General features: G+C 58.7%; 467 protein-coding genes, 8 tRNA genes and 8 pseudogenes (1 of these 483 running past the window's edge). 184 read left to right on the top strand and 299 right to left on the bottom strand.

What is annotated here, in order from left to right:
- Positions 1-349 precede the first annotated feature (349 nt).
- Together ppx and H3L91_RS04060 are read left to right on the top strand one after the other, a co-directional pair.
- Positions 350-1,855, top strand: coding sequence for an exopolyphosphatase (gene ppx / locus H3L91_RS04065; protein WP_007342262.1), 1,506 nt, complete (start codon positions 350-352; stop codon positions 1,853-1,855).
- A gap of 58 nt (positions 1,856-1,913) precedes the next feature.
- A complete protein-coding gene (locus H3L91_RS04060) occupies positions 1,914-2,606 on the top strand; it encodes a DUF6348 family protein (RefSeq protein WP_040658772.1) in 693 nt (230 codons plus the stop codon).
- A gap of 639 nt (positions 2,607-3,245) precedes the next feature.
- Here the strand turns inward: H3L91_RS04060 and accC are convergent.
- From accC to H3L91_RS04035, 5 genes are all read right to left on the bottom strand, one after another.
- Entirely contained in the window at positions 3,246-4,613 is a 1,368-nt protein-coding gene (gene accC / locus H3L91_RS04055) for an acetyl-CoA carboxylase biotin carboxylase subunit (RefSeq protein WP_007342260.1), read from the bottom strand.
- A 57-nt stretch (positions 4,614-4,670) separates the two neighbouring features.
- Positions 4,671-4,859, bottom strand: a complete 189-nt coding sequence (locus H3L91_RS04050; protein WP_007342259.1) for a YqaE/Pmp3 family membrane protein — start codon at positions 4,857-4,859, stop codon at positions 4,671-4,673.
- 69 nt (positions 4,860-4,928) lie between these two features.
- The gene (accB, locus tag H3L91_RS04045; protein WP_007342258.1) at positions 4,929-5,387 is read right to left on the bottom strand and encodes an acetyl-CoA carboxylase biotin carboxyl carrier protein; all 459 of its coding nucleotides are present in this window, start codon (positions 5,385-5,387) and stop codon (positions 4,929-4,931) included.
- A 264-nt stretch (positions 5,388-5,651) separates the two neighbouring features.
- Positions 5,652-6,032: a glycine cleavage system protein GcvH gene (gene gcvH / locus H3L91_RS04040; RefSeq protein WP_007342256.1), complete on the bottom strand. Its 381-nt coding sequence runs from the start codon at positions 6,030-6,032 to the stop codon at positions 5,652-5,654.
- On the bottom strand, positions 6,029-6,313 hold the full coding sequence (locus tag H3L91_RS04035) for a hypothetical protein (RefSeq protein ID WP_169310092.1): 285 nt from the start codon (positions 6,311-6,313) through the stop codon (positions 6,029-6,031). The genes gcvH and H3L91_RS04035 overlap by 4 nt, the downstream gene beginning before the upstream one ends.
- Before the next feature lie 54 nt (positions 6,314-6,367).
- Here H3L91_RS04035 and H3L91_RS04030 point away from each other — a divergent pair, with 54 nt between their 5' ends.
- A complete protein-coding gene (locus tag H3L91_RS04030; protein ID WP_007342254.1) occupies positions 6,368-6,736 on the top strand; it encodes a hypothetical protein in 369 nt (122 codons plus the stop codon).
- 352 nt (positions 6,737-7,088) lie between these two features.
- Here the strand turns inward: H3L91_RS04030 and H3L91_RS04025 are convergent, their stop codons facing one another.
- From H3L91_RS04025 to H3L91_RS04010, 4 genes and pseudogenes are all read right to left on the bottom strand, one after another.
- Positions 7,089-7,427 (bottom strand): membrane protein, encoded by a 339-nt coding sequence (locus H3L91_RS04025; protein WP_007342253.1) that lies wholly within the window; start codon positions 7,425-7,427, stop codon positions 7,089-7,091.
- Between the two features lie 25 nt (positions 7,428-7,452).
- Positions 7,453-7,899, bottom strand: coding sequence for a GatB/YqeY domain-containing protein (locus tag H3L91_RS04020; protein WP_007342252.1), 447 nt, complete (start codon positions 7,897-7,899; stop codon positions 7,453-7,455).
- A 94-nt stretch (positions 7,900-7,993) separates the two neighbouring features.
- Positions 7,994-8,206 carry a 30S ribosomal protein S21 gene (gene rpsU, locus H3L91_RS04015; RefSeq protein ID WP_040658767.1) on the bottom strand — a complete coding sequence of 71 codons (213 nt, stop codon included), beginning with the start codon at positions 8,204-8,206 and terminating at the stop codon, positions 7,994-7,996.
- A 350-nt stretch (positions 8,207-8,556) separates the two neighbouring features.
- Positions 8,557-11,858 (bottom strand): annotated as a pseudogene (locus H3L91_RS04010) (TonB-dependent receptor domain-containing protein).
- A gap of 276 nt (positions 11,859-12,134) precedes the next feature.
- On the opposite strand from H3L91_RS04010, the gene glyA reads away from it, so the two are divergent.
- The 13 genes and pseudogenes from glyA to H3L91_RS03945 all read left to right on the top strand — a co-directional run.
- Positions 12,135-13,385 carry a serine hydroxymethyltransferase gene (glyA, locus tag H3L91_RS04005; protein WP_007342246.1) on the top strand — a complete coding sequence of 417 codons (1,251 nt, stop codon included), beginning with the start codon at positions 12,135-12,137 and terminating at the stop codon, positions 13,383-13,385.
- A gap of 87 nt (positions 13,386-13,472) precedes the next feature.
- Complete coding sequence (gene recR / locus H3L91_RS04000; protein WP_007342245.1) at positions 13,473-14,078, top strand: recombination mediator RecR; 606 nt, start codon at positions 13,473-13,475, stop codon at positions 14,076-14,078.
- Positions 14,079-14,835: 757 nt separating this feature from the next.
- Positions 14,836-15,309, top strand: coding sequence for a hypothetical protein (locus H3L91_RS03995; protein ID WP_007342241.1), 474 nt, complete (start codon positions 14,836-14,838; stop codon positions 15,307-15,309).
- 97 nt (positions 15,310-15,406) lie between these two features.
- Positions 15,407-15,793 (top strand): DoxX-like family protein, encoded by a 387-nt coding sequence (locus tag H3L91_RS03990; protein WP_040658765.1) that lies wholly within the window; start codon positions 15,407-15,409, stop codon positions 15,791-15,793.
- Between the two features lie 62 nt (positions 15,794-15,855).
- On the top strand, positions 15,856-16,326 hold the full coding sequence (locus H3L91_RS03985; protein ID WP_007342239.1) for a DUF2269 family protein: 471 nt from the start codon (positions 15,856-15,858) through the stop codon (positions 16,324-16,326).
- A 48-nt stretch (positions 16,327-16,374) separates the two neighbouring features.
- The gene (locus H3L91_RS03980) at positions 16,375-16,785 is read left to right on the top strand and encodes a thiol-disulfide oxidoreductase DCC family protein (RefSeq protein ID WP_244958484.1); all 411 of its coding nucleotides are present in this window, start codon (positions 16,375-16,377) and stop codon (positions 16,783-16,785) included.
- Entirely contained in the window at positions 16,782-17,168 is a 387-nt protein-coding gene (locus tag H3L91_RS03975; RefSeq protein WP_007342237.1) for a hypothetical protein, read from the top strand. Before H3L91_RS03980 ends, H3L91_RS03975 begins: the two co-directional genes overlap by 4 nt.
- A gap of 105 nt (positions 17,169-17,273) precedes the next feature.
- Positions 17,274-17,714 (top strand): hypothetical protein, encoded by a 441-nt coding sequence (locus H3L91_RS03970; RefSeq protein WP_040659414.1) that lies wholly within the window; start codon positions 17,274-17,276, stop codon positions 17,712-17,714.
- A gap of 424 nt (positions 17,715-18,138) precedes the next feature.
- Positions 18,139-18,984: an NAD-dependent epimerase/dehydratase family protein gene (locus H3L91_RS03965; protein WP_040659412.1), complete on the top strand. Its 846-nt coding sequence runs from the start codon at positions 18,139-18,141 to the stop codon at positions 18,982-18,984.
- 70 nt (positions 18,985-19,054) lie between these two features.
- The gene (gene acpS / locus H3L91_RS03960) at positions 19,055-19,432 is read left to right on the top strand and encodes a holo-ACP synthase (protein ID WP_007342235.1); all 378 of its coding nucleotides are present in this window, start codon (positions 19,055-19,057) and stop codon (positions 19,430-19,432) included.
- Between the two features lie 209 nt (positions 19,433-19,641).
- Positions 19,642-20,433 (top strand): polysaccharide deacetylase family protein, encoded by a 792-nt coding sequence (locus tag H3L91_RS03955; RefSeq protein WP_007342234.1) that lies wholly within the window; start codon positions 19,642-19,644, stop codon positions 20,431-20,433.
- 542 nt (positions 20,434-20,975) lie between these two features.
- Positions 20,976-21,467: a 2-amino-4-hydroxy-6-hydroxymethyldihydropteridine diphosphokinase gene (gene folK / locus H3L91_RS03950; protein WP_007342232.1), complete on the top strand. Its 492-nt coding sequence runs from the start codon at positions 20,976-20,978 to the stop codon at positions 21,465-21,467.
- Between the two features lie 457 nt (positions 21,468-21,924).
- Positions 21,925-22,376: pseudogene (locus H3L91_RS03945) on the top strand (Hint domain-containing protein); the annotation flags it as partial.
- 148 nt (positions 22,377-22,524) lie between these two features.
- On the opposite strand, the gene H3L91_RS03940 reads toward H3L91_RS03945, so the two are convergent.
- The gene (locus tag H3L91_RS03940; protein ID WP_182109823.1) at positions 22,525-23,532 is read right to left on the bottom strand and encodes an IS5 family transposase; all 1,008 of its coding nucleotides are present in this window, start codon (positions 23,530-23,532) and stop codon (positions 22,525-22,527) included.
- A 14-nt stretch (positions 23,533-23,546) separates the two neighbouring features.
- Here H3L91_RS03940 and H3L91_RS03935 point away from each other — a divergent pair, with 14 nt between their 5' ends.
- Positions 23,547-24,008, top strand: a complete 462-nt coding sequence (locus tag H3L91_RS03935) for a hypothetical protein (protein ID WP_244958483.1) — start codon at positions 23,547-23,549, stop codon at positions 24,006-24,008.
- Between the two features lie 9 nt (positions 24,009-24,017).
- A pseudogene (locus H3L91_RS03930) lies at positions 24,018-24,575 on the top strand (IS110 family transposase); the annotation flags it as partial.
- 344 nt (positions 24,576-24,919) lie between these two features.
- Here H3L91_RS03930 and H3L91_RS03925 read toward each other — a convergent pair.
- Complete coding sequence (locus H3L91_RS03925) at positions 24,920-26,335, bottom strand: alanine/glycine:cation symporter family protein (RefSeq protein ID WP_007342227.1); 1,416 nt, start codon at positions 26,333-26,335, stop codon at positions 24,920-24,922.
- A 359-nt stretch (positions 26,336-26,694) separates the two neighbouring features.
- On the opposite strand from H3L91_RS03925, the gene H3L91_RS03920 reads away from it, so the two are divergent.
- Positions 26,695-27,126: a TIGR01244 family sulfur transferase gene (locus H3L91_RS03920; protein ID WP_007342225.1), complete on the top strand. Its 432-nt coding sequence runs from the start codon at positions 26,695-26,697 to the stop codon at positions 27,124-27,126.
- A 564-nt stretch (positions 27,127-27,690) separates the two neighbouring features.
- Here the strand turns inward: H3L91_RS03920 and H3L91_RS03915 are convergent.
- Together H3L91_RS03915 and trpS are read right to left on the bottom strand one after the other, a co-directional pair.
- The gene (locus tag H3L91_RS03915) at positions 27,691-28,584 is read right to left on the bottom strand and encodes a prephenate dehydrogenase (RefSeq protein ID WP_007342223.1); all 894 of its coding nucleotides are present in this window, start codon (positions 28,582-28,584) and stop codon (positions 27,691-27,693) included.
- A gap of 121 nt (positions 28,585-28,705) precedes the next feature.
- Positions 28,706-29,716 carry a tryptophan--tRNA ligase gene (gene trpS, locus H3L91_RS03910; protein WP_007342222.1) on the bottom strand — a complete coding sequence of 337 codons (1,011 nt, stop codon included), beginning with the start codon at positions 29,714-29,716 and terminating at the stop codon, positions 28,706-28,708.
- 178 nt (positions 29,717-29,894) lie between these two features.
- On the opposite strand from trpS, the gene H3L91_RS03905 reads away from it, so the two are divergent.
- Both H3L91_RS03905 and H3L91_RS03900 read left to right on the top strand, forming a co-directional pair.
- Positions 29,895-31,277 carry an MFS transporter gene (locus tag H3L91_RS03905; RefSeq protein WP_007342220.1) on the top strand — a complete coding sequence of 461 codons (1,383 nt, stop codon included), beginning with the start codon at positions 29,895-29,897 and terminating at the stop codon, positions 31,275-31,277.
- 4 nt (positions 31,278-31,281) lie between these two features.
- Positions 31,282-31,824: a single-stranded DNA-binding protein gene (locus tag H3L91_RS03900; RefSeq protein WP_040658740.1), complete on the top strand. Its 543-nt coding sequence runs from the start codon at positions 31,282-31,284 to the stop codon at positions 31,822-31,824.
- A gap of 537 nt (positions 31,825-32,361) precedes the next feature.
- Here the strand turns inward: H3L91_RS03900 and H3L91_RS03895 are convergent.
- From H3L91_RS03895 to H3L91_RS03860, 8 genes are all read right to left on the bottom strand, one after another.
- The gene (locus H3L91_RS03895; protein WP_007342217.1) at positions 32,362-33,120 is read right to left on the bottom strand and encodes an iron ABC transporter ATP-binding protein; all 759 of its coding nucleotides are present in this window, start codon (positions 33,118-33,120) and stop codon (positions 32,362-32,364) included.
- A gap of 123 nt (positions 33,121-33,243) precedes the next feature.
- On the bottom strand, positions 33,244-34,206 hold the full coding sequence (locus H3L91_RS03890) for an iron chelate uptake ABC transporter family permease subunit (RefSeq protein WP_007342216.1): 963 nt from the start codon (positions 34,204-34,206) through the stop codon (positions 33,244-33,246).
- Complete coding sequence (locus tag H3L91_RS03885) at positions 34,196-35,164, bottom strand: ABC transporter permease (protein WP_007342215.1); 969 nt, start codon at positions 35,162-35,164, stop codon at positions 34,196-34,198. Before H3L91_RS03885 ends, H3L91_RS03890 begins: the two co-directional genes overlap by 11 nt.
- Before the next feature lie 115 nt (positions 35,165-35,279).
- Entirely contained in the window at positions 35,280-35,480 is a 201-nt protein-coding gene (locus H3L91_RS03880; protein ID WP_007342214.1) for a hypothetical protein, read from the bottom strand.
- A gap of 257 nt (positions 35,481-35,737) precedes the next feature.
- A complete protein-coding gene (locus H3L91_RS03875; RefSeq protein ID WP_007342212.1) occupies positions 35,738-36,427 on the bottom strand; it encodes an aspartate/glutamate racemase family protein in 690 nt (229 codons plus the stop codon).
- A 161-nt stretch (positions 36,428-36,588) separates the two neighbouring features.
- Complete coding sequence (locus H3L91_RS03870) at positions 36,589-37,548, bottom strand: siderophore ABC transporter substrate-binding protein (RefSeq protein WP_007342211.1); 960 nt, start codon at positions 37,546-37,548, stop codon at positions 36,589-36,591.
- Between the two features lie 484 nt (positions 37,549-38,032).
- Entirely contained in the window at positions 38,033-38,707 is a 675-nt protein-coding gene (gene radC, locus H3L91_RS03865) for a RadC family protein (RefSeq protein ID WP_007342209.1), read from the bottom strand.
- Positions 38,708-38,976: 269 nt separating this feature from the next.
- Positions 38,977-39,447, bottom strand: a complete 471-nt coding sequence (locus H3L91_RS03860; RefSeq protein ID WP_007342207.1) for a YchJ family protein — start codon at positions 39,445-39,447, stop codon at positions 38,977-38,979.
- A 140-nt stretch (positions 39,448-39,587) separates the two neighbouring features.
- On the opposite strand from H3L91_RS03860, the gene gshB reads away from it, so the two are divergent.
- The 16 genes from gshB (at position 39,588) to H3L91_RS03780 (ending at position 55,182) form a co-directional block, all read left to right on the top strand.
- Positions 39,588-40,538 (top strand): glutathione synthase, encoded by a 951-nt coding sequence (gene gshB / locus H3L91_RS03855; RefSeq protein WP_007342206.1) that lies wholly within the window; start codon positions 39,588-39,590, stop codon positions 40,536-40,538.
- Positions 40,539-40,654: 116 nt separating this feature from the next.
- Entirely contained in the window at positions 40,655-41,065 is a 411-nt protein-coding gene (locus H3L91_RS03850; RefSeq protein ID WP_007342205.1) for a diacylglycerol kinase, read from the top strand.
- Positions 41,066-41,193: 128 nt separating this feature from the next.
- Positions 41,194-41,700 carry a copper chaperone PCu(A)C gene (locus H3L91_RS03845; protein WP_040658738.1) on the top strand — a complete coding sequence of 169 codons (507 nt, stop codon included), beginning with the start codon at positions 41,194-41,196 and terminating at the stop codon, positions 41,698-41,700.
- Between the two features lie 163 nt (positions 41,701-41,863).
- The gene (frr, locus tag H3L91_RS03840; RefSeq protein WP_007342203.1) at positions 41,864-42,421 is read left to right on the top strand and encodes a ribosome recycling factor; all 558 of its coding nucleotides are present in this window, start codon (positions 41,864-41,866) and stop codon (positions 42,419-42,421) included.
- Positions 42,422-42,457: 36 nt separating this feature from the next.
- A complete protein-coding gene (uppS, locus tag H3L91_RS03835) occupies positions 42,458-43,204 on the top strand; it encodes a polyprenyl diphosphate synthase (RefSeq protein ID WP_007342202.1) in 747 nt (248 codons plus the stop codon).
- Positions 43,205-43,208: 4 nt separating this feature from the next.
- Positions 43,209-43,976, top strand: coding sequence for a phosphatidate cytidylyltransferase (locus tag H3L91_RS03830; RefSeq protein ID WP_007342201.1), 768 nt, complete (start codon positions 43,209-43,211; stop codon positions 43,974-43,976).
- Positions 43,977-43,991: 15 nt separating this feature from the next.
- Positions 43,992-44,747 carry an SIMPL domain-containing protein gene (locus H3L91_RS03825; protein WP_007342200.1) on the top strand — a complete coding sequence of 252 codons (756 nt, stop codon included), beginning with the start codon at positions 43,992-43,994 and terminating at the stop codon, positions 44,745-44,747.
- 104 nt (positions 44,748-44,851) lie between these two features.
- Positions 44,852-46,081 carry a 1-deoxy-D-xylulose-5-phosphate reductoisomerase gene (gene ispC / locus H3L91_RS03820; protein WP_007342199.1) on the top strand — a complete coding sequence of 410 codons (1,230 nt, stop codon included), beginning with the start codon at positions 44,852-44,854 and terminating at the stop codon, positions 46,079-46,081.
- A 35-nt stretch (positions 46,082-46,116) separates the two neighbouring features.
- Complete coding sequence (gene rseP, locus H3L91_RS03815) at positions 46,117-47,478, top strand: RIP metalloprotease RseP (protein ID WP_007342198.1); 1,362 nt, start codon at positions 46,117-46,119, stop codon at positions 47,476-47,478.
- Between the two features lie 3 nt (positions 47,479-47,481).
- Positions 47,482-49,890: an outer membrane protein assembly factor BamA gene (bamA, locus tag H3L91_RS03810; RefSeq protein WP_007342197.1), complete on the top strand. Its 2,409-nt coding sequence runs from the start codon at positions 47,482-47,484 to the stop codon at positions 49,888-49,890.
- Between the two features lie 21 nt (positions 49,891-49,911).
- A complete protein-coding gene (locus H3L91_RS03805) occupies positions 49,912-50,415 on the top strand; it encodes an OmpH/Skp family outer membrane protein (protein ID WP_007342196.1) in 504 nt (167 codons plus the stop codon).
- 94 nt (positions 50,416-50,509) lie between these two features.
- Positions 50,510-51,550 carry a UDP-3-O-(3-hydroxymyristoyl)glucosamine N-acyltransferase gene (gene lpxD, locus H3L91_RS03800; protein WP_007342195.1) on the top strand — a complete coding sequence of 347 codons (1,041 nt, stop codon included), beginning with the start codon at positions 50,510-50,512 and terminating at the stop codon, positions 51,548-51,550.
- A 93-nt stretch (positions 51,551-51,643) separates the two neighbouring features.
- Positions 51,644-52,108, top strand: coding sequence for a 3-hydroxyacyl-ACP dehydratase FabZ (fabZ, locus tag H3L91_RS03795; protein ID WP_007342194.1), 465 nt, complete (start codon positions 51,644-51,646; stop codon positions 52,106-52,108).
- Between the two features lie 84 nt (positions 52,109-52,192).
- Entirely contained in the window at positions 52,193-52,969 is a 777-nt protein-coding gene (gene lpxA, locus H3L91_RS03790) for an acyl-ACP--UDP-N-acetylglucosamine O-acyltransferase (protein ID WP_007342193.1), read from the top strand.
- A gap of 458 nt (positions 52,970-53,427) precedes the next feature.
- Positions 53,428-53,664 carry a hypothetical protein gene (locus H3L91_RS03785; RefSeq protein ID WP_007342191.1) on the top strand — a complete coding sequence of 79 codons (237 nt, stop codon included), beginning with the start codon at positions 53,428-53,430 and terminating at the stop codon, positions 53,662-53,664.
- A gap of 159 nt (positions 53,665-53,823) precedes the next feature.
- Positions 53,824-55,182, top strand: coding sequence for a serine hydrolase domain-containing protein (locus H3L91_RS03780; RefSeq protein ID WP_007342190.1), 1,359 nt, complete (start codon positions 53,824-53,826; stop codon positions 55,180-55,182).
- Positions 55,183-55,324: 142 nt separating this feature from the next.
- Here H3L91_RS03780 and H3L91_RS03775 read toward each other — a convergent pair whose 3' ends face one another.
- Complete coding sequence (locus tag H3L91_RS03775; RefSeq protein WP_040659401.1) at positions 55,325-55,954, bottom strand: biliverdin-producing heme oxygenase; 630 nt, start codon at positions 55,952-55,954, stop codon at positions 55,325-55,327.
- A gap of 549 nt (positions 55,955-56,503) precedes the next feature.
- On the opposite strand from H3L91_RS03775, the gene H3L91_RS03770 reads away from it, so the two are divergent.
- A complete protein-coding gene (locus H3L91_RS03770) occupies positions 56,504-56,818 on the top strand; it encodes a helix-turn-helix domain-containing protein (RefSeq protein WP_007342187.1) in 315 nt (104 codons plus the stop codon).
- A gap of 454 nt (positions 56,819-57,272) precedes the next feature.
- On the opposite strand, the gene H3L91_RS03765 is transcribed toward H3L91_RS03770, so the two are convergent.
- The 4 genes from H3L91_RS03765 to H3L91_RS03750 form a co-directional block, all read right to left on the bottom strand.
- Positions 57,273-59,717 carry a TonB-dependent hemoglobin/transferrin/lactoferrin family receptor gene (locus H3L91_RS03765; protein WP_007342185.1) on the bottom strand — a complete coding sequence of 815 codons (2,445 nt, stop codon included), beginning with the start codon at positions 59,715-59,717 and terminating at the stop codon, positions 57,273-57,275.
- 848 nt (positions 59,718-60,565) lie between these two features.
- Positions 60,566-61,060 carry a hypothetical protein gene (locus H3L91_RS03760; protein ID WP_007342182.1) on the bottom strand — a complete coding sequence of 165 codons (495 nt, stop codon included), beginning with the start codon at positions 61,058-61,060 and terminating at the stop codon, positions 60,566-60,568.
- Positions 61,061-61,151: 91 nt separating this feature from the next.
- Entirely contained in the window at positions 61,152-61,622 is a 471-nt protein-coding gene (locus H3L91_RS03755; protein ID WP_007342181.1) for a lysozyme, read from the bottom strand.
- A gap of 53 nt (positions 61,623-61,675) precedes the next feature.
- Entirely contained in the window at positions 61,676-61,879 is a 204-nt protein-coding gene (locus H3L91_RS03750; RefSeq protein ID WP_007342180.1) for a hypothetical protein, read from the bottom strand.
- A gap of 603 nt (positions 61,880-62,482) precedes the next feature.
- Here H3L91_RS03750 and H3L91_RS03745 point away from each other — a divergent pair.
- Positions 62,483-63,340: a Rha family transcriptional regulator gene (locus H3L91_RS03745; RefSeq protein WP_182109875.1), complete on the top strand. Its 858-nt coding sequence runs from the start codon at positions 62,483-62,485 to the stop codon at positions 63,338-63,340.
- 26 nt (positions 63,341-63,366) lie between these two features.
- Here H3L91_RS03745 and H3L91_RS03740 read toward each other — a convergent pair whose 3' ends face one another.
- From H3L91_RS03740 to H3L91_RS03725, 4 genes are all read right to left on the bottom strand, one after another.
- Complete coding sequence (locus H3L91_RS03740; RefSeq protein ID WP_244958482.1) at positions 63,367-63,513, bottom strand: phage replisome organizer N-terminal domain-containing protein; 147 nt, start codon at positions 63,511-63,513, stop codon at positions 63,367-63,369.
- A gap of 106 nt (positions 63,514-63,619) precedes the next feature.
- The gene (locus H3L91_RS03735; RefSeq protein WP_007342174.1) at positions 63,620-64,129 is read right to left on the bottom strand and encodes a lysozyme; all 510 of its coding nucleotides are present in this window, start codon (positions 64,127-64,129) and stop codon (positions 63,620-63,622) included.
- Entirely contained in the window at positions 64,122-64,391 is a 270-nt protein-coding gene (locus tag H3L91_RS03730; RefSeq protein WP_007342173.1) for a holin, read from the bottom strand. Before H3L91_RS03730 ends, H3L91_RS03735 begins: the two co-directional genes overlap by 8 nt.
- Before the next feature lie 100 nt (positions 64,392-64,491).
- Positions 64,492-64,659 carry a hypothetical protein gene (locus H3L91_RS03725; RefSeq protein WP_007342172.1) on the bottom strand — a complete coding sequence of 56 codons (168 nt, stop codon included), beginning with the start codon at positions 64,657-64,659 and terminating at the stop codon, positions 64,492-64,494.
- Positions 64,660-64,994: 335 nt separating this feature from the next.
- Between H3L91_RS03725 and H3L91_RS03720 the strand changes: the two genes are divergently transcribed.
- Together H3L91_RS03720 and brnA are read left to right on the top strand one after the other, a co-directional pair.
- Complete coding sequence (locus H3L91_RS03720; protein ID WP_007342171.1) at positions 64,995-65,261, top strand: BrnT family toxin; 267 nt, start codon at positions 64,995-64,997, stop codon at positions 65,259-65,261.
- Positions 65,242-65,466, top strand: coding sequence for a type II toxin-antitoxin system BrnA family antitoxin (gene brnA, locus H3L91_RS03715; protein WP_007342170.1), 225 nt, complete (start codon positions 65,242-65,244; stop codon positions 65,464-65,466). The genes H3L91_RS03720 and brnA overlap by 20 nt, the downstream gene beginning before the upstream one ends.
- Positions 65,467-65,499: 33 nt before the next feature.
- On the opposite strand, the gene H3L91_RS03710 is transcribed toward brnA, so the two are convergent.
- The 33 genes from H3L91_RS03710 to H3L91_RS03550 form a co-directional block, all read right to left on the bottom strand.
- Complete coding sequence (locus tag H3L91_RS03710; RefSeq protein WP_007342169.1) at positions 65,500-65,763, bottom strand: hypothetical protein; 264 nt, start codon at positions 65,761-65,763, stop codon at positions 65,500-65,502.
- A 155-nt stretch (positions 65,764-65,918) separates the two neighbouring features.
- Entirely contained in the window at positions 65,919-66,089 is a 171-nt protein-coding gene (locus H3L91_RS03705) for a hypothetical protein (protein ID WP_182109873.1), read from the bottom strand.
- Positions 66,090-66,241: 152 nt separating this feature from the next.
- On the bottom strand, positions 66,242-67,585 hold the full coding sequence (locus H3L91_RS12175; protein ID WP_244958481.1) for a phage tail protein: 1,344 nt from the start codon (positions 67,583-67,585) through the stop codon (positions 66,242-66,244).
- A gap of 3 nt (positions 67,586-67,588) precedes the next feature.
- Positions 67,589-68,221, bottom strand: coding sequence for a DUF2612 domain-containing protein (locus H3L91_RS03690; protein WP_007342165.1), 633 nt, complete (start codon positions 68,219-68,221; stop codon positions 67,589-67,591).
- Positions 68,218-69,405: a baseplate J/gp47 family protein gene (locus H3L91_RS03685; RefSeq protein WP_007342164.1), complete on the bottom strand. Its 1,188-nt coding sequence runs from the start codon at positions 69,403-69,405 to the stop codon at positions 68,218-68,220. Before H3L91_RS03685 ends, H3L91_RS03690 begins: the two co-directional genes overlap by 4 nt.
- Positions 69,402-69,749, bottom strand: coding sequence for a contractile injection system sheath initiator (locus H3L91_RS03680; RefSeq protein WP_007342163.1), 348 nt, complete (start codon positions 69,747-69,749; stop codon positions 69,402-69,404). The genes H3L91_RS03685 and H3L91_RS03680 overlap by 4 nt, the downstream gene beginning before the upstream one ends.
- A gap of 74 nt (positions 69,750-69,823) precedes the next feature.
- Positions 69,824-70,621, bottom strand: a complete 798-nt coding sequence (locus tag H3L91_RS03675) for a KilA-N domain-containing protein (RefSeq protein ID WP_007342162.1) — start codon at positions 70,619-70,621, stop codon at positions 69,824-69,826.
- A gap of 319 nt (positions 70,622-70,940) precedes the next feature.
- A complete protein-coding gene (locus tag H3L91_RS03670; protein ID WP_007342161.1) occupies positions 70,941-71,213 on the bottom strand; it encodes a type II toxin-antitoxin system YafQ family toxin in 273 nt (90 codons plus the stop codon).
- The gene (locus H3L91_RS03665; protein ID WP_007342160.1) at positions 71,206-71,493 is read right to left on the bottom strand and encodes a type II toxin-antitoxin system RelB/DinJ family antitoxin; all 288 of its coding nucleotides are present in this window, start codon (positions 71,491-71,493) and stop codon (positions 71,206-71,208) included. The genes H3L91_RS03670 and H3L91_RS03665 overlap by 8 nt, the downstream gene beginning before the upstream one ends.
- A 65-nt stretch (positions 71,494-71,558) precedes the next feature.
- Entirely contained in the window at positions 71,559-72,272 is a 714-nt protein-coding gene (locus H3L91_RS03660; protein ID WP_007342159.1) for a Gp138 family membrane-puncturing spike protein, read from the bottom strand.
- Entirely contained in the window at positions 72,250-73,137 is an 888-nt protein-coding gene (locus H3L91_RS03655; RefSeq protein WP_007342158.1) for a baseplate hub protein, read from the bottom strand. The genes H3L91_RS03660 and H3L91_RS03655 overlap by 23 nt, the downstream gene beginning before the upstream one ends.
- Entirely contained in the window at positions 73,134-73,424 is a 291-nt protein-coding gene (locus H3L91_RS03650; RefSeq protein ID WP_007342157.1) for a phage baseplate plug family protein, read from the bottom strand. The genes H3L91_RS03655 and H3L91_RS03650 overlap by 4 nt, the downstream gene beginning before the upstream one ends.
- A complete protein-coding gene (locus tag H3L91_RS03645) occupies positions 73,421-73,543 on the bottom strand; it encodes a photosystem I reaction center subunit PsaK (protein ID WP_244958480.1) in 123 nt (40 codons plus the stop codon). Before H3L91_RS03645 ends, H3L91_RS03650 begins: the two co-directional genes overlap by 4 nt.
- A 128-nt stretch (positions 73,544-73,671) precedes the next feature.
- Positions 73,672-74,280, bottom strand: a complete 609-nt coding sequence (locus tag H3L91_RS03640) for a phage baseplate protein (RefSeq protein WP_040659391.1) — start codon at positions 74,278-74,280, stop codon at positions 73,672-73,674.
- A gap of 19 nt (positions 74,281-74,299) precedes the next feature.
- The gene (locus H3L91_RS03635; protein WP_007342154.1) at positions 74,300-76,624 is read right to left on the bottom strand and encodes a hypothetical protein; all 2,325 of its coding nucleotides are present in this window, start codon (positions 76,622-76,624) and stop codon (positions 74,300-74,302) included.
- A 158-nt stretch (positions 76,625-76,782) separates the two neighbouring features.
- The gene (locus H3L91_RS03630; protein WP_007342153.1) at positions 76,783-77,226 is read right to left on the bottom strand and encodes a hypothetical protein; all 444 of its coding nucleotides are present in this window, start codon (positions 77,224-77,226) and stop codon (positions 76,783-76,785) included.
- 1 nt (position 77,227) lies between these two features.
- Entirely contained in the window at positions 77,228-77,668 is a 441-nt protein-coding gene (locus H3L91_RS03625; RefSeq protein ID WP_007342152.1) for a phage tail fiber protein, read from the bottom strand.
- A 51-nt stretch (positions 77,669-77,719) separates the two neighbouring features.
- Entirely contained in the window at positions 77,720-78,574 is an 855-nt protein-coding gene (locus H3L91_RS03620) for an LPD3 domain-containing protein (RefSeq protein WP_007342151.1), read from the bottom strand.
- Positions 78,575-78,631: 57 nt separating this feature from the next.
- On the bottom strand, positions 78,632-80,107 hold the full coding sequence (locus tag H3L91_RS03615; protein WP_007342150.1) for a DUF3383 domain-containing protein: 1,476 nt from the start codon (positions 80,105-80,107) through the stop codon (positions 78,632-78,634).
- 11 nt (positions 80,108-80,118) lie between these two features.
- Complete coding sequence (locus tag H3L91_RS03610) at positions 80,119-80,598, bottom strand: phage neck terminator protein (RefSeq protein WP_040658731.1); 480 nt, start codon at positions 80,596-80,598, stop codon at positions 80,119-80,121.
- Complete coding sequence (locus H3L91_RS03605; protein ID WP_007342148.1) at positions 80,583-80,963, bottom strand: hypothetical protein; 381 nt, start codon at positions 80,961-80,963, stop codon at positions 80,583-80,585. Before H3L91_RS03605 ends, H3L91_RS03610 begins: the two co-directional genes overlap by 16 nt.
- Positions 80,960-81,397 (bottom strand): hypothetical protein, encoded by a 438-nt coding sequence (locus H3L91_RS03600; RefSeq protein WP_007342147.1) that lies wholly within the window; start codon positions 81,395-81,397, stop codon positions 80,960-80,962. The genes H3L91_RS03605 and H3L91_RS03600 overlap by 4 nt, the downstream gene beginning before the upstream one ends.
- Positions 81,381-81,779 carry a DUF4054 domain-containing protein gene (locus tag H3L91_RS03595; protein ID WP_007342146.1) on the bottom strand — a complete coding sequence of 133 codons (399 nt, stop codon included), beginning with the start codon at positions 81,777-81,779 and terminating at the stop codon, positions 81,381-81,383. The genes H3L91_RS03600 and H3L91_RS03595 overlap by 17 nt, the downstream gene beginning before the upstream one ends.
- 2 nt (positions 81,780-81,781) lie before the next feature.
- On the bottom strand, positions 81,782-82,114 hold the full coding sequence (locus H3L91_RS03590) for a hypothetical protein (RefSeq protein ID WP_007342145.1): 333 nt from the start codon (positions 82,112-82,114) through the stop codon (positions 81,782-81,784).
- Positions 82,115-82,229: 115 nt separating this feature from the next.
- Positions 82,230-83,108 carry a KilA-N domain-containing protein gene (locus tag H3L91_RS03585; RefSeq protein WP_007342144.1) on the bottom strand — a complete coding sequence of 293 codons (879 nt, stop codon included), beginning with the start codon at positions 83,106-83,108 and terminating at the stop codon, positions 82,230-82,232.
- 273 nt (positions 83,109-83,381) lie between these two features.
- Positions 83,382-84,380 (bottom strand): major capsid family protein, encoded by a 999-nt coding sequence (locus H3L91_RS03580; RefSeq protein ID WP_007342143.1) that lies wholly within the window; start codon positions 84,378-84,380, stop codon positions 83,382-83,384.
- A 7-nt stretch (positions 84,381-84,387) separates the two neighbouring features.
- Positions 84,388-84,867 (bottom strand): structural cement protein Gp24, encoded by a 480-nt coding sequence (locus H3L91_RS03575; RefSeq protein ID WP_007342142.1) that lies wholly within the window; start codon positions 84,865-84,867, stop codon positions 84,388-84,390.
- Positions 84,868-84,870: 3 nt separating this feature from the next.
- Positions 84,871-86,772: a DUF2213 domain-containing protein gene (locus H3L91_RS03570; protein ID WP_007342141.1), complete on the bottom strand. Its 1,902-nt coding sequence runs from the start codon at positions 86,770-86,772 to the stop codon at positions 84,871-84,873.
- Positions 86,769-87,557, bottom strand: a complete 789-nt coding sequence (locus H3L91_RS03565) for a phage head morphogenesis protein (RefSeq protein WP_007342140.1) — start codon at positions 87,555-87,557, stop codon at positions 86,769-86,771. Before H3L91_RS03565 ends, H3L91_RS03570 begins: the two co-directional genes overlap by 4 nt.
- Positions 87,558-87,669: 112 nt before the next feature.
- The gene (locus tag H3L91_RS03560) at positions 87,670-89,643 is read right to left on the bottom strand and encodes an anti-CBASS protein Acb1 family protein (RefSeq protein ID WP_007342139.1); all 1,974 of its coding nucleotides are present in this window, start codon (positions 89,641-89,643) and stop codon (positions 87,670-87,672) included.
- Entirely contained in the window at positions 89,640-90,989 is a 1,350-nt protein-coding gene (locus tag H3L91_RS03555; RefSeq protein ID WP_007342138.1) for a PBSX family phage terminase large subunit, read from the bottom strand. Before H3L91_RS03555 ends, H3L91_RS03560 begins: the two co-directional genes overlap by 4 nt.
- Before the next feature lie 36 nt (positions 90,990-91,025).
- Positions 91,026-91,148 (bottom strand): hypothetical protein, encoded by a 123-nt coding sequence (locus H3L91_RS12450; RefSeq protein WP_256998583.1) that lies wholly within the window; start codon positions 91,146-91,148, stop codon positions 91,026-91,028.
- Between the two features lie 125 nt (positions 91,149-91,273).
- Entirely contained in the window at positions 91,274-91,684 is a 411-nt protein-coding gene (locus H3L91_RS03550) for a terminase small subunit-like protein (protein WP_040658729.1), read from the bottom strand.
- 131 nt (positions 91,685-91,815) lie between these two features.
- Here H3L91_RS03550 and H3L91_RS03545 point away from each other — a divergent pair, with 131 nt between their 5' ends.
- Positions 91,816-92,091 (top strand): type II toxin-antitoxin system TacA family antitoxin, encoded by a 276-nt coding sequence (locus tag H3L91_RS03545; protein ID WP_040658727.1) that lies wholly within the window; start codon positions 91,816-91,818, stop codon positions 92,089-92,091.
- Positions 92,088-92,585 carry a GNAT family N-acetyltransferase gene (locus H3L91_RS03540; protein WP_040659381.1) on the top strand — a complete coding sequence of 166 codons (498 nt, stop codon included), beginning with the start codon at positions 92,088-92,090 and terminating at the stop codon, positions 92,583-92,585. The genes H3L91_RS03545 and H3L91_RS03540 overlap by 4 nt, the downstream gene beginning before the upstream one ends.
- Positions 92,586-92,662: 77 nt before the next feature.
- On the opposite strand, the gene H3L91_RS03535 is transcribed toward H3L91_RS03540, so the two are convergent.
- The 7 genes from H3L91_RS03535 to H3L91_RS03505 form a co-directional block, all read right to left on the bottom strand.
- Positions 92,663-93,187: a hypothetical protein gene (locus H3L91_RS03535; protein ID WP_007342133.1), complete on the bottom strand. Its 525-nt coding sequence runs from the start codon at positions 93,185-93,187 to the stop codon at positions 92,663-92,665.
- A 1-nt stretch (position 93,188) separates the two neighbouring features.
- Complete coding sequence (locus tag H3L91_RS03530; RefSeq protein WP_007342132.1) at positions 93,189-93,488, bottom strand: DUF1364 domain-containing protein; 300 nt, start codon at positions 93,486-93,488, stop codon at positions 93,189-93,191.
- Positions 93,485-94,090 carry a DUF1367 family protein gene (locus H3L91_RS03525; RefSeq protein WP_007342131.1) on the bottom strand — a complete coding sequence of 202 codons (606 nt, stop codon included), beginning with the start codon at positions 94,088-94,090 and terminating at the stop codon, positions 93,485-93,487. Before H3L91_RS03525 ends, H3L91_RS03530 begins: the two co-directional genes overlap by 4 nt.
- Positions 94,080-94,565: a hypothetical protein gene (locus H3L91_RS03520; protein WP_007342130.1), complete on the bottom strand. Its 486-nt coding sequence runs from the start codon at positions 94,563-94,565 to the stop codon at positions 94,080-94,082. Before H3L91_RS03520 ends, H3L91_RS03525 begins: the two co-directional genes overlap by 11 nt.
- Before the next feature lie 317 nt (positions 94,566-94,882).
- Positions 94,883-95,647 carry an ATP-binding protein gene (locus H3L91_RS03515; protein WP_040658725.1) on the bottom strand — a complete coding sequence of 255 codons (765 nt, stop codon included), beginning with the start codon at positions 95,645-95,647 and terminating at the stop codon, positions 94,883-94,885.
- Positions 95,648-95,664: 17 nt separating this feature from the next.
- Positions 95,665-96,561 (bottom strand): helix-turn-helix domain-containing protein, encoded by an 897-nt coding sequence (locus H3L91_RS03510; protein WP_007342127.1) that lies wholly within the window; start codon positions 96,559-96,561, stop codon positions 95,665-95,667.
- Positions 96,558-96,782, bottom strand: coding sequence for a helix-turn-helix domain-containing protein (locus tag H3L91_RS03505; RefSeq protein ID WP_154647187.1), 225 nt, complete (start codon positions 96,780-96,782; stop codon positions 96,558-96,560). Before H3L91_RS03505 ends, H3L91_RS03510 begins: the two co-directional genes overlap by 4 nt.
- 165 nt (positions 96,783-96,947) lie before the next feature.
- Here H3L91_RS03505 and H3L91_RS03500 point away from each other — a divergent pair, with 165 nt between their 5' ends.
- Positions 96,948-97,133, top strand: coding sequence for a hypothetical protein (locus tag H3L91_RS03500; RefSeq protein WP_007342125.1), 186 nt, complete (start codon positions 96,948-96,950; stop codon positions 97,131-97,133).
- Here the strand turns inward: H3L91_RS03500 and H3L91_RS03495 are convergent.
- Positions 97,117-97,266, bottom strand: coding sequence for a hypothetical protein (locus H3L91_RS03495; RefSeq protein ID WP_007342124.1), 150 nt, complete (start codon positions 97,264-97,266; stop codon positions 97,117-97,119). The genes H3L91_RS03500 and H3L91_RS03495 overlap by 17 nt on opposite strands.
- Position 97,267: 1 nt before the next feature.
- Positions 97,268-97,450, bottom strand: a complete 183-nt coding sequence (locus tag H3L91_RS03490; protein WP_007342123.1) for a hypothetical protein — start codon at positions 97,448-97,450, stop codon at positions 97,268-97,270.
- On the opposite strand from H3L91_RS03490, the gene H3L91_RS03485 reads away from it, so the two are divergent.
- On the top strand, positions 97,426-97,629 hold the full coding sequence (locus H3L91_RS03485) for a KTSC domain-containing protein (RefSeq protein WP_007342122.1): 204 nt from the start codon (positions 97,426-97,428) through the stop codon (positions 97,627-97,629). The two genes, H3L91_RS03490 and H3L91_RS03485, sit on opposite strands and share 25 nt — an antisense overlap.
- Here the strand turns inward: H3L91_RS03485 and H3L91_RS03480 are convergent.
- Positions 97,608-97,847: a transcriptional regulator gene (locus tag H3L91_RS03480; RefSeq protein ID WP_007342121.1), complete on the bottom strand. Its 240-nt coding sequence runs from the start codon at positions 97,845-97,847 to the stop codon at positions 97,608-97,610. The two genes, H3L91_RS03485 and H3L91_RS03480, sit on opposite strands and share 22 nt — an antisense overlap.
- 114 nt (positions 97,848-97,961) lie before the next feature.
- On the opposite strand from H3L91_RS03480, the gene H3L91_RS03475 reads away from it, so the two are divergent.
- The 4 genes from H3L91_RS03475 to H3L91_RS03460 are packed head-to-tail and all read left to right on the top strand — an operon-like array spanning position 97,962 to position 99,868.
- Positions 97,962-98,627: a LexA family transcriptional regulator gene (locus H3L91_RS03475; RefSeq protein WP_081458568.1), complete on the top strand. Its 666-nt coding sequence runs from the start codon at positions 97,962-97,964 to the stop codon at positions 98,625-98,627.
- A 55-nt stretch (positions 98,628-98,682) separates the two neighbouring features.
- Positions 98,683-99,093 (top strand): hypothetical protein, encoded by a 411-nt coding sequence (locus H3L91_RS03470; protein ID WP_007342119.1) that lies wholly within the window; start codon positions 98,683-98,685, stop codon positions 99,091-99,093.
- Positions 99,075-99,452 carry a helix-turn-helix domain-containing protein gene (locus H3L91_RS03465; RefSeq protein ID WP_007342118.1) on the top strand — a complete coding sequence of 126 codons (378 nt, stop codon included), beginning with the start codon at positions 99,075-99,077 and terminating at the stop codon, positions 99,450-99,452. The genes H3L91_RS03470 and H3L91_RS03465 overlap by 19 nt, the downstream gene beginning before the upstream one ends.
- Positions 99,449-99,868 carry a hypothetical protein gene (locus H3L91_RS03460; protein WP_007342117.1) on the top strand — a complete coding sequence of 140 codons (420 nt, stop codon included), beginning with the start codon at positions 99,449-99,451 and terminating at the stop codon, positions 99,866-99,868. The genes H3L91_RS03465 and H3L91_RS03460 overlap by 4 nt, the downstream gene beginning before the upstream one ends.
- Before the next feature lie 72 nt (positions 99,869-99,940).
- Here H3L91_RS03460 and H3L91_RS03455 read toward each other — a convergent pair whose 3' ends face one another.
- Positions 99,941-100,693, bottom strand: a complete 753-nt coding sequence (locus H3L91_RS03455; protein ID WP_007342116.1) for a hypothetical protein — start codon at positions 100,691-100,693, stop codon at positions 99,941-99,943.
- 233 nt (positions 100,694-100,926) lie between these two features.
- Here H3L91_RS03455 and H3L91_RS03450 point away from each other — a divergent pair, with 233 nt between their 5' ends.
- From H3L91_RS03450 to H3L91_RS03435, 4 genes are all read left to right on the top strand, one after another.
- Complete coding sequence (locus H3L91_RS03450; protein ID WP_007342114.1) at positions 100,927-101,112, top strand: hypothetical protein; 186 nt, start codon at positions 100,927-100,929, stop codon at positions 101,110-101,112.
- A 35-nt stretch (positions 101,113-101,147) separates the two neighbouring features.
- Positions 101,148-101,516, top strand: coding sequence for a hypothetical protein (locus H3L91_RS03445; RefSeq protein WP_007342113.1), 369 nt, complete (start codon positions 101,148-101,150; stop codon positions 101,514-101,516).
- A gap of 11 nt (positions 101,517-101,527) precedes the next feature.
- Positions 101,528-101,755 carry a hypothetical protein gene (locus H3L91_RS03440; protein ID WP_007342112.1) on the top strand — a complete coding sequence of 76 codons (228 nt, stop codon included), beginning with the start codon at positions 101,528-101,530 and terminating at the stop codon, positions 101,753-101,755.
- A 164-nt stretch (positions 101,756-101,919) separates the two neighbouring features.
- Positions 101,920-102,186 (top strand): hypothetical protein, encoded by a 267-nt coding sequence (locus H3L91_RS03435; RefSeq protein ID WP_154647186.1) that lies wholly within the window; start codon positions 101,920-101,922, stop codon positions 102,184-102,186.
- A 67-nt stretch (positions 102,187-102,253) separates the two neighbouring features.
- Here the strand turns inward: H3L91_RS03435 and H3L91_RS03430 are convergent, their stop codons facing one another.
- Positions 102,254-103,090: a KilA-N domain-containing protein gene (locus H3L91_RS03430; protein ID WP_182109871.1), complete on the bottom strand. Its 837-nt coding sequence runs from the start codon at positions 103,088-103,090 to the stop codon at positions 102,254-102,256.
- A 264-nt stretch (positions 103,091-103,354) separates the two neighbouring features.
- On the opposite strand from H3L91_RS03430, the gene H3L91_RS03425 reads away from it, so the two are divergent.
- From H3L91_RS03425 to H3L91_RS03385, 9 genes are read left to right on the top strand one after another with little or no spacing between them, the layout of a single operon-like run.
- Positions 103,355-103,525 carry a hypothetical protein gene (locus H3L91_RS03425; RefSeq protein ID WP_154647185.1) on the top strand — a complete coding sequence of 57 codons (171 nt, stop codon included), beginning with the start codon at positions 103,355-103,357 and terminating at the stop codon, positions 103,523-103,525.
- Complete coding sequence (gene bet / locus H3L91_RS03420; protein WP_007342107.1) at positions 103,522-104,445, top strand: phage recombination protein Bet; 924 nt, start codon at positions 103,522-103,524, stop codon at positions 104,443-104,445. Before H3L91_RS03425 ends, bet begins: the two co-directional genes overlap by 4 nt.
- Positions 104,446-104,493: 48 nt before the next feature.
- Positions 104,494-105,102, top strand: coding sequence for a lambda exonuclease family protein (locus H3L91_RS03415; RefSeq protein ID WP_007342106.1), 609 nt, complete (start codon positions 104,494-104,496; stop codon positions 105,100-105,102).
- A 52-nt stretch (positions 105,103-105,154) separates the two neighbouring features.
- Complete coding sequence (locus H3L91_RS03410) at positions 105,155-105,481, top strand: hypothetical protein (protein ID WP_007342105.1); 327 nt, start codon at positions 105,155-105,157, stop codon at positions 105,479-105,481.
- Between the two features lie 29 nt (positions 105,482-105,510).
- The gene (locus H3L91_RS03405; protein ID WP_007342104.1) at positions 105,511-106,227 is read left to right on the top strand and encodes a hypothetical protein; all 717 of its coding nucleotides are present in this window, start codon (positions 105,511-105,513) and stop codon (positions 106,225-106,227) included.
- Entirely contained in the window at positions 106,193-106,438 is a 246-nt protein-coding gene (locus tag H3L91_RS03400) for a hypothetical protein (protein WP_007342103.1), read from the top strand. The genes H3L91_RS03405 and H3L91_RS03400 overlap by 35 nt, the downstream gene beginning before the upstream one ends.
- Before the next feature lie 3 nt (positions 106,439-106,441).
- Complete coding sequence (locus tag H3L91_RS03395; protein ID WP_007342102.1) at positions 106,442-106,810, top strand: DUF551 domain-containing protein; 369 nt, start codon at positions 106,442-106,444, stop codon at positions 106,808-106,810.
- Entirely contained in the window at positions 106,807-107,019 is a 213-nt protein-coding gene (locus H3L91_RS03390; RefSeq protein WP_007342101.1) for a hypothetical protein, read from the top strand. The genes H3L91_RS03395 and H3L91_RS03390 overlap by 4 nt, the downstream gene beginning before the upstream one ends.
- A 3-nt stretch (positions 107,020-107,022) precedes the next feature.
- Complete coding sequence (locus H3L91_RS03385) at positions 107,023-107,235, top strand: excisionase (protein ID WP_007342100.1); 213 nt, start codon at positions 107,023-107,025, stop codon at positions 107,233-107,235.
- A 30-nt stretch (positions 107,236-107,265) separates the two neighbouring features.
- Here the strand turns inward: H3L91_RS03385 and H3L91_RS03380 are convergent, their stop codons facing one another.
- The 5 genes from H3L91_RS03380 to H3L91_RS03360 form a co-directional block, all read right to left on the bottom strand.
- Positions 107,266-108,477, bottom strand: coding sequence for a tyrosine-type recombinase/integrase (locus H3L91_RS03380; protein ID WP_007342099.1), 1,212 nt, complete (start codon positions 108,475-108,477; stop codon positions 107,266-107,268).
- A gap of 176 nt (positions 108,478-108,653) precedes the next feature.
- Positions 108,654-108,746, bottom strand: a tRNA-Ser gene (locus H3L91_RS03375).
- 205 nt (positions 108,747-108,951) lie between these two features.
- Entirely contained in the window at positions 108,952-109,290 is a 339-nt protein-coding gene (locus tag H3L91_RS12600) for a spore coat-associated protein camelysin (RefSeq protein ID WP_370992033.1), read from the bottom strand.
- Between the two features lie 34 nt (positions 109,291-109,324).
- On the bottom strand, positions 109,325-109,576 hold the full coding sequence (locus H3L91_RS03365; RefSeq protein WP_007342097.1) for a DUF1289 domain-containing protein: 252 nt from the start codon (positions 109,574-109,576) through the stop codon (positions 109,325-109,327).
- A gap of 128 nt (positions 109,577-109,704) precedes the next feature.
- Complete coding sequence (locus H3L91_RS03360) at positions 109,705-110,127, bottom strand: Spy/CpxP family protein refolding chaperone (RefSeq protein ID WP_007342095.1); 423 nt, start codon at positions 110,125-110,127, stop codon at positions 109,705-109,707.
- A gap of 241 nt (positions 110,128-110,368) precedes the next feature.
- Between H3L91_RS03360 and rpe the strand changes: the two genes are divergently transcribed.
- From rpe to purN, 11 genes are all read left to right on the top strand, one after another.
- Positions 110,369-111,049, top strand: a complete 681-nt coding sequence (gene rpe, locus H3L91_RS03355; RefSeq protein WP_007342094.1) for a ribulose-phosphate 3-epimerase — start codon at positions 110,369-110,371, stop codon at positions 111,047-111,049.
- Between the two features lie 70 nt (positions 111,050-111,119).
- Positions 111,120-112,436, top strand: coding sequence for a bifunctional tetrahydrofolate synthase/dihydrofolate synthase (gene folC / locus H3L91_RS03350; RefSeq protein WP_007342093.1), 1,317 nt, complete (start codon positions 111,120-111,122; stop codon positions 112,434-112,436).
- A gap of 20 nt (positions 112,437-112,456) precedes the next feature.
- The gene (locus H3L91_RS03345) at positions 112,457-114,076 is read left to right on the top strand and encodes an SPOR domain-containing protein (RefSeq protein ID WP_007342092.1); all 1,620 of its coding nucleotides are present in this window, start codon (positions 112,457-112,459) and stop codon (positions 114,074-114,076) included.
- Between the two features lie 97 nt (positions 114,077-114,173).
- Complete coding sequence (locus H3L91_RS03340) at positions 114,174-114,671, top strand: CvpA family protein (protein WP_007342091.1); 498 nt, start codon at positions 114,174-114,176, stop codon at positions 114,669-114,671.
- 127 nt (positions 114,672-114,798) lie between these two features.
- On the top strand, positions 114,799-116,334 hold the full coding sequence (gene purF / locus H3L91_RS03335; protein WP_007342089.1) for an amidophosphoribosyltransferase: 1,536 nt from the start codon (positions 114,799-114,801) through the stop codon (positions 116,332-116,334).
- A gap of 70 nt (positions 116,335-116,404) precedes the next feature.
- Positions 116,405-117,019, top strand: coding sequence for a hypothetical protein (locus H3L91_RS03330; protein ID WP_007342088.1), 615 nt, complete (start codon positions 116,405-116,407; stop codon positions 117,017-117,019).
- Positions 117,020-117,712: 693 nt separating this feature from the next.
- A complete protein-coding gene (locus H3L91_RS03325; protein WP_007342087.1) occupies positions 117,713-119,800 on the top strand; it encodes a carbon starvation CstA family protein in 2,088 nt (695 codons plus the stop codon).
- Positions 119,801-119,807: 7 nt separating this feature from the next.
- Positions 119,808-120,002 (top strand): YbdD/YjiX family protein, encoded by a 195-nt coding sequence (locus H3L91_RS03320; protein WP_036496363.1) that lies wholly within the window; start codon positions 119,808-119,810, stop codon positions 120,000-120,002.
- Positions 120,003-120,722: 720 nt separating this feature from the next.
- Positions 120,723-123,878 carry an ABC transporter ATP-binding protein/permease gene (locus tag H3L91_RS03315; RefSeq protein WP_007342082.1) on the top strand — a complete coding sequence of 1,052 codons (3,156 nt, stop codon included), beginning with the start codon at positions 120,723-120,725 and terminating at the stop codon, positions 123,876-123,878.
- Positions 123,879-124,025: 147 nt separating this feature from the next.
- Complete coding sequence (gene rep, locus H3L91_RS03310) at positions 124,026-126,041, top strand: DNA helicase Rep (RefSeq protein ID WP_007342080.1); 2,016 nt, start codon at positions 124,026-124,028, stop codon at positions 126,039-126,041.
- Between the two features lie 319 nt (positions 126,042-126,360).
- On the top strand, positions 126,361-126,987 hold the full coding sequence (gene purN / locus H3L91_RS03305) for a phosphoribosylglycinamide formyltransferase (RefSeq protein ID WP_040658720.1): 627 nt from the start codon (positions 126,361-126,363) through the stop codon (positions 126,985-126,987).
- Positions 126,988-127,278: 291 nt separating this feature from the next.
- On the opposite strand, the gene tyrS is transcribed toward purN, so the two are convergent.
- The 11 genes from tyrS to H3L91_RS03250 form a co-directional block, all read right to left on the bottom strand.
- Positions 127,279-128,577 (bottom strand): tyrosine--tRNA ligase, encoded by a 1,299-nt coding sequence (gene tyrS, locus H3L91_RS03300; protein ID WP_007342077.1) that lies wholly within the window; start codon positions 128,575-128,577, stop codon positions 127,279-127,281.
- 83 nt (positions 128,578-128,660) lie between these two features.
- Complete coding sequence (locus H3L91_RS03295; RefSeq protein WP_007342076.1) at positions 128,661-129,116, bottom strand: hypothetical protein; 456 nt, start codon at positions 129,114-129,116, stop codon at positions 128,661-128,663.
- Positions 129,117-129,196: 80 nt separating this feature from the next.
- A complete protein-coding gene (locus H3L91_RS03290) occupies positions 129,197-130,096 on the bottom strand; it encodes a carbohydrate kinase family protein (protein WP_007342075.1) in 900 nt (299 codons plus the stop codon).
- 71 nt (positions 130,097-130,167) lie between these two features.
- On the bottom strand, positions 130,168-131,259 hold the full coding sequence (gene ychF / locus H3L91_RS03285) for a redox-regulated ATPase YchF (protein ID WP_007342074.1): 1,092 nt from the start codon (positions 131,257-131,259) through the stop codon (positions 130,168-130,170).
- 166 nt (positions 131,260-131,425) lie between these two features.
- Positions 131,426-131,938 (bottom strand): hypothetical protein, encoded by a 513-nt coding sequence (locus H3L91_RS03280; protein ID WP_007342072.1) that lies wholly within the window; start codon positions 131,936-131,938, stop codon positions 131,426-131,428.
- Positions 131,939-132,130: 192 nt separating this feature from the next.
- On the bottom strand, positions 132,131-132,961 hold the full coding sequence (locus H3L91_RS03275; RefSeq protein ID WP_040659361.1) for an ATP-grasp domain-containing protein: 831 nt from the start codon (positions 132,959-132,961) through the stop codon (positions 132,131-132,133).
- Positions 132,962-133,246: 285 nt separating this feature from the next.
- On the bottom strand, positions 133,247-133,678 hold the full coding sequence (locus H3L91_RS03270) for a plastocyanin/azurin family copper-binding protein (protein ID WP_007342069.1): 432 nt from the start codon (positions 133,676-133,678) through the stop codon (positions 133,247-133,249).
- Positions 133,679-133,888: 210 nt separating this feature from the next.
- Positions 133,889-134,671: an ABC transporter ATP-binding protein gene (locus tag H3L91_RS03265; protein WP_007342068.1), complete on the bottom strand. Its 783-nt coding sequence runs from the start codon at positions 134,669-134,671 to the stop codon at positions 133,889-133,891.
- Between the two features lie 13 nt (positions 134,672-134,684).
- Positions 134,685-135,722 (bottom strand): FecCD family ABC transporter permease, encoded by a 1,038-nt coding sequence (locus tag H3L91_RS03260; RefSeq protein WP_007342067.1) that lies wholly within the window; start codon positions 135,720-135,722, stop codon positions 134,685-134,687.
- Positions 135,723-135,851: 129 nt separating this feature from the next.
- Complete coding sequence (locus H3L91_RS03255) at positions 135,852-136,964, bottom strand: ABC transporter substrate-binding protein (protein WP_007342066.1); 1,113 nt, start codon at positions 136,962-136,964, stop codon at positions 135,852-135,854.
- A 218-nt stretch (positions 136,965-137,182) separates the two neighbouring features.
- Entirely contained in the window at positions 137,183-137,392 is a 210-nt protein-coding gene (locus H3L91_RS03250; RefSeq protein WP_007342064.1) for a heavy-metal-associated domain-containing protein, read from the bottom strand.
- Between the two features lie 160 nt (positions 137,393-137,552).
- Between H3L91_RS03250 and hisI the strand changes: the two genes are divergently transcribed.
- Positions 137,553-137,960: a phosphoribosyl-AMP cyclohydrolase gene (gene hisI, locus H3L91_RS03245; RefSeq protein WP_040658717.1), complete on the top strand. Its 408-nt coding sequence runs from the start codon at positions 137,553-137,555 to the stop codon at positions 137,958-137,960.
- Between the two features lie 84 nt (positions 137,961-138,044).
- Entirely contained in the window at positions 138,045-138,365 is a 321-nt protein-coding gene (locus tag H3L91_RS03240; RefSeq protein WP_007342062.1) for a phosphoribosyl-ATP diphosphatase, read from the top strand.
- A gap of 207 nt (positions 138,366-138,572) precedes the next feature.
- Here H3L91_RS03240 and H3L91_RS03235 read toward each other — a convergent pair whose 3' ends face one another.
- The 3 genes from H3L91_RS03235 to H3L91_RS03225 form a co-directional block, all read right to left on the bottom strand.
- Positions 138,573-140,015: an MFS transporter gene (locus tag H3L91_RS03235; RefSeq protein ID WP_007342061.1), complete on the bottom strand. Its 1,443-nt coding sequence runs from the start codon at positions 140,013-140,015 to the stop codon at positions 138,573-138,575.
- Positions 140,016-140,152: 137 nt separating this feature from the next.
- Entirely contained in the window at positions 140,153-140,899 is a 747-nt protein-coding gene (locus H3L91_RS03230; RefSeq protein ID WP_007342060.1) for a lysophospholipid acyltransferase family protein, read from the bottom strand.
- A 79-nt stretch (positions 140,900-140,978) separates the two neighbouring features.
- Positions 140,979-141,728 (bottom strand): GNAT family N-acetyltransferase, encoded by a 750-nt coding sequence (locus H3L91_RS03225; protein ID WP_007342059.1) that lies wholly within the window; start codon positions 141,726-141,728, stop codon positions 140,979-140,981.
- A gap of 265 nt (positions 141,729-141,993) precedes the next feature.
- Between H3L91_RS03225 and pgeF the strand changes: the two genes are divergently transcribed.
- The 3 genes from pgeF to rdgB all read left to right on the top strand — a co-directional run bounded on the left by pgeF (position 141,994) and on the right by rdgB (position 143,776).
- Complete coding sequence (gene pgeF, locus H3L91_RS03220) at positions 141,994-142,770, top strand: peptidoglycan editing factor PgeF (RefSeq protein ID WP_040659359.1); 777 nt, start codon at positions 141,994-141,996, stop codon at positions 142,768-142,770.
- Between the two features lie 147 nt (positions 142,771-142,917).
- On the top strand, positions 142,918-143,190 hold the full coding sequence (locus tag H3L91_RS03215) for an NGO_0222 family membrane protein (RefSeq protein ID WP_007342056.1): 273 nt from the start codon (positions 142,918-142,920) through the stop codon (positions 143,188-143,190).
- On the top strand, positions 143,183-143,776 hold the full coding sequence (rdgB, locus tag H3L91_RS03210; protein ID WP_007342055.1) for an RdgB/HAM1 family non-canonical purine NTP pyrophosphatase: 594 nt from the start codon (positions 143,183-143,185) through the stop codon (positions 143,774-143,776). Before H3L91_RS03215 ends, rdgB begins: the two co-directional genes overlap by 8 nt.
- Before the next feature lie 106 nt (positions 143,777-143,882).
- Here the strand turns inward: rdgB and nuoN are convergent, their stop codons facing one another.
- The 20 genes from nuoN to H3L91_RS03110 all read right to left on the bottom strand — a co-directional run bounded on the left by nuoN (position 143,883) and on the right by H3L91_RS03110 (position 164,594).
- A complete protein-coding gene (nuoN, locus tag H3L91_RS03205) occupies positions 143,883-145,325 on the bottom strand; it encodes an NADH-quinone oxidoreductase subunit NuoN (RefSeq protein ID WP_007342054.1) in 1,443 nt (480 codons plus the stop codon).
- A 9-nt stretch (positions 145,326-145,334) separates the two neighbouring features.
- Entirely contained in the window at positions 145,335-146,834 is a 1,500-nt protein-coding gene (locus H3L91_RS03200) for an NADH-quinone oxidoreductase subunit M (RefSeq protein ID WP_007342053.1), read from the bottom strand.
- A 180-nt stretch (positions 146,835-147,014) separates the two neighbouring features.
- The gene (locus H3L91_RS03195) at positions 147,015-147,335 is read right to left on the bottom strand and encodes a cupin domain-containing protein (RefSeq protein ID WP_007342052.1); all 321 of its coding nucleotides are present in this window, start codon (positions 147,333-147,335) and stop codon (positions 147,015-147,017) included.
- Positions 147,336-147,559: 224 nt separating this feature from the next.
- Positions 147,560-147,865 carry a chorismate mutase gene (locus H3L91_RS03190; protein ID WP_007342051.1) on the bottom strand — a complete coding sequence of 102 codons (306 nt, stop codon included), beginning with the start codon at positions 147,863-147,865 and terminating at the stop codon, positions 147,560-147,562.
- A 215-nt stretch (positions 147,866-148,080) separates the two neighbouring features.
- On the bottom strand, positions 148,081-150,108 hold the full coding sequence (nuoL, locus tag H3L91_RS03185) for an NADH-quinone oxidoreductase subunit L (protein WP_007342050.1): 2,028 nt from the start codon (positions 150,106-150,108) through the stop codon (positions 148,081-148,083).
- 25 nt (positions 150,109-150,133) lie between these two features.
- Positions 150,134-150,397, bottom strand: coding sequence for a hypothetical protein (locus tag H3L91_RS03180; protein ID WP_154647183.1), 264 nt, complete (start codon positions 150,395-150,397; stop codon positions 150,134-150,136).
- A gap of 344 nt (positions 150,398-150,741) precedes the next feature.
- Positions 150,742-151,047 (bottom strand): NADH-quinone oxidoreductase subunit NuoK, encoded by a 306-nt coding sequence (gene nuoK, locus H3L91_RS03175; RefSeq protein ID WP_007342048.1) that lies wholly within the window; start codon positions 151,045-151,047, stop codon positions 150,742-150,744.
- On the bottom strand, positions 151,044-151,700 hold the full coding sequence (locus H3L91_RS03170; protein WP_007342047.1) for an NADH-quinone oxidoreductase subunit J: 657 nt from the start codon (positions 151,698-151,700) through the stop codon (positions 151,044-151,046). The genes nuoK and H3L91_RS03170 overlap by 4 nt, the downstream gene beginning before the upstream one ends.
- Positions 151,701-151,773: 73 nt before the next feature.
- The gene (locus H3L91_RS03165) at positions 151,774-152,133 is read right to left on the bottom strand and encodes an EthD domain-containing protein (protein ID WP_007342046.1); all 360 of its coding nucleotides are present in this window, start codon (positions 152,131-152,133) and stop codon (positions 151,774-151,776) included.
- 142 nt (positions 152,134-152,275) lie between these two features.
- Entirely contained in the window at positions 152,276-152,602 is a 327-nt protein-coding gene (locus tag H3L91_RS03160; RefSeq protein WP_007342044.1) for an NAD(P)H-dependent oxidoreductase, read from the bottom strand.
- A 733-nt stretch (positions 152,603-153,335) separates the two neighbouring features.
- Positions 153,336-153,815, bottom strand: coding sequence for an NADH-quinone oxidoreductase subunit NuoI (gene nuoI / locus H3L91_RS03155; RefSeq protein ID WP_007342041.1), 480 nt, complete (start codon positions 153,813-153,815; stop codon positions 153,336-153,338).
- Positions 153,816-154,087: 272 nt separating this feature from the next.
- A complete protein-coding gene (gene nuoH, locus H3L91_RS03150; protein ID WP_007342039.1) occupies positions 154,088-155,158 on the bottom strand; it encodes an NADH-quinone oxidoreductase subunit NuoH in 1,071 nt (356 codons plus the stop codon).
- Positions 155,159-155,161: 3 nt separating this feature from the next.
- Positions 155,162-157,417: an NADH-quinone oxidoreductase subunit NuoG gene (gene nuoG / locus H3L91_RS03145; RefSeq protein ID WP_007342038.1), complete on the bottom strand. Its 2,256-nt coding sequence runs from the start codon at positions 157,415-157,417 to the stop codon at positions 155,162-155,164.
- A 469-nt stretch (positions 157,418-157,886) separates the two neighbouring features.
- On the bottom strand, positions 157,887-159,182 hold the full coding sequence (gene nuoF, locus H3L91_RS03140) for an NADH-quinone oxidoreductase subunit NuoF (RefSeq protein WP_007342037.1): 1,296 nt from the start codon (positions 159,180-159,182) through the stop codon (positions 157,887-157,889).
- 627 nt (positions 159,183-159,809) lie between these two features.
- Complete coding sequence (nuoE, locus tag H3L91_RS03135; protein WP_007342035.1) at positions 159,810-160,283, bottom strand: NADH-quinone oxidoreductase subunit NuoE; 474 nt, start codon at positions 160,281-160,283, stop codon at positions 159,810-159,812.
- A complete protein-coding gene (gene nuoD / locus H3L91_RS03130; protein WP_007342034.1) occupies positions 160,283-161,539 on the bottom strand; it encodes an NADH dehydrogenase (quinone) subunit D in 1,257 nt (418 codons plus the stop codon). Before nuoD ends, nuoE begins: the two co-directional genes overlap by 1 nt.
- Positions 161,529-162,119: an NADH-quinone oxidoreductase subunit C gene (locus H3L91_RS03125; RefSeq protein WP_007342033.1), complete on the bottom strand. Its 591-nt coding sequence runs from the start codon at positions 162,117-162,119 to the stop codon at positions 161,529-161,531. The genes nuoD and H3L91_RS03125 overlap by 11 nt, the downstream gene beginning before the upstream one ends.
- Positions 162,120-162,127: 8 nt before the next feature.
- The gene (locus tag H3L91_RS03120; protein WP_007342032.1) at positions 162,128-162,607 is read right to left on the bottom strand and encodes a NuoB/complex I 20 kDa subunit family protein; all 480 of its coding nucleotides are present in this window, start codon (positions 162,605-162,607) and stop codon (positions 162,128-162,130) included.
- Positions 162,598-162,954, bottom strand: a complete 357-nt coding sequence (gene ndhC / locus H3L91_RS03115; protein ID WP_040659357.1) for an NADH-quinone oxidoreductase subunit A — start codon at positions 162,952-162,954, stop codon at positions 162,598-162,600. Before ndhC ends, H3L91_RS03120 begins: the two co-directional genes overlap by 10 nt.
- Positions 162,955-163,316: 362 nt before the next feature.
- Positions 163,317-164,594, bottom strand: a complete 1,278-nt coding sequence (locus H3L91_RS03110; RefSeq protein WP_040658712.1) for a LysM peptidoglycan-binding domain-containing protein — start codon at positions 164,592-164,594, stop codon at positions 163,317-163,319.
- Between the two features lie 167 nt (positions 164,595-164,761).
- On the opposite strand from H3L91_RS03110, the gene def reads away from it, so the two are divergent.
- From def to H3L91_RS03075, 7 genes are all read left to right on the top strand, one after another.
- The gene (gene def, locus H3L91_RS03105; RefSeq protein WP_007342027.1) at positions 164,762-165,265 is read left to right on the top strand and encodes a peptide deformylase; all 504 of its coding nucleotides are present in this window, start codon (positions 164,762-164,764) and stop codon (positions 165,263-165,265) included.
- 142 nt (positions 165,266-165,407) lie between these two features.
- On the top strand, positions 165,408-166,337 hold the full coding sequence (gene fmt, locus H3L91_RS03100) for a methionyl-tRNA formyltransferase (RefSeq protein WP_007342026.1): 930 nt from the start codon (positions 165,408-165,410) through the stop codon (positions 166,335-166,337).
- A 63-nt stretch (positions 166,338-166,400) separates the two neighbouring features.
- Positions 166,401-167,078, top strand: coding sequence for an alpha/beta hydrolase (locus H3L91_RS03095; RefSeq protein ID WP_007342025.1), 678 nt, complete (start codon positions 166,401-166,403; stop codon positions 167,076-167,078).
- Between the two features lie 41 nt (positions 167,079-167,119).
- Positions 167,120-168,382: a 16S rRNA (cytosine(967)-C(5))-methyltransferase RsmB gene (rsmB, locus tag H3L91_RS03090; protein ID WP_040658710.1), complete on the top strand. Its 1,263-nt coding sequence runs from the start codon at positions 167,120-167,122 to the stop codon at positions 168,380-168,382.
- Positions 168,345-168,962, top strand: coding sequence for a DUF4390 domain-containing protein (locus H3L91_RS03085; RefSeq protein WP_007342023.1), 618 nt, complete (start codon positions 168,345-168,347; stop codon positions 168,960-168,962). Before rsmB ends, H3L91_RS03085 begins: the two co-directional genes overlap by 38 nt.
- 3 nt (positions 168,963-168,965) lie before the next feature.
- Entirely contained in the window at positions 168,966-171,095 is a 2,130-nt protein-coding gene (locus H3L91_RS03080; RefSeq protein ID WP_007342022.1) for a sensor histidine kinase, read from the top strand.
- The gene (locus tag H3L91_RS03075; RefSeq protein WP_007342021.1) at positions 171,085-172,386 is read left to right on the top strand and encodes a sigma-54-dependent transcriptional regulator; all 1,302 of its coding nucleotides are present in this window, start codon (positions 171,085-171,087) and stop codon (positions 172,384-172,386) included. The genes H3L91_RS03080 and H3L91_RS03075 overlap by 11 nt, the downstream gene beginning before the upstream one ends.
- A gap of 535 nt (positions 172,387-172,921) precedes the next feature.
- Here the strand turns inward: H3L91_RS03075 and ilvC are convergent.
- From ilvC to H3L91_RS03050, 5 genes are all read right to left on the bottom strand, one after another.
- The gene (gene ilvC, locus H3L91_RS03070) at positions 172,922-173,935 is read right to left on the bottom strand and encodes a ketol-acid reductoisomerase (RefSeq protein ID WP_007342019.1); all 1,014 of its coding nucleotides are present in this window, start codon (positions 173,933-173,935) and stop codon (positions 172,922-172,924) included.
- A gap of 39 nt (positions 173,936-173,974) precedes the next feature.
- Positions 173,975-174,277: a putative quinol monooxygenase gene (locus H3L91_RS03065; protein WP_007342018.1), complete on the bottom strand. Its 303-nt coding sequence runs from the start codon at positions 174,275-174,277 to the stop codon at positions 173,975-173,977.
- An 86-nt stretch (positions 174,278-174,363) separates the two neighbouring features.
- Complete coding sequence (ilvN, locus tag H3L91_RS03060) at positions 174,364-174,855, bottom strand: acetolactate synthase small subunit (protein ID WP_007342017.1); 492 nt, start codon at positions 174,853-174,855, stop codon at positions 174,364-174,366.
- Positions 174,852-176,627, bottom strand: a complete 1,776-nt coding sequence (ilvB, locus tag H3L91_RS03055) for a biosynthetic-type acetolactate synthase large subunit (RefSeq protein WP_007342016.1) — start codon at positions 176,625-176,627, stop codon at positions 174,852-174,854. The genes ilvN and ilvB overlap by 4 nt, the downstream gene beginning before the upstream one ends.
- Positions 176,628-176,910: 283 nt before the next feature.
- A tRNA-Arg gene (locus tag H3L91_RS03050) sits at positions 176,911-176,986 on the bottom strand.
- 220 nt (positions 176,987-177,206) lie between these two features.
- On the opposite strand from H3L91_RS03050, the gene H3L91_RS03045 reads away from it, so the two are divergent.
- The 8 genes from H3L91_RS03045 (at position 177,207) to H3L91_RS03010 (ending at position 184,956) form a co-directional block, all read left to right on the top strand.
- A complete protein-coding gene (locus H3L91_RS03045; RefSeq protein WP_182109869.1) occupies positions 177,207-178,079 on the top strand; it encodes a c-type cytochrome in 873 nt (290 codons plus the stop codon).
- Positions 178,080-178,454: 375 nt separating this feature from the next.
- Complete coding sequence (locus H3L91_RS03040; RefSeq protein ID WP_040658705.1) at positions 178,455-179,552, top strand: anhydro-N-acetylmuramic acid kinase; 1,098 nt, start codon at positions 178,455-178,457, stop codon at positions 179,550-179,552.
- A gap of 153 nt (positions 179,553-179,705) precedes the next feature.
- Positions 179,706-182,129, top strand: coding sequence for a DNA translocase FtsK (locus H3L91_RS03035; RefSeq protein WP_007342012.1), 2,424 nt, complete (start codon positions 179,706-179,708; stop codon positions 182,127-182,129).
- A 142-nt stretch (positions 182,130-182,271) separates the two neighbouring features.
- A complete protein-coding gene (locus H3L91_RS03030; RefSeq protein WP_007342011.1) occupies positions 182,272-182,778 on the top strand; it encodes a hypothetical protein in 507 nt (168 codons plus the stop codon).
- Between the two features lie 22 nt (positions 182,779-182,800).
- Positions 182,801-183,208, top strand: a complete 408-nt coding sequence (locus H3L91_RS03025; RefSeq protein WP_040658703.1) for a hypothetical protein — start codon at positions 182,801-182,803, stop codon at positions 183,206-183,208.
- Positions 183,178-183,501 carry a hypothetical protein gene (locus tag H3L91_RS03020; RefSeq protein ID WP_154647182.1) on the top strand — a complete coding sequence of 108 codons (324 nt, stop codon included), beginning with the start codon at positions 183,178-183,180 and terminating at the stop codon, positions 183,499-183,501. Before H3L91_RS03025 ends, H3L91_RS03020 begins: the two co-directional genes overlap by 31 nt.
- Before the next feature lie 52 nt (positions 183,502-183,553).
- Entirely contained in the window at positions 183,554-184,570 is a 1,017-nt protein-coding gene (gene hemH, locus H3L91_RS03015; protein ID WP_007342009.1) for a ferrochelatase, read from the top strand.
- Positions 184,571-184,674: 104 nt separating this feature from the next.
- Positions 184,675-184,956 carry a hypothetical protein gene (locus tag H3L91_RS03010; RefSeq protein ID WP_040658699.1) on the top strand — a complete coding sequence of 94 codons (282 nt, stop codon included), beginning with the start codon at positions 184,675-184,677 and terminating at the stop codon, positions 184,954-184,956.
- A gap of 164 nt (positions 184,957-185,120) precedes the next feature.
- Here the strand turns inward: H3L91_RS03010 and aat are convergent, their stop codons facing one another.
- A complete protein-coding gene (gene aat / locus H3L91_RS03005; RefSeq protein WP_040658697.1) occupies positions 185,121-185,864 on the bottom strand; it encodes a leucyl/phenylalanyl-tRNA--protein transferase in 744 nt (247 codons plus the stop codon).
- Between the two features lie 315 nt (positions 185,865-186,179).
- Here aat and H3L91_RS03000 point away from each other — a divergent pair, with 315 nt between their 5' ends.
- The 13 genes from H3L91_RS03000 to H3L91_RS02940 all read left to right on the top strand — a co-directional run bounded on the left by H3L91_RS03000 (position 186,180) and on the right by H3L91_RS02940 (position 203,893).
- Positions 186,180-187,721, top strand: coding sequence for a class I SAM-dependent DNA methyltransferase (locus H3L91_RS03000; protein WP_182109906.1), 1,542 nt, complete (start codon positions 186,180-186,182; stop codon positions 187,719-187,721).
- Positions 187,711-189,165 carry a restriction endonuclease subunit S gene (locus H3L91_RS02995; protein WP_007342005.1) on the top strand — a complete coding sequence of 485 codons (1,455 nt, stop codon included), beginning with the start codon at positions 187,711-187,713 and terminating at the stop codon, positions 189,163-189,165. Before H3L91_RS03000 ends, H3L91_RS02995 begins: the two co-directional genes overlap by 11 nt.
- Before the next feature lie 665 nt (positions 189,166-189,830).
- Positions 189,831-192,974, top strand: coding sequence for a type I restriction endonuclease subunit R (locus tag H3L91_RS02990; protein WP_007342003.1), 3,144 nt, complete (start codon positions 189,831-189,833; stop codon positions 192,972-192,974).
- Between the two features lie 83 nt (positions 192,975-193,057).
- Positions 193,058-194,179, top strand: a complete 1,122-nt coding sequence (gene tgt / locus H3L91_RS02985) for a tRNA guanosine(34) transglycosylase Tgt (protein ID WP_040658695.1) — start codon at positions 193,058-193,060, stop codon at positions 194,177-194,179.
- 395 nt (positions 194,180-194,574) lie between these two features.
- Positions 194,575-195,186: a glutathione S-transferase N-terminal domain-containing protein gene (locus H3L91_RS02980; RefSeq protein ID WP_007342000.1), complete on the top strand. Its 612-nt coding sequence runs from the start codon at positions 194,575-194,577 to the stop codon at positions 195,184-195,186.
- 114 nt (positions 195,187-195,300) lie between these two features.
- Positions 195,301-196,707 (top strand): lipopolysaccharide biosynthesis protein, encoded by a 1,407-nt coding sequence (locus tag H3L91_RS02975; RefSeq protein WP_007341999.1) that lies wholly within the window; start codon positions 195,301-195,303, stop codon positions 196,705-196,707.
- Positions 196,708-197,029: 322 nt separating this feature from the next.
- A complete protein-coding gene (locus H3L91_RS02970; protein WP_007341998.1) occupies positions 197,030-197,707 on the top strand; it encodes a hypothetical protein in 678 nt (225 codons plus the stop codon).
- Positions 197,708-197,943: 236 nt separating this feature from the next.
- A complete protein-coding gene (locus tag H3L91_RS02965; protein ID WP_007341996.1) occupies positions 197,944-199,131 on the top strand; it encodes a glycosyltransferase in 1,188 nt (395 codons plus the stop codon).
- Positions 199,132-199,724: 593 nt separating this feature from the next.
- Positions 199,725-199,955 (top strand): hypothetical protein, encoded by a 231-nt coding sequence (locus H3L91_RS02960; RefSeq protein ID WP_152902491.1) that lies wholly within the window; start codon positions 199,725-199,727, stop codon positions 199,953-199,955.
- 14 nt (positions 199,956-199,969) lie between these two features.
- Positions 199,970-202,060 (top strand): ATP-binding protein, encoded by a 2,091-nt coding sequence (locus H3L91_RS02955; protein ID WP_007341992.1) that lies wholly within the window; start codon positions 199,970-199,972, stop codon positions 202,058-202,060.
- A gap of 10 nt (positions 202,061-202,070) precedes the next feature.
- Positions 202,071-202,436 carry a response regulator gene (locus H3L91_RS02950; protein WP_007341991.1) on the top strand — a complete coding sequence of 122 codons (366 nt, stop codon included), beginning with the start codon at positions 202,071-202,073 and terminating at the stop codon, positions 202,434-202,436.
- A gap of 92 nt (positions 202,437-202,528) precedes the next feature.
- The gene (locus tag H3L91_RS02945; RefSeq protein WP_007341990.1) at positions 202,529-202,981 is read left to right on the top strand and encodes a chemotaxis protein CheX; all 453 of its coding nucleotides are present in this window, start codon (positions 202,529-202,531) and stop codon (positions 202,979-202,981) included.
- A gap of 57 nt (positions 202,982-203,038) precedes the next feature.
- On the top strand, positions 203,039-203,893 hold the full coding sequence (locus tag H3L91_RS02940) for an ABC transporter substrate-binding protein (RefSeq protein WP_007341989.1): 855 nt from the start codon (positions 203,039-203,041) through the stop codon (positions 203,891-203,893).
- Positions 203,894-204,236: 343 nt separating this feature from the next.
- Here H3L91_RS02940 and H3L91_RS02935 read toward each other — a convergent pair whose 3' ends face one another.
- The gene (locus H3L91_RS02935; protein WP_007341987.1) at positions 204,237-204,377 is read right to left on the bottom strand and encodes a hypothetical protein; all 141 of its coding nucleotides are present in this window, start codon (positions 204,375-204,377) and stop codon (positions 204,237-204,239) included.
- Positions 204,378-204,544: 167 nt separating this feature from the next.
- Here H3L91_RS02935 and H3L91_RS02930 point away from each other — a divergent pair, with 167 nt between their 5' ends.
- From H3L91_RS02930 to H3L91_RS02905, 6 genes are all read left to right on the top strand, one after another.
- Positions 204,545-205,327, top strand: a complete 783-nt coding sequence (locus H3L91_RS02930; RefSeq protein ID WP_007341986.1) for a glucose 1-dehydrogenase — start codon at positions 204,545-204,547, stop codon at positions 205,325-205,327.
- 163 nt (positions 205,328-205,490) lie between these two features.
- A complete protein-coding gene (locus tag H3L91_RS02925; protein ID WP_007341985.1) occupies positions 205,491-206,240 on the top strand; it encodes an SDR family oxidoreductase in 750 nt (249 codons plus the stop codon).
- A 118-nt stretch (positions 206,241-206,358) separates the two neighbouring features.
- Positions 206,359-206,688 carry a carboxymuconolactone decarboxylase family protein gene (locus H3L91_RS02920; protein ID WP_007341983.1) on the top strand — a complete coding sequence of 110 codons (330 nt, stop codon included), beginning with the start codon at positions 206,359-206,361 and terminating at the stop codon, positions 206,686-206,688.
- Between the two features lie 2 nt (positions 206,689-206,690).
- The gene (locus H3L91_RS02915; protein ID WP_007341982.1) at positions 206,691-207,110 is read left to right on the top strand and encodes a cupin domain-containing protein; all 420 of its coding nucleotides are present in this window, start codon (positions 206,691-206,693) and stop codon (positions 207,108-207,110) included.
- A gap of 77 nt (positions 207,111-207,187) precedes the next feature.
- Positions 207,188-208,033: an aldo/keto reductase gene (locus tag H3L91_RS02910; RefSeq protein WP_007341981.1), complete on the top strand. Its 846-nt coding sequence runs from the start codon at positions 207,188-207,190 to the stop codon at positions 208,031-208,033.
- A 551-nt stretch (positions 208,034-208,584) separates the two neighbouring features.
- Positions 208,585-209,451, top strand: a complete 867-nt coding sequence (locus tag H3L91_RS02905) for a GRP family sugar transporter (protein ID WP_007341979.1) — start codon at positions 208,585-208,587, stop codon at positions 209,449-209,451.
- Between the two features lie 195 nt (positions 209,452-209,646).
- Here the strand turns inward: H3L91_RS02905 and H3L91_RS02900 are convergent, their stop codons facing one another.
- On the bottom strand, positions 209,647-210,660 hold the full coding sequence (locus tag H3L91_RS02900) for a zinc-binding alcohol dehydrogenase family protein (protein WP_007341978.1): 1,014 nt from the start codon (positions 210,658-210,660) through the stop codon (positions 209,647-209,649).
- Between the two features lie 159 nt (positions 210,661-210,819).
- On the opposite strand from H3L91_RS02900, the gene H3L91_RS02895 reads away from it, so the two are divergent.
- The 6 genes from H3L91_RS02895 (at position 210,820) to bioB (ending at position 215,278) form a co-directional block, all read left to right on the top strand.
- Positions 210,820-211,170, top strand: coding sequence for a winged helix-turn-helix transcriptional regulator (locus tag H3L91_RS02895; RefSeq protein WP_040658691.1), 351 nt, complete (start codon positions 210,820-210,822; stop codon positions 211,168-211,170).
- Positions 211,171-211,188: 18 nt separating this feature from the next.
- Positions 211,189-211,323, top strand: a complete 135-nt coding sequence (locus tag H3L91_RS12445) for a hypothetical protein (protein ID WP_256998577.1) — start codon at positions 211,189-211,191, stop codon at positions 211,321-211,323.
- Between the two features lie 94 nt (positions 211,324-211,417).
- A complete protein-coding gene (locus H3L91_RS12285; protein WP_007341976.1) occupies positions 211,418-211,936 on the top strand; it encodes a shikimate kinase in 519 nt (172 codons plus the stop codon).
- Between the two features lie 3 nt (positions 211,937-211,939).
- Positions 211,940-213,019 (top strand): 3-dehydroquinate synthase, encoded by a 1,080-nt coding sequence (gene aroB, locus H3L91_RS02885; protein WP_007341975.1) that lies wholly within the window; start codon positions 211,940-211,942, stop codon positions 213,017-213,019.
- 28 nt (positions 213,020-213,047) lie between these two features.
- Positions 213,048-213,581: an alpha/beta hydrolase gene (locus tag H3L91_RS02880; RefSeq protein WP_007341974.1), complete on the top strand. Its 534-nt coding sequence runs from the start codon at positions 213,048-213,050 to the stop codon at positions 213,579-213,581.
- 644 nt (positions 213,582-214,225) lie between these two features.
- Entirely contained in the window at positions 214,226-215,278 is a 1,053-nt protein-coding gene (bioB, locus tag H3L91_RS02875) for a biotin synthase BioB (protein WP_040658689.1), read from the top strand.
- 152 nt (positions 215,279-215,430) lie between these two features.
- On the opposite strand, the gene H3L91_RS02870 is transcribed toward bioB, so the two are convergent.
- The 6 genes from H3L91_RS02870 to H3L91_RS02845 form a co-directional block, all read right to left on the bottom strand.
- Positions 215,431-216,105, bottom strand: coding sequence for a methionine ABC transporter permease (locus H3L91_RS02870; RefSeq protein ID WP_007341972.1), 675 nt, complete (start codon positions 216,103-216,105; stop codon positions 215,431-215,433).
- Positions 216,102-216,842 (bottom strand): methionine ABC transporter ATP-binding protein, encoded by a 741-nt coding sequence (locus H3L91_RS02865; protein ID WP_081458566.1) that lies wholly within the window; start codon positions 216,840-216,842, stop codon positions 216,102-216,104. The genes H3L91_RS02870 and H3L91_RS02865 overlap by 4 nt, the downstream gene beginning before the upstream one ends.
- Positions 216,843-217,147: 305 nt before the next feature.
- The gene (locus H3L91_RS02860) at positions 217,148-218,074 is read right to left on the bottom strand and encodes a metal ABC transporter solute-binding protein, Zn/Mn family (RefSeq protein WP_007341970.1); all 927 of its coding nucleotides are present in this window, start codon (positions 218,072-218,074) and stop codon (positions 217,148-217,150) included.
- 79 nt (positions 218,075-218,153) lie between these two features.
- Positions 218,154-219,035 (bottom strand): metal ABC transporter permease, encoded by an 882-nt coding sequence (locus H3L91_RS02855; RefSeq protein WP_007341969.1) that lies wholly within the window; start codon positions 219,033-219,035, stop codon positions 218,154-218,156.
- Positions 219,036-219,296: 261 nt separating this feature from the next.
- On the bottom strand, positions 219,297-219,842 hold the full coding sequence (locus H3L91_RS02850; RefSeq protein ID WP_007341967.1) for a hypothetical protein: 546 nt from the start codon (positions 219,840-219,842) through the stop codon (positions 219,297-219,299).
- Positions 219,843-219,967: 125 nt separating this feature from the next.
- A complete protein-coding gene (locus H3L91_RS02845; RefSeq protein ID WP_007341966.1) occupies positions 219,968-220,690 on the bottom strand; it encodes a metal ABC transporter ATP-binding protein in 723 nt (240 codons plus the stop codon).
- Between the two features lie 166 nt (positions 220,691-220,856).
- Between H3L91_RS02845 and H3L91_RS02840 the strand changes: the two genes are divergently transcribed.
- Positions 220,857-222,335, top strand: coding sequence for an ATP-binding protein (locus H3L91_RS02840; protein ID WP_244958479.1), 1,479 nt, complete (start codon positions 220,857-220,859; stop codon positions 222,333-222,335).
- A gap of 414 nt (positions 222,336-222,749) precedes the next feature.
- Here the strand turns inward: H3L91_RS02840 and tehA are convergent, their stop codons facing one another.
- The 3 genes from tehA to H3L91_RS02825 form a co-directional block, all read right to left on the bottom strand.
- Positions 222,750-223,700, bottom strand: coding sequence for a dicarboxylate transporter/tellurite-resistance protein TehA (gene tehA, locus H3L91_RS02835; protein WP_040658685.1), 951 nt, complete (start codon positions 223,698-223,700; stop codon positions 222,750-222,752).
- 393 nt (positions 223,701-224,093) lie between these two features.
- Positions 224,094-224,630 carry a hypothetical protein gene (locus H3L91_RS02830; RefSeq protein ID WP_007341961.1) on the bottom strand — a complete coding sequence of 179 codons (537 nt, stop codon included), beginning with the start codon at positions 224,628-224,630 and terminating at the stop codon, positions 224,094-224,096.
- Between the two features lie 144 nt (positions 224,631-224,774).
- A complete protein-coding gene (locus H3L91_RS02825; protein WP_007341960.1) occupies positions 224,775-225,236 on the bottom strand; it encodes a MarR family winged helix-turn-helix transcriptional regulator in 462 nt (153 codons plus the stop codon).
- On the opposite strand from H3L91_RS02825, the gene H3L91_RS02820 reads away from it, so the two are divergent.
- The 5 genes and pseudogenes from H3L91_RS02820 to H3L91_RS02800 all read left to right on the top strand — a co-directional run bounded on the left by H3L91_RS02820 (position 225,235) and on the right by H3L91_RS02800 (position 229,170).
- Positions 225,235-225,453: a hypothetical protein gene (locus H3L91_RS02820; protein ID WP_007341959.1), complete on the top strand. Its 219-nt coding sequence runs from the start codon at positions 225,235-225,237 to the stop codon at positions 225,451-225,453. The genes H3L91_RS02825 and H3L91_RS02820 overlap by 2 nt on opposite strands.
- Positions 225,454-226,035, top strand: a pseudogene (locus tag H3L91_RS12280) (MipA/OmpV family protein). It begins immediately after the preceding gene.
- 141 nt (positions 226,036-226,176) lie between these two features.
- Complete coding sequence (locus H3L91_RS02805; protein ID WP_007341955.1) at positions 226,177-227,445, top strand: efflux RND transporter periplasmic adaptor subunit; 1,269 nt, start codon at positions 226,177-226,179, stop codon at positions 227,443-227,445.
- 3 nt (positions 227,446-227,448) lie between these two features.
- Complete coding sequence (locus tag H3L91_RS12275) at positions 227,449-227,796, top strand: efflux RND transporter permease subunit (protein ID WP_007341954.1); 348 nt, start codon at positions 227,449-227,451, stop codon at positions 227,794-227,796.
- A complete protein-coding gene (locus H3L91_RS02800; RefSeq protein ID WP_306420113.1) occupies positions 227,797-229,170 on the top strand; it encodes an efflux RND transporter permease subunit in 1,374 nt (457 codons plus the stop codon).
- A 104-nt stretch (positions 229,171-229,274) separates the two neighbouring features.
- On the opposite strand, the gene H3L91_RS02795 is transcribed toward H3L91_RS02800, so the two are convergent.
- From H3L91_RS02795 to H3L91_RS02785, 3 genes are all read right to left on the bottom strand, one after another.
- Positions 229,275-231,803 carry a GIY-YIG nuclease family protein gene (locus H3L91_RS02795; protein WP_007341952.1) on the bottom strand — a complete coding sequence of 843 codons (2,529 nt, stop codon included), beginning with the start codon at positions 231,801-231,803 and terminating at the stop codon, positions 229,275-229,277.
- A 189-nt stretch (positions 231,804-231,992) separates the two neighbouring features.
- Positions 231,993-233,498, bottom strand: a complete 1,506-nt coding sequence (locus H3L91_RS02790; protein ID WP_007341951.1) for an Eco57I restriction-modification methylase domain-containing protein — start codon at positions 233,496-233,498, stop codon at positions 231,993-231,995.
- On the bottom strand, positions 233,485-234,177 hold the full coding sequence (locus H3L91_RS02785; protein ID WP_007341950.1) for a DNA methyltransferase: 693 nt from the start codon (positions 234,175-234,177) through the stop codon (positions 233,485-233,487). The genes H3L91_RS02790 and H3L91_RS02785 overlap by 14 nt, the downstream gene beginning before the upstream one ends.
- 65 nt (positions 234,178-234,242) lie before the next feature.
- On the opposite strand from H3L91_RS02785, the gene H3L91_RS02780 reads away from it, so the two are divergent.
- Positions 234,243-234,434, top strand: coding sequence for a hypothetical protein (locus H3L91_RS02780; protein WP_182109867.1), 192 nt, complete (start codon positions 234,243-234,245; stop codon positions 234,432-234,434).
- A gap of 166 nt (positions 234,435-234,600) precedes the next feature.
- Here H3L91_RS02780 and H3L91_RS02775 read toward each other — a convergent pair whose 3' ends face one another.
- The 17 genes from H3L91_RS02775 to H3L91_RS02695 form a co-directional block, all read right to left on the bottom strand.
- Complete coding sequence (locus H3L91_RS02775) at positions 234,601-235,563, bottom strand: peptidoglycan DD-metalloendopeptidase family protein (RefSeq protein ID WP_007341947.1); 963 nt, start codon at positions 235,561-235,563, stop codon at positions 234,601-234,603.
- A 341-nt stretch (positions 235,564-235,904) separates the two neighbouring features.
- Entirely contained in the window at positions 235,905-236,660 is a 756-nt protein-coding gene (gene surE, locus H3L91_RS02770; protein ID WP_040659345.1) for a 5'/3'-nucleotidase SurE, read from the bottom strand.
- A 247-nt stretch (positions 236,661-236,907) separates the two neighbouring features.
- Entirely contained in the window at positions 236,908-238,197 is a 1,290-nt protein-coding gene (gene hpnE / locus H3L91_RS02765; protein ID WP_007341943.1) for a hydroxysqualene dehydroxylase HpnE, read from the bottom strand.
- The gene (hpnD, locus tag H3L91_RS02760; protein ID WP_007341942.1) at positions 238,194-239,042 is read right to left on the bottom strand and encodes a presqualene diphosphate synthase HpnD; all 849 of its coding nucleotides are present in this window, start codon (positions 239,040-239,042) and stop codon (positions 238,194-238,196) included. Before hpnD ends, hpnE begins: the two co-directional genes overlap by 4 nt.
- A gap of 123 nt (positions 239,043-239,165) precedes the next feature.
- Positions 239,166-239,651: a type IV pilin protein gene (locus H3L91_RS12440; RefSeq protein ID WP_081458565.1), complete on the bottom strand. Its 486-nt coding sequence runs from the start codon at positions 239,649-239,651 to the stop codon at positions 239,166-239,168.
- Positions 239,652-239,681: 30 nt separating this feature from the next.
- Entirely contained in the window at positions 239,682-240,197 is a 516-nt protein-coding gene (locus H3L91_RS02750; protein ID WP_081458564.1) for a pilus assembly PilX family protein, read from the bottom strand.
- On the bottom strand, positions 240,197-241,267 hold the full coding sequence (locus H3L91_RS02745) for a PilW family protein (protein WP_154647180.1): 1,071 nt from the start codon (positions 241,265-241,267) through the stop codon (positions 240,197-240,199). Before H3L91_RS02745 ends, H3L91_RS02750 begins: the two co-directional genes overlap by 1 nt.
- Complete coding sequence (pilV, locus tag H3L91_RS02740) at positions 241,264-241,839, bottom strand: type IV pilus modification protein PilV (protein WP_081458563.1); 576 nt, start codon at positions 241,837-241,839, stop codon at positions 241,264-241,266. The genes H3L91_RS02745 and pilV overlap by 4 nt, the downstream gene beginning before the upstream one ends.
- A complete protein-coding gene (locus H3L91_RS02735) occupies positions 241,827-242,543 on the bottom strand; it encodes a pilus assembly FimT family protein (protein WP_007341938.1) in 717 nt (238 codons plus the stop codon). The genes pilV and H3L91_RS02735 overlap by 13 nt, the downstream gene beginning before the upstream one ends.
- Positions 242,544-242,671: 128 nt before the next feature.
- Positions 242,672-244,090 (bottom strand): replicative DNA helicase, encoded by a 1,419-nt coding sequence (dnaB, locus tag H3L91_RS02730; protein WP_040659343.1) that lies wholly within the window; start codon positions 244,088-244,090, stop codon positions 242,672-242,674.
- Positions 244,091-244,140: 50 nt separating this feature from the next.
- Positions 244,141-244,311: a rubredoxin gene (locus tag H3L91_RS02725; RefSeq protein WP_007341936.1), complete on the bottom strand. Its 171-nt coding sequence runs from the start codon at positions 244,309-244,311 to the stop codon at positions 244,141-244,143.
- Positions 244,312-244,419: 108 nt separating this feature from the next.
- Positions 244,420-245,526 carry an acyl-CoA dehydrogenase family protein gene (locus tag H3L91_RS02720; RefSeq protein WP_007341935.1) on the bottom strand — a complete coding sequence of 369 codons (1,107 nt, stop codon included), beginning with the start codon at positions 245,524-245,526 and terminating at the stop codon, positions 244,420-244,422.
- Positions 245,527-245,629: 103 nt separating this feature from the next.
- Positions 245,630-246,172 carry a carboxymuconolactone decarboxylase family protein gene (locus tag H3L91_RS02715; RefSeq protein ID WP_007341934.1) on the bottom strand — a complete coding sequence of 181 codons (543 nt, stop codon included), beginning with the start codon at positions 246,170-246,172 and terminating at the stop codon, positions 245,630-245,632.
- 184 nt (positions 246,173-246,356) lie between these two features.
- A complete protein-coding gene (locus tag H3L91_RS02710) occupies positions 246,357-246,803 on the bottom strand; it encodes a DUF4149 domain-containing protein (RefSeq protein WP_007341933.1) in 447 nt (148 codons plus the stop codon).
- Between the two features lie 69 nt (positions 246,804-246,872).
- Positions 246,873-248,282: an MFS transporter gene (locus tag H3L91_RS02705; RefSeq protein WP_007341932.1), complete on the bottom strand. Its 1,410-nt coding sequence runs from the start codon at positions 248,280-248,282 to the stop codon at positions 246,873-246,875.
- A 59-nt stretch (positions 248,283-248,341) separates the two neighbouring features.
- Positions 248,342-248,866: an RDD family protein gene (locus H3L91_RS02700; protein WP_007341931.1), complete on the bottom strand. Its 525-nt coding sequence runs from the start codon at positions 248,864-248,866 to the stop codon at positions 248,342-248,344.
- A gap of 135 nt (positions 248,867-249,001) precedes the next feature.
- Positions 249,002-249,385 (bottom strand): MerR family transcriptional regulator, encoded by a 384-nt coding sequence (locus tag H3L91_RS02695; RefSeq protein ID WP_007341930.1) that lies wholly within the window; start codon positions 249,383-249,385, stop codon positions 249,002-249,004.
- Between the two features lie 170 nt (positions 249,386-249,555).
- Between H3L91_RS02695 and H3L91_RS02690 the strand changes: the two genes are divergently transcribed.
- The 4 genes from H3L91_RS02690 (at position 249,556) to H3L91_RS02675 (ending at position 252,479) form a co-directional block, all read left to right on the top strand.
- On the top strand, positions 249,556-249,933 hold the full coding sequence (locus H3L91_RS02690) for a carboxymuconolactone decarboxylase family protein (RefSeq protein WP_007341929.1): 378 nt from the start codon (positions 249,556-249,558) through the stop codon (positions 249,931-249,933).
- A gap of 150 nt (positions 249,934-250,083) precedes the next feature.
- Positions 250,084-250,572 (top strand): 5-(carboxyamino)imidazole ribonucleotide mutase, encoded by a 489-nt coding sequence (gene purE, locus H3L91_RS02685; protein ID WP_007341928.1) that lies wholly within the window; start codon positions 250,084-250,086, stop codon positions 250,570-250,572.
- Positions 250,573-250,913: 341 nt separating this feature from the next.
- Entirely contained in the window at positions 250,914-251,090 is a 177-nt protein-coding gene (locus tag H3L91_RS02680; RefSeq protein ID WP_007341926.1) for a hypothetical protein, read from the top strand.
- 123 nt (positions 251,091-251,213) lie between these two features.
- Positions 251,214-252,479: a Glu/Leu/Phe/Val family dehydrogenase gene (locus tag H3L91_RS02675; protein ID WP_040658676.1), complete on the top strand. Its 1,266-nt coding sequence runs from the start codon at positions 251,214-251,216 to the stop codon at positions 252,477-252,479.
- A 347-nt stretch (positions 252,480-252,826) separates the two neighbouring features.
- Here H3L91_RS02675 and fumC read toward each other — a convergent pair whose 3' ends face one another.
- The gene (gene fumC / locus H3L91_RS02670) at positions 252,827-254,215 is read right to left on the bottom strand and encodes a class II fumarate hydratase (protein WP_007341924.1); all 1,389 of its coding nucleotides are present in this window, start codon (positions 254,213-254,215) and stop codon (positions 252,827-252,829) included.
- 197 nt (positions 254,216-254,412) lie between these two features.
- On the opposite strand from fumC, the gene pncB reads away from it, so the two are divergent.
- Positions 254,413-255,642 (top strand): nicotinate phosphoribosyltransferase, encoded by a 1,230-nt coding sequence (gene pncB / locus H3L91_RS02665; RefSeq protein WP_007341923.1) that lies wholly within the window; start codon positions 254,413-254,415, stop codon positions 255,640-255,642.
- A gap of 586 nt (positions 255,643-256,228) precedes the next feature.
- Here pncB and H3L91_RS02660 read toward each other — a convergent pair.
- Both H3L91_RS02660 and H3L91_RS02655 read right to left on the bottom strand, forming a co-directional pair.
- Positions 256,229-256,423, bottom strand: a complete 195-nt coding sequence (locus tag H3L91_RS02660) for a hypothetical protein (RefSeq protein WP_007341922.1) — start codon at positions 256,421-256,423, stop codon at positions 256,229-256,231.
- A gap of 197 nt (positions 256,424-256,620) precedes the next feature.
- Positions 256,621-257,601 carry a KpsF/GutQ family sugar-phosphate isomerase gene (locus tag H3L91_RS02655; protein ID WP_040658674.1) on the bottom strand — a complete coding sequence of 327 codons (981 nt, stop codon included), beginning with the start codon at positions 257,599-257,601 and terminating at the stop codon, positions 256,621-256,623.
- A gap of 76 nt (positions 257,602-257,677) precedes the next feature.
- Between H3L91_RS02655 and tal the strand changes: the two genes are divergently transcribed.
- Positions 257,678-258,733, top strand: coding sequence for a transaldolase (gene tal / locus H3L91_RS02650; protein ID WP_040658673.1), 1,056 nt, complete (start codon positions 257,678-257,680; stop codon positions 258,731-258,733).
- Positions 258,734-259,086: 353 nt separating this feature from the next.
- Here tal and rpsJ read toward each other — a convergent pair whose 3' ends face one another.
- The 26 genes and pseudogenes from rpsJ to H3L91_RS02520 form a co-directional block, all read right to left on the bottom strand.
- Complete coding sequence (gene rpsJ, locus H3L91_RS02645) at positions 259,087-259,398, bottom strand: 30S ribosomal protein S10 (protein WP_002642322.1); 312 nt, start codon at positions 259,396-259,398, stop codon at positions 259,087-259,089.
- 18 nt (positions 259,399-259,416) lie between these two features.
- Positions 259,417-260,607 (bottom strand): elongation factor Tu, encoded by a 1,191-nt coding sequence (gene tuf, locus H3L91_RS02640; RefSeq protein WP_182109863.1) that lies wholly within the window; start codon positions 260,605-260,607, stop codon positions 259,417-259,419.
- A gap of 99 nt (positions 260,608-260,706) precedes the next feature.
- The gene (fusA, locus tag H3L91_RS02635; RefSeq protein ID WP_007341919.1) at positions 260,707-262,812 is read right to left on the bottom strand and encodes an elongation factor G; all 2,106 of its coding nucleotides are present in this window, start codon (positions 262,810-262,812) and stop codon (positions 260,707-260,709) included.
- Between the two features lie 18 nt (positions 262,813-262,830).
- On the bottom strand, positions 262,831-263,304 hold the full coding sequence (gene rpsG, locus H3L91_RS02630) for a 30S ribosomal protein S7 (RefSeq protein WP_040658671.1): 474 nt from the start codon (positions 263,302-263,304) through the stop codon (positions 262,831-262,833).
- A gap of 113 nt (positions 263,305-263,417) precedes the next feature.
- Complete coding sequence (gene rpsL / locus H3L91_RS02625) at positions 263,418-263,789, bottom strand: 30S ribosomal protein S12 (protein WP_002218431.1); 372 nt, start codon at positions 263,787-263,789, stop codon at positions 263,418-263,420.
- A 217-nt stretch (positions 263,790-264,006) separates the two neighbouring features.
- On the bottom strand, positions 264,007-265,251 hold the full coding sequence (gene ftsZ, locus H3L91_RS02620; protein ID WP_007341917.1) for a cell division protein FtsZ: 1,245 nt from the start codon (positions 265,249-265,251) through the stop codon (positions 264,007-264,009).
- 117 nt (positions 265,252-265,368) lie between these two features.
- Complete coding sequence (gene ftsA / locus H3L91_RS02615) at positions 265,369-266,613, bottom strand: cell division protein FtsA (protein WP_007341916.1); 1,245 nt, start codon at positions 266,611-266,613, stop codon at positions 265,369-265,371.
- Between the two features lie 188 nt (positions 266,614-266,801).
- Entirely contained in the window at positions 266,802-267,554 is a 753-nt protein-coding gene (locus H3L91_RS02610; protein ID WP_007341915.1) for a cell division protein FtsQ/DivIB, read from the bottom strand.
- Positions 267,544-268,455 (bottom strand): D-alanine--D-alanine ligase, encoded by a 912-nt coding sequence (locus H3L91_RS02605; RefSeq protein WP_007341914.1) that lies wholly within the window; start codon positions 268,453-268,455, stop codon positions 267,544-267,546. Before H3L91_RS02605 ends, H3L91_RS02610 begins: the two co-directional genes overlap by 11 nt.
- A 211-nt stretch (positions 268,456-268,666) precedes the next feature.
- The gene (gene murC / locus H3L91_RS02600) at positions 268,667-270,076 is read right to left on the bottom strand and encodes a UDP-N-acetylmuramate--L-alanine ligase (protein ID WP_040659342.1); all 1,410 of its coding nucleotides are present in this window, start codon (positions 270,074-270,076) and stop codon (positions 268,667-268,669) included.
- A 223-nt stretch (positions 270,077-270,299) separates the two neighbouring features.
- Positions 270,300-271,367: an undecaprenyldiphospho-muramoylpentapeptide beta-N-acetylglucosaminyltransferase gene (gene murG / locus H3L91_RS02595; RefSeq protein ID WP_007341911.1), complete on the bottom strand. Its 1,068-nt coding sequence runs from the start codon at positions 271,365-271,367 to the stop codon at positions 270,300-270,302.
- A gap of 4 nt (positions 271,368-271,371) precedes the next feature.
- Complete coding sequence (ftsW, locus tag H3L91_RS02590; protein WP_007341910.1) at positions 271,372-272,535, bottom strand: putative lipid II flippase FtsW; 1,164 nt, start codon at positions 272,533-272,535, stop codon at positions 271,372-271,374.
- A gap of 11 nt (positions 272,536-272,546) precedes the next feature.
- Positions 272,547-272,885: a hypothetical protein gene (locus H3L91_RS02585; RefSeq protein ID WP_007341909.1), complete on the bottom strand. Its 339-nt coding sequence runs from the start codon at positions 272,883-272,885 to the stop codon at positions 272,547-272,549.
- 82 nt (positions 272,886-272,967) lie between these two features.
- Positions 272,968-274,305, bottom strand: coding sequence for a UDP-N-acetylmuramoyl-L-alanine--D-glutamate ligase (murD, locus tag H3L91_RS02580; protein WP_040659340.1), 1,338 nt, complete (start codon positions 274,303-274,305; stop codon positions 272,968-272,970).
- Between the two features lie 49 nt (positions 274,306-274,354).
- A complete protein-coding gene (gene fic, locus H3L91_RS02575) occupies positions 274,355-274,867 on the bottom strand; it encodes a protein adenylyltransferase Fic (RefSeq protein ID WP_040658668.1) in 513 nt (170 codons plus the stop codon).
- Between the two features lie 79 nt (positions 274,868-274,946).
- Positions 274,947-275,402: a GNAT family N-acetyltransferase gene (locus H3L91_RS02570; RefSeq protein ID WP_370992042.1), complete on the bottom strand. Its 456-nt coding sequence runs from the start codon at positions 275,400-275,402 to the stop codon at positions 274,947-274,949.
- Between the two features lie 101 nt (positions 275,403-275,503).
- Entirely contained in the window at positions 275,504-276,586 is a 1,083-nt protein-coding gene (gene mraY, locus H3L91_RS02565; RefSeq protein ID WP_040658666.1) for a phospho-N-acetylmuramoyl-pentapeptide-transferase, read from the bottom strand.
- Between the two features lie 101 nt (positions 276,587-276,687).
- Positions 276,688-277,083 (bottom strand): hypothetical protein, encoded by a 396-nt coding sequence (locus tag H3L91_RS02560; RefSeq protein ID WP_007341904.1) that lies wholly within the window; start codon positions 277,081-277,083, stop codon positions 276,688-276,690.
- Between the two features lie 14 nt (positions 277,084-277,097).
- Positions 277,098-278,465 carry a UDP-N-acetylmuramoyl-tripeptide--D-alanyl-D-alanine ligase gene (locus H3L91_RS02555; protein WP_040659336.1) on the bottom strand — a complete coding sequence of 456 codons (1,368 nt, stop codon included), beginning with the start codon at positions 278,463-278,465 and terminating at the stop codon, positions 277,098-277,100.
- 4 nt (positions 278,466-278,469) lie between these two features.
- Complete coding sequence (locus H3L91_RS02550) at positions 278,470-279,318, bottom strand: BRO-N domain-containing protein (RefSeq protein WP_007341902.1); 849 nt, start codon at positions 279,316-279,318, stop codon at positions 278,470-278,472.
- 221 nt (positions 279,319-279,539) lie between these two features.
- Entirely contained in the window at positions 279,540-280,370 is an 831-nt protein-coding gene (locus H3L91_RS02545; RefSeq protein ID WP_040658663.1) for a hypothetical protein, read from the bottom strand.
- 85 nt (positions 280,371-280,455) lie between these two features.
- Entirely contained in the window at positions 280,456-281,946 is a 1,491-nt protein-coding gene (locus tag H3L91_RS02540; protein ID WP_007341900.1) for a UDP-N-acetylmuramoyl-L-alanyl-D-glutamate--2,6-diaminopimelate ligase, read from the bottom strand.
- Positions 281,947-281,956: 10 nt separating this feature from the next.
- Positions 281,957-283,792 (bottom strand): annotated as a pseudogene (locus tag H3L91_RS02535) (peptidoglycan D,D-transpeptidase FtsI family protein); the annotation flags it as partial.
- A gap of 203 nt (positions 283,793-283,995) precedes the next feature.
- The gene (ftsL, locus tag H3L91_RS02530) at positions 283,996-284,256 is read right to left on the bottom strand and encodes a cell division protein FtsL (RefSeq protein WP_007341898.1); all 261 of its coding nucleotides are present in this window, start codon (positions 284,254-284,256) and stop codon (positions 283,996-283,998) included.
- A 224-nt stretch (positions 284,257-284,480) separates the two neighbouring features.
- A complete protein-coding gene (gene rsmH, locus H3L91_RS02525; protein WP_007341897.1) occupies positions 284,481-285,431 on the bottom strand; it encodes a 16S rRNA (cytosine(1402)-N(4))-methyltransferase RsmH in 951 nt (316 codons plus the stop codon).
- Positions 285,428-285,883: a division/cell wall cluster transcriptional repressor MraZ gene (locus tag H3L91_RS02520; RefSeq protein WP_040658661.1), complete on the bottom strand. Its 456-nt coding sequence runs from the start codon at positions 285,881-285,883 to the stop codon at positions 285,428-285,430. Before H3L91_RS02520 ends, rsmH begins: the two co-directional genes overlap by 4 nt.
- A 320-nt stretch (positions 285,884-286,203) precedes the next feature.
- On the opposite strand from H3L91_RS02520, the gene H3L91_RS02515 reads away from it, so the two are divergent.
- The 6 genes from H3L91_RS02515 (at position 286,204) to H3L91_RS02490 (ending at position 290,359) form a co-directional block, all read left to right on the top strand.
- Positions 286,204-287,358: a class I SAM-dependent methyltransferase gene (locus H3L91_RS02515; RefSeq protein WP_007341895.1), complete on the top strand. Its 1,155-nt coding sequence runs from the start codon at positions 286,204-286,206 to the stop codon at positions 287,356-287,358.
- A gap of 111 nt (positions 287,359-287,469) precedes the next feature.
- Positions 287,470-287,546: transfer RNA gene (locus tag H3L91_RS02510), tRNA-Met, on the top strand.
- 8 nt (positions 287,547-287,554) lie between these two features.
- Positions 287,555-287,630: transfer RNA gene (locus tag H3L91_RS02505), tRNA-Ala, on the top strand.
- A 195-nt stretch (positions 287,631-287,825) separates the two neighbouring features.
- Complete coding sequence (argG, locus tag H3L91_RS02500) at positions 287,826-289,163, top strand: argininosuccinate synthase (RefSeq protein WP_007341894.1); 1,338 nt, start codon at positions 287,826-287,828, stop codon at positions 289,161-289,163.
- 153 nt (positions 289,164-289,316) lie between these two features.
- The gene (locus H3L91_RS02495; protein ID WP_007341893.1) at positions 289,317-289,886 is read left to right on the top strand and encodes a GNAT family N-acetyltransferase; all 570 of its coding nucleotides are present in this window, start codon (positions 289,317-289,319) and stop codon (positions 289,884-289,886) included.
- Positions 289,887-289,957: 71 nt separating this feature from the next.
- A complete protein-coding gene (locus H3L91_RS02490) occupies positions 289,958-290,359 on the top strand; it encodes a hypothetical protein (protein ID WP_007341892.1) in 402 nt (133 codons plus the stop codon).
- A gap of 260 nt (positions 290,360-290,619) precedes the next feature.
- Here H3L91_RS02490 and H3L91_RS02485 read toward each other — a convergent pair whose 3' ends face one another.
- Both H3L91_RS02485 and H3L91_RS02480 read right to left on the bottom strand, forming a co-directional pair.
- Complete coding sequence (locus H3L91_RS02485) at positions 290,620-291,627, bottom strand: IS5 family transposase (protein ID WP_182109823.1); 1,008 nt, start codon at positions 291,625-291,627, stop codon at positions 290,620-290,622.
- 71 nt (positions 291,628-291,698) lie between these two features.
- A complete protein-coding gene (locus H3L91_RS02480; RefSeq protein WP_040659333.1) occupies positions 291,699-292,079 on the bottom strand; it encodes a winged helix-turn-helix transcriptional regulator in 381 nt (126 codons plus the stop codon).
- Between the two features lie 169 nt (positions 292,080-292,248).
- Here H3L91_RS02480 and H3L91_RS02475 point away from each other — a divergent pair, with 169 nt between their 5' ends.
- From H3L91_RS02475 to H3L91_RS02465, 4 genes are all read left to right on the top strand, one after another.
- Positions 292,249-292,812: an NAD(P)H-dependent oxidoreductase gene (locus H3L91_RS02475; protein WP_007341890.1), complete on the top strand. Its 564-nt coding sequence runs from the start codon at positions 292,249-292,251 to the stop codon at positions 292,810-292,812.
- 74 nt (positions 292,813-292,886) lie between these two features.
- Entirely contained in the window at positions 292,887-293,321 is a 435-nt protein-coding gene (locus tag H3L91_RS02470) for a tetratricopeptide repeat protein (protein WP_007341889.1), read from the top strand.
- Positions 293,318-293,473: a hypothetical protein gene (locus H3L91_RS12170; RefSeq protein WP_007341888.1), complete on the top strand. Its 156-nt coding sequence runs from the start codon at positions 293,318-293,320 to the stop codon at positions 293,471-293,473. The genes H3L91_RS02470 and H3L91_RS12170 overlap by 4 nt, the downstream gene beginning before the upstream one ends.
- Positions 293,474-293,861: 388 nt before the next feature.
- The gene (locus H3L91_RS02465; protein WP_007341887.1) at positions 293,862-294,092 is read left to right on the top strand and encodes a DUF2798 domain-containing protein; all 231 of its coding nucleotides are present in this window, start codon (positions 293,862-293,864) and stop codon (positions 294,090-294,092) included.
- Between the two features lie 80 nt (positions 294,093-294,172).
- Here the strand turns inward: H3L91_RS02465 and H3L91_RS02460 are convergent, their stop codons facing one another.
- Positions 294,173-294,973 (bottom strand): DUF1269 domain-containing protein, encoded by an 801-nt coding sequence (locus H3L91_RS02460; protein WP_007341886.1) that lies wholly within the window; start codon positions 294,971-294,973, stop codon positions 294,173-294,175.
- Between the two features lie 599 nt (positions 294,974-295,572).
- Between H3L91_RS02460 and H3L91_RS02455 the strand changes: the two genes are divergently transcribed.
- Positions 295,573-295,941, top strand: coding sequence for a hypothetical protein (locus tag H3L91_RS02455; RefSeq protein ID WP_007341883.1), 369 nt, complete (start codon positions 295,573-295,575; stop codon positions 295,939-295,941).
- A 161-nt stretch (positions 295,942-296,102) separates the two neighbouring features.
- Entirely contained in the window at positions 296,103-296,750 is a 648-nt protein-coding gene (locus H3L91_RS02450) for an IS1595 family transposase (protein WP_182109904.1), read from the top strand.
- A gap of 7 nt (positions 296,751-296,757) precedes the next feature.
- On the opposite strand, the gene H3L91_RS02445 is transcribed toward H3L91_RS02450, so the two are convergent.
- On the bottom strand, positions 296,758-297,021 hold the full coding sequence (locus tag H3L91_RS02445; RefSeq protein WP_182109865.1) for an NAD(P)H-binding protein: 264 nt from the start codon (positions 297,019-297,021) through the stop codon (positions 296,758-296,760).
- A 113-nt stretch (positions 297,022-297,134) separates the two neighbouring features.
- Here H3L91_RS02445 and H3L91_RS02440 point away from each other — a divergent pair, with 113 nt between their 5' ends.
- On the top strand, positions 297,135-298,025 hold the full coding sequence (locus H3L91_RS02440; RefSeq protein WP_040658660.1) for a LysR family transcriptional regulator: 891 nt from the start codon (positions 297,135-297,137) through the stop codon (positions 298,023-298,025).
- A 52-nt stretch (positions 298,026-298,077) separates the two neighbouring features.
- Here H3L91_RS02440 and H3L91_RS02435 read toward each other — a convergent pair whose 3' ends face one another.
- From H3L91_RS02435 to H3L91_RS02400, 8 genes and pseudogenes are all read right to left on the bottom strand, one after another.
- Complete coding sequence (locus H3L91_RS02435) at positions 298,078-299,133, bottom strand: fatty acid desaturase family protein (RefSeq protein WP_244958477.1); 1,056 nt, start codon at positions 299,131-299,133, stop codon at positions 298,078-298,080.
- Positions 299,134-299,455: 322 nt separating this feature from the next.
- The gene (locus tag H3L91_RS02430; protein ID WP_007341878.1) at positions 299,456-300,349 is read right to left on the bottom strand and encodes a patatin-like phospholipase family protein; all 894 of its coding nucleotides are present in this window, start codon (positions 300,347-300,349) and stop codon (positions 299,456-299,458) included.
- A 70-nt stretch (positions 300,350-300,419) separates the two neighbouring features.
- Positions 300,420-300,803: a hypothetical protein gene (locus H3L91_RS02425; RefSeq protein ID WP_007341877.1), complete on the bottom strand. Its 384-nt coding sequence runs from the start codon at positions 300,801-300,803 to the stop codon at positions 300,420-300,422.
- Positions 300,800-301,597, bottom strand: coding sequence for a class I SAM-dependent methyltransferase (locus tag H3L91_RS02420; RefSeq protein WP_007341876.1), 798 nt, complete (start codon positions 301,595-301,597; stop codon positions 300,800-300,802). The genes H3L91_RS02425 and H3L91_RS02420 overlap by 4 nt, the downstream gene beginning before the upstream one ends.
- 70 nt (positions 301,598-301,667) lie before the next feature.
- Positions 301,668-302,249 (bottom strand): Holliday junction branch migration protein RuvA, encoded by a 582-nt coding sequence (gene ruvA / locus H3L91_RS02415; protein ID WP_007341875.1) that lies wholly within the window; start codon positions 302,247-302,249, stop codon positions 301,668-301,670.
- Positions 302,250-302,412: 163 nt separating this feature from the next.
- Positions 302,413-302,730, bottom strand: a pseudogene (locus tag H3L91_RS12595) (septal ring lytic transglycosylase RlpA family protein); the annotation flags it as partial.
- Positions 302,731-303,068: 338 nt separating this feature from the next.
- Entirely contained in the window at positions 303,069-303,533 is a 465-nt protein-coding gene (gene trmL / locus H3L91_RS02405) for a tRNA (uridine(34)/cytosine(34)/5-carboxymethylaminomethyluridine(34)-2'-O)-methyltransferase TrmL (protein WP_007341872.1), read from the bottom strand.
- Between the two features lie 51 nt (positions 303,534-303,584).
- A complete protein-coding gene (locus H3L91_RS02400; RefSeq protein ID WP_040658657.1) occupies positions 303,585-304,295 on the bottom strand; it encodes a ComF family protein in 711 nt (236 codons plus the stop codon).
- On the opposite strand from H3L91_RS02400, the gene bioH reads away from it, so the two are divergent.
- The 3 genes from bioH to H3L91_RS02385 all read left to right on the top strand — a co-directional run bounded on the left by bioH (position 304,294) and on the right by H3L91_RS02385 (position 306,692).
- Entirely contained in the window at positions 304,294-305,034 is a 741-nt protein-coding gene (gene bioH / locus H3L91_RS02395; protein ID WP_040658652.1) for a pimeloyl-ACP methyl ester esterase BioH, read from the top strand. The two genes, H3L91_RS02400 and bioH, sit on opposite strands and share 2 nt — an antisense overlap.
- A 119-nt stretch (positions 305,035-305,153) precedes the next feature.
- Positions 305,154-305,666: a hypothetical protein gene (locus tag H3L91_RS02390; RefSeq protein ID WP_040658650.1), complete on the top strand. Its 513-nt coding sequence runs from the start codon at positions 305,154-305,156 to the stop codon at positions 305,664-305,666.
- 48 nt (positions 305,667-305,714) lie between these two features.
- Positions 305,715-306,692: a Rieske 2Fe-2S domain-containing protein gene (locus H3L91_RS02385; RefSeq protein ID WP_040658648.1), complete on the top strand. Its 978-nt coding sequence runs from the start codon at positions 305,715-305,717 to the stop codon at positions 306,690-306,692.
- A 494-nt stretch (positions 306,693-307,186) separates the two neighbouring features.
- Here H3L91_RS02385 and H3L91_RS02380 read toward each other — a convergent pair whose 3' ends face one another.
- The 3 genes from H3L91_RS02380 to H3L91_RS02370 all read right to left on the bottom strand — a co-directional run bounded on the left by H3L91_RS02380 (position 307,187) and on the right by H3L91_RS02370 (position 310,515).
- Positions 307,187-308,641 (bottom strand): dihydrolipoyl dehydrogenase, encoded by a 1,455-nt coding sequence (locus H3L91_RS02380; RefSeq protein WP_007341865.1) that lies wholly within the window; start codon positions 308,639-308,641, stop codon positions 307,187-307,189.
- Positions 308,642-308,853: 212 nt separating this feature from the next.
- Positions 308,854-309,606, bottom strand: coding sequence for a glutathione peroxidase (locus tag H3L91_RS02375; RefSeq protein ID WP_007341864.1), 753 nt, complete (start codon positions 309,604-309,606; stop codon positions 308,854-308,856).
- Positions 309,607-309,744: 138 nt separating this feature from the next.
- Positions 309,745-310,515 (bottom strand): 1-acylglycerol-3-phosphate O-acyltransferase, encoded by a 771-nt coding sequence (locus H3L91_RS02370; RefSeq protein ID WP_007341863.1) that lies wholly within the window; start codon positions 310,513-310,515, stop codon positions 309,745-309,747.
- Positions 310,516-310,700: 185 nt separating this feature from the next.
- Here H3L91_RS02370 and H3L91_RS02365 point away from each other — a divergent pair, with 185 nt between their 5' ends.
- Complete coding sequence (locus H3L91_RS02365) at positions 310,701-311,195, top strand: free L-methionine (R)-S-oxide reductase MsrC (RefSeq protein WP_007341862.1); 495 nt, start codon at positions 310,701-310,703, stop codon at positions 311,193-311,195.
- A 492-nt stretch (positions 311,196-311,687) separates the two neighbouring features.
- Here H3L91_RS02365 and H3L91_RS02360 read toward each other — a convergent pair whose 3' ends face one another.
- The 23 genes from H3L91_RS02360 to H3L91_RS02250 all read right to left on the bottom strand — a co-directional run bounded on the left by H3L91_RS02360 (position 311,688) and on the right by H3L91_RS02250 (position 337,674).
- The gene (locus H3L91_RS02360; protein ID WP_007341859.1) at positions 311,688-312,473 is read right to left on the bottom strand and encodes an ADP-ribosylglycohydrolase family protein; all 786 of its coding nucleotides are present in this window, start codon (positions 312,471-312,473) and stop codon (positions 311,688-311,690) included.
- 70 nt (positions 312,474-312,543) lie between these two features.
- Complete coding sequence (gene aroQ, locus H3L91_RS02355) at positions 312,544-312,984, bottom strand: type II 3-dehydroquinate dehydratase (protein WP_007341858.1); 441 nt, start codon at positions 312,982-312,984, stop codon at positions 312,544-312,546.
- An 852-nt stretch (positions 312,985-313,836) separates the two neighbouring features.
- Positions 313,837-318,051, bottom strand: a complete 4,215-nt coding sequence (rpoC, locus tag H3L91_RS02350; RefSeq protein WP_007341855.1) for a DNA-directed RNA polymerase subunit beta' — start codon at positions 318,049-318,051, stop codon at positions 313,837-313,839.
- 182 nt (positions 318,052-318,233) lie between these two features.
- Complete coding sequence (gene rpoB, locus H3L91_RS02345) at positions 318,234-322,430, bottom strand: DNA-directed RNA polymerase subunit beta (protein WP_007341853.1); 4,197 nt, start codon at positions 322,428-322,430, stop codon at positions 318,234-318,236.
- A 215-nt stretch (positions 322,431-322,645) separates the two neighbouring features.
- Positions 322,646-323,017 (bottom strand): 50S ribosomal protein L7/L12, encoded by a 372-nt coding sequence (rplL, locus tag H3L91_RS02340; RefSeq protein WP_007341852.1) that lies wholly within the window; start codon positions 323,015-323,017, stop codon positions 322,646-322,648.
- 58 nt (positions 323,018-323,075) lie between these two features.
- Complete coding sequence (gene rplJ, locus H3L91_RS02335) at positions 323,076-323,576, bottom strand: 50S ribosomal protein L10 (protein WP_040658640.1); 501 nt, start codon at positions 323,574-323,576, stop codon at positions 323,076-323,078.
- 225 nt (positions 323,577-323,801) lie between these two features.
- Positions 323,802-324,497 carry a 50S ribosomal protein L1 gene (gene rplA / locus H3L91_RS02330; protein WP_007341850.1) on the bottom strand — a complete coding sequence of 232 codons (696 nt, stop codon included), beginning with the start codon at positions 324,495-324,497 and terminating at the stop codon, positions 323,802-323,804.
- Complete coding sequence (rplK, locus tag H3L91_RS02325; protein ID WP_040658638.1) at positions 324,497-324,928, bottom strand: 50S ribosomal protein L11; 432 nt, start codon at positions 324,926-324,928, stop codon at positions 324,497-324,499. The genes rplA and rplK overlap by 1 nt, the downstream gene beginning before the upstream one ends.
- Before the next feature lie 126 nt (positions 324,929-325,054).
- A complete protein-coding gene (gene nusG / locus H3L91_RS02320) occupies positions 325,055-325,588 on the bottom strand; it encodes a transcription termination/antitermination protein NusG (protein ID WP_007341847.1) in 534 nt (177 codons plus the stop codon).
- A 9-nt stretch (positions 325,589-325,597) separates the two neighbouring features.
- The gene (gene secE, locus H3L91_RS12260; RefSeq protein ID WP_239669527.1) at positions 325,598-326,029 is read right to left on the bottom strand and encodes a preprotein translocase subunit SecE; all 432 of its coding nucleotides are present in this window, start codon (positions 326,027-326,029) and stop codon (positions 325,598-325,600) included.
- A 56-nt stretch (positions 326,030-326,085) separates the two neighbouring features.
- Positions 326,086-326,161: transfer RNA gene (locus H3L91_RS02310), tRNA-Trp, on the bottom strand.
- A gap of 7 nt (positions 326,162-326,168) precedes the next feature.
- Entirely contained in the window at positions 326,169-327,359 is a 1,191-nt protein-coding gene (gene tuf / locus H3L91_RS02305) for an elongation factor Tu (protein ID WP_182109863.1), read from the bottom strand.
- A 45-nt stretch (positions 327,360-327,404) separates the two neighbouring features.
- Positions 327,405-327,479, bottom strand: a tRNA-Thr gene (locus H3L91_RS02300).
- 11 nt (positions 327,480-327,490) lie between these two features.
- Positions 327,491-327,564: transfer RNA gene (locus H3L91_RS02295), tRNA-Gly, on the bottom strand.
- Positions 327,565-327,603: 39 nt separating this feature from the next.
- Positions 327,604-327,687 (bottom strand) — tRNA-Tyr (locus tag H3L91_RS02290).
- A gap of 120 nt (positions 327,688-327,807) precedes the next feature.
- Positions 327,808-328,059 carry a YfhL family 4Fe-4S dicluster ferredoxin gene (locus tag H3L91_RS02285; RefSeq protein WP_007341845.1) on the bottom strand — a complete coding sequence of 84 codons (252 nt, stop codon included), beginning with the start codon at positions 328,057-328,059 and terminating at the stop codon, positions 327,808-327,810.
- A gap of 106 nt (positions 328,060-328,165) precedes the next feature.
- Entirely contained in the window at positions 328,166-328,738 is a 573-nt protein-coding gene (gene rsmD / locus H3L91_RS02280) for a 16S rRNA (guanine(966)-N(2))-methyltransferase RsmD (RefSeq protein ID WP_007341844.1), read from the bottom strand.
- On the bottom strand, positions 328,735-329,802 hold the full coding sequence (locus tag H3L91_RS02275) for a DUF4349 domain-containing protein (protein WP_244958476.1): 1,068 nt from the start codon (positions 329,800-329,802) through the stop codon (positions 328,735-328,737). The genes rsmD and H3L91_RS02275 overlap by 4 nt, the downstream gene beginning before the upstream one ends.
- Before the next feature lie 179 nt (positions 329,803-329,981).
- Positions 329,982-332,288, bottom strand: coding sequence for a type I DNA topoisomerase (gene topA / locus H3L91_RS02270; RefSeq protein ID WP_007341842.1), 2,307 nt, complete (start codon positions 332,286-332,288; stop codon positions 329,982-329,984).
- A 120-nt stretch (positions 332,289-332,408) separates the two neighbouring features.
- Complete coding sequence (locus tag H3L91_RS02265) at positions 332,409-332,864, bottom strand: Smg family protein (RefSeq protein WP_007341840.1); 456 nt, start codon at positions 332,862-332,864, stop codon at positions 332,409-332,411.
- 93 nt (positions 332,865-332,957) lie between these two features.
- Positions 332,958-334,172 carry a DNA-processing protein DprA gene (gene dprA, locus H3L91_RS02260; protein ID WP_040658635.1) on the bottom strand — a complete coding sequence of 405 codons (1,215 nt, stop codon included), beginning with the start codon at positions 334,170-334,172 and terminating at the stop codon, positions 332,958-332,960.
- Positions 334,173-334,375: 203 nt separating this feature from the next.
- Positions 334,376-336,220 carry an ABC transporter ATP-binding protein gene (locus tag H3L91_RS02255; protein ID WP_007341838.1) on the bottom strand — a complete coding sequence of 615 codons (1,845 nt, stop codon included), beginning with the start codon at positions 336,218-336,220 and terminating at the stop codon, positions 334,376-334,378.
- Positions 336,221-336,456: 236 nt separating this feature from the next.
- Positions 336,457-337,674 carry an MFS transporter gene (locus H3L91_RS02250; protein ID WP_007341836.1) on the bottom strand — a complete coding sequence of 406 codons (1,218 nt, stop codon included), beginning with the start codon at positions 337,672-337,674 and terminating at the stop codon, positions 336,457-336,459.
- A 548-nt stretch (positions 337,675-338,222) separates the two neighbouring features.
- On the opposite strand from H3L91_RS02250, the gene H3L91_RS02245 reads away from it, so the two are divergent.
- A complete protein-coding gene (locus tag H3L91_RS02245; protein ID WP_007341834.1) occupies positions 338,223-338,546 on the top strand; it encodes a helix-turn-helix domain-containing protein in 324 nt (107 codons plus the stop codon).
- 117 nt (positions 338,547-338,663) lie between these two features.
- Here the strand turns inward: H3L91_RS02245 and secB are convergent, their stop codons facing one another.
- Together secB and H3L91_RS02235 are read right to left on the bottom strand one after the other, a co-directional pair.
- Positions 338,664-339,128, bottom strand: a complete 465-nt coding sequence (gene secB, locus H3L91_RS02240; protein WP_007341833.1) for a protein-export chaperone SecB — start codon at positions 339,126-339,128, stop codon at positions 338,664-338,666.
- Positions 339,129-339,294: 166 nt separating this feature from the next.
- Positions 339,295-339,981, bottom strand: a complete 687-nt coding sequence (locus H3L91_RS02235; protein ID WP_007341832.1) for a DUF4190 domain-containing protein — start codon at positions 339,979-339,981, stop codon at positions 339,295-339,297.
- A 164-nt stretch (positions 339,982-340,145) separates the two neighbouring features.
- On the opposite strand from H3L91_RS02235, the gene gmhB reads away from it, so the two are divergent.
- Together gmhB and H3L91_RS02225 are read left to right on the top strand one after the other, a co-directional pair.
- Positions 340,146-340,727 carry a D-glycero-beta-D-manno-heptose 1,7-bisphosphate 7-phosphatase gene (gene gmhB / locus H3L91_RS02230; RefSeq protein ID WP_040658633.1) on the top strand — a complete coding sequence of 194 codons (582 nt, stop codon included), beginning with the start codon at positions 340,146-340,148 and terminating at the stop codon, positions 340,725-340,727.
- A complete protein-coding gene (locus tag H3L91_RS02225; RefSeq protein ID WP_007341830.1) occupies positions 340,711-341,460 on the top strand; it encodes a lysophospholipid acyltransferase family protein in 750 nt (249 codons plus the stop codon). The genes gmhB and H3L91_RS02225 overlap by 17 nt, the downstream gene beginning before the upstream one ends.
- A gap of 64 nt (positions 341,461-341,524) precedes the next feature.
- Here the strand turns inward: H3L91_RS02225 and H3L91_RS02220 are convergent, their stop codons facing one another.
- Complete coding sequence (locus tag H3L91_RS02220; RefSeq protein WP_007341829.1) at positions 341,525-342,754, bottom strand: chloride channel protein; 1,230 nt, start codon at positions 342,752-342,754, stop codon at positions 341,525-341,527.
- Between the two features lie 856 nt (positions 342,755-343,610).
- On the opposite strand from H3L91_RS02220, the gene H3L91_RS02215 reads away from it, so the two are divergent.
- The gene (locus tag H3L91_RS02215) at positions 343,611-344,183 is read left to right on the top strand and encodes a TMEM165/GDT1 family protein (protein WP_040658631.1); all 573 of its coding nucleotides are present in this window, start codon (positions 343,611-343,613) and stop codon (positions 344,181-344,183) included.
- A gap of 349 nt (positions 344,184-344,532) precedes the next feature.
- Here H3L91_RS02215 and H3L91_RS02210 read toward each other — a convergent pair whose 3' ends face one another.
- From H3L91_RS02210 to H3L91_RS02200, 3 genes are all read right to left on the bottom strand, one after another.
- Entirely contained in the window at positions 344,533-345,828 is a 1,296-nt protein-coding gene (locus tag H3L91_RS02210) for a valine--pyruvate transaminase (RefSeq protein WP_007341825.1), read from the bottom strand.
- Between the two features lie 116 nt (positions 345,829-345,944).
- The gene (locus H3L91_RS02205; protein WP_182109861.1) at positions 345,945-346,709 is read right to left on the bottom strand and encodes a hypothetical protein; all 765 of its coding nucleotides are present in this window, start codon (positions 346,707-346,709) and stop codon (positions 345,945-345,947) included.
- A gap of 611 nt (positions 346,710-347,320) precedes the next feature.
- Entirely contained in the window at positions 347,321-348,169 is an 849-nt protein-coding gene (locus tag H3L91_RS02200) for an RsiV family protein (RefSeq protein ID WP_007341822.1), read from the bottom strand.
- 288 nt (positions 348,170-348,457) lie between these two features.
- Between H3L91_RS02200 and H3L91_RS02195 the strand changes: the two genes are divergently transcribed.
- Together H3L91_RS02195 and H3L91_RS02190 are read left to right on the top strand one after the other, a co-directional pair.
- Positions 348,458-349,549 carry a glycosyltransferase gene (locus H3L91_RS02195; protein WP_007341820.1) on the top strand — a complete coding sequence of 364 codons (1,092 nt, stop codon included), beginning with the start codon at positions 348,458-348,460 and terminating at the stop codon, positions 349,547-349,549.
- A 609-nt stretch (positions 349,550-350,158) separates the two neighbouring features.
- A complete protein-coding gene (locus H3L91_RS02190; protein WP_040658629.1) occupies positions 350,159-351,112 on the top strand; it encodes a D-2-hydroxyacid dehydrogenase in 954 nt (317 codons plus the stop codon).
- 351 nt (positions 351,113-351,463) lie between these two features.
- On the opposite strand, the gene ccoP is transcribed toward H3L91_RS02190, so the two are convergent.
- Genes ccoP through ccoN form a run of 4 tightly spaced genes read right to left on the bottom strand, consistent with a single transcriptional unit; the run spans position 351,464 to position 355,140 of the window.
- Positions 351,464-352,867, bottom strand: coding sequence for a cytochrome-c oxidase, cbb3-type subunit III (gene ccoP, locus H3L91_RS02185; RefSeq protein WP_182109859.1), 1,404 nt, complete (start codon positions 352,865-352,867; stop codon positions 351,464-351,466).
- A gap of 24 nt (positions 352,868-352,891) precedes the next feature.
- Positions 352,892-353,068, bottom strand: a complete 177-nt coding sequence (locus H3L91_RS02180; RefSeq protein ID WP_007341815.1) for a cbb3-type cytochrome oxidase subunit 3 — start codon at positions 353,066-353,068, stop codon at positions 352,892-352,894.
- A 4-nt stretch (positions 353,069-353,072) separates the two neighbouring features.
- Positions 353,073-353,684: a cytochrome-c oxidase, cbb3-type subunit II gene (gene ccoO / locus H3L91_RS02175; protein ID WP_007341814.1), complete on the bottom strand. Its 612-nt coding sequence runs from the start codon at positions 353,682-353,684 to the stop codon at positions 353,073-353,075.
- Positions 353,685-353,706: 22 nt separating this feature from the next.
- Positions 353,707-355,140 (bottom strand): cytochrome-c oxidase, cbb3-type subunit I, encoded by a 1,434-nt coding sequence (ccoN, locus tag H3L91_RS02170; protein ID WP_174258207.1) that lies wholly within the window; start codon positions 355,138-355,140, stop codon positions 353,707-353,709.
- Positions 355,141-355,480: 340 nt separating this feature from the next.
- Here ccoN and H3L91_RS02165 point away from each other — a divergent pair, with 340 nt between their 5' ends.
- The 4 genes from H3L91_RS02165 to H3L91_RS02150 all read left to right on the top strand — a co-directional run bounded on the left by H3L91_RS02165 (position 355,481) and on the right by H3L91_RS02150 (position 360,597).
- Positions 355,481-357,235 (top strand): M61 family metallopeptidase, encoded by a 1,755-nt coding sequence (locus H3L91_RS02165; RefSeq protein ID WP_007341812.1) that lies wholly within the window; start codon positions 355,481-355,483, stop codon positions 357,233-357,235.
- Positions 357,236-357,478: 243 nt separating this feature from the next.
- Positions 357,479-357,766, top strand: coding sequence for a co-chaperone GroES (groES, locus tag H3L91_RS02160; protein WP_040659322.1), 288 nt, complete (start codon positions 357,479-357,481; stop codon positions 357,764-357,766).
- Positions 357,767-357,870: 104 nt separating this feature from the next.
- A complete protein-coding gene (gene groL, locus H3L91_RS02155) occupies positions 357,871-359,508 on the top strand; it encodes a chaperonin GroEL (RefSeq protein ID WP_007341809.1) in 1,638 nt (545 codons plus the stop codon).
- Between the two features lie 627 nt (positions 359,509-360,135).
- Positions 360,136-360,597 carry a DUF1266 domain-containing protein gene (locus H3L91_RS02150; RefSeq protein WP_007341808.1) on the top strand — a complete coding sequence of 154 codons (462 nt, stop codon included), beginning with the start codon at positions 360,136-360,138 and terminating at the stop codon, positions 360,595-360,597.
- 527 nt (positions 360,598-361,124) lie between these two features.
- Here the strand turns inward: H3L91_RS02150 and H3L91_RS02145 are convergent.
- Positions 361,125-362,087 (bottom strand): IS256 family transposase, variant Zn-binding type, encoded by a 963-nt coding sequence (locus H3L91_RS02145; RefSeq protein ID WP_425325894.1) that lies wholly within the window; start codon positions 362,085-362,087, stop codon positions 361,125-361,127.
- A 147-nt stretch (positions 362,088-362,234) separates the two neighbouring features.
- Between H3L91_RS02145 and H3L91_RS02140 the strand changes: the two genes are divergently transcribed.
- Positions 362,235-363,149 carry a tetratricopeptide repeat protein gene (locus H3L91_RS02140; RefSeq protein WP_154647178.1) on the top strand — a complete coding sequence of 305 codons (915 nt, stop codon included), beginning with the start codon at positions 362,235-362,237 and terminating at the stop codon, positions 363,147-363,149.
- Positions 363,150-363,682: 533 nt separating this feature from the next.
- Positions 363,683-364,689 (top strand): annotated as a pseudogene (locus H3L91_RS02135) (IS5 family transposase).
- Between the two features lie 208 nt (positions 364,690-364,897).
- Here H3L91_RS02135 and yciA read toward each other — a convergent pair.
- Both yciA and H3L91_RS02125 read right to left on the bottom strand, forming a co-directional pair.
- Complete coding sequence (yciA, locus tag H3L91_RS02130) at positions 364,898-365,311, bottom strand: acyl-CoA thioester hydrolase YciA (RefSeq protein WP_007341804.1); 414 nt, start codon at positions 365,309-365,311, stop codon at positions 364,898-364,900.
- Between the two features lie 31 nt (positions 365,312-365,342).
- Entirely contained in the window at positions 365,343-365,993 is a 651-nt protein-coding gene (locus tag H3L91_RS02125; protein WP_007341803.1) for a glutathione S-transferase family protein, read from the bottom strand.
- A gap of 252 nt (positions 365,994-366,245) precedes the next feature.
- On the opposite strand from H3L91_RS02125, the gene dxs reads away from it, so the two are divergent.
- The 8 genes from dxs (at position 366,246) to H3L91_RS02085 (ending at position 376,913) form a co-directional block, all read left to right on the top strand.
- Complete coding sequence (gene dxs / locus H3L91_RS02120) at positions 366,246-368,138, top strand: 1-deoxy-D-xylulose-5-phosphate synthase (protein ID WP_007341801.1); 1,893 nt, start codon at positions 366,246-366,248, stop codon at positions 368,136-368,138.
- A 185-nt stretch (positions 368,139-368,323) separates the two neighbouring features.
- Positions 368,324-369,139, top strand: a complete 816-nt coding sequence (gene prmC, locus H3L91_RS02115) for a peptide chain release factor N(5)-glutamine methyltransferase (protein WP_007341800.1) — start codon at positions 368,324-368,326, stop codon at positions 369,137-369,139.
- 306 nt (positions 369,140-369,445) lie between these two features.
- Positions 369,446-370,942 (top strand): oligopeptide:H+ symporter, encoded by a 1,497-nt coding sequence (locus H3L91_RS02110; RefSeq protein ID WP_040659318.1) that lies wholly within the window; start codon positions 369,446-369,448, stop codon positions 370,940-370,942.
- A 243-nt stretch (positions 370,943-371,185) separates the two neighbouring features.
- Positions 371,186-372,229, top strand: a complete 1,044-nt coding sequence (locus H3L91_RS02105) for a 3-deoxy-7-phosphoheptulonate synthase (RefSeq protein ID WP_040658627.1) — start codon at positions 371,186-371,188, stop codon at positions 372,227-372,229.
- A gap of 301 nt (positions 372,230-372,530) precedes the next feature.
- Complete coding sequence (locus H3L91_RS02100) at positions 372,531-374,732, top strand: UvrD-helicase domain-containing protein (protein ID WP_040658625.1); 2,202 nt, start codon at positions 372,531-372,533, stop codon at positions 374,730-374,732.
- A gap of 199 nt (positions 374,733-374,931) precedes the next feature.
- Positions 374,932-375,255: an FKBP-type peptidyl-prolyl cis-trans isomerase gene (locus H3L91_RS02095; protein ID WP_007341795.1), complete on the top strand. Its 324-nt coding sequence runs from the start codon at positions 374,932-374,934 to the stop codon at positions 375,253-375,255.
- Positions 375,256-375,280: 25 nt separating this feature from the next.
- Positions 375,281-375,820, top strand: coding sequence for a DUF924 family protein (locus tag H3L91_RS02090; protein WP_007341794.1), 540 nt, complete (start codon positions 375,281-375,283; stop codon positions 375,818-375,820).
- Positions 375,821-375,908: 88 nt separating this feature from the next.
- Positions 375,909-376,913 (top strand): quinone-dependent dihydroorotate dehydrogenase, encoded by a 1,005-nt coding sequence (locus H3L91_RS02085; protein WP_007341793.1) that lies wholly within the window; start codon positions 375,909-375,911, stop codon positions 376,911-376,913.
- A gap of 82 nt (positions 376,914-376,995) precedes the next feature.
- Here the strand turns inward: H3L91_RS02085 and H3L91_RS02080 are convergent, their stop codons facing one another.
- The 10 genes from H3L91_RS02080 to recJ form a co-directional block, all read right to left on the bottom strand.
- Positions 376,996-377,415, bottom strand: coding sequence for a S24 family peptidase (locus tag H3L91_RS02080; protein ID WP_007341792.1), 420 nt, complete (start codon positions 377,413-377,415; stop codon positions 376,996-376,998).
- A gap of 64 nt (positions 377,416-377,479) precedes the next feature.
- The gene (locus H3L91_RS02075; RefSeq protein ID WP_007341791.1) at positions 377,480-378,496 is read right to left on the bottom strand and encodes a virulence RhuM family protein; all 1,017 of its coding nucleotides are present in this window, start codon (positions 378,494-378,496) and stop codon (positions 377,480-377,482) included.
- Positions 378,497-378,548: 52 nt separating this feature from the next.
- On the bottom strand, positions 378,549-380,837 hold the full coding sequence (locus H3L91_RS02070) for a Tex family protein (protein WP_040658623.1): 2,289 nt from the start codon (positions 380,835-380,837) through the stop codon (positions 378,549-378,551).
- Positions 380,838-380,929: 92 nt separating this feature from the next.
- Positions 380,930-381,346: a DUF2750 domain-containing protein gene (locus H3L91_RS02065; RefSeq protein WP_007341789.1), complete on the bottom strand. Its 417-nt coding sequence runs from the start codon at positions 381,344-381,346 to the stop codon at positions 380,930-380,932.
- A gap of 21 nt (positions 381,347-381,367) precedes the next feature.
- The gene (gene gyrB, locus H3L91_RS02060) at positions 381,368-383,758 is read right to left on the bottom strand and encodes a DNA topoisomerase (ATP-hydrolyzing) subunit B (protein ID WP_007341788.1); all 2,391 of its coding nucleotides are present in this window, start codon (positions 383,756-383,758) and stop codon (positions 381,368-381,370) included.
- A 198-nt stretch (positions 383,759-383,956) separates the two neighbouring features.
- The gene (locus H3L91_RS02055; RefSeq protein ID WP_007341787.1) at positions 383,957-384,517 is read right to left on the bottom strand and encodes a hypothetical protein; all 561 of its coding nucleotides are present in this window, start codon (positions 384,515-384,517) and stop codon (positions 383,957-383,959) included.
- Between the two features lie 247 nt (positions 384,518-384,764).
- A complete protein-coding gene (locus H3L91_RS02050; protein WP_040658621.1) occupies positions 384,765-385,556 on the bottom strand; it encodes a dioxygenase family protein in 792 nt (263 codons plus the stop codon).
- 115 nt (positions 385,557-385,671) lie between these two features.
- The gene (locus H3L91_RS02045) at positions 385,672-386,103 is read right to left on the bottom strand and encodes a hypothetical protein (RefSeq protein WP_007341784.1); all 432 of its coding nucleotides are present in this window, start codon (positions 386,101-386,103) and stop codon (positions 385,672-385,674) included.
- A 61-nt stretch (positions 386,104-386,164) separates the two neighbouring features.
- Complete coding sequence (locus H3L91_RS02040) at positions 386,165-386,602, bottom strand: GNAT family N-acetyltransferase (protein WP_007341783.1); 438 nt, start codon at positions 386,600-386,602, stop codon at positions 386,165-386,167.
- 38 nt (positions 386,603-386,640) lie between these two features.
- Entirely contained in the window at positions 386,641-388,344 is a 1,704-nt protein-coding gene (gene recJ, locus H3L91_RS02035; RefSeq protein ID WP_007341782.1) for a single-stranded-DNA-specific exonuclease RecJ, read from the bottom strand.
- A 193-nt stretch (positions 388,345-388,537) separates the two neighbouring features.
- Here recJ and H3L91_RS02030 point away from each other — a divergent pair, with 193 nt between their 5' ends.
- A complete protein-coding gene (locus H3L91_RS02030; protein WP_007341781.1) occupies positions 388,538-388,876 on the top strand; it encodes a hypothetical protein in 339 nt (112 codons plus the stop codon).
- A 207-nt stretch (positions 388,877-389,083) separates the two neighbouring features.
- On the opposite strand, the gene fabG is transcribed toward H3L91_RS02030, so the two are convergent.
- On the bottom strand, positions 389,084-389,830 hold the full coding sequence (gene fabG, locus H3L91_RS02025) for a 3-oxoacyl-ACP reductase FabG (RefSeq protein ID WP_040658619.1): 747 nt from the start codon (positions 389,828-389,830) through the stop codon (positions 389,084-389,086).
- A 200-nt stretch (positions 389,831-390,030) separates the two neighbouring features.
- On the opposite strand from fabG, the gene H3L91_RS02020 reads away from it, so the two are divergent.
- From H3L91_RS02020 to H3L91_RS02000, 5 genes are all read left to right on the top strand, one after another.
- The gene (locus H3L91_RS02020; protein ID WP_007341778.1) at positions 390,031-390,639 is read left to right on the top strand and encodes a BON domain-containing protein; all 609 of its coding nucleotides are present in this window, start codon (positions 390,031-390,033) and stop codon (positions 390,637-390,639) included.
- A 10-nt stretch (positions 390,640-390,649) separates the two neighbouring features.
- Complete coding sequence (locus tag H3L91_RS02015) at positions 390,650-391,168, top strand: hypothetical protein (RefSeq protein WP_007341777.1); 519 nt, start codon at positions 390,650-390,652, stop codon at positions 391,166-391,168.
- 78 nt (positions 391,169-391,246) lie between these two features.
- Positions 391,247-392,737: a DegQ family serine endoprotease gene (locus H3L91_RS02010; RefSeq protein WP_040659316.1), complete on the top strand. Its 1,491-nt coding sequence runs from the start codon at positions 391,247-391,249 to the stop codon at positions 392,735-392,737.
- Between the two features lie 84 nt (positions 392,738-392,821).
- Positions 392,822-393,901 (top strand): beta-N-acetylhexosaminidase, encoded by a 1,080-nt coding sequence (nagZ, locus tag H3L91_RS02005; protein WP_007341775.1) that lies wholly within the window; start codon positions 392,822-392,824, stop codon positions 393,899-393,901.
- Between the two features lie 581 nt (positions 393,902-394,482).
- Positions 394,483-395,145 (top strand): hypothetical protein, encoded by a 663-nt coding sequence (locus tag H3L91_RS02000; protein ID WP_007341772.1) that lies wholly within the window; start codon positions 394,483-394,485, stop codon positions 395,143-395,145.
- A 90-nt stretch (positions 395,146-395,235) separates the two neighbouring features.
- On the opposite strand, the gene H3L91_RS01995 is transcribed toward H3L91_RS02000, so the two are convergent.
- The 36 genes from H3L91_RS01995 to H3L91_RS01820 form a co-directional block, all read right to left on the bottom strand.
- Positions 395,236-395,616, bottom strand: coding sequence for a hypothetical protein (locus tag H3L91_RS01995; RefSeq protein ID WP_154647177.1), 381 nt, complete (start codon positions 395,614-395,616; stop codon positions 395,236-395,238).
- Between the two features lie 694 nt (positions 395,617-396,310).
- Complete coding sequence (miaB, locus tag H3L91_RS01990; RefSeq protein WP_007341769.1) at positions 396,311-397,642, bottom strand: tRNA (N6-isopentenyl adenosine(37)-C2)-methylthiotransferase MiaB; 1,332 nt, start codon at positions 397,640-397,642, stop codon at positions 396,311-396,313.
- Positions 397,643-398,136: 494 nt separating this feature from the next.
- The gene (locus H3L91_RS01985) at positions 398,137-398,514 is read right to left on the bottom strand and encodes a hypothetical protein (protein ID WP_007341766.1); all 378 of its coding nucleotides are present in this window, start codon (positions 398,512-398,514) and stop codon (positions 398,137-398,139) included.
- Between the two features lie 118 nt (positions 398,515-398,632).
- Positions 398,633-399,010 (bottom strand): 50S ribosomal protein L17, encoded by a 378-nt coding sequence (gene rplQ, locus H3L91_RS01980; protein WP_081458561.1) that lies wholly within the window; start codon positions 399,008-399,010, stop codon positions 398,633-398,635.
- 27 nt (positions 399,011-399,037) lie between these two features.
- Entirely contained in the window at positions 399,038-400,021 is a 984-nt protein-coding gene (locus H3L91_RS01975) for a DNA-directed RNA polymerase subunit alpha (RefSeq protein WP_040659311.1), read from the bottom strand.
- A 25-nt stretch (positions 400,022-400,046) separates the two neighbouring features.
- Positions 400,047-400,667: a 30S ribosomal protein S4 gene (gene rpsD, locus H3L91_RS01970; protein WP_040658612.1), complete on the bottom strand. Its 621-nt coding sequence runs from the start codon at positions 400,665-400,667 to the stop codon at positions 400,047-400,049.
- 16 nt (positions 400,668-400,683) lie between these two features.
- Positions 400,684-401,079, bottom strand: a complete 396-nt coding sequence (rpsK, locus tag H3L91_RS01965; protein WP_007341762.1) for a 30S ribosomal protein S11 — start codon at positions 401,077-401,079, stop codon at positions 400,684-400,686.
- A gap of 18 nt (positions 401,080-401,097) precedes the next feature.
- Positions 401,098-401,460, bottom strand: a complete 363-nt coding sequence (gene rpsM / locus H3L91_RS01960) for a 30S ribosomal protein S13 (protein ID WP_007341761.1) — start codon at positions 401,458-401,460, stop codon at positions 401,098-401,100.
- Positions 401,461-401,502: 42 nt separating this feature from the next.
- Positions 401,503-401,616, bottom strand: coding sequence for a 50S ribosomal protein L36 (rpmJ, locus tag H3L91_RS01955; RefSeq protein WP_003697674.1), 114 nt, complete (start codon positions 401,614-401,616; stop codon positions 401,503-401,505).
- A gap of 26 nt (positions 401,617-401,642) precedes the next feature.
- Positions 401,643-401,861, bottom strand: a complete 219-nt coding sequence (gene infA, locus H3L91_RS01950; RefSeq protein WP_007341760.1) for a translation initiation factor IF-1 — start codon at positions 401,859-401,861, stop codon at positions 401,643-401,645.
- Positions 401,862-401,872: 11 nt separating this feature from the next.
- A complete protein-coding gene (gene secY, locus H3L91_RS01945) occupies positions 401,873-403,165 on the bottom strand; it encodes a preprotein translocase subunit SecY (protein WP_007341759.1) in 1,293 nt (430 codons plus the stop codon).
- 11 nt (positions 403,166-403,176) lie between these two features.
- Positions 403,177-403,611 (bottom strand): 50S ribosomal protein L15, encoded by a 435-nt coding sequence (rplO, locus tag H3L91_RS01940; RefSeq protein WP_049255223.1) that lies wholly within the window; start codon positions 403,609-403,611, stop codon positions 403,177-403,179.
- Between the two features lie 3 nt (positions 403,612-403,614).
- Complete coding sequence (rpmD, locus tag H3L91_RS01935) at positions 403,615-403,800, bottom strand: 50S ribosomal protein L30 (protein WP_081458560.1); 186 nt, start codon at positions 403,798-403,800, stop codon at positions 403,615-403,617.
- Entirely contained in the window at positions 403,793-404,311 is a 519-nt protein-coding gene (gene rpsE, locus H3L91_RS01930; protein ID WP_040658610.1) for a 30S ribosomal protein S5, read from the bottom strand. The genes rpmD and rpsE overlap by 8 nt, the downstream gene beginning before the upstream one ends.
- A 26-nt stretch (positions 404,312-404,337) precedes the next feature.
- Positions 404,338-404,691 carry a 50S ribosomal protein L18 gene (gene rplR / locus H3L91_RS01925; protein WP_040658608.1) on the bottom strand — a complete coding sequence of 118 codons (354 nt, stop codon included), beginning with the start codon at positions 404,689-404,691 and terminating at the stop codon, positions 404,338-404,340.
- A gap of 15 nt (positions 404,692-404,706) precedes the next feature.
- Complete coding sequence (gene rplF / locus H3L91_RS01920; RefSeq protein WP_040658606.1) at positions 404,707-405,240, bottom strand: 50S ribosomal protein L6; 534 nt, start codon at positions 405,238-405,240, stop codon at positions 404,707-404,709.
- 12 nt (positions 405,241-405,252) lie between these two features.
- Entirely contained in the window at positions 405,253-405,645 is a 393-nt protein-coding gene (rpsH, locus tag H3L91_RS01915) for a 30S ribosomal protein S8 (protein WP_040658604.1), read from the bottom strand.
- A gap of 14 nt (positions 405,646-405,659) precedes the next feature.
- Positions 405,660-405,965 (bottom strand): 30S ribosomal protein S14, encoded by a 306-nt coding sequence (rpsN, locus tag H3L91_RS01910; protein WP_007341754.1) that lies wholly within the window; start codon positions 405,963-405,965, stop codon positions 405,660-405,662.
- Positions 405,966-405,967: 2 nt separating this feature from the next.
- Positions 405,968-406,507 (bottom strand): 50S ribosomal protein L5, encoded by a 540-nt coding sequence (rplE, locus tag H3L91_RS01905; protein ID WP_007341753.1) that lies wholly within the window; start codon positions 406,505-406,507, stop codon positions 405,968-405,970.
- A gap of 16 nt (positions 406,508-406,523) precedes the next feature.
- Complete coding sequence (gene rplX / locus H3L91_RS01900; RefSeq protein WP_007341752.1) at positions 406,524-406,847, bottom strand: 50S ribosomal protein L24; 324 nt, start codon at positions 406,845-406,847, stop codon at positions 406,524-406,526.
- A gap of 10 nt (positions 406,848-406,857) precedes the next feature.
- Entirely contained in the window at positions 406,858-407,226 is a 369-nt protein-coding gene (gene rplN, locus H3L91_RS01895; RefSeq protein WP_007341751.1) for a 50S ribosomal protein L14, read from the bottom strand.
- A 222-nt stretch (positions 407,227-407,448) separates the two neighbouring features.
- Positions 407,449-407,712 (bottom strand): 30S ribosomal protein S17, encoded by a 264-nt coding sequence (rpsQ, locus tag H3L91_RS01890; protein WP_040658602.1) that lies wholly within the window; start codon positions 407,710-407,712, stop codon positions 407,449-407,451.
- The gene (gene rpmC / locus H3L91_RS01885; RefSeq protein ID WP_049260553.1) at positions 407,712-407,903 is read right to left on the bottom strand and encodes a 50S ribosomal protein L29; all 192 of its coding nucleotides are present in this window, start codon (positions 407,901-407,903) and stop codon (positions 407,712-407,714) included. Before rpmC ends, rpsQ begins: the two co-directional genes overlap by 1 nt.
- Before the next feature lie 2 nt (positions 407,904-407,905).
- Positions 407,906-408,322, bottom strand: a complete 417-nt coding sequence (rplP, locus tag H3L91_RS01880) for a 50S ribosomal protein L16 (protein WP_040658599.1) — start codon at positions 408,320-408,322, stop codon at positions 407,906-407,908.
- Positions 408,306-409,001, bottom strand: a complete 696-nt coding sequence (gene rpsC, locus H3L91_RS01875; RefSeq protein WP_007341747.1) for a 30S ribosomal protein S3 — start codon at positions 408,999-409,001, stop codon at positions 408,306-408,308. The genes rplP and rpsC overlap by 17 nt, the downstream gene beginning before the upstream one ends.
- 9 nt (positions 409,002-409,010) lie before the next feature.
- Complete coding sequence (rplV, locus tag H3L91_RS01870) at positions 409,011-409,340, bottom strand: 50S ribosomal protein L22 (protein WP_007341746.1); 330 nt, start codon at positions 409,338-409,340, stop codon at positions 409,011-409,013.
- Between the two features lie 8 nt (positions 409,341-409,348).
- A complete protein-coding gene (rpsS, locus tag H3L91_RS01865; protein ID WP_007341745.1) occupies positions 409,349-409,627 on the bottom strand; it encodes a 30S ribosomal protein S19 in 279 nt (92 codons plus the stop codon).
- 5 nt (positions 409,628-409,632) lie between these two features.
- Positions 409,633-410,466 carry a 50S ribosomal protein L2 gene (gene rplB / locus H3L91_RS01860; protein WP_007341744.1) on the bottom strand — a complete coding sequence of 278 codons (834 nt, stop codon included), beginning with the start codon at positions 410,464-410,466 and terminating at the stop codon, positions 409,633-409,635.
- Between the two features lie 5 nt (positions 410,467-410,471).
- Positions 410,472-410,786, bottom strand: a complete 315-nt coding sequence (gene rplW, locus H3L91_RS01855; protein ID WP_007341743.1) for a 50S ribosomal protein L23 — start codon at positions 410,784-410,786, stop codon at positions 410,472-410,474.
- Entirely contained in the window at positions 410,783-411,403 is a 621-nt protein-coding gene (gene rplD, locus H3L91_RS01850; protein ID WP_007341742.1) for a 50S ribosomal protein L4, read from the bottom strand. Before rplD ends, rplW begins: the two co-directional genes overlap by 4 nt.
- Positions 411,403-412,047, bottom strand: coding sequence for a 50S ribosomal protein L3 (gene rplC / locus H3L91_RS01845; RefSeq protein WP_007341741.1), 645 nt, complete (start codon positions 412,045-412,047; stop codon positions 411,403-411,405). Before rplC ends, rplD begins: the two co-directional genes overlap by 1 nt.
- Before the next feature lie 285 nt (positions 412,048-412,332).
- The gene (fba, locus tag H3L91_RS01840) at positions 412,333-413,397 is read right to left on the bottom strand and encodes a class II fructose-bisphosphate aldolase (RefSeq protein ID WP_007341739.1); all 1,065 of its coding nucleotides are present in this window, start codon (positions 413,395-413,397) and stop codon (positions 412,333-412,335) included.
- A gap of 137 nt (positions 413,398-413,534) precedes the next feature.
- Positions 413,535-414,746, bottom strand: a complete 1,212-nt coding sequence (locus tag H3L91_RS01835; RefSeq protein ID WP_040659310.1) for an NAD(P)/FAD-dependent oxidoreductase — start codon at positions 414,744-414,746, stop codon at positions 413,535-413,537.
- A 179-nt stretch (positions 414,747-414,925) separates the two neighbouring features.
- On the bottom strand, positions 414,926-415,828 hold the full coding sequence (locus H3L91_RS01830; RefSeq protein WP_007341737.1) for a hypothetical protein: 903 nt from the start codon (positions 415,826-415,828) through the stop codon (positions 414,926-414,928).
- A 115-nt stretch (positions 415,829-415,943) separates the two neighbouring features.
- A complete protein-coding gene (gene purB, locus H3L91_RS01825; RefSeq protein WP_007341735.1) occupies positions 415,944-417,314 on the bottom strand; it encodes an adenylosuccinate lyase in 1,371 nt (456 codons plus the stop codon).
- A gap of 91 nt (positions 417,315-417,405) precedes the next feature.
- Entirely contained in the window at positions 417,406-417,642 is a 237-nt protein-coding gene (locus H3L91_RS01820) for an EexN family lipoprotein (RefSeq protein ID WP_256998614.1), read from the bottom strand.
- 277 nt (positions 417,643-417,919) lie between these two features.
- On the opposite strand from H3L91_RS01820, the gene H3L91_RS01815 reads away from it, so the two are divergent.
- Genes H3L91_RS01815 through H3L91_RS01805 form a run of 3 tightly spaced genes read left to right on the top strand, consistent with a single transcriptional unit; the run spans position 417,920 to position 420,131 of the window.
- Positions 417,920-418,507: a type II secretion system protein GspG gene (locus H3L91_RS01815; protein WP_040659308.1), complete on the top strand. Its 588-nt coding sequence runs from the start codon at positions 417,920-417,922 to the stop codon at positions 418,505-418,507.
- Complete coding sequence (locus tag H3L91_RS01810; RefSeq protein WP_007341731.1) at positions 418,504-419,250, top strand: class I SAM-dependent methyltransferase; 747 nt, start codon at positions 418,504-418,506, stop codon at positions 419,248-419,250. Before H3L91_RS01815 ends, H3L91_RS01810 begins: the two co-directional genes overlap by 4 nt.
- Positions 419,247-420,131, top strand: coding sequence for an NUDIX hydrolase (locus H3L91_RS01805; RefSeq protein WP_007341730.1), 885 nt, complete (start codon positions 419,247-419,249; stop codon positions 420,129-420,131). The genes H3L91_RS01810 and H3L91_RS01805 overlap by 4 nt, the downstream gene beginning before the upstream one ends.
- A gap of 667 nt (positions 420,132-420,798) precedes the next feature.
- On the opposite strand, the pseudogene H3L91_RS12590 reads toward H3L91_RS01805, so the two are convergent.
- The 14 genes and pseudogenes from H3L91_RS12590 to pmbA form a co-directional block, all read right to left on the bottom strand.
- Positions 420,799-421,101 (bottom strand): annotated as a pseudogene (locus H3L91_RS12590) (DUF4288 domain-containing protein); the annotation flags it as partial.
- A 131-nt stretch (positions 421,102-421,232) separates the two neighbouring features.
- Positions 421,233-421,730: an META domain-containing protein gene (locus H3L91_RS01795; RefSeq protein WP_007341725.1), complete on the bottom strand. Its 498-nt coding sequence runs from the start codon at positions 421,728-421,730 to the stop codon at positions 421,233-421,235.
- A gap of 166 nt (positions 421,731-421,896) precedes the next feature.
- Positions 421,897-422,322: a F0F1 ATP synthase subunit epsilon gene (locus H3L91_RS01790; RefSeq protein WP_007341724.1), complete on the bottom strand. Its 426-nt coding sequence runs from the start codon at positions 422,320-422,322 to the stop codon at positions 421,897-421,899.
- Between the two features lie 12 nt (positions 422,323-422,334).
- Positions 422,335-423,732 (bottom strand): F0F1 ATP synthase subunit beta, encoded by a 1,398-nt coding sequence (gene atpD / locus H3L91_RS01785; protein WP_007341723.1) that lies wholly within the window; start codon positions 423,730-423,732, stop codon positions 422,335-422,337.
- 40 nt (positions 423,733-423,772) lie between these two features.
- Entirely contained in the window at positions 423,773-424,651 is an 879-nt protein-coding gene (atpG, locus tag H3L91_RS01780; protein ID WP_007341722.1) for a F0F1 ATP synthase subunit gamma, read from the bottom strand.
- Positions 424,652-424,674: 23 nt separating this feature from the next.
- Positions 424,675-426,222, bottom strand: a complete 1,548-nt coding sequence (atpA, locus tag H3L91_RS01775; RefSeq protein ID WP_007341721.1) for a F0F1 ATP synthase subunit alpha — start codon at positions 426,220-426,222, stop codon at positions 424,675-424,677.
- Between the two features lie 10 nt (positions 426,223-426,232).
- Positions 426,233-426,781, bottom strand: coding sequence for a F0F1 ATP synthase subunit delta (locus H3L91_RS01770; protein ID WP_007341720.1), 549 nt, complete (start codon positions 426,779-426,781; stop codon positions 426,233-426,235).
- A 3-nt stretch (positions 426,782-426,784) separates the two neighbouring features.
- Positions 426,785-427,255, bottom strand: coding sequence for a F0F1 ATP synthase subunit B (locus H3L91_RS01765; RefSeq protein ID WP_007341719.1), 471 nt, complete (start codon positions 427,253-427,255; stop codon positions 426,785-426,787).
- A gap of 71 nt (positions 427,256-427,326) precedes the next feature.
- Positions 427,327-427,560, bottom strand: coding sequence for a F0F1 ATP synthase subunit C (gene atpE, locus H3L91_RS01760; protein ID WP_002642492.1), 234 nt, complete (start codon positions 427,558-427,560; stop codon positions 427,327-427,329).
- Positions 427,561-427,657: 97 nt separating this feature from the next.
- Positions 427,658-428,530 carry a F0F1 ATP synthase subunit A gene (gene atpB / locus H3L91_RS01755; protein ID WP_007341718.1) on the bottom strand — a complete coding sequence of 291 codons (873 nt, stop codon included), beginning with the start codon at positions 428,528-428,530 and terminating at the stop codon, positions 427,658-427,660.
- A complete protein-coding gene (locus tag H3L91_RS01750) occupies positions 428,514-428,855 on the bottom strand; it encodes an ATP synthase subunit I (protein ID WP_244958475.1) in 342 nt (113 codons plus the stop codon). The genes atpB and H3L91_RS01750 overlap by 17 nt, the downstream gene beginning before the upstream one ends.
- 301 nt (positions 428,856-429,156) lie before the next feature.
- Entirely contained in the window at positions 429,157-430,017 is an 861-nt protein-coding gene (locus H3L91_RS01745) for a ParB/RepB/Spo0J family partition protein (protein WP_040658586.1), read from the bottom strand.
- Positions 430,018-430,130: 113 nt separating this feature from the next.
- The gene (locus tag H3L91_RS01740) at positions 430,131-430,628 is read right to left on the bottom strand and encodes a disulfide bond formation protein B (RefSeq protein WP_007341714.1); all 498 of its coding nucleotides are present in this window, start codon (positions 430,626-430,628) and stop codon (positions 430,131-430,133) included.
- Between the two features lie 302 nt (positions 430,629-430,930).
- Positions 430,931-432,259 (bottom strand): metalloprotease PmbA, encoded by a 1,329-nt coding sequence (pmbA, locus tag H3L91_RS01735; RefSeq protein WP_040658583.1) that lies wholly within the window; start codon positions 432,257-432,259, stop codon positions 430,931-430,933.
- A 102-nt stretch (positions 432,260-432,361) separates the two neighbouring features.
- On the opposite strand from pmbA, the gene yjgA reads away from it, so the two are divergent.
- Together yjgA and H3L91_RS01725 are read left to right on the top strand one after the other, a co-directional pair.
- Positions 432,362-432,907, top strand: a complete 546-nt coding sequence (gene yjgA, locus H3L91_RS01730; protein WP_040659302.1) for a ribosome biogenesis factor YjgA — start codon at positions 432,362-432,364, stop codon at positions 432,905-432,907.
- Between the two features lie 9 nt (positions 432,908-432,916).
- Positions 432,917-433,384 carry a DUF2750 domain-containing protein gene (locus tag H3L91_RS01725; RefSeq protein ID WP_007341711.1) on the top strand — a complete coding sequence of 156 codons (468 nt, stop codon included), beginning with the start codon at positions 432,917-432,919 and terminating at the stop codon, positions 433,382-433,384.
- A 251-nt stretch (positions 433,385-433,635) separates the two neighbouring features.
- Here the strand turns inward: H3L91_RS01725 and H3L91_RS01720 are convergent, their stop codons facing one another.
- Genes H3L91_RS01720 through dnaE form a run of 4 tightly spaced genes read right to left on the bottom strand, consistent with a single transcriptional unit; the run spans position 433,636 to position 438,974 of the window.
- Positions 433,636-433,977, bottom strand: a complete 342-nt coding sequence (locus H3L91_RS01720; RefSeq protein WP_007341710.1) for a DUF1311 domain-containing protein — start codon at positions 433,975-433,977, stop codon at positions 433,636-433,638.
- 16 nt (positions 433,978-433,993) lie between these two features.
- The gene (mnmE, locus tag H3L91_RS01715) at positions 433,994-435,358 is read right to left on the bottom strand and encodes a tRNA uridine-5-carboxymethylaminomethyl(34) synthesis GTPase MnmE (RefSeq protein ID WP_007341709.1); all 1,365 of its coding nucleotides are present in this window, start codon (positions 435,356-435,358) and stop codon (positions 433,994-433,996) included.
- Positions 435,359-435,415: 57 nt separating this feature from the next.
- A complete protein-coding gene (locus tag H3L91_RS12430; protein WP_007341708.1) occupies positions 435,416-435,538 on the bottom strand; it encodes a hypothetical protein in 123 nt (40 codons plus the stop codon).
- Positions 435,539-435,545: 7 nt separating this feature from the next.
- Positions 435,546-438,974, bottom strand: coding sequence for a DNA polymerase III subunit alpha (dnaE, locus tag H3L91_RS01710; RefSeq protein ID WP_007341707.1), 3,429 nt, complete (start codon positions 438,972-438,974; stop codon positions 435,546-435,548).
- Between the two features lie 69 nt (positions 438,975-439,043).
- On the opposite strand from dnaE, the gene H3L91_RS01705 reads away from it, so the two are divergent.
- From H3L91_RS01705 to H3L91_RS01690, 4 genes are all read left to right on the top strand, one after another.
- Entirely contained in the window at positions 439,044-439,226 is a 183-nt protein-coding gene (locus H3L91_RS01705; RefSeq protein WP_154647175.1) for a hypothetical protein, read from the top strand.
- A gap of 74 nt (positions 439,227-439,300) precedes the next feature.
- Positions 439,301-441,328 (top strand): TonB-dependent receptor plug domain-containing protein, encoded by a 2,028-nt coding sequence (locus H3L91_RS01700; protein WP_007341705.1) that lies wholly within the window; start codon positions 439,301-439,303, stop codon positions 441,326-441,328.
- A gap of 102 nt (positions 441,329-441,430) precedes the next feature.
- Entirely contained in the window at positions 441,431-441,835 is a 405-nt protein-coding gene (locus H3L91_RS01695) for a DUF2478 domain-containing protein (protein ID WP_007341704.1), read from the top strand.
- Between the two features lie 113 nt (positions 441,836-441,948).
- A complete protein-coding gene (locus H3L91_RS01690) occupies positions 441,949-442,959 on the top strand; it encodes an ABC transporter substrate-binding protein (protein ID WP_154647174.1) in 1,011 nt (336 codons plus the stop codon).
- Between the two features lie 406 nt (positions 442,960-443,365).
- Here the strand turns inward: H3L91_RS01690 and H3L91_RS01685 are convergent, their stop codons facing one another.
- Positions 443,366-443,785, bottom strand: a complete 420-nt coding sequence (locus H3L91_RS01685; protein ID WP_040658581.1) for a tautomerase family protein — start codon at positions 443,783-443,785, stop codon at positions 443,366-443,368.
- A gap of 17 nt (positions 443,786-443,802) precedes the next feature.
- Entirely contained in the window at positions 443,803-444,585 is a 783-nt protein-coding gene (locus tag H3L91_RS01680) for an SDR family NAD(P)-dependent oxidoreductase (protein WP_007341700.1), read from the bottom strand.
- 164 nt (positions 444,586-444,749) lie between these two features.
- On the opposite strand from H3L91_RS01680, the gene H3L91_RS01675 reads away from it, so the two are divergent.
- The gene (locus H3L91_RS01675) at positions 444,750-445,205 is read left to right on the top strand and encodes a winged helix-turn-helix transcriptional regulator (RefSeq protein ID WP_007341699.1); all 456 of its coding nucleotides are present in this window, start codon (positions 444,750-444,752) and stop codon (positions 445,203-445,205) included.
- Between the two features lie 217 nt (positions 445,206-445,422).
- Here H3L91_RS01675 and H3L91_RS01670 read toward each other — a convergent pair whose 3' ends face one another.
- Positions 445,423-445,936 carry the 3' portion of a ParA family protein gene (locus tag H3L91_RS01670; protein ID WP_007341697.1) on the bottom strand. The gene runs 263 nt beyond the window's last position, so 514 of the gene's 777 nt are visible here — the last part of the coding sequence; its start codon lies off the right edge, out of view; its stop codon occupies positions 445,423-445,425.

The following is a 445,936-nucleotide window of genomic DNA, read 5'->3' as shown; positions in this document are numbered from 1 at the left end:
ACTCCCTGTTTGCGGTTCGGATAAACAGCCGCGCCCGAAGCAGCGGCCGCAAGCGTAAAAATGATTGACGCATTTTAACCAAAACCCGCTGTTTGCGGGGTAAAATCTGCGGTGCAAGCGCGGCCAAGCGGTTCCGGCCGCCGAAGCCGCGCTTTCAGACTTTCAGACGGCCTAGGGCGACACACGCTACCTTAGGTTCGGCATGAATCGGATGGGAACAGGCCGTCTGAAAAGCGGATTTTGTTTTTTCAGACGGCTTCCTGTTCTGCCACAGCCCAAGGCCGTCTGAAATTGCGGTTTTCAGACGGCCTGTTTACAATGCCGCCTTTCGTTTTCCCAGCCCGCCGCCATGCACACACCCAACGCCCCGCAAATGCTCGCCTCCGTCGATCTGGGCTCCAACAGCTTCCGCCTGCAAATCTGCCAAAACCACGGCGGCCAGCTCCAAGCGGTCGATTCCATCAAAGAAATGGTGCGCTTCGCCGCCGGTTTGGACGACCAGAAAAACCTCGACCAGGCCTCCCAGCAGCGCGCCCTCGCCTGCCTGGCCAAATTCGGCGAACGATTGCGCGGCTTCACCCCCGAACAAGTCCGCGCCGTCGCCACCAACACCTTCCGCGTCGCCAAAAACATCGAATCGTTCATCCCCAAAGCCGAAGCCGCCCTCGGCTTTCCCATCGAAATCATCGCCGGCCGCGAAGAAGCCCGCCTCATCTACACCGGCGTCATCCACACCCTGCCGCCCAACGGCGACAAAATGCTGGTGGTTGACATCGGCGGCGGTTCCACCGAATTCGTCATCGGCTCGCAGGCGCAGCCCCAATGCACCGAAAGCCTGCCCCTGGGCTGCGTTACCTACACCATGCGCTTTTTCAAAAACAAAAACGGCGAAAAAGAATTCCAAGCGGCCATCACCGCCGCCCGTGCCGAAATCCAGCGCATCGCCCAGCACTACAAACGCACCGGCTGGGATTTCGCCGTCGGCACATCCGGCTCGGCCAAATCCATCCGCGACGTGCTCGCCGCCGAAACCGGCAACACCGCCGAAACCATCACCCGCGCCGGCATGGACAAACTCATCCGCCGCATCGCCGCCGCCGGCAGCGTCAAAAAAGCCCGCCTCGAAGGACTCAAACCCGAGCGCGTCGAAGTCTTCGCCGGCGGCCTCGCCGTCATGGCCGCCGTATTTGAAGAACTCGGCGTGCAAACCATGACCGTAACCGACGCAGCCCTGCGCGACGGCGTGTTCTACGACTTCATCGGCCGCAGCCTCAACGAAGACATGCGCGAACAAACCGTCGCCCTCTTCCAGCAGCGTTACCACGTCTCCCAAAGCCAGGCCGCCCGCGTCGCCCACACCGCCGCCCTCCTCCTCGAAAGCCTGTCGCAAAACGCCTCCGTGCACGAACTCAACCACTGGCGGCAATACCTGCGCTGGGCGGCGCAACTGCACGAAATCGGCATCGACATCGCCTACACCGCCTACCACAAACACACCGCCTACATCCTCGACCAGGCCGACATGCCCGGCTTCTCCCGCAAAGAACAGCAAATCCTCGCCGCCCTCACCCTCGGCCAGAGGGGCGATTTGCGCAAAGTCGCCGACACCATCGCCGCCGGCCCCATGATGTCGCACGCCCTCTTCGCCCTGCGCCTGGCCGTCCTCTTCAACCGTGCCCGCCTCCCCCTCACCCTCCCCCAATTCACCCAACTGCGCAGCCCCGACCCCAAAACCTACATCCTGCGCATCAGCGGCAAATGGCTGCAAGAAAACCCCCTCACCGCCGGCACGCTCGCCGATGAACGCGAACAATGGGCGAAAACCGGCATCCGCTTCGACATACAGGCCGTCTGAAAGCACAACTTCGGCGCAGCCAAAAACCAAATCAAACCGCCCCCGCAAAGGCCGCACCATGACCGACCAAACCCCCGACACCGACAACACCGAAAACACCGACTACACCCTCAACCAAATCCTCCACGCCGCCTTCACCGCCCACGGCCACCCCGTACGCGAAGAAAACGGCAAACTCATCCCCCGCCTCCAAACCCCCGCCGCCTTCGACACCCTCGCCTACGTCAGCCAACGCCACCCCAACGCCGTCATCACCCGCCTCGACGTCGAAACCACCCTCCCCGACGGCCGCCAACTCTACGAATCCTACGGCGACATCGGCCAAACCGTCGAAGAAGCCCTCAGCGGCAACTGGGAAAACTTCCAGGAAAGCGCGTTCCACACCCTCCTCAACGCCCTCGACGGCCGGCACGACACCGCCGAACACCGGACACTCGGCGGCACCCCCTTCCACATCCACACCGGCCCCGCCGTCATCAAATACGCCGGCGAAAAACCCGCCCTCCCCACCGACGCCCTCACCGCCGCCATCCGCGAAGCCCTGCACCGTATCCGCCCCGCCCCCGCCATCCACTTCGCCCGCTTCTATTACAGCCAGAGCGCAAACAACACCGACTGCGTCGAATTCATGCTCGACAACCAAAACCACTCCTTCGCCGAACAAGCCCTCGCCCGCCTGCCCTGGCCGCAGCGCGAACACTTTTACAGCCTGCGCCAATTCCTCGTCCTCATCCCGCAACAGGCCGTCTGAAAACGCAGCTTCGACGCAGCCAAAACCAGCTCCCAACAAAGCCGAAACACAACACACGTTCCTGCCATGCGGCGCACACGGTTTGCCCGATCAAAACGAAAGGCCGTCTGAAAATCCGTAAACAGATTTTTGGCTGCGCCGAAGCCGCGCTTTCAGACGGCCTATGCCGCTGGGGTAGCGTGTGTCGCCCCAGCGACGCACGCATTCCCTGCCGTATAACGAATCCGCGCATTTCACCCAAAACCCAAACTGCGTGGGCGCAAAAGGCCGTCTGAAAAACATTACCTACCCATACCGAACCTATCGTAGGGTGTGTCGCCCCGAGGCGACGCACGCGGTCTCTGCTGCATCCCCAATCCGCGCTCTTCACCCAAAACCCAAACCGCGTGCGTGGTTGTGCCACACACCCTGCCTTGACAGCCGAATCCACCACCCCATGCCGATCCATCCGCAGGGTGTGTCGCCCCGAGGCAACGCACACGGTTTCTGCCATTGAAAGGCCGTCCCCGCCTACGCGGAAATGACGTTACTGAAAGCACAGCTTCAACGAAGTTAAAAGTCCGCTATCCAAACAGAAGGCCGTCTGAAAACCGCATCGTGGTTTTCAGACGGCCTGTTTTATGTCCGGTGTCGGACGGTTTATTTCTCTTTTACCAGCCGCTCTTTGCGCGCTTCCAGCCAGTGTTCGAGGTAGTGGATGCTCATGCCGCCTTCGCAGAAGCCGGGGTCGGCGAACAGGTCGCGGTGCAGCGGGGTGTTGGTTTTGATGCCGGTTATGGCCAGTTCGGCGAGGGCGACGCGCATTTTGGCGATGGCTTGTTCGCGGGTTTTGCCGTGGACGCAGATTTTGCCGATCAGGCTGTCGTAGTTCGGCGGGATGCGGTAGCCCTGGTAGATGTGGCTGTCGACGCGGATGCCGAAGCCGCCGGGCAGGTGGCAGCTTTCGATCAGGCCGGGGCTGGGGATGAAGTTGTAGGGGTCTTCGGCGTTGATGCGGCACTCGAAGGCGTGGCCTTCGAGGACGATGTCTTTTTGTTTGTATTGCAGTTTTTCGCCGGCGGCCACGCGCAGCTGCTCCTGCACGATGTCCACGCCGGAGATGAGTTCGGTTACGGGGTGTTCGACTTGGACGCGGGTGTTCATTTCGATGAAGAAAAACTCGCCGTCTTCGTAGAGGAATTCGAATGTGCCCGCGCCGCGATAGCCGATGCGTTTGCAGGCTTCGACGCAGGCTTTGCCGATTTTTTCGCGCTCTTTGGCGGTGATGCCGGGGGCGGGGGCTTCTTCGATGACTTTCTGGTGTCTGCGCTGCATGGAGCAGTCGCGCTCGCCCAGATAGATGGCGTTGCCGTGTTCGTCGGCGAGAACTTGGATTTCGACGTGGCGCGGTCGTTGCAGGTAACGTTCCATATAGACCATGGGGTTGCCGAAGGCCGCGCCGGCTTCGGCTTTGGTCATTTCGACGGATTTGATGAGGTCTTCTTTTTTCTCGACCACGCGCATACCGCGTCCGCCGCCGCCGCCGGAGGCTTTGATGATCACGGGGTAGCCCACTTTTTCGGCGGTTTTCAGGATGGCTTCGGGGTCGTCGGGCAGTGCGCCGTCGGAACCGGGCACGCAGGGCACGCCCGCTTCGAGCATGGCGTGTTTGGCGGACACTTTGTCGCCCATCAGGCGGATGGTGTCGGCGTGCGGGCCGATGAAGACGAAGCCGGACTGTTCGACCTGTTCGGCGAAGCTGGCGTTTTCGGCAAGAAAGCCGTAGCCGGGGTGGACGGCGTCCGCGCCGGTTACTTCGGCGGCGGCGATGATGGCGGGGATGTTCAGGTAGCTTTGCGGCGAGGGGGCGGGGCCGATGCAGACGGATTCGTCGGCCAGCTTGACATGGAGGCTGTCGCGATCGGCTTCGGAGTGGACGGCGACGGTGGCGATGCCCATTTCGCGGCAGGCGCGCAGGACGCGCAGGGCGATTTCGCCCCGGTTGGCGATTAAAACTTTTTTCAGCATGATGGTTTTCCTGTGTTGCGCGGCGGTTTTTCAGACGGCCTCAGCCGTTTTGCGGCCTCAACGGCCCAGCGCGTCGCGGATTTTCCGGTCGGTTTTGTACTGGCTCAGGGCATACACCGACCACAGGGCGGCGGGTATCCAGCCGATCAGGGTGAGTTGCAGAATCAGGCAGACGATGCCGGCGATGGGGCGGCCGATGGTGAAAAATTGCAGCCAGGGCAGGAAGATGGCGAGCAGCAGGCGCATGGCGGTTTCCTTGCGGTTCGGGAAAGGTTTCAGACGGCCTCTTTTGCAGCAGAGGCCGTCTGAAAAGATTTATTCGATGATGAAGAGCGGCTCTCCGTATTCGACGGGCGTGCCGTTTTCCACCAGGATTTCTTTGACCACGCCGGATTTTTCGGCTTCGATTTCGTTCATCAGCTTCATGGCTTCGATGATGCAGAGGGTGTCGCCGGCTTTGACGGTTTGGCCGACTTCGACGAAGGCCGGGCTGGTGGGGCTGGCGGCGCGGTAGAAGGTGCCGACCATCGGCGATTTCTGCGCGGCCGACAAATCGCGGGCAGCGGGGGCGGCAGGCACGGCGGGTGTCGCTGCGGCAGGCGCGGACGCGGCCGCAGCGGGTGCGGCGGCTTGGACGGGCGCGGGCGCGTACACGGGCTGAACGGCGGTGGCGCGGGTGATGCGCACTTTTTCTTCGCCTTCGGTTACTTCGATTTCGGCGATGCCGGATTCTTCAACCAGATCGATCAGTTTTTTGAGTTTGCGTAAATCCATTTCGGGTTTCCTTGCGAAAATAAGCGGACGTTCGGGGAAACGGCCGGTAAAAAATCCTGCGGCGCGCGCGGCGCGCCTGAAACAAACGCGCATTGTTACCAAAGTGCCGTTAAAAGTCCAGCATAATATTGGAAAACGGCGCGTTTTGCCGCGAAATATCCGTTTTCATGCAAAACGCGCCCTGCCGCACAAACTATCGGGCGGCAGGTTAAGCGGTTGTAAACTCGGATAAACGCGGCGTATTTCCTGCGCTTGCCGACGGTTTTACAGCGAGGCGGCGTATTCCTGCGCGCTCATCAGCGCGTCGCAGTCGGCGGGGTTGTCGGGCTTGATTTTAAACAACCAGCCTGCGCCGTAGGGGTCGCTGTTGGCGGTTTCGGGCGCGGAGGCCAGCGTTTCGTTGGCCTCCGTGATTTCTCCCGCGATCGGGGCGTACACGTCGGAGGCGGATTTGACCGATTCCACCAGCCCGGCCTGCGCGCCGGCGGCCAGTTTCGTACCGGATTCGGGCAGCTCGACGTACACAATGTCGCCCAAAAGCTCCTGCGCGTGGAAGGTGATGCCGACGGTGAAGCTTCCGTCGCTTTCGCGGCGCAGCCATTGGTGGTTGGCCGCATATTTGAGTTCGGCGGGGATTTGGTTCATGGCGTTTCCTTTTTCGGGTTGCGGTTTGGGGCGCGAAGGATAGCAGGGCGGCGCGGTTTTGCCAAAAGGGCGGCGGTTTGCGCGCTTTGGCGGATTGTCCGACAAACGCTTACATAAAATGGGGGCATAATGCGCTTGGCGGATCGTGCCGCCAAGGCTGTTTGCATTTGGTTTGCGAAGCGGTTTTTTGAGGAAAAATCCGCGTATGCAAGGAAAAAAAACACAGCATGGTTGGACACCTTGCGCGCATTTTTGACGCGGCAGGCGTGGATTTTTACCAAAAACACCGCCGCAATACCCAATGCAAACAGCCCCCAGATTAAGGAGTGAACGATATGAATATGAACCGGTATTTTCTGGCCGCCCTGATGCTGGTGGCGGTTTCCGGAGCGGGCGCGGCGGACTACCTCACCACCAGCGAAGAGCGTCCCATAATTATCATCAACGACTCGCGCGGCGGCCGCGACGACTACTACGGCCGCCGCTACGACCGCTACCCGCCCCCTCCCCCGCCGCGCCGCTATTTCCGCTACGACAACGGCGGCATGGCCGGCTCGGTGGAATCGGGGCGCAACAGCATCCGTTTCAACAGCGGCGGCATCACGTTTATCGACAACGGAACGTATGACAGCCGAGGCTTCCGCGTCGACCCGCCGCCGCGCGGGTATGACAACGGATATTACGGCGGGTATTACCGCAGATAACGGCCAACCGCCGCGCATAAGCGGGCGCGTATGAAGCAAGAGGCCGTCTGAAAACCTGTTTTACGGTTTTCAGACGGCCTCTGCCGTTCAGGCAGGGTGTGTGGCGCAAGCCACGCACGCGGTTTCGGGTTGGAAGGGAAGGATGCGTTGATCGGCAGGGAACGCGTGCGTCGCCTTGGGGCGACACACCCTACGTTTGGTTCGGCATGGGTCAGTAGGTCGGGCATTTATGCCCGACGTTTTTCAAATCTGCCGGTTTGTCGGGCATGAATGCCCGACCTACTCCGTTGTTTTGCGGTTTTGGCTTCGCCGAAGCTGCGCTTTCAGACGGCCTCTTGCTTGGTTGGCGGCCTTATTGCGGCGGGTGTTTGGCGGTTTTGTAGGGAATCAGGCTGCTGCGCGAGAGCAGGAGCAGGCAGCCGAGGACGACCATGCCGAAGGCGGTGAGCGGGGAGAGGTCGATCCAGTATTCGCTGCGCAAATACACCGCCGCGCCGCAGTACACCAGGAGCGGGCCGGCCACGACCGATTGTTTGTTGACGCCGTCGGTAACCAGCACCAGCACGCCGAAGGCGGCCAGGCCGATGGCGATCATGGTGGAGGTAGCGGGCAGGATGTCGGTGGTTTTGAGAAACCAGGCCGCACCGACGGTGATCAGCAGCAGCGGGAAGAAAAGCGAGGATTGGCGCATGGCGGCTCCTTTTTCAGACGGCCTGTTACTTGGCCAGCGCGGCTTTGACGGCTTTGTTCACTTCGCCCATGTCGGCCTTGCCCGCGAGGCGGGTTTTGAGCACGCCCATCAGTTTGCCCATGTCGGCGGGGGAGGATGCGCCGGTTTCGGCCACGGCGGCGGCCACTTCGGCGGCGATGGCTTCGGGGGAAAGCATTTCGGGCAGGTAGCGGTTCAGCACTTCGATTTCGGCGTTTTCCTTGTCGGCCAAGTCCTGCCGTCCCGCTTCGGCGTAGATTTTCACGCTGTCTTTGCGCTGTTTGATCATTTTGGCGAGGATGGCGGCGATTTTCGCGTCGTCGGCCTCTTTGCGCTCGTCCACTTCAAACTGTTTGACGGCGGCGTTGATCAGGCGGATGGTGCCCAGCGACACTTGGTCTTTGGCACGCATGGCTGTTTTCATGTCTTCGTTGATTTGCTGTTTCAGGGACATTTGCGGCTTCCTTGTTCGGTTACGGGTTGGAAAGGGCGGATTATAAGCGCAAAAACCGCGCCGGTTGCGCGGCGCGGTTGGGGACAGGAAACTGTTAGTACAGTTTCGGCGGCAGCTGCTGGCTGCGCAGGCGTTTTTGCAGGCGTTTGGCGGCGGCGGCTTTTTTGCGTTTGCGCTCGGTGGTGGGTTTTTCGTAGGCTTCGCGGGCGCGCAGCTCGGTGAGCAGGCCGGTTTTTTCGATGGCGCGTTTGAAGCGGCGCATGGCGACTTCAAAGGGTTCGTTTTCTTTTACTTTGATTGTAGGCATTTTGTTTCCTTTAAATTTGTTGAGGCCGTCTGAAAAAGGGCGACGGCGGAAAAATGGGTCGTGCAACGCTTTGGCCGTGCGGCGGGGCGGGTTGCGCGCCGTGGGGAGACATCACCTCCTAACAAGGCCGCCTTCGTTCGGCGGCGGCGGATTCGGTTTGGCCGCACGCGGGCGGCGAAAGGCGCGGATTATCCGTGTTTTGCGGCAGGCGGTCAATGTTTGCGGAGGGGGTTTAAGGCCGTCTGAAAACTGTATTGCGGGTTTTCAGACGGCCTTTGTTGGGGAACAGGGAACGCGTGCGTCGTCTTGGGCGACACACGCTGCGTATGAACCGGCCTGCGTTGCGCGGGTTACCATTTGGCGGTGAGGCCGAGGCGGAGGGTGCGGCCGGGGGCGGGCATGTAGGAGGGGCTGAGGGGGTCTAGGTAGTAGCGGTCGGTCAGGTTGGTGCCGACCAGTTCGGCGGTGATGTTTTTGCGGATTTTGTAGCGCAGGTACATGTCCCATGTGGCGACGGGCTGCCATTCCTGCCCGATGATTTGATAATTGTGATACAGTGCTTTTGGGTCTTTACGATAGTTTTCCCATGCCTCATCACGGTTTTTCTTAATGCGGCTGTGGTAGTGGAAGCGCAGTCCTGTTTCCAGTTTTTCGCCGAAGAAACGTGCGCCGAGGTCGGCATCAATCGACCAGCGCGGTTGCAGCGCAGAAGCCAGATAACCCGAATCGCTGACTCCTCCGTGGTTGCAAGAAGGTGCTTTACCGCCCGAGCCGGGTTTTAAATAGTCGTAATTTGATGATTCATCCCGAGTATGGCATACAGCTCATCGCACATTTCATTTTTAAGATTTCTCAATACGCCCAAGCTTCCGAATACTCTACCGCTGTCGGAGCGGGCAGAAAGCTCCACGCCTGTCTTCACTTGTTTTTCAAATTGTTCAAACTCCAAATATTGATCACGGTCGATGATGTTTTTGGTTTTGTTGTGAAAGTAGTTGACGCGGAAGTCGGCGCGGCGCATTTTGGGGAATGCGCCCGTTAAATCATGGATGTAGCCGACTTCCCAGTTTTTGGCGTGTTCGGGTTTCCAGCCTCAGCCGGCACGGTTGAAGCCGCCGTCAAAGTTGGAGAATCCGTATGTGCCTTCAAAAATACTGGGATAGCGCAGGGTTTCGGTATAGCGCAGGTAGACGCGGGTGTGGTCGGTAAGGTTTATTGTGGCGGAAAAAGCGGGTGCCCAGCCGCCGCCTTTTTGATGCCGGATGCGGTTTAATTCGGCTTGGCTGGCGTTGTTTATATTTTCAAACTTATCCGTAACAATATATTTTTTAGCCGTTTTCGGACTATTAGGGTCATTGGGGTCGTAGGCGGGATTTTCCGCAGTAGCATCCAGAATATCTTTGTGCTGATTATTCAGCATGGGGTGGTTTTCAAGTTTCAGACGGCCTGATGAATCCTTATCCCAATACAAAACAGGCGGCAGAGGTTTGTCATAGGGCTCGGTATAGTGATAGGCAAATTTGGAAAAATCGGGATTGTCTTTTGTTTGCGGATTGATAAATCTCGAATCATATACAAGATAAGGCACGCCCTGATCGTTCAATTTGAGGAATTTCTGCTGCTCTTTAATTGTCTCCGCCCGAACAAACTCCTGCCTTTTCCACATCTCATCAAGCGTTTCATCGGATACGGCTTTTGCTGCTTTATAAACCGCATATTCTTCAGGTGTGACAATGCGGGTAAAGACTATTCCCTGGCCTCTGTTTATCGGTATCGGATACCCGAAAACGGTCAAACCTTCTTTGGCAACCCTGCCGTCATCGTTAATGCTGAAATGCGTATATCTCACCCCCGCAGTCAAGTCTAGCCAGTTTGTAGGCTTAAAATGAAAATTGAAGCCCAAATTGGCTTCGTGCCGCCGCCCGTTGCGCGGGTAGCCGAAACGGCTTAATTCATAGTTAGCACGGATAGTATTGTTGGTAATTTCGTCTTTGTATTTGTCCATGCCCATCCAGCGCGGTTCGTCGGAGTATTCGTCGCGCGAACGCAGTTTTTCGTATTGGTAGTCGCCCATCACGGTCAAATCCAGCTTGGGATGCAGTTTCATGCGGTTGGAGAAAGTGAAGCCGTTGCGGTCGTTTTTGGCGTAATAGGCTTGGCCTTGAACGGTATTGAACCTGCCGTCGGTGTTGGGTGTGGTGGGATCGACTTTGGGCTTTTTGTCGGGGCTGTATCCGGCATCAATCAAGTCCTGCCGTTCGCTGGGGCTCAAATACGGCCATTGCTGCATCAGGGATTGCCACAAACCGATTTCGCTGTCGTAGCGGCGTTGGAATTCATTGTCTTCATATAAGGTGTCGCCGGGTGCGCCGCCGGCGGTGTTGGTTTTGGATTTGGTGCGGGTTGTCCACAGGGTTGCGGTGAAATCGATCCAGCGGCTGTTTTCGGGTTTGAAGGTGTAATCGATGTTGGCGGAATTCTGTTTCACCCACGAGCGCAGCCATTCGGCGATTTTGTTGAGGTCTTCGGCTTTGCTGCTGATGGGGCCGATGATGCGTGAGGGCATGACGTCGCCGAAGGTGGTGTTGGTGCGCCGCAGGCCGAGTTTGAGGGTTTGGCGGTGCGGCAGGCGGAAGGTGGTTTTGCCTATCCATGATTCGGTTTCGAGCGAGGTGTTGGAAACTTCGCCGCCGGGGTGGAAAAACAGGCCGACTCGGGCGATATTGGGTGAGCCGAGCATGTTTTCGCTTCCCCAAAACTTTTCTCCTCTTGCAGCGGCTTCTTCTTGGAGGCGTTTGAGCTTGTCTAGGGTTTCCTGCGTCCACGGCCCGATGTAGCCGTAGCGTTCCGCGCCTTTTTTGCCGGAAAAATAATTGCCTTTGCTGCGGTAGGCGTAGGCCAGCATGGCATCGAAGTTGTCCTGTTTAGTGGCGGCGGCGATGCGGTAGGCTTTGTCTTTGAAGAATTTGTTGCGGCCGGAAAAACGCTGATCTACGCGGTCGGAGCCGTCGAGCATGGCACGCCAGATGCCGCCGGTGGCGTAGGCGGGCTCGGGCAGGGTGCGGTAGTCGACGGAATCTTCGTAGACGTTTTTGCGCTGTTTGATGGAGTTGTTGGAGGTTTCGACTTTGACTTCGAGGCCGTATTTTTGGCCTTCGGGGACAATGTCGTCGGCGTCGATGGTTTTCATGGCCACCGAGCCGCCGATGCCGCTTTTGATGCCCCGGTTAAACGACGGGCCTTTTTCGACATAGACGCTGCTGATGATGTTGGGGTCGACATAGTTGCGGTTGTTCGCACCTGCATAGCCGCGCCATACGGTGATGGCCTGCTCGGTGCCGTCCACGGTTACGGGAATCCGTCCCTACCCCTGTACGCCGCGTATATTGGGATCCAGCGCGCCGCTGTTGCGCGCGTCGCCGCTGTACACGCCGACCATGCCGCTGAGGAGGTCGGATACAGTGTTGCCTTTGAAGGTTTCGACTTCTTCGCGCCCTTTGTAAAGATTGACGATTTCGCGGGTGTAAACTCGGTCGCGGCCGATCCGGTCTTTGTTTTTGCTGCCTTTGACGATAACGGCATCAAGGGCGGCGGATTCGGCGGGGGTGGCGGCGGTGTTGTCGGCGGCAATGGCGGGGGAGATGCCGAGCATGGCGATGCAGGCGGCGAGGGTGGTGAGGCGGGGGGTGTTTGTTTGCACGGGTTTACTCCTTTATGTCTGGTTTGGGCAAGGTATGATTCTTGCTGATTCTTGTTTGACTAGTGGAGCGGATTATAACGCGGGTTTTACATTGGGCAAATGAAAGTTTACAAAACACGCGAAAATGCGGGGCGGGAATGCGTGCTGTTTCAAAGGGGAATCTGCTGCTACAATGGCCGTCCGTTGCGGCTTTGAGGCCGTCTGAAAAACTTATCCGAAGGAGATTTTATGTTCTCGAAAAGCCTTACCATTGCCAAATTCGACCCCGAGCTGGCCGCCGCCATCGCCGCCGAAAACCAACGCCAGCAGGATCATATCGAGTTGATTGCCTCGGAAAACTATGTGAGCTGCGCGGTGATGGAGGCGCAGGGCAGCCAGCTGACCAACAAATACGCGGAGGGCTATCCGGCCAAACGCTATTACGGCGGCTGCGAGCATGTGGACGTGGCCGAGCAGCTGGCCATCGACCGCGTGAAACAGATTTTCGGCGCGGCCTATGCCAATGTGCAGCCGCATTCGGGTTCGCAGGCCAATCAGGCGGTTTACACTTCGGTGCTCAAACCCGGCGACACGATTTTGGGCATGAGCCTGGCGCACGGCGGGCATCTGACCCACGGCGCGAGTGTGAATATTTCGGGCAAGCTGTATCAGGCGGTGGCCTACGGTTTGGACGAAAACGAGGTGTTGGACTATGCCGAGGTGGAACGCCTCGCGCTGGAACACAAGCCGAAAATGATTGTGGCGGGCGCGTCGGCCTACGCGCTGGAAATCGACTGGGCGCGTTTCCGCGAAATCGCCGACAAAGTGGGCGCGTATCTGTTTGTGGACATGGCGCATTATGCCGGCCTGATTGCGGCGGGCGAGTATCCCAATCCCGTGCCCTTTGCCGACTTTGTTACCACCACCACGCACAAAACCCTGCGCGGCCCGCGCGGCGGCGTGATCCTCTGCCGCGACACCACCCACGAAAAAGCCCTCAATTCGGCGATTTTCCCCAGCCTGCAAGGCGGCCCGCTGATGCACGTCATCGCCGCCAAGGCGGTGTGCTTCAAAGAAGCTTTGCAGCCGGAATTCAAAACCTACGCCAAACAGGTGAAGGCCAACGCCAAAGCGATGGCGGAAGAATTGGTGAAACGCGGCCTGCGGATTGTGTCCGGCCGCACCGAAAGCCATGTGTTCCTCGTTGACCTGCGCCCGAAAAACATCACCGGTAAGGCCGCCGAAGAAGCCCTGGGCAAGGCGCACATCACCATCAACAAAAACGCCATCCCCAACGACCCGGAAAAACCGTTTGTAACCAGCGGCATCCGCGTGGGCGCGGCCGCCATCACCACGCGCGGATTCAGCGAAGCCGACGCGCGCGAACTGGCCAATCTGGTGGCCGACGTGCTCGACAACCCCAACGACGAAGCCAACCTCGCCCGCGTCGCCCAAGCCGCGCAGACACTGTGCGCGAAAAACCCGGTTTACGGCGCGTAAACGGCTTTAATGCAGCAAAAGGCCGTCTGAAAACCTGTTTTTCAGACGGCCTCAAACCGTGTCCCCCGTTAAAAAACAAAAAATCCCATGCCCAAACCGCAAGACGCCTATTCCCGCCTCACCGACGCGCTCAAAACACTGCCCAACGTCGGCCCCAAATCCGCCCAGCGCATCGCCTTCCACCTGTTGCAGCACAACCGCGACGGCGCGACCGAACTGGCCGAAGCCCTGCAACACGCACTCAAACAAGTGCGCCACTGCACCCGCTGCAACACCTTCTGCGAAGACGAAATCTGCCCCGTCTGCGCCGACCCCGAGCGCGACGGGCGGCGGCTGATGATTGTGCACATGCCCGCCGACGTGGCCGGCATGGAAGCCGCGCACTGCCACGACGGCCTGTATTTCGTGCTGATGGGGCAGATCAACCCCGCGCAGGGCATGGATTTGGAACACATCGCCCTCGAAAAACTCATCGCCCGCCTCGGCGGCGGCGAAGTGGAAGAAATCATCATCGCCACCGGCTTCACCGCCGAAGGCGACGCCACCGCCTACGTCCTGGCCGAACTGCTCAAAACCCTACCCTGCAAAATCAGCCGCCTCGCACGCGGCATGCCCCTGGGCGCGGAACTCGAATACATCGACGCCGGCACACTGGCGCAGGCCGTGTACGAGCGCAGGCAGTTGAAGGAATAGCGGGGCTGGTTATATAGGATGTGTGGCGCAAACCGCGCACGCGGTTTTTGTTGGGCGGAGGCCGTCTGAAAAAACCGCCCATGCCGAACCAAACGCAGGGTGTGTGGCGCAAGCCACGCACGCAGTTTCTGTCATCCCGCCCAAAGGCCGTCTGAAAAATCCCCAAATACGTTTTTTCAGACGGCCTTATATGTTTCCGCCGCACCACAAAGACCGCGTGCGTCGCCTCGGGGCGACACACCCTACCTTAACGGCGGAGGCCGTCTGAAAAAACCGCCCATGCCGAACCAAACATAGGGTGTGTGGCGCAGCCACACACGCGGTTTCCGTTGGGCATAGGCCGTCTGAAAAACCTCGAAACACGGTCTTGCCTGCGCCGAAGCTGCGCTTTCAGACGGCCTTCTATATTTATTTCCGCCGCGCCCCCAAAAGGCCGTCTGAAAACGCAGCGCGCAGGGTGGGTCTCGACCCACCGTTTCCACCCGCATCGTTATGGTGGGTCAAGACCCACCCTACATGGTTTCAGCAAAGTAGGTCGGACATTTATGCCCGACAAACCGGCAGGGACTGCGCCCGCTTGGCTTTCGGTTTGCGGAAACGGTGAAAATGTCAGCTTATTTTAATTTCTGTATTGACAGAAATTTTAAAAGGCATAAAATGCCGCCGAAGCAAACCGCTGAGGCCGTTTAAAAACGCCGTTTCAAAGAAGCGGAAAACAGTGGCGGTGTTCCGAAAACCTGCAATGTGAGAGCGCACGATGAATCTTCCCGCCCCTTCCGCCGAGCCGTCCGAACAAACCGCCGCGCCTTATCCGCGTGCGGCCGTGCTGTGGACAACGCTGTTGTGCGGCGCGCCGCTGGGCGGGATTTGGCTGGCGGTGGTGATTGCTTTGGGTGCGTTTGCCGCCGGCGGGATGCGCTCGCCGGAAGCCTTCGGTATTTTATTGCTGCTGCCGTTTTTCCTGATTTTCGGCACGTTTCTGGGCTTTGTGCCCGCCGCTGTGATGTCGTGCATTCTGGCGGTATGGCAGCCCTACTGCAGCGCGGCGAACACGGTTTTGGCGGCAGCGGCCGGGGCGGCGGTGTCTGCGCTGTTTGGTGTTTTGATGCAGCATTTCGACGGCGGCGCGGCCGGAAACAACGGCACAATCTATATGTTTGCCCTTGCGGGCGGTTTGAGTGCGGCGACGCTTGCGCTGTCGGTGTTTCCGCGCCGCGCGGCGGGGGTTTGACGCGCAAACGCTGTTCGGAACAGGCAAACCGCCCCGCCCGCGCCAAAATTTTTTAACCCTGCATTTCTGTTTCAACAGAAATTTAGAAAGAAAAATAATGAATACCCGACCCGACGTTCCCGTTTACCTGCCCTACTCGCTGGGCGCGTTGTGGCTGTGGAGCGGTTTGCAGCCGCTGCTGGCCGCGCGGCAGGAATCTTTGGATTTGCTCGCGGCGGTGGGTTTTCAGACGGCCTTTCGGTATCCCGTGCTGCTGGCGGCTTCGCTGCTGGACGTGCTGTTCGGCCTGCTGTGTTTCAGCCGCGCCCGCCGCCGCCCCGTGCTGTGGCTGGCGCAGGCGGCGACGGTGGCGGGATACAGCGCAATCATCGCCCTCGCGCTGCCGCAGATGTGGCTGCACCCGTTCGCGCCGCTGGTGAAAAACCTGCCGATTTTCGCGCTGATGGTTTTTTTGTGGCGGGCGGCGCGGCAAGAGGCCGTCTGAAAGCGTGCGTGGGCATGTTGGCAATAAACAGACCTTAATGACCCTAATAAAAGGAGCAAACCGTGAACACTTATCTTGTCGTCAAAACCCTGCATATTCTCTCGGCCACGCTGATGGTGGGCACGGGCTTCGGCACGGCGTTTTATCTGTTTTGGGCGAACCGCAGCGGCTCGGTGCCGGCGCAGGCGGTGGTGTCCAAATGGGTGATCAAGGCCGACTGGTGGTTTACCACGCCCGCCGTGATTTTCCAGCCGCTCTCGGGCTGGTGGATGATGTCGCAGGCGCATTTGTCCTTCGATACGCGCTGGATTGCGTGGACGCTCGGCCTTTACCTGCTCTGTGGCGCGTGCTGGCTGCCGGTGGTGTGGCTGCAAATCTGCCTGGCCAAAATCGCGCAGGCGGCCAATGAGGCGGGCGAAACCACGCTGCCCGGGCAGTATTGGCGTTACGCGCGGCTGTGGGAGCTTTTGGGCTACCCCGCCTTCTGCGCCACGCTGGCGATTTACTTTTTAATGGTGTTGAAACCAGCTTAGAGCAGGTTCTGAGGCCGTCTGAAACCCTGACTAATGAAAGGAAAAACCATGAAACACACGATTTTTTACGATGCCCGATGCCCGCTATGCGTGCGTGAGATGGATTTAGTTTTGTCCGACCGCCGCGCCGCCGAGTTCGACACCGTACCCGTGCAGAGCAGCGAAGCAATCCTACGCCGCCACGGCATCAGCCCCGCCCAAGCCATGACCTACCTGCACATCCTGCGTGGCGACGGCACAATGGTGCGCGGCATGGCCGCCGTGCGCCTGATGCACGAGCACGCCGAACGCTTTACGCTGGTGAAACTCGCCAATCTGCCGCTGATCGCGCCGCTCTGCGACCGCCTCTATCCCTGGTTCGCCCGCAACCGCTACCGTTTTCCGCGCTGGCTGCTGCCGCGCCCGCCGTGCGAGAATGGCACCTGTTATCTGCCACCCGAAAAAAGGACGAAAAAATGAAAACACCGTTGCTCCCCCTGCTTACTCTGGCCGCCCTGCTGCCCGCCGCCGCCTCTGCCGCCGCAAACGAACTGGCGCGTTGCGAACAAATCTTCCGCGACAATATGGACATCATGGTCTTCACCATGCCCTGCCCCGCCGACGAGGCCGCGCGCGCCGTGCCGCAGGACAAACTCGCCGCCCACCTGCGCGAAGTTTCCCGCTGCGAAGCCCTTGTTGCCGGCAAATACGCCGCGCAGAAAGAAGCCGTGCAGGAGCGGCTCAACGCCTACGTCGCCCCGCACGCCGAAGCAGCCCGCCGCGCCGGAAACAGTCCGCAGCAGACGGCGGCCTACTGCGCCAAGCAAAACGCCGCCGCCCGCCAAAAGCTGCGGCAATACTAGGGTCTGTTGACAATCAGCCTTGCGGCGGTGTTTTTGGCAAAAAACCACTCGCAGGCCGAATGTCAACAGACCCCAATCCCCATCCGCCAACGAAAGGAAACCATCATGCAAAACCTCGCCATCATCCTGATGACCGCCGCCGTCTCCCTCGCCGTCAGCCTCTCCTGCTGGTTCATCGTCGGCAGCGGCCTGCGCCGCGTCATCGCCTTTTTGTGCGACGACGAACGCGAAGGCGTGAAAGAAACCAGCGGCCTCTTCTGGCAACGCCTCTACGGCGGCCTCATCATCTTCCTCCCCCTGCTCTACACCCTGCTGTTCGCCCCCGATTTTGAGCGCAGCCTCGCCGACAACCTGCTCTACGCCCTGCGCTGGGCAGTGTTCGGCGGCGTGTCGCTGCTGCTCGTCCTCGCCTACATGGTACAGCGGCAAATCCAGCTCAACCGCGCCGCCAAACAGCCGCCCGCACCCGCCGACACCCCCGCCCAAACCGCCTGCCGCCTGCAACAGCTCGCCGAACGGCAGCAAAACGCACCCGGCCAGCCGTAAACGTTTTTCAGAAACGTCATCCCTGCGTTTATGCTCCGCAGGAGTACTGGCGGGGACGGCCTCCGCCGCTGACGTAGGGTGTGTCGCCCCAAGGCGACGCACGCGGCCCGTGCCATGCAGCGAATCCGCGCGTTTCCCTGCAAATCCCAAACCGCGTGCGTGGCAGAGCCACACACCCTACGCGAGATTCGGAAACAACAGGCGGCAGCGGAGTAGGTCGGATACTTGTATCCGACATCCCGCGCGGCGGAATCATCCTGCGGGAAACGTCGCATTCGAGAATCCGGCCTACAACTTTTCAGACGGCCTCCGCCGCTGACGTAGGGTGTGTCGCCCCAAGGCGACGCACGTGTTCCTGCCACCCAACAGAGGCCGTCTGAAACCGCAACCCACCCCGTCCAACCCCAAAGAAAAACCCCCCGCCATGAACATCCTCCTCCTCGGCGGCAGCGGCTTTATCGGCCGCCGCGCCGCCCGCCGCCTGAGCGAAGCCGGACACAGCGTCCGCACCCCCGCGCACGCCGAACTCGACTTCCTGCGCCCGAGCCGCGATGCCGCCATGCCCCTGCTCGAAGGCTGCGACGCCGTGATGAACTGCGTCGGCGTCATGAGCCGCCACGCCGACATTCTCGAAACCGTCCACCACCATACCCCCGCCCTGCTCGCCCGTTGCGCCAAAGAAGCGGGCGTGCGCCGCTGGGTGCAGCTCTCCGCGCTGGGCGCAGACCCCGCCGCCGCCGTCGCCTTCGTATCCAGCAAAGGGCGCGGCGATGAAGCCGTGGCCGCCGAACTGCCCGCCGCCGTCGCCCGCCCCTCCGTCGTGTTCGGGCGCGGCGGCGCAAGCTGCGAACTCTTTATCAAACTCGCCCGCCTGCCCGTTCTGCCCCTGCCCGAGGGCGGCGCGTTCGACTTGCAGCCGGTGCACGCCGCCGATGTGGCCGACGGCCTCTGCCGCCTGCTGGCAAACCCGCCCGAAAACGGCGCGCCGGTCAACATGACAGGCCGTCTGAAAACCACCCTCGCCGGCTATCTCGCCATCCTGCGGCAAACCCTGCATGGCAAAGCCCCCGCCAAAATCCTGCCCGTCCCACTCGCCCTGCTGCGCCCCGCCCTGCCCCTTGCCAACATCCTGAGCAACGGCTTCCTCAGCCCCGCCAGCATCACCCTGCTGCAACAAGGCTCCTGCGCCGACCCCGCCCCCTTCGCCGCCCTGCTCGGCCGCAAACCGCTCGGCGCGGACGAATTCGCCCGCATGGCGGAATCCGATTAGAATCCGAGGCCGTCTGAAAGCCGAACTTTCAGACGGCCTCAGACCAACCGCCAAACACAGGAGAAACGCCATGATCCACGGCATCGGCACCGACATCGTGCTGGAAAAACGCATCGCCGCCCTCTACAAAAAACACGGCCGCGCCTTCGCCGAACGCGTGCTGCACCCGGCCGAACTGCCCGAATTCGAAGCCGCCGCCCGCCCCGCCGCCCTGCTGGCCAAACGCTTCGCCGCCAAAGAAGCCGCCGCCAAAGCCATCGGCACCGGCATACGCGGCGCGGTTTCCTTCCGCAACATCGGCATCAGCCACAACGCCAAGGGCAAACCCGAAACCCTCTTCGCCCCGCCCCTGCAAGCCTTCCTCGACGAGTTGGGCATCGCCCGCGTCCACATCAGCATCAGCGACGACAGCGGCACCATAACCGCCTTCGCCGTGGCCGAAAAATAAGTTTTCAGACGGCCTCTACCCTTATGTAGGGTGTGTCGCCCCAAGGCGACGCACGCGGTCTTTGGGGTGCGGCGGAAACATAAACAGGCCGTCCCCGCCGGTACTCTTTCAGAGCATAAACGCGGGGATGACGTTTCTGAAAACACCGTTTCAGCGCAGCAAAAAAGCGTAAAATCCCGTCTCCCAACTGCAAACCAAAGAGCGAAACCATGAACAAACACCTCCCCGCCCTCCTCCTCGCCGCCCTCGCCCTGCCCGCCCTGGCCGCCCCCCCGCAGGTCAGAATCCAGTCCTTCACCGCCAAATACTGCCCCAAACCCTCGCCCGACCCCGAGTGCAGCGAATTCGTCGTCTCCCGCCCCGTTTTCCCCGATGCCGCGCAAAACGCCTTTATCGAAAAACTGCTGCGCCCGATGTCCGCCGCCGACGGCCTCAAAACCCTCACCAAAGCCGCCGCCCTGCGCGAACTGAAAAAACGCGTCAACGAAAACCGCGACGACGAAGGCTACCCGCGCCACCAATACATCGTCGAAGCAGACCTCGAAGGCTACACCCCCCACTACTACGTCCTCTCCACCACCGACTACGAATTCTCCGGCGGCGCGCACGGCGCGGGCGACGGCAGCGACTACGTCATCCCCCGCAGCGGCAAACCCGTGCCCCTCAAACTCGCCGACATCCTGCTGCCCGGCAAAAAAGCCGCCTTCGCCGCCCTGCACCGCGAGGGCATGACCAACTACTACCTCGAAGAAGGCGTCGGCAAAACCCGCCAGGAAATCGAAGCGGACTACGACGACAAAAACAGCAGCCACTACCTCACCGACGAACATCTGGAAAACTGGACCTTCTACAAAAACGCCCTTTCCTACACCTACAACCACTACACCTTCGGCAGCTACGTGGACACCCCCTCCTTCCTCCTGCCCGCCGACAAACTCAAAGGCATCGTCAAACCCGAAATCCTGCGCGAACTCGAAGCCTACCGCGAGTGGAAACGCTGATTTGCAGAAACGTCATCCCCGCGTAGGCGGGGACGGCCTCTGCCACTGACGTAGGGTGTGTCGCCCCAAGGCGACGCACGCGTTCCCCGCCGCATCACGGAAAACCGTTTTTTTCAGACGGCCTCCGTCGCCAAGGTAGGGTGTGTCGCCCAAGCGATGCACGCGGCCTGTGCTATGCCACGAATCCGCACGTTCCCCGCAACCCCAAACCGCGTGCGAGGCTGCGCCACACACCCTACCCCAACAACGAAACCGCGCTTTTCAGACGGCCTCTGCCGCATAGAGTGGGTCTTGACCCACCGTTTCCGCCCGCACCGTTATGGCGGGTCAAAACCCGCCCTACATGGTTTTCCGCCCGCAGGCCGCAGGTCGGATACTTGTATCCGACATCCCGCGTAACGGGGAAACGCCGGATACAAGCATCCGACCTGCAACTCGTCCTTCCCCGCATCGGAAACCGCGTTTTCAGACGGCCTCTGCCGCGCACGCGGTTTTTAAACCCATCCCCTCCCGCAACCCCGCAAACACCACCGAAAGCCCCCATGCCCGACACCCGCCCCGCCACCGCCGCCATCGCCCTCGGCAGCAACCTCGGCGCGTCCGCCGACACCATCGCCGCCGCCGCCGAAAGCCTGCGCGCCCACCCGCAAATCTGCTCCCTGCGCCTCTCCCCCCTCTACCGCACCGCCCCCATCGGCTACGCAGACCAGCCCGACTTCACCAACGCCGCCGCTATCGTCGAAACCACCCTCACCGCCCGCGAACTCCTCGACCTGATGCAGCAGACCGAGCAAAAATTCGGCCGCGAACGCCCCTTCCCCAACGCCCCGCGCACCCTCGACCTCGACCTCATCGACTACGCCCAGACCGAATCCGCCGACCCCGCCCTCACCCTGCCCCACCCCCGCGCCCACCTGCGCGCCTTCGTCGTGCGCCCCCTCGCCGACCTCGACCCCGCCTACCCCATAGGCCGCCACGGCACCGCCGCCGTCCTCGCCGCCGCCCTCGGCACAGAGGGCATCACGCCTATGTAGGGTGTGTCGCCCCAAGGCGACGCACGCGGTTTGTGTTGCGGCAACAGAGGCCGTCTGAAATCCATCATCCGCGTGCGTGGCTGCGCCACACACCCTTGTATGTCCCAATCGGCGTACCATAGCAACCAAACAGGCCGGCCGCCTCGGAACACACCCTAGGGATTTCACGCCTGAGTCGTAGCAAAACGGGCGGCAGGCCACCCATCAACACAACCGAACAGTTGCCAACAACAACCGAATACAAGGGTGGTACATTAGGTAGTGAAGAATTACGAATGTCACTAAATGGATTAATATGACGTTATCAGGTGAGCGCAGCTCGTCTTGCCCACTCCAACAAAAAGCAGCAAGCGTAGCCTGCATGGGGTAGCGGTCTAGCTTACATGCCGTAGTATCGGCGAAATCCTTTAACGACTTCAAGGCGGATGCCTTGAAAAACAATCTCTCGGGAGATGCAATGCACAAATTTATCTACAAACAGGCCAAAGAAAACGCCCTGTCCTCCGGCATGGGCTGCTTTATGAAGGGCACCTTGGTGGAAACGGAAGAAGGCTGGACGCCGATAGACGAACTGAAGGTGGGCGATTGGGTGATGTCGCGGCCGGAAAACGGCATCGGTGAGGCCGTGCCCAAACGGGTGGTGAACACCTTCCGTTATGAGGACAAGAAAGTGGTGATGTTAAGATTTTCCCAATTCCCTGAACGGAACAGGGGGGAGGGGGATTGGTTGCCACCCCCAACCACCCGTTCTGCGTGTACGGCGTGGTGACCAACCTGATTGTCGAACATCCGGAATTTGGCAAGCTCGATGCTTATTGGAAGGGCTGCGATTACGACAGCAGCGATATGTTCAATGGGCCGGACGGCTGGGAGAAATACGACGCCCTGTCGGCCTTTGAAAAAACCCCCTGAGACCTTTGCAAAATTCCTTTTTCCCCGACAGCCGAAACCTAAATAAAGATTTTTGGCTGTTTTTGTTTCAAATATCCACTGATTCTACCCCAATACCCCCTTAATCCTCCCCGGATACCTGATAATCAGGCATCCGAGCCGCCTTTTAGGCAGCAACAGGCACACTTAGCCTATTAGCCGCTTTCAACAGGTTTAAACACATCGCCTTCAGATGGCTTTGCGCACTCACTTTAATCAGCCCAAAATAGGCTGCCCGGGCGTAGCGGAATTTACGGTGCAGCGTACCAAAGCTTTGTTCGACCACATAACGGGTCTTCGACAAATATCGGTTACGTTTGGTTTGCGCTTCCGTCAGCGGACGGTTGCGGTGGGCTTTGCGCATAATGCCGTCCAGCAACCGATGCTCTTCCAGATGTTGCCGGTTTTCCGCACTGTCGTAGCCTTTATCGGCATAGACGGTCGTGCCTTCGGCTATCCCTTCCAGCAAAGGCGACAGATGGTTGCACTCATGGGTATTGGCGGGGGTAATGTGCAGTTTCTCGATATAGCCTTCCTCATCGGTGCGGGTATGTTGTTTGTAACCGAGTTTGTAGAGGCCGTTTTTCTTTGTCCAACGGGCATCTTTATCTTTACTCGGTGTGGTTTGGCCGCTGACTTGTCCTTCTTCATCGACTTCTATGGCCTGACGCTGTTTGCTGCCGGCGGTCTGAATAATGGTGGCGTCAATGACGGCGGCGGATGCCTTCTCTACTTTTAGGTTTTTCTCGGCCAGTTGGCGGTTGATCAGTTCCAGCAGTTCGGACAGGGTGTCGTCTTGCGCCAGCCAGTTGCGGTAGCGGCATAAGGTGCTGTAATCGGGGATGCTCAGTTCGTCAAAACGGCAAAACAGGTTGAAGTCGATGCGGGTGATGAGGCTGTGTTCGAGTTCGGGATCGGAGAGGCTGTGCCATTGTCCGAGCAGGACGGCTTTGAACATGGACAGCAGGGGATAGGCGGGACGGCCGCGGTGGTCTCGGAGGTAACGGGTTCTTTGACGATTCAGGTACTGTTCGATCGGTTGCCAATCAATCACTTGATCCAGCTTTAATAGTGGGAAGCGATCGATGTGTTTGGCAATCATGGCTTGTGCGGTTTGCTGAAAGAAGGTGCCCATGAGAAATCCCCTAAATGTCTTGGTGGGAATTTAGGGGATTTGGGGGGGATTTTGCAAAGGTCTCCCCCTATGAAATGCGGCTGTACGAACAGCCGGTGTGGAAGCGCGCCGACCAGCTTGAGCGCGGCGACGTGGTGTTGGGTTGTCGCAAGTATTATGTGGTGGAGGATTACCGCCCGCTGTATGCCTACCGCGATACCGACCAGGCATGGGCACAGCCGATCAATCTGGCTTACGGCTGGAAAGAGTCGGATTTAGGCAACACCTATGAGATGGTGCTGGATGAAGAATCGCGTCATCGCCCGACATTGGATTGGGCAGATGTGCCGAACGACGAGAACCTGCTGTATGTGGATGAGGACGGACAACGGCATTACCGCCGCTACCGCACCACGGTTTATAATATCGAGGTTGAGGATTACCATACTTATTGTGTCACTCATCGAGGCATCTTGGTGCACAACCAGAATTTATAAGGTTCATTGATGAGTACCCAAAACTACGCCGGCATCGACATCGCCAAACGCAATTTCGTCATCGGCATCCACGGCAAGGATAAAACCAAAACCGAAACCAACAACCCCAAAGGCTTTGCCCATACCGTCGAATACCTGCACAAACACAACGTCAGCCTCATCGTCATGGAAAGCACTGGCGGTTTGGAAATCCCGTTAGCCAAAACCCTGCATCGTGCCGGTTTTCGCGTCGTGATTGCCAACCCCAGTCGCACCAAAAGCTATGCCAACGGCTTTTTCCCAGCCAAAACCGACCACCTAGATGCCAAAATGCTCGCCGATTACGCGCAGGCATTGGAAATCAAAGGGCTGGTTGCCAACATGCTCTACACCCCGCCCAACGAAGCCGAAGAGAAACTCGAAGCCCTCGTCAAACGCCGCAGCCGACCGGTGGACATCCGTGCTGCCGAGAAAAACCGTCTCAACCAAATCCACGAAAGCCAAAGGCAGAGTGTCGCAGACCTGATTGCCCACCTTGACGATTTAATCGCCGCATTGGACAAAGACATCGACAAGCACACCGACACATTCCAAAGGCAGCCTGAAACGCCATCCCGCCCCACCCCATATCGCCCCCAAACAAAAAACCGTGCCATCCAACCCGCACGGTTTTTCTTGCGCCCGCCCTTTTCAGGCTGAAACCTTTGCAAAACCCTAACAGCAGCCTGAAATTAAGAAATGCCGTCATTCCCGCGTAGGTGGGAATCTTGTTTGATATTAAGAAACTCATGTAAAAACAACCAATTGAAAAAATTTCACCAAGATTCCCGCGTAGGCGGGAATAACAGAGAATTGACCATTTCTTGTTTCGTTTTAGGTTTTTCAAAGATTTCAGGCTGCCTATGCTTTTGCTTTTTCAGGCTGCCCCTGCGCTACTTATCGTGGTACTCATGCACCTCATAATCATAATCCACCGCCTTGCCCGCGCGCACTTTCGCCAAATAATCGTCGTACACCGCCTTAATCTCGCCGCGCAGCAAAAACAGCGCAATCAAGTTGGGAATCACCATAAAGCCGTTAAACATATCCGACAACGCCCACACCAAATCCACCTTGCCCAGCGTGCCCAGCACAATCGCCAGCAGCACCAGCGCGCGATAACCGTTTAAAAACTTGCCCTTAAACAAAAAGCGCACATTGGATTCGCCAAAATAATACCAGCCGATAATCGTGGTGAAGGCAAAAAAGGTGAGGCACACCGCCAACAGCCCAGCCCCCCAGCCGCCAAACGCCATGCTAAACGCCTGTTGCGTAACCGCCGCGCCGTTTAAGCCCAGCGTGTTGGCATCGGTGAGTAAAATGATTAACGCCGTTGCCGTACACACCAAAATGGTGTCAATAAACACGCCCACAAACGCCGCCATACCTTGCAGCGCGGGATGCGCCACATTGGCGGTGGCGTGCGCGTGCGGCGTGGAGCCCATGCCCGCTTCGTTGGAAAACAAGCCCCGCGCCACGCCATAGCGCACGGCTTCTTTCATGCCGATGCCTGCCGCGCCGCCCAGCACCGCTTGCGGGTTGAAGGCAGCCTGAAAAATATGGCTCACCATCGCCACCGCGTGGTCAGCATATTGGAACAAAATCCAAACCGCGCACAAAATGTAAATCACTGCCATAAACGGCACAACAAACTGGGCAAAATTGGCAATGCGGTTGATGCCGCCGATAAAAATCGCGCCCGTCGCCGCCGCCAGCACCAAGCCTACGGCGATTTCAGGCAGCCCGAACGCGATATGAACCGCCCCCGCGATGGAGTTCGCCTGCGTGGCGTTGCCGATAAAGCCCAGCGCGATAATCAGCGCGATGGAAAAAAAGCCTGACAAAAACCGCGCCTTGCCGCGCCCGATTTTTTTGGTCAAACCGTGCGTGATGTAAAACGCGGGGCCGCCGATGTATTTGCCGTGGCTAATCACGCGGTATTTTTGCGCCAACAGCGCTTCGGCAAAAATCGTGCCCATGCCCAAAAAGGCGGACACCCACATCCAAAAAATCGCGCCCGGCCCGCCCGACACAATCGCCGTTGCCACGCCCGCCACGTTGCCCGTGCCGATTTGCGCCGAAATCGCCACCGCCAATGCTTGGAACTGCGACAGCGACTGCGCGTCTTTTTCTTTCTTGGCAAACAAGCCGCCGAACACCGATTTGAACGCCGCGCTAAATTTGGTGATTTGCGGCGCGCCCAAGTAAACGGTGAAAAACAGCCCGATGCCGATGAGCGCGTAAATCAGCAGATAACTCCACAACGCGGTGTTAATCGCGTCGACGATGTTTGATAGTGATGCTTGCATAGTTGAGAAAGGTTAAGTTGTTTTAAGAAGGGCGGATAATACCCGAAACGGCGAGCGGTTTGAAATGGCGTTACAGAAAAGCGCGGATATTTTATTGAAACGCAAAAAGGTTTCTGCCGCTTCAACCAATCTGCGGTTTCCTAACAATCCGAACCGCATGCGTGGCTGCGCCACACCCTACGTATGGTTCGCCACGGCGTAAGATCGGAAAGGCCGTCTGAAAAGTGCAAAAACACCTTTTCAGACGGCCTGTAAAGCAAACGGCGGGCGGCGCGGCGCACACTCTGATATAGTGCCGCCACGCTTTCAGACGGCCTGCCGTTTGAAACCGCCCCAACCCGTTTTGAAAGGAAAAAAACATGGCCATCCTCAAACTGGCAGAAAACCTCTACATCTCCCCGCAGCTCACCGAAGCCGACGCCGCCGAAGCCGCGCGGCTGGGCATCCGAAGCGTTATCTGCAACCGCCACGACGGCGAAGAAGCAGGCCAGCCCGACTACGCCCTGGTGCAGGACTGGCTCGCCGCCGTCGGCATCACCGAAGCCGCCCACCAGCCGCTCACCGCCGCCGAAATCAACGCGCGCGACGCGGAAATGTTCCACCTGCTGTTCACCGCCTCCGACAAGCCCGTGCTCGCCTTTTGCCGCACCGGCACCCGCAGCGCGCTCTTGTGGGCGATGCATGCCGTGCGCAGCGGCACCACCGTGGCCGACGCCCTCGCCGCCGCGCAAAACGCAGGCGTGGACTTGTCGAAATTCGCCGCCAGGCTGGAACAGGCGGCAGAGGCGTAAAACGCCGCGCCAAACAAAACAGAGGCCGTCTGAAACCCTGTGTTACGGGTTTTCAGACGGCCTTATTCCGTTATACGGCATAGAACGCGTGCGTGGCTGCGCCTCACATCCTACCCGAGCGGCCGCATTGCCTGCCGTGCAAAATGCCGTTTCATAAGGTAGGGTGTGTCGCCCCAAGGCGACGCACGCGTTCCCTGCCGTTTCAACAAATCCGTGCTTTCCCCAAAGCCGAAACCGCGTGCGTGGCTGCGCCACACACCCTACCTTGGCGACAGAGGCCGTCTGAACATTGTAGGGTGGGTCTCGACCCACCGTTTGCAGGCTTCCCTGCAAATACCGCCGCAAATCAAAAAATGCCGTCATTCCCGCGCAGGCGGGAATCCTGGTTGGGATTAAACAATTCTTTAAAAACAAAATATTGCTTAAATTCCGGCAAGATTCCCGCCTGCGCGGGAATGACGGCGTGTTTCGTGGTTCCGGATTTTGCAAAGGTTTCAAACCGCGTGCGCTGCCTCGGGGTGGCACACCCGCATCAATATCAGAGGCCGTCTGAAAACCCGTTTTTCAGACGGCCTTTTCCTGCCCGTGCAGCCATTGGTCGCGGGCGTGTTTGGCTTGGGCGAAGCAGCGGTGGAGGGCGGCGGGGTCGTTGTCGTGCAGCATTTGTTCGATGGCTTCGAGTTGTTCGCACTGGCCGCGCACGAGGGCGATCAGGCTTTCGCGGTTGTCGAGGCAGACGTCGCGCCAGAGTTCGGGGGAGCTGGATGCGAGGCGGGTGAAGTCGCGGAAGCCGCTGGCGGCGTTTTCGAGGCAGGCGGCGGCGTCGGCGCGGGCGAGGATTTGGGCGACATAGGCGAAGGCGAGCAGGTGCGGCAGGTGGGAGACGGCGGCGAACACGGTGTCGTGGGCGGCGGCGTCCATGCGGCAGACTTTCGCGCCGGCGGCCTGCCAGAGTTCGGCGGCGCGTGTTTCGGCCTGCGGGTTTTGCGTTTGGTGCGGGCAGATGATGAGCTTTTTGCCGGCAAACAGGCCGTGCCGTGCCGCCGCCGCGCCGTGGCGTTCGGAACCGGCGACGGGGTGGGCGGCGACGCAGTGCGGCAGGTGCTGCGGCAGGTGTGCGGCGAAGGCGGCGAGGGCGGACTGTTTGGTGCTGCCGGTGTCGCAGACGACGGTTTCGGGCGCGAGCTGCGGGGCGAGGGCGCGGCAGACGGACGGCAGGGCGGCGACGGGGGTGGCGATGAGGACGAAATCCGCGCCGGAGAGGCTTTGCGCGTCAATCTGCGTGTGCGCGCTGTCGATGAGGCCGTCTGAAAGGGCGCGTTGGAGGTTGGCGGGGTCGGTGTCGATACCGGCGACGTGCCGGACGAGGCCGAGGCGTTTGAGGTCGAGGGCGAAGGAGCCGCCGATGAGGCCGACGCCGATGAGGGCGAGGCGGCGCACGGGCGGAATGGCGGGCATGTGGTCTTTCCTTTTTGTTCTGTGGCATTCAGGCCGTCTGAAAACGCGGTTTTGGCTGCGCCGAAACGCGGTTTTCAGACGGCCTAGTGCGTGTTGGCAATCAGTCTTGCGGAACGTGTGCCTATTTCAGGGCGCGGATGCCGACGGCGTCGCGCACTTTGTCCAGCAGCATGCGGGCTTCGCGGCGGGCTTTGGCCGCGCCGGCCTGCAAGATGTCTTCGATTTGCGCGGGGGCGGCGGTAAGTTCGTGGTAGCGTTCGCGTTTGTCGGCCAGCTCGGCGTTGATTTTGGCGGCCAAGAGTTTTTTGGCTTCTCCCCAGGCGAGGCCGTCGGCCAGCATTCGGGTGAACTCGTCGGTTTCGTCCGGTGTGGCGAAGGCTTTGTAGATTTCAAACAGCGGGCTTTCGTCGGGCTGTTTGGGCTCGCCGGGTTCTTTGAGGTTGGTGATGATTTTGTTGACCGATTTTTGCAGCTTTTTCTCGGTATCGAACAATGGAATGGTGTTGCCGTAGCTTTTGCTCATTTTGCGCCCGTCAAGGCCGACGAGAAGCTCGACTTGTTCGTCGATTTTCACTTCGGGCAGGGTGAAGAGTTCGCCGAAGCGGTGGTTGAAACGGCCGGCGATGTCGCGCGCCATTTCGACGTGTTGGATTTGGTCGCGGCCGACGGGCACTTCCTGCGCGTTAAACATCAGAATGTCGGCGGTCATCAGAATCGGGTAGCTGTACAAACCCATTTCCACGCCGTGGTCGGGGTCTTCCTGATTGTTTTCGGCATTGGCCTGCACGGCGGCTTTGTAGGCGTGGGCGCGGTTCATCAGGCCTTTGGCGGTGATGCAGGTCAGAATCCAGTTGAGTTCCATCACTTCGGGGATGTCGCTCTGGCGGTAGAAGGTGGTGCGCTCGGGGTCGAGACCGCAGGCAAGCCAGGTGGCGGCCACGGCCTGCGTGGATTCGTGGATGCGCTCGGGCTCGTGGCATTTGATGATGCCGTGGTAGTCGGCGAGGAACAGGAAAGACTCGGTGTCGGGGTTTTGCGCGGCGCGGATGGCGGGGCGGATGGCGCCGACGTAGTTGCCCAGATGGGGGATGCCGGTGGTGGTTACGCCGGTGAGGACGCGTTTTTTGCTCATGCTCGGATGCCTTGTTTGCGGTTTTCAGACGGCCTCTCCGCGACGGCAGGCCGTCTGAAAAGGCAAAGCACGGATTTTAGCAGACTTTGCCCGCCGCCCGTTCGACGGCGGGATTCATGCTGTATAATCCGCCGCCTTACCGTTTGGCACACACGCGAAAATACCCGAAGGCAGCAGCATGGCAAGAGCAGAACAAACCCAGATGTCCCCCGAAGAATGGCGCGCCAGCACCTCGCTCTCGGGCGTGTACGCCCTGCGGATGCTGGGGATGTTCCTCGTGCTGCCCGTGCTGTCGATTTACGCCGCCTCGCTGCCGGGCGCGCAAAACAACGCCGCGCTGGCGGGCTTCGCGGCGGGAATGTACGGGCTGACGCAGGCGCTGATGCAGCTTCCGCTGGGCATGGCCTCCGACCGCTTCGGCCGCAAGAAAACCATTTATTTCGGCCTGATTCTGTTTGCCGCCGGCAGCTTCACCGCCGCCGCCGCCGATTCCTGGGCGATGCTCACGCTGGGGCGCGCCTTGCAGGGCGCGGGCGCGGTGAGCGCGGCGGTAACCGCCCTGCTGGCCGACCTCACCCGCGAAGAAGTGCGCACGCGGGCGATGGCGATGATCGGCCTGAGCATCGGCCTCACCTTCTCCGCCAGTCTCGTGCTCTCGCCCATGCTCACCGGCTTTATCGGCGTGAAAGGGCTGTTTGTGCTCACCGGCACTCTGACGCTGGCCAGCATCCTCGTCGTCGCCCTGTTCACGCCCGAGCCGCAGGTTTCCAAGCTGCACGAAGACATGCAGGCGCAACCCGGGCGGCTGGCCGAAGTGTTCAAAAACCGCCGCCTGATGAGCCTCAACTTCGGCATCTTCGCCCTGCACTGCGGCATGATGGCCATCTTCGCCAGCCTGCCCTTCGTGATGGAAAACCTCGGGCTGGACAAAACCGGCCACTGGAAAGTCTATTTCCCCGCCACCCTGCTCGGCCTCATCCTGATGATCCCCGCCATCATCGTCGGCGAAACCAGAGGCCGTCTGAAACAAGTGTTCGTCATCGGCATCGCCCTCACCGCCGCCGCCGCCCTGCTGCTGATGTTCTCGCTCGACTCGCTCTGGCTCATCACCGCCTGCCTGATTGTCTACTTCATCGGCTTCAATATCCTCGAAGCCAGCCAGCCCTCGATGGTGTCGAAAATCGCCCCCGCCGATTTGAAAGGCACCGCGATGGGCGTGTACAACACCCTGCAATCGGTCGGCCTGATGAGCGGCTTCTGGCTCGGCGGCTGGCTTTACCAGCACCACGGCATGCACGCCGTGCTCGCCTTCGTCGCCGCCCTCACCCTCGTGTGGCTGGCCTTTGCCGCCGCCAGCCCCGCGCCCCGCCCCGTGAAAAACGTCGCCCTGCGCACCGGCAAAACCTGGCTCGGCCGGCCCGAAGCCCTGCGCTACGCCCTCGGCGGCGTGGCCGGCATCGAACAAATCAGTTTCAGCGGCGACGGCCAAACCGTCTATATCAAAGCGTTGCAGAAAGGCTTCGACGAAGCCGCAGCAAAAACCATTGTTTCAGGAGAGTAAAACCATGACCGTCAACAAAGTCATCCTCGTCGGCAACCTCGGTGCCGACCCCGAAGTGCGCTACATGCCCAACGGCGAACCCGTCTGCAACCTCTCGCTGGCCACCAGCGAAAGCTGGACCGACCGCCAGAGCGGCCAGCGGCAGGAGCGCACCGAATGGCACCGCGTAACCCTGTACCGCCGCCAGGCCGAAGTGGCCGGGCAATACCTGCGCAAAGGCAGCAAAATCTACATCGAAGGCCGCATCCAAAGCCGCAAATACCAAGACCGCGACGGCATCGAGCGCACCGCCTACGAAATCGTCGCCAACGAAATGAAAATGCTCGACAGCCGCCAAAGCGGCGGCGGCGCGCCCTATCAGGAAGGCGGCTACCAGCAGGGCGCACCCGCGCAGCCCTACCCGCAATCCGCCCCGCAGCAGCCGTACCAGCAGGCCGCGCCGCAGCCGCAGTATGCGCCCGAACCGCCCGCCGCCCCCGCCGCCCACCGCCAAAGCCCCGCCCCCGCCGCGCCGGTAGAAGACATCGACGACGACATTCCGTTCTAAAATATCGCTTGGGAACGCATTGAGGCCGTCTGAAAACCCGTTTTGCAGGTTTTCAGACGGCCTCATAACCAATCCGCACAGCTTCCCCAAAACCCAAACCGCGTGCGTGGCTTGCGCCACACACCCTACTTTGGCGGCAGAGGCCGTCTGAAAAACCAAAATCCGCTCTTTCAGCGGTTAGGTTGAGTTGCAAACCCAACATTGGCAGCTTGCGCGGGTGTTGGGTCTCGACCAAACTACCCCGCTTTTCAGACGGCCTCCGCCGTTAGTTAGCGGAGTAGGTCGGGCATTTATGCCCGACGTTTTTCAAATCCGCCGGTTTGTCGGGCATAAATGCCCGACCTACTGCCCCATGCCAAACCAAACGTAGGGTGTGTCGCCCAAGACGACGCATGTGTTCCCTGCCGTTCAACCAATCTGCACCCTTCCCAAAACCCAAACCGCGTGCGCTGCTTGCGCCACACGCCCTACGCAAGAGGCCGTCTGAAAAGCAAAACCCGCTTTTCAGACGGCCTCTTTCTATCTATTCCGCCGCGTTCAGATGTGGTGGACGATGAGTTTTTTGCCTTGGTAGTCGAGCACGTCGGTGTCCATGTCGAACAGGGCCTGGATGTTGTCGGGGGTGAAGACTTGTTCGGGTGTGCCGGTGAGGAAGACGCGGCCGTTTTTCATGGCGACAATGTGGTCGGCGTAGGCGGCGGCCTGGTTGATGTCGTGCAGGACGACGACGGTGGTGCGGCGGTGCTGGTCGGTGAGGCGGCGCAGCAGGCGCATGAGGGCGCGGGCGTGGTACATGTCGAGGTTGTTGAGCGGTTCGTCGAGGAGGACGTAGCCGGTCTGCTGGCAGAACACCATGGCGATCATGCCCCGCTGGCGTTGGCCGCCGGAGAGTTCGGTGAGGTAGCGTTCGGCGTAGGGGCGCAGCTCGAAGGTGTCGAGCGCGTTTTCGACGATGGCGCGGTCGTTTTCAGACGGCCTGCCCTGGTGGTAGGGGTAGCGGCCGAACATGAGCAAATCGCGCACGCTGATGCGGCTGACGATGTTGTTGTCTTGGGTGAGGATGGAGAGGATTTTGGCCAGCTCGGCGGTGGGGGTGGCGGTTACGTCGTATCCGCCGACGCTGATGCTGCCGTGTTTGAGCGGTTGCAGGCGGGCGGCGAAGGACAGGAGGGTGGATTTGCCCGCGCCGTTGGGGCCGATGAGGGCGGTGATGCCGCCTTCGGGCAGATCGAGGCTGATGTCGTCGAGGATGGTTTGCGTGCCGATGCGGTGGCTGACGTTGCGGATTTGTATCATGGGTGGGGTTCGCTTGGAGGGTAATCGGGTGGAGGCCGTCTGAAAAGCGGTTTAAAACGGTTTTGGCTGCGCCGAAGCTGCGCTTTCAGACGGCCTGTTGCGTTGTTGGGGCCGTCTGAAAAGCTATTTTTTCTTTTTCAGCACCAGCCAGAGGAAGACGAGGCCGCCGGCGAATTCGATGACGACGCTCAATACGGCCTTCATGCCGAGGATGTGCTCGAACAGGGTCTGGCCGCCGACGAGCAAAACGGCGGCGGTGAGAAAGACCATGGGCAGGCGTTGGCTGTGGCGCACGGTGGGGCTGAATCGGTCGGCCAGGGCGGCGACGAGCAGGCCGAAGAAGCTCACGGGGCCGACCACGGCGGTGGCGGTGGCGGTGAGGGCGGCAATCCACAGCAGGAGCCACAGGGTGTTGCGGGTGTAGCGGATGCCGAGGTTGACGGCCTGATCGCGGCCGAGCAGGTACACGTCGAGGCGGTGGCGTTCGCGCCAGATAAATATGACGCTGACGGCCATGACGACTGCGCCGGCGGCGAGCAGGTCGGTGTGGATGGTGTTGAAGTTGGCGAAGCTGTTGCTTTGGGCGGCGGCGAATTCTTCGGGATCGATCAGGCGTTTGAGCAGGGCGGAGAGGCTGCGGAAGAACACGCCGAAAATCACGCCGATGAGGATCATGCGCGCCAGATCGCGCCCGCCTTGGCGCAGCAGGGTGTTGAACAGCAGCAGCGAGCCGCCCATCATCGCCGTCAGTTCGAGGGCGAATTTGCCGGTGGGCGGCATCATGCCGTAGCCCGCGCCGCCGAGCAGGACGACGAGCAGGGTCTGCAAAAAGACGTAGAGCGAGTCGAAGCCGAGGATGGCGGGGGTGAGGATGGGGTTGTTGGTGAGGGTTTGGAACAGCAGGGTGGACACGCCCACGGCGTAGGCGGCCAAGAGCAGGCCGGCCAGGGTGATAGCGCGCCGGCGCAACACGAAATCCCAGCCGCCCTGCACGTTGAGGGTGAGGAACAGGGCGCAGCAGGCCAGCAGAAGGGCAAGGGCGATCCACAGCGGCTTGTTGCGCGCGAAGATGTTTTCAGACGGCATGGGAGGGCTTCCTCATCAACAGATAGAGAAACAGCACCGTGCCGAGCACGCCAAACACGGTGGACACGGGGATTTCAAACGGGTAGCGCACGGTGCGGCTGACGATGTCGCAAAACAGCACCATGCCCGCGCCCAAGAGGGCGACGGCGGGCAGCCCCGCGCGCAGGCGGTCGCCCATCAGGCGGCTGACGATGTTGGGCACCACCAGCCCGATAAAAGGGATGCCGCCCACGGTTACGACAACCAGCGAGGTAATCAGCGACACAATCAAAAGCCCCGCCCACAAAATCGCGCGGCGGTTGATGCCGAGGTTGACGCTCACCGTTTCGCCCATGCCCGCGATGGTGAGCTGGTCGGCAATCAGGTAGGCGCAGGCGGCCACGATGCCGCCCAGCCACAACAATTCGTACCGCCCCTGCAAAATCCCGGAAAAATCGCCCGCCTGCCACACGTCCAGCATCTGCATCATCTCGTGCTGATAGGCGACAAACACCGTGAGCGATTCGATCACGCCGCCGAAAATAATGCCCACCAGCGGCACCATCAGCTGCGCCGTGGGCGGCAGGCGCGAAATCAAGGCCATAAACAGCAGCATGCCCGCCATCGCGGCCACGGCGGCGGACGACATTTTCAGCATCACGCCCGCCGCCGGATAGGCCAGCGTCAGCAGCACCAAGGCCAGAGCCGCGCTCTGCATCGCGCCCACCATCGAAGGCTCGACAAAACGGTTGCGCATCAGAATCTGCATAATCATCCCCGCCACCGCCAGCGACGCGCCGCTCAACACCACGGCGAAGGTGCGCGGCAGGCGGCTCACCACCATCAGGCGCAGGCTGTCGGAAGGCGCAAACACCTGCGCCCAACTGAATTCGGCCACCCCGATCGACAGGCTGAGGCCGAACAGCAGCAGCAGGCCGAGCAGGCTGGCCGCGTAAAGGAAAAAGGTTTTTTTGTCCATAATCGAGTTTGAAAAACAGGTTCGCAACGGAATCGGATAGGGATGTGTTTTTTTCAGACGGCCTCTGCCGTTTTACGGCGCAAAAGCCGCCGCAAGCGTTGATTGTCAACAGACCCTACCGCCCGTACCTCTGCCGGTAGGTTTCCATGTCCAACACGCAGACGGGTAAAGACACGCCGACGTCGGGATGGTTTCTGCCGCCGCCCAAATCCATGCACCGGTCTTCATAAATCCATGCCTGCGCCAGCATGCCCAGCCAAAATGCGAGCAACGGCAGGATCAGGAATAAAAACAGTTTTTTGAGGGTGTTCGTCATGTAATTCAAGTCAGTAGGTCGGGCATTTATGCCCGATGTTTTTTAATTTGCCGGTATTTGTCCGTCGGGCATCAATGCCCGGCCTGCCCGCACCGCAGTCATTCCCGCGCAGGCCGTAGGTCGGATTCTCGAATCCGACAATCAGGCTCGGGCGCGGGTGTTTTTCCTTGCGGGAAAATGTCGGATACAAGTATCCGACCTACTGGTTTCAGACGGCGTTTTCTGTTTTTCAGGCTGCCTTTCGGTTTCGGACGGCCTTACGCCAGTGCCGCGTCCACCGCCGCGAGCGCGTGGATGGCGGTGCTGTCGAACACGGGCAGCGGGCTGTTTTTTTCGTTCACAATCAGGCAGATTTCGGTGCAGCCGAGGATGACGCCTTGTGCGCCTGCGTCTTTCAGACGGACTATCACGTGTTGAAAATATGCCGCCGATTCGGGTTTGATTTGGTTCAGGCACAATTCTTCAAAAATAATGCGGTGGATTTCGTCCTGTTCCTCATCGTCGGGGACGATGGTCTGCACGCCCTGCGCGGCCATGCGTTCGGTGTAGAAGCCGTCGCTCATGGTAAAGCGCGTGCCGAGCAGGCCGACGGCGGACAGTCCTTGTTTTTTGATGGCGGCGGCGGTGGCATCGACGATGTGCAGCAGCGGGATTTTGACGGCGGCTTCGATGGCGGGGGCGACTTTGTGCATGGTGTTGGTGGCCAAGAGCAGCAGATCCGCGCCTGCGGTTTCGAGTTTGGCCGCGCTTGAGGCCAGCACGCATCCTGCCGCCGCCCAGTCGCCGCTTTTCTGCAAACGGACGATTTCTTCAAAATCCACGCTGTGCATCACGATGTCGGCACTGCGGTTGCCGCCGAGCCTGCGGTTGGTTTCGCGGTTGATCGCCTGATAGTACAAAACGGTGCTTTCGGGGCTCATGCCGCCGATGATGCCGATAGTTTTCATGTTTGTTCCTGATGTTTTGTTTGAGGACGGGCACGGTGGGCGGGCATAAATGTCCGGCCTGCCTGCCGGTTTCCCGGCTGAAGCCCGCAGACGAATCCGGCGTGAAAACGCTTTTCAGACGGCCTCAACAGGGTTTGAGGCCGTCTGAAAACAGGCAAAAGCTACTTGGCCGCGTCAAACGCGTCTTTAAGCTGCTTGGTCGAGTTCAACAGCTCCTGCGCGCCGCCGGTGGCGAGATAGGTTTCCGGCAGCAGGTACACCACCTGGCCTTTTTTCCAGGCCGTTGTTTCGGCGATCAGCGGGTTGTCCAAAACGTCTTTGGCCGCCTGCCCTTCCTCGCCGATGGCGGCGGTGCGGTCGAGCACAAACAGCCAGTCGGGGTTTTTCTCCTTCACATATTCAAACGACACCGGCTGGCCGTGCGAACCCTCTTTGATGGACGCGTCCACCGGTTTGATGCCGATGTCGCCGTGTATCCAGCCGCCCAGCCGCGACTGCGCACCGAAGGCCGAGAGTTTGCCGCCGTTCACCAGCAGCACCAGCCCGCTGCCCTTGCCCTCGGCCGAGGCTTTGGCCGCCGCGAAGGCTTGGTTGATTTCGGCTTTGAGCGCGTCGGCCTCGGCCTGTTTGTTGAAAATCCTGCCGTAGGCGTCGATGCGCTCGTCCGCGCTTTGGCGCATCCTGTTCGAGTCGATGGTCATCTCGATGGTGGGCGCGATTTTCGCCAGCTCGTCGTGCGCCTTGGCCATGCGCCCGCCGATAATGATGAGCTGCGGCTTGTAGGCGTTGAGGGCTTCATAGTTCGGGTCGAACAGCGTGCCCGCCTTCACCGCGTCTTTCAGCGGCGCGTCCAGATAGGCCAGCCCCTGCGAATCCACCGACGCACCGATTTTCACGCCCAGCTTGGTCAGCGTGTCGATCGCGCCCAAATCGTACACGGCGACGCGCTCGGGGTTTTGCGGCACCACCGCCTCGCCGCGCAGGGTCTGCACCGCCACCGAACCGGCCGGCACGCTCTGCACCGCCGCAGCGGACGACGCGCTCTGCGCGTTTTCCTGCCCGCCGCAGGCCGCCAGCGCGGCGGCGCAGCACAAAGTCAAAACGGTATGGCTCAATTTCATCACAAACACTCCTGAAAATTAGGGAAAAAACACGGTAGGCCGTCTGAAAACCGCGTTTCAACACAATGGAAACGCTGCGGCGACGCAGCCGGAACAGCACAAAAAACCCCGCCCCCGCAGCGGTGGGGACGGCGCAAGGTTCAAAATAAGAGCCATTTTCACATAAAAGCGCAGGGTTTGACAATGCGGGGCGGGTTTTATCGTGCCGCGATGCAAACGCAGGCATCGCGCCGACCACGCAGATGCGGCGCGTGAAGCAGGATGTGCGGCGCGGCGGCGTGCGCGTTCTTTGCCGTTCAGACGGCCTATTCCATCAACCCATGCCGAACCTAAGGTAGGGTGTGTCGCCCCAAGGCGACGCACGCATTCCCCGCCGCCCAACAAATCCGCGCGTTTCCCCCAAAGTCCAAACCGCGTGCGTGGCTGCGCCACACACCCTACATCAACAACAGAGGCCGTCTGAAAACCCAACACGGGCAAAACCCTACACCAGCCCGCGTTCGGCGAACGACACCGCCCGCTGCGCGGTGATGACGAAATGGTCGAGCAGGCGCACGTCCACCAGTTCCAAAGCCTGTTTCAGACGGCCTGTGAAGGCGATGTCGGCCTCGGAGGGTTCGGGCGAGCCACCGGGGTGGTTATGGGCGAGGATGAGGGCGGCGGCGTGCCGGTCGAGGGCGAGTTTGACCACTTCGCGCACGTACACCGCGTTTTCCGCCACCGTGCCGCGCGCGAGTTCCACGCAGTCGATGAGGCGGTTGCGGCTGTTGAGCAGCAGGGCGAGCGACACTTCCACGCGCTCGTGTCCCAGTTGCAGGCGCAGGAAGGCGGCGGCGGCCTGCGGATCGGACAGCAGCTCGCCTTCGCGCAATTCTTCGGCCAGCACGCGGCGGCCGATTTCGCGCACCACGGCAAACTGGGTGAAGCTGGCCTGCCCCATGCCTTTGTGCCGCACCAGCTCGCGCTCGGGCGCGCTCATCAGGCGGCCGAGGCTGCCGAACTCGTTTAACAGATAGCGCGCCAGGTCCACCGCGCTCATGCCCTTGATGCCGGTGCGCAGCAGCACGGCCAGCAATTCCGCGTCGCTCAACGCGCCCGCGCCGAGGGCGGAGAGCTTCTCGCGCGGGCGTTCGCCTTCCGGCCAGTCTTTGATGCTCATCGCGGGTATTCCTTATATAGTGAAAACAATAAAAAACAGTTGCTTGCGCCGGTAACGTGCATTCGGTTTTTGCAGCAGGGCGTGTGGTGCAAACCGCGCACGCGTTCCCTGCCGCTGCAACAAATCCGTGCTTTTCACCCGACAATCCAAACCGCGTGCGTGGCTGCGCCACACACCTTACATGCGCGGCAGAGGCCGTCTGAAAAAACAAAATCCGATTTTGGCTGCGCCGAAGCTGCGCTTTCAGACGGCCTCAAAGCCGCCCTGCCCTACCCGCAGAAAAACCGCCCGCAGCATTGTTTGAACTTTCTGCCCGAGCCGCACAGGCACGGGCTTTGCGCGGCGGGCAGCGGCACGGTGGGGTCGATGAAATACCAGCGGCCGCCCTTGCGCACGAAAGCGGAAAGCTCACGGTGCGCCTGCCGCGTGCCGTCTGCACCCGCGTAGAAGGCGGAAAATTCCACTTGCGCGTGGCGCGTGCCGACGTTTTGAAAACCGTGGATTTCCAGCCCCAGCCACTGCGTCTGCCTGCCCCACGCGGCGATGGCGGCGGCATCGAGCAGCGGCTGCTGGGCGGGCACGGTGGTGTGCACAATGTAGTCAAACCGGTGCAAAACATAGGCGGCATAGCGCGAACGCATCAGCGCGGGGGCGTCGGCTGCGGGCGCACCCTGATGCAGCGGGCGGCAGCAGGCGGCGTAAGGCAGATCGGATTGGCAGGGGCAGGCTGTGTTTTCCATGTGTTTTCCTGTTTTCGGAAACGTCATCCCCGCACAGGCGGGACGGCCTTTTTCAGACGGCCGCAGTATAGCAGCCGCGCTGACGGCGGCAGGCGTTTCTTGCTATCATGCCGCCGTTTTTTCACACAGGAGCAAGGCCGATGGACATCCTCTTTATCGCCGACCCGATGGCCGGTTTCAAAACCTATAAAGACACCACCTATTCGATGATGCGCGAGGCGGTGCGGCGCGGCCACGCGCTGTTCCACACGCTCGCGGGCGAATTGTTGGTGAAGGGCAATCAGGTGTACGCGCAGGCCGCGCCCTTCGATTTTCTCGGCGCAAAAGACGACAACGACCACGCCTGGTTCCGCGCCGCAAGCCCCGTTCGGACGGCCTTGACCGCGTTTGACGCCGTCATCATGCGCACCGATCCGCCGTTTGACATGCAGTATCTCTACGCCACCCAGCTCCTCACCCTAGCCGCAAGCCACGGCGCAAACGTGTTCAACAGCGGGCAGTCCATGCGCGATTTCAACGAAAAACTGGCCGTGCTCAACTTCCCGCAGTTCGCCCCGCCCACCATCGTTACCACCCGCGCCGCCGACGTGCGCGCCTTTCTGGCCGAACACGGCGACATCATCGTCAAACCGCTCGACGGCATGGGCGGCATGGGCATCTTCCGCCTCACCGCGCACGACCCCAACATCGGCAGCATTCTGGAAACCCTGATGCGGCTGGAAACCCGCACCATCATGGCGCAGCGTTACCTGCCCGACATCGTGAAGGGCGACAAACGCGTGCTGGTCATCGGCGGCGAAGTTGTCCCCTACGCTCTGGCGCGGATTCCGCAGCAGGGCGAAACGCGCGGCAACTTGGCGGCGGGCGGGCGCGGCGTGGCGCAGGAACTGTCCGAACGAGACCGCGAAATCGCCCAAACCCTCGCCCCCGAACTGAAACGGCGCGGCATCCTGCTGGCCGGTTTGGACATCATCGGCGAGCACCTCACCGAAGTGAACGTAACCAGCCCCACCGGCTTTCAGGAAATCACGCAGCAGAAGGGTTACGACGTGCCCGCCCGCTTTATCGACGCGCTGGAAGCGGCGGTTTGAACAGGCTTTGAGGCCGTCCCCGCCTGCGCGGGGATGACGTTTCTGAAAACACAAAAACGGCTTTTCAGACGGCCTCAAAGCCGCTTCCCGATTTCTTACTTATATAGGGAACACGTATGCAAGACCCCAAACCCGACAGCTACGCCGCGCAAATCAAAGGCAAAACCGGCCTGCGCCGCATCGCCAACGCCTGCGGCTACTCGCGCGACGGCTTCAAAGCCGCCTGCGAGGAACAGGGCTTCCGCCAGCTTCTGTGGCTCAATATCCCGCTTGTCGCCCTCACCTTCTTTTTGCGCTTCGGCACGGCCGCGCAGATGGTGCTGATCACCGCCTCCTTCCTGTGCCTCATCGTCGAACTGTTCAACACCGGCGTGGAAGCGGCCGTCGACCACACCTCGCTGGAAAAACACCCGCTGGCCAAACGCGCCAAAGACGTCTGCTCGGCCGCGCAAACCGTCTCCCTCGCCCTGCTCGCCCTCTTGTGGCTCACCGCCCTCTGGCGCGAATACGGCTTCGACCTTTTTTGAGTTCGGTCAAACTTTCCCCTTGCGCTGATACCGTATAACAGATTATAGTTTCCGCGTCAGCACAGCCTCCCGCAAACGCAAGGCCGTTGTCGGCGTTTTTTAAACCGTGTTTTGAAAAGGAAAGCAGTATGAAAAAATTGTTCGCAGCAGCAGCGATGGTCGCAATGTGTCAGGCCGCTTTTGCCGAAGGCGTGGTCGCCCAAAACTCTTGGGCGCGCGAAACCGTCGGCGGCATGAAAAACGGCGGCGTGTTCCTTGATTTGGAAAACGACACCCCCAAAGACATCGTCCTCGTCGGCGGCACCAGCCCCGTGGCCAAAAGCGTGGAAATCCACGAACACGTCCACGCCGAAATCACCGACCCGAAAACCGGCCAGAAAGCCATGGGCATGAAAATGCAGCCCGTCCCCGGCGGCCTGAAAGTCGCCAAAGGCGAAATCGTCTCCCTCAAACCGGGCAGCTACCACGTGATGCTGATGGGCTTGAAAAAACCGCTCAAACCGGGTGACAAATTCCCCGTTACCCTGAAATTCAAAGGCGCGAAAGACCAAACCGTACAGGTTGAAGTGCGCGCCAACGACGCAGGCGCGAAAGGCGGCATGCAGATGGATCACGGCCACGGACATGCCCACTAATCCCGTCCCGACGGTATAAAAGGCCGTCTGAAAACCCACAACCGGCGTTTCGGGGTTTTCAGACGGCCTTTCCTTTACCCGCGCCGCATGGCAGCTTGCCCACCACCCGAAAGCAAGGTAGTATCCCGCCTTTCGTTTTTTTAAGAATCATGCAGAGACACCAATGATCAACGACATTCAGAAAACCGCCGAAAGCAAAATGCAGCGTTCCCTGGAAGTATTGAAAGAAAACCTCGCCAAAGTGCGCACCGGCCGCGCCCACACCGGCCTGCTCGACCAGGTGGAAGTGGAATACTGGGGCAGCATGGTGCCCGTCAGCCAGGTCGGCAGCGTAACCCTGCTGGATGCCCGCACCATCGGCGTCAAACCCTTTGAAAGCGGCATGGCCGCCAAAATCGAAAAAGCCATCCGCGATTCCAATCTGGGGCTGAACCCCGCCTCCGTCGGCGACCTCATCCGCGTCCCCATGCCCATGCTCACCGAAGAACGCCGCAAAGACCTCATCAAAGTGGTGCGCGCCGAAGCCGAAGAAGGCCGCGTTTCCATCCGCAACGTGCGCCGAGACGCCAACGACCACATCAAAAAACTATTGAAAGACAAAGAAGTTTCCGAAGACGAAGCCCGTCGCGGCGAAGAAGCCGTGCAAAAGCTCACCGACAAATACACCGCCGAAGCCGACAAAATCCTCGCCGCCAAAGAAGAAGACCTGATGGCGGTGTAAAGGCCGTCTGAAAGCGCGTTACCCGAAAGACTTTCCGTGAAAAGCAGCACCCAGGCCATTCCCGAACACCACAGCATCCCCCGCCACATCGCCGTCATCATGGACGGTAACGGACGCTGGGCGAAAAAACGCTTCCTGCCCCGCGTGATGGGACACAAAAAAGGCTTGGACGCACTGGAAAACCTGTGCGCCGAATGCTCGGCCGCAGGCGTGCAGTACCTCACCGTCTTCGCCTTCTCCACCGAAAACTGGCGCAGGCCGCCCGACGAAGTGGGCTTTCTGATGGGGCTGTTTTTGCAGGCGTTGCACAAACAGGTGCAGCGGATGCACGAGCACAACATGCGGCTGAAAGTCATCGGCGACCGCAGCCGCTTCAACGCCGAAATCAATGCCGGCATCGAAGCCGCCGAACGCCTCACCGCCGCCAACAGCGGCCTCACGCTCACCATCGCCGCCGACTACGGCGGCCGCTGGGACATCTTGCAGGCCGCCAACAAACTGCTGGCCGCAGGCAAAACCCACATCGGCGAGAGCGATTTGAACGCCGAACTGATGCTCGGCGACGCCCCCGAACCCGACCTCTTCATCCGCACCGGCGGCGAAATGCGCATCAGCAATTTCCTGCTGTGGCAGATGGCCTACGCGGAACTCTATTTCACCGACACCCTGTGGCCGGACTTCGACAAAAAAGCCTTCCAAGCCGCAATCGCCTCCTTCCAAAAACGCGAACGCCGCTTCGGCCGCACCTCCGAACAGCTGCCGCAGGAACAGCAGAGAAACTGAACCCATGTTGAAACAACGCATCATCACCGCCCTCGTCCTGCTGCCCGTCATGCTGGGCATGCTGTTTTGGGCATCCGACGCCCTGTGGGCGGCCTTCTGCGCCCTGGCCGCCCTGCTCGCCCTGTGGGAATACACCCGCATGACCGGCATCGCCGAAACCGCACGCACGCCGTATCTTGCCGGTACGGCGGTTTTCATGCTGCTGGCCGCCGCCGGATACTGGACGCTGCCCGCCGTCGGCTGGATTGCCGTATTGGCGTTCTGGATCATCGCCATGCCCCTGTGGCTGAAAAACAAATGGAAGCTGCGCGGCGGCTGGCCGGCCTTCGCTACCGGCTGGATGCTGGTGCTGCCCTTCTGGTTCGCCCTCACCGCCCTGCGCGCCGACATCGGCGCACTGCCGCTTTTGGGCATCATGGGCGTGGTGTGGATTGCCGACACCGCCGCCTATTTCAGCGGCAAAGCCTTCGGCAAACGCAGGCTTGCTCCCGCCATCAGCCCGGGCAAAAGCTGGGAAGGCGTGGCCGGCGGCCTCTTGGCGGTGCTGGTTTACCTGGCCTGCTGGTTCGGCTTCAACCTCACCACGCTCGCCGTCGGCGTCGTGCTCACCGCCGCCAGCGTCTGCGGCGACCTGCTCGAAAGCTGGTTCAAACGCGCCGCAGGCGTCAAAGACAGCGGCAGCCTGCTGCCCGGCCACGGCGGCGTGTTCGACCGCATCGACGGCCTGATTGCCGCCCTCAGCGTGTTCGCCGCCGTCTATTTCCTGTTTTAAACTGCAAAGGAGCGGATGATGCCGTCTGAAAACCCCAAATCCGCACTGCCCGTATTGGGCGTGCTGCTTGCCGCCGGACTGATGGCGGCGGCCTTTATCCTCGGCGTACAGTTCAAAAACTTCCGCCAGCCCGGCACGATTACCGTCAAAGGCTTGGCGGAAAAGAACTTCCAGTCTGACAGCGCAACTTGGCGCAGCGGCGTCGCCCTGCACGGCGACAGCTACCAGACCGTGTTGGACGCGCTTTCCGGCGAAAGCAAGAAACTGACCGCCTTCCTGAAAAAACAGGGCTTTGACGACACCGAAATACAAACCGGCCTGCCGCAGGTGGAGCGCGTCTACAAAGACATCCGCAACGAACAGGGCGAAATCGTCGGCCGCAGCCCCAACGGCTACGACGGCACGCTGCACATCACCGTCAACACCAAAAAGCTGGACAAAATCCAGGCCGCGCAAACCGCCATCCGCAGCCTGCGGGCGAAAAACGACTTTATCGAATTCGATGCCCCGCAATACCTGCTCGGCAACCTCGAAACCATCAAACGCGACCTGATCACCCACGCCGCCGAAGACGCGCAAAAACGCGCCGCCGAGTTCGCCAAAACCGGCGGCGGCAAAGTCGGCGCGATGCGCTCCGCCTCGCAGGGCTCGTTCAACATCTATTCCGACAAAGGCAGCAGCGAAGAAGAAGACTACGGCGGTACCTACGACAAATCCACCGTCGGCAAACAGGTGCGGCTGGTGGTAACCATCGAATACGCCATCGACTAACCCGTTTTCAGACGGCCTCCAAGCAGACAGAGGCCGTCTGAAAACGCAGCAAGCAAAGCAACAAACGCCCGCCGTTTTTCAGACGGCCTCAAAAGAATAAAAACATGCCCCAAACCCTCACCATCCTCGGCAGCACCGGCAGCATCGGCGAAAACACACTCGATGTGGTTGCGCGCCATCCCGACCGCTTTTCCGTTTTCGCGCTGGCCGGGCATACGCAGGTGGCAAAGCTGGCCGCGCAATGCCGCCGTTTCCGTCCCGAATACGCCGTTGTCGCCGATGCGGAACACGCCGCGCGTTTGGAAAACCTGTTGCGCGAAGCCGGTGTCGGAACCCAAGTGCTGCACGGCGCGCAAGCCCTAACCGACATCGCATCCGCCGACGGCGTGGACGGCGTGATGTGCGCCATCGTCGGCGCGGCGGGGCTGCCTTCCGCGCTGGCGGCGGCGCAAAAAGGCAAAACCGTTTATCTGGCCAACAAAGAAACCCTGGTCGTATCCGGCGCGCTGTTTATGCAGACCGCCCGCGCCCACGGCGCAACCGTGCTGCCGGTCGACAGCGAACACAACGCCGTGTTCCAAGTATTGCCGCGCGACTACACAGGCCGTCTGAACGAGCACGGCATCCTCTCCATCATCCTCACCGCCTCGGGCGGCCCCTTTCTCGACACCGACCCGGCTGCGTTCGAGCACATCACCCCCGAGCAGGCGATAAAACACCCCAACTGGCGCATGGGCAGGAAAATTTCCGTCGATTCGGCCACCATGATGAACAAAGGCTTGGAGCTGATCGAGGCGCACTGGCTGTTCGACTGCCCGCCCGAGAAACTGGAAGTGGTCATCCATCCGCAGTCGGTGGTGCACAGCATGGTGCGCTACCTCGACGGCTCGGTGCTGGCGCAGCTGGGCAACCCCGACATGCGCACGCCGATTGCCTACTGCCTCGGCCTGCCGCAGCGCATCGAATCGGGCGCGGCAGCATTGGATTTCGCCGCCCTGTCCGCGCTCACGTTCAGACAACCCGACTTCGCCCGCTTCCCCTGCCTGAAACTGGCCTACGAAGCGATGAGTGCCGGCGGCGGCGCGCCCTGCGTGCTCAACGCGGCCAACGAAGTCGCCGTCGCCGCCTTTCTCGAGGGCAGAATCCGCTTCACCGACATCGCCCGCACCGTGGCGCACTGCTTGGACGGCGGCTTCTCAAACGACACCGGCAGCCTCGACAGCCTGCTCGAAACCGACGCGCAAACGCGCCGGCGGGCGCAGGCGTTTGCAAACGGCCTAAACCGTCGAACCGTGTTTTCAGACGGCCTCCTCACCGGTACAGAGGCCGTCTGAAAACATAAAAAACAAACTACTCCTAGGGAAAAACCTTGCTGTCTTTTTTATCTGACGCATTATTCACCGTCGCCTCCTTTATCGTCGCCATCTTGCTGCTGGTCAGCCTGCACGAACTCGGTCACCTGCTTGTCGCCCGCTGGTGCGGCGTCAAAGTGCTGCGCTTTTCCGTCGGCTTCGGAAAACCGTTCCTCACCAGGCGTTGGCGCAACATCGAATGGTGCCTCGCGCCGATACCGCTGGGCGGATACGTGAAAATGGTGGACACCCGCGAAGGGAAAGTGGCCGAAGCCGACCTGCCCTTCGCCTTCGACAAACAGCACCCCGCGAAAAAAATCGCCGTGGTTGCCGCCGGCCCGCTCACCAATCTAGTACTGGCCTTCCTGCTGTACAGTTTCAGCTTTTCCTTCGGCATAGACGAAACCAAACCCTATGTCGGCACGGTCGAACCGCACAGCATCGCCGCGCAGGCCGGTTTCCGTCCGGGCGACCGCATCGGCGCGGTCAACGGCGAACCCGTCGCCAGCTGGGGCGACGCGCAAACCGCCATCGTGCTGGATTTGGAAGCGGGCAAAGTCGCCGTGGCCGTTACCGACGAAGCGGGCAAGGCCGCCGTGCGCACCATCGACATCGCCGGAACGCAGGCCGCGTCCGACGTGGCGAAAAACAACGGCTACATCGGCCTCGCCCCCTACCGCATGACCAAAACCATCGCCAAGGTCGTGCCCGACAGCCCCGCCGCGCGCGCCGGACTCAAAGAAGGCGACACCCTCGTCTCCGCCGACGGCCAAGCCATCGCCGACTGGCTCTCGTGGACGGAACTGGTGCGCCAAAGCGCGGGGCGCAAAATCGACATCGCCTACCTGCGCGGCGGCCAAACCCTGTACGCCGCCGTGCGCCCCGAAGCCGAACGCGTCGGCGGCGGGCTGGTCGGCCGCATCGGCCTGATGGCGCAGACCGATAAAGTGTGGGACAAAGAAGTCCGCTTCCGCTATCATCCGACCCTTGCCGAATCGGTGAAGCTCGGCTGGCAGAAAACCACCGGCTACATCGGCCTCACCGTCCGCTTTTTCGGCCGCCTGCTCGGCGGGCAGGCTTCGCTGCAACACGTTTCCGGCCCGCTGACCATCGCCGACGTGGCCGGCAAAACCGCCGCCATGGGCTGGCAGCCCTATATCGAATTCCTTGCCCTGATCAGCATCAGCCTCGGCGTGATGAACCTCTTGCCCGTGCCCGTGCTCGACGGCGGCCATCTGGTGTTTTACAGCTTTGAATGGCTGCGCGGCAAACCGCTTTCCGAAGGCATACAGTCCGCCGGCCTGCGCATCGGGCTGGCACTGATGCTGATGCTGATGGTTTTGGCCTTTTTTAACGACATTACCCGTTTGTTTGGATAAATTATGAAAATGAAAAAACTCACCCTCGCTTTGATGATGCTGGGCCTGTCCCTGCCCGCCGCAGCCGATTTCACCGTCCGCGACATCCGCGTCGAAGGCTTGCAGCACACCGAACCGGCCACCGTGTTCACCTACCTGCCCGTCAAAGTGGGCGACACCTTCCGTGACGGACAAAGCGAGGAAATCATCAGCAACCTCTACGCCACCGGCCTGTTCGACGACGTGCGCGTCGAAAGCATGGGCGACCAGCTCCTGCTCACCGTGGTCGAACGCCCCGTCATCGCCAGCTTCGAGGTCAGCGGCGGCAAGCTGATCCAGAACGACGCCATCAAGAAAAACCTCGACGCCTTCGGCTTGGGACAGTCCCGCCCCTTCAACCAGGGCCGTCTGAACGAAGCCGTGGCCGGATTGAAAGAAGAGTATAAAAAACAGGGCAAATACGGCGTGGAAATCACCCCCGAAGTTACCCGTCTGGCACGCAACCGCGTGGCGGTGCAGCTCAAAATCGACGAGGGCAAAACCACCACCATCAACGACATCGAGTTTGAAGGCAACCAACGCTATTCCGACCGCCGCCTGCGCCGCCAGATGTCGCTGAGCGAAGGCGGCATGTTCACCTGGCTGACCAAGTCCAACCGCTTCAATTCCGACAAATTCTCGCAGGATTTGGAACGCATCACCGACTTCTACCAAAACAACGGCTACTTCGATTTCCGCATCGTCGACACCGACGTGCAGATGAGCGCGGATCAGAAACACCAAACCATGAAAATCACCGTTTCCGAAGGCCAACCCTACCGCTGGGGCAAAGTGAGCATCGAAGGCGACACCCGCGAAGTGCCCAAAGAAGAACTCTACCAATACCTGAAAATGAAGGAAGGCCGCAAATACGAGCGCGCGCAGATGCTTGAAAGCCTGGAAAAAATCCAGCAGGCCATGGGCACGGCGGGCTACGCGTTCAGCGAAGTGAACGTCATCCCCCAGCCCAACCGCGACACCGGCGTGGTGGACTTCGTGTTGCAGGTCGAGCCCAACCGCAAAGTCTATGTGAACAAAATCAATATCTCCGGCAACAACAAAACCCGCGACGAAGTGGTGCGCCGCGAGCTGCGCCAGATGGAGGCCGCGCCCTACGACGTGTCCAAGCTGCAACGCTCCAAAGAACGCGTCGAACTTTTGGGCTATTTTGACGACGTGAAATTTGAAGTCAAACCCGTGGAAGGCACGCCCGACCAGGTGGACGTGGACATGAGCGTCAACGAACGCGCCACCGGCTCGCTCGATTTGAGCGCGGGCTGGGTGCAGGACACCGGCCTGGTTATGGCCTTCGGCGTGGCGCAGGACAACCTGTTCGGCACAGGCAAATCCATCTCCGCCCGCGTCTCCCGCAGCAAAACCACCAATAACGCCTCTTTGTCGTTCACCGACCCCTACTTCACCCCCGACGGCGTGAGCCTGGGCTACGACCTCTACGGCAAAACCTACGACCCGCGCAAATCCTCTTCCTCCACCACCAGCAACAACCGCTACAAAACCTCCACAATCGGCGCGGGCATCCGCATGGGCGTGCCGGTAACCGAATACGACCGCGTCAACTTCGGCCTCGGCGCGGAGCACATGCAAGTGGAAACCTTTGCCGGCGCACCGAAACGCTACCGCGAATTCATTGAAAAATACGCCAAAAACCAAACCGGCGGCATCGGCAAATACAAAGGCTGGACGATTAAAGGCAGCGTCGGCTGGGGGCGCAACAAAACCGACAGCGCGCTGTGGCCGACACGCGGCTACGTCATCGACGCCAACCTCGAAGGCGGCCTGCCCGGCGGCGATCTGCTGTATTACAGCCTGACCCACAACCAAAAATGGTTCTTCCCGCTGAGCAAAAACTTCACCCTGATGCTCGGCGGCTCGGTGGGCACCGCCGACGGCTACGGCAAAACCAAAGACCTCCCCTTCTTCCAAAACTTCTACGGCGGCGGCCTCGGCTCGGTACGCGGCTACGAAAGCGGCACGCTCGGCCCGAAAGTGTACGACGTAGACGGCGACAAAATCAGCTACGGCGGCAACAAAATGCTCTCCGGCACAGCCGAGCTGCTGTTCCCCTTCCCCGGCATCAAAGACAGCCGCAGCGTCCGCCTGAGCCTGTTCGCCGACGCGGGCAGCGTGTGGGACGGCAAAACCTACAACGATTCCAGCAGCGACCCGCTGGGCGGCAGAACCGTGCAGAACGTGTACGGCGTGGGCAACAGCCACCGTTCCACCTTCAAGGAAGAGCTGCGCTACTCCGCCGGCGCGGCGGTAACCTGGCTCTCGCCCCTGGGGCCGATGAAGTTCAGCTACGCCTACCCGATTAAGAAAAAATCCACCGACGAAATCCAACGCTTCCAATTCCAGTTGGGTACCACGTTCTAAACTGTTTGAAACGGAAACCGCATGATCAAACGGAAATCACAGATGAAGCAGTGGGCGGCCGCGCTGGCCGCCGCCGCCTGCCTCGCCGCCCCCGCTGTGGCAGAGAGCGTGCGCAAACTCGGTTTTATCGACGTGGATCGGGTGTACCGCGAATCCAAGCAGGCGCAAAGCATTCAGGCCAAGCTGGACGAAGAGTTCGCGCCGAGGCAGAAGCGGCTGGAACAGATGCAGCAGGAAGCCGCCGGATTGGAGCGCAAGGCCGCCGCCGCCAAAGGCAAAGCCCGCGACGGCATGCTGGCCGACTTGCAGCGGCGCAACCAGACGCTGCGCAGCGAACAGGCCAAGCTGGCCGAAGACTACGACCTGCGCCGCAACGAAGAGTTCGCCGCCCTGCAACGCAACGCCGACCGCGTGATGATCGATTTGGCAAAAAAAGAAGGCTACGACCTGATTGTCCACGACGTCATCTTCATCAACGCCAAATTCGACATCACCAACAAAGTCATCCGCGAAATGAACCGCTGATTTCTGCCTGTCTGCCTGTTTTCAGACGGCCTTATCCGCTTTGAGGCCGTCTGAAAACATAACGCAGGCGGTTTCCCGTCCGTATGAAGCGCATATGAGCAAAACCTACACCCTCTCCCAAATCACCGCCCGACTCGGCGGCCAGGTGCGCGGCGCAGACACCGCCGTCTCGGCCGTACAGCCGCTGGACAAGGCCGAAGCCGCCGACATCAGCTTTCTTGCCAACCCCAAATACAAACACGAAGTCCACGCCAGCGGCGCGGGCGCAGTGATTGTTTCCGAAAAGGCCGCCGCCGAATTTGAAGGCCGCAGCCTGATTGTCGCCGCCGACCCCTATCTCTATTTCGCCAAAGTGGCGCGGCTGTTTTCGCCCGTGGTTAAAGCCGCAGGCGGCGTACACCCCACCGCCGTGATCGAACCGAGTGCCGCCGTGCCCGCCAGCTGCGAAATCGGCGCGAATGTTTACATCGGCGCAAACACCGTGCTCGGCGAAGGCTGCCGCATTCTCGCCGGCGCAGTTATCGAACACGACTGCACATTGGGCGACGAAACCGTCGTGCGCGCCAACGCCGTGATTTACTACGGCTGCACCCTCGGAAAACGCGTCGAAATCCACAGTGGCGCAGTCATCGGCGCAGACGGCTTCGGGCTGGCCTTTGCGGGCGACTCGTGGTTTAAAATCCCGCAAACCGGCGCGGTTACCCTCGGCGACGACGTAGAAATCGGCTCAAACACCAATATCGACCGGGGCGCAATGAGCGACACCACCGTCGGCTGCGGCACCAAAATCGACAACCAGGTGCAAATCGGCCACAACTGCAAAATCGGCGAGCACACCGTCATCGCCGCCAAAACCGGCATTTCCGGCAGCGTAACCATCGGTAATTACTGCATCATCGGCGGCGGTGTCGGCACAGTCGGCCACATCGCAATCGCCGACAAAACCACCATCGGCGGCGGCACATCCGTTACCCACAGCATTACCGAAAGCGGCACGCACGTTGCCGGCATCTTCCCCATGTCGTCCTACCGCGACTGGGCGCGCAACGCCGTCCACATCCACCGCCTGAACGACACCGCCAAAAGAATCAGGCAACTCGAACAGCAACTGGCCGAACTCAAAAACGGCAAATAAAACAGGCCGTCTGAAAACGCGGTTTCGGCGCGGCCAAAACGCGCCAACGCCTTTTCAGACGGCCTCCCGACAACACCACAGGACAACACCGCAATGGACATCACCTTTCCTATCGAAGCCCGCGAAATCCAAGAAATCCTGCCGCACCGCTTCCCCTTCCTCCTCCTCGACCGCGTAACCGCCGCCGAACCCGGCAAATCGCTGCACGCCTTCAAAAACGTCAGCTTCAACGAACAGTTTTTCCAAGGCCACTTTCCCGAATCCCCCGTCATGCCCGGCGTGCTGATTGTCGAAGCCATGGCGCAGGCCTGCGGCGTGCTGGCCGTATTGAGCCAGGGCAGCGCGAAACGCCGCGAAGGCGAAATCACCCTGTTTGCCGGACTGGACAACGTGCGCTTCAAACGCCAGGTCATCCCCGGCGACCGCCTTGATTTTGAAGTGGAACTACTCGCCCACCGGCGCGGCATCGGCAAATTCAACGCCACCGCCAAAGTAAACGGCGAACTCGCCTGCGAAGCCACCATCATGTGTGCCCAACGCATCGTCGAAAAAGCCTGAAACACATTTTCAGACGGCCTCAAAGGCCGTCTGAAAACCATCGGACAGGCCGCCAGCGAAACAAACGGGTACGAAAGGAAAGCCATGCCCCCCATCCACCCCACCGCCGTCATCGACCCCCAAGCCGAATTGGACAGCAGTGTCAAAGTCGGCGCGTACACCATCATCGGCCCCAACGTACAAATCGGCGCGAACACCGAAATCGGCCCCCACACCGTCATCAACGGCCACACCACCATCGGCGAAAACAACCGCATCTTCCAATTTGCCAGCCTCGGCGAAATCCCGCAGGACAAAAAATACGCCGGCGAACCCACCCGCCTCGTCATCGGCAACGGCAACACCATCCGCGAATTCACCACCTTCAACCTCGGCACCGTAACCGGCATCGGCGAAACCCGCATCGGCGACGACAACTGGATCATGGCCTACTGCCACCTCGCCCACGACTGCGTCATCGGCAGCCACACCGTCTTCGCCAACAACGCCAGCCTCGCCGGACACGTTACCATCGGCGACTACGTCGTCCTCGGCGGCTACACCCTCGTCTTCCAGTTCTGCCACATCGGCGACTACGCCATGACCGCCTTTGCCGCCGGCGTGCACAAAGACGTTCCCCCCTACTTCATGGCCGCCGGCTACCGCGCCGAACCGGCCGGCATCAACAGCGAAGGCATGCGCCGCAACGGCTTCACCGCCGAACAAATCGCCAACGTCAAAGAAGCCTACAAAACCATCTACCTGCGCGACATCCCCTACGAAGAAGCCAAAGCCGACATCCTCGCCCGCGCCGAAACCCGCCCCGAACTGGCCGTCTTCCGCGACTTCTTCGCCGCCTCCACACGCGGCATCGTGCGCTGAACCCCATAACCAACGGCAGAGGCCGTCTGAAAACCGCAAAACGGCATTTTCAGACGGCCTTTTCACACAACACACCCGCCCGCCGAGACCCCATTTTTCAGACGGCCTCAAAGACCGTCTGAAAGCGCAGAGGACAGCTTGGGTTGCAAACCCAATATTGGCGGGTTGCACGGTTGTTGGGTCTCAACCCAAGTTACTTTGGCCTTTCAGACGACATCAAAGCAGCCTGAAAACAAAACCAGCCCCGTAGGTCGGGCATTCATGCCCGACGCATTCCCGTTTGTGTTCCATTTTGTCGGGCATCAATGCCCAACCTACTGCAAAACCTGCTTTCCAACCGCCTTTGCTTCCTAAGCCCCTTGTGTGGTAAATAAGCATTGAAGGGGCGGGCTTTCGCCCGCTTTCCGCATCCCCCGCCCGACCCCCGCTTTTAAAACCACCGAAAGAAAGGCAAACCCATGTCCCTCAACCCCGTCTACCTCTGGAATCCGCAAAACTTCCCCGACCCGCAGGCCATGCTGCCCGACGGCTTCGACGCGGCACACCGCATCGTCTCCGAATGGGCAGACCAACCCCTGCCGCAAGGCGCGGACACAAGCGCGTTTGACAAACCGGCCGGATACATCGCCGAAGCCGCCCGCAGCGGCAAAGCCTCGGCCGACTTCAAAGCCGCTTACGCCGATATAGCCGCGTAGGTCGGGCATTCATGCCCGACGCGCTCCCGTTTGTGTTCCATTTGTCGAGCATAAATGCCCGACCTACCGCACCCCGCTTTCAGGCTGCCCTGATGCCGTCTGAAAAAGCCCAAAAGCCAGCCTGAAACCCCACCCCACCTTTCCCAAATGCAATCTCCCATGAAAAAAACCCTCCTCCCCCTGCTCCTCGCCCTATCCCTCCCCGCCCTTGCCGACCCCATAGACGACTTCGCCCAAGCCGAGCTTGCCCGCCAAAAAATCCCCGGCATCGCGCTGGGCATCTACCGCAACGGCGAAACCGTCAAACAGCAAGGCTACGGGCTGGCGAATGTCGAACACCAAATCCCCGTGTCCGCCGACACCGTGTTTCAGACGGCCTCCATCGGCAAAATGTTTGCCGCCGCCGCCGTGATGCTGCTGGTAGAAGACGGCAAAATCCGCCTTGACCAATCCGTGCGCGCCTACCTGCCCGAAGCCCCCAAAAGCTGGCAACCCGTCACCATCCGCCACCTGCTCAACCACACCGGCGGCATCGGCAACACCGAAACCGACTGGCAGCAAAACAGCAGCGAAAAACAAATGCTGCGCCGCATCTACGCCGCCCCGCTGCAATTCAAAGCCGGCAGCCGCTGGGCATACAGCAACAACGGCTACGCCGTCCTCGGCGCCGTCATCACCCGCGTCTCCGGCAAACACTACGGCGAAATCCTGCAAACGCGCGTGTTTCAACCGCTGGGCATGACTTCCGCCCGCGTCATCAGCGAGCGCGACATCGTTCCCCACCGCGCCGCAGGCTATGAGCTGGACGACGCCGACGGCAGCCTGAAAAACCAAGAATGGGTCGCCCCCTACCACAACCAAACCGCCGACGGCTCGCTCTACCTCTCGCTCAACGACTACCGCCGCTGGCTCGCCGCCGTAGAAGCCCGCCAAATCCTCAAGCCCGAAAGCTGGCGCGAAATCTTCACCCCCGCCCGCCTGAACAACGGCGATACCTACCCCTACGGCTTCGGCTGGTCGCTCGTGCCCGCCCCCGACGGCAGCCCCATGAGCGGCCACCCCGGCGCATGGCAGGGCTTCAGCACCGAGCTGCGCCGCTACGAAGGCGACCACACCGATATTGTCGTGTTAACCAATTTGGCAGGCGTAGATACCGAAGCCATCATCGAAGGCATCGCCGCACGCACCAACCCGCGCTACCAAAAAAGCCACGCCCCCATCGCCGACCAACACCCCGCCCTAACCCGCGACTTCGAGCGCGTCGTACTGCTTATCAAACAAGGCAAACCGCACCCCGCCGTGCCCAAAGGCCGTCTGAAAGACCTGCACGCCAAATTCGCCAACGCAGGTAAATGCCAAGCCCACCCCACCCGCCACCAAAACAACGGCAACATCCAAGAGCGCGACTACCGCATGGTCTGCGAAAAACGCACGTTTGAAGGCAACGCCGATTTTGTCAAAGGCAAAACGGTAAGACTGTGGCTGGAAGCGGCGGAGGACACGACGAAATACCGATAAGCGTTTGTTTCATCACATATATCCGATAAAAAACACATCACCCGAAGCAACACACGCATACCCTGCCGCCAAACAAAAGGCCGTCTGAAAACCTGTTTTACAGATTTTCAGACGGCCTCAATGCCTTTTTTACACCGGTAATTTAATGACGGTGCGCCTGCATACCGGCGGGAGCTTCGGCGTTGGCGGGCAGGCCGAAGGTTTCGCGCAGCACGACTTTATAAAAGGCAAACGCCTCTTTCGCGCCCTGGATGGCCTCCGCCTGCGCGGCTTCGTCCAGCGGCAGCGCGTTCAAAAGCTCGACGAAAGCGCGCCAGTGTTTGCCACGGCCGTCGGGGTGCGGGGCGAGGTGGCGCGCGCCGTTTTCGCCGTCAAAATCCAGTTTTTTCGCGTGTTTGAACAGAAACGCCGCGCCCAGATTCGAGCCTTCGGCGCAGTAGAGCCAGCCGATGGCCTTGTTGCCGGTCTCGTGCGGCAGCTCTTTATCATAGGCGTAGGGCTGCTCGCCCAAATCAGCCAAATCCTTCACCACCGCATCATAACGCGCCATGTATTCCAGCTCGGGAATGGCCTTGTTCAAGGCGGCGTCTTTGTAGATATGATCCACGGCTTTATGGAAAACCGATTGCAGTTTCAAGAACTTGATGTAGTTTTCGTTATTCGCGAACGGCTCGACCGACATCACCAGATTGTCCACGCTGTCGTGCACGGTGGTGGTCTGCTCTTTCAGTTTTTTGGCAAAGCTCAGTTCGTTTTGGGTGTCGCTGCTCATAATGTTTCCTTGTTTAAACGGGTGTTGGAACAGGCTTTCCGGCGGCGGGAGGCCGTCTGAAAAGCACAAAAAAGACGTATTGCAGCCAAAACGGCAGTAATGCAAACGTTTATCTGCAAAGTGCGGCGATTATGCCCGACAAAATCCGCAAAAGCAAATATTTTCTAATTTCAAGACATTGAAACTTCACGTTTTTTCAGTATCACAAAAGCGTGAAGCGAGGAGCGGACGGGCGGTTTTCAGACGACCTGACGGATTGCCCGTTGTCCGTTCGGATGTATAAAATCCGATACACGAACAGCGAACTGTTCGGGCATAGTTATACAGATTGAAACCTTTGCAAAACCTAAAATCAAACAAAAAATAGTAAATCCTCCGTCATTCCCGCGTAGGCGGGAATCTTACCTAAACTTAAACAATAGATTTTTTTTCAATCATTTATGAATATCAAACAAGATTCCCGCCTGCGCGGGAATGACGGCATTTCTTATTTTTCAGGCAGCCTTTTAGGGTTTTACAAAGGTTTCAGATTGATACAGGAGCTTGAAAATGAACAGTAAAACCACCCATATCACCCCAGCCGACGGCAATGTGTTCGCCGATTTGGGTTTCGCCCCCGCAGAAGCCGCCGAGCTCAAAGCCCACAGCAGCGCGCTGATTGCCGCCAAAGAAGCCGCCGCTGCCGCGATTGGCGGCTGGATTGCCGAAAACGGGCTGAAACAGGCACAAGCCGCCGAAATTTTGGGCGTGAGCCGCCCGCGCGTTTCCGACGCGGTCAACGGCAAAACCGAAAAGTTCACGCTGGACGCGCTGTTTGCCATGATTGTGAAAACCGGCAAAACGCCCGAGCTGCATATCCGCTGAACGGCGGCATCATTTTGATTCCGCGCCAATGCCTACGCACCGCGACGCACGCGTTCTCCGCCGTTTAAACCAACAAAAGGCCGTCTGAAAATGCGGCGGCGGTGAAGCAACACTCCAAACCTGTTTTTCAGGCGACCTCCCGTTTCCCAAACAAGCCAAGCATCCGCCGCCTGCCGTAAACCGCATACGCCGCCTTGGGGCGGCACACCCTACATAAGCAGTAAAAGGCCGTCTGAAAAACTGTTTTACGGTTTCAGACGGCCTTCCGTTTTCAAACAAACCAAACATCCGCCGCCACACCCAAACCGCGTGCGTCGCCGTGGGGCGACACACCCTACCTTAGGTTCGGCATGGTTTTTCAGCAACGTCATTCTCGCGTAGGCGGGAACGGCCTCTGCATACAGGCGGAGGCCGTCTGAAAACGCCGTTTATCCGGCCGCCTGATGCTTGGCGGTCAGAATTTCCATTCCAGCGACACGGCGTAGTTGCGGCCGGGCGCGTAGAAGCGTTCGAGGCCGGGATAGCCGCCATAAGTACGATTTGGGTCTCTACCGACGGAGTTGACCAAACCACCAGTGATATTCAGACCGCGCAGACTGTCCCATGTGTGGTATTTGCGGTCGAACAGGTTGTACACACCGGCACGGAAAGTCAGGGTTTTGGTCGGTTTGTAATAGCCGAACATATCGAATATCCAAGCCGATTTGTTCAGATGCGGCCATGTGTCATAAGTGCATACGCCTTCGTCGCGCCTTTCGCCGTTGCAGTTTTTGTATTTCGCATCGCCTGCGTGTTTCGCGCCCTGATGGGTCAGGCGGGTAAACACACCCCATTTGCCTGCGGGCTGCTCGTAATCGATGCCGACAACGGTTTTAAACGGCTGGATGGACAGCAAATCCGCGTCCCCCGACAAATTTCCCCTGCTGTAACCAAGCGTGCCGAACAGTTTCCAACCCTCGGGAATCGGCGTGAAGCTGTTTAAATTCAGACGGCCTGTCATCTCGATGCCGTAGATTTTGGCCTTGTCCATATTCTGCATTTGCTGGACGGGTTTGTAGCGGTAAGGATTAGGACTCCATGGATAGAGCGGATTGTCTTCCTGCACCAATGTTTCCTGCTCATACAGAAAATCTTTATAGCGGGTATGGTGCAGATTCACGTCCAAATTGCCTGCTTTACCACTGCCTGTCAGTTTGAGGTTTTGCGTCAAACTGCGTTCGGCTTTCAGGTTGGGATTAGACAACCATGCGCCCGCCGCATTGTCGCGATAGTCAAAATACATTTCCGAAGCATTTGGTACGCGGAAGCCCGTTCCGATGCTGTAACCCAGTTGCCATGCGTCATTCAACTTCGCATCCGCACCCGCTACCCAGCTCCATCCTTTGAAAGTACTGTCGGCTGGTTTGGGATAGTAACAATTTCGGCACAGTAATCCGTTCAGATAAGGTACAAGACGAGAGTATGGATTGGATTTGTTTAAATGATCCAATACAGGGTTACCTTGGGGGCTGACCTTGGTATGGTCATATCTAATTCCTGCATATCCCGAAAAAACATTATTAAAAACAATCCGATCATGCAAAGAAAAATTATACTGCACTGTTCTTGTTGGATACATCATAGTTTCTTCGGTATACGGACCCCATTCTTTTGGGGTGTTCCAATAATAAAAAATCCTATCCCTATGCAAAATATCAAAGTCCTTGCGAGAAACGGCAGCTTTTAAAGAAAACGTATGCTGTGTTTTCAATAAACTCAACGGCTGAGTATCTGCCCGCAGAGACAGGCGTTTCAACCTAGTAGTAAAAATACGGATATTGTCATCGCTAGGCTCTCCTGGCTCGAATCGACCCAGCCAATCATAATGATCACGCGTACCTTCGTAGTTATATGCAGACGAAACCGCTTTCTGATAATCCAAGTCTGCTTTAATCAAAGCCAGCCATTCGGAATCGGGAGTAAATTCGTAGAAAGCGTTCCACGTACGGCGTTTGAAACGGTCATCCGATTCCCTCCATCTGCTATTAGAAGAAACCGCTGAATCTTCGATGATGTAATTGCTGCCCTGCTGTCCGCTCAACGACACGCCCGCGCGGTGGCTGTCGTTGAAACGCCATGCCCATTTGGCAAGGAAACTGTGGTTTTTATGCTTGGCCGCGTCGGGAATCTGTCTGCCGTAGCCGTATTCGCGGGTTTGCCATCTATCTTCGGGAAGAGTAAACCCACCCGCGCTTTTCATCTCATGCCCGCGCCTTTGCGAATACAGAAGCACGGCTTCGGCTTTCTCTCCCTGATAACCCGTTCCCAAGGTATTGACCCATTCCCGATTTTTGCTGGCAAAGCCGCTGCGAAGCAGAAAACCCAACTTGTTATCGGGCTGCACGATGTCGGCGGCGGCAAGTGTGCGGTAATTAACCCCCCCCCCTAAATTTCCGCTGCCTTGATTGAACGAATCTGCACCTTTGACAATTTCAATGGTACGGGCAAGTTCGGGATCAATGCTTTGTCGTGAAGTATTCAAGTTGCCATAGCGTTTGTAGAGCGAGTTTTCTTCCGAATCGGGCAGAGCCACACCGTCAATGCTGATGCCGACACGGTTGTCTTCCACGCCGCGTATGGCAAAGCCTTTTTGGTGGCGGCCTTGGTCGGCCACACCCACATCGGGCGAATAGCGCACCAAATCTTTGTTGTCGCGGATCATCTGATCCTGAATGGTTTCGGCATTAACCTTTTCGACGGCAGCGGGCGTGTTGCGGCGGCCTTTTACTTTGACCTGTTCGAGCGTGCCGCTTTGTTCGGCGGGGTTGGCCGCACCCTCTGCCGCGTCGGCGGCGTAGAGCGTGCCGCTGAACAGCAGGCCGACGGTGAGGGCAATCGGTGTGAGTTTGTTGTGCTTCATGGGGCTTCCTTGTTAACTGAATGATTGTCGGCCTCAACACTTGCGCGCACGGCGGGAAGCGTGCGCGGGCTGTTTGGCGCAGTTTGAAAAATCCGGCCTGCGCAAACGGCAGGCTTCTCCTTTTGTAATTGTGTTCGTTATTATTTAAGAAAGCGGATTATCTGCGAAAGTATTACGTCCTGCAAATATTTTTTTACAAGGAATAACGGAATGTTGCATCCGCGCCGCGCACAGGGGCGGACAAGGTGGCAGGCCGTCTGAAAAGGTAAAGGGGGAAACGGAAAAGGCCGTCTGAAAAATAAGAAATGCCGTCATTCCCGCGTAGGCGGGAATCTTGTTTGATATTCAGAAATTATTGTAAAAACAATCTATTGTTTAAGTTCAGACAAGATTCCCGCCTACGCAGAAATGACGGAAGATTTACTGTTTCTTGTTTGATTTTAGGTTTTGCAAAGGTTTCAATCTATTTTTTCAGACGGCCTTTTGTTTTCCAAACAGGCCAAGCATCCGCCGCGCCCCGCAAACCGCGTGCGTTACCTCGGGGCGGCATACCCTGCCTGCAACGGCAGAGGCCGTCTGAAAAAACGGATTTTGTTTTTTCAGACGGCCTTTTCTGCTGCGGCGGAAGGATTTGGCGGCACAGCAAAAAGCCCCCGATTGCTCGGGGGCTTTGTGTTTGGCGGAGTAAGAGGAAGCAGAATTTAATTTTACTATTATGATTTATATTAATTTATTTTGTATGTATGTGTAAATACCAAAATAGATACCAAATTAGGGAAAGGCCGTCTGAAAACGAAAAAAGCCCCGAACCGGCGCAATTCCGGTTCGAGGCTTTCAGTTGTACGCAATCATCGTACAGTTGACGCTACGGCTTCGCCGTATGCCCGCCATTCGGCAAGGTCGTTGCGCTGCTCGTCGGCGGTTTCTGCCACTGCCGCATATCGTTCCGCGCATTGTCCGAGTAAAACCCAGCCTTCGGCAGTGTCCGCGCCGTCAGACGGACGGGCGGAAACGGCGGCTGCGGGCAGTGCTGCGCGCTCTGCGGCGTGGCGGCGCAGGCGGTCAAGCTCGCGGCGCATATCAGTGATAACAGTTTGGGCATCTTGTCGTTCCTTTTCGATTTCGGCCTGCGCGGCGTGGAGTTTGCGCTGCGCCTGCCGTTCTTGGTTTAACGTGTCTTCGGCCTGTTTTTTTGCCGCCTTCGCCAGCGCAAGGCTGATTTCGGCGGCTTTGTCGGCCTGCCCGCGCGTGTACTGGCGGGCGCGGTCATACTGCCATGCGCCAAACAGGGCGAGCAGCGCGAGGGCGGCGAGGGTGGGTTTCCAGTGTTTGATTAGCCACATGGCGTTTTCTCCTTTTTCAGACGGCCTCTGCCGGTATTACGGATTTACACCATCCGTTAATTTTACAAAAAACATTTGTCGGAACATATGTTTAACCGTCCCTGAAAAACTCTTTCTGCTCGGCCGCGCGGCGGTTGGCCAGCCCCTGCACCACGCGCCCGCCCGCCTTGTTCCACAGGGCGAAGGCGGCGCAGGCGGCCTTGTAGCGTTTCTCGTTCAACAGGCGCACCACCGAGGATTTGGCGAAGGCGGCCACGCCGATGTTGTAGCACAGCGAAACGCAGGCGTTGAACTGCGACTGCGTGAGCGGGGCGCGCACGTATTGGCGCACGGCGGCTTCGTAGCCCTGCACTTGGTTGAGAAATTCGGCGCGGATGTCGTCTGCGCCGATGGTGTCGCCCATTTTCACGCGCTGCCCGGCGCGCGCGCCGAGGGTGTAGCGGATAAAGCCGATGCCGATGGTGGGAATGCCCGCGCTGTCCGAATAGGCGCGGGTTTTCGTGCCTTCGAGGCGGGCGATGAGTTCGTAGCCGGTTTGGTCGAGTTTCAGATGTTCGTTCATGGGGTTTCCTTTCTTTGGTTTTTTCGGAAACCCCGCGCGGGGAGACCGAAAGTTTAAATTTGCGCGCCGCCCAGCTTGTCGGCATAACAGGCCAGCGCGTTTTTCAGCACTTGCACCTGCGGCAGATTGGTTTGCGCCGAAAGCTGTTCAAACAGCGCGACGGTGTCCGCGTCCAGCGTAAACGTTTTGGCTTTCAAGCCCAGCTTTTCGCGGCTTTTGCGGTTGTAGGCGGCCTGGTCGTATTTTTTGGCTTGCATGCTTGATTTTCCTGTTCTGGTTTTATAAGATTAGGGCATCGGGTTTGGCAGTGCCACCTGCCGCCCCCGAAGTCTTACGGTTTAGTAGGCGTTACTGCTTACCAACAAAACCAGTAAGAAAAAGAGAATTTGAAGGGTTAGCTTCATTTTCTTTCTCCCTAGTGAGTGCCCATCGGAAACGGTGGGCATTTCCGTTTGTTGAACCACTCAACAGGGATAATTCTAACGCAGGTTATATAAAAATGCAAGCTTTTTTTTGCTGTTTTTTCTGATTTAATCCTTTGATTTTTCTTCACTCTGCACATTTGCACAGTGCTTTTTCCCAAAAAAACCTTGCATCATTTTTCAGACGGCTTTATCATCTGCTTTCCTACTTATCAAGCAGCCCGCGCCTGTTGCGCGATTTTTCATATCTCAAATTCCCCGCAGGGCGTTTTCAGACGGCCTTTCAAGTTTCAATGGGGATGCGGGCAGCGGCAACGCCCCGGCGCTCTTGATAGCGTAGGACATCCCCGCCTGATTCTGCTTACTCCTCAAAATTGAGGAGTAAGCGAAAATCAAAGAGTTAGGCAGTTTCTAATCCTAAATATCAAGGAGTTCGTTATGAACGCAGTAGTAAACCTTCAAGACTTTGTCCAAGTCAAAAATTCCCAAACCATCACCACTACCGAATTTGTCGCACAGGCATTCAAAAAACGCCACGACAATATAATCCGCGACATCGAAAACTTGATTGCCAACATTGACCCCGCCTTCGCCGCGCAAAACTTCAAAGCGGTGGAGCGCGTGCAAAAAACAGGTTTCGGCGAACGCGCAACCCGCGCCTACGAGCTGACCAAAGACGGCTTTATGCTGCTGGTGATGGGCTTTACCGGCAAAGCCGCGCTGGCAATCAAAATTGCCTATATCCAAGCCTTCAATGCAATGGCCGCCGCCCTTACAGGCCGTCTGAAAAGCGAATCCCCCACTTCCGCCGACGAGCGTAAGGGTTTGCGGCAGGCGGTGGCGGCTTTGGTGGTGCGGCGCGGCATTGATTTTTCGTCGGCCTACCATATGCTGCACCAGCGTTTCGGGGTGGCGGCCATTGAGGATTTGCCGCGCGAAACCCTGCCGGAGGCGGTGCGCTATGTGCATGCGCTGACGCTGGGCGCGTTGTCCGGCGAGGTGTTGGACGCTGTGAGGCCGTCTGAAAACATCACGTTCAGCCAAAGCGAGCTGCGGGAGCTGGCGGTTGTCGCCTACTATTGCGCGTGGGCAAACGATTTGCTGCGGGGCGTGGCCGCGCCGCTGGCGGCTTTGGGCTATGAGAAAGCGGTTACGATGCGCACGCTGCCGGTGGAAAGCGCGGGTTTTGTGCGGCGCGTGCACAAAGCACTGCTGCGCGAAATGCCCAAAATCAACAGCGCGTTCGAGCGCGAGGATATGCAGAACAGTTTGAGCCGCTGCGGGTTTTTGATGTAGGACATAAGGCCGTTTTCAGACGGCCTCTACCGCAGCAAAATTTCCGGCAGGCCGAAGCCTTTGTACACGGCGATAATCAGGCAGATGCCGCCGACCGGATGCCAAAAGGTGCGGCGGATTTCGCGCGCTTGGTAATTCAGTGTGTCCGTTAAAAATATTCCTAGAAATTTCAAGGTAAACCGTTTATCATTCATCTACTGTTTAGTCTTTCCGCTTAAAGATTAAATACAGAAACGCCGTCAGGATTGCGCCCCTGCGGCGTTTCGCTTTTCAGACGGCCTATTTGTTTGCCTCCATACACTTGCGATACCGCCATTGCTGCCGCGTCCACACGCCAAAGCAGCCGTTTTGCCGCACGCGGCAGTCGCGGCCGGCGGCGAAGCGGTATTTGAGCAGGGCGCGGCAGGCTTCGGTGTGGCTTCCTGCGAGGAGGTGGCGGCGGATGGAGGACTTGGCGAAGGTGTCCGCGCCGAACTGGTACACGAAGTCGGTGTACACGTCATACTCGGCCTGCGAGAGTTGCACGCCGGGCAGGAGGGCTTTCAGACGGCCTTCGTCTTTTGCCACATGGGCGCGGGCGAGTTCCACGGCCTGTGCCTGCGTAACGGGCGGGTCGGTCATCTTCACGCGCCGCCCGTCGGGGTATTGCGTGCTGCCGATACCGATGGTGGGCACGCCGCCGGAGTCGCGGTAGGGTGCGGCGCGGTAGCCTTCGTGGGCGGCGAGGGCGGCGAAGAAGGCGGCGGAGGCGGCCAGCGTGGCGGCGGCGTATTTGCGTTTGTCATTCATGGCATTCCCCTTGTTGTTTTTTCAGTTCCAGTTCGCGCTTTTGCATTTCGAGGCGGTGGACTTCTTCTTTGCGCTCGTCCTCCCTGCGCTCGCGTTCGTTGCGCTGGCGGCTGTAATGCCAGTTCATCAGGAAGCCGCCGACGGCGACGAGTGCGCCGACCACGGTCAGCAAATCGATGGATTTGATTGCGCCGACAAAGCTGCCGACCGCGCCCGTCCAGGTGATGCCCTGGCCGATTTCGGGCAGGTTGCTTGTTTTCATGTGTTTTTCCTTTTTTCAGACGGCCTTTGCCTGCCGTCCGCTTGGGTTTGGCAGGCCCCGCGGAGTTGCCGCCCTGCGGGGCTTTGCCTTTCAAACAGCCTTACTCGGCATAAACCAGTTGCGCACCGGCGAAGGGATTGTCCGCGTTTTCCGATAGTGCGGCGATGGCACGCAGCACCCAGTCGATAATATCCGCGCCGCGCGGCGGTTTGCCTTGCAGGGAAACCAACACGCCCTTGCCGAGCGGGTGTTTGCCCGTTTCGTACATCTTACGGTTGAAGTAGCTGTGGACGGTGGCCGTGTGGTAGCCGTTGACAAGGTCGAGGTACAGCGTGCCGAGGGTGGAAGGCGGCGGGAACGCCGGTGTCTTCGTCCACCAAAGAGAGGGAAATACCGATTGAGGTTTTCTGCACTGCGGTTTCGGTTTTGTTTTCTGCCATGGTTCAATCCTTTCGTTATGGCGTTAAAAAAGCCCCTTGCGGGGCGGTTGGTCGGGAGGCCATCTGAAAAACAGTTTTTCAGACGGCCTCCCGTTTTGCGCATACGGATTGCACAAAACGGGGTTAATAAGGTATAGTTTCTATACCATACAGGATTTAAATTATGTTTGAGTTCGACCCGAACAAAAGCGCGTCCAACTTGGAAAAGCACGGCATCGATTTCATTACCGCACAACAGTTGTGGCAGGACGACTACCGTCTGGCCGTTCCCGCCAAAACCCAAGGGGAGGAACGCTTTGCCCTCATTGCCAAACTGAATCAAAAGGTTTGGACTGCCGTTTACACCGAACGCGGCGGCAACATCCGCATCATTTCCGTGCGCCGCGCCCGCGAAAAGGAGGAACAACTCTATGAACACTACGGAATTTGACCGCCGCTTCGATGACGGCGAAGACATCGCCGACTTGCTCGACCTCAGCCGCGCCGCCCGAGAGGGCTTGCAGTCCAAACGGGTCAATGTGGACTTCCCTGCATGGATGGTTGAAAGTCTGGACAGGCAGGCCGCGCATTTAGGCGTGTCGCGCCAGTCGCTGATTAAAATGTGGCTGTCCGAGCGGCTGGCGCAGGCCGTATAGGCAGAGGCCGTCTGAAAAGGTTTTTCAGACGGCCTAGCGCATTTCGGGCGGGAGGTGGCTGCGGGTTCGTTCCCGCTCGTACGCGCTTTGGCAGTGGTCGCGCTGGGCGAAGAACAGGGCGTTGGCGAGGCGGCGGGCGATGCGCCAGCGGCGGCGGGGTTGCGCGGCCAGTACGGCGCGGCGGTGGATGCGGCTGGACAGGGTTTCGTCCGGCCAGCCGCCCGCGAGGGTGTTGAGCAGTTGGTCGGCGGCGATCAGGATAAGGCGCAGGCGTTCGCGCCCGTTGCTTGTTTTCATGTGTTTTTCCTTTTTTCAGACGGCCTCTAATGCAAAGCCCGCACCAAGGGCGTAACCATCAACGCAAACAGGCCGAACGACACGGCCAATACGGCAATGCCGATGCAGGCGCGGATAAAGGGGCCGGTGTATGCTTCCAATTTCGTCCCCTCCTTTCATTGCCCGCGCCTTGCGCGTATCAAATCCGCCAGCGAACCGATCAGCGCAGGCAGTCTGAATACCATAACAAGCAGCAGACAGCAGGCGGTCAAAGTCAGCGTTACCGTAAAAAACCCGTAAGTCATCATCAGTTCCTTAATCGAATTAAAATCTATGGTAAAATTCACAATACCCTTTCCAGTGCAAAGGTTGTAACAGAAAGCCCGACAGGATTCGCCCCCTGCGGGCTTTCGCCTTTTCAGACGGCCTTTGGTTTGCGGGCAGAGACCGCGCATCTTGCGCCACACGCCCTGCCTAAACGGCAGAGGCCGTCTGAAAATCAAATTTTGATGCAGGCTAAAAGAGCGATGTTGCGCGGGCGGGTTTCCGCGCCGCCGCGCATGCCGGTGGTGGCGCGGACGGTGCGGTCGTCGGCGCGGGAGACGTCTTCCGTTCCGACGCTGTCGCCGGTCTCGCTGCCGTAGGTCGGGATGTCGGCGTTGATGTTGGTGACGTGGTTGTGGGCGCGGAACTCGTCCGCCTGCGCCGAGCCGAACACACGGCCGGTGTCGATGCCGCGCGCGTCGTCCCAGCTGCGCAGGAACTCGCCGCGCAGGTCGGGCAGGTTGAAGGTGGTTTTGCCGTCGCCCGCGCCGTAGGTGGTGCCGACGGCGGCAAAGAGGCGGGCGTAGGCGGTGCGGGAGACGGCGACGCCGTTGGCTTTGAGCCAGCCGGCGGGGGCGGTTTGGCCGGCGAAGTAGGCAATCATGCCGGAGGGGGCGGCTTCGGCCAGCTTGCCTGCGGTGGTGGCGGCGAAGTTGGCGTCGTCGCCCAAGGCCGTCTGAAATTCTTTGAGGGTGTCGAAGGCCGCGCCCGCGCCGCCGAGGATTTCGTTTTTCAGGGCGGTGCGCACGGCCTGCGCCTGCTGGCTTACCCAGCTTTTGTCGGCTTTTTCGTCGGCCAGTTTTTTGCCCATGGCGGCGGAGAGGGGGACGGCGGCGGCGTTGGATGTCAGGCTGTTTTCCACGCTGCCGGTAACCAGTAGGGTGCCGGAGGCTTTGGGGAAGAAGTAGGTGTAGTTGCCCGCGACGCTGCCGTCGTTGCCGCTGCCCCATTTTTTGTCGATGTTGGCCGCGTCGGTTACGAGGCCGATGTAGGGGTCGTTGCCGCGTATGAGGTGGACGGCGTAGGGGCGCGGCGAGGATGTGTTGCGCAACGAGAGGGCGTTGTAGCCTTTGAGTTCGAGGGTGTCGCTAAGCGCGCCGCCGGTGAGCGGCAGGCAGGCGGCTTTGCTGTCGATATAGACGGCCCATTGTCTGCCGCCGCTATTGGGGTTGTCGCGGTTGCCGTCCACGAGGCTGATGTATTCTTTGTCGAGGGTGTCGGCCATCAGCACTGCGCCTTTGGGGTAGCCGCCGATGGTGTCGCAAAAGGCTTGGTCGAAGCGGTAGCGGCCGCCTTGGCTTTGGTAGACGGCGTGCGCGCTGAGGTCGTGCAGCACGCCGTTCATGTCTTTGCCGCTCGGGGGTTTGCCGCCGACGGAAATCGGGGTCATGGTGATGCCGGGGAAACCCTCGGCATAGGTGGCGGCTTCTTGGGCGAGGCCGCCGCTGCGGGCGGCGGGTATGTCGTTTTTCAGTCCGTCGGATGCCCAGGCTTTGGGCAGGAGTTTGGGTTGCGGCATGGTTTAGGCTCCCATAAAAAAAGCACCCTCGCCGAAGGGTGCCAGGTTGGCTTCAAGGTAGCCGAAGGTTTTGTCGGCCTCCGGCTCGTAAAAATCCAGCAGTACGCCTGCGGGGCGCGGCAGCAGGTCGGTTTGGCGGATGACCGCGCGCTCGACCGGCAACAGGTAGAACTCGAACACGTAGCGGGCGGCCATGGTGCTGTTTTTCACGAAGTAGGCGCGGCCGCGTTTGCCGAACATTTCGCGCAAGAGGCGGTTGATGTGCGGGGCGGTGGCGTAGATGATGTTGCTCATGGCTTTGAGCAGGATGATGCGCCGGTAGGTGTCGTCGTCGAGGCGGTAGCGGCGGTCTGTGTCTTCGCCGCTGCTCCATATGCCTTCGCCGAAGGGGGTGTAGCCTTGGGCGAAGCCGATGTATTCGTCTTGCGCGCTGATGGCCACTTCGCGCCCAATGCCGACAATCGCGCCCCAGGTGTCCAGCCCGAAGCCCTGCGCGGTGTCGATGTTCCACACGGTGTCGTAAAACCGGCGCAGGTCGGCGCGCGGGTCGAAGCAGTCGTTGAAGCGGCGGATGATGCCGCAGAGGACGGGGCTGTTGGCGTATTGGCTGATAAGGGTGTCTTGCACGCGCTTCATACGTTCACCACTTCGATGTGTCCGGCGCGGACAACGGGCGTTTGGTCGATGCCGACGTCCACGGTGTTGCCCATCGCGTTTGCAGACAAGCCGATTTCCACGTCGAGGATGCGGATGTCGGGCACGGCCTGCACCAGCGGCTGAACGTAGCCGATGGCGTAGAGCGTCGCGCCGATACGGGCTCGGCCGTTGTTGAAGGCGTCAATCACCGCCTGCTTTAAGGCCGTCTGAAAACCGAGTGTCGCGCCGCGCTCCACTTTGATGCGGAAATACACCGGCAATTCGGCCGGGCGCATAAAGGACACCTGATAGGCGGGCTTGGGCGCGCTGTAATTTTCGTCGTACACGGTGATTTCGGTGTTGCCGTTGAAATCGCAGCCGCTGCCGGCGTAACGCAGGATGGTTTCGGCAATCTCCTTATCGCTGCCTCCCACCGCCGCCACATAGATGCTGTGCGGTTTGAGCGTGTGGCGGCTGGCGCCGAGCTGCACGCTTTGGCCTTTGGGGTTGTCGGCCACATACACGTCGCGCACGCCGTCCAGCGCGAACACGTTGGCATACACCGCCTGCACCGTGCCCTGCGCGTTCACCGCCACGCTGCGCCGGCGGCGTTCGGCAAACTCGGCACGGCTTTCAGACGGCCTGCCGGGAACGGCGGCGCGGGGGTTGTCGGCCCTGTCCAGCCCGACGAGCGAGCGGTAGATGCGGTTGACGCTGTGGGCGGGGGCGGTAAGGCTGCCTGAACATGCCAGCCGCCCCGTTACCATGCCGCCGGCGGGGATGCCGAGGGGCTGTTGCAGCGTCCAGTTGTTGCCGTCGGCGTCCTGTACGATAAAGCCCTGCGGAATCTGCGTGCCGGGCAGGCCGGTAAATTCGCAGTCCACGGTGGAATCGGCGGCGGGTTTGCGCTCCAAAAAATAAATCTTGGCGACGGCGTCCTGCATGATGCCGTCGGCGTAGTCGGGGTGGACTTGGTTCACCAGCTCGGCGATAAGGTCGTTTTTGTCGGCAATAATGGCGGCCAGCGAGGAGGCAAGCTGCCCCTGCGGCGTTTCCAGATTGAGGTTGAGGCCGCCGCCGAAGGCCGCGTCGATGTCGGCCAGCACACCTTGCAGGATTTCGGTTTCGGAGGGAATCTGTAAGCCCTGCGGGGTGAAGCGGATGGGGGGAACGTGGCTGCTCATAATGTTATCTCGTGGGTTTGCTGCTTGTCGGTAAAGGTGAGGCGGCCGGAGAGGATGCGGCCGTTCTGCTGCTCGATGGCAACGTCGGCGGCAAGCACGCCCGGCACGCTGAGGGCGGCTTGGACGAGGCGGTGGCGGTAGAGGGCAAACGACTGCTTTCTGCCCAGCGTTTCGTCGAAATAGGGGATGCCTTTGGCGGTGTTGTAATACAGCTCGCCGGCAAACAGGCGGGCGGCGGAGGCGACGTCCTGCGCTTTGGCGTAGGGGTCTTTGGCCAGCGCGATGTTTCCGGCGGCATCGAGGGTCAAATCCCAGGTGTCGGGGTTGAGGTAGAGGGTGTTCATGCGGTTTCTCCAGCACGAATACCCCGCGCTGTGTGAGACAGGCGGGGCAGGCGGCTACTTTTCAGGTAACAGCCTTAGTTGAGATAAGGCAGGTTGTTCATGCGCTCGAAGTTGTCGGCCAGATGGCGGCGGTACCAACTGTCCTGCATTTGCGGGGCGACGCGCTCCAACGATTCGCGGCTGGCTTGCAGCCAGTTCTGCGCTTCGTGCCACAACGTCCATGCCGCCACGCCTTGCTTGTGGGCGCCAAGCTGTTTCAGCGGCTCGCTTAGGGCATGAAGCTGGCGGGTTGCCCAGTCAAGGTAATAGACGACCGTGCCGAAGTTGGTAATTTCGCGTTCGCTGAACTGCAAGGCCTGCACGGGGGCGGGGGTGTCTGGGATGCTGCCGAGAAATTGGATGGCACGCTCGAAGTCGCGGGTGTCGATTTCGTGGTAGCTGTTGACGTGCAGGAAGCTGTGTAGTTTGCGGTAGATTTCCTGCCAGTGTTCTCCCGTCCGATGATGCCGCGCCATAACGGCGGCTTGGATTTGCTGTTTTTGCGCGGGGCTGATTTTCAGGCTGCCTTGCTCTTGGGCGGCGATAAAGGCGCGGATGACTTGCAGGGCGAAGGCGGCGTTGATCCACATGCCGTAGGCGATTACCAGCTCTTTACAGACATATGTTCCGCGCCGTGTGCCGCCGTTGACGGTTTGCACGGCCTGCCCGCCTTGGGCTTCGATTTCGGCGATTAGGTCTTGGGTTTGGACGTTTCTGAACCATTGGTGCGGCTCATGCTTTTTCTGGCCGCCGCTCGCCTTGTGCAAATCATTCAGGCTGTACAGGCTTTTAGTTTGGTTAATAACAACGTTTGAAATTTGGATAGAGTTCATTTTTTAGCTTTCTTTAGGATTGAGAAAACCCGAAATCGGGCGGGGGTTGTCCTACACAAAGCTAGATGTGCCGAGCCGTTACCGGTACTCGCAACCCCCATTGGAACTTGAATAGGCCGTCTGAAACGCCCTACGGGGAAATTGAGATATGAAAAATCGCGCAACTGGCGCGGTGCAGTAGCTTTTGTTAGGAAGCTTCATCATATTTCAATTGTTCCAAATTGTCAAATAAATCCACTCCGCTAATTCGCGGAGTGAAAGAAACTCAATGAGTTAGGCAACAAAAAACCGCCATTCAGGCGGATGGGTGGTGGGTAGTTTAGCCGAACAGTTCGGCGTGCGAGGCAAGTCTGGCCAGATGCAGGGCATTGCCCCGCTTGGCGTAAACCAGCAGCAGGTCGGGTTTGACGTGGCATTCGCGGTAGTCTTTGAAATCGCCCGTCAGCGGATGATCGCGGTATTTTTCGGGCAGCGGCGCATCTTGTACCAAACAGTTCAACACTTCCGCCCATTCTGCGCTGGCAAGCTGCGCGAACTGCTTTTTCAAGTCGCGTTTGAAACCGCTGCCGAAAGCTATTTCACGTTTACTCACCGGCAATCTCCCGCATGGCGGCAACGGCTTCTTCCACGCCCGGATAGCGTGCAGCCGTTTCAAACTCTTTCCTTGCCTCAATCAGGCTTTGGCGGGCGGCGGCATTGAAAACGTGCCCGGCATTGTAGTCGAACGACAGCGGCACGGTGCGGGTGTCGGCCACTTGGTTGAGAAACAGTTTGATGGCCTGCGCGGGGGCGAGGCCGTAGCTTTCAAATACGGCGAAGGCGCGGTCGCGCAGGTCGCGGTCGATGCGGATGTTGTAGTTGGTGGCAGTCATGGCTTTGCTCCTGTGTATATTACGTACAGGAAATATAAGGTTTTCAGACGGCCTGTGTCAAGGTTTCAGACGGCCTGCGGCTTGCCTGTGTTGCCGCCGCCGGGCTGCACGCCGTTGTGCTCGTGGTTTTGCAGGCTGATGTTGCCGGCCACCACGTCGCCGTCGGCCCGGATGCCTCCGCCGCCGCTGAATCGGGCGGTGGTTTGGGTGTCGGCCCGGAAGCTGGCGGAGGTGCTGCTGACCGCGCCTTGGGCGTTGAGGCGGATGTTGGCGGCTTCCAGTTCGATGTCGCCGGGGGAAAACACTTTGATGCCGCCGTCTTTGAAGCGGATATACTGCTTGGGCGTGCCGTTGAGGAAGCCGCCGAAGTAGAGGCCGTCTGAAAAATCGAAGCGGCGGCGGCTCTGCGGGGCGGACGGGGCTTTGTTCTGCTTGACGCTGGATATATCGCGGCTGCAAAAGCCGCACATACCGATGTCGCCCGGCTCGGGGTCGATAATCACGGCATTGCCACCGCCTTGCAAACGGAAATACGGCACGTTGTAGATGATGCCGTGCGGCGTAACCGTGCCGTCGCCGCTGATTTGGGCAACCAATGGCTGCACGTCCACCAGGCCGACAGGGGCAAGTCCGCCCGATTTGGTTTTGACCACGCGCACCAGCGTTACGGTTTGGATGCGCGAGACGATGCCCGACACGATTGCGCCGATTTCCCCCGCGCCGCCTTGTGTCTGTTCGGGGCGGTATTGCGCCCAATTATTTTGTTGCGACTTTGGCATTTGTATCCTCCACATTGGCGGCTTTGATGTCGGCCAGCCATTTGCCGCCCGGCACTTGGCTTTCCAAATCCAAACTCAGGCCGAACACCCGCCAGCGGCCGTTGCACACGGCAATCAGGCTGTCTGAAATTTCCATCAGCCCGCCGAAGCGCAGGGCTTTGCTGTACAGGCAGCGCAGTTTCACGCCCTGCAAATCGGGCACCGGATAGCCGATCAGCCCCGTGGCCGGGCTGACGACGGGGATTTCACCGGGGCGCGGCTGCCCTTTGGGGGTGATGGCGACGGTTTCGTTGTCGATATACAGGTCGATGTCGGCGTGATGGGCGATTTGCTGCAATTTCACCAGTTCGGTATTGTCCAAATACTGATTACTGATTTTGGCTTTTACGCCGTTGTTCTCAAAGCGTCTGCCCATGCGTTTGCAGATGGCTTCGATGGCTTGGGCAACATCGGTTTCGCCCTCGTGGCTGACGGCTTCGGCAGGTTTGAGCTGCCACAGCACGGCGGTGTGGCTTTCGATTACCAGGCACACGTCGGGCGCACCGCCCATTTCGGGGTAGGCAAAGGTGATGTTGCCGGTATAGACCACGCTCAGGCTGCCGGCCTCGCCCGCTTCCACCTGCACCAGATTCATCATGGCCTGCTCGGTGTTCCATTTCACCCGCAAGAGTTTCAACATGCTGTCCAGTTTCAGGCCGTACACTTTGATGCGGGCATTGGGCATCAGCGCGCCGTTGCCGTAATTGATTTGGCAGGAGGTGCGCAGCCCTTCGGCCACCAGCGTGTCGCTGCCTTTTGCGTCCCACACGTCTTGCTCCTGCCCCAGTTTGATGCTGACGCGCAGGATTTTTTCCCGAATGCTCATAAGCGGTACACCAAAATAAAACGGCTGCCCAATTCCTGCCAAACAGGGTCGGAACTACCTGCCGTGTCGATGAAAAACAGCTCGCCGTTAAGCGGGCGGTAGGCTTCGTTGGCCAGCGGCACGGCATGGCGGCAGATGCGCTCGCGCACCACGGGGAGGCCGTCGGCAAACACGGTGGCATACAGCCTGCCCAGGCGCGGCAGCAGGGAAACGGTGATTTCCTGACCGCCAAGCGTGAAGGCGGCCTTTTGCACCGGCACGGCTTGCAGGGGGATTTGGTAAATCATTTTAAAAGCACCGCCAGAATTTCAGGTAGCCTGAATGCCAAAATCAACAGCACTAAGCCTCCTACAACATGCCAAAAGGTTCTGCGAACCTCTTTCGGATTGATGTTCATCGATTCCATAAGGAAAACTCCTAGCATTTTGAAAGTAAACCGTTTATCATTCATACATTGTTTAATCCTTGTCCGTTAAGGGTTAAATACAGAAACCCCGCAGAGTTGCCGCCCTGCGGGGTTTCGTTTTTTTTATTTCAGCCCAAAGCCCTGTACAGTTCTGAAGCTATGGATTCGTTGTTTTGTATCGGCTTGGGCTGTACCTTGCCGCCATCCGCTTGCGCCTGTGCGCCGTCCGGCTTGGTTTGGGTGTATTTCACCGCCACCTGCCGCACTTCGGCCAGATGGATGTTCACTTTCAACAGCCGCGCTCCGTCGCCTGCTTCGCGGGCGTAGTCGTAGCCGGTGATGGCGCAGTTGGGATACACCGCTTCGGGGGTGATGACCATAAACAGGTCGTTGCTTTTGGCCAGGGCTTCCAGCAGGGCGAGAAACGCGCCTCGCGCAAATACACCGCCGCTGCCTTTGCTCATCTGCACGGTTACGGTGTAGGGGTCGCCCACCTTGTTGTAGCTGGCAAACGAGCCTTGCTCCACCGGCGCGTCGGACACTTTGGACGTGTTCTGATGCTTGATAGCGGTTACGTTGTCGGAGAGCAGCAGCGGGATGCCGTTCTGCCCGAAGATGCCCCAATAGTTGCCGAACGCGGCATGAATCAAGGCGGCACCGCCGAATTGGATCAGCGCGCCGCCTGCGTTTTTGGGCAGATTGGGAATGCTCGGGATGCCGAGGGAGTTCCAGGTCATCATGTGTCCTAATATGTCTTTACACCATCCCCGGCACAAGCTGCATCATCCGGTCGCGGGTGGCGGCGGATGCGTCGTCCATCGTGCCGGCGATGGTGCTTGCCGACGATTGGACGTGTATGCCGCCGTTAATGGAAACCTGCGTGGTGCGTTGGTTGTTGTTGGTTACGTTTTGGGCGCGTACTGCCTCGCCCTGCTGCATGGATTGCATCCCGCGCTGGGCTCCTGCGGCGACGGCCTGATTCCCCCCTAGTATTACCCTGAATGCAGGGGCTGCGGTGCTGCCAGTAGGGGTGCCGTGCACATGGACGGCCTTTCCTGCGCCGAAGCGTTGGCCGGTGGTATTCGCCTGTCTTTCCACTTCGCGCACCCATTTTTTAGTTTTGGCACCGGCCTCTCCTAAAAAATAAGGGTTGGCATAATGGGTATTCCCGCCAACAACTGAGGCCATGCCTGCGGCACGTTTTGCTAAATGCTCGTCCACACCTTTGCTGACGCGCGCGCTGACCCTGCCCATGGGTACATTCTGCACGCTTCCATATGCACTTTTCCGTGGTGCGTTAATGTCGCTGAACGCCCAACGTTCGTTTAAAACAGCACGGACATTTCCGCCTTTTTTATACACCCTGTTCAGGATGGTATCGACCACTCCGGCAAGTTGTTTGTCAAATGCTTCACCCTTCAGGCCGCCGACAACTTCCGTAGCTGCAACTTTTTTAATATCGATAATATCTTGTGCAGTGAGTTTGACTGCGCCTTTGATAGGTCGGGTTTCGATTGTTTGAGACGCCCCACCGCCTATCATCTGCTTTACGGCATTGGTTGCATTTTTGGCCTGTGATTGCAGGCTGCCTTCCGCGTTCGGGTCGTGGCCGGTGGCGGTATCTATCACGCCGGCCGCATGTTCCACCCCCCAGCCGACAACGTCGGTAACGACGTTTCCGGCTTCCTTGACCATCCGCCCCATCCCTTTTTTCATTCCCTCCCAATCGCCGTTCATCATGGCGGTAAAGGTATCGCTCAAAGCTTCGAAATACGGCATCAGGTAGTTTTTGATTTCCAGATAGAGGTTGTGGAATCCTTCTTTCAGGCTTTTAATTGACAAACCGTTCTCGTCGATAAAGCCTTTCAGTTTGAGCCAGTCCAGCAGGCCGTTGGCGGCGTCCGCCCATGATGTGTAGCCTGTGAGCAGGTAGACGAACGCGCTGCCCAGGCTGTCTGTCGAGATTTTCGACGTCTTGATGTAGTTGTCAAAAAGTTTCCAATCCAGCAGGCTTTTCCCGCCTTCCGCCCATGTTTTGTAGTCGTCGTACAGCAGCAGGAAGGCTGCGCCCAGTGCGCCGACGGTAAGGATGAATGGGGCGAAGGGGGCGATAAAGGCCAGCAGGGAAGCTGCGGCGGCGATAAAGACGGGGACCAATACCGCGCCCAGCACAAATGCCAAGCCTTCGAAAACGTGCTTCATGCTGTTTTCGTGCTTCATCAGGTAATCGACGAAACCGCTGACCATTTTGACGATTTTCAGCAGTACGGGGGCGAGCGCGTCGGCCAGCATGGCTTTCAGACTGTCCCATTGTGCGTTCAAATAGCCCCGCGCCTGCGTCAGTTCGCGGCTGACCTGTATTTCCTTTTCTCCGGAACGGTAAAGGTTGCGCTGCATCTCCAGCATCTTTTCCATTTCGGCACGGCCGAGCATCAAGGTGTTGATGGTGCCGTCGTCCAAGCCCATGCTTTTGGCCAGATTGTAGGCCTGCACCCTGTCCATTTTGGAAAAGCGGTCGGCCAAATCCAGCATGATGCTGTCAAGGTCGCGTGCTTTGCCGTCTGCGTTGAGCAAGGCCACGCCGAAAGCGTTGAAAAACGGCACCATGGACGTATCGCCCATAGTCGTCAGGCGCGTAATGCCCATGCTCAGGCCGGACAGGCTGCCTTTCATGCCTTCCGCGCTTCCTCCGGCCATTTCCGCCATGCCGCCCCATGCTTGGAGTTTGCTGCGGCTGATGCCGATGTTGCGGGACAGGTTGTCCAGTTCGACGTTGGCCTGCGCGCCTTCGCGAATCAGTTTGCCCAGTGCGTTTGAACCCATCACCAAGGCGGTAAAGGCGGCAAATCCCTTCGCCAGGGAGCCGGTCGCCTGCGTCAGGCTTTTGGCCTGCTTGGTGCTTTTGGCGGACTGCGCGGCCTGCTTTTCCAGTCCTTTTGAGGATTTGGCCGCGCTTTTTTCCGCCCTGCCGAATGAGGCGGACATGCGGTCAAGCCTGCTTTCGGCCTCTTTGGCCTGCATGCCGAATTTGCCCGAATCTATGCCCAGTTCCAAAAACAGGGTGTCAATAACGGTTGCCATGGTATTTCCTTTTTTTCAAACGGCCTTACTGCGGTTGAAGGCATCGGTATTGACGACCTCCAAAAGGTTGAAGGCGTCTTCCAGCCCGTACACCGTCTGCAACTCGTGCAGTGTGCAGATGCGGGAAGACACCAGCGCGCCTATGGTTTGGGTCAGATTCAGATAGTCCAGGCTGCCGCCCCTTCCTCTTCCGACGCCGTAGTCTTGCCAAAGGCGTGTTGCAAAAAATCGGTATGCAATGCGAACACCTCCTTCCGCAACCGCCACAGGGTGGTAAAGTCTTCTACGTCGTTGAAATCCATATTCAACGGGCGCGGCCGGCCGCCTTCGGGGATGATTTGCACGCAGTCCAGCAGTTCGTTCAAGAGCGGGATGGCATCATCTGCTTTCAGACGGCCTAATGCGTCCAAAGCCACGCCGGCCATACCCATCATGCCTTGCTGCGGACTGAGGCCGCCCAAGTCCACGCCGCCGTTGGCCAACGCGATCAGGGCGCGCATTGCCCAGTGGTCGGCATGGGCGGCGCTCATTTCGGTAATCAGAAATACCCGGCCTTTATCCCGCCCGTGCTCAATCGTGATTTGCTTGGTTTTCAACGCCATTTCAGATTTCCTCCGGTTTCACTACGATGCGGAACGAGTAGGTTACAGATTCCAGCGTTTTCTTGGCGGTTGTGCCGCCCGGAACTTCCACCAAGAAGCCGGTGGCGGTGTAGCGTTTTTCCACGGCGGGAATCTCAACCGAAAATTCCGCCATGCGCGTTTCCTGACGTTGCAGGATGTCGTTGGTGAGTTGGTCGAAGTAGTCGCGCGATTTGCTGGTGGGGGCAAGCTGGATGTTGAAGTCCACTTCGTAGGGTGTGAAGCCGCCGGACTGTTGGCCGTCCACGCCCATCATGGTTTCGCCGATTTTGCCTTGCCCGAAGTCGAAGGCATTGTCGGCGGCGTAGCCTTCAATCTGTACGAAGTTGTCGTTAAAGCCTTTCACGCGCATCAGCAGGATGCTGTTGGCACTGGTGAGGGTGCGGTCTGAGATGGTCTGCATGGGGTTTCCTTTCCGGAATGAAAAAAGCAGCCTGAAAGGCTGCGGTTTGAGTTAGCGGCTGTGCCTTTTCAATAGGGCACGGGCGCGGCTGAGGATTTGTTGTGCCTGTCGGGCGGACAAACGGCCGACGGTTTGTACCGGCATGGTTTCGTTGTAGCTGTCGCTCACGTCTCGGCCTTTCGGGTCGGTGATTTTGAGGATGCGGAACAGTTGTACAGAATCGGCGGCAGGGGTATGATGTGCAGCACAAGGCAAGCCAAATCCCATTGTCCGGGCATCGTTCGCGGTGCTGTCTTTGGTCTGGGGGCTTGCCTTTTTTATGTTGTAAGCAGCAAACTCGAAAACACCTTCTTGGCGTTCTGCCGCATGAACTTCCAAATGCATTTTGTATCCGTTAGCTAATTCAATCTGTTTCCGGTAAACATGAAAAGCAATAATACTTTTGTCTTTACGATCGTGATTCGGCTCGCTGCGCCCAATGGCTTCGCCATGACTGAATACGTCGGCAATATACGGAATGCACTGGGCAATCAGATTCTGACGCCGCGCATTAAAGGCCAAGTGCTCTACGCTGTCTTCACGGTTGAACTGAATCAGTTTGCCATCCGATGACCGCACCGATTTTCCTTGCAAGTGTGTGGCAATCCATTTAGCAACAGCTTTTTTCCTTGCCCCCTGTCCCATATCGGGCGTAACCGCCAGCGGCACTTTTGCCAGTCCGGCAATCTCGCTGCCCGACAATTCGGGGAAATTCACTTTCCCGTCTTTCAGGCTGCCTTTCTGTCCGAACTGCCCGTTTTCGGCGCGGGGGTGTTTGGATTCGTCCCATTCGGCATCCATTGCCGGCAGGCGTTTTGCGCGGTGCAGGACGGCTTGGCGTTCGCCGTGGCTTAATTTGTGCTTCATATCCGGTATCACCGTTGGCAAAGGCCGTCTGAAAGGTTTTCAGACGGCCTTTTTGGCTTACTGCACGTTGATCGAGCCGAGGTTGATGTTGTGGACGCTGCCGCCGTCGGTGTACCACAGCTTCATCGGCATGGATTGGCGGTTGCCGCGCGTCTGCGCCGAAGCGTTCTGAATCAGCAGGAAATAGCCGGTGCTTTCAATCTTCGCGGCGGCATCGACGCGCGCCTCGTTGTTAATCAGGGCGCGTTGCTGTTCGCTCAACGGCACGCCCGGCTGGATGCTGCCAAAGTTCAAGGCCTCGTTAATCGGGTCTTGGCAGGCTGCGCGTTGCAGGGCGATACCGACGGCGTTGTACGGCACGGCCTTGGCCGAGGTGAGCAAGGTCATCAGGGCAAGCTGCAACTGGCTGTTGAGGCGGATTTGGTTCACATAGGCATCAATCCATTTCCATTTGCCGGGCATTTGGCCGGGATAAAGAAAAGTGAAGCGGTCGTTGGCGGTTGCCCATGCGCCGTAATAGTTGTAGCCGTTCTCTTTCAGATTGTCGGCATCGGTGGCATTGTCCACGTCCACGCTCAAGCCGGATTGGTTTTTGAACGCCAGCGTGATGCGCCCTTGCGTTTCAGTAAAATCAATAGAGGCAATCGCGCCGCACAGGAAAGCGGCCTTGTCCAGTCTGCCGTAAATCGGGGCGGTGCCGTCGTAGGCGGCGGCTTTCAGTTGTGCGCCCAAGCAGGTAGTGTTTCCGGTTTGCAGCGCGGCGGCTTCTTTACCCCATGCGGCATAGAGGAAGCGGTTGTTTTGCGCGTTGCTCCATTTGGCCAAGGCCAGCTTGTCGGCCAGTTCTGGCTCAAACACGGTGGTGAAGGTGGCAAAATTCAAAGTGGACTGAATCACGCCTTCCATCACGGTTTCCGCACTGTCGCCATCGTTGCCCTTGGAAATCACCGCGCCTTTGGCTTCGGTCAGATTCAAGGCTTCGGCCAGTGTGCCGGTGGCAAAGCCGATTTCGGAAGCCTTGCCTTGGGTGGCGGAAACGATTTCAAACGCCTGCAACTGCTCGTCAAACTGCACGGTGGCACTGATGGCCGTGCCGATTTTGTCGGCGGCATCTGAAAAGCTGGTAGCGGCGGAAAGGTTGATGTTGTCGCCGCTCTTGTCGTTGCCGTCGATATTCACTTTCAGATTGCCCGAAAGTTTTTTCAGGGCGGCAAGGCTCATGCTTTTCACGCTTGCGCCGCGCAGATAGGCGGCTTCTTTGCCGACATTGTAGGGGTAGAAATACAGCGTGCCGGGCTTGATGTGCGAGTTATCGAAGCCTTTAAAGTACACTTGCGCGGCTTTAAATTCTTCGCTGGCCAAGCCGAAAAACTCGCCGACTGCCGAAGCATCGGGGAACGCGGTATGCCGGCCGGTGGGCAGGTTTTCGTTTTTGCTCAAAAAGACGGCGTTCATCGACAGGGGAGAACCGCCGGAACTGAGTACGGCGGGGTTTACGCTGACAATTTTACTTGCCGGAATAGATTGGAACATGGATATATCCTTTACGGTTGGATCAGGGTTAAATCAAAAGCGTTTACAAACTGCTGCGGGTGTTCTGCCTGTGGCGCATAGGCCAGATGAACGGTGGTCATCCATCGTTCTTCATATTCGCTCTCTTCGTTGGTGAGCGGCATGAAGCGTGCGGGGTCGGCATATAGCGGCTGGCAGGATTTCAGCCGTTCGCAGGCGTAAAAATCGCGCCAAAGCAAAACGGTTTTCTGCGCCATCTGCCCGGCTTCTGCGCCGTAGAAATCAAGCTGCATCTGTATTTCTGATTGGCGCGAAACGGCAGCGGTTTCATCCGCCACGGCGTAAGCGTGTTCGTTGGTGGCAGCGGCGGCTTCGTTCAGGATGTTCATCACCACAAACGGCGGCTTGGGCAACGGTACGTTGTTGCTATATCCGCGCACCACTTCGCACGAAAAAAGCCCGAGCAGCATTGCCCGGACTTCGGTGTAAATATCGTCTAATGTTGCCGCCATAACAGCACCTTGCACCAATCCGGCCAGCTTTCCATCACCTGTTTCACCAGCCATTCTGTCGTTTCGGTTTCGCCGTAGGCCGCGAATACCAGCTTATCCGCGCCTTTACCATCCTGTCGCCGCAGTCCGTGGAATTGGCCGGTGACATAGGCATACAGCAACGTCCCTTGCTGCGCCAATCCTTCAAACAAGGATAAATCCTGTGTGCTGAGGGTTTGGGTCTGCACGGTTACGGGATGCTCGCTGTAGCCTGATTTCCGTTTTCCCGTGGCATCGGTGGTGTAGCCGTTATTGAGTTTCAGCACGGCGGGCAGGTTGGGATTGACGGATGTAATCGCTCCGTTGGCGATGGCTCTCAGGTTCATTCGTCCGTTACCTCGTAATCAATACTGCGCCACAACGTTCCCGTGTCAATCAACGGCTTATCAAAGCCTTTTTGCTTCACGGTCGCGGCGGCGTTGGGCGGTTCGCGGAAGTCTTGGATAGTTTTCACAATCTGCCCCTTTACGCCTTTGCCCATCAATTCCAAGGTCTGCCGCACATCGCCGCCGTTGGCTTCCATTAGTGCGGCAGCCTGCTTCGGCCATTCGTCCTTATGCTCGGCAATCGTATTGCGGAAAAATGGGCGCGGGGGAATGGTTGCCGTGCCGTATTCATTCCAAAAGGCCACTTGCGCCACGCTTTCGCCGTCCGAGCCATCGTAGTTTGTCTGCTCGATGATGCCGACGCGCACCTTGGCCGTTGTTGCCTGCGCGGCCAATTCGGCCAACCGCTGCCTGAATTTATCGCCGCCGCGCATAGCAGACTCCCTGCACATAGCGGAAGCGGCGGTATTTGGCGGTAAGCTGCCAGTAGGTCGCGCCGTAAGGCGTTTGCAGATACCAAGCGGCATTGCTGCCCACCGCGCCCATATCCGCGCTCACGGAAACGCTGCCTTCGGTAGCCGAAGCAATGCGCCCCACCAATCCGCCCTGTGCGGCACGTTCAGCCAGCGCGGCGAAATGGCGCACCAGCAGGAACAGCAGCATTTCGCGCTCTTCCAGCTTTTTCACGATGCTGTGGTCGGTGTTGTCCAGCAGGCTTTCGGCCTGTGTGAACCACATGGCGAACTGGGCATCACTTGCCTGCACTTCGGGATAGGCTGCCTGAAACCGTGCTTTATCAAAGACGACGGCGGGCATGGTTAGTCTTCCTTGGCGGTGCTTACACCATTGGCCTTGTCATCCGGCTTAATGGCTTCCAACTTGGTTTCATTGTCGGTCTTTTCCCGAGCTTCCGCCTTGGTGTTCTTTGCATCTTCATGGGCGAAAACGAAGCCGTTTTTCACCATGTCGCGGTCTTGGTGCGCTTCCATCCAGGCATTGAACAGGTCGGCGTCCACATCGTAAGTGATGCCGTGGCCGCCGATGATGTTTGAGGCATTGGTGCCGTTCAGTTCCACCGACTGGCCGCCCACTTCGATAATCAGTCCGTTGGGCAGTTTGCAGCCAACGGTTAAGGTTTTTTGTTTTGCCATTTAGATTCTCCAATAAAAAAGCCCGCAGGTGCGGGCAGGACTAAGACCGCCGAACCTTGCGGCGCGGCGGGATGGCTGCGGTGCGGGCATATCGGGCGTTGCAGCCGAAACGGGATTAGAACGCTTGGGCGGTGCTTAATATGCGGCTTTGCACCCACGCCCAATCACGGGCGAAGAAGCCTGAATGCACCGATTGGGCGGCCATGAAACGGCGCACCGCCGCAAAAGTCGGTTCGGTGTCATGAACGAAGCTCCACAGCGAACCCCTGCCGTCAATACCCAAGTTTTGGAATGCAGGCAGATAACGGTTCACAAACAGGCGCATATCCTGCGCGTGGACCAACAGCCTGCCGAATGCCAAAACCGTTTCATCGTCCAATACAGGCAAAACAGGTGCAGGCTGCTTGTCCAACAATTCGCCGTACAGCACGCCTTTTTCCACCGCCACCCGCGCCATCAGGCTCAACACTTCGGGGAACTGTTCGGGCGGCACGTCTTTGTAGCCGACTTTGAATTTGGACTTAACCGCGCTCCACAGGGTAATCGCCAAAGCCTTCTGTTTCTCGAACGGCACGGACTGGATCAGGATATTGTGCAGGGCTTTGACTTCCGCCTGTTGCTCGTGGGTTAAACCTGACAGCAGGGCTTTGCGAGGTGTCAGGCTACCTGAAATTACGGCATCGAAGGTTCGGATAACCTGTAAAAAGAATTTGGCACTAATCCAAGTGGCGTAGGCATACACCAATTCTTTGCAGGCGTAAGTGCCGCGTTTGTTGCCGCCTTTAACAACTTGGATAACTTGTTGATTTTCTTCCAAACCTGGAATTCCAGGTTTGGACAATTCATCAATTAATTCAGTAGTTTGTTGCAATTTCAGCCAATTTGTCAGTTCATGGCGTTTTTCGCCGCCGCTGGCTTTGTGCAAGTCATTCAAATTGTAAAGGTTGTTTTCGGTTTGGCGGATAGCCACATTAGAGATTGCGATTGCGTTCATGATGATTTCCTTTTCTATCTACGATTAAGCCCGAATGGGCGGCCAAGAGGTTCGTAGCCCTGAAAAGTAAGGGTGGACTTATTCCCCTTGCGGGTATTGTATTAGTCACCCTCTCGGCCATAGAAAGAGATTACAAGGAAACAGAAATCTATGGACGCAAAAAAATCACGATTACCGCCGTGATGCGGCTTTTCAAGGAGGCTACGACACCTCATGGCATCGCACTATACTAAAAGGCTACCTGAAAATCAAGCAGTTTCAGGCAGCCTGCACTTAGCTCACCGTCATGGAAGCAATGCAAAATGGGCGATAGATAATCGCGCCCCATGTGCCCTGTGATTTCTTCTGCTTGATGCTGGAGGCTTCCAAAACCATGTTGTGCGCACGCAGTTTTTCGGTGAAACCGCATTCCAACGTACGCTGGCCGTCCAACTCTTCCACAATCAGCTGCACCATCTCGCCCGATGCGGCGGAGTATTCCGGCACGGTTTCGATGCGCAGGTTGGGGAAGTTCTTTTTCAACTGGTCGGTAACATTGACGTTGTACTGGTTGGTTTTGGTCAGTTCAACGCTGGCAGTCGGGCTGCACACCAGCAGGAGCGGTGTGTTCATATCAATCAGGCCGCCGGTTTGCTGCAACAGTTTTTGGAACAGCTTGCGGATGGATTCGTACACTTGCTCGCCGGTGGCGGTTGCCCATGTTTGGGCGGCAGCGGTGGCGGCCGGCAGGCTCGGGTCGTTGAGGATGCCGTAGTTCTGCAAACCTTTGATACCGAACAGATAGGATTTGTTCTGGAAGCGGTTCAAGGCATTCACGCTGGCCTGATTGACGCGGTTTACATAGTCAATCTTCGCTTCGCCTGCGCGTGCCACTTCGCGCTCGCCCCAGCGGGTGAACACTTGGTAATGGTAGCTTTGGCGTTGTGGGAAATTGACGTTGGCACCGCTCACACCGTTGTTGTTGTAGTCGCCGTAGCTGGAGACTTCGCCGGTAGGTTCTACCAGCATGAACATGGCGGTTTCGGTCGTCCAATCGCCTTTTTTCACTTCGCCGAAGATTTCGGCGGCCTTCATCGGCTGAAGGGCGACTTCAATCAGTTTCGGATCGACATAGGTCAGCATCCATGCAGGAATGCCGCTGTTGCCGGCGGTGGTCAGCGCGGGCTGCGCGTCCATCGCCAAAGCAGCCTGCACCTGTTCGTTCATCAGCTTTTTGCCGCCGCCCATAAAGACGATGCCGGCATCGCGTTCGAGTTGTTGCAAGGTATTCATTTAATCGTTACTCCCATGTGGTGATTTTGGCCAGTTCACCCGCTGCGGCTTTGGAAGCCACTTTGAATCGGGTCAGGGTGTGGCCGGTTTCGGTGGCGGCGGCAGAGGCTTTCAATGTGCCGTCGTCGTCTTTGGCGAACACGTTTTGGCCGATTTCGGCACCGGCGGGGAAATGCGCCCAGAAGTCGCCTGCCACGGCCAACGTAATAATTTGGCCGGGCAGGATTTGGTTGCCGTGTTCCGCCAGATAGGCGGTGATGCTGGCCTGCTGTTCGCGGTGGACAAAGCCGATGCGTGCGCCGGCGGTTTTCTTGTTGGACACTTTGCCCTCGGCATCCGCCCAGGCAAACACGCCGACGGTTACGCCGTCCGTGCCGCTGACGAGCGCGCCTTCGCCCGCCAGCATGGAAGCGTTCGGGTTGTGGGCGGCAAAATCCCCCGCAACGGCGGGGGCTTGGTAAGGTTGGACTGCTTTTTGGAATGACATGGTTTAAGCCTTTCTGATTCGTGATAAACCGGGGAACTGTTCGGCGGTTTTAGCCGCATCTTGCGCCATCGGCTGTTTGGGTTTGCCCAACATACCGACCATGGCGCGGTAGGCGGAAGGATGTACGCCGGTTACGTCAATGCCGCTCTGTTCGAGCGCGAACTTGTACACGTCCGCCGCATTGTCCATCGCCACATCGCCGACAATATGCGCCACTTCGCGTTGTGCCGTTGCCAAAGCCTGCGAACGTTTCCGTTCGGCTTCTACGGCGCGTTTGATGGCCGCATCCATCGCCATTTTGGAAATGGCGGCATCTTGTGCGGGCTTGGGTGCGCCGCCTTCGGGGGCTTCCGGCTCTTCGTCTTCGGCGGGTTCTTCCGGCTCGGCGGGGGTGGGGTTGTTTTCGCCGTCCTCCGGTTCGTCTTCGTCCGTGCCGACATTCTCGACGTTTTCGGGCGGCAAATCTTCGCCGTCGTCCTCCGCCGTCTGCACTTCGTTGGTGAGCGAGCCGATAACCTGCAACAGTTCATCGGGGCTCAATTCGGCATCCTGCGCCAATAAAGGCTGCACGGCTGCCTGAATACGCGCTTTCGCGCCTGCTTTCAGTTTCATGGTTTTCCTTTCGTAAAATGGGTCAGAATCGCTTACTACAACATCACGCCCCGCCCGACCCACATCGACAAGGGCTACATGGTTTCCGACAATATCGCGCATCACGCCGTCGTAATACCTGCCTTCAAATTCGCCTGCGGTCATGTCGGCGGTGTAGTGGTACGCGCTGGATAGCTCCACCTGCTCACCGCTCTCAATACCGGCGATGGCTTCGGCGTCCCATACGGCCAGCGAACATTTCAGGTAGCCGTCTTTGAACACGGTATCGCTGCCGGTCGTGCCTGCAATCACTTCTTTCTGCGGTTCGTCGGCAGAAACGGGAATGTGCTTGCTCAATAAAGGCAGGTTGTTGAAGGTCGGCGCGGCCTTTTCCAACTCTTCAGGGTCCCGCAGCAGGTAGTAAACCTTTTTCGGGTCAAGCCCCAGTTGTTGGTAATTGGGGATTTCGCTTCCATAGTAGGGGTTTACCGTGGCCTTGCTGATGTTGGAGCTTTCAACGTGCAGCCTGCCGTCTTGGTCGTAGGAGCGCAGGGAGCGGTCTTGGGCGATGGATAGGCGGCCTTCGTCATAGGTTCCTGTTACATCACGCCCTTTTTGGTCAGTTATCTTCATAATGCGTATATAGCCTACTGTTTCGGGTGCTTGTCCGTCTTCGGCAAAGGGAGTATGATTATCAGCGTAGGAAACAAAACCCGCCGCTTGGTCGCTGTCTTTTGCGGTTTCAATGCTTGCAGGCGCGTTTCCTACTTTTTCTTTGCCTGCCAAACGCTGGTTATAGGCAATCATCTCATCTACCGCTTCCAATTCTCCGTTGGGCAACTCTCCCGCTGCGGCTTCCAATAACACCCGATAACTGTCAATCTCCACTTGTTTTTGATATTTGTGGAAAGCAACGAAATTATCTTTTCTTTCATGTGCAAGCTCTTCCCTGCCGATAAACTTACCCGTCTGAAACACATCGGCAACAAATGTAACTGCCTGTGCGTGCAGCTTTGAACGGCTGGCATTAAAGCTAAGATGGTCTGTGCTGTCGTTACGGTTGAAAGTTACTTTTTTGCCGTCTGATGTGGGGATTGTTTTACCTTGTAGGTTTTCGGATAGCCATTGCTTGGCTGCGCGGCGCAAATCGCCCCGTGTCGGATTTTCAGGCAGGTTTAATCTGCCGTTTTCAGACGGCCTGCCGCTGCCGAATTGCCCATTCTCCGCCCTTGGATGTTTGGATTCGTCCCATTCGGCATCCATCGCCAACAATCGGCGGGCTTTACTCAAAATGGCTCTCTGTTGCGTATTCATGTGTTGAATCCTTTAATCACGGCGCGGCTCGTACAACGGCAGTTGATTTCCTCTCCGGGCTGTACCCATTTGCCGTCCAGATACATGCCTTTGCTCACATCGAACCGTTTGCCGTTGGCGGCAACATGGCTTGGGCGAGGCTCTTTGCCTGCGTGGGAGTGCATCCATATAGCTTCCGTGATGCCCAGTTCCTGCCGCCGTGCCTTTTCAATGGCTGCCTTGGCTTTGTTGGTTTGGTCTCGCGCGATAAAGGCGGCGCGGCGTTCGCTGATGCCGTAGTCTTTGCGCAGTTCGCGGGTCAGTTGCGCCATGTCGTAGCCTGCATTCACGCTGCGCCATACGCTCTCTTCCACGCGGCTTAGGTATTGCTGGCCGATGGAGCGGATAAGCGAGACGTTGCCGCCCAATACGGCCTGCAAGGCGGTTTGCTGCTGCGCTGTGGCACGGAACCGGACGGTAAAGCCCGCCTCCCGCAAGGCCGTCTGAAAGGCTCTCTCTGTGTGGCTTGCACTTTGATTGGCAAATACCTCGGCGATTTGCGGGGCGAGTTTGTCCAGCCGTGCCAGCCAATAACGCAACAGGGCGAATAAAGCAGCCTGCAAGCCGTCCGTCAGGCCGTCTTGGGCGATGCCTTTCGGGTAGTGCCGTTCAAGCAAGCCCAGCACGTCAGCGCGCATTTCGCGCAACAGCTTTTTCAGGCTTTTGCGGTAGGCGGCCTCTACGCCCAGGTTGGGCTGTATCGGCTTGAGGATGATGTCTTTATCGGACGGGGCGGACAGTTTCATGACTTGCTTTCGGCGGGTAAAGAAATTAGAATACTAGTAAGCCCTTAATTTGAAGGCTGGGTTAAATGCTTGGTGTCCAAGCTATCCCAGATGTACCGGATTAAGGGTTTTTTCATTCGTCCTTGATAATGAAATGGTCATAATGTTCATGGCCTGAATGCTTCTTCAAGGTAACAATCCCAATATTCAAACTCTCTCCATCCAAATCTACTACTGCCTTATATTTCTGTGCCGAAATAATGTGTGCACGTCCTTTGTAATCAGGCACGGCTTCACCATCTTTCTTGGCATGAATGAGCAGTTCGTCCAGCTTCGCCATGATGGTTAATTCGGCGGCATTCGCGCCAGCTGCGGCATGTTTAATGCCCTGCCAAGTAACCTGTATCTCATGACCGCTGTCTTTGTTGGTGTAGCTTTTGCCGACAAAGTTATCGCGGGCGTACTGCATAGCGGCTTTGCGTAGGTCTTTGGTCTCGGTAAAGCTGCCCAATTCACTGCCCGATACAGAAACAGCAGCCTGTTGTGCTGCTGTGTTTCCGCTTTCAGGCTGACTGTCATTGGTATCCCTGCCTTCCCCGAACTGCCCATTCTCCGCACGTGGATGCTTGCTCTCGTCCCATTCGGCGGCATCTTGGGCAGGTTCAGGCTTTGGGTCGGCAGGGTCTCCGCCCTCTCCCCCTTCGCCGTCATTCAGGCCGTCTGAAAAGCCGTCATCGGGCATTTCAGGCACATCTTCTACATCAATGCCGTTGTAACCGCTGTCCGGCTCGCTTGCCAGCCGACCGCGTACTTCCTCCGCCGATACTACGCCGGCCTGAATGTAGGCCACATCGCGGTCGGTGTCGGATTTGCGGATGGTGGAAAGCTCGGTTTCGCTCATCTGCTGCAAAGGCACAAAGTCGAACGTGATGTTGTCGTTTACTTTGCCGAACAGGTGCAGTTGCACCAGCTTGAGCAACTTATCCAGCGGATCGCGCAGCAGGTTTTCCTGCATGGCGCGGATGTGGTCGTAGTAAACGGCAATCTCGCCCTCCGTGCTGGCATTCAGGCCGCTTGGCGTGATGCCGAGCAGCTTCACCAGCGGCGTATGGCTGGGGGCGGCCATTTGCTCCTGCGATTGGGCAAGCAGCGCATCCAAGCCGGACAGCGGGGTATTGAACTGGAAGAACTCTTCTTCGTCTTTGCTCAACAGCATCAGGCCGCGATTGTCGCGCAAACGGTTGTACAGTTCGGCACGGAGCATAATGTTGGTGTCGCCGTCGTCGCTGCCGCTCAGTATCGCGCTCATGTCGGTTTTGATGCCGGACAAGGAAAAGCTGTGCAGCAGGTCGCTGACGGAATCCACAGTACGCAGCCAGCGTTCCACATAGGGCATCATGAGCTGGGTCATGCTCACGCCGCCGAAGTTGTAGGCGGGTTTGAGCATATCCGGCACGGGGCGGGAAATCAGGGTAAACAGTCGGCTGGCATGGATTTCCTGCGCCATCACATACCATGCCTTCGGCTTGTAGAAGTCGGGCAGGGTAGGGTCGATGGCGTTGTACGGCGCAGGGGTCGTCCACATCGGTTCGATGTTCACCAAAGCTTTCAGGCTGCCTTTGGCAATGGTTTTTTCGGTCAAGAGCAGCGGATTGGCCAATTTGCCGTCGTGGTCTTTGATTTGCACCAGTATCTGGCCGCGTCCGAACAGGCCGTCTGTTTCAATGGCCTTGCGGAACACATCTCGCACGTTCAGCCGCTCGTAGCATTCCTCAATCTGCTTGATGGCCTCGCTGTTGTCTTCTTCGCCCACGGATTTGATTTCTATCCATTGGCGGGTCATTTCATTGGCGGTGGTTTCGCTCACGCTGCGGTATTCGGAAATCTGCGCCAACTCGGCCAAGCGCGGATAACCGATAAAGCCGGTGCCGAAAAAACAATCAGCCCCGAAGTTTCCTAAGGGGCTGCTGTCCATCGCTATACCGTTTGGCTTCACGCCGTCCGGCAGGCTGGGAAAATCCAAGCTGTATGATGCAGGCTGCTTTTCAGGCAGCCTTTGCAGGGCGCGGCGCATGGCCTTGTCGGTGTGTTTTTTCTTTTTGCTCATAGTCCGCTCAATATCTTGGGGTTGATGTTCAGTCCGCCCTGCACGGGGGCGAAGACCATGACCAGCGCATCCGCACGGTTCGGGCTGGGGATGCCGCGCTTTTTCATGTCTTTCTTGCTCTCTGCCTTCACGCGCCCGTTTTGGTCGTAATCCACTTGTGGGCGGCTCAGTTCGGCAGTCAGGTATTCCAATTCGTGCAGGCTGCTTGAAAGGCTGATAAGTTGGTCTTCGGGGTAACTGTCCCCGTGATGGACGGCACGCCACGTCTTGTAGAAGCGGTCGCGCACCATCCACCATGCCTGCGCCTTGATGTTGGCGAACATATCGCGGTTCTTCTTGTCGTCGGTGTACTTGGCATCGGGTTTATACACTGCGCCGCCGGCATTGAAACCGAGCGTCTGCACCTTGCCGTTCTTACGCCGGAACTGCGCCTTCACACCGGCGCCCACGCCGATGTTGTCATACACAATGCGGTCAACATTCTGCTCTTGGGCGTACAGGTAAACCTTGTCGGCGGAGTAAATCACATCCTGCCCGCGCCATTGCTGCATGTCGGTTACGACCGAGCCGTGCCGCAATACAGTGGCGTTGGCATCATCGCCTTCATCGGCCACATCAAAACCGAGGATGCGCCGGCCTGCGGCTGAGAAGCCCAGTTTTTCATGCGCATCAATAGCGGCTTCAATCCAACTCGGCTTGATAATCGCCAGTTCGCTGTCGGCCACCGGCTCGCCCAGCCAAATATGACGGTAAAGGTCTTCATCCCGCTCTTTGCATTCGAGCATGTCGGCCAGTAGCGGCGTGTCGGCAAAATGCGGGTTGATGTCGTAATTAGCCTTTAAGACAATGCTGTCTTTTGGCGGATGGACGATAAACCGCTGATAGGTATCGTCCAGAATATTCTTCGGGTTGAAGCTCACCCAGATTTCGGCGTTTTTGTCGCCACGGATGGAGGGAATCAGTACGTCCCACGAGTTTTTGGTAACCGCCTCGGCCTCTTCCACCCAGCAGATGCCCACGCCCTGAATCGATTTGATTTTGGTGATGTTGTTCTTCACGCCGTAAAACACGAACTTCGCGCCCGTGCCCTTGTGGCGGATGCTGGATTTGAGAATCTCAAACTCCTGTGTGTAGCCCAGCCGGGCTATGGTTTCGGTCAGCAGCTGGTACACCGAATCGTCTAGCGAGCCTTGAAACTCGCGTGCGCACAGAATCACCGTGCCGATGCGCCGCGCCACCTCCACCGCCAGCTCGGCGAGAAAATAAGACTTGCCGCTGCCCCGCCCGCCCCACAGTACCTTGTAGCGGGCTTTCTTGATCAGCGGTTTGAAATAGGGGTTAGCCATATGTGAAAAGGCCGTCTGAAAACTTTTCAGACGGCCTCATTTCAAAACCACTGCCAGAATATCGGGCAGACGCCAAATTACCAGCGCGGCAAGCCCGACCACATAAGTCAGCCACATAAACCGTTTTGCCGTTGCCGACCTTGCTATCAGTTCCAACATTTCACACCACGCTTTCAGTATGTTAAAATCAAACAATGATTTGTCCTTTCTTGTACAAAGGATTAAATACAGAAACCCCGCAGAGTTGCCGCCCTGCGGGGTTTCGCCTTTCAGTCTGCCCGAAACTATTTGAAGATGTCTTCCAGCGAACGGGTTTCTACTTGCACGCGCATATCGCCGGAGAGGTCGATCTTGTCGCCGTACTTCTTCGGCGCGAGCTTGGCCGCCGTCCACTTGCGGGCGTCGATTTGCAGCTTAGCTTTGGCCACCGCCGCGCTTTCGGGCTCCACTTCGTCGGCAATGCGGATGATGTCTTGGGCGAAATGGTCCGCCTGCTCCTCGCGCGCGTGCGCGTACTGCTCCGAAAACTCCTGATTCTCCGCCAGCCATTTGTGCACCGTGCTGGCGGAGGGCATATCGCCGTCCGAACAAACCGCCCGCAGGCTTTCGCCTCGGGCGATGCGTTCGCAGATACGGTCTGCCAACCCTTTGCTGTATGTGTTCGGCCGCCCGATTGGGCGTTTGGCTTTGTCCATATCAGGCTCCTTGGTTGGGTTGCCTGACAGTTTCAGGCCGTCTGAAAACAAAACGCCCGCACAGGGCGGGCTTGCTATTCATTCTTCAACGTGCCAAAATGGCACGCATATATTTGACACGGAGGTTCAATATGACTGCCGCCACCCATACCCGCGTTACCGCCCGCATCGATCCCGCCACCCAATCTCTGCTCAACCGCGCGGCCGAAGCCGCAGGCATTCCCACCATCAACGCCTTTGTTTTGGGCGCAGCCGTGGAGAAAGCCAAAGCCATTTTGCAGCAGGAAGAAATCATCCGGCTCAATGCCGATTCGTCCCTGCGACTGTTGGATGCGCTGGAAAACCCGCCCGCACCCAACCGGCACTTGTCCGAGCTGTTCCGCAAACACCGAAGCGAGTGCCCGTGAAAACCGTTCCGCTCGATACCGCCAAGCATAACCGGCAGGGCTTTGATTGCGGCGTCGAAGCCTTAAACCTGTTCCTGCAACGCACCGCCAACCAACAGGCGGCAAAAAACCACGCCCGCACCTATGTGCTGGAAGACGAAGCCGACGGCACACGGATAGCGGGTTTCTACACCCTGACCATGATCCAATTCGAGCTTTCGCAAATTCCGCCTCAGTTGCAGAAAAAGCACCGTCCCGTGCAGGCTGCCGCCCTGATTGCCAGGCTTGCCGTCGATACCGCGTATCAGGGCAAAGGCTTCGGCGGCTTTCTGCTGCATGACGCGCTGTGCCGCCTGTATCAGGCCGCCTACCTCGTGGGCTTCCCCGTCGTGTTTGTCGATGCCAAAGACGGTATGGCGGATTTCTACCGCCGCTACGGCTTTGCCGATGCCGCCGCAAACCGACTATACATCACGGTTGAAACCATACGGCAGGCAATAGCAAAGACGGCCTGAAACCGCCAAAACAAAACGGAGAAAACCGCCTATCCGCAGCTTTCTCCGAAATTTAGCAAATTTTAGATAAAACAGTCTCACATGTCAACAGCTTGGGCGCAGAATTTCACAATACCCGCCTCGATAAATTCATCTTCAATTTTCAGCATCGCCGTATTGTACAAAACCGCAACAATCCGCTTTGTCCTATGCAGTTTCCGGAATACCGTCGCACGGCTCAAATCATACTTATCCTGTATCGCGCTGATTCTCGGCCTGCCGGTGAAGATGTTGCCCAGCAGATCGTCGCACAAAAGCAGGTTCGCGCCTTTGTTTTGCGCTTCGATATGGGCGGTAATATCAATCATGCCGTCCTGCTTCTGCCCGCCGGTGTAGTGCAGTTCGATAACGGCCAGTTCGGCGGGGGCAAGCAGGCGTTCTACCCGCGCCTGTATCATAGCGGCGTTAGCGTGCCATTCGTGCTGTGTCAGGCCGCTGCGGGCGGGTGGCACGCCTTTGGATTCTATCCAGCGGCAAATCTGCGCGGTGTTGTTCTGCGGCTCGATGCGCAGGCTGCCGAAGCGGTAGGCATCATGCAGGGCTTCGTCGGTGTTGCGGTACATTTCACTCCTTTATCTCTATCAACCCTTTTTCGGCGAGCTTCGCCAGCGTCCGCATCACCCCCTCGGCAAAGGCCGTCCGAATTTCGTCCGCGTCCAAATCGGTTTTCACCCGCCCGTCGCAGATGTCGTGGCAGTTGCTGCACGCATACACGCCCATAAAGTCGGGCGGCTTGATGCCTGTGCCGCAATAGCCCGCAAGGCGGTAATGGGCAAACACGGTGGTTTCCGGGTTGCGGTTGCAGATGCCCGGCAAACGGACAAGGCATTGCTCGCCGCGTGCGGATTCGGTAATTTTGCTCATGCGCCGAACGCCATCATCTCTTCCGCCGCCCTTAATGCGGCTTCTTGGTTTTCAAACTTGGCCGACAGCATCATGTTCCACGCCACATCGAAGCAGGCGCGGTAGAAGTCGTTGAACGCTTCCTGATCCATCTGGGCAAAACTGATGCTTTTCGCCTCCTTGCGGATGCCTGCGGGCGTTTCGTACACATCGAAATAGCCCGCCTCAATCGTCAGCCATTTGCGGAAGGCCTCCATGCTTTTCGGCACCGCGCCGACCTTTTCGCCGCGCTTTTTCGCCACGCCCAGCACGAACTCTTGGGCAAATTTGAGAAACAGGCCGCCGCTTTCGTGCAACGCTTCCAGCCGCTGCGCGAAACGCTCCACCATCGCCCGCTCGCCCTGCGTTACCAGCCCGCCCGTTGGCTGCCAGTATTCGTAGGCCAGCGGCAGCAGCCCGCCGAAAAACAGCTTGTGGTGCCGGTAGCTGCGGTCGGACAACTGCGTTACTTTGACGCGGTAGGCTCTGCCCGCCTGCAAAGAGCGCAGAATCTCCGCATCGGCGGCGGTGGCGGCGGCCAGCGTTCCGGCGGGCGTGCGGATAACGGCGGCTTCAATTGCCATCCCAACCCTCCCGCAGGCCGTCTGAAAAGCCCGTACCTTTGCGCCCCCACACCAACATGGCCGCGTCGCGCCCGTGTTCGCTGGTGCGCTCCTTCCAGCCTGTGAGCCGCGCAAACGCCTCTTTGGACAACTTGGTGCGGTTGGCCGCAGGCGGCAGCATCTCGAAGCTGACAATCTGCGGATACTGCCCGCGCAGGTCGTTCAGGCAGTCTTCCCAAATCTTCGCGTCGCGCTTCACACTGCCCGCCCCCTGCAAAGCCTCGCGCCCCTTCTCGCCGAACCAGCGGCGCAGACGCGCATCCTCCACCACGACATGCAGCCTGCTTTGTTCGCGGATGCAGAATGAAAGCGCGTGGTTCAGCTCGCTGATGGCGCGGTGGATCGGCAGTGTCAGCACATTGGTCAGCTTCCCATCCAGGCAGTAGGCAAAACCGGTTTTCACCCCGGTGTCGATGCCGATGTACCATGTCTTCATTTCAAAAATCCTCCGTTTCGTTTGCACGTTCCGTGTATCATAAAATTCCGTTTTTTCAATGAGTTTGCTTCTTTGCCCTTGTGGGGTCGGCCCCGTTTTTCAGACGGCCTCAAACCGTCTTTTCCTGCGCCTTTGCAGCCACTCAACCCGCTTTTGCACCCTCTCCGCCGAGGCCGCCTGAAACCGCCCGTTTCCGCATTCCGTTTCCGAGTTAAGGCAGCTCCAAGCCCTATCCCGCGACACCGTGCACACCAGAAACCCCTTCAAGCCCCGTTCCGCCGCCGCGAGAAAGTCGGCGTGGGCGCAGTTGAGGCAGTTCATTGGCGGTAGCTCGGCCAGTTGAAGGGGATGCGCTTGCCGCCGTTGTCGCGCAGGCGGTCGCGGATGCGGGCTTCGATGCGCCGCTGCCAGTCTTCTTCCGTCAGGTTGGTGAGTACCAGCGTCGGGCGCACGGCCTCGTAGCGGGCGTTGATCACCATGCCCAGCAGGCGGCTTTCGGTTTCCGTGGGGTTGCCTGCGCCAAATTCGTCCAGCACCAGCAAATCGGCCTGTACATACGGGGCGCAGGCGGCCGTTTCGCTGCCGCCGCCGAAGCTGTCTTTGATGCGCTGCATCATCCCGGCGGCTGTAATCACTACCGCGCTGTAGCCCTGTTCCAGCACTTCGTGGGCGATGCCGCAGGCCAGATGGTTTTTGCCTGTCCCCATGCCGCCGGCGAAAATGGCGCAGCGGCCGTTGGCGGACACGTCGGCGAAGTGGTCGGCGTAGTCCCGCGCAAAGGCTTTGGCGCGTTCCATCCGCATCCGTGTGGCCTCGTCGCCGCCGGTTTGGAAGTTGTCGATGCGGCATCCGGCAAAGCGCGGGGCAATGCCTGCGCGGCCGATACGGGCTTCCGTTTCCCGCCGCTTGGCTTCGCGGCGCAGGGTTTCGGCATAGTCAGCCGCTTCGTCGGCCTCGCGCCGTCTGACGCAGGCGGGGCAGCCTGTCCAGCAGCCGCGCACCGCGCTGTAGGACGTGTACGCGCCATGTTCGGCGCAGTGTTGCTGTTTGGCCTGACGTGCGCCGTAGTTTGTCGTCAGCATTTCGCCTATCGTCCGCATTACCGTATCTCCCCGATTTCGTCGCCGTAGTCGGCGTTTTCAAAATACTCGTTCCCGAAAAAGTGGCTGGTATGCCCGTTACCCGCCGCCCGCTCGCGGGTGTGTTTGTCTTGCAGCCAGTCGGCACGGAAACCCACCCACCCGCGCTCGCAGCACAGGGTGATGGCCTGCGTCAGCGACAAGCCCGCGCGGTTCGCCTCACGCTCCAAGCCCGCCAACGCGGTTTTCGTCAGCGTCGCCGCCCGCTTGTCTTTGCGCACTGCCAGATAGTCCTGCGCCAAATCCCCCTCCACGCCACGGTCGGCCAGCAGGTTCAGCGCGTCCAGCTCCCTGCGTGCGGCGGAAGGTTTGCGCTTGGCAGGTCTGGCAGATTGGGCAGGCGGGTTTTCAGACGGCCTGTCTGCAAGATTTGCCGAATCGGGCTGCTTAGCAGACGAATGAAGCGCATCGCGCGTAATATCCTTTTGTTCTCTCTGACGGTTATAGGTTTCTGACGGTTCTTCCTTATAGCAATGTTCAGAATCTGAACATTCCGAATGTTCAAAATCTGAACATTCACTGCCAAAATCTGAACATTCAAAATCTGAACATTCAAAATCTGAACATTCAAAATCTGAACATTCCGATGTATTGGGATTCAGATTGATGAGATACAGATCCGACTTGCGCATATTGCCTTTTTGACGGCGGTTCTTGCGCAGATAGCCGCGCTCTTCCAACCATTTGAGATGGTTGCCGACTGTCGTTCTGCCCATACTGCACTTGTCCATCAGAGTATCCTGTCCCGGATAACACAAGCCGTCGTCATTGGCGAAATTGCACAACACGGTCAGCACAAACTTTTGCCCGCTCGGAATCTTCAAATCCAGTGCGCCGGCCATCAGCTTCACACTCATGCCGCACCTCCCATCGAATAGCGCACATAACGCGCCCCGTCGTTTTCTTCACACACGCGGGCAATCGCAATCCCGCGCGCTTCCAGTTCCATAATCCGCGCCGAAAGCTGTGTGATTTTGAACAAATCGTAGGCTTCAAAACTCGTAACCGAGCCGCCCGCTTTAAAGTGCGCCAGCAATCGGGCGCACTGGCTGTTGTCTTTCAAAGGTTTCAATGGCATAATCCGCTCCGTAAGTTTTTGATACGAACTTTCATAATTTCCTCCCGCCCCCATTCGGGGGCATCTTTTTGCCCGTCTGTCCGGGCTGCCAAGCGTCTGTCCGCTTTGCCTCTCATCCGTGTAGAATGGAAGTTCCTACACAACCCTCTTCACGGAGAATCGAAAATGAATGAATCCGCTTACGCAACCGCCTTGGAAATCGCCAAACTCACTCTACAAACCAAATCGGACAAATTTTTGGCAGATCCAAGGTATCCTCGGGACAGTGCTCAAAACGTTGCCGCCTTTATTGAAGAATTGGCTAAAAGGCTGACGGAAATTGAAAAACAGCTGTCTAGCACATCTTCCTGACCAGTCTTAACGCATCAACCAGAGACGAAACCACCTCAAACGGCGCGGCCTTGCTTTGGCGCGCCTTCTTCCACGCCAGCTTTTCCAAACGCTTGCGCTCTTTCTTTTTCAGCTTCAAATATCTTTCTTTCATCTCAATCCTCCTTCACACCGCCGCGCCCGGCGGCCAGCTCCGCCAGCACCAGAAACGGCAAAAAATTCCGCAGCGGATGGCCTTGCGCATCGCGAAAATCCCACCCGTCAAACTGCGCTACAATTTCCTCCTTCGACATCATCGAAAAAGAGGCACGGAATGATTCACACACCTGTTCTTTCATCCAATCTTTCCTCCGTCGCCTGGCAGGCAGGCACACTCGAAATCCAATTCAAAAACGGCCGGCGATACCGCTACTTCGACGTACCCGAAGCCGTCTTCGTCCAACTGCTCCAAGCACCCTCCAAAGGCCGCTACTTCCACCGGCACATCAAAAACAACTACCCCTGCGCACCTGCCTGACCCTCCTTCAATTCAGGCCAAATTTCGTGCCAGTCGTCTGGGCGCAGGTCGCGGCGCGTTACCTGCCCGCCTGTGGCCTGTTCGATTTTCGGACAGTATTTCGGCGGCATTTTTCGGCGGCCGTTCTTGACCTGCCATAAAAACGCGGGGGCAATTCCGGTCTTCTTTGCCAGATCGGAAGCGGAAACCCCGCTGTTTAAATACTCAATTAATTTCATATAGCATTGATTTTGATTGGATGCTGAATAGTATAGCAAAGATACCGCAAGAATAGTAGCCTTGTTATTTTTAGCAATGCTTTAAAATTGCCAAACCAAACAAGGAGACTAAAAATGAACAGAATAGAACGGGTGAAAACCCTTATTGAAGAACGCTACAACGGCAATCAGACAGAATTTGCCCGCGCCGTCGGCAAAGCGGCGGCACAGGTGAACCAATGGATGAACGGCCACCGCAACATCGGCAACGGCGTAGCCTCCGACATCGAAAAAGCCCTAGACCTGCCGCGCGGCTGGCTGGATGACGAAGCCGCCCCCGTGCTCTACCGCAGCGACGCCCCCGTCATCCGCGAAGGCTGGCTGTCCGTGCCGCGCCTGGCCGCCACGGGCAGGATGGGGGACGGCATCGAAGCCGACGACCCCGACGAAATTGTGGATTTCGTGATTGTTTTAGAAACATGGGCGCGGCGGCAGTTCGGCGGCAACCTCGGCAAACTGCGCATCATCAACGCTAAAGGCGATTCCATGCAGGACACCATCAACCCCGGCGACGTGGTGTTTGCCGACACCTCCGCCGACCGCTACGACGGCGACGGCATCTACGTCATCCTCACCCCTTCTGGCCTGCGCATTAAACGCCTGCACGCCCTGGTCAGCGGCGGCCTCAACATCATCTCCGACAACAAAGCCTACCCCGTGGAAACCCTCGAGGGCGCAGCCCTTGAAAACCTGCGCATCTGCGGCCGCGTCAAAGGCCGCTGGACGCTGGAAACCTTCTGAACCGACCAAACCCGCGAGGCCGTCCGAAAACGCAAGTTCACATATAAGTAAACACATGAAGCCCAAAATACTCTACAATGGTGCAAGACCGCTCATCGTGCTGGCGGATGAGGGCGAATCTTCCGACTTGGAAAAAGAGCTGGCCGCCTTCCGTAACGACCGTCAAACCGTCCGTAAGGCTGCCGCCCTCGAAATCATCATGGAGCGTTTTGCCGCAGGTGAAAAATTGCCGTCCGCCATGTTCCACGAAGCCGGAGAAGCCGACGGCCTCAAAGTCATGGAATTCATCAAACAGCCCATCCGCATCTACGCCGTCCCCATACCCGGCACAAAAGGAATGCTGCTGCTGACCCACTCCGTTTGGAAAAAATGGCAGAAAACCAAAGCCGCCGACCTCAAAAAAGCCGCCAACGCCTTCAACAAACTGCAAATATCAGGAGCAATCAAATGTCTGATTACCGACTAATCAAGCAACAGGAAGCCGCAAAAATCGACTTTGCCATCATGCTCGACGGCCTGCTCGAAAGCAAACAACTCACCCAGACCGAACTGGCCGCACGCACAGGCAAAAGCAAATCCCTTATCAGCCGCCTAATGGGCGGCGACAGCAACCCCACCATCGAAACCATGGTATCCGTCCTCCACGCCGTCGGCGAAAACCTCGTCATCACCACCGAATCCCGCCTGCGCCGCGAATACACCGCCATCCTTTCCATGCAGGCCGCCAACAACCTGCCCGACACCACAGAACGCCGACCCGCCAAATGGACCACCGTCAACCTGACCATGCCCGCATGGCGCACAGAAAGCACAACCCAATCATGACCACAGTCAAACTACTGGCCTTCGACGTCCTGTCCGCACACATCGATCACACCCCCGAAATCATGCACGGCCTTATCCGCGAACAGGCAGGCATTACCGCCGAACGTCTGCAAATCAACGAAGAAGCCTTCCAAATCTGCTACGACATCCGCGCCGACTACACGGCGGAAACCGAAGACGGGCAAAACGCCGCCGCCATCACCGCCCGCTACCGCACCGTCTTCCAAATCGAACCGGCGGAAAACATCGACGGCTACACCGCCGACAAAGCGGCCGGCTTTCTCAAATCCAACCCCGGCATCATACAAACCGCAGCCGGAATGTTTAACGCGCTTGTCCACAAAGACCTCGCCGACCTGCGCCGCCGCCACAACATCCGGTCGGCACTGCCGATAGCGGAAATGACCGTCGAATAGCCGCACAAAAGGCCGTCTAAAAAATCAGACGGCCTTTTTACCAATCGCAACAGGCTGAAAACAACGGCAGTCTTATTTGATTTGACCGAAATTATTGATAAAAGTAGTAATATCGTCCTTATTGTTCAGTAAATATTTCTTTCCCTTATCCAAAACAGACAGGGTAACAGACAGATTGTCAGTCCCTTTTATCAAGCCCCTGTTGCGCAAGGTGGTGATATGACTGCTGGGGATAACGGCAAACACGGAACGCGCGGATTCCCTCATAAGAAAAATATAATACGTGTTGCCGCTGTGGTTGTTTTCAAACGATTTCAAATTAATACTGAAGCCGAAAGTGCCGTTGCTTTTCGGCTGCGCGGTTTTGACTTGAATGTGGTAATACAGGTTTTCTTTGGAAGCGACAATATCAATCCCTTTGTCCACCACCATTAAAGAAGCATTAAACCCCCAAAACAGCAATTCGCTCATAACGCCCAACTCCCCGGCCTTTCCCAAAAAGGCACTGTCTACCTGCGGGGCGATATTGACTTCGGTAGGCTTGGATATCCGCACCTGTTTAAGTCGGTACATTCCCTTCTTATATGAAACAACTTTCCCCTTTGCGTCTTTCTTCCCTGCCACCCGTGCAAAAACGGCATCTTTCTTTTTCACATGCGCAGACAGGGCACCCGACAATTTGCTGCCGAAAGCGGCGGCATCCAAGCCCATAGTCTGATTCGTCCGCAGCGCCGCCTCGGCAATTTCGTTGATATGCCCCTGACGGCCTTTGAAATTATTCAGCACGGCATAGGCAACCTGCAATATCGGGGTCAAATCTTCCATTTTTATTCCTTTAATTTTGTGTCATTGGGTAAATGGCGCACTATATATCCGCGCCTCCGAGTCTGACAACCGCCCGAAAAGGGCGGTTTTTTTGTGCCTGCACAAACTTTGTTATAAATAAAATCAACAATATACAATCTTTGCTAAATAAAATCGTATCTTTGCTATTGTATTGTTTATTAGCTTTGCTATAATCCACCCCATCGAAACAACGCAACCAACAAGGAGCCCCCATGAAACCCATCCACAACCTCATGCGCCACCACTACGGCAAAGACGAAACCACCCTCGGCCGCCTATACAAAAGCCGCAGCCGCTACGAACTGCGCTACATCGACGGCACAGTGATCGAAGCAGGCAGCCTGCCCGAAGCCTCCGCCGCCCACCACAACGCCCACCCCTTCAACTACCTCGCCTAAACCGCACGCCCCCGCAAGGGGGCAGGGAGCAAAGCATGAAACCCCTCAACCCCCACGCAGAGGGCGCATGGCTGGCCGCCGAAGCCGCCTACTACCGCGCCATCGACGCAGCCGAAGCGGCGGAAGCAGAGGCCGAAGCAAACGCCGCCGCCCTCAAAGCCGACTGCGCCGCCATCGCCTGCCGCATCTACCCCGAATACCGCCGCGAGTGCATCGAAGCAACGGGCGTTGTTCCCAACGATGCAGCCGACAAAACCGATTGGCGCGAATGGCTCGCCGACGAAGCCGCCCGCTGCCGCGACCCCCGCATGGCCGACGCTATGAACTGCCACATAGACGCAGAAGAAGACTTCACCTTCCCCGCCCAAATGGAACACAGCTACACCGCCGCACAGGCCGCCTGAAAGGAACAGCCATGACCGACGACCAACTCGCCGACCTGATTGCCAAACCCTACAAACAACCCGCCGCCGCCATGACGCTGGCCGCAGAAATTGCCGCCACCGAACCCATCGACACCCTGTACCGCAAAGTCGGCACAGACACATGGAACAAAATCATGGCCGCCCTCGAAACCATCGCCCACACCCGCCTCGCCGAAGAAATCGACGAGTACAACTGGGAAAAACGCCCGACCGAATAATCCCAAGATTGCCGCGCCGTCAGTCGGACGAGTGGGCGCGGCACGGCCTAATCCCTGCCGAAACAAACCCCGACAACACGCGGCCTGAATTTCTCCCCATTCCTTGGCAGGCGCGGCGCGGGCGGGACGAAGAAACCGCCACCCCCAAAACAAAGGACAAACAAATGACCCCCGAAAAACTCACCGCCTGGGCAGTCTTCGCCGCCGCCCTGATTGCCATCTCCGCCATAGGCGGCTGCGACACCCCAGAGCCGCAAACCCTGCGGCAGCAAATACAGCCCGCCGTCTTCGCCGAACCGCCCGAAGCCGCGCATTACAGAGAAATGGCCGAAGCCTTCGAAGCCGCCGCCAAAAGCGCGCGCGAAAGCGAGAAACGCGCCCTCGAAGCCGACAAAAGCACCATCATCCCCCCCTACGAACCCGTCATGTAGGGCGCGTCCCGACCCGCCGCAAAAAAGGCCGCCTGAAATTCAGACGGCCATAAAGGAGAAAACAATGTCAAATCAAAGATTCGCAGCGGCGCAAACAGCTATCCGTATCCGCCCGCTCGAACGCACTGTTGATTTTGGGCATTTCGCGCAGCAGGGCTTTGTGGACGCGGGACAGAAAGGCCGCGCTTTCCACCGGCAGCGTGCGCATCGTAACCGCCTTATCGCAGCCCAAAGCCGCCAGCGGCGCGGCCACGCCCCGCAGCAAATCGTTTGCCCACGCGCAATAGTAGGCGACAACCGCCAGCTCCCGCAGCTCGCTTTGGCTGAACGTGATGGCAGACGGCTTTTCAGACGGCCTCACAGCGTCCAACACCTCGCCGGACAACGCGCCCAGCGTCAGCGTATGCACATAGCGCACCGCCTCCGGCAGGGTTTCGCGCGGCAAATCCTCAATGGCCGCCACCCCGAAACGCTGGTGCAGCATATGGTAGGCCGACGAAAAATCAATGCCGCGCCGCACCACCAAAGCCGCCACCGCCTGCCGCAAACCCTTACGCTCGTCGGCGGAAGTTTGGGAAGAGGTTTTCAGACGGCCTGAAAGAGCTGCATCAAAGGTGCGGATAACCAGAAGAAAGAATTTCGCGCTTATCCAAGTGGCGTAGGCATAAGCCAGTTCTTTGCAGACGAAAGTACCATGTTTTTGTTTTGACTGAATAATTTCCTCTTCCGACTGCAATTCCTCATTTTTGAGGAAATTAATTAAATCAACGGTTTGCGCATTCCGAAGCCAGTTTGCAGGCTGAAAGCGTTTCTCGCCGCCGCTGGCGCGGTGCAAATCGTTCAGATTGTAGAGATTATTGGAAGTTTGGCGGATTGCCACGTTTGAAATTTGAATTGAGTTCATTTTGAACACCTTGACTAAATAGAGATTAGAGAAAGCCCAAAAGGGCGGGGTGCTCTCTTCCAAGTCAAGTTGGACGCGGGCGTTACCGCTACCGCACACCCCAAAGATTTCAGGCCGTCTGAAAAATCAGACAACCCTTTAATGGGGCATGATGCAGAAAAATTTGCACAAAAACCGCGTTTGGCGACGCGGGTGCAACTTGACTTGGAGAGAGAACCCGCATCATACCCCACCCCCCAACCCAAAGCAACCGGAGACCAAACCATGCCCGACTACTACCTGCGCCGCCACGGCAAAGAATGGGAAATCGGCCAAATGCGCTACGACCCCAAACACGGCGACAAAACCGTCAACCGCCGCGAACCCCTCGAAACCCACCCCGCCTACGAACAGGCGCGACAACGCTACGACCAACTCACAGGAGCAGCCAAATGACCATCGCCAACAACCAAGCCATCGCCCTTGCCAAACAGTTCAACATCCAAGGCGACCCCGCCGAACTGGTGCAAACCCTCAAACAAACCGTATTCAAAGGCGATGTAACCGACGCCCAGTTCAACGCCCTGTTGATTGTTGCCACCCAATACGGCCTCAACCCCTTTACCAAAGAAATCTACGCCTTCCCCGACAAACAAAACGGCATCGTCCCCGTCGTCGGCGTAGACGGCTGGGCGCGCATCATCAACAACCATCCCCAGTTTGACGGCATAGAGTTCAACTATTCGGAAGAGCTCGCCACCCCCGAAGGCGGCAAAAACAAAGCCCACGAATGGGTGGAGTGCGTCATCTACCGCAAAGACCGCAGCCACCCGATTGCCGCCCGCGAATACCTCGACGAAGTGTACCGCCCGCCGTTTAAAACCAAATACGGAGAAGTGGCCGGCCCGTGGCAGAGCCACACCAAACGCATGCACCGCCACAAAGCCATGATCCAAGCCGCCCGCCTCGCCTTCGGCTTCACCGGCATCTACGACGAAGACGAAGCCGAACGCATCAAAGACGCCAAAGACGGCATCAAACCCGAACAGGCCAACCCCTTTGCCGGAGAACGCGACCACCCCCGCCGCGCCGAAATCGCCGCCCAAGGCCAAGCCGCCGCGAATAACGGCATCGAAGCCTACCGCGCATGGTTTGCCGCCATCGGCAAAGAAGAGCGGCACATCCTCGGCGCAGACGAACACAACCGCCTCAAAGCCCTCGCCGAAAACACCATACAGGCCGACCCCCGCCCCGGCCTCACCGAAGCCGAATTTGACGCCCTCGCCGGCCGCATCACCACCGGCGACGCCGACATAAACGACGCCCAAGCCTACGCCCTCACCCCCGAGCAACAGGCACGCCTCGACAAACTGTAAACCTTTCAGACGGCGCACAAAAGGCCGTCTGAAAAAAGGAAACCCCCTATGCAGCAGCACACCGAAGAATGGCATCAGGCACGCTGCGGCAAACTCACCGCCAGCCGCATTCACGACGCCACCGCCAAAACCGCCCGCACAGGCTACACCGCCGCCCGCGAAAACTACAAAGCAGAACTCATCTGCGAACGCCTCACCGGCCAACCCTACGGCAGCTTCGAAACTCCCGCCATGCGCCACGGCACAGACACCGAACCGCAGGCACGCGCCGCCTACATCATCGAAACCGGCAACGACGTAACCGAAACCGGCTACCACCCCCACCCCGCGATTGCAGACAGCGGAGCCAGTCCAGACGGACTGATAGGAGAAGACGGCCTAATCGAAATCAAATGCCCCAACACCGCCACCCACCTCGCCTTCATCCGCAGCGGCCGCCCCAAACCGCAATACCACGCCCAAATGCAATGGCAGATGGCCTGCACCGGACGGCAATGGTGCGACTTCGTCAGCTACGACCCCCGCCTGCCCGAACACCTCGCCATCCGCATCAAACGCATAGAGCGCGATAGCGACACCATCGCCCGGCTCGAAACCGAAGCGCAAAAATTCCTCGCCGAAGTCGCCGCCGAAACCCAATACCTGCAAAGCCTCTGAACTTTCAGACGGCCTCAACCCCTTTACCAACAGCCTAAAAAGGAGACCCCAAATGACCCAATTCAAATTCGGCGACCGCGTACAAGACACAGAAGGCAGACAGTTCGTATTCCTGCGCGACTACCTATCAAGCTGTACCGTCGCATCGTCAGACGGGAAAACGCACGATTACCTGCTGAATAAAATCTGCCCGTGCGCAACCGAACCACACCCCGACACCGAGCGGCTGGACTGGCTGGCAGACCGCGACAACCACATCGGCAACGTGCAACTGCCCGCCGAATGCGTCGCGTGCAACCTGCACAGCCTGCGCGATGCTATCGACATGGCAATGCGGATGCAGCCTGAAAACGCCGAAACACAGGAAGAGGCCGTCTGAAAACCCACCCGACCCGAAAGGACAAACCCATGATTTCCACCTTCGGCGCAAGCCGCGAACAGGCCGACCGCTTTATCGCCCTGTACCGCGGCAAAGCCCCCATCCGCGCCGCCGCCCACGAAGCAGGCATCAGCATCATCCAAGCCACCATGATCGCCCAGGCATCCGGCATCCTGCGCCTCACCGAAGGCTTCATCGTCAACAGCAGGGGCGCGGAAATCGGCCGCGTCGGCGAAAGCCTGTTTGCCCGCCACCTGCCCGAAGCCGTCAACACCAACCTGTCCGTACAGTTCAACAACCCCGCCTACGACTTCATCCTCAACGGCGCGAAAATCGACGTCAAAAGCTCGGCGGGATTTGAAAACAAAGGCAATAAAGGAAACCTCAAATACCGCTTCCGCTGCCGCAACAAATTCAAAACCGACCTGTTCGTCATGTTTGCCAAAACCAACCCCGAAGCCGACGACGGCGACGCAGACAGCTACACCCACTGCCTCATCATCCCCAGCCTGTTCCTGCTCAACCAAAAGCAGGTAGAAGTAACACAAAAAACCATCATGGAAAAACAAGGCGCGTGGTCGGAATTTCTCTTTCCCGTAGCCGAGCTGAGGCAAAACATCCTTCTGCTCACCGCAAACCCGCAACACCTCGCCATCCCGCCCGAACTCAAAACAGCGGCACAGGCCAACCAAACCTTAAAGGACGAATGTCATGCAAAATCAAAGCGTAACCGCACAGCTTCGTGAAGAACTCTTCACCACCCTGCGCGGCCTCAAAGACGGCAGCATCAACATCGAAACCGCCCATGCCGTCAGCAAAATCAGCAGCAACATCATCAGCACCGTCGTTGTCGAAATACAGGCCGCCCAAACCCTCGGCACAGACAAAATCACCGCCATCAACGGACTGGATACCCGGCAAATAAGCGGCGGCGTTGTTCACAGAATAAAAGGATAAAACATGACACCCGAACAAATCGAGCAAGAAAGAACCGCGTTTGAAGCGTGGTATAAAGAAATATTCGGATACCTGCCGAAAAAGTACAAAGACGGAACTTTTATGTCCTCATCAAGAGCAGATGAGGTTAATCCGCAAGATATGTTTGAGGGCTGGCTCGCCCGCGCCGAACAGAGCAGCTGGATAAGCGTGGGGGACAGACTGCCGAAAAAATGTGATTTTTATCTGGTTTGGGACGACGTAGAGAAAAGCAGATTTGAAGCCTGCTTCATCCCTGAAAAACAGATATTCCGCTATCAAGGAGGAAACATCACCGATTACGTAACCCACTGGCAACCACTCCCCCAACCGCCCGAAGGAGCAACCGCATGAACCCCATCCGCCAACGCGAAGAAGCCCGGCAATTCCTCGAAGAAGCCGAACGCAGCGCAGCCATTGCCGTGCGCATCCTCGAAAACGCGCAGAAGCAGAAAGCCGCCGCAGCCGCCCACGAACAAAAAGCCCTGCACTGTCTAACCGTCAACACCGCCCTCACAGCCCTCGTCTTCGGCCTGTGGCTGGGCATCGCCATAGGAGGCTAGGCCGTGAACGACATCATCACCCTGGACGGCGTCAAAGAACTGTGGACACTCCCCGGCAAACGCCCGCCCAGCACCACAACCATCTGGCACTACCGCAGGCAGGGGCGCGTCCCCCAGCCCATCAAGGCAGGGCGCGACAACCTCTACCGCCGCAGCGAAGTCGTCCGCCTGCGCAACCGCCATCTCGGACTGCCGCCCGAAACCGATATGCAGTAACAACCATGCCGCCCGATTTGGGCGGCATCTTTATTTGCGCCGGTATTTTTCGCGCAAAGCCATCACATCATCGCCCCAGCGCGTCAGCACCTCCCGCCGCTCGTCCAACAACTCCGCACGGTTGTACGCCCGCTGCGTCTTGTCCTGAATCGAGTGGGACAACAAAAGCTCCCCCACATCGTGCCGCACCTTAAACACCTCCCGCAGATACGTCCGCGCCAACGACCGCAGCCCGTGCGCCGTCGAATCCAGCCCCATCTTCTGCCGCAGCTTGATACGCACCGATTCTACCGACATCGGCTTGTTATAGCCCAAACCCTCAAACAGCCACACCCCGCGCACATTAATTGCCACCGCCTCACGGTAGATTTGCAGCAGCGCAGGCGTCAGCGGCACCACATGCGGCCGCGTCTTCATCCGCTCCAACGGAATCTCCCACAAACCCGCGTCCAAATCGATTTCCGACAGCCGTGTCTCCGCCGCCTCCGCAGGCCGCACCATACTCAACAACTGCCAATAAACCAGCAGCCGCGCCCGCAGCCCCACCCCGTCCGCCGTTTCCAGCCGCTCGATTAGCAAAGGCAGCTCCCGCCAGTCCAACGCCGCGAAATGCCGCTCCCTCGGCTTGCGGAACACCTGCCGCCCGATGACCGCGACCGGATTGGCCGCCAGCGTCCCGTCCGCCACAAAATAGTCAAACAGCAGATTCAGGCTGCTTTTCGTGCGCTTCAAATACGACAGCACCCCCCGCGCCTCCATCCCGCGCAGCACATCGACCACCTCCGCCGTCGTGATAGAACGGATGTCCCGCCCGCGAAACGACGGCAGCACATTGTCTCCCAGCGCAGACAACACCTGCGCCGCATACTTCGGATTCTTGCCGCTGCCCGTCTTCCCGTCCTGTGTGCGCCACAACTCGAACCAGCGCGACAGGCAGTTTTCAAACCGCCACTTCGCCGCCACATCGTCAGACACCGCCTTCGGATCGCCGCCCCGCGCCAGCCGCACCAGCATCTCATCCCGCCACGCCCGCGCATCCGCCAAACCAAAGCGCGGATACAGCCCGAGCGTTGCCGTATCCTGCCGCCCGTCCGGCCGCCGGTAGCTCAAACGCCAAGACTTCCCGCCCGTCGGCAGCACCCACAGCGCAAGCCCGCCCCCGTCCGACAGCTTATAGAGCTTGTCCTTCGCCCGCGCAGCCTTCACCTGCGCCAACGTCAGCGGCTTCACAATTTTCGGCATAATCCGGCATCCCGTTTTGTTCAGATACCAAATAAAATACCATAAAAAAATTAAAAAGATTAAAAAACGATTGGAAACGTCCTAAAACGTCCGAAAGAAAAAACAGGGTAAGCCGTTGAAAACTTACCCTGTTTTGATTGATTTTGAAAGTTTGTAAAAACTTCCAGAAAGTTAAGTGGCGGAGTAAGAGGGATTCGAACCCTCGATGCAGGTTGACCCCACATGCTTCCTTAGCAGGGAAGTGCCTTCAGCCTCTCAGCCATTACTCCGTAAAGAAAGCGCGGACTATACGCAAGGGCGTGTACGCTGTCAACGGCGGGGTGGGGGTTTCGGCGGCGGATTCGGGTAAGATGATGACGGGAAAGATGAAATATCCGGTGTTCCGAACAGCCGCCCTGCCCGCGCCGAAGTTGTGTTTTCAGACGGCCTTAGAACGTGTCGGCATTCAATACGCCTGTGGTTTCAAAACCCGCTTTAAAAGGCATATCCGTAGCCTTCGTAGCTTTGGCGGATGTCGCCGCTGCCGCCTTCGATGCGGTACACGCTGCGCGGCGGCGGGTTGCGTGCTTCGCAGCGGCGGCGGCGGTTGTGGCGGTCGTAGTAGCAGTCGTAGCCGGAATAGGCGGAGGCGGGAGTGGTGTCGCCGTAGATGACGGTGGTGCCGGGCGGGGCGTTGACGGTAACGGTTTTGTGGATGACGGTGCGGTTTTCGACGGGCAGGTCGATGCGGGCGTAGCGGCCGTAGGGGGTGTCGCTGTATTCGCAGGCGGCGAGGGCAATCGGCAACAGTAGGGCGAGGCGGGCGGGGTTCATGTTGTGTGCTCCAAAGTTGGTTTTCAGACGGTCTTTATGTGAAATCGAAGCCTTGCTGCGCGGGGTTTTCTGCCGGATGACGGGTTTTTTCGGCCGCAGTCTGGCTGCGTTTTTTGCGGCGGGCGGCAATCAGGCGCATGACTTGGTGTTTCTGGCCGTCGGTCATTTTCAGCCAGTAGAGCCGCTCTTCGCGGCTGCGCAGGCAGCCGACGCAGCAGCCTTTGTCGTCGGCGCGGCATACGCCGATGCAGGGGCTGGGGATGTCGAAGAAGTCGGGTTGTTCCATGTTGCGGTGTCCGGCGTTGGATGCGGGCGGTATTCTGACATTGCAGGGCGGGCGGGACAACAGGCCGTCTGAAAAAGCGGGGCGCAAAAAAGGGAACGGCGGTTTCCGTTCCCTGTTGTCCGTCTGCCTCAGGTGAGGCATTTCTGCACCCACACGCGCTGCTGCTGCGGGTTGAGCAGTTGGTAGAATTTATATTGGATGCCCAGTTCTTCTTCGGCAAACTGCAAGCCGGTTTCGTAGCGTTCGCCGATGTAGCGGTGCGCCAGCCGTTCGTCAAACTGGGAGGAGGAGAGGATGCGCAGCAGGTGGTCGCGGCGGGCGCGTTCGCTGTGGCGGTTTTGCGCGTTGAGGCGTTCGACGGCCTGTTTGTATTCGCCGCGCAGGCTGCGCAGCTCTTCGTATTGTTCGCGCGAGAGGCGCAGCTGGCGGATGTCGCAGTTGGGTTGGAAATCTTGGATGTTGAGGGCGGCGGCGGGGAGGAAGGGTTGGCCGCACAGCAGGCCGGACACGGCGGCGGCACGCAAAAAGCGGCGTTGTTTGGCGTTAAACACTTTGTTCTTTCTCGGCTTTGTCGTCGGGCGGTTGGAGCGGTGGGAAATATACGGGAGCGGCCTGTAAACACGGTATAATAGCCGTAAACTTGGGTAAAACAAACTTTGACTGCCATGATATTGCGCAACCCTGCCCCTCATCCGCCGCCGCGCGGAATTTTATGTTGTAAAAACGCTATAACTTTTATTTTTATGCCGTTTGGAATAAAACGGGCATCCGAAGAGCCGCCGAAAGCATCCCATGCAGAAATTCCGTATCGCCCCCAGCATTTTGTCCGCCGATTTCGCCCGCTTGGGCGAGGAAGTTACCCGCGTTGTCGAGGCGGGCGCGGATTTGATCCATTTTGACGTGATGGACAACCATTACGTGCCCAACCTCACCTTCGGCCCGATGGTGTGCACCGCCATCAAGCCCTACGCCGCCGTGCCGGTGGACGTGCACCTGATGGTCGAACCGGTGGACAGCCTCATCGCCGCCTTCGCCGACGCGGGCGCGGACATCATCACCTTCCACCCCGAAGCCAGCCGCCACGCCGACCGCAGCCTCGCCCTCATCCGCGAGCGCGGCTGCCAGGCCGGGCTGGTGCTCAACCCCGCCACCTCCGTGTCCGTTTTGGAAAACGTACTCGACCGCCTCGACATGGTGCTGCTGATGTCGGTCAACCCCGGCTTCGGCGGCCAGAGCTTTATCCCGCACACTTTCGCCAAGCTGCGCCAAACCCGCGCCCTGCTCGACGCATACGAAGCGCAAAGCGGACGGCGTATCGCACTGGAAGTGGACGGCGGCATCAAAACCGCCAACATCGCCCAAGCCGCCGCCGCCGGCGCGGACACCTTCGTCGCCGGCTCCGCCATCTTCGGCCAGCCCGACTACCGCGCCGTTATCAGCCAAATGCGCGCGGAGCTTGCAAAGGCCGTCTGAAAAAAGGCCGTCTGAAAACGCCAAACTGCTTTTCAGACGGCCTCAACCATAGATATACACGGAAGCCCCCATGAAAACCCTCAGCCAATGGCTCGCCCACCTCGAAACCGCCCACAGCAACGGCCTCATCGACATGGGCTTGGAACGCGTCGGCGAAGTAAAACGGCGCATGAAGCTCAACCCCGCCTGCCCCGTCGTCATCGTCGGCGGCACCAACGGCAAAGGCTCGGTCTGCGCCTTTCTCACCGCCATCTATAAAGAAGCCGGCTTCAAAACCGGCACCCTCACCAGCCCCCACCTGCTGCGCTACAACGAACGCATCGCCCTCAACGGCCAACCCGTTTCAGACCGCCTCATCACCGATGCCTTCGAGCGCATCGAAGCCGCGCGCGGCGACATCTCGCTCACCTATTTCGAGTTCAACACCCTCGCCGCCGCCGACATCTTCATCCGCGAACAGGCCGACATCATCATCCTCGAAGTCGGCCTCGGCGGCCGGCTCGATGCCGTCAACATCTTCGACGGCGACGTCTCCGTCATCACCAGCATCGACCTCGACCACCAAGCCTTCCTCGGCGACACCGTCGAACAAGTCGCCTACGAAAAAGCCGGCATCCTGCGCGGCGGCCGCCCCGCCGTCTGCGGCCAAAACCCGCCGCCGCAAAGCCTGCTCGACCACGCCCGCAGCGTCGGCGCAGACCTTTTGCTGTACAAACGCGATTACAGCCTCGCCAAACTCGAAAACCAGCAATGGTCGTTCCGCTTCCACCCCGAACACAGCAGCACCTTTTCAGACGGCCTCAAACGCAACCGCAACGCCCTGCCCATGCCCGCCCTGCGCGGCAGCTACCAGCTCGCCAACGCCGCCGCCGCCCTCGCCGCCATCGAATGCCTCAACGCCAAACTCCCCATCGACGCCGGCGCCATCAAACGCGGCCTCCTCGGCGCAGAAAACCCCGGCCGCTTTCAAGTCCTCCCCGGCCGCCCCCTCACCGTCTGGGACGTCGGCCACAACCCCCACGCCGCCCGCGCCATGCGGCAAAACCTCATCGGCCTGCCCTTCGCGCAAAAACGCACCGCCGTATTCAGCATCCTCGCCGACAAAGACATCGGCGGCGTCGCCGCCATCCTTAAAGACCAGTTCGACATCTGGTACGTCGCCCCCCTGCACCTGCCGCGCGGCATGAGCGGCGAAGCCATCGAAACCGCGCTCCGCGCCTGCGGCATCACCGAAATCCGCCGCTTTCCCAACGTCGCGGCGGCCTACCGCGCCGCTTTGGCGGACAGCGGCGAAAATGATAGAATCGCCGCCTTCGGCTCCTTCCACACCGTCGCCGAAGTCATGACAATCACCGACAAACCCACCGGCCACCACGCGGCGGGATAAAACGCAGAACGGGAAACAAAATGGCAGACAAACGACTCGATTCGCTCAACGAATACGAACAAATCAAACGCAAAAACCGCCGCCGCCTCGTCGGCGCGTCGGCCATGGTCGCCGCCGCCGGCATCGTCTTCGGCCTCACCGTCAACGGCGGCGCGGACGACACCCCGCCCCCCGCCGTCAAAACCGAAATCCCCGCCCAAAGGCCGTCTGAAAACCCCGCCTCCGCCGCGTCCGAATACGCCGCCAACCAGGACGAAGACGCCGCCGACACCTACGACATCTCCGCCGAAACCGCCTCCGACACCCCCGCTCCCGCCGCCCGCAAAAAAGAAGCCAAACCCGTTTACGAACTCAAAGAAGGCCAGGAAAGCGTCGAACAAACCGACGACGACGGCTCCGTGCGCACCATCGTCAAAAAAGCCGACCCCGCCGCCCCCCTGCCCGCCGTAACCATCAACAACACCGACCAACAGGCCGCCGAACGCGCCCGCCGCAAAGCCGCCGAAAAACTGGCGCGGGAAAAACGCCTCGCCGCCGAAAAAGCCCGCATCGAAGCCGAACGCAAGGCCGACGAAGCCCGCCGCATCGAAGTCGAACGCCTCACCGCCGAAGAAGACCGCGCCGAAGAAGCCGAACGCCGCGCCGCCGCCCGCGAAAAACGCCTGCGCGAAATCCGCGCCGAAGGCGAGCGGCTGGAAAAACAGCGCGCCGAAGCCGAAGCCAGAAAAACCGCCCGCGAGCAACGCCTGGCCGAACGCAGACAGGCCGAAGCGCAAAGGCAGGCACTGGCCGAAAAACAAGCCGCCGAACGCAGACAGCTTGCCGAACAGCAGCGGCGTGAAACCGAAGAAAAACGCCTGGCCGAACAGAAAAAACGGCAGGAAGCCAAACAACGCCTGGCCGAAGAGCGCAGAGCCGCCGAAGAAAAACGCCTTGCCGAGCAGAAAAAACAGCAGGAAGCCAAACAACGTCTGGCCGAAGAGCGCAGAGCCGCCGAAGAAAAACGCCTCGCCGAGTTGAAAAAACAGCAGGAAGCCAAAAAACAGGCCGAAGCCAAACGCGCCGAACAGAAAAAACAGGAAGCCGCCCGCGTGCAGACACTGGCCGAAAAACACGCGGCCGAGCGCAAACAGCTTGAAGAGCGGCAAAAAGCCGAGCTGCGCCAAGCCGCCGAAGAAAAACGTGCCGCCGACCTGAAAAAACAGGAAATCAAAAAACAGGCAGAAGAGCGCAAAGCCGCCGAAGAAAAACGCCTGGCCGACGAGAAAAAAGCCGCCGCGCTGAAAAAACAGCAGGACGCGGCCAAACAAAAAGAAGCCGACAAAGCCAACCGCGCGCGGCAGGCTCTGGAAAACAAAAGCAGACCCGCCAAACCCGACCCGCAGGCCATCCTCGAAAACCAGAAAGGCCGCCGCGCCATGATCCAAACAGGCGCGTACCGCTCGCAGGAGCAGGCGAAAAAAGCCCAGCAGCGACTGGCCGACGCCGGATACAGCGCGGTCGTGCGCGAAGTGGACACCGCCAACGGCAAAGTGTACCGCGTGCGCACCGGCACCTTCCCCAGCCGCGACGAAGCACAAAAAGCCCTCGACCGCATCAAAGCGCAGGGCATGGACGGCGCAGTCGTCCTCGGCAAATAGCATGCAGGCCGTCTGAAAACGCAGCTTCGACGCAGCCCAAACCTGTTTTTACGTTTTTCAGACGGCCTCCGACCAACCGCAAAGCACAGGCAAGGCCATGACCCTATTCGATATTTCCGTCCTCGCCATCGTCGGCCTCTCCGCCGCCGCCGGCGCGGTGCGCGGCATGATCGGCGAAGTGCTGTCGCTGGTTTCTTGGCTGTTTGCCCTGTCGGTGGCCAAACTCGCCGCCGCCCCGCTGGGCGCGACCGTTTTATCGTCGGTGCAGCCCCCCGTCCTCGCCACCGCCGCCGGCTTCGTCGCCGCCTTCGCCGCCGTGCTGCTGGCCATGTCGCTGCTGCGCCCGCTGCTCACCGGCGGCGCGAAAGCCGTCGGCCTCGGCGGCCTCAACCGCCTGCTCGGCGCGCTGTACGGCATCGTGCGCGGCGGCGCAGCGGTTACGCTGGCGGTGCTGGTCTGCGCCTTCACCGACCTGCCGCAGAGCGAAGACTGGCAGCAGTCGTACAGCGCACCCTTTTTCGAGGGCGCGGCCGATGCCGCCGTGCCCTACCTGCCCGCCTATCTGTCGGAAAAAATCACCCGCTACGGCGGCTGAACAACATGCTGCCGCCACGTTTTGTTTTGCAAAGGCCGTCTGAAAACGCGCTTTCAGACGGCCTCCACAGCAAACCGGCAAACCGCCGCCCGCCCTGCGGGCATTTCAACCATTCGGAGATCATTTCATGTGCGGAGTTTTCGGCCTTGTCGCCAACGAACCGGTCAACCAGCTTCTGTATGACGGCCTGCAAATGCTGCAACACAGAGGGCAGGACGCGGCCGGCATCGCCACCCTGAACGGTTCGACCTTCCACATGCACAAAGGCAAAGGCATGGTGCGCGAAGTGTTCCGCACCCGCAACATGCGAGAGCTCTCGGGCAACACCGGCATCGGCCACGTGCGCTACCCCACCGCCGGCAACGCGGGCAGCACCGCCGAAGCCCAGCCCTTCTACGTCAGCTCCCCCTTCGGCATCATGCTGGCGCACAACGGCAACCTCACCAACACCGACGAGCTCTACCGCAGCGTGTGCGACAAACACCTGCGCCACGTCAACACCGGCTCCGATTCCGAAGTGCTGCTCAACGTCCTCGCCCACGAGCTGCACCGCGAAACCGCCCTTTCAGACGGCCACACCCTCACCCCCGACCACATCTTCAACGCCGTCTCCCGCCTGCACACACTCGTGCGCGGCGCATACGGCGTCGTCGCCCTGATCGCCGGCTACGGCCTGCTCGCCTTCCGCGACCCCTACGGCATCCGCCCGCTGGTTTTGGGCAGAAACCGCCGCGCCGACGGCAAAACCGACTGGGCCGTGGCCTCCGAATCCGTCGTCTTCAACAGCCTCACCTACGAAACCGTGCGCGACATCGCCCCCGGCGAAGCCGTCTTCATCACCACCGACGGCAAACTGCACAGCCGCCAGTGCGCCGCACACCCCAAGCTCGCCCCCTGCCTGTTCGAATACGTCTATTTCGCCCGCCCCGATTCCGTCATCGACGGCGTGTCCGTCTATCAGGCGCGCGTCAACATGGGCATCACCCTGGCCGAAAAAGTCAAAAGCGAAATCGATTTGGCCGACATCGACGTCGTCATGCCCATCCCCGACACCAGCCGCCCCAGCGCAATGGAACTCGCCGCCCACCTGGGCAAACCCTACCGCGAAGGCTTCATCAAAAACCGCTACATCGGCCGCACCTTCATCATGCCCGGCCAGGCCACCCGCAAAAAATCCGTGCGCCAGAAACTCAACCCGATGGACAGCGAATTCAAAGGCAAAAACATCCTGCTGGTTGACGACTCCATCGTACGCGGCACCACCAGCCGCGAAATCGTCGAAATGGCCAAAGCCGCCGGCGCGAAAAAAGTCTTCTTCGCCTCCGCCGCCCCCGAAGTACGCTATCCCAACGTCTACGGCATCGACATGCCCACCCGCGAAGAACTCATCGCCAACGGCCGCACCGCCGCCCAAATCGCCGCCGAAGTCGGCGCAGACGGCTGCGTCTTCCAAGACCTCGCCGCCCTCGAAAACGTCATCCGCGCCATGAACCCCGCCATCGAAGCCTTCGACGACTCCTGTTTCAGCGGCCGCTACCTCACCGGCGACATCGACGAACCCTACCTGCAACGCCTCTCCGAAGGCAAATCCTCCGGCGCGGCCGCCTTCGTCCTCCCCGGCCTCATCGACCACAGCGTCCGCATCGAAGAAAGCGACGAATAAAGCACACAAAAGGCCGTCTGAAAACGCCCCGCCTCCTTCCCACCTTCCCATAACAAAACAGAAAGAAACCATGAAACACACCCCCTGCCTCACCGCCCTCCTCTGCGCCCTCGCCCTCACCGCCTGCCAGCCGGAAAAAGCAACGCCCGCCGCAGCATCCGCCCCCGCCCAAACCCCCGCCTCACCGGCAGCGGCATCCGGCCCCGCCGCGCAACACGAAGCCGCAGGCCACACCGACGCCGTCTCCAAAGAAGACCCCGCCTTCAAAGCCGACGCGCTGGCACTCTTGAAACAAATCGAAGAAATCGGCGCGCAAAGCTCCGCCTACCTCGATTCCGAAGAAATGCGCAAAAAGGTCGAAGAACTCAAAACCAGCAAAGACCCCGCCCGCCGCAACAGCCTCAGCATCGAAATCTACCGCAGCAACATCCAAGCCTACCAAGATGCCGTGGCCAAGCTGCAAGCCTTCAAAGCAAACGACAAAGAAGTAACCGCCCTGCGCGACTTGTGGATCAAAAAATTCCAAACCGACATCAAACTCTTTGAAATCCAAATCAAAGAAACCGGCGGCAAACTGACCGACGAGCAGATACAGGAAAAATACAAAGACCTCTACCGCCAAAACCGCGAACTGGCGCAGGACGCGGCCGAGCAGAACATGGCCTTTTACAAACGCACGCGCTGAAACACCCGCCAAAACAAGGCAGAGGCCGTCTGAAAAACACTTTTCAGACGGCCTCTGTTGTTCAGGTAGGGTGGGTCGAGACCCGCCGCAATCGCCGCAACGTGCCACTTCCCGCAAACGGTGGATCGAGACCCACCCTACCCATCGCGCAAAACGCAGAGGCCGTCTGAAAAGCGGGTTTGGGGATTTTAACTTCGTTGAAGCTGCGCTTTCAGACGGCCTTTAAACGGCAGGGAACGCGTGCGTCGCCTTGGGGCGACACACCCTACGTATGACCCACTCTGCCGTCATTCCGCGTAGGCGGGAATCTTCTCCGATATTCAATAATTCTTAGAAAAAACAGCCTCCTGCCCAACCCCACCAAGATTTCCGCCTGCGCGGGAATGACGGGACAAGGGATTTCAACCGTAGGTCGGATACTTGTATCCGACATCCGCGCGGCAGGAGGATGCTGCGGGAAAATGTCGGATTCGAGGATCCGACCTACACGCTCGATAGTTAAAACATAAAAACGCGGCGGCCTGCCTGCGGCTGTGTTAAATGCGCCGCATCTTATGTCGCTTTGTGTTAATCTTACGGCGGGTCGGCACACTACCATCAAACCCCGCTTCGCCAAGAAAGCCCCGGCGGCCGCAGCCCGCCGCGCGATATTCCGACTCTTCCGATTGTTTTTCAAATTTAAGGATTTAAACCATGAAATCGTTAAAAACCTTCCTCATTTGGGGCATTGTGGTTTTGGCCGGCCTGGCCTCCTTTACCACGCTTGCCGTCAATAGGGGCGAGCAGGTCAGCGCGGTGTGGATGGTAACCGCCGCCGTATCGGTGTACTGCATCGCCTACCGCTTTTACAGCCTCTACATCGCAAAAAACGTGATGCGGCTCGATCCGAACCGCCTCACACCCGCCGAGCGGCACAACGACGGCCTCGACTATGTGCCGACGCACAAAGGCGTGCTGTTCGGCCACCACTTCGCCGCGATTGCGGGTGCAGGCCCGCTGGTCGGCCCCGTGCTGGCGGCGCAGATGGGCTATCTGCCCGGCACGCTGTGGATTATCTTCGGCGTGGTGTTTGCAGGCGCGGTGCAGGACATGATGGTCTTGTTCGTTTCCATGCGCCGCGACGGCAAGTCTTTGGGCGACATCGTGAAACAGGAATTGGGCACCATCCCCGGCGTGATCGCTTCCATCGGTATCCTGATGATTATGGTCATCATCATGGCGGTGCTGGCGCTGATTGTGGTCAAAGCCCTCGTGCACAGCCCGTGGGGTACGTTCACTATTGCCGCCACCATGCCGATCGCGCTGTTTATGGGCATTTACACCCGCTACATCCGTCCGGGCAAAATCGGCGAGATTTCCATCGTCGGCTTTATCCTGCTGATGCTGGCGGTAGTCTATGGTGAAGACGTAGCGCACAGCTCTTTCGGCCATATTTTCGACCTCGACGGCATCCAGCTCACTTGGGCGATTATGATTTACGGCTTTGTCGCCTCCGTATTGCCGGTATGGCTGCTGCTCACCCCGCGCGATTATCTGTCCACTTTCCTGAAAATCGGCACGATTGCCGCGCTGGCGATCGGCATTGTGATTGTGAACCCCGCACTGCAAATGCCTGCGGTAACGCACTTTATCGACGGCTCCGGCCCCGTGTTCTCCGGCCATCTGTTCCCGTTCCTGTTCATCACCATCGCCTGCGGCGCGGTATCCGGTTTCCACGCGCTGATTTCTTCGGGCACCACCCCGAAAATGCTGGAAAACGAAACCCATGTGCGCATGATCGGCTACGGCGGCATGCTGATGGAAAGTTTCGTGGCGATTATGGCACTGGCCGCTGCCGCTTCGCTTGACCCGGGCGTGTATTTCGCCATGAACAGCCCCGCCGCGCTGATCGGCACCGATGCCGCCAACGCCGCGCAGGTGATTAGCAGCCAGCTCCACTTCCCCGTTGACGAAGCCACGCTGCTGCACACCGCCAAAGAAGTCGGCGAAAACACCATCCTCTCCCGCGCGGGCGGTGCGCCTACACTGGCCGTTGGCATGGCGCACATTATGAGCCGCCTGATTCCGGGCGAAGCCATGATGGCGTTCTGGTATCACTTCGCCCTCTTGTTTGAAGCCCTGTTCATCCTTACCGCCGTCGATGCCGGCACCCGCGTCGCCCGCTTTATGATTCAGGACTTGGGCAGCATCTTCTTCAAACCCTTCGGCAACACCGACTCCATCCCCGCCAACCTTGTCGCCACCTTTATCGCCGTCGCGCTGTGGGGCTACTTCCTCTACACCGGCGTAACCGACCCGCTGGGCGGCATCAACTCGCTGTGGCCGCTGTTCGGCATCGCCAACCAGATGCTCGCGGGCGTCGCGCTGATTATGTGTACTGTCGTACTTATCAAAATGAAGCGCGACCGCTATGTGTGGGTAACGCTTGTGCCCGCCTTCGGCGTATTGTTCGTAACCTGCTGGGCAGGCTTGCAGAAACTGTTTGACGCAAGCCCCCGCGTGAGCTTCCTCGCCCATGCCGACAAATACCAGGCCGCATTGGACAAAGGCGAAGTGCTCGCTCCCGCCAAAAACCTCGGCGAAATGTCGCAGGTGATTCTGAACGACTATGTGAACTCCGGCCTCACCGCCCTGTTCCTCGGCGTGGTCGTCGTCGTCGCCCTCTACGGCCTGCGCACCGCCCTCAAAGCCCGCAAAGTCGGCTGGCCGACCGCCAAAGAAATCCCGGCGGTATACCGCGACGGCACCCAACCTGCGGAGGCGCAAGGTGAAGCATCATAAAGCCGCGATAAAACGCAAACTCGCCGCGTTTTGGAAAACCGCCAAGCTCACGGCCAACCTGATGGCGGGCGTGCCGGATTATGAAAACTACGTTGCCCAGCAGCGCAGGCACAATCCCAATGCCCCCGTGATGAGCGAACAGCAGTTCCAAGACTACTGCCGCAAACGCCGCTGCGGCGCAAACGGCGGTCGGTGCTGCTAGGCTGTTAAAGCAAAGAGGCCGTCTGAAAACCGGTAAAACGGTTTTTCAGACGGCCTGTTCTATTCAAACCGTGCCGAACCGAAGGCAGGGTGTGTCGCCCCGAGGCGACGCACCCGTTCTTTGCCGCCCAACCAATCCGCGCGTTTTCCCCCAAAATCCAAACCGCGTGCGTGGCTTTGCGCCACACACCCTACAAAGCGACAGAGGCCGTCTGAAAGCGCAGCTTCGGTGCAGCCAAAACCTCCTATCCGTCATTCCCGCGTTTATGCTCCGAAGGAGTACTGGCGGGAATCTTGTTTGATGTGAATAACCGATTGTTTCTTCAAAAATTGCAGAATATTAGAGAAGATTCCCGCCCGTGCGGGAATGACGGCTTGTGGAATCATACGTAGGGTGTGTCGCCCCGAGGCGACACACGCGTTCCCTGCCGCCCAACCAATCCGAGCATTTCCCCGCAAACCCAAAACCGCGTGCGCGGCTTTGCGCCACACCCTGCCTAAACAGCAGAGGCCGTCTGAAAAACCAGCCCATACCCAACCAATCTGCACGTTTCCCCAAAATCCCAAACCGCGTGCGCGGCTGCCGTACACCCTGCCCTAAACGGCAAGAGGCCGTCTGAAAAACAGATTTTCAGACGGCCTCTGCCCTCTGCCGTTTGCACCGCGCCGCCGTTTGCAGAATAATCCGCCCTTCCCTTTGCGGCCTTCCGAAAGATTGTCCATGAACTGTATTTCCGTTTCCCGCCTTTCCCACCGTTTCGGCAAAACCCTTGCGCTGGACGATGTGTCGCTGGACATTCCGCGCGGCATCACGGTCGGCCTGATCGGGCCGGACGGCGTGGGCAAATCGACGCTGCTCTCGCTGATTGCGGGCGTGCGCGTGATTCAGGGCGGGCGGGTGGAAGTGCTCGGCGGCGATATGGCCGACAAAAACGTGCGGCGGGAAATGTCGCACCGCGTCGCCTTTATGCCGCAGGGTTTGGGGCGCAACCTCTATCCCACGCTCACCGTGGCCGAAAACATCGATTTTCACGCGCGGATGTTCGGCCTGAACGCGAAACAGCGGCAGGCGCGCATCCGCCAGCTTACCGAGGCCACGGGGCTGCTGCCGTTTGTGGACCGTGCGGCGGGCAAGCTCTCGGGCGGGATGAAGCAGAAGGCCAGCCTGTGCTGCGCACTGGTGCACAGCCCCGATCTGCTGATTCTCGACGAGCCGACCACGGGCGTCGATCCGCTCTCGCGCCGCCAGTTTTGGGCTTTGGTCAACGACTTGCGGCAGGAGCACGCGGGCATGACGGTGATTGTCGCCACCGCCTATATCGAAGAGGCGCAGCAGTTTGAGCGGCTCTTGGCGATGGACGCGGGGCGGCTGCTGGAAAACAGGCCCACCGCCGAGGTGTTGCGCGAATACGGGGCAAACAACCTCGAAGAAGCCTATATCAAAATGCTGCCGCCGGAAAAACAGCAGGGCTCGGGCGGTTTGGAGCTTACGCCGTTCGTGCCCGTGCCCGATGCGCCGCCCGCGATGGAGGCGCACGGCCTGACCAAGCGTTTCGGCAGTTTCACCGCCGTGGATCATGTGAGTTTCACCATTCAAAAGGGCGAGATTTTCGGCTTTTTGGGCAGCAACGGCTGCGGCAAGTCCACCACCATGAAAATGCTCACCGGCCTTTTGGAAGCCACCGAGGGCACGGCTCAGATTCTGGGGCAGCCGATCAATGCGGGCGGCATCGAAACCAAAATGCGCGTGGGTTATATGTCGCAGGCGTTTTCGCTGTATGAAGAATTGAGCGTGCGGCAAAACCTGAAACTGCACGCCGAGCTTTACGATATGGGCGGCAGGGGCGCGGCGGCGGTAGCCGAAGCACTCGAACAGTTCGATCTGGCCGACGTGGCCGACACCGCGCCCGCCTCGCTGCCCTTGGGCATCCGCCAACGCCTGCAACTGGCCGCCGCCTGCCTGCACCACCCCGAAATCCTGATTCTCGACGAGCCGACCTCGGGCGTCGATCCCGCCGCCCGCGACATGTTCTGGCGGCACCTGCTGAAACTGTCGCGGCAGGACAAAATCACCATTTTCGTGTCCACCCACTTTATGAACGAGGCCGCCCGCTGCGACCGCATTTCCCTGATGCACAAAGGCCGCGTGCTGGCCGTCGGCACGCCGCAGGAGCTGGTGCAGCGCCGCCATGCCCCCGATTTGGAAGAGGCGTTTGTGCGGTATCTGATTGACGCGGAAGCGGAAGACAGTGGCAGGGAAACGGTTTCAGACGGCCTCGAAGGCGAAAGGCCGTCTGAAAACACCGGACAGGCCGCCAACCCGCCCGCCGACTCCGCGCGGCAAAGCGTTTCTGCCGAAACGCCACCCCAACCCGCCCCCGCGCGGGCGCAGGCGCGGGAGAACGAGGCGGCGGATGTTTCAGACGGTCTCCAAGCCGAAAGGCCGTCTGAAAACACGGTTTCGGAACAGGCAGACAGGCCGTCTGAAAACGGAACCGGCCGCCATGCCCGCACAGACGGGAATCTGCCCGCCGCCGCACAAACGCCCGCCGCAGCCGAGCCGCGTCCAAACCCCGAACAGGATTCCCGCCTGCGCGGGAATGACGGCGGGGGGAAACAGGCGCGGGAAAACGGAGGCAATACAGACACGCTTTCAGACGGCCTTCAAACCCAAAGGCCGTCTGAAAACGTGGTTTCAGAACAGGCAGACAGGCCGTCTGAAACGCCGAAATTCGACACCACGTCTTTCAAATACTGGTTTGCCATGGTGCGCACCTTTGCCGTGCGCGAGGCCAAAGAGCTGCTGCGCGACCGCATCCGGCTGTTTTTTGCCGTGTTCGGCCCGCTGATTATGATGGCGGCGGTGTCGTGGGGCGTGTCCTTCGACGTGCAGAACCTCAAATTCGCGGTGTACGACCGCGATCAGACGGCGCAGAGCCGTCAGCTCACCGAGTATTTTTCCGGCTCGCGCTACTTTATCCAGCAGCCGCCGATACAGTCGGAAGAGCAAATCGACACCGTGCTCAAAAGCTCGAAGGCGGTGCTGGTGATTGATATTCCCAGTGGTTTCGGCCGCGATTTGGAGCGCGGCCGCAAACCCGAAGTGGGCTTTTACATCGACGGCGCGATGCCGTTTAACGCCACCAATATACGCGGCTACGTCGGCAGCCTGATCACGGCCTACACCAAAGACCGCATCGCCGCCACGGGCACGCCCGTGTCGCTCGATCCGCCCGCGTCCGTCGAGCCGCGCTTTATGTACAACCAGGATTTCGACAGCATCGACGCCATTTCGCCCGGCGTGATGATGATGGTGCTGATGATGATCCCGGCCATGATGGCGGCGGTGGGCGTGGTGCGCGAGCGCGAAATCGGCTCGATTGCCAACTTCTACGCCTCGCCCGCTTCGGCGGCGCAGTATCTCGTCGGCAAACAGCTTCCCTATATCGCCGTGGGCATGGTGAATTTTGCCGCCGCGTTTCTGATGATGGTTTTATGGTTCGGCGTGCCGCTCAAAGGCTCGTTCCTTGCGCTGACGCTCGGCACGCTCCTGATGGTGGCCGCCTCCACCGCGCTGGGGCTGTTGGTGTCGTGTTTTGTGAAATCGCAGCTTGCCGCCATTTTCGCCACCGCCATCATCGCCATGATTCCGTCGATGAACTACTCGGGCTTTCTGTATCCGATGTCCACGCTTTCGGGTGGCGGCTATGTGATGGGCAGAATTTTCCCCGCCTCGTGGTATCTCACCGTGAGCTTGGGCACCTTCGCCAAAAGCCTCACCATGCGCGACCTGCTGCCGCAATACGCCGCCATCGCCGCCTTCGCCCTCGGCTGCATCCTGATCTCGTGCCTGCTGTTGAAAAAACAGGAAAAATAAACGCGTGAGGCCGTCTGAAACAATATTTTCAGACGGCCTCACACCGCAAAAAGGCCGTCTGAAAACGCAGCTTCGGCGCAAGCGCAACAACCGTCGGTTACCAACAGACCCTATAATCCGCCCTCCCCTTTTCCAGACGGCCCAACCATGCAACTGAACCCCAGCCAAACCGAAGCCGTGCGCTACCTCGGCGGCCCGCTTTTCGTCCTTGCCGGCGCAGGCAGCGGCAAAACCCGCGTCATCACCGAAAAAATCGCCTACATGATCACGCAGGCCGGCTACAAACCGCACACCATCGCCGCCATCACCTTCACCAACAAAGCCGCCCGCGAAATGCAGGAGCGCGTCGCCAAAATGCTCCCGCGCAGCCAAACGCGCGGCCTCACCGTCTGCACCTTCCACTCGCTGGGCATGCGCATACTGCGCGAAGAAGCCCATGCGGCCGGTTTGAAAAAAAACTTCTCCATCCTCGACGCCACCGACAGCGGCAAAATCATCGGCGAAATCACCGGCGGCAGCGGCCGCGAACAAATCTTCGCCGCCCAACACCAAATCTCCCTGTGGAAAAACGAATTGCGCACCCCCGAAAACGTTTTTCAGACGGCCGCCGACGAATGGGAAAAACACACCGCCCGCGCCTACGCCGCCTACCAGGAAACCCTGCACCACTACCAGGCCGTCGACTTCGACGACCTCATCCGCCTGCCCGCCCTGCTCCTGCAAAACAACAGCCAAGTGCGCGAACGCTGGCAACACCGCCTGCGCTACCTCCTGATCGACGAATGCCAGGACACCAACGCCTGCCAATACACCCTCATGCGCCTGATTGCCGGCGCGGAAGGCATGTTCACCGCCGTGGGCGACGACGACCAGTCCATCTACGCCTGGCGCGGCGCCGACATGGAAAACCTGCGCCGCCTGCAAACCGACTACCCCCAAATCAAAATCGTCAAACTCGAACAAAACTACCGCTCCACCGCCCGCATTCTCAAAGCCGCCAACCAAGTCATCAAAAACAACCCCAAACTCTTCCCCAAAACCCTCTGGTCGCACTACGGCGAAGGCGACATCATCACCGTCGCCGCCTGCCAGAACGAACAGCACGAAGCCGAATGGGTGGCCGGCGAAATTGCCCGCCGCAAAACCATCTCCGAAGGCCGCCTCAACTACGCCGACTTCGCCATCCTCTATCGCGGCAACCACCAGTCGCGTCCCTTTGAAGAAGCCCTGCGCGCCGCCCGCATCCCCTACCGCCTCTCCGGCGGCCAAAGTTTTTTTGAAAAAGCCGAAATCAAAGACATCCTCGCCTACCTGCGCCTCATCGCCAACCCCGACGACGACCCCGCCTTCCTGCGCGCCGCCACCACCCCCAAACGCGGCATCGGCGACACCACCCTCGGCCGCCTCAACGACTACGCCAAAACCCACCACGCCTCCCTCACCGCCGCCGCCCACGCCCCCGAATCCCTCGCCGCCCTGCCCGAACGCAGCCGCCACAGCCTCACCGCCTTCACCGCCCTGATTGAAGACTGCCGCACCCGCGCCCCTGCCGAGGATGCCGGCGCACTCATCCGCAGCCTGCTCGACACCATCGGCTACGAAGCCCACCTGATCGAGAGCGAAGAAGGCCGCGCCGGCGAAATCAAATGGCGCAACGTCCAAGACCTCTGCAACTGGATCGGACGCAAAAGCCGGGAAGACGGCAAAAACCTCATCGAAACCGCCCAAACCCTCGCCCTCATGACCATGCTCGAAAACCGCGAAGACGAAGAAACCGACGCCGTCAAAATGTCCACCCTCCACGCCGCCAAAGGGCTCGAATACCCCGTCGTCTACCTCGTCGGCTGCGAAGAAGGCATTTTCCCCCACGCCGACAGCCTCGAAGAAGGCAAAATCGAAGAAGAACGCCGCCTCATGTACGTCGGCATCACCCGCGCCAAACGCACCCTCACCCTCACCCACTGCACCAAACGCAAACGCCAAGGCGCATGGCAGTTTCCCGAACCCAGCCGCTTCATCGCCGAAATGCCCCAGGAAGACCTGCGCATCCTCGGCCGCAAAGGCGGCGAACCCCTAATCAACAAAGCCGAAGGCCGCGCCCGCCTCGCCGGCCTCAGCGCGATGCTCGCCGAAAAACGCGCAGGCGGCAAAAAAGACATATAGGCCGTCTGAAAACACAACCCCGGCAAAACCATGCTTTCAGACGGCCTCTTTGCCCGACGCGCCACACACCCTGCCTGAGCAACCGAATCCGCCCATGCCGAACCATCCGTAGGGTGTGTGGCGCAGGCCACGCACGCGGTTTCTGCCGCATTGGCGCAAAGATCCCGCCCCTACCGGCACGCCTTCGTCGCATCAACGCGGGAGGGCGTGTCTGAAAACCAGAATCCGTGTTTTGACTGCGCCGAAACCGTATTTTTGGTTTTTCAGACGGCCTTTGGGCTACAATCCCGCCCCGTTTTCCCCTTCCGAGCATCCCGCCATGAAAAACATCGTCATCCTGATTTCCGGACGCGGCAGCAATATGCAGGCCGTTGTCGAAGCCGCCATCCCGAACGTCAGTATCCGCGCCGTCATCAGCAACAACGAACACGCCGCCGGCCTCGCCTGGGCGGCATCGCGCGGCATCGCCACCGCCGCCCTCAACCACAAAAACTACCCCGACCGCGCCGCCTTCGACGCCGCCCTCGCCGCCGAAACCGACCGCCACGCCCCCGACCTCGTCGTCCTCGCCGGCTTCATGCGCATCCTCACCCCCGAATTCTGCCGCCGCTACACCGGCCGCCTCATCAACATCCACCCCTCGCTGCTGCCCGCCTTCCCCGGCCTCGACACCCACCAACGCGCCATCGACACTGGCTGCCGCACCGCCGGCTGCACCGTCCACTTCGTTACCCCCGAACTCGACAGCGGCCCCATCATCTCGCAGGGCGTCGTCCCCGTTCTCGACGACGACACCGCCGATACCCTCGCCGCGCGCGTCCTCGCCGCCGAACACATCCTGCTGCCGCAGGCCGTCGCCGATTTTGCCGCAGGCCGTCTGCAAACCAGCGGCAACCGCGTGCGCAACGGTCGAGCCGCCGACCCGCAAGCACGGCTGCTGCTGTAAAACACCGATACGGAAAGGCCGTCTGAAAAAGCGAAAACCCGCTTTTGGCTGCGCCGAAGCTGCGCTTTCAGACAGCCTGTTTCCCATCCAGCCCATGCCGAATCTTCTAAGGTAGGTAGGGTGTGTCGCCCTGAGGCGACGCACGCGTTTGGTGTTGCACAACGCATCTGCGCCTTCCACGCACATCCGAAACCGCGTGCGTGGCTGCGCCACACCCTACCTTAATAGTAGAGGCCGTCTGAAAACCTGTAAAACGGGTTTTCAGACGGCCTCTTTGCCTTGTGCAGACGCTTATTGCCAAACCAACAGCGCGTGGTTGCGTTTGCCGCGCCGCAGGAGGGTGTATTTGCCGAAGCGTTTGTGTTCGTCTTTCAGCAGATAGGCGTCGTCGGGGCGTTCGGCACTTGGGTTGGGGTTGTTCGCCTCGGCGGCTTGGCCGTTGAGCAGCACGGCTTTGCTGTTCACGAAGCCGCGCGCTTCTTTGTTGGACTGCGCCAGGCCGGTTTTGACCAGGGCTTCCACCACGTTGAGGCCGTCTGAAACTTCAAACGCGGGCAGGCCGTCGAGGGCGAGCTGCTCGAAGTCGCTTTCGGTGAGGCTGCTTTGGTCTTCGGCAAACAGGCTTTCGGAAATGCGCTGCGCGGCTTGCAGGGCTTCTTCGCCATGGATGAGGCGGGTCATTTCTTCGGCGAGGACGCGCTGGGCTTCGGGTTTCGCACCGCTGGCTTGGTCTTTTGCTTCAATTGCATCGATTTCTGCCACGCTCAGGAAGGTGAAGTATTTGAGGAACTTATACACATCCGCGTCGGCCACTTTGAGCCAGAACTGGTAAAACTGGTAGGGCGAGGTTTTTTTGGCGTTGAGCCACACCGCGCCGCCTTCGGTTTTGCCGAATTTGGTGCCGTCGGATTTGGTTACCAGCGGCAGGGTGAGGCCGAACACCTGTTTTTGGTTCAGGCGGCGTGTCAAATCAATGCCGTTGGTGATGTTGCCCCATTGGTCGGAGCCGCCGATTTGCAGCGTTGCGCCGTGGCGTTTGTTCAACTCGGCAAAGTCGTAGCTTTGCAGCAGGGTGTAGGCGAACTCGGTAAACGAAATGCCCACGTCGTCGCGGTCGATGCGCTGTTTGACCGATTCTTTGTTGAGCATGGCGTTCACGGAAAAGTGTTTGCCGATGTCGCGCAGGAAATCGAGGCAGTTCATGCCGCCAAACCAGTCGGCATTGTTGGCCATAATCGCGGCATTCTCGCCCTCGAAACTCAAAAACGGCTCGAGCTGGGCGCGGATGCTGGCCACCCAGCCCGCCACTGTTTCTGGCGTGTTCAGGCTGCGCTCCACCGCTTTGAAGCTGGGGTCGCCGATCATGCCGGTTGCGCCGCCCACCAAAGCGATGGGCGTGTGCCCCGCCTGCTGGAAACGGCGCAGCGCGAGCACGGGCAGCAGATGGCCGATGTGCAGGCTGTCGGCGGTGGGGTCGAAACCGCAGTAAAGCGAGATTTTGTTTTCGGTGAGAAACGCGTCGAGCGCGGCGATGTCGGTGGTTTGCGCGATCAGACCGCGCGATTGGAGGTCTTGGATGATGGAGGTCATGGGGTTTCCTTGAATGGGTTTTCAGGTAGCCTTTTGGCTGACGGCAAAAGGCCGTCTGAAAACCAAATTTATCTGATGCCGGCTCAGCCTAAATTTGGTTTTAATTTCAAGCCGAAATAGGGTTCAAGTATCAGATACTCAAATAATTCAAGTTCGTTCTCTGGTACTTCTGTGAATGTGGAATTATGGTTTGGAGTCCACCATTTTTGCTCGCCTTGATAGCTGCCAGATTTTTTTGAAGCCCTAATTAAAGTATAAGGCCGCTCTATCCATCCTTCCGAGTCGCCAAAAAAATTGGCCGGGCCTGTAAACTGGCCTAAAAGATAGATACCTTTGTTGCCATGAGTAAGATAGAAATAATCGCCAATGGGGGCTTTAACAAATTTTTCAGCTTGAGTAACAGCAGAACCACCTTTTGATTTGGTGTTTTTGCTAATCATCACGATATTTTTAGAAATATAGTAAATCAAATCTTCAAAAGAAAAATCTTCTGATCCATGCGACATTTTCCAAAAACTCGGTATAAATTTATTTTCCATAAAATTCAGTCCTTATACATTAAATGAAATACCCAGCTTTCAAACTTTCAGACGGCCTTTTTTCAGGTAGCCTTTGCTTTTCAGACGGCCTGTTGCGCGCCCGAGGGGTGCATCAGTTCTTCCACGTCGGCCAGCGAGAGTTCGGGGGTTGCGCCGTGGTGGGAGGCGGCGAGCGCGCCCCAGGCGCAGGCGAAGGCGAGGGTGTCGGCGGGGCTGGCACCGGAGAGGAGTTTGTAGACGAAGCCGGCGAGAAAGTTGTCGCCCGCGCCCACGGTGTCGGCCACTTGCACGCGGTAGCCGTGGTGGGCGTGGGTTTGGCCGTTGCAGTAGTAGATTGCGCCGTGCGCGCCGAGGGTTACGCAGATGTGCGGCGCGCCGACGGCTTGGGCGAGGTAGTGCAGGTTTTGTTCGAGGCCGTGGTAGGGCGAGCCGAGTTCGGCGGCCAGCTCGTAGAGTTCGTCGTCGTTGAGTTTGACCAGGTCGGAGCGGCGCATCAGTTCGCACACGCGCTCGGGCCGGTAGTGCGGTTTGCGCAGGTTCACGTCGAACACTTTGAAGCGGGCGGCATCCAGCAGGGCGTCGAGGGCGGCGCGGGAGGCGGCGTCGCGCGAGGAGAGGCTGCCGAACACCAGCGCGTCGGAGTCGGCGACGTGTTCGAGGGCGGCGGCGGGCACGGCGATTTTGTCCCAGGCGCAGGGGTAAACGATGTCGTATGAGCCGCTGCCGTCGTGGTTGATGGACACTTTCACGAGGCCGGTGGCGTGTTCGGGGTCGGTTTGGATGAGGTGGGTGGCGACGTTTTTGGCGGCGATGCGGCGCAGCAGTTCTTCGCCGTCTTCGTCGCTGCCACGGCGGCTGACGATGGCGCAGTCCGCGCCCAGCGCGCTCAGGCGCACCAACACGTTGAGCGGCGCGCCGCCCAGCACTTTGCCCTCGGGGAAATCGTCCCACAATACTTCGCCGAAACTGCTGATTTTCATGGCGTATATCCTTTTTGAAACTCGTTTTGAGGCCGTCTGAAAAGGTTTTCAGACGGCCTCTGCCTTGCTGTTTACACGTTGAACAGGAAATGCATCACATCGCCGTCCTGCACCACATATTCCTTGCCTTCCACGCGCATTTTGCCCGCTTCTTTGGCTTTGGCTTCGCCGCCGAGGGCAACGAAATCTTCGTAGGCGATCACTTGGGCGCGGATGAAGCCGCGCTCGAAATCGGTGTGGATGACGCCAGCGGCCTGCGGGGCGGTGTCGCCTTTATGGATGGTCCACGCGCGTACTTCTTTCACGCCCGCCGTGAAGTAGGTTTGCAGCCCCAACAGGTCGTAGCCTGCGCGGACCAGGCGGTTCAGCCCCGGCTCTTCCAAGCCCATTTCGGCGAGGAATTCGGCTTTTTCTTCGTCTTCGAGTTCGGCGATTTCGCTTTCCATCGCGGCGCAGAGGGCGACGACGGGGGCGTTTTCTTTGGCGGCCAATTCTTGCAGGCGTGCCAAGTGCGGGTTGTTGTCAAAGCCGTCTTCGGCCACGTTGGCGACATACATCGCGGGTTTCACGGTTAACAAAAACAGCGGGCGCAGCAGCGCGGTTTGTTCGGCATCGAGGCCGAAGGAGCGCACGGGTTTGCCTTCGTTCAAGTGCGGCAGCAGGCTTTCGAGCAGGGCGACCAGCTTTTGCGCGTCTTTGTCGCCCGATTTGGCGCGTTTGCCCTCGCGCACGATGGCTTTTTCCACGCTCGCCAAGTCGGCCAGAGCCAGCTCGGTGCCGATGGTTTCGATGTCGGCGATGGGATCGACTTTGCCCGCGACGTGCACGATGTTTTCATCGTCGAAACAGCGCACGACATTCACAATCGCATCGGTTTCACGGATGTTGGCGAGAAACTGGTTGCCCAAGCCCTCGCCCTTGCTCGCGCCGGCCACCAAGCCTGCGATGTCCACAAATTCCACAATCGCGGGCTGCATTTTCTGCGGGTTGACGATTTTCGCCAGCGCGGCCATGCGCGGGTCGGGCACTTCCACGATGCCGACGTTCGGCTCGATGGTGCAGAAGGGATAGTTGGCCGCTTCGATGCCCGACTGGGTGAGCGCGTTAAATAGGGTGGATTTGCCGACGTTGGGCAGGCCGACGATGCCGCATTTCAAGCTCATGGGTGGGATTCCGTAAAGAAAATTTAACGCACGATTGTAGCATAAAAGCGCGGCTTTTCAGGGCGTTTGCACAAGCTGCGCCGAATCGGGCAAACGCATCCGAATGGCATTCGGGCAAAGTTTGAGGCCGTCTGAAAAACGCGGTTTTCAGACGGCCTTTTCGGGTTTATCTGTACCACACGGGGCGTTTGACCGTGGTGTCGATTTCAAACCGCCGCGCCTGCGCGTTCCATTTGAGCGGGCGGCTGCATTTTTCGTAGCCGTAGCGTTCTTCGTCTTCGCGCCGCTGGCCGCACAGCGCGCCGGCCACGCCCAGATAGGCGGTGGCGTGTCTGCCGGTGTAGTCGATGCGCGAGCCGAACGCGCCGTGGAAAAAGGATTTTTCCGCGCCGCCGCCTGCTCGGCCGACAAACACGCTCACGCCGCCGCCCTGCCTGCTGCCGAAGATGCCGCTGCCGCCGTAGCATTGCAGCTCGCCGTCGTCCACCACATAGTCGTCGATGCCGTCGCCGTTGAGGTCGGCCTGCTCTACGGCGTGGCGGAAGCCGTAGGGGCGGCCGCCGGAGAGGCGGCAGACGTAGGCGAGGGTTTCCAACTCGTGCGCCACGGCTTCGGGCAGCGGGGCGGCGGCGGCAAAGGCGGGGGTGAGCAGCAGGGCGGCGAGGACGGTTTTTTTCATGGCGGCGGTTGGCGTGGCAGACGGAAAAAGCGCGGCGATTATAGTCGGGAATGGAGGAGGCGTGTTTGTTCCGTGTCGGCATAGAGGCCGTCTGAACGCGCAGCCGAAAACGCTTTCAGACGGCCTTTCTGTATGCCGGATATGGCGGCGGCGCGGGTAAAACGGCGGATTGAGGCCGTCTGAAAAACGTTTTCAGACGGCCTCAATCCATGCGGTCAACACTTCGGCAAACCGTTCCGCCGCGCTCTCTGCCGTGTGCAGGTAGAGCGCGGGTTCGATGAGTTCGAGCTCGTTCAGCAGCAGCTTGTCGCCGACAATCGTGCCGTCCGCGCGGGCGTAGGCGGGGATGCCGGGCAGCAAATCCAACACGCTGCGGGCGGCGGCGATGATGGTTTCAGACGGCCTCTCGGGCAGGATTGCTACGCCGTAGGCGGAATTGGCACGCCATTCGCCCTGCGGCGGCTGTCGGCGCACGGCGTGGCTGAATGTGCCGCCGAAAAACACCAGCGAGGTTTCGCCCGCCGTTTCGATGTCGCGGATATAGGGCTGCACGATTACGCCCTGCGGCGCGTGTCCAATTTCAAACATTTCGCCTTCGCGCACGCGCACCACGCCGCCGCCGCTCTGGCCGATTGCGGGTTTGACGACGGCTTCATGCCAGCCGTTTTCCCGCATGGTGCGGCGGATGTTTTCGCTTTCAGACGACGTATGCACGCTCGGAATCACATCCGCACCGCGTTTGGCCAAGTCGCAAAGATAGGTTTTGTTCATGTTCCACAACATGATTTCGGGCGGGTTGGCAAACTGCTGCCCGCTCTCGGCGGATTCGCGTATCCATTGCGCGAACGCCGTCGGATAGGCGGCGTAGTCCCACGCGCACAGCGGCAGGACAAACGGCTCGCTCGGACGGTTTTGCCAAGCATCGAAGCGGGCGGGGAGGCCGTTGCGGGTAAGGATTTGCGCCAGCGGCAGCAGGTTTGGCGGCGGGTCGGGATAGGTTTGGCAGGTGGTGATGGCGAGCATGGCGGTTTTTTTGGGATTGCGTCGGCGGGGATAGGTCGTCTGAAAGGGTTTGCCGACAAATTTTGCCGTCATTCCCGCGCAGGCGGGAATCTTGTTTGGGCTTCGACAATTTTTGCAGAATCAAACCTTTGCCTGTCTTTCGCCCAGATTTCCGCCTGCGCGGGAATGACGACGGCTGGGCGGGAATAACGGCGGGGCGGGCGGTTTTGGGGTTTCAGACGACCTTTCGGGTTTGCACGGCGTATTCCCTCCCCCAGCTTGCGGGGGAGGGGTAGGGTGGGGGGCTTATTTCACCTGTTCCATGTATTTTTTCAGACGGCCTTTGTTCTGCATGGCGCGTTTTTCGAGTTCGTCGGCCACGGCCTGCGCTTTGGCTTTGTTGACGGGCTTGCCGACCTGAATCACGCCGCTCATGTTCATCATGCGGTGCGGCGGGCACACGTAAACATACACGCCTTCTTTGTCGAGTTTGAGGGTGAAGTCTTTGCCGTCTTCGGACAGAAAGTCGGCCGCACCGTCGGGCAGGGCTTTGCTCTGCACCCAGTGGCCGCTGTTGACGGCTTTGAAGGTTACGGTGTCGCCGGGCTGGGCTTTGACGTAGCCTGGCTCGAAGACCATGCCGCCGTCTTTGCCGGTATCGAGCATTTTGACTTCGTGGTTGGCGGCAAATGCGCCTGCGGAGGCGGCGAGCATGAGGGCGAGGAGGGTTTTTTTCATGGGGTTTCCTTTCGGGGTTTAAGCGTTGTAAACGGGGTTTAGATTTCAATTTTCGCCGAGGTCGTCTGAAACGGCGGGGCGGTTTGGTAGGGTGGGTCTTGGCCCGCCAAAAAAGTTGCCGATTGGGAAAGTGGTGGGTCGAGACCCACCCTACGGGTTCTGTCTTCAAACCAAACCGCGTGCGTGGCAGAGCCGCACACTCTACGGTTTTCAGACGGCCTCTGTTTCGCGTTTGCGCCGCATGGGGCGGATTACGGGCAGGCCGTGGCTGTCGTAGAGCAGTTCGATGTCCACTTTGTAGAGATTGCCGATGAGTTCGGCGTTCAATACTTCCTGCGGGCGGCCTTCGGCCTGCACTTTGCCGCCGCCCAGCAGAATCACGCTGTCGCAGAATTGGGCGGCGAGGCTCAGGTCGTGCAGCACCATCAGGGTAACGAGATTGTGTTCGCGGGTGTAGGCGGCCACGCGCTCCAAGAGGTTGAGCTGGTGGTGCATATCGAGCGCGCTCACGGGTTCGTCGAGCATGAGGATTTCGGGGCGGCGCAGCATCACTTGGGCAAACATCACAAGCTGGCGTTGGCCGCCGCTCAGGCGCATCACGTCGCGGTGCGCCAGATGGCCGATACCGAGTTCGGCCATGATGCCTGCGGCTTCGTGCAGAAGTTCGTCGCCCACGTGCATATGCAGCGCGTCCATGCGCCCGAGCAGCACGACTTCGAGCGCGGTGAGCGAGGCTTCGGCGGCGGTGTCCTGCGGCATGTAGCCTATGCGTTTGCGCCAGTGTTGAAGGTGGATTTTGCTCAACACTTCGTCGCCGTAGCTGATGCGGCCGGTGTGCGCCACTTCGCCGAACACGGTTTTCATCAGCGAGGATTTGCCCGTGCCGTTGGGGCCGAGTATGGAATAGACTTTGCCGTTTTCAAGCGTGAGGCTGATGTTGTCGGCCACGGTGTAGTCGCCGCGTTTGATGTGTACGTTTTCAAGTTTCAACATTTTTCAGACGGCCTTATCGTTTGGTCAACACAATCCAGAAGAAGAACGGCACGCCCACGAAAGACGTAACGATGCCCACGGGAAACAGTGCGCCGGGGATGATCACTTTCGAGAGCACGCTGGCCACCGACAGAAATGCCGCGCCCGCCAGCATCGCGCCGGGCAGGAAAAAGCGTTGGTCTTCGCCCAAGAGAATACGGGCGACGTGCGGCGCAACGAGGCCGATAAAGCCGATCACGCCGACAAAGCTGATGGCGGTGGCGGTCATCACGGCCACGAGAATCAGCGTTTTCAGGCGCAGCATCTGCAAATTGATGCCCAAGCCGTTGGCGCGCTCTTCGCCCAAGCGCAGCGCGGTGAGTTTCCACATATCGAACGAGAGCAGAAACACGCACACGGCGGTTACGGCGGCGGTAACGATCACGCTTGTCCAGTTGGCTTTGGTGAGGCTGCCGAACAGCCAGAACAAAATCTGCTGCGAGATTTCGGGCGCGGCGATAAATTGGATCAGCGACAGAATCGATTGGAAGAGAAACAGCAGCGCAATCCCTACCAGCACCAGCATGGCCGAGTTAAACCGCTTGGCCGAGGCAAACAGAAACAGAATGCCCGAAGCAATCATGGTCATCACAAACGCGCCCACGGGCACGGCAAAGGCTTCGGGCAGGCCGAAACCGCCAAACGCAATCACGACCGACGCGCCCAAGCCCGCCGCCGCCGCCAGCCCGAGCGTGTAGGGGCTGGCCATCGGGTTGTTGAGCAGGGTTTGGATTTCCGCGCCGCCCACGCCCAAAGCCGCGCCCGTTACCAGAGCCATCACGGCCATCGGCAGGCGCAGATCGTAAACAATCACGCGGTTCATCTCGTCCGCGCCGGCCATGTCCAGCAGCGATTTCACCACGTCGGACACGGGCAGCATCGCGGGGCCGGTGGCGATGTCGAACACAAAGCTGAATACGCAGATAATCAGAAACGACAAAACAACGAACCAGCGTTTGCGCTCGAGCGCACGCTGGTTTTTCACTATCTCGGCAACAACCGGATCATTCATGTTGTGGCTTTCATTAAGTGGGTAAATGAGAAACGTAGGTCGGGCATTTATGCCCGACATTTTTGACGTTGCCGGCCGGTCAGTCGGGCATGAATGCCCGACCTGCCCATGCACGGCTTTCAGACGGCCTTACTTGCCTTTCGGATACAGATAGAACGTGCCGTTGGGAACAACCGGCAGATTCTGGCGGTAGAAATCCATATAGGTTTTTTCAGGATTCAGGTCTTTAAACAGCTCGGGGTAAACCGCTTTGGCGACAAACTGCACCGACGCGCCGTCGGAGAGCGTGCGCGAATTGGCGTGGTATGCGCCGTAGAGACGGTTGTTTTTGACGGCAGGCAGGTTTGCCCAGCCGGGGCGTTTGGCAAAGCCCGCCAGACGCTGTTCGGCTTCGGCTTTGGAAATGCCCCAGCCCATGACCATCGCGCTCGGGTTTTTCTTCAGCTCGGTTTCGCGGCCGGTGATGATGATCACATCGGGCTTGGCGGCCAGCACTTTTTCAGGGTTCACAGGGCTGTAAAACTCGACAAACGGCGCGGAAATATTGTTGCCGCCCACCTGGTTGATCATCGCGCCCCACATGCTCTTGCCGAAGGTTACGCTGTGTTCGGCCGGCCCTTTGTTGCCAAACTCGATATACACTTTGGGCTTGGGCAGATTGGCTTTTTTCACGCGGGCTTGGATATTGTCGACAATGCGTTTGTAGTCGGCGGCGAGCTTGTCGGCTTTCTGCTGCCGGCCGGTGATCGCGCCGAGCAGTTTGGTGGACTGGACGTGTTTGGCGACGGTTTGCGCGTTGTAGTCCAGCACGATAATCGGAATGCCCGCTTTGGTGATGCGGTCGAGATCAGAGCCGAGTGCCTGATACTGCCAGTCGGCCAATACCAGCAGATCGGGTTTCAGCGACAGCACTTTTTCCACCGAGAACGTGCCCACTTCCACCTCGCCCACGTCGGCAAGCTGGTTCAGTTTCGGCACGGCCTTGCTGAACGCCGCCCAGCTTGCCGGTGCCCAATCCGACCACACCGCTTTGGAGAAGCCCACGACATTATCCAGTGCGTTTTTGCCGCCCACGGCCATGTAGTCCTGATAATAAAAGCCCAGCACCACGCGCTTGGCGGGCAGGTCAGCGGTTACTTTGCGGCCGGCCACGTCGGTAATCTGCACGGGCTTGGCATAAACAGAAGCCGCGCCCAGAGACAGGGCGGCGGCCAGCGCGAGGGAGGAGAAGCGGCGTTTCATTAAATTTCCTTTTTTAGGGGCTGTTTGAAAAATTATCGTTCTTTAATGTATATTAAAATCAACAAAAATTCAAGGAAAATATAAAACAAAAGTTAACAGGTGGATTTACGCCCGAGCCGCCCGCTATGCACAAAACGAAATTTTCCTACAAAAATCAGCATGAAAAGGCCGTCTGAAAACACGTTTTCAGACGGCCTGTGCCGTGTTTCAAAACAGCATCAGAACGAGGCGTCGTAGCCGCCGTCTTCCACTGCTTCGGCCAGGGCGGCGGGCGAGGTGGCGGCGGGGTCGTAGGAGACGACGGCTTTTTTCTCGTCCAGGCTCACCTGCACGGATTTGACGCCGTCCGCGCCTTCCAAAATGCGGGTTACGCTTTTGACGCAGCCGCCGCAGGTCATGCCGCCGATGTTGAGGGTTACGGTTTCCATGGTTTTTTCCTTTTGCGTTGTTGCTCGGAGGCGTAACTATACGCCTGCGCAAAGGAGACGGGTCAAGGTTTTGCATTTGGTGTTGCCGCGCGAAGAATGCGAAAATCGCGCTTTTTCGGCGCAGAGGGCGAGAGGCCGTCTGAAAACAACGGGAGGCGCAATGGACGAGGCAGTGTTGCAGGGCGTGAAGTTTGACGCAAACGGATTGGTGTGCGCGGTGGCGCAGGACTGGCAGAGCGGCCGGGTGCTGATGGTGGCGTGGATGAACGCCGAAGCCCTGGCGCAAACCGCCGCGACGGGCTACGCGCACTATTACAGCCGCTCGCGGCGCAAACAGTGGATGAAGGGCGAAGAATCCGGCCACACGCAGAAAGTGCGCGAGCTGCGGCTGGACTGCGACGGCGACGCGGTGGTGATGCGCATCGAACAAAACGGCGGCATCGCCTGCCACACGGGGCGGCAGAGCTGCTTTTATAAGGTGTGGCGCGACGGCCGCTGGCAGATTGCCGACGCGGTGTTGAAAGACGAAGCGGAGATTTACGGCAAAACGCACGGGCAGGCGCGGTAAATAATTGGAAACAGGCCGTCTGAAAACCGGAAAACAGGCTTTCAGACGGCCTCAAATACGGTTTCACCACAGGAGCAAAACACAATGAACACGGATATTCTAAAAGCAGTACAAGACGTTATCGACTCGCGCAAGAGTGCAGACCCGGAGGCTTCGTATGTGGCGCAGCTTTTTGCCAAGGGCAGCGACAAAATCCTGAAAAAGGTAATCGAAGAGGCGGGCGAGGTGCTGATGGCGGCGAAGGACGGCGACAAGGCGCACCTGACCTATGAAGTGGCCGATTTGTGGTTTCACTGCATGGTGCTGCTGGCCGCGCACGGCCTGCGGGCGGAAGATGTGGTGAACGAGCTGGCGCGGCGGCAGGGCTTGTCGGGGCTGGCGGAAAAGGCGGCGCGCAAAGAATAGCCGCGCAAAGGCAAGAGGCCGTCTGAAAAGCATATTTTCAGACGGCCTTTGATATTCGGGCAGAGTGCGGCGCACGCGTTCTATGTCTTGCAACGAATCCCGCGTTCCCCGCGCAAACCGCGTGCGTGGCAAAGCCACACACCCTACCTTAGCGAGAAAGGCCGTCTGAAACCCGTTTTATCGGTTTTCAGACGGCCTTTTCCGCATTCAGCCGCGCTTGTTTGCCCTGATCTTCGTTGCCACAAACACCATCGCCGCCGCCAGCACCAGCGCGCAGCCCATCGCCAGATGGATGCCGTCGAGCATTTTGGCCTGCGCGGTGGCGGCGGAAGACATTTTTTCGCCGATATTGGTCGCACCGACAAAAAACGCCGCGCCGATCGCGCCCGCGATGGGGTTGAGGGTAGTGAGGATGGCCGCGCCGTGCGGATTCAGGTTTTTCGGCAGCGCGTTCAGGCCGTGGGTTTCGCCGGTAATGCGGGCGGAAACGGACACCGCCAGCAGCGTGAACATGGCCGACAGCACCACCACCTGCGTGTCAATCCGCAAAAACAGCCACAGCACCGCCAGCGACACCAGCAGCATCACGGTGGCGGGCAGCACGGTAAAACGCCCGCCCTTTTTGTCGAGCAGCCTGCCAAAAAGCGGCGCGGCGACGGCCTGGGCGATGCTGGCGGGCATCAGGATCAGCCCCGTGGCCGTACCGGTGAGCAGCGGCACCTGCTGGGTGTACATCGGCATCATCAGTTCCAGCCCCAAAAACAGAAACACGCCGCCCGCCAGTATCAGCACGCAGTAGCGGAACTGCGCGTAACCGAACGCCCGCAGATTGAGCAGCGGCGTGGCCAGGCGGAACTGGCGGTGCGCAAACCAGCCGATCAGAAACACCGACCCCGCCGAAAGCAGCGCGAACTGCACCAGCGGCAGCGAGGCAAAATTACTGCTGGCGTACACCAGCCCGCCGAAGCCCGCGATGGACAGCACCGCCGAGAGCGCGTCGATTTTCGGGCGGGTGATGCTGCTCAGGTTGACGGTGAGGAATTTGCCCACCAGCACCATCGCCGCCAGCATAAACGGCGCGGTAAAGCCGAACAGCACGCGCCAGTGGGTGTGGTCGATGATGATGCCCGAGAGCGTCGGCCCCATCGCGGGCGCGGCGGTGAACATCATGGTGATCACGCCCATCGCCGTGCCGCGTTTCTGTGGCGGATAAATCGACAAAATGCCGTTAAACAAGAGCGGCACGAAAAACGCCGCCGACACCGCCTGCACCATCCGCCCCGCCACCAGCGCGCCAAACGTGGGCGCAAAGGCGCACACCAGCGAACCGGCCAGAAAAGTGGCCTGGGTAAACAGCACCATTTTGCGCGTTTCAAACCATTGGATCACGCCCGCCGTAATCGGCGTAAACGCGCCCATCACCAGCAGAAAGCCCGTCGTCAGCCACTGCACGGTGGTTTTGTCGACGGCAAAATCCTTCATAATCGGCGTAAGCGCGACATTGAGCAGCGTGTCGTTGAGATAGCCGAAAAACGCGCCGACAAACAGCGTGGCGACGATGGTTTTGGCGGGGAAGTCGGGATTATTGGCGAGGTATTCGTGGCCGTCTGAAAGATTTTCGGTTTCGGGTTCGGGTTCGGAAGCGTGCATGGCGGTTTGGATAATAGTTTGAAAAGGGTGAGGATTTTAGCACGGCAATATGGAGAGGCCGTCTGAAAACGCAGCTTCGGCGCAGCCAAAACCGGATTTTGCGGTTTTTCAGACGGCCTGTTTGGCGAACAGGCGTTTCAACCCAATTCGCGCTGTTTCGCGGTCAGCATGTCGTGAATCAGGCGGGCGGTTTCCTGACGTTCGGCGGCGGGGGAAACGGGCGGGAGGAAGTGCAGTTCGACGCAGCTCTGCTTTTGGCGGATGACCATGCAGATGGACTGCCACAGGCTGATGTCGCCGTAGTAGGCGGTGTGGGGGTTGGGGCTGCTGCCGTCGGGGTTGGGGTAGCGGCAGAGCACGGGGACGAGCGGCACTTGCGCATCGGCGGCGGCCTGGAAGAAGCTGGTTTTGAAGGGGAGGATGGTGCGGCCTTCGCTGCTGGTGCCTTCGGGGAACAGGGTTACGGTGTCGCCGTCTTTGAGAGCCTGGGTTACGTTGCGGATTTTTTCGCTGTTGCCGCCGCTGCCTTTTTTGCGGGCGACGTAAACGGTGCGCGCCTGGGTGGCGAGGTAGCCGACCAGCGGCCATTTGGCCACGTCGTCTTTGGCGACGAAGCGGCCGGGGAAGGCGGCGTTGATGGCCATGATGTCGAGCCAGGAGATGTGGTTGCAGATGAGCATTTGGCCGTGCGCTTCGGAGGGCAGGCCGCCGAAGACGGACAGTTTCATGCCGCAGGAGGCGAGCACGCGGTGCGACCAGATTTGGATGGCGCGCAGTTTGCGGCGCGGGGTGTAGAGGGGGAAGAGGAGGAGCATTTCGAGTGCGCCGTAAATCAGGCACAGGCCGATGCAAAAGAGGCGGAACGGGAAGCGGAAGGGGTTCATGTCGGGCGTTTTTTTATATTATGAGGCCGTCTGAAAAGGCGTTTTTCGTTTTTCAGACGGCCTTATGGTTTGGTTGCGGTCAGGGTTTGGGGGCGAATTTTTGCAGATAGCGGTCGCTGAGCTGCGTGATGTCCATCATGATGAGCACGTCGGCGCAGTTGAAGGCTTCGTCGACGCAGGGTTCGCCGCAAAACCATGCGCCGGCTTTGAGGTAGCCTTTGATCAGGGCGGGGGTTTCGGGCTGTTCGGACGGGGTGATTTCTTCCCATTTCAAGGGGTTGAGCGGGCGCACGCGCCATTGTTCGGGGGCGAGGTGTTTGGTTTTGAGGATGTGGTACAGACCCGCCGCGTCGCGGCCGCCGTCGCGCATTTCGATGCTGCCGCAGCCGATCATGAAGCGCAGGTTTTCGTCTTTCATGAATTTGACCAAACCCGTCCACAGCAGCATGACGAGGCCGCCGTGGCGGTAGTCGGGGTGGGTGCAGGCGCGGCCGAGTTCCACGGTTTGCGGCAGGATGTCTTTGAGCGGGGCGAGGTCGAATTCGTGTTCGCTGTACCAGCCGCCGACCTTTTTGGCGGTGTCTTCGGTGATCAGGCGGTAGCAGCCGATGACTTCGCCGGTGGCGTCGTCGAAGGCGAGCAGGTGGTGGCAGTGTTCGTCGTAGGGGTCGGTATCGCGGCCGTCCACGCCTTGGATGTCCGCGCCCAGCTCTTGCGCGAACACGCGGTAGCGCAGGCGTTGCGCGGCTTCGATTTCTTCCTGCGTTTCGGCCAGACGCACGCTGAGGCCGATTTTGGGGCCGGTTTGGTTGAAACGGCTGTTCTGCATAAAGTTTCCGGGCAAGCTAAAAGGGCGGCATTATAAGGCAAAACACGGGGCAGACGCGCCGTTTTCTGTTTTTCGGAAACGTCATCCCCGCGTTTATGCTCCTAAGGAGGGAAGGCGGACACGGTCTCTGCGGCAGACAGAGGCCGTCTGAAAGCGCGGCTTCGGCGCGGCCAAACCCTGCCAGCAGCCGGAACACGGCCTGCGGTTGCCGCGCCCCGCGCCGCCGTGATACAAACCGCACTTTTTACGCGAACAACCAAAGATGTTGAAAACCCTGAATGAAGCCGTCGGCCTGAATCTTTCAGACGGCCTGTTCCTCCATGCCGACTGGCCCGCGCCCCCCAATGTCAAAACCCTGATTTCCACCCGCAACGGCGGCGTCAGCCAAGCCCCGTATGCCTCGCTCAACCTCGGCGCGCACGTCGGCGACGCGCCCGAACACGTCGCACACAACCGCGCCCTCGTCCAAGCCGCCGTGCCCGTGCCGCTGGCCTGGCTCGACCAAGTCCACAGCGCAACCGTCGTCCCCGCCGCCTCCGCCCTAAGCAAGCCGCCCCAGGCCGACGCATCCTTCGATTGCGGCGGCACGGCGGCCTGCGCGGTGATGACCGCCGACTGCCTGCCCGTGCTCTTTTGCACCGCCGACGGCCGCTGCGTTGCCGCCGCCCATGCCGGCTGGCGCGGCCTGGCCGCCGGCGTGCTGCAAAACACCGTCGCCGCCATGAAAGCCGATCCCGCAGACATCCTCGCCTACCTCGCCCCCGCCATCGGCCCGGATGCGTTTGAAATCGGCCAAGACGTGTGCGATGCCTTCTGCCGCCCCGACCCCGCCGCCGAAGCCGCCTTCACCGCCATCGGCGGCGGCAAATACCTTGCCGACATCTACGCCCTCGCCACCCGCGTCCTGCGCCGCGAAGGCGTAACGCGCATTTACGGCGGCGGCCGCTGCACCGTCATCGAACGCGACACCTTCTTCTCCTACCGCCGCGACGGCCAAACCGGCCGCATGGTCAGCGCGGTGTGGCTGGAACAGGCCGTCTGAAACACCGCTTCCGCGCCGCTGCGCAAACCCGAAAGGCCGTCTGAAAAACACCGCCGCAACGGTTTCAAGCCCGTCAAAACCCGTTTTCAGACGGCCTCAAACCCGCCGCCCCATCCGCTATAATCCCGCCTTTTTTTGCCCACCGCCATGAACAAACGCCGCGCCTACCTGCTGCTCACCCTCTCCTTTACCCTCTTCTTCATCGCCCTCGTCGGCGCGGGCGGCTGGCTGCTCGCCGCAGGCAGCCGCCAGTTCGCCCTCGCCTGCTTCCTCTTCGCCTTCGCCGCCGCCCTCGCCCAAATCACCGGCCTCGCCCTCTACGTCCGCGAACACGCCCGCGCCCAAGCCGCGCAGAGGCCGTCTGAAAACACCGCTGCGGCGCAGCCGAACCCCGAATCCGAAAGCAACCGCCATGTTTGAAAAAATCGTCCTCGCCAGCGGCAACGCCGGCAAACTCAAAGAATTCGCCCGCCTGTTTGCCGAGCGCGGCAGCGAAATCCTGCCGCAATCGCAGTTCGACACCCCCGAATGCCCCGAGCCGCACCCCACCTTTTTGGAAAACGCCCTCGCCAAAGCCCGCCACGCCGCCCGCCACAGCGGCCTGCCCGCACTGGCCGACGACAGCGGCATCTGCGCCGACGCCCTCGGCGGCGCACCCGGCATCCACTCCGCCCGCTACGCCGGCGAACACCCAAAATCCGATGCCGCCAACAACGCCAAACTCGCCGCCGATCTGGCCGGTAAAGCCGACAAAAGCTGCTACTACGTCTGCGTGCTCGTGCTCGTGCGCCACCCCGACGACCCGCAGCCCGTCGTCGCCGAAGGCATCTGGCGCGGCCAATGGAAAAACACGCCCGCAGGCGAACACGGCTTCGGCTACGACCCGCATTTTTACCTGCGCGAACACGGCTGCACCGCCGCCGAACTCGACCCCGACATCAAAAACCGCGAAAGCCACCGCGCCCAAGCCCTGCGTGAACTGATGAAAAAAATCGAGGCTTTGTAAACAAAAATCGCCGGGCGGTACATCTGCCGGGTGGCAAACATGAAAAAGGCCGTCTGAAAACCTTTAAACGGGTTTTCAGACGGCCTTTCGCTTTATTCGGGCTGTATCAGCCGGCGGCAGACTGTACGGCCTGTACGCACCAGTCCATCGCGCTTTGCGGCAGGATGCCCCATGCCAAGAGCAGCAGGGCGTTGGCCGAGAGCAGCACTTTGGCGGGGATGTTGGCGGCGGGGGCGCGCTCGCCCTGCGGGTCTTCAAAATAGATGCTGCGCACGACACGCAGGTAGTAGAACGCGCCGATCAGCGACATCACCACGGCAAATACGGCCAGCCACACATAGCCTTTGCCCACCAGCATTTGGATGACTTGCAGCTTGGCGTAGAAGCCGACCAGCGGCGGGATGCCGGCCATGGAAAACATGGTGAGCAGCATCAGGAAGGCATACCAGGCGTTGCGCTGGTTGAGGCCGGCCAGATCGCTGATGTTTTCGCATTCGGCGTTTTCGTCGGAAAGCTGCATCAGCACGCCGAAGCCGACGAGGGCGGTGGCGACGTAGGTCAGGGCGTAGTAGAGGCCGGAGGAGAAGCTGACGCTGCCGCCGAGGAAGCCCATCAGCACGAAGCCCATGTGCGACACGGTGGAGTAGGCCAGCATGCGTTTGATGTTGGTCTGCATGATGGCGGCGAGGTTGCCGATCAGCAGGGAGGCGACGGCGAGGATGACCAGCATCTGCGTCCAGTCGCCGTGTTCGTTGCTCATCGCGCCGTAGAGGATGCGGGCGGCGAACACGGCGGCGGCCATTTTCGGCGCGCTGCCGACGATGGCAGCTACGGAGGTGGGCGCGCCTTCGTATACGTCGGGCACCCACATGTGGAAGGGCACGGCGCCGAGTTTGAAGGCCACGGCCACGACGACGAACACCAGGCCGAGTTTCATCAGCCACGAGCTTTCGAGGCCGTTGTAGCTGTTGGCGAGGACGGTGGCGAAATCGAGCGAGCCGGTTGCGCCGTAAATCATGGAAATGCCGTAGAGCAGCAGGCCGGAGGCGAGCGCGCCGAGCACGAAGTATTTGAGCGCGGCTTCGGCGGAGCGGCCGGAATCGCGGCGCAGGGCGATGAGGGCGTAGAGCGACAGCGACAGGAGTTCCAGGCCGATGTAGGCGACGAGGAAATGCCCCGCGCTGGCCATCACGCTCATGCCCAAGAGGCCGAACAGCGAGAGGGTGTAGAACTCGCCGCTGAATATTTTGCGCGCTTTATTATACGGCTTGGCATACACGAAGGCGGCGGCCAGCGCGGCATACATGGTGAGCTTGGCCAGACGCGAGAGGCCGTCTGAAACATACATATCGCTGAAAATACTGGCGGAAGCGGCAGGCACATAACATTGCGCGGCCGCCGTCAGTGCCAACACCAGCAGGCTCAAATAATGGGTAACGCCGCGCCGTTTTTCCGGCAGCCACAAATCAATCAGCAATACCGCCGAGAGGCCGCACAGCAGCACGATTTCGGGCAGTGCGGGGAGCAGGTTCAAACTAGTCGTATTCATTCACACACCTCAAATCTTGCTTTGCGCCACATGTGCCATCAAGTCGTTGGCGGCCTGATGCACCACCGCGATAAACGGCTCCGGCCATAAACCCATGCCCAGCACGGTAACGGCCAGCACGGCCAGAATCAGAAACTCGCGGGCGTTGATGTCTTTCATTTCGGCCACGTGCGGGTTGGTAATGGCGCCGAAAATCACGCGCTTGTACATCCACAGCGTGTAAGACGCGCCCAAAATCAGCGTAATGGCAGCCAACAGGCCGACCCAGAAGTTCACTGCCACCGAGCCCATAATCACCATAAACTCGCCGACAAAGCCGGAAGTGGCGGGCAGGCCGGCGTTGGCCATGCCGAACAGCATCATAAAGGCGGCAAACTTGGGCATCACGTTCACCACGCCGCCGTAATCGGCGATATTGCGCGTGTGCAGGCGGTCGTACATCACGCCGATGCACATAAACATCGCGGCGGAAACAAAGCCGTGCGAAATCATCTGCATGATCGCGCCCTTCACCGCCCAGTCGTTCAGACGGCCGTCAAGAAACAGGAACATGCCCAGCGTAACGAAACCCATATGGCTGATAGACGAATACGCCACCAGTTTTTTCATATCGGTCTGCACCAGCGCGACCATGCCGATGTAAATCACCGCAATCAGACTCAACACCACAATCACCGGCGCGAAATAACGCGACGCGTCGGGCAGAATCGGCAGGATAAAGCGCAGGAAACCGTATGCGCCCACTTTCAGCGTGATCGCCGCCAGCACCATCGAGCCGCCCGTGGGGGCTTCGACGTGCGCGTCCGGCAGCCAGGTGTGCACCGGCCACATCGGCACTTTCACGGCAAACGACAGGAAAAACGCCACAAACAAAAGCTGTTGGATACCGAGCGGAATCTGTTTCAGGTTTTGGAAATCGGCAATCATAAAGCTGCCGCCCGCCTGATACGACAGGTAAACCAAAGCCACCAGCATCAAAAGCGAACCCATCAGCGTATAGAGAAACAGCTTCACCGACGCATACACGCGGCGCGGGCCGCCCCACACGCCGATAATCAGATACAGCGGAATCAGCATGCCCTCGAAGAACACGTAAAACAGCAGGGCATCCTGCGCCGCAAACGCGCCGTTAATCAGGCCGCTCATAATCAGGAAGGCTGCCATATACTGCGCGGGGCGTTTCTGAATCACTTCCCAGCCCGCCAGCACCACCATCAGCGTGATAAAGGCGTTGAGGATGACAAACAGCACCGAAATACCGTCCACGCCCAGCGAGTAGTTGATGCGCAAAAGCGGAATCCACTCGTGGAACTCGGTAAACTGATAGCCGCCGCTCAAACGGTCGAAACCCGTAAACAAGGGCAGCGTTACCAAGAAACCGGCAAGCGCACCGATTAAAGCGAGCATACGGGCAAGCGGCGCACGGCTGTCCGGCCCCGTCGCCAAAACCAGCACGCCCGCAGCGATGGGTATCCATATTGCCAAGCTGAGTAGGTAGTTGGAAAACATAGTGGTTAACCTGTGGGTAAAATAAAAATATAGTTGTGAGGGTTGGTTTTTCAGACGACGTTTTAAGAGGTCGTCTGAAAAAGATTATGTGTATTTTGCGTATGGCGGAATCAAGAAAAACGTATATCTGCCGTCATTCTTTCATTCCATTGCCGCCTGAAACCTTCTTTTCAGACGACCTCAAACACTGCCTTCTTTCTCGATCACCAAAATCCGCGCTTCGCCGCACGGATGGGCGACGTGTTCCGTGCCGATTCCTGCGTAGAAGATGTCGCCGCTTTTCAACCGAACGATATGTTCTTCACCGTTTTCTCGGTAGTGCATATCGACTTCGCCGTCCATCACGGCAAACACTTCCTCGCCGTCGTTGATGTGCCATTTGTAGGGCTGGTCCGTCCAGTGCAGGCGCACGGTGATGCCGTTCATATCGGCGATGTCGAGTGCGCCCCATGCACGGGAAGCGGTAAATTCGGCGGAGCGGATGGTTTGTGTATCGGGCATTTTCGCGCCTCTTTGATTCTGTATCTAGATAAACCTGTCGATACAACTGTTTATTAAATCCCGTCATTCCCGCGCAGGCGGGAATCCAGAACGTAGATTTTAGGAAGCCTTTTTCCTTGACAGTTTTACGCGCCGGTAGGTCTGGATTCCCGCCTGCGCGGGAATGACGGCGGTCGGCAAACTCAGTATCTATCCAAGTAAATCAATTATGACCGAAATGTTGGCTACGCCCCGTCGGTACGGTTGGTTTCCATCTCAAGTTTAATGAACGCATCAATCATGCTGCGCCAAACTGCTTCGGCTACTTCGGGCGACAAACCGACCTTTTCGGCATAGGCACGGCGCGAGGCAATCACTTGAGCTACCCGTTCGGGCGCGGAAACCGCCTGCACATCGTTTTTAGGTTTCAGACGGCCTGCCTGCCGTACCAGCTTCTGCCGGCGGGCAAGTAATTCTATTAATTCCTTGTCCAAACCGTCGATGGCTTCGCGGACTTCGTCTAGGGTTTGCGGTAATTTGTCTTCAACCATTGTTTCTCGTGTTTCCTTTTTCAGACGACCTAAACGTCGTCTGAAAATCTCATCCTTACCTGAAATCCCGATATGCCGTAGGTCGGATTCTCGAATCCGACACGCTGCACTATTTTCTTTTTCATGTCGGATACAAGTATCCGACCTACAACTTGAATGGTTCTTTTCAGACGACCTCTAAACCGACTACGGACAAGTCGTCTGAAACTCTGCCTTTATCTGAACAAGCCCCAGAAGGTCATGCCGAGCAGGACCAATACGCCGAACACCATAGCGGCGGCGTAGGTGTAGATAAAGCCGGTTTGTACTTTACGTACCTGCGCGGCAATCGCGCCGACCAGTTTGGTGGAGCCGTTGACAATGCCGTTGTCGATAATGGCGGTATCGCCGACTTTCCAGAAGAAGTTGCCCAATGCGCGCGTGCCTTTGGCGAAGACGTTGAAATAAAGGGCGTCGAGGTAGTATTTGTTTTCAAACAAAACGTAAACCGGACGGAACGCCTGCGCGATTTTGGCGGGCAGGTGCGGCAGTTTGACGTACAAAAGCCATGCGCTCAATACGCCTGCGATAGCGAGATAGAGGACGGGCGAATGCAGGCTGTGCGACACCATTGCCAATGCGCCGTGGAACTCTTCTTTCATAATGTGCATGGTCGGATGCGCGTCGGCGTTGACGAAAATCACGTCTTTGAAGAAATCGCCGTAGAGCATGGGTTCGATGGCGATGTAGCCGATGATGACGGACGGAATCGCAAGCAGAATCAGCGGCAGGGTAACGACCAGCGGGCTTTCGTGCGGATTGTCGTTTTTGCCCAGGCCGTGATGGTGGCCGTCTGAATGGTGGTCGTCGTGGTGCTCGGGCAGCTCGCGCCATTTTTCCTTGCCGTGGAAGACCATAAAGTATTGGCGGAACGCGTAAAACGCGGTTACAAACACGCTGGCGAGTACGGCGAAGTAGGCAAAGCCGCTGCCGGGTAGGTTACTGAGTTTGGCCGCTTCGATGATGGAATCTTTGGAGTAGAAACCGGAGAAGAAGGGCGTGCCGATAAGTGCCAGATTGCCCAGCAGCATAGTGAGCCAAGTGATGGGCATGTATTTTTTCAGGTTGCCCATATGGCGCATGTCTTGGTCGTGGTGCATGCCGATGATGGTGCTGCCGGCGGCGAGAAACAGCAGGGCTTTAAAGAAGGCGTGGGTCATCACATGGAACATGGCCACGGAGTAGGCCGACGCGCCCAGCGCCACGGTCATATAGCCGAGCTGCGACAGGGTGGAATAGGCCACCACGCGTTTGATGTCGTTTTGAATCGTGCCGAGAAAGCCCATAAACAGCGCGGTAATCGCGCCGATGACCATAATCACGCTCAAGGCGGTGCTGCTCAATTCGTAAATCGGCGACATACGCGACACCATAAACAGACCGGCGGTAACCATGGTGGCCGCGTGAATCAGCGCGGAAATCGGCGTCGGGCCTTCCATCGAGTCGGGCAGCCACACATGCAGCGGGAATTGGGCGGATTTACCCATCGCGCCGACAAACAGCAGCAGGCAGGTTACGGTAACCAGCGACCACTGCACGCCCGGAATCAGCTCGATGGTGGCATTTTGCACCTGCGGCAGATAGGCGAACACGTCGGCGTAGCGCAGGCTGCCGCCGAAATAGGCCAGCACCAGCGCGATGCCCAGCACAAAGCCGAAGTCGCCGACGCGGTTGACCAAAAACGCTTTCAGGTTGGCAAAGGTGGCCGACGGTTTTTTGAAATAGAAACCGATCAACAGATACGACACCAAGCCCACCGCTTCCCAGCCGAAGAAAAGCTGGATGAAGTTGTTGGACATAATCAGCATCAGCATGCTGAATGTAAACAAGGAGATATAGCTGAAAAAGCGTTGGTAGCCGACTTCTTCGTCGTGCATATAGCCAATGGTGTAGATATGCACCATCAGCGACACGCCGGTGACCACCGCCATCATCATCGCCGTCATCGAATCGACCAGAAAGCCGACCGAGAAATCAATGCCGCCCATTGTCAGCCAGGTATAGACGTTTTCGTCAAACTTGGCGCGCGAGCCGTCGATAAAGCCCCACAACACCCAGCCGGACAACACGGCCGACACCGCCACGCCGAGTATCGTTACCGAATGCGCCCCTGCGCGGCCGATTTTATTGCCGAACAGCCCCGCCAGCAGCGAGCCCGCCAGCGGCAGAAGGGCGATGGTGAGGTATAAAGTCATATCAGTCATGTTGTGAACCTTAGGGGTTGAACTTTTAATCTCGGGTTGCGGGCGGTCTTTTCAGACGGCCTTTTGCGTAGGTCGGATTCTTGAATCCGACGTTTTCCCACGCGGGGAAATGAGGTTTCAGGCTGCCTTGCTGCCGCTTGGGGCGGCTGTCAGATACAAGTATCCGACCTACGGTTGCTTGTGTTTTCAGGCTGCCTTTGAGGCCGTCTGAAAATGGTGTTATTTCTACCGCCGTCATTCCCGCGCAGGCGGGAATATCGCGCAGGCGGGAATCTTGTTTGGGCTTCAACAATCGGCGGTTTAAACCTGCATTCGTTCAATTCCACCGAGATTCCCGCCTGCGCGGGAATGACGTCTGTGGTGGGGCGGCTGTTTGCGGGTTTTAGTTTTGTAGGTCGGGCATTTATGCCCGACATTTTTCACATTTGCCGGCGTTTGTCGGGCATAAATGCCCGACCTACTCGCTACGGTTTTTCAGACGGCCTTTGCGTAGGTCGGATTCTTGTATCCGACGTTTTCCCGCACGGGGAAATGGGTTTTAGCTTCGCTGAAACTCGCGTTGCTTGTTTTCAGTCTGCCTTTGAGGCCGCCGTGGGGCGTCTGTCGGATATAAGTATCCGACCTACGTCCGCCCTACCCTTTCAGGCTGTCCAAATCGGTGATGTTGATGCTCTTACGGTTGCGGTACACCAGCACCATAATCGCCAAACCGATCGCGCTTTCGGCGGCGGCGACGGTGAGGACGAAAAACACGAAAATCTGCCCCGCCGTGTCGCCGAGGTATTGCGAAAAGGCGATAAAGTTGAAATTCACCGCCAAGAGCATCAGCTCGATCGACATCAGCAATACCAGCACGTTTTTGCGGTTCATAAAAATGCCCATCGCACTGATGCCGAACAGGAGCGCGGCCAGTACCAGATAGTGTGTGAGCGTAATCATGCTTTGCCCTCCTCGGCGGCGGTTTCGGGGGTTTCGGGAACGGACGGGGTTTGCACCATCGGCTGCATTTTCACCAGTTTCATGCGGCCTTTGGAGGCGTCCACTTTCACCTGCTCGGCCGGATCCATGCGTTTGGGGTTGTTCGACTTGCGGTGCACGAGGGCGATGGCGGCGACCATGCCGAGCAGCAGCAGCACGGCGGCCAGCTCGAAGGGCAGCATATAGGTGGTGTAAATCTGGCGGCCGAGTTCGCGCACATTGCTGTGGTCGGCGGGCACGTCGACCATTGCGCCGAAGGCGGCGAGGTTGGTTTTGGGCGACACCAGTATCAGGATGAGGGCGACGGCCATCAGCACGCCGACGGTGGCGGCCACCGGCGCGTTGCGCCAGAAGCCTTTGCGCATTTCCTCCACGTCGATGTTGAGCATCATCACCACGAACAGGAACAGCACCATCACCGCGCCCACATACACCACCACCAGCGTGATGCCGAGGAATTCGGCCTGCATCAGCATCCACATCATCGCGCTCATACAGAAAGTGAGCACCAGATACAGCGCGGCATGCACCGGGTTTTTCACGGTTACGGTTTTCAGCGCGCCGAACAGGATGATGGCGGCGAGGGTGTAGAACATAATCAGTTGGAAGCTCATACAGGTCTTTCCGGTGGAGGTTTTTCAATGCTTTTCAGACGGCCTTTTTTTGGGGTCTGGGCTGCCTTTGACTTCAAATCACGCGCTCTTCTTCGCCAAACCACATGACGGAATGCTGCAAATCCACGAACTCGGCTTCATTCTCGCGCAGTGCGGCCAGTGCCGCCTGCCCTGCTTCGGTTTCGCGGGCGCGTTGGAAATCGTTGCGGCTGTCGTACCACAGCTCGCCCATCGCATCAAACGCAAACGGCAGCGTGCCGCGCTGGGTGGCAGGTTGCGCACCGGCCTGAAACGGCAGCGTTTTGGCGTAATGGCGGATATTCAGTACGTCCTTCAAACCCAGCACTTTTTCAGAATGCTGCTGCCAGCGGGCGATAAATGCCTCGGTGTCGAGTTCGGGTTTCTTCTTTACCAGCATAATGATTTTAAACATTTTATTTTTCCTTTCAGGCTTTCCCCGGCTGCATGGCTATGGGTTTCAGACGGCCTGTTTGGTTTTTCAGGTAGCCTTTTACGGTTTTAAGCTGCCTGCGCCGGCGCATCCAGCCACGCCACATAATCCGTCGCGCTTTGCTCTATCGCCTGCAAAGCGGCTTCGGTGTAGCCCGCGTTGCTGTCGATGGTGTGGAAGGCAAACATCGGGCGGTAGTCGGCGTTGCAGTAGCGCAGGGACAATTCAAACGGGCGTTGAACCAATACACGGGAAACTGCAATACCAAAGCCTGATGCGCGTCTGCCAGCCGCTGTTCGGCGGCGATGTCGATTTTGCCGTCGGGGTAGGCGGCGTAAAGCTCGTGCACGGTAAAGCGTTCGGGGTATCGGCGCAATTGGGCAAGCCAGCGTTTGTTGACGGCGGACTGCGCGATGTTCGGGTGCGCGGCGATAACGAGGGTTTTGCTCATGGTGCTGCTCCTGTTTGGATTTCAGGCTGCCTTTTGCGTTTCAGGCTGCTTTTGCTTTGCCGCGTGCGTGGCGGAGCCACACACCCTACGTTACTTGTGTTTTCAGTTTGTAGGTCGGGCATTGATGCCCGACATGTTTCAAATTGGCCGGCGTTTGTCGGGCATAAATGCCCGACCTACTTTACTTCAATCCCGTCATTCCCGCGCAGGCGGGAATCTTGGTTGGGGTTCGGGCGGCGGTTGGTTGCTTCTGTCTCCCTCCCCTGCCCTGCGGGGGAGGGTCGGGGTGGGGGTGGGCGTTTCGGCAGAAACGCTTTTTTTCGTTGGCGGGTGTGGCGGGTGTTTCTGTTGCGCCGCCGCCCCTACCCTAGCCCTCCCCCGCAAGCGTGAGAGGGGATGATGTTGCTGTGGTTTTTACGATTTCAGCTTTGTAGCTTGGGTCTTGACCCAACATGGTTTTCGGTTCGGCATGGCTGTTGGGTTTGCAACCCAACCTACCTTGCTGCGTTTGGTTTTTCTGCCCCGTCATTCCCGCGCAGGCGGGAATCTTGGTTGAGGCGGGCGGCGGTTGGGGTTGGCCGCCTTTGCTGTTGTGCCGCCAAGATTCCCGCCTGCGCGGGAATGACGGCAGATATTTTTCTATTGCCGGTGTTTGTCGGGCATAAGTGCCCGACCTACTCACTAATGACGGCAGTTTAAGGTTTTCAGGTAACCTTTTGCCTTTCAAGCTGCCTCAACGGTACGGCGCGTCGGCGGCTTTGCGTTTGGCGATTTCTTCTTCGTATTGGTCGCCGATGGCCAGCAGCATGGGTTTGGTGAAGTGCAGGTCGCCCTTTTTCTCGCCGTGGTACTCGAAGATGTGGGTTTCCACAATCGCGTCGGTGGGGCAGGCTTCTTCGCAGAAGCCGCAGAAGATGCACTTGGTCAGGTCGATGTCGTAGCGGGTGGTGCGGCGGGTGCCGTCTTCGCGCTCTTCGGATTCGATGTTGATGGCCATGGCGGGGCAGACGGCTTCGCACAGTTTACAGGCAATGCAGCGCTCTTCGCCGTTCGGATAGCGGCGTTGGGCGTGCAGGCCGCGAAAGCGCACGGATTGCGGGGTTTTTTCTTCGGGGAAGTAAATCGTGTCTTTGCGGGCAAAGAAGTTTTTGAGCGTTACGCCCATACCTTTAACAAGTTCGCCGAGCAGGAAGGTTTTGACTAGGTTTGCCATTTGGGTTTGTCTCCTCCGGTTTGGGGGGATTTTGGTGTTGGGTTTGGTGTTTGCTTTTCAGACGGCCTGTTGCGTTTCAGGCTGCTTTTGCTTTCCGCGTGCGTGGCGGAGCCGCACACCCTACTTGGTTTCTTCTCCCGTCATTCCCGCGCAGGCGGGAATCCGGTTTGGGGTTTGGGCGGCGGTTGGGGCTGGCCGCCCTTGCTGTTGCGCCGCCAAGATTCCCGCCTGCGCGGGAATGACGGCAGTTTCGGGTTTTCAGACGGCCTCAATCACTTCCACAAACTCAGCGGGGTGGCCATCCATACGGCGTACACGACGATGGCGATAAAGCCCACGGGAATCAGCACTTTCCAGCCGAGGCGCATGATTTGGTCGTAGCGGTAGCGCGGGAAGGTGGCACGTATCCACAGGTAGCCGTACAGCACCATCGCCATTTTGGCGAACATCCAGATTGCGCTGGGGGTACCGATGATGCCCCAGCTTTGCGGGAAGGGGGAGAGCCAGCCGCCGAGGAACATGATGGAGGTGAGCGCGCCGATTAAAATCATAAAAATGTATTCGGCTAGGAAAAATAGGGCGAAAGCGAAGCCGGAGTATTCGACGTGGAAACCGGCGACGATTTCGCTCTCGCCCTCTGCCACGTCAAACGGGGCGCGGTTGGTTTCGGCCACGGCGGAAATCAGGTACACGAGGAATACGGGAAACAGGGTAAACCAGTTCCACGAGAAGATGGAGCCTCCGGCGATGCCTTTGGCCTGCGCGGCGACGATTTCGTTAAAGTTCAGGCTGCCGGACACCATAATCACGCACACGAGGGCGGCGGACATGGCGATTTCGTAGGAAATGGTCTGCGCGGAGGAGCGCATCGCGCCGAGAAAGGCGTATTTGGAGTTGCTTGCCCAGCCCGCGATGATGACGCCGTACACCGACAGCGAAGTAATCATCAGGATGTACAGCAGGCTCACGTCCACATTGGTCAAGAGCCATTTGTCGGAAAACGGCACCACCGCCCAGGCGGCGAAGGAGGGCGCGAGCGAGAGCATGGGGCCGATGTAGAACAGCCATTTGTTCGAGCTGCTGGGGCGGGTTACTTCTTTGAACAGCAGTTTGAACACGTCGGCAAACGGCTGGATCAGCCCCCAGGGGCCGGTTACGTTGGGGCCGACGCGCAGCTGCATAAAGCCGATGACTTTGCGCTCGAAATAGGTCAGATACGCCACAGTCAGAATCAGCGGAATCAAGATGATGACGATTTTGACGATTACCGACACGATCAGGCCGATGTCGCTGCCCATCGGGCCGAACCAGCCGGAAAACAGGGTTTGGAACCATTCCTGCATTTGTTATGCCCTTTCCAATACGATGGCGTTCATCAGGCCGCCGAGCGCGGCGTTGGCCGGGTGCAGCGGCAGGTGCACCACGTTTTGCGGCAGCGTGCCGTCCGCTTCCAGCGGCACGCGCACGGCCGCGCCGTTTTGTTTGGCGACGGCTTCGGATGCGCCTGCCAGCCCCAGATCGGCCAGCGTCTGCGGGTGGACGCGGGCAGCGGGAATCTGCGCGTGCGAAGTTTCCTGTAAGGGGGCGGAGCGGCGCACGATGGCGTCGGTGTGGTACACGCCCACGCCGCCGATGCGGGTGAGTTTTGAGGCCGTCTGAATAGTGTCGAAGCTGCCGTTCGCGCGGTTATTCAGTTTTTCAGGCAGCCTTTCGGCATCCAGCGCGTCTTTCAAAATCTCTTCGGTGCTGTCGTAGTCGAAGCCGTCGATATTGAGCAGGTTGCCCAGCACGCGCAGGATTTTCCACAGCGGGCGGCTTTCGCCGTAGCCCTGAACGACACCGTAGAAGGATTGCAGACGGCCTTCCATATTGATGAGGCTGCCGGAAGTTTCGGTAAACGGGGCGATGGGCAGCAGGATGTCGCACACATCGAGCAGGGTGTCGCTCTCATACGGGGTAAACGCCATCACGCTTTTGGCCTGTTTGAGCGCGGCCACGGCCGCCGCGCCGCCTGCCACGTCGATTTCGGGTTCGACGTTCAACAGCAGCACGCCCTGTTTGGGCTGGGCGAGCATCTCGGTGATGCTGCCGCCGTCAAAGCCCAACACGTCGGCGCCGACGCTGTTGGCCGCCTGCGGCAGGATGCCGAGGCTTGCGCCGGTGGCGTCCGCCAATTCCTGCGCGGCGGCATACACGGCGGCATAGTCGGGGTGGTTCTGCGCGTCCGCGCCGAGCAGCACAAAGGCTTTTTCGGCATTTTTCAGGCTGCCTGCGATGCCGTTTTCCAAATCGGCGGCGAGGTTTTTCAGGCAGTCTGCCCACTGCGCGGGGTGTACGGTTTCTTGTGCCAGCAGCGGTATAAACAGCTGTTCTTTATTGGCGGCGACAATGCTCACCTGCGAGCCGTTGCCTGCCGCGCGGCGCAGGCGGGCAGTTAAGAGCGGCTGTTCTTTGCGCAGGTTCGCGCCGATAACCAGCACCGCGCCCGCGTCGTTTAAGTCAGCAATCGCGCCGCCGAGCCACTGCGCGCCTTTCAGGCTGCCTTTGAGGCGTCCGTCCTGCTCGCGCAGGCGGCTGGCGGTGTGGGTGATGCCCAGGCCGTTTGCCAGTTTTTTGGCAAGGAACAGCTCTTCGACGGTGTTCATCGGGTTCGCCCAAATGCCGATTTGTTCTTGGTTGCCGTCTTTGGCGATGCACTCGATGCCGTTGCGCACGTATTCGAGCGCGGTTTTCCAATCGACATCGATCCATTCGCCGCCCTGCTTGATTTTCGGGTTTTTCAGACGGCTTTCGTGGTACAGGCCTTCGTAGGCGAAACGGTCGCGGTCGGACAGCCAGCATTCGTTGATGTCTTCGTTGTCCAGCGGCAGCACGCGGCGCACGGTGTGCTCTTTGGTTTGCACAATCAGGTTGCTGCCCAAGGAATCGTGGGCGGAAACGGATTTGCGGCGGTTCAATTCCCAGGAGCGGGCGTTGAAGCGGAAGGGTTTGCTGGTGAGTGCGCCGACGGGGCACAAATCGATCACATTGCCGGAAAGCTCGGTTTCCACCGCTTTGCCGATAAAGGGCATGATTTCGGAATGCTCGCCACGGTTGGCAATGCCGATTTCCTGCATACCGGCGATTTCTTCGGTGAAGCGCACGCAGCGCGAGCAGTGGATGCAGCGGCTCATTTCGGCGGCGGAAATCAAGGGTCCCATGTCTTTGCCGACGACGGCGCGCTTGGCTTCGGTGTAGCGGCTGGTGGTTTTGCCGTAGCCCATTGCCAAGTCTTGCAGCTGGCACTCGCCGCCCTTGTCGCACACCGGACAATCGAGCGGGTGGTTGATCAGCAGGAACTCCATCACCCCTTCCTGCGCCTGACGCGCTTTTTCGGAATGGGTGCGCACCACCATGCCGTCGGTTACCGGCGTGGCGCAGGCCGGCAGCGGCTTGGGCGCTTTTTCCACTTCCACCAGGCACATGCGGCAGTTGGCGGCAATGGAGAGTTTCTTGTGGTAGCAGAAGTGGGGGATGTAGGTGCCGAGCTTCTGCGCGGCTTCGATCACTGTCGCGCCCTGCTCTACCGAGACTTCTTTACCGTCGATCTGGATTTGTAACATGGTGGTTTCCTAGTTACGGGTTTTTTAATTGGGTAATGGTTTGGCTTTCAGGCTGCCTTGCGGCTATGCGTTTTTCAGACGGCCTGAAGGGGGTGTTTTTTGGGGTTTCAGGCTGCTTTTGAGGCCGTCTGAAAACAAGGTTTCTACTACTGCCGTCATTCCCGCGCAGGCGGGAATCTGGTTGGGGTTCGGGCGGCGGTTGTTTCTTCCGCCTCCCTCCCCTGCCCTGCGGGGGGGGGGGGGCGGGGTGGGGGTGTGCGTTTCTGCGGAAACGCTTTTTTTGTTGGCGGGGGTGGTGGGGGTTTCTGTTGCGCCACCACCCCCACCCTAGCCCTCCCCGCGAGCGGGAGAGGGAACGCCGTTGCTGCAGTTTGGGCGTTTGTAGGTCGAGCATTTATGCCCGACATTTTTCAATTTTTCCGGCGGGTGTCGGGCATGAATGCCCGACCTACGGGTTTTCAGGCTGCCTTTAACACCATTTGTGCGCTTTCATCGGTTTGCCGTGTTCGATGTAGTGGATGAACTCGTCGCGGTAGTGTTTCATAAAGCCGCGCACGGGGAAGACGGCGGCGTCGGCTAGGGCGCAGATGGTGCGACCGGCCATGTTGTTGCCGACGGATTCGAGCAGGTCGAGGTCTTCCATTTTTCCCTGGCCGTTGACGATGCGGTGGACGATACGGTAGAGCCAGCCGGTGCCTTCGCGGCAGGGGGTGCATTGGCCGCAGGATTCTTCAAAGTAGAAGTAGCTGAGGCGTTCGAGGGCTTTGACCATGCAGACGTCTTCGTCCATGACGATGACTGCGCCGGAGCCGAGCATGGAGCCGGCTTTGGCGATGGAGTCGTAGTCCATGTTCAGCGTCATCATGACGTCGCCGGGGATGACGGGCGAGGAGGAGCCGCCGGGGATGACGGCTTTGAGTTTTTTGCCGTTTTTCATGCCGCCGGCCATTTCGAGCAGCTCGGCAAAGGGGGTGCCGAGGGGGACTTCGTAGTTGCCGGGGCGTTCGACGTGGCCGGAGATGGAAAACAGTTTGGTGCCGCCTGCGTTTTCTATTCCTTTGTCAGCAAAGGTTTTTCCGCCGTCGCGGATGATGAAGGGGACGGAGGAGAAAGTTTCGGTATTGTTGATGGTGGTGGGCTTGCCGAACAGGCCGAAGGAGGCGGGGAAGGGGGGCTTGAAGCGGGGCTGGCCTTTTTTGCCTTCGAGGCTTTCGAGCAGGGCGGTTTCTTCGCCGCAGATGTATGCGCCGTAGCCGTGGTGGGCGTAGAGCTCGAAGTTGAAGCCGCTGCCGAGGATGTTTTGGCCGAGATAGCCGGCGGCGCGGGCTTGGGCGAGGGCTTGTTCAAAGCGTTGGTAGCCCTCAAAAATTTCGCCGTGGATGTAGTTGTAGCCTGCGGCCGCGCCCATGGCGTAGCCGCCGATAATCATGCCTTCGATGAGGGCATGGGGGTTGTACAGGATGATGTCGCGGTCTTTGAAGGTGCCGGGTTCGCCTTCGTCGGTGTTGCAGACAACGTATTTCTCGCCGGGGAAGGAGCGGGGCATAAAGCTCCATTTGAGGCCGGAAGGGAAGCCCGCGCCGCCGCGCCCGCGCAGGCCGGAGGTTTTGACTTCGGCGATGACGTCGTCTTGGCTGGTGTTTTCGGACAGGATTTTGCGCAGGGCTTGGTAGCCGCCGCGTTGGAGGTAGGCATCGAGTGTCCAGCAGTCGGGGGCGGTGGTGTCGACGTTTTCAAAGATGACGCCGTTTTGGTAAATGGCCATGGTGCTTGCTCGGGTTGGGTTGTTTGGTTTCGGCTTGGCAGCTCTGCTACGCTACGCAGGTAGCTTTTGGGGCTGCTTGGTTTGTGTATTCAGACGGCCTTTGGGGTTTCAGGCTGCTTTGAGGCCGTCTGAAAAGGTGTTTTTCGTTCTCCCTCCCCTGCCCTGCGGGGGAGGGTCGGGGTGGGGGTGGGCGTTTCTGCGGAAACGCTTTTTGCGGCGGCGGGTGTGGCGGGCGTTTCTCAAACTCCGCCGCCCCACCCTAGCCCTCCCCCGCAAGTGGGAGAGGGGACGCTGTGGCTGTGGGTTTTATATTTTCAGGTAGCCTTTTGACGTTTCAGGCTACCTTGCGTTTTTGTTGGGTCTAGACCCAACCTACATTGTTTTTCCGCGTGCGTGGCGGAGCCACACACCCTACGTTTGCTGTCCCGCCGCCGTGATTCCCGCACAGGCGGGAATCTTGTTTGGGGGGGCGGCGGCGGGCGGGTTTGGTTGCTGTTGTTATCGTTTCACCCAGATTCACGCCTGAGCGGGAATGACGTCCGTGGGGTGGTTTGGCTTTTCAGGCTGCTTTGGGTTTGCCCGCGTGCGTGGCTTGCACCTCACACCCTACGGCGGGTTTCAGACTGCCTATTGCAGTTCGGCGAGTTTCTGTTCGATGGCTTCTTCGGTCATAAAGCTGCACATTTTGTGGTTGTTGAGCAGCATGACGGGGGCGTCGCCGCAGGCGCCCATGCATTCGCCTTCGATAAGGGTGAATTTGCCGTCGGGGGTGGTTTCGCCGTAGCCGATGCCGAGTTTTTTCTTCAAATACTCGCCGGCATCGACGCCGCCGCGCAGGGCGCAGGGGAGGTTGGTGCAGACGGTGAGTTTGTATTTGCCGACGGGTTGCAGGTTGTACATGTTGTAAAACGTAGCGACTTCGTAGGCGGCAACGGGAGCGATGCCGATGTAGTCGGCGACAAATTCGATGGTTTCGGGGGCGAGCCAGCCTTTTTCTGTTTGGGCGATGCGCAGGGCGGCCATCACGGCGGATCGGCGGCGGTCGGCGGGGTATTTGGCCAGTTCGATGTCGATTTGTTTGAGGGATTCTGGGGTTAGCATTATCTGTCTACCTCTCCGAATACGATGTCTTGGGTGCCGATGATGGCGACGACGTCGGCAAGCATGTGGCCTTTGGCCATTTCGTCCATGCCTTGCAGGTGGGCGAAGCCGGGGGCGCGGATTTTCAGGCGGTAGGGTTTGTTGGCGCCGTCGGAGATGATGTACACGCCGAATTCGCCTTTGGGGTGTTCGACGGCGGTGTAGGTTTCGCCTTCGGGGACGTGCATGCCTTCGGTGAAGAGTTTGAAGTGGTGGATCAAATCTTCCATGCCCATTTTCATTTCGGTGCGCTTGGGCGGGGCGACTTTGTGGTCGCCGGTGATGACGGGGCCGGGGTTGTGTTTGAGCCAGTCGGAGCACTGCTGGATGATGCGGACGGACTGGCGCATTTCGTTGATGCGGCAGAGGTAGCGGTCGTAGCAGTCGCCGTTGAGGCCGACGGGGATGTCGAAGTCCATTTGGTCGTAGACTTCGTAGGGCTGGGTTTTGCGTACGTCCCATTCGATGCCAGAGCCGCGCAGCATGACGCCGGTGAAGCCTTTCTGCATGGCGCGCTCGGGGGAGACGACGCCGATGCCGACGGTGCGCTGTTTCCAGATGCGGTTGTCGGTGAGCAGGGTTTCGAGGGTGTCGATGCGGCTGGGGAAGCGTTGGCAGAAGGCGTCGATAAAGTCAAGCATGGTGCCTTCGCGGGCTTCGTTGAGTTCTTTCAATACCTTGGCGTTGCGGAATTTGCTGGCTTCGTATTTGGGCATGAAGTCGGGCAGGTCGCGGTAGACGCCGCCGGGGCGGAAGTAGGCGGCGTGCATGCGCGCGCCGGAGACGGCTTCGTAGAGATCCATCAGTTCTTCGCGATCGCGGAAGGCATAGAGGATGGCGGTCATGGCGCCGATGTCGAGGGCGTGCGAGCCGATGCCCATCAAATGATTGAGGATGCGCGTTACTTCGGCAAACATGGTGCGGATGTATTTGGCGCGGATGGGGATGTCGATGCCGAGCAGTTTTTCTACGGCGAGACAATACGCCTGCTCGTTGACCATCATGGATACGTAGTCGAGCCTGTCCATATAGGGCAGGTTTTGCAGGTAGGTGCGGGTTTCGGCGAGTTTTTCGGTGCCTCGGTGCAAGAGGCCGATATGGGGGTCGGCGCGGACGATGGTTTCGCCTTCGAGTTCCAAAATCATGCGCAGCACGCCGTGGGCGGCGGGGTGCTGGGGGCCGAAGTTGATTGTGTAGTTTCTAAGTTTAGTGGCCACCGTAGTTCTCCTCGCGGACGACGCGCGGAGTGATTTCGCGCGGTTCGATGGTTACGGGCTGGTAGATGACGCGCTTCTCGGCTTCGTCGTAGCGCATTTCTACGTAGCCGGAAACGGGGAAGTCTTTGCGGAAGGGGTGGCCGACAAAGCCGTAGTCGGTGAGGATGCGGCGCAGGTCGGGATGGTTGTTGAAGATGATGCCGTACATGTCGAAGGCTTCGCGCTCGTACCAGTCGGCGCTGTTGTAAACAGGCACGACGGATTCGACCACGGGGAAGCCGTCGTCGTCCGCCCACACGCGCACGCGGATGCGCTGGTTGTTTTTAACGGACAGGAGCTGGCTGACGGCGGCAAAGCGTTTGCCCTGCCATGCTTGGTTTTTGTAGGTACTGTAATCGACGCCGCACAAGTCCACCAGAAGCTCGAAGTGCAGCTCTTCGTGGTCGCGCAGGGTGGTCATTACGTCCAGATAGTGCTCAGCGCGGCATTCGACGGTTACTTCGCCGAAGGCCAGGATGATATTGCTCGCTTTGTCGCCCAAGATGCGCGATGCGGCGGCGTGTAAGTCATTGGCGTGCATGGCGGCTCCTAGTTGCGGGCGATGGTGTAGGTGCGTTTGATTTTGCCCTGCAACTGGATCAGGCCGTACAGCAGGGCTTCGGCGGTGGGCGGGCAGCCGGGGACGTACACATCCACCGGCACGACGCGGTCGCAGCCGCGCACGACGGAGTAGGAGTAGTGGTAGTAGCCACCACCGTTGGCGCAGGAACCCATCGACAGCACCCAGCGCGGTTCGGCCATCTGGTCGTACACGCGGCGCAGGGCGGGCGCCATTTTATTGGTGAGCGTGCCGGCCACAATCATCAGGTCGGACTGGCGCGGCGAGGGGCGGAAGATGATGCCGAAGCGGTCGAGGTCGTAACGCGCCATGCCGGCGTGCATCATTTCCACGGCGCAGCAGGCCAAACCGAACGTTACCGGCCACAGCGAGCCGGTACGCATATAGTTGAGCACGGTGTCCGCGCTGGTGGTGATGAACCCTTTGTTCAATACGCCTTCTATTCCCATTCCAGCGCTCCTTTTTTCCATTCGTAAACAAAACCGATGCCTAAAACAACGATAAACACCAGCATCGGCCACAGCGCGGGCGCGCCCAGCTCTTTGAACACCACCGCCCACGGGATGACGAAGGCGATTTCCAAGTCGAACAGGATAAACAGTATCGCCACCAGATAGTAGCGCACGTCGAATTTCATGCGCGCGTTTTCAAACGCCTCGAAGCCGCACTCGAAAGGCGTGTCTTTTTCAGCATAGTGGCGGTTCGGCCCGAGCAGCAGCCCGAGCGCGATAAACAGCACGCCGGCTGCGAGGCCGACGAGCATAAAGATGAATACGGGGAAGTAATTGGAGAGCATGATATTCGTACCCGAACCGGTGGTGTACAACCAAATCAAACAGGCCGCCATTTTAGCCAAATCAGGGCGTGTTTTAAAGATGGCAAAATCAAAATTCCGAAAAAAAGTTCAATAATTTCAACAACTAAATGATAATTGTTATTACTGGTTTACGATTTGCTTATATTTCCGAACCATTCCCCGCCGCCTTCAAAAGACACAGGAAAGCCGGTTTTTGTACCGGAAAACACAAGTCGGCACGGCATCTTGAAACGCCCGATTTCCTCTGCGTCCGACGCTGCCGTACAGGCCGCCTGAAAAATAAAGAAAGGCCGTCTGAAAACTTTTCAGACGGCCTTTGTCAGCAGCAGCCGGGCATGTGTTTAGTATGCGCGGATGTTGCTCTTGATATTGGTGGTGTTGTTTTCGTCGTCGTGCGGGTCTTGCGGCACATTGGTTACATGCGGCATATCGTCGGACATATTGTCCAAATCGTGTCCCGGCTCGGACGCGGTGTCGCCCACGCTGATGCTGGTAGTACTTTCCAAAATGATGGCGGACGACAGGTTTTGACTGGTGCGGTAAACCATTGCCAAACCGACTTCTTCGGCCGGAATCGACAGGTATTTCACCACGCTGCGGCTGCCGTCTTTGCCTTTTTGCAGATCGGTTTTGATCTGGCGGCTGCGTTTGTACAGGCTTAGCACCGTGCCTTTGTCCAAGCCGTCGGCCTCGCCTTTGTTCAGCGTGATGGTTTGGAACTGGCCGGCTTCGCTGATGCCGTCGAAAATCGAAACCACGCGGGCATCGATATGCTGGCTGGGCGCATGGGGCATCATGTTGAAGCTGTCGCCGCTCTCGTCCATTTTCAGCAGGAAATCGCCTTTGCGGATTTCGGATACGGCCTCTTCCACCACCATCGGCTGCGCGGTTTCGGTGGGCACTTTCAGCAGAGGGTGCAGGCGGGTGTAGTACTCGTCGGCAGGCAGCGATTCCGCGTCGCTGCTGCTGCGTCCGTCCAGCGCGCTGTTGGTTGCCGGAAGCGTGGCCACTACGCCGCTGAACACCACTTCCTGACCGAGGTATTTCTTGGTTTGCGGGTCGATGATGTCTTTGCGGGCGCGGTAAACCAGATAGCGGCCGGGTTCGGTGATTTCATAGGCGTACACGCGGTCGCCTTTGGAATACATCATGCGGTCGTCCGGGCCGGCCACCAGCTTGGGCGCGTGCTGCGTCTGCTTTTGGTCGATGATTTGCGGATGCTGCATGAACATGCGGTAGAAATCGACGTTGACCGCCTGGATGCCGTAGCCGGAGCTGACTTCGCGCACGCGCGGATAAAGTTTGATGGTCGGGATGCCGCTGTCGCCCGCGCGGCGTTCCACCGAAAGGCGCGGTTTGCCGTTTACGTAGCGCAAAACCAACACCTGCCCCGGATAGATGCGGTCGGGATTGCGGATTTGGCTGCGGTTTGCGCCCCACAGGCGGCTCCACTGCCACGGGCGGTGCAGGTATTTGCCGGAAATCCCCCACAGGGTATCGCCCTGTTTCACCACATAACGATTCGGCGCGTCGGCGCGCACTTTCAGCGCGGCGGCGAACGCCGGGGCGGAAACAGCCAAGCCGGCTGCACAAAGCAGGGTTATAATACGTTTTTGCATGACACTCCCCATTGAAATTTATTCACACAGTCATCATTGAAAAGATACCGGCGGACACAGATAAAAACCGTCTTGCCGATTTATCGCACGATTTTACCACTCTTTACCGCAAACCACATAGCGTTAAAAACTATTCTGCATAAACACCCGACAACATCGAGACAAAAATGGCACTGCTGAACATCCTCCAATATCCCGACGAACGGCTGCACACCGTTGCCAAGCCCGTCGAAAAAATCGATGCGCGCATCAAAACCCTGATTGCCGACATGTTTGAAACCATGTACGAAGCGCGCGGCATCGGCCTGGCCGCCACACAGGTGGACGTGCACGAGCGCGTGGTAGTGATGGATTTGAGCGAAGAGCGCAACGAACCGCGCGTCTTCATCAACCCCGTCATCACGCACAAAAACGGCGAAACCACCTACGAAGAGGGCTGCCTGTCCGTACCCGGCATTTACGACACCGTAACCCGCGCCGAAACCGTAACCGTCGAAGCCCTAAACGAAAACGGCGAAAAATTCACCCTCGAAGCCGACGGCCTCTTGGCCATCTGCGTGCAGCACGAACTCGATCACCTGATGGGCATCGTGTTTGTCGAACGCCTCTCCCAGCTCAAACAAGGCCGCATCCGCACCAAACTGAAAAAACGCCAGCGGCAGAACATGTAAACGCCAACAGGCCGTCTGAAAACTCAGCCGAACCCTGTCGCGGCTTTTTCAGACGGCCTGTACACACCCGCCAACCCCGTTTTCAGACGGCCTGCAACAAATCAAACAGGCCGTCTGAAAGCATGATGGAGCAAGGAAAACCATGAAAGTGATTTTTGCCGGAACGCCCGATTTCGCCGCAGCCGCGCTCAAAGCCGTTGCCGCCGCAGGCTTCGAGATTCCGCTGGTACTCACCCAGCCCGACCGCCCCAAAGGACGCGGTATGCAGCTTCAAGCCTCACCCGTGAAACAGGCTGCGTTAGAGCTCGGCCTGCGTGTGGCGCAACCCGAAAAACTGCGCGGCAACGCCGACGCGCTCGCCCTGATTGAAAGCGCAGGCGCGGATGTGATGGTGGTGGCCGCCTACGGCCTGATTCTGCCGCAGCAGGTGCTGGACACCCCCCGCCACGGCTGCCTGAACATCCACGCCTCGCTGCTGCCCCGCTGGCGCGGCGCAGCCCCCATCCAGCGCGCCATCGAAGCGGGCGACCAAGAAACCGGCGTGTGCATCATGCAGATGGACGCGGGCTTGGACACCGGCGGCGTGGTCAGCGAACACCGTTACACCATTAAAAACAGCGACACCGCCAACGAAGTGCACGACGCATTGATGGAAATCGGCGCGGCCGCCATTGTTGCCGATTTGCAACAACTCCAACGAGAAGGCCGTCTGAAAACCGTAAAACAGCCCGAAAACGGCGTTACCTACGCGCAAAAACTCAGCAAAGAAGAAGCCCGCATCGACTGGAACGAACCCGCGCAAACCGTCGAGCGCAAAATCCGCGCCTTCAACCCCGTGCCCGCCGCATGGACGCAATACCAAGGCAAACCGCTGAAAATCTGGCGCGCCGGAGTTTCGCCGCAAAACGGCCGCCCCGGCCAAGTGCTTGCCTGCAATTCAGACGGCCTCACCGTCGCCTGCGGCGAAGGCGCGTTGACCATCACCGAGCTGCAAAGCGCGGGCGGCAAACGCATGGCCGCCGCCGCCTTCGCCGCAGGGCACAGCATCGCGGCGGGTGAAGTGCTGGGTTGAACAAAAGGCCGTCTGAAAACGGAAAATCCGATTTTCAGACGGCCTCCTGCAGGAAAAACCGCCATGAACCTTACCGACAGCTTTACCGCCGATGCCAAATCCGTCCGCGTGTACGCGCCCGAAAACGCTGCGTTCGACGCGCCTTTGGTGTTGACTTTTTTGCAGCCGCACGAAGCCGACGCAACCGCCGCGCTGCTTTCAGACGGCCTTGTTTTGGTTTCTGTCGACGAACCCGATTGGGAGTACGCCTTCACACCGTGGCCTGCGCCGCACGTGTTTAAAAAGGCGGCGGATTTCGGCGGCGGCGCGGCGGATTATCTGGCCTGGCTGGTAAAAATCCTGCCCGAAATCGAAGGCCGTCTGAACCTGCGCCCGCGCTGGCGCGGCATGGCGGGCTACTCGCTGGCCGGGCTGTTTGCCGCGTGGAGCGCGTACCAAACCAGCCCGTTTTCGCGCACCGCCTGCGTCTCCGGCTCGCTGTGGTTCGACGGCTGGCCGGAATTTGCGGCGGCAAACGAAATGCCCACGCCGCCGCAGCGCGCGTATTTTTCCATCGGCAGCGGCGAAAAAAACAGCCGCAACCCGCGCATGGCGGCGGTGGAAGACAATATGCGCCTCACCGAAAAACTGTGGCGCGGACGCGGCATTCAGACGGCCTTTGCCTTAAACGAAGGCGGCCATTTCGACCGGGTGGCGCAGCGCATGGCGGCGGCCGTCGGATGGCTGGCAGAGGCCGTCTGAAACCCGTTTTCGCACATCATTTATTTAGGAATCCCAAACCCATGAGCATGGCTCTCGCCCAAAAACTCGCCGCCCAATCCGTTGCCGCCGTGGCCGCAGGGCAAAACCTGCAAGATGTACTCGAGCGCATCCGCGCCGCGCATCCCGAACTTTCCGCGCAGGAAAACGGCACGTTGCAAGACATCGCCTACGGCTGCCAGCGTTATCTCGGCAGTTTGAAACACATGCTCTCGCACATGCTGAAAAAGCCGGTGGACAACCGCGAGCTCGAAAGCCTGCTGCTGGCCGCGCTCTACCAGCTCCATTACACGCGCAACGCGCCGCATGCGGTGGTAAACGAGGCCGTGGAAGCCATTGCCAAAATCGGGCGCGGGCAATACTGCTCGTTTGCCAACGCCATCCTGCGCCGTTTTCTGCGCGAGCGCGACAGGCTGGCGGCTTCGTACAAAAAAGACGACGTGGCCAAATACAACCTGCCGCGCTGGTGGCTCGACTATCTGCGCAACCACTATCCGAAACACTGGAACAACATCGTAACGGCATTCCAGCTCCACCCGCCCATGACCCTGCGCGTCAACCGCCGCCACGGCAACGCCGAAAGCTATCTGGCCGAACTCGCCGCAGCGGGCATCGCCGCCAAGGCTTTGGACGACTGCGCGGTAACGCTGGAAGCCGCCGTGCCGGTGCACAGCCTGCCCGGTTTTTCAGACGGCCTCGTGTCGGTGCAGGATTTCGGCGCACAGCAGGCGGCGTACATTCTGCAACCGCGAAACGGCGAGCGCATTCTCGACGCCTGCGCCGCGCCGGGCGGAAAAACGGGGCATATTTTGGAAACCGCCGACTGCGACATCACTGCGCTGGACATCGACAGAGGCCGTCTGAAAAGAGTGGAAGACAACCTGGCGCGCCTCGGTTTTCAGACGGCCTCCACGGTCTGCGCCGATGCGCGGGATTTGGCGGCATGGTATGATGGCAGGCCGTTTGACGCGGTGCTGGCCGACGTGCCCTGCACGGCCTCGGGCGTGGTGCGCCGCAATCCCGACATCAAATGGCTGCGCCGCCCGGGCGATGCGCTCAAAACCGCCCGTCAGCAGGAAAGCCTGCTCGACGCGCTGTGGACGGTGGTAAAGCCCGGCGGCAGAATGCTGTTTGCCACCTGCTCGCTGTTCACCGAAGAAAACGACCTCCAACTGCAAAACTTCCTGCGCCGCCACGCCGACGCCGCCTGCGCCGCGCCGCAAACCCTGCTGCCCACCCCGAAACAAGATGGCTTTTATTACGCGCTTATCCGAAAACAGCCTTAAACCGCTCCGCGTCCTGTTCGCGGCGGCCGCAATCGTTTTGCTGCTGTTGAAGCCGTCTCCCGCCGCCGCCGAAGGCATCGCCCCCACCCGCAGCACGGCGGTGCTCACCGCCACGGGGCAGCTCGATGTCAGCAGCCGCTTCCACACCGAGCTGCCCGACCCGCTCAAACAGGCTCTGAAACAGGGCGTGCCGCTGCATTTCACCCTCAGCTACCAGCTCTCCGCGCCCACCGTGGCCGCCTACAAATTCAAACTCGGCCAGCTTGTCGGCAGCGACAACAACGTCTCCTACAAACTCTCCTTCCACCCGCTCACCAACCGCTACCGCGTAACCGTCGGCACCTTTTCCACCGAATACGCCTCGCTCGACACCGCCCTGCGCGCCATCGGCGCGATTGCCGGCTGGCGCGTACTGCCCTCGGGCACGCTGGCCGACACCGAGCTGGCCGAAATCCGCGCCGAAATCCGCCTCTCCCTCAGCACCGTGCAGCTGCCCAAACCCTTCCAAATCAACGCCATCACAGCGAAAAACTGGCAGCTCGATTCCGGCTGGAAACCGCTTTCCGTCAGCAGGGGCTGAACCATGCACCGCCGCTACCTGTTCCTGCTCGCCCTGATTTGCGCCGCCATCGTGTACGCCCTCACCGTCGCCACCGGCAGCGACAGCTCGCTCTCGCAGTATTTCTGGGGCATCATCGCCGCCGCCGGCCTGATGGTGTCGGTGCTGCTGATACTGGTGCTGCGCTACGGCTGGCTGCTGCTGCGCCACAGCCAGCAAAACATGCTCGGCTCGCGCCTCGCCCGCCGCCTCGCCCTGATGTTCGCCCTCGTGGCCGTGCTGCCCGGCCTCTTCCTCGCCGGCGTGTCCGCCCAATTCATCTCGTACAGCATCAAATCCTGGTTCGGCAACGACACCGCCCAGGCACTCGAAAGCAGCCTCACCCTCAGCAAGTCCGCCCTCGACGCCGCCCTCGACCAAAGCGTGCGCCAGGCCGCCGTGGTGCAGATCCAAATCATCAGCGGCACGGCGATGGGCGGCAGCGCGGCCGACATCCTGCGTCGCAGCGGCGAAGCCGCCTCCTTCCCGCAAATCGGCATCTACCACCCGCAAAGCGGCCGCACCGAACTGGTGCGCAACGAAAACAAACTGCCCCTGCCGCAGCCGGAAAACGGCGTTGCCGCCGCCCTCGCCCAAACCGGCTCCGCCCGCGCCATCGTCAGCCTCAACGGCCGCCTCTACGCCCAAGGCTGGCTCGCCCTGCCCCCGCAGGCCGACGGCGGCGAACAGGCACTGTTTTTCAGACGGCCTGTGCCCGCCAACGTCGCCCGCGACGCCGAACTCATCGAAGCGGCCCGCAGCAAATACGCCGAACTCACCTACGCCAAACAGGGCCTGCAAACCTTCTTCCTCATCACCCTGCTGGCCGCCGCCCTGCTTTCCGTCATGCTCGCGCTGGTCATCGCCCTCTATTTTTCCCGCCGCTTCATCGAACCCATCCTCTCGCTCTCCGAAGGCGCGCAGGCCGTGGCCGAAGGCGACTTCACCCAACGCCGCCCCGTTTACCGCAACGACGAGCTCGGCCGCCTCACCCGCCTGTTCAACCACATGACCGAACAGCTCGCCATCGCCAGCGACGCGGAAAAACTCAACCGCCTCAAACAGGAAGCCGCCCGCCACTACCTCGAAACCGTGCTCGAAAGCCTCACCGCCGGCGTCATCACCTTCGACGAAAAAGGCCGTCTGAAAACCCTCAACCGCAGCGCGGAACACATCCTCGGCCTGCCCCTCTCCGAAATGGCCGGCAGCAGCTGGCACGACTGGCCGCAGGACGTGCCGCAATACGCCGAACTGGCCGCCCTCTTCCAAACCGTCTCCGCCCAAACCGGCCGCAGCATTCAGACGGCCTACACCCCCGAAGGCGGCAGCCCCCGCATCCTGCTGGCCAAAGCCGCCCCCCTGCCCGCCGACAACGGCGGCGGCCTCGTCCTCGTATTCGACGACATCACCCTCTCCGTGCGCGCCCAAAAAGAAGCCGCCTGGGGCGAAGTGGCCAAACGCCTCGCCCACGAAATCCGCAACCCCCTCACCCCCATCCGCCTCTCCGCCGAACGCCTGGCCTGGAAACTGCACGACAAACTCGACGGCGCAGACGCCCAAATCCTCACCCGCAGCACCGACACCATCGTCAAACAAGTCGAAGCCATGCAGGAAATGGTTGAAGCCTTCCGCAACTACGCCCGCGCCCCCGACCTCAAACCGCAAAAACAAGACCTCAACCGCCTGATAGAAGAAGTGCGCCTGCTCTACGAAGGCGGCGCGTGTACATTTGAAGCGCAGTTGAGTAAGATACCCGCCATGGCCGACGCCGACACCACCGCCATGCGCCAAGTTCTGCACAACCTCTTCAAAAACGCCGCCGAAGCGGCCGAAACCGCAGAACACCCGCGCGTGCTGGTGCGCACCGAACACCACGGCGGCGAAATCATCCTCACCGTCGCCAACAACGGCAAAAGTTTCAGCCCCGAAATGCTGCACAACGCATTCGAGCCCTACGTAACCGACAAACCGACCGGCACCGGCCTCGGCCTGCCCGTGGTCAAAAAAATCATCGAAGAGCATGGCGGCCGCATCGAAGCGGCCAACCCGCCCGAAGGCGGCGCGTGCATCACCATCACCCTACCCGCACTGGCAGAAAGCGAACATGAGAAGTAACGACATCCTGATTGTGGACGACGAAATCGGCATCCGCGACCTCCTCTCCGACATCCTGCAAGACGAAGGCTACACCGTCGCCCTTGCCGAAAACGCCGAAGAAGCCCGCCGCCTGCGCAACCGCACCCGCCCCGCCATGGTGCTGCTCGACATCTGGATGCCCGACTGCGACGGCATCACCCTCCTCAAAGAATGGGCCAAAAACGGCCAGCTCACCATGCCCGTCGTCATGATGAGCGGCCACGCCAGCATCGACACCGCCGTAGAAGCCACCAAAATCGGCGCGATGGACTTCCTTGAAAAACCCATCGCCCTCAAAAAACTCCTCGCTACCGTCGAACGCGCCCTCAAATACGGCGAAATGCAGACCGCCGCCGGCCCCTCCCTCGACCGCCTCGGCAACAGCCCCGCCGTCCAGGAAATGAACCGCCGCATCGAAACCGCCGTCCGCCAAAGCGGCTCCGTCCTCCTCTGCGGCGAAGCCGGCTCCCCCTTTGAAACTGTCGCCCGCTACTTCCACAAAGCCGGCACCCCTTGGGTTGTGCCCGAAAAAACCGAACACATCGTCGACACCCCCGCCGAACTGCTGCAAAAAGCCGCAGGCGGCGTCCTCTTCCTCCACGACATCGCCCAATACAGCAAAAACATCCAGCAAGGCATCCTCCTGCTCTTGGGCAAAGCCGACAAACAAAACGTCCGCATCATCTGCCCCAGCACCCTCCTCCCCGAAGAAATGCTCGAACACCCCGCCCACGACGGCCGCCTCGCCGCCCTCCTCTCCGGCCTGTGCATCCGCATCCCCCCCCTGCGCGCCCAAGCCGACGACATCCCCTTCCTCATCGCCCGCATCGCCGCCGAACTGTCTGAAACCCAGAAAATCCCCGTCGCCGCCTTCACCCCCGGCGCGCTCGCCCAACTGCGCCAGCACACCTGGCCGGGCAACTACGCCCAACTGCACGACACCGTGCGCGACCTCATCCTCGCCGCCGGACAAAACGAAATCGACGAAACCGCCGCCGCCGCCCTCCTCGGCCGCACCCGTGCGCAAACCCCCGACGACAACACCGCCGGCCTCGACTTCAACCTCCCCCTGCGCGAACTGCGCGAAGAACTCGAACGCCGCTACTTCGAGTACCACATCTCGCAGGAAGGCCAAAACATGAGCCGCGTCGCCCAAAAAGTCGGCTTGGAGCGCACCCACCTCTACCGCAAACTCAAACAACTCGGCATCCAGTTCTCCCGCCGCCAGGGCAAAAGCGACGCAGCCGACACCGAAAGCGAAGAAAACTGACACCCGCGCAGACAGAGAGGCCGTCTGAAAAACGTCAAAACGCTTTTTCAGAGATCGTAGGTCGGATACTTGTATCCGACATCCTGCGCGACCGGATGATTCTGTGGAAAACGTCGGATTCAAGAATCCGACCTACGACGCTGACCCGCCGCGCATACAAAAAGGCCGTCTGAAAACGAATTTTCAGACGGTCTCCATCGTTAGGTAGGGTGTGTGGCGCAGCCACGCACGCAGTTTTCGGAGTGCGGCGGAAACGCAAGAGCCTTTGGAAAACAGCGGCGGCGCGGACATTTGAGAAACAAGAGGCCGTCTGAAAAGCATATTCCGTTTTTTAGACAGCCTCCGCCGCTAAGGTAGGGTGTGTGGCGCAAGCCACGCACGCGGTCTATCCTATGCAACCAATCCTCACGCTTCCCGCAAACTCCGAAAACGCGTGCGTCGCCTTGGGGCGACACACCCTACCTTAACAGCAGAGGCCGTCTGGAAACCTTGCAACACGGTTTTCAGACGGCCTCTTTCTATTCAAAGCAGCGGTTTAGTTTTTATCCAAATCCACCAGTTTGTTTTTGGCAATCCACGGCATCATGCCGCGCAGTTTCGCTCCGACCTGCTCGATTTGGTGGTCGGCAGTCAGACGGCGGCGGGCGGTCATGCTCGGGTAGTTGCTTGCGCCTTCCTGGATGAACATTTTGGCGTATTCGCCGGTTTGGATGCGTTTGAGGGCGTTGCGCATGGCTTCGCGCGACTGGCTGTTGATCACTTCCACGCCGGTAACGTATTCGCCGTATTCGGCGTTGTTGGAGATGGAGTAGTTCATGTTGGCGATGCCGCCTTCGTAGATCAGGTCGACGATGAGCTTCATCTCGTGCAGGCACTCGAAATAGGCCATTTCGGGGGCGTAACCGGCTTCGACCAGCGTTTCAAAACCGGTTTTGATCAGCTCGACCACGCCGCCGCACAATACGGCCTGTTCGCCGAACAGGTCGGTTTCGGTTTCTTCGCGGAAGTTGGTTTCAATCACGCCGCCTTTGGTGCCGCCGTTGGCTGCGGCATAAGAGAGGGCGATGTCGCGGGCTTTGCCGGATTTGTCTTGGTAAACGGCAATCAGCGAGGGCACGCCGCCGCCTTTGAGGAACTCGCTGCGCACGGTGTGGCCGGGGCCTTTGGGGGCGATCATCACAACATCCAAGTCGGCGCGGGGTACGATTTGGTTGTAATGCACGTTGAAGCCGTGGGCAAATGCCAATACCGCGCCCTGTTTCAGGTTGGGCTCGATTTCGTTTTTGTACACGACGGGCTGGTTTTCGTCGGGCAGCAGAATCATCACCACGTCGGCTTTTTTGGTGGCGTCGGCAACCGGCAGCACTTCAAAACCGGCCGCTTCGGCTTTTTTCCAAGAACCGCCTTGGCGCAGGCCGACGACGACGTTTACGCCGGAGTCTTTCAGGTTGGCGGCGTGGGCGTGGCCTTGCGAGCCGTAGCCGATGATGGCGACGGTTTTGCCTTTGATCAGGGAGAGGTCGGCGTCTTTGTCGTAATAAACTTGCATTTTGTTTCCTTTATTGGGGATGGGGTTGGATAAACGGGTTCAGTTGCCGTTGTCGGACACGTCTTTCAGCAGCACGATGTCTACGGCTTGGGTTTTGCCGTCGATGGCTTTGAGGAAGTTTTGGAAATGCGCGCTGGCGTTGTGGCTGTCCACGGCGGCCCGGTCGCGCCAGTTTTCAAAGAAGACGAAGCGGTTTTCGTCGTTCAGGTCTTGGTGCAGGTCGTAGCGCAGGTTGCCCTCTTCGCTGCGGCTGGCGGACACCAGTGCGGTGAAGACGGCAAGCAGCTCGGCGCGGTGTTCGGGACGGACGGCGATGGTTGCCGCGATTTTGATGTTGCTCATGGATACGCTCCTTGTATCGGATGGTTGGAAAGCGGCGGGGCGGATGTTTTCAGACGGCCTCAACGCCTTTGAGGCCGTCTGAAAAATCAGATTTTCAAAATCCTCTCGCCGCGCCCGATGCCGGCCGCGCCGGTGCGCACGGTCTCGAGTATCAGGTGGCCTCCGGCGGCTTCGAGGAAGGAATCGAGTTTTTCCGTGGTGCCGGTTACTTCGACGGTGTAGCTTTTTTCGCTGACATCGACGATGTGGCCGCGATAGATTTCGGCAAGGCGCAGGATTTCGTCGCGGTCTTTGCCCAGCGCGCGCACTTTTACCAGCATCAGCTCGCGCTCGACAAAACGGCTTTCGTTCAAATCGACCACTTTCACCACTTCGATCAGTTTGTTGAGCTGCTTGGTGATTTGCTCGATGACCACGCCGCTGCCCTGGGTAACGATGGTCATGCGCGAGAGGGTGGGGTCTTCGGTGGCGGACACGGAGAGCGAGTCGATGTTGTAGCCGCGCGCGGAAAACAGGCCGACCACGCGGCTCATCGCGCCCGATTCGTTTTCCATCAGCACGGATAAGATGTGTCTCATGGCACGCTCCTTGTGTCGTAGTGTCTGTCGTGGACGTCGTTCACGTCGCTGTCGGCCTTGCGCTCGCGCATGTGCGGCGGCAGCACCATTTCGTCCAGACCCTTGCCGTTGCCCACCATGGGGAAGACGTTTTGTTTTTTGTCGGTGATGAAGTCCATGAACACAAAACGGTCTTTCAGGGCTAGGGCTTCGCGCAGCGCGCCTTCGACGTCGGCGGGCTTTTCTATCCTCATGCCGACATGGCCGTAGGCTTCGGCCAGCTTCACGAAATCGGGCAGCGAGGAGAAATAGGTTTCCGACTCGCGCTCGCCGTAATAAAGCTCCTGCCACTGGCGCACCATGCCCAGATAGCCGTTGTTCAGGCAGACGGTTTTGATCGGCAGGCGGTATTGGAAACAGGTAGACAATTCCTGGATGTTCATCTGGATCGAGCCTTCGCCGGTGATGCAGCACACGTCTTTTGACCGGTCGGCCAGATACGCGCCCATCGCATAGGGCAGGCCGACGCCCATCGTGCCCTGCCCGCCGGAATTGAGCCACTGGCGCGGGCGTTTGAACGGGTAAAACTGGGCGGCGAACATTTGGTGCTGGCCGACGTCGGAGGTGATGACGGCGTCGCCGCCGGTTACTTCGGCCAGCGTTTTCACCACCATCTGCGGCAGAATCACGTCGCTCTCGGGCAGCAGCAGGCAGTTGCGCGCGCGCCAGGATTCGATGTCCTGCCACCATTTTGCCAGCGCAGCTTCATTGGCCTGCAATTCCTGCTTGCGCCACAGGGCGGCCATCTCGCGCAGCACGTTTTTCACGTCGCCCACAATCGGCACGTCGGCGTGGACGCGCTTGGAAATGCTGGAAGGATCGATGTCGATATGGATGATTTTTTTCGGTTTCTCGAGAAACTTCGCCGGCACGGACACCACACGGTCGTCGAAACGCGCGCCCACGGCCAGCACCACGTCGGCATTCTGCATCGCCAGATTGGCTTCGTATGTGCCGTGCATGCCCAGCATGCCCAGATACTGCCTGTCGCCGGACGGATAGCCGCCCAAGCCCATCAGCGTCGCCGTGCAGGGCGCGCCGGTGAGGCGGACGAAATCGGCCAGCTCCTGCGCGGCGTTGCCCAGCACCACGCCGCCGCCGAAATACACCACGGGGCGTTTGGCCGCCGCCAGCATCTGCACCGCCTTTTTAATCTGCCCCGTGTGCCCGTTGAGCACCGGCTGGTAGGAGCGGATGAAAATGTCTTCCTGCGGATAGCTGAATTTGGCCATCGCCTGCGTAACGTCCTTGGCGATGTCGATCACCACCGGCCCCGGCCGCCCCGTGCGGGCGATTTGGAAGGCTTTTTTCACCGTAACGGTCAGATCGTTGATGTCGGTAACCAGGAAATTGTGCTTTACGCACGGGCGCGACACGCCCACCATGTCGATTTCCTGGAACGCGTCCGAGCCGATGGCGGGCGAGCCGACCTGGCCGGAAATCACCACCAGCGGAATCGAATCGGAATACGCCGTGGCGATGCCGGTGATGGCGTTGGTCGCGCCCGGGCCGGACGTAACCAGAGCCACGCCCACCTTGCCGCTGACGCGGGCATAGGCGTCGGCGGCGTGCACCGCAGCCTGCTCGTGGCGTACCAGAATGTGTTTGAACTTGTTTAATTGGAACAGCGCGTCGTAGATTTCCAACACCGCGCCGCCGGGATAGCCGAAAACGTATTCCACGTTTTCCGCTTTCAGACTCTGCACAAGGATTTGTGCACCTGATAATTGCATGACGGCCTCTTTTATTCTGCCTGCAAACCGATAACAAACCCGGGCTTCGCAATACAAGGGTAATGGCGGATTTCCGAACGGCGGTTTAGGGTACGCGAACGGATGACCGGCGACAGCTGGCGGGCTTCCAAATCGGATTGGAGCGCAAAGTGTTTAAAAAAGTAAAGGGCGCATAAGATAACGCAAACCCGCGCCGCAGGCAAGCACAGAATGCTCGCACGGCCGCGCGGACAGGAAAAAGGCCGTCTGAAAACAGGTTTTCAGACGGCCTTTTGAACGGATATGGCGCACCCGACTGGGATCGAACCAGCGACCTTCGGCTTCGGAAACCGACACTCTTCCAACTGAGCTACGGGTACGGAAGCCGCGCATTATCCCACAATTCCCGCGTTTGGCAAAATCCGCGCCCGCCTTTGCAACACACGGCCGTTTCCACAGTTTTTTTGAGGTAAGCCAAACTTTAAAGATTGGAAAGACATGGCCGATTCAGTATAATCCGCAAATTAATGTTAATTGATATTAACGCATAACAAATCCCCACCACAAACCACCACAACCAAAAACGGCGAGGCTTAAAACATGTACCAACCCTCCACCAGAAACGCCCGCGGTTCCGCCCTGTTCAACCTCATCGGCGGCATCGTCATCCTTTTGGCCACCCTCTTCTTTCTCGTCCGCCTGGCCACCAGCGGCTACCAGCCCGGCACAGTAGAACAATCCACCGCCGCCGCCGTCCAAACCCGCATCCAGCCCCAGGGCGCGATCACCGAAGGCGACGGCGTGCCCGTCGGCGAACGCAAAGGCGACAAAATCTTCGCCAAAGTCTGCATCCAGTGCCACGGTGCCGACAGCGCAACCCCCAACGCCCCGAAAATCACCCACAACGCCGACTGGGCGCCGCGCATCGCCCAGGGTCTGCAAACCCTGTTCGACCACGCCTGGAACGGCTTTAACGCCATGCCTGCCAAAGGCGGCCAGTCCGACCTGACCGAGCTCGAACTCAAACGCGCCATCGTCTACATGGCCAACCAGTCCGGCGGCAACTTCCCCGATCCCGACGCAGCCCCGGCCGCCGCACCCGCCTCCGGTGCATCCGAAGCCGCCGCTTCCGGCGCAGCCTCCGCCCCGGCCGAAGGCGCGAAAGACACCAAAGCCGACGCACCCGCCGCCGCCGGCGCGGACGTGATGGCCGAAGGCAAAAAAGTGTTCGACGGCCTGTGCTTCGGCTGCCACGCCGCCACCTCCGCCATCCCCGACACCCCGCGCATCACCCACAACGACGAATGGGCGCCGCGCATCAAAAAAGGCAAAGACACCCTGTTCAAACACGCCATCGAAGGCTTCACCGACAAAGGCATGATGCCCGCCAAAGGCGGCAACGAAGCCCTCTCCGACGACGAAGTCAAAGCGGCCGTTACCTACATGGTGAACTCCTCCGGCGGCAAATTCTAAACACCGCAACTAAGGTCGAAACAAAAAGGTATGCGTATGGCGCATACCTTTTTTCTGCTTAAAGGCCGTCTGAAAAAACAAAATCCGTTTTTGGCTGCGTCGAAACTTCGTTTTCAGACGGCCTCAAACCTTATCGGCAAGCCGCCTCCCCAAAACGCCCGTGGCCGACAAGGTAGGGTGTGTTGCCCCAAGGCGACGCACGCGTTCCCCGCCGCCCGACCAATCTGCGCCCTTCCCCAAAAAGCCAAACCGCGTGCGTGTCTTGCGCCACACACCCTACCCGAACGGCAAAAGCCGCCCCTCCCCAAGCCGCCAACCGCGCTACAATACGCGCCCGATTGTCCCGCCCCGCCGTGTTCAGACGGCCTCTCCTTTATGACCACCCAGCTCTACATCGGCATCATGTCCGGCACCAGCATGGACGGCGCGGATGCCGTACTCGTCCGCATGGACGGCAGCCGCTTCCTGTCCGCCGACGCGCACAGCTTCCTTCCCTACACAGGCCGCCTGAAAAACGACCTGCTCGCCTTGCAAAACAGCGGCACAGACGAAATCCACCGCAGCCGCCTGCTCGCACAGGAACTCTCCCGCCTCTACGCCCGCGTCGTGCAAAACCTGCTGTCCGAACAAAACCTCACCCCCGCCGCCATCACCGCCCTCGGCTGCCACGGCCAAACCGTGCGCCACGCCCCCGAACACGGATACAGCGTCCAACTCGCCGACCTGCCGCTTTTGGCCGAACTCACCGGCATCACCGCCGTCGGCGACTTCCGCAGCCGCGACATCGCCGCAGGCGGCCAGGGCGCGCCCCTCGTGCCCGCCTTCCACCAGGCCGTGTTTGCCGCGCCAGACGAAACCCGCGCCGTGCTCAACATCGGCGGCATTGCCAACATCAGCGTCCTGCCGCCCGACGCCCCCGCCTTCGGCTTCGACACCGGCCCGGGCAACATGCTTGCCGACGCATGGACACAGCGCATCTGGCAGCAGCCCTACGACCACAACGGCGAAAAGGCCGCGCAAGGCCGCATCCTGCCCGAACTGCTCAACCGCCTGCTCGACCACCCCTATTTCGCACAAACACCGCCCAAAAGCACCGGCCGCGAACTCTTCGCCCCCGCCTACCTGCTCGAACGCCTGAACGGCGGCGAAAACCCGCACGACGTACTGCGCACTCTGGCCGCCTTCACCGCGGAAACCGCCGCCGCCGACATCCGCCGCACCGCACCCGAAAGCCGCCGCCTCTACGTCTGCGGCGGCGGCGTGCGCAACCCCGTCATCATGGCCGAACTGGCCTGCCGCCTGCCGCACGCCGAAATCCAGTCCACCGCCGCCCTCGGCCTCGCTCCCCAGCAGGTCGAAGCCGCCGCCTTCGCCTGGCTGGCCGCCTGCTGGGTGCGCAAAATCCCGAGCAACCCCCCGCAGGCCACCGGCGCGCGCCAAGCCTGCATCCTCGGCTGCGGCTGCTATCCGTAAACCTTTGAGGCCGTCTGAAAAACCGTTTCGGCTGCGCCGAAGCCGCGCTTTCAGACGGCCTCCAACCACGCCTGCGGCGAAAATGCTCTATAATTCCGCGTTTTCCACGCCGCCTGTGCTTTTCAGACGGCCTCAATATCCTTCCCGTCCTTTATGAGCAGCAAACCCGAAACCCCGAAAAAACCGCGCAAAGCCGCCGAAAGCCGCACCGGCTCCGGCACGCGCCGGCGCAGCGCGTCCGTTAAAAAAATCGAAAGCAAAACCACGCCCAAACCCGGCAGCGTGGCCGGCAACGAGGCGGCGCGGCGGCGGGCGGAGCATTTGTCCAACCTCGTGCGCGACACGCTGTGGCTGTTCGCCCTCACGCTCACCGTTTACGCCGCCGTCGCGCTGGGCAGCTTCCAGATGGGCGATCCGGCCTGGTCGCGCAGCGTGCTCTCCGACGGCGAAACGCGCAATCTGGGCGGGCTGTTCGGCGCGTATTTCGCCGACGTGTCCTACTATCTTTTCGGCATTTCCTCGTGGTGGCTGGTGGCGGCGGCGGTGGTGTGGCTGTGGAAAAACTTCCGCCCGACGCGCTCGCCCGACGCGCGGCCGTACAGCCTGAAACTGGCCTCGGCGGGGCTGGCGGGACTGCTGCTGTGCAGTCCGGTGTTGGAATACGCGCTGTGGCAGCAGCAGCTGGGCGACGCGCTGCCGGTAGGCGCGGGCGGGCTGGCGGGCTTTCTGCTCGGCGGGCTTTCGGCCAAATTATTCGGCAGCAGCGGCAGTTTTGTGATTACGCTGGTGCTGGTTTTGCTGGCCTTTTCTTTCGTTGCGCAAGTGTCGTGGCTGGACATGCTGGAAAACCTGGGCGCGCGCATCGAGTGGCTGTGGGAAAAGGCCACGCGCCGCCGTTCAGCCTACATCAAGGGGCAGGACATGCCCGACGCGAAAACCACGCGCCGCATGGTGAAGGAGGCGGAAACCATTACCGCCGAGCCGGTGGCGCGCCCCGCCGCCGCCAGCAGCAACCGCAAGGCCGCGCGTCTTGAAGTAACCCCGCCGGTGCCGGTGCAGACGGCCTTGTTCGACCGCGAAGGCGAAGCCGTGCCGCCGCCGTCCGGCGAATACGTCAAACCCGCCCTCGGCCTTCTGGCCGCGCCCAAAAGCGAAGCCCTGCCCATCGACCCCGACAAGCTGGAACAGACTGCCGAGCGCATCGAAGGCAAGCTGGCGGAATTCGGCATCGACGTGCAGGTGGTGTCGGCCACCTCCGGCCCGGTCATCACCCGCTACGAGATCGAACCGGCGCAGGGAGTGAAGGGCAGCCAGATTGTCAGCCTTTCCAAAGACTTGGCGCGTTCGATGTCCTTGCAGTCGGTGCGCATCGTCGAAACCATCGCCGGACGCAACACCATGGGCATCGAGCTGCCCAACGACCGCCGTCAGGAAGTTACCCTGCGCGAAATCCTCGCCTCGCCGGTGTTCGCCGAAGCCAAATCGCTGCTTACCGTCGCGCTGGGCAAGGACATCGCCGGCGTGCCGGTGGTGGGCGACTTGGCCAAAATGCCGCACCTTCTGGTGGCGGGCATGACCGGCTCGGGCAAATCAGTGGGCGTGAACGGCATGATTATGTCCATGCTGTTCAAGGCCAAGCCCGACGAAGTGCGCTTCATCATGATCGACCCGAAAATGCTCGAGCTTTCCGTGTACGACGGCATCCCGCACCTGCTGTGCCCCGTGGTTACCGACATGCGCGAAGCGGGGCAGGCGCTGAACTGGTGCGTGGCCGAAATGGAAAAACGCTACCGCCTGCTCTCGCATCTGGGCGTGCGCAACCTCGCGGGTTACAACGAAAAAATCGCCGAAGCGGCAAGCGCGGAGAAAAAAATCCCCAACCCGTTCAGCCTCAACCCCGACGAACCCGAGCCGTTGGAAAAACTGCCGCTCATCGTTGTCGTCATCGACGAGCTGGCCGACCTGATGATGACCGAGCGCAAAGCCGTGGAGCAGCAAATCGCCCGCCTCGCGCAAAAGGCCCGCGCCGCCGGCATCCACCTCATCATCGCCACCCAACGCCCCAGCGTGGACGTGATCACCGGCCTGATCAAAGCCAACATCCCCACCCGCATGGCCTTCACCGTGCAGAGCAAAATCGACAGCCGCACCATCCTCGACCAAATGGGCGCGGAAGACCTGCTCAAATACGGCGACCTCTTGTTTTTGCAGCCGGGCAACGCCGAGCCCACCCGCTTGCAGGGCGCGTTTGTTTCCGACCACGAAGTGCACGAAGTCGTCTCCCACATCAAACGCCAGGCACCCGCCGACTACGTGGACGGCCTACTTTCGGGCGAAGCCGCGATGGAAACCGCCAACGCCGTCAACCCCAACATGGGCGCGGACGACCTGTTCGACCGCGCCGTGGCCTTCGTCATCGAAACGCGCAAAACCTCCATCTCCTCGCTGCAACGCCACCTCAAAATCGGCTACAACCGCGCCGCCAACATGATGGACGCGCTGGAAGAAGCCGGCGTCGTCTCCCCCGCCGACGTCGGCGGCGCGCGCAAAGTGCTGGCGAGGAAAGATGATTTGTAAACCCGCGTGCAGGCTTTTCAGACGGCCTCTGGCCTAAGGTAGGGTGTGTGGCGCAAGCCACGCACGCGTTCCAACCTTTTCAGACGGCCTCACCCCGCACAGAGGCCGTCTGAAAAAACCGCATTACGGAAAACAACACAATATGAACCCCCCCAAAGCCTGCGCCCCGCACCTCGCCACACTGGTTTGCGCCGCCCTTGCCGTCCTCTTCTTCAACCAGAAAATGTTCGGCTTCATGCTCTTCCTCTTCCTGCCGCTGCTCGCCGTCGTCCGCGCCGCCGCATGGTGGAAAGCGCGCAAACACCCGCAGACACGGCGGCTGGAAAACTTCCGCATCCTCATTTGGTCGGCCGCCGCCGCGTTTATGATCGGCACCAACATTTATTACGTCCGCGCCGCCCGCAGCGACATGGCCGCCATCGCCGCCGCCGTCGAACACTACCGAACCGCCAACGGCCGCCTGCCCGACACCCTCGAAGCCGCCGGCCTGCATATTGCCGACAGCTTTGAAGTCCGCTACAACTACTGGAAAGACCTCAAAAAACACAGCCTCCTTTACAAAGACCCCCTGCTGCCCTTCGAGTATTACAGCTACGATTTCGACCGCCGCCGCTGGCTGTGCGACAACGGCGAACCCGTAACCGACTAAGCGCAAACAAAGGAAACCGCCCATGAAAAAAGCCCTCCCCGCCCTCCTGCTGACCGCCGCCCTCACCGCCCAAGCCGCACCCGACCCCGCCGCCGCGCGCGCCCGTTTCGTCGACCTTACCGACCTCGCTCAACTCGCCGGCAGCCTGCACAAAGAAGCCCAAGCCTGCGGTATCTCGAAAAAAGACGACCCCTTCTACGCCCCCGGCGGCAAACTGCACACCGCCCTTTTGCGCGGCCTCAAACAGTCCGCCGCCGCCGCCGGCCTCAAACTCAGCGACCAAAAAATCGCCGAAACCGCAGCCGCCGCCTACGCCAAAGGCCGCGCCCAACAAGAAAAACTGTTTACCGCCGAAGGCTGCACCCCCGAAGCCAAACAAAAAATCAAACAAACCCAACAATGGCTGCTGCAAACCGCCGCGCAGAAATAGCCCCCTTTTTCAGACGGCCTCACAGGTCGTCTGAAAAAACCGCAAACCCGTTCACCAAACCCGACACCATGCCCAAACGCCCCGCCGTCCTCCTCGCCCTCCTCCTTGCCGCCTGCGGCGCAGCCCCCGCCGACAACGAACCGGGCGCGTCCGAAATCCGCGACCAGGAAGCCGCCACCCCCCTCAAAGACCCCGACAAAGACTACACCGCCCCCGCCGACGCCCCCGACGAAACCGCCTCCGCCGCCTCCGACGCAGAAGATACCGCCTCCGAGCAAACCGCCTCCCAATAAACAGGCCGTCTGAAACAGACCCGCCGCAGCAACACAGCGAAAAGGAAAACCCGTGAAAAAACGCTATCAGGCCGAACCCGCCCTCCCCGCCGCCGCCCCCCGCAAAACCGGCATCCTCCTCCTCAACCTCGGCACCCCCGCCGCCCCCACCGCCCAAGCCGTCCGCCCCTACCTGCGCCAATTCCTCTCCGACCCCCGCGTCATCGAATTGCCCGAAATCCTCTGGCAGCCCCTTCTGCGCGGCCTCATCCTCCCCCTGCGCGCCAAAAAAAGCGCGGCGCACTACAAAAAAATCTGGTTCAAAGAAGGCTCCCCCCTGCTCATATACAGCCAACGCCAGGCCAAAGCCCTCGCCGAACGCCTGCCCGACACCGCCCTCGTGCGCTGCGCCATGACCTACGGCCTGCCCGACATCGCCTACACCCTCGCCGAACTCAAAGCCCAAGGCGCGGACAAAATCCTCGCCATCCCCCTCTTCCCCCAATACGCCGCATCCAGCAGCGGCGCGGCACTCGACACCCTCTGGCGCGCCCTGCTCCACACCCGCAGCCAGCCCGCAATACGCACCGTCCGCAGCTTCCACAACCACCCCGGCTACATCGAAGCCCTGCGCGCCCAAGTGTCCGCCTACTGGCAGCAGCACGGCAAAGGCAAACACCTGCTCATGAGCTTCCACGGCATCCCCCAATTCCACGCCGACGCCGGCGACCCCTACCCCCAAGAATGCCGCGAAACCGCCCGCCTGCTCGCCGCCGCCCTCAGCCTGCGCGAAGACCAATACACCGCCGCCTTCCAAAGCCGCTTCGGCGGCGGCAAATGGCTCGAACCCGCCACCGAAGACCTCCTCAAAAGCCTGCCCAAAAACGGCACCGACGAACTCGACGTCATCTGCCCCGCCTTCGTCTCCGACTGCCTCGAAACCCTCGAAGAAATCGCCCTCGACGGCCGCGAAACCTTCCACCAGGCCGGCGGCAAAACCTACCGCTACATCCCCTGCCTCAACGACAACCCCCTCTGGATCGACACCCTCGCCGACATCGTCTGCCACGAAACCGCCGGCTGGCTGTAAACCCGAAAGGCCGTCTGAAAGCGCAGCTTCTGCGCAGCCAAAACCCGTTTTCAGAAACGTCATCCCCGCGCAGGCGGGGACGGCCTCAAAAGCACAAACACCCCATGAAACGCCTCCTCCCCGCCCTCCTCTACACCGCCGCCCTGCTCCTCACCGCCTACGCCGCCTGGTGCAGCAGCCGCGCCCTCGCCCTGGCCGACTTCAAAACCATGACCGGCAACCACGCCGCCGCCGAAATCTGGCTCTACCGCCGCATGTACGCCATCCTCGCCGCCTGGGCATCCGGCATCGCCGCCTCCGCCCTCCTCCCCCGCCGCCCCTTTGAAAAAGCCGCCGCCGCCATCGTCTTCTTCTGCATCTACGGCGTCATCGCCGCCTTCGTCTGAACACCAAAAAGGCCGTCTGAAAGTTTGCAGGTCGGGCATTCATGCCCGACCGAACAATACCGGCCAATTCAAAAACGTCGGGCATAAATGCCCGACCTACTGGGAATTCGGGCTTTTCAGACGGCCTCATCTTCCCTTCCCGCCCAAACGGCCGAAACCCGTTTTCAGACGGCCTCAACCATCCCCGCGCACCCCGTATCCGCCACCATCCTTCCGATTTCCCGCCAGAGCGGCTCTTCGTTCAAATCCCGCAAGGCCGTCTGAAAATCCGCGAAGCCCACCGTGTGCGAACCGAAGCGGCGCAAATGTTCCGTGTCCTGCTGGCAGTCGATCAGCGCGACGCCGCAGCCCGCCAGATACGGCACGGCGCAGGCAAACGCAATTTTCGACGCGTCCGGCGCGTCGGCAAACATCGACTCCCCGTAAAACACCCGCCCGATCTGCACCCCGTAAAAGCCGCCCGCCAGCCGCAAACGCCCGCCCGCATCGGGCAGCCAGCACTCAAACGAATGCGCATGCCCCAGCGCGTGCAGCCGAGCATAGGCCGTCTGAAATTCCGGCGCAATCCACGTCCCCTCCTGCCCCGGCCGCGCCTTGCCCGCGCAGGCGGCGATAACCCGCGCAAAACAGCGGTTCGCCGTAACCCGGTACGCCCGATTGCGCAGCGTCTTGGCCAGCGACCGCCCCACATGCAGATTCTGCGGCAGCAGCACCGCCCTGGGCGACACCGCAAACCAGTAAAACAACCCGCCCTCGGCAAACCACGGAAATACCCCCGCGCGGTAGGCCGCCAGCAGCCGCCCCGCATCCAAATCCCCGCTCACCCCCACCAGCACGTCCGTTTCGCGCGGCGCGAAAACAGGGTCGGGAAAACGGTAGTCGTGCGGCGGCAGAAAAGGAACAGACATGGCGGCATCCCCGGCAAAAAGCGCGATTGTAAAACAAAACCCCGTCCGCCGTTCGTCTGCTAAAATCGCCGCCAATCCCAACCCTATGCCTTTATTTTCTTATTTAACTATTTGAAATAAAAAGGATTTGTAGTATAATGCCAACAGCCAACAGCCAACAGCCAACAGCCAACAGCCAACAGCCAACAGCCAACAGCCAACAGCCAACAGCCAACAGCCAACAGCCAACAGCCCGATTTAGCCGCTGAAACGCAAACCTTCCTCCACAGCCTCGAAGACACCCTCTGGAAAGCCGCCGACAAGCTCCGCTCCGAGCTGGACGCCGCCAACTACAAACACATCGTCCTCGGCCTGATTTTCCTCAAATACATCTCCGACACCTTCGCCGCCCAGCAGCGCAAAATCCTTGCCGACCTGCAAAACCCCGAAAACCCCCTCTATCTCGATCCCGCGCTTTACGAAAGCCCCGAAGACTACCAAGCCGCCCTCGAAGCCGAACTCGAAGAGCGCGACTACTACACCCAAGACAACGTCTTCTGGGTGCCCCGTCCCGCCCGCTGGCACGAAATCGCCGCTGCCGCCCTGCTTGAAAACGGCGCGGAACTGCCCTGGGGCGGCCGCTTCAACAGCGTGCCCGCACTCATCGACAACGCCTTCGACGCCGTAGAAAAAGACAACCCCCGCCTCAAAGGCGTGCTCGAACGCATCAGCGGCTACGGCGTGCGCGGCGACACCCTCATCGGCCTCATCCAGCTTTTCAGCCAAAACACCTTCCAAAGCCACGGCACACTCACCGCCAAAGACATCCTCGGCCACGTCTACGAATACTTCCTCGGCCGCTTCGCCCTGGCCGAAGGCAAACGCGGCGGCCAATACTTCACCCCCAAAGCCATCGTCTCCCTCATCGTCGCCCTGCTCGAACCCTACCAAGGCCGCGTGTACGACCCCGCCATGGGCAGCGGCGGCTTCTTCATCCAAACCGAACGCTTCATCCGCGCCCACCAAGGCAATACCGGCAACATCTCCATCTACGGCCAGGAAAAAAACCGCACCACCTGGAAACTCGCCGCCATGAACATGGCCATCCACGGCCTCGAATACAACTTCGGCAAAGGCAACGCCGACACCTTCACCGCTCCCCAGCACCTCGACCAAAAAATGGACTTCGTCATGGCCAACCCCCCGTTCAACGCCTCCGACTGGTGGAGCGAAGAACTCGCCGGCGACCCCCGCTGGCAATACGGCACCCCGCCCGAAGGCAACGCCAACTACGCCTGGCTGCAACACATGCTCCACCACCTCGCCCCCGCCGGCCGCATGGCCTTATTGCTCGCCAACGGCTCCATGAGCAGCCAAAGCAGCGGCGAAGGCGACATCCGCCGCGCCCTCATCCAAGCCGATTTAGTGGAAGCCATGATTGCCCTGCCCGGCCAGCTCTTCACCAACACCCAAATCCCCGCCTGCATCTGGATACTGCACAAAGCCAAACCGCAAAAAGGCCAAACCCTCTTTATCGACGCCCGCAACATGGGCTACCTGAAAGACCGCGCCCAACGCGACCTCGCCCCCGCCGACATCGAACGCATCGCCGACACCTACCACCGCTGGCAAAAAGCCGACCGCTACCAAAACCAGCCCGCCTACTGCCACGCCGCCACAACAGAAGAAATCGCCCGCAACGACTATGTTTTAACGCCCGGCCGCTACGTCGGCACAGTGGAAGCCGAAGCAGACAGCGAACCCTTCGTCGAAAAAATGGCACGGCTGACCAAACAGCTCAACGAACAATTCGCGCAGGGCGCGGAACTGGAAGCACAGATTAAAAAGAACTTGGAGGAGTTGGGTTATGGCTTTTGATATTAGGAATACAGGATTTAAATTACCCAGCGGATGGCAATTTATAAGGTTAGGCGATATTGCCAAAATTAATGGTAAAACGCTTACAAAAAAATCTGCCCTGACTGACATCAGGTACATAGATATTTCTTCAACTTCCACGGGTAAATTTGAAGAACCTACACTGATAAAAATAGAGGATGCACCATCAAGAGCCAAACGCACCCTGACTAATAATGACATAATTATTTCAACGGTTCGTCCAAACCTCAAACAGTTTGCTTTCATTGAAGAAGCAGGTTCTAACCTGATTGCATCAACAGGATTTTGTGTCATTAGTGCAGATAGTGAAAAACTGGCTTGGTATTTATATGCTCTAATAACCTCAGATATATTCACGGCGCATTTAGTAGCTGTTGCGGATGGTGCTGCATATCCTGCTTTTAATCCTATTGAAATTGAGGATGCGGTTATTGCATTACCGCCAGAGAACTATTTAGATGTAATCGTAGATGTTACGCGAGCTATCCACAAGAAAATCCACCTCAACACCCAAACCAACCAAACTCTCGAACAAACAGCCCAAGCCCTCTACAAAAGCTGGTTTGTCGATTTCGAGCCGACACGCGCCAAAGCCGCCGTGCTGGCGGCGGGCGGCAGCCAAGAAGAAGCCGAAACCGCCGCCATGTCCGCCCTCAGCGGCCACCCCCCCGCCGCCCTTGCCGCCCTTGCCCGACAAAACCCCGCCCGCCACCAACAACTCGCCACCCTGGCCGCCGCCTTCCCCTCCGCCCTCGTTTCCATAGACAGCTACGGCGAAGTGCCGGCGGGGTGGGAGGTGAAAAAAGTGGGCGATATTGCCAAAGTCATCAAAGGAAAATCCTATAAAAGCAGTGAATTAGAATCCTCAAAAACAGCTTTGGTAACGCTTAAATCCTTTAATCGTGGCGGCGGTTACCGTTTGGATGGATTGAAAGAATACACAGGAACTTATAAACCAGAGCAGGAAGTTTTTGCGGGTGATTTAATTATTGCTTATACCGACGTAACACAGGCAGCAGATGTTATTGGAAAACCTGCAATGGTTATGTCGGATAACCGCTATGAACATTTGATTATTTCTTTGGATGTTGGTGTAGTCAGGCCAAATAACAGCGTTTACAAATATTTCCTTTACTGCATGGCAATGACTGTTGCTTTTCAGGCTCATACCCAGTCTTTTTGCACTGGAACAACTGTTCTTCATCTTGGTAAAGATGCCGTCCCTAGTTTTGAAATTGCTGTTCCCAACGAATTTTTGTTGAAAAAGTTTGCTGAAATTTCTGAATCGATATTTGCCAAAATAAACGAAAATATTAAACAAAGCGTAAGGTTACAAAATGTCCGAGACACCCTCCTGCCCAAACTCCTAAACGGCGAACTGCCCGCCGACACATCTTTTCAGACGGCCTCAGAGGCCGTCTGAAAACCGCCAAACCGAGCCGTAGGTCGGATTCTCGAATCCGACGTTTCCCCGCAGGGGAAAAACACCCCTTGATGCCGCCCGTGCATTTGTCGGATACAAGTATCCGACCTACGGTAGAGGCCGTCTGAAAGCAGTAGGTCGGGCATTTATGCCCGACAAACACCGGCATATTTGTCTGATAGGCCATATGCCGGAAATTTAAAAGCGTCGGGCATAAATGCCCGACCTACTTGGCTACTTGGAATTTATGCAGGAACAGGCCGTCTGAAAGGCAGCCTGAAAAAACCAAACCGCCATTCTGCCCCTCCCCTGCGCCCGCGCGGGGGAGGGTTGGGGAGGGGGTGGCAGTTCGCAGAACTGCTTTCGCCGCCGTCCGCCGAAGCGGCAACAGCCCCACCCCGACCCTCCCCCGCAAGCGGGAGAGGGAGTAAGCCGCCGCAAGCAACAGAGGCCGTCTGAAAAACCGACGCACACCCCGCCGCCGCAACCCGCAAACCGCGTGCGTGGCAGAGCCACACACTCTACCGCAGCAACAGAGGCCGTCTGAAAAACCGCCACACACCCTACCCCGTCGGCAAAGGCCGTCTGAAAAGGCTACCTGAAAAAAGGCTACCTGAAACCCGTTTTTCAGACGGCCTCACTACCCCAAACGCAAAGGAATCCCCATGCTCCCGAAAATCAATGAAGAACTGGTTGAAAACACTTTCCTGCAACAGCTCCAAGCACTCGGCTGGCGTTGCGTGTACGGCAAAACCTTGCCTACCGCTGAGGGCGAATTTGCACGCGGCGGCATGGCGGGGGTGGTGTTGCTGCCGCTGCTGGCCGCTGCCGTGGCGCGGCTCAATCCCGAGCTGCCGCCGGAGGCGGTGGACGAGGTGGTGCGCACGGTTACGAAGGCGGATGTGGGGGATTTGATGGCGCGCAACCGCGCTTTTTACGCGCTGCTGCGCCATGGCGTGCCGGTGAGTTACCGCGCGGAGGGGAAAACGAAAAACGCGATGGCGCGGCTGGCGGATTTTGAAAATCCGCAGGCAAACGATTTTACGGCGGCAAACCAGCTCGAAATCCGCACGGCCAAAGGCGGCAAGCGCATCCCCGATGTGGTTTTGTTTGTGAACGGCCTGCCGCTGGCGGTGGTGGAGTTGAAAAACCCGCTGGATGCGGCGGCGGATTTGCAAAAGGCGTTCAACCAGCTGCAAACCTATAAGGAGGAAATCGCCGATTTGTTTGTGTACAACCAGCTCTTGATTGTGAGCGACGGCACGGAGGCACGGGTGGGCTCGCTCTCGGCCGACTGGCAGCGGTTTGTGCCGTGGCGGGTGGTGGACGAAAAGGAAAACAGCGCGCGGCAAGCGTTCGGCGACGAATTGGAAGCGGTGGCGCATTCGCTGCTGCGGCCGCAGACGCTGCTGGATTATGTACGCTTTTTCGTGCTGTTCGAGCGCGACGCGCGGGGACGGACGGTGAAGAAATGCGCGGCCTACCATCAGTTTTACGGCGTAAACGAGGCGGTGGAAGCCACGCTGGCGGCTTCGGGCGAGGGCGGCGACGGACGCATCGGCGTGATGTGGCACACGCAGGGTTCGGGCAAGTCGATTTCCATGCTGTTTTACGCGGGCAAGCTGCTGGCGCAGCCCGAGTTGCAGAATCCCACGCTGGTGGTGGTTACCGACCGCAGCGATTTGGACGGCCAGCTTTTCCAAACCTTCACGGCGGGGCAGGATTTGCTCAAACAGCCGCCGGTGCAGGCCGACAGCCGCGAGGATTTGCGCCGCGCGCTGGCGGAGCGCGAAGCAGGCGGGGTGTTTTTCACCACCATCCAGAAATTCGCCCCGCGCGAAGACGAAGACCGTTTTCCCGCATTGAACGCGCGGCGCAACATTATTGTGATCAGCGACGAGGCGCACCGCAGCCAGTACGGCTTCGGCATGAAGGTGGGCGGCGGCGGCCAGATGCGCGCCGGCTATGCCCGCCATTTGCGCGACGCGCTGCCCAACGCCTCGTTTATCGGCTTCACCGGCACGCCGCTGAGCCTGGAAGACAAGGACACGCAGGAAGTGTTCGGCCGCTATGTGTCGGTGTACGACCTGCAAGACGCGGTGGAAGACGGCGCAACCGTGCCGATTGTGTATGAGGCGCGGCAAATCCGCCTGCATTTCAAGGAAGAAGAAAGCCGCGCCCTCTTGGATGAAATCGACGGCGACGAAGACGAAACCGGCGCGAAGCTGCGCCTGCACGAGCAGATTCTCGGCGCGGATGCCCGCCTGCGCGATTTGGCCGCCGATTTGGTCGCCCATTTCGAGCAGCGCAACAGCGTTGCCCCGGGCAAGGCGATGGTGGTGGCGGTGAGCCGCCGCGTGTGCGTGGATTTGTATAACCAAATCATCGCTCTGCGCCCCGAATGGCACAGCGACGATGTGAACGGCGGCGCGGTCAAAATCATCATGACCGGCAGCGCGACCGACCCCGCAGACTTCCGCCGCCATGTGTACAGCCGCGAGGAAAAAAAGCTGCTGGAACAACGTTTCAAAGACCCAGACGACCCGCTGCAAATGGTGATTGTGCGCGATATGTGGCTCACCGGCTTCGACGCGCCCTGCTGCCACACCATGTATCTCGACAAACCCATGCAGGGGCACAACCTGATGCAGGCCGTGGCGCGGGTAAACCGCGTGTTCAAAAACAAAAGCCGCGACAACGGCGGGCTGATCGTGGACTACATCGGCCTCACCGACGAACTCAAAAAAGCCGCGCAACGCTACACCCGCGACGGTGGCAAAGGCGAAATGACGCGCGACATCGGCGCGGTGTTCGCCAAAATGCAGGAGCATTTGGACATCGTGCGCGGCCAGTTTGCCACGCCGGTAAACGGGCAAACCTTCGATATTCAGACGGCCTTAACCGAGAAACAGCCCGCCGCCCTGCTCGCCTGCATCCGACGCGCCGCCGAACACATCACCGCGCTCGACTTCCTGCCCGACGCAGGGCAAACCGACGGCAGCCGCCCGCGCCAAAAAGCCTTCCTGCAAGCCGTGCGCTTGGCCAAAAAAGGCTACGCCCTCTGCGGCGCGTTGAACGAAACCGCGCCCTACCGCGAAGAAATCGCCTTTTACGACGCCGTGCGCGCCGTGCTGGCCAAACGCGGCGGCGGCACGGGCGGCGACCGCCTGCTGCAATTAACCGCCCTCATCAACCAAAACATCGTTTCCGAAGGCGTAACCGACCTTTTCGCCCTCTTGGGCAAACCGCAGGCGCGGCTCGATCTGCTCTCCGACGACTTCCTGCAAACAGTCAAAGCGAGCGACACGCCGCACCTGTGGGTGGCCGCCGCCGAACGCTACCTGCACGGTAAAATCCGCGAAACGGCAGGCAGCAACCTCGCCGCGCAAAAAGACTTCGCCGACCGCCTGCACGACGCGCTCAACCGCTACAACAACCACAATTTGAGCGTGATCGAAGTGCTCGAAGAGCTGGTCAGCCTCGCCCGCGACTTGCAGGAGCGGCTGGCGCGCGGCGAAAAACTCGGGCTTTCCGAAGCCGAGCTGGCGTTTTACGACGCGCTCGCCCGCAACGAAAGCGCGCGCCGCCTGATGAAAGAAACCGTGCTCGCCGCGCTGGCCAAAGACATCGCCGCCCAACTGCGCAAATCGGTCAGCATCGACTGGAAATACAAAGACGCGGTGAAAGCGCGGATGCGCCTGCTCGTCAAACGCGCCCTCAAACAATACAAATACCCGCCCGACGAAGAAGCGGCGGCAGTGGAATTTGTGATACAGCAGGCGGAAGAGATTGCCGACGAGTGGGCGTAAACATCCGTTTGAGGCCGTCTGAAAACGTTTTCAGACGGCCTCTTGCCGTATAATCCGCCCCTTTGTTTTCCCGAGCGCACACCATGCTCCGATTCACCCTCCGCGCCACCGACGGCCACGCCCGACGCGGCACGCTTGAACTCAACCACGGCATCATCGAAACCCCCGTGTTCATGCCCGTGGGCACCTACGGCTCGGTCAAAGCCATGTCGCCCGCCAATCTTGCCGACATCAAGGCGCAGATTATCTTGGGCAACACCTACCATCTGTGGCTGCGCCCCGGCTTGGAAGTCATCGAACAGTTCGGCGGCCTGCACCGCTTTATCGGCTGGGACAAACCCATCCTCACCGACTCCGGCGGCTTCCAAGTGTTCTCCCTCGCCGACATGCGCAAGCTCACCGAAGAAGGCTGCACCTTCAAAAGCCCGATCAACGGCGACAAGCTGTTTCTCTCGCCCGAAATCTCGATGAAAATCCAAACCGTGCTGAACTCCGACATCGCCATGCAGCTCGACGAATGCACCCCCGGCGAAGCCACGCGCGAACAGGCCAAAGCCTCGCTGCAAATGAGTCTGCGCTGGGCGGAACGCAGCAAAAAAGCGTTTGAAGACCTGCGCAACCCCAACGCCCTGTTCGGCATCGTGCAGGGCGCGATGTACGAAGACCTGCGCGAACAGTCGCTGCGCGGGCTGGAACAGTTCGACTTCCCCGGCCTCGCCATCGGCGGCCTGTCTGTGGGCGAGCCCAAACCCGAGATGTACCGCATGCTGCGCGCCGTCGGCCCCATGCTGCCCGCGCACAAGCCGCACTATCTGATGGGCGTGGGCACGCCCGAAGACCTCGTGTACGGCGTGGCGCACGGCGTGGACATGTTCGACTGCGTGATGCCCACCCGCAACGCCCGCAACGGCTGGCTGTTCACCCGCTTGGGCGACGTCAAAATCAAAAACGCCAAACACAAACACGACACCGCCCCGCTGGACGAAACCTGCACCTGCTACACCTGCCAAAATTTCAGCCGCGCCTACCTGCACCACCTGCACCGCGCCGGCGAAATCCTCGGCGCGCAGCTCAACACCATCCACAACCTGCATTTCTACCAAACCATCATGGCCGAAATGCGCGAAGCCATCGAACAAGGCCGCTTCGCCGACTGGCGCGCCCGCTTCCACGAACTGCGCGGCAGCCAACCCGAAGCGGAATAAGCGTTTTGATTCCGGCGCAACCGCCTTTTCAGACGGCCTCTGCCGCTAACGTAGGGTGTGTCGCCCCGAGGCGACGCACGCGTTCCCCGCCGCATAACGGGAAGGCCGTCTGAAAACCCATCCCGATACCGCGTGCGCGGCTACGCCACACACCCTACCCTAACGGCAGCCGTCCGCGCCGTAACCGCCTTTTCAGACGGCCTCTGCGGCTTTTGAGGCCGTCTGAAACATTGCAGGGCAGGTCAAGACCCACCATTGCATACACGGCGGGCGGCATTTGGAGAAAGTCTGCCAACAGCGGGGCAAGAGCCGCCCTGCGCAATCCGCCGCCGCGCCCGAACCGCCTTTTTCAGACAGTCTCGGGCGTACAATCCGCACCTTTACAGGAGAAAACCATGAAACTCTACACCAGCACCACCTCGCCCTATTCCCGCGCCATCATGCTCGCCGCGCTGGCGCGGGGCATGGACGGCTTGCAGCTTGCTTTTGCCGACCCGTGGGCAACCCCGCCCGAGCTGACCGCCGCCAACCCGCTCTCGCAAGTGCCCGCGCTGCTCACCGACGGCGGCGAAACCATCTGCGGCACGGCCTACGTCGCCGACTTCCTGCTCGACCACCCGCTGCAAAGCGCGCATCAGGCCGCCGTGGCCGGATACGCGCAAGCCCTGCTCGACCAAGTGGTCAAAGCCTTTTCGCTGGCCAAATTCCTGCCCGAAGGCATGGCCGAACACCCGCACATCCCCCGCGCCCGCGCCGCCGTCGTTCGCGGCCTCGAACACGCGCCGCAGCTCGACGCGCACACAGACGACTTCGCCATGCACCTTCTGGGCATGGCCTTTTCCTACGCCGAACTGCGCCACCCCGCGCTGTTCGGCCATCTGGACGCGGCCAACCGCGCCGCCTTCGCCGCCTACCAACAGCGTCCCGACGTGCGCGCCGTCGGTATATCCGAGCTGGAAAAACACCCCGCCGACCTGGCCGCCGTCCGCGCCGCCATACGCGCCTGAACCGCCTTTTCAGACGGCCTCTGCGGCTTTTGAGGCCGTCTGAAAGCGCGGCTTCAACGAAGTTAAAACCCGCCTGCCGAAAAACCCGTCCGACCCCGACCCGAAACCCGACCCATGAACGCCAAAACACTCGCGGCCTATGCCCTCGGCCCCGCCGGAAGCGCGGCGGCGGGGGTGCTTGCCCTGCCGCTGCTCTCGCACAGTTTTTCCGGCGCGGACATCGGCCGCGTGCTGCTGGTGCAGACCGCCGCCGGCCTCGCGCTGATTGTGCTGGGGCTGGGGCTGGATCAGTTTTACATCCGCGAGTTCCACCAAAGCCGCAGCCGCGCCGCGCTGTTCAAAACCGCCGCGCTGCCGCCCCTCGCGCTGTGCGCCGCCTGCTGCGCCGCGCTGTTGCTGTTCGCGCCGCAGTGGCCGTCTGAAAAAATCCTGTCGCTGCCGGATGCGCGGCTCGGCGCGTTGTGCCTGCTGTTTGCCGCCGCGCTGCTCGTTACGCGCTATCTGTCGCTGGTTCTGCGCATGAACGGGCGGGCGTTGGCCTTTTCCTTTGCCCAGCTCGCGCCCAAGCTGCTGGTGCTGGCGGCGGCGGCGGCGTGGGCGGTGTTCGGTTTGCGTGCCGACACTTTCGCGCTGCTGGCGGTGTATGCCGCCTCGCAACTGGCCGCCGCGCTGCTGCTGCTGTGGCAGACGCGGCGCGAATGGGTGGCGGCGGCGCGCGCGCGGGGGGCGGCGGCGGATTTGCCGGCGGCTTTGCGCTACGGCCTGCCGCTGGCGGCGGGCGGACTGGTTTACTGGGCGTTTTCCTCGGCCGACCGCTGGCTGCTGCGCAATCTGGCAGGAGCGCAGGAGTTGGGCGTGTACGCGCTGGCGGTGAACTTCGGCGCGGCGGCCTCGGTGTTCCAAAGCGTATTCGCCACGGTGTGGTCGCCTTTGGTGTTCCAAAACCTGGCCGAAGACAAAACGGCGGACATCGGCGGCATCGCGCGGCGGATGGCTTTCGCGCTGTGCGCCGCCGTGTGCCTGTGCGGCCTGGCCGCGCCCGCCGCCGCATGGGTGCTGCCGCCGCAGTATGCCGCCGTAGCCTTTATCCTGCCCGCCGTGATGCTGGTGCCGCTGCTGTACACGCTCACCGAGGCCACGGGCATCGGCATCAATGTGCGGCGCAAAAACGGCCTGATTCCGCCGGTTTCCCTCGCCGCCCTCGGCTGCGCCCTCGCGCTGCTGCACGCGCTGGTGCCGCGCTACGGCGCGCGCGGCGCGGCGGCGGCCTCGGCCTCGGCGTTCTGGCTGTTTTTCCTGTTAAAAAGCGAAGCCTCCGCGCGATTGTGGCAGAGCCTGCCGCGCGGCGCGGTATACGGCGCAACCGCCGCCTGCCTCGCCGCCTGCTGCGCCTTCGCCCTGTTCGGCAGTGCGGAAAACTTCCCGCTGTTTGCCGCCTTGTGGGCGGCGGGGCTGGCCGCCTCAGCGTGGGCAGGGCGCAGGGATTTAGGCCGTCTGAAAAAGCGTTTGCTGCGCCGCTGAACCGGTTTTATAGTGAAACAAAATAGAAACTACCTATCGCAGGCCGGGCTTCAGCCCGGCTAAATCACTATTTTCCTGATATTTTGCCGGGCTGAAGCCCGGCCTGCATTGGATACTTTTGTTCTGTACCTACTATAACTTCGTTGAAGCTGCGCTTTCAGAAACGTCATCCCCGCGTAGGCGGGGACGGCCTCAACGCCGCGCCGTGCGGCAAATGTTTTGAACGCGGCAGATACCGTTTTAGGGCGGGAAAGCCGCCAAAACGTTGATTGTCAACAGACCCCAACAGTCGGGACACCGTTCCCGTCAGACAGGAATACCCATGATCAAACCCTCCCACATCCTTGTTTGCGCCCTCACCGCCGCGCTGTATGCCGCGCCCGCCGCCGCAGACTGCTATTGCCCTCAGGGCGGCATACTGCATTCAGGTGCAGGAGTTTGCATGATTCCCGACGGCAAGGGCGGCATGGTTCCCATCGGACACGCCACCTGCACTTCAAACAACGTACAGCCTTACAGCGGGCAGCCTTATCGTTATCCGTATTTATCCAGGGGATTAGGCAACATCAAGGTCGATCCCCCCAAGCCCGGCCATGTGGTCGGCATCCTCGAACCCGACGGCCTGCACGGCTCGCTCGGCGGCGGCAGCGGCTCGTCCGGCAAACCGCCCGCCACATTCGCCGATGCCCGCAGCCAGGCCCTGCGCCTGTGCAACGAAACCGCCCGCAACGGCGGCCGCGCCCAATGCAGCCCCAAAGCCGTTTTCCTGCGCGAAACCAGCCCTGTGTGCATTGCCGCCGCACGCAGCGGCGGCGCGGGCAAAGCGCGGTTTTCCGTTGTCCGCTATCTGGATTCCACTTCCGACAACAGCGAACGCGGCGCGGGCGAGCGTCTGCCCAAAATGACCGATGCCGCCGCCCAAGCGCAAGCCTTACAGCAATGCAACGCCCAATACGGCAACTGCCGCCTGGTCGAAACATGGCCGGAATGCAAACTCTAGGGTCTGTTGACAATCAGCCTTGCGGCGGTGTTTTTGGTAAAAAACACCTGCCTGCCGCGTCAAAAATGCTCGCAAGGTGTCCAACCTTGCTGCGCTTTTTTCCTTGCATTCGGGCATTTTTTACTCAAAAAACCGCTCGCAAGCTGATTGTCAACAGACCCTAAAACCCGCGCATGCCGTTTGCGCAAGCCGCAGGCTGCGTTTGAAGCCGTCTGATAACCGCACAAACCGAACCCATGCACATCCTCCTCCTCCCCTCGTGGTATCCCGAAACGCCCGACTCGACCGACGGCATCTTCTTCCGCGAACAGGCGCACGCGCTGGCGCGCGCCGGTTTGCGCGTCGGCGTGGCCGCGCCCCTGTTCCGCTCGCCGCGCCGCCGGCGCGAAATCTTCGCCGGACGCTACGGCACGCGCGTTTTTTCAGACGGCCCCATCCCCACTTACACCGCGCACAGCACCTACCTCTGCCCGCCGCTGCCCCATTTCGACCGCGAACGCTGGCTCGCGGCAGGCATGAAGCTGTTTGCCCGCTACCTGGCCGAACAGGGCCGCCCCGACATCCTGCACGCCCACGCGGTGAACCACGGCGGCATCCTCGCGCAGCGCATCGCCGCCAGACACGGCATCCCCTACGTCATCACCGAACACAGCAGCACCTACGCGCGCGGCCTCATCCGCCGCTGGCAGCGTCCCGCCATGATGGCGGCGGCACAAGGCGCGGCGGCGCGGCTGGCCGTCAGCCCCGCCTTTTGCCGCCTGCTTGAAAGCGAATACCCCGGCCTGAGCTGGCAATACCTGCCCAACATCCTCGGCCGCGCCTTCGCAGAAGACATCCCCCCGCCCGAGAGGCCGTCTGAAAACGCGGCAAACGGCGCATTCACCTTCTGCGCCGTCGCCCGCCTCGACCGCAACAAAGGTTTCGACACCCTGCTCGCCGCCTTCGCCCTCGCCCTGCAACGCCAACCCGCCCTGCGGCTGGAAATCGGCGGCGGCGGCGCGGAATTGGAAAACCTGCGCCGCCTCGCCGCAAACCTCGCCATCGCGCAGGCCGTAACCTTCCACGGCGCGCTGGACAACGCCGCCGTCCTCGCCCTGATGCGCCGCAGCGACGCCTTCGCCCTCGCCAGCCGCAGCGAAACCTTCGGCGTGGTGTTCATCGAAGCCCTCTCGCAGGGACTGCCCGTTGCCGCCACCCGCTGCGGCGGCCCCGAAGGCATCGTCAACGAAAACAACGGCCTGCTCGCCCCGTCCGACGACCCCGCCGCCCTCGCCGCCGCCCTGCTGCAACTGTACGCAAACGGCCGCCGCTACAACGCCGCCGCCCTGCGTGCAGACTGTCTGGCGCAATACGGCGAAGCGGCGGTAACAGGCCGTCTGAAAAACATCTACCGCGCCGTTTTGCAAAACAAACAGGCCGTCTGAAAAACGCTTTTTCGGCGTGAAACGACACAAACAGGCTTTTCGCCGGCAACGGGAAAATATTGTTTGGGTAGGGTGTGTGGCGCAACCACGCACGCGGTTTTCAGACGGCCTCAATGGCAGAGAACGCGTGCGTCGCCTTGGGGCGACACACCCTGCTTCATCATCTGCATTGCCGGCGAAACGCCCGCTTCTTATCCGCCATACCGCCCGCACCCGAGTGCTTCTCTGGCAGGCACGGCAAACGGCATCCGCTTTTCGCATGCCGTCTGTTTAAAAAAACGGCCGTCTGTGCTTTTATCCAACAAAAAATATTTCTTATCTATTACCTGTACTTATATTTGAACAAATTATCAAATTTCCGATAATTTGATTTATGTCAATAAAAGACACCGATACGCCATGTAAATTTTACTTTACAGAAGCAGGGGGAAATTTTGCCCGCCAGAACCTGCATGCAGCCAAAGGAGATAAAAACGTTATGGAAACACGAAAATCCGTTCCCAAATCCTGCTTTGCACAATAATTTGATAAGGGAACCGCCAAGCCCGCATTTCGGGCGGTATAAAAACACCAATCTGCAAAAGAACTGAACCATGAATGAAACCGTCTCTGCGGCTGCCTGCTCGGACAGGGGGCTGAAACGTTACCGGGGAATGCCGCCTTCCCGCTTCGTTTGCGTGCCGCGCCATGTTTGCGTGCCGAGCCATCCGCACAACCAGCCCGCCCGCAATGCGTCGGACTGGCCGCGCAATTTTTACCGACAGACACTACACCTTGGTTTCGACCAATCTTTTCAACAGCCTGAAAACACGTTTCTTATTTGAGTGAAAGGAAAGCCATGAGCGACAATACTGCGCCCCAAACCGACTACACTGGCTTACGTCGGTATCGAGGGTTGATTATCTCCATCGGTATCTTCGTCGTATTGCTGGCAGGGCTATTGTTCTATGCCAACGATATTTCCAACGAGATTGAGGAAGACTCCGTCCAAAGTTACGTTACCGCCGAAATGGCAAACGCGTATGGCGAATTGCTGGAAAACGTCCAGCTTCTGAAACTCAACACCCACCAAGACCCGCAAAGCCCCTTGGTGCAAGGTGCGTTGAAACGCGCCAAAGAGGCGCAAGACGTTTTTTCGCGCTCGCTGCAAGCCACAGCCAAAGGCGGCGACTATCTTTCCATTGACGGCAGACAATATCTGGTGGACGCAGCCGACAAAGGTGTCAAAAAACACTTGATAGCGGAGATGGTGAAAAAATGGAAAGAATCCAAATCCATCGTAGATGCATACCTTAAAAGCGCCAACGACCCCACCGCCGATGCCGCGCTAGTCAATTCCGCGCTGTTGAGCCTGCAAAACAACAATGCCCGTTTCACCGAAATTACCAACTTCCTGCTGGCAAACAAACGTGCCAAATTGGAAGAGCGTACCATCCTGTTAAGAAACGTGGAGATTGTCGGTATTGTAGGCGCGGTGTTATACCTTGCCCTGTTCCTGACCTACTTCATCCGCAAACTGCTTACCGCCGACAAATTGGCAGATGAAGCGAAAAAAGAAACCACCGAGATTATGGACACGGTAACCACCGGCCTGTTCCTGCTGGACAAAGACCTGAACATCGGTTCGCAATACTCCAAACAGCTCGAAAGCCTGATCGGCCAGAAAAACGTGGGCGGCAAAAACCTGCTCGACGTATTGGCCGGCTTCATCGATGCAAAAGACCTGCACACCACCAACGATTTCGTCGCCCAGCTCTACAACCCGCGCACCAAAGAGCGCCTGATCGCCTCGCTCAACCCGCTGATCCGCCAGAAAGTGCATGTGGACGGCAACGAACGCTTCCTCGATTTCAACTTTCGCCGCGTGTACCACGGCAAAGCCATCACCCGCGTGCTGGCCAACGTGGAAGACGTAACCGATGCCGTGCTTTTGGAACAGAAAATGGAGCAGGAGCGCGAGCAGAACGACGTCCAGCTCGAAATGCTCAGTACCATTTTGCAGGCCGACCGCGATTCGCTGAACGACTTTATCAACAACACCAAGCAGCGCATCCAAAGCATCAACTCGGTATTGAAGGTGCAAGACGAAAGCGGCATGTCGCTGTATGAAAAAGTAAACGCCATCTACCGCGAAGTGCACAGCATGAAAGGCGAAGCGTCCGCCCTGAAACTGAGCGGCTTCACCAATATGGCGGAAAACTTCGAGGCCAACCTGAACCGCCTCAAACAAATGCCCAGACTCTCGGGCGAAAACTTCCTGGGTTTGGCCGTGCAGCTTGAAGAACTGATCCGATTGAGCCACACCATCGAAGATTTGCTGGCAAAAATCGGCGGCGCAGCCCCCGCCGTGCAGCCGGACACCCGCGTCATCGCGCCGCAGACCACCCGCAACCGCTATGCCGACTTCGTTGCCGACATCGCCAAGCGCAACAAAAAAGAAGCCGCGTTCACATACAGCGGGCTGGAAAGCACCGGCAACAAACAAATGGACCGGGTCATCACCGAAATCGCCATCCAGCTGCTGCGCAATGCGGTGGTGCACGGCATCGAAAAACCCGAAATACGAAACCAGCGCGGCAAACTGGCCATGGGGCACGTGCATATGGGCTTGAAATACCACGGCGACAAATTCGTGCTGACCTTTGAAGACGACGGCAACGGCATCGACTACAACGCCATCGCGCAAAAAGCGGTGAGCCTCGGCCGCTACACCGCCGAAGAAGCCGCCAAACTGGACAGGCAGGCACTCGTCTCCCTGCTGTTCACCCCCGGCTTCTCCACCGCCGACGACAGCACCGAAGACGCCGGCCGGGGCGTGGGTCTGGACATCATCAAAGACCGCATCGTCTCTTTAAACGGCACGGTAAACGTCGCCAGCCGCCCGCACGGCTACACCCGCTTCGTTTTCACCCTGCCCAAATTAGGATAAGGACCGCATCATGACAAAACGCATTATGGTTGTTGACGATTCCAACGTTATCCGTAACCGCATCTCGCGCGGATCGAGCAAGATGGATTTCGAGGTCGTGGCCTCCGCCTCCAACGGCGAAGAAGCCATCGCCCTCTACCGCCAGTACCGCCCCGACGTGGTAACGATGGATCTGACCATGCCGAAAATGGACGGTCTGGAATGCATTGCCCAAATCACCAATATGGACGAAAACGCCAACATCCTGGTGGTATCCGCCCTGGCCGACAAAGCCACCGGCATCAAAGCCCTGCAACTGGGCGCGCGCGGTTTCTTATACAAACCCTTTTCCGACGAAGAGCTGTTTGGCGCGTTAAACGAAATGCTGGAAGAGTAAACATCGAGGCTGTCTGAAAACGAAGTTTCAACAAAGTTGAAACCGACAGGCAGGCCGTTTGGCAACCCCATTGAAAAAATACAGGATCAGACATGAAAGAAGAGAAATTACAGATATTTATCGACGGCGTACAAAAATATTTCGCCCAAATGATCGCGGGCGAAGAGCTGGTGGTGGGCACGCCCTATCTGATTGAAAACAAAATCCCCTCGGCCAAAGACTTCACCGGCGTCATCGCCATTTCGGGCAAAAACCAGGGTGTCGTATATTTCACCGCACCCAAAGAGCTGCTCGAACGCCTGCTGGTGCTCATCGGCGAAAAAGACACCGGCGAAGAGCTGATGGTGGACTTGGTGGGCGAAGTGGCCAACACAATCGCCGGCAACGCCCGCAGCGAGTTCGGCGAAGAATTTGAAATTTCCGTGCCCATCGTTTTGCGCGGCGCGCCCGACGAAATCCTGCTGCCGCGCAAAGACCGCTCGTTCGTCATCCCGCTCACCTGGCGCAACCGCAGCGCGGCCATCGTCATCAGCCTGCGCAAATAATTTCAGGCCGCCCGCCCCAACTGTATCCATCCAAAACCGAACAAGGGAGACCCCATCATGATTACATTACGCCGTTTCATGCCCCTACTGCTTGCGCTCACCCTGGCCGCCTGCGGCGGCAGCGGCGGCAGTGGCGGGAACTCGGGCACCGGCTCCGCGCAAATCGCATCCGATCCGAGTGCCTTATTAAACGACAACCGCCCCGTGCACAACGTCTATTTCGATGCCGAAGGCTTCGCACCGTTTGTCATGTCCGATGCCGACAACCGCCCGTCCGGCTTCGGTATCGAACTGGTACAAGCCATCGGCGACAAACAAGGCTTCCGCCCCAATTTTATCCCCCATTCCTTCTCCAACATGTTGCAAGACGTGGGCAAGGGCAAGGGCGCAGACCTCGCCATCGCCGCGATTACCGTTACCGAAGAGCGTAAAGCCATCGTCGATTTTGCCAACCCGCACTTTGAAACCTCGATGGGTCTGCTTGTGCCCGCAAACAGCCCGATTACCTCCCTCAGCGGCGTGAAAGGCAAAAACATCGCCACCGTTGCCGGCACGGTGGGCGAAACCGAACTTGCCAAACTGCAAGCGGGCGACGGCACCATTATCCACAGCCCCTCGGCCTGGGAGGCTACCCGCCAAGTGATGCGCAAAGAAGCAGACGGCGTCTTTGCCGACTTCGGCCCCCTGAACTATTACGCCAACACTTATAAAGACCAAAAACTGCGGGTCATCACCGATGCCGATTCGCCCAAAGACTACTACGCCATAGCCGTCAAAAAAGGCGATCCCGAACTGGTCAAAAAAATCAATCGCGGCTTGGATCAGATTAAAGCCGACGGCACCTACGACAAAATCTACCAAAAATGGTTTGCCGCCGCGCCGGACAAACCCGCCCCCGCGCAAGCCGAATAAACCACCGCTAAACTTTCGCGCATTGCAGGGGCTTATCCCCGCCCAAGCATGCGCACACAAACAGAGGCCGTCTGAAAACCGCAAAAAGCGTTTTTCAGACGGCCTTTATCACGTCCGCCGATACCCCCCATACCGTTTTGCGATTTCCCGCCCTGCCCTGCGGCGGGTAGGATGCGTGCCGTTGTTGGCGCGGTGGGCGGGGGATGTGGCGCGGCCGCGCATTCGGTTTATAGTGGATACAAATCAAAAGTATCCGATGTAGGCTGGGCTTCAGCCCAGCCTACGATGGGTATCTTTTATTTTGTCCCACTATAACTTCGTTAAAGCTTCTTTCAGACGGCCTTTATTTGCCGATGTTGTGGAAATGGTCCAGAAAACGGATCACCGCCCGTTTCTGCTCTTCGGTGAACGTGCTCCAATGGAAGTCGTAGCGTTGTTTCAGCTCGTCGCCGTTTTGCGTGTCGGGGCGGCAGCGGATACGCATTGGGGTGTCGGCAATCAGCCTTGCGGCGGCACTTCGCCCATTTTGTAAAGTTTGATTTTTTCATACGCCGATTGTGCAAAGTCGCTTTCCCCGTTCGGCACGGCGCGCTTACAATCGCCTGACTCAAACAGGAATCTTTTTTATCTTTCTTAACAGGAGTTCAGACAATGTATCCCGATTTACAAGGCAAAGCCGTTGTCGTAACCGGCTCGTCCAAAGGCATCGGCGCGGCGATTGCGCTGCGGTTTGCGCGGGAGGGCGCGAATGTGGTGGTGAACTACAACGGTGATGCGCAAGGCGCGGAGGCGGTTGTGGCGCAGATTGAAGCGGCGGGCGCGAAAGGCGTGGCCGTTCAAGGCGATATGTCGAAAGAAGCGAGCGCGACCGGGCTGGTGCAGGCCGCGCTTGATGCGTTCGGGCGGCTGGATGTGTGGGTGAACAACGCCGGTTTGGAAATCCCCGCGCACACGCATGAGATGACGCTGGAAAACTGGCAGAAAATCATTGACGTAAACCTTACCGGCTACTTTTTGGGCGCGCGCGCTGCGTTGCAGCATTTTGTCGCCAAGGGCATCAAGGGCAGCATTATCAATATGTCGTCGGTGCACGAGCAGATTCCCTGGCCGCGTTTTGCCCACTACGCGGCCAGCAAAGGCGGCGTGAAGCTGCTGAACGAAACGATGGCGATGGAATACGCGCCGCAGGGCATCCGTGTGAACGCCATCGGCCCGGGCGCAATCAACACGCCGATTAACAAGGAAAAAATGAACGACCCCGCGCAAAAAGCCGCGCTGGAAGCCATTATCCCGATGGGCTTTGCGGGCGAGCCGGAAACCATCGCCGCCGCCGCTGCGTGGCTGGCGAGCGATCAGGCGTCCTACGTTACCGGCATCACGCTGTTTGTGGATGGCGGCATGACGCTGTATCCGGCGTTTATGAACAACGGCTGAGGCCGTCTGAAAAATCCGAAGGCAGCCTGAAAGCCGAAAAGGCCGTCTGAAAGCGCAGCTTCGGCGTAGCCAAAACCGTTTTTCAGGCTGCCCAACCCTTTTCCCAACCCGCTTTCAGCCCGCCCCGCAGGCAGCCTGAAACCCAACCCCAAGGAGTCTCACCATGCAGAACATAGCCAACAAAGTCGTCATCATCACCGGCGCGTCCAGCGGCATCGGCGAAGCCACCGCGCTGAAACTTGCCAAAGAGGGCGCGAAAATCGTGCTCGGCGCGCGCCGCGAAGACAAGCTCAAAGCCATTGCCGACCAAATCAAAGCCGACGGCGGGCAGGCCGTGTACCACGTAACCGACGTGGTCAAACCCGAAGACAACGCCGCGCTCGTCGCCCTGGCCAAAGAAGCGTTCGGCAAAGTGGATGTGATTTTCCTCAACGCAGGTTTGATGCCCTCCTCGCCCCTTGCCGCGCTGGAAACCAAAAACTGGAACGCGATGATTGATGTGAACATCAAAGGCGTGCTCAACGGCATCGCCGCCGTGCTGCCCGAATTTAACGCGCAAAAAAGCGGCCATGTGATTACCACCTCGTCCGTGGCGGGGCTGAAAGTCTACCCTGGCGCGGCGGTGTATTGCGGCACCAAATGGGCGGTGCGCGCCATTATGGAATCGCTGCGCATGGAATCGGCGCAGGCGGGCACGCATATCCGCACGGCTACGATTTACCCCGCCGCCGTGCAGTCCGAGCTGGTGAGCCATATCACCGACGAGGGCACGTCCAAAGGCTACCGCGAGCTGTACGACAACTACGAAATTCCCGCCGAGCGCATCGCCGCGGTGGTGGCGTTCGCCATCAGCCAGCCCGATGACACCAATGTGTGCGAGTTTACGGTTGGACCGACTACGCAGCCTTGGTAAGCGCGTAACACCGTTTTCAGGCTGCCTTGCCAACATCAAAGGCAGCCTGAAAACCAAAGGCCGTCTGAAAAAGTGTTTTTCAGACGGCCTGTAAGCCCATACCGATAAGGAGTAAAAAATGTCCAAGAAACAAACCGCAGGGCGAGACCATCTCGGCACGTTCGCCCCAAAATTCGCCGAGCTGAACGATGACGTGCTGTTCGGGCAGGTTTGGTCGCGCGAAGCCGAGCTTGCGCCGCATACGCGCAGCTTAATTACCATTGCCGCTTTAATCTCAGGCGGTAACTTTGAGCAGCTTCCCGCCCATTTGAATATCGGCAAACAAAACGGCATCACGCAGCAGGAAATCGCCGAAGCGATTACCCATCTGGCGTTTTATGTCGGCTGGCCGAAAGCGTGGTCGGCGTTCAATTTGGCAAAAGAAGTGTACGGCAAACAAGGAGCATAAAAATGAACACCCAAAACAGCGAACAACAAGTCAAACACGGCATTTTTCCGTTTGGCGGGAAAAACGAAAAATACGCCGATGTTTTTGTCGGACAAAGCTATCTGGCGGGCTTGGCTGCCGCGCCCGACGCATTGGCAACCGTTGCCCACGTCTGCTTTGAACCCGCCTGCCGCAACAACTGGCACATTCACACCGACGGCTACCAAATCCTGCTCGTTACAGGCGGCGAAGGCTGGTATCAGGAACACGGTAGCCCCGCCCGCAGCCTGAAAGCGGGCGACGTGGTGGTAACCAACAAAGGCGTGAAGCATTGGCACGGCGCGAAAAAAGACTGCTGGTTCAGCCACATCGCCATTACCGCAGGCAGCACCGAGTTTCTCGAACCCGTGGACGAGGCGCACTACAACGCGCTGCCCGACTGAAACGAGAAAGGCCGTCTGAAAACCGTTTTCAGGCTGCCCGTTCCCCTATTTTCCCACACTCGATTAAGGAGTTAACCATGCAGACCATCCAACTGGCCAACGGCATCCCAATCCCCGTACTCGGCTTCGGCGTGTACCAGATTCCGCCCGCAGAAACCGAGCAAGCCGTTATCAACGCCATCCGAGCGGGCTACCGCCACATTGACACCGCGCAGGCGTATGTGAACGAAAGCGAAGTCGGGCGCGGCATTGCCCGCTGCGGCGTGGCACGGGAAGAATTGTTCATTACCACCAAAGTGTGGGTGGAAAACGCGGGCGAAGAAGCCGCAGCCGCCTCGCTGGAACGCTCGCTGCAACGCCTGAACCTAAGCTATATAGACATGGTGCTGATTCACCAGCCCTACGGCGATGTGTACGGTACATGGCGTGCGCTGGAACGCTATCAGGCGGCAGGCAAAATCCGCGCCATCGGCGTAAGCAATTTCACGCCCGACCGTGCGGTGGATTTGGGCATATTCAACCAAGTCATGCCGCAGGCAAACCAGATTGAAATCAACCCTTTCCACCAGCGCAACGAGCAAATCGCCGCGCTGCAAAGCGAAGGCATTGCCGTGGAAGCGTGGGCACCGTTTGCCGAAGGCAAAAACGGCATCTTCCAAAACCCCGTGCTTGCCGCCATCGGCAAAAAATACGGCAAAACCGTGGCGCAGGTGATTATCCGCTGGCTGGTGGAGCGCGGGATTGTGGTGCTGGCCAAGTCGTCCAAACCCGAGCGCATGGCACAGAACCTGAATGTGTTTGATTTTACGCTGGACGACGAAGACAAAGCCGCCATCGCCTCGCTGGAAACCGGCCAAAGCCTGTTCACCCGCAGCCCCGTCGAGCGCGTGAAATGGATACACGGCGTGAAATTCGGCGTGTGAGGCCGTCGGCGCACACCCTGAACAGCCGGTTTTGGCTACGCCGAAGCTGCGCTTTCAGACGGCCTCAACACGCAAAGGCAGCCTGAAAAACCCACCATAGGATGTTTGGCTCTGCCGCGCACGCGGTTTGCAAATGTCCAGACAAAATCGGCGGCAGACAACCCGCCAACCGCGTGCGTGCCTGCTGCACACACCCTACACAGGCCGTCTGAAACGGCAGCCCCGACGCCGACTTTCCCCCTCCCCTGCGCCCCAGCGCGGGGGAGGGTCGGGGTGGGGGTGGCGGTTCGCAGAACCGCTTGGCCGACCAAGCGCAAACCTTACCCAAGACGCAACCGCCCCCACCCTAGCCCTCCCCCGCAAGCGGGAGAGGGGACAGGTTTTCAGACGGCCTCAAAGGCAGCCTGAAACCCGCAGGCCGTCTGAAAACCCGAAAGCAGCCTGAAACCCCAAAAGGCCGTCTGAAAGCGCAGCTTCGACGCAGCAAAAACCGATTTTCAGGCTGCATCCCGCTTTGCAAACAACCCGCCAACAACCCGAAGGAATCCGCCATGAACATCCTGATCGGTCTTCTCCCCGCCCTGTTTTGGGGCATTCTGCCGCTGTGCGTCGCCCGCATCGGCGGCCGCCCCACGCAGCAGATTATGGGCACCACGCTGGGCACGCTGGCCGTGGCGGTACTGTTTTGGCTCGTGATGCAGCCTGAAACCGACGGGCGGACGCTCCTGATGGGCTTTTTATCGGGCGCGTTTTGGGCGTTCGGGCAAATGAACCAATACCGCGCCTACACGCAAATCGGCGTGTCGCAAGCACTGCCGATCTCCACAGGGATGCAGCTCGTCGGCACCTCGCTGATGGGCGTGGCGGTGTTCGGCGAATGGGGCAGCGCGACGCAGAAAATCGTCGGCGCGCTGGCGCTGGTGCTGATTATCGCGGGCATCGCGCTCACCGCCAAAAAGGAAAACCCGCCCGCCGATGGCAAAGGCAGCCTGAAAACGGGGATTATCACCCTGCTGGTTTCCACCGTCGGCTATGTGGGCTACTCCTTTTTCCCCAACTTCGCCGAGTCTTCGGGGCAAGCGAAATTCCTGCCGCAGGCGGTGGGCATGGCGACGGCGGCGGTGGTGCTGTCGCTGCTCTCGCGCGACGGCAGCCGTCCGTGGGACAAAAAATCGCTGCAAAACCTCGTCGGCGGCGTGGTGTTTTCTTTTGCCGCGCTCACTTATCTGATGTCTATTGAGCCGACACGCAACGGCGTGGCTACGGGCTTTACCCTGTCGCAGATGAATGTGGTCATCGCCACGCTGGGCAGTATTTTCCTGCTGGGCGAAAAGAAAACGCGCAAAGAAATGCGCTTTGTGCTGGCGGGGCTGGCGATGGTGGTGATAGGCGGGATTATGATCGGGTTGAGCCATTAGGCCGTTTGAAAAGGCCGTAGGTCGGGCATTTATGCCCGACAAATACCAGCAACAAAAAAACGTCGGGCATAAATGCCCGACCTACGCCCCCCCCCCAAACGTCGTCTGAAACCCCAAAAAAGCGGCCTGAAAACTGCCATTAAAGGCGTTTCAGGCCGCTTTTGCTGTGCGTTCAAATCAGGCTTTCAGGCTGCCTCACCAGCCTGCCAGCACCACTTTGCCCACCATGTCGCCGCGTTCCACCATCTGGTGCGCGCGGCGCAGGTTGGCGGCGTTGATGCCGTCGATGGTTTGCGTGGCGGTCGTTTTCAGACGGCCTTCGTCTACCAGTTGCGCCACTTTGGCAAGGATTTCGCCCTGTCGCGCGATGTCGGCGGTTTCGCGCAGGGGGCGGGTGAACATAAATTCCCAATGCAGAGAAATACTCTTGCCTTTCAGAGGATTGGCATCGAGTGCGGCGGGGTCGTCAATCAGCGCGATGCGCCCTTGCGGGGCGAGCAGTTCCGCCAGTTGCGGCAGGTAATGTTCGGTATGGCTGGTGGAAAACGCCCACGAGGGTGCGCCGATGCCGAGTTTTTCCACCTGTTCGGGCAGGCTGTGGTGATGGTTAATCACAAAATCCGCGCCGAGGCTGCGCAGCCATGCTTCGCTCTCGGGACGGGAGGCGGTGGCGATGATTTGAATGTCGGTAAGCGTTTTGAGCAGTTGCACGGTAATCGAGCCAACCCCGCCCGCGCCGCCCACCAGCAGCAGGGCGCGGCTGCCGCCGGCAACGGGTTTGTTTACATCAAGGCGGTCAAACAGGGTTTCCCACGCGGTAAGCGCGGTAAGCGGCAGCGCGGCGGCTTGGGCAAAATCCAGCGTGCGCGGTTTTTTGGCGGCGATGCGGCTGTCCACCGCCTGCAATTGGGCATACGAGCCCTGACGGTTGATCACGCCCGCGTAATACACCTCGTCGCCCGCCGCAAAGCCGCGCACTGCGCTGCCGACGGCTTTGACCACACCTGCCGCGTCCCAGCCCAACACGCGGTACTGCCCTTCGGCAGGCGTGTGCGCGGCGCGGACTTTCACGTCGGCGGGATTGACCGACACGGCATGCACTTCCACCAACAAATCGTGCGGCTTGGGTTCGGGCGCGGGCAGTTCGATGTCGAGCAGGCTGTTTTCGTCGCTGACGGGCAGCGGGCGGTTGAATCCGACGGCTTTCATGGTGTTTCTCCGGTTGTGAAAAAGGAGCGGCCATCATAAGATATACGCCCACGCTTGTTAAGAACGCACTTATTTTTCAGTAGGTTACTTATAAGATACTGCAAAAGGCAGCCTGAAAAAGCGAAACGTCGTCTGAAACCGTTTTCAAAGGAACAAATCATGGGCAAAACCGCACACACCGCATTTGACTGCGCCGAAGGCTGCTCGGTGGAAGCCGCGCTGGCCGTTATCGGCGGCAAGTGGAAAGGCACGATACTCTACCGCCTGCACACCGACGGCGTGCTGCGCTTCAATGAAATCCGCCGCATCCTGCCCACGGTGTCGCAGCGCACGCTGACCGCGCAACTGCGCGCACTGGAAGCCGACGGCATCATCGAACGCACCGTCTATGCCCAAGTGCCGCCGCGCGTGGAATACCGCCTCAGCGCATACGGCCAAACCCTCGCCCCCGTGCTGGCGGCTTTGAAAGCGTGGGGCGACGCGCATCGGCAGCGGGCGGCGCGGGAATGACAGAACAGTAGGCCGGGCATGAATGCCCGACCTACGCCCCCCAAAGGTCGTCTGAAACCAAAAAGCAGCCTGAAAACGGCGGCCTCCGTCTCCCTCCCCTGCGCCCGCGCGGGGGAGGGGACAAATTTTCAGACGGCCTCAAAGGCCGTCTGAAAAACAGGCCGCAGCAACCCTTTTCGGAAACGCCATCCCCGCCCCCGCCCCGCAAAAACCGATATTCCGTATTTTTCGGTTAAAATAAGTTGCCATGAACACCGCAAACAGCAACCTCTTCCTCATCGGCCTGATGGGCGCGGGCAAAACCACCCTCGGCCGCCGCCTCGCCGCCCAGCTTAACCGCGCGTTTTACGACAGCGACCAAGTCATCTGCGAGCGCACCGGCGTGTCCGTGCCCACCATCTTCGAGATGGAAGGCGAAGCAGGCTTTCGCGCGCGCGAAGCCGCCGTCATCAACGAGCTCTCCGCCCTTTCCGGCATCGTGCTGGCCACCGGCGGCGGCGCGGTTTTGCGCGAAGAAAACCGCCGCTGCCTCGCCGCGCGCGGCACCGTAATCTACCTGCACGCCGCCCCCGAAATCCTGCTCGAACGCACCCGCAGCGACAAAAACCGCCCGCTGCTGCAAGTGGCCGACCCGCTGGCCAAACTGCGCGCCCTCTACCACGCCCGCGACCCGCTCTACCGCGCCGCCGCCGACCTCGTCGTCGAAGCCGGCCAGAACGACTGCCGCAAAACCACCGCCCGCATTCTGCAACGCATACAGGACTGAACCATGCGCACCCTCACCGTCGCCGCCCCCTCCCACAGCTACCCCATCTTCATCGGCGAAAACCTCCTCGCCAAGCTCGCAGAACACCTCGCCCCCCATGTCGGCAAAAAAGCCGCCGTCATCACCAACACCACCGTCGCCCCCCTCTACCTGCAACACATTCAGACGGCCTTAACCGCGCTCGATACCGAACACTTCGCCGTCATCCTCCCCGACGGCGAAGCGCACAAAAACATCGAATCGCTCAACCGCATCTACGACGAACTCCTGCGCCGCCACGCCGAACGCGGCACCACCCTCATCGCCCTCGGCGGCGGCGTCATCGGCGACACCGCAGGCTTCGCCGCCGCCACCTACCAACGCGGCGCGCCCTTCGTGCAAATCCCCACCACCCTCCTGAGCCAGGTCGATTCCTCCGTCGGCGGCAAAACCGCCGTCAACCACCCCCTGGGCAAAAACATGATCGGCGCGTTCTACCAGCCCCAAGCCGTCATCGCCGACCTCACCGCCCTCGCCACCCTCCCGGCGCGCGAATTTTCCGCTGGCATGGCCGAAGTCATCAAATACGCCCTCCTCGGCGACGCCGCCTTCCTCGCCTGGCTCGAAGACAACATCGACGCCGTCATGGCGCAGCAACCCGATGCCCTCGCCCACACCGTTTACCACTGCTGCGCCATGAAAGCCGCCATCGTCGCCGCCGACGAAACCGAACGCGGCATCCGCGCCCACCTCAACCTCGGCCACACCTTCGGCCACGCCATCGAAGCCCAAATGGGCTACGGCAACTGGCTGCACGGCGAAGCCGTCGCCGCCGGCATGGTGCTCGCCTGCCGCCTCTCCGAACAGACAGGCCGCCTGAAAGCCGCCGACACCGAACGCGCCGCCGCCCTCATCCGCCGCGCCGGCCTGCCCGACGCCCCGCCCCGCTTCCCGTTTGAAAAATGGCTGTCCCACATGCGCCACGACAAAAAAGTCAGCGGCGGCACCATGCGCTTCGTCGGCCTCGACCGCCTCGGCGCGGCCAACATCACCCCCGTGGAAGACCCCGAAATCCTGCGCCGCACCCTCGCCCCCTACCTGTAAACCGAACCCGTCCGCCGCCGTCCCGCCCATGCACAGCCACGAACTCGAAGACCTCACCCTCCTGCTCGTCCGCGACGCCGACGAAGCCGAAATGTGGATAGACCGCTGGACGCTCAGCTACCCCACCGTGTGCACCGCCGCCGCCGCCCGCAGCCAGAGCATCCCCGAGTGGCAGAACACCATAGAGCGGGCGTGGCGCACCGTCCACAGCCGCAACGCCGCCATCGTCGCCCACGGCGCGGGCGTGTCTGCCGTCGTTGCCTGGCTCTACCGCGCCGACGCCGCCACCCTGCGCCGCGTGCGCAACATCATCCTCGCCGCCCCCCTCGCCGCCGCCTTCCCCGACGACGCCGAACATACCCTGCAACGCGCCCGCTGCCCCTGCCCCGCCGCCCTCGTCATCGGCCGCAACGACCCCGCCTGCCCGCAGGATTGGGCGCAAAGGCAGGCCGCCCTCTGGCGCGCCACCCTCCTCCGCGCCCCGCAAAGCGGCCGCCTCAACGGCCCGATGCAGGGCTGGCAGTGGGGCATGAAACTCATGCAGGAAATGCTGCTTTCGTAAGGTGCGCGCCGAAACGCAGAGGCCGTCTGAAAAACCTATTTCAGACGGCCTCTGCCGCTGCGGCAGGGGGTGCCGCCCCGAGGCGACGCACGCGTTCCATGCCGCGCAACGAATCCGCGCCTCCCCCAAATCCCAAACCGCGTGCGTGGCTGCGCCACACACCCTACCCGAACAGCCGACATCCGCGCCCGTGCCGAATCTTCCGTAGGGTGTGTCACCCCGAGACGGCGCACGCGGTTGGGCGGTTGGAGCTGGCGGGAATGTTGAGGCCGTCTGAAAAACGTAATTGCAGTAGGTCGGGCATTTATGCCCGACGTTTTCAAATTTACCGGCGTTTGTCAGTCGGGCATAAATGCCCGACCTACTCGAAATCTCGGACAACCCCGCCCCAATCTTTCGGCCAAGTATTTGTCCGGCAAACACAATGCGAATCTTCCATAGGGTGTGCCGCCCCGAGGCGGCGCACGCGGTTGGGTGCTTTCAGACAGCCTCAACCTTTGCCGCCGTGCGCCGAAACGGCTACACTGCGCCCGCGCCTGTTGTCAGGCCGTCTTTTTTATTTGAACCGAAGCCGCCGCCGTCATTGCGACTGCGGCAGGCGGGTCAGCGTCATTGCGCCGCTGCCGATTTTGAAAGAACACAATATGACCGTTTCCCCGATTGCCTTGCGCCGCAAAACCGTGCCCAAGCCGCATCCGACTGCGCGTTATTGGAAAAAATGCGATGTCGAAGCCCTGTTTTCCCTGCCGTTTCTCGATTTGGTGTTCCAAGCCGCCGAGCTGCACCGCCGCCATTTCAACCCGCGCGAAATCCAGCTTTCCACTTTAATGTCGATCAAAACGGGCGGCTGCCCCGAAGACTGCGCCTACTGCCCGCAGTCGGCGCACCACAACACCAATTTGGGCAAAGAGCAGATGATGGATGTCGATGAAATCGTCGCCAAAGCCCGCATTGCCAAATCGCGCGGCGCAAGCCGTTTCTGCATGGGCGCGGCCTGGCGCGGCCCCAAACCCAAGGATGTGGCGGTAGTGTCCGAAATCATCCGCGCCGTGAAGGCCTTGGGCATGGAAACCTGCGGCACATTTGGTATGCTTGAAGAGGGCATGGCCGAAGACTTTAAAAACGCGGGTTTGGACTATTACAACCACAATCTCGACACCGACCCCGACCGTTACAACGACATCATCCACACCCGCCGCCACGAAGACCGCATGGACACGCTGGGCAAGGTACGCAATGCGGGTTTGAAAGTCTGCTGCGGCGGCATTGTCGGCATGAACGAAACCCGCGCCGAACGCGCCGGCTTGATTGCCAGCCTCGCCAACCTCGACCCGCAGCCCGAAAGCGTGCCGATTAATCAGTTGGTGAAAGTGGAAGGCACGCCGCTGGCCGACGCGGAAGATTTGGACTGGACGGAGTTTGTCCGCACCATCGCCGTTGCCCGTATCACCATGCCCGAGAGCTATGTGCGCCTGTCGGCAGGACGCAGCGGGATGCCCGAATCGATGCAGGCGATGTGTTTTCTGGCAGGGGCGAACTCGATTTTCTACGGCGACAAGCTCCTCACCACGGAAAACCCGGGCGAAGACGGCGACCGCCTGCTGATGGAAAAACTCGATCTGTATCCCTTGCAGTTTGAGTTGGAAACGGAATACGAAGCCGCGCGGCAAAAGCCGAAAATCCGCGTGGATTATTGAGCGGCAAACTAAACAGGCCGTCTGAAAACGCCGTTTTGCCAAACGGTGTTTTCAGACGGCCTTTTTGCGGCAAACAGCCAAAACCGCGTGCGCGGCTGCGCCGCACACCCTGCAACGCGGCCGAATCCGCCGCGCCCGTGCGGCGGCGGGTTTTACCGTTTGTCGGCTTTGGCGGCGAGGTAGTTGCCGGTGCTTTGGATGATGATGACGATCAGGCTGAGCAGGGCGACGACTTCGGCCATCACGTCGGGCATGTAGCGTTGGTGGCCGTAGCGGATGCCCAAGTCGCCGATGCCGCCGCCGCCGATGAGGCCGGCCGCCGCGCTTTCGCCGAGGATGGCGATCAGGAGGATGGTGATGCTTAAAATCAGGCCGGAGCGGGCTTCGTTTACCAGTACTTTGAACACGATGGCGAGCGGTTTCGCGCCCATGGCCTGCGCGGCTTCGATCACGCCTTTGGGTACTTCGTTGAGGTTTTGTTCCACCAGGCGGGCGAAGTAGAAGGAGGCGGCGATGGACAAGGACACGCAGGCGGCCAAGGGGCCGAAGGAGGTGCCGACGATGGCGCGGGTGAGCGGCATCAGCACGATCATAAGGATGACGAAGGGAAAGGCGCGCATAAAGCTGACCAGCGCGCTGACGAGGCCGTTGAGGCGGGGGCGGGCGAACACCTGGCCGGGGGCGGAGGCGAACAGCCAGACGCCGAGCGCGCCGCCGATGACGATGGCGAAGGCGGCGGACACGCCGACCATGACGAAGGTTTGTCCGATGGCTTTGTAAAACTCGGGCAGTAGGCGTTGCAGGTTGTCGAGGACGTTGGCGTTCATAGTTCTTCCGATACGAGTTCGCGGCCGATTTCGGTCTGCGCATGAATTTGGCGGTTTTCCACGCAGGCGACTTCCAACAGTCGGCCGTGGTTGAGCAGGGCGGCGCGGCGGCACAGGCGGCGGATGACGCTCATCTCGTGGGTTACGATGACGATGGTTACGTTGAAGCGGCGGTTGATGTCTTCGAGGCAGCCGAGCACGCTGCGGGTGGTGGCGGGGTCGAGCGCGGAGGTGGGCTCGTCGGCGAGGATGACTTTGGGGTTCGGGGCGAGGGCGCGGGCGATGCCGACGCGCTGTTTCTGCCCGCCGGAGAGTTGGGCGGGATAGTGGGCGGCGCGGTCGGCCAGACCGACGATTTCGAGGCACTCCATCACGCGTCCGGCGATTTTTTCAGACGGCCAGCCTGCGGTTTCCAACGGGAAGGCGACGTTGCCGGCCACGGTGCGGTTGGCGAGCAGGTTGAACTGCTGGAACACCATGCCGATGTTTTGGCGGGCTTTTCTCAATTGGGCGGGATTCATGGCGGTGAGGTCCTGCCCGCCGACGAGGACGCGGCCGCTGTCGGGGCGTTCCAATAAATTAATCAGGCGCAGCAGGGTGGATTTGCCCGCGCCGGAGTAGCCCATCAGGCCGAAGATTTCGCCTTCGCGGATTTCGAGGCTGGTGGGCTCGACGGCGGCAAACCAGGATTGGTCGCGGTTTTGGTAGCGTTTGGAGACTTGGTCGAGGATGATCATGTGTGTCTCGTTCATTCGTCGGTTCAAATGAAACAAAGCCCGTGTGCGGCACAGCGGGCATGGTGTGTAAAAACATGTTTAAAGTGCGGGCGCGATTAAACGGCAAGCGGTGGCAAATGTCAAACGGCGGCGGGGAGGCCGTCTGAAAACGTTTTTTCAGACGGCCTGTTTGCAGTAACAGCCCAAACCGCGTGCGCGGCTTGCGCCACACCCTGCGTCAGCACTGCCAAAAAGCCGGAAGGCCGTCTGAAAAGCTGAAAACAGGTTTTTCAGACGGCCTCTTTCACGCGCGGCAGGACGCGGGCTTATTTCATGGCGTTGGCCAGGGCGTCGATGTTGTGGCGCATCATGCCGGTGTAGGTGTCGGCGGGCGGGGTTTTGCTCAGGGCGTCGGAGTAGAGTTTGCCGCCGATTTTGCTGCCGGACTCTTTGGCGATGCGTTCGAGCATGCGCGAGTCTTTGATGTTTTCGGCAAACACGGCTTTGATGCCTTCCTGTTTCACCTGGCGGATGAGGGCGGCGACGTGTTTGGCGGAGGGTTCGGCTTCGGTGTTGATGCCCTGCGGGGCGTAGAATTTGATGTTGTAGCGGCGTCCCATGTAGCCGAAGGCTTCGTGGCCGGTGAGCACTTTGCGGCGGGCGGCGGGCACGGCGTCGAATTTGCCTTTGGCGTAGGCGTCGAGCTGTTGCAGCTCTTTGCCGTAGTTTTGCAGGCGTTGGCTGTAATAGGCTTTGTTTTGCGGGTCGGCTTTGATGAAGGCTTCGGCCACGTTGGCGGCGTATTTCTGCATCAGCGAGGGGTCGCTCCACACGTGGGGGTCGAATTGGCCGTGGTGGTGGTGTTCGTGGCCGCCGTGGTCGTGGTCGTGGTCATGGCCGTGTTCGTGCTCGTCGTGGTCGTGGTCGGCTTCCATTGCTTTGATGCCGGCGGCGGCTTCGGCGTAGGGGATTTTGCTTTGTTTCACGGCGCGCGCCATTTCGGCGGACTCGAAACCGAGGCCGTTGAGCAGCACGAGTTTGGCGGCGCGGATTTTTTTGATGTCGCCGCTGGTGAGGCGGTAAACATGCGAGTCCTGATCCGCGCCGACGAGGTTGGTTACGGCCACTTTGTCGCCGCCGACCTGTTTGGCGACGTCGCCGAGGATGCTGAAACTGCTGACAACGTTCAGGGGTTCGGCGTGGGCGAGGCCGGCCGCCAGGAGGGCGGCGAAGGCGGGTTTCCAATGTTTCATGGGGTTTATCCTTTCGGGTTTGCTGGGAAGGTGGCGGCGCGGGAAGCGTGCCGCCGGTTGGTCAAAAAAAGGTTTATTTTCAATAAGTTTTGTGGCGGCCGCCGCGCAGCCATTTGGCCAGCAGGCCGCCTTCGCTGCCGAAGAGCACGGAGAAGGCGTACCAGCCGCCGCAAAACAGAATAATCGAGGGGCCGGAGGGGATTTCCACGTGGTAGGAAAACAGCAGCCCGGCCAGGCCGCACAGGAGGGCGAACAGCACGGCAAGGAAGATTTGGCCGCCCATGCCGCGCACCCACAGGCGGGCGGTGATGGCGGGGATCATCATCAGGCCGACGGCCATCAGCGTGCCCAGTGCCTGAAAGCCGGAGACGAGGTTCATCACCACCAGCACGAGGAAAATCAGGTGCCACAGGCCGCCTTTGCCGTTTACCGCCTTTAAAAACAGCGGGTCGATGCTTTCCAGCAGCAGCGGGCGGTAGATCACCGCCAGCGTGAGGATGGTGAGGCTGGCGACGGCGGCCACCAGTGTGAGGGCGGGCAGATCCACGGCCAGTATCGAGCCGAACAGCAGGTGCAGCAGGTCGATGTTGCTGCCGCCCATGCTCACCAGCAGCACGCCGACGGCGAGGCTGGTGAGGTAGAAGGCGGCGAAGTTGGCGTCTTCTTTGAGGTCGGTGAAGCGGCTCACCAGCCCGGCCAGCAGAGCCATAACCATGCCGGCGGCAAAACCGCCCGCGCTCATGGCGGGCAGGCTGAGGCCGCCGAGCATGTAGCCCACCGCCGCGCCGGGCAATACGGCGTGGCCGAGCGCGTCGCCCACCAGGCTCATGCGCCGCATCACGAGGAACACGCCCACCGGCGCGGCACTGAGGGCGAGGAACACCACCGAGGCCAGCGCGTAGCGCATGAAGTCGAATTCGGCAAAGGGCTCGATCAGCCATTCGTAAAAGGGGATGGTCATATTCGGTTTTTTGTTTTTCAGACGGCCTCAGGCCGGAAAAAACGTTTTCAGACGGCCTCCGTGCAGCGTTGAGGCCGTCTGAAAAACGGGGGTTTCACTAGGGTCTGTTGACAATCAACGGTTGCGGCGGCTTTTACGCCATAAAACGGCATCTGCCGCGTTAAAGACACTCGCCTATGGACGGCATAGGCTCGCATTTTTGCCTTGCATCTGCCATTTTCTGCCGCAAAATCCGCGTCGCAAGTCGAATATCAACAGCCCCTACCAGAACGCCTTATTGCCTTCAAAGATTTGCAGGGCGGCGGCGCAGGTTTTTTTGGTGCATTTTTTCATGGTGAGCACGGCGGTATAGTCTTCGTCTTTCTCGGCCGTCCAGCTGAAACCCGGGCTTTTGAGCACGCGCAGGTCGTTTTTCACGCGCAGGCCGTGGCGGGTTTCTTCGTCGTACAGGTCGAGATAGACGTTCCGGTACAGGTCGAGATACATATTGTCGCAATCGGGGTCGCAGCGGCCGGTGATGTTGTAGGTTTTGCCGGCGGTGAAGCGCGTGCGCACGACGATTTCCTGTTCGGGGGCGAGTTTTTCCTCTGCGGCGGCGATTTCGCGCGATTCGGGGTCGTTGCGCTGCTGGTATTGGCGGATAACGTCTTTTTCGCGTTCCAGGGTGTGGGTTTTCGCGTACCAGTCGAGCACGGCTTTTTCGTCGGCTTTCCTTCGGGCTTGTTCGCGGCTTTGCGCTTTGCCGCCGGCGGCATGGGCGGCGCAGAAGGGCAGCAGGACGGCCAGAAGCAGGGCGGTTTTTTTCATGGGTTTTCCTTTTTTCATAGTTAAGGGACAAACGTCATGAAAATTTTACAACGGCATAGGCCGTCTGAAAACTTTGCAGGGTTCGGCGCAAATGCCGCCGAGAGGGCAGAGCGGGCTGATTGCGCTCACGCGGCGCACCACTGCGGGTAGTCGTGCCGCTGCATGGCTTCGGCGGCCTGTTGCAGACAGCTTTCGGTGAGCACGTCCTCGGTTTTGCCCGCCATGATTTTTTCCCGCGCAATCAGCAGCGTGTTGGGAAAATAGGCGCGCACTTGTTCGTAGTCGTGCAGCACGGCAATCACGGCCTGTTTGTCGCCGTTGCAGCGGCGCAGCACGTCCAACAGCGCGTAGGTGGTTTTCGCGTCCACCGCGTTGAAGGGCTCGTCCAGCAGCAGGAATTTGGCGTCCTGCGCCAGCATCCGCGCAAACAGCACGCGCTGGAACTGGCCGTTGGAGAGGTGGGCGATCTGGCGGCCGGCGAAGGCGTCCATCTCCACGCGGCGCAGCGCGTGCATCACACGCTCTTTCTGCGCCGCCGACACGCGGCCGAAAAAGCCGATTTCGTACCACAGCCCCATCGCCGCCAGCTCGAACACCGTCATCGGCTGGCTGCGGTCGATGTCGGCCTGCTGCGGCAGATAGGCGATGTCGCGCCGCTGCAAACCCTGCCACGACACGCTGCCGGTGGTGCATTCGAGCAGGCGCATCACCGCTTTGAGCAGGGTGGACTTGCCCGCGCCGTTGGGGCCGAACACCGCCCACATCGAGCCTTCTTCAAAATGTATGTCCACATGGTGCACCGCCGGCTTCTGCCGGTAGCTCACGGTGAGGTTTTCCACTGCAATCATGACGAAGCCGCCCAAAAATAAACGCCCCACACCACGGCCAGAGCTGCAGCCGCCAGCAGCAGCCGTTGGGGCAGTCCGCACAATAATATGTTCATAAACTTACGAGCCATTCTATAAAAGCCGCTTTTTCAGACGGCCTGTACGCCCCCTCGGGCGCAGGGTGCGCATGATACAGTGTAACATTATTCTTGTAAACCGAAGCGGCGTATATAATCGCGCGTTTTCCAGCCGAAGACACAGCAGAGGCCGTCTGAAAGCAGATTTTCAGACGGCCTCATCCTGCCGAACCCAAGCCATGCCCCTGCTCAAACCCCTCCCGCCCGAAACCGCCATCCGCACCCGCCTGTTCTACTACATCGGTGGCGGCTTGGTGCTGGTCTGGCTGATGGCCAACGCCGTCTCCCTCACCCTCGCCCTGCGCGAACTCAACGAATCGGCCGACAGCCAGATGAGCGAACTCGCCCGCGCCCTGCCCTATATCGAATCCGACGAACTCGTGCGCCTGCCGGGCGTGGAAGAAAGCCTCGGCGACGATGGCGAAGGTTTCGCCGAAGACAAACACAACGGCATCGCCATCTGGAACGAAAAAGGCGAGCTGCTTCTGGCCGACCAAAAAGGCGGACAAATTCCATACAGCGAAACCAACGGCTTCACCGACACCGCGCCCGTGTGGGACGACGACAGCTTCCGCGTCGTTTATTACCACAATCCCGACAACGGCCTCACCGCCGCCGTGTCGCAACGCTGGCACGAACGCCTCGAAATGCTGTGGCACATCGTATGGGTGCAGCTTGCCGCCTCGCTGCTCGTGTTGCCCGTGCTCGCGCTCTTGCTGCACATCGCCGTCAAACGCAGCATCCGCCCGCTGAACCTGCTCGCCGACGACCTCGCCGCCCGCCGCGCCGACAACCTTGCCCCCGTCAGCCGCGCCGTGCCCCGCGAAACCCAGCCCGTGTTCGACGCACTCAACCGCCTGTTTGAACGCGTGCAAACCGCAAATGAGCGCGAAAAACGCTTCACCGCCGACGCAGCGCACGAATTGCGCAGCCCGCTGGCCGCGCTCAAAGTGCAAACCGAAGTGCTGGAAATGAGCGAAGCCGACGAGCAACCCTACCACCTGCACCAAATCCGCGAAAGCATCAGCCGCGCCGAACACCTCGTCAACCAACTGCTCACGCTTGCCCGCCTCGACCCCGGGCAGGGCTTGAAACAGCGCGAACCCGTCAACTGGGACACCCTCAGCAGCCGGGTTTTGCAACAATGCAACCTCGCCGCCCGCGAAAAACGCATCCGCCTCAAACGCGAGCTGGCCGCCAACCCGCTGCCGCTCACCGGCGATGCCGCACTGCTGCAAATCATGCTGCGCAACCTCATCGACAACGCCGTGCGCTATTCGCCCGACAACAGCGAAGTGCGGCTTATCCTTTCAGACGGCCTCATCGAAGTACGCGACCACGGCGCAGGCATCGCCCCCGAACACCTCGCCCGTATCAAAGAACGCTTCTACCGCCCCGCCGGCCAAAACGCCCAGGGCAGCGGGCTGGGTTTGTCCATCGTCGAGCAGATTGCCGCGCTGCACGGCCTGTCGGTAACACTGGAAAACCGCCCAGAAGGCGGATTGAATGTACAAATCCGAAAAACCTGAGGCCGTCTGAAAACGCAGTAGGTCGGGCATTCATGCCCGACGTTTTTTTGTTGCCGCGTTTGTCGGGCATAAATGCCCGACCTACCTCGGCGGCCAATCCCGCCCATGCCGAACCATCCGTAGGGTGTGTCGCCCCAAGGCGACGCACGCGGTCGGACGGTTGGGATTAAGAGAAATGTTGAGGCCGTCTGAAAAACAAACCTGCTTTTCAGACGGCCTTTACAGCAGGCAACCGAAACCGCGTGCGTGGCTTGCGCCACACACCCTACCTGAGCAACCAAATCCCGCCCGTGCCGAACCATCCGTAGGGTGTGTCGCCCCAAGGCGACGCACGCGTTCCCTGCCGCAAAAACAAAAAGGCCGTCTGAAAAACCCGTTTTCAGACGGCCTCAACACACACCGCAGCGGGCAGCTTCAGCCGCGCACCAGAAACCGCCCCTGCCACATCAGCCGCAGCGTACCCGCCATCAGCAGTAGCACAAACCCCGAGCCCGCCGCCGCCATCGCCAGCCCCAGAGCGGGCAGCCGCCCCGCCGCCAAAAGGTGCAGGCCGCAGCCGGCCATCGCCGCCAAGCCGAAGGAAAAGCCCCACAGGCTCATGGTAAAGCCGCCCTCGCCCAACCACGGCAGCAGGCGCAGCAGAAACAGAAACTGCAAACAGCCGTAGCCCAAAAGCATCATGGCGAACACGTCAAACCGCCCGCCGTTCACCGCCAGATACGCGCCGCAGCCGACAAAGGCCGGCGCAAGCTGGATGCCGACAATCCCGCGCACCTGCGCCGCCACCGCCGCCTCCGTGCGCAGCCGTCCCAGCACCGCCGCTTCCAAACTCAGCCACGAAAACACCCCCGCGCCGAAAAACAGCAGCGCGAAATCGTGCAGCCCCAGCGCGGCGAAAGCCGAAGTGCTGACGAAATTCGTCGCCACCGTCGGCAGATAAACCACCGGCGTCGTGGCCGCCACCGTGTGCAGCCCGCGCCACAGCCCCGCCGCGCGGTACATCGAAAACGCCACCTGCCCCGCCGCCCCCGCGCAAATCAAAACCCTTGCCGTAACAGGCGCGTACGGCAGCGCGGAGAGTCCCGCCAGCATCGCGGTAATCGGAATCGCGCTGATAAAGCAGCACTGCACCAAATCGCGCACGTCCGCCAGAAAATCCGCGCGAAAGGCCGCGATTTTGTACACATAGGCCGCCGTCAGAAACAGCCAGGCCGCAAACGCCACGGCCAGCAGCCCCTCCCCCGCCCACGCGGGCAGCAGCCCCGCCGCCGCGCCGTAACGCCACGCCAAACCCAGCGCAAACATCCCCAGCGGCGCGCTGAAATAGCTCAAAGGAATCGGAAATTTTCGGTTCTGCACACTCATAAAACACACTTTCAGACGGCCTCTGCGGCCCAAAAAGGGCGGCATGGTAACAGAAGCGGCGGCGCAGGTTCGGCGCACCGCCCGCATCGTGCGGCATTTTCGTCTCACGCGGATTCGCCGCGCGGCAGCAACCGCGTGCGCCGCCTCGGGGCAGCACACCCTACGGAAGGTTCGGCACGGACGGAGTGGGGAACAGGCCGTCTGAAAAAACGCAAATCCGTTTTTCAGACGGCCTTTGTATGGCGCAAACCGCGTGTGCAGCTTCGGGCGGGATGAGTAGGTCGGGCATTGATGCCCGACCTGCGAACTACCGCGTGGAAGGCACAGCGAGGATGTCGTATAACTTTTGAAGCGGCCTGAAAGTTCGGCAGGCCACCCAAACCGCCGCAACGCTTATTTGCCTATTGCCCTTTTTGCCAGCCGCTTCAAGGCTCCGGCTTGCACAGTGATTCCGGTGGGGAACTTTTCCACTTTGCCATTTTCGGTTTTTTCAATCTGGAAAACCATAAAATCCGGCGCGTTGGCTTCATCCGAAAGGGTGATTTCCATGTTTTTCCGACTGTTTTTTAATTTTATTAAAAATCTGGTCTCGCGCAATTCATGGTAGTAGTTTTTAAACGCCATATTGTTCAAAATGCGGAAAACCTCCCCGACCAGCGCTTTGTCCGAAATGTGCGCATAGCTGACTTTCTCCCCTTTTGCGTACAAATTTTCAGCGAAAACCGGAACAAAGGTATCGATTTCGTAAGGGAAGGAATAGACATCCATTTCCCATCCTTCCGGATTGTTTAAGATTTCCCGTAAAGACTGCGGGATTGCCTGCACCCCGTTTTTTCCAGCCGCCTGCTGCGCTTGGGGCGGCAGGGTGTCTGCGGCCGCAGGCAGCCATGCGGCACTTGCCGCCAGCAGCAAAATAATAAATTTATCCATATTTTCAGTATCCTGTGTTGGGTTGGTGATTTTTATTGTAACACGGGCGTGCAAGCCCGATCCGGTTGGCTTGGGCGCATTCGCAAACAAAGGCAGCCTGAAAACGTTTTTTCCGTTTTCAGGCTGCCTTTTGTCCGGCGGCGGCTACCCCTCCTGCCGGATACGGTCGGCAAACGCTTGGTAAAACCGCTCGGCGCCCTCGATCAGCTGCCGTCCCAAATCCTCACCCAGTGCGGCGAAGGCGCCGGTTTCGGCGCGGCGCATTTCTTCGGCCGGCGGGTGGATGCAGGCGCATCCCTGTTCGGTCAGGCTGAGGATTTTCTGGCGGCGGTTTTCGCTATTTTGCACGATGTTGATCTGCCCCTGATCCAAGAGTTCGTTGCACTGGGTGGAGACGGTTTGTTTGGCGAGGTTCCACACGTCGCAGATGTCTTTCTGGGTGCAGCTTTCGCGGTAGTAGAGTGTGTAGAGGATGATAAAGGTGGTGTGGCCGATACCTTTGCTTTTGGCCCACTGCACATACAAATCGTTGATTCCGGACAACAACTGCCCGAGTTTGTCGAGGTTTTGGTGCGGGTTGTACGCGGGGATTTCCTGGTTTTCCATGATGTTTCCGAACCCCGCCAAACCCGCCGCCTGCCTGCTGTTGCTGCTCTCGCTGGCCGCCCGCGCCGACAACGGCGAAACCCCGCTTCCCCCCGCGCCCGACGACGCGGGCTATCCCGGCAAGGCCACTGAAATCTCGGTCGGCCTTGCCGGCGGCTATGCCAACGGCGGCTACAAAAACTATTCCGGCACGTCTTCCGTGTCGCCCGTGCTATAAATCGAAAGCCGCCGCTTCTATGTGCGCGGCCTGTCCGCCGGCGTGAAACTCTATTCCGCGCCCAACCAGTCGCAGGAGCTGCTGCTGGGCGCAACCTATCTGCGCCAGTACCGCTTCAAGCCGGACAAATCGAAAGACGCGCAAATCAAGCGTTTAAACGAGCGCAAAGACAGCGTGATGCTGGATGCCGCCTACAATTTCTACACGCCCTACGGCAATCTGGAAACCCAGGTTTCGCACGATGTTTCCGGCCTCAGCAAGGGCACGCGGGCGTAGGTGCAGTACAGCTATTTCTGGCAGCCGAACGACAAACTCACCCTTACCCCCGCCGTGGGCATCGCCTATGCCGACCGCCGTTTCAACCGCTACTACTACGGCATCCGCCCCGCCGAATCCGAGCGCAGCGGCCTGGCTGCCTACCGGCCGAAAGCCTCGGTGCAGCCCTATGCCGAAATCGCCGCCGAATACCGCTTCGCACGGCATTGGAGCGCGTTTGCCGGCGGGCGCGTCGAGCAGCTGGCCAAAACGGTGAAAGACAGCCCGATGGTGGAAAAAAGCTACCACAGCGGGGGTGTCGTATAACTTTTGAGGCAGCCTGAAAACACAAAAGGCCGTCTGAAAACAGCCGCCCATATTTTTCAGGCTGCTTTGACTGTTTTCAGACGGCTTCAACGTGCTATTGAAACGATGGTCGAGACCCGCCCCACATAAAAGGAACCGGATATGAAAAAAGCCATGCTTCTGCTGCCACTCGCTGCCCTGCTGGCGGCCTGCGGGCGGCAAAACGAAACGGCGGCGCAGGCACCGATGAGGGTAAGCGTGGTGCAGGCGCGTTCGGTGGAGTTTGCGCCGACGCTGCCGCTGGGCGGCACTTGGGTGGCGCGGGATGAGATTGCGGTTGCGCCTGCTTTGCAGGGGCAGAAGATTGTGTCGGTGCATACCGAGGCGGGCAGCGCGGTGAAGCGCGGGCAGGTGCTGGCGGTGTTGGAGCCGGAAACGGTGCAGTCGCAGCTGCGGCAGAGTGCGGTGCAGCTCAATCGGGCGCGGGCGAATCTGAATGCGCAGCAGGCGGCGTTGCGCGAGGCGGAGACGCTGTTTGCGCGTTACCGTGCTTTGGCGGATTCGGGCGCGGTCAGCAGACAGGAGTTTGACGAGCAGCAGAGGAAGGTGCGGACGGCGCGGGCGAACATTCAGGCTGCCCGCGCGGAAATCGCGCAGATGCAGGCTTTGACCGACGACAGCCGCCACCAGAGGAGCAAGGCGCAGATTGTCGCGCCCGCCGACGGCATCATTACCAAGCGCAACGCGGAAGCGGGCGCGTTGAGCGGCGCGGACGCGCTGTTTGTGATGGCGAAAGACGGGCAGATCGAGTTGGAAGCGGAGGCCAATGCGGAGGATTTGGCGCAGCTGCAAACGGGTATGGAAGCGCGGCTGGAAACGGCGGGGCAGCCTGAAACGGCATACAGGCCGTCTGAAAGCCGAAGTGCAAACGTTTCCGCTGCCGCAGGCACCCCCACCCTAACCCTCCCCCGCGAGCGGCGGGAGGGAACAGGTTTTCAGGCTGCCCCAAAGCAGCCTGAAAACCAGAGGCCGTCTGAAAGCCAGAGGCCGTCTGAAAACCCGGTCGGCACGGTGCGCCTGATTTATCCGGCGGTGGACAGCAAAAGCCGCGTGGGCAAAGTGTGGATTGCCTTTGAAGGCACGCCTTTCCCCATCGGCGCGTATTCGGAGGCGCGGGTGGTGCTGGGCAAACGGCAGGTTGCGCAGGCGGTGCCGTTTTCCGCCGTGTCTTTCGGTTCGGACGGCTCTACCCGTGTGAAAGTGGTGGGCGCGGGCGGCAAGGTGCAGGAGCGCAAGATTGAAACGGGGGCGCGTTATCAGGGCTGGGTGGAGGTGCGCTCGGGCCTGAAAAACGGCGAGCAGGTGGTGAAACAGGCGGCGGCGTTTGTGGCCGAGGGCGACACGGTTGCGCCGCAGCCGGTAAAGGAATAGGCCATGTCGTTCAAAATTTCCTCCTGGGCGATACGCCGCCCGATTCCGACCATTGTTTTGTTTGCCGTCTTGACCCTGCTGGGGATTTCCGCTTTCCGCCAGCTGCCGGTGAACGCCAATCCGAACGTGAGCTTTCCGATTGTGAGCGTGTCGGTGGGGCAGCCGGGGGCGTCGCCCGAAGAGCTGGAAAACGCTGTAACGCGGCGCGTGGAAAGCGCGGTGTCGGGCATGGCGGGCGTGCGGCACATCACTTCCACGATTACCGACGGCAGCTCGTCCACGATGGTGGAGTTCCAGCTGGGCGTCGATACCGACCGCGCGGTGAACGACGTACGCAACGCGTTGGCGTAGCTGCAAAAAGAGTATCCGGACATCCGCATCCAAGAGGTCTATAACAGCGTCGATACCACGCAGGAAAACTACACGGTGGCGATGGACTCGCTGCTGGAAGGCGCGGCCTTGACCGTGCTGGTGGTATTTTTGTTTCTACGCAACTGGCGGGCGACGGTGGTGGCGGGTGTTGCGCTGGTGCTGTCCATCCTGCCCGCCTTTGCCGTGATGCACTGGCTGGGCTACACGCTCAACAGCATCTCCCTGCTCGCCATCACGCTGGTGATCGGCATTCTGGTGGACGACGCGATTGTGGAAATCGAAAGCATCGAACAGCACCTGCGCATAGGCAAACGCCCGTTTCAGGCTGCCTTAGACGCGTCCGACGCCATCGGTTTCGCCATGGTCGCCATCACCGCCACGATTGTTGCCGTGTTCCTGCCGGTGAGCTTTGTCGGCGGCACGGTCGGGCAGTATTTCACCCGGTTCGGCACCACCGTCTCCGCCGCCGTGCTGGTCTCGCTGCTGGTCGCCTGCCTCGCCACGCCGCTCTTGGCCGCCTACCTGCTGCGCCCGATGCAGCCTGAAAAAGCCAAAAAGCACGGCAGAGGCCGTCTGAAAACCCTGTATCTGCACGCGCTGGAAAAAGCCCTGCGCTTTCGCAAAACCACCTGCCTCATCGGCGCGGTACTGCTGGCCGGATCGCTGGCACTCGTGCCGCTGCTGCCCACCGGCTTCCTGCCCAAAGGCGACACCGGCATGAGCCAGATCAACATCCAACTGCCGCCGTCCGGCACCCTGCAACAAACCGACGACGCCCTGCGCCGCATCGCGCAAACCCTGCGCCGCTACGACGAAGTCGCGCTGGTATTTGCCACCGCCGGCAGCGACAGCGAGATTGCCAAAGGCGAAATCCTCGTCCGCCTCAAACCGCACAAACAGCGCATGGTGAGCCAGAAAGCATTTGAAGACAAAGCCCGCGACGCGCTGGAAAACGTGGCAACGCTGCATTTCGGCGAAGGCGCGGCCAGCCTCGAACGGTTCGATCGCGAACGGCGCATCGCCGTAGAGGCCGACCTCGCCACCGGCGCAACCATCGGCGACGCGCTCATCCAGTCCGGCGCAGAGCGCGCCCACCCCATCATCATGACCACCATCGCCATGGTGGCCGGCATGCTGCCCGCCGTCTTCGCCGGCGGCTCCGGTACCGCCTTCCGCGCCCCGATGGCCGTCGCCGTCATCTGCGGCCTCACCGCCTCCACCCTGCTCAGCCTGATATTCGTGCCCGTGGTGTACTCCCTGATGGACGATTTGCGTAACCGGATTGCCCCGAAACTGGCGAAGCTCACTTCGGTAACGGCACAGGACAGAGCGGCGGGGGAGCGGGGCGGATAAACGGCGGGAACCAAAAGGCCGTCTGAAACCGTGTTTCACGCTTTTCAGACGGCCTTTCGCTGCTTTGGTTACAAAACTCAAACCTTTTTCACTACATCATTTGATTAGTAGATATAAATCTTCCTGTGCTCATCCACTGTCAAACTGGTATTAAACCCACCCACTCGATCGTCCTCCCTGCTGCGTATCCCCGTATATTCAAAGCTGCTGTCTTCATAACGCTTAAACTTAAACACCGCATCATTCATCAACGCGCCGTTAAACACATTCAGCCGCTCCAGCAAATGAAAATCCTGCACATACAGCCCTGTTACCTTGCGGAACAGTTCGGGTTCAAGCTGGGTGATTACATCCTGCAAGGTGTGCTCGCGCTTGTCGCTCAGATACATGAACACGGGCACGCGCGTGGCAAAAGCAATCAGTTTTTTCTGAATTTCTTTGCGTTTGCTTTTATATTCTTTTTCCGCGTCGCTCAGCTCTTTTTTCTCTTTTGCGGTCAACTCGCGCCCTTCTTCGGCGGCCTGCTTTTTCGCATCTTTTACCGCTTCCGATTTATTGATGATGGTTTCCAAGTCATGATTGAGTGTGCGGAATTTTTCAATGCGGCTTAATGCGTCCATCGCTTCCTTGCTGTTGAGCAGCCGTTGCAGGGTAACGTTGTCCACATTCACCAGCAAGGCGCTTTCCCAGCGTTTGGCAAGCAGCGTTGCTGTTGTACCACTCAGCGCATAATCCAGCACGCCTTCTGCGTCGATTTCGCGCATCGCGCTGCCATCGTAGGAGAAAATCGGCAACACGCTGATAAAGTCTTTCACTTTCTGTTCGGGGCTGGTATTCGGGTCGTTATCCAGTTTGCAGGCGTATTCCTGCACCTGCTTCAAGGCGCGGTTGGGGGCGAAATCAAAAATATAGCATTCGTGTTTGACGATTTCTTCGCGCCGCACGGCATCGGCGGCGGGATTTTTCAATACCCACGGCGTTTGCACGCGAAAGGCCGTCTGAAAATAAGTTTCGGGGCTGGAAAGATTACGCAGCATCAACACGCCAGACCACGGCGCAACCGACACGCCCGTGGTCAGCTTGCCGCACGATAGCGTGATGGTTTTGGTATCCAGCCCGCCTTTCATGGCAGCCTGAACGGGCTTTAAGGCTTCCGCGCCGCTGCCCGCGCCGCTGCCCGCGCAAACAATGATTTCGTAATCGTGGTAGAAGCGGTTTTGCTTTTGCGCGATTAAATTCCGCATCGCAAAGCAGGCGGCGACGTTGGGCAGAAACCAAAACGTATGCTGCAACACGCCCAACAGGCGCACATCCGAAAACGGCATCGGCGGCTTTTCCTTGCCCAGCTTCAAATCCTCAACAATGGTGTCGCGGTAGCTGCCGCGTATCAAATCCAGCCATTTCTGCACATATTCTTCGTTTTTAAACCGCGCGTCTTTGCCGCTGCCCTCGGCGGCGAAAAAGGCGTTCAAATCAAATTCGTCAAACTCGCCCTGCTCGGCCACCGTGCGGATGCTCTCGGGCAGCGTGTAGGTAAACATCTTCATGCCCGGCAGCGCGGCATAGGGGTTTGCACCGTTTTCAGGCTGCCATGTCTTTTTCGCTTTTTGCTCGTCGGGGTAGGTCCAGTTGAAAATCTGCTCTTCGATAAACTCGCCCGACGAAATCGCGCGAAACGGCGTGCCGGAAAGATAGAGATAGTGCGACGTGGTAATCGGCAGCAGCTTTTCGTCGAAATAATCGGGATTGTCCGCTTCCATATCCGCCAGCTCAGCTTCGATAGTTTTAATCGCCGCCTGCTCTTCCTTGTCAAACAAATCTTTGGATTTTTCGCGCCACGCGCCGTAGTGGTATTCGTCGAAAATCACGCAGTCCCAGTTGATGGCGTGTATCTGCTCGTTTTTCGCCTTGATGCCGCCGCTTTTGTCCTTGCCGAGCAAATCCTGAAACGAACCGAAAAACACCAGCGGGCGGGTTTTGTCCGCCGCATCAAACGACAAATCTTCTTCGTAATTCGACACAAACTGCCAATCCGCAAAATCGGTATGCGAGCGCAAATCCTCGCGCCAGGCCGACAACACGGCGGGCTTGAAGGTCAGCACCAGCACCCGCTTCCAGCCCATCTCTTTTGCCAACTGATACGCGGCAAAGGTCTTGCCGAAGCGCATTTTCGCGTTCCATAAAAAATGCGGCGTGATGCCCTCTTCGCGCTGAAACTCGCGGAAATACGCCGCCGTTTTCTCCACCGCCGCCTGCTGTTCGGGACGCATCGGGAAATCGTGCGTACGCGAAAGGCCGTCTGAAAGCGGTTTGCTCTGCTTTTCCGCGATGAAAGCCGCCTGCACATCTTTCAGGCTGCATCGGAACCATTCGCCCTTTTCCCGTTGAAAACCCTGCGCCGAAAGCCGTTTGTGAATGGCGCGGTCGTCAAAAAACGTGCCGTTTTCGCGCAATGCCGTTTCGTTGAACACAATCTGGTAAGACTGCTGCGGCAGCTTCACCGGATACTGCTCCGCCACCCGCTGCGCCGCATCGCGCTCGGTGTAACCGATTTTCAGGCAGCCTGCAAAGCGCGTGTCGGTGTAGGCGTAGATGGTGGGGATGTTTTTCGGGGCGATGGTGAAATCGGACATTGGGTTTCTCCGTCATGTGATATCGGGGCAAACGGCAGTAGGTCGGGCATTTATGCCCGACAAACACGGACATATTTTCCTTATGTGCCACATGCCGCAAATTTGAAAACGTCGGGCATAAATGCCCGACCTACGGCAGATTATGGTTTCAGACGGCCTTTCAGGCTATTTGAAAAGGCCGTCTGAAATTTAATCCATCGGGCGTACCATTTTTTCGATAAAGGCGATTTCGTCTTCGTTTAGGCCGTATTTGGCGTAAAGGTCTGCGTCTGTCCACGGGCGGGAGAAGTCTTGGATGGGAACGAATTCATATGCTTCGCGCGTGGTGTGCTGGGTGTTTTTCTTCATCGTCAGGCAGAAATGGAAAAACTTGGTGTTCACATAACTCATCAGGTTTTCGCATTCCCTTTTTGACGGCAGCACGCCCAACACGATATAGGTTTCCGAACAGCAGCTTCCGGGCTCGGCATACAGCGGCTTGACCCAGTCGGTTTTGCTGTCGCCGCTGCCGACGGCATACGGTGCGATTACTTTGTGTTTGTCTATCAAATCAGAAGACTGCGTGATTTCGGCTTGCGATATGTAGCCGATACCTTTGTTCCGATACAGTTTTACCGATTTTGGAAAATACTCTGTTTTGCCAGAAACGTTAGTGGGAATACCAAACGGTTTTCTTGAACTGATTAGTTTGCTCATCGATTCAAACGGCAAAGATTTAATTTTCCGCAGAATCGGAACAGCCTCATTCATACGAATAAAAACTTTGGCATCTTTTTCTTTTAACGGGCGCACTGCCGATGAAACTAACTCACCTTTTTCATAAGTATTGACGAGACAGTTATCCGTCTCATTTTCTTCGTTTACCCATAAAAAATAGTTCACGCCGCCTTTGATTTCCACACCCTGAAAACAATCCGCCGCATTCGGAAAATCATGAATCTGCCGCAAGCGCGTATCGCCCAGCATCTCATCGCGGAAATCGTCCAAGCCCTTGCCGCCGGCAAACCAGCGGCTGGGGGTAATCATCACCAGATAATGCGGCTGCAATTTCTTGGCTTGGCGGATAAATTCGTGGTAAATCGGGCGCGCGCTGGCTTGTGCGCCGCCATCTTCCATCTGATACGGCGGGTTGCCGATAATCACGTCAAATTTCATATTGTTCCAAATCTTTTCGGGGTGTTCGGTGTGGATAAATTCGTAGGCGTGGTTTTCCGCTTCGCCGCCTCGGTCGTATTTTTCTTTGTTTGCGCCGCAATATTTGCACTTATGATCTTTTGTCCATTCGTGCTGCGCTTCGCGGTTGAAGCGGATATGGCCGTCTGAATCGTCAAACACGGTGGCGATGGAAAGTTCGCTGTCGGCGGTTTTGCAGCAGTAGAGCGTGCGGCGGGAAATCAGGGCGGTCAGCTCGGTGATGGCGATGCCGTAAAGCTGCTTGCCTAAGATATGGTCGATGCGCTTTTGCAAATCGGGCTGCCAGTCGGCCAAGCCGTCTATCAGGCGGGTGGCGATTTCGCGCAGGAATACACCGGATTTGGTGCAGGGGTCTAAAAATCTAGCTTCGGGGTTGCGCCACAGGCTTGCGGGCAACAAATCAAGCATCTGGCGGGCGATTTGCGGCGGGGTGAAGACTTCGTCGTTGCTCAAATTGGCAAGGCAAGACAGTACGTCGGGATTGTGGTCAAACGGTTTCATTGCCTATCTCCAAGTAGTGTGTTCGAGGGAATGTTTTTAATGGTTTTACGATGCGGGGAATCTGCCCGTTGTCGGCGGTTTGCCGTTCTGCAAACAAGTTGGCATCCGAGTGTTCGCCCCCTTTGGTCTGCACGGTGTCTTGAAATTCATAGGCCTTGGGCATCACAAAAATCGGAATCGTGCCGCCCGGCTTAGGGCTGAACTGCCATTGGATAAAGACAATCGGCAGGCCGTCTGAATCGCGATAATTGAGCGCATCGCCGCAAACGATGTTTTTCGCCAAAACGCGGCGCACAGCATCAAGCAGGCGCGGATAGTCTTCGGCAGCCTGAAACGGGGAGAGATAGTGTTGTGCGAAGGTTGCCAACAGCCGCTCGCGGCATTCGGCGGCGTTGTCGCTCAAAAGCTCGATGCCGTACAGCCCGCACACGGCTTGCACCGTGGCGGGCTGGTATTGGATTAGGCTGGTTTTGTATTTTTGGTTGAGATACGCCATGCGGCGGCGCAGGATTTCCACGAGGAAATTGCCCGAACCGCAGGCGGGTTCGAGAAACGTGGCATCCATGCGCGTGATCTGGTCTTGCACCAAATCCAGCATGGCATTGACTTCGCGGGGGTTGGTAAAGACTTCGCCGTGTTTGGCGACGCGTTCTTTGGATTTGACCTGTTTAGCCTGCATGGGAACACTCCATGCGGCAAGCGGCTAGGGCGCGGGAAAGAGGGGATTTTGAAAAGAGAAAGAGTGTGCGGAAACCGCAGACGAAACTCAGCCTAGGCTGGCTGGCTGGCTGGCTGGCTGGCTGGCTGGCTGGCTGGCTGGCTGGCTGGCTGGCTGGCTGGCTGGCTGGCTGGCTGGCTGGCTGGCTGGCTGGCTGGCTGGCTGGCTGGCTGGCTGGCTGGCTGGCTGGCTGGCTGGCTGGCTGGCTGGCTGGCTGATTATACTGGAATATAGTAAACATTCTACTTGGGAATCAAAAAACGTCGTTATTCTGCCTTATTTTATAAAGGCAGACAAAAAGAGATTACAACTAATCTTTTGTATTAAAGGCCGTCTGAAAACCCTGCAATCCGGTTTTCAGACGGCCTCTGTGCTGCCTGCGCCTTAGAGCGGGACGTATGAGGCGGGGTTGACGGTTTTGCCGTCTTTGCGCACTTCAAAGTGCAGCTTCATGCGGTCGGCGTCGGTGTTGCCCATGCGGGCGATGGTTTGGCCGCGTTTGACGATGTCGCCTTCTTTGACCAGCAGCGACTGGTTGTGGCCGTAGGCGGTGAGGTAGGTGGAGTTGTGCTGGACGATGACGAGGTTGCCGTAGCCGCGCAGGCCGTTGCCGGCATAGACGACTTTGCCGTCGGCGGCGGCCACGACGACTTGTCCGGCGGTACCGGCGATGTCCACGCCTTTGTTGTTCGCGCCGTAGGCGGAGATGACGCTGCCGGCGGTGGGGCGTTGCCAGGTGATGCCGGCGACGCTGCGGCTGCCGCCGGACGAGAAGGAGGCGGCGGGAGACGGGGCGGAGGCGGCGGGGGTTTGCACCGGCTCGCTGCGCGGGGCGGTTTGTGCGGGCGGCGGGGTGTAGGCGGGTTCGCTGCGCACGGGTGCAGTTGCGGCGGCGGGCGCGGAGGCGGTGTATCCGGCGGGTTTGACGCGCAGGGTTTGGCCAACGCTGATGGTGTTGTCAGCGGAAAGGTTGTTCCACTGGCGCAGGTTGTCTTGGGTGATGTGGTAGCGTTTGGCGATGTTGTAAACGGTGTCGCCGCGCACGACGGTGTGGGTGGCGGCGTTGATGTCTACGGGTGCGTAAGAAGGGATGTAGGGCGTTGAGGGGGCGGCGGTGTGCTGGGCGGGCGGGGTGTAGGGGGTGCTGGTGCTTTCGGCGGCGGGCGGGGTGTAGGGTGCCGCGCCGTAGGGGTTGTCGCTGCCGGATGTGTAGGCCGTGCTGCCCGCCGATGCGCCGGTGTTGCCGCCTTCGATGACCGGTGCGGCGGGCTGCTGCATCCACGAACATGCACCGAGCATGAAAACAGCCGCCAGCGTGGCGGTTTGGAGTGCCGTTTGTTTCAACATGTGTTTCTTACCTTCTCAGATTGGTCGTTTAAGCGGACGCTATCATAATAAAACGCCGCGCCCTTCTCAACCCTTGGCGGGACGCGGCGGCGGTTTCGGCGGCGGGCGGGGTGTAAAATCGCGTTATGGCGGCGGTTTTGCTTTGCCGCCGCAACGGAGGCCGTCTGAAAACGGTTTTTTCAGACGGCATCAGGGTCTGTTGACAATCAGCTTGCGAGCGGTTTTTTGAATAAAAAATGCCCGAATGCAAGGAAAAAAGCGCGGCAAGCTTGGACACCTGCGGGCATTTTGGGCGCGGCAGGCGGGTATTTTTGCCAAAAATACCGCCGCAAGGCTGATTGTCAACACGCCCTAAGGCCGCGCCAGTATTGCGCGGTTTCGTGCTGCTGCGGGTAGGCGGTGAGGTCGATTTGCAGCGGGGTAACGGTGATAAAGCCGGCAGCGCATTCGGCAAAATCGGTGCCTTCTTCGCAATCGGCGGCTTCGCCCGCCGCGCCTATCCAATAAACTTGTTCGCCGCGCGGGTTGCGGGCGGGGACGATGCTTTGCTGGTGGTGGCGGCGGCCGAGGCGGGTGATTTTGCAGCCGCGCAGGTCTTCGGGGGCGGCGGCGGGGATGTTGATGTTCCACAAAACGGGGCGAACGGGCGGGGCGGCGGTGAGGCGTTCGAGCAGCTGCCATGCGGCTTTTTCGGCGGTCGGCCAGTGGCGGTCGTCGTGGCTGTTGAGGGAAAAGGCAACGGCGGGAAAGCCGAGCAGGTAGGCTTCGGTGGCGGCGGCGACGGTGCCGGAATAGAGGGTGTCGTCGCCCATGTTCGCGCCGTGGTTGATGCCGGACAAGACCAAATCAGGTTGGAAATCGGGCAGGGCGTGCAGGGCGAGGTGGATGCAGTCGGTGGGGGTGCCGCTGACGTAGTAGAAGCCGTTTTCGGCCTGTTTGAGTTGCAGGGGGCGGTCGAGGGTGAGCGAGTTGCTGACGCCGCTGCGGTTGCGCTCGGGGGCGACAACGCGCACGTTGGCGAATTCGGCGGCGACGCGGGCGAGGACGGCGATGCCTTGTGCGAGATAGCCGTCGTCGTTGCAGATGAGGATGTTCACGATGGTGTGCTCCAATGGGATGGAGGCCGTCTGAAAAACGGGGGGCTGTTTGCCGCTGTGTTTTCAGACGGCCTAGGGCGTGTTGACATTCAACTTTTGCAGCGGATTTTGCGTCATAAAACGGCAGATGCAAGGCGCAAATGCGAGCCTATGCCCGTCCATAGGCGAGTATTTGCAACGCGGCAGATGCCGTTTTAGGGCGCAAAAGCCACCAAAATGTTGAATGTCAACAGACCCTAGGGTGTGTTTACAATCGGTTTAACAGCATTTCCGCCGCCATATTGCCGCTTTGCACGGCGGCTTCGAGGGTGGCGGGGTAGCGCGGGTGGAGGTAGTCGCCGGCCGGATAGATGTTGTGCCGTTGCAGCCAGCGGCAGTCGGGCGGACGCCTGCCCGCTTCGGCGGCGGCGGTGGCGCGTTTTTCGGTGAGGGCTTTGGCGACCAGCAACGCCCCGGGGTCGGGGCAGATGCGGCGCAGGTCGGCATCGGCGCGGCGTATCCATTCTTCCGCCGCCAAGCGGCCGATTTGGTCGGACGCGCTGATAACCGCCGACACTTCTCGTCCGCTGCCGCCCAAAAGGCCGCGTTGGAAAAACCATTGCACGGTGCCGTCGGCAAGGCCGCATACCGGCGCGGGCAGGGCGACGGTTTCAGCATAACGCAGGTAAACGGTGGTGATGGAATGGCAGTTTGTCTGCGAAAAGGTCGTCTGAATTTCGTCCGGCGTTTCAGACGGCATCAGGGCGGCGGCATGATAGGGCGCGACGGCCGGTATGGCGGCATCGAAAACCTGCCCGTTTGCCCGCACGCGCCCGTCGGGCAGGATTTCCAGCCGCCCTACCCTTTCGCCGAAGCGGATTTCCGCGCCGTGCCTGCGCAGGAAATCCACGGCGGGATCGGCCAGCAGGCTGTTCAAATCGGTTTTCGGCAGCAGGTAGTCGGCGGCGTTTTTCTCCGCCCAAACGCCGTCGCGCAAGACGTTTTGCAGGATATGCAGGCCGGCGGTTTCCGGCGGTGTGTTCAGCGCGCCCAGCACCAAAGGCCGCCAGAAATCGCGCAGCAGCTTGGGCGGACACGACTGCTCGCGCAGCCACTGCCCGATCGGCATATCCGCGCCCTCGTATCTTTGCAGTTTCCGCATCTGGCGCAACAGGGCGAGTTTTTCCCGCCGCGCAATGTTCCGCGCCCGCAGAATGCCCCAAACCATGTGCAGCGGGGCGGGCAGGGAGGCCGTCTGAAAACGCAGCCCGTCTGCCAGATACCATTGCAGCGGCAGCCGTTTGCAATTCTTGCGGTAATCGACGCCGATTTTGTCCATCAGATGCCGCACGCTGCGGTAGGCATACAGCATGATGTGCTGGCCGTTGTCCAAAAACGAAAAACCGGCATTGTCCGCCGCCAACGCCCGCGCCCTGCCGCCCGCGCTTTTCCCCGCCTCGAACAGAACCACATCGGCATGGCCGGACAGACGTACGGCGGCAGACAGGCCGCTCCAACCTGCGCCGATTATGGCGATTTTACGTTTCGTATTTGTCATGGTTTGAATCCGAAAAACCGGGTTTTCAGCGCGATACGCATTTTGCGCGGCGCGGGGATAACCGTTTTGTATTTCAGCACGTTGGCCGCTCCGTCGCGGCGGATTTCCTGTAACAGCACATAATAAATCGCTGCCATCACCAGCCCGGCATTTTGTTTTTTGCAGTCTTCCGGCGGCAGTAATGCCCGGGCATCGCGGTAAACCTGCTCCGCCCTGGCTGTTTGGAAATCCATCAGCGCGGCGAATTCTTCGGTTGGGCGGCATTGGAGAATTGGGTTTTCCGTTACACCGAAACGGCGGCATTCGTCCTGTGGCAGATAAATCCGTCCCATGCGCGCATCTTCGCCGACATCGCGGATAATGTTGGTCAGCTGCAAAGCCAAGCCCTGTTTTTCCGCGTATGCCAAAGTTTGCGGATTTTCAAACCCCAAAATACGCGCAACCAGCCGTCCGACCACTCCGGCAACCCGGTAGCAATACAGCAGAAGAGACGCAAAATCCGCATAGCGGTTCTGTCGCAAATCCATAAGCATACCCTCGATGATTTCCGCCAATTCTTCATGCGGCATAGCAAATGTATTAACCACCTGCCGCAACGCCTTGTTGACCGGATGCTCGGGAAGGCCGTCTGAAAACACTTTCGCCAAATCCGCCTGCCACCACCGCAGGCTCATCTCCGCCACGTTCTTATCCGAACAACCGTCCGCCACATCATCCAACTCACGGCAAAAAGCATACAGAACAACCAACGCATCACGCTTGTTTTTTGAAAGAAAAAGGAAACCGGACAAAAAGCTGGAACGGCTGGATAACGCTTTTTCACGGCAATACTCTAAAGGCTGCATCGAATCGCGGCTCTGTCGGCAAAAAGAAACTCTGATTGTAATGTGATTCGCACATCCGAACAATTAACCCGCAAACCGGATTGGTTTGCGGGTTGAGAGGGAAATGCAACGGCAGATGCTGCGTTATTTCGTTGAACACGGCGTCGTGGTCTGAAATTTTTTAGCAGCTTCTATATTTGCGGATCTTGTACCTTCGGTACAGGCAAAATCTGCTCCTTTAGTATCCGCCCACGCTGCGTATTGATAACCTGATAATTTAGGCTCAGCGTAAATTCGAAAACCAACTTTGTAATTTGTACTGGCAAGTTGGATAAACTCTACTTTAAAATCATACTTATTATTCAACTCGGAATTTATTAAACCCCTAATTTTCCCTTCTAAATTAGCCTGATTCTGAATAACTTTTTCGAGATAATCAGGCTTTCTAACAACCTCTCCTTTGATAAACCCAATAGCCCTTACCATATCTGCTCTAGCATGAGCTAAATCAGTTTTCTCAATATACTTTTGATATGAAGGAAATGCGATTACTGTAAGAATCCCTATTATAAATATGGTAATCATTAATTCAATTAATGTTATACCTCTATATATTTTCTTATTTTTCATAACTTCATTATCCAACTTAGTTAAATTAAACTATAAATCTGCTATTACATAAGATTGAACTGTTACAACTGTATTATTCTTCTCTCCCCATGCGCGTGCAGTAACACGAAAAGTAATTTTCTTGTCATCATCAGCTACCCATTCAATCACGAAACGGGGATTTTGAGAAACAGGAACATCACCTTTTATAGGATACACAGCACCATCTTTATCCAAGCAAGGTTTCCCTTTATTACACTCTACTTCCCAGATAGCTGAATCATTCAATGACTTATCTAAAGAACATAATCCACCACCACATTTATCTGTAAACTCACCCTTTTTATCAAGCGAATTTAAACCTCTATTAGAAATTTGGCTTTCTGCATGTCGAAGAGTATCTTCTGCTATTTGCATAGCCATTTTTTTATCTGCATCATTACTGCTAATACGACTTTCAGTATTAAATGACTGTGTTGCCGCTAATACCATTACAGCCAAAACCAACATCATTACCATTACAATAGGCAATGAAAATCCCTTTTCTTTTTTCATATAATCTTTCATTAAGCTGGCTGATCGAAACTGCGTTCTGCACATGAGTTACCTCCACGTATAGTTGCATCAATATAATAGGTTTGAATATCAGATTCAAAACTGCTACCTACACCCCCTGCTTTAATATCTCCTCCGCCGACACCTGTTAACTTTATCTTTAACAAGGTAGGAGCAATCGCATCAACTCCTGTTCGAATAGCAGGTTCAAATTTGATTTTTGCATCATTTTTCAAAGGAGAACAGCCACTTGAATAACCAAACTGAATATTCCAGTTATCAACCCCAGTTAATAACAATTGAGGGTCTCCAAATTTTCCATCAGCATTTAACTGAAACAAATAAAGCCCTTTTTCACCACCAATAGGAGTTCCAATAGTATAAATATTAACAGCTTGTCTGAAAACTGATGTTTCACCTTTATAATCAGGTGAACTACTATCATGATCACTTAACAAAGGATTAGGTAAAGCCATTACCTTCAATTGGCCATTATCATTTTGTTTTTGAGCACCTACGAATCGTTCCAGCAAAGAACAGCTACTTACAACAATAGGAGCTTGATCATATCCATCTAACTCCTTCAATTCATCATCATTCCCTGCATTAACAACAAATCCTCGGACACCTCTTGATTGATAACCATTAGAAGATCCTAATCCGTAAGTAAAAATTAATACTTTATTATTTGATATGGAAAAATTATTTAAAAAAGAAGAAACATTTGTCTTATCTACTAACTTAACGCCTTGTCTTTGATCATTAAAGTTCAAAGAACTTAAACTATTAACTCCATAATCATTAATATCCGCGCCAGAGACTTGCTTAGCTAAATTAAAACAACCAAAAGAGCCTGCCATCCTAGCATCTCGAACTATCATGTTTGCAGTATTACGCAAATCTTGTTGAACTTGTAAACGTCCATTGGCAACTTTACTCAAACGTTGCGTAGTGTAAAAACCAGATCCAGCTGCAATCAATACAATCATGCTTAATGAAGCCGCAACTAATAACTCTATAAGAGTAAATCCTTTAATTCTACAACCATATAGTCTAGTATACGTTTTTTTGATTCCCATCATTTATTCCTTACATAAGTTTGGAAACTGACTGATTGGGGATTATCCGAGTTACCCTGAACTAACCAGGCAATCTTAATAGCCATATCTCCAATATTGTCACAGTTATCTTTAAAGTTTCCATTATTATCAATAACGGGTTTATGAGCTTCTAAGTTGCTATCTTTACAGACAGTTGCCTGAACATGCATATCACCTAAACGCTCATTTAACTCTTTCTGAAAATCATAAATCTGCTTTTTCGCGAGCATATCTGTATCAAAACCATCAGTTCCCGCTTTCGGCTCAGAAGTAATATTTCCCAATCGCCTCATTTCATAATGATCATATCTTCTTTCCGTAATTTTTTTTGCATTAAATTGCAATTGTGGATTTGCTAACATTCCTTCAATCAAATTTTGTGCTGCCTGTGCAGCAATAGTTTGCGTTTCTGCATCACGCACACTACTCACTGAACGTAGTTGAGTAGCTAAAAGTGCTAATATACCAAGAACAAGAACAACTACTGACACCAACACTTCGATTAATGCAAATCCTTTTGGGTAATATTTTCTATTAAATTTCACTTTTGACATCCCCCATATTTATTACATTTTGCTATATTAAAATCTGTATATTTACACGATTCACTTGTATTTGATGAATCACAAAAACTAACTTGATTACCTGATACAAGCATAATTACAGATCTACGTTCTAAAGTTGATTTATCTTTTGCTTGCCCATCAGTAAACTGATACTTTACATATCCACTTATTGGATACCCAACCCCTGCTATGCCATTATTATCTACATCATACCGGCGAATCGTACCATCAGGTAAAAATGCTAATACCTTAGTATTTGCACCATTTCTTGAATCTACAGGTTTTCCAGAATAGTTTATATTCAATATCTGACTACGAACCCGTATATCCCCTACTTTATTCAAAATAACAGTACGTAAAGATTGATCTATACCTCTTTGATATTTTTTATCATAAGGATCAGAATCTGCCCACAGTGCCAATCCAGAACCTTCATTATCACTTTTACAATATCCATTAGGATTTCCATCTGTCCTAATCTGAACAGGACAAAGATACACAGGGCTGTTGAGCCTTGCCGCTTCCGAGCGTCCAAAGCGGATCATATTGGCGACTTTTTCCGCTGCAGCCGCCACGCGTCTTTTGGCAACCCATTCGGAAAGGTTGGGTATTGCAATGGCCAGCATGATGGCCATGATGGCAATTGTAACCATCAGCTCGATGAGCGTAAAACCCTTTTGTATGTTTTTCATAAAATTATTCCTGTCTGAATCCGTTTGTGCAAAGGGCGTATCTCTTGAAAAGAATTATTTTGTCATTTTAAGCGATAAAGCCCCATATATTCCAGTAGAATTTAACCAACCGCTGTTTTTTCTTCACCTTATTCTTCAACCATTGCCATGTCGGGCACATACGCCGCATTGTCGAATTTGGTAAACTGCCCCATCCATGTCAGGTGGATTTTACCGACGGGGCCGTTGCGGTGTTTGCCGATGATGCACTCCGCCAAGCCTTTCATCTGTGATTCGGGATTGTAGTATTCGTCGCGGTACATGAACATAATCAGGTCGGCATCCTGTTCGATCGCGCCGGACTCGCGCAGGTCGGACATCATCGGGCGTTTGTCGGTGCGCTGCTCTACCGAACGGCTGAGTTGCGACAGGGCGATGATGGGCACTTGCAGCTCTTTGGCCAATGATTTGAGCGAGCGGGAGATTTCGCCCAATGCGGCGGCGCGGTTGTCGGTGCGGCCGGAGCTTTCCATCAGTTGCAGATAGTCGATGACGATCAAACCCAGCCTGCCGTTGAACTGTCTGGCCAGCCTGCGGGCGCGGGCGCGCAGCTCGAGGGCGGTGAGGCCGGCGGTTTCGTCGATGAACATCGGTGCGTCGGAGAGCTTGATAACGGCTTCGTTCAGCCGCCCCCAATGTTCGTCCTGCAATTTCCCCGTTTTCAAAACGTGCTGGTCGAGCCTGCCGACGGAGCCGAGCATGCGCATAACCAGTTGAGCGCCGCCCATTTCCATGGAAAAAATGGCGACGGGCAGTTTGCCTTCCACGGCGACATGTTCGGCGATATTGAGGGAGAAGGCGGTTTTGCCCATCGACGGGCGGCCTGCGACGATAATCAGGTCGCCCGGCTGCAAGCCGGAAGTTTTTTTATCGAGATCAACGAAGCCTGTGGCGATGCCGGTTACTTCGTCGGGATTGTCGCGGGCGTACAGCATGTCGATGCGTTCGACCACTTCTTGCAGCAAATCCGGCAGTTGGAGGAAGCCTTGTTTGGATTTTGCCGTGCTTTCGGCGATTTGGAACACTTTGTTTTCGGCTTCGTCCAGCAGCTGCGCGGCGTCGCGGCCTTCGGGATTATAGGCATTCCTAGCAATTTCCGTGCCTACTTCTGCCAAACGGCGCATGATGGCGCGTTCCCTGACGATTTCGGCATAGCGGCGGATGTTGGCGGCGGAGGGGGTATTTTGTGCCAGACTAATCAGATAGTTGAAACCGCCGGCTGCTTCGGTCTCGTCGCTGCGCTCCAAAAATTCCTGCACGGTTATGACATCGGCAGGTCGGTTTTCGTTAATTAGTGCCGTAATTGTGCGGAAAATTATGCGGTGTTCATGACGATAAAAGTCTTCTCCCACCACCACGTCGGCGATTCGGTCCCACGCGCTGTTTTCCAGCAGCAGGCCGCCCAATACCGATTGTTCGGCCTCAACGGAATGCGGCGGCAGCGGCAGGTTGGCGGCGGGGCTGCTTTCTTCGTATTCGGGGTAGTCGTCGCTGGTGTAGTCGTTCATGCTGTCGTTCATGTTTTTCAGACGGCCTTTTCGGTGCGAAAACGGGCGGTTCAGGAGGGAAATTCCAGCAGTTGGAATTCGTCTTTGCCGGCGAAGCATTCGGGGCATTCCCAATCGTCGGGCAGGTCTTCAAACCTGGTGCCGGGGGCGATGCCGCGTTTGGGGTCGCCGGTTTCTTCGTCGTAAATCCATTCGCACAATACGCAGACATACTGGGCCATTTTGTGTGTTCCTTATTATTTGCCGGATACAAACCGAACAGGCCGTCTGAAAAAACGGCCTGTTCTTTCTGTCGTTATTTTACCGACAGTTTGCGCGGGGATGTAGGGTTAAATCGAAAACTCGCCCTCGCCCATGAATTCCAGCTCGCTGATTTCCTTGCGCAGGTGTTTGATGGCAGGGGTTACGATGGCGACGAACATGGCTTCGCGCACGCGGCGTTGCACGGGGCTGCCCATCAGGTAGCCCGCCGCGCCGGTGTGCAGGGCGGCGGATTGGGCGGCGTCGAGGCACAGCCAGGCGGCGGCTTCGCGCAGGCGCAGGGTTTCGAGCAGTTCGGGTTCGTTGCGCCAGGCGGCGTCAGCCAGTTCGGCGGTGTGGGTTAAGGCCGTCTGAAAACGTTTTTCCAGCTCTTCATAACCGTTGTCGAGGAACGGGTTGGTTTCGCTGCCTGCGTCGGCGGCGGAGATTTCGGCGAGACAGCCGTCGATGATGCCTGCGCCGATGCCAATTTGCAGCAGGATGAAGCCGGATTTGATGGCGGGGATGTAGTCTGCGAACTGTTCAGGTTCGGCGATGACGTCTTCGTGCGGCACGAAGACGTTTTCAAATTTGATGGCAAAGGTGCGCGTGCCTTCGAGGGCGCAGAATTCGGGGCAGGGAATCAGCGACACGCCTTCGCTCTGCCCGCCGGTGATGAACATCACGTAGCCGCCGCCGATTTGCGCGGTGTTTGCCCAGATGTGGTTTTCGCCGAGGTTGGACACCCACGGCAGGATGCCGCTGACGGTGTAGCCGCCGTCGGTTTTTTGCGCCTGCAACTGGTGTTTTTCGATGCCGGCGAGGTGTTTGACGGTGTTGGACATGCCGGTGCCGGCCAGCACTTTGCCGTTCAACACGTCGGAGAGGTAGCGGCGTTTGACTTCGGCGTTGGGCGTTTGGTGCAGATACCACGCGCAGGCGGCCTGGCACCAGGCGGAGAAGGCGGTTGCGCCGCAGGCTTTGCCCACTTCGCGCAGCACTTCGATTTGCGCAAACAAGCCCAGCCCGCTGCCACCCTCTTCTGCCGTACCGACGGCGGCAAAACCGCCGATGCCGCCGAGTTTGCGCAGGAAGTCTTCGGGATACAGCCCCTTGCGGTCGATGTCTTGCACCAGGGGTTTCAAATCGGTTTGCACCAGTTCGGCCACGCGGGACAGAAGGGTTTCGCGGTTCATCGGGTTCTCCAAGAAATAGCGGTTGCGGGAGGGGTTGTTTGAAAGGCCGTCTGAAAAACGGTTTTCAGACGGCCTTTTTTTTCAGACGGCCTTTAATGCTGTTTTAGGCGTATGCCTGCAATTCGGGGTTGATTTCGGTGCGCGCCAGATTGTTAGTGTAGTTGCACAGGGTGGCCAGCGCGACGCCGAGCACCACTTCCACGGCCTGCTGCTGGTTGTAGCCGGCGGCGAAGAATGCCTGCAATTGTTCGTCGGACACGTTGCCTTTTTGCGCCATGACCTGCTGGGTAAAGTCGGATAGGGCGTTGAGTTTGGCATCATCGATTTTGGCCACGGCGCGCACGGCGGCGATTTCGTCTTCTTTGAGCAGTTTTTTCAGGGTGGCCAGTTTGGTGTGGCCGGCCACGCAGAAGCCGCATTGGTTGATTTTGGCGGCGAGGATTTGGATCACTTCGCGCTCACCTGCGGTGAGCGAAGTTTCGCCGTTGAGTTTGCCCACTTCCTGATAGAAGGCGAGGGCTTCGGGCGAGTTGGCCAGCACGCCGATGAGGTTGGGCAGGAAGCCGTTGGCTTTGAGGGCGGCTTCGACGCGTGGTTTGGCTTTTTCGGGGGCGGTTTCGACGGTGTGGATGGTGAGGCGTGCCATGATGGTTTCCTTGTTCGGTGTATTTGTGAAAGGGGCGGATGATAGCGGAGGCGGCAGGCTCGGGAAAGAACGTTTTTTTATGACGCGGCAAACGGAAAGTTATAAGGCCGTCTGAAAACGCGGCTTCGGCGCAGCCGAAACGTGTTTTCAGACGGCCTCTCCGATAATGGCCGCTGCGCTGTGTTCAGCGGTTGAAACTCAGATAGCGCAGCAGCAGCCCCGCGCCGATGAGGCCGCAGGCGAGGTAGATGAGGCTGGATGTGCCGTGCCAGATGCCGAAGGAGCCGCCGGCCAGCGACAGCAGCCAGTTGCCGGTGCCGGCTTTGTGGGCGGCGATGACGGGGGCGATCAGGAACTGGTTGGCGGCCAGGAGGGCGAGCAGCAGGAGGTTGAATTTGGGGGCGATGCTGCGTTCGGCGCGGCCGAAGCCGTGGGCGCGGCGGTTTTTGGTGGCGAACCAGGCCAGCAGCCAAACGGCGAGGCCGCAGTAGTTGACGGTGGCAAACAGCACGCCGGCAATGTCGCCTGCATCCTGCCTGCCGATGCGCTCGAACAGGATGCCGGCGGCGTAGGCGGCCATAATCTGCATGCCCAGCCATGCGCCGGTGAGGAGTGCGGTCAGACGGTTCATCGGTTGCTCCTGTTTGGAATGTTTGAACGGACGGGCGGCATACTAACATATTTTTTCAGACGACCTTTTTCAGACGGCCTTTTCCCCGCCCTGCCCCACCAGGTTGCCGCCGTCTTTGGGATGCAGGAAGGTGAAAATCCAGCCGGCGCAGAAGGTAACCGCGCCGATGGAAATAAAGGTGAGGCGGAAGGCGTGGTGCACGTCGGCGATGCGCGCGCCGCCGCCGCCGAAAAAGTTGAGCAGCATCGCGCCCAGCCCGATGCCCAGGCTGATGGCGAGCTGCTGGTTCACCGCCATCAGGCTGTTGCCGCTACCTTCCATCTGCGGGCGCAGGTCGGCCAGCGTGAGGGTGTTCATCGACGAGTATTGCAGCGAGTTGCACATGCCCATGCAAAAGAGCGCGGGCACGAGCAGCCACAGCGGCGTGGCGGCGGTAACCAGTGCCATCGACATAATCAGCAGGCCGATGATGCGGGTGTTCCAAATCAGCACCCTGCGGTAGCCGAAGCGGCCGATAACGGGCTTGACCAGCGGCTTGGTTGCCAGCGCGGCCAGGGCGACGGGGGCTAGCGTCCAGCCCGCCTCGCTTGCGCTGCGGGCAAAGGCCACCTGCAACAAGAGCGGCATCAGAAACGGCATCGCGCCCATGCCCAGACGGCTGATTAAGTTGCCCAAAATGCCCAGGCGGAAGGTGCGCACCAGCCGCAGGCGCGGCGGGTAGAGCGCGTGGTCGCCGTCGTGGCGCGCGTGCCGCCAGTAGAGCCACAGGGCGGAGAGCCCGCCCGCGCCGCAGAGGGCGGAAAACAGCCGCGCCCCGGGATGGGTGAGCATTTCCACCGACAGGCTCAGCCCCACCGCCGCGCCGCCGAACAGCAGAAAGCCGGTCAGGTCGAAATGCGGTTTTGCGCCGTCGGCCGCGTAAAAATCGGGCATGATTTTCAAGGCCAGCGCGATGCCCGTGAGGCCGAAGGGCACGTTGATCAGAAACACCCAGTGCCAGCTGGCGTACTGCACCAGATAGCCACCCACCAGCGGCCCGACCACCGGCCCCAAAAGCGCGGGCATCACGATAAAGTTCAGCCGTTCGAGCAGCTCGTCCTTCTCATACGCCCGCAAAACAATCAGGCGCGGCACGGGCACCATCATCGCCCCGCCCAGCCCCTGCACCACCCGCGCCACCACCAGCATCGGCAGGTTCGGCGCGGCGGCGCACATCAGCGAGCCGAACACAAACAAGCCCATCGACACGGCAAACACTTTTTTCGTGCCGTAGCGGTCGGTGATATAACCGCTCAACGGCATAAACAGAGCCAGCGTCAGCGCGTAGGAAACCACCGCCGACTGCATGTTCAGCGCGCTCTGGTGCAAATCCGCCGCCATCTGCGGCAGCGCGGTGTTCAGCACCGTGGCATCGAGCATCTGCATGAAGATGCACACCGCCAACAGCATCGGCAGCCAGCGTGATTGCGGTTTGGCCATACCCTTCTCCTATTCACCTATTCAGTCGAGGCCGTCTGAAAATACAGCGAACCCGTTTTTCAGACGGCCTTCAAATCCGTCAGCCGCGTACCCGCCAGCACGTCATATAAAAACTGCCGATCGGCATGAAACAGCGCGAAGCCCCACGGCAGCATCCACCAAAACAGCGACGCGCAAAAGGCCGCCTTCGGCGGCACCCCCAGCCCGCGATGCAGCGCGGCATAGGCCAGCATCGGCACAAACACCAGAAACACGCACGCCCAGATAAAGCGCAGCCGCAGCAGCCGCAGCGGCGGCCGCCTGCCCGCAGCGTCGGCCAAACCAATGCGCCACACCTGCATCGCCAGCGTCTGCCCCTTCTTGTGCCACGCCGTTTTGAAATACAGCCACCACGCATACAGCAGCACCAGCGACACCGCCAAACTCGCCAGCGGCGGCGACACCGGATTGAGCAGCATGGCGATGATGCCGGCGGGAATAAAGGCCGCGCAGCTCACCGCGCCGGCCAGCAGCATTTCGTAAACCAGCGCGGCAAAACGGCGTTTGAGCGGCGCGGGAGCGGCGTGGGCTTGTTTTTCGGACATGGGTTTTCCTTTTGGAGGGAGACGGACGCGGGTAAAGCGCAGAGGCCGTCTGAAAACCGGTACACGGCTTGGACTGTGCCGCGTTTTCAGACGGCCTGCAAAGCAGGTGCGGCAAGGCGGCTTATTATATGTGGTTTACTCAAACGGTTCAGCCGACTGATTTTGTTTTTGCAGCAGCGCGGCGTAATGGCGGATTTTGTCATCCAAATGCGCTTGGTGTTCCGCCAACTCGCGCTGTTTTTCGGCCAACGCCTGCCGGTGCGCTTCTAGCATGGCGCAGCGTTCGGCGATTGTGGCATCACCTGCTGCGCACAGTTCGGCGTAGCGTTTGATTTGCGCCATCGGCATGCCCGTGTCTTTCAGCCGTTTGACAAAACCGAACCATGCTTCATCGCGCCCGCTGTACACGCGGTAGCCCGAGGCATTGCGCTGCGGGGCGAGCAGCCCTTCTTTTTCGTAGTAGCGCAGGGTGTCTGCGCTGATGCCGAGCCGTTCGGCGAACTGGGAAATGGTGAACATCAAAAATCCTTGCGTTGGAGTGTGCTCCAAAGTTTAAGCTGCTTGTTCCTTTTAACCAAGTATTAGGGCGTGTTGACAATCAACATTTTGGAGGCTTTCACGCCATAAAACGGCATCTGCCGCAAAATCCGCTTCAAAAGTTGAATGTCAACACGCCCTAGGAGCAAATCATGCTGAACAATATGGAATTATTTGAACGCGGGCTGGCGAAGCTGGGCGAGATTGACGGGGCGCAGGGCGATGCGGTGATGGACGCGCTGGCGGACATCGCGCCCGATTTGGGGCGTTACATCGTGTCGTTTGGTTTTGGCGAGATTTACCGCCGCCCCGCGCTGGACAAGCGCGAGCGCGAGCTGCTGACGCTGGGGCTGCTGGCGGCGCAGGGCGGCTGCGAAAAGCAGTTGAAAGTGCATATCCATGCGGCTTTGAATGTGGGCATTTCGCGGGAGGAAATTGTAGAGGCGTTTATCCACTGCGTGCCGTATTTGGGCTTTCCGAAGGCGTTGAACGCGGTGTTTGCGGCAAAAGAAGTGTTTGCGGAGGCATGATACCGAAACGCAGCCTTTGGCGGCGCGGCGGCGATATGGAATAATGCCCGCCCCCAAGCCGTCCCCGCCTACGCGGGGATGACATTTCTGACAACACGGCTTCGGCGCAACCGAAACCGTTTTCCGTTTAATTAAAGAAAGGACACAACCATGCCCCAAATCGGCATCATCATGGGCAGCAGCAGCGACTGGCCGGTTATGCGCCACGCCGCCGAGGTGCTCGAACAGTTCGGCATCGGCTACGAAGCCCGCGTCGTCTCCGCCCACCGTACCCCCGATTTAATGTTTGAATACGCCAAAACCGCCCGCGAGCGCGGCCTTAAAGCCATCATTGCCGGTGCGGGCGGTGCGGCGCACCTGCCCGGCATGGTGGCCGCCAAAACCACCCTGCCCGTGCTCGGCGTGCCCGTGCCGAGCAAATACCTGCGCGGCGAAGACTCGCTGCTCTCCATCGTGCAGATGCCCAAAGGCGTGCCCGTGGCCACCTTCGCCATCGGCGAAGCGGGCGCGGCCAACGCCGCCCTGTTCGCCGCGTCGCTGCTGGCCAACGGCAATCCCGAGCTGGCGGACAAACTCGCCGCCTTCCGGGAAACGCAGAAACAAACCGTGCTGGCGATGGAGCTGCCTCCCGCAGAATAAAACGCGCCGCAGACTTTGAGGCCGTCTGAAAACGCAGTTCCGGCGCAGCCGAAACGGTTTTCAGACGGCCTCAAAGCACGCGCAAGCACAAACAGGCAGACAAAATAAACCGATACCTCATCCTTACCGCCGCCGTTTTCACCCTCAACGCCGCCACCCTCCTCCTTTCCCTGCGCGGCCTCGCCGCCCCGTCGGCAAGCTGTTTCGGCTGCACCTTCGCCCACGACGCCGCATGGCTGGCCGCCTTCGCCGCCGCCTCATGGTATGCCGCCCTCCCGCTGCTGCGCCTGCCGCGCGGCAACACGGCGCAATCGGCACTCGCGGCGGTATGGCTGGCTGCGGTGCAGCTTTACTGGCTGTGCGCCCTGTTTACCGACCGCGCACCTTCCGCCGCCTATTCCCCGCTGCAAATCATCACCGCCGTTCTGCCGCACTCGTGGCCTTTTCAGACGGCCTCCTGCCTGCTGCTGTTCCTTCTTTTGCGCCGTTTTCCACGCCTGCTGCGTAAGGGTGCGTAAGAATGTAGACAATGTTAAGAAATTGTGAAATTTTTCGACTACACGCTATTACATTTTTACCCGATTTTGTATATAGTAACGGTTTGCCGTACTTCAATCCGGACAACCAAACAAAGGAAAAATATGTCTTCCGCTACCGCAAAAGAAACCCTCAACCCCTTTGAAATCGCTCGCAAACAGGTGAAAACCGCCTGCGACCGCCTCAACGCCGACCCCGCCGTGTACGAAATCCTGAAAAACCCCATGCGCGCGCTGGAAGTAACCTTCCCCGTCAAACTCGACGACGGCACAGTGAAAACCTTCACTGGCTACCGCGCCCAGCACAACAACGCCGTCGGGCCCTACAAAGGCGGCGTGCGCTTCCACCCCAATGTCAATTTTGACGAAGTCAAAGCCCTTTCCATCTGGATGACCATCAAATGCTGCGTTGCCGGCGTGCCCTACGGCGGCGGCAAAGGCGGCGTGATCATCGACACCAAACAATACTCCGAAGCCGAGCTGGAACGCATCGCACGCGGCTACGCCAACGCCATCGAGCCGCTGATTGGCGAAAAAATAGACATCCCCGCGCCCGATGTGAACACCAACGGCAAAATCATGTCGTGGATGGTTGACGAATACGAAAGCATCGTCAAAAAATCCGCCCCCGGCGTGTTCACCGGCAAACCCGTAGAATTTGGCGGCTCGCTCGCCCGCAACGAAGCCACAGGCTACGGCGTAAACCTTGCCGCCGTGCAAGCCCTCGCCAAACTCGGCAAAGACGTCAAAGGCGCAACCTACGCCATCCAAGGCTTCGGCAACGTCGGCTTTCACACAGGGCTGTACGCCCACCAATCGGGCGCGAAAGTCGTCGCCGTCTCCACCGTGGATGTCGCCATCTACAACGAAAACGGGCTGGACATGGACGCGCTGTTCAAAGAATACCGCGCCAACGGCTTCATCACCAACCAAGCGGGCTACGGCAAAGAAATCAGTAACGCCGAATTGCTCGCGCTGGACGTGGACGTACTCGCCCCCTGCGCGCTGGAAAACCAGCTCACCTCCGAAAACGCGGGCAAGGTGCGCGCCAAAATCGTGGTGGAAGGCGCAAACGGCCCCACCACCCCCGAAGCCGACGCCATCATGCGCCAAAACGGCGTGCTGGTGGTACCCGATATTCTCGCCAACTGCGGCGGCGTGGTCGTATCCTATTTTGAATGGGTGCAAAACCTGCAAGGCTATTACTGGGAATTCGACGAAGTGCAGGAAAAACAAACCGTCGTCCTGCGCCGCGCGTTTAACGACATCTGGAACTTGGCACAAGAGTTTGACATCGACCTGCGCACCGCGTCCTACATGATGAGCATCCGCCGCTTGGAAAAAGCCATGAAGTTCCGCGGCTGGTATTGAATATTTGAGGCCGTCTGAAAGCAAAGCTTCAACGAAGTTAAAACCCAAAGGCAGCCTGAAACGGAAGGCCGTCTGAAAACCTGTTTTACGGATTTTCAGACGGCCTTTTACCTGTTTTCGGCTTTTCGGCGCTACAAAACCAATTAACGTGGCGCAACCATATCGGCAGACGTGTAGGGTGTGTGCCGTAGGCATGCACGCGGGCTCAGGCTGGGGTGCAAACCGCGTGCGTGGTAGGGTCGCACATCTACGCCGTCTGAAAACAAGAAAAGGCCGTCTGAAAACCCGTAATCGGGCTTTCAGACGGCCTTTGGTTTGTTTCGGCTTTTCAGCGTTACAAAAACAGTTTAACGCGGCGCAACCATATCCGCAGGCACAACCAGTTCGTCAAACTCTTCGCCGGTCAGCAAACCCAGCTCGATGGCGGTTTCGCGCAGGGATTTGTCGTTTTTGTAGGCGGTTTTGGCGACTTTGGCGGCGTTTTCGTAGCCGATTTTGCGGTTGAGCGCGGTTACCAGCATCAGCGAGTGGTGCAGGAAGTAGTCAATCTTTTCGAGTACGGGCTCGATGCCGACGGCGCAGTTTTCGTTGAAGCTGTTGCAGGCGTCGCCAAGCAGACGCACGGATTGCAGCAAGTTATACGCAATCATCGGCATGTAAACATTGAGCTCGAAGTTGCCCGAGGCGCCGGCCATGCCGATGGCAACGTCGTTGCCGAACACTTGGCAGCACACCATGGTCATGGCTTCGCATTGGGTGGGGTTGACTTTGCCGGGCATGATGGACGAGCCGGGTTCGTTTTCAGGGATTTTGATTTCGCCCAAGCCGCAGCGCGGACCGGAGGCGAGCCAGCGGATGTCGTTGGCGATTTTGTTCAGGCTGGCGGCGAGGGTTTTGAGTGCGCCCGAGGCGTACACGGCGGCGTCGCGCCCGGCGAGGGCTTCAAATTTGTTGGGCGCGGTTACAAACGGCAAACCCGAAAGTTCGGCGAGTTTGGCGGCGGCTTTTTCGGCGTATTCGGGGTGGCTGTTCAAGCCTGTGCCGACGGCGGTGCCGCCCAAAGGCAGTTCGTACAGACCTTTGAGCGCGTCTTGCAGGCGGGCGAGTCCGTGGTCAAGCTGGGAGACGTAGCCGGAAAACTCCTGCCCCAATGTAAGCGGGGTCGCGTCTTGCAGGTGGGTGCGGCCGATTTTGACGATGGGGGCGAAGGCTTGAGCTTTTTTGTCCAGCGTGTCGCGCAGGGCTTTGACGGCGGGAATCAGCAGGCGGTTGATTTCAATTGCGGCGGCAACGTGGATGGCGGTGGGGAAGCTGTCGTTGGTCGATTGCGCGTGGTTCACATGGTCGTTGGGGTGCACGGGCTGGTAGGCGGCCAAGCCTGTACCGGCGATTTCGTTGGCACGGTTGGCAAGCACTTCGTTCATGTTCATATTGGACTGCGTGCCCGAACCGGTTTGCCATACTACGAGCGGGAACTGGTTATCCAGCTTGCCCGCCAGCACATCATCGGCAGCCTGAACAATCAAATCCGCCTGCTCCTGCTTGATGCGCCCCAGCCCTGCGTTCACTTGCGCGGCGGCTTTTTTCACCAGCGCCATCGCGTGAATCATCGGCTGCGGCAGGGTTTCGCCGCCGATTTTGAAATTCTGGCGGCTGCGCTGGGTCTGCGCGCCCCAATAGGCTTCGGAAGGGACTTCTACATTGCCCATGGTGTCGTGTTCGGTGCGGGTGGTCATATCGGCTTCTCCTGAAAAGATGGGGAAAAATACGGATGAAAGAAAAGCAGCACGGGGCTGCGTTCGGCCGAACGATTATAGCGATTGCTTGCATAAATTTGCAAACCCACCGTTCAGACGGCCTGTTTGCCGCCTGTTTGTAAACGTGTTCTAATGCGTTTTCCTTCCCAACCGCCAAACGAGAAAGGCAGGCCGCCATGTCCCACGCCCCCGTCATCCGCTCGCTGCTCGACACCGACCTTTACAAATTCACCATGCTGCAAGTCGTGCTGCACCAGTTTCCGCAAGCGCACGGCGTGTACGAATTCCGCTGCCGCAACAATGAAGACACGGTTTACCCGCTGGCCGAAATCCGCGCGGAGCTTGAAGCCGAGCTTGACGCGCTGTGCACCCTCAAACTCACGCAGGACGAACTGGACTACCTGCGCGGCCTGCGCTTCATCAAAAGCGATTTCGTCGATTACCTCGAACTGTTCCAGCTCAAACGCCGCTTCGTAAGCGTGTCCGCCGACGACCAAGGCCGCCTGCACATCCGCGTCGAAGGTCCCCTGTTGCAGGCCATGTTCTTTGAAATCTACATCCTCGCCATCGTCAACGAGCTTTATTTCCGCCGCCTCGAAACCCCCGCCGTGCTGGCCGAAGGCGAAAGCCGCCTGCACGAAAAAGCCTCCAAACTCAAAGCCTTCGCCGCCGCGCAAAACCCCGCCGACCCGCCATTTCTGGTGTCCGACTTCGGCACGCGCCGCCGCTACACGCTGGCCTGGCAGGAACACGTCGTGCGCACCCTGCACCGCGCCGCCCCCGAATCCTTTCGCGGCACCAGCAACGTTTATCTCGCCAAAAAACTCGGCCTGATTCCCATCGGCACCATGGCGCACGAATTTTTGCAGGCCTTCCAAGCCCTGCACGTGCGCCTGCGTGATTTTCAGACGGCCGCCCTCGAAGCCTGGGTGCACGAATACCGGGGCGACTTGGGCATCGCCCTCACCGACGTGGTCGGCATGGACGCCTTTTTGCGCGACTTCGACCTCTATTTCGCCAAACTCTTCGACGGCCTGCGCCACGACAGCGGCGACCCCTACGAATGGGGCGACAAAGCCTACGAACACTACAAAAAGCTCAAAATCGACAGCCGCAGCAAAATGCTCACCTTTTCAGACGGCCTCAACCTCGACAAAGCCTTCGCCCTGCACGGCTACTTCAAAGACCGCTTCAAAACCAGCTTCGGCATCGGCACCAACCTCACCAACGACCTCGGCCACACCCCGCTGAACATCGTCTTGAAACTGGTGGAATGCAACGGCCAGTCCGTCGCCAAACTCTCCGACAGCCCCGGCAAAACCATGACCGACAACAACACCTTCCTCGCCTACCTGCGCCAGATTTTTGAAATCCCCGAAGAAGGCGGCGCAGACAAGACGCAGTAGCCCGAACGCAGCAGAGGCCGTCTGAAAAACGTGTTTTCCGTTTTTCAGACGGCCTCTTATTATGTTATGGGTAAAACAACATAGAAGTGCCGGTAACGAAAATGCGGATTTTGAGGCAGGGCGTGCTGCCCCGCGAAACACGCGTTCTTTGTTGGGCAGGCCGTCTGAAACCTTTGCCCCCGACTGCAGTCCGGAAATCAAAAAACTCCGTCATTCCCGCGCAGGCGGAAATCTTGCCGGGATTCAAGCGGTAGTTTTTTAAAAATTATCGAATATCAACCAAAATTCCCGCCTGCGCGGGAATGACGTTGTTTTATGAAGCATCCGAGGTTTTATAAAAGAACTATCCACCGTAGGTCGGGTTTCAGCCCGGCTAAGTCGCTATTTCCCCCGATATGTTGCCGGGCTGAAGCCCTGCCTGCACCGGATACTTTTTCTGTATCCGCCATATTTTCAGACGGCCTCTTGCCCGTTGCCGCATACCGGCCTGCGTTTCCCGCCCGCACGCTGCGGCGGGAAAATCCGCTCCGCTCCCCGCCCTGCCGCGCAGCCGCAAAAAAGCCGCCCGAAAAGGGCGGCCGGGGATTTAACGGTGATGGCGGCGGGGTTTCTGCGGCAGTTTGCGCGGGGCGCGTTTTTTCTGCGCATGCGGCCGGTGGTCTTTGGCAGCGTGCGGCCTGTCTTCGTCGGGACGGTCGCCGTGCGGGGCGGCGAGGGCAGCGGGCGCGGCAAGGGCGAATGCGGCGGCGGCAATCAGGGCGGCGAGGCTTTTTTGTTTCATGGTTCCGACTCCTTCGGTCGTTGGTGGGAAAGGCCGCATGATACGGGCGGGCGGCGTTTTGTTCCGCAAGGCGGGGTAAAAACAGAAACGGGGACGGTTAAAACCGCCCCCGTTTGCGTCAGCCGTGTTTTCAGACGGCCTCTCGGGGTTTGCTGCCAATCCGCTGCAAAAGCCGATTGGCAGCAAACCCCGATGCTTTACACAATGCGCGCCTGCAACAGGTCGTGCATGTTCAGCGCGCCGAGCAGCAGGCCGTTTTCATCGACGGCGAAGAGGCCGCCGATGTTGTACCGCTGCATTTCTTTCAGGGCTTCGGTGGCGAGTTTGTCGGGTGCGATGGTTTTGGGCGTGTCGTGCATCACGTCGTTTACCGTCAGGCCGGCGAAGGTTTCGCTTTTCTGGAACAGGCGGCGCAGATCGCCGTCGGTCAGCACGCCTTTCAGACGGCCTGATGCGTCGGTTACGGCCAGCATGCCCAGCCCTTTTTCGCTCATGATGACAATCGCGTCTTTCAGCGGCGTGTGCTCGGCCACGGCGGGGGAGTCCGCGCCGCCGTGCATCAGGTCGGCCACGCGCAGCAGCAGGCGTTTGCCCAGCCGGCCGGCGGGATGGCTGAGGGCGAAGTCTTCGCGGGTGAAGGAGCGGGCGCGCAGCAGGGACACGGCCAGCGCGTCGCCCAAGGCCATCACGGCGGTGGTGCTGGACGTGGGGGCGAGGCCGAGCGGGCAGGCTTCTTGGGACACGGCGGCGGTGAGGTGGATGTCGGCATGGCGCGCCATGGTGGATTCGGGGTGGGCGGTGATGCAGATGAGGGTGATGTTTTTGCGTTTGAGCGCGGGCAGAATGGCATTGATTTCGTCGCTCTCGCCGGAATTGGAAATCGCCAGCACCGCGTCGCCGTCCACAATCATGCCCAGGTCGCCGTGCGCGGCTTCGGCGGGATGGACGAAAAAGGCGGGCGTGCCGGTGGAGGCGAGGGTGGCGGCGATTTTGTGGCCGACGTGGCCGGATTTGCCGATGCCGGTAACGACGAGGCGGCCGGTGCAGTGGAGCACGGCATCGACGGCGGCGGCGAAATCGCCGTTGAGGCCGTCTGAAATTTCGCGCAGGCCGTCGGCTTCGATGCGCAACACTTCCTGCGCCCAGGCGGTGTATTGGGCGGCGTTGTTTGTCTGCATAATCGTTTTCCTGTTCAAAAACGGGCTTTCGCGCTAGCATGCGCCCCGTGTGTTCAAATCATTAAGGAATGAAACAGTGGGTATTTTATCGGACGTAAAAAACTTAGGCCAACAAATCTGGCTCGACAATCTTTCGCGCTCGCTGGTGCAAAGCGGCACGCTGGCGCAGATGCTGCAACAGGGCGTGTGCGGGGTAACATCCAACCCCGCCATTTTCCAAAAGGCATTTGCCGGCGACCCGCTGTATGCGGAACAGATTGCCGCGCTGAAACGGCGGCAGCTGACGGCGCAACAGCGTTACGAAACGCTGGCCGCCGACGATGTGCGCGCCGCCTGCGATGTGTGCATGGAAGAATACCGTGCCGGCGGCGGCGCGGGCGGCTTCGTCAGCTGGGAAGTTTCGCCCGAGCTGGCACGCGATGCGGCAGGCACGGCGGCGGAGGCGAAACGGCTGCGCGATATGGTCGACCGCGAAAACCTAATGGTCAAAGTGCCGGCCACCGACGAAGGGCTTGCCGCGCTGGAAACGCTGGTTTCAGACGGCCTCAGCGTCAACCTCACCCTGCTGTTTTCCCGCCGCCAAACCGTCAAAGCCTATGAAGCCTATGTGCGCGGCATCTGCGCGCGGCTGGCCGCCGGCCTGCCCGTTGTCGGCATCCGCGTCGTAGCCAGCTTTTTCATCTCCCGTATTGACAGCGCGTTGGACAACACCCTGCCCGAGCCGCTGCGCGGCAAAACCGCCGTCGCGCTGGCCAAAGCCGCCTATGCCGACTGGCAGGCATTCTTCGACGGCGCGGACTTCACCGCATTGGCGCGGCAGGGCGCAAACCGCGTGCGGCTGCTCTGGGCCTCCACCGGCGTGAAAAACCCGGCCTATCCCGATACCTTGTATGTGGACAGCCTGATCGGCAAAGACACGGTCAACACCGTGCCCGACGCCACCCTCGCCGCCTTCTGCGACCACGGCACCGCCCGCATCACGCTACCGGAAAATACCGACGCCGCCTTCGCGCATTTGAGTGAAGTGTCCCGCCTGGACATCGATTTGGAAGCCCTCGCCGCCCGCCTGCAACACGACGGTTTGCAGCAGTTTGAGGAAGCATTCGCCAAACTGCTGGCACCGCTGACGTAGGCGGGCGTTATGGCTTGCATACCCGCAATGGCAGCCATTGATTAAAAAGCCGTCGGAAAACCATTTTTCCGGTTTTCAAACGGCCTCAATCTTTGAAAATGCCGACTCAACTATAGTGAAACAAAATAGAAACTACCTATCGTAGGCTAGGCTTCAGCCCAGCTAAATCACTATTTTCCTGATATTTTGCTGGGCTGAAGCCCAGCCTACATTGGATACTTTTGATCTGTACCCACTATATATTTTTCGTGTTCCTCTATATCCGCATCTGCCATGACACAGCCGCTACGCCCGTGTATCTAAAAAAAAAGCCGAACGGCAAACCGTTCGGCTTTTTTTTTAGATACAGCAGATTACTGAACTTTGATTTCCACGTCCACGCCTGCCGGCAGATCCAGCTTCATCAGGGCATCGGTGGTTTTGTCGGTCCAGTCCACGATGTCCATCAGACGCAGATGGGTGCGGATTTCCAGCTGCTCGCGCGAGGTTTTGTTCACGTGGGGCGAACGCAGAATATTGAAACGCTCGATTTTGGTCGGCAGCGGAATCGGGCCTTTGACAACGGCACCGGTGCGCTTGGCGGTTTCAACGATTTCCTGCGCGGAGCGATCGATCAGGCTGTAATCGTAGGCTTTCAGACGGATACGGATTTTTTGGTTTGCCATTGATTCGTTATCCTTCGATTAAGCGATTACAGTAGAAACCACGCCGGCACCCACGGTGCGGCCGCCTTCGCGGATGGCGAAGCGCAGACCTTCTTCCATGGCGATCGGGGCGATCAGCTCTACGGTGATGGTTACGTTTTCACCGGGCATCACCATTTCCACGCCTTCTTCCAGAGTTACCGCTCCGGTTACGTCGGTGGTGCGGAAGTAGAACTGGGGACGGTAGTTGGCGAAGAACGGGGTGTGGCGGCCGCCCTCTTCTTTGCTCAGCACGTACACTTCGGCTTTGAATTTGGTGTGCGGGGTGATGGTGCCGGGTTTGGCCAGCACTTGGCCGCGTTCCACTTCTTCGCGTTTGGTACCGCGCAGCAGTACGCCGACATTGTCGCCTGCCTGGCCTTCGTCGAGCAGTTTGCGGAACATTTCGACGCCGGTGCAGGTGGTTTTTTGGGTTTCTTTCAGGCCGACGATTTCGATTTCGTCGCCGACGTGGATGATGCCGCGCTCTACGCGGCCGGTTACCACGGTACCGCGGCCGGAGATGGAGAATACGTCTTCAATCGGCAGCAGGAAGGGTTTGTCTACGGCGCGCTCGGGGGTGGGGATGTAGCTGTCCAGAGCGTCGGCCAGGGCGAAGATCGCGGTTTCGCCGATTTCGGAGGTGTCGCCTTCCAGTGCTTTGAGGGCGGAGCCTTTGATGATCGGCACGTCGTCGCCCGGGAATTCGTAGCTGTTGAGCAGGTCGCGGATTTCCATTTCGACTAGTTCGAGCAGTTCTTCGTCGTCCACCATATCGCATTTGTTCATGAAGACGATGATGTAGGGTACGCCTACCTGGCGGGCGAGCAGGATGTGTTCGCGGGTCTGGGGCATGGGGCCGTCGGCAGCGGAACATACCAGAATCGCGCCGTCCATCTGGGCGGCACCGGTAATCATGTTTTTCACGTAGTCGGCGTGTCCCGGGCAGTCTACGTGGGCGTAGTGGCGGCCTTCGGTTTCGTATTCGACGTGCGAGGTGTTGATGGTGATGCCGCGTGCTTTTTCTTCGGGGGCGTTGTCGATTTGGTCGTAGGCTTTGGCCGCGCCGCCGAATTTTTTAGCCAAAATGGTGGTGAGTGCAGCGGTGAGGGTGGTTTTGCCATGGTCGACGTGACCGATGGTACCAACGTTTACGTGCGGTTTGCTGCGTTCGAATTTTTCCTTAGCCATGAGCTAATTCCTTTACAAGTTAAAGATCATTAAAAGAACAAAAAAGGCCGTCTGAAAATGATGTTTCAGCGTTTTCAGACGGCCTGTCGGACACCGAATTTAGCCTTTGCGGGCTTCGGTTACGGCAGCAGCCACATGCGCAGGTGCTTCCGCATATTTTTTAAACTCCATCGAGTAGGTGGCGCGGCCTTGTGTGGCAGAACGCAGGTCGGTGGAATAACCGAACATTTCGGCCAGCGGCACTTCGGCGCGGACTTTCTTGCCGCCAATGCCGTCATCATCCATACCCAACACGATGCCGCGACGACGGTTCAGGTCGCCCATTACGTCGCCCATGTAGTCCTCGGGCGTTTCCACTTCGACGGCCATAATCGGTTCGAGCAATACGGGGCTGGCTTTTTTCATACCTTCTTTGAAGGCCATGGAAGCGGCCAGTTCAAACGCGATTTGGGAGGAGTCCACATCGTGGTAAGAACCGAAAATCAAGCGGATGCGCACGTCCACAACGGGATAGCCGGCAACGATACCGTTAGGCAGCGTATCGCGGATACCTTTGTCGCAAGACGGGATGAATTCGCGCGGAATGACGCCGCCTTTGATTTCGTCGATAAATTCGTAGCCTGCGCCACCCGGTTCCATCGGTTCCATTTTGATCACGACATGACCATACTGACCCTTGCCACCGGACTGTTTGACATGCTTGGCCTCGGATTCGACTTCTTTGCGGATGGTTTCGCGGTATGCCACTTGCGGCGCACCGATATTCGCTTCCACACCGAATTCGCGTTTCATACGGTCGACGATGATTTCCAAATGCAGCTCGCCCATACCGGAAATAATGGTTTGTCCGGATTCCTCGTCGGTACGCACGCGGAAGGACGGATCTTCCTTAGCCAAACGGTTCAAGGCAATGCCCATTTTTTCCTGGTCGGCTTTGGTTTTCGGCTCGACGGCAATGTGGATTACAGGCTCGGGGAATTCCATGCGTTCCAAGATAATCGGAGAGTCTTCGGCGCACAGGGTTTCGCCGGTAGTAACGTCTTTCAAACCGATGGCGGCTGCAATATCACCGGCACGGACTTCCTCGATTTCGGTACGGTCGGCGGCAGTCATCTGTACCAGACGGCCGATGCGCTCGCGCGTGCCTTTAACCGAGTTCAAAACGCTGTCGCCGGATTTGACCACGCCCGAATAAACACGGATGAAAGTGAGTTGGCCGACATATTTGTCGTTCAGCATCTTGAATGCCAGAGCCGAGAATTTCTCTTCGTCGGCAGCCTGGCGGCTGTCCGGCTCGTCGGTATTCGGATTGACACCCTGAACCGGCGGAATATCGGTCGGCGCAGGCAGCAACTCGACAACGGCATCCAGCATACGCTGCACACCTTTGTTTTTGAATGCGGAACCGCACAGCATCGGCTGGATTTCGCCGGACAGCGTGCGTTGGCGCAACGCGCCGACGATTTCTTCCTCGGTCAGCTCTTCGCCGCCCAAGTATTTGTCCATCAGCTCTTCGCTGGCTTCGGCGGCGGCTTCAATCATATTCTGCCGCCACTCTTCGGCAGTCGCCACCAGATCGGCGGGAATATCGCCATACTCGAAAGTAACGCCTTTATCGGCCTCATTCCAAATGATGGCTTTCATTTTCAGCAGATCGACCACGCCTTCAAACGCATCTTCCGCACCGACAGGAATAACGATGGGCACGGGATTGGCGCGCAGACGGGTTTTCATCTGTTCTACCACACGGAAGAAGTTCGCACCCTGACGGTCCATTTTGTTTACAAAGGCAATGCGCGGCACTTTGTATTTGTTTGCCTGACGCCATACGGTTTCGGACTGGGGCTGCACGCCGCCGACCGCACAGTAAACCATTACCGCACCGTCCAATACGCGCATGGAACGTTCCACTTCCACGGTGAAGTCAACGTGTCCCGGAGTATCGATGATGTTGAAACGGTGTTCGGGGAACTGCTTGGCCATACCCGACCAGTAGGAAGTTACGGCGGCAGAGGTAATGGTGATGCCGCGCTCCTGCTCTTGTTCCATATAGTCGGTAGTGGCCGCGCCGTCGTGCACTTCGCCAAGCTTGTGTGTCAGACCGGTATAGAACAGGATACGTTCGGTAGTGGTGGTTTTACCCGCGTCGATATGCGCGGAAATACCGATATTGCGGTACAGGTTGATAGGTGTTTTACGAGCCATTTTTTCAGCCTTTCAAAATTAGAAACGGAAATGGGAGAAGGCTTTGTTGGCTTCGGCCATGCGGTGTACTTCTTCGCGTTTTTTCATTGCGCCGCCACGGCCTTCGGCCGCATCGATCAATTCGCCGGCCAGGCGCAAATCCATGGATTTTTCACCGCGCTTGCGTGCCGCATCGCGAACCCAGCGCATTGCCAGTGCCAAACGGCGGGAGGGGCGCACTTCAACAGGAACTTGGTAGTTCGCACCGCCGACGCGGCGGCTTTTCACTTCCACAACGGGTTTGGCGTTGGCAATGGCTTCGTTGAACACTTCGATGGCTTCTTTGCCCTGCACTTTTTTGGCGATTTGCTCCAATGCGCCGTAAACAATGCGTTCAGCAACGGATTTTTTACCGTCCACCATCAGTACGTTCATGAATTTGGTCAACTCGACGCTGCCGAATTTCGGATCGGGCAATACATCGCGCTTGGGGACTTCTCTACGTCTTGGCATTTTGATTCCTTTAACTATTCAGCTGGGGCATACCCCATGAATGCCTATCAAGGCATTCACTTACTCGGCCGTTTTATGTCAGGCGGCCGACGTGCCTTTTAAAAAACAGGGGATTACTTCGGGCGTTTGGCACCGTATTTGGAACGAGCCTGTTTGCGGTCTTTCACGCCGGCGGTATCCAGAGAACCGCGGACTGTGTGGTAGCGCACACCCGGCAAGTCTTTTACACGGCCGCCGCGAATCAGCACCACACTGTGCTCTTGCAGATTGTGGCCTTCGCCGCCGATATAGGAGATGACTTCAAAACCGTTGGTCAGACGCACTTTGCAGACTTTGCGCAGCGCGGAGTTCGGTTTTTTCGGAGTGGTGGTGTACACACGGGTGCATACGCCGCGTTTTTGCGGGCAGGCTTCCAGTGCGGGCACTTTGTTTACGTACACCGGCTTTTGACGGCCTTTGCGTACCAATTGGTTGATAGTAGGCATACTTTATTTGTCCTGTTGAAATAAAAATATTTGCCGGCACTCTGCCGACAACTGGCGGATTATAGTGAACGTGCCGACATATAGTCAAGAAAAGGCTTTTCCCGCAGCGCGCAATCTGCCACCGGCACAACAACACAATCGCAATGAAGACAAAAAAAACATACAGGCCGTCTGAAAACCATTTTTCAGACGGCCTGCAACTTGTGGAAAACAGGATTTACGATTTATCGAACACACCACCCTGCCGACGCAGCACGGCGGGGATTTCCAAATCTTCAAGCACGCGCTGGTCGGAAAAGTCGGGGCCGGCCAGATTGACGTTGCGCGCCTCCCTGCCCGACATCAGCACGCCTGCGATATTGGAGAAGCCGTTGTCTTCGTCGTGCTGCGGCGCGGATTCGGCATTGTCGCGGGCGGACTGATACCGTCCGCCTGCCTGACGGGGGGTTCTGCCATACTGCGCGGGCTGGCGGGCGGCCGCAGTATTGTGGTTGTTTTCTTTCAGACCGGTGGCGATGATGGTTACGCGGATGGCGTCTTCCGCCATGTTTTCATCCTCGGCCGTGCCGTATTTGCGCTCGGAATCGGGGTGGGCGTAATCGTCAATCACACGCATGATTTCGCGGTATTCGGTCATTTTCAGGCAACCGGGCGCGGTGGTAATGTTGACCAAAACGCCGCGCGCACCGTCGAGGCTGACATCGTCGAGCAGCGGGCTGGAAATGGCCTGTTCGGTGGCCAGCTTCGCCCTGTCCACGCCCTGCGCCGCGCCCGATCCCATCATGGCCATGCCGGTAATGCTCATAACATTTTTCACGTCGGCAAAATCAAGGTTGATGAAACCCGGGCGGGTAACGACTTCGGAAATGCCGGCCACGGCCGCGTGCAGCACGTTGTCGGCCGCCTGAAACGCCTCGCGCACGGTTACGTCGTCGCCCAGCGCGGTCATCAGTTTGTCGTTCGGGATCACAATCAGCGAATCAACCTGGCTTTTCAGATGTTCGATGCCCTGTTGGGCGATGTGGATGCGTTTGCCTTCGTGCTCGAACGGGCGGGTAACGACCGCCACGGTGAGGATGCCCATTTCTTTGGCGATTTCGGCCACGACGGGCGAAGCCCCCGTGCCAGTACCGCCGCCCATGCCGGTAGTGATGAACAGCATATTCGCGCCACGGACGGCCTCGGTGATGGCTTCGCGCTCTTCAAGCGCGGCTTCGCGGCCGATTTCGGGATTCGCTCCTGCACCCAAGCCTTTGGTCAGATTGCTGCCCAACTGGATGCGTTTGGGTGCGTTGCTTTTGCCCAAAGCCTGCGCATCGGTATTGGCACTGATGAATTCGACACCCTGAATGGTGTTTTTAATCATGTTGTTAATGGCGTTACAACCGCCGCCGCCGATACCGATGACCTTGATGACCGCAGGGCTCGCGGCAGAATCTACTACATCGTAAACCAAATCCATTAAAACTACTCCTTCGCGCCCTGCACAGGACGGTATGACTTTGACAAATATTGCGGATTATATAATGAAGCCGCCCAATCTTACAAAAAACGCGCCGACACGGCTTATGCCGGCTGCCTAGAAATTATCGCGCAACCATTCTTTAATCTTGCCGAACCAGCTCTCACCGTGTTCGCGGCTTGCGGCGGGCGTACCGCCCTCGCCGCTGTTTTCAGCATCGCCGCGCGCGGCGTACAGCAGGCCGATAACGGTAGCGTTGCGCGGGTTGCGGATGCGTTCGGACACGCCGGGCATTTCGGGCGGCACGCCGACGCGGGCGGGCAGGCCGAAAATGTCTTCCGCCAAATCGACGATGCCCGCCAGCATGGACGCACCGCCGGTGAGCACGATGCCGGAGGTAAGCATGTCCTCATAGAAGCCGCTGCGGTGCAGTTCGTGCTGCACCAGTTCGAGTATTTCTTCGACGCGCGGGCCGATGACGGTGGACAGGCTGCGGCGGGCGATTTGCCGGGGTTGGCGGTCGCCGACGCTGGGCACTTCCACCATTTCGTCCATGTCTTCGCCCGCGATGTCGGCATGTGCCGCGCCGTGGTGGACTTTGATGTATTCGGCGGCACTGTACGGGGTGCGCAGAGCCTGTGCCAAATCGCTGGTGATGAGGTCGCCGGCCACAGGGATGACGGCGGTATGGCGGATGGCACCGTTGGTGTAAACGGCGATGTCGGTGGTGCCGCCGCCGATATCGATGACGCACACGCCGAGTTCTTTTTCGTCTTCGGTGAGCACGGCCTGGCCGCTGGCCAGCGGTTGCAGCATGATCTGATCCATGTGCAGGTTGCAGCGGGTGATGCATTTTTGGATGTTTTGCAGGGCGGTTACCGCGCCGGTGATGATGTGGACGCGGGTGTCGAGGCGCACGCCGCTCATGCCGATGGGTTCGCGCACGCCGGGCTGGTTGTCGATGATGTACTCCTGCACCACGGTGTGCAGGATGCTGTGGTCGGGCGGGATGTTGACGGCTTTGGCGGTTTCGATAGCGCGGTCGATGTCGGCCTGGGTAACTTCGCCGTCTTTGATTTTTACCACGCCCTGCGAGTTGAGGCTGCGGATGTGGTTGCCGGCGATGCCGGTGGTAACGCTGCCGACTTTGCAGTCGGCCATCAGCTCGGCTTCGCCGACCGCCTGCTTGATGGCCTGCGCGGTGGCGTCGATGTTGGTTACCATGCCCGCTTTCAGGCCGCGCGATGGGGCTTGGCCGATACCGATGATGTGGATGCCGTTGTCTTCCTGCACTTCGCCGATCAGGGCGATGACTTTGGAGGTGCCGATGTCGAGGGCACTGATATAGTGTTTTCTAACCATGATGTTCCAGTCTTAAATTTCTAATCCCAGGGTCTGTTGACATTCGACTTTTGACACGGATTTTGCGTCATAAAATGGCAGATGCAAGGTAAAAACGCGAGCCTATGCCGTCCATTGCGGGTATTTTCAACACGGCAGATGCCGTTTTAGGGCGTAAAAGCCGCCAAAACGTTGATTGTCAACAGACCCTAATCGCTTTCAGACGGCATTTCCATGCCGTTGTCAATTTGCTGCGTTCCGTTTTCTTTCAGTCTGACGGCGAAACCGTCTTTGTAGCGCATGTCCGCGTATTCGAGCCGCTCGGCCTGCGGGCTCAGCAGCTGCGGCCACGCTTGAACGAAGCGGGCAAGCCGTTCGGCTTCGTGTTCGCGCCCCAGCCGGATGCGGATGCCGTTGTCCAGCACGATTTCCCAGGCGGAGCGGGGGGTGTAAGCCAGCACGGCGATGCCGAGTTTCTGTTTGGCCAGTTCGCGGCGGAAAACGTCCAAATGTTCGGCCATGATTTTGCCCGAGCCTTCCTGCCCTTTGAATTCGGGCAGTTCTTCGTCACCCTCCCATTCGGCAGCAAACGGGTTGCCTTCGCTGTCGAGCAGGCGGCCTTCGTCCCAGTGCGCCACGGGGATACGCTCGGTGAGGCGGATGTCCACCGTGTCGGGCAGGCGGCGGCGCACTTCGGCTTTGGCAATCCACGGCAGTTTGACGAACGCGGCCTGCGCGCCGTTCAAATCGGCTCTGAATATGTTGCCGCGTATATATTGCTGCGCCACCTGTTGCAGCTCTCCCGCGTCGGTGTGGCGCAGCCGCCCGTCAATGTTGATCTGTTTCACCGGAAAATAGGACGAGCGGTAGAGCCACACGGCGGCCGACGCAATCAGCAGCAGGGCGACGGCGGCATACAGCCAGCTTGACACGCGGCGCAGTATCCTTGCGTTATTCCACATAGGCCGTCTGTAAAATCCTCAGACACAGGTCGGCAAAGCCGATACCGGCCTGCGCCGCCGCTTTGGGAACGAGGCTGTGCGAAGTCATGCCGGGCAGGGTGTTGGCTTCCAAAAGATAGAGGCGGCCGTTTTTGTCTTTCAGAAAATCGATCCTGCCCCAGCCGCGTCCGCCGATGGCGTCGAAGGCGCGCACGGTCAGTTCGCGCATTTGTTTTTCGTCGGCCTCCGAGAGGTCGGACGGGCAGAGGTAAACCGTGTCGTCGCGGTCGTATTTCGCTTCTTGGTCGTAAAACTCGGTGGCGGGGATGATGCGCACAGAGGGCAGGGCTTCGCCGCCGAGGATAGCGCAGGTGTATTCGCCGCCGCCGATGAATTTTTCGGCGATGATTTCGCCTTTGTACTGCCGCAGTTCGCGGTATACGTTTTTCAGACGGCCTTTTTCCTTGATTTTCACCACGCCGACGCTGCTGCCTTCGTTGGCGGGTTTGACAAACAGCGGCAGGCCGAGTTTGCGCTCCACCGCGTCGAAGTCGCTGTCTTCGCGCAGCACTTCGTAATCGGGCACGGGCAGGCCGAGCCCCTTCCATAAGAGTTTGCAGCGGTATTTGTCCATGCCCACCGCCGAGGCGAGCACGCCGCAGCCGGTGTAGCGGATGCCGAGGGCTTCGAGCGCGCCCTGCACGGTGCCGTCTTCGCCGAATATGCCGTGCAGGATATTAAACGCGCAGTCGAAGCCCTGCGTTTTCAATCCGCCCAGCGGCGTTTCTTTCGGGTCGAACGCATGGGCGTCCACGCCTTTTTCGCGCAGGGCGGCGAGCACCGCGCGGCCGCTGTCGAGCGACACTTGGCGTTCGCTGGAAAACCCGCCCATCAATACGGCGACTTTGCCGAAGTTCTGCATATGTCTGTCTTTCCTGGTTGCTGCTTTGGTTGCTGTTTGAGGCCGTCCCCGCCTGCGCGGGGATGACGTTTCTGAAAATAGGGGTTTTCGGTTTTCAGACGGCCTGTTTGTCTGTGGCCGTCGGGTTGTTTCAGGCCACGTGCGTGGCTGCGCCACACACCCTACTTATCTTTTGAGGCCGTCTGAAAATAGGGGTTTTCAAAAAGGGTTTTCAGACGGCCTCTGCCGCCAGCCGCACCAGTGCGGCGGGCACTTTGTTGATGCTGCCCGCGCCCATGTTGAGCAGCACGTCGCCGTCGTGCAGCACGGTGTCCAGCAGCATGGCGGGCATTTCGTTCACGTCGGCGCAGTAGAGCGGCTCGACTTTGCCGTAGGCGCGGACGTTGCGGGCGAGGGCGCGGCTGTCTTCGGGCAGGGGGTCTTCGCCGGCGGCGTACACGTCGGTGAGCACCAGTGTGTCCACGGTGTTGAGCACTTTGGCGAAGTCGTCGAACAAATCGCGGGTGCGGGTGTAGCGGTGCGGCTGGAAGGCCAGCACCAGCCGGCGGTGGGGGTATGCGCCGCGTGCGGCGGCGAGGGTGGCGGCCATTTCGGTGGGGTGGTGGCCGTAGTCGTCGATAACCAGCGCGCTGCCGCCCGTTTTCAGCGGGATTTCGCCGTAGCTTTGGAAGCGTCGGCCGACGCCGCCGAAGTTTTGCAGCCCCTGTTGTATGGCGGCGGTGTCCGCGCCGCATTCGAGGGCGACGCCGATGGCGGCCAGGGCGTTGAGGACGTTGTGGCGGCCGGGCAGGTTGAGGGTTACGGGGAAGTCGAGCGGCTCGTGGCCTTTCATGCGCACGCGCACGGCGAACTTCATTTGCGCGCCGTCGCTTTCGATGTTTTCGGCGCGGATGTCGGCGTCTTCGCCGAAGCCGTAGGTGGTGTAGGGTTTGCTCACTTTGGGCAGGATGGCGCGGACGTGTTCGCTGTCGGCGCACAAAAAGGCTTTGCCGTAGAAGGGCATGCGGTGGATGAAATCGACGAATGCCTGATGCAGTTTTTCGACGCTGTGGCCGTAGGTGTCCATGTGGTCTTCGTCGATGTTGGTTACGACGGACATAATCGGCGTGAGGTGCAGGAAGGAGGCGTCGGACTCGTCGGCCTCGGCGACGATGTATTCGCCTTTGCCCAGGCGGGCGTTGGTACCGGAGGCGGTGAGTTTGCCGCCGATAACGAAGGTGGGGTCGAGGCCGGCGGCGGCGAGGACGGAGGCGGTGAGGCTGGTGGTGGTGGTTTTGCCGTGCGTACCGGCGATGGCGATGCCGTCTTTGAAGCGCATGAGTTCGGCCAGCATCAGGGCGCGGGGGATGACGGGTATCTGCTGCGCGAGGGCGGCGGCCACTTCGGGGTTGTCTTTTTTGACGGCGGTGGAGGTTACGACGACATCCGCGCCGCTGACGTGTTCGGCGGTGTGGCCGGGGTAGACGCGCACACCCAGAGCGGCCAGGTGCTGCGTTACCGCGCTTTGCGCCTGGTCGGAGCCGGAGACGGTGTAGCCCTGGTTGTGCAGCACTTCGGCGATGCCGCACATGCCCGAGCCGCCGATGCCGACGAAATGGATGTGTCTGACTCTGTTTTTCATGGTGGTGTCCTGATACTTCGCTTTCAGACGGCCTCTGCGGTGCATCAGGCCGTCTGAAACGATGCTGCGAAAAGGGGCGGATTGTAAAGCCTATGCCGCGCTTGTGCCATGCCGCGCGGGGTAAAAAAGGGTTTGGGCGGACGCGTGCGGCGGCCTTTGCGGTTTTCAGACGGCCTTATGCCTGCGGGTCTGCGGGCGGGTTTGAGGCCGCCTGAAAACGGGTTTACGCGCCCGCCGCCGCGACGGCCGCTGCGGCCACTTGCTCCGCGCTGTCGGGTTTGGCGAGGCGGCGGGCGTTTTGCGCCCGTTGCAGGCACTGTTCGCGGGTGAGGCCGCCGAGGATTTGCGCGAGGCGGCCGGCGGTGAGTTCGGGCTGGGGCAGCAGTTCGGCGGCGCCGGCTTCGGTCATGAAGCGGGCGTTGGCGGTTTGGTGGTCGTCCACGGCAAAGGGATAGGGCACGAGCAGCGCGCCGAGGCCGGCGGCGGTGAGTTCGGCCACGGTGAGTGCGCCGGCGCGGCAAATGACGAGGTCGGCTTCGCGGTAGGCGGACACCATGTCGTCGATGAATTCGCAGCAATCGGCCTCTACGCCCGCGTTGCGGTAGGCGGTTTGCAGGGCTTCGAGTTTGCCGCGTCCCGACTGGTGGCGCACCTGCGGACGGGTTTCGCTCGGCAGGGCGGCGAGGGCGGCGGGCACGGTTTCGTTCAACACCTGCGCGCCGAGGCTGCCGCCGACGACGAGGATTTTCAGACGGCCTTTCCTGCCCGCAAACCGTTCTTCGGGCGCGGGTAGCGCGGCGATGTCGGCGCGCACGGGGTTGCCGACGAGGCCGTCGGGCGCGTCGAAGGCGGCGGGAAAGGCGTAGAGCACACGCGTTGCGATTTTGGCCAGCAGACGGTTGGAGAGGCCGGCGACGGCGTTTTGCTCGTGGATGACGACGGGCACGCCGCAGAGTTTGGCCGCCGCGCCGCCGGGGAAGGTTACGAAGCCGCCGAAGCCGATGACGCAGGAGACGTTGTGCTTTCTGATGGCGGCGCGGGCGGCGCGTATGGTTTGGAACAGGGTGAAGGGCAGGAGGAGCTTGCGTTTGAGGCCGTTGCCGCGCACGCCTTTGATGGCGAGGGTTTCCAGCGGGATGCCGTGCTGCGGCACGATGCGCTCTTCCATCGAATCCGCGCTGCCGAGCCACACGACGCTGTGGCCGCGCGCTTGGAGCGACTGCGCCACGGCCAGCGCGGGGAAGATGTGGCCGCCGGTGCCGCCGGCCATCAGCATGAATGTTTTGCCCATGTTGTCAAACCTCCACTTTATAGCCGCGCATTTTGCGGCGGTTTTCGTAATCGGCGCGCAGCAGCAGCCCCATGCTCACAATCATCACCACCACCGCCGATCCGCCGTAGGACACCAGCGGCAGGGGCAGCCCTTTGGTGGGCAAGAGGCCGATGTTCACGCCGATGTGGAAAAAGCTCTGCACGCCCAGCCAGATGGCGATGCCGTAGGCGGCGAAGGAGCTGAAAAACAGTTCCAAATCACGCGCCTGCTTGCCGATGGAAAACGCCCGCCACACCAGCCAGCCGTAGCAGAACACCAACAGGCACAGGCCGAAAAAGCCCCATTCTTCACTGATCACGGCGAAGATGAAGTCGGTGTGCGCTTCGGATTTGGTGAGGAAAAAGCGTTTGTCGAGGCTCGCGCCCAGCCCCGTACCGAACCACTGGCCGCGCGCGTTGGCAATCAGCGAGTTGGTGAGCTGGTAGCCCGCGCCCAGCGGGTCGTCGAAGGGGGCGAGGAAGGCGGAGACGCGCGCCATGCGGTAGGGCGCGGCCAGCACGGCCAGCACCAGCCCGCACAGGCCGGCGGCCACGGCGAAGGAAAACCATTTTTTCGGCAGGTCGGCGAGAAACAGCATTCCCAGCGCGATCAGCGTGGTAACCACCATCGCGCCCAAATCGGGTTCGAGCAGGATCAGGCCGAGGCCGATACCCACCGCCGCGCCGGGGAAAATCAGGCTTTTGAGCTGTTTGAGCACTTCGGCGCGACGGTTGAAGAAGGCCGCCAGATAAAGGATCACCGCCAGCTTGTAGGTTTCGCTGGGTTGGTAGTTGAAAAAGCCCAGGTTGATCCAGCGTTTCGCGCCGTTGGTGTCTTCGCCGACAATCAGGGCGGCCAGCAGCACCAGCGTGTTACCCGCCAACAGCCACACCGAGGCCCTGCGCCAGAACGACATTTTCACCCAGAACAGCGCGAAGGCCAGCGTGCAGCCGAGGGCGACGAACTGCGCCTGTTTTTCCACGATTTTCCACGGGTTGCCGTCGTCGCCCGCCCAGGCGATCGAGGCGGAATACACCATCAGCAGGCCGAAGGAGAGCAGCAGCACCAGCATCCACAGCAGCGACTGGTCGGATTTGTCGCCGTTTTTGAGGATTTGGCGGTCGAGTAATTTGGATTCGCTAATCATGTTTTCGTGTTTCAGACTTCGTTTTCGGATTTTGACTGCGCCGCCGCGTTTTCAGACGGCCTTTTGCTGTTTTCAGACGGCCTGTACGGCCGCGCCAACCAAGCGATCAGGCGCAGGAACAGGGTGGCGGCGAAACCGCACGCGGCGGCGGGAACAACAAACAGCGGCATCCAGATGCGGGCTTCGTGCGCGTCGAGGCCGACGGTTTGCGCGGTGTAGAGCAGCCACGGGAAAAACAGGCTTGCCAATGCCGTCCACAACAAAAACCAATGCAGCCGCAGCGGCAGACACAGCCACGCGGCCAGCAGGCCGCAGACCGCGCCAATCAGGCAGAACAGGAGCAGCGTCATTTCTCATCCCTCCGTGTTTTCAGACGGCCTGTTTGCCGCTTGGCGGCCGTCCCCGCCTACGCGGAGGCGTTTTCAGACGGCCTCACAAGGCTTGGAACGCCTCGGCGAACACCTGCGAGCGGTGGGCGTAGTTTTGGAACATATCCATGCTGGCGCAGGCGGGGCTGAGCAGCACGATGTCGCCGCTTTGCGCCTGCGCGTAAGCGGTCTGCACGGCTTCTTGCAGCGTGGCGCAATCGATCAGGTTCAAACCCGCGCCTGCCAGATCGCGGCGGATTTGCGGCGCGTCGCGGCCGATGAGCAAAACGGCTTTGACTTTGCCGCGCAACACTTGCGCCAGCGGCGTGAAATCCTGCCCCTTGCCCAAACCGCCGAGTATCGCAAACAGCGGGCTTTGCAGGCCGCTGATGGCGGCGGCGGTTGCGCCCACGTTCGTGCCTTTGCTGTCGTCGATAAACACCACGCCGTTTTTCTCGCCGATTTTTTCCACGCGGTGCGGCAGTCCTTTAAAGGTTTGAATATGCTTCACCAATTCTTCGCGCGGCAGGCCGACGGCTTCGCACAGTGCCACGGCGGCCATCACATTGGCGGCGTTGTGCAGCCCTTGCAGGGGAATGTCGGTGGTGTTCATGAGGTCGTCTGAAACGGCTTTCAGACGGCCTGTTTCGCGTTCCAGCCAATAATCGGCCTGCTTCTCGAGCGAAAACCATTTCACCCCGCGCCCTGCCCTTTTCATGGCGCGGCAGAGCGCGTCGTCAGCATTGAGCACCTGCACGCCCACGCCACGGAAAATTTTGTCTTTGGTGTGCGCGTAGTCGAGCAGGTCGTCGTAGCGGTCGAGATGGTCTTCGGAAATATTCAGCACCGCCGCCGCACTCGGGCGCAGGCTTTCGGTGTTTTCAAGCTGGAAACTCGATAATTCCAACACCCACACGCCGGCTTTTTTGCCGCCGCGCTGCATTTCGGCTTCCAAAACGGGCGTGCCGATATTGCCCGCCACCACCGTGTCCAGCCCGCATTTTTCGCAGAGATGGCCGACCAGGCTTGTTACCGTGGTTTTGCCGTTGCTGCCTGTGATGGCGATGATTTTGTCGCCGCGACGGTTTGCGATGTGCGCGAAAATCTCAATATCGCCCAGCACGCGGCCGCCGTTTTGTTTGAACTCGATAATGTCGTCGCGGCGTTCGCTGATGCCCGGGCTTAACGCCAAAATATCGAAGCCCTGCGATAACGCGTCTTTCAGACGGCCTGCGTAGCATTCGATGCCGTCAAACTGCTGTTTCAACGCTTCGGCGCGTTCGTCGGAAAGTTTTTCGTCGTAAGCCGCCAAAGCCGCGCCCTGCGCGTGCAGATAAGCGAGCATGGACAAACCGCTGCCGCCCATGCCTGCAATCAGGATTTTTTTATTTTGCCAAGTCATTTTGTTTTTCTCCATCAAAGGTTTCAGACGGCCTCACGCCGCCTGAACGTCATTCCGGCTGTTCGTAATAATAAGACTGGTCGATGCCCTTCATAAAGATTTCGCGGCTGTCGGTTTCGGCGGTGAGGGCGTTTTGCAGCAGGAAGCTGATTTCCAAATCGTTAATCGGGCTGTGTTCCATCGCCTGCAAATACAGGCGTTTGTCCACGCGCTGCCAGTCCGCCACCCTGCCCAGCCGTTTTTTCAGAATCAGATCCAGCCAGATGCGCGTGCTGCGGCCGTTTCCCTCTAAAAAGGGATGAACCACGTTCATTTCTACATATTTGTCGATGATTTCGTCAAACGTGTTTTCGGGCATTTTTTCCACCGCATCCAGCGCGGCTTGGAGATAAAGGGTGTTGGCAAATCGGAAATGGCCTTTGGAAATATTCTGCTCGCGGATTTGGCCGGCAAATTCATAGAGGCCGCCGAACAGATGGCGGCAGATGTCTTGCAGCCCCTTGACCGTACCGACTTCGAGCGCGTGGATTTTGCCCGAGTCGTAAAGGTCGTAGGCGCGCAGTTTGCTTTGGTGGTCGGTGTCATGTTTGCCTTACAGGCGGCTGTTTCCGCCTTGTGCATTAAAATATTTTCAGACGGCCTTAAAGCGTTTTGACCAGGTTGTACCACACTTCGCCCGCGTGTTCGGATGCGGACACGCCTTCGTTGGCGTAGCCGTGTTTTTGGTAAAACGGGATCAGGTTTGCCAAACAGGTGAGCGTGATGCCTTCGCGCTGTTTGCGGCGGCAGGAGGCGGCCAATTCTTCAAGCAGCCGGGATGCAATGCCCTGCCCGCGCAGGTCGGGATGGGTGGCGAGGCTTAAGATGGTTTGGAAGCCGCCGCTGGCGGGATTGGGGCGGCTTTGGGCGAAAAGGTCGTCTGAAATATAACGCGCGGCGGTTACGGAGCCGACAACGTAGCCGGCGATTCGGCCGCCGTCGGTGCGGGCGACGATAAAGCTGTCGGCGATGGTGCGGATGCGTTCGGCCATCGCCGCTTCGGTGGCGGCTTCTTCGGGCGTAAAACCGGCATTTTCGATGGCCATGATTTCGGGCAGGTCTTCGGGGGCGGGGGGGTGTGAAGATTAAGTGCACAGCAATGGCCTTTCTGTGTTTTTCAGACGGCCTGTATCCTTTTGAGGCCGTCTGAAAACCTGTTTCAGCGGATTTTCAGGCTGCTCAATCCGATCAGCACCAGCACGATGGTGATAATCCAAAAGCGCACGACCACTTGGGTTTCTTTCCAGCCTTTTTGTTCGTAATGGTGGTGGATAGGTGCCATCAGGAAAATGCGTTTTTTGGTGCGTTTGTACCAGCCCACCTGCAACATCACGGAAACGGCTTCCACCACAAACAGGCCGCCCATGATGAACAGCACGATTTCCTGGCGCACAATCACCGCCGCCGTGCCCAATGCCGCGCCGAGCGCGAGTGCGCCCACGTCGCCCATAAACACCTGCGCCGGATAGGCGTTGAACCACAAAAAGCCGAGGCACGCGCCGCACATGGCCGCGCAGAACACCGCCACTTCGCCCGCGCCTTTCACAAAGGGCATGTTGAGGTAGCCGGCAAAACCGTAGTGGCCGGAGATGTAGGCGAACACGGCCAAGCCGCCGGCCACCAGCACCACGGGGAAGGCGGCGAGGCCGTCGAGGCCGTCGGTCAGGTTGACGGCGTTGGACGTGCCGACGATGACGAGATAGGTGAGCACGGCAAAGCCGATGCCGCCGATGGGGAGATAGTAGTTTTTTAGAAACGGAATCAGCAGGTTGCTGTAAAGATGCGCATCGAGCGACCACAGCAGCAGGCCGCCTGCGGCGAGGGCGACGGCGGTTTGCCAGACGATTTTGAACTTGGCCGACACGCCGTTGGGGTCTTTGTAAACCACCTTGCGCCAGTCGTCGTAAAAGCCGAGCGCGCCCGTGGCCAGCAGCACGCCCAGCAGTATCCACACATAGGGGTTTTCCCACCGCCCCCACAGGATGACGGACACGGCGATGGCGGTGAGGATGAGCGAGCCGCCCATAGTGGGCGTGCCGTTTTTGATCAGATGGGTTTGCGGCCCGTCGGTGCGCACCGCCTGGCCGACTTTGAGCGCGGTGAGTTTGCGGATGGCCCACGGGCCCAAGAGCAGCGAAAACGCCAGCGCGGTGAGCGCGGCCATCACGGCGCGGAAGGTGGTGTATTGGAAAATGTTCAGCGCGGACAGCGAGCCGCTGAAACGGTAGAGCCAGACAAACATGGTCTTCCTTTTTTTATGTGTTTCAAGGTGTTGTTTTAGATTCGAGCGGCCTGCGCCGCGTTCGGACAAGCGGTTTTCAGACGGCCTGTTTTTCAGACGGCCTATTTGAAATAATTGTCGGGCAGCAGGAAAAACAGGCACACCATCACCGAGGCGAAGGCCGCCAAATCCAGCCACGACATCCACGGCTGCCACGGGTAGAGCCAGTGGCGCAGCGTGTTTTCGCCGATGTAGAGCAGCCCGCCGCAAAGCCCCGCCCAGCGGGCGCGGTTGCTGCCGCGCCACAGGCCGTACGCCACTGCGCCCATCATCAGCGAAAACAGCAGCGGCTCGGCCACCGACACGGCAAACCAGCCCGCGCCGATGGTGCCCTCTATCGTTTTGCCGCTCAAATCGGCGCGCTCGTTCCACAGGAACAGCAGCGTGTTGGCCGGCCACAGCACAGCGGTGGCGGCAATCACGCAAACGATAAATTTCAGCAGCAGGGGTTTTCGCATCGTTTTTCCGTTTTTCAGACGGCCTCTTTGTCTTCCAGCGCGTCGGCCACTTCTTCCATCGCCATAAAGCGCGAGCCTTTGACCAGCACGCTCGCGCCCTCGGGCAAATCGTGCGTGAGCACTTGGATCAGCGGGTCTTTGGCAGCAAACCACAGCCCCGCCGCGCCGAAGGTTTCCGCCGCTTCCACGCTGTTGTCGCCGACAAAATAGGCCGCTTCGATGCCTTTGTCGCGGGCGTACGCGCCGACTTCGGCGTGCATGGCGGCGGCTTCGTCTTCGCCCAATTCGCCCATGTCGCCCATCACAAACACGCGCGGCGCGGGCAGCGCGGCGAGCACGTCGATGGCGGCTTTCATGCTGTCGGGGTTGGCGTTGTAGGTGTCGTCAATCAGCGTCGCGCCTTTGATGCCGCGTTTCACTTTCAGACGGCCTTTGATGTTGCTGAAATCTTTGAGGCCGTCTGAAACCTCGTTCAGGGTCAAACCGGCGGCCAGCGCCAGCGCGGCGGCGGCAACGGCGTTGTGGACATTGTGGCGGCCGGGTACGGGCAGCGACACGGAGGCAGTTTCGCTGCCGCACACCAAATCAAATGCGCACGAAAGCGGTTTCAACACGATGTTTCGCGCGTGCACGCCGCCTTTGTCCACGCCGAAAGTCTGCTGTTTGTGCGCGGCAGAGGCCGTCTGAAAAATCTCTGCGTTGGCATCTTCGCAGGGGATTAAGGCCAAACCGTCTGCGCCCAAGCCCTGATAAATCTCGCTTTTGGCACGAGCGATGTCGGCCGTGCCGTCGAAGCCGCAGCCGACATGGGCGCGCAGGGCGTTGTTCACCAGCGCGGCATCGGGGCGGGCGATTCGGGTTAATACGGCCAACTCGCCGAAATGGTTCATGCCCATTTCAATCACGGCATAACGGTGTTTTTCGTTGAGCTTCAACAGGGTAAGCGGCAGGCCGATGTGGTTGTTGAGATTGCCCGCCGTCGCCAAAACCGCCTCTTCGCCGAAACGGCGGCGCAGCACGGCGGCCAGCATTTCTTTCACGGTGGTTTTGCCGCCCGAGCCGGTAATGCCGAACACAAACGGGTTCACATTTTCGCGCCACGCCTGTGCGAGCGTCTGCAAGGCTTCAAGCGTGTCGGCCACTTGCAGCGCACCGCGCAAACCGGCGCAGTCTTCACGCGACACCACCGCAGCCGCCGCGCCCGCTGCCAATACGTCTTCGGCAAAATCGTGGCCGTCGAAACGCTCGCCGTCGAGCGCGAAAAACACATCGCCCGCGCGGATGTCGCGGCTGTCGGTAACAATGCGCGACACGGCAAGGTTTTGAGCCGGCGCAGGCAGATTGAGGGCTTGGCAGATGAAGTTTAGGTCTAGCGGTTTCATGTTTTTAATCATCTTTGTCTTTTGTTTTGGCTGCCGTTTCTGTCAGTAATTTGGCAAAATCGGCTGCATTTTGCTTGCTGATTACGGGTTTGCCTGATTTTTGCTCAATCTCTTTGCGCGCATTTCCGGCCACCGCACCGCCTTCCCGTGCAATTGTCCGATTTTCAGCCAAACCTTGCGGATTTTTGGCATTGGTTAATGTGGCGGTGGTTGCCTCTGCGAGCATATTCAGCACCAATTCCATCGTATTCATATTATCCCGCAGGTTTTCTTTCTTCAAACCTTTGTAATTTTTATACTCTCTGGTACTCAATCCTGACCATGCGCGTGTAATTTCATCTGTCAGAATGGCAAATTCACGCCCTTGATTCACGCCGTGATCCTGCCAACTGTCCGTCAGTTCTTTACGAACCTGTATTGCCTGCAGCCGCTGATTAATCCATTCCCGCGAATAACCCTTTTGCAGATAGGTTTCAAGTGCCCTGTCTATGCTTAACTCGGGGTCGGCAATTTCATCAATCCGCTCCCTGCCCACCTGTGCCAACCACATTTTAAACGGCTCGGCCTTCGGCGACGGGACAGACTGGATAATTCTAAAAATTCCTTCAACATCAGCAACATCTGTATCTCTCAACTTACCGTCTGAAGCCCGCATTTTCAAACGGCTACAAATTGTAGCCGTTTCCCGACCTTCTTTTTTTAAACGGGTTTTCAATACGCTCCAGTATTTGCGCGGATTATCGCTTTCCGTCAAAACAGCAATCACATCAATAATGGAAAAATACCATTCCTCTTTTTCTTCAACCCATGCCGACCTGATATAGTTGTTTTCATATAACTTGACTGTATCCATATTTTTTCAGAGTCCTGTTTCAGACAATCTATCGTAAACTTTGACAAGCAATTTACACTGCGGGCAGGAAATATCAGCCATTTGAGGCTGATACGGATGTTCGGCCATATAGCCGCATTTGTTACAGCGGTGAATGCCCATCGGTTCTCTTTCCTTATTTTATTTTGGATTTTACAGTTAATGAATATATCAAATATGTTTTTCAGACGGCCTCAAATGCCCTAGCTGCCAAATTTGCCGTACCGCTGGTAATCGGAAAAAACGAGGACGACGGTTTTGCCGTTTTTGCGGTAGGGGTAGTACAGGGTATAGTTGCCGCCGTCGGCTTGGAAGCGGCTGCCTTCGCGGCCGGCGAAGGCTTGTTGCAGGTAGGCGCGGTCGGCGGGGTCGGTGGTGTAGACGTGGTCGATTTTGCGCACGGTTTTGACGTTGTCCCGCTCTTTGGCGGCGAAGCCGTCGGCGGCGGGCTGCACGTCGGCTAGGTTGCGGTAGCTGTCGGCCTCGTCGTAAAAGGCCAGGTAAACGGATTTGCCGCCGATAGTGTCCGGCGTGATCAGGAAAACGCTGCGGAAAGCGGTGTTTTCCTTTTCCATCAGTTTGAGCGTGTCGGCCGTTTGCAGGATGTAGGGCAGGTCGAAGCGGTAGTCGGCCAGCGCGGCGGCTGCGCCGCTTTGCACGGCGCGTTCGGCCGTTTGCAGCAGAATCTGTTGTTTGCGCCGGACGGAGAGGTAGTCGCCGCCGAACAGCAGCGCGGCCAGCAGCGGGAACACAGCCAGCAGCAGCCAGACGGTTTTCCGTCCGCCCCCGCCCTGCGTTTGCTGATCGCGCTCGGCGATGCGGGTCAGGTTCAGCATGATGTTGAGCATCAGCGCGCCCGCCATCAGGGCGATGATGCCCAGCACGCTCATGGCGAACATTTCGGTGATGTGTTCGCGGAACACTTTCAGGCCGAACACTTGCGCCAGGATGAAGGTGAACACCCAGTACACCAGCAGCAGCACCGATACGATGCCGATGACGTTGGTGAGTTTAACCAGTTTTCTGTTGTCCATTCCCTATTCCTTTTTTTCAGACGGTCTGCAAGGGCCGGACAATCTTTGAGGCCGTCTGAAAAGCCTTTTCAGACGGCCTCAAACACTATCCGCGTTCGGCCAATGCGGCCTGCGCGGTCTCGAAATCGGAAAAATGATGTTTCACGCCCGCCACGTCCTGATAGGTTTCGTGGCCTTTACCGGCGATCAGGATGATGTCGTCTGACGCGGCGTTTTTCACGGCAAAACCGATGGCGGCTTTGCGGTCGGCCTCGACGCATTCGGGCGCGGGCACGGCGGGCAGGATGTCGGCGATGATGTCGGCGGGGTTTTCCAAGCGCGGGTTGTCGCTGGTAACGACGACTTTGTCCGCGCCCTGCACCGCCGCCGCGCCCATCAACGGGCGTTTGCCCCGGTCGCGGTTGCCGCCGCAGCCGAACACGCACCACAAGGCCGCGCCCTGCGGTTTGATTTCCTGCAAGGTGGCGAGGGCTTTTTCGAGCGCGTCGGGCGTGTGGGCGTAATCGACAACGACCAATGGTTTGCCGCTTTCGATAATGCAGTCCATGCGGCCAGTGGCGGGACGGATTTTTTCCAATGCAGCCAGCACCTTATCGAGCGGATGGCCGTCGGCGCACAATACGCCGACACAGGCGGCGAGGTTTTGCGCGTTGAACCGCCCCAAGAGGCGGGTTTTGACGCTGCCTTTGCCCCACGGCGTGTCGAGAGCAACTTCCATGCCGTCTGAAGCGGCGGCAAACCCTGTGATGCGGATGTCTGCTTGTTCGCCGAAACCGTAGCTGTACACGGCCAAATCGGGGCGGTCGGCTTTCAGACGGCCTATCAACTCTGCGCCGTAGGGGTCGTCTGAATTAATCACGGCGTGTTTCAGGCCGCGCCAGTAAAACAGGCGCGATTTGATTGCGCCGTAGGCTTCCATTGTGCCGTGGTAGTCGAGATGGTCGCGGGTGAGGTTGGTGAACACGGCGGTTTGAAACGGCACGCCGTTGACGCGGGCTTGGTCGAGGCCGTGGCTGGACACTTCCATCGCGGCGGCGGTTGCGCCCTGTTTGCGGAAACGGTGCAGCAGGCTCTGCACTTCCACCGGCGCGGGTGTGGTGTGGGTGGTGTCTTCGAGCGCACCCCAAAAGCCGTTGCCCACCGTGCCGATAATGGCGGTTTTGTCGCCAAGCAAGCCGGCGGCCTGCGCAAGCCATTGGGTAATCGAGGTTTTGCCGTTGGTGCCGGTTACGCCCCAAATTTTGAGCGGCGATGAAAGGCCGTCTGAAACATTGCCGTAAAGCCGCGCGGCCAAGATACCGGCGCGGTGTTTCAAATCTTTGATGCCCTGATTGGGCACGTTCCACTCGGGATTCCATTGGAACGCGCCGTCGTCGTCCCAAAACACGAAAGACGCGCCGTTGGCGATGGCGGCGGGGATATAGCTGCGGCCGTCGGCATATTCGCCCTGACAGGCAAGGAAAATATCGCCCGCTTTGATTTGGCGGCTGTCCGAATGCAACAAACGCCCTGCTGCGTTTGCACACAGCAGAGGCGGGAAGTTTGTTGCAAGCGGCGGGGAAAGCAGGCTGTACATGTTTTCCCCGTTATTTTTTGGCGGCGAGGGCTTGGCTGCCGGATGCGCCGTTCGGACGCACACCGAGGATGTTGAGGCTGCCGGACATGATGTTTTTGAACACGGGGCCGGCCACCACGCCGCCGTAATAGCCGTTGGCGCGGGGCTCGTCTATGGTTACGGCGACGATGACGCGCGGGTTTTCCGCCGGGGCGAAGCCGACGAAGGTGCCGATGTGTTTGTCGCGGGCGTAGCCGCGTCCGACCACTTTCTGCGCCGTGCCGGTTTTCGCCGCCACGTTGAAGCCTTCCACTGCGCCGCTGCGGCCGGTGCCGCCCTGCTCGGTAACGGACACCATGATTTTGCGCATCGCCTGCGCGGTTTCCGGTTTCAGAATGCGCTCGCCGGCGGGGGCGGCGTCGAGTTTTTCCAGCGACACGGGCATCAGGCGGCCGTCGGTGGTGAGCACGGTGTAGGCGCGCGCCAGTTGCAGCAGGCTCAGCTGCATGCCGTAGCCGAAAGACATGGTGGCCTGGTCGAACTTGCCCCAGTGTTTCCAGTTGCGCAGCGTGCCGCCCGCTTCGCCGGGGAAGCCGACGCCGGTTTTGCTGCCGAAGCCGAGGCTGCGGTAGTAGCCGTACATTTCTTCGGGGCGGTACATCAGCGAGATTTTGCTGGTGCCGACGTTGGACGATTTCTGCACGATGCCGCGCACGTCGAGCGCGGGGTAAACGTGGGTGTCGCGCACGGGATGGCCGCCGACGCTGTACGGGCGGGTGTCGAACGAGGATCGGGTGCTGATTTTGCCGTCGTCGAGGGCTTTGGCGATCGGGAAAGGTTTCATCACCGAGCCGAACTCGAAAATGTCGGTGATGGCGCGGTTGCGGCGTTGGTCGGGATCGGCCTCGCCCGGCTCGTTCGGGTCGTATGAGGGGCCGTTGACCAGCGCGAGGATTTCGCCGGTGCGCGCGTCTAGCACCACCGCGCTGCCGGAGTGGGCTTTGTGGTAAGCCACGGCTTTGGCCAGCTCGTCGGCGGCCAGGGTTTGGATGCGCTGATCCATCGCCAGAACGATATCGCGGCCGTTTTGCGAGGCGCGGCTGCCGGAGTCCGCGCTGTCGACAATCTGGCCTTTGTTGTCGCGCAGCACGACTTTTTCGCCGTCGCGGCCGTGCAGTTCGCTTTCGCGCGAGCGTTCCAAGCCTTCCTGCCCCTGCCCGTCGATGTTGGTGAAACCGATGGTCTGGGCAAACAGGCTGCCGGTCGGGTAGTGCCGCTGCGGCTCTTTCTGGAAGGCCAGCCCGGGGATGTTCATCGCGGCAATGCGCTCGGCCAGCTCGGGTTTTAACTGCCGTTTCAGGTAAACGAAGTCGATTTTTTTGCCCATGTCGGCTTTGAGCGTTTCCACGGTTTTTTTGTCGAGCTTCGATGGGATGGCGGGATTGAGCACGTCGGCGAGCTGTTGCAGTTTGCCGTCGTCGGGCAGCACGGCCATTTCGCTCGGTTTGACATACAGAGCCTGCCGGCCGGTGGGCTTGCCGTTTTCGGTTTCGTCGCGCCAGCGCAGGCCGTGGATGTTCAGGGCTTTGACGGCGGCGGCGGTATCGGCATCCAGCCGGCGGGCGATGTAGGAAATGCTGCTTTTTCTGTCGAGACGGTCGCGGATGGTGTCGGCGGGCATGTCCAGCAACGCGGCCAGCTCTTCTATCTGGCCGTTTGAAAGATTGGCGGCAGAGGGGACGGCATACAGCGATTCGGCCGGCGCACTCAACGCCAGCGTCGCGCCGTTGCGGTCGCTGATCAGGCCGCGCGAGGCGGGCAGTTTCAGCGTGCGCACGAAGCGTTTGTTGCCTTCGCCGGTGAGGAAGTCGTGATGGGAAGTCTGCAAATAGAGGCTGCGGCCGAGCAGTGCGAGAAAACCCGCACCCAACGCGCCCAGCACGAAAATAATGCGTCCGTTGCTGGTAACCGGTTTTTTCGCCTTAGCCTGCCGTGGGAGCATCTTCGGCTTGTATTCGTTCTTAATCAACATGCTGCTACTTCCAAGTACATCTTATCGTTTTATTCCGCTTATTCTGTTTCCACCACCCGGGTGTCGGCCGCCTCGGGCGGAGCCAGCCGGCCTTTTTCTGCGGCTTTTTTAATCAGCTGGTGGTTGGACAACTCGGCCTGTTTCAGTTGCAGGCGGGAATATTCCTGTTCCAGCTCTCTCTGCTGCTTTTCCGCTTCCGTCAGTTTGATGTGCCGCTGCCGCGCCTCGTTCTGCTGCGTTACCACCGCGAATCCCGAACCGAGTGCCAGCACCAGCAATACAATATTGATATAGTTCATCTGCTTCTTTAATTCAGTGTTACCGAACCGCCGCTGCGGTTTTCAGACGGCCTCTCTGCCCTAGGGTCTGTTGACAATCAACGGTTGCGGCGGATTTTCCGTCATAAAACGGCATCTGCCACGTTGCAAATACTCTCCTATGGGCGGCATAGGCTCGCATTTGCGCCTTGCATCTGCCATTTTCTGCCGAAAAATCCGCTTCGCAAGTTGAATGTCAACAGACCCTACGGGAAAACGCCGTCCGTGCGCCGCGCCACGCGCAGCACCGCCGAACGGGCGCGGGGGTTGGCCGCCACTTCCGCCGCCGAAGCCTTGACTGCTTTGCCGACAAGTGCCAGCGGCGGCTGCGGCAGATCGGCCTCGCGCACCATCGCCCATCTGGGCAGCGGCTCATGTTCGGAATGCCGTCTGAAAAACTGTTTGACGATGCGGTCTTCCAAAGAATGAAAGGAGATGACGGCCAGCCTGCCGCCGCTTTTCAGACGGCCTGCCGCCTGCGGCAGCGCGGCCGCTATTTCTTCAAGCTCGCGGTTGATGAAAATCCGAACGGCCTGAAACGTCCGCGTCGCCGGGTCTTGTCCGCGCTCGCGAGTACGGACGTTTTGCGCCGCGACCTGCGCCAACTTGCCGGTTGTATCGATGGGATTCGTGCCGCGCTGCGCGACAATGGCGCGCGCAATCTGGCGGGCAAACCGCTCTTCACCATAATTTCTGATTACCTCGCAGATTTCGTCTTCATCCGCCGCAGCCAGCCATTCGGCCGCCGACATGCCCCGCGTCGTATCCATCCGCATATCCAGGGGCGCGTCGAAGCGGAAACTGAATCCGCGCGAGCCATCGTCTATCTGCGGCGAGGAAATGCCCAAATCGAACAATGCGCCGTCTATCTGGCCGACATTCAAAGCATCTAAGGCCGTCTGAAAACAGGAAAAACCATCGTGCACCACAGACACCCTGCCATCCTGCGCCGCCAACTCCCGCGCCGCCGCCACCGCCTGCGGGTCTTTGTCGAACACCACCAAACGGCCGTTTGCGCCGAGGTGGGACAAAATCAGGCGGGAATGGCCGCCGCGTCCGAACGTGCCGTCCACATAAACGCCGTCCGACACCACCGCCAGCGCGTCCACAGCCTCGTGCAGCAGCACGCTTACATGGGAAAACGCTTCGCTGCTCATAATTGGAAACCAATCTGGCCGAGCTCGAAATCCAACTCTTCGGGATCGATGTCCAAGGCGGCATCGTCTTTGGCGTGGAATTTCTCCCTGTCCCACAATTCGAGGCGGTTGACCCTGCCGGTCAAAGAAACTTCCTTGTCCAACATCACCTTGCGGCGCAAACCAGCCGGAAGCAGAATCCTGCCCGCCGCGTCCATTTCCATCACTTCGGCATTGTTCAGCAGCAGATCGCGCCATGCCGACAATTTGGCGTTGCCCGCCACATTCGCCGCCATCAGCCGCTGCGCCTCCTGCTCCCACACGCTTTCGGGATACAGCAGCAGGCGTTCGCGGCTTTCCAGCGTCGCCACCAGCGCGGGCGTGTATTTGCGCAGCAGCAAGTCGCGGAACTTGGCAGGAACCGCCAACCGCCCTTTGCTGTCGATATTTAAATCATGAATGCCGCCGAACATAAAAACACGCCTGAAAATCTGCTTTTCGGGGAAAACTGACACACTTTGCGCCACTTCGCCCCACTCGGTGCGAACTATAAAAAAAATTGCCGGCAGGGTCAAACCGCAGCGGCGGCAAAACAAACGGCGTAACAGCCACTTATACAAGGAAATAACAAACACTTGCATATATGCCGCCGCCGTATGCCGCCACCTGTCCGCCTGTCTCATATAAAATACACGGACTTAACCTTTCGGCATACAGGAGCGTGATACTCACGCTCCGTACTTTTTCTTCGTCAATCACCCTTATTGCCGTTTTATTTTTACAAAAATTAACTATGAACCATCGACACCTGCCCGAACCCGACCCGCAAGCCCTGGCCGCATCGCAAAAATTAGAGCAAATAATCCAAAACGAAATCAAAGCCTCATCCGCGCCCATCCCCTTTTCCCGCTTTATGGAACTCGCCCTCTACGCGCCGCAATACGGCTACTACACCGGCGGCGCGCACAAAATCGGCGCGGCGGGCGACTTCGTTACCGCCCCTGCCCTCACCCCCCTGTTCGGCCAAACCCTTGCCCGCCAAATCGGCGAACTGCTGCCGCAAACCGCCGGCGGCATCTGCGAATTCGGCGCGGGCACGGGCGAATTGGCCGCCACCCTGCTCGACAGCCTGCGCGGCACGGCACTGGATGCCTACTTCATCATCGAAGTTTCCCCCGAACTGGCCGAACGCCAGCGCGCCCATATCGCCGCACGCGTTCCCGACATGGCGCACAAAGTCCGCCACCTCGCCGCCCTGCCCGCCGCGTTCGACGGCATCATTATCGGCAACGAAGTGCTAGACGCCATGCCCTGCGAACTCGTCCGGCGCGAAGGCGGACGCTTCTGGCGCATCTGCGTCGGCACGGAAAACGGAGCGTTCGTCCAAATCCCCCGCTCTCTGGCCGACCCGCAGCTGCTGCGCCTCGCGCAACAGTATTTCCCCGACACCGAGCCTTACACCGCCGAACTGCACCCCGTCCAATACGCCTTCGTCCGCACCCTGGCCGACCACCTGCAACGCGGCGCAATCATCCTCATCGACTACGGATTCGACGCGGCGCAGTACTACCACCCGCAGCGGCATATGGGTACGCTTATCGGCCACTACCGCCACCACACCGTCCACGACCCGTTTTTCCGCGTCGGCCTCACCGACCTCACCGCCCACGTCAACTTCACCGACACCGCCCAAGCCGGCACCGACGGCGGCCTCGACCTTATCGGCTACACCACGCAGGCCGATTTCCTGCTCAACCTCGGCATCACCGAACTGGCCGGCAACGGCCTGCCGCACGACTCCCCCGCCTATATTCAGACGGCCTCCGCCCTGCACAAACTGCTGATGCCGCACGAAATGGGCGAGCTGTTCAAAGTCATCACCTTCGGCCGCAACATCGACGCCGACTGGCAGGGCTTCGCGCACGGCGACATCTGCCACAAGCTGTAACCGCCGCCCTGCCAAAACTTTTTCACGATTAAAATCAAACGGAAAAACAAAACGGCCGAAAAACCGTTTGCCCACTGCGGCAAAACCCGTATAATCACGGCTTCACTTCACGGCGAATTAGCTCAGTCGGTTAGAGCAGAGGAATCATAATCCTTGTGTCCGGGGTTCGAGTCCCTGATTCGCCACCAAACTCATCGGGGGTATAGCTCAGTTGGTAGAGCGCTTGCATGGCATGCAAGAGGTCAGCGGTTCGATCCCGCTTACCTCCACCAGACAACACAAAGGCTTGGTTGCAAAACCAAGCCTTTTTTTATGCCCGCAGGCAGATGGGCAACCGCGCCGCCCGCCTGCCCGCCCTATATTTGAGGCCGTTTGAAAACGTATAACAGCATTTTTCAGACGGCCTCAACCCCGCCGCCTGCGGTACAATCGCCGTTTTTCCCAACCCGTTTGCAAAGGACTCCCCCATGACCACCGCCACCATCCTCCAATCCCTCCCCATCGGCCAAAAAGTCGGCATCGCCTTTTCCGGCGGGCTCGACACCTCCGCCGCCCTGTTGTGGATGAAACTCAAAGGCGCGCTGCCCTACGCCTACACCGCCAACCTCGGCCAGCCCGACGAAGACGATTACGACACCATCCCGCGCAAGGCGATGGAATACGGCGCGCAAAACGCCCGCCTCATCGACTGCCGCAGCCAGCTTGCCCACGAAGGCATCGCCGCCATCCAATGCGGCGCGTTTCACGTCTCCACCGGCGGCGTACCCTATTTCAACACCACCCCGCTCGGCCGCGCCGTAACCGGCACCATGCTGGTTTCCGCCATGAAAGAAGACAACGTCAACATCTGGGGCGACGGCAGCACCTACAAGGGCAACGACATCGAACGCTTCTACCGCTACGGCCTACTCACCAACCCCGCGCTGAAAATCTACAAACCCTGGCTGGACCAGCAATTTATCGACGAACTCGGCGGCCGCCACGAAATGAGCGAGTTCCTGATTGCCAACGGCTTCAACTACAAAATGTCCGTTGAAAAAGCCTACTCCACCGACTCCAACATGCTCGGCGCCACGCACGAAGCCAAAGATTTGGAGTTCCTCAACAGCAGCGTCAAAATCGTCAAACCCATCATGGGCGTAGCGTTTTGGGACGAAAACGTCGAAATCAAGCCCGAAACCGTGTCCGTGCGCTTTGAAGAAGGCGTCCCCGTCGCCCTCAACGGCCAAGAGTTTGCCGACCCCGTAGAACTTTTCCTCGAAGCCAACCGCATCGGCGGCCGCCACGGCCTGGGCATGAGCGACCAAATCGAAAACCGCATCATCGAAGCCAAATCGCGCGGCATCTACGAAGCCCCCGCCATGGCCTTGTTCCACATCGCCTACGAACGCCTCGTAACCGGCATCCACAACGAAGACACCATCGAACAATACCGCATCAACGGCCTCCGCCTCGGCCGCCTGCTGTATCAAGGCCGCTGGTTCGACAGCCAGGCTCTGATGCTGCGCGAAACCGCCCAACGCTGGGTCGCCCGCGCGATTACCGGCGAAGTAACCCTCGAACTGCGGCGCGGCAACGACTACTCCATCCTCAACACCGAATCGCCCAACCTCACCTACCAGCCCGAACGCCTGAGCATGGAAAAAGTGGAAGACGCCGCCTTCACCCCGCTCGACCGCATCGGCCAGCTCACCATGCGCAACCTCGACATCGCCGACACCCGCGCCAAACTCGGCATCTACTCGCAAAGCGGATTGTTGCAACTGGGCGAAGGCTCGGTATTGCCAAAGTTGGATAACAAATAAAACGCCCATAAGGCAGCCTGAAACGGGGAAACGGTTTTAGCTTCGCAGAAGCTCGCAAGCTCGCTTTCAGGCTGCTTTTTCAAATATGAAAGGCCGTCTGAAAACATCGTTTCCACATCCCCTATACAAACAAACGCACACCAAGGAAAACCCATGAACACCCCCACCCTGCGCCTGAACCGCGTCCGCCTCGAACCCCTCGCCCCGCAACACGAAACCGCCCTGCGCGAAGCCGTGTGTGACGGCAACATCTGGGAGCTTTTAGTCACCACCGCACCCGCACCCGATCAAGTGGCAGCCTATATCCAAACCGCCCTGCAAACACGCACCGCCTTTGCCGTTATCGACGAAGACAGTGGCCGCATCGTCGGCAGCACCTCGCTCTACAACACCGACCCCGCCGTCCCCCGTGCCGACATCGGCTACACCTGGTACGCCCGCTCCGCGCAGCGCACCCGCATCAACACCTGCTGCAAACTCATGCTGCTGGATTACGCCTTCGACACTCTCGGCTGCACCTGTGTCGGCTGGCAGACCGATATCCTCAACACCGCCTCGCAAAGCGCCATCGAACGGCTGGGCGCCAAAAAAGACGGCATCCTGCGCCGCCACAAACTGCGTAAAGACGGCAGTGTGCGCGACACCGTGGTTTACAGCATGCTGCGTGAAGAATGGCCGCAGGCCAAAGCTGCGCTGGAAGCAAAACTGGCGGCGTTTGGCTGACGTACAGATCAAGCAAAGGCCGTCTGAAACCTTTTTCAGACGGCCTCCGCCCACCAACCGAAAGCCCCGCCATGACCGTCACACTCAACAAACTCAACGTCCTGCTTCTGCTTTATGCCGCCGTTTCCGCCTGCATCTTTCAGTTTGCCCTCCCCGACCCTCCCGCTACCTGGCCGGCATGGAGCGCCCTCACCGCCTTTTGCGCCCTGCACGGCTTTATCGTGGCGCGTCGGCTGAAACGCGGGCAGGACGCAGCGCCTGCCGGCATCGGCAGCTACCTGACCGGTTTGCTCATCGTGATCTGGCTGATGCAGGGCATGGACATCCTGATCTACGCCGATTACTACACCGCCGCCTACCGCATCCCGCGCGACCAACTTTCCGCCATCGACTTTACCGTACCCCAAGCCCCCGAATGCAGCGGCGGCAACCGCGTCAGAGTCTGCTACCTGCCCGCCGCGGAAGCCGGGTAGGTCGGGCATTCATGCCCGACATTTCCCCAGTCCGCCAGTATTTGTCGGGCATGAATGCCCGACCTACGCTATTTCCAACACAACAGGCCGTCTGAAAAACCGATTTTCAGACGGAGACCTTTGCAAAATTCCTTTTTCCCCGACAGCCGAAACCTAAATAAAGATTTTTGGCTGTTTTTGTTTCAAATATCCACTGATTCTACCCCAATACCCCCTTAATCCTCCCCGGATACCTGATAATCAGGCATCCGAGCCGCCTTTTAGGCAGCAACAGGCACACTTAGCCTATTAGCCGCTTTCAACAGGTTTAAACACATCGCCTTCAGATGGCTTTGCGCACTCACTTTAATCAGCCCAAAATAGGCTGCCCGGGCGTAGCGGAATTTACGGTGCAGCGTACCAAAGCTTTGTTCGACCACATAACGGGTCTTCGACAAATATCGGTTACGTTTGGTTTGCGCTTCCGTCAGCGGACGGTTGCGGTGGGCTTTGCGCATAATGCCGTCCAGCAACCGATGCTCTTCCAGATGTTGCCGGTTTTCCGCACTGTCGTAGCCTTTATCGGCATAGACGGTCGTGCCTTCGGCTATCCCTTCCAGCAAAGGCGACAGATGGTTGCACTCATGGGTATTGGCGGGGGTAATGTGCAGTTTCTCGATATAGCCTTCCTCATCGGTGCGGGTATGTTGTTTGTAACCGAGTTTGTAGAGGCCGTTTTTCTTTGTCCAACGGGCATCTTTATCTTTACTCGGTGTGGTTTGGCCGCTGACTTGTCCTTCTTCATCGACTTCTATGGCCTGACGCTGTTTGCTGCCGGCGGTCTGAATAATGGTGGCGTCAATGACGGCGGCGGATGCCTTCTCTACTTTTAGGTTTTTCTCGGCCAGTTGGCGGTTGATCAGTTCCAGCAGTTCGGACAGGGTGTCGTCTTGCGCCAGCCAGTTGCGGTAGCGGCATAAGGTGCTGTAATCGGGGATGCTCAGTTCGTCAAAACGGCAAAACAGGTTGAAGTCGATGCGGGTGATGAGGCTGTGTTCGAGTTCGGGATCGGAGAGGCTGTGCCATTGTCCGAGCAGGACGGCTTTGAACATGGACAGCAGGGGATAGGCGGGACGGCCGCGGTGGTCTCGGAGGTAACGGGTTCTTTGACGATTCAGGTACTGTTCGATCGGTTGCCAATCAATCACTTGATCCAGCTTTAATAGTGGGAAGCGATCGATGTGTTTGGCAATCATGGCTTGTGCGGTTTGCTGAAAGAAGGTGCCCATGAGAAATCCCCTAAATGTCTTGGTGGGAATTTAGGGGATTTGGGGGGGATTTTGCAAAGGTCTCTGCCTGATTATCCGCGCCCCTCATCCACAAAACTCCCCCGCGCCACAATCACCTGATTGCCCCACTCGGTCAGCGCAGCCAGCACAGGCAGAAAGCTGCGCCCGAAATCCGTGAGCGCGTATTCGCTTTTCAGTGGCGGCTTGCTGCCGAACACCTGCCGCGACACCAAGCCGTCGCGTTCCAACTGTTGCAGGCAGCGGCTCAACACCGCTTCGGTAGCATTGTGCAGGCGCGTGTGCAGCTCGCCGAAGCGTTTTGCGCCGTCCTGCAAATGGTAAAGGATGACCGCCTTCCATTTGCCGCCCACCAAATCCATCGCCACGCTGAGCGTGCAAGGGTAAATTTTTCCGTTCAAGCCAAACGCGCCGTTGCGGCATTCTGTTTTCATTTTTTCAGAACCTGTATCCATTATTTTTAGGCAGATTTTAGGGCATGAAAGATGCCTATGAAAATAATGAATACAGGTTCTCACACCTATACAAAAGGATAGTTCTTGTTTCAGCTTTTCAGGCTGCCTACAATCGGCGCATTTCCCACCACGCCCCGAAAGGACAAACATGGCACTCATCCTCCTCGCCCATCCCGACTTCCAACAATCCGTTGCCAACAAAGCCGTTATCACCCACCTGCAAGCCGCCCGCCCGCACTACGAAATCCGCGACCTCGCCGCACTCTATCCCGATTTTCGCATTGACGCCGCCGCCGAACAACAAGCCCTGCTGCGCCACCAAACCATCGTGTGCCAATACCCGATGTTCTGGTACAACATGCCCGCCATCTTGAAACACTATTTTGACTGCGTGTTTACCCACGGCTTCGCCTACGGCAGCACGGGCGACAAACTCAAAGGCAAAAACCTCGTTGCCAGCATCACCATCGGCTCGCCCGCAGCCGATTACCGCGCCGACGGCGTCGCCCATTTCCGCGTGTTGGAGTTGTGCAAAAACATAGAGCAAACCGCATATTACGCGCAGATGAACTATCTAGACCCCTTCTATTTCCACGGCACATCGCCCGCGCTGTACACGCCCGAACAGGTGCAAAGCAAAGCCGAAAGTTGCGCGGCAGGGCTGGTTGCGCTGTTGGATAAATTGGACGGCGGTGATGGCAAGGCAGCCTGAAACCCGCTTTTCAGACGGCCTCCCCGTTTTGCCCGTACAATGCCGCTTCCGCCAACCGCAGACAGGACACCGCAATGGACAAACCGTCAGCCATCATAGCTGCCGCAGCCGTATCCTCCCTGCTGGCCGCCTGCACCGCCCCCGACCCCGACCCGGGCAGCCCCGCCTTCGAGCAGTCGCGCACCATCCTCAATCAAGGCGTCGCCCTCTACCAGCAAGGCGACTACGCCGCCGCCCTGCCGCTGTTCAAACAGTCCGCCGCCATGGGCAACCTCAAAGCCCCGCGCTACATCGGCCTGATGTACCTCAACGGCAGCGGCCTATCCAAAGACCCCGCCCGCGCCTTCGCCCAATTCCAAACCGCCGCCGCCAAAGGCGACATCACCTCGCAATACTGGCTGGGCTGGTGCTACGAACACGGCGCCGGTACCGCGCAAAACTACGCCCAAGCCCTGCACTGGTACCAGATCTCCGCCCAACGCGGCGACCACATCGCCGCCCCGCCATGAACGCACTGGGCGCAATGTACGAAAAAGGCGAAGGCATGCCCGCCTCGCGCGACACCACCGTATCGTGGTACCGCAAAGCCACCGCCGCAGGCGATGCCGACGTGAAAACCGCCGCCGAAGCCGCACTGGCACGGCTGGGCGCGGCGCAGTAGGTCGGGCATTGATGCCCGACGTTTTTTAAAATCCGCCCGTGTCTGTCTTTGTCGGGCATCAATGCCCGACCTACGGACTCGGTAGGGTGTGCGGCTCTGCCACGCACGCGGTTTGAAAATGCCCGAGATTTTGCGAAGGATGCAGCCTGAAAACCGGAAACAAAGGTTTCAGGCTGCTTTTCCCCGGCGACAGGCCGTCTGAAAGCGAAGCTTCAACGAAGTTAAAAACCGTTTTTCAGACGGCCTTTTCTGTATTTTCAGGCTGCTTTGGGCGGCGTTTTCAGGCGGCCTGATTGTGCGTTTGTCGCCGGATGCGGACGGTTTTTCGTATTTTAACCGTTTTGCGCACGGGTTAAACTGCCGTTTTGTTTTGTCTGGAAGGGACGCGATGAAAAAACTGCCGAAAAAATACGCAGGCGTAATGTTTTCCTTTTACGCCTCGGCGGTGATGGTGCTGATTGTCAGCGGCGTGCTGGTCGCGCTCAACACGGGGCTGGACGCGGGCCATCCGCTGCGGCTGGCGAAGTCCTACCTGATTACCTGGCCGGTGGCCTTCGCCAGCCTGCTGGCCGTGCGCCCGCTGGTGGCAAAACTGGTGGCCGCGAGCGTGGAGGGCTGAAAGGCCGTCTGAAAGCGAAGTTTCAACGAAGTTAAAACCTACTTTCAGACGGCCTCTTTGCCAAGCAAGCATTCAACCGTTTATTTTTTCAAGGCTTCTTTCACCAGCTCGCCCGCTTTTTCCAGCTTACTGCCACGTTCGGCCAAATCGGCTTTCACCGCGTCGATGCGCGCGTCGATTTTGGCTTTGCGTTCGGCAGACGCGGCTTCGCGCTGTGCCTGCAAGGTTTTGAGTTTGGCCTCGGCATCCTGTTTGGTTTTTTCCCATTTGCCCTGCCACGCGCTCTGGGTGTCGGCGATTTTCTGTTTGACGTCGGCAATGTGCTGTTGCAGCTTGGCTTTGTCTTCGGCGGCGGCGGTTTTCAACTCGGCTTCCAGCGCGTCCAGCTCGGCATTGTAGGCGGCCAGGTCGCGCTGCCACTGGATGTCGGCGATGTCGGCCTTGTTGCGGCGGTAGAGCAGCCCGCCTGCGGCGGCAACGGCCTCATCCAGCGGGGCGGTCCATTCTTCTTGGATGTCGGCCAAAACCGCCACTTTGCCCGGGGTGAGCACTTTGGCCACTTCGTCGGCGAAACGCGCGTCGATGCCCGCGTCTTCCAAATCCACCAGCGAGCCGCCGAGGCCGCCCAGAGCCATGCCCGCCAAGAGGCCGACGGGGCCGGCCAGCGCGCCGACCAGGCCGCCGAACAGCAGGCCGGTAAGGGTGGCCGCGCCGCTGCCGCCGTCGAGCTGTTTCACGCTGATTTTGCCGTCGGCGTCTTTGGCGAACACGGTGGTGCCGTACACGCTGATGCGGCCGTCGCGGTGCAGCTCCGACAGGCTGTTCAGCAGCTTGGCGGCCTCGGTTTCTTGGTTGAATACGGCTACGATGATTTTGTTCATGGCAATTCTCCTAAGGGTTGGGAAACACCCGCCACGCGGCAGGCAGGCCGATTATAGGAGCGCGGCGGCGGGGCGGATACCGGCGGCGCGGGCGGCCAAGGCCGTCTGAAAAACTTAATCCGTTGAAAACAATGATTTTTTTCAATTCCGTAAAGGAAAGCTAACCCACCTTTGCACCCGCTTTCGAATCTTTACCCGCTGCAATGGTTTGGTTTCAGGCCGTCTGAAAGGGCGGCGAAAACCACTTGCCGAACGAAACACGCCGCTGCCGCCCGGCCTGCGCAGGGTTTTAACTTCATTAAAACTTCGTTTTCAGACGGCCTCCCATAGCGGCATCCGCACAGGCGGCAGTTTTGCCCCGCTTCAAGGTTTGCCCGCGTGCCTGCGGCGTTTTCAGGCTGCTTTGAGGCCGTCTGAAAATACGGTTTCGGTGTGGTTGGAAAAGGTTTTTCAGACAGCCTCAAAACGTTTCCGCCCGCCGCACCCGCGCCGTCTTTACAAACCGCGCCCACAGGTAAAAACCCGCCAGCCCGCTTGCCGCTGCCGCATAAGCACCCCTAGAATCCGTGCCTTTCCCACCCGCCGAGAAAGGCCGACACATGAACAAATCCCCTGCCCTCTTCGCCGCCGCGCTCGCGCTGCTTTCCGCCGCCGCCACTGCCGCGCCGCTGCCCGCCGAAATCTACCGCCCCGCCGGCGCACACACGGTGAAGGCCGACCGCCAGGGCGACGGCGAGTTTGAATACGAAGCCCGCCTGTCCGCACGCGGCACGTCCGTGCCCGCGCTGGCGCGCAAAGCCACCGCCCACGCCCGCAGCAAGGGCTTCCGCGTGGTCGAGTCGGAAATCAAACACGACGATGCAGACCTGAAATTCAAACGCGGCGATCAGGAGCTGGACATTTCCATCGAACGCAAAAGCCGCGACCGCATCGAGTACAAAGCAGATTTGGACTTGGACAAAAACTGATTCCGCCCAACCGGAAAACCGCCCGAAACAGCACTTCGGGCGGTTTTTTGTGTTTTCAGACGGCCTCTGCCGCCCGTATCGCGCAGCGGCGGTTTTTGCCCCAATGCTTAAAACAAGGGGCTGTACTAGATAAGCAGTCATGTTAGACTGCAAAAACGAAGATAACCCGTTGTAAACTAAAAAAGAGTATTCAAAAGAAACTGCTCCAGTTTTTTGTACTCGAAGTTACCGCCAGTTCGGCTGCTGATTTATTGGGCATCCACCCCAATTCGGCAGTGCTGTTTTACCGCAAGGTTCGCGTAGTCATCAGCCATCATCTCTCGTTGGAAGCCGATATGGTTTTTAACGGCTCGGTCGAGTTGGACGAGAGTTATTTCGGCGGACACCGCAAAGGCAAACGCGGGCGCGGTGCGGCAGGCAAGGCGGCGGTTTTCGGTATTCTCAAACGCGGCGGCAAGGTCTATACCGTAGTGGTTGAAAACGCCAAAAGAGAAACCTTACTGCCTGTTATAACAAAGAAAATCATGCCGGACAGCATTGTCTATACGGATTGCCTGGGCAGCTATGACGTATTGGATGTGAGTGGCTTTACCCACCAACGCATCAACCACAGCAAGCTGTTTGCCGACAGGCAGAACCACATCAACGGCATTGAAAATTTTTGGAATCAGGCAAAGCGCGTACTGCGCAAATACAACGGAATCGACCGAAAATCTTTCCCGCTGTTCTTGAAAGAATGCGAGTTCCGTTTTAACTTTGGCACACCTTCCGAGCAGCTCAAAGTGCTGCGTCGGTGGTGTGGAATTTAGGGCTTATCTAGTACAGCCCCTTCATGGCGGCGACGATGTTCGCGCCCATTGCGCCCAAATCGCCCGCCAAGTTGACGTACACCACGTCCTGCCCCGCCATCGCCGCCGTTAAATCCGCTACGTTCAGCACGTCGCCATCAAAAGTGCGGTGGGTTTGGGCGGCGTTTTTGCGGGCGAACATGGTCAGGCGCAGCGCGGGATTGCGTTCGGCGGCGGCGACCACTTCCCGCGCCAGCGAGCCGTTTGCGCCGATGATTAAGATGTTTTTCATGCTTCGTTCCTCTCGTTGATGACATGGCAGGCAGTATAAACGGTTTGATTAAAAAGAATTAGCGGGTAAAATTCGCAAGACTTTATAAAATAATTTGATTAATGGAGAGACGAATGCCGCAAAACCTCAACGATCTGCGCGTGTTCCTGCGCATTGCCGACACGGGCAGTTTCACCGCCGCCGCCGCGCAGCTCGGCGTGTCGCAGTCCGCGCTCAGCTACACCGTGCGCCAACTTGAAGAACGCTTGAAAATCAAACTGTTGGAGCGCACTACGCGCAGCGTGTCCACCACAGTGGCGGGCGAGGCGTTACGCCAACAAATCGCGCCGCTGCTGGCCGAGTTGGACGCGAAAATCGAAAACCTCAACCAATTCCGCGACACCCTCGGCGGTAGCCTGAAAGTCACCGGCAACGAACACGCCTTCGCCGTCGCGCTGTGGGACAAATTCGCCGAATTTATGCGCCGCTACCCCGACATCGCGCTGGAACTGGACAGCAGCAACCGCTTCGCCGACATCGTTGCCGAACGCTTCGACGCGGGCATCCGCCTCGGGCAGTTTGTGGAAAAAGACATGATCGCCCTGCGCGTGTCGCCCGATATGCAGATGGCGGTGGTGGCGCGCGCCGATTTCGCCGCCGGCATCACCGCGCCGCAAACCCCCGCCGACCTCGCCGCGCTGCCCTGCATCGCCCTGCGCCTGCCCTCGCTCGCCAACACGCTGGCGTGGGAATTTGCCGACCCGCAAAGCGGCAAACCGTTGAAAATCCAGCCCAACGGACAATTCGTCTGCAACCGGAACGCGCTGGTCAAACAGGCGGTCAACGCCGGCTTGGGGCTGGCATGGCTGCCGCGCGACATGGCGGCGGCAGAACTGGCACGCGGCGAGTGGACGGAACTCTTGCCCGACTGGGCAATGCGCTACGAGGGCTATTATCTGTACTACCCGAGCCGGCGGGCGGATTCGGCGGTGTTTCGGGCGTTGGCAGAGGTGCTGGGGGAATAAGGCCGTCTGAAAAACGGGTTTTCGGCGGCGGGGCAGCGTTTTTCAGACGGCCTTACACGATGTCGCGCTCGGTGAAGCGGGGAAAGTCTCCTGGGCGGCGGGGGCCGCGCAGGCAGGCGAGCCACACGTCGAGGAAACGCGGGCCGCGGGCGGCGCGGCGCGGCAGTTCGTACCAGGGCAGTTCGGGGTGGCGGTGGTGGGTGAGGTGCAGGTGGTAGTTGAGGAACACCAGCCGCAGCCAGCGCGGCGCGGCGAGGTTCCACGCGCCGTTGCGGGTGTCGAGCGGCGAGAAGGCGTGATCGGTGTATTGCAGCGAGCTCCACGCCAGAGCGAAGGCGGCGTAGCAGGCGAGCCAGCCCGTCCATGTCCAGCCCAGCAGCCACGCCCAAGCGAGCTGCCAGAGTGCCGCGCCGAGCACTTCGAGGCGGGCGGACATGCCTAGGCGGTCGAGCGCGCCGATGTAGTCGTCCGCACCGGTCTGCACGCCGCCGCGCCGGCCGAAGGCGCGGATCAGGGCGCGGCGCACAAAGCGCGGGGTGAGGGCGTAGAGCAGCACGCCGCAGACGGATACCGCCCAGTACACGCCGGTGTAGATGGCGTACCACTGGGCGTATTTGAGCCAGAGGACGTCGCCTTCGTGGATGATGTCGAACTGCTCGGAGGGCGAACGGTTGTTGCGGTGGTGGGTGAGGTGGAACACGCGCTGCACGGCAAGGCCGGTGGGAAACCACGCCGCCGCCAGACGCCCGCACCATTCGTTCAGCCGCCCCGCCCTGCCCTGACGGTTTGGCGCGAACACGCCGTGCACGCATTCGTGCAGCAGGGCGAACACGGTGTTGTTGGCCAGCGCGAACAGGAGCGCGGTGGGCAGCACGCCCCACCACGGCGCGTGCGAGGCGGCGGTGAGCAGCAGCAGGTTGGCGCAGGAGGCGGCGGCGAGGATGAGGACGTTGCGGGCGGCGGGGGTCATGGTTTTGACGGTCGGTTGGGCGGACGGGTTTTGCGGCGGCACGTTTGACGGTTTTTTTTCAGACGGCCTCTTGCGTTGGGCAGGCAGACCGCGTGCGCGGCTTGCGCCACACACTGCCTGAGTTCGTAGGTCGGGCATTTATGCCCGACGTTGTTACATTTGCCGGCGTTTTTCAGTCGGGCATAAATGCCCGACCTACTTGGGATTCGTGGCTTTCAGACAGCCTCTTGGCGTTCAGACGGCATCCGTGGCGCGGCAGGGAACGCGTGCGTGGCTGCGCCACACACCCTACGCAATGCGGCAGGGTGGGTCTTGACCCACCACCATCATGCGCGTTCCCGCAAACGGTGGGTCAATACCACCCTGCCTTAACCTTAGGCCGTCTGAAAAACGGGTTTTGCGGTTTGCAGGTCGGGCATCAATGCCCAACCTGCTTGGGATTCGTGGCTTTCAGACGGCCTCAATAGCGGTAGGCCGCCAGTTTGCGTTTGATTTCGGGCAGGGCGGCGCGGGCGGCGGCTTCGCCGGTTTTGATAGCCTGCGCCTTCTGGTCGAAGCCGCCCACCGCGCCGAAGTTCTGCACGCGCGGTTTGATCACCACGTCGGCTTTGCCCAGTTCGCTGTTGAGCGCGGCGGTGTTCATGATGTTGAGCGTTTGGTCGAGGTAGGAGAAGAAGCTCTTGTCGGGCGCGTTTTCGGGCTTGGCGGAGATGTCCACGGCGATGACGAAGTTCGCGCCCTGCTGCCGCGCGGCGGTTACCGGCACGGGCTGGACGAGGCCGCCGTCCACGTATCTGCGCCCGCCGATCACCGCCGGCTGGAACACGTTGGGGATGGCGGCGGAGGCGCGCACGGCCTGGCCGGCGTTGCCCCGGTTGAAGGCCACGGCGCGGCCGCTGGAAAAGTCGGTGGCGACGGCGGCGAATTTGAGCGGGAACTGCTCGATCGGGCGGCCGCCGACTTTGCGGTTCACATACTCTTGCAGCTTGTCGCCCTTGATGAAGCCGCTGGTGGAGAGGGTCAGGTCGACCAAATCGGTTTTGCCGAGGATTTCGGCTTCCAGCTCCATGCGGTCGGGCGACATGCCGGAGGCGTACAGGCTGCCGACCAGTGCGCCCGCGCTGGTGCCGGTTACCACTTTCACGGGAATGCCGTTTTCTTTCAGCACTTTGAGGATGCCGATGTGGGCGAAGCCTTTGGACGCGCCGCCACCGAGGGCGATGGCGACCACGGCCTGCGGCTTCTGCCGTGGCGGGGTTTTCACCTGCGGCTGCGGCGTGTTGCCGCCCGGGCAGGCGGCAAGGGCGAGGGCGGCTGCGGCGGCGAGGAAGGCGCGGCGGGTGTGCGGTTTCATGGTTTTCCTTTGCGGTAGGGTTTGTTTATCGGGGTTTCAGACGGCCTCAGAGGCCGTCTGAAAAATGCGCTTACCAGTTGTCGTCAATCAGCCCGTTTTCGTGCGCGGCGCGGTAGACGGCATCGAGCGTTTCTTGCGGGCTGGGCGGCAGGGTGAACGGGCAGGTTTCGGCCAATGCGCTGCGGACGATGAGCAGGTGGCTGAGGGCGAAGGCGGCGGCGTTGCCGTCGGCTTGGCCGAGGGCGCACAGTTCGAGCGCGTCGGCGGGGTAGTAGGCTTGGCTGTTGCCGTCGATCAGGCCGTTTTGTTCGCGCACGATGCGGCGCAGGGCGGCATGGTGGCGTTCGGCTTCCGCGCCGTGGTCGGCGGTGGCGGCGATGCGGCGCAGCAGAGCGTCGTCGAAACGGGCGGCGGGAAACGGCGGCAGGGCGGCGTTGCGGCGGGGCTTTTTCATGCGCCGCCCTTTTGATTGCGCGGGAAAAACAACACTTCGTTTTCGCCCTCGGGCAGGTATTTTTTCTTGACGGCGTGGCCGTAAACGGTTTCGAGGGTGATGTGGGCAAGTTCGCCGCGCCGCCACATTTCGTCCACGACGGCGCGGGCGGCGGCTTCGTTGTCGAAATCGAGGGCGCGCCACAGGCCGAGGGTGTCCATGTCCTGCCAAAAGGTATCGGCGTTGCGGTAGTCGAGGCGCAGGGCGGCGGTGTCGGTTACGGGGTCGTAGAAGCCGCTGTCGGCGAGCATGTCGCCCAGATCGTGCATGTCGATAAGGGCGGGATTGCGGGCGTTGATGCCCTGCGTTTTCAGACGGCCTGTGAGTTCGGCAAGGGTATCGCGGCCGAAGTGGGTGAAAAACAGCAGGCCGTCGGTTTTGAGGGCGTGCGCCCAGGCGCGGAACACGGGCAGGGGGTCGGCTTCGGTGATCAGGCCGAGATTCGACCACAGCATATCCGCCGAGGCTTCGGGCAGGGGGGCGGCGAGGCTTTGGCAGTGCTGCGGCACGCTTTTGCCGGCGAGTTTGGCCAAAAGGCCGCTTTTGCGCGCGGCGGCGGCGGTGTGCAGGAAATCGGCGCGGGGGTCGTATTCGGCAAAGGCGGCTTTGGGGTAGCGGGCGGCGAGCAGGCTGCGGCCGGTGTCGCCGTCGGCTCCGGCGAGCAGGATGTGCTGCGGGGCGGTTTTGAAGACGGCGAGGCGTTCGTCGGCGGTTTGGGCGAGGTAGCGGTGGATTTGCCAGCGGTCGTTGTTCATGGCGGGTGTCCGTGCGGGCGGATGAGGCCGCCTGAAAACGCTTTGCGGTTTTTCAGACGGCCTTTTGTGTTTATTTCATCAGGTTTTTCAGGGCGAGGCGCACGCCTTCGCCCACTTCGGTGCCGGGCGGGATACCTTTGGCGGCGGCGCGGGCTTCGCGTTCGCTGTATCCGAGGGCGAGCAGGGTTTGCACGATGTCTTCGCCGCCGTCCTGCTGTGCGGGGGCGGCGAGGCCGCCTGAAACGTTTGCAGGGGCGAGTTTGCCGCGCAGCTCCAAAATCATGCGTTCGGCGGTTTTTTTGCCGATGCCGGGGGCGGCGGAGAGGCGTTTGACGTCTTCCTGCGCCACGGCCTGCGCCAGCTCGGCGGTGTTCATGGCCGAGAGGATGCCCAGCGCGGTTTTCGCGCCGATGCCGCCCACTTTGACCAGCTGGCGGAAGGCGGCGCGCTCCTCTGCGTCAGCAAAGCCGAACAGCAGGTGGGCGTCTTCGCGCACGACGAGCTGGGTGTAGAGGCGCACGGTTTCGCCCACGGGCGGCAGGGCGCAGAAGGTCTGCATGGACACTTCGGCTTCGTAGCCGATGCCGTTGACGTCGATGACGATTTGCGGCGGGTGTTTTTCGGCAAGGGTGCCGGTGAGGCGGCTGATCATGGCAATCTTTCGGTAAAAACGGCGGGGCGGATTATAGCGGGTAAAGCATAAGCCCGCGCGGATGCGCGGGCTTCGGGCGGCAGACCGCAGGGTCTGTTGGCAATCAAATAGGGGTTTGCGCTTTTTTCTTGGCGTCGGTAACGATACCGCTGCGGCGATTCTGCTCGCTGATGGTTTTGCCGTCGGCGGGTGCGAGCGGCTCGATTTTCACCTGCGCCGTGCCGGTGCGGATGAAGCCGAGTTCCTGCGCGGCGGCTTTGGAGAGGTCCATCACGCGGTTGCCGTGGTAGGGGCCGCGGTCGTTGATGCGCACGACGACGCTTTTGCCGTTGGCGAGGTTGGTTACGCGCACGCGGCTGGAAATGGGCAGGGTGCGGTGGGCGGCGGTGAGGGTGTTCATGTCGAACCGTTCGCCGTTGGCGGTTTTTTTGCCGTGGAAACCGGGGCCGTACCACGAGGCTTTGCCGGTTTGGCTGAATTTGGTGGTTTGTTCGGTTTTGTCCGCTTTTTTCGCCGCGCTTTGGCGGGCGGCCTTTTTGGCGGCGGGGGCGGCTGCGGCGTGTTGCGCGGCCGGGGCGGCGGATGCGTGCGGCGCGGGTTCGTCCGGCGGCGCGGTGTCGGGCGCGGGGCTTTGCTGCGCGGCGCAGGCACTGAGGGAGAGGGCGGCGAAAAGGCCGGTAAATAATGCGTTTTTTGCATTTGTGCTTCGTGTCAAAACAAGGTCCTGTTCCGGAGTTGGTAGGGTTGTTTGCCGCGCGCGCCGTTTTTAGCACGGCTTTTTGCACTGCGGCGGGGTTTTCAGACGGCCTCTTTCATTATTCAGAGGCCGTCTGAAAAACCGTTCTGCCGCCATGCTTCAAAAACGATGACGGCAACGGTGTTCGATAAATTCATGCTTCTGCTGCCCGATTTCATCGGCAGGCGGATTTTGCGCTCTTGCGGCAGGCCGTCGAGGATTTCGGCGGGCAGGCCGCGCGTTTCGGGGCCGAACAAAAACACGTCGCCCGCCTGAAAGGACACTTGGTCGGGGCGGGTGCGGCCTTTGGTGGTGAGCGCGAAGATGCGGCGGCCGGCGAGCGCGGCCAGGCATTCGGCGTAGCTTTCGTGGACGCTGACGCGGGCGAACTCGTGATAATCGAGCCCGGCGCGTTTCATTTTGGCCGAATCAAGCGGGAAGCCGAGCGGCTTGACCAGGTGCAGATCCGCGCCGGTGTTGGCGCACAGCCGGATGATGTTGCCGGTGTTCGGCGGGATTTCCGGCTGGTATAAAACGACAGTAAACATAAAATCAGCCAGTTAAAACGGGGCGCACTATGCCGCCATGCGGCCGGTGCGTCAAGATTTTTGCATTTTCGCCTGCGCGAGCGTCCAGCAGCACACCCGCGCAGCCCCCGCCCGCTTTAAACTGCGCGCAAGTTCGGCCAATGTCGCATTGGTGGTGGCAACATCGTCGATTAACAGCAGATTGCGTTTTTTAACGCCGCCGCGCACCTCAAACAGGCCACGGGCGTTTTTGCGCCGCCGATCATACGGCAGCGTGCTTTGCGGTACGGAAGGCCGTCTGAAAACCGTGTTGTCGGGCAGCACGTCCAGCCCGTAATACGGCGCAATCAGGCGGGCGAGTTCGGCGCACTGGTTGAAGCCGCGATGCAGCAGCCTCTCGCGGCTCAACGGCACGGCCAGCAGGCCGTCGAAGCGTTCCGTTTGCAGCCACGGCGGCGGCAGCGCGGCCATCAGGCAGGAGAGCGGGCGGCGCAGGCCGAGGCGGCGCAGGTGTTTGAATTCGTGGATGATGCCGCTGATCGGCGGCTCGTAGCGGCACGACGACCACAGCAGATCGAAGGGCGGCGGCTTCTTCTGGCACGCGCCGCAGGGCGTGCGGCCGTCGCCCGCGCCGCCGCACTGCGGACACACGCGCTCGGGCGGCACGGCGGTTTTCAGCAAATCGGCCATGCAGCCGCCGCAGATGCCGCCCGATGCCCGCGCATGGCATAATGCGCAGCGTTCCGGCTCGAAAAGCCGTTTCCATTTGGAGAACATTCCCATGACAACCCATTCTTCCCACAATGTTTATCTGATACACGGCTGGGCGGCGAACAGCCGCATCTTCGACCCGCTGCGCCCGCTGCTGCCCGCGCACTGGCAGGTGCACGCCCCCGATCTGCCCGGCCACGGCACAACGCCGCTGGAAGGCGCGTTCGACATCGCCGCCGCCGCCGACCAAATCGCCGCGCAGATGCCCTGCAACAGCGACGTGCTGGGCTGGTCGCTCGGCGGCGTGGTCGCCCTCTTCATCGCCTACCGCCATCCCGACAAAGTGCGCCATCTCTGCCTCACCGCCTCGTTTGCCAAATTCCTCGCCACACCCGCCTACCCGCAGGGCGTGAGCCGCTCGGCTCTGGACAAAATGACCGCGCTGTTTGAGGCGGACTTTCCGAAATATATGCGGCAGTTTCTCGAACTGCAACTCTTGAACACGCCCGACGCGGGCGCGGTGATCGACGCGGTGCTGCCCGGCCTCACCGCGCACGGCACGCCCGCCGCCCTCGAAAGCGCGCTCGAAGCCCTCAACGGCGCGGACGCCCGCCCCTTCCTGCCGCGCGTGTTCCAGCCCGCGCTGCTGGTGTACGGCGGCAAAGACGGCATCACCCCGCCGCGCATCGGCCAATACCTGCAAGAGCACCTGCCCTACGCCGAAACCGTGGTTATCGACAAAGCCGCCCACACCCCCTTCCTCAGCCACCCGCAGGAATTCGCCGCCCTGCTGGCACGTTTCTTCGGCTGAACATTGCGCTAAACGCTTTTCAGACGGCCTCCCCGCCCGCAGAGGCCGTCCCCGCCTCAATCACGCGGGGATGACGTTTCTGAAAACGCAGTTGACACCCCGAAAGGCCGTCTGAAAACATGAAACTCAATGCCCGCTTCAACACCTTCACCCTGCCGCGCTACCGCGAAGCCGTCGCCAACCACGAACGTTACGCCGACTTCAACCCGCTCGCCCTCTTCCGCTCCATCCTCGAAAACGACAGGCTGAACGAAGCGGAGCAACTCGAAGTCCCCGCCCTGTCCAAAGCCGCCTTCCCGCGTTTTTACGAACATCTGTTAAAAGACCTGCACACCTACGCCGCCCTCTCCCGCCTCGGCCAAAAGCCGCTGGGCGAGGTGCAGATGCGCCGGTACACCGCCGGCCTGCGCCGCGAACAGGAAAAAGAATTTGCCAAACGCAAAATCCGCAACGGCCGCGTCGGCGCGAACACCCTCAGCGTTTGGCGGGTGGAAGGCGAAGACCGGACATTCATGGGCCGCCACAAATCCATGAAAGCCCTCTGCGTCTGCGACACCCCGCCCACCCACCGGCAAAACCGCCGCAGCCAAACGCGCGACATCTGCCGCCTGCTCGACGAAGAAAACGGCTGAGGCCGCCTGAAACACCGTTCCAACAAAAAAGTCAAAAAAACCAAACCCATGACCGAACACGACCCCGCCGAAGCGCAATGGCACCACTGGCCGCGCTGCTGGTATCCCGCCGCCCGCGTCAGCGGCTTCAAGCCCGGCCAAGTACGCAGCGGCCGCCTCGCCGGCCGCGAATGGGTGCTCTACCGCGCCGCAGACGGCGGCTTCCACGCCACCGACGCCTTCTGCCCTCACATGGGCGCGCACCTCAAAAGCGCGCGCGTCGCCGGACAAGCCCTCTGCTGCGGCCTGCACGGCTGCCTGATCGAGCCGCAGGCCGCGCCCGCGTTTTCAGACGGCCTCCAAGCCATCCAAAAAGGCTGCCGCATTCCCACGCAGGCATGGCCGTGCGCCGAACGCTTCGGCCTCGTCTGGCTGCACCCGCCGCCGGCCGAGGGCGAAACCGCCCCGCCCCTGCCCTTCGCCGACAACGGCCATCTGCGCCTCACCGCCGAGCGCGTTATCCATGCCGACTGGCGCGCCATGATCTGCAACGGCTTCGATTTGTCGCACATGGCCATCGTCCACCAGCGCACCCCCGACGGCGACCCCGTGTTCGATACCACGCCCGAAGGCGGCCTGCGCATGCGCTTTGCCACCCGCGTCCTGCCCAAAGGCGGCTTTTCCAGCTGGCTGATGCAACGCCTCTCCGGCGGGCGCATCGAACTGGCGCACACCTGCACCGGCAGCAGCATCATGGTCGAAAGCCGCGTCGGCCGCTTCACCGCCAGCGGCATCTTCGCCCTGCTGCCGCAAGACCCCCCCAGCACCCCGCCCGAACAGCGCGGCACCCGCGCTTTCGCCGCCATCGGCATCCCCCCGTCCGCCCCCCTGCCCCGCCTGCAACTCATCCTCGCCCGCTTCCTGTATCTGGCGTTTCTGAAAAAAGACTTCGCCATCGTCGAAAACATGCGCCTCAAACTCGAAGGCGCGGACGACCCCGGCGTGCGCCAAGCCGCGCAATACCAAAGCACACTGGACAGCCTGTAAAGGCTCGGCCGCGTTTTTCAGACGGCCTCCGAACAACACAAACCGCATGCGCCGCTGGGGCGGCACACCCTACACCAGCAGCAGAGGCCGTCTGAAAAGCACGGTTTCGTTGTTGAGGTAGGGTGTGTGGCGCAAGCCACGCACGCGGTCTCGGGCTTTTGGGGAAACGCGGATTCGTTGTACGGCAGAGAACGCGTGCGCCGCCTCGGGGCGACACACCCTGCACCGGCGGCAGAGGCCGTCTGAAAACCCCGGATTCCAAGTAGATCGGGCATTTATGCCCGACGTTTTTGAATTGGCCGGTATTGTTCAGTCGGGCATAAATGCCCGACCTACAAACTGCCGATGGCAAACCATGCGTAGGGTGTGGCACAAGCCACGCACGCGGTTGCGGTTTGGGCCGGCATCCGCAATGTTTGCAACGGCAAGAGGCCGTCTGAAAACCGTAAAACAGGTTTTCAGACGGCCTCTCGTTCAATACCGGCGGCGCGTTGTCAGCCGCCGACGCATTCTTTGCATTCGCTGTGCACTTCGCCGATTTTGAGTTTGGCCATGGCGTCGCGCAGGGCGGTGCGCAGTCCTTCTTCGATAACGGGGTGGTAGAAGGGCATGTCGAGCATCTGCGGCACGGTCATGCGCATTTGGTGCGCCCAGGCGAGCAGGTGGGCGAGGTGTTCGGCGGCGGGGCCGGCCATTTCCGCGCCGATGAAGCGGCCGCTGCCTTGTTCGGCATAGACGCGCAGGCGGCCTTTGTTGACCAGCATGACGCGGCTGCGCCCCTGGTTTTGGAAGGACACTTCGCCGACGACGACGCATTCGGGGTTTTTGTAGCGTTCGCGCATTTGGGCGTATTTCATGCCGACGGTGGCAATCTGCGGGTCGGTGAACACGACGCCGATAAGGCTGCGGCGCAGGCCGTTTTCGATGTGCGGGTAGCGGCCGGCGTTGTCGCCGGCGATTTTGCCCTGGTCGCTGGCTTCGTGCAGCAGGGGGAGCTGGTTGGAGGCGTCGCCGGCGATGAAGATGTGCGGGATGCTGGTCTGCATGGTGAGCGGGTGGGCTTGGGGCACGCCGCGCGCGTCGCGTTCGATGGCGAGGTTTTCGAGGCCGATGTTGTCGGTGTTGGGGACGCGGCCGGCGGCGGCGAGCAGGTATTGGGCGGTGAAGACGCCGCTGTCGCCTTTTTCGCGGTCGTGCCATTTGACGACGATGTCGCCCGCTTCGTTGCGCGAGATTTCGGTTTCGGCGTCGAGGTGGAGTTTGAGCTCCGCGCCGAAGATGTTTTTGGCGTCGGCGAGGACGGCGGGGTCGCTGATGCCGCCGAGCGCGCCGCCCAGGCCGAAGATCTCAACCTTTACGCCCAGGCGGGTGAGTGCCTGGCCGAGTTCTAGGCCGATGACGCCGGGGCCGAATACGGCGACGCTCTCGGGCAGGGTGTCCCAGGAGAATACGTCGTCGTTGACGATGAGCCGGTCGCCCGCCGCTTCGCGCCATTGCGGCAGGATGAAGGGGAGCGAGCCGGTGGCGATGACGATGCGGTCGGCGCGGATTTGGGTGTGGTCGCCAACCTGCACGGTGTGCTCGTCGATAAAGCGGGCGTGTCCCATGATGCGTTTTTCAGACGGCCAGGCTTCCACATCTTCAACCACGAAGCCGACAAAGCGGTCGCGTTCGGATTTGACGCGCGCCATTACTTCGCGCCCGTCCACGCGCACGCTGTTTTTGTCCAGATGCACGCCGAAGGGGTCGGTGTGCAGGGCGTGATAGCGGGCTTCGGCGGCGGCGATGAGCAGTTTGGAGGGCATGCAGCCGACGCGGGCGCAGGTGGTGCCGAAGGTGTTGCTTTCGATAAGGTAGGCGTTGTCGGTGTGTAAAAGGGCGTTGCGGAACGCGCCCATGCCGGCGGTGCCGCCGCCGATGACGACGACGTCTGCGGTGAGTTGTTTCATGTTTTGTCCTTTCAGACGGCCTCTTCGAACAGGTTTTGAGGCCGCAAAGTGGTGGAAAAAAGAGTTATTCGGGTAACGCGGCCGGAGGGCGGCGGCGTTACCCGAATAACCCTCGGGTTATCGGGGCGGGCTGTTATGGCGCAGCCCGCTTTTTTGGTGTGTGTGTTTGCGTTCTTTTGCGTTTTTTACGGAAAACGTTTTTTCAGACGGCCTCAGTTTTTGGCCAGATAGGCTTCCAAATCTTCGCTGCCGCCGATGTATTGGCCGCCGATGAAGACCTGCGGTGCAGTGGCTTTGCCGGTGATGGCGCGCACGGCGGTGGTGGTGGCGTCGCGGCCGAGGACGATTTCTTCGTAGGCCAGACCTTTGTCTTGCAGGGCTTTTTTGGCTTTGGCGCAGAAGGGGCAGCCGGGTTTGGTGAAGATGGCCACGGAAGCCTGCTCTTTCCAAGTGGGGTCGATGTATTTGAGCATGGTGTCGGCGTCGGACACTTCAAACGGGTCGCCGTCTTTCACCGGCTCGACAAAGGCTTTTTCCACCACGCCGTCTTTGACCAGCATGGAATAACGCCACGAACGGTCGCCGAAGCCCAAGCCTTCTTTGCTCACCAGCATGCCCATGCCGCGTGTGAACTCGCCGTTGCCGTCGGGCACGACGGTGATGTTTTCCGCTTCCTGATCGGCCAGCCAGGCATTCATCACGAAGGTGTCGTTGACGGAAACGCACAGGATGCTGTCCACGCCGCGTTTGAAGAACTCTTTGGCCAGCTCGTTGTAGCGCGGCAGGTGGGTGGAGGAACAGGTGGGTGTGAACGCGCCGGGCAGGGAGAACACGACCACGGTTTTGCCTTTGAACAAATCGTCGGTGGACACGTCCACCCAGGCATCACCCTGACGGGTGTGGAATACGACGGAGGGAACTTTGCTGCCGTTCAGTTCGGCTTCGGTTTTAATGTTGATGCTCATGGTGCAACTCCTTGATTGCGAAGGTTGTAAAAATACGGGCTGTTTGGGTGCAGACCGTTTGTCATGCGATGGGCGCATTATAGCCGCACCGCCGTGATTTGTACAATTTATTGAAAAACTTTTTTCGATTGCCTAAGACTATCTAACCGCGTCCGCCGCGTCGGCAAAGCCGCCCACCGCCGCGCCCACCGCCGCTTCGGCGCGGTCTTTCAGCGCGAAACGGTCGCCCTCGGGCGCGAGCGGGGGCAGGAAATCGACGCGTATCTGCACCTCGCGCAGCGACACGATGCGCCACATCGATACCAACAAATTCGCATCGCTGAACGAAATCCGCGCCGTGCGGCGGTTCAGCCCGTCGAAATAGCGCAGCGCGAGCGGCTGCACCGGCGCGGGCGCGTCCAGAGCCGATTGGAACAGCGCGGCTTTGAACGGCAGGATGCCGTCGCCCGAGGACGTGCGCGCCTCGGGGAAAAAGCACACGTTCTGCCCGCTTTGCAGCGTGCGGACGACCGCCTCATTAATCAAGCCCACATCCTTGCGGTTGCTGCGGTCGATAAACACCGCCCCCGCGTTGCGCGCCGCCCGCCCCACCAGCGGCCAGCGTTGCAGCTCCTTCATGGCGACAAAGCCGCTGGGGCACACCGCCGTGATGGCGAAAATGTCCAGCAGCGACACATGGTTGGCCACCACCAGCACCCCGCGCGGGTTTTCAGACGGCCTGTTGCGGACGTCCAGCCGCGCATTGAGAATATTGAGCGCGTCGTGGCAGATGGCGGCAAACTCGGCGTTGCGCGCCTCGGCGGGCGCGTTGTCCAAACGGTTGATGCGCCGCACCGTGGCAAACAGCCAGCGCAACATTTTGAACAGACGGGCAAAACGGATGGCGAACGGAGTGGGGCGCAGGGGCATGGCGGAGAGTGCGGACAAAAAAACGGGCGCAATCCTAATTTCAGACGGCCTGCCGTGCCAGCGGTTTTGCCCTTTTTTGCACAGCCGGCGGGGCGTGAGGCCGTCCCAAACGGTTTTTCAGACGGCCTCCCCTGCGTTATCATCGCCGTCGGCTGCCGACACGGGCGGCGAAACAAGGAAAAACCATGCACACCCTCAACCTCACCGCGCAAAACAAAGCCGGCCGCTATGCCGAGCTGCTGCCGCAAATCGCCGCCCTCACCGCGGACGAGCCCGACCTCACCGCCAACCTCGCCAACACCGCCGCCGTGCTGAAAGAAGCCTTCGGCTGGCTGTGGGTCGGCTTTTATCTGGTGCGCGGGCGCGAACTCGTGCTCGCTCCCTTCCAAGGCCCGGCCGCCTGCACCCGTATCCTGTTCGGACGCGGCGTGTGCGGGCAGGCATGGCGGCAGGCGCAGACGCTCATCGTGCCCGACGTGGCGGCGTTTCCCGGCCACATCGCCTGCTCGTCGCATTCCCAATCCGAAATCGTCGTGCCACTGCTGGACGCGGCGGGCGGCGTTTGGGGCGTACTCGACGCCGACGCGGACACGCTGTCCGCCTTCGACGCCGACGACGCGGCCGGGCTGGAAGCCGTGGCGCGCATCCTGTCCGCACGCTTGCCGGAAAACGGCAGGTAGGGACGGTTTGAAACAGCGGAGGCCGCCTGAAAAACCATTTTGGCTGCGGCCAAGCTGTTTTTCAGACGGCCTCCATCCTTGCGCGGCTTACGCAGGGTGTGCCGTCCCAAGGCGACGCACGCGTTCCCTGCCGCATAACGCATCCGCGCGTTTCCTTGAAAAACCGAAACCGCGTGCGTGGCTTGCGCCACACACCCTACCTAAGGGCAGAGGCCGTCTGAAAAATCCGTAAACCGCTTTTCAGACGGCCTGTTCCCATCCTTCTATACCGAACCTGACGCAGGGTGTGTCGCCCAAGGCGACGCACGCGGTCTCCGCCGCATAACCAATCCGCGCGTTTCCCAAAACCCCCAACCGCGTGCGTGGCTTGCGCCACACACCCTGCCCAACGGCAGAGGCCGTCTGAAAATCCGAAAAACGTTTTTTCAGAAACGTCATCCCCGCGTTTATACTCCGGAGGAGTACTGGCGGAGACGGCCTCTGTCCGCCGTTTCAAACCGACGGTGCGGCTTCCTTCACCGACGCCAAAGCGCGGGCGATGTCCTCGGGCAGGATGGCCAGGGTTTGGCGGACGATGGCGGCGGGGATGTCGCGGTAGTAGGCCTCGGCGATGCTGCCGGTGATGGCGGCGATGGTGTCGGAATCACCGCCCAGCGATACGGCCAGGCGCACGGCGTGTTCGAAGTTTTCGCTCTCGAAAAACGCCGCCAGCGCATCGGGCACGGTTTTCATGCAGCTTTCGTCGAAGGTGTTGGCCGCACGGATTGCGTCGCAGCCTGCGTCCAAAGCGTAGCCGAAACGCTCGCGGATTTGCTTGCGGACAAACGCTTTGTCCCGCCCGCTGCGCGCCCAGAAAATCGCGGCGGCCACGGCCTGCGCGCCCTTGATGCCCTCGGGGTGGTTGTGGGTAACGGCGGCGGACTCGGCGGCGTGGCGCAGCACTTCGTCCAGGCTGGCGAACGCCCAGCCTACGGCCGACACGCGCATCGCCGAGCCGTTGCCCCAGCTGTTGTAGGGCTGCGGCTCGGCCATGCCGATCCAGTGTGCAAACCGGCCGCCGTAGCTGCCTTTGGGGTGCGGATAGCGGCGGCACCAGCCTTGCAGCATCCGAGCCAAACCGCCGCCGCAGCCCTGCGCCACCCATTCGGCCACGGCGGCGGTGCAGACCGTGTCGTCGGTGAAATCGCAGTCGGGGTGGATGAATTCAAAATCGGTGCTGCGGCAGTTGTCAAACTCAAACCGCGAGCCGGCAATATCGCCGATGGCTGAGCCAAGCATTATGCTTCTCCTTGAAAAAAATGAAAAAAGAAAAACGCAGAGGCCATCTGAAAAAGCGTTTGCACGTTTTTCAGACGGCCTCTGTCTCCACCAGAAAGCGCAAAGCCGCCTCATAGCCGTACACGCCCAGCCCCGCAATCACGCCGATGGCGATGTCGGAAAGATAGGAATGGTGGCGGAAGGCTTCGCGCTTGTACACATTGGAAATGTGCACCTCGACAAACGGCAGCGCGGTGCCGGCGAGCGCGTCGCGCAGCGCGACGCTGGTGTGGGTGTACGCGCCCGCGTTGACGATGGCCGCCGCCGCCCCCTCCTCGCGGGCGCGGTGGACGCGGCCGACCAGCTCGCCCTCGCCGTTGCCCTGGAAACTTTCGACGCGGATGCCGAAGGTTGCGCCGAGCGCGGCGATGTGCCGCTCGATGTCGGCCAGCGTGGTATGCCCGTAAATCTGCGGCTCGCGCGTGCCGAGCAGATTGAGATTGGGGCCGTTGAGCAGCAGGATGTGTTTCATGGTTGGCTTTCCTTGTAACAGATGGTTTCAGACGGCCTGTTTGGCACTTAGGCCGTCCCCGCCTGTGCGGGGATGACGTTTCTGAAAAACGGAAACAGAGCTTTTCAGACAGCCTGCACATTGAGCGAGGCGTGTGAAAAGCGGCACGGGCGGATGATACGGGCAAACGCCGCATCTGTCGCGGGCGGCTTGGCCGGAACCGTGCTTTCAGACGGCCTTTGCCGTTAAGGCAGGGGGTGTCGCCTAATCGACGCACGCGGTTTTGGGAGGCGACGGGAGCGGAAGAGGCCGTCTGAAAACTGTGTTGCGGGTTTTCAGACGGCCTCTGTTGGGTGGCAGGGAACGCGTGCGTCGCCTTGGGGCGGTACACACTACGTCCGGTTCGGCACGGTTGATGAAAAACAGACCGTCTGAAAAGCAGATTTTGTTTTTTCAGACGGCCTCTGCCGCTAAGGTAGAGTGTGTGGCGCAAGCCACGCACGCGGTTGGGGGTTTTGGGAAACGCGCGGATTGGTTATGCGGCGGAGACCGCGTGCGTCGCCTCGGGGCGACACACCCTACGTCAGTCCCACCCTGCCGTTATTCCCGCGTAGGCGGGAATCTTTTCTGACACTCGGCAATTTTTGTAGAAACAAGCACTTGTCAAATCCCGCCAAGATTCCTGCCAGTACTCCTTCGGAGCATAAACGCGGGAATGACGGAACAAGGGTTTTGGCTGCGCCAAAGCTGCACTTTCAGACGGCCTTTGTCTTTCATCAGGCCGCTATCCGCTGCCGGACACAAAAAACGCCGTCTTTTCAGACGGCGTTTGGCGTAGCGGGCGGGTGCCTGCCGGTTTGCTGTGCCTGCGGTTTACGCCTGCGGCTGTTCGCCGGGGGCTTCTTCGGCGGCGGTGAAGCGTGCCGCGTCTTCCTGCGCCGCTTCCTGCTGTTCCGCCCACTGGCGGCGGCGGGTGCGGTGGTAGGTGAGGCCGGTGCCGGCGGGGATGAGGCGGCCGACGATGACGTTTTCTTTCAGGCCGCGCAGTTCGTCGCGTTTGCCCATGATGGCGGCTTCGGTCAGCACGCGGGTGGTCTCCTGGAAGGAGGCGGCGGAGATGAAGCTGTCGGTGGACAGGGAGGCTTTGGTGATGCCGAGGAGGATGTTGTCGAAGCGGGCGGGTCCTTTGCCTTCGGCTTCGGCTTTCTCGTTGGCGGCCATGACGTCGGCGCGTTCGACCTGTTCACCGGTAATGAAGCGGGTGTCGCCGGCGTCGGCGATGTTCACGCGGCGCAGCATCTGGCGGATGATGACTTCGATGTGTTTGTCGGAAATCTTCACGCCTTGCAGCCGGTAAACCTCCTGCACTTCCTGCACGATGTAGCGGGCGAGGGCTTCGATGCCTTGCAAGCGCAGGATGTCGTGCGGGTCTACCGAGCCGTCGACGACGGTTTCACCTCGGTTCACGACCTGACCGTCGTGGACAAGAATCTGTTTCTCTTTGGAAATCAGGGTTTCGTGCGCCACGCCGTCCACGTCGGTGATGACCAGCCGCTGTTTGCCTTTGGTTTCTTTACCGAAGGAGACGGTGCCGGTTACTTCGGCCAGCATGCCTGCGTCTTTGGGGATGCGGGCTTCAAACAGTTCGGCCACGCGCGGCAGGCCGCCGGTGATGTCGCGGGTTTTGGACGATGCCTGCGGGATACGCGCCAGTACGTCGCCTTTGCCGATTTCCTGCCCTTCGCGCACGGTAATCACCGCGCCGACGGGGAAGGCCATGGATACGGCGGTTTCGGTGCCGGGGATTTTCACTTCTTCGCCGTTTTCGTCGAGCAGCTTCACGGTCGGGCGCAGCAGTTTGCTGGCACTGCTGGAACGGCGTTTGCCGTCGATGACAACGAGGGTGGACAGGCCGGTGATTTCGTCAGTTTGTTTGGCGACGGTTACGCCTTCTTCGACGTTCTCGAATTTCACTGTGCCGGCGTGTTCGGTAATCATCGGGCGGGTGTGCGGATCCCAGGTGGCCAGGGTGGTGCCAGCTTTGACGGTTGCGCCGTCCTGCACCAGCAGTGTCGCGCCGTAGGGCACTTTGTGGCGTTCGCGCTCGCGGCCGATGTCGTCGTGGATGACGACTTCGCAAGAGCGGCCGATGACGATGAGTTCGCCTTTGTTGTTGGCGACGTAGCGCATCTGGCTGTTGAAACGCGCCGTACCGTTGGATTTGGCTTCCACCTGGCTGGCCGCCGCCGCGCGGGAGGCCGCGCCGCCGATGTGGAAGGTGCGCATGGTGAGCTGGGTGCCGGGTTCGCCGATGGACTGGGCGGCAATCACGCCGACGGCTTCGCCGGTGTTGACCAGTTTGCCGCGCGCAAGGTCGCGTCCGTAGCATTTGGCGCACAGGCCGTAGCGGGTTTTGCAGGTGATGGGGGTGCGGACTTTGACTTCGTCCACGCCGGAGTTGTCGATCAGGTCGACAAGCTGCTCGGAGAGCATGGTGCCGGCTTCAACCAGGGTTTCGTTGGTGGCGGGATCAACGATGTCCTGCGCGGCCACGCGTCCCAGGATGCGGTCGCGCAGGGGTTCGATGACGTCGCCGCCCTGTACCACGGCTTTCATGACGAAGCCGTCGGAGGTGCCGCAGTCGTCTTCCACGACCACCAGGTCTTGGGTTACATCTACCAGACGGCGGGTGAGGTAGCCGGAGTTGGCGGTTTTGAGCGCGGTGTCGGCCAGGCCTTTGCGCGCGCCGTGCGTTGCGATGAAGTATTGCAGCACCGACAAGCCTTCGCGGAAGTTGGAGGTAATCGGGGTTTCGATAATCGAGCCGTCCGGTTTGGCCATCAGGCCGCGCATGCCGGAGAGCTGTTTGATCTGCGCCGCCGAGCCGCGCGCGCCGGAGTCGGCCATCATGTAGATGGAGTTGAACGACTCTTGGTCGACTTCTTTGCCCTCGCGGTCGATGACTTTCTGTTTGGACAGGTTGTCCATCATCGCTTTGGCGATTTTGTCGCCGGCGCGTCCCCAGATGTCCACCACTTTGTTGTAACGTTCGCCGTTGGTAACCAAGCCTTGACGGTATTGGTCTTCGATTTCCTTCACTTCGGCCTGGGCTTCGGCCAAGAGGGCGGGTTTTTCCTGCGGGATTTCCATGTCGTCCACGCAGATGGAGATGCCGCCTTTGGCCGCGAAGCCGAAGCCGGTATACATCAGGTGGTCGGCGAAAATCACAGTGTCGCGCAGGCCGCACAGGCGGAAGGAGGCGTTAATCAGCTTGGAGATTTCTTTTTTCTTCAAGGCTTTGTTGATGTATTCAAACGGCAGGCCCTTGGGCAGGATTTCCGACAGCAGGGCGCGGCCGACGGTGGTTTCGTAGCGTTTGACCACCGGCTCGAATTCGCCCGCCGCGTTTTTCTCCCACTCGCGCAGACGCACGGTGATTTTGGTGCCCAACTCGACCTGTTTGGTGTGGTATGCGCGGTGCACTTCGCGCACGTCGGCAAACAGGCTGCCTTCGCCCAAACCGTTGATTTTGTCGCGGGTCATGTAGTAGAGGCCGAGCACGATGTCCTGCGAAGGCACGATAATCGGCTCGCCGTTGGCGGGCGAGAGCACGTTGTTGGAGGCCAGCATCAGGGTGCGCGCTTCCATCTGCGCTTCAAGGCTCAACGGAACGTGGACGGCCATTTGGTCGCCGTCGAAGTCGGCGTTGAACGCGGCGCACACCAAGGGATGCAGCTGGATGGCTTTGCCTTCGATCAGAATCGGCTCGAACGCCTGAATGCCCAAGCGGTGCAGGGTGGGCGCGCGGTTGAGCATGATGGGGTGTTCGCGGATGACTTCGTCCAAGATGTCCCAAACCACGGGCACTTCCTGCTCGACCAGTTTTTTCGCCGCTTTGACGGTGGACGCTTCGCCGCGCAGTTCGAGTTTGTGGAAGATGAAGGGTTTGAACAGCTCCAAGGCCATTTTTTTCGGCAGGCCGCACTGGTGCAGGCGCAGGTAGGGGCCGACGGTAATCACGGAGCGGCCGGAGTAGTCCACGCGTTTGCCCAGCAGGTTTTGACGGAAGCGGCCGCCTTTGCCTTTGATCATGTCGGCCAGCGATTTGAGCGGGCGTTTGTTGGCGCCGGTCATGGCTTTGCCGCGGCGGCCGTTGTCCAGCAGCGAATCGACGGCTTCCTGCAACATGCGTTTTTCGTTGCGCACGATGATGTCGGGCGCGTGCAGTTCGAGCAGGCGTTTGAGGCGGTTGTTGCGGTTGATGACGCGGCGGTAGAGGTCGTTCAAATCGGATGTGGCGAAGCGGCCGCCGTCCAGCGGGACGAGCGGGCGCAAATCGGGCGGCAGCACGGGCAGCACGTCCATAATCATCCATTCGAGCTTCATGCCGCTGCGCTGGAAGGCTTCCAGCACTTTCAGGCGTTTGGCGATTTTTTTGATTTTGGTGTCGGAATTGGTGCTTTCCAGCTCCTGCCGCAGGGTTTCCACTTCGGCGGCGATGTTGAGGCCGGCGAGCAGGTCGCGGATGCCTTCCGCGCCCATTTTGGCGTCGAAATCGTCGCCGTATTCTTCCAGCTTCTGATAGTAGTCTTCTTCGGTCAGCAGCTGGCGGCGTTGCAGCGGGGTCATGCCGGGGTCGGTTACGACGAAGGCTTCAAAATAGAGGACGCGTTCGATGTCGCGCAGAGTCATGTCCAGCACCATGCCCAGTCGGGAAGGCAGGGATTTCAAAAACCAGATGTGGGCGACGGGGGCGGCCAGTTCGATGTGTCCCATGCGTTCGCGGCGCACTTTGGACAGGGTTACTTCCACGCCGCATTTCTCGCAGGTAACGCCTTTGAATTTCAGGCGTTTGTATTTGCCGCACAGGCATTCGTAGTCTTTTACCGGGCCGAAGATTTTGGCGCAGAAGAGGCCGTCGCGCTCGGGTTTGAAGGTGCGGTAGTTGATGGTTTCGGGTTTTTTCACTTCGCCGTAAGACCACGAGCGGATGGTTTCGGGCGAGGCGATGCCGATTTTGATGGCGTCGAATTCTTCTTCCATTCCTGCTGCTTGCAGGGGGTTAAACAAATCTAGCAATGCTTTCATTTTTGTTCCTCGGTAAGGATGGGTTTGTTCCGTAGGACGGGATTGGAATGTTTTTTTCAGACGGCCTCTGCGGCGCAAGCGGGGAAAGGCCGTCTGAAAACGGGTATACGTTGCCGCGCGCCTGCGCGGACGGCTTTTTCAGACGGCCTCAGTGTGTCCTAAGGCCGTCTGAAACCCGTTTGTCAGTAACGTTCCAAGTCGATGTCCAAGCCCAGCGAACGGATTTCTTTGACCAGTACGTTGAAGGATTCGGGCATACCGGCATCGATTTTGTGTTCGCCTTTGACGATGTTTTCGTACATTTTGGTGCGGCCGTTCACGTCGTCGGATTTCACGGTGAGCATTTCCTGCAAGGTGTAGGACGCGCCGTAAGCCTCCAACGCCCAAACCTCCATTTCGCCGAAACGCTGGCCGCCGAATTGGGCTTTGCCGCCCAGGGGCTGCTGGGTAACGAGCGAGTAGGGGCCGGTGGAGCGGGCGTGCATTTTTTCATCTACCAAATGGTGCAGTTTCAGATAGTGCATCACGCCGACGGTTACTTTGCGGTCGAAAGGCTCGCCCGAGCGGCCGTCGTAGAGCGTAATCTGGGTTTTGGTGTCGTTGAAACCGAGTTTCTGCACTTCGGGGTCGTCGCTGGGGTAGGCCAGTTCGAGGAAGGCTTTGATTTCGCTCTCGTGCGCGCCGTCGAACACCGGCGAGGCAAAGGTTGCGCCGTTGCGCAGGTTTTGCGCCAGAGTGAGGATTTCCGCGTCGGAAAGCTGCGACAGGTCTTCCTTGTGCCGGTCGGGACCGCCGAGGTTACCGTTGTACATGGTGTCGAGGAATTTGCGGATTTCCCTGACCTTGCGTTTCTCATCGAGCATGCGCCCGATGCGCTCGCCTATGCCTTTGGCCGCCCAGCCCAAATGTACTTCGAGAATCTGGCCGATGTTCATGCGCGAGGGTACGCCCAGCGGGTTGAGCACGATGTCCACGGGACGTCCGTCCGCCATGTAGGGCATGTCTTCCACCGGCAGGATGCGCGATACCACGCCTTTGTTGCCGTGGCGGCCGGCCATTTTGTCGCCCGCCTGCAAACGGCGTTTGATGGCGATGAAGACTTTGACCATTTTCTGCACGCCCGGCTGCAACTCGTCGCCCTGGGTCATTTTCTTTTTCTTGATTTCAAACAGGCTTTCGGCTTCTTCGCGCTTGTCTTGCAGGCTGCTTTTGATCAGTTCCATCTGCTTGGCGATGTTTTCATCGGCCACGCGCACGTCGAACCAGTCGTGCTTGCTCGGCAGGCTGGCCAGGTATTCGGCAGTAATTTCGCTGCCTTTGGCCAGCTTCATCGGGCCGCCGTTGGCTTTTTGGCCGACAATCATGCGTTCGATACGGTCGAATGCGTCGTTGTCGAAAATGCGCAGTTGGTCGTTCAAATCAAGGCGGTAACGTTTGAGTTCAGCATCGATAATGGACTGGGCGCGTTTGTCGCGCTGAATGCCTTCGCGGGTGAACACCTGCACGTCGATCACGGTTCCGCTCATGCCGGTGGGCATGCGCAGCGAAGTGTCTTTCACATCGGAGGCTTTTTCGCCGAAGATAGCGCGCAGCAGTTTTTCTTCGGGGGTAAGCTGGGTTTCGCCTTTGGGCGTTACCTTGCCCACCAGCACATCGCCTGCTTCCACTTCCGCACCGATGTAAACGATGCCGGATTCGTCCAAACGGCTTTGCATGCGCTCGGACAGGTTGGGAATGTCGCGGGTAATGTCTTCGGCACCGAGTTTGGTGTCGCGGGCGACAACGTTCAGCTCTTCGATATGGATGGAGGTGTAGCGGTCGTCGGCGGCCACTTTTTCGGAGATCAGAATCGAGTCTTCGTAGTTGTAACCGTTCCAAGGCATAAAGGCGATGGTCATGTTCTGACCCAGAGCCAGTTCGCCCAAATCGGTGGATGCGCCGTCAGCCACCAAGTCGCCGCGTTGCAACACATCGCCCGCTTTCACGGCCGGACGCTGGTTGATGTTGGTGGATTGGTTGGAGCGGGTGAATTTCACCAGATTGTAGATGTCCACGCCCACTTCGCCGGCCACAGCCTCGTCGTCGTGCACACGCACCACTACGCGGTTGGCATCGACATATTCGACCACGCCGCCACGACGGGCAACAATGGCTGTCGCGCTGTCTACCGCTACATCGCGTTCGATGCCGGTACCCACCATCGGTTTTTCCGCACGCAGACAGGGCACGGCCTGACGCTGCATGTTCGCACCCATCAGCGCGCGGTTGGCGTCGTCGTGTTCGAGGAAGGGAATCAGGGAGGCGGCAACCGATACCGCCTGACCTGTCGCCACGTCCATATACTGCACGCGGTCAACCGTGGCCATGATGGTTTCGCCTTTTTCGCGGCAGGTTACCAAATCGTCGGTCAGACGGCCTTTGCTGTCTAATGCGGCGTTGGCCTGCGCAATCACAAAACGGCCTTCTTCAATCGCAGAGAGATATTCGATTTCGTCGGTTACTTTGCCGTTTACCACACGGCGGTACGGCGTTTCCAAAAAGCCGTATTCGTTGGTGCGCGCGTAAACCGAGAGCGAGTTGATCAGGCCGATGTTCGGGCCTTCCGGTGTTTCAATCGGGCAAACGCGGCCATAGTGGGTCGGGTGCACGTCGCGTACTTCAAAGCCGGCGCGTTCGCGGGTCAAACCGCCCGGACCGAGCGCGGAGACACGGCGTTTGTGGGTGATTTCCGACAAAGGATTGGTCTGATCCATAAACTGCGAGAGCTGGCTTGAACCGAAAAATTCCTTAATGGCCGCAGAAACCGGTTTGGCGTTAATCAGATCAGTAGGCATCAGGTTTTCCGATTCGGCTTGGTTCAAACGTTCTTTCACTGCGCGTTCGACACGGGAAAGGCCGCTTCGGAACTGGTTTTCCGCCAATTCGCCAACCGAACGCACGCGGCGGTTGCCCAAATGGTCGATATCGTCCACTTCGCCGTGTCCGTTACGCAATTCAACCAAAGTAGCGATGGAAGCCACGATGTCCTCCACATTCAGCACGAAACCGCCCTTTTCGGCAGCACCGGCGAAAGTTTCATTCAACAAGCGGCCATACCACGAGTTTTTCTGTTCCTCACTCAACTTCTGTTCGTAGGTACGGGTGTTGAATTTCATACGTCCGACGCGCGACAAATCATAGCTGTCTTCGTTGAAAAACAGCCGGTTAAACAGCAACTCAACTGCCTCGTCGGTAGGCGGCTCGCCCGGGCGCATCATACGGTAGATGGCAATACGTGCAGCATGCTGCCCGTTGGTTTCATCGGTGCGCAAAGTAGCCGAAATATAGCCGCCTTGGTCCAAATCATTGATGTACAACGTGTGGATTTCTTTCACTCCGTTGATATCAAACTGAGCCAGCAATTCCTCGGTAATCTCATCATTGGCAAGAGCCAATACTTCCCCTGTATCTTCCGCCACCACATCCCGTGCAAGAACTTTACCGACCAAAGCATCCGCCTCAACAGGCAGGTGCTTCAATCCGGCTTTTTCAATATCGCGGATATGTTTGGCATTGATGCGCTTGCCTGCTGCCACCAAAACATTGCCGTTTTTATCGACAATGTCCAACTTGGCAGTCTCGCCTTTCAGACGGCCTGCCACCAAATCGGTACGCACACCGTCCTTCAACAGATAAAAGGTTTCTTTATCGTAAAAAGTGTCCAAGATTTGTTCGTTGGTATAGCCCAGCGCCTTCAACAGAATGGTTACCGGCATTTTTCGGCGGCGGTCAATGCGGAAATACAGCAAATCTTTCGGATCAAATTCAAAATCCAACCAAGAACCACGGTAAGGAATGATGCGGGCGGAGAACAGCAGTTTTCCCGAAGAGTGCGTTTTACCCCTGTCATGCTCGAAGAAAACACCCGGCGAGCGATGGAGCTGCGAAACGATAACGCGCTCGGTGCCATTGATAATGAAAGAACCGCTGGGCGTCATCAACGGGATTTCTCCCATATAGACCTCGTTTTCACGCACTTCCTTAACCACGTCCTGCTTGCTGGATTCCTTATCTAAAATCACCAAGCGGATACGCGCACGCAAAGGAGCAGCATAAGTAATACCGCGCAACTGACATTCGGGAATATCAAACAGCGGCTCACCCAAAACGTAGTGGACAAATTCTAAACGCGCATAACCGTTATGACTCACAATAGGAAAAATCGAATTGAATGCCGCCTGCAAACCTTCGTCTTCGCGTTTGTCGTAGGCTTTTTCCTGTTGCAGAAATTTGGCATAAGAATCAAGCTGGGTGGCCAGCAAAAAAGGCACTTCCAATACGTTTTCACGCTTGGCAAAACTTTTACGGATACGCTTTTTCTCGGTAAAAGAATAAGTCATGGCGCACTACTCCAAAAATAACGATTAATTAATCCGTCCCATTACTGAGGCCGTCTAAAAACATCAAGGGGTATATCCCCGTTAAAGCACAAGAAAATTTACTTAAATTTTAATTAACTAAATTAAAAATGAAAAATTAAGTAAACTTTTACATTAAAAAATAATAGACACAATAAGGCTGGCAGACGAGCTGCCAGCCTTTATATACGTAAAGCTTATTTGATTTCGACTTTTGCGCCGGCTTCTTCCAGTTGTTTCTGAATGTCTTCAGCTTCAGCTTTGGATACGCCTTCCTTGATGGTTTTGGGCGCGCCATCAACCAAATCTTTAGCTTCTTTCAAACCTAAGCCGGTAACGGCACGGACAACCTTAATCACACCAACTTTCTGATCGCCGGCAGAAGCCAAAACAACATCAAATTCAGTTTTCTCTTCTGCAGCGGCAGCACCAGCGGCAGGACCGGCAGCAACAGCAACAGCTGCGGCAGATACACCGAATTTTTCTTCAAATGCTTTAACCAGATCGTTCAGCTCCATTACAGTCAAAGAACCAACTGCTTCCAAAATGTCTTCTTTAGTGATAGCCATGCTATTCAAACTCCAATAATTGTATTTAAAATAAAATCTCAAATAAAAATCGACTTGATTAAGCAGTCTCTTCGCCTGCTTTTTTCTCTGCCAGAGCAGCCAGACCACGCGCAAGACCAGACAAAGGTGCCTGCATAACAAATAGCAGTTTGGACAGCAACTCCTCACGACTCGGAATGGAAGCCAACTCAGCAACTTGAGCGGCACTCATTACTTCGCCATTGTAAGAACCGGCCTTAATAACGATTTTTTCATCTTTTTTCGCGAATTGATGCAGCACTTTTGCAGCAGCAACAGCATCTTCAGATGCAGCGTAAACAAGCGGACCAACCATACTGTCCGCCAATCCGACAAATGAAGTACCTTCTACTGCGCGACGAGCCAAAGTATTTTTCAGAACGCGCAGATATACGCCTTCTTTACGTGCATTCGCACGAAGCTCTGTCATACTGGCAACACTGATACCGCGATATTCTGCAACCACTAGAGTCTGTGCATTGGCAATCGCTGCACTAATCTCTTCAACGGCTGCTTTCTTGGTTTCAATATTGAGACTCAAGGTCTACCTCCCACTGTTTATCAACGAAATACCGAAACAGTATTCCACCAGCGCGGTAACCTAAAAAGACATCTTACAAGCAATCTCGTAATACGTTTCAGGACTACCGTCTGCGTAGGGCTTTTACGATTAAATCTTGCGATCCCTACGGTCTTGGACATCTACTTAATCTTGATAAGTAGCCCAAATCCAAACAGCCTGAAAATTCAGACTGCCTGAAATTCCTTAGCTGTTAACGCTTGATACGTCAACACGCACACCCAAACCCATAGTGCTGGACACAGCAATCTTTTTCAAATACTGCCCTTTTGCAGCAGCAGGTTTGGCTTTGACAATAGCATCCAACAATGCGCTGAAATTCTCTTTCAACGCGGTCTCTTCAAAAGAAGCACGGCCAATTGTTGCATGAACAATACCTGCCTTATCAGTACGGTATTGGACCTGACCGGCTTTAGCATTCTTAACAGCTTCTGCAACATTAGGGGTAACGGTACCCACCTTAGGGTTCGGCATCAAACCACGCGGACCCAAAATAGTACCAAGCTGACCAACAATGCGCATAGCATCAGGAGAGGCAATTACTACGTCAAAATTTAGATTACCACCTTTGATTTCGGCAGCCAAATCTTCAAAACCGACAATATCTGCACCAGCTGCTTTGGCTGCTTCAGCATTTGCACCCTGAGCAAACACGGCTACACGAGTAGTTTTACCTGTACCTTTGGGCAAAACAACAGAGCCACGGATAACCTGATCAGACTTACGAGGATCCACACCCAAGTTGAAAGAAACATCTACAGATTCATCAAACTTAGCAGTAGCCGCTTTTTTAACCAAAGCGATTGCTTCATCAATTGCGTACAATTTGTTAGCTTCTACAGAAGAGCGTAACGCCTTCAATCGTTTAGATACTTTAGCCATTACACACCCTCCACATCCAAGCCCATAGAACGGGCAGAACCTGCAATAGTACGAACCGCAGCATCCAAGTCAGCAGCAGTCAGATCGGGCTCTTTGGTTTTAGCAATTTCTTCCAACTGGGTGCGAGTTAATTTACCAACTTTATTGGTCAGCGGATTAGAACTGCCTTTTTGCAAACCGGCTGCCTTTTTCAGTAAAATAGAAGCCGGCGGAGTTTTCATGATAAAAGTAAAAGACTTATCCGCAAATGCAGTAATAACAACCGGAATGGGAAGACCTGGCTCCATACCTTGAGTTGCAGCGTTAAATGCCTTACAAAACTCCATAATATTCAATCCTCGCTGACCCAAAGCCGGGCCAACAGGAGGAGAAGGGTTTGCTTTGCCTGCAGGAATCTGCAGCTTAATATAGCCGATTATTTTTTTTGCCACTTAAAAAGCTCCTAAAACGGGTTAAACGCAGTATCTTAAATACTGCTCCCCAAATTGACGAATTTTGTATTTTACAACTAGAAAAATTAAAAATCAAGCAGATCTTAAATTTCATAAAGATAGATGCTAATTTTTCTCGACCTGCCCAAATTCCAGTTCGACTGGTGTTTCCCTTCCAAAAATCTGAACCGAAACACGCAATTTGTTGCGTTCGTAATTAACCTCCTCCACAATGCCGTTAAAATCGGCAAAAGGGCCTTCATTAACACGAACCCGTTGCCCGATTTCAAACGATACTCTAGGCTTGGGTTTTTCCCCATCAACTTGAACTTGAGCCATGATTGTCTCAACTTCTTTTTGCGAAATAGGAAGAGGGCGGTTAGCAACCCCTCCGACGAAACCAGACACCCTAGGCGTACTCTTTACAAGATGCCAAGAGTCGTCAGACATTTCCATTTCTACTAGGACATATCCTGGAAAAAACTTTCTCTCACTAACCGTACGGCGACCGTTTTTTATATCAACAACTTCTTCAACAGGAACTAATATTTCCCCAAAATACTGCTCCATATTCTCTCGAATAATACGTTCTTTCAGAGTTTTCTGAACGTTTTTTTCAAATCCCGAATAAGCCTGGATAACGTACCACTGCTTAGCCATAAATACCCCCTATCGCATCAGAAGATCAAACAATACCCAAGAAACCATGGTATCCACACCATAAATAAAGGTAGCAAGGATGGCAACAAAGACCAAAACAAATCCAGTCATCCTAATGGTATATGATTTTTCAGGCCACACCACCTTTTTCAATTCAGTTATTGACTCTCGGATATAACGGATAAGCCGATAAAAATTTCCCCACACACAGATGACCATAATCAAAATGACAGATGCAGCAATTATTATGTTCTGCATATAAGACGGTATATCCGGCCTGTACTGAAACAACGAGACCACGCCTGCGATAACAAGCAATACAAAAATCATCCTAATTGCAACTGATACGGCTGACTTTCTTACTTGTCTAACCTGCTGCTGCAATCTATCGTTAGCGATCATACCTGTAACAACTTTACCTTCAGGTTCTTGCTTGGACATAATTTACACCAATCAATATAAAAAACTAACCGACACAAGGCCGGTTAGTTTTTGTCTGGCAGGCCAGGAGGGTTTCGAACCCCCAACCCTCGGTTTTGGAGACCGATACTCTACCAATTGAGCTACTGGCCTGTATAATTTAAGCGATTACAGTAGAAACCACGCCGGCACCCACGGTGCGGCCGCCTTCGCGGATGGCGAAGCGCAGACCTTCTTCCATGGCGATCGGGGCGATCAGCTCTACGGTGATGGTTACGTTTTCACCGGGCATCACCATTTCCACGCCTTCTTCCAGAGTTACCGCTCCGGTTACGTCGGTGGTGCGGAAGTAGAACTGGGGACGGTAGTTGGCGAAGAACGGGGTGTGGCGGCCGCCCTCTTCTTTGCTCAGCACGTACACTTCGGCTTTGAATTTGGTGTGCGGGGTGATGGTGCCGGGTTTGGCCAGCACTTGGCCGCGTTCCACTTCTTCGCGTTTGGTACCGCGCAGCAGTACGCCGACATTGTCGCCTGCCTGGCCTTCGTCGAGCAGTTTGCGGAACATTTCGACGCCGGTGCAGGTGGTTTTTTGGGTTTCTTTCAGGCCGACGATTTCGATTTCGTCGCCGACGTGGATGATGCCGCGCTCTACGCGGCCGGTTACCACGGTACCGCGGCCGGAGATGGAGAATACGTCTTCAATCGGCAGCAGGAAGGGTTTGTCTACGGCGCGCTCGGGGGTGGGGATGTAGCTGTCCAGAGCGTCGGCCAGGGCGAAGATCGCGGTTTCGCCGATTTCGGAGGTGTCGCCTTCCAGTGCTTTGAGGGCGGAGCCTTTGATGATCGGCACGTCGTCGCCCGGGAATTCGTAGCTGTTGAGCAGGTCGCGGATTTCCATTTCGACTAGTTCGAGCAGTTCTTCGTCGTCCACCATATCGCATTTGTTCATGAAGACGATGATGTAGGGTACGCCTACCTGGCGGGCGAGCAGGATGTGTTCGCGGGTCTGGGGCATGGGGCCGTCGGCAGCGGAACATACCAGAATCGCGCCGTCCATCTGGGCGGCACCGGTAATCATGTTTTTCACGTAGTCGGCGTGTCCCGGGCAGTCTACGTGGGCGTAGTGGCGGCCTTCGGTTTCGTATTCGACGTGCGAGGTGTTGATGGTGATGCCGCGTGCTTTTTCTTCGGGGGCGTTGTCGATTTGGTCGTAGGCTTTGGCCGCGCCGCCGAATTTTTTAGCCAAAATGGTGGTGAGTGCAGCGGTGAGGGTGGTTTTGCCATGGTCGACGTGACCGATGGTACCAACGTTTACGTGCGGTTTGCTGCGTTCGAATTTTTCCTTTGCCATGGCAAACTTCCTATCTGAGAAATAAAATAAAACGAAAAGATTATTTGGTGCCCATGGGCAGATTTGAACTGCCGACCTCTCCCTTACCAAGGGAGTGCTCTACCCCTGAGCTACATGGGCCGATAGATTATTGGAGCGGGTGAAGGGAATCGAACCCTCACCGTAAGCTTGGAAGGCTTCTGCTCTACCATTGAGCTACACCCGCATACTTACTGCCGGAATTCTGCTCCAACGAGTCGGAATATGGTGGTGGGAGAAGGATTCGAACCTTCGAAGCTCTCGCAACAGATTTACAGTCTGCCCCCTTTGACCGCTCGGGAATCCCACCAAAAGAGAAGCGCAATAATACCAACCGCCGGCGATACCGTCAAGCGTGAAATCGGAATAATTTTGCAGAAACCGCGCAAATCAAAACTAAGTACATCTTTACGTTGGTTTAATTGTTTTTTTATTTTTCTTCGATGATGCGGATGTATTTGGCGTACAGCTCGTCGTGCGTTTCTGGATGCTCCTCGTCTATCAGGATGCAGTCGACGGGACAGACCTGCTGGCACTGGGGTTCGTCGTAATGTCCGACGCACTGGGTGCAGAGGTTCGGATTGATTTCGTAGATTTCCTCGCCTTGCGAGATGGCATCGTTGGGGCATTCCGGTTCGCAGACGTCGCAGTTGATGCACTCATCGGTAATGAAGAGCGACATGGTGAATCCTTCTTGAAGTGTGTGTGCTTGGAATTTTATCGGGCACGGATTATAGCACGCTTTCCGTTAGTTTATTGTTTTTTATATGTTTAATAAATAGTTATCATTAATTCGGCTGTTCTGTGCGGCGGGCGGCCAAAAGATGCCTGCCCTGCCCCGACCTGCCTTCGCGCAGTATGGCGAGCCATTCGGGCAACTCGGGCAGACGCGCCGCTTCGATATAGACGCGCGCGTCGGTTTTCAGACAGCCTTCCAGCGCGGCGAACAAATCCGGCCACTGCCGCCATGCAAACGGCGGATCGAGGAAAACGGTGTCGAATGTTTCGGCGCAACCGTGCAGAAAGGCGGCGGCACTGCGACAGAATACGGACACCGTCGTGCCGTTCCAGCCGAACTGCGCCGCGTGGCGCGTCAGGTTTTGCGCGGTCTGCCTGTCCGCTTCGACCATGACGACTTTTGCCGCGCCGCGCGAGGCAGACTCGAAGCCGAGCGCGCCGCTGCCGGCGAACAGGTCGAGCACGGTTTGCCCCGTCAAATCCTGGCCGAGCCAGTTGAACAGTTTTTCGCGCACGCTGTCGGGCGTGGGGCGCAGGCCGTCTGCAACGGGGAAGGCGATTTTTCGCCCCCGGTGCGTGCCACCGATGATACGGACTTGGTTATGGTGTTTCGGATGGCTCATGTTTTTCTCCTGCCGCGTTTGCGCAATGCACGCCAAATGGCCGAACCGGCGGCGGCAAGCAGCCACAGCGGCCACAGCGCGACGGCAAACAGCATCAGGCGCACGCAGCCCGCCCAGCCCTGTTTCAGCATCACGCCGGCCGACTGCCAAAACGACGGCGCATACTGCCGCGCTTCGGCGTCGCTGTCGGGACGGGTGTAGCGGAACACGGCTTCGGGCTGCTCGAAGCGCAGGCGTACGGTGGCGAAATCCACTCTGTCCTGCCAGTATGCCCGCTGCAATTCGGCGTATTCCTGCTGCGCGCGGGCGTCGGACTGCCTGACCTGCACGTCGGCCGTACCGCTTTTGTCGCTTTTTTCCGCAGAATCGGCGGTGTTCTGCAAATGTTCGGCCAACTCGCGCTGCCGTGCGGCTTCCAAAGCGGCGCGGCGCAAATCGAGGGCGACATCGGCCGCGCTGAAATTCTGTTCCTGCAAAAACACGATGTGTTTCTGCATATCGCGCAAAAAGTCCGCCGTTTTGTCTTTCGGCAGGCGCACGGTCATATCACCCGTCTGCCCGTAGCGGCGGATAACCAGCAGCTGTCCGTCCTGTTGCGGATAAGTCTGTTCGTCGGACACCGAGGCGGAAATGCCGCTTTTTTCGATGAAACCGCCGTATTGCAGCGTGAGTTTTTCCACCTCCGCCACGGTCTGCCGCGTGTTTTCGGTTTTGAACGCAATATCGGCTTCCACGACGAGCTGCCGCCCTTCCGCTTTCTGCGCCAATACCATGCTGTCGGCGCGGACGGCCGTTTCCTGATTGGCCGCGGCTTCGCCGTATTCCGCCGCTGCGGCGGCAGGGGCATAGGCGGCGGGGGCGCTGTTTTCAGCGTTTTGGCCGCAGGCCGCCAGCAGGGCGAGTGCGACGGGTAAAAGCAGGATGGGTTTGGTTGTACGCATGATTTTCTCCCTGTGGTTTTCAGACGGCCTTATCGGATACCGAAGGCCGTCTGAAAATATCGCGTGAAACGGAAGCCGCCTTCTGTTTTTCAGACGGCCTCTGTCGTTTTGTCTGCGGCGCATTATAGCCAATTCTGCGGCAAAGGCAGGCTGAGGCCGTCTGAAAACGGCCGACAGTCTTTCAGAAGGCCTCCAAAGATTAGGCCGCGCATGATAGCCAATCGGTGTTGCGGGCGCAGAAAGGCCGTCTGAAAACCATTTTTCCGTTTTCAGACGGCCTTTTATCCATCAAACCGAATGCCTTATTCTTTCGGTGCGGGCGGTTCGATTTGTTCTTTCCAGCCGCATTCTTTCTGCGGGCAGACTTTTTCCACACCCCAGCGTTTGGTGGTTTTGACGGTCAGCACCGGCCAGTGGCAGTTGGGGCATTCTTCGGCCAGCGGCGGATTCCATGTGGCGTAGTTGCAGTCGGGATAAGTGCTGCAGCTGTAAAACAGTTTGCCGTAGCGGGATTTGCGCTCGACCAGATGCCCTTTTTTGCACTGCGGGCATTCCACGCCGGTGTCTTTGGGTTTTTCCAAGGGTTCGATGTGTTTGCACTTCGGATAGTTGGCGCAGCCGATGAATTTGCTGCCGGTGCGGCTGTATTTGTACACCAGCCGTCCGCCGCATTTGGGGCACTCGCGCCCGTCGAGTTCGGCCTGTTCGGCTTCGGCTTTGGCGATGCGCTCGGCGGCTTCTTCGGCGGTTTCGTTGACGTTGCGGGTGTAGCTGCACTCAGGATAACCCGCGCAGGCGACGAAACGCCCCATCTTGCCGAACTTGATTTGCAGCTTGTGTTCGCCGCATTTGGGGCAGGTTTCGTCCAATTCTTCGGTGGTGAATTTGGCGCGTTCGATGCCTTCTTTTTCGGCAACCTGTTTTTGGAACGGCTTCCAGAATTTGTCCATCACCGGTATCCACTCGCGTTTGCCGTTGGCGATTTCGTCGAGCTGGTCTTCGAGTTTGGCGGTGAAGTGGTAATCGACGTATTGGGCGAAGTGGTCGGTCAGGAATTTGTTGACGATGTCGCCGGTGTCGGTGGGCATGAAGCGTTTTTGTTCCAGCGTAACGTATTCGCGGTCTTTGAGCGTGGAAATAATGCTGGCGTAAGTGGAAGGGCGGCCGATACCGTATTCTTCCAAGGCTTTGACCAGCGTGGCTTCGTTGTAGCGCGGCGGCGGGGTGGTGAAATGCTGTTCGCCGTAGAGTTTGTCAACCGGCAGTGTGTCGCCCTCGGCCATTTCGGGCAGTTTTTTGCCCTCTTCGCCCTCTTCTTCCTCGCTGCTTTCTTCATACACGCTCAAAAAGCCGGCAAAGGTCTGCACCTGGCCGGTTACGCGGAACACGCCTTTGCCCACGGCGATGTCCACCGTGGTTTGGTCGAATTTGGCGGGGGTCATCTGGCAGGCGACGGTGCGCTGCCAAATCATTTGGTAGAGCTTGAACTGGTCGGCGGTGAGAAACGGTTTCACACTTTCGGGCGTGCGGTAAACGGAAGTCGGGCGGATGGCTTCGTGGGCTTCCTGCGCGTTTTTCGATTTGGTTTTGTACTGCTTGGCCGAGGCGGGCAGGTATTCTTTGCCGATTTTGTTTTCGATGTAGTGGCGGATTTCGGTGAGTGCTTCGTCGGCAAGATTCACGCTGTCGGTACGCATATAGGTGATCAGACCGATTGCACCCTGCCCTACGTCGATGCCTTCGTAAAGCTGTTGGGCGGTGCGCATGGTGCGGTCGGTGGTCATGCCGAGCTTGCGTACTGCGTCCTGCTGCATGGTCGAGGTGGTGAACGGCGCGGCGGGGTTGCGGCTGCGCTTTTTCTTTTCCACGGCAGACACGACGGCTTCTCTGCCTTCGAGCGCGGCCAGCACTTCGGCCTGCGCGGTTTCAGACGGCATGTCGAACTGTTCGAGTTTTTTACCGTCGAACTGCATCAGCTTGGCGGTGAATTTGCCGCGCCCTTTGTGGCTGTCGAGGTGCACCGTCCAATATTCCTGCGCTTCAAAGGCGCGGATTTCGTTTTCGCGCTCGCAAATCAGACGCAGCGCGGGGCTTTGCACGCGGCCTGCGGAGAGGCCGCGACGGATTTTTTTCCACAACAGCGGCGAGAGGTTGAAGCCGACCAGATAATCGAGTGCGCGGCGAGCCTGCTGGGCATCGACGAGGTTGATTTCCAACTCGCGCGGGTGGGCGATGGCATCGAGCACGGCGTTTTTGGTGATTTCGTGAAACACGACGCGCTGCGGACGGATGTTTTTCAGACCGCGTTTGGATTTGAGGATTTCCAGCAAGTGCCACGAAATCGCTTCGCCTTCCCTATCCGGGTCGGTGGCGAGATAGATGTTTTCGGCCTGTTTGGCTTCGGCGACGATGGCATCGACGTGTTTGGCGTTGCGGGCGACAAGCTGGTATTTCATGGCGAACTGGTTGTCGGGATCGACCGCGCCGTTTTTGGGCACAAGGTCGCGCACATGGCCGTAGGAGGCCAGAATTTCAAAATCGCCGCCCAAGTATTTTTTTAAGGTTTTGGCTTTGGAGGGCGATTCGACGATGAGTAGGTTTTTTGCCATTTTCGTTTTCTCCGGTATGGGTAAATACGCCGTTTCGGTGCTTTCAGACGGCCTGTCCTTGTGGGTCAGGCCGTCTGAAAAGAAACGGGCTTGCGGTTAATGTGTTGGCGGACGGCGTTTTTAATGCATGGTAGCCTTGCCGTGCAGCGCGGCCATCAGCTCGTCGCCGACCAGCACGGGCAGTTCGGCGTTTTGCGCCCACAGCACCAGCAGCGTCATCACTTTGGCGGTGTCGGCGGTTATTTCGTCGGCGGGCAGGAACATCAGGGCGTTGATGACGAACTCGCGCTGCCCCGCGTCCAGCGCGCCGGCCTGTTCCAGCGAGTGCAGCAGGCCGCGCACTTCGGCGGGCAGGCGTTCGGTTTCCTGCGGCCAGTATGCCCGCAGGCCGTTTTCGCTCTGGCGGCCGGTGTGCAGGTGTTTTTCTTCGTTCAGCACGTCGATCAGGGTGAGGATTTTGCGGATTTCGCTTTCTCCGAAACCGACTTCTTCAAGGATGTTGCCCAAGTCGCCGCCGGTGGGGCAGTCGGCGAAGTCTTGGAAGTTTTCGATCAGAAAGGCTATCAGTTCCGCCATGTCCGTTCTCTGTTCTCTGTTTTCTGTTTTCCATTCAAATGTCCGGCCGTCTGAAAAGCGTGTTTTCCGGTTTTCAGACGGCCTCTTGCGCGTTCAGCCGACCCGCTGGTAGCAGCCGCCGGCCGCTGCGGCGACGCGGCCTTCGAGTTCGAGTTCGAGCAGTTCGGCGAAGATGTCGGCGGCGGGGCGGCCGAGGCTCTCGGCCAGCGCGTCGGGGTGGACGGGGCTGTAACCCATGGCCGCGAGCAGCGGGTTTGCGTCCGCGCCGCCTGTCTGCGCCTGCGCCGCCGTTTGTTCGGACGGCCGCTCCGTCGGCGCGGCGGCGGGTATGTTTTCAGACGGCCTCTGTTTGGCGTTTGAGGCCGTCTGAACACCGCGCTGCGCGTCTTTATTTATAGCATATGATGAAGCCGCGCCGTTTGGCAACAGTTGCGGGCATTCGCTGAGAATGTCTTCCAGCGATTCGGTGAGTTTCGCGCCTTCTTTGATGAGCTTGTGGCAGCCTTTGCTGTGCGGGTTGTCGATGGAGCCGGGCAGGGCCATCACTTCGCGCCCCATTTCCGCCGCCAGACGCGCGGTGATGAGCGAGCCGGATTCGAGGGCGGCTTCCACCACCAGCACGGCCTGCGCGAGGGCGGCGATGATGCGGTTGCGGCGCGGGAAGTTGCCGGCCAGCGGGCGGGTGCCGAGCGGGAACTCGCTGACAATCAGGCCGTGTTCGGCGATTTCATAGGCGAGGTTTTTGTTGGACGGCGGGTAGATGCGGTCGATGCCGGTGCCCCACACGGCTATGGTGCCGCCCGCGCCCTGCAATGCGCCGCGATGGGCGGCGGTGTCGATGCCGGCGGCCATGCCGGAGACGACGGCGATGCCCTGCTGCGCGAGGGCGCGGCCGAAGTCGTGCGCGATGCGTTCGGCCTGCGGGGTGGCGTGGCGGCTGCCGACGATGGCGGCGGCGGGGCGGCGCAGCAGTTCGGCGTTGCCGCGCAGAAACAGCAGGGGCGGCGGGGTCATGCCTTCGCCGAGCAGGGCGGGGAAGTCGTCGTCGCACAACAGCAGCAGGCGGCAGCCCTCGCCCGCTTCCCAGCGCAGGGCGGCTTCGGCGGCGCGTTCGGCCTCGCCGCGCCGTGCCGCCCATGCCTGCTGCGCCTGTTTGCGCGGGAGGAAGGGGCGCGCGTCGTCCAAACCCGCCCGCCATGCGTCGGCGGCGGTGCCGAAGTGTTTGACCAGCTGCAAAAAGGTTTCCGCGCCGATGTGGGGCATCAGGGCGAGTTTGAGCCAGGCTTCGCGTTCGTTTGGCTGAGGCATTGCGTTTTCCCTTGTCCACTGCATGTATAGCGGGACAAAATAAAAATTATCCATTGCAGGCTGGGCTTCAGCCCAGCAAAATATTGTGAAAATAGCGAGTGAGCCGGGCTGAAGCCCAGCCTACGACAGATACTCTTGATCTGTATCCACGATGAAAGGCCGTCTGAAAAACCCGTTTCCGTTTTTTCAGACGGCCTCACGTCCTAATCGTGGTGTTCGCTCAAAAAACCGCCGCTCTGGCGCGACCAGAGTTTCGCGTAGAGGCCGTTTTGCGCCAAAAGTTCGGCGTGGCTGCCCTCTTCGACGATGCGGCCTTTGTCGAGCACGATGAGCCTGTCCATCGCGGCGATGGTGGAGAGGCGGTGGGCGATGGCGATCACGGTTTTGCCGTCCATCATTTTGTCGAGGCTTTCCTGAATGGCGGCTTCCACTTCGGAGTCCAGCGCGCTGGTGGCTTCGTCCAAAAGCAGAATCGGCGCGTCTTTGAGCATGACGCGGGCGATGGCGATGCGCTGGCGTTGGCCGCCGGAAAGTTTCACGCCGCGCTCACCCACATGCGCGTCGTAGCCGCGCCGCCCTTTCGCGTCGGACAGGTTGGGGATAAAACCGGCGGCTTCGGCGCGTTCGGCGGCGGAAAACATTTCTTCGTCGCTCGCGTCGGGGCGGCCGTAAACGATGTTGTCGCGCACGGAGCGGTGCAGCAGCGAGGTGTCTTGCGTTACCAAACCGATTTGGGCGCGCAGGCTTTCTTGGGTTACGTCGTTGACGTTTTGGCCGTCGATGGTAATCGTGCCGCTCTGCGGTTCGTAAAAGCGCAAAAGCAGGTTCACGATGGTGGATTTGCCCGCGCCGCTGCGGCCGATCAGGCCGACTTTCTCGCCGGGGCGGATGGTGAGGTTGAAGCCGTTGAGCAGCGGTTTGCCCGCTTCGTAGGAGAAATCCACATGGTCAAACTTGATTTCGCCGTGATTCACTTTCAGCGGCAGCGCGGCGGGTTTGTCCAAAATCGTCTGCGGTTTGGAGAGCGTGCCCATGCCGTCTGAAACCGTGCCGACGTTTTCAAACAGGCGGGCGGATTCCCACATGATGTGTTGCGACAAACCGTTGACGCGCAAAGCCATCGCCGTGGCCGTGGCCACCGCGCCCACGCCCACCTGCCCCTGATGCCAGAGCCAGATACCCAGCGCGGCGGTGGAGAGCGTGAGCGAAGTGTTCACGATAAAACTGCACGTGTACAGCAGCGTGGCCAGCCGCATCTGCGCGTGCACCGTTACCATAAATTCTTCCATCGACTGCTTGGCGTAGGCCGCTTCGCGCGCGCCGTGGGAAAACAGTTTTACCGTGGTGATGTTGGAATAAGCGTCGGTAATGCGGCCGGTCATCAGCGAACGCGCGTCGGCCTGCGCGGCGGCGGTGCGGCCGAGCTTGGGAATCAAGAGCTTCATCACCAAAACAAAGCCGATGATCCAGCCGATAAAGGGCAGCAGCAGCCAGCTGTCGAGCGCAATCAGAATCACGCCCGAAGTGATGAAATACACCAGCACATACACCACCATATCAGCCACGGTCATCACCACATCGCGCAGCGCAAGCGCGGTCTGCATCACTTTGGCCGACACGCGCCCGGCAAATTCGTCCTGATAAAAACCAAGGCTCTGCCCCAGCATCAGGCGGTGGAAATTCCAGCGCAATCGCATGGGGAACACGCCCTGCAAAGTCTGCAAACGCACGTTGGACGTGAGAAACGTCCACAGCACGCCGAACACCATCATCGCCGCCATCGCGGCAAGCTGCCAGCCCTTTTCGGCAAACAGCGTATCGGGCGTGTACTTGCCCAGCCAGTCCACCACCTTGCCCATAAACTGAAACAGCAGGGCTTCCATAATGCCGATGCCCGCCGTCATCAGGCCGAGGATCACAATCCACTTGCGCACGCCCTCGGTGGCCGACCACATAAACGGAAACAGCCCCTTTTTCGGCGACAGCGACACTGCTTCGGGATAGGTTTCAATCCGGCTTTCAAACCACGAAAAAACTTTTTTAATCATATTATTGCTTTACAGATACGTTTTCAGACGGCCTCTGCGGCAGAGGCCGTCTGAAACAAAATAAAGGCGGCATTCTACGGGAAAAGGCCGGGCGGCAAAAGCGGCGGCGGGAAACACTGCATTGCCGCGCGGGAAACGCCAAAGGCCGTCTGAAAAACCGTTTGCCCGCTTCGGCAGGGTTTTCAGACGGCCTTATCCGGCACGCCGCAAACCGAATGTCAACAGACCCTGCGGCTTTACTTATTCACACGCGGCTCGCGTATCGGCAGGTTCAACAGCGCGGCCGTGCCCGCCAGCAGCATGTCGGCGTACCACATCCAGCCGTAGCTGCCGAAGGCCGTTACCACCCGCCCGCCGACATACGCGCCGAGAAAACCGCCGACCTGGTGGCTGAGCATGGTGAGGCCGAACAGCGTCGCCAGATAGCGCGTGCCGAACAGCTTGCCCGTCAGCGCGGCGGTGGGAGCGACCGTCGCCAGCCAGGTAAAGCCCAGCGCGGCGGCGAAAATATAGAAATTCATATCGGTGCGCGGCGCGGCGAGATAGGCCGCCACCATCAGCACCCGCGAGGCATACAGCCCGAACAAAACGTATTTGCTCCGAAACCGCCCCACGCACCAGCCCGAAAACAGGCAGCCGGCAATATTGGCCAAGCCGATTACCGCCAGCGAAGCCGACGCCACCTTCGGCGGCAGCCCGCACATGGCGATTTCCGTCGGCAGATGGGTAACCAGAAAGGCGATGTGGAAACCGCAGGTGAAAAAGCCCGCGTGCACCAGCAGATAGCTGCGGTTGCGCAGCGCGTCCGAGAGCACCGCCTTCAAGCCCCGTCCATCGTGCTCCGCCGCATGGGAGGCCGTCTGAAAACCGCCGCCGCGCGTCAGCAGCCACGCCGTCGGCACAATCAGCAGCGCGATGCCGCCCCACACATAAAACACCCCCTGCCAGCCCGCCCACGGCAGCACCAGCAGCCCCTGCACCAGCGGCGCGAACAGAAACTGCCCCGCCGAACCGCCCGCGTTCACCGCCCCCGAGGCAAAACCGCGCATCTGCGGCGGCAGCTTCGCCGCGAGTTGTCCCATAATGATGGAAAACCCGCCCGCGCCCGTGCCGAACGCCAGCAGTAGGCCGATGGTGAGCAGCATCCCCCACAGCGTCGGCAGCAGCGGCACAAGGAAACAGCCCGCCGCCAACAGCAGCGCGCCGCCGCACAAAATCCTGCGCGCGCCAAAGCGGTCGGCCAGCACGCCCGTTACCGGCTGCGCCACGCCCCACATCAGCTGGAACACCGCAATCACCAGACTGAACTGCGCCACCGACAAAGCCGTGGTGTTCACCACCGGCTGCACAAACAGCCCCAGCGACATCCGCATGCCGATGGTTACCAACAAAACAAAAGCCGCCGCCGCCATCAGCGGCCACGGATTGACGCGCGCCTGCCCTTGTGTGTCCATAGATTTATACTAACGCTTTCCGGATTTCAAAAGGCGGCAACTATAACAAACCCCGCCGCCAGAGAGTATTGACATTCGGCTTGCGAGCGGTTTTTTGCGTAAAAATGCCCGAATGCAAGGGGAAAAGCGCAGCAAGCTTGGACACCTGCGGGCATTTTTGACGCGGCAGGCGGGTATTTTTTGCCAAAAACACCGCTGTAAGGCTGATTGTCAACACGCCCAATAACCGCTGCTTCCAAGCCGCCGCACATTCAGGCATATGGAAAGGCCGTCTGAAAAACGCAGCTTCGGCGCAGTCAAAATCCGCGATGCAGGCCGCCGTGCAACAGGTAGGGTGTGTGGCCCCAAGGCGACGCACGCGTTCCCTGCCGCATCACCGATTTCAGAACATGACATACAACCGAAACCGCGTGCGTGGCTTGCGCCACACACCCTACCTCATACGCCGCATTTGCGTTATCGGCAAAATGCCTGCTGCCGCGCGTTCCACTATACTCACACCGTAATCCGACACCCTGCAAACCGGACAAGCTGAAAGGACAAAAGCCATGAACCCCAAACACTGGAACATCCCCGACATCGTTGCCACCGTGGTGGCCGACGATCCCGCAGCGGCAGTCCTCGCCGAAAGCCTGCCCGAAGCCCTGCGCCAAGTGCAGGCGGGGCGGTACAGCGTCGGCTACGCCAGCCGCACCGCGCAAACCCGCCATAAAACGGGTTTGTCGCAAAACAAATTCGCCGCCGCCCCCAACATCTCCCCCGCCACGCTCAAATCGTGGGAACAGGGCAAACGCCAGCCCGGCGGCGCAGCCCTCGCCCTGCTCAACCTGCTGGACAAACATCCCGAGCTGATAGCGGAACTGGCCGTCTGAAAGCGCAGCTTCGGCGCAGCCAAAACGCCGCGCCGCTAAAAAAAGGCCGTCTGAAAACCCGTTTTCAAAGTTTTCAGACGGCCTTTTTGTCTGTACGCGCGGGATGCGCGGTGAGAATTAAGCGTTGCCCTGTTCCTGCTGCTGCTGGAACATCGCCTCGAAGTTGATCGGGGCGAGGACGACGGGCGGGAAGCCGGCGCGGGTGATGGTGGTGGAAACGGCTTCGCGGGCATACGGGAACAGGATGTTCGGGCAGGCCACGCCCAGCAGCAGTTTTTCGTCGTCGGCGGGGATGTTTTCCAGGCGGAAGATGCCGCTTTGGGTTACTTCGTTGAGGAACATCACGCGCTCGTCGCCCAAGCGGGCGGTTACGGTTACGGTTACGTCCACGTTGTAGTAGCCCTCTTCCAGCTTGTCGCTCTGGGTGGAGATGCGCATTTCGACGTTGGGCTCGCCCTGTTCGAGGAAGATGCGCGGGGCGTGCGGCACTTCGAGGGACAGGTCTTTGACGTAGATTTTTTCAACGCTGAAAACGGGCTGCGCTTCGGCCTGGTTTTCCTGTTTGTTTTCTTGCTCGCTCATGTTTGCTCTCGCTTTAAAGTTGGCCGTCTGAAAACGGCGGGTTGATAAAAAAAGGTTGCGGGCCTGCCCGCGAAGGCCGCCATTATGGCGGCTGCGGGCGGTTTTGCAAGTGGAACGCTGCTTGGAGGCCGTCTGAAATGTGTTTTTCAGACGGCCTTTATTATGCTTAACGGCACACGGTTTGTTCGACTTTGGCTTCCAATTCGCCGATGCACGACCAAGTGAGCCGGCCGTTTTCCTGCGCGGACAAAAGAATGATTTGGCGGGAGAAGCCGCGTTTGTCGGGCTTGGGGGTAACGATGACGCTGCCCTGTTTGGCTTCCACGCTCTGCCAGTAGCGGTTGCCGTCTTCGGCAAGGATGAAACTTTCGTTGATTTCGTCGAGCGGCTCGCCGTTTTTCAGGCGTTCGGCCACGGCCTGCTGCGCGGCGAGGATGGGCTCGGCCTGCGGCGGGATGACGGCGGGCAGCGGTTTTTCCGGCGCGGCGGGCTTGGGCGCGGCGGCGGGTTGGGCGGACGTTTTTTCAGACGGCCTCTGCGGCGGCGCGGCGGTTTGCGCAACTGCGGCATCACCGCCGCCGAAGGGGCTTTTGCCCTCGGGCATGGCCGCCCACGCGCCCAAGAGCACGGCGGCGGCGGCGAGGCCGGTGTAGCCGAGTATCATGCCCGCCAGCGCGATGCCGCGCCCGCCCACATCGAGGCGTTTGCTTTTGGCGTAGGCGACGTGGCCGCAAAACATGGCGGCCAGGGCGGCAAGGACGGGGAGCAGCGTCCACGCCAGTATGCCGCAGACCAGGCTGACGGGAGCGAGGATGTTGTTGCGGCGCAATGAAGACGGCCTCTCGGGGCGCATGGCGGTTTCCTATCATTCCGTACGGTTCGGGCGGCATATTATACGGCGGTTGCCCGTTTTGCGGCAGGCCGTCTGAAAGCGGGGCGGGCGCGTTTCAGACGGCCTGCCTTGACAGGGCGCGTTTGCAGCCTACAATGCCGCAGCGTTTTTCCCCGAAAGCCCCTATGAAACTGATTATTCTCGACCGCGACGGCGTCATCAACCAAGACCGCGACGACTTCGTCAAATCCGCCGACGAATGGGTGCCGCTCGAAGGCAGCATGGACGCCATCGCCTTCCTCACCCAGGCCGGCTACACCATCGCCGTCGCCACCAACCAGTCCGGCATCGGGCGCGGCTTTTTCACCATGCAGCAGCTCAACGAAATGCACGCCAAAATGCACAAACTGGTGCGCCAGGCCGGCGGCGAAATCGACGGTATCTGGTTCTGTCCGCACACCGCCGCCGCCGAGTGCAACTGCCGCAAACCCAAAAGCGGCATGGTGGAAGACATCCTCGCCCGCTTCAACGCCAAAGCCGCCGACACCTACATGGCCGGCGACAGCCTGCGCGACGTGCAGGCCGCCGCCGGCGCGGGCTGCCGCCCCGTTTTGGTGTTGAGCGGCAAAGGCAGGAAAACCCTGGCCGAATCGTCGGGCGAACTGCCGCCGGGCACGCAGGTGTTCGACAACCTTGCCGCCTTCGCCCAATACCTGATGAAGCAGGAAAGGCAGAACGCGGAGGACGGCCATGCTGCTTGCGCGTAACCTGTTGTATTGGCTGATACTCGTCGTCAGCCTCATCACCATGTTCCCCTTCATCCTCATCACCGCCCTCATCCCCAACGGCGCGCATTTCGTCGCCCGCAAATGGGTGGGCGTGCTGATGTGGTCGCTCAAACACATCGTCGGCCTCAAATACCGCCTCGGCGGCGCGGACAACATCCCCGCCCGCCCCGCCATCATCTGCGCCAAACACCAAAGCGGCTGGGAAACACTGGCCTTGCAGGAAATCTTCCCGCCGCAGGTGTTTGTCGCCAAACGCGAACTCTTCAAAATCCCCTTTTTCGGCTGGGGGCTGAAAATCGTCAAAACCATCGGCATCGAGCGCGGCAGCGCGCAGGCCAGCACCCAGCTGGCCAAACAAGGACGGGCGCGGCGCGACGAAGGCTACTGGATCACCATCTTCCCCGAAGGCACCCGCGTCGCCCCCGGCAGCAGAGGCCGCTACAAAAACGGCGCGGCACGGATGGCCAAACTGTTTGAAATGGACATCGTCCCCGTCGCCCTCAACAGCGGCGAATTCTGGCCGAAAGACTCCTTCCTCAAATACCCCGGCACGGTAGACGTGGTCATCGGCGAACCCATCCCCTACGACAGCGGCAGCGAAGCCGAACTGATGCGCCGCTGCGAAGACTGGATAGAGACGCAACAGCAGCACATCAACGGCAAAGGCCCGATGGCCGCCCAAAGCGCGGCGGCAGACGCATCCGCCGGATAAGGGCAGGGCGCATACGGCAAAAGGCCGTCTGAAATTCGGTTTTCAGACGGCCTCTCCACACCTTTCATGCCCGCCGCTCAAACCACTGCCCCGCCGCCAACGCCCCCGCCATGCACAGGCACAGCGGCATCAGGAGCGAGGCGGGGGCGCGGGTGAGTTCCAGCGCGAACACCAGCGCGGTCAGCGGCATCCGCTGCGCCACGCCCAGAAACACCGCCGCGCCGACCACCGCCGCGCTTGCGGGCGAGGTGTGCGGCAGAAAGGCGTTCCACAGTGCCGCGCCGGCGAAAGCGAGCGTGCTGCCGAGCATCATCGAGGGCGTAATCAGGCCGCCGTACGCGCCCGCCGCCAGCGCGAGCAGCACCGCCGCCCATTTCAAAACAAAAAGCACAACACTCTGTTTCCAGTCGATTAATTCCGCAAAAACCAACTGGTTGCCCGCCTTGCCGTTGCCCAGAATATCGGGAAACCACATGGCCGCCGCGCCGATCAGGGCGAAAGCGGCCACGGCCAGCGCAACGATGCGCCCGTCGCCGCGTGCGAGAAACGGCAGCGGTTTGACGCTGCGCCGGAAGCACGCCGCCACGATGCCCAGCAGCGGCGCGGCAGCGGCCGACCACCAGACAAGCGGCGTGCCGACCGCCAAATCCGGCAGCGGATACTGCTGCACGTCGCCCAGTCCCAGCCGCGCCACTGCCGCCGCCAGCGCAGACGTTAAGAGCGCGGCGGCGGCGGCGGGCGGCGACCAAGAGGCCAGCATCACTTCCAGCGCGAACAGCGCACCCGCCAGCGGCACGTTGTACACCGCCGCCAGCCCCGCGCCCGAGGCGCAGGCAATCAGCAGTCGCGCCGACGGCTCGTCGAAACCGAAGTAGCGCACGCCCGCCGAGGCGAAAGCGGCGGTCATCTCGCGCGGCGCAACCTCGCGCCCCAGCGGCGAACCCATGCCCACGGTAACAATCTGCAACAGCGCGTGAGCGATGGTGGCGGCAAACGGCAGCCCCGCCAGCGGCGCGGCGACGGCGGTTTTGAGCGGCACCAGCGGCGCGGCGCGGCGTTTGAGCAGCCACCATCCGCCGCCGGCCAGCACGCCGCAGGCGGCAAGCGCGAGCAGACGACGCAGCGGCGGCGCGGCCTCCACGCCGACACGGAAAGGCGTGTAGCCGCCGGCGTTGGAATAGCCGTAGGCAAAGTGCTGCACCGCGTGCATGATTTCAGTCAGCACAATGCCGACCAGCCCGCCAACCGCGCCGACGGCAGCCAGCGCGAGCCACAGTTTGAATTGCTGTTTCATATGTATTGGTCTGATAAAGGAAAAACGCCCGCCCGATACGGAAGGCCGTCCCCGCCCGTACGCCTTCGGAGCATAAACGCGGGGATGGCGTTTCTGAAAACGCGGCTCCGGCACAACTGAAACGCCGCTGCGGCGGCCGGAACGGCGTTTTCAGACGGCCGCTATTGTAAGCGCAAAGCAGCCTGCAAACGGGGACGACGTTTTCAGGCTGCTTTCGCATTGGGTTTTGCCGGTTTTCAGACGGCCTCCGCCGCCTTGCAGAAGCCGTAGGTCGGATACTTGTATCCGACATTCCGCACAACGGAATTTCCCCTGCGGAAAAACGTCGGATACAAGTATCCGACCTACAACTTCCCCGCCAATCCGAAACCGCGTGCGCAGTTTGCGCCACACCCTACGCTACGGCGTGTCTCCCCGAGGCGGCGCACGCGTTCTATGCCGCTCAAAGGCCGTCTAAAAGCACAGTTTCGGCTCCGCGCGTTGCCCCACCCACCGCAAACCGCGTGCGTGGCTGCGCCACACCCTGCGGCGGCATCGGAGGCTGTCTGAAAACACAAAAGGCAGCCTGAAAACGCCGTCCCCGTTTTCAGGCTGCCTTTGCATCCGCGCCGTCTGCCCGCTATAATCGCGCCCGCCCTTAGGGGAGTAGCCGTCCGTGCGGCGTTTTTATTTCGCCATAATCAAGCCGCCGGAGCCTGTGCCAACATAATCGCAGCGGTCTGCCGCGCGTGGTGCAGACATCTTCGCAAGCGTTGCGCTGCGCGGGGACTGGCAAGACTTAAAGGCACACCGGTTGTTCCGTGCGGGGCAGGCGGTGTGTCTTTTTTGTTTGCCCGCACGGTTCGGATTTTGCCTGATGGACGCCTTTCTTTCTTCCGCGCTGGGCGTGTTTGTTGCCGAAATCGGCGACAAAACCCAGTTGCTCACCCTCTTTCTCGCCGCGCGCTTTGCCAACCGCCACGCCGTTGCCGCCGGCATTCTCGCTGCCACCCTGCTCAACCATCTTGTTTCCGCCTGGTTCGGCGTGTGGCTGTTTGCCCATGTTCCGCCCGCAGCGGTGAAATGGACGGTGGGGCTGAGCTTTATCGCCGTCGGCCTGTGGCTGCTGGTGCCGGACAAGGACGACGGCGGCGGCAACGCGCGCTATCTGAAATACGGTGCGTTCGCGGCCACGGCGGTGCTGTTTTTTCTGGCGGAAATCGGCGACAAAACGCAAATCGCCACGGTGCTGCTGGCGGCGCGTTACCACGACTGGCTGTGGGTAACGGCCGGCAGCACGCTGGGGATGATGGCGGCCAATGTGCCGGTGGCCTACTGGGGCGGGAAGCTGGCGGCCAAAGTGCCCGCCCGCGCGGTGCGCCCCGCCGCCTGCCTGCTGTTTGTGTCGCTGGGGGTGCTGACGCTCTGCGGCGGCATGAGCTTGGGTTGAATTGTGCGAGGCCGTCTGAACACTGTATTCGGACGGCCTTTGCCGTGCACGGAATCCGCGTTTTTTCGGTAAGCCCGCAAACCGCGTGCGTGGCTGCGCTACACATCCTGCCTTAGGCATTGGAGGCCGTCTGAAAACGCAAAAAGCAGCCTGAAAACGGGTTTTGCGTTTTCAGGCTGCTTTTTTTGCACCGCCATTGCCCTGTTTGAAGGGTGTGTGGCTCTGCCGCGCACGCGGTCTCTGTTCTGCATGGAATCCGCGCGTGTTCCGCAAACTCTGCACCCCGAAACCGCGTGCGTGGCTTGCGCTGCATACCCTACCTTAGAGGCGGGGACGGCCTTTGGCGTTTTCAGGCTGCCCCGGCGAAGGCTTTGCGCACTTCTTCGGCGATGGCGGCGATACCTTGGTCGAGCGTGGCTTCGTTTTGGGCGATGCTGATGCGGATGCATTCGCGGGCGTGGGGGTAGTTTGCGGTGTCGAAGCCGATGAAGAAGGGTTCGCCGGGGATGACGAGGGTGCCGCGCGCTTTGAGGCGTTGGTACAGGGTTTGCGCGGGGACAGGCAGGCGGGGGAACCAGAGCCAGAGGAAGATCGCGCCTTCGGGAAGGTGGATTTTCAGGCTGCTTTCGAGGCCGTCTGAAAAATGTTTTTTCAGCAGGGAGACGGCCAGTTCGGCCTGTTTTTGGTAGAAGGGCTGGATTTCGCGCTCGGAGAGTTGTTGCAGGGTGCCGCTTTCGATCAGGGGGGCGGCAACGGCGGCGCCGAAGCGGGTGGGGGCGAGGTTGGTGATGGCGTTGAGGCTGGCGATGGCGCGGACGACTTCGGGGGCGGCGAGGACGATGCCGGTGCGCACGCCGGGCAGGCCGGTTTTGGAGAGGCTGAAACAGAGGATGATGTTGTCGTGCCAGTCGAGGCGGGCGGGGACGTGGATGATGTCGGGGAAGGGCATGCCGTAGGCGTTGTCGATGATGAGGGGAACGCGGTGGGCGCGGGCGAGGGCGTCGAGGCGTGCCATTTCGCCGTCGGTGAGGACGTTGCCGCTGGGGTTGGTGGGGCGGGAGCAGCAGATGGCGCCGATTTTTCCTTCGCGCAGTGCGGGCAGGTTTTCGAGGACGGCAAAGTCGATGCGGTATTTGAAGAAGCCGCTTTGGCCGTTGTGTTCGGCGTTTTCGATCAGCGGGGGGACGGAAAGGAAGCGGGGTGCGCCGATGTGGGCGTCGGCGTAGCCGATGTATTCGGGGGAGAGGGGCAGGAGTATGGATTTGTCGCTGCCGTCGTCGAATTCGCCGCCGAAGAGGTTGAAAAGGTAGAAGAATGCGTTTTGCGAGCCGTTGGTGAGGGCGATGTTTTGTTCGGTAACGTCCCAGCCGTAGCGGCGGCGGAAGTAGGCGGCCAGCGCGGCAATCAGGCGGGCGTCGCCCTGGGGGGTGGAGTAGTTGGACAGGCTTTCCACTGCCGCGCCGTCGGCGGCGATTTGGCGCAGGGTGTCGGCGAATACCTGCTCTACGGCGGGGATGTGCGCGGGGTTGCCGCCGCCGAGCATGTTGACGGGTCTGCCTTCGGACAGGGCGCGGCCGAGGTCGTCCATCAGTTGCAGGATGCCGCTTTGGCGGGTGAATTTCTGGCCGAATCGGGAGAATTGCATGGCGTGGCTTTCGTGGGGTTGTTGTAGTGGTGGGGATTATAGCAAGGGCGGTGAGAGGCCGTCTGAAAGCATCGCTTTCAGACGGCCTTTTTGATTCGGCATCCGCATCCGGCTGGCTATTTCAGCGGGCTGCTTGTCCAGATGTTCCGGTAGGAAACGTAGCTGATAACCGGCAGTATCGGAAACGCGATTGCATAAAACACCAACAGGCTTGCCACGAATCCCAGGCTGATGCCGCCTTGCAGCATCTCGCCCGTTTTGGCCAGCCACAAGACTAATAAAAAATATGCCAGCACCAGTATGATCAGCAGGAAGCCGCCGAGCTGGACAATATTTTTCAGGCTGCCTGTCAGGCTCATCGACATGGCTTTGGCGGGGGATACGCCTTGCAGCATCATCAGGGGCAGCGACATCCAGTTGCACAGGAAAAACAGGAGGTAGATGCCGCCAAGTACCCAGAAGATTTTACCCTCGATGGGATTTTCCGGATTTGCCATGGCAATAAAACAGGCCGTCGTTGCCAAGAACCAAAACAGATACAGCCTCACCAATGCCCATTTCTGTGCGCCAAACCCGTCGAACAGGCGGCCGAACGAAAACGAGCGTTCTTCCGACACGCCCGCCGCGACCGATACGAATCCGGCGGCAAAAAGCAGGGGCAGCGTCTGCATAAATAAAAATACCGCAGCCGAGACGACAAAAGCCCACCATTTGTGCTGTGCCATTGCCGTTTGTATATCCAGCGCGACCACCGCAAAAAATGCGCGCCACGATATGACCGAAATGCAGACAACCGCCAGCAATACCGCCAAAATCCACTGGGGCAGCCGGCCGCCGAGCAGCAGCAGCGTGTGTTTGACCCATACCAAACTGTCGCTCATCGGCCGCCAAGAAGGCACATCCAGCAGATACGGCGTGCCGTCGCCGTAATCGCCGCCGTTGCGGCCGCAGCCGTAGTAGTCTCCGGTATCGCGCATTGTTTTTCCTTGTTGCTGATTTGTCTTTAATCCGGCTGTGCCGCACGCGGGCGGATTGCATAAATACGCTTTCAGACGGCCTCAAACCTTATCGGCAAACCGCTTCCCAAGAACGCCCGTGGCCGGCACCCCAAGGCGATATAGTGAAACAAAATAGAAAATCTACGGCGTTGCTGCGCCTTGCCGTACTACTTGTACTGTCTGCGGCTTGCTGCCTTGTATCTTTCCTATTTTGTTTCACTATATATGCGGTTTCTGCTGTGCAGAGGCCGTCTGAAAACCAAAAAAGGCCGTCTGAAAGCGCAGCTTCAACGAAGTTATAGTGGAACAAAATGAAAGATACCCACCGTAGGCCGGGCTTCAGCCCGGCTAACTCGCTATTTATCCGATATTTTGCTGGGCTGAAGCCCAGCCTGCACCGAATACTTTTTATCTGTATCCACTATAAAAACACAGTTTCGGCGCAGCCAAAAACGGGGTTGCGCTTTTTCAGACGGCCTTTCGGACGCGCGGCCTTATTTCGCGTTCTTGTCCTCTTTCAAAATCTTCGGCGCGATTTGGTAGTGCGCCGCCTCGCGCAGGATTTCGGGCTTGACGATGCCTTTGAGTTTTGCCGCCGGAATATAGGCTTCGGGGCGGCCCAGCACATAGGGGGTGATTTCGTAGCTTTGGAAGACAAACAGCAGCCCGCCTTTGGCCAAACGCCAGTTGTCCGTGCCCTTGAAATCTTTGCCGGTGTATTCGTCGATGGCGCGACGGGCTTCGGCCACGGACGACACATCGTCGCTCCGGTACTTGGCCAGATGCTCGGCCGCCGCTTCTTTTTGCAGCCTGTTCAGCCTAGCGCGGCCGCCGGGCAGCAGGATGTCTTTGAGCGCGAGGGCTTGGGGCTTAGCCGCATCGCGTCTGACGACGGCAAGATCGTAAACGCCGTTGCCGTGCGGGCCGCAGGCGTAGTCCCAGTATTCCCCGCCGAACACGGCATAATGCGGGGTTTGGCCTTGCAATTCGATGCTGCGGTTGTAGTCCAGATGGCAGGGCGTATCGCCCCCTTCGGCGTTGGATTCGTTGACCGCCTTCACTTCTTCGTTGCGCGCCCAATAGGCTTGCAGCCCTTTGGGTGTGAGGTTGCTCGTGCCGACGGCTTTCTGTATCCGGCGCAGTGCCCAAGCGTCCAGTGCCTTGTCGCCGGTTTTCGGATAGGCAACGTTCAACTCGTGGCACTTGGACCCGTTGCCGGCTTCTTTTTCCGTTTTGGCACAGTTGGCGCGGGCTTCGAGCGTAACGGTGCGGTACGACAGCGGCGCGGCGTGTACGGCGGCGGCGAGCGGCAGGACAAGCAGAAACAGCGGTTTGGCAGACATATGTTTTCCTTTGCAAAATACGGTTGGAATATGCGGCGCAATCGTAAAGCGGCGCGGGAAAACGGGCAAGCCGCTGCGGGAAATATTTTTCAGAAACGTCATCCCCGCGCAGGCAGGGACGGCCTCAAAGGATGCGACGACGCGGCGGGCGTTTTACAATCGCGCCCCGCCCCTGCGCCTGTACACGGCAGGAGGCCGTCCCCGCCTGCGCGGGGATAGCGTTTCTGAAAAACAAAAAACACGCTTGCGGCGCGGGCAAAACCGGCCGCCGCAACAAGGAGTCAAACCATGAAAATCATCTTGGCCACATCGATGGGCGGGCTGGGCGGCACGGAAACCGCCAGCCTGCGCCTGGGCGCACTGCTGGCCGGACGCGGGCACGACGTGCTGCTGGCCTCGTCCGACGGCCCGCTAGTGGCACAGGCGCAGGCGGCGGGGATGCGTTGGCAGCCGCTGGATTTCTACGGCGGCGCGGCGGGCTACGCCAAAGCCGCCGCCGCCTTCGCCCGCGTGCTGCGCCGCGAACGCCCCGACATCGTCCACTGCCAGATGGCGCGGCTCGTCCCCGCCTGCGCCCTCGCCGCCAAACTCGCCTCCCGCCACAGTGCCGTGTTCTACCACGCACGCGGGCTGGACGCCGCCACCTACCCGAAAATCACCCGCCTGTTCAAACACTTGTACGTGTACATCATCGCCAACTGCCGCCACGAGCAGGAAAAACTCATCCGCCACGGCTTCCCCGCCGCGCGGATTGCCTACACCTACAACGCCCTGCCGCCCGCCCCCGCCGCGCCGCAGAAAACGCCGCGCGATTACGTCGCACTGGGCACACTCTCGCGGTTGGACAAAGTGCGCGCCGTCCACCTCACGCTGGACGCCTTCGCCCTGCTGCTGAAACGCGGCCTGAACGTGCGCCTGCACATCGGCGGCACGGGGGCCGAGGCCGCCACCCTCCAAGCGCAGGCCGCCGCCCTCGGCATCGCCGACCGCGTAACCTTCCTCGGCGCGGTGCGCGATTTGGACGCGTTTTTCGCCGCCACCGACATCCTCGCCAACACCCCCGATTTGGCGGGCGACCACGGCGCGGGCGTGGGCAACAACATCCTCGAAGCCGGCCTCTACGCCACCGCCGTCGCCAGCTACGACGTGGCCGGCATCGCCGAAATGGTGGAACACGGCGTTACCGGCTTCTGCACCCCCCTGCGCGACCAAACCGCCTTCGCCGACGCACTGGCCGCCCTCGCCGCCGACCCCGCCCTGCGCCAACGCTGCGGCCAAGCCCTGCGCGAACGCGTGCTGCGCCTGTGCGGCGACGACGAAATCTACCGCACCACCCTGGCCGCCTACGCGCTAGCGGGCAAAACGGATGAGGCCGTCTGAAAACCGATAAAACGGGTTTTGGCTGCGCCGAAGCTGCGCTTTCAGACGGCCTGTTCCCATCCCGCCCATACCGAACCTAACGTAGGGTGTGTCGCCCCAAGGCGACGCACGCGTTCTTTGCTGCCCAAACAAAAGGCCGTCTGAAAATCGCAAACCACATTTTTCAGACGGCCTCTTGGTATTCCCGCACCCCGAAACCGCGTGCGTGGCTTGCGCCACACACCCTACCTAACGGCAAGAGGCCGTCTGAAAAAGTAAAAATCCGCTTTTCAGAAACGTCATTCCCGCGTTTATGCTCGGCAGGAGTACTGGCGGAGACGGCCTTTTCCCGTCCAATCCATGCCGAACCTAAGGTAGGGTGTGTCGCCCCAAGGCGATGCACGCGTTTCCTGCCGCCCAACCAATCTGTATCCTTCCCCAAAACTTAAACCGCGTGCGTGGCTGCGCCACACACCCTACCTCAACGGCAAATGCCGTTTTGGGCGTACAAGCCGTCAACACGTCGAATGCCGACAGCCCGGCACGGCCGCAACGCTTGCCATCCGCATCGGAGCACGGCTATCCTGCACGCCCGATATTGATATAAACGATATAAACAAGGAGTCAAACATGAGCAAAAACATCGTCTTCCTCGACCGCGCCACCCTGCCCGCCGACTACGCCTTCCGTTTTTCCTTCCCGCACACCCTCGCCGAACACCCGCAAACCGCCCCCGAAGACACCGCCGCGCGTCTGGCGGGCGCGCACATCGCCGCCACCAACAAAGTCCGCATCACCGCCGAACACCTCGCCGCCAACCCGCAGCTCGAAATGATCGCCGTCTGCGCCACCGGCAGCGACCACATCGACACCGCCGCCGCCCGAGCCGCCGGTGTCGCCGTGTGCAACGTGCCCGCCTACGGCAGCGAAGCCGTCGCCGAACACGCCTTCATGCTGATGATCGCCCTGATGCGCAACCTGCCCGCCTACCGGCGCGACCTGCGCGCCGGCCTGTGGCAGAACTCGCCCTTCTTCTGCCACTTCGGCGCGCCGATACGCGATTTGCACGGCAAAACCCTGGCCGTTTTCGGGCGCGGCGGCATCGGCGGCACGCTGGCCGGCTACGCCCGCGCCTTCGGCATGCACGTCGTGTTCGCCGAACACAAAAACGCCGCCGTGGTGCGCGAAGGCTACGTTTCCTTCGACACCGCTCTGCAACAGGCCGACGTTTTGTCGCTGCACTGCCCGCTCACGCCGCAAACCCGCCACCTCATCGGCGAAGCCGAACTGCGCACCCTCAAACCCGGCGCGGTGCTGATCAACTGCGGACGCGGCGGCCTCGTTGACGAAACCGCCCTCCTCGCCGCCCTCAAATACGGCACCCTCGGCGGCGCGGGGCTGGACGTGCTCGAACAAGAGCCGCCCAAAAGCGGCAACCCGCTGCTCAAAGCCGACCTGCCCCACCTCATCATCACCCCGCACATCGCCTGGGCCAGCGACAGCGCGCGGCAGAAAATGTGCGACACCGTCGCCGCCAACATCGAAGCCTTCGCCGCAGGAAAACCGCAAAACCTTGTGTTGTAACAATCAGTCAAACGACAACAGAGGCCATCTGAAAGCGCAGCTTCGGCACAGCCAAAAGTGTTTTCAGACAGCCTCTGCCGTTAGGTAGGGTGTGTGGCGCAAGCCACGCACGCGGTTTGGGTTTTGAAGAAGGGTGCAGATTGGTCGGGCGGCGGGGAACGCGTGCGTCGCCTTGGGGCGACACACCCTACGTGCGTGGCGCGACAGTGGTTTGCCGATAAGGTTTGAGGCCGTCTGAAAACGAAGTTTCGACGCAGCCAAAAACGGATTTTGTTTTTTCAGACGGCCTTTAAGCAGAAAAAAGGTATGCGCCATACGCATACCTTTTTGTTTCGACCTTAGTTGCGGTGTTTAGAATTTGCCGCCGGAGGAGTTCACCATGTAGGTAACGGCCGCTTTGACTTCGTCGTCGGAGAGGGCTTCGTTGCCGCCTTTGGCGGGCATCATGCCTTTGTCGGTGAAGCCTTCGATGGCGTGTTTGAACAGGGTGTCTTTGCCTTTTTTGATGCGCGGCGCCCATTCGTCGTTGTGGGTGATGCGCGGGGTGTCGGGGATGGCGGAGGTGGCGGCGTGGCAGCCGAAGCACAGGCCGTCGAACACTTTTTTGCCTTCGGCCATCACGTCCGCGCCGCCGGCGGCTGCGGGCTTGGCCTCGGCGGCCGGTGCGGGTTTGGCTTCTGCGGCCGGCGCGGAGGCTACGGCCGGGGCAGGCTCGGACGCGGCGGCGGGTGCCGGAGCGGGCGCAGCTTTGGCTTTGGCGGCTTCTTCTGCTGCGGCTTTGGCGGCTTTGTCGCCCAAGACGTTTTCGGTGTCGGTTTTGGCGGCTTTGCCGTCGGGATGGGACAGTCCCCAAACGTAGGCGGTCAGCAGGTGGATTTTGTCTTTGTCGAGGAAGCCTTCCCAGGCGGGCATTTGGTTGTGGCGGCCGTTGGTGATGGTTTCGATAATGGCTTTTTGTGTGCCGCCCCACAGCCATACGTTGTCGGTGAGGTTGGGGCCGAGGCCGCGTATGCCCTGGCCTTTGTCGCCGTGGCAGGTGAAGCAGTTGGCGGGCAGGCCGTTGAAGAGGGCTTTGCCGCGTTCGGCGCGCAGGGGGTCGTACTGGTCTTCGGGTTTGGAGAGGGAGAGGACGTAGTTGGCCACGTCTTTCACGCCTTCTTCGCCGAGATCGGGACCCCACGATTTCATGATGCCGGTGCGGCCTTTGGTGATGGTTTCGTGGATTTTGTCGGGTGTGCCGCCGTAGAGCCAGTCGCTGTCGGTGAGGTTGGGGAAGCCGCGCGAGCCTTTGGCGTCGGAGCCGTGGCACTGGATGCAGTAGGTGTCGAACAGGTTTTTGCCGATGGTGCGGGCTTCGGCCTGTTTGGCGGTGTCTTCCACGGACATTTTGGCGTATTTGGCGTAAATCGCGCCGTATTCTTTTTGCGCGGCTTCGACTTCGGCCTGATATTCGCCGACGCTGGTCCAGTTGCGCAGGCCTTTGAAGTCGCCCAGGCCGGGGTAGAGGGCGAGGTAGCCGATGCCGAACAGCCAGGTGAGGATGTAGAGGTAGAACCACCAGCGGGGCATGGGGTTGTTGTACTCTTCGATGCCGTCCCAGTCGTGGCCGGTGGTTTTGACGTCTTCGCCTTTGGGCGGCGCTTTGACTTTGTTCTGCGAGAGCAGCAGCCAGATCAGGCCGATAAAGCTGAGGACGATGATGCCGATAATGTAGTAGTTCCAGAAATTACTGGTGAAATGTGAAGTTGTGTTCATTGTGTTTAGCTCCGTGCCCACGGGTCATCGGGCGGGACTGTTATTGTCGTTGTCGTGCGGGGTGTCGTCGTCGTCGATGATGCTGCGCGACGCTTCGTCGTAGTTGGCTTTGTTGCGCCTGTTCAAAACGATGTAGAGAACAAGGATGAAGCTGACGAGTACCAGTACGGTAAACAGTTGGCGCGCCCAGTTGACATCCATGTCGTTACCTTACGTTTTTCAAGGCCAGGCCCAAGCCCTGCAAGTAGGCGACCACTGCGTCGAGCTCGGATTTGTCTTTGAGCTCTTCGGGGGCTTTGGCGATTTCTTCGTCGGTGTAGGGCGTGCCCAGGGTTTTGAGCCCTTTCATGTGGGCGACGACTTCGGCGGGATCGACCTTGTTGCGCGCCAGCCACGGGAAGGCGGGCATGTTGGATTCGGGAACGACGTCGCGCGGGTTGTTCAGGTGGATGCGGTGCCATTCGTCGGAATAGCGGCCGCCCACGCGCGCCAAGTCGGGGCCGGTTCGTTTGGAACCCCATTGGAACGGGCGGTCGTAAACCGATTCGCCGGCCACGGAATAGTGGCCGTAGCGTTCGGTTTCGGCGCGGAAGGGGCGGATCATCTGCGAGTGGCAGTTGTAGCAGCCTTCGCGCACGTAGATGTCGCGCCCGGCCACCTGCAAGGCGGTGTAGGGTTTGACGCCTTCTATCGGCTTGGTTACGGCCGGGGAGAAGAACAGGGGGACGACTTCGATAAACAGGCCGACGCTGACCACCAAGAGGGTGAACACGATCAGGACGCCGACTTTTTCTTCGACTAGTTGTTGCAGTTTCATTTTTGGTAGCCCGTATTTTTTATTAGTGGTGTTGCGTTTCGGCGAGGGCGGGGATTTCCGCTTCTACCGGTTTGCCGTTCATGATGGTGCGGTAAACGTTATAGGCCATGATGCACATGCCGGAGAGGTACAGCAGGCCGCCGGCAAAGCGGATGACGTAGAAGCGCATGCTTTCTTTCACGCCTTCGACGAAGGCGAAAGTGAGCGTGCCGTCGGCGTTCATCGCGCCCCACATCAGGCCCTGCATCACGCCGGCAATCCACATCGAAGCGATGTAGAGCACCACGCCGATGGTGGCGATCCAGAAGTGCGCGTCAATCAGTTTGGTGCTGTACATTTCTTTCTGACCGAACAGGCGGGGAATCATGTAGTAAACCGAACCGATGGTTACGAAACCCACCCAGCCGAGCGCGCCCGCGTGGACGTGGCCGACCGTCCAGTCGGTGTAGTGGCTCAGGGCGTTGACGGTTTTGATCGACATCATCGGGCCTTCAAAGGTGGACATGCCGTAGAAGGACAGGGAAACGATGAGGAATTTCAGGATGGGGTCGGTGCGCAGTTTGTGCCACGCGCCGGAGAGGGTCATGATGCCGTTGATCATGCCGCCCCAGGAGGGTGCGAAGAGAATCAGGGAGAGCACCATGCCGACAGACTGCGTCCAGTCGGGCAGCGCGGTGTAGTGCAGATGGTGCGGGCCAGCCCACATATAGGTGAAAATCAGCGCCCAGAAGTGGACGACCGACAGGCGGTAGGAGTAAACCGGACGGCCTGCCTGCTTGGGCACGAAGTAGTACATCATGCCGAGGAAGCCGGCGGTGAGGAAGAAGCCCACGGCGTTGTGGCCGTACCACCACTGCACCATCGCGTCAATCGCGCCGGAATAAACCGGGTAGGATTTCATCGCGCCGACGGGCAGGCTGAGGTTGTTGACGATGTGCAACAGGGCGACGGCGAGGATGAAGCCGCCGTAAAACCAGTTGGCTACATAGATATGCTTGATTTTGCGCTTGGCGATTGTACCGAAGAACACAACGGCGTAGGCCACCCACACCAGCGTGATGAGGATGTCGATCGGCCATTCCAGCTCGGCGTATTCCTTGCCCTGCGTCCAGCCCATCGGGAAACTGATGGCCGCGCCCAGAATCACGGCCTGCCAGCCCCAGAAGGTAAACGCGGCCAGCCAGCCGCCGAACAGGCGCGCGTTGCAGGTGCGCTGCACGACGTAATACGACGTACCGATCAGGCCGCAGCCGCCGAAGGCAAAAATCACCGCATTGGTGTGCAGCGGGCGAATGCGACCGAAGTGGAACCACGGGCCGATTTCAGACAGATTGAGTGTGGGCCAGAAAAGCTGGGCGGCGGCAATCACCCCCACCAGCATACCCACAATCCCCCAAACTACAGTCATGACGGCGAACTGCCGCACCACTTTGTAGTTATAAGTTTGCGCTTCCATGAAAGTCTCCATTAAACACGGAAAATAAATCCGATACCCCGCAGGCGGCCAGGCCGCGTCCCGCAGGGCTTTTCCATCAAACTGCTCCGACCGCCGCGCGGCGGCCGTTTTACCGAACGCAGCATAAAGGAAAACCCCCGCTTGGCAAGCCTTCGGCCTGCTGCCATAATGGCCTGCCTTCGCGGGTAAAGAAAGCCGGTTTGTCAAGAAAAACCCGATTTCTTTACATTAAATTCCCATATGCTTTACAAGGTTATAGATTTTATCTAATTTATGGTTTGACACCAATCAATTAATTTTTAACATTGCCTAACCCTATCGCCGCCATTAAATTTACACCATGATCACCCACACCCTCCGCCCCGAGCCTAAAGCCCATTATTGGCACATCACCCTCGGCTTTACCCAGACGGACAACGCCCCCGCCGTTTTGAAACTCGCCAACTGGGTGCCCGGCAGCTACACCATCCGCGACTTCGCCCGCCACATCGTCGAAATCCACGCCGAATGCAACGGGCAGCCCGCCGCCCTCGTGCAAACCGCCAAAAACACCTGGCACACCGCCGCACAGGCGGGCGAATGGCGCGTGCGCTACACCGTTTACGCCTACGACCTCTCCGTACGTGCCGCCTACCTCACCGCCGAACGCGGTTTTTTCGACGGCGCGTGCCTCTTGTTTGCCATCGAAGGCCGTCTGAACGAAACCCAAACCCTGGTACTCGAACACCTCCCCGAGGGCTGGCAAACCGCCACCACCCTCCCCGCTATCGGCGCAAACGTTTTTCAGACGGCCTCATACGGCGAACTCATCGACCACCCCGTCGAACTCGGCCGCATCGAAACCCTCGCCTTTGAAGCGCACGGCATCCCCCACTGCATCGCACTCAGCGGACACTACCCCGACTTCGACCGCGACCGCCTCCGCCGCGACGTGCAACGCATCTGCGAAACCCAGCTCGCCATGTTCCCCGACCCCGCCCCGTTTGCCGAATACCTCTTCCTCCTCCACCTCGGCGACAACATCTACGGCGGCCTCGAACACCGCAGCAGCACCGCCCTGCACGCCGACCGCCGCAGCCTGCCCCCGCACGGCATGGGCGAGGCAAACGAAGCCTGCACCGAACTGCTCGGCCTCTTCTCCCACGAATACTTCCACGCCTGGAACGTCAAATCCGTCAAACCCGCCGCCTTCGCCCCCTACGACCTCGACCGCGAAAACCACACCGAACAACTCTGGGCATTCGAAGGCATCACCGCCTACTATGACGACCTCCTCCTCGCCCGCAGCCGCGTCATCAGCCCCGAAAACTACCTCGCCCTGCTGGCCAAAAACATCACCCGCGTGCGCCAAAACAAAGGCCGTCTGAAACAAACCCTCGCCCAATCCTCCTACACCGCGTGGCACAAATACTACAAAGCCGACGAAAACGCCCCCAACGCCCTCGTCAGCTACTACCAGCAAGGCTCGCTCGCCGCCCTCTGCCTCGACCTTGCCATCCGCGAACAAAGCGCGGGCGCGCACTCCCTCGACACCGTCATGCAACAGCTCTACCGCGACTGGCTGCACACACGGCGCGGCATCGCGGAAGGACAGTGGCAAACCCGCTGCCAAGAAATCACCGGCCTCGATCTGGCCGACTTTTTTCAGACGGCCTTACACACCACCGCCCCCCTTCCCCTCGCCGAGAGCCTGCGCACCGCAGGCATCCGCCTGCAATACGCCGCCCTGCCCCGCAGCCACGGCGGCGGACTCGGCACAGACACCCTCCCGTCCGAACCTGCCCCCGATTTCGGCGCGCGTTTCAGCCAAAAGGCCGACCACGCCCTCCTCACCCACATCCTCAACGGCGGCAGCGCGGAAGCCGCCGCCCTCTGCCCCGGCGACAAAATCATCGCCGTCAACAACTACGCCTGCACTGACCTCGCCGGAATCCTTGCCGCCGCCCGCACCGGCGACACCCTCGAAATCCACTACTTCCGCCACGGCCTGCTGCACCGCACCGCCCTCACCCTGCACGAAGCCGAAGCCGACACCGCACTCCTCTATATAGAAGACGCGGACAAACTCGGCCGCTGGCTGGCCGGCACCCTGTAAAACCGGCAAAACCGACGCAGAGGCCGTCTGAAAGCGCGGCATCGGCGCAGCCGAAACCCATTGCGCCTTTTCAGACGGCCTCCCGCCTGCCCGACACATTGGCGCAAAATTTTCCAAACGCGCCCCTTGAATTCGCCTGCCGCAGCCCTATTTTCCCCGCCATCGGGTCGGACGGCTTGCCGTCCGGCTGCTCATTTGACCGCAAAGGTCAGTTTTTATGACTTTTATCCAATGGAGCTTTTTATGACCATCCGTCCCTTACACGACCGCGTTGTCGTCAAACGCTTGGAAGCCGAAGAAAAAACCGCCTCCGGCATCGTCCTGCCCGGCTCTGCCGCCGAAAAACCCGACATGGGCGAAGTGATCGCCGTGGGCGCGGGCAAAGTCGGCAAAGACGGCCAACGCCGCCCGCTCGACGTGAAAGTCGGCGACAAAATCATCTTCGGCAAATACAGCGGCCAAACCGTCAAAGCCGACGGCGAAGAGCTGCTGGTGATGCGCGAAGAAGACATCTTCGGCATCGTCGAATAAGCCAGACGCACCGAAAAGGCCGTCTGAAAAACGCCTTCCCCTTTTTTCAGACGGCCTCATAAAAACATTCCGATTTACAAACTAATCATTTGGAGTTTCAAAACATGACAGCAAAAGACGTACAGTTCGGTAACGAAGTCCGCCAGAAAATGGTCAGCGGCGTGAACACCCTCGCCAACGCCGTGCGCGTAACCCTCGGCCCCAAAGGCCGTAACGTGGTGCTCGACCGCTCCTTCGGCGGCCCGCAGATCACCAAAGACGGCGTTACCGTGGCCAAAGAAATCGAGTTGAAAGACAAATTTGAAAACATGGGCGCGCAGATGGTGAAAGAAGTTGCGTCCAAAACCAACGACGTGGCCGGCGACGGCACCACCACCGCCACCGTGCTGGCGCAGGCCATTGTGGCCGAAGGCATGAAATACGTTACCGCCGGCATGAACCCCACCGACCTCAAACGCGGCATCGACAAAGCCGTCGCCGCGCTGGTGGGCGAATTGAAAAACATCGCCAAACCCGTGCCGGAAAAATCCAAAGAAATCGCCCAAGTGGCCTCCATCTCCGCCAACTCCGACGAAGCCATCGGCCAAATCATCGCCCAGGCGATGAACGAAGTGGGCAAAGAAGGCGTCATCACCGTGGAAGACGGCAAATCGCTGGAAAACGAAGTGGAAGTGGTCAAAGGCATGCAGTTCGACCGCGGCTACCTCTCCCCCTATTTCGTGTCCAACATCGAAAAACAGATTGCCGAGCTCGACAGCCCGTTTGTCTTGCTATTTGACAAAAAAATCAGCAACATCCGCGACCTCCTGCCCGTATTGGAACAGGTTGCCAAAACCAGCCGCCCGCTCTTGATCATTGCCGAAGACGTGGAAGGCGAAGCCCTCGCCACCCTCGTGGTGAACAACATCCGCGGCATCCTGAAAACCGTGGCCGTGAAAGCCCCGGGCTTCGGCGACCGCCGCAAAGCCATGCTGCAAGACATCGCCATCCTCACCGGCGGCACCGTGATTGCCGAAGAAGTCGGCCTCTCGCTGGAAAAAGCCACCCTCGAAGACCTCGGCCAGGCCAAACGCATCGAAGTGGGCAAAGAAAACACCACCATCATCGACGGTTTGGGCGACAAAGCCGCCGTGGAAGCCCGCGTGGCCGAAATCCGCAAACAGGTTGAAACCGCCACCAGCGACTACGACAAAGAAAAACTGCAAGAGCGCGTGGCCAAACTGGCCGGTGGCGTGGCCGTGATCAAAGTGGGCGCGGCCACCGAAGTGGAAATGAAAGAGAAAAAAGACCGCGTGGAAGACGCGCTGCACGCCACCCGTGCCGCCGTTGAAGAAGGCGTGGTGGCCGGCGGCGGCGTCGCCCTCTTGCGTGCCCGCGCTGCTTTGGAAAACCTGCACACCGGCAATGCCGACCAGGACGCAGGCGTGCAGATCGTCCTGCGCGCGGTTGAGTCCCCGCTGCGCCAAATCGTCGCCAACGCAGGCGGCGAACCCAGCGTGGTGGTGAACAAAGTGCTGGAAGGCAAAGGCAACTACGGCTACAACGCCGGCAGCGGCGAATACGGCGACATGATCGAAATGGGCGTGCTCGACCCCGCCAAAGTAACCCGCTCCGCGCTGCAACACGCCGCCTCCATCGCCGGCCTGATGCTGACCACCGACTGCATGATTGCCGAAATCCCCGAAGACAAACCGGCCATGCCCGACATGGGCGGAATGGGCGGAATGGGCGGCATGATGTAAGAGGCCGTCTGAAAAGACCGCTGCGGCATGAAAACGCCGCACGCACCCAAACAGCCGCACGGTTCGCCGTGCGGTTTTTTTGTCCCGTGCACAGGGCGTTGAGGCCGTCTGAAAGCGCAGCTTCGGCGCAGCCAAAACGTTTAAACGGCTTTTCAGACGGCCTCTGCTGCGTATGTAGGGTGTGCGGTGCAAGCCGCGCACGCGGTTTCGGATTTCGGGAACGGTGCGGACTCGCTGCATGGCAGAGAACGCGTGCGTCGCCTTGGAGCGACATTCGGCCTGCGCAGAACGCAGCCATGCACGCGGTCTGCGGGTTCGGAGCAACACACGGATTCGCCGCACAACAGAAAACGTGCGCCGCCCGAGAGGCAGAGGCCGTCTGAAAACATTTGCGGCTCTTGACTGCGTCGAAGCTGCGCTTTCAGACGGCCCCATACCTTGCGGTTTGCTATACTGCCCCCTCTTCCCAACCTTTCCCACAGGAGTGTTTCCCATGAATACGCTGATTGCCATCATCGTCGGCCTGCTGATTGCCGCCGCCGTTATGTATCCCAAAATCGGCCACATGTTCAAAAAGCCCGACAACGACGTCATCCGCTGGTTCAACGCCACCCACGCCGTTCTGCTGTGCATCACAACAAAAACATCCAAATCTACGGCGGCGCGCCGCCCAAAGGCGAATGGCTCAAAAACGAGCGTGCCAGCCTCGAACAATGGTGTGGCGTTACCGACGCCGCCTCGCTGCTGGACATGGTGCAGTGGCTGATGGACGAAGGCCACCGCGCCGAATACCGCAACCGAGGCGAAACCGGCGGCATCGCCGGCTGGGATTACAGCCGCGCCCTCTCGCTGCTCTCCTCCGGCTACCTCAGCAAAGAAGACGCGCTCAACCGCTCGCTGGACATCGCCCGCCGCGTGCAGAAAGAATTCGACTCGTGGGACAACTTCATGGCCTCCTACTTCACCGGCTACGAATACTGGTCGGACGACGAAGGCGGCCAACGCCAGCGCGTTTATATGGCACTCAAAGGCAAACCCGACAGCCTGTACAAACTGCCCTGGCAGCTCGAACTGAAACGGGCGTGGTAAAACAAGCAGCAGAGGCCGTCTGAAAAACATTTTTCAGACGGCCTGTTTTCCATCCCACCCATGCCGCGCAGAGCCTGCCGCAACCGCGTGCGTGGCTGAGCCACACACCCTACAAAACGGCAGAGGCCATCTGAAAAACGGTTTCGGCTGCGCCGAAGCTTCGCTTTCAGACGGCCTCTCAGCAGGATTCATAACGAACCAGCGCAAAACAGGTATTACGCCGCCAACACAAAGGCGGATGATAAGGTAGGGTGTGTGGCGCAAGCCACGCACGCGGTTTCGGGTTTCGGGGTAAGACGCGGATTGGTTGCGCGGCAGAGAACGCGTGCGTCGCCTTGGGGCGACACACCCTACGTCAGCCCTGCCCTGCCGTCATTCCCGCGTTTATGCTCCGAAGGAGTACTGGCGGGAATGACGGCGAGTAGAGGGATGCGGGCTTGCGCAAGGTTTCGATATTGTGGCGTAAGTAACAAAATGGAGGCTGTTTCAGAGGGCTTTGTGTCTAAGTAACAAAATGGAGGCTGCCATTACGGTTCAACAGAGAAATAGTCCTTAATAAACTTAACATTGTTTTCTTGTTTCATCCCTTGATGGCAGGCCAAAAGCCGTTTCATGTCGGAGAATATGCCGTCAAGCAGATTGGTGGTGTTTGGGATGCTCAAACCGGGGTATTGCTCGAACACAAACAGCTTATCCAAGTTCCGTTTCAGGCTGAAATACGCGCTTCCGAGCCTCGGATGGGTGTAGCGGGATTTGCCGGTTTCAGGCTGCTTCGTGCGTTCGTTTAAAAAGTCTTTGTGCTCGTCAAACCATGCTTTCAAACCGCTTTCAAAGTCGGCTCTTGTGCTGTTTTTGAGCGTTAGGGCCAAACGCCAAAGTGCCTTTCCCGCTTCGGTTTGCGGGTTGCGCGTCAGGTGGCGTCGGACGGTTTGTATCTGATGGAAGTGGCAAAGCTGTACGGGAATATCGGGAAACATCTGCGCCAGTCCGCGCCTTCCGTCGCAAACGATGCTTTGGATTTCAATGCCTTTGGCTTTCAGACGGCCTATTGCTTGGGCGTAAAGCATGTTGGTTTCGTTTTTGACTTCGGCAACAGACAATGCCTGCCTGCTGATGCTGTCGAACAAAACCATGACGCCGAATGTGCGGCCGAAGCAGGTGGCGTCCATGATGACGTTGGCTGTTGACGGAGCGGCGAACTGTGCTTTTGGCGCGGCCTTTTTGAGATGGCGCAGGATGGTTTGGCGGCTGCATCCGTGGATTTGTGCAAGCTGTGCGGCGGTTTGTTTGCCTGATGTGCAGGCTTGCCACGGTGTCTGCGGATTGGGCCGCCTGCCGCTGTCAAACTGTCTGCCACATGCGAGGCATTTGTAGCATTGGAGGCCGTTGCGGACACCGTTCTTTTTGACCTGTTTTGAGCCGCAGAAAAGGCATTTTTTGTGTTCAAAACCTTTGAACCTCTTTAAAGCCTTATAGGATAAGGCTTGCAGGGATTTTCAGCCTCCATTTTGTTACTTACGCCGATATTGTAGCCAATGTAAAGAAAACGCTAAAATCCATTACGCTTGGCAACAGGCGTATTTTTTCCAACCCACGGCATCCGAATGCCGCCTGATTTTTATTACGGGAAAATCAAAATGACTCTTACAGCTACACAAAAATTGTTTGCCAAACCGCTAACCGCCGCTTTGGCCGCCCTGCTGCTGGCTTGCGCCGCGCCGGCTTGGGCGGATGATCATGCACAATTTCAACAAGGATACACGGCATATCAAGCAGGCAATTACGCCCAAGCCCTGCGTTTGTGGCAACCCCTTGCCCAGAAGGGCAATGCTGAGGCGCAATTCGCTTTGGGCTTGATGTATGACAAGGGTCAGGGCGTGGCGAAAAACGACCGGCAGGCCGCAGCGTGGTATCAGAAAGCCGCCAATCAGGGCGATGCTGACGCGCAACTCAATTTGGGCTTGATGTATGCCAACGGCCGGGGCGTGGCGAAAAACTACCGGCAGGCCGCAGCATGGTGGCAGAAAGCCGCCGATCAGGGCGATGCTGAGGCGCAATACAATTTGGGTTTGATGTATGACAACGGCCGGGGCGTGGCGAAAAACTACCGGCAGGCCGCAGCGTGGTATCAGAAAGCCGCCGATCAAGGCAATGCTGACGCGCAATACAATTTGGGCTTGATGTATTACAACGGCCAGGGCGTAGCACAAAACTACCGGCAGGCCGCGGCGTGGTATCAGAAAGCCGCCAATCAGGGCGATGCTGCCGCACAATTCAATTTGGGCTTGATGTATGACAACGGACAAGGCGTAGCGCAAAACGATCGGCAGGCCGCAGCGTGGTATCAGAAAGCCGCCAATCAGGGACATGCTAAGGCGCAATACAATTTGGGCGTGATGTATTACAACGGCCAGGGCATGGCGCGAAATTATCGGCAGGCCGCCGCATGGTATAAAAAAGTGCTGGCGCAGCCTGATACGCCGGAAAATGCCGAAGCAAAAGCACTGGCCCGCGAAAATCTGCAAGGATTAAGCAAACGCGGCGTGCGCTAACCGCCCGCATCCGGGCGGCATCAGCGGCAGAGGCCGTCTGAAAACCCGTTTGACAGGTTTCAGACGGCCTTTTTATTTTTCAGACGGCCTGCAAACGGCATAAACCGCGTGCGCCGCCCGGGGGTGGCATCCTACAAAAGTCCGAGTAGGTCGGGCATTTATGCCCGACTGGCAAACGCCGGTAGATTTAAAAAAACGTCGGGCATAAATGCCCGACCTACGAACCCCATTGAAAAACACGGGTGTGTGGCAGCCACGCATACGGTTGCGGTTTAGGGGAAGGCGCGGATGGGTTATGCGGCATAGAACGCGTGCGTCGCCTTGGGGCGACACACCCTACGGTAGGTTCGGCCTCCGTAGAAAACCCAAGTAGGGTGTGGCGCAGCCGCGCACGCGGTTTGCGGTTTTTGGGAAAAGAACGGATTTGCCGTGCGGCAGGGAACGCGTGCCGCCCGAACGGCAAGAGGCCGAGACCTTTGCAAAATCCCCCCAAAATCCCCTAAATTCCCATCAAGACATTTAGGGGATTTCTCATGAGCACCTTCTTCCGGCAAACCGCACAAGCCATGATTGCCAAACACATCGACCGCTTCCCATTGCTAAAGTTGGATCAGGTGATTGATTGGCAACCGATCGAACAGTACCTGAATCGTCAAAGAACCCGTTACCTTCGAGACCACCGCGGCCGTCCCGCCTATCCCCTGTTATCCATGTTCAAAGCCGTCCTGCCCGGACAATGGCACAGTCTCTCCGATCCCGAACTCGAACACAGCCTCATCACCCGCATCGATTTCAACCTGTTTTGCCGTTTCGACGAACTGAGCATCCCCGATGACAGCACCTTGTGCCGCTACCGCAACCGGCGGCGCAAGACGACACCCTGTCCGAATTGCTGGAACTGATTAACTGCCAACTGACCGAAAAAAACCTAAAAGTAGAGAAAGCATCCGCCGCCGTCATTGACGCCACCATTATTCAAACCGCCGGCAGCAAACAGCGTCAAGCCATAGAAGTCGATGACGAAGGACAAGTCAGCAGCCAAACCACACCGAGCAAAGATAAAGATGCTCGCTGGACAAAGAAAAACGGCCTCTACAAACTCGGTTACAAACAACATACCCGCACCGATGAGGAAGGCTATATCGAGAAACTGCACATTACCCCCGCCAATACCCATGAGTGCAACCATCTGTCGCCTTTGCTGGAAGGGATAGCCGAAGGCACGACCGTCTATGCCGATAAAGGCTACGACAGTGCGGAAAACCGGCAACATCTGGAAGAGCATCGGTTGCTGGACGGCATTATGCGCAAAGCCCACCGCAACCGTCCGCTGACGGAAGCGCAAACCAAACGTAACCGGTATTTGTCGAAAACCCGTTATGTGGTCGAACAGAGCTTCGGTACGCTGCACCGTAAATTCCGCTACGCCCGGGCAGCCTATTTCGGGCTGATTAAAGTGAGTGCGCAAAGCCATCTGAAGGCGATGTGTTTAAACCTGTTGAAAGCGGCTAACAGGCTAAGTGTGCCTGTTTGCGCCTAAAAAGCGGCCCGGATGCCTGATTATCAGGTATCCGGGGAGGATTAAGGGGGTATTTGGGTAAAATCAGGAGTGATTTGGGGCGAAAACAGCCGAAAACCTGTGTTTGGGTTTCGGCTGTTGGGGGAAAAGAAATTTTGCAAAGGTCTCAGGCCGTCTGAAAAACATTTTTCAGACGGCCTTTCCGTATGCGGCGCACGGCGTGGGGGCTTTACCCGCGCACGGGGCGCGGGCGGCCTTCGTTGTCGATGGCGACGTAGGTGAACAGGGCTTCGGTTACCAGCCGCTGTTCTTCAAAGCTGGCGAAGGAGGCGGAGTGCACCCACACTTCGATGCGGATTTGCAGCGAGGTGTTGCCGACCCGCGCCACTTCGCCGTAGCAGCCGACCACGTCGCCGACGGCCACGGGGCGGTGGAAAACGATTTTGTCGGCGGCCACAGTTACGATGCGGCCTTTGGCGGTTTCGCAGGCGAGGATGCCGCCGGCGATGTCCATCTGCGCCATCAGCCAGCCGCCGAAGATGTCGCCGTTGGGGTTGGTGTCGGCGGGGCGGGTCATGGTGCGCAAAAGCAGGCTGCCCTGCGGCGCGTTGCGGGTGTCGGCGTTCTGTGTTGCGTCGGTCATGTTGTTTCCTTTATGTTTGAACGGGTTGGGATTACTCGGCGGTTTGGGCGCGGGTTTGGCTGATTTCTTCGAGGCCGTCTGAAATCCACTGCCGCAGTTCGGACAGGGCGAGGATGCGTTCGGCGTAGCGCGCGGCTTCGCCGTTCAGGTGTCCGGCGAGGCCGTAGTGGTGCAGGCGCAGGACGACGGGGGCGTAAAACGCGTCGGCCGCGCAGAAGTCCGCGCCGGCGAGGAAGCCGCCGCCGAAGCGTTCGAGTCCTTCGTTCCACAGCGCGTCCAGCCGTGCGAGTTCGCGCTGCAAACCGGGGGTAATGGCGGGCGGGGCGGCGGGTTCGAGGGTGAAGTTGCACACGGTGCGCAGCACGGGGAAGCCGCTGTGCATTTCGGCGGCGGCACAGCGCGCCCAGGCGCGGGCGGCGGCGTCCTGCGGCCACACCTGCGGATGACGCTCGGCGAGGTATTCGGCGATGGCAAGGCTGTCCCACACGGTTCGGCCGCCGTCATCCAGCGCGGGCACTTGCGAATTGGGCGAGAAGGCGCGCCACTGCCTGCGCTGCTCGGCCTTGTCGGCGGTGAAGTGGTGGACGGTTTCGGCAAAGGGGATGCGCAGCACTTTCATCAGGAGCCACGGGCGCAGCGACCACGAGGAGATGTGTTTGCTGCCGATGTGCAGGGTGTACATGGGGTTTCCTTTCTGATGTTTGCGTGTTTGAGGCCGTCTGAAAAAACGCAACGCGCAACAGCCGCAGGTTTTCAGACGGCCTGCATTCTAGCCCGCGCCCCGTGCGGGTTCAAACCGGATTTGCCATATCGGCCGCGCCGCCGATTGCTATATAATCCGCCACCGCCCAAACAGGCCGTCTGAAAAAACAAAATCCGTTTTTCAGACGGCCTCATCGCAAAATATCAAAAAAATCCCACGAAAAGAACCGCCATGAACCCAACCCCCCTGCTGGACGCCGTCAATCTGCCGCAAGATCTGCGCCTGCTCGACAAATCCCAACTGCCGCAGCTTTGCGCCGAGCTGCGCGCCTTCCTGCTCGAATCGGTGGGCAAAACCGGCGGCCATTTCGCCAGCAACCTCGGCGCGGTGGAGCTGGCCGTCGCCCTGCATTACGTGTACGACACCCCGCGCGACCATCTGGTGTGGGACGTGGGCCACCAGAGCTACCCGCACAAAATCCTCACCGGACGGCGCGGCAGAATGCACACCCTGCGCCAGTTCGGCGGGCTGGCCGGTTTTCCCAAGCGCAGCGAAAGCGAGTATGACGACTTCGGCGTCGGCCACTCCTCCACCTCCATCGGCGCGGCTTTGGGCATGGCCGAGGCCGACCGCCTGATGGGGCGCGACACCCGCAGCGTGGCCGTTATCGGCGATGGCGCGATGACCGCCGGACAAGCCTTTGAAGCCCTCAACTGCGCGGGCGACATGGCCGACACCGACCTTCTGGTCATCCTAAACGACAACGAAATGTCCATCTCGCCCAACGTCGGCGCGCTGCCCAAATACCTCGCCCGCAACGTGATGCGCGACATGCGCGGCGTGCTGCACAACATCAAAAGCCAGTCCGCCTTCGTGCTCGACAAGCTGCCCGCCGTCAAAGAAATCGCGCAAAAGGCCGAAGAAACCATCAAAGCCTATGCCAGCGAAAGCGAGCTGGTGCGCCAGTCGCTCTCCCTGTTTGAAAACTTCGGCTTCGCCTACACCGGCCCGGCCGACGGCCACAACGTCGTCCAACTCGCCGACACCCTCGCCGAACTGCGCCGCAAAAAAGGCCCCAAGCTCCTGCACGTCATCACCAAAAAAGGCCAGGGCTACAAACTGGCCGAAAACGACCCCGTCAAATACCACGCCATCGGCAAAACCCCCGCCCCGGCCGACCCCGCCGCCCCGCCGCCCGCGCCGCGCCCCACCTACACCGAAATCTTCGGCCGCTGGCTGTGCGACCAGGCCGAGGCCGACACCCGCCTCGCCGCCATCACCCCCGCCATGCGCGAAGGCAGCGGCCTGGTCGAATTCGGGCAACGCTTTCCCGAACGCTATTTCGATGTCGGCATCGCCGAGCAGCACGCCGTAACCTTCGCCGCCGGCCTCGCCTGCGAAGGCGTCAAACCCGTCGTCGCCATCTACTCCACCTTTTTGCAGCGCGGCTACGACCAGCTTGTGCACGACGTCGCCCTGCAAAACCTGCCCGTACTGTTCGCCATCGACCGCGCCGGCATCGTCGGAGCGGACGGCCCCACCCACGCGGGCGCGTACGATTTGAGCTTCCTGCGCTGCGTGCCCAATATGACCATCGCCGCCCCCAGCGACGAAAACGAATGCCGCCTGCTGCTCTCCACCTGCTACGCGCTCGACACCCCCGCCGCCGTGCGCTACCCGCGCGGCACCGGCAGCGGCGCACAGGTTTCAGACGGCCTCGATACCCTGCCCGTCGGCAAAGGCATCCTCCGCCGGCAGGGCAAACGCATCGCAATCCTCGCCTTCGGCAGCATGGTACAGCCCGCCCTCGAAGCCGCCGAAACCCTCGATGCCACCGTGGCCGACATGCGTTTTGTCAAACCGCTGGACGAAGCACTCGTCTTGCAGCTTGCCGACACGCACGACTGCCTCGTCTGCGCCGAAGAAAACGCCGTCTGCGGCGGCGCGGGCAGCGCGGTGCTCGAGATGCTGGCGGCAAAAGGCCGTCTGAAACCCGTCCTCCTCATCGGCATCCCCGACACCGTAACCGAGCACGGCGACCCCAAACTCCTACTCGACCAACTCGGCCTGAGCGCGGACAAAATCCGCCAGCGCATCGCCCGATTCGCACAACAGGCCGTCTGAAAAAATAAAACAGCAAAGTAGGGTGTGTGGCGCAAACCGCGCACGCGGTTTCGGATTTTTGGAAAACACAGAATCCGTTGCACGGCAGAGAACGCGTGCGTCGCCTCGGAGCGACACACCCTACCTCACGCGCCGCATCTGCTTTAATACCGCTTTTCAGACGGCCTCATCCCGCCCCCAACCCCATGACCCTCGAAGACTACCTGCGCCACACCCCCCTGCCCAAAAACGAAGCCCGCCTGCTTGCCTGCGCCGCCACCGGCTGGACACCCGCCCAACTCATCACCCGCAGCCGCGAGCCCCTGCCGCCCGACACCGCCGCCGCCCTCTCCGCCCTCGAAAACCGCCGCCTCGCCGGCGAACCCGCCGCCTACATCCTCGGCGAGCGCGAATTCTACGGCCGCCGCTTCACCGTCTCCCCCGCCGTCCTCATCCCCCGCCCCGAAACCGAACACCTCGTCGAAGCCGCCCTTGCCCGCCTGAGCGCAGGCGGCCGCGTATGGGACTTGGGCACCGGCAGCGGCGCAATCGCCGTAACCCTCGCCTGCGAACGCCCCGACGCGCACGTGTCCGCCTCCGACATCAGCCCCGCCGCCCTCGCGCTGGCCGCGCAAAACGCCGCCGCCCACCGCGCCGCCGTGCGCTTCGCCTGCGGCTCCTGGTTCGCCGCCCTGCCCCCGTCCGAAGCGGCGGATTTCGATTTGATCGTTTCCAACCCGCCCTACATCGAAGTGGACGATCCCCACCTGCACCAAGGCGACCTGCGCTTCGAGCCACAACACGCCCTCACCGACTTTTCAGACGGCCTCACCTGCATCCGCACCCTCGCCCACGGCGCGGCACACCGCCTGCGCGGCGGCGGTTATCTCATCGTCGAACACGGCTGCAACCAGGGCGCGGCCGCCCGCAGCATCTTCGCCGCCGCCGGCTGGCAAAACATCAGCACCCTGCCCGACCTCGCGGGGCTGGACAGAATCACCCTCGGGCAAAAGGCCGTCTGAAAATCAAAAAATGCCGTCATTCCCGCGTTTATGCTCCGAAGGAGTACTGGCGGGAATCTTGGTGAATATACTCAAATAATTGTTTCTTCATGAATTGCCAAGTGGCAGAAAAGATTTCCGCCTGTGCGGGAATGACGGGATAGGGTTTTCGGTTTCGCCGAAACTGCGTTTTCAGACGGCCTCAAACCTTTGCACGTTTTGACAAAACCGCCGCAAAGGTTTAAAAATAAAAACGGCCGCTTTGGGCTGCGCCGAAGCTGCGCTTTCAGACGGCCGCAAACAGAAAAACAACGCCACGGAGAACCCATGACCCAAACCTCTGCGCCGAAGACCTTTTTCGGCCATCCTATCCAGCTTTCCACCCTGTTCCACATCGAATTGTGGGAACGTTTTTCCTTCTACGGCCTGCAAGGCATCCTGCTGCTCTATCTCTATTACGAAACCGCCAAAGGCGGGCTGGGCATCGACAAGTCGCTCGCGGGCGGCATCGTCGGCGCGTACAGCGGCACGGTTTATCTCTCCACCGTGTTCGGCGCGTGGGTGGCCGACCGCATCGCGGGGGCGGAAAAAACGCTGTTCGTGTCGGGCATTGTGGTGATGTGCGGCCACATCGTGCTCGCGCTCGTGCCCGGCATCGGCGGGCTGTTGTGCGGGCTGGTGCTGATCGCGCTGGGCAGCGGCGGGGTGAAATCCTCGGCCAGCTCGATGGTCGGCTCGCTGTACGAAAGCGACGAGTTGCGCCCGCTGCGCGACGCGGGTTTTTCCATTTTCTACATTTCCATCAACATCGGCGCGTTTTTCGGCCCGCTGGTTACCGGCCTGTTGCAGGACAAAATCGGTTTCCACTACGGCTTCGGCGCGGCGGCGGTGGGCATGGCGGTAGGCTTGTGGCTCTATTCCTTCGGCCGCAAAACCCTGCCGCACACGCCGCCGCCGCATCCGCTGCCCGCATCGCAGTACAAATACTTTTTCGCCGCGCTGGCCGCCATTGCAATCGCAATCGGCATCGCGGCGGCGACAGGCCGTCTGAACATCCTCAATTTCCCGCAGGTGCTGCTCGCCTGCGTCATCCTCGCCGCCCTGGGCTACTTCGCCCGCCTGCTGGGCAGCACGCGCATCGCGGCGCGGAAAAAACGCCACATCGCCGCCTACATCCCGCTGTTTCTGGCCGTGTGCGTGTTTTGGGCGGTGTGGTTTCAGGTGTACACCTCGGTAACGGTGTATTTCGCCGAAACGGTCAACCGCGATATTTTCGGCTTCACCGTGCCCGTGTCGTGGAAAGACTCGGTGCAGGGCATGTGGGTGGTGCTGTTTTCCGGCATGATGGCCGCCATGTGGACGAAAATGGGCGCGCGCCAGCCGAAAACGCCGCTCAAATTCGCCCTCGCCCTTATCGTTACCGGCGCGTCCTACCTCATCTTCCTGCCCTTTATCCACAGCGGCACGCCGATGCCGATGGCGGTGTTCGCCCTCGTGCTGCTGGCCATCACCCTGGGCGAATTGCTGATTTCGCCCATCGCCATGTCGCTGGCCACCAAAATCGCCCCGGCCGCGTTCAAAACGCAGATGGTCGCCCTCAACTTCCTCGCCTTCTCGCTGGGCTTCACCCTCGGCGGCCTGCTGTTCGACAAGTTCCACCACCCCGAATCCGCCGCCGGAATGGCGCACCTGCTCGCGCGCATCGGCCTGGGCACGGGCGAGGCCGACTTCTACCTGCTGCTGTTCTATATCGGCGCGGCCTGCGGCCTGCTGCTGCTTTTGGCCGCCCCGTTGCTCAACCGCCTGCTCGAAGGCGCGGACTAGGGTTCGTTGAAAGCCGGAGGCCGTCTGAAAATGGCGTTTGGACGTTTTCAGACGGCCTCTCTTCATGCATCAAAAGCACAAAATGCCGCAAAACCACATAAAACAGCCAAAAAAATAACAAAAAAAGCCAAAACGGCAAAACGAAGCAATTTTATAGCCGAAAACCACCCAGCAACCCTTGCCAAGCACCGCCGCCGCCGCTATCCTTGCCGCCTTTACAAACACAACAACAGAGCCACCACCATGATCCGCCTCGGCAAAACCGACGACACCCGCATCAGCGGCATCGACGAACTCCTCCCCCCCCTCGCCCACCTCTACGAACTGCCCGTCGGCGACGCTGCCGCCGAGCTGGTGGAAAGCACCCGCCGCGAAATCGGCGACATCATCCACGGCCGCAGCAACCGCCTGCTCGCCGTCATCGGCCCCTGCTCCATCCACGACCCCAAAGCCGCCCTCGAATACGCGCAAAAACTGCTGCCGCTGAAAAAACAGTACGAAAAAGAGCTGCTGATCGTCATGCGCGTCTATTTTGAAAAACCGCGCACCACCGTCGGCTGGAAGGGTCTCATCAACGACCCCTTCCTCAACGGCAGCTTCGACATCAACTACGGCCTGCGCCAGGCGCGCCGCCTGCTGCTCGACTTGAACGACATGGGCATCCCCGCCTCCACCGAATTCCTCGACATGATTACGCCGCAATACTACGCCGACCTCATCTCCTGGGGCGCAATCGGCGCGCGCACCACCGAAAGCCAGGTGCACCGCGAACTGGCCAGCGGCCTCTCCTGCCCCGTCGGCTTCAAAAACGGCACCGACGGCAACCTCAAAATTGCCATCGACGCCATCGGCGCCGCCGGCCATCCGCACCACTTTTTGTCCGTTACCAAAGCGGGGCATTCCGCCATCGTCCACACTGCCGGCAACCCCGACTGCCACGCCATCCTGCGCGGCGGCAAAGAGCCCAACTACGAAAGCCGCTTCGTCAAAGAAGCCGCCGCCCAGCTTGCCAAAACCGGCGTCTCCACCCGCCTGATGGTCGATTGCAGCCACGCCAACAGCCGCAAAGACCACAACCGCCAAATCGAAGTCGCCCGCGACGTGGCCGCGCAGCTGCGCAACGGCGAAGACAACATCCTCGGCGTGATGGTGGAAAGCCATCTCGTCGCCGGCCGCCAGGACAAACCCGAAACCTACGGCCAAAGCATCACCGACGCCTGCATCGGCTGGGACACCACCGAAGAGCTGCTCGAACTGCTGGCCGCCGCCAACCGCCACCGCGTATAAGCCGCGCCAAGCCAAGAGGCCGTCTGAAAAACACTTTTCAGACGGCCTCTTCTCCATTCAGCCCATGCCGAACCCAAGGTAGGGTGTGTGGCGCAAGCCACGCACGCGCTTTCTGCCGCCCAACAAATCCACACCCTTCCCCAAAAGCCCAAACCGCGTGCGTGGCTTACGCCACACACCCTACACACGGCAGAGGCCGTCTGAAACCTCGGCTTCGACGCAGCCCGAAGCTGTAAAACGGATTTTCAGACGGCCTAATCCGTTAAAATGCCGCCTTTACGCTTTTTCAGACGGCCTCACCATGTTCTCCACCGAATCCCCATCATCCGCCCTGTTGCAGGGTTTGAACCCCGAACAGCTTGCCGCCGTAACCTGGCCGCCGCAATCCGCGCTGGTGCTGGCGGGCGCGGGCAGCGGCAAAACGCGGGTGCTGACCACGCGCATCGCGTGGCTTTTGCAAAGCTCGCAGGCGAGTGTGCACAGCATTATGGCGGTTACGTTTACCAACAAGGCGGCCAAAGAAATGCAGACTCGTTTGGGCGCGATGATTCCGGTGAACATCCGCGCGATGTGGCTGGGCACGTTCCACGGCCTGTGCCACCGCTTTCTGCGCCTGCACCACCGCGACGCGGGTCTGCCCGCCTCGTTTCAGATTCTCGACAGCGGCGACCAGCTCTCGCTGATCAAACGCCTGCTGAAAACCCTCAACATCGCCGAAGAAATCATCGCGCCGCGTACTTTGCAGGGCTTTATCAACGCGCAAAAGGAAAGCGGCCTGCGGGCAAATGCTATCGAAGCCCCCGACCCGCACACGCGCCGCCTGATCGAGTGCTACGCCGAATACGACAAAGTCTGCCAGCGCGAGGGCGTGGTCGATTTTGCCGAACTGATGTTGCGCAGCTACGAGCTGTTGCAGAACAACGAAATGCTGCGCCGCCATTATCAAAACCGTTTCAACCATATTTTGGTTGACGAGTTTCAAGACACCAACAAACTGCAATATGCGTGGCTGAAACTGATGGCGGGCGGGAATGCCGCCGTGTTTGCCGTGGGCGACGACGACCAGAGCATCTACCGTTTTCGCGGCGCACACGTCGGCAATATGGCCGCCCTGATGAACGAGTTTCACATCAGCGAACCGGTGAAGCTCGAACAAAACTACCGCTCGGTCGGCAACATTCTCGCCGCCGCCAACGCCGTGATTGAAAACAACGACGAGCGTTTGGGCAAAAACCTGCGCACCGATGCCGAAGCGGGCGACAAAATCCGCTTTTTCTCCGCCCCGTCCGATTTTGACGAAGCGCAGTTTGTGATTGAAGAAACCAAATCCTTGCAGCGCGAGGGCAAATCCCTCAACGAAACCGCCGTGCTCTACCGCAGCAACGCCCAATCGCGCGTGATCGAACAAGCCCTGTTCCGCAGCGGCCTGCCCTACAAAATCTACGGCGGCCTGCGCTTTTACGAGCGGCAGGAAATCAAACACGCGCTGGCCTATCTGCGCCTTGCCGTCAACCCCGACGACGACAACGCCCTCTTGCGCGTGATCAATATGCCGCCGCGCGGTATCGGCGCGCGCACCATCGAAAACCTTCAGACGGCCTCTGCCGAAACCGGCGTGTCGCTGTGGCAGGCCGCCTGCGCCGCCGGTGCGAAAGCCGCGAAAGTGGCCGCCTTCGTGCGCCTGATCGAAAACCTGCGCACCCAAGTCGGCCAAATGCCGCTGGCCGAAATCATGTCGGGCATTGTGCGCGACAGCGGTTTGGTCGAGTATTACCAAACGCAAAAAGGCGACCACCAAGACCGTTTGGACAACCTCGACGAACTCGTCAATGCCGCCATCGCGTTCAAACCCGAAGAGAGCAATTTTGAAATCCTGCCCGAAAACGCCGCCGCCGACCCCGCCTTTCCGATTCTCGCCTTTTTAAGCAACGCCGCGCTCGAATCGGGCGAAAACCAGGCGGGCGAAGGCGAAGACGCGGTGCAGCTGATGACCGTGCACGCCGCCAAAGGCTTGGAATTTGACACCGTGTTCCTCACCGGCATGGAAGAAGGCCGCTTCCCCAGCGAGCTTTCGCTGGCCGAGCGCGGCGGCTTGCAGGAAGAACGCCGCCTGATGTATGTGGCCATCACCCGCGCCCGCAAACGCCTCTACATCAGCATGGCGCAACAGCGTATGCTGCACGGGCAGACCCAGTTCGGCGTGCCCTCGCGCTTTGTCGAAGAAATCCCGCCCGAAGTGCTGCACTTTCTTTCGCCGCACAAAACCGCAACCACGTTCGCCGACAAACCGCGCCGCAGCGACATCCCCGCCGCCGACACCTACCAACCCGCCCAAAGCTACGGCGGTTTCCGCATCGGCCAAAACGTGCGCCACGCCAAATTCGGCACCGGTGTGATCATCGACGCGGCCGACAAAGGCGGCTCGGCACGGCTGACGATTAATTTCGGCAAACAGGGCATCAAAGAGCTGGACACCGGCTTTGCCAAATTGGAGGCCGTCTGAAAACACGGCTTCAACGCAGGTAAAACAAAAAAGGCCGTCTGAAAAATACTTTTCAGACGGCCTCAATCCTCATCGCTTTGAAAAAACGCCAAACCCTGTACAATACGGGCGCATATGACACAGAGGCCGTCTGAAAACGCGGCATCCCGTTTTTCAGACGGCCTCTTCCCCTTTCCCACACCGTTTGAAGGAGCACACCATGAGCCTCATCATTGAAGACATCCGAACCGGCAGCGGCGCAACCGCCGAAAAAGGCCGCCGCATCGCCGTCCACTACACCGGCCGCCTCGCCGACGGCGGCAAATTCGATTCCAGCCTCGACCGGGGCGAGCCTTTCGAGTTCAAACTCGGCGCAGGCCAGGTGATACGCGGCTGGGACGAAGGCTTCGCGGGCATGAAGGAAGGCGGCAAACGCGTCCTCACCATCCCGCCCGAAATGGGCTACGGCGCACGCGGTGCGGGCGGCGTGATTCCGCCCAACGCCACGCTGGTGTTTGAAGTGGAACTCTTGAAAGTGTATTGAGGCCGTCTGAAAAAAGGAGACCGACATGGAAACGCAAGACGTACTGGCATTCTGGTTTGCCGAAGAAAACCGTCCCCACTGGTTCGCCAAAAACCCCGCCTTCGACGAAAAAGTGCACATGCTCTTTTATCCGCTCTGGCAGCGCGCAGCCGCCGGCACGCTGCACGGCTGGCGCAAAACCATGCAGGGGCGGCTGGCCGAAATCATCATCCTCGACCAGTTTTCCCGCAACCTGTTCCGCAACAGCCCGCAGGCCTACGCGCAGGACTTGGCCGCCCTGTGTCTGGCGCAGGAAGCCATCACCCGCCCCGGCTTCGCCGCCATGACCCCCGAAGAACGCCAATTCATGCTGATGCCCTTTATGCACAGCGAAAGCGCGGAGCTGCACGCCCACGCCGTCGGCGTATTCAAACAATACGCCCCCGGCGCACCGCTGGATTTCGAGCTCAAACACCAGGCCGTCATCGACCGCTTCGGCCGCTACCCCCACCGCAACGCCGTTTTGGGACGCGAAAGCACACCCGAAGAGCTGAAATTCCTCGCCGCCGAAGGCCGGGGGTTTTAGAGTCTGCTGACACTCGGACGCACCAAACCGAACGGGCGGATTTCAGGTAGAATCCGCCCGTTTTTCCCTTTTCAGACAGCCTCAAACCATGTACTCCCTGCTCCGCCCCCTCGTCTTCTGCCTCGACCCCGAAAAAGCCCACCACCTCGCCCTCACCGCCCTCAAAACCGCCGCCTGCTGCGGCATACTCCCCGCCGTCGAACGCGACACCCGCCCCACCGAGCTTATGGGTCTCACCCTGCCCAACCCCGTCGGCCTCGCCGCCGGCCTCGACAAAAACGGCGAATACATCGACGCGCTGGCCGCGCTGGGCTTCGGCTTCATCGAAGTGGGCACCGTAACCCCCCTGCCCCAAAGCGGCAACCCCCAACCGCGCCTGTTCCGCCTGCCCGAACACCGCGCCATCGTCAACCGCATGGGTTTCAACAACCACGGCATCGACGCCCTCACCGCCAACATCGAAAAAAGCCGCTACAAAGGCATACTCGGCATCAACATCGGCAAAAACGCCGTAACCCCCATCGAAAACGCCGCCGCCGACTACCTCGCCTGCCTCGAAAAAGCCTATCCCCACGCCGGCTACATCACCGTCAACATCTCCTCGCCCAACACCAAAAACCTGCGCGACCTGCAAGGCGGCGACGAACTCACCGCGCTCCTGACCGCCCTGAAAAACAAACAGGCGCAGCTTGCCGCCGAACACGGCAGATACGTCCCCCTCGCCGTCAAAATCGCCCCCGACCTCGACGACGCGCAAATCGAAGACATCGCCCGCGTCGTCATCCAAACCGAAATGGACGGCATCATCGCCACCAACACCACCACCGACAAAACCGCCCTCGGCAGCCACCCGCTCGCCGCCGAAGCCGGCGGCCTATCGGGCGAACCCGTGCGCGAAAAAAGCAACCGCGTCTTAAAGCTGCTGGCCGGACACCTCGACGGCAAACGCCCCATCATCGGCGCAGGCGGTATCCTGTCCGGCAGCGACGCGGCGGAAAAACTGCGCCTGGGCGCAACCGCCGTCCAGCTTTACAGCGGCATGGTCTACCGCGGCCCCGAACTCGTGCGCGAATGCATCGAAGCCTGCCGCTGAACGCCGCCCGCGTCTGAAAAAGACACAGAGGCCGTCTGAAAAACCGAAAAACGGGTTTTCAGACGGCCTCTGTGTTTTTGCCCTACACGCGCTGCCCGATATAGCGCACGCGGCCGATGACTTTCAGCCGGTTCAGGTCTTCGCCTTCAACAACCATATCGGGGTATTCTGGATTGTCGCAGGCCAGAATGATTTGGCGCAGCAGCAGTTTTACGCGGCGGACAAGGGAGCGGCTGCCGATTTGCAGGGCGTAGATGCCGCCGTCGGTGAGTTTGTTATCGGAGAAATCAACCAGCAATTCACAACGCCCGTCCAGCGTCGGCTTTATGGCTTCGTCGTGCACGCTGAAAATACCGCAGTGGTTTTTATCAATGCCCAATTCGCTCATCAGCTCGCGGCTGAACAGCAGCGGCGGGGTGGCGGTGCTTTTTTCAGGCTGCAAGGACTCGCTGGGCGGGGTGTCGGCGAGCAGGCGGTTGGGAATGAAATTGGTGTTTTCCATGGTCTTGCCTTTGGATAGTGTCGGGATAGGGGAAAGGCAGCCTGAAAGGGTTTTCAGGCTGCTTTTACTGCGGTTTGCGGCGGCTCAAAGCCAGCAATTCGGCAATATCACTCTCGCCCTGCTGTTCTTTGATGGCGCGTTGCGCGGCGGCATAGCGTTCGTATTCGGCGGCGGCTTTTTCGTCTGCCTGTTTCTTGCTGATTTTTCCTGAATCTTGCAATACTTTGCGGTCGTTGAACTGCAAAAATTGATCCAGCTTTTCCTGCCAGTCGTGCAGAAAGATTTGTTTTTTGCGCTTGGCCTGGTCTTCGGCAAAATCCAGCCACATGGTAACGATGCGGTTCAACTCGCTGATTTCGTCTTGGCGCAGATAATTTTTCGCCGTTTTGATGTCGGATTTGCGTACCACGCCTGTAGTGGCGGTGTGGGTCAAGCCCATCAAGGGCTGCGATGCGTCGGCGCGGCGGTAAACCAACTCGGCGGCGGTCTGCCCCGTGCAGGCAAAATGCAGCTTGTTTTGAATGATTTGGAAAAAGCGCGTGGTGTCTTTGAAACTCGGTTGGTAATCCGCCGCCAGCGCGAAAATCTCACGCACACGCAGATAAACGCGCTTTTCGCTGGCGCGGATGTCGCGGATGCGCTCCAGCAATTCATCGAAATAATCGGGCGCGGCGACTGTGCCGACAGGCGGATTTTTCAGGCGTTCATCGTCAATGGCAAAACCCTTTTGCAGATACCCGCCCAGCGTGCGCGTCGCCCACTGGCGGAACTGCGTGCCGCGCGTGGAGCGGACGCGGTAGCCGATGGCGATAATCATCGGCAGGGCGTAGTGTGCGACTTCGCGGCGGATTTCCCTGCCGCCCTCGGTTTGAACTATTGAGTAATACTCAATAGTTGCCCGTTCGGGGAGTTCGTTCTCTGCCAATATCGCCTTGATATGTTTGTTGATATTGGACACGGTAGTCTGATACAGCGCGGCGATTTCCGCCTGCGTCAGCCAAAGCTGCCCGCCGAGTTCGCGCAAAACGAATTGCGCTGCGCCGTCTTGGGTGGTGTAGAGAATAAGCGTGTTGCCGGCCATGATGTGCTTTCTGGTTTGCTGCGCCGAGCTTGGTTTCAGGCAGCCTGAAAATCTATTTTTTCAACTTCGCCAACGCATCGGCCATCGCACTATTCTGCGGCGCCCGCTCGCGTTGGGGTTTGCCGTTTTTCATACCGCTTCGGTTGGCGGAACGCGCGTCGCGGTGTTCAGACGGCCTTTTGCCTGCCGCGCCTGATGCGGGGTCGTCTGAAAGGCGCATGGTGAGGGCGATGCGTTTGCGTTCGGCATCGACTTCCAGCACTTTCACTTTCACCACGTCGCCGGCTTTGACGATTTCGCGCGGGTCTTGCACGAAACGGTCGGACAGGGCGGAGATGTGTACCAAGCCGTCTTGATGTACGCCGATGTCCACGAATGCGCCGAAGTTGGCGACGTTGGAGACCACGCCTTCTAAAATCATGCCGATTTGTAAATATTTGATTTCGTGTATGCCTTCGGCGAATGAGGCCGTCTGAAACTCGCCGCGCGGGTCGCGGCCGGGTTTTTCCAGTTCCGCCAAAATGTCCAAAATGGTGGGCAGGCCGAAACGCTCGTCGGTGAAATCGGCGGCGCGGATGTGTTGGATTTTTTCGCGGTTGCCGATGAGCTCGGCGGCGGTGATGTTTTGCTGGGCGAGCATTTTGGCGACCACGGGATAGGCTTCGGGGTGGACGGCGGATGCGTCGAGCGGTTCGCTGCCGCCGTTGATGCGCAAAAAGCCGGCGGCCTGCTCGAAGGTTTTTTCGCCGAGGCGGGGCACTTTTTTCAACTGTTTGCGGTTGGCGAACGCGCCGTGTTCGTCGCGGTAGGCAACGATATTTTGCGCAATGGTTTGATTTAAGCCGGAAATGCGGGCGAGCAGGGGGGCGGAGGCGGTGTTTACGTCCACGCCCACGGCGTTTACGCAGTCTTCCACCACCGCGTCCAGCGATTTGGCGAGCTGGCTTTGGTTGACATCGTGCTGGTATTGGCCGACACCGATGGATTTGGGGTCGATTTTGACGAGCTCGGCCAGCGGGTCTTGCAGGCGGCGTGCGATGGAAACCGCGCCGCGCAGGGCGACATCGAGGTCGGGAAACTCGCGGGCGGCGAGTTCGGAGGCGGAGTAGACGGACGCGCCCGCTTCGGAAACGACGATTTTGTGCAGGCCCATTTCAGGCAGCCCGCGCACCAGTTCGGCGGCGATTTTGTCGGTTTCGCGGCTGGCCGTGCCGTTGCCGATGGCGATGAGTTTCACGCCGTGCGCTTTAATCAGGCGCGAGAGGGCGGCGAGCATGGCGTTTTCTTGGTGCAGATAGACGATGGCGGTGTCTAAAAGTTTGCCGGTGTCGCTGACGACGGCGCATTTCACGCCGTTGCGGTAGCCGGGGTCGAGGCCGAGCGTGGGCAGGCGGCCGGCGGGGGCGGCGAGCAGTAAGTCTTTGAGGTTGCGGGCGAACACGTTAATCGCGTCGCTGTCGGCGGCTTCTTTCAGACGGCCTAAGGCTTCCAGTTCGAGCGAGAGGAAGATTTTTGCCCGCCACGCAAGGCGCACGGTGTCGCGCAGCCAGTTATGGCCGTCTGAAACGGTAAACTGCGTGGCGATAAGCTGTTCGTATTCGCTTTGCTGGGTAATCGGCGTGTCGTCGGCTTGGTATTTGAGCGCGATGTGCAGCACGCCTTCGTTGCGGCCGCGCAAAACGGCGAGGGCGCGGTGGCCGGGCATGGTGCGCACGGGTTCGCGGTGGTCGAAATAGTCTTTGAATTTTTCGCCTTTGGCTTCTTCGCCCGCCACCACTTGGGCGTGGACTTCGGCTTCGTTCCACAGCTTTTCGCGTAAACGGCCGATGAGGGCGGCATCTTCGGCAAACTGTTCCATCAAAATGGCGCGTGCGCCGTCGAGCGCGGCTTTGGTGTCGGGTACGTTTTCGTTGAGATAGGGCGCGGCGGCGGTTTCGACATCCTGCGGCTGTTCGGCCAAAAGCAGATCGGCCAGCGGCTGCAAACCGTGTTCGCGGGCGGCTTGGGCTTTGGTACGGCGTTTGGGTTTGTAGGGCAGGTAGAGGTCTTCGAGCGCGGTTTTGTTGTCGGCGGCTTCGATTTTGGCTTTAAGGTCGTCTGAAAGTTTGCCTTGTTCTTCAATGCTTTTTAACACGGCGGCTTTGCGCTCTTGCAGCTCGCGCAGGTATTGCAGGCGTTCGGCGAGGGTACGGAGCTGCGTGTCGTCCAAGCCGCCGGTGGCTTCTTTGCGGTAGCGGGCGATAAAGGGTACGGTTGCGCCGTCGTCGAGCAGGGAGACGGCGGCTTCGATTTGGGCGGGGGCGGCGGAGAGTTCGGCGGCGAGGATTTGGGTGATGTTCATGTTGCGAAGGCGGTGTGAAAAAGGGGCGATGATAACAGAGGCCGTCTGAAAACGGGTTTTCAGACGGCCTCTGTATGGCAAAACAGACGGGTTTACAGATACGGCAAATCCAGTGCCTCGCCGTAGCTTTCGTCCAGAATCCGATTGACGCGGGCGGCAAATTCGACGGCGGGCATCACCACGCTTTCGGGGTGGGCGGCCACGGGGAAGACGCTGATGCCGCAGCCCTCTTCCATCAGCCACGGCACGCTGTCCCGCAAGAATTCTTCCAGCGCAAATTCCCACACCGATTCGCCCTCGGATTTCATCATTTCGGCAAATTCCTGCTCCGGCCACACGGGGAGGAAGGTGGCCTCTTCGCCCTCGTCCGCCCAGAAACGGCATTCGCCTTCGTCGTCGGCCAGCACATACAGCGTTTCCGCCTCGGCAATGTTTTTCAGCGCGTGCAGGCAGCGTTTGTCGGCGGGCAGGTTGAGGATGTTGTCTATCACCTGTTGCGGGTAGCCCATGGTTTTTCCTTTAAACGGGTTTTACGCGTCGATGTTCTGCGCGATCAGTGCGTTGTTTTCGATAAAGGCGCGGCGGGGTTCGACTTCGTCGCCCATCAGGGTAACGAACACTTCGTCGGCGGCAATCGCGTCTTCGATGCGCACTTTCAACAGGCGGCGCACGGCGGGATCCATGGTGGTTTCCCAAAGCTGCTCGGGGTTCATTTCGCCCAAGCCTTTGTAGCGTTGGATGGCCATGCCTTTTTGGGCGGTTTGCAGCAGGATTTCCAGCGCGTCTTCAAAACTGCTGATGTCGTACTCGTTGTCGCCTTTGTAGAGTTTGGCATTGCTGCCGACCAGCCCTTTGAGCGCGGCGGCGGTTTGGGTGATGGTTTGGTAGGCTTTGCTGTTGAGGAACTTCGGCTCGATGTAACTCACCATCACATTGCCGTGCAGTTTGCGGGTGATTTTGATAAAGTGGCCGCCTTCGCTGCCTTCGACCTGTTCGAGGGCGACTTCTTTTTCGTCCAGCAGGGCGGAGAGTTCGGCGATGGCTTGGGCTGTGCTGTCTTCACCCGATAAATCAATGGGCGCGGCATAGAGCATGGCTTTCAAGACCAAGTCGTCAATCACGCGGCTTTCCTGTTCGATCACGCTTTTGGCGAGCAGGAACTGTTTGGCGGCGGCGGCAAACAGTTCGCCTTCGATGGTGCGGCCGTCTGAAACGATTTTGGCTTTTTCCAGGGCAAGGCCGAGCAGCCATTGGTCTTTTTCAAATTCGTCTTTGAGGTAACGCTCTTGTTTGCCGTATTTGGCTTTGTAAAGGGGCGGCTGGGCGATGTAGATGTAGCCGCGCTCGACCAGCTCGGGCATCTGGCGGTAGAAGAATGTTAAGAGCAGGGTGCGGATGTGCGCGCCGTCCACATCGGCATCGGTCATGATGATGATGCGGTGGTAACGCAGTTTTTCGGGGTTGAACTCTTCTTTGCCGATGCCTGCGCCCAGCGCGGTAATCAGGGTGGCAACTTCCTGGCTGGCAAGCATTTTCTCGAAGCGGGCTTTTTCTACGTTCAAGATTTTACCTTTGAGCGGCAAAATGGCTTGGAATTTACGGTCGCGGCCTTGTTTGGCAGAACCGCCTGCGGAATCACCCTCGACCAGATAAAGCTCTGACAAGGCAGGGTCTTTTTCTTGGCAGTCGGCGAGTTTGCCGGGCAGTCCCAAGCCGTCCATCACGCCTTTGCGGCGGGTGATTTCGCGGGCTTTGCGGGCAGCTTCGCGCGCGCGGGCGGCATCGACGATTTTGCCGGTGATGATTTTGGCTTCGGCGGGGTTTTCTTCGAGAAAGTCGGTGAGGGCGCGGTTGATGACTTCGTTGACGACGGGGCCGATTTCGCTGGAAACCAGTTTGTCTTTGGTTTGGGACGAGAATTTGGGGTCGGGCAGTTTGACGGACAACACGCAGGTCAAACCTTCGCGCATATCGTCGCCGGCGGTTTCAACTTTGGCTTTTTTGGCCACTTCGTTGGCTTCGATGTAGCTGTTGATGGTACGCGTCATCACTTGGCGCAATGCGGTCAAGTGCGTACCGCCGTCGCGCTGCGGGATGTTGTTGGTGAAGCACTGCACGCTTTCCTGATAGCTGTCGTTCCACTGCATCGCACATTCGACGCTCATGCCGTCTTTTTCGCCGAATGCGTAGAAGATTTTTTCGTGCAGCGGCGTTTTTTTGCGGTTCATGTATTGCACGAAGCCGGCCACGCCGCCGGAGAGGGCGAAGCTTTCGTGTTTGCCGTCGCGCTCGTCGGTCAATTCAATGTCCACGCCGTTGTTCAGGAAAGAAAGTTCGCGGATGCGTTTGGCGAGGATGTCGAAACTGTATTCCACATTGCCGAAAGTTTCCTCGCTGGCGAGAAAGCGCACAGTGGTGCCTTTTTTGTCGGAATCGCCGACCACGGCCAGCGGTTTTTCCGACGCGCCGCGTATGAAGCGCACGAAATGTTCTTTGCCGTCGCGGTAAATGGTGAGCGTTACCCAGTCGGAAAGCGCGTTCACCACCGACACGCCCACGCCGTGCAGGCCGCCGGAGATTTTGTAGCTGTTGTTGTCGAATTTGCCGCCCGCGTGAAGGATGGTCATGATGACTTCGGCGGCGGAAATGCCTTCTTTGGGGTGGATGCCGGTGGGCATGCCGCGCCCGTTGTCGGACACGCTCACGGAATTGTCGGCATGGATGGTAACGTTGATTTTGTCGCAATGTCCCGCCAGTGCTTCGTCGATGGCGTTGTCGAGCACTTCAAACACCATGTGGTGCAGGCCGCTGCCGTCCTGCGTGTCGCCGATGTACATGCCGGGGCGTTTGCGTACCGCTTCCAAGCCTTCGAGCACCTGAATGCTGTCGGCACCGTATTCTTCGTGTTTTTGCTCTGCCATATTCGTTTTTACCGTTGTTTTGCTGTGAAGAGGCCGTCTGAAAAGCCGTGTGGGAAACGGGCGGCGCAGGCGGCGCGAAAGGGGCGGATTATACCTGATTTTGCTGGACTATTCAGGGCGGCGCGGCAGGAAAAAGGCCGTCTGAAAACCGTGTTACACAGTTTTTCAGACGGCCTCTGCGCATACCGGCGCGGGCGTTTAAAACTTTTTCAGTTCGCGTTCGATGGCGCGGATGTTGGCCTCGCGGTCGGCCACGGCGCGTTGCAGGTGGGCGGCGTTGCCGCCCTGTTTGAGCGCGGCTTCGAGCTGGCCTTTGGTGCGCACCAGCGCGGCGCGTTCGCTGCTGATTTCCTTTTGCAGGATTTGGTCGCGCGTGAGCCTGGGTTTCACGGCGGCATAGATGGGCGCGGCAGCGCGGACGGGGGCTTTGGCCGGGGCGGCGGTTTTCACGGCGGCCTGCTGCGGGCTGTGGCGCAGTTTCACCGTCATTTTCGGCGGCTCGGCTTTGTTGGCGGCGGTGTTTTGCGCGGCGGGTGGCAGGACGGTGAGGTCGTCGAAAAACGAATCGGCCCAGATGTCGGCCTTGTCGGTTTTTTCCGCTTTGGCGGCGGGCGCGCGCTGCGATTCGCGGCAGGAGGGGTCGGTTTTTTCGCTGGAATAGCTGGTGTTTTCGCCGCTGCCGCACACATAGGTGGCGGCCTGCGCGGGAAGGGAGAGGGAAACAAGGGCGGTGAAAACAGGGAGGTAAAACAGTTTCATAGCGGTGTTTCGTGGTGTGGTTGCTTCAAGACGGCGGATTATAGCGGCGCGCCCGTTAGGGTCTGTTTGCGTTTGGTTTGCGAAACGGGGGTTTGCGTAAAAACGGCTTGGAGGCCGTCTGAAAATCTGTTTTGCTGTTTGGACTGCGCTTTCAGACGGCCTCCGCCGTTATGCGGCAGAGAACGCGTGCGCCGCCTTGGGGCGACACACCCTACCTGATGCGCCGAAGCCGCGCTTTCAGGCGGCCTCAAAGAAAGCCGATAACGAAGGAGGTCATGGACACGGATTTGCCGACGATTTCGTCGTTGAAAAACTCCACCGGCTCTTTCGCGCCGGCGGCGGCCAGCGGGTAGAGCATGGGGTAGAAGTTCTGCCGCAGGTGCAGTGCCTGGCGCACGGCGATGGGGTAGTGGGCTTCGTCGAGCAGGCGGTCGAGGCGGCGGGCGGTTATCCATTTGTTGATGAGTTCGCGGGCGAGGTCGGCCCAGGGGTAGGCGCGGCCGGTTTGGTCGGGGTGCTGCCAGTCGTGCAGCGGGAGGTTGGAGACGGTATTGCCGGTGGCGGCGATGAGCACGCCTTCTTTGCGCAGAGGGGCGAGGCGGGCGGCGAGGTCGTAGTGCCCCTGCGCGTCGAGGCGCGAGTCGAGGCTGAGTTGGACGACGGGGACGGACGCGTCGGGGATGAGGTGTTTAAGCACCGCCCACACGCCGTGGTCGATGCCGCGCGCCGGGTCGGCCTCTGCGCCGAGCAGTTCGCAGACGCGTTCGGCGGTTTCGGGGCTGCCGGGGGCGGGGTATTCGGTTTGCTCCAATTCGCTCGGGAAGCCGGAAAAATCGTGCAGAGTGGCGGGCTGCACGGCGGCGGTTACGCGCGTGCCTTCGCTGACCCAGTTGGGCGAAACGCACAGCACGGCTTCGATTTCGCCTTCGTATTCGCCCAGCAGCTCGTCGCCGATGTTGCGCCATTCTTCGGTGTGGGCGGTGCTGCGCACGGCGTTGAGCGGGTTGCCGTTGCCGACGAACAGTACGGGCAGTTTCATGGGCTTTCTCCAAGCGGGGTTCGGGGCGGCATGATAGGGTTTGCACTCGGGCGGCGCAACATCGCGGGGCAACTATTTGGCCGGACGCGGCAGATCGTGCGCGGCACTTTTGTTTTCAGTCTTTGGCGAGAAACCAGATTCCTGCCAGCGTCAGGGCGATGCCAAGCATTTTCTGCCAGGAAAAGGCTTCTTTGAACAGTATCAGGCTGGCGGGAATCAAGAGCAGCGCGGCGGTGCCGTTCACGGCCACGCCCGCCCACTGCGCCGATCCGCCGCTGCGGTAGGCCATGAGGAAACCGAGTTCGATCATCACGGTGCCCAGCGACACCAGCCACACGCGCGGATTGGCCAGGGTGCTGATGAGGCCGTCTGAAAACTTTACCGCGCCGAAAAACGGGGCGGCGGCCAGGGCGAGTGCCAGCGCAAAGGTGTAGTAAAGCGCGAGCAGCAGCATGGGGTTGCCGCCGAGATGCAGCGACTTCTGGCCGAGGTGGTAGCAGCAGTTGCCCAGCGCGGCAACCAGCAGGAAGAGGAGTGCGGGTTTCATGGTTCGGATCGCGGCAGAGGCCGTCTGAAAAAGCGTTTTTAACTTCGTTGAAACTGCCTTTTCAGACGGCCTCTTTGGTCATATCAATATGCGGGATGCCGTCTTCGAGATAGCTGTCGGACACGGCACGAAAGCCGAAGGATGCGTAGAATTTCTGCAAATGGCTTTGCGCCTGCGCGTGCAGGTTTTGGCCGGGAAAGCGGCGGGTGGCGCATTCGAGGGCGAAAGCCACCAGTTCGCGGCCGAGTTTTTGTGCGCGGTAAGGCCGCGCCACCAGCACGCGCCCGAGATGCACGCCGTCGGCGGCGGGGATCAGGCGGCAGTAGGCGGCGATTTCGCCGTCCTGTTCGGCGAAAATATGCAGCGCGGCCAAGTCTTTGCCGTCCACTTCCTGATACGGGCAGTTTTGCTCGACCACGAACACGGCGGTGCGGGCGCGGTAGATGGCGTGCAGCTGGCGGGTGGTCAGTTCGTCAAAGGTTTTTACTTGGTAGTCCATACGTTTTTACACTTTTTCAGACGGCCTTTCAGCCAACGTTACACCGCTTCCCAATAATCGATATAAAGCTGCAATTCAAGGTTGTTGCGCCATTCGTTGGCAACAGGGCGGTACACGGTGCGGATGTATTCGGGGATGTCTTCGCTGCACCGCCAAAACATCGCTTCAAATTCACAGCCGTCTTTTTGCAGCCATGCTTTTTTGTGTTTGCCCTCCGCGCCCAAACTCTGCTGGCGCACGACGCGGAACAGGTCGGTGAAGCTGGGCGGGGCGAAGCCTTGGCCCCACACTTGGCGGGCGAGGTTTTGCGCCTGTTCGAGCGTGATGTCGCCTGCGGCGAGGCTGCCGTCGGTGATGAAGGTTTGCGACAAGTCTTCTTCGCGCACCATTTCGCGCACGGCCTCTTCAAAGGCCGTCTGAAAGGCGGGGATGTTGTGTTCGAGTATGCTCAAACCGGCCGCCATCGCGTGTCCGCCGAATTTCAAAATCAGATTCGGGTGGCGTTTGGAAACCAAATCGAGCGCGTCGCGCAGGTGCAGATTGGGAATGGAACGCCCCGAGCCGCGCACTTCGCCGTTGTCGGCGGGGGCGAACACGATGGCGGGGCGGTAAAAGCGGTCTTTCAGACGGCTGGCGACGATGCCCACCACGCCCTGATGGAAATCGTCGCGGTAGGCCACGAGGGTGGTTTGTCCGTCGGGCAGGGTGTCGGGAAAGGCGTTGAGCGCGTCTTGCAGCATAGATTGTTCGATTTCGCGGCGTTCGATGTTCAGGCCGTTGAGCTGTTCGGCCAGCGTTTGCGCTTCGGCCTCGCCTGGCGCGAGCAGGCAGGCGATGCCCAGCGACATATCGTCGAGCCGCCCCGCCGCGTTAATGCGCGGGCCCAGTGCAAAGCCCATGTCGAAAGGCTGCGCTTTTTTCCAGTCGCGCCGCGCCACGTCGAAGAGAGCGCGGATGCCGGGGCGCATTTTGCCCGAGCGCATCCGTTTCAAACCCTGCGAGACGAGAATGCGGTTGTTGTGGTCGAGCGGCACCACGTCGGCCACCGTGCCCAGTGCCACCAAATCCAAAAGCTCGCCCAGATTCGGCTCTTTGAGGCCGTCTGAAAAATAATTGCGCCAGCGCAGTTCGGCACGCAAGGCCATCAATACATAAAAAATCACGCCCACGCCCGCCAGGCTTTTGCTGGCAAAGCCACAACCGCGCTGGTTGGGGTTCACAATAATGCAGTTGGGTACTTCGTCGGCGGGCAGATGGTGGTCGGTAACGATTACGTCCAGCCCCAAAGCCTGCGCCCGCGCCACGCCCGCAATGCTGGCAATGCCGTTATCCACCGTTACTAGCAAATCCACACCCTGCGCGGCGGCGATTTCGGCCAGCTCGGGGGTAAGGCCGTAGCCGTGCTCGAAGCGGTTGGGCACAAGAAAATCCACCGCCGCGCCCATCGCGCCCAAACCGGCCATGCCCACGGAACATGCGGTTGCGCCGTCGGCATCGTAGTCGGCCACGATGAGGATTTTTTCTTTTTTTTGAACCGCGTCGGCGAGGCGGGAAGCAGCGGCTTCGCAGTTTGTCAGCGTTTGGTAGGGCAAAAGCGCGGCGAGTTTGTCGTCGAGTTCGCCCGGGGAAACCACGCCGCGTGCGGCGCACAGGCGGGCAGTGAGCGGGTCTGCGCCGGATTGGATTAAAGTGTGGCAGGCAGTTTGGTCTATGGAACGGGTTTGGATTTTTACGGCGGACATGCGGAGGGAGGCGGCGGGAAAAAACGCGCGATTATAGGCTTTCAGACGGCCTCATGCCACGGCAAGGCTGCTATACCGTAACTGTTACACTATAATAAAAACTTTAAAAACATCAACTTATGCTTGCAATCGCCGCAAATGCGCCTATAATGGCCGCCATCGACAACCTGTTTTTTCCAAGAAAGGAAACGCCATGAGCAACTGCAACACCCACGAACACCACACCCATGTCCACGGCGCAGGCTGCGGCCACACCGCCATCCGCCACAACGGCCACACCGACTACCTGCACGACGGCCATCTGCACCACGAGCACAACGGCCACTACGACGAACACGTCATCGAAGTGAGCGAAACCAACGCCGACGGCTGCCACCCCGTAGACACCTGCGGCAGCCACGTCCACGGCGCAGGCTGCGGCCACGAAGCCGTGCCGCACGGCGACCACGTGGACTACCTGGTCAACGGCCGCCTGCACCACGTCCACAACGGCCACTGCGACGACCACGGCCCGGTGGAAACCGTAAGCTGATCCGCGTGCCATAACAAACAGGCCGTCTGAAAACCCGAAATGCGGTTTTCAGACGGCCTCTTAATCTTGCCACCCACCCAAAAAACCGCGTGCGTCGCCTGGGGGCGACACACCCTACGGCAGGTTCGGCGCGGCGGAAAACAATAAGGCCGTCTGAAAAACGAAAATACGGTTTTCAGACGGCCTCAACGTTTGCCGCCCTACCCCCTACGGCATCAGCATCCCGCCGTTCACATGCAGCGTCTGGCCGGTGATGTATCCGGCCTGCTCGGAAGCGAGGAACAATACCGCGTCGGCGATGTCCTGCGCGTCGCCGAAACGTCCCAGCGAGGTTTGCGCTTCAAACATTTTGCGGGTTTCTTCGGGCAGGGCGCGGGTCATGTCGGTGTCGATAAAGCCCGGGGCGACGCAGTTGACGGTGATGCCTCTGCTGCCCGCTTCGCGCGCCAGCGATTTGGAAAAACCGATTAAGCCCGCTTTGGCGGCGGCGTAGTTGGTCTGCCCCGCGTTGCCCATCACGCCGACCACCGAGGTGATGTTGATGATGCGGCCGGCGCGCTGTTTCATCATGCCGCGCAGCGCGGTTTTGCAGGCGCGGAACACGGATTTGAGGTTGACCTGCATAATCTCGTCCCACTCCTCTTCTTTCATGCGCATCAACAGGTTGTCGCGCGTGATGCCGGCGTTGTTGACCAGAATGTCCAGTTTGCCGAACGATTTTTCGATGTCGGCAATCAGGTTTTCGATGGTGTCGGGCGCGGCGGAATCGAGCACGCGGCCTTCGCCGCCCCATTGCGCCAAACGGCTGCCGATGGCGGCCGCGCCGTTTTCGCTTGTCGCCGTGCCGATGACTTTCGCGCCGGCGGCGGCCAGCGTGTCGGCAATCGCCGCGCCGATGCCGCGCGACGAGCCGGTTACCAATGCGGTTTTGCCGCTTAAATCCTGTGTATGCATATTAAACATTCCCGTGTCGGTAAAAAATTCAGACGGCCTTATATCATAAGGCCGTCTGAAAATCCAAACGCGGCCTTGCGTCGCAAAACGCCGCCGCGCAAGCCGCCCCCTACGCAGGGCGGGCAATACCCGCTACAATACGCGCCGCTTTGGATTTCCCGTTTTTTGCCGCCCGACGGCCGCCGCGAAAGGATACGAACATGAACCGCAACACGCTCAAAACCCTCTCCACCGCCGCCCTCGCCGCCCTGCTCTTGGGCGGCTGCGCCGCAGCCGTTATCGGCGGCGCGGCGGCGGGCACGTCGTCCGTTATCGACCGGCGCACCACCGGCGCGCAGGCCGACGACCAAATCATCGAGCTGCGCGTGAAAAACACCGCATCCTCCTACCTGAAACAAAACAGCCCCGCCGACGGCTTCACGCCCAAGCTCAGCGTGGTCAGCTACAACCGCCACATCCTGCTGCTGGGCAAAGTGGCCAACGAAAGCGAGCGGCAGTTTGTCGAACAGGTCGCCCGCTCCGAGCAGTCGGCGCAGGCAGTGTACAACTACATCGAAGTCAACCCGCAGGCGCGTTCGCTGGGCAACATCTCCGCCGACACATGGAGCACCGCCAAAGTGAAAACCATGATACTCGGCGCAAGCGGCGTGTACCCCGGCCGCGTCAAAATCGTAACCTACGACGGCGTTACCTACGTCATGGGCATCCTCACCCCCGAAGAGCAGGCGGCGGTAACGCAGAAAGTTAGCACCACCGCCGGCGTGCAGAAAGTCATCACCCTCTACCAAACCTACACCCCGCAGAAATAAACACAACAACATGAGCCAAGCAAACACACCGTCCGAAAAGAAAAAAGGCTTTCTCACCGCCGGCAAACTATTGTGGGCATTCGTCTTCCTGCTGGCCGTGGCCGTGGCCGCGCTGCTGATCAACGTCTGGCTCGAGCTGCAACGCCCGCCGCAGCAGCCGCCCGCCCCCGCCGAACCCAAAGCGGACAAAATCGAAGTGCTCTCGCCCAACGGCGCGCCGCCGCCCGCCAACGGCAACCCGCTGGTGCCGCAGCGGCCGCAGGACGCCGCCGACGCCGCGCTGGAAGAAGCCGCCTCCGAAGCCGCCGCCCCCGCCAAACCCAAAGCGAAGGCCAAGCCCAAGGAAGAGCTGCCCAAAGCGGAAAAACTCACGCCGCAGGAAACCGTGCTCGAACCGGTCAACAAAACCCGCCCCGGCGAACGCGCCTTAGAGCCTGTGAACAAACCCGCCGGCGAAAAAACCCTCGTCCCCAAAGCCGACAAGCCCGCCAAACGGCAAAGCGGCGGCGACATGGACAATCTGTTCTAACACGAAAGGCCGTCTGAAAACATTTTTTCAGACGGCCTCAAATCCCTGATGCGCAAGAACAAACAAAAGGAAAACAACATGACCCGCACCTTCAAACCCGCCGCCCTCGCCCTCGCCGTCCTCCTCGCCCTCGCCGCCTGCGGCAAAAAAGACGGCGCAAACGACACCCCGCCTGCGCAAAGCGCGCAGGAACAAACCTTCGCCAAACCCGTCGAAGCGCAAACCCCGCAGGGCAAAGTCGACATGCTGCTGCCCGACTTCACCCGCCTGATGGAGCAGGAAGGCGCGGCCGTGGTCAACATCCGGGCCGCCAAACAAAGCGAAAGCAAAAGCAGCGGCGAAGACAGCCCCGTCCCCGAAGACGACCCCTTCTACGACTTCTTCCGCCGCCTCGTTCCCAACGCCCCCCAGCTGCAAGACCCCGACGACGACAAAAACCAAAACTTCGGCTCCGGCTTCATCATCAGCCCCGACGGCTACATCCTCACCAACACCCACGTCGTCAGCGGCATGAACAACATCAAAGTAACCCTCAACGACAAACGCGAATTCCCCGCCAAACTCATCGGCTCGGACGCCCAGTCGGACGTCGCCCTGCTCAAAATCGAAGCCGACGGCCTGCCCGCCGTCAAAACCGGCGACGTCAAAGCCCTGCGCCCCGGCGAATGGGTGGCCGCCATCGGCGCGCCCTTCGGCTTTGAAAACAGCATCACCGCCGGCATCGTCTCCGCCAAAGGCCGCAGCCTGCCCAACGAAAACTACACCCCCTTCATCCAAACCGACGTCGCCATCAACCCTGGCAACTCCGGCGGCCCCCTGTTCAACCTCAACGGACAGGTCGTCGGCATCAACTCCCAAATATACAGCCGCAGCGGCGGCTTCATGGGCATCTCCTTCGCCATCCCCATCGACGTGGCCATGAACGTCGCCGAACAGCTCAAAACCACCGGCAAAGTCCAGCGCGGCCGCCTCGGCGTCATCATCCAGGAAATCGACTACAACCTCGCCAAATCCTTCGGCCTGGCCAAACCCAAAGGCGCGCTCATCACCCAAGTCCTGCCCGACAGCCCCGCCGCCCAAGGCGGCCTGCAACAAGGCGACGTCGTCCTCGCCGTCAACGGCGAAGAAGTCCGCGCCTCCAACGACCTCCCCGTCATGGTCGGCGCCATCGCCCCCGGCAAAGAAATCACCCTCACCATCTGGCGCGGCGGCCAAACCCTCAACCAAAAAATCCTGCTCGACAGCGCGGACAAAAACAACGGCGGCCGCAACACCCCCGCCGGCAGCGGCGGCAGCGGACTGCAAAGCCAGAGCTTCGTCCTCGAAAATACCGGCCTCACCCTCTCCGTCCAAACCGAAACCGGCGGCAGCCGCCTGCAAGTCCTGCGCGTCGAAGGCGCGGCCGAACGCGCCGGCCTCAAACGCGGCGACTACATCCTCGCCGTCGGCCAAACCAAAGTGTCCGACGAAGCCGGCCTGCGCCAAGCCGTCGCCGCAGCCGGCGGCAACATCCCCTTCCTCGTCCAGCGCGGCGACAACACCCTCTTCCTCGCCCTCACCCTGAAATAAACCCCTTTTCAGACGGCCTCCGAAACACACAGGCCGTCTGAAAAACAAAAACCGCCGCTCCGCCCCCCAAACCGAAAGCCCACCATGCCCCAACACCTCCCGCGCGGCCCCGTCATGGCCGACATCCAAGGCCACACCCTCACCGAAGACGAAAAACAACGCCTGCTCCACCCCGCAATCGGCGGCGTCATCCTCTTCCGGCGCAACTACCAAAACCCGCAGCAACTCACCCGCCTCACCGCCCAAATCAAAGCCCTGCGCACCCCCGCCCTCATCATCGCCACCGACCACGAAGGCGGCCGCGTCCAACGCTTCACCGAAGGCTTCACCCGCCTGCCCGCCATGCGCACCCTCGGCACAATCTGGGACGAACAAAGTCCCGCCGAAGCCCAACGTTGCGCCCAAAGCGTCGGATACGTCCTCGCCACCGAACTGGCCGCCTGCGGCATCGACCTCTCCTTCACCCCCGTCCTCGACCTCGATTGGGGCAAATGCCCCGTCATCGGCAACCGCAGCTTCCACCACAACCCCGACACCGTCGCCGCCCTCGCCCTCGCCTTACAGCGCGGCCTCGCCCAAGGCGGCATGAAAACCTGTGGCAAACACTTCCCCGGCCACGGCTGCGTCGAAGGCGACAGCCACCACACCCTGCCCCAAGACCCCCGCAGCATCGCCGAACTCCAAACCGACATCCGCCCCTTCGCCGCCCTCGCCGCCGAGGGCATGGCCGCCGTCATGCCCGCCCACGTCGCCTACCCCCAGGCCGACCCCCTGCCCGCCGGCTACTCCCCCTACTGGCTCAAAACCGTCCTGCGCGACACCCTGCATTTTGACGGCGTTATCTTCTCCGACGACCTCACCATGGAAGGCGCGGCCGCCGCCGGCGGCATCAAAGCACGCGCCCGCGCCGCCTTCGCCGCCGGCTGCGACATCGTCCTCGTCTGCAACCGCCCCGACCTCACCGACGAACTGCTGGAAAACTTCCAAGCCCCCGCCAACCCCCGCCTCGCCGAACGCTGGCAAAACACCGCCTGCACCCTCACCCCCGAAGCCGCCCGCGCCGCCATGCGGCAGCCCGGCTTCCGCGCCGCCCAAACCCTCACCGCCGCCCTCGCCTCCCCCGCCGACACCGCCGGCGGCGTCAAAGTCGGCGAAGCGTTCTAGGGTCTGTTGACATTCGACTTTTGCAGCGGATTTTGCGTCATAAAACGGCAGATGCAAGGCGCAAATGCGAGCCTATGCCGTCCATAGGCGGGTATTTGCAACGCGGCAGATGCCGTTTTAGGGCGCAAAAGCCGCCAAAACGTTGATTGTTAACAGACCCTAATCCCCCTGCCAACGAACAACAGGCCGTCTGAAAACCGCATTTATAGTGGATACAGATAAAAAGTATTCAGTGTAGGCTGGGCTTCAGCCCGGCAAAATATCGGATAAATATCGAGTTAGCTGGGCTGAAGCCCAGCCTACGATGGGTGTCTTTTATTTTGTTCCACCATAATGGTTTTTCAGTAGCCGTAGGTCGGATACTTGTATCCGACATCCCACGCGGCGGGTTGGTTCTACGGGAAAACGTCGGATTCGAGAATCCGACCTGCAACACTGGGGCGGCATGCCCTACGGCAGTATCAGAGGCCGTCTGAAAATCCCTCAAATGCGGTTTTCAGACGGTCTTTTACCTGTTATTGATAAGATTGGGGCTGCACCGCGCGGGGTTGCGCCACCCCGCGCCATGATAAGAATACGAAGTGCAATACAAAAAACGGCCCGAAAAACATAAAAAACACATCAAGAAACAAGTCAAACACGCTCAGGCTGAAATCAACCGACATATCCAAATCGAACACTACTCCTACATTCTTCATCAGCAATTTATTCAAATGCTTGCCTCACGCAACACCTTCACACAAGTATCTGATTGGACATTACAAAATGGCGTAGATTTGAAAAAAGAAAACCAAGATGCCGAATCTTCATTAAAAGCAAACCGTATGGATTTGTTTGGGAAAGTTCAGCAAGTGGAAAACTTAATTGATATAGGGTATGCCCAAAATCCCAATGCCGATTACCACCAAATGCCGCAAGATAAGCAAATCGCACACAAAAAGGCATTGGCGCAAAATATTGTGATGATAAATGAGGTGTATAACAATGGTAGTCAGGAAGACAAACAAGCAATAGAAACTTGGTTGAAAGCCAATAATATAGACCCAAGTAAATTAAAGGAAGGGATGACTGTCTCAGAATTGATTCAGAAAGAAAGACCCAATGATGCGACCATATACTTTAAATTAGGGAAAGACTTAAAAGAAATTAAAGAAACCCTTTCTCAAAACACCAAAGAGATTATTGATGTGTTTGACGTAACAACAAACAGGCTAAATTTAGAAAACGTTTCGAAAAATCAATAATATGTTACTCAAGAACAGGAAAACCAAAGAAACATCTGAATGGACAGATAAAAAATCAGACGGTCAATGACCGTCTTTTAGTTTTCTAATTTACATATATTTTTCCCAGTCAAATTTTTCACCAGTTGCTTTTCTGTGTTCTTCTTCCAATCTAGATTTGCGACCAAGTTCAGCCATTCTTCTTTCTGCTACGCTCATTTTTTTCTTAGCAACCTGTTTTTTCTTGCCAGCCTGTTTACCCTTTGTAGCATTTTCCCGTGATGCCGTCTGAACCAAACTGCTCCCTTCCTGCGCTCTGCCATTCAAATACTCATAACGTGCGCCACTATCCACCACGCCCATCTGACTGTACAAAGCCGCATCCACTCCACTGATGCCCTCTCCAAATTCATAACTTTCCGCCGCCGCAGAAAACGGCGCAGCCAATGCCGCAGAAACCAACATACTTTGCAAAATTTTGTACGCTTTCATGTTTTTATCCATAACAATGTTTGAAAAATCCCTTCCAAATTAATGGAAAGTGTTAAAATTATACTGTACAGCTGTACGCTGTATGCTGTGCGCAAATTTTTGTAAAGGTTAGAATTTACACTGTCCCGCATTTGGCGAGGCTTTGGGCGTGGTGGCGGTGTGGGAAGCAGAAGGCCGTCTGAAAAGCATATTCCGTTTTTCAGACGGCCTTTGCCGCTAAGGTAGGGTGTGTGGCGCAGCCACACACGCGGTCTCTGTGTTTTGGGGAAACGTGCGGATTCGTTGCGTGGCAGAGACCGCGTGCGTCGCCTCGGGGCGACACACCCTACACCAGCCCCGCCTGCCGTCATTCCCGCGCAGGCGGGAATCTTTTCTACTGCTAGACAATTTTTGAAGAAACAAACGGTTGCCAAACCCGACCAAGATTCCCGCCTGCGCGGGAATGACGGGATAGAGGTTTTGGCTGCGCCGAAGCTGCGCTTTCAGACGGCCTCCGCCCGCTAAGGTAGGGTGTGTGGCACAGCCACGCACGCGGTTTCGGGTTTGCGGGGCGCAGACATTTGTTGCCGTCCGAAGAACGCGTGTGTTGCCTCGGGGCAACACACCCTACCTTAGGTTCTGCATAGGCGGATGGGGAAAGGCCGTCTGAAAATCGGTTTTCAGGCGGCCTTTGGTAGCGGCAGTTTTCCTAATGTCATGCGTCGGCAGGCAGGCGGCCGCGCAGGGAGAAGGTGAAGGCTTCGGTGATTTCGAGGTCGACCATTTGGTTGATGAGGTTCGGGCCGCCGGTGAAGTTGACGACGCGGTTGTTGGCAGTGCGGGCTTGGAGCTGATCGGGGTCTTTTTTGGAAATGCCTTCGACCAAGCAGCGTTGCACGGTGCCGAGCATGGTTTGGTTGATGCGGGCGGTTTCGGCTTCGATGACTTCGTTGAGAGCTTCGAGGCGGCGCACTTTTTCGGCGTGCGGGGTGTCGTCAGGCAGGTTGGCGGCCGGTGTGCCGGGGCGGGGGCTGTAAATAAACACGAAGCTCAAATCGAAGGCGATGTCTTTAACGAGTTTCAGGGTTTGCTCGAACTCGCGCTCGGTTTCGCCGGGGAAGCCGACGATAAAGTCGCTGCTCAGGCACAAATCGGGGCGGATGGCGCGCAGTTTGCGGATGATGGATTTGTATTCGAGGGCGGTGTAGCCACGTTTCATGGCGGAGAGCACGCGGTCACTGCCGCTTTGGATGGGCAGGTGCAGGTGGGAAACGAGTTTGGGCAGGTCGCGGTAGCATTCGATGATGGCGTCGGTGAATTCGCGCGGGTGGCTGGTGGTGAAGCGCAGGCGTTCGATGCCGGGGATTTCGTGCACGATGCGCAGCAGGGTGGCGAAGTCGCAGATGCCGCCGTCGTCCATTGCGCCGCGATAGGCGTTGACGTTCTGTCCGAGCAGGTTGATTTCTTTTACGCCCTGCTGTGCAAGGCCGGCGATTTCGGTGAGCACGTCGTTCAAGGGGCGGGAAAATTCTTCGCCGCGTGTGTAGGGGACGACGCAGAAGGAGCAGTATTTGGAACAGCCTTCCATAATGGAAATGAACGCGCTACCACCTTCGACGCGGGCGGGGGGCAGGTGGTCGAATTTTTCGATTTCGGGAAAGGAGATGTCCACTTGTGCGTAGCCGCTGGTTTCCTTATCCGCAATCATTTTGGGGAGGCGGTGCAGGGTTTGCGGGCCAAAGACGACATCGACATAGGGGGCGCGTTTGACGATGTTTTCGCCTTCCTGTGAGGCAACGCATCCGGCTACGCCAATGATAAGTTTGGGATTCTTTTCTTTCAGGGGTTTGACGCGGCCGAGGTCGGAAAACACTTTTTCCTGCGCTTTTTCGCGCACGGAGCAGGTGTTGAAGAGGATGATGTCGGCGTCGTCCGGCTCGGCCACCTGTTCAATGCCGCCGTGTTCTTCTTCCAATACGGCCAGCATTTTTTCGCTGTCGTATTCGTTCATCTGGCAGCCAAAGGTGCGGATAAAGACTTTTTTCATGGTTTGTGCTCCCAAACCGTCCGAACTCCCGCGTGTAACGGCTGCTGATGGGAAGGCTGTACGGCAAGGAGCAAGACGCAGGCAAGGCAGTGTTGCGGGGTTTTGTGGCAAAACATACAACCAGGCTGCATCAGCAGCGCGGCATCGGGAAGTTTGGCAGGTTTTCAGGTTACCCGTAATCGCGGGGCTGGTGGTTGTCAAAAGGACGCAATTATAGATGAATCCGTAAAAATATAAAATTAAATCATCTAATTAGGATATATAGCCATCATCACTTAATTAGCCATTTACCTTCATTCCTGCAAAACAGGAGAATTGACTGCCACCGGCTGCTGTATTTTGCCGTATTGCATAATGCGGTATTCGGATATTTCCGATAGGATGCAGCCTCTGTCTGCGCCAATGGCACAAGAGGGCATATTTCCGCATTACGAAAATATGCCCTCTTCTGATATAAGGACTTAAATCTTAAAATTAAGGTTTTCAGACGGCCTTTACTGCCCGCGACGCTTCATTTCCGCACGCTCTTTGGGCGTCAGAACCCAAATTTCTTTTACTTGCCCATGATTGTCAAAAAATACGCCAACAGGTTGCCCGATATGATTCGCCAAACGGTTTTTGGTAATAAATCGGTTATATGTGTCTTTAATCCGAATGCTACCCAAAGCCTCCGCCTCCGTTTGATTATTGTTGACCAAACCCAAAGTCAGAATTTGCGTCCAAGTCCAGCCGTCTCCCGATAACACAATATCCGGATAATCTGCTTTTTTCAGTACGGCCAACCTCATGTCTGGCGGCAAAACCCTGCCTGCCAAAGCCATCTGCGAGCTTAGAAACAATGCACAAGCAAACAAAAATATTTTTTTCATCATTAGACCCAATCAATAAATGCTGTTATTCGATTATATCTAAATATCTCTCGAATGGGATAGACAAAGTGCAATCATCATATAATAAAAAAACCGACCCCAAAAAGGATCGGTTTATTCCTTACTCTGCAACCGCCTGTTCGGCTTTATCAACCAACTCAACCAGTGCCAATGGTGCATTATCGCCTTTACGGAATCCGCATTTTAAAATACGGAGATAGCCGCCATTACGTGTCGCAAAACGAACACCCAATTCATCAAATAATTTAACCACTACATCGCGGTTGCGGGTGCGGTCAAACGCCAAACGGCGATTTGCCAAAGACGGTTTCTTACCCAGAGTAATCAAAGGTTCAACCACTCTACGCAGCTCTTTTGCCTTAGGCAAAGTCGTTACAATCGTTTCGTGGGTCAATAAAGAATTTGCCATATTACGCAGCATAGCCGAACGGTGGCTGCTGGTACGGTTTAATTTACGATTTCCATTACGATGACGCATGTCATTTTCCTTTAATATTCACAAACCTTACGGTCTTTCCAAACCAGCAGGCGGCCACGCTTCAAGCTTTGATCCAAGAGTCAGCCCTTTGGAAGCCAGAACCTCTTTTATCTCATTCAAAGACTTTCTACCCAAATTAGGCGTTTTCAACAACTCGGTTTCCGTACGTTGTATTAAATCACCAATATAATAGATATCTTCGGCTTTCAGACAATTTGCCGATCTTACAGTCAACTCCAAATCATCCACAGGACGCAGCAAGATTGGATCAATCGGAGGGGTTTTTTCTTCAACTTCCTCCACAGGAGTACCCTGCAAATCTGCAAAAACAGACATCTGATCAATCAAAATACGAGCCGCACTACGAACAGCCTCTTCAGGATCCAACGAACCGTTCGTCTCAACATCTAAAACCAAACGGTCAAGATCAGTTCTCTGCTCTACACGTGCAGGCTCTACTTCAAAACTTACCCTGCTGATTGGCGAAAAACTGGCATCCAACTGAATAACGCCAATACCCGTATCACTCCTTACATCACGGCGGCCTGAAACAGACTGATAACCCCGTCCTTGTTCCACCACGATTTCCATCTCAATACTTCCGTTATTTGCCAAATTGCAGATAACATGCTTAGGATTAATAACATCAACATCATGTGGTAAATCAATATCAGCGGCGGTAACCGGACCGTTTCCTGCTTTTTTCAGTTTAAGCCGGATTTCTTCACGGCCATGCAGCTTAAATACCACACCTTTCAAATTCAGGAGAATGTCCACAACATCCTCCTGAACTCCGTCTAATGTCGAATATTCGTGCAATACCCCTGAGATAGATACTTCTGTTGGCGCAAAGCCATTCATAGATGACAGCAAGATACGACGCAAAGCATTACCCAAAGTGTGTCCGAAACCACGCTCAAACGGTTGCATGGATACCCTCGCTCTATTACTAGATATAGTATCCACATCAATCTGACGCGGTTTTAAAAATTCGGAAGTGCTGTTTTGCATTAAACTGTCCCTCATTAAACTGGCATTACTTAGAATAAAACTCTACCACCAGCTGTTCGTTAATATCGCCAGACAACTCCGAACGATCTGGCATATTTTTAAAAATGCCTTCCATTTTTGCAGTATCAACAGATACCCATCCTGGGAAGCCGATTTGTGCAGCCAAACCCAAAGCCTCTTGAATCCGAACTTGCTTTTTAGCCTTTTCCCTCACAGCAACAACATCACCCGCCTTCACCTGATAAGATGGGATATTAACCACTTGTCCGTTGACAGTAACAGCTTTATGGGAAACCAACTGTCGCGCTTCTGCGCGCGTAGATCCAAATCCCATTCTATATATTACATTATCCAAACGAGATTCCAATAATTGCAGCAGCAATTCACCAGTCGATCCCTTCCGGCGTGCAGCTTCTGCAAAATAACGACGGAATTGACGCTCTAATACACCATAGATCCTACGAATCTTCTGCTTTTCACGCAACTGTAAGCCATAATCAGACAATCTCGGTTTCTTTGCACCATGTTGACCAGGAACAGTATCCATCTTACATTTTGACTCTAAGGACCGACGGGCACTTTTCAAAAAAAGATCAGTACCTTCTCTGCGAGCCAACTTACATTTAGGGCCGATATAACGTGCCATATTAAATCACTCCAAACTAAATACGACGTTTTTTAGGAGGACGACAGCCATTATGAGGCAATGGTGTAACGTCCGTTATACTAGTAATTTTAAAACCAAGCGCATTCAGTGCACGCACAGAAGACTCACGACCGGGACCCGGGCCTTTAATACGAACTTCTAAATTTTTCACGCCATACTCTTGGGCAACTTTACCAGCAGCTTCTGCCGCAACTTGAGCAGCAAATGGTGTACTTTTACGCGATCCTTTAAAACCCGCTCCGCCAGAAGTAGCCCAAGATAATGCATTTCCCTGACGATCAGTGATAGTAATAATAGTATTATTAAAAGAGGCATGTACGTGTACAATACCCTCACTAACGGTCTTGCGTACTTTCCTACGTACACGCGAGGCTGTGTTTGCTTTAGCCATTAATTAATCCTTCAAATTTTATTTTTTACCGGCAATTGCCTTGCGCGGCCCCTTACGAGTACGCGCATTCGTTTTGGTTCTTTGTCCACGACAAGGCAAACCACGACGATGGCGAAACCCACGATAACATCCCATATCCATCAATCTTTTGATAGACATAGTAACTTCACGACGCAAATCACCTTCAACTTCATACTTTGCAACCTGTTCGCGCAAAGCTTCTAATTGCGATTCGTCTAAATCCTTTACTTTCGTACTGGGTATGATCCCAGTCATTTCACAAATCAATTTAGCACGACTATTACCAATACCATAAATTGCTTGCAAACCAATTACGATATGGGCATTATTAGGGATATTAACCCCTGCAATACGAGCCATATTTATTCCTTAATAAAGATTAAAGTTACAATATAAACCTAATTAACCTTGCCGTTGTTTATGACGAGGATCCGTGCAGATTACACGAACTACACGATTTCGCCGAATAATTTTACAATTACGGCAAATTTTTTTGACAGAGGGCTGAACGCGCATTCCCAAATTTCCTTTCTATAAATAAATTACCTAGCTCGAAAAACTATGCGAGCTCGAGATAAATCATAAGGCGTTAACTCCACAGTTACCTTATCCCCAGGAGAAATACGTATATAATGCATACGCATCTTTCCAGATATATAACCTAAAACTACATGATCATTTTCTAACTTAACTTTAAAAGTAGCATTAGGCAGAGTTTCTAAAATCTCACCCTGCATTTGTATTGTATCTTCTTTTGCCATCTTAAATTAATTCAATGTACTTGTTTTGAATTTATTCGCTTCATCAAATGCTCATATTGACGAACCATACCATATGAAGATATCTGGGTATTGAAATCCATCGTTACAACAACTAAGATTAACAAAGAAGTCCCCCCCAACGCAAATGAGACATTAAAAAAAGAGGTGAAAAACTCAGGAATTAAACAGATTACTGTAATATATAAGGCACCCCATAACGTAAGCCTTAATACAACACCCTCAAGATAATTAGAAGTATGACTTCCCGGACGAATTCCAGGCACAAAAGCACCGCTTTTTTTCAAGTTCTCTGCCATTTCTTTGGGACTGAATACCAAGGCGGTATAAAAGTAACAAAAGAAAATAATCGAGCCTGCAAATAACAAGATATAAACGATACTGCCATGCTGTAACCCAATAGCAAACTTTTGCAACCATGTATATTCTCCACCTAGCCAACTAATTAAAGTTGACGGGAAAAGAATAATACTTGAGGCAAAAATAGGGGGAATTACACCAGCCATATTCAATTTAAATGGCAAATGTGAATTCTGCCAATTAGATGAATACTGTTGCCTTTTTGCATAATGAATAGGAATTTTCCTTAATGCAGCTTCAAAGTAAACAACGATATAAACCAAAGCCAGCGCAGATGATGTAATAAATAAGACGGACGGCAACTTATCAGATACAGCCATATTCCAAAGATGTGCAACTCCAGAAGGGATACCTGCCGCAATACCTGCTGTAATAATTAAGGAGATACCGTTTCCAATTCCTCGTTCAGTAATCTGCTCACCCAGCCACATTAAGAACATAGTACCCGTTACTAGGCAAATTAGAGCCAAGAAATAGAATTCAAACTGGGGAATTACTACGACACCTTGCTGATAGACAAAGGTAGCAGCAACAAATCCCTGTAACGTAGCTAAAATAACAGCCCCTAAACGCGTATATTTGGTAATTATTTTCCGCCCAGCCTCACCCTCCTTCTTCAAAGCCTTTAGAGAAGGAACTATCTCTGAAGCAAGCTGCACAATAATTGACGAAGATATATAGGGCATAATACCAATAGCAAAAATGCTAAATCTCTCCAAAGAGCCGCCAGAGAATACATTTAACATCCCTAAAATACCGCCACTCTGTCCACCTTTATAAACATCAGAAAGAGCAACGGCATTTACACCTGGCACTGGAATATGCGCCCCAATCCTGAAAACTACCAATGCAGCCAACAAAAATATAAATCTATTCTTTAATTCCTCAGATTTAAATAACCCTAATATTAGTCGTTTATTGGCCACTGTATTTATTCCTAAACTTCTACGGAACCACCTGCTGCATTGATAGCGATCATTGCGCCTTTAGTCACTTTAATTCCATTTATTACAAACGGTTTTTCAATTTTTCCCGTATTAATAATTTTAACATTTTTTATAGATGAACCAATTAGTCCAGCTTTCTTCAATATTAAAATGTCTACCCTTCCTGCTGGCAGAATTGAAAGAGCATTTAAATTAATTTCAGCTGATAGGGGAGCTAACGAAGACTTAAACCCTCTTTTCGGCAAGCGACGCTGAAGCGGCATTTGCCCACCCTCAAACCCGATCTTATGAAAACCTCCATTACGGCTCTTTTGTCCCTTATGTCCTCGTCCGCAAGTTTTACCCAACCCACTAGCGATACCTCTCCCTACTCTACGCTTTGCATACGTAGAACCCGTTTTTGGACAAATAGTATTTAAATGCATAATTTAAGACTCCACCTTCAAAAGGTAACTAATTTTACTAATCATTCCCATGTTCTCGGGAGTAGCAATAACCTGAACGGTATGCTCTCTACGCCGCAAACCCAAACCTTTTGCACAGGCACGATGAGAAGAAACGGTACCGATTAAACTTTTCACCAAAGTAACCTTAATCATTTTATATTCAGTCATGATGTACTCCCAAAATCTCATCAACAGATAAGCTACGTTTTGCAGCAACCTCGCTAGGGGTATACAACTTAGTTAGCCCATCAAAAGTTGCACGAACAATATTATACGGGTTGGTAGAACCATGCACCTTAGCAGAAATATTATGAACACCTAGCGCGTCAAATACTAATCGCATAGGCCCGCCTGCCTTAACTCCGCTACCTTCTTTCGCAGGCTGCATAAATACACGAGTTGCACCATGCTTACCAATTACCTCATGGTAGATTGTACCATTTTTTAAAGGAACTTTGATCATTGAGCGCCGCGCTTGATCCATAGCCTTCTGGACTGCGACAGGTACCTCTTTGGACTTTCCTTTACCCATACCAATTCTGCCATCTCCATCTCCAACTACGGTTAAAGCAGAGAAGGCCATAATGCGCCCACCCTTTACAACCTTAGTTACACGATTAACAGCAATCATCTTTTCAATTAAGCCATCGCTACGCTCTTCAGCTTCATGCCTTGCCATATATTAAAACTCCACAATACTTCAATTTAGAAACTTAAGCCGGCATTCCGAGCCGCCTCTGCTAAAGCCTTGATACGTCCATGATATTGAAAACCTGAACGATCAAACGCAACTTTCTCAATCCCAATTATTTTAGCTTTTTCGGCGATTCGTTTACCAATTAAAGCAGCAGCTTCAATATTTGACCCCGATTTCAAGCTATCTCGCACCTCTTTTTCCAGAGTTGAGGCCGAAACCAAAACTTGACTGTTATTTTCACTAATAATCTGAGCATAAATATGAGCATTAGTGCGGAAGACACATAAACGCATCATTCTTAAATTTGCAATGCGTACACGAGTTTTACGTGCACGACGCAGTCTGGCTATATGCTTATCCATCCTGATTTCCTTAAACTATTTTTTCTTAGCTTCTTTTAAAACCACAATTTCATCAATATAACGAACTCCTTTACCTTTATAAGGCTCAGGAGAACGAAAGGAACGAATTTCAGCTGCAACTTGTCCCAAAGCTTGTTTGTCGGCACCACTAAGTACAATTTCGGTTTGACTAGGAGTATGAACAGTTACTCCCTCAGGCATTTCATAAACAACAGGATGAGAAAAACCCAATGATAAATTCAAAGACTTACCTTGTGCCTGTGCACGATAACCGACACCAATTAACTGTAATTTCCTTTCAAATCCATCGGAAACGCCTTTTACCATATTAGCAATTAAGGCACGAAACGTACCAGACATCGCATTAGCTCGTCTACTGCTACCAATAGCAACCACGTTTAATTGACCATCATTAAATTTAACTTCTACTTCCGAGGATAATGCTAAACTTAATTTACCGCATTTCCCCTGTACTACTAATTCATCTGCCTCAAGATTTATTTTTACACCTTCAGGAACGCTTACAGGATTCTTTGCTATACGAGACACTTTATTAACCTCCTACGCTACAATGCATAACAATTCACCACCGACACCTTCATGGCGTGCTTTACGATCAGTCATTACACCTTTTGAAGTGCTGATAATAGCAATACCTAAGCCATTCATTACAGAAGGGATGGAATTAGCACTTTTATACACTCGCAAACCCGGTTTAGAAATACGTTTAATATGATCAATAACCGGTTTACCCAAGTAATATTTTAGTTGAATCTGAAGCTCTGGCTTGCATTCGGAAGAAACTGAAAAACCATCAATATATCCTTCCTCCTTCAAAACATTTGCAATTGCACATTTTAATTTAGAAGAAGGCATGGAAACGATAGACTTACCAGCACGCTGAGCATTACGAATACGCGTCAGCATATCGGAAATAGGATCATGCATACTCATTTAAATTTTCTCCATTACCAACTAGCCTTAATTACACCCGGAATCTCTCCACGCATTGCAATTTCGCGAATTTTGATACGACCCAAACCAAATTTACGAAACGTTCCACGCGGCCGACCAGTTAAAGCGCAACGACGACGTTGCCGAACAGGAGCTGCATTTCTAGGAATAGATTGTAATTTCAAACGGGCCTCAAATTTTTCCGAATCGGTTGCGTTTGAATCGTTAATAATAGCAAAAATAGCCGCCCTCTTTTGTGAGTAACGTTTAGCAAGAGCAACCCTTTTAGCCTCCCTATTAATAATCGCTTTCTTGGCCATAATTATCCTTTAAATGGAAACTTAAATAATGATAGCAAAGCTTTCGCTTCATCATCTGTTTTTGCTGAGGTAGTGATCGTAATATTTAAACCACGAATAGCATCAATCTTGTCATACTCAATCTCGGGAAAAATAATTTGCTCCCTAATGCCCATATTATAATTTCCACGACCATCAAATGATTTATTGCTTACACCACGAAAATCTCGAACCCTAGGCAATGCTATCGCAACTAACCGATCTAAAAACTCAAACATCCTCTCACGCCGCAAAGTCACTTTACATCCAACAGGATAGTTATCTCGAATTTTGAATCCTGCAATAGATTTTCGAGCGACAGTTACAACCGGCTTCTGCCCGGCTATCTTCTCTAAATCAGAAACAGCATATTCCATATTTTTTTTATCAGCAACCGCCTCGCCCACCCCCATATTTAAGGTTATTTTTTCAAGACGAGGAACCTCCATAATACTTTTATAGCCAAACTGCCTCATCAATTCAGGAACAACAACACTATTATAAAAATCCTTCAAACGAGCCATAATCTCTCATTACCTCTTATGCACCAACAACTAAGCCACTTGATTTAAACACGCGAGTACGTATAATATTACCATTATCATTAACTAACCTAATACCAATACGATCAGCTTTACCAGTATGAGGGTTTAAAATAGCGAGATTTGAAATATCAATAGGCAAACTCTTTGCAATAATCCCACCCTCTATTCCTCGCATAGGATTAGGTTTAACATGCCTCTTAACTAAATTAATACCTTCAACTACAACTCCTCGACTTGATATGGAAACAACCAAGCCCACTTTACCCTTATCCTTACCTGCAATAACGATAACCTGATCACCCTTAATAACCTTATTCATTACAAATTCCTCACAACACTTCCGGTGCTAATGACACAATTTTCATGAAACGCTCAGTACGCAACTCGCGAGTTACCGGCCCAAAAATACGGGTACCCATAGGTTCAAGCTTATTATTCAACAGCACAACAGCATTGCTATCAAACTTAATCAAAGCACCATCAGTACGTCGCACCCCCTTTGCAGTACGAACCACAACGGCATTGTACACATCGCCTTTTTTGACCCGCCCACGAGGAGTTGCATCTTTTACTGCAATCTTAATAACATCACCAACATTAGCATAACGCCGTTTGGAGCCACCTAACACTTTAATACACATCACTCGACGCGCACCAGAGTTATCAGCTACATCCAAAATAGTCTGCATCTGAATCATTTTATATACCTTTTTTTAGACCCAACTTAACTTACCATTTTCAAACTAGCCGACATATTGCACATCCCGTCTAAATTTGAAACCTTAAAAAGGTTCAAGTAAATCAGTCTTGGTTCCCGATGGAAGAAACTTTCAAGAAAAGAAAGCTAAAATGGGATTATACAGACACTTTAATCTGGCTGCAAGTCCCATTTCAACTCATTGCCTCGTCACGCAGAGAAGCTAAACGGATTTCGATTTTTCTACAATCTCTTTAACTACCCAAGATTTTGTTTTTGAGAGAGGGCGAGTTTCCTCAATAACAACAATATCACCAATGCCGTATTGATTAGCCTCGTCGTGCGCATGAATCTTCGAGGAACGACTAATGACTTTTCCATACAAAGGATGTTTTACTTTACGCTCGATAAGCACGGTTACGGTTTTATCCATCTTATCGCTTACTACTTTACCTTGCAACGTACGGACATTTTTGCTCTTATCCATTATTTTGCACCTTTCTCACTTGTTACAGTCTTGATGCGTGCAATATTTCGTCGTACTCTCTTCAACTCACTCGATTTACTCAATTGGCCTGTGGCATTCTGCATTCTAAGACTAAACTGTATTTTCAATAGATCAAGCAAATCAGATTTTAACTGCTCAACTGATTTCTCTCTTAATTCATTGGCTTTCATCATTATTTACCCACTTGCCTCACTACAAATGTTGTTGGAATCGGTAATTTTGCAGCAGCTAGGGCGAAAGCCTCTCTCGCAAGTGACTCAGACACCCCATCCATTTCATAAAGCACTTTTCCCGGCTTAATTTCAGCAACGTAGTATTCTACGGAACCTTTACCCCCTCCCATTCGAACTTGAATCGGCTTGGCTGTAATAGGTTTATCAGGAAACACACGAATCCAAATTCGTCCACCACGTTTGATATGTCTAGTCATGGCTCGACGAGCAGCTTCAATTTGACGAGCAGTTAAGCGCCCCCTACCAATTGATTTCAATCCAAAATCGCCGAAATTCACAGCATTGCCACGTGTAGCAACACCTGTATTCCGACCCTTATGCTGTTTTCGATACTTTAGTCTAGTTGGCTGCAACATTTCTGCCTGCCTTTCTGCGTTTGTTTTCCTGTTCAGATTTAGACTGGATAGATTCGTTACCTTCGCCAGTATATACCCAAACTTTCAGGCCAATAACACCGTAAGTTGTATGTGCCTCACTCGTAGCATAATCAACATTAGCACGCAACGTGTGTAAAGGAACGCGTCCTTCGCGATACCACTCACTACGCGCAATATCTGCACCATTTAGGCGGCCAGACGTCATGATCTTGACACCTTTTGCACCAACACGCATCGCATTCTGCATTGCACGTTTCATAGCCCGGCGGAACTGTACACGTTTTTCCAATTGTTGCGCGATGCCGTCTGCAATAATCTGAGCATCTAACTCAGGCTTACGGATTTCTTCAATATTAACATGAACTGGCACACCTAAAAGATTCTGCAAATCTTGTTTCAATACCTCAATATCCTCACCTTTTCTTCCAATTACTATACCAGGACGGGCGGAATAAATTGTAATACGAGCAGATTTAGCAGGACGCTCAATAAGCACACGACCAACAGACGCATTTGCCAAACGCTTGCGCAAATATTCACGAACATCAATATCTTGTTTCAAAACATTTGAAAAATCACCAGTTTTGGCAAACCATTTTGAAGACCAGTTTTTATTTACCGCTAAGCGGAAACCAGTCGGATGAATTTTTTGTCCCATATCTTTTCCTCAGTTTCCTACCGTTACATTGATATGACAAGTCTGTTTCTCAATACGGTTACCGCGACCCTTTGCTCTTGCTTGAAAACGCTTCAATGACGAAGCTTTATCAACATAGACAGTTACGACTTTCAACTCATCGATATCAACGCCTTCGTTATGTTCGGCGTTAGCAACAGCAGACTCTAACACTTTTTTAACTAATTCAGCACCTTTCTTGGTACTAAATGCCAAAATATTCAGTGCCTGGGCGACATCTTTACCACGAATTTGATCGACAACTAAACGAGCCTTTTGCGCAGAAATTCGTGCGTTTTTATGACTTGATGATACTCTCATAATTCACCTTACTTCTTTTTAGCTTTTTTATCAGCCAAGTGACCTTTAAAGGTACGGGTTAACGAGAATTCACCCAACTTGTGGCCAACCATATTATCACTAATAAATACGGGAACATGAGTTCTGCCGTTATGTACAGCAATAGTCAAGCCGATGAAATCGGGAAGAATAGTAGAACGACGCGACCATGTTTTGATGGGACGTTTATCATTCCCTGCTCGCGCAGCATCAACTTTTTTCAAAAGATGCAGATCTACATACGGGCCTTTTTTTAATGAACGAGCCATGTCAATTAACCTTTATTCGAATAACGACGGCGGACAATCATATTATCCGTACGTTTATTGTTGCGGGTGCGATAACCTTTAGCAGGTGTACCCCACGGGCTAACAGGTTCACGTGCTTCACCGGTACGACCTTCGCCACCACCATGCGGGTGGTCAACAGGATTCATAACGACACCTCGTACTGTCGGACGGATGCCACGCCAACGATTAGCACCTGCTTTGCCGATTTTTTTCAGACTCTGCTCTTCATTGCCCACTTCACCGATAGTGGCCCGGCAATCTACATGGATTTTACGGACTTCACCGGAGCGCAAACGAATTTGGGCATAAGTGCCTTCTTTAGCCAATACTACTGCCGAAGCACCGGCAGAGCGGGCAATTTGCGCACCTTTGCCAGGTTTCATTTCAATACAGTGCACAGTAGTACCGACGGGAATATTACGAATCGGCAAAGCATTTCCAACTTTAATTGCAGCTTCAGAACCGGATACCAACACTGTGCCAACCTGAACGCCAGACGGCGCAATCATGTACCTACGCTCGCCATCTGCATAACATAACAAGGCGATATGAGCGGTTCGGTTCGGATCATATTCAATCCGTTCCACTTTTGCAGGAATACCGTCTTTATTTCGCTTGAAATCGACAATTCGATAATGATGTTTATGACCACCGCCTTTATGGCGAGTAGTAATATGACCATTATGATTACGGCCGGCAGTAGAATTCTTCTTCTCAACCAATGCGGCGTAAGGCGCACCTTTATGCAGACCATCTGTGGTTACGCGAACCATGCCGCGACGACCAGCAGAGGTAGGCTTCATTTTTACAATAGCCATTCCATTTATTCCTTATCAGCAGATGCCGCAGCCGATTCAAGATTAAGCTCTTGACCTTCAACCAGGCTGACATAAGCTTTCTTAACATCACTACGGCGACCCATATTGCGGCCAAAACGCTTGGTTTTACCTTTGGTGGTAACGGTAGTAACCGAAGCAACTTGGACACCAAACAACAATTCAACAGCAGCTTTGATCTCCTGTTTTGTCGCATCCCGCAGCACTTTGAAAGTCATTTGATTGTGTTTTTCGGCCAGCAAGTTACTCTTTTCAGAAACAACAGGTGCCAGAATTACCTTCATTAAGCGTTCTTGATTCATACCCATTGCTCCTCAAGTTGCTCGATCGCATCCTTAGTAACCACTACTTTCTTATAACGCAGCAGGCTGTAAGGATCGATTTGCTGCGCTTCAAGTACCAGCACGTTCGGCAGATTACGCGAAGAGAGATATACGTTCTCATCCAATTGTTTGGTTACAAACAAAACCTGTTCCAAACCAAAATTTTTCACCTGCTCGGCAAAATCTTTGGTTTTAGGAGTGGCCGCAGCCAATTGCTCAATAACGCACAAACGATCGTCGCGCACAAGTTGAGACAAGATGGTAGCCATACCTGCACGGTACATTTTACGGTTCACCTTCTGGGTGAAATTTTCATCCGGTTTGTTCGGAAACGCGCGGCCGCCACTTCTCCACAAAGGAGAGGAAGTCATACCGGAACGGGCACGGCCTGTTCCTTTTTGTCTCCACGGTTTTTTTGTGGAATGTTTCACTTCGGCACGGGTAAGCTGGGCACGGTTACCGGAGCGGGCATTAGCCAAATAGGCGGTTACCAACTGATGTACCAGTGCCTCATTATATTCGCGTGCGAACAAAGCATCAGATACAGACAAAGAACCTGAAACCTGGCCTTGCGCATTAATTACTTTTAATTCCATTACGCACCCACTTTCACGCCCGGACGGACAATCACATCACTATTCACCGCACCGGGAACAGCACCTTTTACCAACAAGAGGTTGCGCTCGGCGTCAACACGCACCACTTGCAGATTCTGCGCGGTAGATTTGGTGTTGCCGTATTGGCCGGCCATGCGCTGACCCGGGAATACGCGGCCGGGATCTTGTGCCATACCGATAGAGCCGGGGACACGGTGCGAACGCGAGTTACCGTGGGAAGTGCGTTGGGAGTCAAAATTGTGGCGTTTGATGGTACCGGAGAAACCTTTACCTTTTGAGGTACCGGTGATGTCGACCAACTGGCCGACTTCAAACAGGGAAACGGAGATTTCGCCGCCTACTTGCAATTCGGACAGCTTTTCAGCAGAAAGGGCAAACTCAACCAAACCGCGACCGGCCTCAACACCTGCTTTTGCAAAGTGTCCGGCTTCGGCCTTGCCGGTATGTTTTGCTTTTTTCTGACCGAAGGTAACCTGCACGGCTGTGTAACCGTCGGTATCTTCGGATTTCAGTTGTGTGACGCGGTTGGGGGTTATTTCCAACACGGTTACGGGAACAGAGACACCCTGCTCGTCGAACACGCGGGTCATACCCACCTTGCGCCCAACCAGACCTAACGTCATGATTATTTTCCTTAAAATAAAGGGGTCAGCTGCGATTGGCCGACCATTGCACAAAAAAGATTCTTGGCGCAAAACGCCAAGGCGCGGAATATACTATATTACCGGCTGTATTTTCAAGGGAAAAAACGACAAAGCCGGTATTTTTGACACAGAGTGTTGGAAAACATCCGCCAAAGATGCGTCATCCTTGCGCCAGGCACCCGTTTGTTTCGCTTTTTCGCATTTGAGGCCGTCTGAAAACCTGCAAACCGGTTTTCAGACGGCCTCAACGTGTTCGCCGCCTGCTCAGCCGATGATTTGCTGCAATTGTCCTTTGGCGTAGCGTTCGGCCATTTTTTCCAGCGAAACGGGTTTAATTTTCGAGGCCTGGCCTTCGCAGCCGAATGCCAGATAGCGGTCGAGGCAGATTTGTTTCATCGCGTCGATGGTTTTGGCGAGGTATTTGCGCGGGTCGAACTCGGCGGGATGCTCGGCAAGGAAGCGGCGGATTGCGCCGGTGGAGGCTAGGCGCAGGTCGGTGTCGATGTTGACTTTGCGCACGCCGTGTTTGATGCCTTCCACGATTTCTTCGACGGGTACGCCGTAGGTTTCGCCGATGTTGCCGCCGTATTCGTTAATCACTTTCAGCCATTCCTGCGGCACGGAGCTTGAGCCGTGCATGACGATGTGGGTGTTGGGCAGGGCCTGGTGGATTTCTTTAATGCGGTCGATACGCAGCACATCGCCGGTGGGCGGGCGGGTGAATTTGTATGCGCCGTGGGATGTGCCGACGGCAATCGCCAGCGCGTCCACGCCGGTGTCTTTCACAAAGCGCACCGCGTCTTCCACGCTGGTGAGCATTTGGTCGTGGGAAAGTTTGCCGACTGCGCCCACGCCGTCTTCTTCGCCCGCTTCGCCAGTTTCGAGGTTGCCCAATACGCCGATTTCGCCTTCAACGGATACGCCGCAGGCGTGGGAGAAATTCACCACAGTGCGGGTGGCGTTGACGTTGTATTCGTAGCTGGACGGGGTTTTGCCGTCTTCCATCAGCGAACCGTCCATCATCACCGATGAAAAGCCAAGCTGGATGGAGCGCTGGCACACATCGGGCGATGCGCCGTGGTCTTGGTGCATGACCACGGGGATGTGCGGAAACTCTTCCACGGCGGCCAGAATCAGGTGGCGCAGAAACGGCGCGCCGGCGTATTTGCGTGCGCCCGCGCTGGCCTGCACGATAACAGGGGCGTTGACTTGGTCGGCGGCTTCCATGATGGCGCGCATCTGTTCGAGATTGTTCACATTGAATGCGGGCAGGCCGTAGCTGTTTTCTGCGGCGTGGTCGAGAAGCTGGCGCATGGATACGAGTGCCATGAAAAACTCCTAAAAATGAAATGTAATCGGATGTAGGGCGCGGATTATAGCAAAGTTGGCAGGCCGTCTGAAAACGCGGATAACGGTTTTTCAGACGGCCTATTGGCGTTTGGGCGGTTTGTTTTTTTTCAGACGGCCTATCCGAACAATATCTGTGATTCGCGCACGAAGGGGTTTTCTTTGTCCCAGGCGTAGCCGGCGAGGATGGCGCAGACCATGCGGCCGGTGTCGCTGTTTTTGTCCACGTCGAACACGAGGTCTTGGAAGCGGCCGTCGTACCAGCCCTGGATGTAGCTGCCGAAGGCGGTTACGCCGCTCATCAGGGGCACGGCGAACTCGTTTTTCCAGTCGAGCCGCTGCCCGCGCAGCTCTTTGGCGGCGCAGGCGGCGGCGAGTTTGGCCGACTGCACGGCGATGGTTACGCCGGAGGAGAAAACGGGGTCGAGAAACTCGCCGGACGCGCCCAAGAGGGCGAAGTGGCGGCCGTAAAGCCCCTTGCCTTTGGTGGTGTAGCCGGGCAGATAGCGGAAGGGGAAGCCGTTGTCCCATTCGGCGTCGGCGAGGATTTCGGCGAGGAAGGGGATTTCGGCCACGATGCCTTTGAGGATGGCGGCGGTGCTTTCGTGGCGGAAGTAGTGTTCTTCGCCGACCACGCCGATGGAGCTTCTGCCGTTGGCGAAGGGGATGAGCCACACCCATATGTCGCGGTGCTCGGGGTGGATGCAGACGAGGTTTTTGTTGCGGTCGAATTTGGGCGAGGTGATGCGGTCGTCGATGTGGGTGAAGTGCACCTGGCGGATGACGGTCTGCGGCGGCAGCTCCCAGTTCATCAGGCGCGGCAGGGCGCGGTAGAAGCCGCTGGCGTCGAGCACGAAACGGGCTTCCATGTCGTACACTGTGCCGTCTTCGCGCTCCACGGCGAGCATGACGGTATCGCCTTCGTTGTCGAAGCGTTTGACGGTTTCGCCGTAGCGCACGGCCACGCCGCGTTTTTCGGCTTCGTCGATGAGGAGTTTGTCGAAATCGGCGCGTTGGACGTTGAAGGCGAAATTGTGGCCCGCGCTGAATTTGTCGAGAAAGTTGAACGAGGTGTAGCGGTCGCCCCATGAAAAAGCGAAGCCGTTTTTGTATTGGAAGCCGAGCATGGCCTCGCGGACGGCGTGCAGCAGGCCGGCTTCGTCTAGCACGTCCATGGCGTATGGCAGCAGGCTCTCGCCGATAACGAAGCGGGGGAAGTGCTGCTTTTCCAGCACGCAGACGTTGAAACCCTGTTTGTTGAGCAGCGCGGCGGCCACCGATCCGGCCGGCCCCGCGCCTATAATCACGACATCATAGATAAATGCGGCCACTGTGTCTCCCGTTGGTGTGTAGTTGCGTTTGATTATGTACAAGCAAGGCATACGGCCAGATTTCCCAGCCGTATGCCCGATATGCTGTAACGGATTGTAGCGGCAAGGCCGCAGGCTGGCAATCGGATGGCATGTTGCGGCCGTCTGAAAGTCTTTTCTAAGTTTCAGACGGCCTTTCTTTATAAGACATCGATTTCATTATTGATTTTAACCAACAGCTGTTTGCCGCCTTTGTCTGTGGTTTCTTCTTTGAACTGCCATTTTGGAAATATATCTTTTGCAACTTTGTGCCAAGGCACGTTTTTTCCCAATGAACTTTTTTCCCTAAGTTTTTCCAGTGGGTATAGGAACTCCCCACGCATTTCCCGCATAACCGTCGACCAATCTGCCCAACCGTCTTTGCGCTTGCATTTTTGGTATACCTCGTCAAAAAAGGCGCATACTTCAATTTCACTGTGCGTTTCCCAATAATTTAATAATTTTATCATCTGATCGAGTTGATAAAGTAAGCATTCGCGCAACCTCTCAGCCAACGGATCAAGGTATTCTTTTTGAAAACACTCTGCCCTGCGATACGCTTGCCGCATTGAATGCAATCTTTCCTCAGTAAAACACTCCGTATCAGTCGAAGGATGGATAAAGGCATTTCTATCGGACACGATTTGTTTGAACTGCTGTTCAAATTGCTGCCGATCCTTGATCAAAGCAATAAGCGGGATTTGGTAAGTCATATTTAAGCAAACCATATCTGAAATATGCTCGGATGTGTCGCATGGATTGTCCGAAAAATTCTGAGTTTGTTCCAAAGCCGCCCACAAGCCGCCCAAAGTTCCCCGCCAAACACCCGGATAATTTGACATTTTCAGCAGCACATAGTCTTTGTTTTTGCCCAAAGTTCCCCGCCAAACACCCGGATAATTTGACTTAGCCTCCGTGTCCGACTTGTCCTGATCGCTTCGGATACTTGTCGATATGGTTTGTCCGGAAGAACTGATCAGATTTTTCAACGTCCGTTCGATTTCCTGATACTTTTTCAGGTTCAAACCCATTTGAAAAATGATTTGCTCATTGAGTGTGTTCAAATGCCGATCCTTTATCTATCCGTTGTCGCCATTGATGATTTGAGAGACCGTCTGAAAAGTGTTTTTCAGACGGCCTCCGTTTATATCTGCTTATATTGATTCAAATGCCGCCGCCTCAAATCCGTTCGGCCAGCTCTTGCGCCTTGCCGACATATAGCGCTGGGGTCAGCGCGAGCAGGGTGGCTTTGGCCTCTTCGGGGATTTCCAGCGACCCGATAAAGACTTTGAGCACTTCGGGGGTGATGCCGCCTTTGCCGCGCGTGAGGTCTTTGAGTTTTTCGTAGGGGTTGGCCACGCCATAGCGGCGCATCACGGTTTGGATGGGTTCGGCCAAGAGTTCCCAAGTGGCGTCCAAATCGGCGGCCAGCGCGGCGGGGTTGGGTTCGAGTTTGTTCAGGCCGCGCAGGTGGGCGGCGTAGCCGAGCAGGGCGTAGCCTGCGCCCACGCCCATGTTGCGCAATACGGTGCTGTCGGTGAGGTCGCGCTGCCAGCGGGACACGGGCAGTTTTTCGGCAAGGAAACCGAGTACGGCGTTGGCCATGCCGAGGTTGCCTTCGGAGTTTTCAAAGTCGATGGGGTTGACTTTGTGCGGCATGGTCGATGAGCCGACTTCGCCGGCTTTGACTTTTTGTTTGAAATAACCCAATGAAATGTAGCCCCAAACGTCGCGGTTGAAATCGATGAGGATGGTGTTGACGCGCGAGAGGGTTTGGAAAAATTCGGCCATGTAGTCGTGCGGCTCGATTTGGATGGTGTAGGGGTTGAAGGTCAATCCCAAAGATTCTTCGACGAAACGGCGGCTGTGGTTTTCCCAATCGACATCGGGATAGGCGGTCAGATGGGCGTTGTAGTTGCCGACTGCGCCGTTGATTTTGCCGAGAAATTCTTGGGATTGGAGGTTTTGGATTTGGCGTTGCAGGCGGTAAACGACGTTGGCGATTTCTTTGCCGAGGGTGGTGGGGGTGGCGGGCTGGCCGTGGGTGCGGCTCATCATGGGCACTGCGGCGAGGGTGTGCGCCATGCCGGTGAGTTTTTCAACGATTTCGGCGAGTTTGGGCAGCAATACGGTGTCGCGCGCTTCTTGCAGCATGAGGGCGTGGGAGAGGTTGTTGATGTCTTCGCTGGTGCAGGCGAAGTGGATGAACTCGCTCACGGCGGCCACTTCGGCGTTGTTTTTGAAACGGTCTTTGAGCCAGTATTCGATGGCTTTGACATCGTGGTTGGTGGTGGCTTCGATGGCTTTGACGGCGGCCGCGTCTTCCAATGAAAAACCCGCAATCACGCCGTCGATTTCGGCGAGGGTGGCGGCGGAAAAGGCAGGCACTTCGGCGATTTTGGCTTCGGTGGCGAGGGCTTTGAGCCAGTTCAGTTCCACTTTGACGCGGGCTTTCATCAGGCCGTATTCGGAGAACACGGGGCGCAGGCTTTCAACGGATGAGGCGTAGCGGCCGTCGAGCGGGGAGAGGGCGGAGAGGGGGTTGATCATAGGGTTTCCTTAAAGGGTTCAAAGGGTGAGGCCGTCTGAAAAACGGGGCGGGCGGGTTTTGGGCCGCTTTGGGCATGGAATCGGCTGCGGGTTAGTGGCGGCTTTTATAGGGTTGGCTGAGCAGCTCGGTGTCGTTTACCTGTCTCTGCACTGCTTCCGCAGCATTAATGCAGGCGGGCGTATCTTTGAGTTTGGCGGGGTCGTTTTTACATTTGACCATCTGCGCTTCATGCTCCGCCGGATGGTCGAGATACCACTGCACATCGTGCGCCTCGTCAGCCGCGCCGCCACAGGCGGCAAGCAGGAACAGGGTGGCGGCGGCAAGCAGATGTTTTTCATGGTTGATTCCTTATCAGGTGGACATTAATCAAATAAAAAACGGCTTTTCAGACGGCCTCTGCGCTTTCCGAATACCAAATCGGTCGCGGCAGGCAGTCCTGGAAATGGGAAAGCGGCGATTATAACCGAAAGGGCGGCGGCTTTTTGCCGCAACGCGGCGGCGGATATTGCTACAATAAGGCCGTCTGAAAATGCGCAAAACCGGTTTTCAGAAACGTCATCCCCGCGTAGGCGGGGACGGCCTTTTCTACCCGCAGGAGCACGCCATGCAACAAACGCCCGAACAAGCCGCCGCGCCCGACCCCCGCCCCCCGGGCATCCATCCCGCCGCCTATGTGCTGGCGGGCATCTCCTTCATCCCCCTGCTCGGCCTGCCCTTCGGCCTGGCCGCCGTCATCTGGGGCTTGGTCTGCCGCAGAAAACGCGGCGGCAAAATCGCCGCCCTCATCGGCGCAGCGGGCATGTTCTGCACCATAGGCGTGTACGGCGCACTCTTTTATTTCGGCCTCCAACAGCGCGGCGGCGTGTACGACGAATTGCGCGTCCGACTCGCGCAAACCCAGCTCGCTACCCTCGTCCAGTCCGTCGAATTCTACAAACTGCAACACGGCGCATACCCCGAATCCCTGCCCGCGCTGCAAGCCGCCCAGCCCGACACCCCCCTGTTTATCTACGACCCCTCCGACATCCGCGCCACCCCGCGTCTGTTCCACTACGAACGCGCCGGCGCGGATCACTACTACCTGCGCAGCGTCGGCGCGGACAACATCCCCTTCACCGCCGACGACATCCTGCCGCCCACCGACACCGCAGGCGGTAAAATCGGCCTGCTCAAAGAAAAGGCGCGGCCGTGATTCCCCTCACCGCAGCGGCCGACGCGCCCGCAGAAACCCTCGCCCTCGCCGCGCACTACGGCTTCACGCCGTCTGAAAACCCGTTTTCAGACGGCCTCTTCCTCCACGCCGCCGCCGACGGCATCAGCCTGTGCCAAGCGGGCGCGAAAGGCCGCGTCCGCGTCGACTTCACCGCCGGCGCGGCGCAATACCGGCGCACAAAAGGCGGCGGCGAACTCATTGCCAAAGCCGTCGGCCACACCACAGCCGCCCACATCATCGACGCCACCGGCGGCCTCGGCCGCGACGCTTTCGTCCTCGCCGCCCACGGCCTCACCGTCCGCGTCATCGAACGCCACCCCGCCGCCGCCTGCCTGCTTGCCGACGGCCTCGCCCGCGCACTGGCCGACGCAGAAACCGCCCCCGCCGCCGCACGCATCACCCTCCACCATGGCGACGCACTCGCCCTCCTGCCCGCACTGGCCGCCGCGCTGCCCCCCGACGCCGTCTGCCTCGACCCCATGTACCCCGAGCGTCAGAAATCCGCCGCCGTCAAAAAAGAAATGGCCTACTTCCACCAACTCATCGGCCACGCCCCGCCCGACGACGAAGCCGCCCTGCTCGCCGCCGCCCGCGCCGCCGCCAAAAAACGCGTCGCCGTCAAACGCCCCCGCCTCGGCACATTCCTCGCCGGCGCGAAACCCGCCTACCAATACGAAGGCAAATCCACCCGCTTCGACATCTACCTGCCCGCGCCCGCATGAACACCCCGCCTCTGCCCCGCCCCGTGCAAACCGCCCTGCTCGCCTTTTTGCAAAACGCCTTCCGCCACCGCCCGCAAGACTTCCGCCCCCTGCGGCTCAACGGCCTCCCCCTCGGCCTGCTCAACGCGCAATGGCACAACCGCCTGCGCCAAGACTGGACAGGCCGTCTGAAAACCCATTCAGACGGCCTGTCCCTCGAAACCGGCGACTGGCACAGCACGGGGCAAATCCTGCAAGACACCGCCCGCCGCTGGCACCAAACCGGCCTCCTCGGCGGCTGGCGCGACGAAAAACACGACGTGCGCGACGCAACAGGCCGCGTCCTCTTCACCCTCGAACGCGCCGCCTTCCGCCCGCTCGGCCTCACCAGCCGCGCCGTCCACCTCAACGGCCTCTGCCAAACACCCGACGGCCCGCGCCTCTGGATCGCCCGCCGCAGCACGCACAAAGCCGTCGACCCCGGCAAACTCGACAACCTCACCGGCGGCGGCGTCGCAGCAGGCGAAACCCCCGCCCCCGCCATGCGCCGAGAAGCCTGGGAAGAAGCCGGCATCCCGCCCGAACTCACACCCGTCCCCGCCGAAACCCTCCTCAGCGTCCACCCCGTCAAACGCGGCCTGCACCGCGAACACCTGCACATCTTCGACCTCCAACTGCCGCCCGGCTTCACCCCGCAAAACCAAGACGGCGAAGTCGCCGCCTTCACCCTGATGACCCCCGCCGACACCGCCGCCGCCATCGCGCAAGGCCGCATGATGAACGACTCCGCCCTCGTAACCCTCAGCCTCCTGCACCGCCTTCGCCTCACCACCCCCGACCACCCGCTGGCCGCCTTTCTGCAAAGTTTCCACAGCGGCGCAGAAGGGGCAAAGGCCGTCTGAAAGCGCAGCTTCGGCGTAGCCAAAAACCGTTTTACCGATTTTCAGACGGCCTCTTGCCGTTGAAGCAGGGTGTGTGGCGCAAGCCACGCACACGGTTTGGGTTTTCGGGTAAAACGCACGGATTCGCCGTGCCGCACCGACCGCGTGCGTCGCCTCGGGGCGACACCCTACATGTAGGGCAACAGGCCGTCTGAAAACAGGCATTTCGCCGACAACGCAAATGCGGCGCGTGAGGTAGGGTTGTCGCCCCAGCGACGCACCCGGCCTTTGCCGTATAACGAATTAAGGCCGTCTGAAAAACGCTTTTCAGACGGCCTCTTATGATGTGTTCTAGCAACCGCCCGACGGCAAAGCGAGGCAGGGTGTGCCGCCCCGAGGCGACGCGCGCGGTCTTGCCGCACAACGGATTGAGGCCGTCTGAAAACAACGTTTCCGACACAGCCAAAACGGTTTTCAGACGGCCTCCTTACAGCGGAAACACCTGCTCCGTTTGGGCGGCGTTTTCGCCAACAACGCAAAGGCAGATGACAAGGTAGGATGTGTGGCGCAGCCACGCACGCGGTCTTTGCTGCATCACCTCGGGGCGGCACACCCTACATACGGCAACAGGCCGTCTGAATGTGAGGCCGTCTGAAAAACACTTGCCGGGGTTGTTCAGACGGCCTCTTTACGTCTGCTGCTTACGCCGCGGCAGCGGGCGGCGGCAGAAAAGCAGCGGGAATCTCCTGCCGTTTGAGCATTCGTGAAAAGACTTCGACCGTGCCATCTGCGCGGAAACGGGGTCGCTCACCGCGAAAATACCCGTGATGCCGAGCCATTTCCATTGCACGGCGCCGCCCGTTGTCGAGCGGTAAGCCGCCTCTTGGCTGCGGGCGTAACGGTCGGCGGTTTCCTCCGCCTCGGATTGCCCTGTGGCGCGGATAAGGACGATGCTTTCTTCAAACCAGTGGTCATCCGCAGCCGTGCCGTTATGGACGGATTGGTATCACAGGCTGACTGCGAAGCAATTTCCATAGTATGCCTCCGTTTGTTCCGCCACGGTTTCAATGAGTATGGCGGAATTTCATTATGCCGGCATGGCTGAGGCACGGGTTCGGGCTGTCAATGCAGGGGCGCAAAATAGCTTTTCCCGGATTGTGCGGGTTGATTGCGGTGATTTTCAGACGGCCTGTCTTTCTGTGCGACTGGCTGCCCGCGCATTCTCGCCGCCTGCAACAGCACTTTGCCCTGCCCGTCTTCCAGCAGCAGGCGGCTGCCGCCGATGCGGAATGCTTCGGTTTGGGTGAACGCGTAGCTGATGCGCTGCTCCGCGTCGGCTTGGTTTTCGGGGCAGGACATGCGGGTGGAAGCGGTGTATCCGAAATTCAGACGGCCTTTGCCCTCGGAAGAATAGCGTGTATTCATGCGGTTGCAGCCCGCATAGCTGGCAAGCAGGCTTGTCTGCCCGTCAAAAGACAATTCAGCATCCCCAGCGAACGGCTCTCCCATGATTTTCTCTACCTTCCACTTGCCTGCAAGTGCCTCGCTGTCGGCCGGATGCGCGGCACAGCCGGCCAAAACCAACAGGCCACATGCCAATATGTACGCTGTGTATTTCATTTGCTTTCCCTTTTTGTCATCATCCCATAACGGCCGACTGCGGCGCGGATACGGGCATCGGCAGGCTTTTGCCGGAAACCGCGCGGCACGGCAATCCGCCTGCTTGTCATTGTGCACATATTAAAGAAAGCACGGACATGCCGTGCTTTCTTGATGTTGCCAAACCTTACATATGCCTTTGAGAGCGGAGATAGTCGAGCGTTTTGAGCTCGGCAATTGCAGCCGCCAAAGCCGCATGTGCCTTAGCCAAAGATTCGTCGTCGGTTGCTTTCGCAATCGAACTCTCGGCCGCTTTTTTCGCCTCTTCGGCACGCGCCTGATCCATCTCGCTGCTGCGTACGGCCACGTCCGCTAAAACAGTCAGCTTGTCGGGCTGCACTTCCAGCACGCCGCCCGAAACGGCAACCAAAACTTCCTGACTGCTGCCCGGAACCTGCAAACGCAGCGCACCGGGGCGCACCAAGCTCATAATCGGCTCATGTCGCGGGTAAATACCGAGCTCACCCTGCACGGTGGGAACAACTGCAAAGCTGGCCTCACCCGAATAGATGTTGTATTCGTTACTTACCACTTCAACTTGCATGACACTCATGCCGCCCTCCTATCAGCTTACAGTTTTCGCTTTCTCAACAGCCTCTTCAATGCCGCCTACCATATAGAACGCCTGCTCCGGCAAGTGGTCGTATTCGCCGCTGAGAATGGCTTTGAAGCCTGCGATGGTGTCGCGCAGGGGAACATATTTGCCGGGAGAGCCGGTAAACACTTCGGCCACATGGAAAGGCTGGGACAGGAAACGCTGGATTTTACGGGCGCGCATGACGGTCAGTTTGTCTTCTGCGGACAATTCGTCCATGCCCAAAATGGCGATAATGTCGCGCAACTCTTTGTATTTCTGCAAAGTGGACTGTACGCCGCGTGCAACGTCGTAATGCTCCTGACCCAATACCATCGGATCAAGCTGGCGGGAAGTCGAATCCAAGGGGTCAACCGCAGGGTAAATACCCAAAGAAGCAATATCACGGCTCAACACGACTGTTGCATCCAAGTGGGCAAACGTTGTTGCGGGAGAGGGGTCGGTCAAGTCGTCCGCAGGTACATATACGGCCTGAATGGATGTGATCGAACCGGTTTGCGTCGAAGTAATGCGTTCTTGCAGACGACCCATTTCTTCAGCCAATGTCGGCTGGTAACCCACTGCGGAAGGCATACGACCCAGCAGTGCGGACACTTCCGTACCGGCCAGCGTGTAGCGATAGATGTTATCAACAAAGAACAATACGTCGCGGCCTTTGCCGTTTTCGTCTTTTTCGTCGCGGAAGTATTCCGCCATAGTCAGACCGGTCAGAGCGACACGCAGACGGTTGCCGGGAGGCTCGTTCATCTGGCCGTAAACCATAGCCACTTTGTCCAATACGTTGGAATCTTTCATCTCGTGGTAGAAGTCGTTCCCTTCGCGGGTACGCTCGCCCACGCCGGCAAACACAGACAGACCGCTGTGCGCTTTGGCGATATTGTTGATCAATTCCATCATGTTCACGGTTTTACCCACGCCGGCACCGCCGAACAGACCCACTTTGCCGCCTTTGGCAAACGGGCAAAGCAGGTCGATTACTTTAATACCGGTTTCCAACAGCTCGGTCGTGGATGAGAGTTCGTCAAACTTTGGAGCTTCCTGATGGATGGATCGGGTATGTTTGGAATCGACCGCACCCGCTTCATCTACGGGTTTTCCCAGCACGTCCATAATGCGGCCGAGCGTTTCCTTGCCCACGGGCACGGTAATCGGCGCACCTGTGTTGTTTACCGCCATACCGCGCTTCAATCCGTCGGAACTGCCCATCGCAATGGTACGGACTACGCCGTCCCCCAGAAGTTGCTGCACTTCCAAAGTCAGGTCGGTTTCAACCAATTTTAAAGCATCATAAACATGCGGGATGGCATCACGCGGGAATTCCACGTCTACCACCGCACCAATAATTTGCACGATTTTGCCTTGGCTCATGATCGCATCCTAAGTTTTCTATCCGAGTTTTCAGACGGCCTCAAACTGCCGCCGCACCCGCAACAATTTCTGACAATTCTGTGGTGATTGCGGCTTGGCGCGATTTGTTGTACACCAAGCGCAGCTCTTTAATGGCATTGCCCGCATTATCGGTTGCAGCTTTCATCGCCACCATCCTCGCAGCCTGCTCGGAGGCCATGTTATCGCTCAATGCCTGATAAACCACAGATTCCAAATAACGGCGAACCAAATATTCCAACACCTGTACAGGGCTTGGCTCGTAACGGTAGTCCCAGTTATAGCTTTTGGCTTCGCTATTTGCCTCTTCAAGGGTATTTCCGCCTATTGGCAGCAATACTTCCATCCGAGGTTCTTGGCGCATGGTATTCACAAAACAAGAATAGACAATGTGAATAATGTCAATCTCGTTTTTCTCATAGCGTCGGAACATCTCAGTCAATGCGCCTACCAAAAGCTCCAATCTTGGCGTATCACCTAGATTGGCCACACTGGCAACCACATTCAAACCGATGCGCTGGCAAGCAGCCAATCCTTTACTGCCGATACAGACAACATCAACGGCTATGCCTTTGCTCTGATATTCTTGCACCTGTGCCAAAAATTTTTTCAGCACGTTGGCATTCAATCCGCCGCACAAACCTTTATCCGTTGTGATCAGGATAAAACCTGCTCTGCGGACTTCCCTATGTTCATCCAACAGTTTGATGCCGTGATTTTCTTGTGTTTGAGCCAAATGGCTCATAACCAGACGGACTTTGTCGGCATAGGGACGCGCCAAACGCATCCGCTCTTGAGTCTTCCGCATTTTAGAGGTTGACACCATCTGCATCGCCTTAGTGATCTTTTGGGTATTCTGAACACTTCGGATTTTGGTGAGAATCTCTTTTCCTACTGCCATTTCAGACTCCTTTTCAGACGGCCTTATGCGGCATAGCTGTACGAAGCCTTAAAGGCCTTCATGGCTTCGCCCAAACTCTGCTCAGCCTCATCAGACATCGCACCGGACTCATTAATACTTTCCAAAACCTGGGGATTCTGAGTGCGGACAAAGTTCAAAAAGTCGGCTTCAAACGACAACGCTTTTAAAACAGGAACATCACTATACGAGCCGTTGTTAATCGCCCATAAAGTCAATGCCATCTCGGCAGTATTGAGCGTGCTGAACTGTTTCTGCTTCATCAGTTCGGTAACTACTTCACCATGTTCAAGCTGTTTGCGGGTGGCTTCATCCAAATCAGAGGCAAACTGGGAAAACGCAGCCAATTCACGGTACTGAGCCAATGCAAGACGGATACCGCCGCCAAGTTTTTTAATGACTTTAGTCTGAGCAGCACCACCCACACGAGATACAGAGATACCTGCATTAATCGCCGGACGAATGCCTGAGTTGAATAAATCGGTTTCCAAGAAAATCTGACCGTCGGTAATCGAAATCACGTTGGTTGGCACAAAAGCAGATACGTCACCCGCCTGTGTTTCAATAATTGGCAATGCAGTCAGAGAACCGGTTTTACCCTTCACTGCGCCATCAGTCAGTTTTTCAACTTCGTCTTCATTGATACGGGCAGCGCGTTCCAACAAGCGGGAGTGCAAATAGAATACGTCGCCAGGGTACGCTTCTCGACCGGGAGGGCGGCGCAACAGCAGGGAAATCTGTCGGTATGCAACCGCTTGTTTCGACAAATCATCATATACAATCAATGCGTCTTCACCGCGATCTCGGAAAAACTCACCCATCGTACATCCGGCATAAGGAGCAATAAACTGCAGCGCAGCTGCTTCCGAAGCGGTAGCTGCGACAACAATAGTATGCTCCATAGCACCGTGCTCTTCCAATTTGCGAACTACGTTGGCAATAGAAGAAGCTTTCTGTCCGACGGCAACATAAATACAGATAACGCCTGTACCTTTCTGATTGACAATAGCGTCCAATGCCACTGCCGTTTTACCGGTCTGACGGTCTCCAATGATCAGCTCGCGCTGTCCGCGACCGATTGGAACCATAGAGTCAACAGCTTTTAAGCCGGTCTGCATCGGTTGATCGACAGATTTACGGGCAATTACTCCCGGCGCGATTTTTTCTATTGGAGCGGAAAGTTCTGCATTGATAGGGCCTTTACCATCAATAGGCTGGCCTAGCGCATTGACAACGCGACCGATCAATTCACGACCGATAGGTACTTCTAAAATACGACCGGTGCATTTGACTTCATCACCTTCTTTAATATGTTCGTATTCACCAAGCACTACCGCACCTACGGAATCACGCTCCAAGTTCATTGCCAAGCCGAAAGTATTACCCGGGAATTCAAGCATTTCACCTTGCATAACATCAGACAAACCATGCACACGCACGATACCATCTGTTACGGAAATCACTGTGCCACGGGTACGCAGTTCTTGCTTGGTGTCTAAATTTTCGATTTTGGCTTTCAGTAAATCACTGATTTCAGCAGGATTAAGCTGCATGAAAATTCTCCTAATTTATCATTGCCGAGTACAATTTCTGCAATTTATTCTGCACGGACAGGTCTAATACCTGATCACCCACTTCTACTTTAATACCCCCGATTAATTCGGGGGAAACTTTAAAAGTAGCATCCAAGCTTGTATTGAAGTGCCGCTCCAAATCGGCCAAAAGCTTGGCTTTCTGTCCTTCTCCGGCAAATTCAAAAGCACTGTATATTACTGCATGCTTGGTATGGTTGCGCGATAAAACCAAATCTTGATACTGAGCATAAACCTCGGGCAAAACAAAAAACCTTTTCGCCTCCGCCACCACTTTGACAAAGTTACAGAACATTTCGTTCTTCACCGCCTGATTGTCAGACAATAAATCAAGCAGGAACTTAACTTTATACTCAACAGTATCGGATGTATCGTCAAGCAGTGTAGAAACAGACGGCTGCTGTACAATCCACGCCAATTCTTTCAATCCGCCCAACCAAGACTCTGCTTGCTGTTTGTCATCGGCCAGATCAAACAATGCCTTCGCATAGGGTCTGGCAATGGTTGCAAATTCAGCCATAGCTTACAGCTCCTGTTTCAGGTTACTCAGCAAATCGGCATGCTTCGCGGCATTGACCTCACTGCGCAGGATCGCTTCCGCGCCTTTCACAGCCAAAACAGCAACCTGCTCGCGCAAACCTTCGCGCGCACGGTTAACTTCCTGCTCCACATCCGCCTTGGCTTGTGCTGTAATCCGTGCAGCCTCAACAGCAGCATGGCTTTTAGCGTCTTCCACGATCTGAGAGGCACGTTTTTCCGCATTAGCCACCAGTTCCGCAACCTGACTACGACCGTCGGCCAAGAGTTCTGCAACTTTTTTTTCTGCCTGTTCAAAATCGCTTTTCCCACGTTCGGCTGCCGCCAAACCTTCCGCGATTTTATCGGCGCGCTCGTCAAGTGCCTTGGCAATCGGCGGCCACACATATTTCATTGTGAACCACACCAAAATACCAAAGACAATTATCTGCGCAAATATGGTTGCATTTAAATTCACTTTACTCAACCTTCGTATTTTTGGTTAATCAACATCCCTTTGCTTTAAAGCAAAGCAGTCTGTATTCGGGATTAGCCTTGGAAGGGATTAACGAAGGCGAACAGCAATGCAATAGCTACGCCAATCAGGAATGCGGCATCAATCAGGCCGGCAATCAGGAACAGTTTGGTTTGCAGCGGACCGATCAGCTCAGGCTGGCGCGCAGAAGACTCCAAATATTTGGAACCAACCATTGCAATACCGATAGATGCACCCAAAGCACCCAAAGCAACGATCAAACCGCAAGCGATAGCAATCAAACCCATTTTAGAACTCCTTTAATAACAAAACAAAAGGTTAAACTACATTAAAACAACTTACCAAAAGAAACTATACTGCTCACCTCAGCACCCAAAACGGCACTTAGTGTGAATCGTGCGCCTGGCCGATGTAAACAAAAGCCAAAGCCATAAAAATAAATGCCTGCAAGGTGATAATCAGGATATGGAAAATCGCCCACGCCGCACCGGCAACAATATGAAATACGAACAAGACCGGATCCATCAGGCTTACGCTACCGGAGGCCGCCCATGCACCGCCCAACAGGGCAATCAGCAAAAACACCAGCTCGCCCGCATACATATTGCCGAACAACCGCATACCGTGAGAGACGGTTTTGGATAAAAATTCCAAGATATTCAACAGAAAATTAGCAGGGAACAGAAACGGGCCGAACGGTGCGGTAAAGAGCTCGTGCACCCAGCCTTTGCCGCCTTTGATTTTGATATTGTAGTAAATGCATACAAGCAGAACGCCTACCGCCAAAGCCAGCGAAGTATTCAAATCCGCAGTCGGCACGACACGCAAAAGCGCGTGATGGTTGCCGGTAATGCCCTGCCATGTCATCGGCAGCAAATCCACCGGCAGCAAATCCATGGCGTTCATGAGGAAAATCCACACAAACAGCGTCAAGCCGAGAGGCGCAACCATTTTGCGCGATTCGGCATTATGGATGATGCCTTTGCACATGTCGTCCACAAATTCATAAAGCAGCTCGACTGCGGCCTGAAAGCGGCCGGGAACGCCCGAAGTGGCAGAAACGGCGGCTTTGCGCAGCAAAAAGCAGCCGACGATACCAAGCAAAACGGCAAAGAACACCGCATCCAGATTGATATAGGAGAAATCGGCGATGTTTTTTAAATCCTGTCCTTTGTCCACATGCGACAAACTGGTCAAACTCTGCAAATGGTGTTTGATATAGTCGGCTGCTGTCATGGTTTCACTTGCGCTTGCCATAATATTTAGCTTTCCAAAAAACAAAAAAAATTACTTGGCTGACTGCCAACAGACCGAAGAGGAACGGCAGAAACTTCAAACTCCGATGAAAGAATGCGAACACCGCAAGCATCAGAAGCAGAGCCAGCACTATTCTTAAACCTTCTCCGACCAAAAACGCATAGCCTGCATATTGCGGCATATTGCGGAAAATATTTAAGAACAGCACCGTAACAAGAGAGGGGACAAAATAACTCAGCCCGCCCGCTGCGGCAGACCACGCTCCGGAAGCACCGGACACCAAAGCGCATAACAGTGTTACGGCAACCAAGGCGGAAAACTGCAAATAAAGAACCCTTACCATTGGCGCATACACTACGAGACAGACTAATTCTCGGCACTATAATGAATGCCCATTTTCCCGTCAAGCAGTTCGGTTAATTTTCGTGAAATATTTTAACAGCAGATTAAACCACCGCTTGCACAAAACCGCTGCCGTCCGAGTAACGGCATATTTAATTTAATGTTTTAAAAATATTTTTCGCAATTCCCGTGCGCATCATCCCTGAGGAGCGGTTCGGCTGTTTATGGAACAGGCCGCCTGCATCACGCCCTGCTCCGCTGTGTCGGAATGTTTTTCAGACGGCCTATTGTCCGTTGTCCACGCCCAGCCGTTCCAGCAGCGCGTCGAGCATTTCCGGATTGTCGAAATGCAGCACGATGCGTCCGCTGCGGCGGTTATGGCTTTTCACTTCCGCGTTCACGCCCAAAGCCTCGGTCAGTGCCTCGTTCAGGCGGCGGATGTCGGGATGGATGGTTTTGGACGCTTTTTCCGCAGCCGGCTGTTGCGCCATTCTGCTGCGTTTTTCCACTTCCCGCACCGACCAGCCGTTTTTCACCGCTTTTTGCGCCAATTCCAGCTGGTCGACCACCGGCAGGGTCAGTAGGGCGCGGGCGTGCCCCATTTCCAAGTGTCGCCGGTAAAGCATGTCCTGCACCGGTTCGGGCAGGGCGAGCAGGCGCAGGCTGTTGGACACCGCGCTGCGGCTTTTGCCCACGGCTTTGGCGATTGTTTCGTGCGTCAGGGAAAACTCGTCGGCCAGCCGTTTCAGGCCGCGCGCTTCTTCTATCGGGTTGAGGTTTTCGCGTTGCAGGTTTTCGATCAGACCCATCGCCAGCGCAGTTTCGTCGCTGATGTTTTTGACCACGATGGGGATGTCCGCCAAACCGGCCAGCTGCGCCGCCCGCCAGCGGCGTTCGCCGGCGATCAGCTCGTATTGCGACAGGCCGTGTTCGCGCACGATAACCGGCTGGATGACGCCCTGCGCCCTGATGGATTCGGCCAGCTCGTGCAGGGCTTCGTCGTCCATCTGCACGCGCGGCTGGTAGCGGCCGGGGCGGATGTCGCCCACGGCGGCGACGGCCAAACGGTCGCCCCGCCCGTCTTCTATGCTGCCGGAAAGCAGGGAATCCAGCCCGCGCCCCAGTCCGCCCGGTAGTTTTGCCATGGTGTTCTTCCTTACAAAAATCCGCGCCATTTTAATGGAAAGGCCGTCTGAAAAGCAGTTTTATTTTTCGGCACACCGGTTTCGGCTGCACCGAATCGTGGTTTCAGACGGCCTCAACCTTTCTGCCGCCGCATTTTGAACAGCATGCCCCACACCAGCAGCAGCACGGCACAAAAGAACAGCGCGCTCCATACGGGCAGGGGCACGCCCAACACGTATTCGCGCACGCCACAGTTGCCGAAGCCTTCGACGACGAACCGCCACCAGTCGAACAGCGGCCATTCTTTCAGGCGGAAGGTCCAGGGCGCGCCGCAGCTCGGTTGTTCGGTTTCGGGCAGGCTTTGCAGCCAGATTTGGTAAACGGCGGTGTACAGCCCCCATGCGGCGGGCAGGCTCACCAGGAGCGCAGCAGCGGTGCGTCCGGCGGGTTTGGCGGCGGGCAAGAGCAGGCAGAGGGCGGACACTGCCAGCACGGCGATAACGGCGACGCGTTGCAGAATGCACAGCGGGCAGGGGTTCAGCCCCATGACGTATTGGGCGAAAAACGAGCCGGCCGTGGCGGCGGCAGCAAGGAGGGAGATGGCGGCAAGGACGCTGCGGTAGGATTTCATATGTTTGTTTGGGTGTTGGAAACGGGCGGATTATACCCGTTCGGCATCGGTATTGAGGCCGTCTGAAAATCGGTAAAACGGTTTTCAGACGGCCTCAATCCGTTATACGGCAAATATCGCGTGCGTCGTTTCGGGACGACACACCCTGCGTCAAGGGCAGAGTGTTTTTGGTTTTACAGGCATTCTGAAACCGCGTGCACGACAAGCCGCACGCCATACTTCGTGCGGCAGAGGCCGTCTGAAAATCTGTAACGGTTTTGGCTGCGCCGAAGCTGTGCTTTCAGACGGCCTCTGCGGTGTTTTTACTGCCCGGCCACGGTCATGCTGCCGATCAGGATGGAGCCAACTTTGTGCGAGGAGCGGCGCAGGGCGTCGTCGGCCACGCCCGCGATGTCGGCGAACATGTCCTGCAAGCGGCCGGCGACGGTGATTTCTTCGACGGGGTATTGGATGACGCCGTTTTCCACCCAAAATCCGGCCGCGCCGCGCGAGTAGTCGCCGGTGAGCATGTTCACGCCCTGCCCCATCAGCTCGGTAACTAACAGGCCGCTGCCCATCTGGCGCAGCAGCCCGGCCTGCGTCGGGCAGGTGGCGTTCAGAATCAGGTTGTGCGCGCCGCCGGCGTTGCCGGTGGTGGCCAGGCCGAGTTTGCGCGCGCTGTATGAGGAGAGGAAGTAGCCCTGTATCACGCCGTTTTCGATGACGAAGCGCGGGCAGGTGGCGACGCCCTCGCTGTCGAACCAGGTGCTGCCCCAGGCGCGGGGGATGTGCGGCTCTTCGCGCAGGCTGAGGTTTTGGGGCAGGATTTTCGTGCCGAGGCTGTCGGTGAGGAAGCTGCTTTGGCGGTAGAGCGCGCCGCCGGAGAGTGCGCCGACGAGATGGCCGATGAGGCTGCCGGATACGGTGGCGTCGAACAGCACGGGGCAGTTGCGCGTGGGCAGGCTGGCGGCACCGAGGCGGCGGACGGTGCGCAGGGCGGCGGTGCGGCCGATGTTTTCCATACTGTCGAGCTCTTCGCGCGAACGGGCGAGGTCGTACCAGTAGTCGCGCTGCATGGTACCGCCCGCTTCGGCGACAACGCTGCACGAAACGCTGTGGCGCGTGCCGCGTTCGTGTTGCAGAAAGCCGTGGCTGTTGCCGTAGGCAAACTGGTAGTGCGAGGTTTGCACGTCCGCGCCTTCGGAGTTCTTCACACGCGCATCGGCACCGAGGGCGGCGGCTTCGCAGCGGCGGGCGAGGGCGGCGGCCTCTTCGGCGGACAGCTCCCACGGATGGTATTTGTCCAAATCGCCGAATTCCCGCGCCATCAGCTCCGCGTCGGCCAGACCGGCGCAGTCGTCCTGCGCGGTGTGGCGGGCGATGTCCAGCGCGGCGCACACGGTTTCCTCAATGGCGCGGCGCGAGAAATCGGCGGTGCTGGCGCGGCCTTTGCTCTGCCCGAGGTAAACGGTGATGTCCAGTGACTTGTCCTGCTGGTGCTCGATGTGTTCGATTTCCTGCAAACGCACCTGCACGTCCTGCCCCACCGATTCGCTCAAATCGGCTTCGGCGGCGGTTGCGCCCTTTTGTTTGGCAATATCCAGCGCGAGCGCGCACAAATCGGACAACTCCTGCGGCGAATGGGTGAACATAATCTCTCCGTGGCACATAATCATCGGGCGGCATTTTACCCGCGCGCGGCGGATATTGCTGCTAAAATGCCGCCCCTGCCGCAACCAACCGCACAGCGCAAAATGAGCGAAACCGACAACGAAGAGTGGGTCAGCAAAACCCAAATGAAAAAACGCATGAACGACTTGCAGGATCTGGGCATGGAGCTCACCCGCCTCTCGGACGACACGCTGAAAAAAATCGGCCTGCCCGAAGACCTGTACCAAGCCGTGCGCGACTACAAAAAAATCACCGCCAACGGCGCGCTCAAACGGCAGAACCAATACATCGGCCGCCTGATGCGCGAAACCGACCCCGCCCCCATCCGCGACTTCCTCGCCCGCCTCAAAGGCGAAAACCACGCCCACAACGCCTTTTTGCAGCGCGTCGAACACATGCGCGAACGCCTCATCGGAAACGACGAAGCCTTCACCGCCTTTGCCGCCGACCATCCCGAAGCCGACCTGAGTGTGCTGCGCACCCTCATCCGCAACGCCCGCAAAGAAAAAGAGCTTGGCAAGCCCCCCAAACACTTCCGCGCCCTCTATCAGGCACTCAAAGCCGCCATGGAAGCGCAGAGGCCGTCTGAAAACCACATTTCAGACGGCCTGCAACACCCCGCAGAATAAGGAAAAACCATGTTCCCCCACCCGCAAGACGAAGACTACAACCGCTTCATCCGCGCCATACTCGGCACGCAGACCGTCTACACCCTCGTTTTGGACGAAGACGTGGCCGAATGCCCGTCCACCGAATATGAAGAAGACGACGGTGAACCTGTGCCCGTATTCTGCGTCTGGCACGAACGCGCCGCCGCCGAAGCCTGCACCGCCGAAGAATGGGCCGACTACGAAATCGAAGAACTGCCGCTGGATTTTTTCCTGCACGAATGGCTGGTCAGTATGGACCAGGACGCCGTACTCCTGGGCGTGGACTTCGACCCCGAACTCTACGGCCTCGAAATCGAACCCGTGGAAGTGCTGGCCGACATCCTCGACGCCGCCGAACAGATGCAGTGCACCGAACTGATCGACGGCTACGGCGAACTGATGAACTACCGCCTCGAATGGGAGCGCGAAATGGCCGGACAGAAACGGCTGAACTGAACCGCCGCCGCGCAGCGGCGACACAATAACCAGAGGCCGTCTGAAAAAACATATTTCGTTTTTTCAGACGGCCTCTTTGCGGCAAACAGCCGCCCGGGCAACCGCCGCAATACAGCAACCGCGTGCGTGGCTGCGCCACACACCCTACCTCGGCGGCCGAATCCCGCCCGTGCCGAACCATACGTAGGGTGTGTCGCCCCGAGGCGACGCACGCGGTTTCTGCCGTTTAAACAACAGGCCGTCTGAAAGTATTACTGCATGCTTTTTATAAACAAATCGTTACGCTGCCTGATTTCTTCGAGACGGTCGCGGTAGTGTTTCATGAAACAGGTGTGTCGGGAATATTGCACATAGCGGGTATGGTTGTAGCGGCAGTCTTCTTTGACAAAGGTTTCCCATGTCTGCTGCGTGTGCACGAGTCCGGCAAAGCGGTGGGGTTCGAGCAGGGTTTGGCTGCGCTGCAATTCGGCAGACAATTCTGCGGCGGCCTGCCGTTCGCGCTCTTCGTCGCCGCTGCAAATCACGTTAATGCACACTTCGGCCTGCGCGGTGGCACAAACGGCAAGCAACAGGGCAAACAGGTGTTTTTTCATGTTCAGACGGCCTTTTTCATTTGCCGATACAGAAGCGCGAGAAAATCACGCCCAAGAGGTCGTCGGCGGTGAATTCGCCGGTGATTTCGCTGCACGCGGCTTGGGCGAGGCGCAGGTGTTCGGCCAGCAGCTCGATTTGGTGGTTGCCGCAGCGGGCGGCGTGTTCCAGCTCGGTTTGCGCGGCTTCGAGGGCGGCGGTGTGGCGGCGGCGGGCGAGGAACAGTCCTTCGCTTTCGCCCTGCCAGCCGATTTGCTGCAACAGGGCACGTTTGAGCAGATCCAGGCCCGCGCCGGTTTTGGCAGACAGGCGGATAAGGGTGTCCGCGCCGCTTTCGCTGCAAAGGACGTCTGAAAACTCGGGCGTGCCGCCGCTTAAATCGATTTTGTTGTGCACTTCGATTTTTTTCAGATTTCCGGGCAGCGCGGCGAGGATGTCGCGGGTTTTTTGGTTCAGCCCTTCGGCGGGATCGATCAGAATCAGGGCGACATCGGCTTGGGCGAGGGCTTTGCCGCTGCGCTCGATGCCGATTTTTTCCACGGTGTCGTCGGTGTCGCGCAGGCCGGCGGTGTCGGTGATATGCACGGGCACGCCGTCGAGGGTGATTTGTTCGCGCACGGTGTCGCGCGTGGTGCCGGCGATGTCGGTAACGATGGCGATGTCGTCGCCCGCCAGTGCGTTGAGCAGGCTGGATTTGCCGACGTTGGGTGCGCCCACCAACACCACATTCATGCCTTCACGCAACACTGCGCCCTGCTGCGCCTGCGCCAATACAGCTTTCAGACGGCCTTGCAGGTTTTCCAGCTTGCCGCGCGCGTCGGCCTCTTCGAGAAAGTCGATGTCTTCTTCAGGAAAGTCGAGCGTGGCTTCCACCAGCATCCGCAGCGTAATCAGGTCGTCCACAAGCGCGTGAATGTGTTGGGAAAACGCGCCTTTGAGCGAGCGCACGGCCATGCGGGCTGCGGACTGGCTGGACGCGTCAATCAGGTCGGCCACGCTTTCGGCCTGCGCCAAGTCGAGTTTGTTATTGAGAAAGGCGCGTTTGGTGAATTCGCCCGGCTCGGCAAGGCGCGCGCCCAATTCCAAACAGCGCGACAGCAGCATCTGCATGACCACCGGCCCGCCGTGGCCTTGCAGTTCGATGACATCCTCGCCGGTAAAGCTGGCGGGCGCGGCGAAATAGAGCATCAGGCCGCTGTCGATGGTGCGTTTCTCTGCGTCGTAAAAATCGGTGTAGAGGGCAAGGCGCGGCTGCGGGGTTTTGCCGCCGCTGATCTGCTGCGCCAGCGGCAGCAGGTGTTTGCCGGAAATGCGGATAACGCCCACGCCGCCACGCCCGGGGGCGGTGGCGACGGCGGCGATGGTTTGGGGGGTGGCGGACATGGCGGTCTTTCTGTTCGGTTTGCGGGCTTGGTTTGCGCCGGAATGTTTTAACGGTTTTCAGACGGCCTCTGCGGGTTTTGAGGCCGTCTGAAAGGGCATGGCGGCGGCGGGATTTTGTTTGCACGGCGTGGCGCATTCGGCGTTGAGGCCGTCTGAAAAACGGTTTTCAGACGGCTCCAACGCCGTTTTACCAGCCGACGCTGACGCCGTATTCGCCGAGCAGGCTTTGCAGCTGCTCGAAAAGTTCGGCGCGGGCTTCGATCTGCCATTGGTTTTGCAGGTCGATTTCGCCCGACGCGCCGCCGTTGCGGTAGCGCAGGCGCAGGGGGATGCCGCCGCCGGTTTTGCGGGCGGATTCGAGCAGGGCGGCGAGGGCGGGGATGTCGGCCTCGGGGGTGGCGGTGAGGGTGAGGCTGCGGGCGAATTTTTCGCGCGCCTGCGGCAGGGTCATGATGCTGTTGGCGCGGATGCGCAGCTCGCCGCCGTTGTAGTCGCTGTGGCTGACGCGGCATTCGGCGATGAGGATTTGGTCGGCTTTGAGCCGCTCGCGCGCTTCTTCGAGCAGTTCGCCCGAAACGCTCACTTCGGCAAAGCCGCTGCGGTCTTCGAGCTGGACGATGGCGAAGCGGCCGCTTTTGCCGTTCATGGTGCGCACGCCGGTGGCGAAGCCGGCCACGCGCACGCTGTCCTGCGTTTTCAGACGGCCTAATGACACGGGGGCGAAGCGGCGGATTTCCTGTTCGTAGGGCGCGAAAGGGTGGCCGGAGAGGTAAAAGCCGATCACGGTTTTTTCTTCGGCGAGTTTCTCCGATTCGCTCCACGCGGGGGCGGCGGAGAGTTTCACCGGCTCGATCGCGTCATCCATCATGTCGAAAAGCCCGCCCTGATTGGCGTTGGCGGCTTTTTGGTCGGCATTTTCCATCGCTAAATCGATGTTGGCCATCAACATGGCGCGGTTGGGCTCGATGCTGTCGAACGCGCCGCCGCGTATCAGGGCTTCGAGGGTGCGGCGGTTCATGTGGTCTTTGCCGACGCGCTCGCAAAAATCCAACAACCCTGTGAATTTTCCGCCGGCTTCTCGGGCGGCGATGATGGATTCCACCGCCGCTTCACCCGTGCCTTTGATTGCGCCGAGGGCGTAGCGGATCTGTTTGTTGCCGTCGGGCACAAAGCGGTAGGACGATTCGTTGATGTCGGGCGGCAGAAAGGTGATGCCGTTGGCGCGGCAGTCGTCGTAAAAGTGTTTGAGCTGGTCGGTGTTGTCCAATTCAGACGACATGGTTGCCGCCATAAATTCGGCGGGGTAGTGCGCCTTGAGCCATGCGGTCTGGTAGGAAATCAGGGCGTAGGCGGCGGCGTGGGATTTGTTGAAACCGTAGCCGGCGAATTTTTCCATGTAGTTGAAGATTTCGTCGGATTTTTCGCGCGAAATGCCTTGTTTTGCCGCGCCTTCGGCGAAGATTTCGCGGTGTTTCACCATTTCTTCGGGCTTTTTCTTACCCATGGCACGACGCAGCAAGTCCGCGCCGCCGAGCGAGTAGCCGCCGATAATCTGCGCCGCCTGCATCACTTGTTCCTGATACACCATAATGCCGTAGGTCGGCGCGAGGATGTCTTCGAGCAGCGGGTGGATGTATTGGAATTCCTGACCCTTCATACGCGCGACGAAGTCGGGGATGTTGTCCATCGGGCCGGGACGGTAGAGCGATACGAAGGCGATAAGTTCTTCAAACTTGGTGGTGTGCGCCGTTTTCAGCATTTTTTTCATGCCGGTCGATTCGAACTGGAATACGGCGGTGGTGTTCGCATCGCGGAAGATTTTGTAGGCGGCTTGGTCGTCGAGCGGGATTGTGCCCACATCGACAATATCGCCGGTGGTGGCTTTGATGTTGTCCTGCGCCATTTCGATGATGGTGAGGTTGCGCAGGCCCAAAAAGTCGAACTTCACCAAGCCCACGTCTTCCACGTCGCCCTTGTCGTACATCGATACGGGCGAAGCGGATTCGTCTGCCTGATACACGGGGCTGTAATCGGAAATCTTACCCGGCGCAATCAACACGCCGCCTGCGTGCATGCCCAGACCGCGCGTCAAATCTTCCAGCTTTTTCGCCAGCGTAATCAGTTCGTCCGCTTCTTCCGCTTCAATCAATTCCTGAATCTGCGGCTCCGCCTTCATTGCATCGTCCAAACCCAAAGGTTTGTTGGCTTCCAGCGGAATCAGCTTAGACAGTTTGTCGCACAGGGTAAACGGCAGCTCCAGCACGCGCCCCACATCGCGGATCACGGCTTTGGACGACATCGTGCCGAAAGTAACAATCTGGCTCACCGCTTCCGCGCCGTATTTTTCGCGCACATATTCAATCACGCGCCCGCGGTTTGCCTGACAGAAGTCCACGTCGAAGTCAGGCATGGAAACGCGTTCGGGGTTCAAGAAACGCTCGAACAGCAGCGCGTATTTCAGCGGATCGAGGTCGGTAATCTTCAGCGAATACGCCACCAGCGAACCCGCGCCCGAACCGCGTCCCGGCCCGACCGGACAGCCGTGCGTTTTCGCCCAGTTGATAAAGTCTTGTACGATAAGGAAATAGCCGGGGAATTTCATCTGGATGATGATGTTCAACTCAAAATCCAGCCGCTCCTGATATTCCGGCATTTTCGCCGCCCGTTCCGCCTCATCGGGATAAAGCTGAACCATGCGTTCCTGCAAGCCCTCGTTGGAGAGTTTCACCAGATAATCGTCGAGCGACAGACCGTCGGGCGTCGGGAACAGGGGCAGGAAGTTTTTGCCCAGCGTGATATGGATATTGCAGCGTTTGGCAATTTCCACCGTGTTTTCCAAGGCTTCGGGCAAGTCGGCGAAACGTTCCAGCATCGTTTCCGGCGGGATGAAAAACTGGCTCGGCGTAAAATCGCGCGGACGTTTCTTGTCCGTCAGCACCCAGCCGCCCGCGATGCACACCCGCGCCTCGTGTGCGTTGAAATCATCGCGGCTCATAAACTGCGTCGGATGCGTCGCCACCACCGGCAAACCCAATTCCTCCGCCAGCTTCACGCTGCCCGAAACGCAAGCCTCCCATTCGGGGCGTTCGGGCAGGCGTTGCAGCTCCAGATAGAACGCATTGGGGAACCACGCCGCATACTTCAACGCCGCCGCACGCGCCGCGTCTTCGTTGCCGTTCAACAGATTCACGCCCATTTCGCCCAAATGCGCGCCAGAAAGACAGATCAGCCCACTGTTGTCGCCCGAATCCAGCCATTCGGGGTTTAACTCGGCATGGTGCAGATTGCGCCCCTCGCCCACATAAGCCGCCGTTAAAAGCTCGCTCAAACGCAGATAACCCGCCTCATTGCGGATAATCAGCATCGCCCGAAATGGCTTGTCGGGCGCGGCCGGATTGCCGATCCACACATCCGCCGCCCCAACCGGCTTGATCCCCGCCCCACGGCAGGCTTTGTAAAACTTCACCAGCGCAAACTCGTTCATCAAATCGCTGATGCCCAGCGCGGGGAAACCATACTCCTGCGCCTTTTTCACCACTTCTTTGATACGCACCATGCCGTCGGTAATCGAAAACTCGGTATGCAGGCGCAGGGGAATGTAAACGGGGGCAGTCATGGCAGAAATCCGGCGGAAAAACGAAAGCGCGGATTATATAACAGGCCGTCTGAAAAACCCGTTTCGCCGTTGCCCCACGCCGCAGACGTTTTTCAGACGGCCTCTTTGCCGTCCGGCAGCCGCCGCCTGCCTGCCGCCATCCTTATCCGCCATGCAAAACGGCACAGTCGAGGCCGTCTGAAAACCGAAAGGCCGTCTGAAAACGAAACTTCACCGGCGTTAAAACGCATCCCCAGTTTTCAGACGGCCTAATCCCATCGGCTGATAACAGCCAAGCGCATACCGCGTTACATTCACCAAATCTTAACTAAACCTTACAAACCACCATGAACCCGACCCCCCGCCCCAATCCCGTCCTGCTCGCCCTCTTGGCCGCCGCCTTTGCCCCGCAGGCATTTGCCGACAATCCCGCCGATACCCCTGTCGACAGCCAGAACAGCCCCAAAGCCGCCGCCGAGTCCGTCTTTACGCTGGGCGAAATCACCGTGCGCGGGCGGCGCGACACGGCGGCGGACGAAAGCGTCGTCCGCGCCGCAGACATCCGCCGCAGCAACAGCCGGGACATCGCCCAGGCACTCGCCACCCAGCCGGGCGTCAGCATCGACTTTTCCGGCGGCCGCAACGAAACCGGCATCCGCGTGCGCGGCTTCGACGCCCGCCAAGTGCCCCTGTTTCTCGACGGCATCCCGCAATACGTCCCCTACGACGGCTACGTCGACTTCGCCCGCTTCCCCACCCCCGGCCTCGCCGAAATCCGCACCGCCAAAGCCGGCGCATCGCTGATGTACGGCTTCAACACCATGGGCGGCGCGATCAACCTCGTTACCCGCAAACCGCAGAAAGCCTTTGAAGGCAGCGCACAGGTCGGCCTGGATGACAGCAGCGGCCGTAACGTCTCACTCAACCTCGGCTCTGCCACCGAACGCTTCTACGTACAGGGCGGCTTCGCCTACCTGCACCAGAACCGTTTCAGGCTGCCCAAAGATTTCAGCGACCTCAAAGCCCGCCCCACCGACACCGGTCGCTACCGCGAAAACGCCGGCCGCACCGACCGCCACTACTCCCTGAAATTCGGCCTCACCCCCAACGAAACCGACGAATACGCCCTCGGATACAGCGGCATCCGCAGCGAAAAACAACAGCCCGTGTACACAGGAGACGCCCCCAACAGCCAAGCCCGCTACTGGCGCTGGCCCTACTGGGACAAAGACAGCTTCTACTTCATCGGCAACACCGCACTGGGGCAGGCCAACCGCCTCAAAGTGCGCCTCTACCACGACAGCTACAAAAACGGCATGCAGTCCTACACCGACAGCAGCTACACCACCCCCGACGCCGCCCTCAGCCCCTACAAAGACCGCACCCTCGGCGCGAGCGTCAACTTCTCCACCTCCGCCTTCCAAAACCAACTCTTACAGTTCGGCTACCAATACAAAACCAACCGCCACCACGACCAGGAAAAAGAAACCCGCTTCCGCGATGCCGCCCACCAGTTTGCCGTCGAACACCAAATCGACTTCACCCCCCAATGGCGGCTGCGCAGCAGTGCCGACTACGAGCACCTCGCCGCCAAAGAACTGCCCGCCGGCTACCAAAAAGGCAAAACCCACTCCCTGAACGGCCTCATTGAACTCAGCTACCGCCCCGCAGAAAACCAAATGGTCTACGCCACCGTATCCAGCAAATCCCGCTTCCCCAGCATCAAAGACCGCTACTCCTTCCGCATGGGACGCGCCCTCCCCAACCCCGATTTGAAATCCGAGCGCGCCCGCCACATCGAACTCGGCTGGAAAGGGCAGCCCTGGCAGGGCGCGCAGGCAGAAGCCGCCGTGTTTTACAGCCGCCTGAGCAACGAAATCCAAAACGCCCTCGTCCCCGAACCCACCCGCAACGCCTGCCGCCGCTCCGGCACACGCGGCTACTGCAACCAGGCGCAAAACATCGGCCGCACCCGCCACACCGGCGCGGAAATCAGCCTGCGCCAAAACATCGGCAGCCAATGGACACTCGGCCTCGGCTACGGCTACCTCAACCGCAAAGACCTCGACGGCGGCACCGTCCTCACCGGCACCCCCGTCCACAAAGCCGACGCCTTCGCCGAATACCGCCCCAGCCGCCACCTCACCCTTGCCGCCAACGCCCGCCTCGAAAGCGGCCGCCGCTCCGCCTACGGCAGCAGCACCCGCAAACTCGGCGGCTACGCCGTGTACGATGCCAAAGCCGTTTGGAACATCCGCGACGGCCTCAGCTGGGAAATCGGCCTCGACAACATCACCGACAAAAAATACGAACTCACCGACGGCTACCCCATGCCCGGCCGCAGCTGGTACACCAACCTGCGCTACACCTTTTAAGGCAGCCTGAAAAACCGAGAGGCCGTCTGAAAACCGCTTTTCAGACGGCCTCAAAGCAGACCGCGTACAATCCCCCTCCCAAACCTCCGAAAGAAAACACGCATGACCGATTTTGCCATTGCCGCGCTGGTGTACGACGGCGAAGGCGACGATGCTGCCGCCGCGCTGTGGCAGGCCGCCCATGCCGCGCAGGCCGCAGGCATCCGCGCCGCCGGGCTGCTCAATCCGCTCGACGCACAAGGCCGACACATCAAATCGCAGCTTGTCTCCGTGGCTGACGGGCAGTCTTTTGAAATCTTCCAACAGCTCGGCAGCGGCTCGCAGGGCTGCAAACTCGACGGCCGCCTGCTCGCCGAAGCGGCATCCGTGCTGCGCCGTGCCGCCGACGAAGGCGCGGACATCCTGTTTTTCAACAAATTCGGCCATGCCGAAATCGAAAACCGGGGACTGAACGCCGAATACCTCGCCGCCGTTTCCGCCGGCATCCCCGTGCTCACCGCCGTGTGACGCAAATATCTGGACGACTGGCGGCAGTTCTGCGGCGGCGCGGACGACGAGTTGCCGCCCGAGCCCGAAGCCGCGTCCGCTTGGGTGCGCGCCGCCGCAGGGAGGGCGCAGCCGTGAACCCCATCACCCGCCGCCGCTTCCTGCACGGCCTCGCCGCCTGCGGCCTGCTGCTGTCCGGCTGCGGCAGGCAGCCTGAAAACGAAACCCCCGCCGACCCGCCGCCGTTCCGCCGCATCTATGCCGCCGGCCCGCCCGCCGAAGTGCTGCTGCACGCCCTCGCCCCCGAGCGCATGGCCGGCTGGACCGCGCAAAAGTCCCCGCAGGCACTCGCCCTGTTCGACGAACCCTCGCGCAGGCTGCCCGTGCTCGGCGGCATCAACGGGCGCGGCCGGCCCGTGTCCGCCGAACAGCTGTTACAGCGCAAAGTCGATTTGATCGTCGATGCCGGACGGGTGAACGCAAAACTGCTCTCCACCGCCGAAGAAACCGCCAAACGGCTCGGCATCCCCTACCTGCTGCTGGACGGCCGCCTCGCCCAAGCCCCCGCGCAAATCCGCCTGCTCGGCGGCATCCTCGCCTCGCCGCACACCGAACGCCTCGCCGCCCTCGCCCAAACCGCCCTCGACTTTGCCGCAGAGCGCGCCAAAAGCCGCCGCGCCGCGCCGCCCGCCGTTTATCTGGCTCGCGGCGAAGACGGGCTGGAAACCGGCCGCAACCGCTCCATCCACACCGAAACCATCGCCATGCTCGGCGCACGCAGCGTGGGCGACTCGCTCGAAGGCAGCGGCGGCCTGGCCAAAGTGCCGTTCGAGCAGATTCTGCAATGGCAGCCTGAAACCATCCTCACCCAGGACGAACGCTTCTACCGCCGCGTGCAGGCCGACCCGCTGTGGCGCGGCGTGAAAGCCGTGCAGAACCGCCGCGTGTTTCTACTCCCCCGCCTGCCCTACGGCTGGATCGACAGCCCGCCCGGCATCAACCGCCTGCCCGGCCTCTACGCCCTCGACGCCGCCCTCTCCGAGCGTCCGCTTGCCGACTACCGCAACCAAATCCTGCCGCTTGTCGAATCCCTCTGCCACCACCGCCCCGGCCCGGGGCAGATTGCGGAGCTGGGGCTGGGCTGAGGTGCCGGAAAAGGCTGTCTGAAAACCCGAATCACATTTTTCAGACGGCCTCTGCCACTCAGGCGGGGAATGTGGCGCAAGCCGCGCACACGGTTTGGTTTTGGGGAAACACACGGATTTGTTTTGTGGCGGGGAATGCGTACACCGCTTGGGTCGGACGGCAAAGGCAGCCTGAAACCTTTGCACAACCCCGCCCGCAGCCCGAACGGCCGGACATGCCGCCATTCCCGCGCAGGCGTAATCTTGGCCGGGACTTAATCGTGCTTGAAGAAACAAACTGTTGCCGACATTCCAACCGGACTCACGCCTGCGCGGGAATGATGCTGTTTGGCAGCGTGCGGGGTTTTGCAAAGGCAGCCTGAAAACCGTTTGGTTTTCAGGCTGCCTTTTGCCATCAGAACATTACTTATTCATAAGCTGACGCTTCGTTCTCTTCCTTCCACTTGCGTCCTGTGTCGCTGTCGAGCGCGGGCGGAATCAGCCCTTGCACTGTCCACAGTTCAATCGGGGTTTCGCCGACGTGCAGTTCCCAGCGGTAGCCTTTGTCGGCGACATACGGATTAAGGATGCGGTTGAACGCCATTAAAAACGGTTTGCGCTCTTCGGGCGACATGGATTTGGTGATGTGGTTGATGGTGATACGCACGAAGTCGCCCGTCGGTTCGCCGCCGATGTAGCAGTTTTGCGCGTCGGTGGGGCGGAAGAACACGTTTACATAGAATTTCGGCAGAAAGGTAGCGTAAAGTGCGGTGATTTTTTCGGCAATTTCGCGTTTGTCCTGCTCGCTGAATGCGTTTTTTGGGTGATAAATTTTCCACATTGGCATAATGTTTACTCCTTGATTTATTTGGTTTGATAACGGTCGGCGGGTTTGCCGGTCTGGGTTACGCCCTGTACGAACTTGCCGCGTGCGGCTTCGAGCTGCTGCCAATCGGCGATGTCTTGCAGATTCGGGTAGCACACCCATTCTTGTTGATCGAGTGCGGCGAGGGCGGTATCGACCAAGGTTTCAGCAGTCATAAACAAGGCTTCGGGGAAGGGCGCGGCTTTGTCGCCAAAAAATTCGGATTTCACCGGGCTGGGCATCACGGCCTGTGCACCTGCGCCCACTTCGGCAAGCTCGGCGTGCAGCGCGCGGGTGAAATTGAGCACATAGGCTTTAGATGCGCTGTATGCGCTTGCGCCTGCGACGGGCATTTGGGCGATAATCGAGCCGATATTGACGATGTTGCCGCGTTTTTCGGCGATAAAACGCTTGGCGGCGGTGAGCGAGAGGCGAGTGAGTGCCTGCACGTTGACTTTAATCAGCCCGTCCACGTCCGCCCATGCGACGTTGGCGGCAAAGCCCAATGCGCCCAAACCCGCGCAGTTTACCAGCAGGGTTAAATCTGACGTGTTTTCAATGATTTCGGCAACGGCGGCCTGCCCGTTTTCCTGCGCCAAATCGGCGGCGCAGACCTGCACGTTTGCGCCGTATTTTTGCGCCAGTTCGTCCGCCAGTTTTTGCAGACGTTCGGCACGACGCGCCACCAAAATCAGGTTGTAGCCGCGTGCCGCCAAACGGTCGGCATACACCGCGCCGATGCCTGAAGATGCGCCTGTAATCAATGCTGTTTGTTTGTTCATTTGGATTTTCCTTCTGTGGGTTCGTCGATAAAATTGTTTATCTAATAATCAGAGTGATTGCATTGTAAGTCTGATAATTGGATTAAGTCAAGCTCTAATCATTAGAGTTTTGCAAAAAAATCTGCTAAAATAGCTGAACGATTTGATAAACAAGGAAAAATAAGATGAAATCCAACGACTTCGACAACATCGTCTGCCCCGTGGCGGATGTATTGGGCGTAATCGGCGACAAATGGGCGGGCTTAATTCTGCGCGATATATTGCTGGGCGCGAGCCGTTTCAGCGAACTGCGCGAAGCCAGCAACATCACCAACGCCACGCTGACCGACCGCTTAAAAACGCTGGAAAACAACGGATTAATTGAAAAACATCTCTACCAAACCCGCCCCGACCGCTACGAATACCGCCTCACCGAGCGTGGCAGAGACATAGCGTGGGTGATGCTAGCGATGGCGAAAATCGGCACCAAATGGAATCTCTCGGGCTGGCAAAATGTACCGCTGCGCTTTGTGAACAAAGCAACGGGCAACGCGGTCAGGCTGGTTTTGCAGGACAAGGGAACGGGAGAGGAAGTGGCGATGGCGGATGTGGGGGCGGTGCGGGGAGAAGCGGCAGCCTGAAAACAAAAACGTTGTCTGAAAACCGTTTTCCGTTGCGGTCTGCGGTTTTGCCTGCCGCTTAAACCTTTGTTGTCTGCGTGCGTGGCTTGCCACAAACCGGCAAACCGGCCAACCTTATCCGCAAGAAAAGGCCGTCTGAAAACAGTTTTTCAGACGGCCTCTTCCTTATCTTATCGGCGCGGCAGGCGGGGCGGCTTGGACTGTACTGAAGCGGTTTTCAGACGGCCTCACGCACCCGCGCCATCACTTCTTCCGCCAGAGCCTGATAGGCCAGTGTGCCTTTGGCTTTGGCGTCGTAAGCGAGCGCGGGCATGCCGTGGCTGGGGGCTTCGGCCAGGCGGATGTTGCGCGGGATGGCGGTGGCGAACAGTTTGCCGCCGAAGTGCTGCGCGAGCTGTTCGCCCACTTCCACCGCCAGCCGGCTGCGTTTGTCGAACATGGTGCGCACGATGCCGAGGATGTCGAGCGCGGGGTTGACCGCCTGGCGGATTTTGCGCACGGTGGCGACCAAATCGGAGATGCCTTCGAGGGCGTAGTATTCGCACACCATCGGCACAATCACGCCTTGGGCGGCCACTAAGCCGTTGAGGGTGAGCAGGGTGAGGGTGGGCGGGCAGTCGATGATGACGAAATCGTAGTCGTCCGCCACTTCGGCCAGGGCGTTTTTCAGGCGCATTTCGCGGGCGATTTCCTGCACCAGTTCCACTTCCGCCCCGGCCAGCGCGCGGTTG

Origin of the sequence: Neisseria bacilliformis (assembly GCF_014055025.1) — a bacterium.
Taxonomy (GTDB): Bacteria; Pseudomonadota; Gammaproteobacteria; order Burkholderiales; family Neisseriaceae; genus Neisseria; species Neisseria bacilliformis.
Note: the sequence above shows the minus strand (reverse complement) of the source record. Positions and strands in the feature narration are given on the sequence as shown.

What these genes read in the sequence shown, in the direction of transcription:
- H3L91_RS03025 (WP_040658703.1), top strand. Translation starts at nt 182,801, where the DNA reads ATGAAAAAAGCCCTCCCCGCCCTCCTGCTGACCGCCGCCCTCACCGCC.
- purN (WP_040658720.1), top strand. Translation starts at nt 126,361, where the DNA reads ATGAAAAACATCGTCATCCTGATTTCCGGACGCGGCAGCAATATGCAG.
- H3L91_RS02100 (WP_040658625.1), top strand. Translation starts at nt 372,531, where the DNA reads ATGTTCTCCACCGAATCCCCATCATCCGCCCTGTTGCAGGGTTTGAAC.
- H3L91_RS02865 (WP_081458566.1), bottom strand. Translation starts at nt 216,842, where the DNA reads ATGATCATCCTCGACCAAGTCTCCAAACGCTACCAAAACCGCGACCAA.
- rdgB (WP_007342055.1), top strand. Translation starts at nt 143,183, where the DNA reads ATGTTTGAAAAAATCGTCCTCGCCAGCGGCAACGCCGGCAAACTCAAA.
- rsmH (WP_007341897.1), bottom strand. Translation starts at nt 285,431, where the DNA reads ATGAGCAGCGAAGCGTTTTCCCATGTAAGCGTGCTGCTGCACGAGGCT.
- trpS (WP_007342222.1), bottom strand. Translation starts at nt 29,716, where the DNA reads ATGAGCAAAAAACGCGTCCTCACCGGCGTAACCACCACCGGCATCCCC.
- H3L91_RS02255 (WP_007341838.1), bottom strand. Translation starts at nt 336,220, where the DNA reads ATGATTAAAAAAGTTTTTTCGTGGTTTGAAAGCCGGATTGAAACCTAT.
- nuoK (WP_007342048.1), bottom strand. Translation starts at nt 151,047, where the DNA reads ATGATTACGCTCACACACTATCTGGTACTGGCCGCGCTCCTGTTCGGC.
- fumC (WP_007341924.1), bottom strand. Translation starts at nt 254,215, where the DNA reads ATGACCACCCGCACCGAACACGACACCATGGGCAATGTAGAAGTCCCT.
- H3L91_RS02705 (WP_007341932.1), bottom strand. Translation starts at nt 248,282, where the DNA reads ATGGCCAAACCGCAATCACGCTGGCTGCCGATGCTGTTGGCGGTGTGC.
- rpsS (WP_007341745.1), bottom strand. Translation starts at nt 409,627, where the DNA reads ATGGCTCGTTCATTAAAAAAAGGCCCGTATGTAGATCTGCATCTTTTG.
- H3L91_RS01720 (WP_007341710.1), bottom strand. Translation starts at nt 433,977, where the DNA reads ATGAAAAAACACCTGTTTGCCCTGTTGCTTGCCGTTTGTGCCACCGCG.
- H3L91_RS03645 (WP_244958480.1), bottom strand. Translation starts at nt 73,543, where the DNA reads ATGGAATCGATGAACATCAATCCGAAAGAGGTTCGCAGAACCTTTTGG.
- H3L91_RS03935 (WP_244958483.1), top strand. Translation starts at nt 23,547, where the DNA reads ATGTCTTGGTGGGAATTTAGGGGATTTGGGGGGGATTTTGCAAAGGTC.
- rsmB (WP_040658710.1), top strand. Translation starts at nt 167,120, where the DNA reads ATGAGCATGGCTCTCGCCCAAAAACTCGCCGCCCAATCCGTTGCCGCC.
- rpoB (WP_007341853.1), bottom strand. Translation starts at nt 322,430, where the DNA reads ATGACTTATTCTTTTACCGAGAAAAAGCGTATCCGTAAAAGTTTTGCC.
- ndhC (WP_040659357.1), bottom strand. Translation starts at nt 162,954, where the DNA reads ATGCTCTCCAATTACTTCCCCGTATTCATCTTTATGCTCGTCGGCCTC.
- H3L91_RS03535 (WP_007342133.1), bottom strand. Translation starts at nt 93,187, where the DNA reads ATGTACCGCAACACCGACGAAGCCCTGCATGATGCCTACCGCTTCGGC.
- frr (WP_007342203.1), top strand. Translation starts at nt 41,864, where the DNA reads ATGATCAACGACATTCAGAAAACCGCCGAAAGCAAAATGCAGCGTTCC.
- H3L91_RS03390 (WP_007342101.1), top strand. Translation starts at nt 106,807, where the DNA reads ATGAACCCCATCCGCCAACGCGAAGAAGCCCGGCAATTCCTCGAAGAA.
- H3L91_RS03585 (WP_007342144.1), bottom strand. Translation starts at nt 83,108, where the DNA reads ATGAACGCAATCGCAATCTCTAATGTGGCTATCCGCCAAACCGAAAAC.
- H3L91_RS12440 (WP_081458565.1), bottom strand. Translation starts at nt 239,651, where the DNA reads ATGAAAAATAAGAAAATATATAGAGGTATAACATTAATTGAATTAATG.
- H3L91_RS03625 (WP_007342152.1), bottom strand. Translation starts at nt 77,668, where the DNA reads ATGCAGACCATCTCAGACCGCACCCTCACCAGTGCCAACAGCATCCTG.
- H3L91_RS04050 (WP_007342259.1), bottom strand. Translation starts at nt 4,859, where the DNA reads ATGCGCCTGCTGCTCGCCATCTTCCTGCCCTGGCTGCAATTTTTCACC.
- bioB (WP_040658689.1), top strand. Translation starts at nt 214,226, where the DNA reads ATGACCGTTTCCCCGATTGCCTTGCGCCGCAAAACCGTGCCCAAGCCG.
- fba (WP_007341739.1), bottom strand. Translation starts at nt 413,397, where the DNA reads ATGGCACTCGTATCCATGCGCCAGCTTCTCGACCACGCCGCAGAAAAC.
- pilV (WP_081458563.1), bottom strand. Translation starts at nt 241,839, where the DNA reads ATGTCAAAAGTGAAATTTAATAGAAAATATTACCCAAAAGGATTTGCA.
- H3L91_RS03635 (WP_007342154.1), bottom strand. Translation starts at nt 76,624, where the DNA reads ATGGCAACCGTTATTGACACCCTGTTTTTGGAACTGGGCATAGATTCG.
- rpsM (WP_007341761.1), bottom strand. Translation starts at nt 401,460, where the DNA reads ATGGCTCGTATTGCAGGGGTTAATATCCCTAATAATGCCCATATCGTA.
- H3L91_RS02550 (WP_007341902.1), bottom strand. Translation starts at nt 279,318, where the DNA reads ATGGATACAGTCAAGTTATATGAAAACAACTATATCAGGTCGGCATGG.
- H3L91_RS03895 (WP_007342217.1), bottom strand. Translation starts at nt 33,120, where the DNA reads ATGATACAAATCCGCAACGTCAGCCACCGCATCGGCACGCAAACCATC.
- rpe (WP_007342094.1), top strand. Translation starts at nt 110,369, where the DNA reads ATGCAGAAATTCCGTATCGCCCCCAGCATTTTGTCCGCCGATTTCGCC.
- rplC (WP_007341741.1), bottom strand. Translation starts at nt 412,047, where the DNA reads ATGACGTTAGGTCTGGTTGGGCGCAAGGTGGGTATGACCCGCGTGTTC.
- H3L91_RS03500 (WP_007342125.1), top strand. Translation starts at nt 96,948, where the DNA reads ATGAATGAATCCGCTTACGCAACCGCCTTGGAAATCGCCAAACTCACT.
- H3L91_RS03030 (WP_007342011.1), top strand. Translation starts at nt 182,272, where the DNA reads ATGAACCCCCCCAAAGCCTGCGCCCCGCACCTCGCCACACTGGTTTGC.
- H3L91_RS02710 (WP_007341933.1), bottom strand. Translation starts at nt 246,803, where the DNA reads ATGAACCGTCTGACCGCACTCCTCACCGGCGCATGGCTGGGCATGCAG.
- miaB (WP_007341769.1), bottom strand. Translation starts at nt 397,642, where the DNA reads ATGAAAAAAGTCTTTATCCGCACCTTTGGCTGCCAGATGAACGAATAC.
- H3L91_RS03720 (WP_007342171.1), top strand. Translation starts at nt 64,995, where the DNA reads ATGTTTGAGTTCGACCCGAACAAAAGCGCGTCCAACTTGGAAAAGCAC.
- H3L91_RS03940 (WP_182109823.1), bottom strand. Translation starts at nt 23,532, where the DNA reads ATGGGCACCTTCTTTCAGCAAACCGCACAAGCCATGATTGCCAAACAC.
- H3L91_RS03805 (WP_007342196.1), top strand. Translation starts at nt 49,912, where the DNA reads ATGATCAAACGGAAATCACAGATGAAGCAGTGGGCGGCCGCGCTGGCC.
- murG (WP_007341911.1), bottom strand. Translation starts at nt 271,367, where the DNA reads ATGGGCAAAACATTCATGCTGATGGCCGGCGGCACCGGCGGCCACATC.
- H3L91_RS02925 (WP_007341985.1), top strand. Translation starts at nt 205,491, where the DNA reads ATGCAGAACATAGCCAACAAAGTCGTCATCATCACCGGCGCGTCCAGC.
- rplW (WP_007341743.1), bottom strand. Translation starts at nt 410,786, where the DNA reads ATGAATCAAGAACGCTTAATGAAGGTAATTCTGGCACCTGTTGTTTCT.
- H3L91_RS02075 (WP_007341791.1), bottom strand. Translation starts at nt 378,496, where the DNA reads ATGGCCGGCAACACGCTTATTCTCTACACCACCCAAGACGGCGCAGCG.
- H3L91_RS02905 (WP_007341979.1), top strand. Translation starts at nt 208,585, where the DNA reads ATGAACATCCTGATCGGTCTTCTCCCCGCCCTGTTTTGGGGCATTCTG.
- secE (WP_239669527.1), bottom strand. Translation starts at nt 326,029, where the DNA reads ATGTCCAAGCAAGAACCTGAAGGTAAAGTTGTTACAGGTATGATCGCT.
- H3L91_RS03240 (WP_007342062.1), top strand. Translation starts at nt 138,045, where the DNA reads ATGAACACGGATATTCTAAAAGCAGTACAAGACGTTATCGACTCGCGC.
- nuoL (WP_007342050.1), bottom strand. Translation starts at nt 150,108, where the DNA reads ATGACTGATATGACTTTATACCTCACCATCGCCCTTCTGCCGCTGGCG.
- rep (WP_007342080.1), top strand. Translation starts at nt 124,026, where the DNA reads ATGCAACTGAACCCCAGCCAAACCGAAGCCGTGCGCTACCTCGGCGGC.
- H3L91_RS03490 (WP_007342123.1), bottom strand. Translation starts at nt 97,450, where the DNA reads ATGAAAGAACAGGTGTGTGAATCATTCCGTGCCTCTTTTTCGATGATG.
- H3L91_RS01795 (WP_007341725.1), bottom strand. Translation starts at nt 421,730, where the DNA reads ATGAAATACACAGCGTACATATTGGCATGTGGCCTGTTGGTTTTGGCC.
- H3L91_RS02920 (WP_007341983.1), top strand. Translation starts at nt 206,359, where the DNA reads ATGTCCAAGAAACAAACCGCAGGGCGAGACCATCTCGGCACGTTCGCC.
- H3L91_RS02225 (WP_007341830.1), top strand. Translation starts at nt 340,711, where the DNA reads ATGCTGCTTGCGCGTAACCTGTTGTATTGGCTGATACTCGTCGTCAGC.
- rpsK (WP_007341762.1), bottom strand. Translation starts at nt 401,079, where the DNA reads ATGGCTAAAGCAAACACAGCCTCGCGTGTACGTAGGAAAGTACGCAAG.
- rplL (WP_007341852.1), bottom strand. Translation starts at nt 323,017, where the DNA reads ATGGCTATCACTAAAGAAGACATTTTGGAAGCAGTTGGTTCTTTGACT.
- H3L91_RS03785 (WP_007342191.1), top strand. Translation starts at nt 53,428, where the DNA reads ATGTCCCTCAACCCCGTCTACCTCTGGAATCCGCAAAACTTCCCCGAC.
- prmC (WP_007341800.1), top strand. Translation starts at nt 368,324, where the DNA reads ATGACCCTCGAAGACTACCTGCGCCACACCCCCCTGCCCAAAAACGAA.
- H3L91_RS02165 (WP_007341812.1), top strand. Translation starts at nt 355,481, where the DNA reads ATGATCACCCACACCCTCCGCCCCGAGCCTAAAGCCCATTATTGGCAC.
- H3L91_RS03325 (WP_007342087.1), top strand. Translation starts at nt 117,713, where the DNA reads ATGAAATCGTTAAAAACCTTCCTCATTTGGGGCATTGTGGTTTTGGCC.
- H3L91_RS03845 (WP_040658738.1), top strand. Translation starts at nt 41,194, where the DNA reads ATGAAAAAATTGTTCGCAGCAGCAGCGATGGTCGCAATGTGTCAGGCC.
- H3L91_RS03255 (WP_007342066.1), bottom strand. Translation starts at nt 136,964, where the DNA reads ATGAAACGCCGCTTCTCCTCCCTCGCGCTGGCCGCCGCCCTGTCTCTG.
- H3L91_RS03275 (WP_040659361.1), bottom strand. Translation starts at nt 132,961, where the DNA reads ATGCTCGCCATCACCACCTGCCAAACCTATCCCGACCCGCCGCCAAAC.
- H3L91_RS02965 (WP_007341996.1), top strand. Translation starts at nt 197,944, where the DNA reads ATGCACATCCTCCTCCTCCCCTCGTGGTATCCCGAAACGCCCGACTCG.
- yciA (WP_007341804.1), bottom strand. Translation starts at nt 365,311, where the DNA reads ATGACCGACGCAACACAGAACGCCGACACCCGCAACGCGCCGCAGGGC.
- gmhB (WP_040658633.1), top strand. Translation starts at nt 340,146, where the DNA reads ATGAAACTGATTATTCTCGACCGCGACGGCGTCATCAACCAAGACCGC.
- H3L91_RS03415 (WP_007342106.1), top strand. Translation starts at nt 104,494, where the DNA reads ATGCAGCAGCACACCGAAGAATGGCATCAGGCACGCTGCGGCAAACTC.
- nuoE (WP_007342035.1), bottom strand. Translation starts at nt 160,283, where the DNA reads ATGCTAACCCCAGAATCCCTCAAACAAATCGACATCGAACTGGCCAAA.
- dxs (WP_007341801.1), top strand. Translation starts at nt 366,246, where the DNA reads ATGAACCCAACCCCCCTGCTGGACGCCGTCAATCTGCCGCAAGATCTG.
- H3L91_RS02790 (WP_007341951.1), bottom strand. Translation starts at nt 233,498, where the DNA reads ATGAAACCGTTTGACCACAATCCCGACGTACTGTCTTGCCTTGCCAAT.
- H3L91_RS04020 (WP_007342252.1), bottom strand. Translation starts at nt 7,899, where the DNA reads ATGTCCCTGAAACAGCAAATCAACGAAGACATGAAAACAGCCATGCGT.
- H3L91_RS03750 (WP_007342180.1), bottom strand. Translation starts at nt 61,879, where the DNA reads ATGCAAGCCAAAAAATACGACCAGGCCGCCTACAACCGCAAAAGCCGC.
- H3L91_RS01995 (WP_154647177.1), bottom strand. Translation starts at nt 395,616, where the DNA reads ATGAAAGCGTACAAAATTTTGCAAAGTATGTTGGTTTCTGCGGCATTG.
- tgt (WP_040658695.1), top strand. Translation starts at nt 193,058, where the DNA reads ATGCTCCGATTCACCCTCCGCGCCACCGACGGCCACGCCCGACGCGGC.
- H3L91_RS02125 (WP_007341803.1), bottom strand. Translation starts at nt 365,993, where the DNA reads ATGTACACCCTGCACATCGGCAGCAAACACATCTCCTCGTGGTCGCTG.
- H3L91_RS04030 (WP_007342254.1), top strand. Translation starts at nt 6,368, where the DNA reads ATGAATATGAACCGGTATTTTCTGGCCGCCCTGATGCTGGTGGCGGTT.
- H3L91_RS03435 (WP_154647186.1), top strand. Translation starts at nt 101,920, where the DNA reads ATGACCCCCGAAAAACTCACCGCCTGGGCAGTCTTCGCCGCCGCCCTG.
- H3L91_RS03620 (WP_007342151.1), bottom strand. Translation starts at nt 78,574, where the DNA reads ATGAAGCACAAATTAAGCCACGGCGAACGCCAAGCCGTCCTGCACCGC.
- fabZ (WP_007342194.1), top strand. Translation starts at nt 51,644, where the DNA reads ATGGACATCACCTTTCCTATCGAAGCCCGCGAAATCCAAGAAATCCTG.
- rpsD (WP_040658612.1), bottom strand. Translation starts at nt 400,667, where the DNA reads ATGGCACGTTATATCGGCCCTAAATGTAAGTTGGCTCGCAGAGAAGGT.
- H3L91_RS02960 (WP_152902491.1), top strand. Translation starts at nt 199,725, where the DNA reads ATGAATGAAACCGTCTCTGCGGCTGCCTGCTCGGACAGGGGGCTGAAA.
- H3L91_RS02440 (WP_040658660.1), top strand. Translation starts at nt 297,135, where the DNA reads ATGCCGCAAAACCTCAACGATCTGCGCGTGTTCCTGCGCATTGCCGAC.
- murC (WP_040659342.1), bottom strand. Translation starts at nt 270,076, where the DNA reads ATGAAAAACAGAGTCAGACACATCCATTTCGTCGGCATCGGCGGCTCG.
- H3L91_RS02520 (WP_040658661.1), bottom strand. Translation starts at nt 285,883, where the DNA reads ATGTTCGGCGGCATTCATGATTTAAATATCGACAGCAAAGGGCGGTTG.
- H3L91_RS02455 (WP_007341883.1), top strand. Translation starts at nt 295,573, where the DNA reads ATGAACAAATCCCCTGCCCTCTTCGCCGCCGCGCTCGCGCTGCTTTCC.
- H3L91_RS03730 (WP_007342173.1), bottom strand. Translation starts at nt 64,391, where the DNA reads ATGAAAACAAGCAACCTGCCCGAAATCGGCCAGGGCATCACCTGGACG.
- H3L91_RS03065 (WP_007342018.1), bottom strand. Translation starts at nt 174,277, where the DNA reads ATGAGCAACATCAAAATCGCGGCAACCATCGCCGTCCGTCCCGAACAC.
- acpS (WP_007342235.1), top strand. Translation starts at nt 19,055, where the DNA reads ATGATCCACGGCATCGGCACCGACATCGTGCTGGAAAAACGCATCGCC.
- yjgA (WP_040659302.1), top strand. Translation starts at nt 432,362, where the DNA reads ATGAGCGAAACCGACAACGAAGAGTGGGTCAGCAAAACCCAAATGAAA.
- H3L91_RS02250 (WP_007341836.1), bottom strand. Translation starts at nt 337,674, where the DNA reads ATGGACACACAAGGGCAGGCGCGCGTCAATCCGTGGCCGCTGATGGCG.
- H3L91_RS01805 (WP_007341730.1), top strand. Translation starts at nt 419,247, where the DNA reads ATGAACACCCCGCCTCTGCCCCGCCCCGTGCAAACCGCCCTGCTCGCC.
- nuoI (WP_007342041.1), bottom strand. Translation starts at nt 153,815, where the DNA reads ATGGCAAACCTAGTCAAAACCTTCCTGCTCGGCGAACTTGTTAAAGGT.
- H3L91_RS03035 (WP_007342012.1), top strand. Translation starts at nt 179,706, where the DNA reads ATGAGCAGCAAACCCGAAACCCCGAAAAAACCGCGCAAAGCCGCCGAA.
- H3L91_RS02460 (WP_007341886.1), bottom strand. Translation starts at nt 294,973, where the DNA reads ATGAACAAAATCATCGTAGCCGTATTCAACCAAGAAACCGAGGCCGCC.
- H3L91_RS02480 (WP_040659333.1), bottom strand. Translation starts at nt 292,079, where the DNA reads ATGAAAACAGAATGCCGCAACGGCGCGTTTGGCTTGAACGGAAAAATT.
- rplO (WP_049255223.1), bottom strand. Translation starts at nt 403,611, where the DNA reads ATGCATTTAAATACTATTTGTCCAAAAACGGGTTCTACGTATGCAAAG.
- H3L91_RS02560 (WP_007341904.1), bottom strand. Translation starts at nt 277,083, where the DNA reads ATGCGAAAACCCCTGCTGCTGAAATTTATCGTTTGCGTGATTGCCGCC.
- aroQ (WP_007341858.1), bottom strand. Translation starts at nt 312,984, where the DNA reads ATGAAACACATCCTGCTGCTCAACGGCCCCAATCTCAATCTGCTCGGC.
- H3L91_RS02980 (WP_007342000.1), top strand. Translation starts at nt 194,575, where the DNA reads ATGAAACTCTACACCAGCACCACCTCGCCCTATTCCCGCGCCATCATG.
- H3L91_RS03675 (WP_007342162.1), bottom strand. Translation starts at nt 70,621, where the DNA reads ATGAACTCTATCCAAATTTCAAACGTTGTTATTAACCAAACTAAAAGC.
- rplE (WP_007341753.1), bottom strand. Translation starts at nt 406,507, where the DNA reads ATGGCTCGTTTGAAGGATTTTTATAATAGTGTTGTTGTTCCTGAATTG.
- def (WP_007342027.1), top strand. Translation starts at nt 164,762, where the DNA reads ATGGCACTGCTGAACATCCTCCAATATCCCGACGAACGGCTGCACACC.
- H3L91_RS03570 (WP_007342141.1), bottom strand. Translation starts at nt 86,772, where the DNA reads ATGAATACGCAACAGAGAGCCATTTTGAGTAAAGCCCGCCGATTGTTG.
- H3L91_RS02880 (WP_007341974.1), top strand. Translation starts at nt 213,048, where the DNA reads ATGCACAGCCACGAACTCGAAGACCTCACCCTCCTGCTCGTCCGCGAC.
- recJ (WP_007341782.1), bottom strand. Translation starts at nt 388,344, where the DNA reads ATGTCCGCCGTAAAAATCCAAACCCGTTCCATAGACCAAACTGCCTGC.
- H3L91_RS02375 (WP_007341864.1), bottom strand. Translation starts at nt 309,606, where the DNA reads ATGAGCATCAACATTAAAACCGAAGCCGAACTGAACGGCAGCAAAGTT.
- nusG (WP_007341847.1), bottom strand. Translation starts at nt 325,588, where the DNA reads ATGGCTAAGCAGTGGTACGTTATCCAGGCTTATTCGGGATTTGAAAAA.
- H3L91_RS03215 (WP_007342056.1), top strand. Translation starts at nt 142,918, where the DNA reads ATGAACAAACGCCGCGCCTACCTGCTGCTCACCCTCTCCTTTACCCTC.
- H3L91_RS04060 (WP_040658772.1), top strand. Translation starts at nt 1,914, where the DNA reads ATGACCGACCAAACCCCCGACACCGACAACACCGAAAACACCGACTAC.
- H3L91_RS03605 (WP_007342148.1), bottom strand. Translation starts at nt 80,963, where the DNA reads ATGAACCTGAGAGCCATCGCCAACGGAGCGATTACATCCGTCAATCCC.
- H3L91_RS03980 (WP_244958484.1), top strand. Translation starts at nt 16,375, where the DNA reads ATGAAACACACGATTTTTTACGATGCCCGATGCCCGCTATGCGTGCGT.
- dnaB (WP_040659343.1), bottom strand. Translation starts at nt 244,090, where the DNA reads ATGAACGACTACACCAGCGACGACTACCCCGAATACGAAGAAAGCAGC.
- dprA (WP_040658635.1), bottom strand. Translation starts at nt 334,172, where the DNA reads ATGCCTCAGCCAAACGAACGCGAAGCCTGGCTCAAACTCGCCCTGATG.
- H3L91_RS03515 (WP_040658725.1), bottom strand. Translation starts at nt 95,647, where the DNA reads ATGCTGACGACAAACTACGGCGCACGTCAGGCCAAACAGCAACACTGC.
- H3L91_RS03430 (WP_182109871.1), bottom strand. Translation starts at nt 103,090, where the DNA reads ATGAACTCAATTCAAATTTCAAACGTGGCAATCCGCCAAACTTCCAAT.
- tyrS (WP_007342077.1), bottom strand. Translation starts at nt 128,577, where the DNA reads ATGACCTCCATCATCCAAGACCTCCAATCGCGCGGTCTGATCGCGCAA.
- H3L91_RS01695 (WP_007341704.1), top strand. Translation starts at nt 441,431, where the DNA reads ATGACCGATTTTGCCATTGCCGCGCTGGTGTACGACGGCGAAGGCGAC.
- lpxD (WP_007342195.1), top strand. Translation starts at nt 50,510, where the DNA reads ATGAGCAAAACCTACACCCTCTCCCAAATCACCGCCCGACTCGGCGGC.
- H3L91_RS03680 (WP_007342163.1), bottom strand. Translation starts at nt 69,749, where the DNA reads ATGAACACCCTCTACCTCAACCCCGACACCTGGGATTTGACCCTCGAT.
- bioH (WP_040658652.1), top strand. Translation starts at nt 304,294, where the DNA reads ATGACAACCCATTCTTCCCACAATGTTTATCTGATACACGGCTGGGCG.
- fmt (WP_007342026.1), top strand. Translation starts at nt 165,408, where the DNA reads ATGAAAGTGATTTTTGCCGGAACGCCCGATTTCGCCGCAGCCGCGCTC.
- H3L91_RS02725 (WP_007341936.1), bottom strand. Translation starts at nt 244,311, where the DNA reads ATGGCCCAGTATGTCTGCGTATTGTGCGAATGGATTTACGACGAAGAA.
- H3L91_RS03975 (WP_007342237.1), top strand. Translation starts at nt 16,782, where the DNA reads ATGAAAACACCGTTGCTCCCCCTGCTTACTCTGGCCGCCCTGCTGCCC.
- atpE (WP_002642492.1), bottom strand. Translation starts at nt 427,560, where the DNA reads ATGGGTTTGATTGCTATCGCTTGCGGTTTGATCGTTGCTTTGGGTGCT.
- H3L91_RS03665 (WP_007342160.1), bottom strand. Translation starts at nt 71,493, where the DNA reads ATGACTGCCACCAACTACAACATCCGCATCGACCGCGACCTGCGCGAC.
- H3L91_RS03400 (WP_007342103.1), top strand. Translation starts at nt 106,193, where the DNA reads ATGCAAAATCAAAGCGTAACCGCACAGCTTCGTGAAGAACTCTTCACC.
- atpG (WP_007341722.1), bottom strand. Translation starts at nt 424,651, where the DNA reads ATGGCAGTAGGAAAAGAGATTCTCACCAAAATCCGAAGTGTTCAGAAT.
- trmL (WP_007341872.1), bottom strand. Translation starts at nt 303,533, where the DNA reads ATGTTTACTGTCGTTTTATACCAGCCGGAAATCCCGCCGAACACCGGC.
- H3L91_RS03685 (WP_007342164.1), bottom strand. Translation starts at nt 69,405, where the DNA reads ATGAGCAGCCACGTTCCCCCCATCCGCTTCACCCCGCAGGGCTTACAG.
- H3L91_RS03045 (WP_182109869.1), top strand. Translation starts at nt 177,207, where the DNA reads ATGTACCAACCCTCCACCAGAAACGCCCGCGGTTCCGCCCTGTTCAAC.
- tehA (WP_040658685.1), bottom strand. Translation starts at nt 223,700, where the DNA reads ATGAGTGTGCAGAACCGAAAATTTCCGATTCCTTTGAGCTATTTCAGC.
- H3L91_RS03470 (WP_007342119.1), top strand. Translation starts at nt 98,683, where the DNA reads ATGAAGCCCAAAATACTCTACAATGGTGCAAGACCGCTCATCGTGCTG.
- rpmJ (WP_003697674.1), bottom strand. Translation starts at nt 401,616, where the DNA reads ATGCGCGTTCAGCCCTCTGTCAAAAAAATTTGCCGTAATTGTAAAATT.
- H3L91_RS02465 (WP_007341887.1), top strand. Translation starts at nt 293,862, where the DNA reads ATGAAAAAACTGCCGAAAAAATACGCAGGCGTAATGTTTTCCTTTTAC.
- H3L91_RS03395 (WP_007342102.1), top strand. Translation starts at nt 106,442, where the DNA reads ATGACACCCGAACAAATCGAGCAAGAAAGAACCGCGTTTGAAGCGTGG.
- H3L91_RS04025 (WP_007342253.1), bottom strand. Translation starts at nt 7,427, where the DNA reads ATGCGCCAATCCTCGCTTTTCTTCCCGCTGCTGCTGATCACCGTCGGT.
- H3L91_RS02400 (WP_040658657.1), bottom strand. Translation starts at nt 304,295, where the DNA reads ATGGGAATGTTCTCCAAATGGAAACGGCTTTTCGAGCCGGAACGCTGC.
- H3L91_RS03565 (WP_007342140.1), bottom strand. Translation starts at nt 87,557, where the DNA reads ATGAAACTGTCCGCCCCGTCCGATAAAGACATCATCCTCAAGCCGATA.
- H3L91_RS03920 (WP_007342225.1), top strand. Translation starts at nt 26,695, where the DNA reads ATGGCCATCCTCAAACTGGCAGAAAACCTCTACATCTCCCCGCAGCTC.
- H3L91_RS03125 (WP_007342033.1), bottom strand. Translation starts at nt 162,119, where the DNA reads ATGCACGCCAATGACTTACACGCCGCCGCATCGCGCATCTTGGGCGAC.
- H3L91_RS03580 (WP_007342143.1), bottom strand. Translation starts at nt 84,380, where the DNA reads ATGAATACCTTGCAACAACTCGAACGCGATGCCGGCATCGTCTTTATG.
- rplP (WP_040658599.1), bottom strand. Translation starts at nt 408,322, where the DNA reads ATGTTGCAGCCAACTAGACTAAAGTATCGAAAACAGCATAAGGGTCGG.
- accB (WP_007342258.1), bottom strand. Translation starts at nt 5,387, where the DNA reads ATGGATTTACGCAAACTCAAAAAACTGATCGATCTGGTTGAAGAATCC.
- H3L91_RS02540 (WP_007341900.1), bottom strand. Translation starts at nt 281,946, where the DNA reads ATGTACAGCCTGCTTTCCCCGCCGCTTGCAACAAACTTCCCGCCTCTG.
- rplB (WP_007341744.1), bottom strand. Translation starts at nt 410,466, where the DNA reads ATGGCTATTGTAAAAATGAAGCCTACCTCTGCTGGTCGTCGCGGCATG.
- ftsZ (WP_007341917.1), bottom strand. Translation starts at nt 265,251, where the DNA reads ATGGATTTGGTTTACGATGTAGTAGATTCTGCCGCGAGCCCTGCGGTC.
- H3L91_RS03405 (WP_007342104.1), top strand. Translation starts at nt 105,511, where the DNA reads ATGATTTCCACCTTCGGCGCAAGCCGCGAACAGGCCGACCGCTTTATC.
- H3L91_RS01985 (WP_007341766.1), bottom strand. Translation starts at nt 398,514, where the DNA reads ATGATGAAAAAAATATTTTTGTTTGCTTGTGCATTGTTTCTAAGCTCG.
- rplR (WP_040658608.1), bottom strand. Translation starts at nt 404,691, where the DNA reads ATGGATAAGCATATAGCCAGACTGCGTCGTGCACGTAAAACTCGTGTA.
- H3L91_RS02210 (WP_007341825.1), bottom strand. Translation starts at nt 345,828, where the DNA reads ATGCAATTCTCCCGATTCGGCCAGAAATTCACCCGCCAAAGCGGCATC.
- H3L91_RS03860 (WP_007342207.1), bottom strand. Translation starts at nt 39,447, where the DNA reads ATGGAAAACACAGCCTGCCCCTGCCAATCCGATCTGCCTTACGCCGCC.
- H3L91_RS03440 (WP_007342112.1), top strand. Translation starts at nt 101,528, where the DNA reads ATGACCGACGACCAACTCGCCGACCTGATTGCCAAACCCTACAAACAA.
- H3L91_RS02775 (WP_007341947.1), bottom strand. Translation starts at nt 235,563, where the DNA reads ATGTTGAAACAAACGGCACTCCAAACCGCCACGCTGGCGGCTGTTTTC.
- H3L91_RS03875 (WP_007342212.1), bottom strand. Translation starts at nt 36,427, where the DNA reads ATGAAAACTATCGGCATCATCGGCGGCATGAGCCCCGAAAGCACCGTT.
- H3L91_RS02660 (WP_007341922.1), bottom strand. Translation starts at nt 256,423, where the DNA reads ATGAAACAAAAAAGCCTCGCCGCCCTGATTGCCGCCGCCGCATTCGCC.
- H3L91_RS03745 (WP_182109875.1), top strand. Translation starts at nt 62,483, where the DNA reads ATGAACGCAGTAGTAAACCTTCAAGACTTTGTCCAAGTCAAAAATTCC.
- tuf (WP_182109863.1), bottom strand. Translation starts at nt 260,607, where the DNA reads ATGGCTAAGGAAAAATTCGAACGCAGCAAACCGCACGTAAACGTTGGT.
- H3L91_RS02845 (WP_007341966.1), bottom strand. Translation starts at nt 220,690, where the DNA reads ATGATTGCAGTGGAAAACCTCACCGTGAGCTACCGGCAGAAGCCGGCG.
- H3L91_RS03110 (WP_040658712.1), bottom strand. Translation starts at nt 164,594, where the DNA reads ATGCAAAAACGTATTATAACCCTGCTTTGTGCAGCCGGCTTGGCTGTT.
- H3L91_RS02215 (WP_040658631.1), top strand. Translation starts at nt 343,611, where the DNA reads ATGGACGCCTTTCTTTCTTCCGCGCTGGGCGTGTTTGTTGCCGAAATC.
- H3L91_RS02220 (WP_007341829.1), bottom strand. Translation starts at nt 342,754, where the DNA reads ATGAAACAGCAATTCAAACTGTGGCTCGCGCTGGCTGCCGTCGGCGCG.
- secB (WP_007341833.1), bottom strand. Translation starts at nt 339,128, where the DNA reads ATGAGCGAGCAAGAAAACAAACAGGAAAACCAGGCCGAAGCGCAGCCC.
- H3L91_RS02200 (WP_007341822.1), bottom strand. Translation starts at nt 348,169, where the DNA reads ATGTCTGCCAAACCGCTGTTTCTGCTTGTCCTGCCGCTCGCCGCCGCC.
- H3L91_RS02495 (WP_007341893.1), top strand. Translation starts at nt 289,317, where the DNA reads ATGAACACCCCCACCCTGCGCCTGAACCGCGTCCGCCTCGAACCCCTC.
- rplQ (WP_081458561.1), bottom strand. Translation starts at nt 399,010, where the DNA reads ATGCGTCATCGTAATGGAAATCGTAAATTAAACCGTACCAGCAGCCAC.
- H3L91_RS03775 (WP_040659401.1), bottom strand. Translation starts at nt 55,954, where the DNA reads ATGAGCAGCGACACCCAAAACGAACTGAGCTTTGCCAAAAAACTGAAA.
- H3L91_RS02720 (WP_007341935.1), bottom strand. Translation starts at nt 245,526, where the DNA reads ATGAACCGCGAAACCCTTCTGTCCCGCGTGGCCGAACTGGTGCAAACC.
- rpsN (WP_007341754.1), bottom strand. Translation starts at nt 405,965, where the DNA reads ATGGCCAAGAAAGCGATTATTAATAGGGAGGCTAAAAGGGTTGCTCTT.
- H3L91_RS02975 (WP_007341999.1), top strand. Translation starts at nt 195,301, where the DNA reads ATGAACGCCAAAACACTCGCGGCCTATGCCCTCGGCCCCGCCGGAAGC.
- infA (WP_007341760.1), bottom strand. Translation starts at nt 401,861, where the DNA reads ATGGCAAAAGAAGATACAATACAAATGCAGGGTGAGATTTTAGAAACT.
- dnaE (WP_007341707.1), bottom strand. Translation starts at nt 438,974, where the DNA reads ATGACTGCCCCCGTTTACATTCCCCTGCGCCTGCATACCGAGTTTTCG.
- H3L91_RS03095 (WP_007342025.1), top strand. Translation starts at nt 166,401, where the DNA reads ATGAACCTTACCGACAGCTTTACCGCCGATGCCAAATCCGTCCGCGTG.
- mnmE (WP_007341709.1), bottom strand. Translation starts at nt 435,358, where the DNA reads ATGTCCGCCACCCCCCAAACCATCGCCGCCGTCGCCACCGCCCCCGGG.
- H3L91_RS02425 (WP_007341877.1), bottom strand. Translation starts at nt 300,803, where the DNA reads ATGAAAAAGCCCCGCCGCAACGCCGCCCTGCCGCCGTTTCCCGCCGCC.
- H3L91_RS02265 (WP_007341840.1), bottom strand. Translation starts at nt 332,864, where the DNA reads ATGGCGGAACTGATAGCCTTTCTGATCGAAAACTTCCAAGACTTCGCC.
- H3L91_RS02285 (WP_007341845.1), bottom strand. Translation starts at nt 328,059, where the DNA reads ATGTCGCTCTTCATTACCGATGAGTGCATCAACTGCGACGTCTGCGAA.
- fabG (WP_040658619.1), bottom strand. Translation starts at nt 389,830, where the DNA reads ATGCATACACAGGATTTAAGCGGCAAAACCGCATTGGTAACCGGCTCG.
- H3L91_RS03650 (WP_007342157.1), bottom strand. Translation starts at nt 73,424, where the DNA reads ATGATTTACCAAATCCCCCTGCAAGCCGTGCCGGTGCAAAAGGCCGCC.
- H3L91_RS03990 (WP_040658765.1), top strand. Translation starts at nt 15,407, where the DNA reads ATGAATACCCGACCCGACGTTCCCGTTTACCTGCCCTACTCGCTGGGC.
- H3L91_RS03760 (WP_007342182.1), bottom strand. Translation starts at nt 61,060, where the DNA reads ATGTGGCTAATCAAACACTGGAAACCCACCCTCGCCGCCCTCGCGCTG.
- H3L91_RS03365 (WP_007342097.1), bottom strand. Translation starts at nt 109,576, where the DNA reads ATGGAACAACCCGACTTCTTCGACATCCCCAGCCCCTGCATCGGCGTA.
- H3L91_RS02090 (WP_007341794.1), top strand. Translation starts at nt 375,281, where the DNA reads ATGGAAACGCAAGACGTACTGGCATTCTGGTTTGCCGAAGAAAACCGT.
- H3L91_RS03170 (WP_007342047.1), bottom strand. Translation starts at nt 151,700, where the DNA reads ATGAGCTTCCAACTGATTATGTTCTACACCCTCGCCGCCATCATCCTG.
- ruvA (WP_007341875.1), bottom strand. Translation starts at nt 302,249, where the DNA reads ATGATCAGCCGCCTCACCGGCACCCTTGCCGAAAAACACCCGCCGCAA.
- H3L91_RS12175 (WP_244958481.1), bottom strand. Translation starts at nt 67,585, where the DNA reads ATGCCGCAACCCAAACTCCTGCCCAAAGCCTGGGCATCCGACGGACTG.
- H3L91_RS03265 (WP_007342068.1), bottom strand. Translation starts at nt 134,671, where the DNA reads ATGTTGAAACTTGAAAACGTACACATCAAACGCGGCGACTACACCGTG.
- H3L91_RS02930 (WP_007341986.1), top strand. Translation starts at nt 204,545, where the DNA reads ATGTATCCCGATTTACAAGGCAAAGCCGTTGTCGTAACCGGCTCGTCC.
- H3L91_RS03690 (WP_007342165.1), bottom strand. Translation starts at nt 68,221, where the DNA reads ATGAAGCGCGTGCAAGACACCCTTATCAGCCAATACGCCAACAGCCCC.
- H3L91_RS02435 (WP_244958477.1), bottom strand. Translation starts at nt 299,133, where the DNA reads ATGCCCGACCTACGAACTCAGGCAGTGTGTGGCGCAAGCCGCGCACGC.
- H3L91_RS03340 (WP_007342091.1), top strand. Translation starts at nt 114,174, where the DNA reads ATGACCCTATTCGATATTTCCGTCCTCGCCATCGTCGGCCTCTCCGCC.
- atpB (WP_007341718.1), bottom strand. Translation starts at nt 428,530, where the DNA reads ATGGCAAGCGCAAGTGAAACCATGACAGCAGCCGACTATATCAAACAC.
- H3L91_RS02910 (WP_007341981.1), top strand. Translation starts at nt 207,188, where the DNA reads ATGCAGACCATCCAACTGGCCAACGGCATCCCAATCCCCGTACTCGGC.
- H3L91_RS03345 (WP_007342092.1), top strand. Translation starts at nt 112,457, where the DNA reads ATGGCAGACAAACGACTCGATTCGCTCAACGAATACGAACAAATCAAA.
- H3L91_RS03260 (WP_007342067.1), bottom strand. Translation starts at nt 135,722, where the DNA reads ATGAATGATCCGGTTGTTGCCGAGATAGTGAAAAACCAGCGTGCGCTC.
- H3L91_RS03630 (WP_007342153.1), bottom strand. Translation starts at nt 77,226, where the DNA reads ATGGCGTTGAAAACCAAGCAAATCACGATTGAGCACGGGCGGGATAAA.
- H3L91_RS03905 (WP_007342220.1), top strand. Translation starts at nt 29,895, where the DNA reads ATGGCAAGAGCAGAACAAACCCAGATGTCCCCCGAAGAATGGCGCGCC.
- H3L91_RS03530 (WP_007342132.1), bottom strand. Translation starts at nt 93,488, where the DNA reads ATGAGCAAAATTACCGAATCCGCACGCGGCGAGCAATGCCTTGTCCGT.
- H3L91_RS02485 (WP_182109823.1), bottom strand. Translation starts at nt 291,627, where the DNA reads ATGGGCACCTTCTTTCAGCAAACCGCACAAGCCATGATTGCCAAACAC.
- H3L91_RS02855 (WP_007341969.1), bottom strand. Translation starts at nt 219,035, where the DNA reads ATGACCATCCCCTTTTACGAATGGCTGATCGAGCCCTTTGCCGAATTC.
- nagZ (WP_007341775.1), top strand. Translation starts at nt 392,822, where the DNA reads ATGCCCCAACACCTCCCGCGCGGCCCCGTCATGGCCGACATCCAAGGC.
- H3L91_RS02070 (WP_040658623.1), bottom strand. Translation starts at nt 380,837, where the DNA reads ATGAACATCACCCAAATCCTCGCCGCCGAACTCTCCGCCGCCCCCGCC.
- rpsQ (WP_040658602.1), bottom strand. Translation starts at nt 407,712, where the DNA reads ATGGATAAGAGCAAAAATGTCCGTACGTTGCAAGGTAAAGTAGTAAGC.
- H3L91_RS02700 (WP_007341931.1), bottom strand. Translation starts at nt 248,866, where the DNA reads ATGTCCGAAAAACAAGCCCACGCCGCTCCCGCGCCGCTCAAACGCCGT.
- H3L91_RS03190 (WP_007342051.1), bottom strand. Translation starts at nt 147,865, where the DNA reads ATGGTTGAAGACAAATTACCGCAAACCCTAGACGAAGTCCGCGAAGCC.
- accC (WP_007342260.1), bottom strand. Translation starts at nt 4,613, where the DNA reads ATGCTGAAAAAAGTTTTAATCGCCAACCGGGGCGAAATCGCCCTGCGC.
- H3L91_RS02095 (WP_007341795.1), top strand. Translation starts at nt 374,932, where the DNA reads ATGAGCCTCATCATTGAAGACATCCGAACCGGCAGCGGCGCAACCGCC.
- H3L91_RS02690 (WP_007341929.1), top strand. Translation starts at nt 249,556, where the DNA reads ATGCTGAACAATATGGAATTATTTGAACGCGGGCTGGCGAAGCTGGGC.
- H3L91_RS12445 (WP_256998577.1), top strand. Translation starts at nt 211,189, where the DNA reads ATGAATGCCCGACCTACGCCCCCCAAAGGTCGTCTGAAACCAAAAAGC.
- H3L91_RS02695 (WP_007341930.1), bottom strand. Translation starts at nt 249,385, where the DNA reads ATGTTCACCATTTCCCAGTTCGCCGAACGGCTCGGCATCAGCGCAGAC.
- rpsL (WP_002218431.1), bottom strand. Translation starts at nt 263,789, where the DNA reads ATGCCTACTATCAACCAATTGGTACGCAAAGGCCGTCAAAAGCCGGTG.
- H3L91_RS02110 (WP_040659318.1), top strand. Translation starts at nt 369,446, where the DNA reads ATGACCCAAACCTCTGCGCCGAAGACCTTTTTCGGCCATCCTATCCAG.
- H3L91_RS03295 (WP_007342076.1), bottom strand. Translation starts at nt 129,116, where the DNA reads ATGGAAAATAAATTTATACCGAGTTTTTGGAAAATGTCGCATGGATCA.
- H3L91_RS03870 (WP_007342211.1), bottom strand. Translation starts at nt 37,548, where the DNA reads ATGAAATTGAGCCATACCGTTTTGACTTTGTGCTGCGCCGCCGCGCTG.
- H3L91_RS02365 (WP_007341862.1), top strand. Translation starts at nt 310,701, where the DNA reads ATGCACACCCTCAACCTCACCGCGCAAAACAAAGCCGGCCGCTATGCC.
- rplD (WP_007341742.1), bottom strand. Translation starts at nt 411,403, where the DNA reads ATGGAATTAAAAGTAATTAATGCGCAAGGCCAGGTTTCAGGTTCTTTG.
- H3L91_RS03290 (WP_007342075.1), bottom strand. Translation starts at nt 130,096, where the DNA reads ATGAAAATCAGCAGTTTCGGCGAAGTATTGTGGGACGATTTCCCCGAG.
- gcvH (WP_007342256.1), bottom strand. Translation starts at nt 6,032, where the DNA reads ATGAACCAAATCCCCGCCGAACTCAAATATGCGGCCAACCACCAATGG.
- hpnE (WP_007341943.1), bottom strand. Translation starts at nt 238,197, where the DNA reads ATGACAAATACGAAACGTAAAATCGCCATAATCGGCGCAGGTTGGAGC.
- H3L91_RS02715 (WP_007341934.1), bottom strand. Translation starts at nt 246,172, where the DNA reads ATGGCACGCCTCACCATCCACACCGTCGAAACCGCCCCCGAAAAAGCC.
- lpxA (WP_007342193.1), top strand. Translation starts at nt 52,193, where the DNA reads ATGCCCCCCATCCACCCCACCGCCGTCATCGACCCCCAAGCCGAATTG.
- H3L91_RS03200 (WP_007342053.1), bottom strand. Translation starts at nt 146,834, where the DNA reads ATGTTTTCCAACTACCTACTCAGCTTGGCAATATGGATACCCATCGCT.
- H3L91_RS02045 (WP_007341784.1), bottom strand. Translation starts at nt 386,103, where the DNA reads ATGAAACCCGCACTCCTCTTCCTGCTGGTTGCCGCGCTGGGCAACTGC.
- H3L91_RS02940 (WP_007341989.1), top strand. Translation starts at nt 203,039, where the DNA reads ATGATTACATTACGCCGTTTCATGCCCCTACTGCTTGCGCTCACCCTG.
- rsmD (WP_007341844.1), bottom strand. Translation starts at nt 328,738, where the DNA reads ATGAGCCATCCGAAACACCATAACCAAGTCCGTATCATCGGTGGCACG.
- ilvC (WP_007342019.1), bottom strand. Translation starts at nt 173,935, where the DNA reads ATGCAAGTTTATTACGACAAAGACGCCGACCTCTCCCTGATCAAAGGC.
- H3L91_RS03195 (WP_007342052.1), bottom strand. Translation starts at nt 147,335, where the DNA reads ATGCCCGATACACAAACCATCCGCTCCGCCGAATTTACCGCTTCCCGT.
- H3L91_RS03495 (WP_007342124.1), bottom strand. Translation starts at nt 97,266, where the DNA reads ATGAAAGAAAGATATTTGAAGCTGAAAAAGAAAGAGCGCAAGCGTTTG.
- H3L91_RS01770 (WP_007341720.1), bottom strand. Translation starts at nt 426,781, where the DNA reads ATGGCTGAATTTGCAACCATTGCCAGACCCTATGCGAAGGCATTGTTT.
- H3L91_RS01700 (WP_007341705.1), top strand. Translation starts at nt 439,301, where the DNA reads ATGAACCCGACCCCCCGCCCCAATCCCGTCCTGCTCGCCCTCTTGGCC.
- H3L91_RS03970 (WP_040659414.1), top strand. Translation starts at nt 17,274, where the DNA reads ATGCAAAACCTCGCCATCATCCTGATGACCGCCGCCGTCTCCCTCGCC.
- H3L91_RS03735 (WP_007342174.1), bottom strand. Translation starts at nt 64,129, where the DNA reads ATGAATGACAAACGCAAATACGCCGCCGCCACGCTGGCCGCCTCCGCC.
- nuoN (WP_007342054.1), bottom strand. Translation starts at nt 145,325, where the DNA reads ATGAATACGACTAGTTTGAACCTGCTCCCCGCACTGCCCGAAATCGTG.
- H3L91_RS02370 (WP_007341863.1), bottom strand. Translation starts at nt 310,515, where the DNA reads ATGCCCCTGCGCCCCACTCCGTTCGCCATCCGTTTTGCCCGTCTGTTC.
- H3L91_RS03710 (WP_007342169.1), bottom strand. Translation starts at nt 65,763, where the DNA reads ATGAAAACAAGCAACGGGCGCGAACGCCTGCGCCTTATCCTGATCGCC.
- H3L91_RS03780 (WP_007342190.1), top strand. Translation starts at nt 53,824, where the DNA reads ATGAAAAAAACCCTCCTCCCCCTGCTCCTCGCCCTATCCCTCCCCGCC.
- H3L91_RS03900 (WP_040658740.1), top strand. Translation starts at nt 31,282, where the DNA reads ATGACCGTCAACAAAGTCATCCTCGTCGGCAACCTCGGTGCCGACCCC.
- H3L91_RS03330 (WP_007342088.1), top strand. Translation starts at nt 116,405, where the DNA reads ATGAAACACACCCCCTGCCTCACCGCCCTCCTCTGCGCCCTCGCCCTC.
- H3L91_RS03460 (WP_007342117.1), top strand. Translation starts at nt 99,449, where the DNA reads ATGACCACAGTCAAACTACTGGCCTTCGACGTCCTGTCCGCACACATC.
- nuoG (WP_007342038.1), bottom strand. Translation starts at nt 157,417, where the DNA reads ATGTTACAAATCCAGATCGACGGTAAAGAAGTCTCGGTAGAGCAGGGC.
- H3L91_RS03560 (WP_007342139.1), bottom strand. Translation starts at nt 89,643, where the DNA reads ATGAGCAAAAAGAAAAAACACACCGACAAGGCCATGCGCCGCGCCCTG.
- H3L91_RS02785 (WP_007341950.1), bottom strand. Translation starts at nt 234,177, where the DNA reads ATGCAGGCTAAACAGGTCAAATCCAAAGAACGCGTCGCCAAACACGGC.
- ccoN (WP_174258207.1), bottom strand. Translation starts at nt 355,140, where the DNA reads ATGGAAGCGCAAACTTATAACTACAAAGTGGTGCGGCAGTTCGCCGTC.
- H3L91_RS03825 (WP_007342200.1), top strand. Translation starts at nt 43,992, where the DNA reads ATGATGCCGTCTGAAAACCCCAAATCCGCACTGCCCGTATTGGGCGTG.
- H3L91_RS03010 (WP_040658699.1), top strand. Translation starts at nt 184,675, where the DNA reads ATGAAACGCCTCCTCCCCGCCCTCCTCTACACCGCCGCCCTGCTCCTC.
- fusA (WP_007341919.1), bottom strand. Translation starts at nt 262,812, where the DNA reads ATGGCTCGTAAAACACCTATCAACCTGTACCGCAATATCGGTATTTCC.
- H3L91_RS01975 (WP_040659311.1), bottom strand. Translation starts at nt 400,021, where the DNA reads ATGCAAAACAGCACTTCCGAATTTTTAAAACCGCGTCAGATTGATGTG.
- H3L91_RS03485 (WP_007342122.1), top strand. Translation starts at nt 97,426, where the DNA reads ATGATTCACACACCTGTTCTTTCATCCAATCTTTCCTCCGTCGCCTGG.
- H3L91_RS03615 (WP_007342150.1), bottom strand. Translation starts at nt 80,107, where the DNA reads ATGTTCCAATCTATTCCGGCAAGTAAAATTGTCAGCGTAAACCCCGCC.
- H3L91_RS03085 (WP_007342023.1), top strand. Translation starts at nt 168,345, where the DNA reads ATGGCTTTTATTACGCGCTTATCCGAAAACAGCCTTAAACCGCTCCGC.
- H3L91_RS03925 (WP_007342227.1), bottom strand. Translation starts at nt 26,335, where the DNA reads ATGCAAGCATCACTATCAAACATCGTCGACGCGATTAACACCGCGTTG.
- H3L91_RS02030 (WP_007341781.1), top strand. Translation starts at nt 388,538, where the DNA reads ATGAGCAACTGCAACACCCACGAACACCACACCCATGTCCACGGCGCA.
- hisI (WP_040658717.1), top strand. Translation starts at nt 137,553, where the DNA reads ATGGACGAGGCAGTGTTGCAGGGCGTGAAGTTTGACGCAAACGGATTG.
- H3L91_RS02275 (WP_244958476.1), bottom strand. Translation starts at nt 329,802, where the DNA reads ATGCGCCGCAGACAAAACGACAGAGGCCGTCTGAAAAACAGAAGGCGG.
- rpsG (WP_040658671.1), bottom strand. Translation starts at nt 263,304, where the DNA reads ATGCCAAGACGTAGAGAAGTCCCCAAGCGCGATGTATTGCCCGATCCG.
- H3L91_RS02475 (WP_007341890.1), top strand. Translation starts at nt 292,249, where the DNA reads ATGGCACTCATCCTCCTCGCCCATCCCGACTTCCAACAATCCGTTGCC.
- H3L91_RS03880 (WP_007342214.1), bottom strand. Translation starts at nt 35,480, where the DNA reads ATGACGAACACCCTCAAAAAACTGTTTTTATTCCTGATCCTGCCGTTG.
- H3L91_RS02515 (WP_007341895.1), top strand. Translation starts at nt 286,204, where the DNA reads ATGAACCATCGACACCTGCCCGAACCCGACCCGCAAGCCCTGGCCGCA.
- tuf (WP_182109863.1), bottom strand. Translation starts at nt 327,359, where the DNA reads ATGGCAAAGGAAAAATTCGAACGCAGCAAACCGCACGTAAACGTTGGT.
- folC (WP_007342093.1), top strand. Translation starts at nt 111,120, where the DNA reads ATGAAAACCCTCAGCCAATGGCTCGCCCACCTCGAAACCGCCCACAGC.
- H3L91_RS02245 (WP_007341834.1), top strand. Translation starts at nt 338,223, where the DNA reads ATGAACCCCAAACACTGGAACATCCCCGACATCGTTGCCACCGTGGTG.
- atpD (WP_007341723.1), bottom strand. Translation starts at nt 423,732, where the DNA reads ATGAGCCAAGGCAAAATCGTGCAAATTATTGGTGCGGTGGTAGACGTG.
- H3L91_RS02585 (WP_007341909.1), bottom strand. Translation starts at nt 272,885, where the DNA reads ATGACGCTGCTCCTGTTCTGCCTGATTGGCGCGGTCTGCGGCCTGCTG.
- H3L91_RS01675 (WP_007341699.1), top strand. Translation starts at nt 444,750, where the DNA reads ATGAAATCCAACGACTTCGACAACATCGTCTGCCCCGTGGCGGATGTA.
- H3L91_RS01680 (WP_007341700.1), bottom strand. Translation starts at nt 444,585, where the DNA reads ATGAACAAACAAACAGCATTGATTACAGGCGCATCTTCAGGCATCGGC.
- H3L91_RS03455 (WP_007342116.1), bottom strand. Translation starts at nt 100,693, where the DNA reads ATGGAAGATTTGACCCCGATATTGCAGGTTGCCTATGCCGTGCTGAAT.
- H3L91_RS02995 (WP_007342005.1), top strand. Translation starts at nt 187,711, where the DNA reads ATGGCTTTTGATATTAGGAATACAGGATTTAAATTACCCAGCGGATGG.
- H3L91_RS12275 (WP_007341954.1), top strand. Translation starts at nt 227,449, where the DNA reads ATGTCGTTCAAAATTTCCTCCTGGGCGATACGCCGCCCGATTCCGACC.
- H3L91_RS02020 (WP_007341778.1), top strand. Translation starts at nt 390,031, where the DNA reads ATGAACCGCAACACGCTCAAAACCCTCTCCACCGCCGCCCTCGCCGCC.
- rpoC (WP_007341855.1), bottom strand. Translation starts at nt 318,051, where the DNA reads ATGAAAGCATTGCTAGATTTGTTTAACCCCCTGCAAGCAGCAGGAATG.
- H3L91_RS03380 (WP_007342099.1), bottom strand. Translation starts at nt 108,477, where the DNA reads ATGCCGAAAATTGTGAAGCCGCTGACGTTGGCGCAGGTGAAGGCTGCG.
- H3L91_RS03770 (WP_007342187.1), top strand. Translation starts at nt 56,504, where the DNA reads ATGAACAGTAAAACCACCCATATCACCCCAGCCGACGGCAATGTGTTC.
- H3L91_RS02140 (WP_154647178.1), top strand. Translation starts at nt 362,235, where the DNA reads ATGACTCTTACAGCTACACAAAAATTGTTTGCCAAACCGCTAACCGCC.
- H3L91_RS03270 (WP_007342069.1), bottom strand. Translation starts at nt 133,678, where the DNA reads ATGAAAAAAACCCTCCTCGCCCTCATGCTCGCCGCCTCCGCAGGCGCA.
- H3L91_RS03725 (WP_007342172.1), bottom strand. Translation starts at nt 64,659, where the DNA reads ATGTACGAAACGGGCAAACACCCGCTCGGCAAGGGCGTGTTGGTTTCC.
- H3L91_RS03660 (WP_007342159.1), bottom strand. Translation starts at nt 72,272, where the DNA reads ATGCCAAAGTCGCAACAAAATAATTGGGCGCAATACCGCCCCGAACAG.
- purB (WP_007341735.1), bottom strand. Translation starts at nt 417,314, where the DNA reads ATGATCAACCCCCTCTCCGCCCTCTCCCCGCTCGACGGCCGCTACGCC.
- H3L91_RS03525 (WP_007342131.1), bottom strand. Translation starts at nt 94,090, where the DNA reads ATGGCAATTGAAGCCGCCGTTATCCGCACGCCCGCCGGAACGCTGGCC.
- rpsC (WP_007341747.1), bottom strand. Translation starts at nt 409,001, where the DNA reads ATGGGACAAAAAATTCATCCGACTGGTTTCCGCTTAGCGGTAAATAAA.
- H3L91_RS03020 (WP_154647182.1), top strand. Translation starts at nt 183,178, where the DNA reads ATGGCTGCTGCAAACCGCCGCGCAGAAATAGCCCCCTTTTTCAGACGG.
- H3L91_RS01790 (WP_007341724.1), bottom strand. Translation starts at nt 422,322, where the DNA reads ATGAGTGTCATGCAAGTTGAAGTGGTAAGTAACGAATACAACATCTAT.
- H3L91_RS02015 (WP_007341777.1), top strand. Translation starts at nt 390,650, where the DNA reads ATGAGCCAAGCAAACACACCGTCCGAAAAGAAAAAAGGCTTTCTCACC.
- H3L91_RS02205 (WP_182109861.1), bottom strand. Translation starts at nt 346,709, where the DNA reads ATGAGCGACAGTTTGGTATGGGTCAAACACACGCTGCTGCTGCTCGGC.
- H3L91_RS03955 (WP_007342234.1), top strand. Translation starts at nt 19,642, where the DNA reads ATGAACAAACACCTCCCCGCCCTCCTCCTCGCCGCCCTCGCCCTGCCC.
- H3L91_RS02825 (WP_007341960.1), bottom strand. Translation starts at nt 225,236, where the DNA reads ATGGAAAACCAGGAAATCCCCGCGTACAACCCGCACCAAAACCTCGAC.
- atpA (WP_007341721.1), bottom strand. Translation starts at nt 426,222, where the DNA reads ATGCAGCTTAATCCTGCTGAAATCAGTGATTTACTGAAAGCCAAAATC.
- H3L91_RS02840 (WP_244958479.1), top strand. Translation starts at nt 220,857, where the DNA reads ATGATACAGTGTAACATTATTCTTGTAAACCGAAGCGGCGTATATAAT.
- hpnD (WP_007341942.1), bottom strand. Translation starts at nt 239,042, where the DNA reads ATGCAGCCTTTAGAGTATTGCCGTGAAAAAGCGTTATCCAGCCGTTCC.
- H3L91_RS03575 (WP_007342142.1), bottom strand. Translation starts at nt 84,867, where the DNA reads ATGTCATTCCAAAAAGCAGTCCAACCTTACCAAGCCCCCGCCGTTGCG.
- H3L91_RS02605 (WP_007341914.1), bottom strand. Translation starts at nt 268,455, where the DNA reads ATGCAGAACTTCGGCAAAGTCGCCGTATTGATGGGCGGGTTTTCCAGC.
- bet (WP_007342107.1), top strand. Translation starts at nt 103,522, where the DNA reads ATGACCATCGCCAACAACCAAGCCATCGCCCTTGCCAAACAGTTCAAC.
- H3L91_RS03505 (WP_154647187.1), bottom strand. Translation starts at nt 96,782, where the DNA reads ATGCCATTGAAACCTTTGAAAGACAACAGCCAGTGCGCCCGATTGCTG.
- gshB (WP_007342206.1), top strand. Translation starts at nt 39,588, where the DNA reads ATGGACATCCTCTTTATCGCCGACCCGATGGCCGGTTTCAAAACCTAT.
- ccoO (WP_007341814.1), bottom strand. Translation starts at nt 353,684, where the DNA reads ATGAAACTGCAACAACTAGTCGAAGAAAAAGTCGGCGTCCTGATCGTG.
- nuoF (WP_007342037.1), bottom strand. Translation starts at nt 159,182, where the DNA reads ATGGCCATTTACCAAAACGGCGTCATCTTTGAAAACGTCGACACCACC.
- H3L91_RS03480 (WP_007342121.1), bottom strand. Translation starts at nt 97,847, where the DNA reads ATGAAATTAATTGAGTATTTAAACAGCGGGGTTTCCGCTTCCGATCTG.
- H3L91_RS03520 (WP_007342130.1), bottom strand. Translation starts at nt 94,565, where the DNA reads ATGAAGACATGGTACATCGGCATCGACACCGGGGTGAAAACCGGTTTT.
- H3L91_RS02545 (WP_040658663.1), bottom strand. Translation starts at nt 280,370, where the DNA reads ATGGACAACAGAAAACTGGTTAAACTCACCAACGTCATCGGCATCGTA.
- H3L91_RS02955 (WP_007341992.1), top strand. Translation starts at nt 199,970, where the DNA reads ATGAGCGACAATACTGCGCCCCAAACCGACTACACTGGCTTACGTCGG.
- argG (WP_007341894.1), top strand. Translation starts at nt 287,826, where the DNA reads ATGACCACCGCCACCATCCTCCAATCCCTCCCCATCGGCCAAAAAGTC.
- H3L91_RS02385 (WP_040658648.1), top strand. Translation starts at nt 305,715, where the DNA reads ATGACCGAACACGACCCCGCCGAAGCGCAATGGCACCACTGGCCGCGC.
- folK (WP_007342232.1), top strand. Translation starts at nt 20,976, where the DNA reads ATGCCCGACACCCGCCCCGCCACCGCCGCCATCGCCCTCGGCAGCAAC.
- gyrB (WP_007341788.1), bottom strand. Translation starts at nt 383,758, where the DNA reads ATGGCAGAGCAAAAACACGAAGAATACGGTGCCGACAGCATTCAGGTG.
- H3L91_RS03755 (WP_007342181.1), bottom strand. Translation starts at nt 61,622, where the DNA reads ATGAACGAACATCTGAAACTCGACCAAACCGGCTACGAACTCATCGCC.
- H3L91_RS02795 (WP_007341952.1), bottom strand. Translation starts at nt 231,803, where the DNA reads ATGTCCGATTTCACCATCGCCCCGAAAAACATCCCCACCATCTACGCC.
- H3L91_RS02915 (WP_007341982.1), top strand. Translation starts at nt 206,691, where the DNA reads ATGAACACCCAAAACAGCGAACAACAAGTCAAACACGGCATTTTTCCG.
- H3L91_RS03120 (WP_007342032.1), bottom strand. Translation starts at nt 162,607, where the DNA reads ATGGGAATAGAAGGCGTATTGAACAAAGGGTTCATCACCACCAGCGCG.
- nuoH (WP_007342039.1), bottom strand. Translation starts at nt 155,158, where the DNA reads ATGCAGGAATGGTTCCAAACCCTGTTTTCCGGCTGGTTCGGCCCGATG.
- aroB (WP_007341975.1), top strand. Translation starts at nt 211,940, where the DNA reads ATGCGCACCCTCACCGTCGCCGCCCCCTCCCACAGCTACCCCATCTTC.
- H3L91_RS01745 (WP_040658586.1), bottom strand. Translation starts at nt 430,017, where the DNA reads ATGGCAAAACTACCGGGCGGACTGGGGCGCGGGCTGGATTCCCTGCTT.
- H3L91_RS03610 (WP_040658731.1), bottom strand. Translation starts at nt 80,598, where the DNA reads ATGGCGGCAACATTAGACGATATTTACACCGAAGTCCGGGCAATGCTG.
- H3L91_RS03590 (WP_007342145.1), bottom strand. Translation starts at nt 82,114, where the DNA reads ATGGCAAAACAAAAAACCTTAACCGTTGGCTGCAAACTGCCCAACGGA.
- H3L91_RS03545 (WP_040658727.1), top strand. Translation starts at nt 91,816, where the DNA reads ATGACTGCCGCCACCCATACCCGCGTTACCGCCCGCATCGATCCCGCC.
- H3L91_RS12450 (WP_256998583.1), bottom strand. Translation starts at nt 91,148, where the DNA reads ATGTTGGAACTGATAGCAAGGTCGGCAACGGCAAAACGGTTTATGTGG.
- H3L91_RS03445 (WP_007342113.1), top strand. Translation starts at nt 101,148, where the DNA reads ATGAAACCCCTCAACCCCCACGCAGAGGGCGCATGGCTGGCCGCCGAA.
- H3L91_RS02420 (WP_007341876.1), bottom strand. Translation starts at nt 301,597, where the DNA reads ATGAACAACGACCGCTGGCAAATCCACCGCTACCTCGCCCAAACCGCC.
- H3L91_RS03850 (WP_007342205.1), top strand. Translation starts at nt 40,655, where the DNA reads ATGCAAGACCCCAAACCCGACAGCTACGCCGCGCAAATCAAAGGCAAA.
- ftsL (WP_007341898.1), bottom strand. Translation starts at nt 284,256, where the DNA reads ATGAACTATATCAATATTGTATTGCTGGTGCTGGCACTCGGTTCGGGA.
- aat (WP_040658697.1), bottom strand. Translation starts at nt 185,864, where the DNA reads ATGTCTGTTCCTTTTCTGCCGCCGCACGACTACCGTTTTCCCGACCCT.
- H3L91_RS02470 (WP_007341889.1), top strand. Translation starts at nt 292,887, where the DNA reads ATGGACAAACCGTCAGCCATCATAGCTGCCGCAGCCGTATCCTCCCTG.
- H3L91_RS03510 (WP_007342127.1), bottom strand. Translation starts at nt 96,561, where the DNA reads ATGAGTGTGAAGCTGATGGCCGGCGCACTGGATTTGAAGATTCCGAGC.
- rpsH (WP_040658604.1), bottom strand. Translation starts at nt 405,645, where the DNA reads ATGAGTATGCATGATCCTATTTCCGATATGCTGACGCGTATTCGTAAT.
- H3L91_RS01815 (WP_040659308.1), top strand. Translation starts at nt 417,920, where the DNA reads ATGCAACAAACGCCCGAACAAGCCGCCGCGCCCGACCCCCGCCCCCCG.
- H3L91_RS03965 (WP_040659412.1), top strand. Translation starts at nt 18,139, where the DNA reads ATGAACATCCTCCTCCTCGGCGGCAGCGGCTTTATCGGCCGCCGCGCC.
- H3L91_RS02490 (WP_007341892.1), top strand. Translation starts at nt 289,958, where the DNA reads ATGACCGTCACACTCAACAAACTCAACGTCCTGCTTCTGCTTTATGCC.
- H3L91_RS02390 (WP_040658650.1), top strand. Translation starts at nt 305,154, where the DNA reads ATGAAACTCAATGCCCGCTTCAACACCTTCACCCTGCCGCGCTACCGC.
- H3L91_RS02990 (WP_007342003.1), top strand. Translation starts at nt 189,831, where the DNA reads ATGCTCCCGAAAATCAATGAAGAACTGGTTGAAAACACTTTCCTGCAA.
- radC (WP_007342209.1), bottom strand. Translation starts at nt 38,707, where the DNA reads ATGAGCATCAAAGACTGGCCGGAAGGCGAACGCCCGCGCGAGAAGCTC.
- H3L91_RS02050 (WP_040658621.1), bottom strand. Translation starts at nt 385,556, where the DNA reads ATGAAACTGCCCGTACTGTTCGTCGGCAACGGCAACCCGCTCAACGCC.
- rpmD (WP_081458560.1), bottom strand. Translation starts at nt 403,800, where the DNA reads ATGACTGAATATAAAATGATTAAGGTTACTTTGGTGAAAAGTTTAATC.
- mraY (WP_040658666.1), bottom strand. Translation starts at nt 276,586, where the DNA reads ATGTTTGTCTGGCTCTACCGTTTCAGCGGCTCGCTGTCCGCGCTGAAC.
- H3L91_RS02935 (WP_007341987.1), bottom strand. Translation starts at nt 204,377, where the DNA reads ATGCGTATCCGCTGCCGCCCCGACACGCAAAACGGCGACGAGCTGAAA.
- H3L91_RS02860 (WP_007341970.1), bottom strand. Translation starts at nt 218,074, where the DNA reads ATGAAACATTGGAAACCCGCCTTCGCCGCCCTCCTGGCGGCCGGCCTC.
- rpsE (WP_040658610.1), bottom strand. Translation starts at nt 404,311, where the DNA reads ATGGCAAGGCATGAAGCTGAAGAGCGTAGCGATGGCTTAATTGAAAAG.
- purF (WP_007342089.1), top strand. Translation starts at nt 114,799, where the DNA reads ATGTGCGGAGTTTTCGGCCTTGTCGCCAACGAACCGGTCAACCAGCTT.
- ftsW (WP_007341910.1), bottom strand. Translation starts at nt 272,535, where the DNA reads ATGATTAGCGAATCCAAATTACTCGACCGCCAAATCCTCAAAAACGGC.
- groES (WP_040659322.1), top strand. Translation starts at nt 357,479, where the DNA reads ATGACCATCCGTCCCTTACACGACCGCGTTGTCGTCAAACGCTTGGAA.
- brnA (WP_007342170.1), top strand. Translation starts at nt 65,242, where the DNA reads ATGAACACTACGGAATTTGACCGCCGCTTCGATGACGGCGAAGACATC.
- H3L91_RS03475 (WP_081458568.1), top strand. Translation starts at nt 97,962, where the DNA reads ATGAACAGAATAGAACGGGTGAAAACCCTTATTGAAGAACGCTACAAC.
- H3L91_RS02190 (WP_040658629.1), top strand. Translation starts at nt 350,159, where the DNA reads ATGAGCAAAAACATCGTCTTCCTCGACCGCGCCACCCTGCCCGCCGAC.
- H3L91_RS02850 (WP_007341967.1), bottom strand. Translation starts at nt 219,842, where the DNA reads ATGAAAAAAACCGCCCTGCTTCTGGCCGTCCTGCTGCCCTTCTGCGCC.
- ychF (WP_007342074.1), bottom strand. Translation starts at nt 131,259, where the DNA reads ATGAGCTTGAAATGCGGCATCGTCGGCCTGCCCAACGTCGGCAAATCC.
- H3L91_RS02610 (WP_007341915.1), bottom strand. Translation starts at nt 267,554, where the DNA reads ATGTGGAATAACGCAAGGATACTGCGCCGCGTGTCAAGCTGGCTGTAT.
- rplV (WP_007341746.1), bottom strand. Translation starts at nt 409,340, where the DNA reads ATGAGAGTATCATCAAGTCATAAAAACGCACGAATTTCTGCGCAAAAG.
- rplA (WP_007341850.1), bottom strand. Translation starts at nt 324,497, where the DNA reads ATGGCTAAAGTATCTAAACGATTGAAGGCGTTACGCTCTTCTGTAGAA.
- murD (WP_040659340.1), bottom strand. Translation starts at nt 274,305, where the DNA reads ATGACTTGGCAAAATAAAAAAATCCTGATTGCAGGCATGGGCGGCAGC.
- H3L91_RS02870 (WP_007341972.1), bottom strand. Translation starts at nt 216,105, where the DNA reads ATGAACGCCAACGTCCTCGACAACCTGCAACGCCTACTGCCCGAGTTT.
- H3L91_RS02080 (WP_007341792.1), bottom strand. Translation starts at nt 377,415, where the DNA reads ATGGAAAACACCAATTTCATTCCCAACCGCCTGCTCGCCGACACCCCG.
- ccoP (WP_182109859.1), bottom strand. Translation starts at nt 352,867, where the DNA reads ATGAACACAACTTCACATTTCACCAGTAATTTCTGGAACTACTACATT.
- H3L91_RS01685 (WP_040658581.1), bottom strand. Translation starts at nt 443,785, where the DNA reads ATGCCAATGTGGAAAATTTATCACCCAAAAAACGCATTCAGCGAGCAG.
- H3L91_RS02675 (WP_040658676.1), top strand. Translation starts at nt 251,214, where the DNA reads ATGTCTTCCGCTACCGCAAAAGAAACCCTCAACCCCTTTGAAATCGCT.
- H3L91_RS03655 (WP_007342158.1), bottom strand. Translation starts at nt 73,137, where the DNA reads ATGAGCATTCGGGAAAAAATCCTGCGCGTCAGCATCAAACTGGGGCAG.
- H3L91_RS02065 (WP_007341789.1), bottom strand. Translation starts at nt 381,346, where the DNA reads ATGGGCTACCCGCAACAGGTGATAGACAACATCCTCAACCTGCCCGCC.
- H3L91_RS03640 (WP_040659391.1), bottom strand. Translation starts at nt 74,280, where the DNA reads ATGACCTGGAACTCCCTCGGCATCCCGAGCATTCCCAATCTGCCCAAA.
- H3L91_RS03465 (WP_007342118.1), top strand. Translation starts at nt 99,075, where the DNA reads ATGTCTGATTACCGACTAATCAAGCAACAGGAAGCCGCAAAAATCGAC.
- H3L91_RS01740 (WP_007341714.1), bottom strand. Translation starts at nt 430,628, where the DNA reads ATGAAATCCTACCGCAGCGTCCTTGCCGCCATCTCCCTCCTTGCTGCC.
- groL (WP_007341809.1), top strand. Translation starts at nt 357,871, where the DNA reads ATGACAGCAAAAGACGTACAGTTCGGTAACGAAGTCCGCCAGAAAATG.
- H3L91_RS03230 (WP_007342060.1), bottom strand. Translation starts at nt 140,899, where the DNA reads ATGAACCCCTTCCGCTTCCCGTTCCGCCTCTTTTGCATCGGCCTGTGC.
- pncB (WP_007341923.1), top strand. Translation starts at nt 254,413, where the DNA reads ATGTCCCACGCCCCCGTCATCCGCTCGCTGCTCGACACCGACCTTTAC.
- H3L91_RS02360 (WP_007341859.1), bottom strand. Translation starts at nt 312,473, where the DNA reads ATGCTTGGCTCAGCCATCGGCGATATTGCCGGCTCGCGGTTTGAGTTT.
- H3L91_RS03165 (WP_007342046.1), bottom strand. Translation starts at nt 152,133, where the DNA reads ATGTTTAAAATCATTATGCTGGTAAAGAAGAAACCCGAACTCGACACC.
- glyA (WP_007342246.1), top strand. Translation starts at nt 12,135, where the DNA reads ATGTTCTCGAAAAGCCTTACCATTGCCAAATTCGACCCCGAGCTGGCC.
- H3L91_RS12285 (WP_007341976.1), top strand. Translation starts at nt 211,418, where the DNA reads ATGAACACCGCAAACAGCAACCTCTTCCTCATCGGCCTGATGGGCGCG.
- ppx (WP_007342262.1), top strand. Translation starts at nt 350, where the DNA reads ATGCACACACCCAACGCCCCGCAAATGCTCGCCTCCGTCGATCTGGGC.
- H3L91_RS03425 (WP_154647185.1), top strand. Translation starts at nt 103,355, where the DNA reads ATGCCCGACTACTACCTGCGCCGCCACGGCAAAGAATGGGAAATCGGC.
- H3L91_RS02895 (WP_040658691.1), top strand. Translation starts at nt 210,820, where the DNA reads ATGGGCAAAACCGCACACACCGCATTTGACTGCGCCGAAGGCTGCTCG.
- H3L91_RS02945 (WP_007341990.1), top strand. Translation starts at nt 202,529, where the DNA reads ATGAAAGAAGAGAAATTACAGATATTTATCGACGGCGTACAAAAATAT.
- H3L91_RS02555 (WP_040659336.1), bottom strand. Translation starts at nt 278,465, where the DNA reads ATGAAACCGCTAGACCTAAACTTCATCTGCCAAGCCCTCAATCTGCCT.
- H3L91_RS02105 (WP_040658627.1), top strand. Translation starts at nt 371,186, where the DNA reads ATGATCCGCCTCGGCAAAACCGACGACACCCGCATCAGCGGCATCGAC.
- H3L91_RS02380 (WP_007341865.1), bottom strand. Translation starts at nt 308,641, where the DNA reads ATGAAACAACTCACCGCAGACGTCGTCGTCATCGGCGGCGGCACCGCC.
- H3L91_RS02805 (WP_007341955.1), top strand. Translation starts at nt 226,177, where the DNA reads ATGAAAAAAGCCATGCTTCTGCTGCCACTCGCTGCCCTGCTGGCGGCC.
- H3L91_RS02830 (WP_007341961.1), bottom strand. Translation starts at nt 224,630, where the DNA reads ATGGATAAATTTATTATTTTGCTGCTGGCGGCAAGTGCCGCATGGCTG.
- H3L91_RS03040 (WP_040658705.1), top strand. Translation starts at nt 178,455, where the DNA reads ATGACCACCCAGCTCTACATCGGCATCATGTCCGGCACCAGCATGGAC.
- H3L91_RS12600 (WP_370992033.1), bottom strand. Translation starts at nt 109,290, where the DNA reads ATGAACCCCGCCCGCCTCGCCCTACTGTTGCCGATTGCCCTCGCCGCC.
- topA (WP_007341842.1), bottom strand. Translation starts at nt 332,288, where the DNA reads ATGGCAAAAAACCTACTCATCGTCGAATCGCCCTCCAAAGCCAAAACC.
- H3L91_RS03225 (WP_007342059.1), bottom strand. Translation starts at nt 141,728, where the DNA reads ATGCAGAACAGCCGTTTCAACCAAACCGGCCCCAAAATCGGCCTCAGC.
- H3L91_RS03550 (WP_040658729.1), bottom strand. Translation starts at nt 91,684, where the DNA reads ATGGACAAAGCCAAACGCCCAATCGGGCGGCCGAACACATACAGCAAA.
- H3L91_RS12170 (WP_007341888.1), top strand. Translation starts at nt 293,318, where the DNA reads ATGAACGCACTGGGCGCAATGTACGAAAAAGGCGAAGGCATGCCCGCC.
- H3L91_RS03765 (WP_007342185.1), bottom strand. Translation starts at nt 59,717, where the DNA reads ATGAAGCACAACAAACTCACACCGATTGCCCTCACCGTCGGCCTGCTG.
- ispC (WP_007342199.1), top strand. Translation starts at nt 44,852, where the DNA reads ATGCCCCAAACCCTCACCATCCTCGGCAGCACCGGCAGCATCGGCGAA.
- H3L91_RS02445 (WP_182109865.1), bottom strand. Translation starts at nt 297,021, where the DNA reads ATGAAAAACATCTTAATCATCGGCGCAAACGGCTCGCTGGCGCGGGAA.
- H3L91_RS03250 (WP_007342064.1), bottom strand. Translation starts at nt 137,392, where the DNA reads ATGGAAACCGTAACCCTCAACATCGGCGGCATGACCTGCGGCGGCTGC.
- H3L91_RS03160 (WP_007342044.1), bottom strand. Translation starts at nt 152,602, where the DNA reads ATGAGCAAAACCCTCGTTATCGCCGCGCACCCGAACATCGCGCAGTCC.
- H3L91_RS02040 (WP_007341783.1), bottom strand. Translation starts at nt 386,602, where the DNA reads ATGGACTACCAAGTAAAAACCTTTGACGAACTGACCACCCGCCAGCTG.
- H3L91_RS03235 (WP_007342061.1), bottom strand. Translation starts at nt 140,015, where the DNA reads ATGCACGCTTCCGAACCCGAACCCGAAACCGAAAATCTTTCAGACGGC.
- H3L91_RS01725 (WP_007341711.1), top strand. Translation starts at nt 432,917, where the DNA reads ATGTTCCCCCACCCGCAAGACGAAGACTACAACCGCTTCATCCGCGCC.
- rpmC (WP_049260553.1), bottom strand. Translation starts at nt 407,903, where the DNA reads ATGAAAGCCAATGAATTAAGAGAGAAATCAGTTGAGCAGTTAAAATCT.
- rpsJ (WP_002642322.1), bottom strand. Translation starts at nt 259,398, where the DNA reads ATGGCAAACCAAAAAATCCGTATCCGTCTGAAAGCCTACGATTACAGC.
- H3L91_RS02750 (WP_081458564.1), bottom strand. Translation starts at nt 240,197, where the DNA reads ATGAAAGATTATATGAAAAAAGAAAAGGGATTTTCATTGCCTATTGTA.
- H3L91_RS02235 (WP_007341832.1), bottom strand. Translation starts at nt 339,981, where the DNA reads ATGCGCCCCGAGAGGCCGTCTTCATTGCGCCGCAACAACATCCTCGCT.
- H3L91_RS02900 (WP_007341978.1), bottom strand. Translation starts at nt 210,660, where the DNA reads ATGAAAGCCGTCGGATTCAACCGCCCGCTGCCCGTCAGCGACGAAAAC.
- H3L91_RS03890 (WP_007342216.1), bottom strand. Translation starts at nt 34,206, where the DNA reads ATGCCGTCTGAAAACATCTTCGCGCGCAACAAGCCGCTGTGGATCGCC.
- purE (WP_007341928.1), top strand. Translation starts at nt 250,084, where the DNA reads ATGCCCCAAATCGGCATCATCATGGGCAGCAGCAGCGACTGGCCGGTT.
- H3L91_RS03995 (WP_007342241.1), top strand. Translation starts at nt 14,836, where the DNA reads ATGAATCTTCCCGCCCCTTCCGCCGAGCCGTCCGAACAAACCGCCGCG.
- H3L91_RS03075 (WP_007342021.1), top strand. Translation starts at nt 171,085, where the DNA reads ATGAGAAGTAACGACATCCTGATTGTGGACGACGAAATCGGCATCCGC.
- H3L91_RS03555 (WP_007342138.1), bottom strand. Translation starts at nt 90,989, where the DNA reads ATGGCTAACCCCTATTTCAAACCGCTGATCAAGAAAGCCCGCTACAAG.
- H3L91_RS03315 (WP_007342082.1), top strand. Translation starts at nt 120,723, where the DNA reads ATGAACTGTATTTCCGTTTCCCGCCTTTCCCACCGTTTCGGCAAAACC.
- ilvN (WP_007342017.1), bottom strand. Translation starts at nt 174,855, where the DNA reads ATGAGACACATCTTATCCGTGCTGATGGAAAACGAATCGGGCGCGATG.
- H3L91_RS03915 (WP_007342223.1), bottom strand. Translation starts at nt 28,584, where the DNA reads ATGCCCGCCATTCCGCCCGTGCGCCGCCTCGCCCTCATCGGCGTCGGC.
- H3L91_RS02735 (WP_007341938.1), bottom strand. Translation starts at nt 242,543, where the DNA reads ATGAAAAACATACAAAAGGGTTTTACGCTCATCGAGCTGATGGTTACA.
- H3L91_RS03595 (WP_007342146.1), bottom strand. Translation starts at nt 81,779, where the DNA reads ATGCCCGCCGTCGTCTTTGATAAAGCACGGTTTCAGGCAGCCTATCCC.
- H3L91_RS02430 (WP_007341878.1), bottom strand. Translation starts at nt 300,349, where the DNA reads ATGAAACCGCACACCCGCCGCGCCTTCCTCGCCGCCGCAGCCGCCCTC.
- H3L91_RS03080 (WP_007342022.1), top strand. Translation starts at nt 168,966, where the DNA reads ATGCACCGCCGCTACCTGTTCCTGCTCGCCCTGATTTGCGCCGCCATC.
- pmbA (WP_040658583.1), bottom strand. Translation starts at nt 432,259, where the DNA reads ATGTTCACCCATTCGCCGCAGGAGTTGTCCGATTTGTGCGCGCTCGCG.
- H3L91_RS02820 (WP_007341959.1), top strand. Translation starts at nt 225,235, where the DNA reads ATGATGTTTCCGAACCCCGCCAAACCCGCCGCCTGCCTGCTGTTGCTG.
- H3L91_RS03410 (WP_007342105.1), top strand. Translation starts at nt 105,155, where the DNA reads ATGACCCAATTCAAATTCGGCGACCGCGTACAAGACACAGAAGGCAGA.
- H3L91_RS02195 (WP_007341820.1), top strand. Translation starts at nt 348,458, where the DNA reads ATGAAAATCATCTTGGCCACATCGATGGGCGGGCTGGGCGGCACGGAA.
- recR (WP_007342245.1), top strand. Translation starts at nt 13,473, where the DNA reads ATGCCCAAACCGCAAGACGCCTATTCCCGCCTCACCGACGCGCTCAAA.
- ilvB (WP_007342016.1), bottom strand. Translation starts at nt 176,627, where the DNA reads ATGCAATTATCAGGTGCACAAATCCTTGTGCAGAGTCTGAAAGCGGAA.
- bamA (WP_007342197.1), top strand. Translation starts at nt 47,482, where the DNA reads ATGAAAATGAAAAAACTCACCCTCGCTTTGATGATGCTGGGCCTGTCC.
- H3L91_RS02950 (WP_007341991.1), top strand. Translation starts at nt 202,071, where the DNA reads ATGACAAAACGCATTATGGTTGTTGACGATTCCAACGTTATCCGTAAC.
- H3L91_RS03450 (WP_007342114.1), top strand. Translation starts at nt 100,927, where the DNA reads ATGAAACCCATCCACAACCTCATGCGCCACCACTACGGCAAAGACGAA.
- rplN (WP_007341751.1), bottom strand. Translation starts at nt 407,226, where the DNA reads ATGATTCAGATGCAGACTATTTTGGATGTAGCTGATAACTCTGGTGCG.
- ftsA (WP_007341916.1), bottom strand. Translation starts at nt 266,613, where the DNA reads ATGGTTAGAAAACACTATATCAGTGCCCTCGACATCGGCACCTCCAAA.
- H3L91_RS03280 (WP_007342072.1), bottom strand. Translation starts at nt 131,938, where the DNA reads ATGAAAAAAACCGTCCTCGCCGCCCTGCTGCTCACCCCCGCCTTTGCC.
- H3L91_RS02970 (WP_007341998.1), top strand. Translation starts at nt 197,030, where the DNA reads ATGATCAAACCCTCCCACATCCTTGTTTGCGCCCTCACCGCCGCGCTG.
- H3L91_RS02010 (WP_040659316.1), top strand. Translation starts at nt 391,247, where the DNA reads ATGACCCGCACCTTCAAACCCGCCGCCCTCGCCCTCGCCGTCCTCCTC.
- rplX (WP_007341752.1), bottom strand. Translation starts at nt 406,847, where the DNA reads ATGAATAAGGTTATTAAGGGTGATCAGGTTATCGTTATTGCAGGTAAG.
- H3L91_RS02055 (WP_007341787.1), bottom strand. Translation starts at nt 384,517, where the DNA reads ATGAAACTGTTTTACCTCCCTGTTTTCACCGCCCTTGTTTCCCTCTCC.
- H3L91_RS02180 (WP_007341815.1), bottom strand. Translation starts at nt 353,068, where the DNA reads ATGGATGTCAACTGGGCGCGCCAACTGTTTACCGTACTGGTACTCGTC.
- H3L91_RS03885 (WP_007342215.1), bottom strand. Translation starts at nt 35,164, where the DNA reads ATGGACAAAAAAACCTTTTTCCTTTACGCGGCCAGCCTGCTCGGCCTG.
- H3L91_RS02745 (WP_154647180.1), bottom strand. Translation starts at nt 241,267, where the DNA reads ATGATGGGAATCAAAAAAACGTATACTAGACTATATGGTTGTAGAATT.
- H3L91_RS03830 (WP_007342201.1), top strand. Translation starts at nt 43,209, where the DNA reads ATGTTGAAACAACGCATCATCACCGCCCTCGTCCTGCTGCCCGTCATG.
- H3L91_RS02655 (WP_040658674.1), bottom strand. Translation starts at nt 257,601, where the DNA reads ATGCAGACAAACAACGCCGCCCAATACACCGCCTGGGCGCAGGAAGTG.
- H3L91_RS02085 (WP_007341793.1), top strand. Translation starts at nt 375,909, where the DNA reads ATGTACTCCCTGCTCCGCCCCCTCGTCTTCTGCCTCGACCCCGAAAAA.
- H3L91_RS03600 (WP_007342147.1), bottom strand. Translation starts at nt 81,397, where the DNA reads ATGCGCGGCGGCGATAAATTCAGGCAGCGGTTGGCCGAATTGGCCGCG.
- rpsU (WP_040658767.1), bottom strand. Translation starts at nt 8,206, where the DNA reads ATGCCTACAATCAAAGTAAAAGAAAACGAACCCTTTGAAGTCGCCATG.